The sequence below is a fragment of the Mesorhizobium sp. ArgA1 genome (genome assembly GCF_053714375.1).
Window position 1 is genome coordinate 110,980 of sequence record NZ_JBSKBQ010000003.1, and the last position, 350,669, is coordinate 461,648.

General features: G+C 62.6%; 363 protein-coding genes, 4 tRNA genes and 3 pseudogenes (1 of these 370 running past the window's edge). 158 read left to right on the plus strand and 212 right to left on the minus strand.

The genetic code is table 11. The annotated features are described in order from the left end of the window. Positions 1-63, minus strand: the beginning of a protein-coding gene (locus ACWGTI_RS10275; RefSeq protein ID WP_454587010.1) for a cell envelope integrity EipB family protein. It extends 768 nt beyond the left edge of the window; 63 of the gene's 831 nt are visible here — the first part of the coding sequence; its start codon is at positions 61-63; the stop codon falls past the left edge of the window. A 139-nt stretch (positions 64-202) separates the two neighbouring features. Here ACWGTI_RS10275 and ACWGTI_RS10280 point away from each other — a divergent pair, with 139 nt between their 5' ends. The 5 genes from ACWGTI_RS10280 (at position 203) to ACWGTI_RS10300 (ending at position 3,568) form a co-directional block, all read left to right on the plus strand. Next, on the plus strand, positions 203-667 hold the full coding sequence (locus tag ACWGTI_RS10280) for a RidA family protein (protein ID WP_454587011.1): 465 nt from the start codon (positions 203-205) through the stop codon (positions 665-667). Between the two features lie 14 nt (positions 668-681). Beyond that, entirely contained in the window at positions 682-1,410 is a 729-nt protein-coding gene (locus tag ACWGTI_RS10285; protein WP_454587012.1) for a glycerophosphodiester phosphodiesterase, read from the plus strand. A 55-nt stretch (positions 1,411-1,465) separates the two neighbouring features. Next, positions 1,466-2,680, plus strand: a complete 1,215-nt coding sequence (locus tag ACWGTI_RS10290) for a GNAT family N-acetyltransferase (protein WP_454587013.1) — start codon at positions 1,466-1,468, stop codon at positions 2,678-2,680. Between the two features lie 214 nt (positions 2,681-2,894). Then, a complete protein-coding gene (locus tag ACWGTI_RS10295; protein ID WP_454587014.1) occupies positions 2,895-3,323 on the plus strand; it encodes an HIT family protein in 429 nt (142 codons plus the stop codon). Continuing rightward, complete coding sequence (locus ACWGTI_RS10300) at positions 3,320-3,568, plus strand: phosphatase PAP2 family protein (RefSeq protein ID WP_454587015.1); 249 nt, start codon at positions 3,320-3,322, stop codon at positions 3,566-3,568. The genes ACWGTI_RS10295 and ACWGTI_RS10300 overlap by 4 nt, the downstream gene beginning before the upstream one ends. An 81-nt stretch (positions 3,569-3,649) precedes the next feature. On the opposite strand, the gene clpA is transcribed toward ACWGTI_RS10300, so the two are convergent. The 3 genes from clpA to ACWGTI_RS10315 form a co-directional block, all read right to left on the minus strand. Further along, the gene (gene clpA, locus ACWGTI_RS10305; protein ID WP_454574999.1) at positions 3,650-6,121 is read right to left on the minus strand and encodes an ATP-dependent Clp protease ATP-binding subunit ClpA; all 2,472 of its coding nucleotides are present in this window, start codon (positions 6,119-6,121) and stop codon (positions 3,650-3,652) included. Positions 6,122-6,127: 6 nt separating this feature from the next. Next, positions 6,128-6,454, minus strand: coding sequence for an ATP-dependent Clp protease adapter ClpS (clpS, locus tag ACWGTI_RS10310; RefSeq protein WP_023671012.1), 327 nt, complete (start codon positions 6,452-6,454; stop codon positions 6,128-6,130). A 275-nt stretch (positions 6,455-6,729) separates the two neighbouring features. Beyond that, the gene (locus tag ACWGTI_RS10315) at positions 6,730-7,059 is read right to left on the minus strand and encodes a phasin family protein (RefSeq protein ID WP_454574998.1); all 330 of its coding nucleotides are present in this window, start codon (positions 7,057-7,059) and stop codon (positions 6,730-6,732) included. A 341-nt stretch (positions 7,060-7,400) separates the two neighbouring features. Here ACWGTI_RS10315 and ACWGTI_RS10320 point away from each other — a divergent pair, with 341 nt between their 5' ends. Continuing rightward, on the plus strand, positions 7,401-8,780 hold the full coding sequence (locus ACWGTI_RS10320; protein WP_454587016.1) for a D-alanyl-D-alanine carboxypeptidase: 1,380 nt from the start codon (positions 7,401-7,403) through the stop codon (positions 8,778-8,780). Positions 8,781-8,826: 46 nt separating this feature from the next. On the opposite strand, the gene ACWGTI_RS10325 is transcribed toward ACWGTI_RS10320, so the two are convergent. The 4 genes from ACWGTI_RS10325 to ACWGTI_RS10340 all read right to left on the minus strand — a co-directional run bounded on the left by ACWGTI_RS10325 (position 8,827) and on the right by ACWGTI_RS10340 (position 12,278). After that, on the minus strand, positions 8,827-9,525 hold the full coding sequence (locus ACWGTI_RS10325) for a DnaJ domain-containing protein (RefSeq protein WP_454587017.1): 699 nt from the start codon (positions 9,523-9,525) through the stop codon (positions 8,827-8,829). Next, on the minus strand, positions 9,525-10,256 hold the full coding sequence (locus ACWGTI_RS10330; protein ID WP_454587018.1) for a VWA domain-containing protein: 732 nt from the start codon (positions 10,254-10,256) through the stop codon (positions 9,525-9,527). Before ACWGTI_RS10330 ends, ACWGTI_RS10325 begins: the two co-directional genes overlap by 1 nt. A gap of 102 nt (positions 10,257-10,358) precedes the next feature. Continuing rightward, positions 10,359-10,796: a DUF1489 family protein gene (locus ACWGTI_RS10335; RefSeq protein WP_454587019.1), complete on the minus strand. Its 438-nt coding sequence runs from the start codon at positions 10,794-10,796 to the stop codon at positions 10,359-10,361. Positions 10,797-10,874: 78 nt separating this feature from the next. Next, positions 10,875-12,278, minus strand: a complete 1,404-nt coding sequence (locus tag ACWGTI_RS10340) for an L-serine ammonia-lyase (RefSeq protein WP_454587020.1) — start codon at positions 12,276-12,278, stop codon at positions 10,875-10,877. A gap of 210 nt (positions 12,279-12,488) precedes the next feature. Between ACWGTI_RS10340 and ACWGTI_RS10345 the strand changes: the two genes are divergently transcribed. Beyond that, complete coding sequence (locus tag ACWGTI_RS10345; protein ID WP_454587021.1) at positions 12,489-13,184, plus strand: cysteine hydrolase family protein; 696 nt, start codon at positions 12,489-12,491, stop codon at positions 13,182-13,184. Positions 13,185-13,227: 43 nt separating this feature from the next. Then, the gene (locus ACWGTI_RS10350) at positions 13,228-13,971 is read left to right on the plus strand and encodes a DUF599 domain-containing protein (RefSeq protein WP_454587022.1); all 744 of its coding nucleotides are present in this window, start codon (positions 13,228-13,230) and stop codon (positions 13,969-13,971) included. Here ACWGTI_RS10350 and ACWGTI_RS10355 read toward each other — a convergent pair. The 8 genes from ACWGTI_RS10355 to ACWGTI_RS10390 all read right to left on the minus strand — a co-directional run bounded on the left by ACWGTI_RS10355 (position 13,920) and on the right by ACWGTI_RS10390 (position 19,794). Beyond that, positions 13,920-14,717 (minus strand): YdcF family protein, encoded by a 798-nt coding sequence (locus ACWGTI_RS10355; protein WP_454587023.1) that lies wholly within the window; start codon positions 14,715-14,717, stop codon positions 13,920-13,922. The two genes, ACWGTI_RS10350 and ACWGTI_RS10355, sit on opposite strands and share 52 nt — an antisense overlap. Positions 14,718-14,724: 7 nt before the next feature. Continuing rightward, entirely contained in the window at positions 14,725-15,255 is a 531-nt protein-coding gene (locus ACWGTI_RS10360; protein WP_454587024.1) for a hypothetical protein, read from the minus strand. Position 15,256: 1 nt separating this feature from the next. Then, positions 15,257-16,822: an amidase gene (locus ACWGTI_RS10365; RefSeq protein ID WP_454587025.1), complete on the minus strand. Its 1,566-nt coding sequence runs from the start codon at positions 16,820-16,822 to the stop codon at positions 15,257-15,259. Next, positions 16,822-17,277, minus strand: a complete 456-nt coding sequence (locus ACWGTI_RS10370; RefSeq protein ID WP_454587026.1) for a GNAT family N-acetyltransferase — start codon at positions 17,275-17,277, stop codon at positions 16,822-16,824. The genes ACWGTI_RS10365 and ACWGTI_RS10370 overlap by 1 nt, the downstream gene beginning before the upstream one ends. A gap of 7 nt (positions 17,278-17,284) precedes the next feature. Next, positions 17,285-17,572, minus strand: a complete 288-nt coding sequence (gene gatC / locus ACWGTI_RS10375) for an Asp-tRNA(Asn)/Glu-tRNA(Gln) amidotransferase subunit GatC (protein WP_454587027.1) — start codon at positions 17,570-17,572, stop codon at positions 17,285-17,287. 71 nt (positions 17,573-17,643) lie between these two features. After that, positions 17,644-18,459 (minus strand): radical SAM protein, encoded by an 816-nt coding sequence (locus ACWGTI_RS10380; RefSeq protein WP_454587028.1) that lies wholly within the window; start codon positions 18,457-18,459, stop codon positions 17,644-17,646. 165 nt (positions 18,460-18,624) lie between these two features. Further along, a complete protein-coding gene (locus ACWGTI_RS10385; protein WP_454587318.1) occupies positions 18,625-19,011 on the minus strand; it encodes a hypothetical protein in 387 nt (128 codons plus the stop codon). 75 nt (positions 19,012-19,086) lie between these two features. After that, positions 19,087-19,794, minus strand: a complete 708-nt coding sequence (locus ACWGTI_RS10390) for a metal-dependent hydrolase (protein WP_454587029.1) — start codon at positions 19,792-19,794, stop codon at positions 19,087-19,089. A 133-nt stretch (positions 19,795-19,927) separates the two neighbouring features. On the opposite strand from ACWGTI_RS10390, the gene ruvX reads away from it, so the two are divergent. After that, on the plus strand, positions 19,928-20,434 hold the full coding sequence (gene ruvX / locus ACWGTI_RS10395; protein WP_454587030.1) for a Holliday junction resolvase RuvX: 507 nt from the start codon (positions 19,928-19,930) through the stop codon (positions 20,432-20,434). Here ruvX and ACWGTI_RS10400 read toward each other — a convergent pair. From ACWGTI_RS10400 to ACWGTI_RS10410, 3 genes are all read right to left on the minus strand, one after another. Then, complete coding sequence (locus ACWGTI_RS10400) at positions 20,352-20,693, minus strand: DUF6105 family protein (RefSeq protein WP_454587031.1); 342 nt, start codon at positions 20,691-20,693, stop codon at positions 20,352-20,354. The two genes, ruvX and ACWGTI_RS10400, sit on opposite strands and share 83 nt — an antisense overlap. Next, positions 20,693-21,301, minus strand: a complete 609-nt coding sequence (locus ACWGTI_RS10405) for a hypothetical protein (RefSeq protein WP_454587032.1) — start codon at positions 21,299-21,301, stop codon at positions 20,693-20,695. The genes ACWGTI_RS10400 and ACWGTI_RS10405 overlap by 1 nt, the downstream gene beginning before the upstream one ends. 127 nt (positions 21,302-21,428) lie before the next feature. Continuing rightward, the gene (locus ACWGTI_RS10410; RefSeq protein ID WP_454587033.1) at positions 21,429-23,093 is read right to left on the minus strand and encodes a DNA alkylation response protein; all 1,665 of its coding nucleotides are present in this window, start codon (positions 23,091-23,093) and stop codon (positions 21,429-21,431) included. A 142-nt stretch (positions 23,094-23,235) separates the two neighbouring features. Here ACWGTI_RS10410 and ACWGTI_RS10415 point away from each other — a divergent pair, with 142 nt between their 5' ends. From ACWGTI_RS10415 to dprA, 4 genes are read left to right on the plus strand one after another with little or no spacing between them, the layout of a single operon-like run. Continuing rightward, entirely contained in the window at positions 23,236-24,201 is a 966-nt protein-coding gene (locus tag ACWGTI_RS10415) for an aspartate carbamoyltransferase catalytic subunit (protein WP_023806087.1), read from the plus strand. Continuing rightward, the gene (locus ACWGTI_RS10420; protein WP_454587034.1) at positions 24,198-25,484 is read left to right on the plus strand and encodes a dihydroorotase; all 1,287 of its coding nucleotides are present in this window, start codon (positions 24,198-24,200) and stop codon (positions 25,482-25,484) included. Before ACWGTI_RS10415 ends, ACWGTI_RS10420 begins: the two co-directional genes overlap by 4 nt. A gap of 56 nt (positions 25,485-25,540) precedes the next feature. After that, the gene (gene plsY / locus ACWGTI_RS10425) at positions 25,541-26,146 is read left to right on the plus strand and encodes a glycerol-3-phosphate 1-O-acyltransferase PlsY (protein WP_454587035.1); all 606 of its coding nucleotides are present in this window, start codon (positions 25,541-25,543) and stop codon (positions 26,144-26,146) included. Then, entirely contained in the window at positions 26,143-27,279 is a 1,137-nt protein-coding gene (dprA, locus tag ACWGTI_RS10430) for a DNA-processing protein DprA (RefSeq protein WP_454587036.1), read from the plus strand. Before plsY ends, dprA begins: the two co-directional genes overlap by 4 nt. 10 nt (positions 27,280-27,289) lie before the next feature. Here the strand turns inward: dprA and ACWGTI_RS10435 are convergent, their stop codons facing one another. Then, positions 27,290-28,345 (minus strand): hypothetical protein, encoded by a 1,056-nt coding sequence (locus tag ACWGTI_RS10435; RefSeq protein WP_454587037.1) that lies wholly within the window; start codon positions 28,343-28,345, stop codon positions 27,290-27,292. A gap of 1,478 nt (positions 28,346-29,823) precedes the next feature. Here ACWGTI_RS10435 and ACWGTI_RS10440 point away from each other — a divergent pair. The 5 genes and pseudogenes from ACWGTI_RS10440 (at position 29,824) to ACWGTI_RS10460 (ending at position 32,934) form a co-directional block, all read left to right on the plus strand. Continuing rightward, entirely contained in the window at positions 29,824-30,105 is a 282-nt protein-coding gene (locus ACWGTI_RS10440; protein WP_454587038.1) for a GYD domain-containing protein, read from the plus strand. A gap of 158 nt (positions 30,106-30,263) precedes the next feature. Continuing rightward, a pseudogene (locus tag ACWGTI_RS10445) lies at positions 30,264-30,425 on the plus strand (HK97 family phage prohead protease); the annotation flags it as partial. 794 nt (positions 30,426-31,219) lie between these two features. Then, on the plus strand, positions 31,220-31,558 hold the full coding sequence (locus ACWGTI_RS10450; protein WP_454587039.1) for a hypothetical protein: 339 nt from the start codon (positions 31,220-31,222) through the stop codon (positions 31,556-31,558). A gap of 142 nt (positions 31,559-31,700) precedes the next feature. After that, positions 31,701-32,525, plus strand: a complete 825-nt coding sequence (locus tag ACWGTI_RS10455; protein ID WP_454587040.1) for a Stf0 family sulfotransferase — start codon at positions 31,701-31,703, stop codon at positions 32,523-32,525. Positions 32,526-32,730: 205 nt separating this feature from the next. Further along, on the plus strand, positions 32,731-32,934 hold the full coding sequence (locus ACWGTI_RS10460; protein WP_454587041.1) for a hypothetical protein: 204 nt from the start codon (positions 32,731-32,733) through the stop codon (positions 32,932-32,934). A 298-nt stretch (positions 32,935-33,232) separates the two neighbouring features. Here ACWGTI_RS10460 and ACWGTI_RS10465 read toward each other — a convergent pair whose 3' ends face one another. The 4 genes from ACWGTI_RS10465 to ACWGTI_RS10480 all read right to left on the minus strand — a co-directional run bounded on the left by ACWGTI_RS10465 (position 33,233) and on the right by ACWGTI_RS10480 (position 37,188). Further along, a complete protein-coding gene (locus ACWGTI_RS10465; protein WP_454587042.1) occupies positions 33,233-33,775 on the minus strand; it encodes a hypothetical protein in 543 nt (180 codons plus the stop codon). 1,231 nt (positions 33,776-35,006) lie between these two features. Then, positions 35,007-35,327: a DUF982 domain-containing protein gene (locus ACWGTI_RS10470; RefSeq protein WP_454587043.1), complete on the minus strand. Its 321-nt coding sequence runs from the start codon at positions 35,325-35,327 to the stop codon at positions 35,007-35,009. A gap of 499 nt (positions 35,328-35,826) precedes the next feature. Continuing rightward, entirely contained in the window at positions 35,827-36,450 is a 624-nt protein-coding gene (locus ACWGTI_RS10475) for a hypothetical protein (protein ID WP_454587044.1), read from the minus strand. 662 nt (positions 36,451-37,112) lie between these two features. Continuing rightward, positions 37,113-37,188, minus strand: a tRNA-Lys gene (locus ACWGTI_RS10480). A 324-nt stretch (positions 37,189-37,512) separates the two neighbouring features. Here ACWGTI_RS10480 and ACWGTI_RS10485 point away from each other — a divergent pair. Then, positions 37,513-37,962, plus strand: a complete 450-nt coding sequence (locus ACWGTI_RS10485) for a BA14K family protein (protein WP_454587045.1) — start codon at positions 37,513-37,515, stop codon at positions 37,960-37,962. Positions 37,963-38,060: 98 nt separating this feature from the next. Here ACWGTI_RS10485 and glpK read toward each other — a convergent pair whose 3' ends face one another. The 16 genes from glpK to ACWGTI_RS10565 form a co-directional block, all read right to left on the minus strand. Further along, a complete protein-coding gene (gene glpK, locus ACWGTI_RS10490; protein ID WP_454587046.1) occupies positions 38,061-39,554 on the minus strand; it encodes a glycerol kinase GlpK in 1,494 nt (497 codons plus the stop codon). Positions 39,555-39,639: 85 nt separating this feature from the next. Beyond that, a complete protein-coding gene (locus ACWGTI_RS10495; RefSeq protein WP_454587047.1) occupies positions 39,640-41,367 on the minus strand; it encodes an ABC transporter substrate-binding protein in 1,728 nt (575 codons plus the stop codon). A 77-nt stretch (positions 41,368-41,444) separates the two neighbouring features. Continuing rightward, positions 41,445-41,732 carry a DUF2160 domain-containing protein gene (locus tag ACWGTI_RS10500; protein ID WP_454587048.1) on the minus strand — a complete coding sequence of 96 codons (288 nt, stop codon included), beginning with the start codon at positions 41,730-41,732 and terminating at the stop codon, positions 41,445-41,447. Positions 41,733-41,734: 2 nt separating this feature from the next. Continuing rightward, the gene (locus ACWGTI_RS10505; RefSeq protein WP_454587049.1) at positions 41,735-42,649 is read right to left on the minus strand and encodes a carbohydrate ABC transporter permease; all 915 of its coding nucleotides are present in this window, start codon (positions 42,647-42,649) and stop codon (positions 41,735-41,737) included. Between the two features lies 1 nt (position 42,650). Then, on the minus strand, positions 42,651-43,517 hold the full coding sequence (locus tag ACWGTI_RS10510; RefSeq protein WP_454574966.1) for a carbohydrate ABC transporter permease: 867 nt from the start codon (positions 43,515-43,517) through the stop codon (positions 42,651-42,653). Beyond that, a complete protein-coding gene (locus ACWGTI_RS10515; protein ID WP_454587050.1) occupies positions 43,518-44,585 on the minus strand; it encodes an ABC transporter ATP-binding protein in 1,068 nt (355 codons plus the stop codon). Between the two features lie 10 nt (positions 44,586-44,595). Continuing rightward, positions 44,596-45,675, minus strand: coding sequence for an ABC transporter ATP-binding protein (locus ACWGTI_RS10520; RefSeq protein WP_454587051.1), 1,080 nt, complete (start codon positions 45,673-45,675; stop codon positions 44,596-44,598). A 38-nt stretch (positions 45,676-45,713) separates the two neighbouring features. Further along, a complete protein-coding gene (glpD, locus tag ACWGTI_RS10525) occupies positions 45,714-47,234 on the minus strand; it encodes a glycerol-3-phosphate dehydrogenase (RefSeq protein ID WP_454587052.1) in 1,521 nt (506 codons plus the stop codon). Between the two features lie 115 nt (positions 47,235-47,349). Next, on the minus strand, positions 47,350-48,117 hold the full coding sequence (locus ACWGTI_RS10530; RefSeq protein ID WP_454587053.1) for a DeoR/GlpR family DNA-binding transcription regulator: 768 nt from the start codon (positions 48,115-48,117) through the stop codon (positions 47,350-47,352). A gap of 271 nt (positions 48,118-48,388) precedes the next feature. After that, positions 48,389-49,798 carry a pyridoxal phosphate-dependent decarboxylase family protein gene (locus tag ACWGTI_RS10535; RefSeq protein WP_454587054.1) on the minus strand — a complete coding sequence of 470 codons (1,410 nt, stop codon included), beginning with the start codon at positions 49,796-49,798 and terminating at the stop codon, positions 48,389-48,391. Positions 49,799-49,869: 71 nt separating this feature from the next. Then, entirely contained in the window at positions 49,870-50,601 is a 732-nt protein-coding gene (locus tag ACWGTI_RS10540) for a peptidase (protein WP_454574960.1), read from the minus strand. A 32-nt stretch (positions 50,602-50,633) separates the two neighbouring features. Beyond that, positions 50,634-51,428, minus strand: coding sequence for a transglutaminase family protein (locus ACWGTI_RS10545; protein WP_454587055.1), 795 nt, complete (start codon positions 51,426-51,428; stop codon positions 50,634-50,636). An 85-nt stretch (positions 51,429-51,513) separates the two neighbouring features. Continuing rightward, on the minus strand, positions 51,514-52,455 hold the full coding sequence (locus tag ACWGTI_RS10550) for an alpha-E domain-containing protein (protein ID WP_454587056.1): 942 nt from the start codon (positions 52,453-52,455) through the stop codon (positions 51,514-51,516). A gap of 92 nt (positions 52,456-52,547) precedes the next feature. Continuing rightward, complete coding sequence (locus ACWGTI_RS10555; protein WP_454587057.1) at positions 52,548-53,960, minus strand: circularly permuted type 2 ATP-grasp protein; 1,413 nt, start codon at positions 53,958-53,960, stop codon at positions 52,548-52,550. Positions 53,961-54,133: 173 nt separating this feature from the next. After that, positions 54,134-54,370, minus strand: a complete 237-nt coding sequence (locus ACWGTI_RS10560; protein ID WP_112561551.1) for an Lrp/AsnC ligand binding domain-containing protein — start codon at positions 54,368-54,370, stop codon at positions 54,134-54,136. 68 nt (positions 54,371-54,438) lie between these two features. Next, positions 54,439-54,981 (minus strand): DsbA family protein, encoded by a 543-nt coding sequence (locus tag ACWGTI_RS10565; protein ID WP_454587058.1) that lies wholly within the window; start codon positions 54,979-54,981, stop codon positions 54,439-54,441. Between the two features lie 264 nt (positions 54,982-55,245). On the opposite strand from ACWGTI_RS10565, the gene ACWGTI_RS10570 reads away from it, so the two are divergent. After that, the gene (locus tag ACWGTI_RS10570; protein WP_454574957.1) at positions 55,246-55,674 is read left to right on the plus strand and encodes a DUF4864 domain-containing protein; all 429 of its coding nucleotides are present in this window, start codon (positions 55,246-55,248) and stop codon (positions 55,672-55,674) included. Between the two features lie 6 nt (positions 55,675-55,680). Here the strand turns inward: ACWGTI_RS10570 and tgt are convergent, their stop codons facing one another. The 7 genes from tgt to coaD are packed head-to-tail and all read right to left on the minus strand — an operon-like array spanning position 55,681 to position 60,273. Then, positions 55,681-56,811, minus strand: coding sequence for a tRNA guanosine(34) transglycosylase Tgt (gene tgt, locus ACWGTI_RS10575; RefSeq protein WP_454587059.1), 1,131 nt, complete (start codon positions 56,809-56,811; stop codon positions 55,681-55,683). Next, entirely contained in the window at positions 56,804-57,073 is a 270-nt protein-coding gene (locus ACWGTI_RS10580) for a hypothetical protein (RefSeq protein ID WP_454587060.1), read from the minus strand. Before ACWGTI_RS10580 ends, tgt begins: the two co-directional genes overlap by 8 nt. Next, positions 57,063-58,151, minus strand: a complete 1,089-nt coding sequence (gene queA / locus ACWGTI_RS10585; protein ID WP_454587061.1) for a tRNA preQ1(34) S-adenosylmethionine ribosyltransferase-isomerase QueA — start codon at positions 58,149-58,151, stop codon at positions 57,063-57,065. The genes ACWGTI_RS10580 and queA overlap by 11 nt, the downstream gene beginning before the upstream one ends. Next, positions 58,151-58,600, minus strand: a complete 450-nt coding sequence (locus ACWGTI_RS10590; RefSeq protein ID WP_454587062.1) for a DMT family transporter — start codon at positions 58,598-58,600, stop codon at positions 58,151-58,153. Before ACWGTI_RS10590 ends, queA begins: the two co-directional genes overlap by 1 nt. Positions 58,601-58,612: 12 nt before the next feature. Beyond that, positions 58,613-59,125 (minus strand): peptidylprolyl isomerase, encoded by a 513-nt coding sequence (locus ACWGTI_RS10595; protein ID WP_454587063.1) that lies wholly within the window; start codon positions 59,123-59,125, stop codon positions 58,613-58,615. 43 nt (positions 59,126-59,168) lie between these two features. Beyond that, positions 59,169-59,756, minus strand: a complete 588-nt coding sequence (locus ACWGTI_RS10600) for a peptidylprolyl isomerase (protein ID WP_454587064.1) — start codon at positions 59,754-59,756, stop codon at positions 59,169-59,171. A 16-nt stretch (positions 59,757-59,772) separates the two neighbouring features. Then, on the minus strand, positions 59,773-60,273 hold the full coding sequence (gene coaD, locus ACWGTI_RS10605; RefSeq protein WP_454587065.1) for a pantetheine-phosphate adenylyltransferase: 501 nt from the start codon (positions 60,271-60,273) through the stop codon (positions 59,773-59,775). A gap of 191 nt (positions 60,274-60,464) precedes the next feature. Here coaD and ACWGTI_RS10610 point away from each other — a divergent pair, with 191 nt between their 5' ends. Continuing rightward, positions 60,465-60,611 carry a hypothetical protein gene (locus ACWGTI_RS10610; RefSeq protein WP_352586861.1) on the plus strand — a complete coding sequence of 49 codons (147 nt, stop codon included), beginning with the start codon at positions 60,465-60,467 and terminating at the stop codon, positions 60,609-60,611. Positions 60,612-60,670: 59 nt separating this feature from the next. On the opposite strand, the gene gyrA is transcribed toward ACWGTI_RS10610, so the two are convergent. Continuing rightward, entirely contained in the window at positions 60,671-63,454 is a 2,784-nt protein-coding gene (gyrA, locus tag ACWGTI_RS10615) for a DNA gyrase subunit A (RefSeq protein ID WP_454587066.1), read from the minus strand. Between the two features lie 210 nt (positions 63,455-63,664). Between gyrA and ACWGTI_RS10620 the strand changes: the two genes are divergently transcribed. Beyond that, positions 63,665-65,347, plus strand: coding sequence for a SulP family inorganic anion transporter (locus ACWGTI_RS10620; protein ID WP_454587067.1), 1,683 nt, complete (start codon positions 63,665-63,667; stop codon positions 65,345-65,347). Positions 65,348-65,491: 144 nt separating this feature from the next. On the opposite strand, the gene ACWGTI_RS10625 is transcribed toward ACWGTI_RS10620, so the two are convergent. After that, the gene (locus ACWGTI_RS10625) at positions 65,492-66,367 is read right to left on the minus strand and encodes a helix-turn-helix transcriptional regulator (RefSeq protein WP_454587068.1); all 876 of its coding nucleotides are present in this window, start codon (positions 66,365-66,367) and stop codon (positions 65,492-65,494) included. An 86-nt stretch (positions 66,368-66,453) separates the two neighbouring features. Here ACWGTI_RS10625 and ACWGTI_RS10630 point away from each other — a divergent pair, with 86 nt between their 5' ends. The 3 genes from ACWGTI_RS10630 to ACWGTI_RS10640 all read left to right on the plus strand — a co-directional run bounded on the left by ACWGTI_RS10630 (position 66,454) and on the right by ACWGTI_RS10640 (position 68,132). Next, positions 66,454-66,993, plus strand: coding sequence for a hypothetical protein (locus ACWGTI_RS10630; RefSeq protein WP_454587069.1), 540 nt, complete (start codon positions 66,454-66,456; stop codon positions 66,991-66,993). Between the two features lie 32 nt (positions 66,994-67,025). Beyond that, positions 67,026-67,403 carry a VOC family protein gene (locus ACWGTI_RS10635; RefSeq protein WP_454587070.1) on the plus strand — a complete coding sequence of 126 codons (378 nt, stop codon included), beginning with the start codon at positions 67,026-67,028 and terminating at the stop codon, positions 67,401-67,403. 99 nt (positions 67,404-67,502) lie between these two features. Beyond that, the gene (locus ACWGTI_RS10640; protein ID WP_023670949.1) at positions 67,503-68,132 is read left to right on the plus strand and encodes a MarC family protein; all 630 of its coding nucleotides are present in this window, start codon (positions 67,503-67,505) and stop codon (positions 68,130-68,132) included. A 16-nt stretch (positions 68,133-68,148) separates the two neighbouring features. On the opposite strand, the pseudogene ACWGTI_RS10645 reads toward ACWGTI_RS10640, so the two are convergent. The 3 genes and pseudogenes from ACWGTI_RS10645 to ssb all read right to left on the minus strand — a co-directional run bounded on the left by ACWGTI_RS10645 (position 68,149) and on the right by ssb (position 69,668). Continuing rightward, positions 68,149-68,575, minus strand: a pseudogene (locus ACWGTI_RS10645) (OsmC family protein). A gap of 124 nt (positions 68,576-68,699) precedes the next feature. Next, a complete protein-coding gene (locus tag ACWGTI_RS10650; RefSeq protein ID WP_454587071.1) occupies positions 68,700-69,098 on the minus strand; it encodes a DUF2306 domain-containing protein in 399 nt (132 codons plus the stop codon). Positions 69,099-69,137: 39 nt separating this feature from the next. Then, positions 69,138-69,668, minus strand: a complete 531-nt coding sequence (gene ssb, locus ACWGTI_RS10655) for a single-stranded DNA-binding protein (protein WP_454587072.1) — start codon at positions 69,666-69,668, stop codon at positions 69,138-69,140. A gap of 164 nt (positions 69,669-69,832) precedes the next feature. Between ssb and ACWGTI_RS10660 the strand changes: the two genes are divergently transcribed. The 9 genes and pseudogenes from ACWGTI_RS10660 to ACWGTI_RS10700 all read left to right on the plus strand — a co-directional run bounded on the left by ACWGTI_RS10660 (position 69,833) and on the right by ACWGTI_RS10700 (position 78,470). Beyond that, the gene (locus ACWGTI_RS10660) at positions 69,833-70,267 is read left to right on the plus strand and encodes a cupin domain-containing protein (RefSeq protein ID WP_454587073.1); all 435 of its coding nucleotides are present in this window, start codon (positions 69,833-69,835) and stop codon (positions 70,265-70,267) included. Between the two features lie 44 nt (positions 70,268-70,311). Then, on the plus strand, positions 70,312-70,626 hold the full coding sequence (locus ACWGTI_RS10665) for an ArsR/SmtB family transcription factor (protein WP_454587074.1): 315 nt from the start codon (positions 70,312-70,314) through the stop codon (positions 70,624-70,626). Next, positions 70,623-71,096 (plus strand): SRPBCC family protein, encoded by a 474-nt coding sequence (locus ACWGTI_RS10670; protein WP_454587075.1) that lies wholly within the window; start codon positions 70,623-70,625, stop codon positions 71,094-71,096. Before ACWGTI_RS10665 ends, ACWGTI_RS10670 begins: the two co-directional genes overlap by 4 nt. Positions 71,097-71,125: 29 nt before the next feature. Then, complete coding sequence (locus ACWGTI_RS10675; RefSeq protein ID WP_454587076.1) at positions 71,126-71,734, plus strand: ATP-dependent Clp protease proteolytic subunit; 609 nt, start codon at positions 71,126-71,128, stop codon at positions 71,732-71,734. 108 nt (positions 71,735-71,842) lie between these two features. Beyond that, positions 71,843-72,100, plus strand: a complete 258-nt coding sequence (locus tag ACWGTI_RS10680) for a hypothetical protein (protein ID WP_454587077.1) — start codon at positions 71,843-71,845, stop codon at positions 72,098-72,100. Between the two features lie 735 nt (positions 72,101-72,835). Continuing rightward, complete coding sequence (gene uvrA, locus ACWGTI_RS10685) at positions 72,836-75,757, plus strand: excinuclease ABC subunit UvrA (RefSeq protein WP_454587078.1); 2,922 nt, start codon at positions 72,836-72,838, stop codon at positions 75,755-75,757. A gap of 34 nt (positions 75,758-75,791) precedes the next feature. Then, a pseudogene (locus ACWGTI_RS10690) lies at positions 75,792-76,263 on the plus strand (GNAT family N-acetyltransferase). A gap of 27 nt (positions 76,264-76,290) precedes the next feature. Further along, complete coding sequence (locus ACWGTI_RS10695; RefSeq protein WP_454587079.1) at positions 76,291-77,094, plus strand: DUF72 domain-containing protein; 804 nt, start codon at positions 76,291-76,293, stop codon at positions 77,092-77,094. 230 nt (positions 77,095-77,324) lie between these two features. Next, entirely contained in the window at positions 77,325-78,470 is a 1,146-nt protein-coding gene (locus ACWGTI_RS10700; protein ID WP_454587080.1) for a GGDEF domain-containing protein, read from the plus strand. On the opposite strand, the gene ACWGTI_RS10705 is transcribed toward ACWGTI_RS10700, so the two are convergent. The 7 genes from ACWGTI_RS10705 to urtA form a co-directional block, all read right to left on the minus strand. Further along, positions 78,467-78,643 (minus strand): hypothetical protein, encoded by a 177-nt coding sequence (locus tag ACWGTI_RS10705; protein ID WP_112561526.1) that lies wholly within the window; start codon positions 78,641-78,643, stop codon positions 78,467-78,469. The two genes, ACWGTI_RS10700 and ACWGTI_RS10705, sit on opposite strands and share 4 nt — an antisense overlap. Positions 78,644-78,955: 312 nt before the next feature. Next, positions 78,956-79,600 (minus strand): glutathione S-transferase family protein, encoded by a 645-nt coding sequence (locus ACWGTI_RS10710; RefSeq protein ID WP_454587081.1) that lies wholly within the window; start codon positions 79,598-79,600, stop codon positions 78,956-78,958. A 174-nt stretch (positions 79,601-79,774) separates the two neighbouring features. Beyond that, positions 79,775-80,470, minus strand: a complete 696-nt coding sequence (gene urtE / locus ACWGTI_RS10715; RefSeq protein WP_142876834.1) for an urea ABC transporter ATP-binding subunit UrtE — start codon at positions 80,468-80,470, stop codon at positions 79,775-79,777. 69 nt (positions 80,471-80,539) lie between these two features. Beyond that, positions 80,540-81,286: an urea ABC transporter ATP-binding protein UrtD gene (urtD, locus tag ACWGTI_RS10720; protein WP_454587082.1), complete on the minus strand. Its 747-nt coding sequence runs from the start codon at positions 81,284-81,286 to the stop codon at positions 80,540-80,542. Between the two features lie 4 nt (positions 81,287-81,290). Continuing rightward, positions 81,291-82,520 carry an urea ABC transporter permease subunit UrtC gene (gene urtC / locus ACWGTI_RS10725; RefSeq protein ID WP_454587083.1) on the minus strand — a complete coding sequence of 410 codons (1,230 nt, stop codon included), beginning with the start codon at positions 82,518-82,520 and terminating at the stop codon, positions 81,291-81,293. Continuing rightward, positions 82,517-84,133, minus strand: coding sequence for an urea ABC transporter permease subunit UrtB (gene urtB / locus ACWGTI_RS10730; RefSeq protein ID WP_454587084.1), 1,617 nt, complete (start codon positions 84,131-84,133; stop codon positions 82,517-82,519). The genes urtC and urtB overlap by 4 nt, the downstream gene beginning before the upstream one ends. Positions 84,134-84,236: 103 nt before the next feature. Beyond that, positions 84,237-85,547 carry an urea ABC transporter substrate-binding protein gene (gene urtA, locus ACWGTI_RS10735; RefSeq protein WP_112561521.1) on the minus strand — a complete coding sequence of 437 codons (1,311 nt, stop codon included), beginning with the start codon at positions 85,545-85,547 and terminating at the stop codon, positions 84,237-84,239. A gap of 313 nt (positions 85,548-85,860) precedes the next feature. Here urtA and ACWGTI_RS10740 point away from each other — a divergent pair, with 313 nt between their 5' ends. Beyond that, complete coding sequence (locus tag ACWGTI_RS10740; protein ID WP_454587085.1) at positions 85,861-86,256, plus strand: hypothetical protein; 396 nt, start codon at positions 85,861-85,863, stop codon at positions 86,254-86,256. A gap of 121 nt (positions 86,257-86,377) precedes the next feature. Continuing rightward, positions 86,378-88,291 carry a PhoX family protein gene (locus tag ACWGTI_RS10745; protein WP_454587086.1) on the plus strand — a complete coding sequence of 638 codons (1,914 nt, stop codon included), beginning with the start codon at positions 86,378-86,380 and terminating at the stop codon, positions 88,289-88,291. Between the two features lie 264 nt (positions 88,292-88,555). On the opposite strand, the gene ACWGTI_RS10750 is transcribed toward ACWGTI_RS10745, so the two are convergent. Beyond that, entirely contained in the window at positions 88,556-89,266 is a 711-nt protein-coding gene (locus tag ACWGTI_RS10750) for a purine-nucleoside phosphorylase (protein ID WP_454587087.1), read from the minus strand. A gap of 84 nt (positions 89,267-89,350) precedes the next feature. Next, complete coding sequence (cckA, locus tag ACWGTI_RS10755; protein WP_454587088.1) at positions 89,351-91,924, minus strand: cell cycle histidine kinase CckA; 2,574 nt, start codon at positions 91,922-91,924, stop codon at positions 89,351-89,353. Between the two features lie 211 nt (positions 91,925-92,135). On the opposite strand from cckA, the gene ACWGTI_RS10760 reads away from it, so the two are divergent. Further along, positions 92,136-92,852, plus strand: coding sequence for a hypothetical protein (locus ACWGTI_RS10760; RefSeq protein WP_454587089.1), 717 nt, complete (start codon positions 92,136-92,138; stop codon positions 92,850-92,852). A gap of 236 nt (positions 92,853-93,088) precedes the next feature. On the opposite strand, the gene dksA is transcribed toward ACWGTI_RS10760, so the two are convergent. Then, positions 93,089-93,505 (minus strand): RNA polymerase-binding protein DksA, encoded by a 417-nt coding sequence (dksA, locus tag ACWGTI_RS10765; RefSeq protein WP_112395407.1) that lies wholly within the window; start codon positions 93,503-93,505, stop codon positions 93,089-93,091. Positions 93,506-93,758: 253 nt separating this feature from the next. On the opposite strand from dksA, the gene ACWGTI_RS10770 reads away from it, so the two are divergent. The 4 genes from ACWGTI_RS10770 to ACWGTI_RS10785 all read left to right on the plus strand — a co-directional run bounded on the left by ACWGTI_RS10770 (position 93,759) and on the right by ACWGTI_RS10785 (position 97,518). Continuing rightward, on the plus strand, positions 93,759-94,262 hold the full coding sequence (locus tag ACWGTI_RS10770; protein WP_454587090.1) for a SixA phosphatase family protein: 504 nt from the start codon (positions 93,759-93,761) through the stop codon (positions 94,260-94,262). Between the two features lie 85 nt (positions 94,263-94,347). Continuing rightward, the gene (locus ACWGTI_RS10775) at positions 94,348-95,826 is read left to right on the plus strand and encodes a YcjX family protein (RefSeq protein ID WP_454587091.1); all 1,479 of its coding nucleotides are present in this window, start codon (positions 94,348-94,350) and stop codon (positions 95,824-95,826) included. After that, positions 95,823-96,887, plus strand: a complete 1,065-nt coding sequence (locus ACWGTI_RS10780; protein WP_454587092.1) for a YcjF family protein — start codon at positions 95,823-95,825, stop codon at positions 96,885-96,887. The genes ACWGTI_RS10775 and ACWGTI_RS10780 overlap by 4 nt, the downstream gene beginning before the upstream one ends. Positions 96,888-96,969: 82 nt before the next feature. After that, complete coding sequence (locus ACWGTI_RS10785) at positions 96,970-97,518, plus strand: hypothetical protein (protein WP_454576237.1); 549 nt, start codon at positions 96,970-96,972, stop codon at positions 97,516-97,518. A 72-nt stretch (positions 97,519-97,590) separates the two neighbouring features. Here ACWGTI_RS10785 and ACWGTI_RS10790 read toward each other — a convergent pair whose 3' ends face one another. The 3 genes from ACWGTI_RS10790 to ACWGTI_RS10800 form a co-directional block, all read right to left on the minus strand. Then, positions 97,591-97,857, minus strand: a complete 267-nt coding sequence (locus tag ACWGTI_RS10790) for a hypothetical protein (protein ID WP_112561811.1) — start codon at positions 97,855-97,857, stop codon at positions 97,591-97,593. Positions 97,858-98,142: 285 nt separating this feature from the next. After that, positions 98,143-99,351 carry an MFS transporter gene (locus ACWGTI_RS10795; protein WP_454587093.1) on the minus strand — a complete coding sequence of 403 codons (1,209 nt, stop codon included), beginning with the start codon at positions 99,349-99,351 and terminating at the stop codon, positions 98,143-98,145. 60 nt (positions 99,352-99,411) lie between these two features. Then, the gene (locus ACWGTI_RS10800) at positions 99,412-100,401 is read right to left on the minus strand and encodes an AraC family transcriptional regulator (RefSeq protein WP_454587094.1); all 990 of its coding nucleotides are present in this window, start codon (positions 100,399-100,401) and stop codon (positions 99,412-99,414) included. A gap of 161 nt (positions 100,402-100,562) precedes the next feature. On the opposite strand from ACWGTI_RS10800, the gene ACWGTI_RS10805 reads away from it, so the two are divergent. Both ACWGTI_RS10805 and ACWGTI_RS10810 read left to right on the plus strand, forming a co-directional pair. After that, positions 100,563-102,413, plus strand: coding sequence for a monovalent cation:proton antiporter-2 (CPA2) family protein (locus tag ACWGTI_RS10805; protein WP_454587095.1), 1,851 nt, complete (start codon positions 100,563-100,565; stop codon positions 102,411-102,413). Then, entirely contained in the window at positions 102,410-102,958 is a 549-nt protein-coding gene (locus ACWGTI_RS10810; RefSeq protein WP_454587096.1) for a DUF924 family protein, read from the plus strand. The genes ACWGTI_RS10805 and ACWGTI_RS10810 overlap by 4 nt, the downstream gene beginning before the upstream one ends. On the opposite strand, the gene folK is transcribed toward ACWGTI_RS10810, so the two are convergent. From folK to folP, 3 genes are read right to left on the minus strand one after another with little or no spacing between them, the layout of a single operon-like run. Continuing rightward, positions 102,955-103,467, minus strand: coding sequence for a 2-amino-4-hydroxy-6-hydroxymethyldihydropteridine diphosphokinase (gene folK / locus ACWGTI_RS10815; RefSeq protein WP_454587097.1), 513 nt, complete (start codon positions 103,465-103,467; stop codon positions 102,955-102,957). The genes ACWGTI_RS10810 and folK overlap by 4 nt on opposite strands. Then, entirely contained in the window at positions 103,451-103,810 is a 360-nt protein-coding gene (folB, locus tag ACWGTI_RS10820; RefSeq protein WP_142865847.1) for a dihydroneopterin aldolase, read from the minus strand. Before folB ends, folK begins: the two co-directional genes overlap by 17 nt. Positions 103,811-103,827: 17 nt before the next feature. Next, a complete protein-coding gene (gene folP, locus ACWGTI_RS10825; protein ID WP_454587098.1) occupies positions 103,828-104,673 on the minus strand; it encodes a dihydropteroate synthase in 846 nt (281 codons plus the stop codon). Positions 104,674-104,791: 118 nt separating this feature from the next. Between folP and ACWGTI_RS10830 the strand changes: the two genes are divergently transcribed. Then, positions 104,792-105,412, plus strand: coding sequence for a DUF922 domain-containing Zn-dependent protease (locus tag ACWGTI_RS10830; RefSeq protein WP_454587099.1), 621 nt, complete (start codon positions 104,792-104,794; stop codon positions 105,410-105,412). A gap of 206 nt (positions 105,413-105,618) precedes the next feature. Continuing rightward, positions 105,619-107,100, plus strand: coding sequence for an MDR family MFS transporter (locus ACWGTI_RS10835; protein ID WP_454587100.1), 1,482 nt, complete (start codon positions 105,619-105,621; stop codon positions 107,098-107,100). A gap of 18 nt (positions 107,101-107,118) precedes the next feature. Here the strand turns inward: ACWGTI_RS10835 and ACWGTI_RS10840 are convergent, their stop codons facing one another. From ACWGTI_RS10840 to ACWGTI_RS10850, 3 genes are all read right to left on the minus strand, one after another. After that, entirely contained in the window at positions 107,119-108,150 is a 1,032-nt protein-coding gene (locus ACWGTI_RS10840) for an NAD(P)/FAD-dependent oxidoreductase (protein ID WP_454587101.1), read from the minus strand. Positions 108,151-108,242: 92 nt separating this feature from the next. Then, entirely contained in the window at positions 108,243-108,563 is a 321-nt protein-coding gene (locus ACWGTI_RS10845; protein ID WP_023707481.1) for a 2Fe-2S iron-sulfur cluster-binding protein, read from the minus strand. A 157-nt stretch (positions 108,564-108,720) separates the two neighbouring features. Beyond that, positions 108,721-109,059, minus strand: a complete 339-nt coding sequence (locus tag ACWGTI_RS10850; protein WP_454576277.1) for an Hpt domain-containing protein — start codon at positions 109,057-109,059, stop codon at positions 108,721-108,723. A 313-nt stretch (positions 109,060-109,372) separates the two neighbouring features. On the opposite strand from ACWGTI_RS10850, the gene ACWGTI_RS10855 reads away from it, so the two are divergent. Then, positions 109,373-115,438 carry an apolipoprotein A-IV repeat region-like domain-containing protein gene (locus ACWGTI_RS10855; RefSeq protein WP_454587102.1) on the plus strand — a complete coding sequence of 2,022 codons (6,066 nt, stop codon included), beginning with the start codon at positions 109,373-109,375 and terminating at the stop codon, positions 115,436-115,438. Between the two features lie 126 nt (positions 115,439-115,564). Here the strand turns inward: ACWGTI_RS10855 and ACWGTI_RS10860 are convergent, their stop codons facing one another. The 4 genes from ACWGTI_RS10860 to ACWGTI_RS10875 are packed head-to-tail and all read right to left on the minus strand — an operon-like array spanning position 115,565 to position 119,639. Next, entirely contained in the window at positions 115,565-116,206 is a 642-nt protein-coding gene (locus tag ACWGTI_RS10860) for an ABC-type transport auxiliary lipoprotein family protein (RefSeq protein WP_454587319.1), read from the minus strand. 37 nt (positions 116,207-116,243) lie between these two features. Then, positions 116,244-117,617, minus strand: a complete 1,374-nt coding sequence (locus tag ACWGTI_RS10865) for an MlaD family protein (protein ID WP_454587103.1) — start codon at positions 117,615-117,617, stop codon at positions 116,244-116,246. A gap of 14 nt (positions 117,618-117,631) precedes the next feature. Beyond that, positions 117,632-118,447: an ABC transporter ATP-binding protein gene (locus tag ACWGTI_RS10870; protein ID WP_454587320.1), complete on the minus strand. Its 816-nt coding sequence runs from the start codon at positions 118,445-118,447 to the stop codon at positions 117,632-117,634. Positions 118,448-118,451: 4 nt separating this feature from the next. After that, the gene (locus ACWGTI_RS10875; RefSeq protein ID WP_454587104.1) at positions 118,452-119,639 is read right to left on the minus strand and encodes an ABC transporter permease; all 1,188 of its coding nucleotides are present in this window, start codon (positions 119,637-119,639) and stop codon (positions 118,452-118,454) included. Positions 119,640-119,716: 77 nt separating this feature from the next. On the opposite strand from ACWGTI_RS10875, the gene dgcA reads away from it, so the two are divergent. Beyond that, positions 119,717-120,700, plus strand: a complete 984-nt coding sequence (gene dgcA, locus ACWGTI_RS10880) for an N-acetyl-D-Glu racemase DgcA (protein ID WP_454587105.1) — start codon at positions 119,717-119,719, stop codon at positions 120,698-120,700. Here the strand turns inward: dgcA and ACWGTI_RS10885 are convergent. Both ACWGTI_RS10885 and ACWGTI_RS10890 read right to left on the minus strand, forming a co-directional pair. Beyond that, complete coding sequence (locus ACWGTI_RS10885) at positions 120,671-121,885, minus strand: MFS transporter (RefSeq protein WP_454587106.1); 1,215 nt, start codon at positions 121,883-121,885, stop codon at positions 120,671-120,673. The genes dgcA and ACWGTI_RS10885 overlap by 30 nt on opposite strands. Positions 121,886-121,989: 104 nt before the next feature. Continuing rightward, on the minus strand, positions 121,990-122,805 hold the full coding sequence (locus tag ACWGTI_RS10890; RefSeq protein WP_454587107.1) for a UDP-2,3-diacylglucosamine diphosphatase: 816 nt from the start codon (positions 122,803-122,805) through the stop codon (positions 121,990-121,992). A gap of 121 nt (positions 122,806-122,926) precedes the next feature. Here ACWGTI_RS10890 and ACWGTI_RS10895 point away from each other — a divergent pair, with 121 nt between their 5' ends. Further along, positions 122,927-123,706 carry an SDR family oxidoreductase gene (locus tag ACWGTI_RS10895; RefSeq protein ID WP_454587108.1) on the plus strand — a complete coding sequence of 260 codons (780 nt, stop codon included), beginning with the start codon at positions 122,927-122,929 and terminating at the stop codon, positions 123,704-123,706. 177 nt (positions 123,707-123,883) lie between these two features. Further along, positions 123,884-126,208, plus strand: coding sequence for an NADP-dependent malic enzyme (locus tag ACWGTI_RS10900; protein WP_454587109.1), 2,325 nt, complete (start codon positions 123,884-123,886; stop codon positions 126,206-126,208). Positions 126,209-126,214: 6 nt separating this feature from the next. Here the strand turns inward: ACWGTI_RS10900 and ACWGTI_RS10905 are convergent, their stop codons facing one another. Further along, positions 126,215-126,835 (minus strand): DUF1287 domain-containing protein, encoded by a 621-nt coding sequence (locus ACWGTI_RS10905; RefSeq protein ID WP_454587110.1) that lies wholly within the window; start codon positions 126,833-126,835, stop codon positions 126,215-126,217. Positions 126,836-127,044: 209 nt separating this feature from the next. On the opposite strand from ACWGTI_RS10905, the gene ACWGTI_RS10910 reads away from it, so the two are divergent. Further along, on the plus strand, positions 127,045-128,229 hold the full coding sequence (locus ACWGTI_RS10910) for a DUF2865 domain-containing protein (protein ID WP_454587111.1): 1,185 nt from the start codon (positions 127,045-127,047) through the stop codon (positions 128,227-128,229). On the opposite strand, the gene gltX is transcribed toward ACWGTI_RS10910, so the two are convergent. Beyond that, positions 128,147-129,520 (minus strand): glutamate--tRNA ligase, encoded by a 1,374-nt coding sequence (gene gltX, locus ACWGTI_RS10915; protein ID WP_454587112.1) that lies wholly within the window; start codon positions 129,518-129,520, stop codon positions 128,147-128,149. The genes ACWGTI_RS10910 and gltX overlap by 83 nt on opposite strands. Before the next feature lie 732 nt (positions 129,521-130,252). Here gltX and ACWGTI_RS10920 point away from each other — a divergent pair. Both ACWGTI_RS10920 and ACWGTI_RS10925 read left to right on the plus strand, forming a co-directional pair. Next, complete coding sequence (locus ACWGTI_RS10920; RefSeq protein ID WP_454587113.1) at positions 130,253-134,035, plus strand: vitamin B12-dependent ribonucleotide reductase; 3,783 nt, start codon at positions 130,253-130,255, stop codon at positions 134,033-134,035. A 605-nt stretch (positions 134,036-134,640) separates the two neighbouring features. After that, on the plus strand, positions 134,641-135,651 hold the full coding sequence (locus ACWGTI_RS10925) for a serine/threonine-protein kinase (RefSeq protein WP_454587114.1): 1,011 nt from the start codon (positions 134,641-134,643) through the stop codon (positions 135,649-135,651). Between the two features lies 1 nt (position 135,652). Here ACWGTI_RS10925 and ACWGTI_RS10930 read toward each other — a convergent pair whose 3' ends face one another. From ACWGTI_RS10930 to ACWGTI_RS10950, 5 genes are read right to left on the minus strand one after another with little or no spacing between them, the layout of a single operon-like run. Then, the gene (locus ACWGTI_RS10930) at positions 135,653-136,258 is read right to left on the minus strand and encodes a hypothetical protein (RefSeq protein ID WP_454587115.1); all 606 of its coding nucleotides are present in this window, start codon (positions 136,256-136,258) and stop codon (positions 135,653-135,655) included. 4 nt (positions 136,259-136,262) lie between these two features. After that, positions 136,263-136,784, minus strand: coding sequence for a hypothetical protein (locus ACWGTI_RS10935; RefSeq protein WP_454587116.1), 522 nt, complete (start codon positions 136,782-136,784; stop codon positions 136,263-136,265). Then, on the minus strand, positions 136,781-137,068 hold the full coding sequence (locus ACWGTI_RS10940; RefSeq protein WP_454587117.1) for a TfoX/Sxy family DNA transformation protein: 288 nt from the start codon (positions 137,066-137,068) through the stop codon (positions 136,781-136,783). Before ACWGTI_RS10940 ends, ACWGTI_RS10935 begins: the two co-directional genes overlap by 4 nt. Before the next feature lie 11 nt (positions 137,069-137,079). Next, positions 137,080-138,045 (minus strand): DUF3592 domain-containing protein, encoded by a 966-nt coding sequence (locus tag ACWGTI_RS10945; protein WP_454587118.1) that lies wholly within the window; start codon positions 138,043-138,045, stop codon positions 137,080-137,082. A 21-nt stretch (positions 138,046-138,066) separates the two neighbouring features. Then, positions 138,067-138,516 carry a lysozyme inhibitor LprI family protein gene (locus ACWGTI_RS10950; protein ID WP_454587119.1) on the minus strand — a complete coding sequence of 150 codons (450 nt, stop codon included), beginning with the start codon at positions 138,514-138,516 and terminating at the stop codon, positions 138,067-138,069. A 162-nt stretch (positions 138,517-138,678) separates the two neighbouring features. On the opposite strand from ACWGTI_RS10950, the gene ACWGTI_RS10955 reads away from it, so the two are divergent. Further along, positions 138,679-139,620: a phosphoribosylaminoimidazolesuccinocarboxamide synthase gene (locus ACWGTI_RS10955; protein WP_454587321.1), complete on the plus strand. Its 942-nt coding sequence runs from the start codon at positions 138,679-138,681 to the stop codon at positions 139,618-139,620. A gap of 27 nt (positions 139,621-139,647) precedes the next feature. Here ACWGTI_RS10955 and ACWGTI_RS10960 read toward each other — a convergent pair whose 3' ends face one another. Then, positions 139,648-140,256 (minus strand): class I SAM-dependent DNA methyltransferase, encoded by a 609-nt coding sequence (locus ACWGTI_RS10960; protein ID WP_454587120.1) that lies wholly within the window; start codon positions 140,254-140,256, stop codon positions 139,648-139,650. Between the two features lie 29 nt (positions 140,257-140,285). Continuing rightward, entirely contained in the window at positions 140,286-140,459 is a 174-nt protein-coding gene (locus tag ACWGTI_RS10965) for a hypothetical protein (protein WP_185970365.1), read from the minus strand. Between the two features lie 104 nt (positions 140,460-140,563). On the opposite strand from ACWGTI_RS10965, the gene ACWGTI_RS10970 reads away from it, so the two are divergent. Further along, complete coding sequence (locus ACWGTI_RS10970) at positions 140,564-141,469, plus strand: LysR family transcriptional regulator (protein WP_454587121.1); 906 nt, start codon at positions 140,564-140,566, stop codon at positions 141,467-141,469. Between the two features lie 170 nt (positions 141,470-141,639). Here ACWGTI_RS10970 and ACWGTI_RS10975 read toward each other — a convergent pair whose 3' ends face one another. Further along, positions 141,640-142,146 (minus strand): DUF2314 domain-containing protein, encoded by a 507-nt coding sequence (locus ACWGTI_RS10975; RefSeq protein ID WP_454587122.1) that lies wholly within the window; start codon positions 142,144-142,146, stop codon positions 141,640-141,642. 152 nt (positions 142,147-142,298) lie between these two features. Further along, complete coding sequence (locus tag ACWGTI_RS10980) at positions 142,299-143,363, minus strand: glycoside hydrolase family 25 protein (protein WP_454587123.1); 1,065 nt, start codon at positions 143,361-143,363, stop codon at positions 142,299-142,301. Between the two features lie 321 nt (positions 143,364-143,684). On the opposite strand from ACWGTI_RS10980, the gene ACWGTI_RS10985 reads away from it, so the two are divergent. Further along, positions 143,685-144,599 carry a hypothetical protein gene (locus tag ACWGTI_RS10985; protein ID WP_454587124.1) on the plus strand — a complete coding sequence of 305 codons (915 nt, stop codon included), beginning with the start codon at positions 143,685-143,687 and terminating at the stop codon, positions 144,597-144,599. Between the two features lies 1 nt (position 144,600). Here the strand turns inward: ACWGTI_RS10985 and ACWGTI_RS10990 are convergent, their stop codons facing one another. Together ACWGTI_RS10990 and ACWGTI_RS10995 are read right to left on the minus strand one after the other, a co-directional pair. After that, the gene (locus ACWGTI_RS10990; protein WP_454576203.1) at positions 144,601-144,798 is read right to left on the minus strand and encodes a hypothetical protein; all 198 of its coding nucleotides are present in this window, start codon (positions 144,796-144,798) and stop codon (positions 144,601-144,603) included. A 118-nt stretch (positions 144,799-144,916) separates the two neighbouring features. Next, positions 144,917-145,315, minus strand: a complete 399-nt coding sequence (locus tag ACWGTI_RS10995; RefSeq protein WP_454576273.1) for a GFA family protein — start codon at positions 145,313-145,315, stop codon at positions 144,917-144,919. 198 nt (positions 145,316-145,513) lie between these two features. Here ACWGTI_RS10995 and ACWGTI_RS11000 point away from each other — a divergent pair, with 198 nt between their 5' ends. Next, a complete protein-coding gene (locus ACWGTI_RS11000) occupies positions 145,514-146,548 on the plus strand; it encodes an isopenicillin N synthase family dioxygenase (RefSeq protein ID WP_454587125.1) in 1,035 nt (344 codons plus the stop codon). Between the two features lie 55 nt (positions 146,549-146,603). Here the strand turns inward: ACWGTI_RS11000 and ACWGTI_RS11005 are convergent, their stop codons facing one another. From ACWGTI_RS11005 to ACWGTI_RS11015, 3 genes are all read right to left on the minus strand, one after another. Next, the gene (locus tag ACWGTI_RS11005; protein ID WP_454587126.1) at positions 146,604-147,560 is read right to left on the minus strand and encodes an alpha/beta fold hydrolase; all 957 of its coding nucleotides are present in this window, start codon (positions 147,558-147,560) and stop codon (positions 146,604-146,606) included. 43 nt (positions 147,561-147,603) lie between these two features. After that, a complete protein-coding gene (locus tag ACWGTI_RS11010; RefSeq protein WP_454587127.1) occupies positions 147,604-148,089 on the minus strand; it encodes an SRPBCC family protein in 486 nt (161 codons plus the stop codon). A gap of 139 nt (positions 148,090-148,228) precedes the next feature. Then, entirely contained in the window at positions 148,229-148,477 is a 249-nt protein-coding gene (locus tag ACWGTI_RS11015) for a ParB N-terminal domain-containing protein (protein ID WP_454587128.1), read from the minus strand. 155 nt (positions 148,478-148,632) lie between these two features. Between ACWGTI_RS11015 and ACWGTI_RS11020 the strand changes: the two genes are divergently transcribed. Genes ACWGTI_RS11020 through ACWGTI_RS11045 form a run of 6 tightly spaced genes read left to right on the plus strand, consistent with a single transcriptional unit; the run spans position 148,633 to position 154,669 of the window. Further along, entirely contained in the window at positions 148,633-150,270 is a 1,638-nt protein-coding gene (locus ACWGTI_RS11020; protein WP_454587129.1) for a N,N-dimethylformamidase beta subunit family domain-containing protein, read from the plus strand. Position 150,271: 1 nt separating this feature from the next. Then, complete coding sequence (locus ACWGTI_RS11025; RefSeq protein WP_454587130.1) at positions 150,272-151,645, plus strand: aminotransferase family protein; 1,374 nt, start codon at positions 150,272-150,274, stop codon at positions 151,643-151,645. A gap of 4 nt (positions 151,646-151,649) precedes the next feature. Beyond that, entirely contained in the window at positions 151,650-152,579 is a 930-nt protein-coding gene (locus tag ACWGTI_RS11030; RefSeq protein ID WP_454587131.1) for a 3-keto-5-aminohexanoate cleavage protein, read from the plus strand. A 36-nt stretch (positions 152,580-152,615) separates the two neighbouring features. Further along, on the plus strand, positions 152,616-153,113 hold the full coding sequence (locus tag ACWGTI_RS11035; RefSeq protein ID WP_454587132.1) for a DUF523 domain-containing protein: 498 nt from the start codon (positions 152,616-152,618) through the stop codon (positions 153,111-153,113). A 3-nt stretch (positions 153,114-153,116) separates the two neighbouring features. Next, positions 153,117-153,644, plus strand: a complete 528-nt coding sequence (locus ACWGTI_RS11040) for an N-acetyltransferase family protein (RefSeq protein ID WP_454587133.1) — start codon at positions 153,117-153,119, stop codon at positions 153,642-153,644. Continuing rightward, positions 153,641-154,669 (plus strand): histone deacetylase family protein, encoded by a 1,029-nt coding sequence (locus ACWGTI_RS11045; protein WP_454587134.1) that lies wholly within the window; start codon positions 153,641-153,643, stop codon positions 154,667-154,669. Before ACWGTI_RS11040 ends, ACWGTI_RS11045 begins: the two co-directional genes overlap by 4 nt. 107 nt (positions 154,670-154,776) lie before the next feature. Here the strand turns inward: ACWGTI_RS11045 and ACWGTI_RS11050 are convergent, their stop codons facing one another. From ACWGTI_RS11050 to ACWGTI_RS11060, 3 genes are all read right to left on the minus strand, one after another. Further along, entirely contained in the window at positions 154,777-156,039 is a 1,263-nt protein-coding gene (locus ACWGTI_RS11050; RefSeq protein ID WP_454587135.1) for a cysteine desulfurase-like protein, read from the minus strand. 52 nt (positions 156,040-156,091) lie between these two features. After that, positions 156,092-157,159: an aldo/keto reductase gene (locus ACWGTI_RS11055; protein WP_454587136.1), complete on the minus strand. Its 1,068-nt coding sequence runs from the start codon at positions 157,157-157,159 to the stop codon at positions 156,092-156,094. A 120-nt stretch (positions 157,160-157,279) separates the two neighbouring features. After that, positions 157,280-157,747, minus strand: coding sequence for a hypothetical protein (locus tag ACWGTI_RS11060; RefSeq protein ID WP_454587137.1), 468 nt, complete (start codon positions 157,745-157,747; stop codon positions 157,280-157,282). A 412-nt stretch (positions 157,748-158,159) separates the two neighbouring features. Here ACWGTI_RS11060 and ACWGTI_RS11065 point away from each other — a divergent pair, with 412 nt between their 5' ends. Further along, positions 158,160-158,324: a hypothetical protein gene (locus ACWGTI_RS11065; RefSeq protein WP_454587138.1), complete on the plus strand. Its 165-nt coding sequence runs from the start codon at positions 158,160-158,162 to the stop codon at positions 158,322-158,324. Positions 158,325-158,382: 58 nt separating this feature from the next. On the opposite strand, the gene ACWGTI_RS11070 is transcribed toward ACWGTI_RS11065, so the two are convergent. Continuing rightward, positions 158,383-158,889: a DUF1993 domain-containing protein gene (locus ACWGTI_RS11070; protein ID WP_454587139.1), complete on the minus strand. Its 507-nt coding sequence runs from the start codon at positions 158,887-158,889 to the stop codon at positions 158,383-158,385. A gap of 138 nt (positions 158,890-159,027) precedes the next feature. Here ACWGTI_RS11070 and ACWGTI_RS11075 point away from each other — a divergent pair, with 138 nt between their 5' ends. Beyond that, complete coding sequence (locus ACWGTI_RS11075) at positions 159,028-160,083, plus strand: DUF1176 domain-containing protein (RefSeq protein WP_454587140.1); 1,056 nt, start codon at positions 159,028-159,030, stop codon at positions 160,081-160,083. Positions 160,084-160,090: 7 nt separating this feature from the next. On the opposite strand, the gene ACWGTI_RS11080 is transcribed toward ACWGTI_RS11075, so the two are convergent. From ACWGTI_RS11080 to ACWGTI_RS11110, 7 genes are read right to left on the minus strand one after another with little or no spacing between them, the layout of a single operon-like run. After that, on the minus strand, positions 160,091-160,987 hold the full coding sequence (locus ACWGTI_RS11080; RefSeq protein ID WP_454587141.1) for an alpha/beta hydrolase: 897 nt from the start codon (positions 160,985-160,987) through the stop codon (positions 160,091-160,093). A 32-nt stretch (positions 160,988-161,019) separates the two neighbouring features. Next, on the minus strand, positions 161,020-162,630 hold the full coding sequence (locus tag ACWGTI_RS11085; RefSeq protein WP_454587142.1) for an NTP transferase domain-containing protein: 1,611 nt from the start codon (positions 162,628-162,630) through the stop codon (positions 161,020-161,022). Then, the gene (locus tag ACWGTI_RS11090; protein ID WP_454587143.1) at positions 162,627-163,331 is read right to left on the minus strand and encodes an XdhC family protein; all 705 of its coding nucleotides are present in this window, start codon (positions 163,329-163,331) and stop codon (positions 162,627-162,629) included. The genes ACWGTI_RS11085 and ACWGTI_RS11090 overlap by 4 nt, the downstream gene beginning before the upstream one ends. A gap of 1 nt (position 163,332) precedes the next feature. Continuing rightward, the gene (locus ACWGTI_RS11095; RefSeq protein WP_454576183.1) at positions 163,333-163,671 is read right to left on the minus strand and encodes an XdhC family protein; all 339 of its coding nucleotides are present in this window, start codon (positions 163,669-163,671) and stop codon (positions 163,333-163,335) included. Positions 163,672-163,716: 45 nt separating this feature from the next. Then, positions 163,717-164,982, minus strand: coding sequence for a vWA domain-containing protein (locus ACWGTI_RS11100; RefSeq protein WP_454587144.1), 1,266 nt, complete (start codon positions 164,980-164,982; stop codon positions 163,717-163,719). A gap of 4 nt (positions 164,983-164,986) precedes the next feature. Next, entirely contained in the window at positions 164,987-165,916 is a 930-nt protein-coding gene (locus tag ACWGTI_RS11105) for an AAA family ATPase (protein WP_454587145.1), read from the minus strand. Continuing rightward, positions 165,913-166,440, minus strand: a complete 528-nt coding sequence (locus ACWGTI_RS11110) for a flavin reductase (protein WP_454587146.1) — start codon at positions 166,438-166,440, stop codon at positions 165,913-165,915. Before ACWGTI_RS11110 ends, ACWGTI_RS11105 begins: the two co-directional genes overlap by 4 nt. A 179-nt stretch (positions 166,441-166,619) precedes the next feature. Between ACWGTI_RS11110 and ACWGTI_RS11115 the strand changes: the two genes are divergently transcribed. Both ACWGTI_RS11115 and ACWGTI_RS11120 read left to right on the plus strand, forming a co-directional pair. Then, positions 166,620-167,690, plus strand: a complete 1,071-nt coding sequence (locus tag ACWGTI_RS11115; RefSeq protein WP_454587147.1) for a branched-chain amino acid ABC transporter substrate-binding protein — start codon at positions 166,620-166,622, stop codon at positions 167,688-167,690. Further along, on the plus strand, positions 167,690-168,709 hold the full coding sequence (locus tag ACWGTI_RS11120; RefSeq protein WP_454587148.1) for a P1 family peptidase: 1,020 nt from the start codon (positions 167,690-167,692) through the stop codon (positions 168,707-168,709). The genes ACWGTI_RS11115 and ACWGTI_RS11120 overlap by 1 nt, the downstream gene beginning before the upstream one ends. Positions 168,710-169,002: 293 nt before the next feature. Here the strand turns inward: ACWGTI_RS11120 and ACWGTI_RS11125 are convergent, their stop codons facing one another. Beyond that, the gene (locus ACWGTI_RS11125; protein ID WP_454587149.1) at positions 169,003-170,040 is read right to left on the minus strand and encodes a DUF1254 domain-containing protein; all 1,038 of its coding nucleotides are present in this window, start codon (positions 170,038-170,040) and stop codon (positions 169,003-169,005) included. Between the two features lie 110 nt (positions 170,041-170,150). Between ACWGTI_RS11125 and ACWGTI_RS11130 the strand changes: the two genes are divergently transcribed. Continuing rightward, complete coding sequence (locus tag ACWGTI_RS11130) at positions 170,151-171,038, plus strand: LysR family transcriptional regulator (RefSeq protein ID WP_454587150.1); 888 nt, start codon at positions 170,151-170,153, stop codon at positions 171,036-171,038. A 100-nt stretch (positions 171,039-171,138) separates the two neighbouring features. On the opposite strand, the gene ACWGTI_RS11135 is transcribed toward ACWGTI_RS11130, so the two are convergent. After that, positions 171,139-171,393: a DUF2171 domain-containing protein gene (locus ACWGTI_RS11135; RefSeq protein WP_454587151.1), complete on the minus strand. Its 255-nt coding sequence runs from the start codon at positions 171,391-171,393 to the stop codon at positions 171,139-171,141. 138 nt (positions 171,394-171,531) lie between these two features. Here ACWGTI_RS11135 and ACWGTI_RS11140 point away from each other — a divergent pair, with 138 nt between their 5' ends. Genes ACWGTI_RS11140 through purB form a run of 3 tightly spaced genes read left to right on the plus strand, consistent with a single transcriptional unit; the run spans position 171,532 to position 174,139 of the window. Further along, entirely contained in the window at positions 171,532-172,257 is a 726-nt protein-coding gene (locus tag ACWGTI_RS11140; protein ID WP_454587152.1) for a DUF2259 domain-containing protein, read from the plus strand. Next, complete coding sequence (locus tag ACWGTI_RS11145; RefSeq protein ID WP_454587153.1) at positions 172,254-172,778, plus strand: hypothetical protein; 525 nt, start codon at positions 172,254-172,256, stop codon at positions 172,776-172,778. The genes ACWGTI_RS11140 and ACWGTI_RS11145 overlap by 4 nt, the downstream gene beginning before the upstream one ends. Positions 172,779-172,837: 59 nt before the next feature. Further along, positions 172,838-174,139 carry an adenylosuccinate lyase gene (gene purB / locus ACWGTI_RS11150; RefSeq protein WP_454587154.1) on the plus strand — a complete coding sequence of 434 codons (1,302 nt, stop codon included), beginning with the start codon at positions 172,838-172,840 and terminating at the stop codon, positions 174,137-174,139. Between the two features lie 195 nt (positions 174,140-174,334). Here the strand turns inward: purB and ACWGTI_RS11155 are convergent, their stop codons facing one another. Next, complete coding sequence (locus ACWGTI_RS11155) at positions 174,335-175,147, minus strand: VOC family protein (protein ID WP_454587155.1); 813 nt, start codon at positions 175,145-175,147, stop codon at positions 174,335-174,337. A 182-nt stretch (positions 175,148-175,329) separates the two neighbouring features. Between ACWGTI_RS11155 and ACWGTI_RS11160 the strand changes: the two genes are divergently transcribed. Then, positions 175,330-175,878 carry an RBBP9/YdeN family alpha/beta hydrolase gene (locus ACWGTI_RS11160; protein ID WP_454587322.1) on the plus strand — a complete coding sequence of 183 codons (549 nt, stop codon included), beginning with the start codon at positions 175,330-175,332 and terminating at the stop codon, positions 175,876-175,878. A gap of 178 nt (positions 175,879-176,056) precedes the next feature. Next, positions 176,057-177,181: an acyltransferase family protein gene (locus tag ACWGTI_RS11165; RefSeq protein ID WP_454587156.1), complete on the plus strand. Its 1,125-nt coding sequence runs from the start codon at positions 176,057-176,059 to the stop codon at positions 177,179-177,181. A gap of 28 nt (positions 177,182-177,209) precedes the next feature. Here the strand turns inward: ACWGTI_RS11165 and ACWGTI_RS11170 are convergent, their stop codons facing one another. Together ACWGTI_RS11170 and ACWGTI_RS11175 are read right to left on the minus strand one after the other, a co-directional pair. Beyond that, positions 177,210-177,983 (minus strand): HpcH/HpaI aldolase family protein, encoded by a 774-nt coding sequence (locus ACWGTI_RS11170; RefSeq protein WP_454587157.1) that lies wholly within the window; start codon positions 177,981-177,983, stop codon positions 177,210-177,212. A 132-nt stretch (positions 177,984-178,115) separates the two neighbouring features. Then, the gene (locus ACWGTI_RS11175) at positions 178,116-178,436 is read right to left on the minus strand and encodes a DUF1476 domain-containing protein (RefSeq protein ID WP_454576171.1); all 321 of its coding nucleotides are present in this window, start codon (positions 178,434-178,436) and stop codon (positions 178,116-178,118) included. Positions 178,437-178,711: 275 nt separating this feature from the next. On the opposite strand from ACWGTI_RS11175, the gene purC reads away from it, so the two are divergent. The 6 genes from purC (at position 178,712) to ACWGTI_RS11205 (ending at position 182,142) form a co-directional block, all read left to right on the plus strand. Beyond that, entirely contained in the window at positions 178,712-179,506 is a 795-nt protein-coding gene (purC, locus tag ACWGTI_RS11180; RefSeq protein ID WP_454587158.1) for a phosphoribosylaminoimidazolesuccinocarboxamide synthase, read from the plus strand. 86 nt (positions 179,507-179,592) lie between these two features. Beyond that, the gene (gene purS, locus ACWGTI_RS11185; protein WP_181057212.1) at positions 179,593-179,835 is read left to right on the plus strand and encodes a phosphoribosylformylglycinamidine synthase subunit PurS; all 243 of its coding nucleotides are present in this window, start codon (positions 179,593-179,595) and stop codon (positions 179,833-179,835) included. A 20-nt stretch (positions 179,836-179,855) separates the two neighbouring features. Further along, the gene (locus ACWGTI_RS11190) at positions 179,856-180,116 is read left to right on the plus strand and encodes a hypothetical protein (protein ID WP_454587159.1); all 261 of its coding nucleotides are present in this window, start codon (positions 179,856-179,858) and stop codon (positions 180,114-180,116) included. 262 nt (positions 180,117-180,378) lie between these two features. Continuing rightward, the gene (purQ, locus tag ACWGTI_RS11195) at positions 180,379-181,047 is read left to right on the plus strand and encodes a phosphoribosylformylglycinamidine synthase subunit PurQ (RefSeq protein ID WP_454587160.1); all 669 of its coding nucleotides are present in this window, start codon (positions 180,379-180,381) and stop codon (positions 181,045-181,047) included. A 36-nt stretch (positions 181,048-181,083) separates the two neighbouring features. After that, positions 181,084-181,494: a hypothetical protein gene (locus ACWGTI_RS11200; protein WP_454587161.1), complete on the plus strand. Its 411-nt coding sequence runs from the start codon at positions 181,084-181,086 to the stop codon at positions 181,492-181,494. A 3-nt stretch (positions 181,495-181,497) separates the two neighbouring features. Continuing rightward, positions 181,498-182,142: a Pr6Pr family membrane protein gene (locus tag ACWGTI_RS11205; RefSeq protein WP_454587162.1), complete on the plus strand. Its 645-nt coding sequence runs from the start codon at positions 181,498-181,500 to the stop codon at positions 182,140-182,142. A gap of 16 nt (positions 182,143-182,158) precedes the next feature. On the opposite strand, the gene ACWGTI_RS11210 is transcribed toward ACWGTI_RS11205, so the two are convergent. Beyond that, positions 182,159-182,404, minus strand: coding sequence for a DUF1127 domain-containing protein (locus ACWGTI_RS11210; RefSeq protein ID WP_454587163.1), 246 nt, complete (start codon positions 182,402-182,404; stop codon positions 182,159-182,161). A 93-nt stretch (positions 182,405-182,497) separates the two neighbouring features. Between ACWGTI_RS11210 and ACWGTI_RS11215 the strand changes: the two genes are divergently transcribed. Continuing rightward, the gene (locus tag ACWGTI_RS11215) at positions 182,498-183,910 is read left to right on the plus strand and encodes an aminotransferase-like domain-containing protein (protein ID WP_454587164.1); all 1,413 of its coding nucleotides are present in this window, start codon (positions 182,498-182,500) and stop codon (positions 183,908-183,910) included. A gap of 40 nt (positions 183,911-183,950) precedes the next feature. On the opposite strand, the gene ACWGTI_RS11220 is transcribed toward ACWGTI_RS11215, so the two are convergent. Then, positions 183,951-184,115, minus strand: a complete 165-nt coding sequence (locus tag ACWGTI_RS11220) for a hypothetical protein (RefSeq protein ID WP_454576162.1) — start codon at positions 184,113-184,115, stop codon at positions 183,951-183,953. A 192-nt stretch (positions 184,116-184,307) separates the two neighbouring features. On the opposite strand from ACWGTI_RS11220, the gene purL reads away from it, so the two are divergent. The 3 genes from purL (at position 184,308) to ACWGTI_RS11235 (ending at position 187,401) form a co-directional block, all read left to right on the plus strand. After that, positions 184,308-186,539, plus strand: a complete 2,232-nt coding sequence (gene purL, locus ACWGTI_RS11225) for a phosphoribosylformylglycinamidine synthase subunit PurL (protein ID WP_454587165.1) — start codon at positions 184,308-184,310, stop codon at positions 186,537-186,539. Beyond that, positions 186,536-187,060 (plus strand): hypothetical protein, encoded by a 525-nt coding sequence (locus tag ACWGTI_RS11230; RefSeq protein ID WP_454587166.1) that lies wholly within the window; start codon positions 186,536-186,538, stop codon positions 187,058-187,060. The genes purL and ACWGTI_RS11230 overlap by 4 nt, the downstream gene beginning before the upstream one ends. Before the next feature lie 107 nt (positions 187,061-187,167). Continuing rightward, a complete protein-coding gene (locus ACWGTI_RS11235; RefSeq protein ID WP_010909092.1) occupies positions 187,168-187,401 on the plus strand; it encodes a BolA/IbaG family iron-sulfur metabolism protein in 234 nt (77 codons plus the stop codon). A gap of 12 nt (positions 187,402-187,413) precedes the next feature. On the opposite strand, the gene ACWGTI_RS11240 is transcribed toward ACWGTI_RS11235, so the two are convergent. Then, positions 187,414-188,241, minus strand: a complete 828-nt coding sequence (locus tag ACWGTI_RS11240) for a phosphodiester glycosidase family protein (protein ID WP_454587167.1) — start codon at positions 188,239-188,241, stop codon at positions 187,414-187,416. Positions 188,242-188,404: 163 nt separating this feature from the next. Here ACWGTI_RS11240 and grxD point away from each other — a divergent pair, with 163 nt between their 5' ends. Continuing rightward, positions 188,405-188,740, plus strand: coding sequence for a Grx4 family monothiol glutaredoxin (gene grxD, locus ACWGTI_RS11245; protein WP_112561431.1), 336 nt, complete (start codon positions 188,405-188,407; stop codon positions 188,738-188,740). 117 nt (positions 188,741-188,857) lie between these two features. Then, a complete protein-coding gene (locus ACWGTI_RS11250) occupies positions 188,858-190,126 on the plus strand; it encodes a multidrug effflux MFS transporter (RefSeq protein WP_454587168.1) in 1,269 nt (422 codons plus the stop codon). A gap of 46 nt (positions 190,127-190,172) precedes the next feature. Here the strand turns inward: ACWGTI_RS11250 and ACWGTI_RS11255 are convergent, their stop codons facing one another. The 3 genes from ACWGTI_RS11255 to rpsD form a co-directional block, all read right to left on the minus strand. Further along, complete coding sequence (locus ACWGTI_RS11255) at positions 190,173-191,000, minus strand: inositol monophosphatase family protein (RefSeq protein WP_454587169.1); 828 nt, start codon at positions 190,998-191,000, stop codon at positions 190,173-190,175. Beyond that, the gene (gene ttcA / locus ACWGTI_RS11260) at positions 190,990-191,883 is read right to left on the minus strand and encodes a tRNA 2-thiocytidine(32) synthetase TtcA (RefSeq protein WP_454587170.1); all 894 of its coding nucleotides are present in this window, start codon (positions 191,881-191,883) and stop codon (positions 190,990-190,992) included. The genes ACWGTI_RS11255 and ttcA overlap by 11 nt, the downstream gene beginning before the upstream one ends. A gap of 123 nt (positions 191,884-192,006) precedes the next feature. Then, positions 192,007-192,624, minus strand: coding sequence for a 30S ribosomal protein S4 (gene rpsD / locus ACWGTI_RS11265; protein WP_013895883.1), 618 nt, complete (start codon positions 192,622-192,624; stop codon positions 192,007-192,009). A gap of 432 nt (positions 192,625-193,056) precedes the next feature. On the opposite strand from rpsD, the gene ACWGTI_RS11270 reads away from it, so the two are divergent. Further along, entirely contained in the window at positions 193,057-193,215 is a 159-nt protein-coding gene (locus tag ACWGTI_RS11270) for a hypothetical protein (protein WP_454587171.1), read from the plus strand. A 72-nt stretch (positions 193,216-193,287) separates the two neighbouring features. On the opposite strand, the gene ACWGTI_RS11275 is transcribed toward ACWGTI_RS11270, so the two are convergent. Continuing rightward, positions 193,288-193,476 carry a DUF3008 family protein gene (locus ACWGTI_RS11275; RefSeq protein WP_454576155.1) on the minus strand — a complete coding sequence of 63 codons (189 nt, stop codon included), beginning with the start codon at positions 193,474-193,476 and terminating at the stop codon, positions 193,288-193,290. 162 nt (positions 193,477-193,638) lie between these two features. On the opposite strand from ACWGTI_RS11275, the gene ACWGTI_RS11280 reads away from it, so the two are divergent. Beyond that, entirely contained in the window at positions 193,639-195,021 is a 1,383-nt protein-coding gene (locus tag ACWGTI_RS11280; RefSeq protein WP_454587172.1) for an RNB domain-containing ribonuclease, read from the plus strand. Here ACWGTI_RS11280 and murI read toward each other — a convergent pair. From murI to ACWGTI_RS11295, 3 genes are all read right to left on the minus strand, one after another. Further along, complete coding sequence (murI, locus tag ACWGTI_RS11285) at positions 195,018-195,818, minus strand: glutamate racemase (protein ID WP_454587173.1); 801 nt, start codon at positions 195,816-195,818, stop codon at positions 195,018-195,020. The two genes, ACWGTI_RS11280 and murI, sit on opposite strands and share 4 nt — an antisense overlap. A 151-nt stretch (positions 195,819-195,969) precedes the next feature. After that, positions 195,970-196,572 (minus strand): hypothetical protein, encoded by a 603-nt coding sequence (locus ACWGTI_RS11290; protein WP_454587174.1) that lies wholly within the window; start codon positions 196,570-196,572, stop codon positions 195,970-195,972. A gap of 81 nt (positions 196,573-196,653) precedes the next feature. Next, the gene (locus tag ACWGTI_RS11295; protein WP_454587175.1) at positions 196,654-197,502 is read right to left on the minus strand and encodes an RNA methyltransferase; all 849 of its coding nucleotides are present in this window, start codon (positions 197,500-197,502) and stop codon (positions 196,654-196,656) included. Positions 197,503-197,723: 221 nt separating this feature from the next. Between ACWGTI_RS11295 and ACWGTI_RS11300 the strand changes: the two genes are divergently transcribed. Both ACWGTI_RS11300 and ACWGTI_RS11305 read left to right on the plus strand, forming a co-directional pair. Next, complete coding sequence (locus tag ACWGTI_RS11300) at positions 197,724-198,935, plus strand: NADP-dependent isocitrate dehydrogenase (protein ID WP_454587176.1); 1,212 nt, start codon at positions 197,724-197,726, stop codon at positions 198,933-198,935. Between the two features lie 58 nt (positions 198,936-198,993). Further along, on the plus strand, positions 198,994-199,620 hold the full coding sequence (locus ACWGTI_RS11305; protein ID WP_454587177.1) for a glutathione S-transferase family protein: 627 nt from the start codon (positions 198,994-198,996) through the stop codon (positions 199,618-199,620). Positions 199,621-199,642: 22 nt separating this feature from the next. On the opposite strand, the gene ACWGTI_RS11310 is transcribed toward ACWGTI_RS11305, so the two are convergent. The 4 genes from ACWGTI_RS11310 to recA all read right to left on the minus strand — a co-directional run bounded on the left by ACWGTI_RS11310 (position 199,643) and on the right by recA (position 205,482). After that, positions 199,643-200,122 (minus strand): DUF2269 family protein, encoded by a 480-nt coding sequence (locus tag ACWGTI_RS11310; protein ID WP_454587178.1) that lies wholly within the window; start codon positions 200,120-200,122, stop codon positions 199,643-199,645. Then, positions 200,119-201,432 (minus strand): SDR family oxidoreductase, encoded by a 1,314-nt coding sequence (locus ACWGTI_RS11315; RefSeq protein WP_454587179.1) that lies wholly within the window; start codon positions 201,430-201,432, stop codon positions 200,119-200,121. The genes ACWGTI_RS11310 and ACWGTI_RS11315 overlap by 4 nt, the downstream gene beginning before the upstream one ends. Before the next feature lie 10 nt (positions 201,433-201,442). Next, complete coding sequence (gene alaS, locus ACWGTI_RS11320) at positions 201,443-204,109, minus strand: alanine--tRNA ligase (protein WP_454587180.1); 2,667 nt, start codon at positions 204,107-204,109, stop codon at positions 201,443-201,445. A 272-nt stretch (positions 204,110-204,381) separates the two neighbouring features. After that, positions 204,382-205,482, minus strand: a complete 1,101-nt coding sequence (recA, locus tag ACWGTI_RS11325) for a recombinase RecA (RefSeq protein WP_112561417.1) — start codon at positions 205,480-205,482, stop codon at positions 204,382-204,384. Positions 205,483-205,766: 284 nt separating this feature from the next. Here recA and ACWGTI_RS11330 point away from each other — a divergent pair, with 284 nt between their 5' ends. Both ACWGTI_RS11330 and ACWGTI_RS11335 read left to right on the plus strand, forming a co-directional pair. Continuing rightward, the gene (locus tag ACWGTI_RS11330; protein ID WP_454587181.1) at positions 205,767-206,711 is read left to right on the plus strand and encodes a carbohydrate kinase family protein; all 945 of its coding nucleotides are present in this window, start codon (positions 205,767-205,769) and stop codon (positions 206,709-206,711) included. Positions 206,712-206,781: 70 nt separating this feature from the next. After that, the gene (locus ACWGTI_RS11335) at positions 206,782-207,699 is read left to right on the plus strand and encodes a pseudouridine-5'-phosphate glycosidase (RefSeq protein WP_454587182.1); all 918 of its coding nucleotides are present in this window, start codon (positions 206,782-206,784) and stop codon (positions 207,697-207,699) included. Positions 207,700-207,910: 211 nt separating this feature from the next. On the opposite strand, the gene ACWGTI_RS11340 is transcribed toward ACWGTI_RS11335, so the two are convergent. After that, positions 207,911-208,234, minus strand: a complete 324-nt coding sequence (locus ACWGTI_RS11340) for a TfoX/Sxy family protein (RefSeq protein WP_454587183.1) — start codon at positions 208,232-208,234, stop codon at positions 207,911-207,913. A gap of 89 nt (positions 208,235-208,323) precedes the next feature. Between ACWGTI_RS11340 and ACWGTI_RS11345 the strand changes: the two genes are divergently transcribed. After that, entirely contained in the window at positions 208,324-208,821 is a 498-nt protein-coding gene (locus ACWGTI_RS11345; protein WP_454587184.1) for a GFA family protein, read from the plus strand. 3 nt (positions 208,822-208,824) lie between these two features. Here ACWGTI_RS11345 and ACWGTI_RS11350 read toward each other — a convergent pair whose 3' ends face one another. The 8 genes from ACWGTI_RS11350 to ACWGTI_RS11385 form a co-directional block, all read right to left on the minus strand. Further along, positions 208,825-209,343 (minus strand): DUF2199 domain-containing protein, encoded by a 519-nt coding sequence (locus ACWGTI_RS11350; protein ID WP_454587185.1) that lies wholly within the window; start codon positions 209,341-209,343, stop codon positions 208,825-208,827. 9 nt (positions 209,344-209,352) lie between these two features. Next, on the minus strand, positions 209,353-209,739 hold the full coding sequence (sufA, locus tag ACWGTI_RS11355; RefSeq protein WP_023759793.1) for a Fe-S cluster assembly scaffold SufA: 387 nt from the start codon (positions 209,737-209,739) through the stop codon (positions 209,353-209,355). Positions 209,740-209,834: 95 nt separating this feature from the next. Continuing rightward, complete coding sequence (locus tag ACWGTI_RS11360; protein WP_454587186.1) at positions 209,835-210,230, minus strand: SUF system Fe-S cluster assembly protein; 396 nt, start codon at positions 210,228-210,230, stop codon at positions 209,835-209,837. 5 nt (positions 210,231-210,235) lie between these two features. Continuing rightward, positions 210,236-211,477 carry a cysteine desulfurase gene (locus ACWGTI_RS11365; RefSeq protein WP_454587187.1) on the minus strand — a complete coding sequence of 414 codons (1,242 nt, stop codon included), beginning with the start codon at positions 211,475-211,477 and terminating at the stop codon, positions 210,236-210,238. Positions 211,478-211,561: 84 nt separating this feature from the next. Continuing rightward, positions 211,562-212,830: a Fe-S cluster assembly protein SufD gene (gene sufD, locus ACWGTI_RS11370; RefSeq protein ID WP_454587188.1), complete on the minus strand. Its 1,269-nt coding sequence runs from the start codon at positions 212,828-212,830 to the stop codon at positions 211,562-211,564. A 25-nt stretch (positions 212,831-212,855) separates the two neighbouring features. Further along, positions 212,856-213,611 carry a Fe-S cluster assembly ATPase SufC gene (sufC, locus tag ACWGTI_RS11375; RefSeq protein ID WP_454587189.1) on the minus strand — a complete coding sequence of 252 codons (756 nt, stop codon included), beginning with the start codon at positions 213,609-213,611 and terminating at the stop codon, positions 212,856-212,858. A gap of 29 nt (positions 213,612-213,640) precedes the next feature. Next, entirely contained in the window at positions 213,641-215,158 is a 1,518-nt protein-coding gene (sufB, locus tag ACWGTI_RS11380; RefSeq protein ID WP_454587190.1) for a Fe-S cluster assembly protein SufB, read from the minus strand. Positions 215,159-215,346: 188 nt separating this feature from the next. Further along, on the minus strand, positions 215,347-216,510 hold the full coding sequence (locus ACWGTI_RS11385) for a cysteine desulfurase family protein (RefSeq protein WP_454587191.1): 1,164 nt from the start codon (positions 216,508-216,510) through the stop codon (positions 215,347-215,349). A gap of 250 nt (positions 216,511-216,760) precedes the next feature. Here ACWGTI_RS11385 and ACWGTI_RS11390 point away from each other — a divergent pair, with 250 nt between their 5' ends. Together ACWGTI_RS11390 and ACWGTI_RS11395 are read left to right on the plus strand one after the other, a co-directional pair. After that, on the plus strand, positions 216,761-217,435 hold the full coding sequence (locus tag ACWGTI_RS11390) for an alpha/beta hydrolase (RefSeq protein ID WP_454587192.1): 675 nt from the start codon (positions 216,761-216,763) through the stop codon (positions 217,433-217,435). Positions 217,436-217,592: 157 nt separating this feature from the next. Then, positions 217,593-218,243, plus strand: a complete 651-nt coding sequence (locus tag ACWGTI_RS11395) for an FMN-binding negative transcriptional regulator (protein WP_454587193.1) — start codon at positions 217,593-217,595, stop codon at positions 218,241-218,243. Positions 218,244-218,283: 40 nt separating this feature from the next. On the opposite strand, the gene ACWGTI_RS11400 is transcribed toward ACWGTI_RS11395, so the two are convergent. From ACWGTI_RS11400 to ACWGTI_RS11415, 4 genes are all read right to left on the minus strand, one after another. Next, the gene (locus ACWGTI_RS11400) at positions 218,284-219,018 is read right to left on the minus strand and encodes a phosphatase PAP2 family protein (protein WP_454587194.1); all 735 of its coding nucleotides are present in this window, start codon (positions 219,016-219,018) and stop codon (positions 218,284-218,286) included. 183 nt (positions 219,019-219,201) lie between these two features. Beyond that, complete coding sequence (locus tag ACWGTI_RS11405; RefSeq protein ID WP_454587195.1) at positions 219,202-220,845, minus strand: ArnT family glycosyltransferase; 1,644 nt, start codon at positions 220,843-220,845, stop codon at positions 219,202-219,204. A 34-nt stretch (positions 220,846-220,879) separates the two neighbouring features. After that, a complete protein-coding gene (locus ACWGTI_RS11410; RefSeq protein ID WP_454576132.1) occupies positions 220,880-221,212 on the minus strand; it encodes a lipid-A-disaccharide synthase N-terminal domain-containing protein in 333 nt (110 codons plus the stop codon). Beyond that, positions 221,205-221,939: a glycosyltransferase family 2 protein gene (locus tag ACWGTI_RS11415; RefSeq protein WP_454587196.1), complete on the minus strand. Its 735-nt coding sequence runs from the start codon at positions 221,937-221,939 to the stop codon at positions 221,205-221,207. Before ACWGTI_RS11415 ends, ACWGTI_RS11410 begins: the two co-directional genes overlap by 8 nt. Positions 221,940-222,071: 132 nt before the next feature. On the opposite strand from ACWGTI_RS11415, the gene ACWGTI_RS11420 reads away from it, so the two are divergent. Continuing rightward, positions 222,072-222,194, plus strand: a complete 123-nt coding sequence (locus tag ACWGTI_RS11420) for a hypothetical protein (protein WP_454587197.1) — start codon at positions 222,072-222,074, stop codon at positions 222,192-222,194. A gap of 176 nt (positions 222,195-222,370) precedes the next feature. Beyond that, positions 222,371-223,624 carry a tyrosine--tRNA ligase gene (gene tyrS / locus ACWGTI_RS11425; RefSeq protein ID WP_454587198.1) on the plus strand — a complete coding sequence of 418 codons (1,254 nt, stop codon included), beginning with the start codon at positions 222,371-222,373 and terminating at the stop codon, positions 223,622-223,624. 6 nt (positions 223,625-223,630) lie between these two features. Here tyrS and ACWGTI_RS11430 read toward each other — a convergent pair whose 3' ends face one another. Next, positions 223,631-227,017, minus strand: a complete 3,387-nt coding sequence (locus ACWGTI_RS11430) for a hypothetical protein (RefSeq protein WP_454587199.1) — start codon at positions 227,015-227,017, stop codon at positions 223,631-223,633. A gap of 184 nt (positions 227,018-227,201) precedes the next feature. On the opposite strand from ACWGTI_RS11430, the gene ACWGTI_RS11435 reads away from it, so the two are divergent. The 8 genes from ACWGTI_RS11435 (at position 227,202) to ACWGTI_RS11470 (ending at position 234,663) form a co-directional block, all read left to right on the plus strand. Then, on the plus strand, positions 227,202-227,669 hold the full coding sequence (locus ACWGTI_RS11435; protein ID WP_454587200.1) for a peroxiredoxin: 468 nt from the start codon (positions 227,202-227,204) through the stop codon (positions 227,667-227,669). Positions 227,670-227,813: 144 nt separating this feature from the next. Next, positions 227,814-229,091 (plus strand): peptidoglycan DD-metalloendopeptidase family protein, encoded by a 1,278-nt coding sequence (locus ACWGTI_RS11440; RefSeq protein WP_454587201.1) that lies wholly within the window; start codon positions 227,814-227,816, stop codon positions 229,089-229,091. Positions 229,092-229,321: 230 nt separating this feature from the next. Next, a complete protein-coding gene (locus ACWGTI_RS11445; protein WP_454587202.1) occupies positions 229,322-230,758 on the plus strand; it encodes an FAD-binding oxidoreductase in 1,437 nt (478 codons plus the stop codon). Further along, a complete protein-coding gene (locus ACWGTI_RS11450) occupies positions 230,755-231,492 on the plus strand; it encodes a FadR/GntR family transcriptional regulator (protein WP_454587203.1) in 738 nt (245 codons plus the stop codon). Before ACWGTI_RS11445 ends, ACWGTI_RS11450 begins: the two co-directional genes overlap by 4 nt. Before the next feature lie 2 nt (positions 231,493-231,494). Next, positions 231,495-231,932, plus strand: coding sequence for a VOC family protein (locus tag ACWGTI_RS11455; protein WP_454587204.1), 438 nt, complete (start codon positions 231,495-231,497; stop codon positions 231,930-231,932). 81 nt (positions 231,933-232,013) lie between these two features. Next, positions 232,014-233,042 (plus strand): ABC transporter substrate-binding protein, encoded by a 1,029-nt coding sequence (locus ACWGTI_RS11460; RefSeq protein WP_454587323.1) that lies wholly within the window; start codon positions 232,014-232,016, stop codon positions 233,040-233,042. Positions 233,043-233,137: 95 nt separating this feature from the next. Next, complete coding sequence (locus ACWGTI_RS11465; RefSeq protein WP_454587205.1) at positions 233,138-233,911, plus strand: ABC transporter ATP-binding protein; 774 nt, start codon at positions 233,138-233,140, stop codon at positions 233,909-233,911. Continuing rightward, positions 233,908-234,663, plus strand: coding sequence for an ABC transporter permease (locus tag ACWGTI_RS11470; RefSeq protein ID WP_454587206.1), 756 nt, complete (start codon positions 233,908-233,910; stop codon positions 234,661-234,663). Before ACWGTI_RS11465 ends, ACWGTI_RS11470 begins: the two co-directional genes overlap by 4 nt. A gap of 108 nt (positions 234,664-234,771) precedes the next feature. On the opposite strand, the gene ACWGTI_RS11475 is transcribed toward ACWGTI_RS11470, so the two are convergent. Beyond that, entirely contained in the window at positions 234,772-235,953 is a 1,182-nt protein-coding gene (locus ACWGTI_RS11475; RefSeq protein WP_454587207.1) for a M24 family metallopeptidase, read from the minus strand. Positions 235,954-236,163: 210 nt separating this feature from the next. Between ACWGTI_RS11475 and ACWGTI_RS11480 the strand changes: the two genes are divergently transcribed. The 5 genes from ACWGTI_RS11480 (at position 236,164) to ACWGTI_RS11500 (ending at position 241,099) form a co-directional block, all read left to right on the plus strand. Beyond that, positions 236,164-237,330, plus strand: a complete 1,167-nt coding sequence (locus tag ACWGTI_RS11480; RefSeq protein ID WP_454587208.1) for an ROK family transcriptional regulator — start codon at positions 236,164-236,166, stop codon at positions 237,328-237,330. Further along, entirely contained in the window at positions 237,327-238,091 is a 765-nt protein-coding gene (locus tag ACWGTI_RS11485; RefSeq protein WP_454587209.1) for an ATP-binding cassette domain-containing protein, read from the plus strand. Before ACWGTI_RS11480 ends, ACWGTI_RS11485 begins: the two co-directional genes overlap by 4 nt. A 41-nt stretch (positions 238,092-238,132) precedes the next feature. Then, on the plus strand, positions 238,133-239,173 hold the full coding sequence (locus ACWGTI_RS11490; protein WP_454587210.1) for a sugar ABC transporter substrate-binding protein: 1,041 nt from the start codon (positions 238,133-238,135) through the stop codon (positions 239,171-239,173). A gap of 146 nt (positions 239,174-239,319) precedes the next feature. Continuing rightward, positions 239,320-240,315: an ABC transporter permease gene (locus ACWGTI_RS11495; protein ID WP_454576117.1), complete on the plus strand. Its 996-nt coding sequence runs from the start codon at positions 239,320-239,322 to the stop codon at positions 240,313-240,315. Between the two features lie 13 nt (positions 240,316-240,328). Continuing rightward, positions 240,329-241,099: an SDR family NAD(P)-dependent oxidoreductase gene (locus tag ACWGTI_RS11500; protein ID WP_454587211.1), complete on the plus strand. Its 771-nt coding sequence runs from the start codon at positions 240,329-240,331 to the stop codon at positions 241,097-241,099. Between the two features lie 18 nt (positions 241,100-241,117). Here ACWGTI_RS11500 and ACWGTI_RS11505 read toward each other — a convergent pair whose 3' ends face one another. After that, entirely contained in the window at positions 241,118-241,939 is an 822-nt protein-coding gene (locus ACWGTI_RS11505) for a M15 family metallopeptidase (protein ID WP_454587212.1), read from the minus strand. A 198-nt stretch (positions 241,940-242,137) separates the two neighbouring features. Here ACWGTI_RS11505 and ACWGTI_RS11510 point away from each other — a divergent pair, with 198 nt between their 5' ends. Further along, entirely contained in the window at positions 242,138-242,695 is a 558-nt protein-coding gene (locus tag ACWGTI_RS11510) for a hypothetical protein (RefSeq protein WP_454587213.1), read from the plus strand. A gap of 111 nt (positions 242,696-242,806) precedes the next feature. On the opposite strand, the gene ACWGTI_RS11515 is transcribed toward ACWGTI_RS11510, so the two are convergent. Then, positions 242,807-242,882: transfer RNA gene (locus ACWGTI_RS11515), tRNA-Val, on the minus strand. A 217-nt stretch (positions 242,883-243,099) separates the two neighbouring features. On the opposite strand from ACWGTI_RS11515, the gene ACWGTI_RS11520 reads away from it, so the two are divergent. Beyond that, positions 243,100-243,176, plus strand: a tRNA-Asp gene (locus ACWGTI_RS11520). A 132-nt stretch (positions 243,177-243,308) separates the two neighbouring features. Here ACWGTI_RS11520 and ACWGTI_RS11525 read toward each other — a convergent pair. The 4 genes from ACWGTI_RS11525 to ACWGTI_RS11540 form a co-directional block, all read right to left on the minus strand. Then, positions 243,309-243,557 carry a hypothetical protein gene (locus ACWGTI_RS11525; RefSeq protein ID WP_454587214.1) on the minus strand — a complete coding sequence of 83 codons (249 nt, stop codon included), beginning with the start codon at positions 243,555-243,557 and terminating at the stop codon, positions 243,309-243,311. Between the two features lie 666 nt (positions 243,558-244,223). Then, on the minus strand, positions 244,224-245,153 hold the full coding sequence (rbsK, locus tag ACWGTI_RS11530; protein ID WP_454587215.1) for a ribokinase: 930 nt from the start codon (positions 245,151-245,153) through the stop codon (positions 244,224-244,226). A gap of 4 nt (positions 245,154-245,157) precedes the next feature. Further along, complete coding sequence (locus ACWGTI_RS11535; RefSeq protein WP_454587216.1) at positions 245,158-245,610, minus strand: RbsD/FucU family protein; 453 nt, start codon at positions 245,608-245,610, stop codon at positions 245,158-245,160. A 47-nt stretch (positions 245,611-245,657) separates the two neighbouring features. Next, on the minus strand, positions 245,658-246,710 hold the full coding sequence (locus ACWGTI_RS11540; protein WP_454587217.1) for an ABC transporter ATP-binding protein: 1,053 nt from the start codon (positions 246,708-246,710) through the stop codon (positions 245,658-245,660). A 272-nt stretch (positions 246,711-246,982) separates the two neighbouring features. Here ACWGTI_RS11540 and ACWGTI_RS11545 point away from each other — a divergent pair, with 272 nt between their 5' ends. The 3 genes from ACWGTI_RS11545 (at position 246,983) to ACWGTI_RS11555 (ending at position 250,782) form a co-directional block, all read left to right on the plus strand. Continuing rightward, positions 246,983-248,647, plus strand: a complete 1,665-nt coding sequence (locus tag ACWGTI_RS11545; protein ID WP_454587218.1) for an ABC transporter substrate-binding protein — start codon at positions 246,983-246,985, stop codon at positions 248,645-248,647. Positions 248,648-248,739: 92 nt separating this feature from the next. After that, the gene (locus ACWGTI_RS11550; RefSeq protein WP_454587219.1) at positions 248,740-249,855 is read left to right on the plus strand and encodes a carbohydrate ABC transporter permease; all 1,116 of its coding nucleotides are present in this window, start codon (positions 248,740-248,742) and stop codon (positions 249,853-249,855) included. 9 nt (positions 249,856-249,864) lie between these two features. After that, the gene (locus ACWGTI_RS11555) at positions 249,865-250,782 is read left to right on the plus strand and encodes a carbohydrate ABC transporter permease (RefSeq protein ID WP_203279388.1); all 918 of its coding nucleotides are present in this window, start codon (positions 249,865-249,867) and stop codon (positions 250,780-250,782) included. 31 nt (positions 250,783-250,813) lie between these two features. On the opposite strand, the gene ACWGTI_RS11560 is transcribed toward ACWGTI_RS11555, so the two are convergent. The 3 genes from ACWGTI_RS11560 to ACWGTI_RS11570 form a co-directional block, all read right to left on the minus strand. Further along, entirely contained in the window at positions 250,814-251,296 is a 483-nt protein-coding gene (locus tag ACWGTI_RS11560) for a hypothetical protein (protein ID WP_454587220.1), read from the minus strand. Between the two features lie 77 nt (positions 251,297-251,373). Next, positions 251,374-252,117 carry a creatininase family protein gene (locus ACWGTI_RS11565; protein ID WP_454587221.1) on the minus strand — a complete coding sequence of 248 codons (744 nt, stop codon included), beginning with the start codon at positions 252,115-252,117 and terminating at the stop codon, positions 251,374-251,376. Between the two features lie 5 nt (positions 252,118-252,122). After that, complete coding sequence (locus tag ACWGTI_RS11570; RefSeq protein ID WP_454587222.1) at positions 252,123-252,689, minus strand: SIS domain-containing protein; 567 nt, start codon at positions 252,687-252,689, stop codon at positions 252,123-252,125. A gap of 186 nt (positions 252,690-252,875) precedes the next feature. Between ACWGTI_RS11570 and ACWGTI_RS11575 the strand changes: the two genes are divergently transcribed. Then, a complete protein-coding gene (locus tag ACWGTI_RS11575) occupies positions 252,876-253,898 on the plus strand; it encodes an aldo/keto reductase (RefSeq protein ID WP_454587223.1) in 1,023 nt (340 codons plus the stop codon). Positions 253,899-254,009: 111 nt separating this feature from the next. Here ACWGTI_RS11575 and ACWGTI_RS11580 read toward each other — a convergent pair whose 3' ends face one another. The 4 genes from ACWGTI_RS11580 to ACWGTI_RS11595 all read right to left on the minus strand — a co-directional run bounded on the left by ACWGTI_RS11580 (position 254,010) and on the right by ACWGTI_RS11595 (position 259,365). Further along, positions 254,010-254,282, minus strand: coding sequence for an HU family DNA-binding protein (locus ACWGTI_RS11580; RefSeq protein WP_112392385.1), 273 nt, complete (start codon positions 254,280-254,282; stop codon positions 254,010-254,012). A 198-nt stretch (positions 254,283-254,480) separates the two neighbouring features. Further along, entirely contained in the window at positions 254,481-256,892 is a 2,412-nt protein-coding gene (gene lon, locus ACWGTI_RS11585) for an endopeptidase La (protein ID WP_454587224.1), read from the minus strand. Positions 256,893-257,166: 274 nt separating this feature from the next. Beyond that, positions 257,167-258,441, minus strand: a complete 1,275-nt coding sequence (gene clpX, locus ACWGTI_RS11590; protein WP_023682305.1) for an ATP-dependent Clp protease ATP-binding subunit ClpX — start codon at positions 258,439-258,441, stop codon at positions 257,167-257,169. A 294-nt stretch (positions 258,442-258,735) separates the two neighbouring features. Beyond that, positions 258,736-259,365: an ATP-dependent Clp protease proteolytic subunit gene (locus ACWGTI_RS11595; protein WP_454576101.1), complete on the minus strand. Its 630-nt coding sequence runs from the start codon at positions 259,363-259,365 to the stop codon at positions 258,736-258,738. A gap of 315 nt (positions 259,366-259,680) precedes the next feature. Between ACWGTI_RS11595 and ACWGTI_RS11600 the strand changes: the two genes are divergently transcribed. Further along, positions 259,681-260,271 (plus strand): hypothetical protein, encoded by a 591-nt coding sequence (locus ACWGTI_RS11600; protein WP_454587225.1) that lies wholly within the window; start codon positions 259,681-259,683, stop codon positions 260,269-260,271. 21 nt (positions 260,272-260,292) lie between these two features. Here ACWGTI_RS11600 and ACWGTI_RS11605 read toward each other — a convergent pair whose 3' ends face one another. Next, positions 260,293-260,820, minus strand: a complete 528-nt coding sequence (locus ACWGTI_RS11605; RefSeq protein ID WP_454587226.1) for an SMI1/KNR4 family protein — start codon at positions 260,818-260,820, stop codon at positions 260,293-260,295. Positions 260,821-260,908: 88 nt separating this feature from the next. Between ACWGTI_RS11605 and ACWGTI_RS11610 the strand changes: the two genes are divergently transcribed. Genes ACWGTI_RS11610 through ACWGTI_RS11620 form a run of 3 tightly spaced genes read left to right on the plus strand, consistent with a single transcriptional unit; the run spans position 260,909 to position 263,992 of the window. After that, on the plus strand, positions 260,909-262,153 hold the full coding sequence (locus tag ACWGTI_RS11610; protein WP_454587227.1) for a cytochrome P450: 1,245 nt from the start codon (positions 260,909-260,911) through the stop codon (positions 262,151-262,153). A 24-nt stretch (positions 262,154-262,177) separates the two neighbouring features. Then, a complete protein-coding gene (locus ACWGTI_RS11615) occupies positions 262,178-263,245 on the plus strand; it encodes a hypothetical protein (protein ID WP_454587228.1) in 1,068 nt (355 codons plus the stop codon). A gap of 42 nt (positions 263,246-263,287) precedes the next feature. Beyond that, positions 263,288-263,992 (plus strand): transporter substrate-binding domain-containing protein, encoded by a 705-nt coding sequence (locus ACWGTI_RS11620; protein ID WP_454587229.1) that lies wholly within the window; start codon positions 263,288-263,290, stop codon positions 263,990-263,992. Positions 263,993-264,005: 13 nt separating this feature from the next. On the opposite strand, the gene ACWGTI_RS11625 is transcribed toward ACWGTI_RS11620, so the two are convergent. The 7 genes from ACWGTI_RS11625 to ACWGTI_RS11655 form a co-directional block, all read right to left on the minus strand. Further along, positions 264,006-264,356, minus strand: a complete 351-nt coding sequence (locus tag ACWGTI_RS11625) for a cupin domain-containing protein (RefSeq protein WP_454587230.1) — start codon at positions 264,354-264,356, stop codon at positions 264,006-264,008. 2 nt (positions 264,357-264,358) lie between these two features. After that, on the minus strand, positions 264,359-265,639 hold the full coding sequence (locus ACWGTI_RS11630) for an O-acetylhomoserine aminocarboxypropyltransferase (protein WP_454587231.1): 1,281 nt from the start codon (positions 265,637-265,639) through the stop codon (positions 264,359-264,361). A gap of 161 nt (positions 265,640-265,800) precedes the next feature. Beyond that, positions 265,801-266,322 (minus strand): CoA-binding protein, encoded by a 522-nt coding sequence (locus tag ACWGTI_RS11635; RefSeq protein ID WP_454587232.1) that lies wholly within the window; start codon positions 266,320-266,322, stop codon positions 265,801-265,803. Further along, a complete protein-coding gene (locus ACWGTI_RS11640; RefSeq protein WP_454587233.1) occupies positions 266,319-267,080 on the minus strand; it encodes a GNAT family N-acetyltransferase in 762 nt (253 codons plus the stop codon). Before ACWGTI_RS11640 ends, ACWGTI_RS11635 begins: the two co-directional genes overlap by 4 nt. Further along, on the minus strand, positions 267,077-267,853 hold the full coding sequence (locus tag ACWGTI_RS11645; protein WP_454587234.1) for an AAA family ATPase: 777 nt from the start codon (positions 267,851-267,853) through the stop codon (positions 267,077-267,079). Before ACWGTI_RS11645 ends, ACWGTI_RS11640 begins: the two co-directional genes overlap by 4 nt. A 9-nt stretch (positions 267,854-267,862) precedes the next feature. After that, positions 267,863-268,285, minus strand: a complete 423-nt coding sequence (locus ACWGTI_RS11650; RefSeq protein ID WP_454587235.1) for a VOC family protein — start codon at positions 268,283-268,285, stop codon at positions 267,863-267,865. Positions 268,286-268,288: 3 nt separating this feature from the next. Beyond that, on the minus strand, positions 268,289-269,110 hold the full coding sequence (locus ACWGTI_RS11655) for an enoyl-CoA hydratase (protein ID WP_454587236.1): 822 nt from the start codon (positions 269,108-269,110) through the stop codon (positions 268,289-268,291). A 151-nt stretch (positions 269,111-269,261) separates the two neighbouring features. On the opposite strand from ACWGTI_RS11655, the gene ACWGTI_RS11660 reads away from it, so the two are divergent. The 5 genes from ACWGTI_RS11660 to rpsI all read left to right on the plus strand — a co-directional run bounded on the left by ACWGTI_RS11660 (position 269,262) and on the right by rpsI (position 271,604). Next, the gene (locus ACWGTI_RS11660) at positions 269,262-269,711 is read left to right on the plus strand and encodes a PaaI family thioesterase (RefSeq protein WP_454587237.1); all 450 of its coding nucleotides are present in this window, start codon (positions 269,262-269,264) and stop codon (positions 269,709-269,711) included. 50 nt (positions 269,712-269,761) lie between these two features. Beyond that, entirely contained in the window at positions 269,762-269,953 is a 192-nt protein-coding gene (locus tag ACWGTI_RS11665; RefSeq protein ID WP_454587324.1) for a type II toxin-antitoxin system HicA family toxin, read from the plus strand. 18 nt (positions 269,954-269,971) lie between these two features. Beyond that, positions 269,972-270,370: a type II toxin-antitoxin system HicB family antitoxin gene (locus ACWGTI_RS11670; RefSeq protein WP_454587238.1), complete on the plus strand. Its 399-nt coding sequence runs from the start codon at positions 269,972-269,974 to the stop codon at positions 270,368-270,370. A gap of 285 nt (positions 270,371-270,655) precedes the next feature. Then, positions 270,656-271,120, plus strand: coding sequence for a 50S ribosomal protein L13 (rplM, locus tag ACWGTI_RS11675; RefSeq protein WP_454587239.1), 465 nt, complete (start codon positions 270,656-270,658; stop codon positions 271,118-271,120). A 1-nt stretch (position 271,121) separates the two neighbouring features. Further along, positions 271,122-271,604 (plus strand): 30S ribosomal protein S9, encoded by a 483-nt coding sequence (rpsI, locus tag ACWGTI_RS11680; protein ID WP_454587240.1) that lies wholly within the window; start codon positions 271,122-271,124, stop codon positions 271,602-271,604. Between the two features lie 237 nt (positions 271,605-271,841). On the opposite strand, the gene ACWGTI_RS11685 is transcribed toward rpsI, so the two are convergent. After that, positions 271,842-272,753, minus strand: coding sequence for a LysR family transcriptional regulator (locus tag ACWGTI_RS11685; RefSeq protein WP_454587241.1), 912 nt, complete (start codon positions 272,751-272,753; stop codon positions 271,842-271,844). A 95-nt stretch (positions 272,754-272,848) separates the two neighbouring features. Here ACWGTI_RS11685 and ACWGTI_RS11690 point away from each other — a divergent pair, with 95 nt between their 5' ends. Then, the gene (locus tag ACWGTI_RS11690; protein ID WP_454587242.1) at positions 272,849-273,718 is read left to right on the plus strand and encodes an aldo/keto reductase family oxidoreductase; all 870 of its coding nucleotides are present in this window, start codon (positions 272,849-272,851) and stop codon (positions 273,716-273,718) included. Between the two features lie 220 nt (positions 273,719-273,938). On the opposite strand, the gene ACWGTI_RS11695 is transcribed toward ACWGTI_RS11690, so the two are convergent. Then, positions 273,939-274,997 carry a glycerophosphodiester phosphodiesterase family protein gene (locus tag ACWGTI_RS11695; protein WP_454587243.1) on the minus strand — a complete coding sequence of 353 codons (1,059 nt, stop codon included), beginning with the start codon at positions 274,995-274,997 and terminating at the stop codon, positions 273,939-273,941. A 245-nt stretch (positions 274,998-275,242) separates the two neighbouring features. Between ACWGTI_RS11695 and speB the strand changes: the two genes are divergently transcribed. From speB to ACWGTI_RS11710, 3 genes are read left to right on the plus strand one after another with little or no spacing between them, the layout of a single operon-like run. Further along, on the plus strand, positions 275,243-276,244 hold the full coding sequence (gene speB / locus ACWGTI_RS11700) for an agmatinase (RefSeq protein ID WP_454587244.1): 1,002 nt from the start codon (positions 275,243-275,245) through the stop codon (positions 276,242-276,244). A 30-nt stretch (positions 276,245-276,274) separates the two neighbouring features. Then, positions 276,275-277,201 carry an N-acetyl-gamma-glutamyl-phosphate reductase gene (argC, locus tag ACWGTI_RS11705; RefSeq protein WP_454576082.1) on the plus strand — a complete coding sequence of 309 codons (927 nt, stop codon included), beginning with the start codon at positions 276,275-276,277 and terminating at the stop codon, positions 277,199-277,201. Between the two features lie 9 nt (positions 277,202-277,210). Next, positions 277,211-278,044 (plus strand): aminoglycoside phosphotransferase family protein, encoded by an 834-nt coding sequence (locus ACWGTI_RS11710; protein WP_454587245.1) that lies wholly within the window; start codon positions 277,211-277,213, stop codon positions 278,042-278,044. Between the two features lie 10 nt (positions 278,045-278,054). Here ACWGTI_RS11710 and ACWGTI_RS11715 read toward each other — a convergent pair whose 3' ends face one another. Beyond that, on the minus strand, positions 278,055-279,227 hold the full coding sequence (locus ACWGTI_RS11715; protein ID WP_454587246.1) for a COX15/CtaA family protein: 1,173 nt from the start codon (positions 279,225-279,227) through the stop codon (positions 278,055-278,057). A gap of 152 nt (positions 279,228-279,379) precedes the next feature. On the opposite strand from ACWGTI_RS11715, the gene ACWGTI_RS11720 reads away from it, so the two are divergent. Further along, on the plus strand, positions 279,380-279,595 hold the full coding sequence (locus tag ACWGTI_RS11720) for a DUF2842 domain-containing protein (RefSeq protein WP_454587247.1): 216 nt from the start codon (positions 279,380-279,382) through the stop codon (positions 279,593-279,595). Positions 279,596-279,711: 116 nt separating this feature from the next. On the opposite strand, the gene ACWGTI_RS11725 is transcribed toward ACWGTI_RS11720, so the two are convergent. Then, positions 279,712-280,770 carry a polysaccharide deacetylase family protein gene (locus tag ACWGTI_RS11725; protein ID WP_454587248.1) on the minus strand — a complete coding sequence of 353 codons (1,059 nt, stop codon included), beginning with the start codon at positions 280,768-280,770 and terminating at the stop codon, positions 279,712-279,714. 92 nt (positions 280,771-280,862) lie between these two features. Between ACWGTI_RS11725 and ACWGTI_RS11730 the strand changes: the two genes are divergently transcribed. Then, the gene (locus tag ACWGTI_RS11730; RefSeq protein WP_454587249.1) at positions 280,863-282,092 is read left to right on the plus strand and encodes a GNAT family N-acetyltransferase; all 1,230 of its coding nucleotides are present in this window, start codon (positions 280,863-280,865) and stop codon (positions 282,090-282,092) included. A gap of 71 nt (positions 282,093-282,163) precedes the next feature. On the opposite strand, the gene ACWGTI_RS11735 is transcribed toward ACWGTI_RS11730, so the two are convergent. After that, the gene (locus tag ACWGTI_RS11735; RefSeq protein ID WP_454587250.1) at positions 282,164-282,874 is read right to left on the minus strand and encodes a GntR family transcriptional regulator; all 711 of its coding nucleotides are present in this window, start codon (positions 282,872-282,874) and stop codon (positions 282,164-282,166) included. A gap of 262 nt (positions 282,875-283,136) precedes the next feature. Here ACWGTI_RS11735 and ACWGTI_RS11740 point away from each other — a divergent pair, with 262 nt between their 5' ends. From ACWGTI_RS11740 to ACWGTI_RS11765, 6 genes are all read left to right on the plus strand, one after another. Then, positions 283,137-284,225 carry an ABC transporter ATP-binding protein gene (locus tag ACWGTI_RS11740; protein ID WP_454587251.1) on the plus strand — a complete coding sequence of 363 codons (1,089 nt, stop codon included), beginning with the start codon at positions 283,137-283,139 and terminating at the stop codon, positions 284,223-284,225. Between the two features lie 35 nt (positions 284,226-284,260). Continuing rightward, positions 284,261-285,550 (plus strand): ABC transporter substrate-binding protein, encoded by a 1,290-nt coding sequence (locus ACWGTI_RS11745; protein WP_454587252.1) that lies wholly within the window; start codon positions 284,261-284,263, stop codon positions 285,548-285,550. A gap of 90 nt (positions 285,551-285,640) precedes the next feature. Next, positions 285,641-286,552 (plus strand): ABC transporter permease, encoded by a 912-nt coding sequence (locus ACWGTI_RS11750; RefSeq protein ID WP_454587253.1) that lies wholly within the window; start codon positions 285,641-285,643, stop codon positions 286,550-286,552. Position 286,553: 1 nt separating this feature from the next. Beyond that, entirely contained in the window at positions 286,554-287,372 is an 819-nt protein-coding gene (locus tag ACWGTI_RS11755; RefSeq protein WP_454587254.1) for an ABC transporter permease, read from the plus strand. Positions 287,373-287,374: 2 nt separating this feature from the next. Continuing rightward, the gene (locus tag ACWGTI_RS11760) at positions 287,375-288,121 is read left to right on the plus strand and encodes an aspartate/glutamate racemase family protein (protein WP_454587325.1); all 747 of its coding nucleotides are present in this window, start codon (positions 287,375-287,377) and stop codon (positions 288,119-288,121) included. Positions 288,122-288,124: 3 nt separating this feature from the next. Beyond that, positions 288,125-288,961 (plus strand): GNAT family N-acetyltransferase, encoded by an 837-nt coding sequence (locus ACWGTI_RS11765; RefSeq protein WP_454587255.1) that lies wholly within the window; start codon positions 288,125-288,127, stop codon positions 288,959-288,961. Between the two features lie 146 nt (positions 288,962-289,107). On the opposite strand, the gene ACWGTI_RS11770 is transcribed toward ACWGTI_RS11765, so the two are convergent. Continuing rightward, on the minus strand, positions 289,108-291,318 hold the full coding sequence (locus tag ACWGTI_RS11770) for a GumC family protein (RefSeq protein WP_454587256.1): 2,211 nt from the start codon (positions 291,316-291,318) through the stop codon (positions 289,108-289,110). Positions 291,319-291,581: 263 nt separating this feature from the next. Between ACWGTI_RS11770 and ACWGTI_RS11775 the strand changes: the two genes are divergently transcribed. From ACWGTI_RS11775 to ACWGTI_RS11790, 4 genes are all read left to right on the plus strand, one after another. After that, positions 291,582-292,145: a polysaccharide biosynthesis/export family protein gene (locus ACWGTI_RS11775; RefSeq protein WP_112561792.1), complete on the plus strand. Its 564-nt coding sequence runs from the start codon at positions 291,582-291,584 to the stop codon at positions 292,143-292,145. 7 nt (positions 292,146-292,152) lie between these two features. Next, positions 292,153-293,283, plus strand: coding sequence for a glycosyltransferase (locus ACWGTI_RS11780; RefSeq protein ID WP_454587257.1), 1,131 nt, complete (start codon positions 292,153-292,155; stop codon positions 293,281-293,283). 84 nt (positions 293,284-293,367) lie between these two features. After that, positions 293,368-294,903 carry an undecaprenyl-phosphate glucose phosphotransferase gene (locus ACWGTI_RS11785; RefSeq protein ID WP_454587258.1) on the plus strand — a complete coding sequence of 512 codons (1,536 nt, stop codon included), beginning with the start codon at positions 293,368-293,370 and terminating at the stop codon, positions 294,901-294,903. Continuing rightward, a complete protein-coding gene (locus tag ACWGTI_RS11790; protein ID WP_454587259.1) occupies positions 294,900-296,195 on the plus strand; it encodes an O-antigen ligase family protein in 1,296 nt (431 codons plus the stop codon). Before ACWGTI_RS11785 ends, ACWGTI_RS11790 begins: the two co-directional genes overlap by 4 nt. A gap of 33 nt (positions 296,196-296,228) precedes the next feature. On the opposite strand, the gene ACWGTI_RS11795 is transcribed toward ACWGTI_RS11790, so the two are convergent. Together ACWGTI_RS11795 and ACWGTI_RS11800 are read right to left on the minus strand one after the other, a co-directional pair. Continuing rightward, complete coding sequence (locus ACWGTI_RS11795) at positions 296,229-297,212, minus strand: glycosyltransferase family 8 protein (protein ID WP_454587260.1); 984 nt, start codon at positions 297,210-297,212, stop codon at positions 296,229-296,231. 37 nt (positions 297,213-297,249) lie between these two features. Continuing rightward, on the minus strand, positions 297,250-298,218 hold the full coding sequence (locus ACWGTI_RS11800) for a glycosyltransferase family 8 protein (RefSeq protein WP_454587261.1): 969 nt from the start codon (positions 298,216-298,218) through the stop codon (positions 297,250-297,252). A gap of 145 nt (positions 298,219-298,363) precedes the next feature. Here ACWGTI_RS11800 and ACWGTI_RS11805 point away from each other — a divergent pair. Next, positions 298,364-298,440: transfer RNA gene (locus ACWGTI_RS11805), tRNA-Pro, on the plus strand. A gap of 95 nt (positions 298,441-298,535) precedes the next feature. On the opposite strand, the gene ACWGTI_RS11810 is transcribed toward ACWGTI_RS11805, so the two are convergent. From ACWGTI_RS11810 to ACWGTI_RS11820, 3 genes are all read right to left on the minus strand, one after another. Beyond that, a complete protein-coding gene (locus ACWGTI_RS11810; RefSeq protein ID WP_454576065.1) occupies positions 298,536-298,913 on the minus strand; it encodes a CatB-related O-acetyltransferase in 378 nt (125 codons plus the stop codon). Between the two features lie 377 nt (positions 298,914-299,290). Then, positions 299,291-299,749, minus strand: a complete 459-nt coding sequence (locus ACWGTI_RS11815) for a YbaK/EbsC family protein (RefSeq protein WP_454587262.1) — start codon at positions 299,747-299,749, stop codon at positions 299,291-299,293. Positions 299,750-299,871: 122 nt separating this feature from the next. Continuing rightward, positions 299,872-300,288: a helix-turn-helix domain-containing protein gene (locus ACWGTI_RS11820; RefSeq protein ID WP_454587263.1), complete on the minus strand. Its 417-nt coding sequence runs from the start codon at positions 300,286-300,288 to the stop codon at positions 299,872-299,874. A 161-nt stretch (positions 300,289-300,449) separates the two neighbouring features. Here ACWGTI_RS11820 and ACWGTI_RS11825 point away from each other — a divergent pair, with 161 nt between their 5' ends. Together ACWGTI_RS11825 and ACWGTI_RS11830 are read left to right on the plus strand one after the other, a co-directional pair. Next, positions 300,450-301,064 (plus strand): hypothetical protein, encoded by a 615-nt coding sequence (locus ACWGTI_RS11825; protein ID WP_454587264.1) that lies wholly within the window; start codon positions 300,450-300,452, stop codon positions 301,062-301,064. 170 nt (positions 301,065-301,234) lie between these two features. Next, a complete protein-coding gene (locus tag ACWGTI_RS11830) occupies positions 301,235-301,444 on the plus strand; it encodes a hypothetical protein (protein WP_454587265.1) in 210 nt (69 codons plus the stop codon). Between the two features lie 232 nt (positions 301,445-301,676). Here the strand turns inward: ACWGTI_RS11830 and ACWGTI_RS11835 are convergent, their stop codons facing one another. Further along, entirely contained in the window at positions 301,677-301,880 is a 204-nt protein-coding gene (locus ACWGTI_RS11835) for a hypothetical protein (RefSeq protein ID WP_454587266.1), read from the minus strand. 51 nt (positions 301,881-301,931) lie between these two features. Here ACWGTI_RS11835 and ACWGTI_RS11840 point away from each other — a divergent pair, with 51 nt between their 5' ends. Further along, the gene (locus tag ACWGTI_RS11840) at positions 301,932-302,192 is read left to right on the plus strand and encodes a hypothetical protein (RefSeq protein WP_454587267.1); all 261 of its coding nucleotides are present in this window, start codon (positions 301,932-301,934) and stop codon (positions 302,190-302,192) included. A 174-nt stretch (positions 302,193-302,366) separates the two neighbouring features. Further along, the gene (locus ACWGTI_RS11845) at positions 302,367-302,636 is read left to right on the plus strand and encodes a hypothetical protein (RefSeq protein ID WP_235984482.1); all 270 of its coding nucleotides are present in this window, start codon (positions 302,367-302,369) and stop codon (positions 302,634-302,636) included. Positions 302,637-302,701: 65 nt separating this feature from the next. Here the strand turns inward: ACWGTI_RS11845 and ACWGTI_RS11850 are convergent, their stop codons facing one another. The 7 genes from ACWGTI_RS11850 to ACWGTI_RS11880 form a co-directional block, all read right to left on the minus strand. Beyond that, on the minus strand, positions 302,702-303,004 hold the full coding sequence (locus ACWGTI_RS11850; RefSeq protein WP_454587268.1) for a hypothetical protein: 303 nt from the start codon (positions 303,002-303,004) through the stop codon (positions 302,702-302,704). 88 nt (positions 303,005-303,092) lie between these two features. Beyond that, on the minus strand, positions 303,093-303,635 hold the full coding sequence (locus ACWGTI_RS11855) for a MerR family transcriptional regulator (RefSeq protein ID WP_142868005.1): 543 nt from the start codon (positions 303,633-303,635) through the stop codon (positions 303,093-303,095). 135 nt (positions 303,636-303,770) lie between these two features. Next, on the minus strand, positions 303,771-304,094 hold the full coding sequence (locus tag ACWGTI_RS11860; RefSeq protein WP_006201891.1) for an integration host factor subunit alpha: 324 nt from the start codon (positions 304,092-304,094) through the stop codon (positions 303,771-303,773). A 103-nt stretch (positions 304,095-304,197) separates the two neighbouring features. Then, entirely contained in the window at positions 304,198-305,169 is a 972-nt protein-coding gene (locus ACWGTI_RS11865) for a beta-ketoacyl-ACP synthase III (RefSeq protein ID WP_454587269.1), read from the minus strand. 9 nt (positions 305,170-305,178) lie between these two features. Beyond that, positions 305,179-306,249 carry a phosphate acyltransferase PlsX gene (gene plsX / locus ACWGTI_RS11870; protein ID WP_454587270.1) on the minus strand — a complete coding sequence of 357 codons (1,071 nt, stop codon included), beginning with the start codon at positions 306,247-306,249 and terminating at the stop codon, positions 305,179-305,181. 144 nt (positions 306,250-306,393) lie between these two features. Then, positions 306,394-306,942 (minus strand): YceD family protein, encoded by a 549-nt coding sequence (locus tag ACWGTI_RS11875; protein WP_454587271.1) that lies wholly within the window; start codon positions 306,940-306,942, stop codon positions 306,394-306,396. 23 nt (positions 306,943-306,965) lie between these two features. Continuing rightward, complete coding sequence (locus ACWGTI_RS11880) at positions 306,966-307,508, minus strand: ubiquinol-cytochrome C chaperone family protein (RefSeq protein ID WP_454587272.1); 543 nt, start codon at positions 307,506-307,508, stop codon at positions 306,966-306,968. Between the two features lie 115 nt (positions 307,509-307,623). Between ACWGTI_RS11880 and ACWGTI_RS11885 the strand changes: the two genes are divergently transcribed. Beyond that, positions 307,624-308,142 (plus strand): outer membrane protein assembly factor BamE, encoded by a 519-nt coding sequence (locus ACWGTI_RS11885; protein ID WP_454587273.1) that lies wholly within the window; start codon positions 307,624-307,626, stop codon positions 308,140-308,142. 303 nt (positions 308,143-308,445) lie between these two features. Here ACWGTI_RS11885 and ACWGTI_RS11890 read toward each other — a convergent pair whose 3' ends face one another. Further along, entirely contained in the window at positions 308,446-308,616 is a 171-nt protein-coding gene (locus ACWGTI_RS11890) for a hypothetical protein (RefSeq protein WP_454587274.1), read from the minus strand. 30 nt (positions 308,617-308,646) lie between these two features. Between ACWGTI_RS11890 and ACWGTI_RS11895 the strand changes: the two genes are divergently transcribed. Together ACWGTI_RS11895 and ACWGTI_RS11900 are read left to right on the plus strand one after the other, a co-directional pair. Next, a complete protein-coding gene (locus ACWGTI_RS11895) occupies positions 308,647-309,012 on the plus strand; it encodes a dTDP-4-dehydrorhamnose 3,5-epimerase family protein (RefSeq protein ID WP_454587275.1) in 366 nt (121 codons plus the stop codon). A gap of 1 nt (position 309,013) precedes the next feature. Next, a complete protein-coding gene (locus ACWGTI_RS11900) occupies positions 309,014-310,012 on the plus strand; it encodes a glycosyltransferase family 2 protein (protein WP_454587276.1) in 999 nt (332 codons plus the stop codon). A 58-nt stretch (positions 310,013-310,070) separates the two neighbouring features. Here ACWGTI_RS11900 and ACWGTI_RS11905 read toward each other — a convergent pair whose 3' ends face one another. The 15 genes from ACWGTI_RS11905 to ACWGTI_RS11975 form a co-directional block, all read right to left on the minus strand. Beyond that, positions 310,071-312,212 (minus strand): sodium-translocating pyrophosphatase, encoded by a 2,142-nt coding sequence (locus tag ACWGTI_RS11905; protein WP_454587277.1) that lies wholly within the window; start codon positions 312,210-312,212, stop codon positions 310,071-310,073. A 262-nt stretch (positions 312,213-312,474) separates the two neighbouring features. Next, positions 312,475-313,227 carry an ABC transporter permease gene (locus tag ACWGTI_RS11910; RefSeq protein ID WP_454587278.1) on the minus strand — a complete coding sequence of 251 codons (753 nt, stop codon included), beginning with the start codon at positions 313,225-313,227 and terminating at the stop codon, positions 312,475-312,477. After that, positions 313,224-314,162, minus strand: coding sequence for an ABC transporter ATP-binding protein (locus ACWGTI_RS11915; protein ID WP_454587279.1), 939 nt, complete (start codon positions 314,160-314,162; stop codon positions 313,224-313,226). The genes ACWGTI_RS11910 and ACWGTI_RS11915 overlap by 4 nt, the downstream gene beginning before the upstream one ends. A 69-nt stretch (positions 314,163-314,231) precedes the next feature. Continuing rightward, positions 314,232-315,386: an ABC transporter permease gene (locus ACWGTI_RS11920; protein WP_454587280.1), complete on the minus strand. Its 1,155-nt coding sequence runs from the start codon at positions 315,384-315,386 to the stop codon at positions 314,232-314,234. Between the two features lie 55 nt (positions 315,387-315,441). Next, on the minus strand, positions 315,442-316,353 hold the full coding sequence (osmF, locus tag ACWGTI_RS11925; RefSeq protein ID WP_454587281.1) for a glycine betaine ABC transporter substrate-binding protein OsmF: 912 nt from the start codon (positions 316,351-316,353) through the stop codon (positions 315,442-315,444). A 227-nt stretch (positions 316,354-316,580) separates the two neighbouring features. After that, complete coding sequence (locus ACWGTI_RS11930) at positions 316,581-317,795, minus strand: MFS transporter (protein ID WP_454587282.1); 1,215 nt, start codon at positions 317,793-317,795, stop codon at positions 316,581-316,583. Next, the gene (gene nusB / locus ACWGTI_RS11935) at positions 317,792-318,283 is read right to left on the minus strand and encodes a transcription antitermination factor NusB (protein WP_181060737.1); all 492 of its coding nucleotides are present in this window, start codon (positions 318,281-318,283) and stop codon (positions 317,792-317,794) included. The genes ACWGTI_RS11930 and nusB overlap by 4 nt, the downstream gene beginning before the upstream one ends. Continuing rightward, positions 318,280-318,774, minus strand: a complete 495-nt coding sequence (gene ribH / locus ACWGTI_RS11940) for a 6,7-dimethyl-8-ribityllumazine synthase (protein WP_454587283.1) — start codon at positions 318,772-318,774, stop codon at positions 318,280-318,282. The genes nusB and ribH overlap by 4 nt, the downstream gene beginning before the upstream one ends. A 76-nt stretch (positions 318,775-318,850) precedes the next feature. Beyond that, the gene (locus tag ACWGTI_RS11945) at positions 318,851-319,030 is read right to left on the minus strand and encodes a type II toxin -antitoxin system TacA 1-like antitoxin (protein ID WP_454587284.1); all 180 of its coding nucleotides are present in this window, start codon (positions 319,028-319,030) and stop codon (positions 318,851-318,853) included. Further along, complete coding sequence (locus ACWGTI_RS11950) at positions 319,030-319,647, minus strand: riboflavin synthase (RefSeq protein ID WP_454587326.1); 618 nt, start codon at positions 319,645-319,647, stop codon at positions 319,030-319,032. Before ACWGTI_RS11950 ends, ACWGTI_RS11945 begins: the two co-directional genes overlap by 1 nt. Then, positions 319,647-320,771, minus strand: coding sequence for a bifunctional diaminohydroxyphosphoribosylaminopyrimidine deaminase/5-amino-6-(5-phosphoribosylamino)uracil reductase RibD (gene ribD, locus ACWGTI_RS11955; protein ID WP_454587285.1), 1,125 nt, complete (start codon positions 320,769-320,771; stop codon positions 319,647-319,649). Before ribD ends, ACWGTI_RS11950 begins: the two co-directional genes overlap by 1 nt. Positions 320,772-320,773: 2 nt before the next feature. Continuing rightward, positions 320,774-321,253 (minus strand): transcriptional regulator NrdR, encoded by a 480-nt coding sequence (gene nrdR / locus ACWGTI_RS11960; protein WP_454587286.1) that lies wholly within the window; start codon positions 321,251-321,253, stop codon positions 320,774-320,776. Positions 321,254-321,392: 139 nt separating this feature from the next. Further along, positions 321,393-321,980 (minus strand): hypothetical protein, encoded by a 588-nt coding sequence (locus ACWGTI_RS11965; RefSeq protein ID WP_454587327.1) that lies wholly within the window; start codon positions 321,978-321,980, stop codon positions 321,393-321,395. Between the two features lie 79 nt (positions 321,981-322,059). Continuing rightward, a complete protein-coding gene (gene glyA / locus ACWGTI_RS11970; protein WP_454587287.1) occupies positions 322,060-323,373 on the minus strand; it encodes a serine hydroxymethyltransferase in 1,314 nt (437 codons plus the stop codon). Positions 323,374-323,549: 176 nt separating this feature from the next. Further along, complete coding sequence (locus ACWGTI_RS11975; RefSeq protein WP_454587288.1) at positions 323,550-325,196, minus strand: Na+/H+ antiporter; 1,647 nt, start codon at positions 325,194-325,196, stop codon at positions 323,550-323,552. Between the two features lie 560 nt (positions 325,197-325,756). Here ACWGTI_RS11975 and ACWGTI_RS11980 point away from each other — a divergent pair. Continuing rightward, a complete protein-coding gene (locus ACWGTI_RS11980; protein ID WP_454587289.1) occupies positions 325,757-326,482 on the plus strand; it encodes a helix-turn-helix transcriptional regulator in 726 nt (241 codons plus the stop codon). A gap of 62 nt (positions 326,483-326,544) precedes the next feature. On the opposite strand, the gene ACWGTI_RS11985 is transcribed toward ACWGTI_RS11980, so the two are convergent. From ACWGTI_RS11985 to ACWGTI_RS12005, 5 genes are all read right to left on the minus strand, one after another. Then, positions 326,545-327,798, minus strand: a complete 1,254-nt coding sequence (locus ACWGTI_RS11985) for a L,D-transpeptidase family protein (RefSeq protein WP_454587290.1) — start codon at positions 327,796-327,798, stop codon at positions 326,545-326,547. A gap of 352 nt (positions 327,799-328,150) precedes the next feature. Further along, complete coding sequence (locus ACWGTI_RS11990) at positions 328,151-328,528, minus strand: hypothetical protein (RefSeq protein ID WP_454587291.1); 378 nt, start codon at positions 328,526-328,528, stop codon at positions 328,151-328,153. Positions 328,529-328,718: 190 nt separating this feature from the next. Further along, the gene (gene ldtR, locus ACWGTI_RS11995; RefSeq protein WP_142869475.1) at positions 328,719-329,234 is read right to left on the minus strand and encodes a transcriptional regulator LdtR; all 516 of its coding nucleotides are present in this window, start codon (positions 329,232-329,234) and stop codon (positions 328,719-328,721) included. A gap of 203 nt (positions 329,235-329,437) precedes the next feature. Continuing rightward, positions 329,438-329,860: a DUF6163 family protein gene (locus tag ACWGTI_RS12000; protein ID WP_454587292.1), complete on the minus strand. Its 423-nt coding sequence runs from the start codon at positions 329,858-329,860 to the stop codon at positions 329,438-329,440. After that, entirely contained in the window at positions 329,857-330,894 is a 1,038-nt protein-coding gene (locus tag ACWGTI_RS12005; RefSeq protein ID WP_454587293.1) for an enoyl-CoA hydratase/isomerase family protein, read from the minus strand. Before ACWGTI_RS12005 ends, ACWGTI_RS12000 begins: the two co-directional genes overlap by 4 nt. Before the next feature lie 192 nt (positions 330,895-331,086). On the opposite strand from ACWGTI_RS12005, the gene ACWGTI_RS12010 reads away from it, so the two are divergent. Both ACWGTI_RS12010 and hemB read left to right on the plus strand, forming a co-directional pair. After that, entirely contained in the window at positions 331,087-331,593 is a 507-nt protein-coding gene (locus ACWGTI_RS12010) for a pyridoxamine 5'-phosphate oxidase family protein (RefSeq protein WP_454587294.1), read from the plus strand. An 87-nt stretch (positions 331,594-331,680) separates the two neighbouring features. After that, positions 331,681-332,712: a porphobilinogen synthase gene (hemB, locus tag ACWGTI_RS12015; RefSeq protein WP_454587295.1), complete on the plus strand. Its 1,032-nt coding sequence runs from the start codon at positions 331,681-331,683 to the stop codon at positions 332,710-332,712. A gap of 30 nt (positions 332,713-332,742) precedes the next feature. Here hemB and ACWGTI_RS12020 read toward each other — a convergent pair whose 3' ends face one another. Further along, entirely contained in the window at positions 332,743-333,399 is a 657-nt protein-coding gene (locus ACWGTI_RS12020; protein ID WP_454587296.1) for a glutathione S-transferase family protein, read from the minus strand. 112 nt (positions 333,400-333,511) lie between these two features. Here ACWGTI_RS12020 and ACWGTI_RS12025 point away from each other — a divergent pair, with 112 nt between their 5' ends. Beyond that, positions 333,512-334,720, plus strand: a complete 1,209-nt coding sequence (locus tag ACWGTI_RS12025; protein ID WP_454587297.1) for a polyhydroxyalkanoate depolymerase — start codon at positions 333,512-333,514, stop codon at positions 334,718-334,720. Positions 334,721-334,784: 64 nt separating this feature from the next. Here ACWGTI_RS12025 and ACWGTI_RS12030 read toward each other — a convergent pair whose 3' ends face one another. Beyond that, complete coding sequence (locus tag ACWGTI_RS12030; RefSeq protein WP_023693250.1) at positions 334,785-335,111, minus strand: DUF1330 domain-containing protein; 327 nt, start codon at positions 335,109-335,111, stop codon at positions 334,785-334,787. Positions 335,112-335,287: 176 nt separating this feature from the next. Between ACWGTI_RS12030 and ACWGTI_RS12035 the strand changes: the two genes are divergently transcribed. Both ACWGTI_RS12035 and ACWGTI_RS12040 read left to right on the plus strand, forming a co-directional pair. Then, the gene (locus ACWGTI_RS12035) at positions 335,288-335,983 is read left to right on the plus strand and encodes a winged helix-turn-helix transcriptional regulator (RefSeq protein ID WP_454587298.1); all 696 of its coding nucleotides are present in this window, start codon (positions 335,288-335,290) and stop codon (positions 335,981-335,983) included. Between the two features lie 430 nt (positions 335,984-336,413). After that, positions 336,414-337,061 carry a dihydrofolate reductase family protein gene (locus ACWGTI_RS12040; RefSeq protein ID WP_454587299.1) on the plus strand — a complete coding sequence of 216 codons (648 nt, stop codon included), beginning with the start codon at positions 336,414-336,416 and terminating at the stop codon, positions 337,059-337,061. Between the two features lie 199 nt (positions 337,062-337,260). Here ACWGTI_RS12040 and ppk2 read toward each other — a convergent pair whose 3' ends face one another. Beyond that, a complete protein-coding gene (gene ppk2 / locus ACWGTI_RS12045) occupies positions 337,261-338,181 on the minus strand; it encodes a polyphosphate kinase 2 (RefSeq protein WP_454587300.1) in 921 nt (306 codons plus the stop codon). A 243-nt stretch (positions 338,182-338,424) separates the two neighbouring features. Here ppk2 and ACWGTI_RS12050 point away from each other — a divergent pair, with 243 nt between their 5' ends. Further along, positions 338,425-339,468, plus strand: coding sequence for an aldo/keto reductase (locus ACWGTI_RS12050; protein ID WP_454587301.1), 1,044 nt, complete (start codon positions 338,425-338,427; stop codon positions 339,466-339,468). A 2-nt stretch (positions 339,469-339,470) separates the two neighbouring features. On the opposite strand, the gene ACWGTI_RS12055 is transcribed toward ACWGTI_RS12050, so the two are convergent. After that, positions 339,471-340,442 (minus strand): glycosyl transferase family 90, encoded by a 972-nt coding sequence (locus tag ACWGTI_RS12055; RefSeq protein ID WP_454587302.1) that lies wholly within the window; start codon positions 340,440-340,442, stop codon positions 339,471-339,473. A gap of 178 nt (positions 340,443-340,620) precedes the next feature. Here ACWGTI_RS12055 and ACWGTI_RS12060 point away from each other — a divergent pair, with 178 nt between their 5' ends. Then, positions 340,621-340,779, plus strand: coding sequence for a hypothetical protein (locus tag ACWGTI_RS12060; protein ID WP_454578681.1), 159 nt, complete (start codon positions 340,621-340,623; stop codon positions 340,777-340,779). A gap of 51 nt (positions 340,780-340,830) precedes the next feature. On the opposite strand, the gene ACWGTI_RS12065 is transcribed toward ACWGTI_RS12060, so the two are convergent. Together ACWGTI_RS12065 and ACWGTI_RS12070 are read right to left on the minus strand one after the other, a co-directional pair. Then, positions 340,831-341,088, minus strand: a complete 258-nt coding sequence (locus ACWGTI_RS12065) for a DUF982 domain-containing protein (protein ID WP_454587303.1) — start codon at positions 341,086-341,088, stop codon at positions 340,831-340,833. Positions 341,089-341,171: 83 nt separating this feature from the next. After that, positions 341,172-341,837, minus strand: a complete 666-nt coding sequence (locus tag ACWGTI_RS12070; protein ID WP_454587304.1) for a GntR family transcriptional regulator — start codon at positions 341,835-341,837, stop codon at positions 341,172-341,174. Between the two features lie 151 nt (positions 341,838-341,988). Between ACWGTI_RS12070 and ACWGTI_RS12075 the strand changes: the two genes are divergently transcribed. Next, positions 341,989-343,254, plus strand: coding sequence for a multidrug efflux MFS transporter (locus ACWGTI_RS12075; protein ID WP_454587305.1), 1,266 nt, complete (start codon positions 341,989-341,991; stop codon positions 343,252-343,254). Positions 343,255-343,297: 43 nt separating this feature from the next. After that, a complete protein-coding gene (locus tag ACWGTI_RS12080; RefSeq protein ID WP_454578678.1) occupies positions 343,298-343,672 on the plus strand; it encodes a DUF423 domain-containing protein in 375 nt (124 codons plus the stop codon). A gap of 42 nt (positions 343,673-343,714) precedes the next feature. On the opposite strand, the gene ACWGTI_RS12085 is transcribed toward ACWGTI_RS12080, so the two are convergent. Together ACWGTI_RS12085 and ACWGTI_RS12090 are read right to left on the minus strand one after the other, a co-directional pair. After that, the gene (locus ACWGTI_RS12085; RefSeq protein ID WP_454587306.1) at positions 343,715-343,858 is read right to left on the minus strand and encodes a hypothetical protein; all 144 of its coding nucleotides are present in this window, start codon (positions 343,856-343,858) and stop codon (positions 343,715-343,717) included. A gap of 65 nt (positions 343,859-343,923) precedes the next feature. Next, positions 343,924-344,067: a hypothetical protein gene (locus ACWGTI_RS12090; protein WP_454587307.1), complete on the minus strand. Its 144-nt coding sequence runs from the start codon at positions 344,065-344,067 to the stop codon at positions 343,924-343,926. Positions 344,068-344,215: 148 nt separating this feature from the next. On the opposite strand from ACWGTI_RS12090, the gene ACWGTI_RS12095 reads away from it, so the two are divergent. Continuing rightward, complete coding sequence (locus ACWGTI_RS12095; protein ID WP_454587308.1) at positions 344,216-345,313, plus strand: LacI family DNA-binding transcriptional regulator; 1,098 nt, start codon at positions 344,216-344,218, stop codon at positions 345,311-345,313. Positions 345,314-345,404: 91 nt separating this feature from the next. Here ACWGTI_RS12095 and ACWGTI_RS12100 read toward each other — a convergent pair whose 3' ends face one another. The 5 genes from ACWGTI_RS12100 to ACWGTI_RS12120 form a co-directional block, all read right to left on the minus strand. Next, positions 345,405-346,718, minus strand: coding sequence for an ABC transporter substrate-binding protein (locus ACWGTI_RS12100; protein ID WP_454587328.1), 1,314 nt, complete (start codon positions 346,716-346,718; stop codon positions 345,405-345,407). A gap of 94 nt (positions 346,719-346,812) precedes the next feature. Beyond that, the gene (locus ACWGTI_RS12105; RefSeq protein WP_454587309.1) at positions 346,813-347,661 is read right to left on the minus strand and encodes a carbohydrate ABC transporter permease; all 849 of its coding nucleotides are present in this window, start codon (positions 347,659-347,661) and stop codon (positions 346,813-346,815) included. After that, positions 347,658-348,587 (minus strand): carbohydrate ABC transporter permease, encoded by a 930-nt coding sequence (locus tag ACWGTI_RS12110; protein WP_454587310.1) that lies wholly within the window; start codon positions 348,585-348,587, stop codon positions 347,658-347,660. Before ACWGTI_RS12110 ends, ACWGTI_RS12105 begins: the two co-directional genes overlap by 4 nt. Before the next feature lies 1 nt (position 348,588). Next, positions 348,589-349,677: an ABC transporter ATP-binding protein gene (locus tag ACWGTI_RS12115; RefSeq protein ID WP_454587311.1), complete on the minus strand. Its 1,089-nt coding sequence runs from the start codon at positions 349,675-349,677 to the stop codon at positions 348,589-348,591. A 50-nt stretch (positions 349,678-349,727) separates the two neighbouring features. Then, on the minus strand, positions 349,728-350,669 hold a 942-nt coding region (locus ACWGTI_RS12120; protein ID WP_454587312.1), incomplete at its 5' end, for an alpha-L-arabinofuranosidase C-terminal domain-containing protein.

The window sequence follows — 350,669 nt, forward strand, 5'->3', positions numbered from 1 at the left end:
GGGAGCCACCGAGAAGATCGCCGGCAACAGGACGGCATGGAAGGCAAGGCGCGTTGCGCGCATAGGGGGCTCCGATCGTCGCGGCTGATGGCAGGCCGCAGGTAAAGATGGTCCAGCTTAAAAAAAGTCGTGGCGGAAGCGAGGCAAAAATAGCAATTTCGGCCCCGTCCAGCGCGGCGTCTCCAAGCAATAGGGAAATACCATGAGTGAAACAATCGAAAAGCGGCTAAGCGATCTCGGCGTGACGTTACCGGCCGCCGCGGCGCCCGCCGCGAACTATGTGCCCTATTGCAGGTCCGGCAATCTTTTGTTCACCGCCGGGCAGCTGCCACTCAAGGACGGCAAGCTGCAGGCAAGCGGCCTGCTCGGCCGCGACATCGACACGGCAGCCGGCAAGGAAGGTGCAAAATACTGCGCAATCAACATCTTGGCACAGGCCAAGGCGGCGCTTGGCGATCTCGAAAAGATCCAGCGTCTGGTCAAGATCACCGTCTTCGTCGCATCGGTTCCGGATTTCGTCGAGCAGCATCTGGTCGCCAACGGCGCCTCCGATTTCCTGGTCGCCGTCCTTGGCGAACGCGGCAAGCATGCCCGCTCAGCCGTCGGCACCGCCTCGCTGCCGCTTAATGCCGCAGTGGAAATCGAAGCCGTCTTCGAAGTCGCATAAGCAGGAACTGAGCGATGACCGACCTTTCCTGGCTGACTGCACGCCCCGTGGCGCATCGCGGCCTTCACGACATGAACAAGATGCGCTGGGAGAACACGCTCTCGGCCTTCACTGCTGCCGCCGAGCGCGGCTACGCGATCGAGTGCGACGTGCATTTGTCGTCCGACCGCGTTCCCGTTATCATGCATGATGGTGACCTCAAACGGCTGACCGGTCAGGACGGCTTTGTCTGGCAGCGCACGGCGGCGGAACTGGCGGCGCTAAGGATCGGCGGTACCAAGGACCATGTGCCGACGCTGCAGGAAGCGCTCGACCTTGTCGACGGCCGCGTGCCGATGGTTGTCGAACTGAAGGGCGTGCCCGGCTATGACGAGGGGCTGGTGGCCATCGTCGGCAAGATGCTCAAACGCTACAAGGGCAAGGCCGCGATCATGTCGTTCGACCACTGGCTGGTCCGCGATTTCCCCAAGGACGCGCCTGGCATTCCTGGCGGGCTGACGGCCTATGGCAAGGATACCCAACTGATCGAGGCCCATTTCGCCATGCTGGCACATGACCTTGCCTTCACCTCCTATGCCGCGGGCGATTTGCCGAATCCGTTCGTCAGCTTCGTGCGCGAAAAGTTGAAAATGCCCGTCATCACCTGGACGGTGCACGACCAGCCGGCGGTCGATCTCACCTTCAAATACGCAGACCAGATGACGTTCGAAGGGTTCGAACCCGATCTGGTCAAAGTCGCCTGACACAAGTGCCTGAAACGTGACTTGTAGCGGCCCGGACAGAGCTTAAATAAGCCTCATGGATCAAGGTGACGAAGGCGATGGGCAAACGGCGAATGCGGAGTTTTCCATCCGCATCGCCGCCGGCATCGGCGCCTTCACCTGCGATGAGTGGAACGGCTTTGCCGGCACCACGCGCGGCGATGCAGAAACCAGCTACAACCCTCTCGTTTCCTTTGCTTTTTTAAGTGCGATCGAGGATTCCGGCTGCGCCGTTCGGCGCACCGGCTGGCAGGGCCATCATCTTCGGCTGGAGAATGCGCAAGGCAGGCTGCTGGGCGCGGTGCCTTGCTATCTCAAATCGCACAGCCAGGGCGAATATGTCTTCGACCATGGCTGGTCGGATGCTTTCGAGCGCGCCGGTGGCCGTTACTACCCAAAACTGCAGTGCGCCGTGCCGTTCTCCCCGGTCACCGGCCCTCGCCTGCTGGTCAGCAGGAGCGAGGACAGCGCTACTGTTAAAGCCGGTCTCGCGGCAGGCCTGAAGGCGGTGACGGAAAAGCTCGGTGTCTCGTCCGCGCATGTCACTTTTGCGCAAGAAAGTGATATCGAGACGCTGGAGGCGGCGGGCTTTCTGCATCGCACCGACCAGCAGTTCCACTTCTTCAACGAAGGCTTTTCGACCTATGATGACTTCCTTGCCACGCTGGCGTCGCGCAAGCGCAAGGCGATGAAGAAGGAACGTCGTGAGGCGCTCGCAAACGATATCTCGATCGACCGGCTGACCGGCAAAGACCTGACCGAAAAGGCCTGGGATGATTTCTTTGCCTTCTACATGGACACTGGCAGCCGCAAATGGGGCCGCCCCTACCTCAACCGCAAGTTCTTCTCGCTGATCAGCGAGCGCATGGCCGACGATATCCTGCTGGTCATGGCCAAGCGCAATGGCCGCTATATCGCCGGCGCCATCAACTTCATCGGCTCCGATGCGCTTTACGGGCGCAATTGGGGTTGCATCGAGGACCACCCGTTCCTGCATTTCGAAGTCTGCTACCACCAGGCGATCGACTTCGCCATCGAGCGCAAGCTGAAGGTGGTAGAGGCGGGCGCGCAAGGCGAGCACAAGCTGGCGCGTGGCTACCGTCCCGTGACCATGCATTCGGCGCACTACATCGCACATCCCGGCCTGCGCAATGCGGTGGCCGACTATCTCCGGCGCGAACGGCGCGAAGTCGAGCGGATGGGCGAGATTCTGGAAGAACATACGCCGTTCCGCAAGGATCTTGAGGAGTAGCAGTCTGTCGTCCCGGCTGCGACTTGATCCGGTCTTCACCACCCCGTGCCGCTTTGCTAGACGACGACACGATCGTCTATTTCGACCTCCCCTCGACGAAAAATCGGCGCTTCCATCGAGCGCTGGTCCTGGCCGCGATGGTCGATCTCGCCTGACCGACTTGCCGGTCCGGGACAGCTTCGCTACACCGGGAGCATACTCCCGGAGTGCCGCCATGACCGAGGCTTACGACCCCAGCAATATCTTCGCAAAGATCCTGCGCGGCGAAATTCCCTCGCACCATGTCTACGAGGATGACGCAGTGGTCGCCTTCATGGATGTCATGCCGCAAGGGCCCGGGCACACACTGGTGGTGCCTAAGGCGCCGTCGCGCAATCTGCTCGATGCCGATCCGTCGACGTTCGGCTCGCTGTTCACGGTCGTCCAGAAGGTGGCGCTGGCGGTCAAAAAAGCTTTCGGCGCCGACGGCGTCACCATCCTGCAGTTCAACGAACCGGCCTCTGGGCAGACCGTCTATCACCTGCACGTCCATGTCATCCCGCGGTTCGAAGGCATCGCGCTGAAGCCGCATACGGGACAGATGGAGAAGCCCGAAGTCCTGGCCGAGAACGCAGGCAAGATCCGGGCAGTGCTGAACGGTTGAAGCTGGGTTGCCTCAAGGCGATGCGCTCGGCGATGGTGGTGCTTTTCGCGCTTTATGCAACGCACCGCTCTCGGTTGGTTGGCCTGTTGATGTGGGCATACGCCGCCATCATCATGATCGGTTCGGTTGTCCTTGGCTGGCACTATGCCGTGGATGGCTACGCGAGCGTGCTGATCTCGATCGCCATATGGAAGGCGTGCGGTCGTGTCCTGGCTCGCTTCGCACCCGACGGCGCTACCGCCTGACCTCAAGGCGCCCTGTTTCGGCAAACCGGCCAGCCAACGAAAAGCCCCGTTGCCGGGGCTTTTCTTTGTTTTTCGAGCCTGTCAGCCCTTGCGTGGCAGTTGCGGCACCAGGCTGCGCTTGCCGCCATCCTTGCCTTTGGGCTCAGGCTTCTGCGCCACCGCTTTTTTGGCGACCGGCTTCTTGGCCACCGCCTTGCGGGGCTTCGGCGCCTCCGCCTCTTCCGGCTCCTGCTTCGGCTGCACCGGCGCTTCGTCGGCCAGCGATTCGAGCTTCAGGCCGGTTTCGCCGGTTTCCTTCTTCTCGACGGTGACGCGCACCGTGCCGCCCTTCTTGAGCTTGCCGAACAGCACCTCGTCGGCCAACGGCTTCTTGATGTGCTCCTGGATGACCCGGCCGAGCGGCCGCGCACCCATGCGCTCATCATAGCCCTTGTCGGCGAGCCAGGCGATCGCGTCCGGCGACAGGTCGAATGTGACACCACGCTCGGAGAGCTGGGCCTCGAGCTGCATGACGAACTTCTGCACCACCTGATGGATGACCGGCACCGGCAGCGAGCCGAACGGGATGATCGCATCGAGACGGTTGCGGAATTCCGGCGTGAACAGCCGGTTGATCGCCTCGACATCGTCGCCTTCGCGCTTGGTCGACCCGAAACCGATCGCCGCACGCTGCGCATCGGATGCGCCCGCATTGGTGGTCATGATCAGGATGACATTTCGGAAGTCGATCTGCTTGCCGTTGTGGTCGGTCAGCTTGCCGTGGTCCATGACCTGCAACAGGATGTTGAACAGGTCCGGATGCGCCTTCTCCACCTCATCGAGCAGCAGCACGCAGTGCGGATGCTGGTCGACGCCGTCGGTCAACAGGCCGCCCTGGTCGAAGCCGACATAGCCGGGAGGCGCGCCGATCAGCCGTGAGACGGTGTGGCGTTCCATATATTCCGACATGTCGAAGCGGATCAGCTCAACGCCGAGCGAGGCGGCAAGCTGCTTGGCCACTTCGGTCTTGCCGACGCCGGTCGGGCCTGAGAACAGGTAAGAGCCGATCGGCTTTTCCGGTTCGCGCAGGCCGGCACGCGCCAGCTTGATCGCCGAGGTCAGCGCGGTGATCGCCGTGTCCTGGCCGTAGACGACGCGCTTCAGCTCGACATCGAGGCCTTGCAGCACCTTCTCGTCGTCGGCCGAAACCGTCTTCGGCGGGATGCGGGCCATGGTGGCGATCGTCGCCTCGATCTCCTTGATGCCGATGGTCTTCTTGCGCTTGGCTTCCGGCACCAGCATCTGCGAAGCGCCGGTCTCGTCGATCACGTCGATCGCCTTGTCCGGCAGCTTGCGGTCGTTGATGTAGCGCGCCGACAGCTCCACCGAGGCCTTGATCGCCTCGTTGGTGAACTTCACCTTGTGGAATTCCTCATAATAGGGCTTGAGGCCCTTCATGATCTCGATGGCGTCCTCGACGGTCGGTTCGTTGACGTCGATCTTCTGGAAGCGCCGCACCAGAGCGCGGTCCTTCTCGAAGAACTGGCGGAACTCCTTGTAGGTGGTCGAGCCAATGCAACGGATGGCACCCGAAGACAGCGCCGGCTTCAACAGGTTCGACGCATCCATGGCGCCGCCCGAGGTTGCGCCGGCACCGATGACGGTGTGGATCTCGTCGATGAACAGCACGGCGCCCGGATAGTCCTCGAGCTCCTTGACGACCTGCTTCAGCCGCTCTTCGAAATCGCCGCGATAGCGGGTGCCGGCCAAAAGCGTGCCCATGTCGAGCGCGAAAATGGTGGCGTCCTGCAGCACTTCCGGCACATCGCCTTCGACGATGCGCTTGGCCAGACCTTCGGCAATCGCCGTCTTGCCGACGCCGGGATCGCCGACATAGAGCGGGTTGTTCTTGGAGCGGCGGCACAGCACCTGGATGGTGCGGTTGATCTCGCTCTCGCGGCCGATCAGCGGATCGATCTTGCCGGCCTTGGCCTTGTTGTTGAGGTTGACGCAATAAGCCGTCAGCGCATCCTGCTGCTGCTTCTTCTTGCCGCCTTCCTCCTGCGGCTCGGCGCCGTTCTGGCCGCCCTGCTCGTCATCGGCGCCGCGCGGCGAGCGCGTTTCCGAAGCGCCGGGGCGCTTGGCGATGCCGTGCGAGATGTAGTTGACCGCGTCGTAACGGGTCATCTGCTGTTCCTGCAGGAAATAGGCGGCATGGCTCTCGCGCTCGGCAAAGATGGCGACGAGCACGTTTGCGCCGGACACTTCCTCGCGGCCGGATGACTGCACATGGATCACTGCGCGCTGGATGACGCGCTGGAAGCCGGCGGTCGGCTTGGAATCCTCATCGTAACCGGTGACGAGGTTGTCGAGCTCGGTGTCGATATAGGTGAGAACGGTGTGCTTCAGCTCGTCGAGATCGACGTTGCAGGCGCGCATGACTGCGGCCGCCTCGGTGTCGTCGATGAGCGCGAGCAGCAGGTGTTCAAGGGTTGCATATTCATGGTGCCGCTCATTGGCGAGCGTCAGCGCCTGGTGAAGCGCCTTTTCCAGGCCTTGGGAGAAAGCCGGCATGTTACCTCACTTCTTCTCCATCACGCATTGCAGCGGATGCTGATTCTGTCGGGCGAAATCCATGACCTGGGACACTTTGGTCTCGGCCACCTCGAATGTATAGACCCCGCACTCGCCCACTCCATGATTATGAACATGAAGCATGATGCGTGTGGCGGCTTCGCGGTCCTTTTGAAAAAAACGCTCCAGGACGTGAACCACGAACTCCATGGGCGTGTAGTCGTCGTTGAGGATAAGGACCCGATAAAGGCTGGGCTTCTTGGTCTTGGTTTTCGTGCGCGTGATGACAGCCGTGCCGCGACCGGCCTCGTTGCCGTCGCCGTCACTTTGCATCCGCACCACGCTTGTCGTGGCAGTCAAACCGATCGTCACGTAATCCTGCCTCTTCGAATCCCCATGCGAGTTCGACATGTAGGTGTTCGATGGACGATTTTAAGCCCTTCTTGTTAGCTGACAATATGGCTAGGTGGGCAAACCGAGGCGATTTTCAAAATCGTGAACCGCCAAGGCCACAGAATTGAAACCGGCATGAAAAAACCCGGCCGCGCATCCGCGACCGGGTCTGTTTTGCAAGCCCGAAAGGCCGTGCCTGGTATTTTGGCGCGAAATTACTTCGCCTTGGCGACAATCGATTCGAAGGGCTTGTAGGCCTCCTTGGCGAGTTCGGCGTAGAGATCGCCGAACTTGGTCGCCTCGGCGACGAAGCTCTCATAGCTCTGCTTGGCGAAGTCGGACTGGATCTCGATCGCCTTTTCCAGCGACTTGGCGGTGAACAGCTTTTCGACCGCGGCGCTGCCGGCTTCGAAGCTCTTCTTGGTGTATTCGCCGGCTTCGGTGGCGATCGCCTGCGCGCTCTTGGAGAGCGAAGCGAAGCTCTTCAATCCGGTGTCGGCAAACTCTTTGCCGTATTTCGAGAAGTCCTCATAGGTCTGGGTCATTTCACGTCTCCCTTGGCGGTTTCAAGGCGCCCTTGCCTGAGCGCAGTTGTGCAATGCAGGAGAGTATATTGTGCGTTGCACAAAAGTCAAGATTTCCGCGGCATCGGGCCGCGCTGCGCCGGCAACCGCTAAAATTCGAATAAAGAAAGCCTCAAGCCCGAGGAAAATGGTGAACGCGCCGGTTACCATAAACGGATTGGTAACGCAGGCTGCGATAGTTTGACGACAAATGAGGCCGGATCCCTTTGCCGCCTCCGGGGCAATGAGTTTCAAAGGAACTATCAGTGCGTCAGGCGTTGTCGGTCTTCGGTTCAAAATCCGCATCTTCCCTCAAAACGATCATGATCCTCGCTTTGGCGATGTCATTCGTCGTTGCGGATGCCGCATCGTCGATGGCCGCCAGGTCGTCGGCGATCGTCGTCGATGCCAAGACCGGCAAGGTGCTTTATTCGTCCGATGCCAATGGCCGGCGCTACCCGGCGTCGCTGACCAAGATGATGACGCTCTATCTGACCTTCGAGGCCATGGCGAAGGGCAGGATCAGCAAGAACACGCCGGTGCCGTTTTCTGCCAAGGCTGCGGCCGAGCCGCCGACCAAGCTTGGCGTCAAGGCCGGCGGAGCGGTTTCCGTCGAGACCGCCATCCTGTCGATGGTGACCAAGTCGGCCAATGATTCGGCAACCGCGCTCGGCGAACTGCTCGGCGGCAGCGAGAGCAATTTCGCCCGCATGATGACGGCCAAGGCGCGGCAGCTCGGCATGGACGGCACCGTGTTTCGCAATGCCAACGGCCTGCCCGATCCCGGCCAGTTCACCACCGCCCACGACATGGCGATGCTCGGCATCGCGCTCAGGGAACATTACCCGCAATATTACGGCTACTTCTCGCAGCGCTCCTTTCTCTACGGGCGCCAGCGCATCAACGGCCACAACCGGCTGCTCGGCCGCATCAAGGGCGTCGACGGCATCAAGACCGGCTACACCCGCGCCTCCGGCTTCAATCTCGTTTCGTCGGTTTCCGACGGCAACCGCCGCCTCGTCGCCGTCGTCATGGGCGGCACGTCGGGGCGCAGCCGCGACAACCAGATGGCCGGACTGATCAACGCCTACATGCCGCGCGCATCGACACGCGGCGGCGGCGCCCTGGTCGCCAAGGCCGGCGGCGACAATCCGGTCAAGGCGCTGGCCAAGGTTTTCCTTCCCAAGCATGACGCGCCGACGCCGGACGACAAGCCGGTGGTTGCAGACGATGCGGTGGCGTCCAACGACGATCCGACATCTGTCGACGAGCAGTCTGCCGACGAACAGACGGTGGCCGCGGTCGAAGAGCCCGCCCCCGTCGTCAAGACCAGGAAGGTCAAGACCGTCATCGTGACGGCGCCCAAGGTCGAAACGGCACAAGTGGTTGCGGCTTACGCCGAACCGGCGCCAGCAGCACCTCCGGCGGTCGACCCGGTAAACACTGCCTCGGTGCCGTCCGGCTGGGCGGTGCAGGTGGCGTCCTCGCCCAAGCAGTCCGAAGCGCAGGCTTTCCTCGACAAGACCGCCAAGCAAGCGCCGAAGATCCTTGCTTCCGCCTCCGGCTTCACGGTCGCTTTCGACAAGGATGGCGAGACCTATTACCGCGCCCGCTTCGGCGGTTTCGGTTCGAAGGATGCGGCCTGGAATGCCTGCAATGCTCTGAAGAAGAAAAAAATTACCTGCTACGCCGTCCAGCAATAGGGCGACGTCGAAACCATCTCCCGGAAATTTACTGCGTCGAAGGAGACTAATTGTGATTGGAGAGCAAGACGTCCTTGGCTTCGTTGATCCGCGCCGCCAGGAAAGACGTGCCGCCGATGTCGGGGTGCAGGCGCTGCATCAGGCGGCGGTGCGCCTTGCGGACATCCGCCGCGGCGGCCCCCGCTTCAAGACCAAGGACCTTGTAGGCCTCCTCCTTAGTCATGGCGCCCGCACCTGGCGCAACACCCAGCCCTTCGCCACCGTTCGCCTCAGCGTTTTTGCGCCAGACGGGAAAACGGCCGTCAAGATACGTCTCTAGCAATTGACGGCTCTCCGGGTCGCCGGGGAGCTCGCGATAAAGCTGCTGCAGTTCGGCCAGGCCCATCGCACCCAGCATCTTGCCTTCATGGCGGCCTGCCAGAACCAGGCCCTCAAGCCCGCCCGTATCGTGATCAAGCTCCATTTCCAGTGCGGCGGTTCGCACCGTCGAACGCTTGCCGGGCGCCAATCCGGCTGTGGGCCGCTTCATCCGCATCGACCAATACCAGGCAAGGGCCGCGGCCAGGATCAGGCCGGCAATGCCTTCGCGGCCGACCACCAGCGCGGCGAGGCCGACCAGCGCCAGAAGCACCGGGCCAAGCGTGCGCATGCTGCTCGCCAGTTTTGCCGCATCGGCGCGCACGAAGATTGTCGCCGCGCCAAGCAGCACCAGAAACAGTGCAACAAGTGCAATGATTGCGCCCATCAATTCCCGCCGCCCCGCAGATGCTCGATCAACAGCCGGTCTCCCGGCCTGTCCCTTGCCTCGAGCGCCTTCAATCCACCGGTCGCATAGACGGCGACGGCCGAAAGCAGTCCGGCCAGGGTCGCGGCGGCCCGTCGGTCAAATCGAAACCACGCCCCTTTGGACAGCCGCGCGATCTCCTTGAACGCCTTTTCTGCGCCGGAATCATGACCTTCCTGGAAGACGAAGACGGGAACACCGTGCAGACCGAGGCTGCCCGCCTTCTGCGCCAGGTCGTCGATATCCTCTTCCATGGCGTCGCCGATATAGACCAGAGCATTGACCTTGGCTGTCGCCGTTTCCTTCAACGCATGCGCCAGCACCTTGCCGATCTGGGTGTGGCCGGCGCGGCAATCGATTCGGGTCATCAATTGCTTCAGGGCGTTGGTATTGGCGACAAACGCCGATGACCGGCACTCGCCCAGTCCACGAAAATAGACGAGTTGGACACTGAGGGTTCCGGCCTTGCCGACGGCATCGAACATTTCGCCTTGCAGCTTGGTGGCGAGATCCCAGGTCGGCTGGCGACTCATCGTGGCGTCGAGCGCAAGGATCAGCCGCCCGGAGCTTGTCGCGGACACGGCAAGTGTCCGCGCCTGACGGATAAAGGCGTCGATCTCGCCGGCATTGGATTGAGGCTTGACCGGCGCAGGATCGACCCTCGCGGGCACTGGCTGCTTCTTGTCGCTCATGAGAAGCAAGATGTGGCGTTGCCGGGCCGCTTGCAAGTCCAGCCTCGGACAACATGAAGGGCCAGCGATCACCACGGCGGAGAGAAGCGGGGTGCCTTGGCGCTAGAGCAGACCGAGATCTGCGAGCTCGCGCTTCAATTTCGGCGGCATCTCGACCATCCCGGCCTTGCCCTTGCCGATATCGACCGGCGCATCCGACGGTTTCAGGTAGCGCCAGCCCTGGAAGGCGCGGCGCGGCTGCCAGTCGGTGCGCACGACCTCTGGATCGAGCATCAAATGGCAGCGGCCGATACCTTCATCGTCGGTGAAGGGGCGGATTTCGGTGATCAGCTGGCGGCATTGCACGCTGCCCTTGATCACCCAATACAGCGACCCCCCATCGGTGACCTCGGCGCCGCGCGTCGGCACCATGCGGGTGGTGTGCCAATGCTCGGCCGGCTCACGGGCACGCCGCCGCTCGTCGAGACGGAAGGCGATCCACTCTTCGAGATCCTCGACGCTGTCGCAACCGACGCACAGTTTTAGGAGATTGAGTGCCATGGCTTAAGGTTTAGTCCGACGCGCGATTGCGTCAACGGCCCTGCCCGACTTCTCCACAGAGCCAGCGCCGTTGAGCGTTCAGCATTCAACAACATTGACGGCGAGGCCGCCAAGGCTGGTTTCCTTGTACTTCTCGTTCATGTCGAGGCCGGTCTGGCGCATGGTTTCGATGGCCGCGTCGAGCGGCACGAAATGGACGCCATCGCCTTTGATGGCCAGCGAAGCGGCGGTCACCGCCTTGACGGCGCCGAGCGCATTGCGCTCGATGCAGGGTACTTGCACCAAGCCGCCGACCGGGTCGCAGGTCATGCCGAGATGATGTTCGAGCGCGATCTCGGCGGCGTTCTCGACCTGCTCGGGCGTGCCGCCCATGACGGCGCACAGGCCGGCCGCGGCCATTGCCGAGGCAGAACCGACCTCGCCCTGGCAGCCAACTTCAGCGCCAGAGATCGAGGCGTTGGTCTTGATGATGCCGCCGACAGCCGCCGCCGTCAGCAGGAAGTCGCGGATGCTCGGCTGGTCGGCCTCGGGATGGAAATGCAGCCAATAGCGCAGCACGGCCGGCAGCGTACCCGCCGCGCCATTGGTCGGCGCGGTGACGACGCGGCCGCCGGCGGCGTTTTCCTCGTTCACCGCCATGGCGTAGATCGACAGCCAGTCATTGGCGAGCAAAGGGTTGGGCTTGTTCTGCTGCCATTGTTCCTGCAACTTGTCGTGCAGCATGCGGGCGCGGCGGCGCACCTTTAAGCCGCCCGGCATGATGCCGTCCTGCGACAGGCCGCGGTCGATGCAGCCCTTCATGGCGCCCCAGATGGCATCGAGGCCGGAATCGAGTTCCTCGCGCGACATCTGCGTCTCTTCGTTGATGCGCTTCATGTCGGCAATCGACAGGCCGCTTTTGCCGGCCATCTTCAGCATCTCGACGGCGTTCTTGAAGGGATAAGGCACTTTCTTGCCTTCGGTCGTCACCGAGCCCTTCACCTTCATCCGCTGCAGCTCTTCCTCGGAGACGACGAAGCCGCCGCCGATCGAATAATAAATGCGCTTGAGCAGCAACCGGTCGCCGGCATCATAGGCGTAGAACGCCATGCCGTTGGCGTGGCCGGTGAGCGGCGTTTTCCTGTCGAGCACCAGATCCGTCGCCGGATCGAAGCGATAGGAAGGATGGCCGGGCGGCGAAATCCGCTTGTCGGCGGCGATGCGCGTGGCGATGGTATCGGCCTGATCGGGGTCGACCGTCTGCGGTGTCAGGCCGGCGAGGCCGAGGACAACGGCGCGATCGGAGCCGTGGCCGATGCCGGTATAGGCGAGCGATCCGTGCAGGCTGGCGCCAATCCGATTGACCTTGACGCCGGCCGGGCGTGGCCAGTCGTCGCCGGCGATCTCGTCGAGAAACCGCCGCGCCGCCGTCATCGGTCCCATCGTATGCGAACTCGACGGTCCGATGCCGATCTTGAACAGGTCGAAAACCGAAAGGAACACGCTGCGCCATCTCCGGAAGTGAGATCAAGACCTACATATAGGACTTTCCATGATGTTTGTGCTGTTTTGACAAATGCGGCGCTGCATCCGCCGACCTTGTTTGCTCCGGCAGCGACATTGATTGCTCGACCATGACGGCGCGGCTATTCTAAACATTGCGCCCGGGAGCGCCCGCAGCGTTGTTTCTCGCGTCTGCCGAGGGAGAGAGCCGTGCTTACGTTGGATGCCAGGCCGCAGCCGGTGCGCATCGCGCCTGCCGAGACCGCCGTCGTTGTGGTGGACATGCAGAACGCCTTTGCCTCAAAAGGCGGCATGTTCGACCTCGCCGGCTTCGACATTTCCGGCGCCGCGCCGGCAATAGAGGCAAACAGGCACCTGCTCAAGGCGGCACGCGGGGGCGGCGTCAGCGTCATTTACCTGCAGATGTCGTACAAGCCCGATCTCAGCGATGCGGGAGACGCCTCGTCCCCGAACCATCACAAGGAACTGGGGATGGTCATGATGCGCGAGCGTCCCGAGCTTGCCGGCAGACTGTTGATCGACAACAGCTGGGACTGGCAGATCGTCGACGCGCTGAGGCCCGAGCCCGGTGACCAGATCATCCGCAAATCGCGTTACAGCGGCTTTTGCAACACTGGCCTCGAGGCGCATCTGCGCGCCCGCAAGATCCGAAATCTGCTGTTCACCGGGGTCGCCACCAACGTCTGCGTCGATGCCACCGCGCGCGACGCCTACATGCGGGAATTCTGGCCGATCCTGGTCGAGGACGCGATGAACCATTCTGGTCCCGATTTCAATCGCCAGTCGACTCTGTGGAATTTCGAACACGCTTTCGGATGGATCACCCAGACTGACAGCGTCGTCGAGGCGTTGCACATGGAAGCCACCGCGTCTTTGCCGGCCTGAGCCAGCCGTCGAGACGGGCGCCCAGCCTGTGGTAAAAGGGGGCATGGGCGATTCCTTCCATCTGTCGACGGCCGATCTCGCGGCGCTGGCTTTCTTCCTCCTTGCATGGGTGCTGCATACGCTGGCGTCCGACGGCAAGCTGGTCAGTCGCGTGTCGTTGACGATGGCCATGAATGTGCAGCGCGAGGCCTGGATGCGCACCATGGCCGAGCGCGAGATCCGCATCGTCGACACCGCCATCATGAGTGGCCTGCAGCAAGGCACCGCCTTTTTCGCCTCAAGTTCGCTGATTGCGCTCGGCGGCTGTTTCGCGCTGCTTGGCGCCTCCGATCAGGTGCTTGCCGTGCTTAGCGACCTGCCATTGAGCGCAACCACGTCGCGTTCGGCCTTCCAGATAAAGGTCTTTGGCCTGGTGCTGATCCTGGCCTTCGCCTTTTTCAAGTTCGGCTGGGCCTACCGCCTCTTCAACTACTGCACGATCCTGATCGGCGCGGTGCCGATCCCGCATGGCGAGGCCTCGCACAACCCGGTCAGCGAAACGGCGGTGTGGCGCGCGGCACGCATGAACATGTTGGCCGGCAAGCATTTCAATTCAGGCCTGCGCGCCGTGTTCTTTTCGATCGGCTATCTCGGCTGGTTCGTCGACCCGATCGTGTTCGTACTGTCGACGCTGCTGCTTCTGGCGGTGCTGGTGCGGCGTCAATTCTTCTCGGCGGCGCGGCAAGCGGTGATCGGTCAGCCGCCCGGCCCAGGGAAAAGCTGGTCGATCCGGCCCGACAGCCAATAGGCGGCAAGCCCGATCCATTCGCGGATCGCCATGGTGGTGGTTTGCAGCGAATCCGGCGCGTTGTCGCGGAATAGACCAAAGCCTTCCTTGCCCGACGTGCGATAGTCGACAGGCCACGGGATCGTCTGAAAGCCAGCCTTGTCGAACAGCGCCTTGGAGCGCGGCATGTGGAAGGCGGAGGTCACCAGCAGCCAAGTCTCGCCCGGCTTCGGCGTCACAAGTTCCTTGGTGAAGACGGCATTCTCATAGGTGTTGCGGGATTTGTTCTCGAGCATCAGACGATCGGCGCTCACGCCGAGCGCGTCAAGCAGGCGTGGTGCGGTGGCCGCGTCGCCCTCGCCGTCAATGAACAGTTCGCCGGTACCGCCCGAGACAACCACCTTCGCGTCCGGAAAGCGCCGGGCAAGGATCGCGGTCTCGACCATGCGGTCGCCGCCGGAATTCAGTTCATAGCCGCCGCGCACCAGATTGATGGCGCCTTCGAATCCGCCGCCGAGCACGACGATGCCGTCGACCTTCTGCGGCAGCGTTGGCCTTGGGAAGCGCTCCTCCAGCGGATTGAGCATCATGGCGCCAAGCGACGTCCAGGCCGAAAGCGCGAGAATCAGGAAGGCGAACACACCGCCAGTGGCCGCCAACCGCCGGCGGCCGACCAGCGCCGCGAGCAAGCCGGCCAACAGCAGGAAGATCGCCAGGTTGAGTGGCTGGACGAAGAACCAGAAAATCTTGGAGAGATAGAAGAACATTGCGTGCCTATCGCCAGCTTGAATTTTGACGGCCGATGAAGTGCTCGACCGCATTCGCTACTGCCTCGGCCTCGGGACGGCTCAACTCCCTGCCGAAAAGGAGGACGCCGTTCGCGTTGGTCAGGCTGATGACTTCCGACAGTCCCGCTTCATGGGTTGGATAGGTGTGCTCGAGGATTTCGACCCTAAGATGCCCTTTCAAAGGCAGTGACGAACGATTTCGCAAAGAACCCCTGACGTCGCGCACGGCTGCGGCATTGGTCAGCCTGAGCGTTTCCTTGCCGAACACCAGCCAGATGAAATCCTTGCCGAGAAAATAGGTGAAGAGGGCAATGATAGCCACGAACGACAGCAGGCCAAGAGTGCCGCTGGTGACGGTTGCGGGCGACGTGTCGGCCAATCCCATATAGCCGGTGTAAGCAACGATCGCTGCCCCGATCAGGACAAAGGCCGTCCTGAAATCCGAGGTACGCGGTGGGTTTGTGATCAGCAGTTCGTCTCTCGTCTCGACGATGGCAATGCGAGACGAAGGCGGCATGCTACCACCATTTCTCCGGCTGGAAGGTTCCCGCCGCCTGCTCGATGACGGCAGCGGTCTGGAACAGGGTTTCCTCGTCGAACGGACGGCCGATCAGTTGCAGGCCGAGCGGCAGGCCCTTGGCATCGAGGCCGGCTGGCACCGCGATGCCCGGCAGACCGGCCATGTTCACGGTCACCGTGAAAATGTCGTTGAGATACATCTTCACCGGATCAGCGGCCATGTCCTCGTCGGCGATGCCGAAAGCGGCGGACGGCGTCGCAGGGGTCAGGATGACGTCGACGCCGGCGGCAAAGACGGTCTCGAAGTCGCGCTTGATCAGATTGCGCACCTTCTGCGCCTGCAGATAATAGGCGTCGTAGTAGCCGGCAGACAGCACATAGGTGCCTATCATGATGCGGCGCTTGACCTCGCGGCCGAAACCGGCGGCGCGGGTCTTTTCATACATGTCGACGATGTCCTTGCCGGGCACGCGCAGGCCGTAGCGGACGCCATCATAGCGCGCGAGGTTGGACGACGCTTCGGCCGGCGCGACGATATAGTAAGCCGGCAAAGCATACTTGGTATGCGGCAGCGAAATGTCGACGATCTCGGCGCCAGCATCCTTCAGCCAGGCAATGCCCTTCTGCCACAACGCCTCGATCTCTTCCGGCATGCCGTCGACGCGGTATTCCCTTGGAATGCCGACCTTCATGCCCTTGATCGGCTTGCCGATCGCCGCCTCGTAGTCCGGCACCGGGCGATCGACCGAGGTGGTGTCCTTGGCGTCGACCGATGCCATGGACTTCAACAGGATCGCGGCGTCGCGCACGTCGCGGGCGATCGGGCCGGCCTGGTCGAGCGACGAGGCGAAAGCGACGATGCCCCAGCGCGAACAGCGGCCATAGGTCGGCTTGATGCCGACGGTGCCGGTGAAGGCGGCGGGCTGGCGGATCGAGCCACCGGTGTCGGTGGCGGTGGCGCCGGCGCACAGGAAAGCCGAAACGGCTGAAGCCGAGCCGCCTGACGAGCCGCCGGGCACCAGCTGGGCGTTGTCCAGCGTGCGCGCGGTCCTGGTGCCGCCGGCCGAAACAAAACCGCCATCGCCCTGATGCGTGGTCGGCATCACCACCGTGTCGAGGCGCAAACGCCGCCACGGATTGACGACCGGGCCGTAATAGGAAGTCTCGTTGGATGAGCCCATGGCGAACTCGTCCATGTTGAGCTTGCCCAGCATGACGGCGCCGTCGGCCCACAGATTGGCGGTAACGGTTGATTCGTAGCGCGGCTTGAAGCCGTCGAGCACATGGCTGCAGGCCTGGGTGTGGACACCTTCGGTGCCGAACAGGTCCTTGATGCCGAGCGGGATGCCTTCCAGCGCACCGCCCTCACCCTTGGCCAGCCTGGCGTCGGAAGCCCTGGCCATATCGCGCGCCTTGTCGCCGGTGACGACGATGTATGCGTTGAGCACCGGGTTGGCGCGCTCGACTGCCGAGAGATAAGCCTCGGTGATCTCGGCGGCAGAAATCTCCTTGCCGCGCAGCTTGGCACGGGCCTGCGAAATCGTCAGATGGGTCAGTTCGCTCATCAAAGGCTCTTTTCGTAAAACACCGACCACTCGGAATCGGGATAATCCAGCACCGGGCCGCAGCGCGAGAAGCCGGCACGTTCGTAGACGATCCAGGCGGCGGGATGGCGGTCGCCGGTTTCCAGCACCAGCCGCTTCAGGCCTTCGCTGCGTGCCAGCGCCTCGACCCGCTCGACGATTTTCGCGCCGATCTTGCGGCCGCGATGCGAGGGCCGCGTGTACATGCGTTTGACCTCGCCAACGCTGGCATCATGGCGCTTCAGCGCGCCACAGCCGATAGCCAGGCCTTCGTCGCGGGCGATGAACACGGTGGTGTCTTCGCCGGCCATCTGCTCAACCGTCAAATGATAGCAATGCTCCGGCGGCGTCAGTTCGAGCAGCGTCTCGTTGAGCTCCTCGACCAAAGCGCGGACATCGTCCTGCAGCGGTGTTTCGATCGCGATCTCGATTGCCATCGGTCGCCTACTCCACGACCTTCGGCACGAGGAAGAAATTCTCTTCAGTGGCCGGCGCGTTGGCGACGATATCGGCGGCCTTGTTGCCGTCTGTGACAATATCGTCGCGCTTCTTCATCTCCATCGGCGTCACCGAGGTCATCGGCTCGACCCCGGAGACATCGACCTCGTTCAGCTGCTCGACAAAGCCCAGAATGGCGTTCAACTCGCCGGTCATGCGCTCGGCATCCTCCTCGCTCACCGCAATGCGGGCGAGACGCGCGACGCGCTTCACTGTCTGCAGATCAACGGACATGTCTTTAGCCTTTGGGAAAAACCAGATGGCGCTATAGCGGCGCGGCGCGTGCCGCGCAACATCGATCGTGCTCAAGGCTGCGCTGCGGTACCGGCCCGGGCTTTCGGCAGGCGCAGCGGAAGCGGCAGTTCGAACAGGCGCTCCTTGGCCGGACACATGCCGCACGCGGCTTCGTCCTCGAGGGCGGCGAAAGCGTCAAGTTCGGCGCGCGAGCAATCCGGGTCGAGCGGCTGGTAGGCGAGATAGCGATCCCATTTGTCGGCAAGCCGGTATTTTGCCTTCTGCATCGGCAGATAGGCCAAAGGCGCGCATTTCCAGATACGCCCATCGAGCAGCTGCTTGCAGTGACGGGCCGGACAGCCCTCCCAGCTGGCGCGCGGGTCGCCGTCCTCGAACGGCAGCATGGTGTCGCCAAAACCTTCGTAACGCCGGGTCCAGTTCTTGTGCGCTGGACGCACCCTGGCGACGAAGCCGTGTTCCTGCCGCCATTGTTCCAGCAAAGCGAAGACCGGTTTCAACCGGTGGCGGTACTCTTCGGAATCATGATGCACGGAGATGACAAGGCGGGCATCCGGGTCCGCCGCAAGGACGGTGGGTAAGGACGGATGGCGATGCAGGAAGAATCCGTTGGAGACGATCTCGATCTGGGTATGCGGCCAATGCCGCCGCACCAGACCGACAAATTGCGGCAAGTGCGGATGAATTGTGGGTTCGCCGCCAAGCAGGGAAAACCGGGTGACCGAGACGCGGCTGCTCCACAGCCCCATCCAGCGGTCGGCATCCTCGAGCGACACCGTACCGGAATGGGCATGATTGGAATAGTGCGAACAGCTTTCGCAGGCCAGATTGCAGCCATGTGCGACATGCAGTTCGAGCTTCCGGAACACCGGCTGCTCTCCCCGCAAAAGCGATCCCATCCGTTTCAGCATCCCCATGGGGTCACGCTAGCACGCGGATATGTGCGGTGCATCTGCCGCCGGCGGCAAATTTCGGCCTCCTTGTTTTACGCAATTCCCGAGGGAAAACCGCTCCACACTTTTCCTGGAATTGCTCTAAGGCAAGGTCACGCCTTCGCAGAGGTAATAGCTGCCGCCATTGCCGGCCTGCTCGCCTTCGTCGGCGGTCGGGCGCACCGAGACGATATCGATCTGGGTCGCGTTCATCTGCGTGACCGAAAGCACGTCGGGGAAAAGAAAGCCCGGCTCCTGGCAGATGGCGGTGACCGCCCAGCTCGGCGAGCGCGTCGCCTTGGTGACCTGGACGAACTCGCAATTGTACTCGACGCTTTGCAGGCCGTCCGCCGACAAGATGACATTGCCGGCGTCGATCAGGGTCTGCAGCGTGTCCCTTTTGGCTTGCGCACAAAGCTCCTGGGTTTGGAGATAGACGCCCTTGATGAAGTCCTTGGCGGCCGATGCGGGTGACGCCGCAACCAGCATCGACACGCAAAGAGTCCTTCTCAAACCCATGGTTTCATTCCCTTTTTGCGACAAGGGATCGTCCGAACGATCGCGCTACAGTGTGATCGTTTGGCCGATGGCTGGCAAGGCCACGTCCACACCCGATCCTTCAAGGCCCGCAACGAACTTTTCCGCCGTCGGGTCGATGATCGGGAAGGTGCCGAAGTGACTGGGCACGACCGTGTCGAAGTGGAAGAAGCGCCGACAGGCAAGGGCCGCCACCGCACCGCCCATGGTGAAGCGGTCGCCGACCGGCACGATGCCGATCTTCGGTTCATGCAGTTCATTGATCAGCGCCATGTCGGAGAAGATGTCGGTGTCGCCCATATGGTAGAGCGTCTTGTCTTCCGGGAAATGCAGGACCAGGCCGCCGGGATTGCCGAGATAGACGTTCTGGCCACCATCGAGGCCGAACGATGAGGAATGCAGCGCCTGCACGAAGGTGGTGGTGAAAGCGCCGCAATCGACGGTGCCGCCGAGATTGCCGGGGTTGATCTTGTTGCCGTCGACGCCCTGGCCGACCAGGTACATGCAAATCTCGTAGTTGGCGACGAGCTGAGCGCCGCTCTTCTTCAGCACCTCCACCGCGCCGCTGACATGGTCATTGTGGCCGTGGGTCAGCAATACATGGGTCACGCCTTCCGCCGGCCCTTCCCAACCACCAGTCCATGACGGATTGCCGATGAGGTAGGGATCGATGAGGATGGTCGCGCCTGATGTCTCGATGCGAAAGGCCGAATGTCCGTACCAGGTCAATTTCATCAATCGTGTTCCTCGATTTTGGTTGCGCCGGAAGATAGAACGCCGGCTGCGAAATTAAAGTGACATAGTATGCTCGCGGTTCAAAAGAGCGTGTCACGCTCTTTGTCACGGTAAAACTGGTTTGGGGAAGCCGTTGGGCATCATATCAATCGAGGATCTGCCGGCACACCTGGAAGGCGGCAGGACGCTGGCCGGGCTCGACCTCGGCGACAAGACGATCGGCGTCGCCGTTTCCGACCGAGGGCTTTCCTTCGCCCATCCGCGCCAGGTAATCCTGCGCAAGAAATTTTCGCTGGATGCGGCAGCGCTGCTGGCCCAGTTGCAAAAGGACAATGTCGGCGCGTTTGTGCTCGGCCTCCCCATCAACATGGACGGTTCGGAAGGTCCACGTGCCCAGAAATCGCGCGCCTTCGTGCGCAATATGGCTGGGATGACCGACCTGCCCTTCGTGCTGTGGGACGAACGGCTGTCGACGGTTGCAGCAGAGCGGACGCTGATCGAGATGGATTTCTCGCGCGCCAAACGCGCCGGCAAGATCGATTCGGCCGCCGCCGCCTTTATTCTGCAGGGAGCTTTAGATCGACTCCAATCGCTTGGCTCATCCGATCGGACGGAACCCGATTTCCCCACCGGCGCCTGATCCAGGCGGCGATGTTGCGGCGACGGCGGAACGCCCACAATGCCATCAGCAGGAAGCCGTCGAAAATGCAGGCCCTGGCCACCATGCCCGGAATGATCGCCGGATCGATGCCCAGCATCTGGCCGTAGAGCTCGAACACCACATCATGCAGCCGCCGGCTGAGCATAACGTAGCCGAAATTGATGTCGTTGAGCGACAGGAAGAACCAGCCCCAGAACAGAGCGAGCGGGGCGGCCCACAATGCGAACAGGGTGCGCATCAGTGACCGTCCCTGCGGCTGGAGCCGCCTCTATGGCCACTATCTCTGGGACCGCCGTCCTTGTGACCAATGTCCGGCCGGCCGGAAATGCGCGACAGCAAGGAGCCGTGCGCGGCGCCTTCGGCCATGGCATGCGCAGTGGCGCGGCTTTCGACCTCGCGCGAAACCGCGCCGGCGACGACCGATCTCCGCTCGGCAAGCATTGCGACGTAGGAGGCCAGAAGTGCCGCCAGTTGCACGGCCACAACCATGAACAGGCCATTGATGCCTTGCGCGGCGCCGGCGATCAAGATCAGCGACAGGACGGCGGATGCCGAAATGAAGGCGGTCCGCGCCACCCTGTCGGCACCGTCGGGGCTCGCTGCGGCGTTAACCAAACTCTCGACGAAGACCCAGCAAAACAGCACCGCGACCACCAGCAGCGCAATGGCCAACGGCGCCACGACGGCAGCGTTGTCGAGATCGACCAGACGGGTGTTTTCCATGACGACGCCGAGCACTCCCAGCGCACCCGCAACACCGCGGTTTCCATCCATGCAGATGAACGCCAGCAGGGCGAAAACCACCGCCCAGTGCAAGGCCAGAAAAGAGGTCAAAATGGGCCGCATGGCATCCCTGCTTTGTAACAAAGACAGTGGGCTTTGCGGCCCGCCGCTGCAATGGAAACCATTTGTTAAGGTTAACGTCCATCCACAGGCGGCGGTAAATTCGTGGTGACAGGCTGTGCAGCCGGCCTCAGTTCACTGGTGGATAGAGGGTGTCGATGATCATGCGCGCGTCATGGCGCGAATCGAGCATACCGTAGGTGTTGCGCCACTGACCGGCGAGCCGCGTCTCGACGAAAGCATCAGCGATCCGCCCTGCCCCCAGCCGGCGCAATTCCGCCGCTGCCGCCGACAGCGCCAGCTGCTCGGTAAGCAACCGGGCCGACCCCTCATCGGTGCCTGCGACCTGCATGGCTGCCTTGAGCACGCCGATGGTGCCGCGTCCGCCGGCGCCGAGATCGCGGTCGATGCCGGCCAGCACCTCCTCGAACAGGCCGGGCGCGCGGCCGAGCACGCGCAGCACGTCGAGCGCCATGACATTGCCCGATCCTTCCCAGATCGCATTGACCGGAGCTTCGCGATAGTAGCGGGCGAGCGGCGCTTCCTCGACATAGCCGTTGCCGCCGAGGCATTCCATCGCCTCATAGAGCAGCGGCGGCGCGATCTTGCAGACCCAGTATTTGACCACTGGTGTCATGGCGCGGGCAAAGGCCGCCTCGCCGCGGTCGCTGGCCGCTTCGTCGAAGGAGCGCGCCAGCCGGAACGAAAGGGCTGTGGCGGCGGCGACATCAAGCGCCATGTCGGCCAGCACACGCTGCATCAGCGGCTGTTCGATCAGGGTCGAACCGAACACCTGGCGGTGGCGGGCGTGATGGACGGCCTCGGCGAGCCCTGCCCGCATGATCGCCGACGAAGCGACGGCGCAGTCGAGCCGGGTCAGCGTAACCATGTCCATGATGGTCTTCACGCCGGCGCCGGGCTCGCCGACCATCTCGCCGATGGCATTGACGAACTCCACCTCCGAGGACGCATTCGAGCGGTTGCCGAGCTTGTCCTTCAACCGCTGAAAGCGGAAGCCGTTACCGGAGCCGTCGCCGAGGATGCGCGGCACGAGAAAGCAGGAAAGCCCTTCCGGCGCCTGTCCGAGCACGAGAAAGGCGTCCGACATCGGGGCCGACATGAACCATTTGTGGCCGGTCAGGCGATAAAAACCGCTGCCGGCGCGCTCGGCCCTTGTGGTGTTGGCGCGCACGTCGGTGCCACCCTGCTTTTCGGTCATACCCATGCCGAGCGTCAGCCCGGTCTTCTCGACCGGCGGCTTCTGGCTCTGATCGTATTTGCGCGTCGTAACGCGCGGCGCCCATTCGCGAAACAGCTTTGGGCTGGCCATCAGCGCGGCCAGCGAAGCGCTGGTCATGGTGATGGGGCAGAGATGCCCTGTCTCGAGTTCGGCGGTCAGATAGAAGCGCGCGGCGCGCACCTGATGGCGACGGCCGATCTCATTATCGCCATTCTCCCAGATCGAGGAATGTAGCCCGCCGGCGACCGAGCGGCGCATCAGTGCATGATAGGCCGGATGAAACTCGACCTGGTCGATGCGCCGGCCCTGGCGGTCATGCGTGCGGAGCTTCGGCGTCTCGACGTTGGCTAGACGCGCCAGCTCCTGCGCTTCCTGCGTCAGGACGAACCGGCCAAGCCCGTCGAGATCCTTGCGCACCGGACCGGAAAAGCGCTCGGCGAGCTGGATCAGCAACGGATCGCCCCGCCAGGCGTTGCCGCCCGTCAGCGGCGGCGGCTGGTTGGTTACGTCGTCGGTCACGCCCAGTCCTTCTATCGGGAGAAAGGTCCTTATCATCGCAAGGCCTCGAATCCGAAGCCATCGGCTAGATATAGCCCAAGCTTGCCGGCGCACGCGACGAAAATACCGGGGAGAAAGGCCGCAATCCCAAGCTGGCGCTTGCGGCAAGGAATTCTCCCCCCTATAGCAGCGCCTTGAGATGACCGACGCTTCGTCCTTGCCGCTTTATCCTCATCGCCATCTTCTGGGCATCCGCGATCTTTCCCCCGGAGATATCGAGCTTCTGCTCGACCGGGCCGATCGCGCCGTCGCCATTTCGCGGCAGTCCGAGAAGAAGACCTCGACGCTGCGCGGCCGCACGCAGATCAACCTCTTCTACGAAGCCTCGACGCGCACGCAGTCGTCGTTCGAGTTAGCCGGAAAGCGGCTTGGCGCCGATGTCATGAACATGTCGGTGGCGAGTTCTTCGGTGAAGAAGGGCGAGACGCTGATCGACACGGCGATGACGCTAAACGCCATGCGCCCCGACATTTTGATCATCCGCCACCAGTCGGCCGGCGCTGCTGCCCTTCTGGCGCAGAAAGTCGGCTGCTCCGTGGTCAATGCCGGCGACGGCGCGCATGAGCACCCGACACAGGCACTGCTCGACGCGCTGACCATCCGCCGTGCCAAAGGACCGCTGTCGAAGCTGATTGTGGCGATCTGCGGCGACATCCTGCATTCGCGTGTCGCGCGCTCCAACATCATGCTGTTGAACGCGCTCGGCGCGCAGGTGCGGGTCGTCGCGCCGTCCACGCTCTTGCCTTCCGGCATCGAGAAGATGGGCGTCATTGTCTCGCGCTCGATGGCCGAAGGGCTGAAGGGTGCCGATGTGGTGATGATGCTGCGCCTGCAGCGCGAGCGCATGGAGGGCGCCTTCGTGCCCTCGGTGCGCGAATATTTCCGCTATTTCGGCCTCGATGCGGAAAAGCTGAAGGCAGCCAAGGACGGGGCACTGGTCATGCATCCCGGACCGATGAACCGCGGCGTCGAGATCGCGTCAGAAATCGCCGACGGCCCGCAAAGCGTCATCCAGGAACAGGTCGAGATGGGTGTCGCCGTGCGCATGGCGGTGATGGAAGCGCTGCTCGACCCGCGCCGCAATGCAGAGGGCCGCGGCGCATGAGCACGACGGTCTTTGAGCGCGCCCGCATCGTCGATCCCTCACGCGGCATCGATGAGATCGGCACCGTCATCGTCGAGGGCAAGAAGATCGTTGCCGCCGGCAAGGCCGCCTTGAACCAGGGCGTGCCGGCGGGAGCCATGGTCGTCGACTGCGCCGGCAAGGCGGTCATTCCCGGCCTGATCGACGCGCGCGTCTTCATCGGCGAGCCTGGCGGCGAGCATCGCGAGACCATTGCCTCGGCAAGCGTGGCGGCGGCGGCCGGGGGCGTTACATCCATTGTCATGATGCCCGACACCGACCCGGTGATCGACAATGTCGCCTTGGTCGAATTCGTGCTGCGCACCGCGCGGGACACTGCGATCGTCAACATCTTTCCGGCGGCGGCGATCACCAAGGGCCTGGCCGGCCGCGAGATGACCGAGTTCGGCCTGCTGCGCGAGGCCGGCGCCGTCGCCTTCACCGACGGTCGCCACTCAGTATCCAGCGCGCTGGTGATGCGCCGCGCGCTGACCTATGCCCGCGATTTCGGTGCTGTCATCGCCCATGAGACGCAGGATGCCGACCTCGGCTCCGCTGGGGTGATGAATGAAGGCCTCTATGCCAGCTGGCTCGGCCTTGCCGGTATCCCGCGCGAGGCCGAAGCGATCCCGCTGGAGCGCGACCTGGCGCTGGCGCGGCTGACGCGCGGCGCCTATCACGCGGCCAAGATCTCAACCGAGATGGCTGCACAAGCGATGACGCGAGCCAAGGCCGACCAGGCCAATGTCACGGCGGGCGTCGCGATCCACAATCTGTCGCTCAACGAGAACGATGTCGGGGAATACCGCACCTTCTTCCGGCTGACGCCGCCTCTGCGCGCCGAGGAAGACCGGCTGGCGATGATAGAGGCGGTCAAGGACGGCACGATCGACATCATCGTCTCCTCGCACGACCCGCAGGACGTCGACACCAAGCGCCTGCCCTTCGCCGATGCCGCGGCAGGGGCGATTGGACTGGAAACGCTTCTGGGCGCGGCGCTCCGGCTCTACCACAATGGCGATTTGCCATTGCTCAGACTGATCGAGACGCTGTCCACCGCGCCGGCCAGACTGTTCGGCCTGCCCGGCGGTTCGTTGAAGCCGGGAGCGCCGGCCGATCTTGCGGTCGTCGACCTCGAAGAGCCCTGGATCGTCAGCGAAAGCGGCATTCGATCGCGTTCGAAAAACACCTGTTTCGAAGGGGCGCGGCTGCAAGGCATGGTCTTGCAAACGCTGGTGGCGGGCCGCACAGTGTTTTCGAACTAGAGTGACCGCGGCACGTCGCGCGTCGATCTGCTGCCAGGGAAATGCGGGGGGAAACAATGAGTTACAACGCCATCCTGGCATTGCTGTTCGGCTATCTCCTCGGTTCGATTCCCTTCGGCCTGCTGATCACCCGCGCCGCGGGTCTGGGCGATGTGCGCAAGATCGGCTCCGGCAATATCGGCGCCACCAATGTGCTGCGCACCGGCAACAAGGGCCTCGCTGCCGCGACGCTGGTGCTCGACGCGCTGAAAGGTACGGCGGCGGTGATGATCGCGCGCCATTATGGGCACGACTTCGGACCGTGGGCCGGCCTTGGACTCTGGGCGGGCCTTGGCGCCTTCCTTGGCCATCTGTTTCCGGTCTGGCTCGGTTTCAAGGGCGGCAAGGGGGTGGCGACCTATCTCGGCGTCCTGATCGCGCTCGGCTGGCATGTGGCGCTGATCTTTATCGTCGTCTGGCTGGCGACGGCTTTCATCTTCCGCTACTCGTCGCTGGCAGCGCTGACGGCGGCGGTCATCGTGCCGATAGCGCTCTATTTCTGGAGCACGCCTGAGATTGCCGGGCTGTTCCTGGTGATGAGCCTGATCGTCATATTCAAACATCGCGCCAACATTTCGCGCCTTCTTGCCGGCACGGAAGACAAAATCGGAGCCAAGGGTTGAGCAAGCCAGCCGCCGGGCCGCGCCTAAGCGACCGGCAGCGGCTGAGCTGGCTGCGCCTGATCCGTACGCAAAATGCCGGCCCGGCCTCATTTCGCGAACTGATCAACCGTTTCGGCTCGGCCGAGGCAGCGTTGGAGATGCTGCCGGAGCTGATAATTTCGGGCGGCGCCAAAAGGATCGTGCGCATTCCCTCCGTCGAGGAGGCCGAAGCGGAGCTGGAAGCAGCCAGCGAGAACAGCGCCCGTTTCGTCGGCATCGGCGAGGCCGACTACCCGCCGATGCTGAAAAACATGGACAATCCGCCGCCGCTGATTGCCATGAAGGGCGAGGCTGCGGTGTTTCGTCTGCCGGCAGTCGCCATTGTCGGCGCCCGCAACGCATCGCTCGCCGGCATCAAGATGGCGCGCATGCTGGCGGCGGATCTCGGCCGCGACGGCTATGCAGTGGTCTCCGGCCTGGCGCGCGGCATCGACACGGCGGCACATCAGGGCAGTCTCTCCACGGGCACGATCGGGGTGCTGGCCGGCGGGCTCGATGTCCCCTACCCGCCTGAAAATATCAGCTTGTGCGACGACATCGCCGAACGCGGAGGTGCCGTTATTTCCGAAATGCCGTTCGGCTGGCAGCCGCGGGCGCAGGACTTTCCGCGCCGCAACCGGCTCGTCGCAGGCGCGGCACTCGGGCTGGTCGTGATCGAGGCCGCGCAACGCTCCGGCTCGCTGATCAGCGCGCGCCTGGCCGGCGAAATGGGCCGGCTGGTCTTTGCCGTGCCGGGTTCACCGCTCGATCCGCGCTGCGCAGGCTCGAACGGCCTGCTCAAGGACGGTGCCACCCTGGTCACCGAGGCGGCCGATGTTTCCGGAGCGATCGCGCCTTTGGCCGGTATACGGGCGCCACGGGGTACGCGGCCGGAAAAGGCACCCGACTTTTCGGCAACGCCGCCGCCCGGCGAGGACGAACGCAGCGGCGTGCTCGAAGTGCTGGGCCCAACGCCGGTGGCTGTGGACGAGATCATCCGCCATACCGGCCTCAATGCCGCGCAGGTGTCGATGGTGCTTTTGGAACTCGACCTCGCCGGCCGTATCGAGCGCCACGCCGGCGGCAATGTCTCGCTGGTAATTGGGGGCTCCTGAATTCCTTCGGCTACCGGAACAGGTACTTCGACACCTCCGGATTGCCTCGGCGCCACATCACGTTGTCCAAAAAATAATGATGCACGTTGATGAAGATCAGCACGATGAAGAAGAACAGCGATGATCCCAGCACTTGCCGGTCGTACGGTATCAGGGCGGTCAGCGCAGACGGGATCAACCAGAAACCGAGATAGCCAAGGGCGGTGCCGCCAACGATAAATCCGAGGAGCCGAAACCTGTAGAGGGGGCCGAGAAACGACAGGATTTTCGGCTGCGGATCGCTTTCGGCATCGGAGCTGTCACGCTCGACGTTCGTCTGGTAGCGCCAGACCACGGCGAGGTACTGCAGCGAGTGGAGCGCAGGCACGATCAGCAGCCAGAGCGGATTTACTCTGGCAATCAGGATCCAGAGATAAAGCGACGCGACATAGGCCACCAGACCGTTATAGGGCAGACCGCCACCGTTCTTTCGCCAGCGATTGACCAACATCAAAAGCGTGGCCGCCATCGACGCAACGGCCGCCAGCATGGCGATGTCGGTTATCCAGGAAGGGGCGGCGAATGTATAATAGTCCAGCCCGTAATATTTGCCCTGAGTGACCGCCGTGTTGGTCTGCAGCCACGCCAGGATCCACACGGCATAGGAGTTGAACAGCAACACCTTCTTGTCGCGATCGTCGAAGAATTTGCGCTTCAGCACCGCGTCCACCATCAGCATGCCGTAGCCCTGCTTGACGTAGTGCCAGCCGACAAAAAAGAACATGGCGTTGGTTGCATAGCCGAGCAGGAGCGTGTTCGCCGCCGCCGCGCCATAGGCAAAGAACCCAGACATGACCAGGGGCACGACAATGCCCGCGAAGATGTAGCGGAGCTGCAGGCTCCGGTCGTAGCCGTCGCCAGATACCTTGCGCCCGAAATTGCGGTAGAAAAGTTGGTAAGAGTGGGCGAAGTGGGGATAGTTCACGAGATAGGCCACGAAGACCATCGTGGCTGCTACCGGACCCTCATACTCGAGCGGCACCAGAAACAGCACCGGCAGAATGAGAAACGCGCTGCCGCCCAGCATCAGGAAATCGGCGACCGGGCCGAAGAGGTATTTTTGAGGTGTCGCCGCCTTAGGGGCTACAGCATCCGCCGAAAGCTGAAGTGTCATACGAAAACCCTCCCCTGGGAAGGCCCGAGTTTAGCCAGCGGCGGGTGTGGCGACAAGGTTGGAGGCGCGCCCTGGGCCGATGCAGGCACAGCGCTATGGGATTCCGACCCATGACGTACTGATTACAAGCACTACGATCTCAACACCGCGAGCGGGGAGGAGATCACTCGGCAGTCATGGGCCTGAAGGCAAGGCTCAAGCGGTTCGCTGCAGACGAGAAGGACGCTGCCGACATAATCGGGCGGGTTGAGGGTCCGGCCGAGTGCTCGCGCATTCTCAAGACGAGCAGGCGCGTAGCTGCGAATGGTGCCATAGCGATAAAAGCCATCGTGACACCGACGAAAACCGACAAGAGACAAATCCCGCCGGGGACGGAGCAAACTGTTTCCATGACGTACCCCTTTTCCACCGTTGACCTGGTGGCCTCCTTCGCGCGCCTGCAAGCATGCTCCCGCTTCATGGGAAATACAAGCATGCTCTAATAGACAAAGGCCGGAAGAGGTTTCTCAGGAGAGATCAGATGAGCTTTCTTCGCCCTGGACCAAAGCCAAAAAGGCGTACCCCAACAGCGCGACTGCTTCGAGGTTGGAGGCGCAACAGCCGGCTCATACGGCGCGGAGCCGCGGTCAATGGCGCGCTCTGGCGGGCTAAAGGAACCTAAATCAGAGCTTAATCGTTCAATCAGGGTATGGCGCCAATCGGGTGTGCGCATGAACCCTCGTGACAAGGCCATTTCTCCGTTTGAGGAGGAACACCACCAGGTCCAACTCGCAAAGAGCGCGCGCCTCCGAGAGCTTCGATCTCATGCGTCTTGGCTGGCCTTGGATCCTTATGCCCAGTTTCATGATGAGATAGACCTCTCAGCCATTTTTGAGGAAAACGCGTTGCGCCCACGCTTATAGAGCGACGTACGTCCCAGGGACTTCAGTCGTAATTGAGTCATTCCTAATATGCCTATAGCTTAGGCAGTGCGGGGGGACCCCCGAATTCCAACCCGCAATGGCCGGTGCGCCTGCTTGCCCAAGCAACCCCCCGCACCGGCCATTCCTGCTTTCTGGGGCCGAGGAGCTATCGCCTCGAGGCGATGGAAGGAGACGGAGGGAAGGTCCTGCGGCTGAGCAGCGCCGAAAATGATATGTGTTAACGTCACATGTCGATTGGCGAAATGCGGAATGTCCAATCGAACCAAAACGGTAGCGTCAGACCTTAGTCCAACAGCAGAAGCCCGCTACTGGGTGCTCAGCACGGGATATGTATCCCGCAAGGAACCGACCCTTGTATCGATAAATTGAGTATTCGGCAGATCACGAGATCCGCCGATTATCGAGGGAGGATGTCATATGCCAACGTTCATAGTCACAGGGTCCTATTCAGCCACCGCAGCGAGTGGAATGATTGACAATCCGTCGAACCGAGAAAAGGCGGCCCGTGCCATCTTTGAAGTAGCGGGCGGGAAACTGCATTCTTTCTACGTCACGACGGGCGAAACTGACTGGATGGCAATCACGGAATTCGGCGACGGTGCTGACCTGATCCCCGCACTTCTCGTCGTCGGCGCATCGGGAGCAGTATCGAATGTCAAAACCGTGCGAGCCTACACGGGCGCAGAGTTCAAGGCGGCCCAAGAGAAGGCGGGCAAAATCGCCTCTTCCTACAAATCGCCGGCAAGATAAGCAGACCACCGGTGCACCAAAACGGGGCGGCAACGCCTGTAATTTATCACGTTACCAAGGCAGGCCCGCTGCTTCGGTGGCGGGCTTTCTTAAGGCTCGAAGGGTAGCTCATTACCCACATTGTCGGCACTTAAACGCGCCACCGCTCGCCGAAGCGCACGATCCTACAGGCTCGGTTGACTGAGGTTAGTGCGGTACTATGGCCGGCCTACACCACCACAAGCATCGGGCTTTCGCGCTCAGCTGAAAACCACTCCGCTGCCAAGCGCCGCTTGCTTGCAAAGGCCGAAGCGACACACCGCCTGCGCGGCATCAATTAGATGATACTACTTGATTGTTGAAGTGTATCCGGGGTCCACATGTAGGCCCCGGTCCATCGCCAGCGCGATTACGAATAGCACTCCAACGATGAGAAATGGAGCGATTAGGATCGCCGCGCATGTCGGATTTATCTTTCTCATTGGGGTATCGTGCGCCGCTCAATTTAATCAAATCCAAAGAAACACGGTTAACCGTGCCGGCGGCAAGCGCAGGGGCATTCAACTAAAGCGGCAACTCGACCAATTGGATGAAAGCGAAATGCTACGCGGTTGGGGGAGTTCGACCTGCTTGGCGTCGAACGGGAGCCGGGCAAGCCGGCCTTCGCGCTGATGGAAGAGCGAGGCACAGGCCGCTATGTCGGCTCGGCGTTCATCACATTGAACAGGAAATGCGCGAACGGCTCTGGAAGCGCGTCCAGGACCACGCCGGGGCCGCTCCCAAGCGCATGAAGCGGCCAGCGACACAATGGGTGAAGCCCGGCCATCGGCCGTGTGAAGCACCCACGTGGCGAGGACGACCTGCGGCACGCATCCCTGCAGGATTTCCGAGAGCACCAGGCTGAATAGCTTTTTGGATCTTTCTATTATTTCTCCCAAGCGGGGTTCCCGAATGTAATCGACAGCAATCGAGGTCGACTGGGGCCTACCCTTGGAAGAAAAAAATACTATCACAATAACCACACCAGCAAACCCACCGGAAGACGCGGGAGCGCAGGCATATTAGCGATCGGGAACATACGGCTTCTGCGGGCGTTTATCGGGTGAAGGGTGATCTCGGCCTCTGGGAGGTTGCTATGAGAAGACTGTTCCTTGCTTCGGTGATTGCCATCGCCTCCGCCGCAGCCACGGTCGTGCCTGCGGATGCACGGTACTTCGGTCCTGGCATCGGTGTTTTTGGTCCGTTCGGCGGCTTCGGCCCGTTCGGCGGTGGCCCCTTCTACGGCGGCGGCCCGTTTTACGACTATGGCGGCCGCTATTATGGCCCCCGGTACCACGATTATTATCCCGGCTACGTGGCCCGCTACCCACACCGCTACTATTACCGGCATCATCGTCATTGCCACGTGAAGTGGGTGAGGCACTGGCACCATCACCACCGGGTGCTGGAACGCGTTCGGGTTTGCCGGTACTGACAAGCCGGACATCTGGCCGCGGTGCGCGGTAGGCGGTGCTGCGGCCGAGTGGAACACCTTCAAACGACAAAGGCGGTGAAGGCGACGCCGACGACGGTCAAATCGACAATCCCCGACATGGTGCGACGCTTCGAATTCGCGCATGCCGGCGATATCGGATGGCGCGCGCCTGGCGTGCCACAGCGAAGGCGAGGCTACCATGCGGGGTGTCGCAATCTTAACAGAGCAAAGAAGCGGCTCGAACTGGTTAGGGAGTTTGACAAATGCGACTGGCCTGATGGGGCATTCGGAGGAATGGCTAGGTTCGGGAAACTTGCGATTCGCGCCTAGCAGCTACGTTGCTTTTGAAGAAGCTGTTATTAAAAAAGGGTCGACCGATAACGGACGGTTCGCAATCAAGATATTTCCGCGACACTTGGAACCGTGCAAGCGCAAGTACGGCAAGGACTTTTTGTTCGAGATAAACAGGAAGCACGATCTGCTCGTCATTTTACTGGAACGCCGAGACCGATTTCGACAAGCTATCTCGGCCTACCGGGCAAAGATGTCCGGGGTGTTTACTAGCCACCAGCACGAACGGACCACCCCGCGAACTGTTCCCTATAGCTTTACTGGTATTAGCCAGGCGTATTTCCAAATTGACCTAAGCTATGCATATTGGCGATCCTACGTGAATCTGCTTGGGTTGGATTGTCGGCTCTTTGTCTATGAAGATTTGCTGCCTGACCCAAATCTTTATCTAGAAGCGTTCGCTGAGTTTATGGAAGTGCCGGCTCCGGAGAGCACGTCTGCTTCGAAATTCATGATTCAACGAGACAGCGTGACGGAAGAATGGTTGGCTCGCTTCCGCGAAGACGTTGCGGCCAAGGGTGCGATTGAAGGGATCGGGAACACGACAGTTAGTAGGACATTGGGAAATCTGGTGCGCTTTCTCCTGAAGCGTCCGGTCTCGTTTGGTAGACTTTGATCTGTCATCGCTCGCCTGATACCGCTGACGCTCGCGATCTGTCGAATATCCATGAAGACCGAGAAGCGTCGGTCGAAGAGATCCAAGACAACCTTCCGTTTAGCTGTTCGCCACTGCAAGAAAAGCTATATGAAGGCGACAGCGATTCCTATCATGGGGGTCAGCCGCCGCAACAATCAATTTCGCCGACGCCAGCTGCGTCGTGATGATTGCCGCAGCAACGGATGGCACGCTTGGCGCCTTCACGCTCGGTGGCGTCAACGTTGATGACGACCAGGCATTCAGCGGCCTCGCCACATTCGAATCGGCAGTTGGCCACGTCACCAATCTTGCGGCTGACGCGGCGCGCGCGCTATCGGCTGTATCCACTGCTACCGTCGAGGCCTTCGTCGCGCGAACCTATAGCTGAATGGGCCGGGCTATGCGTCGTTCGCGCCGCTTTAGGCGTTCGCTATCGCGGATTCTTCGACCCGTTCGACACGGGAAATTGTACTCAACCTTCCGATAGCGAATGCGGCCATGACGATGGAAGCCGCAGTGATGCTCAGGAAGATCCAGGATGCTGTCGCGGGATCGGCAGCGTAGCAACTTGCGAGTTCCATAGCGTTCCCCTTTGTTCGACAGGCGCCAGTCTAGTCCTGCCGCACCGGAAGTACAAGAGATCGCTAATATAACCGTTCAACGCTTGATGAATCGGGGGCAACCAGTCACCGCGTAGCTTGGCGTCTTGAACGTCCCGATTCCAGTGAAATAGCGGCAAAAATAGCCGTCGCCAGCATTTTCCTGATAAGGACCCCAGTCGACGTCGCGAGCAGCCCACCAACAAACAAAAGAACCAGAAGGCCCAAGCTGGCGAGAATTATCCGCATTTTTCGCCCCCATGGCAGAGCCCGCGCCGACGTTTTTGCTGTCAACCTGGTTGCCATTTCACGGGCGCGCTGTTCCTCTGTTTGAGCAGTAATTCGGGCGTCGCGCACGTCCCGCAGCTCTTGAGCGTAGCGCTGCCTAGAATCCGCTGAAGCCACCCGTGAATTTGTATCCAGCCATGTCTTGAACAAGTCGGGCCGAATGCGCACTCGTTGGTAGCCATATCGCCCACCCCATTCGCGCTCTCCCATCGATGCCTCGAAAAGCTCGGCCCACGCCTCCCACGTCGAGGGCATGTCATCGGCGCCGGGAAGTTGCCGTATGAGGGGATAATCCTTCGGCGTGTAGACCGGCATTGCCACGACAGTGACCGGCTTCTTCACCGCTTTGCCCTCCGCCAGCCAGCGGCTCGCGCCTCCGCCTCACTGCAAAACCACCGCTCGCTGTATTGCGGGCTGATCTTGGTGTCCCTCCGCCAGCGGTCGCTGGTCGGCACCTTCATGACGCTGGACTGTGCCCACGCCCTCTCTCCCCAACGGGACGATGCTGCTTCCAAAGCGGCAGTAAGTCCAGAGAGGCAAGATAGTGCTAATGCCGCCACCAATCGAGCTACCCCTACACCATAAGGACTAATTGCCCCCAATGTGAGCGTTAGCTAATTTATACTGCGACGAGATTCAAACCCCTCTCGTCAGCCTTTGATCTTCCGCCCGCCGGCTCTCCCCGGCGGGCTTTTTGCGATGGGGTGGTACAAGGTGTTGCTAATATACAGCACCGCCAGCATCTCTCCCAGCAGCAGCGCGCAACCACTTCCCATCTGCCAGCCGTTGGCGCCAGAATGCCAGCGAACGAAGCGAGGCGGTGAAGATGGACAAGCGGCAAGATACGAAAACCATTGAGTTGTGCTGTCTTCTAGCGGTGCCGGTATCACTGCTGTTCACTGTGGTGTTCGCTGGGATGGTCCTGACCGGCGTCCGGTAGCCGCTTTCCAGCGGGTCGATAAGGGCAACTGCACGTTGTGGTGTTGCCGTTCGGCTACAGCGGACTCAATCAAGCCTGTTGTACAAGCCGTCTTGCCGTGGGGTGCCTGGATATCTTTGGCGGGCCATCCAGGAACGAGGCGCGGTTTGAGGGAAGATGGCCCGTCGGCATTGCCGGCGGGTTTTTCTTAATATCAGCCGCCAAGGGAACCGGCACCGACCGCCGGAATTAGGTGAATGGTAGGCGGTGTAACTTTCTTCGGGGAGTAAGCCATCTGCTGCCCGTCGCTGGTCACCCTCAAGCTGGCGGCGGGCTTCTGCCTTGCAGGCTTCTTCGGCCATCCTACAGATAATTTTGCGCTCCGCGCGTACGCGGGCGGTCAGCCTACGCCGGTTCACATTCCAGAACGCTGTAGGCCAACCGCCCGAGCCGCCTGAGTGGCAGGTACGCCGGGAATGGGCTTGCCGGCGCGCTGACGCTACGCCTGTGGTGGTAGGGCGCAAACGGGATCGCAACGCATGGTGAACGGGCGGTTACTATACACAGCTCAAGTCTTGACGCTGGGCCCCAACCTCGCCGCCCCGACAGCCAGGGGGTGTAAGCCATCCTTCCCAGCCCCGACATACCACACGCCTATCGTGGAATGAGTTCTTCTCGCTCCGGCCAAACCTCAACCCTCACGCGCTCGGCAGCACGGGACGCGGCCATTTCAAGCGCATCGGGAGCGAGGATGCCACGCGATCGGGCGAACGTCTCAAAAGCAACGCGTGCTGACTCAATGTCTCGCTCGCCCCGAAGCGCTGACCGGCAGACAGCGAGTGTTGCGGCATAGGCGGGGCTGCGGCTTCCCGTCCACTCATCCAGCAACGAACAAGCCTCAGCGACGGAACTAATGTCGCTTGGAAAGCCAAGACCGACGAACACACTAACTGGCGTTGAAAATAGCTTATCCATCTGAGACTCCCGCGACGAGACGCCAAATAACGCGCCAACTTTACGACGGTTGCGTGGTTCGCGGCAGTAGACCAAACGGCGTAACGACCATCTCACAACAGGCTGGTGGGATAAATACAGGAGTATCTATGACGCCCTGCCGATGAACACCGTGACCGGCGATCGGTTGGGATTGCACTCTACCGACTAAGGCCCGACCTGAAGCCAGTGAATGACAATCAAGATCGCCGCGAACGACGCTTCGGCGGTGCGAGCAGCAGCTGTGCGACTGGCGCAGCTTCAACAGTGCGGTGTTCGAAACATTCTTTATACACGCGCCGGGCTAAATAGCTGACGATCAGCCACTTGATGGTTCGCCACATCGGTTCGACCTCTCCTTAGTTGAGTGGTCAACGCGGCGACCTCGTGTGGGTTCCGAGCCTCGGGCGGCTTCACGGGCGACTCAAAGCTCAGCCGCTCGACTGTCGCGACAATCGCCCGCGATAGCGCTTCGGTAGGTTCAGTCGGAGTTATTCTTGTTTTTACCTAAATCCCGAACTTGCATCTTTTTAGCTAAATCCCGATCTTGTATCGCCTCGGCGAGCGCAATCTCGTTCACGCTCGATGCAAGAATTTTCGTAGGTATGCCACGCTTTCGGTCGTCGTCCGTAAAGAAGGGAAGTCTATTGAATACCGATACCTTGATATCGAATAACTCATAAAATTCGTCGGTGAAATCACCTTCAGGTCCGAGTAATACGAGCCTCTTTATTCTATCCCAGATATCCGGGCCAGCTTCTTTCAAAGCCGAGATCGCAAGATCAAGCTCTTCATCTGTCGCAACCCGCCGCGCTGCTGCGATCTCCGCCGCGGACTTTCTTGCTTCCTCGACCAAGCCATCGATCAGGTCGGTCAAGGCAGACCGATCCTCAGCAATCTGCCGAGCAAACTGGGTTGAGGCGAGAGAGGCAATTATGTCGTGCTCAAACTTCTGCTGCCTTGTCTCAAACGTCCTGCTGTTCTGCCACGCGCGACCCGAATGGGTGGAATAGACGGCGCGTGTGGCAATGGCTTCCCAAACGGCCCGATGTCCCTCTTTTATGACCTGGGCTGCAGCTGCTATTTCATCCTGGGTGAGCGGCACGTCGCAACCTATCTGGTGGCAGATGAGGCGATGGCGGACGCTGAGAAGCAGGGCATGAAGCGGTCCAGAACAGCGCCGGCGGCCTCGCTGGTTGACCAGACAATGGGGGCGAACGCAAGCCCGCTGCTCCAAGGGCCGCGCTATATCGGCCGCATGGGCCACCAGCAGTCCGCCGCGTGCCCCCACGCGGCGGACCTCTGATGGGAGCGGCTAAATCCCTAAGGAATCGGCCGCTTGTATTTGTATTGTGAACTTCGGGTCGCGTTAGCCTATGGTGTGATCGCGTAGGTCATGGTCCCGGTGGCGTCACCGGGCCTGTGCCGTTCCGCTGGATGAATTCAGCCTTCTTGCCGGTGATGGTCACAATCGCTTTCAACAGCGGTTCATGGACCTCACGAAGCGCGCGGTAGTGCTCTCAGTTGCAGGCAAGGAGAGGACCGACGATGCTTTTGTGCAGCGCCTCCGCTGCCACAAGGAAGCACTCGATTTGAGCCTGTGAAAGCTGTTTGGAAGGCTTGGTTCTTGCCATGATAGCGAACTCCGATTGAGGGGATCGCCACAACGAGGACTATAATCCTACATGCCGGGGCGCGGACACGAAATTTCGCGGACACAGAATTCCGCCCTCACCTCTCACAAGCCGTTGATTTACCTTGGGTTTTTGGTGAGCGCGATGGGATTCGAACCCATGACCTACTGATTAAAAGTCAGTTGCTCTACCGGCTGAGCTACGCGCTCCCGCGGGCTCTAATAGGCCGCCCTCGAAATTGCGCGGAACATAGGGAGAGTGCCGCGACCGGTCAACCGGAAAAAGATGGGTCTTTCACCGAGGTTTCCGCCATCCCCTGACACCCCGCAAATTGCCTTGGCTGGAGCCCGGTGAGCCGCTCCCTCAATAAGGCCACCGCTTCAAAATCTGCAGGCGTGGGAGATGGGTCTTCTTCTGCGATTGACTGGAGAAACATTACAAATCAGCAACTTAATGTTTTGGGGGGAACCATCGCACTGCCGATCCGTTTTCTCCGCACAAGGGACATGAACCACCCATTTCGGGAGAAGGCCATGAACAAGATCATGTCGGGTATGCTGGCGGCCGCGCTGTCAGCGTCGTTCGCAGTGCCGGCGGGCGCTGCCCAGGTGTTGGCCCCGCAGGCGCCGTCGGTATCGTCCGATGTGCAGGCGGTTGACTACAAGCCGTGGATGAAGCGTAACTTCAACGGCACCCCCAATTTCTCGCGCTACAACAATGACGGGCCCTACTGGAACGGCCATCGCGGCTCTCGTCACTATCGCCATGGCTATCGCCGTCACGGCGACTACTGGTTCCCGCTGGCTGCCTTCGCCACCGGCGCCCTGATCACCGGCGCGATCATCAACAGCGAGAACCACCGCGTCTATGAAGGCGATGCGCACGTGCAGTGGTGCTATGACCACTATCGCAGCTACCGCGCCTCGGACAACACCTTCCAGCCGAACTACGGCGGCAGAAAGCAGTGCCGTTCGCCCTACTGACCCCGGCGGGTGAGTAACAGGTGGTAAGTTGAGTGAGCACTAAGTGCGTAGCGAGGCTCGCGCCGTTAAGGTGCGGGCCTTCGTTTTTGTCGAGACCGTCAGGATGCGGTCAGCGTCCTGCGCACCGCATCGCGCCAGCCCGCCAGCTTTGCCGAACGGACAGCGGCATCCATGTCCGGCTTGAAGCGCCGCTCGAGCGCCCAGCTCCTGGCAAAGTCCTTCGCCTTTGGCCACACGCCCGCCTTCGAGCCGGCGAGCCAAGCGGCGCCTAGCGCCGTCGTCTCCAGGATGGTCGGGCGATCGACCGGCGCGTCGAGAATGTCGGCCAGCCGCTGCATGGTCCAGTCGGACGCCACCATGCCGCCATCGACGCGAAGCACAGTTTTCGCTGAAGCCCCCTTCCAATCCTTGCGCATAGCGTCGAGCAGGTCGCGGGTCTGGTAGGCGACGGATTCGAGTGCCGCGCGGGCAAACTCCGCCGGGCCGGAATTGCGCGTCAGTCCGAAGATTGCGCCGCGCGCCTCGGCATCCCAGTGTGGCGCCCCCAGCCCGACGAAAGCCGGCACCAGATAGACGTTCTGCGTAGGATCAGCCTCGGCGGCCAGTTTGCCGCTGTGCTCGGCCTTGCCGATCACCTTGATGCCGTCGCGCAGCCATTGCACCGCGGCCCCGGCGATGAAGATCGAGCCTTCCAGCGCATAGGTGGTCTTGCCGTTCAGGCGGTAGGCGATGGTGGTCAGAAGCCGGTTCTTCGAGCGCACCAGGTCGGCGCCGGTGTTGAGCAGCGCGAAACAGCCGGTGCCATAGGTCGATTTCATCATGCCCGGCTCGAAACAGGCCTGGCCAATGGTCGCTGCGTGCTGGTCACCGGCCACGCCGAGAATGTTTATCTCAGCGCCAAACAGGCTTTTCTCCGTCGCGCCGTAGTCGTCGGCGCAATCCTTCACCTCAGGCAGCATCGCGGCGGGGATGCGCAGGATGGACAGCAGCTCGTCGTCCCAGACATTTTTCGCGATATTGTAGACCAGCGTGCGCGAGGCGTTGGTGGCGTCTGTCGCGTGAACCTTGCCGCCGGTCAGCCGCCAGATCAAAAAACTGTCGATTGTGCCGGCGAGCAATTCGCCCTTCTCGGCGCGCTTTCTCGCACCTTTCACCTTGTCCAGCATCCAGGCGATCTTGGTGCCGGAGAAATAGGGATCGAGCAGCAGGCCGGTCTTTTTGGTGAATGTCTTCTCCAACCCCTGCTTCTTCAATTTCTGGCATAGCGGCGCGGTGCGGCGGTCTTGCCAGACGATGGCATGATGGATCGGCTTGCCGGTCGCCCTCTCCCAGATGACGACGGTTTCGCGCTGGTTGGTGATGCCGATTGCGGCCACGTCGGATGCCTCGCGGCCGGCGTTCTTCAGGGCGCCTTTGACCGTAGCGACGACGCTTGCCCAGATTTCTTCGGGATCGTGCTCGACCCAACCGGAAGCGGGGTAATGCTGGGTGAATTCCTGCTGGTTGCTGCCGGCAACCTTCATCTCGCCGTCGAACAGGATCGCCCTGGTCGAAGTCGTGCCCTGGTCGATGGCAAGGATGTGTCCGGTCATAGGCCCTCCCGGTAATCATACAAACAGGGGAGACGGCAAATTGCCGCCTCCCCGTTTCACTATGGTCTTGGCGCGGGCGCCAAGATTACTTCTGCCAGCTCTTCACCAGTTCGTCGTAGTTGATGGTGACCGGCTTTTCCTTCTCGTTCTCGATCTTGAGCTGAGGTGCGAGATTGCCCTTCTTGACCGCGTCGGCGTTCCAGTAGGCAAGGTCATGCTCTTCGGCCATCTTCGGGCCGATATCGCCCTGGACACCCGACTTCTCGATGCGGCTCATGACCTTTTCCTGCTCGGCGCAGAGCGAGTCCATGGCTTCCTGCGCCGACTTGGCGCCGGACGAGGCATCGCCGATCGCCTGCCACCAGAGCTGTGCCAGCTTCGGATAGTCAGGCACGTTTGTGCCGGTCGGCGACCACTGGACACGGGCCGGCGAGCGGTAGAACTCGATCAGGCCGCCGAGCTTCGGAGCGCGTTCGGTGAAGCTCTTGTCGTGGATCGTGCTCTCGCGGATGAAGGTCAGGCCGACATGGCTCTTCTTCACATCCACCGTCTTCGAGGTCACGAACTGCGCGTAGAGCCAGGCGGCCTTGGCGCGGTCGGTCGGCGTCGACTTCATCAGCGTCCAGGAACCGACGTCCTGATATCCGAGCTTCATGCCGTCCTTCCAGTAGACGCCATGCGGCGACGGGGCCATGCGCCACTTCGGCGTGCCGTCGTCGTTCATCACCGCCTTGGCGCCCGCGTCGACCATCGAAGCGGTGAAGGCGGTGTACCAGAAGATCTGCTGCGCGACCGCACCCTGCGCCGGCACCGGGCCGGATTCGGAGAAGGTCATGCCCTGCGCTTCGGCCGGGGCGTAGGCCTTCAGCCAGTCGAGGTACTTCTGGATCGAGTAGACGGCGGCCGGGCCATTGGTGTCGCCGCCGCGCGCGGTGCAGGAGCCGACAGGACGCGAATTCTCGTCGACCTTGATGCCCCATTCGTCGACCGGCAGGCCGTTCGGAATGCCCTTGTCGCCATTGCCGGCCATCGACAGCCAGGCATCGGTGAACCGCCAGCCGAGCGACGGGTCCTTCTTGCCGTAGTCCATGTGGCCATAGACCTTCTTGCCGTCGATCTCACGGCCGGTGAAGAATTCGGCGATGTCCTCATAGGCCGACCAGTTGACGGGAACGCCGAGGTCGTAGCCGTATTTGGCCTTGAAGTCGGCCTTGTTCTTCTCGTCGTTGAACCAGTCGTAGCGGAACCAGTAGAGGTTCGCGAACTGCTGGTCGGGCAGCTGGTAGAGCTTCTTGTCCGGCGCGGTGGTGAAGGACGTGCCGATGAAGTCCTTCAGGTCGAGGTTCGGGTTGGTGACATCCTTGCCGTCGCCAGCCATCCAGTCGGTCAGGTTGCGGACCTGCTGGTAGCGCCAGTGAGTGCCGATCAGATCGGAATCGTTGACCCAGCCGTCATAAAGGTTCTGGCCGGTCTGCATCTGGGTCTGGATCTTCTCGACGACGTCACCTTCCTGGATGGTGTCGTGCGTCACCTTGATGCCGGTGATGGCGGAGAAGGCCGGCGCCAGCACCTGCGATTCATAGGAGTGGGTGGCGATGGTTTCCGAGACAACCTTGATGTCCATGCCGGCGAAAGGCTTCGCGGCATCGATGAACCACTGCATTTCGGCTTCCTGGTCGGCGCGCGAAAGCGTCGACAGCGGGCCGATTTCCTTGTCCAGGAAGGCCTTGGCCTCATCCATTCCGGCATAGGCATTGCCTGCCCCGAGCAACAGGACAAGCGCGGTCGTAGATGTTAAAAATTGCCGTCGCATAGGTTTCCTCCACATTTAGGTTTCAAGTGCGATCTGGAGCGGCCGCCGGCACGCGGTCGCTCCAACAGTTTCCCCCTCTATACGTAGCGGAACACGCCAATGGCGTAGACCACGGAGAGAGCGAGAGCCCACCACAGGTTGGATCCGACAAGACCCAGCCAAGCGAGATGGATAAAGGCGCTGCCTAGCAGCGAAAGGAAAAGGCGATCGCCGCGCGTCGTCTCGAAGCGCAGCACGCCGACGCGCGGATTGCCGCCCGGCGAGACGAATTCCCAGGCCGCCATGCCGCACAGCAGCAGAAGAATGGTGCCGAAGAACGCCGCCGTCGGCCACGTCCACGCCATCCAGGTGAGATCGAGGTCCATGGTTACACCCTCCCCAGGGCGAAGCCCTTGGCGATGTAGTTGCGGACAAACCAGATGACGAGCGCGCCGGGGATCAGCGTCAGCACGCCGGCGGCGGCGAGCAGGCCCCAGTCCATGCCGGCGGCAGAGACGGTGCGGGTCATGGTGGCGGCGATCGGCTTGGCATCGGTGGTGGTCAGCGTGCGCGCGATCAACAGTTCCACCCATGAGAACATGAAGCAGAAGAAGCAGGCGACGCCGATGCCGCTGGCGATCAGCGGCATGAATATCTTCACGAAGAAGCGCGGGAAGGAGTAGCCGTCAATATAGGCGGTCTCGTCGATCTCTTTCGGCACGCCCGACATGAAACCTTCGAGGATCCACACCGCCAGCGGCACGTTAAACAGGCAGTGCGCCAGGGCAACGGCAATATGCGTGTCGATCAGGCCGAAGGCGGAATAGAGCTGGAAGAACGGCAGCGCGAACACCGCCGGCGGCGCCATGCGGTTGGTCAAAAGCCAGAAGAACAGGTGCTTGTCGCCGAGGAAGCGGTAGCGCGAAAAAGCGTAGGCCGCAGGCAGTGCCGCTGCGACCGAAATCACCATGTTCATCACCACATAGGTGATCGAGTTGATGTAGCCCGAATACCAGGATGCGTCGGTGAAGATGGTGACGTAGTTGGCGATCGTCGGCGAATGCGGATAGAGCGTCAGCGACGAGACGATCTCGGCATTGGTCTTGAAGCTCATATTGATGAGCCAGTAGATCGGCAGCAACAGCACGATGATGTAGACCGTCGGCACGATCCACCACCAGCGCGATTCCTCGCCGCGCTTGCGCATCAGCCGGGCGACCTGCTCCTGCGAGAGCGTGCTCGCCAGTTTGCCCTCGGCTGTCGTCTCGCTCACTCGGTCAGCTCTCTCATTGGCGCCGCTCATCTCAGCGCTCCGCGTCGTAGTTGGTCATCACGGTGTAGAACACCCACGACAACAACAGGATGATCAAGAAGTAGACCAGCGACATCGCCGCCGCCGGACCGAGGTCGAACTGGCCAAGTGCTGTCTTGACGAGGTCGATCGACAGGAAGGTCGTCGAATTGCCGGGGCCGCCGCCAGTGACGACGAAAGGCTCGGTGTAAATCATGAAGCTATCCATGAAGCGCAACAGCACGGCGATCAGCAGCACACGTTGCATCTTCGGCAGCTGGATGTAGCGGAACACCGCCCAACGCGAGGCGCCGTCGATCTTGGCCGCCTGGTAGAAGGCGTCGGGGATCGAAACCAGGCCGGCATAGCAAAGCAGCACGACAAGGCTGGTCCAGTGCCAGACGTCCATGATGATGATGGTGACCCAGGCGTCGTACGGGTCCTGGACGTAATTGTAGTCGATGCCGAGCGCGTTGACGTAGTATCCGAGCAGGCCGATGTCGTTGCGGCCGAAGACCTGCCAGATGGTGCCGACGACGTTCCACGGGATCAAGAGCGGCAGCGCCATCAGCACCAGGCAGACCGGAACGCCCCAGCCTTTCTTCGGCATGTTCAGCGCGATGAAGATGCCGAGCGGCACTTCGATGGCGAGGATGATAAAGGAGAAGATCAGGTTGCGGACCATCGCTTCCCAGAAGCGGTCGGATGACAAGAGCTCCTCGAACCATTCGGTGCCGGCCCAGAAGAACTGATTGTTGCCGAACGTGTCCTGCACCGAATAGTTGACGACCGTCATCAGCGGGATGACGGCCGAGAACGCCACCAGGACCAGCACCGGCAGGACAAGGAACCAGGCCTTGTTGTTCCAGGTCTTTTCCATCTATGCCCCCATCTCGACGCGCCAGGAATCGGCATAGATGTTGATGCCGGCCGGATCGAAGCGCACTTTTGGTTCGGCCGGCACGCTTTCATCCTCGCCGATGACAGCTGCGATCTCGCGGCCTTCGAGACTGGCGCGCACCACCTTGTGGCGGCCGAGATCCTCGACCTTGCTGATCTTCACCGCCATGCCGTCGCGGCCAAGCCGGACATATTCGGGACGGATGCCGAGCTCGATCGCGCCGGCGCCGGTTTTTGGCGCGCCGGGCAGTTCGATGCGCTGGCTGCCGATGGTCGCGGTCTTGCCCTCGATTGCCACCGGCATGACGTTCATGCCGGGCGAACCGATGAAATAACCGACGAAAGTGTGGCGCGGGCGCTCGAACAGTTCGGCCGGCGTGCCGATCTGGACAATGCCGCCATCATACATGACGACGACCTGGTCGGCGAAGGTCAGCGCCTCGGTCTGGTCATGGGTGACATAGACCATGGTGTAGCCGAAGCGGCGGTGAAGCTGCTTCAATTGCGAGCGCAGCACCCACTTCATATGCGGGTCGATGACGGTCAGCGGCTCGTCGAAGAGGATGGCATTGACGTCCGAGCGCACCAGGCCGCGGCCGAGCGAAATCTTCTGCTTCTGGTCGGCGGTCAGGCCCCTCGCCTTCTTCTTGGCCCACGACGCAAGGTCGATCATCTCCAGTGTCTCGCGCACCTTGCGGTCGACGTCGGCCTCCGGCACGCCGCGGTTGCGCAGCGGGAAGGCCAGATTGTCGTAGACGGTCATGGTGTCGTAGATGACCGGGAACTGGAACACCTGCGCAATGTTGCGCTCCTGCGTCGACAGGTTGGTGACGTCCTTGCCGTTGAACAGCAGTTCTCCGTGCGAGGGATGCAAAAGTCCCGAAATGATGTTGAGCAGCGTGGTCTTTCCGCAGCCGGACGGCCCAAGCAGCGCATAGGCGCCGCCATCCTCGAAAGTGTGGTGCACTTCCCTCAGCGCGAAATCGGCATCCTTCTGCGGGTTGGGCAGGTAGGAGTGCCTGACATGGTTGACGTCGATGCGCGCCATCTCTTCCCCCTCAAGCCGCGAGCTTCGGCGCGGCGACGGCACTGCCGTTGCCGTCGAAGACCATGATATGGCGCGGATCGATGAACACGTCGATCTCGGCGTCGGGCTCGAAGTCGAGGATGCCGTGAGTCAGCATGACCCAGCGCGCGTCGGCGAAATCGAGATGGATGAAGCTTTCCGAACCGGTGATCTCGGTGATCGTGACCTTGGCGCGGACCGGCACGGCGACCGCGTCGGGCCGCTCGAGCGACAGATGATGCGGCTGGAAGCCGATTGTGTAATTGGCGTCGGCAATGCCGGCGAGTTGGGTCGGCACCGGCAGCTTGACGCCGCCCTCGAGCAGAAAATCCGGACCCTTCTTGGCCAGCACGATGGTGTTGAGCGGCGGATCGGCAAAGGTCTTTGCCGTCACCAGGTCGATCGGCTTGCGGAAGACATCGATGGTCGGCCCGAACTGAGTGATGCGACCCTCGGACAGTGTTGCCGTATTTCCGCCGAGCAGCAGCGCCTCGTGCGGCTCGGTCGTGGCGTAGACGAAGATGGTGCCGGCGGCGGCAAAAATCTTCGGCAGTTCGGCGCGCAACTCCTCGCGAAGCTTGTAGTCGAGATTGGCGAGCGGCTCGTCGAGCAGCACCAGACTGGCGTTCTTGACGATGGCGCGGGCGAGCGCAGTGCGCTGCTGCTGGCCGCCGGACAGGCTGAGCGGGGTGCGGTCGAGATAGGGCGTCAGCTTGAGGAGCGCTGCCGCGTTGCGGACTTCCTTGTCGATCTTGGCCTGATCGGTGCCGGCCACCCGCAGCGGCGAGGCGATGTTCTCATAGACGGTCATCGCGGGGTAATTGATGAACTGCTGGTAGACCATGGCGATCTTGCGCTGCTGCACCGGCATACCGGTGACATTCTGGCCGTCGAACCAGACCGAGCCGGAGTTCGGCACGTCGAGGCCGGCCATCAGCCGCATCAGGCTGGTCTTGCCGGACAGCGTCGGCCCGAGCAGGACATTGAGCGAGCCATGCTGAAGCGTCAGCGACACGTCGCGGATATGCTCCGCCGCACCGACCGTCTTCGTCACGTTTCTCAGTTCCAGCATAATGCCTCCTCCCAGGCTTTGTGCATCAATCGCCTTCCCTATTCCGCGGCCACGACATGGCGCTGGCTGATGCCGCGCATGAATTCGTCGAGGGCCGAGACCTGCTCGCGGCTGAAATGCAGGCCGCGCTTGGTGCGGCGCCACAATACATCTTCGGCGGTCAGCGCCCATTCGTTTTCGCAGAGGTAGCGCACTTCTGCCTCATACAGATCGGCACCGAAATTGCGGCCGAGCTCGGCATTCGACTTGGCGAGACCGAGCAGCACTTGCGCGCGCGTGCCGTAAAGCCTCGTCAGCCGGCGCGCCAGGCGCTGGTCGAGGAAGGGATAGGCGCTCTTCAGCTTCGCCACCTGCGCGTCGAAACCGGTGGCCGGGAAATCGCCCCCCGGCAGGGACGCGTTCGCCGTCCATGGCCTGCCGCGCTTGCCGAGAAAACCTTCGATCTTTTCCAGCATCGATTCCGCCAACCGGCGATAGGTGGTGATCTTGCCGCCGAAGGCATTGACGATCGGCGCCTTGCCTTCGCCGCCATCGGCCTTCAGCACATAGTCGCGGGTCGCTTCCTGGGCCTTCGAGGCGCCATCGTCGTAGAGCGGGCGCACGGCCGAATAGGTCCAGACGATGTCGGAACGCTTCACTGGCTGGGCAAAATATTCGCTCGCTGCCGCGCAGAGATAGTCGATCTCGGTGTCGCTGATCTTCACGTCGTGGGGATCGCCTGGATAGTCGCGATCGGTGGTGCCGATCAGCGTGAACTCTTCCTCATAGGGAATGGCGAAGATGATGCGCCCGTCCTTGTTTTGGAAGAAGTACGCGCGCGGATCGTCGAACTTCTTCTTGATGACGATATGGCTGCCCTGCACCAGGCGGACATTGTGCACATCGTTCTGGCCCACAGTGGTCGACAGGACGTGGTCGACCCACGGACCGGCGGCATTGACCAGCAGCCGGGCCTTGACCTCCTCGGCCTTCCCGGTCGCCAGGTCTTCCAGCCGGATCGCCCACAGATCGCCTTCGCGCCGCGCCGCGACGACTTTCGTGCGGGTGCGGACGGTGGCGCCGCGGTCGGCGGCATCACGCGCGTTCAACGCCACCAGGCGGGCATCGTTGACCCAGCCATCCGAATATTCGAAGGCCTTGTGAAACAGCGGCTTCAGCGGCTTGCCGGCCGGGTCCTTCGCCATGTCGAGCGTGCGCGTCGCCGGCAGCAATTTGCGGCCACCAATATGATCGTAGAGGAAAAGGCCGAGCCGGATCAGCCAGGCAGGGCGCAAACCCTTGGCATAGGGCAGCACGAAGCGCATCGGCCAGATGATGTGCGGCGCATTCTTCCACAGAACCTCGCGCTCCATCAGCGCCTCGCGCACCAGCCGGAATTCGTAGAATTCGAGATAGCGCAGGCCGCCATGGATCAGCTTGGTCGAGCCCGACGAAGTTCCGCTGGCGAGATCGTTCATCTCGGCCAGAAACACAGAAAAGCCTCGCCCAACGGCGTCGCGGGCAATGCCGCAGCCATTGATGCCGCCACCGATGACGAAGATGTCATGGATTGCGTCCACAAAGCCCTCCCGCGATTTCGCATTGCAGCATTTTTAGGTTTTTACGAAACCGTATCGGGATTATTTCGAAATCAGAACGAATGTCAAACGAAATTTAACGGCGCTGTGATCACACCTATCCGAGCGACGTCTCGATCAGTTGCACCTCTGCCTCTTCGCAGATCCGGCGCACCGACGGGATGTCGCAACGATCGGTGATGAAGGTGTTGACCTGCGACAGATGGCCGATGCGAACCGGTGCGGTGCGTTCGAACTTGGTCTGGTCGGAAACCAGGATGACATGTCTGGCATTGGCAATGATGGCCTGCGCCACTTTCACTTCACGAAAGTCGAAGTCGAGCAGCGCGCCGTCATGGTCGATCGCTGAGGCGCCGATGACGGCGTAGTCGACCTTGAACTGCCTGATAAAGTCGACCGCCGCTTCGCCGACCACGCCGCCGTCGGAGCCGCGAACGACACCGCCGGCGATCACCACCTCGATCGAAGGATAAATGCGCATCCTGTTGGCAACATTGATGTTATTGGTGATGACCATGAGCCCGGCATGGTCGAGCAGCGCCTTGCTGACCGCCTCGGTCGTGGTGCCGATATTGATGAAGAGCGAAGCGTTGTCCGGGATCAGCCTGGCTGCCGCGCGGCCGATCGCCTCTTTCTCCTCGGCCGCGATCTTGCGGCGCGCCTCATACTCCATGTTCTCGATGCCGGACGGGAACAACGCCCCGCCATGGATGCGCGACAGCAGCCGCTGGTCGCAGAGATCGTTGAGATCCTTGCGGATGGTCTGCGGCGTCACGTTGAAATGCGTGGCCAGGTCTTCAACCAGCACGCGGCCATGGTCTTTCGCCATCTGGATGATTTCGGCATGACGTGGCGACAAATACACTGAGAGAACCTCCCGTTTTCGTTTTTCTTGTTTGTAGCTGAAAACGAAAGCAATGAAAAGGCAGACGCCGGCTAATGAAATATTGATGATTGTAAAGGCGAACCGGGCAGATACAGCTCAGACCCGTTCAGACACCTTGCGGGCAACGGTAGCGACCTTGCCCGGCGAGCGGATCATTCAGATTTCTGGCTCGCCTCTTCGCCTTGCCGGTCATATGCTTGCTCGCAATTCCCTGCTGGCCACCTCGGCGACGGCAACCGGGCAATTCCCGTCAGTCCCTCAGGGATCTTGCACAATCGCAAATGACAGTGAAGGCGATATCGACGTCCGCCGCAGTGGTCTCGAATTGTCCTACCTGGAAACGAATGGCGACCTGTCCATCGCCCCGCGTCTGCGTCAGATAAAGGCGGCCGTCATCATTGATGGCATTGACCAGGCGCAGATTGTGTTCGTCGGCATCGCCGGCGGCCTTATGACGGAACGAGAACAGCGACAGCATCGGTTCGGTGACAATCTCGAAATCCGGCTCGCTTGCCAGCCGGGCGGCAAGCCCTTCGCTCCAGGCGACGTGGTTTCGGATCATGGTGCGCAACGCCTCCAGCCCATGCGCGCGCAGCAGGAACCACAGTTTCAGCGCCCGGAAGCGGCGGCCGAGCGGCACCGACCATTCGGAATAATTGATGATGCCGTCACGGCCGTGCGTCTTCAGGAATTCGGGCTTGATCGCCAGCGTTCGGACCAGATCCTCCGGCTGGCGGATGAACTGCATCGAGCAGTCGAACTGCGCGCCGAGCCATTTGTGCGGGTTGAAGACGATGGAATCGGCCTGCTCGGCGCCGGCCCAGAAATGCCGATACTCCGGGCAGATCATTGCCGATCCGGCCCAGGCGGCATCGACATGGAGATAGAGCCCGTGGCGCTTGGCCACCGCGGCGACTTCAGCGACATTGTCGGTGCCGCCGGTGCTGGTGCCGCCGACGCTGGCGATGATGCCGGCGGGCAGCATGCCGGCTTCGCGGTCGGCGACGATTGCCGCCTCGAGTGCCGCCGGGTCCATGGCGCGAAAGCGACCGGCGACCGGAATGCGGACCAGATTGTCCTCGCCGATACCAGACACCCAGATCGCACGGTCGATCGAGGTGTGGACCTGATCGGAGGAGTAGATGCGCACCCGCTTCTGCCCGGTCAGGCCGTGTTTGTTGCCCTGCCAGTCGAGTGCCCGCTCGCGCATGGTCAGCACTGCCGCCAGCGTCGCCGACGAGGCCGAGTCCTGGATGACGCCGGAAAAGCCTTCGGGCAGGCCGAGCGCCTGGCGCATCCAGTCGACGATGCGGGTTTCGAGCTCGGTGGCGGCCGGCGAGGTCTGCCACAGCATGCATTGCGCGGCCATCGCGGAGACCAGATATTCGGCCACCACCGAGACCGGTGCTGCATTGGCCGGGAAATAGGCGAAGAAGCGCGGATGCTGCCAGTGCGTCATGCCGGGCACGATCTTCTCTTCGAAATCGGCAAAAATCCTGTCCATCGGTTCAGCCGCTTCTGGCGGCGAAGCCTCGATGTTGCGAAAAATATCGCCGGGCTCGACCAGCGGCCGCACCGGTCTTTCGCGCAGCGAGGAGCGGTAATCGACGCCCCAATCCGCGGCGCGTCTCGACCATTGGCGGAAATCATCGTTGTTCATTCGGGTCCCCAGATTTGGGCCAACATCATCGGCCGCGGCAGCAAGCGCCTGCCGGCTAGCCGTGGTCATTTCTATCCCGGGAAATCAGGCAGGCTGGCAAAGGCGGCCTTCAGCGCATTCGACCAACCGTCCGAGATGGTGCGGTAGTACTGGTCGTCCTGGCCGATGCGCTTCTTCAGTCCGACCTTGAACGTGTCCTTCTCCAGGAAAAGCAAGTCCAGAGGCAGGCCGACGGACAGGTTCGATTTCAGCGTCGAATCGAACGAGACCAGCAAGAGCTTGACCGTTTCGGCCAGGCTCATCGTCCTTTCATAGGCGCGGATGATGATCGGCTTGCCGTATTTGGTCTCGCCGATCTGGAAGAACGGCGTGTCGTCGGTGGATTCGATGAAATTGCCCTCGGGATAGATCATGAACAGCCGCGGCGGGCTGCCCTTGATCTGACCGCCGAGGATGAAGGACGCATTGAAATAGGAATCCGCCTTCTCGCCGGCTGGCGACGAACTGGCGATGACTTCCTTGACGGTGTCGCCGACCAGCCGCACGGTCTGGTACATTGAGGGGGTTTCGAGCAGAGTCGCATGGCGATCCTCCACCGCCTTGGTGCGCTCGTCGAGCAGGCTGACAACGGCCTGCGTCGTTGCCAGATTGCCGGCTGACATCAAAACGATCACGCGCTCGCCCGGCTCTTCCCAGACATGCATCTTCTTGAAGGTCGAGATCGAATCCATGCCGGCATTGGTGCGCGTGTCCGACATGAACACAAGCCCACGATCGATCTTGAGGCCGACGCAATAAGTCATGGAATCACTTCAGGCAGCAATCTTGCCGAGAACTACTGCTCTACCGTGACGGTGACCGCAAGCTGTTCCTCCGCCTGTCCCAGTCGAATTCCCGACACCGGGGAGGCGTCGCGATAATCGCGACCGGTGGCCACCCTTACATAGCGCTCATCAGGGGAAATGCCATTGGCGGCGTCGAAGGCGACCCAACCGAGACCCTGGACGTGGGCTTCGGCCCAGGCATGGCTCGCCGCCTGTTCGATGGCCGCATCCATCATCAGATAGCCGCTGACATAGCGGGCCGGGAAGCCCATGGCGCGGGCGGCGGCGACAAATATGTGGCTGTGGTCCTGGCAGACGCCGGTTTTCAGCGCCAACGCATCTTCCGCCGGGGTCGTCACGCTGGTGGTGCCCGGCGTATAGGCGACGCGCTCGACGATCAGCGCCATCAGCCGATGCAGCCTTTCGATGTCGGTGCCTTTGCCGACCGCCGCGGCAAGCTCGCGGATGCCCTCGCCGGGAACGGTCAAAGCGGTCTCCTGGCTGAACAGCCAGAGCGGCGCGAAACCGTGATGCGGGCCGGAAACACCCGCTGTGTCGCGCGTGACAACCTCGCCGGAGGCCTCGACAGTGATGAAGTCGCGCTCGCCCTCGACGCTCAACAGCCTGTTGTCGTTGCCGAAATGGTCGTTGAAGCGCACTTCCTCGCGCGCACCTTCGATCTTCAGCGCCCAGGACAAGACCGTCTGCGTCGGGCCGCTGACCGGCAACAGCCGCAACCGTTGCAGCAGATAGTGCACCGGCGCATCGTAGCGGTATTCGGTCCGATGGGTGATTTTCAGCCGCATGCTTATTTTCCGTTTGTGAGCATGATCTTGTCCGAAAACCGGCACCCACTTTTCGCTGTCGCGGTCCTCCGGTTCGGGGTCATGCTCAGTTGAACCGGTAATCTTGTGCGATCTCGTCACCGAGCTTGGTGTTGTCCTGGATGAACCCGGCCAGGAATTCATGCAGGCCGGCGTCGAATATGTCCTTGATCGATCCTGCCCTCAGCATCGCCTGTGTCCTGTCGACGGTAGCGTGGCAGGCATGGCGTTCGCCATAGTCGTCGCCGAGGAATTTCAGGTGCTCGGCGAGAAAACGATAGCAGAAGGTCAGCGAGCGCGGCATGCGGACATTGAGGATCAGATAGTCGGCGATGTTGGTCGGTTTGTAGTCGGCCTCATAGACCCAGCGATAGGAACGATGCGCCGAGACCGAGCGCAGGATCGATTCCCACTGATAATTGTCGAGGCTCGAACCGACCCAGGAAATCGACGGCAACAGCACGTAGTATTTGACGTCGAGGATGCGCGCCGTGTTGTCGGCGCGCTCGACATAGGTGCCGAGCTGCGAGAAATCGAAAATCTCGTTGCGCAGCATGGTGCCGTAGAAGGAGCCGCGGATCAGCGCCGTCTCGCGCTTGATGGCGTCGAGCACGCTGGGCAGGTCGCGCTCGTCGATGGGTTTGGCCAGCATCCGCTTGAGCGCCATCCAGGCCTCGTTGATGCTCTCCCAGGTCTCGCGCGTCAGCGCGGTTCGCACCATGCGGGCATTGTTGCGGGCGGTCTCGATCGCCGACATCGTGCTCGACGGGTTCGAGGTGTCGCGCAACAGGAAGTCGGCGACATTGGCGGCGGTATAATCCTGGTATTTCTGCGTGAAGGCGACATCGGAGCCGGCACTGAGCAACACCGAATTCCACTCTTCCGAAGCATTCTGGGTGCGGGTCAGCGCCATGCGCAGCCCGGCATCGACCAGACGCGCCATGTTTTCCGCCCGCTCGATATAGCGGTTCATCCAGTAGAGCCCGTTGGCGGTGCGGCCGAGAAGCATGTCAATGTGCCCCGATGTCGAGCGAATAGCGAATAGCGAGTAGCGAATAGGGAAGAATGCTTTTCATTATTGGTGCGTCCCCCTGCCCAAGCTCAGTCATCGAGTACCCACGTATCCTTCGTCCCGCCGCCCTGCGAGGAATTGACCACCAGCGACCCCTCCTTCAGCGCCACCCGCGTCAACCCGCCGGGCACAATCTGGATGCGGTCGGAGACCAGCACATAAGGCCGCAAGTCGACATGGCGCGGCGACAGGCCTTTTTCAGTCAGGATCGGGCAGGTCGACAGCGCCAGCGTCGGCTGGGCAATGTAGTTCGACGGTTTTGCCGCGAGTTTCTTGGCGAAATCCTGGCATTCCTTCTTGGTCGCCGCCGGCCCGACAAGCATGCCGTAGCCGCCGGAGCCGTGGACTTCCTTGATCACCAGCTCGTCGATATGTTCGAGCACGTATTTCAGGCTGTCGGCTTCCGAGCAGCGCCAGGTCGGGATGTTGCCGAGGATGGCCTTGCGGCCGGTGTAGAATTCGACGATCTCGGGCATGTAGGAATAGATCGCCTTGTCGTCGGCGATGCCGGTGCCCGGCGCATTGGCGATGGTGATGTTGCCGGCGCGGTAGACATCCATGATGCCGGGCACGCCAAGGGCCGAGTCGGGCCTAAAGGTCAGCGGGTCGAGGAACGAATCGTCGACACGCCGGTAAAGCACGTCGATCTGCTTGTAGCCTTCGGTCGTGCGCATGGCGACATGGCCGTCGACGACGCGCAGGTCCTGGCCTTCGACCAGCTGCACGCCCATCTGGTCAGCCAGGAAGGCATGTTCGAAATAGGCGGAGTTGAAGCTGCCCGGCGTCAGCACGGCAATGGTCGGCGCGCCCTTGGTGCTTTGCGGCCGGACCGCGGCCAGCGACTGGCGCAAGAGCTGCGGATAGTTCTCCACCGGCCGCACCTTGATCTGCTGGAACAGCTCGGGGAAGAGCTGCATCATCGTCTCGCGGTTCTCCAGCATGTAGGAGACGCCCGACGGCGTGCGCGCATTGTCCTCCAGCACATAGAACTCGTTCTCAGAGATGCGCACGATATCGACACCGATGATGTGGGTGTAGACGCCGGCCGGCGGCCTGACCCCGATCATTTCCGGCAGGAATGCCTCGTTCCTGGCGATGAGCTCCCTGGGCACACGGCCGGCGCGCAGGATCTCCTGGCGATGGTAGATGTCGTCGAGGAAAGCGTTCAGCGCCTGCACGCGCTGCTCTATGCCTTGCGTCAGCCTTCGCCACTCATTGCCCGAGATGATGCGCGGAACGATATCGAAAGGGATCAGCCGCTCGGAGGCTTCCTGCTCGCCATAGACGGCAAAGGTAATGCCGGTCTTGCGGAAGACGCGCTCGGCATCCTGCATCTTTTCGGTAAGCCTGGCCGGGTCCTGCTCCTTCAGCCAGCGGTCGTAAGCCGTATATGGTTTTCTCAATCCGGAAACTTCCGGAAGCATTTCATCGAACGCTGCCAATCGCATACTCCCCTGTGAGACCATTTCACTGGCCTCGACGGAGAAAATCAAGCGCAATCGGCGATTTGGAGAATGCCGGTGATCAGTATGTCGCAACTGCCCAAAATTCAGGCAGTCGAAACCGGCGCGTAATCAGGCTTTGCCTCGTCGCCGGGCAAGTGCCTGATGTGGCTTTAGAAAGCGCGGAAAGTGACGACCGTGAAGGTGTCCTTGATTCCGGGAAGATGCTGCACCTTCTCGTTGACGAAGTGGCCGACATCTTCCTCGTCGTCGACATAGAATTTGGCGAGCAGGTCGTAATTGCCGGCGGTCGAGTAGATTTCCGAGGCGATCTCGGCATCGGCGAGCGCGCTGGCAACCTCATAGGACTTGCCCAGGTCGCACTTTATCTGCACGAAAAACGTCTTCATTGCCGGTCCCGATCAAGCTTCCGCAAACAAGCGGCCGTTGTGGCAGACTGCCGCCCGGCTTTCAAGCATCAGGCCGAACGTGCCTTGGCAACAGCCTGCCTGAGTTCGGACACCGGCAAGCCGCGCCGATAGAGGCTGCCGCCGATGACCAGAGCCGGCGTGCCGCGCAGCTTGAAAGCCGTCGCCTGGCTGTCGGTGCGCAAAAGCGCGGCGTCAATGTCGGGCTCTCGGACGGCGAGATCGGCCCGCACCATCGCCACATCGACGCCGACCGAAGCCAGGATATCGTTGGTGCGGCGTTCGGAGAGCCCGCGCTGGTTGGTCATCAGCGCATCGACCGCGGCGGCATAATGTTCGCCGCTCAGCAGAGCCACACGCGCCGCATCGCGCGAGACGTCGCCGAAGATCGGCCAGTCCTTCATCACCAGCCGGATGCCGCGGCCCTCTTCCATCAGCTTCTTCAACTCGACGAAGACGAGTTTGCAGATCGGGCGCTGATAGTCGACGAATTCAGCGATGGTGACGTCGCCATCGGGATTGCCGAGCGCTGGAATGGCCGGATCGAAGGCGATTTCAGTGACAGTCGGCCCGGTGGCTGCCCAAGCGGGCAAGGGAGCCAGAGCTGCAAAGCTAGCCGCGCCTTTCAGAAAAAGGCGCCGGTCAATCGGCTCTCCAGACATGGTTCGTCCCTGGTTGCGCGAACGGGTCCCCACCAGTCCCCTACAATGCGCGCCCCGCCTTAAAGGATGCTTAAGCATGATCTTGCGGCCCTTGCGTAGCGAATATTTGCGGTTGCTGAAACCGTGAGGCCACGCCAAGCGTATGGTACAATGCGTCCTGGGACAGGTTTTGTTGGGGGACAATGGAGACAGGCCATGCGCCGCATCGCATTCGCAGTCGTTTCGTTGCTGTTCGCGTCAGTCCTGCTCGTCTCGGCAGTCCGCGCCGGTGACGCCGAAGTCAAAGCCGGCCAGGCCGTCATCGATGGTCAGTTGAAGGCGCTCATCGCCAATGACGGCGCCAAGGCGTACAGCTTCGCTGCTCCAAACGTGAAGCAGATTTTCCCGACCGTCGACGCCTTCATGAACATGGTGACCAACGGCTACGCGCCGGTGCGTCAGCCACAAAGCTATTCCTTCGGCAAGGTCGAGCAGACCGGCCCCGGTTCGATCATCCAGCAGGTGCTGATCGTCGGGCCTGACGGCAAGGATTATGAGGCGGTCTATACACTCCAGCAGCAGCCTGATGGCAGCTTTCAGATCACCGGCTGCAGCTTGCGGGCGTCAAATTCACTGAGCACCTAACCCCGCTCAGATGGCCGGAATATCGCCCCTCGTCCATCCCTCGGAAATCTCGGCCGTGCGCGCCTCAAAAGCCTGCGCTTCGATGGCGGCGCGAATATCCTGCATCAGCTTCTGATAGTAGGACAAGTTGTTCCAGGTCAAAAGCATCGCCCCCAACGCCTCCTGCGAGCGCACGAGATGATGCAGATAGGCGCGGGAATAGTCCCGCGCTGCCGGGCAGTCGCTCTCCTCGTCGAGCGGGCGCGGATCGTCAGCGTGGCGGGCATTCCTGAGATTGACCTTGCCGCGCCTGGTGTAGGCGAGGCCGTGGCGGCCGGCGCGGGTCGGCATGACGCAGTCGAACATGTCGATGCCGCGCGCTACCGATTTCACGATGTCGTCCGGCGTGCCGACGCCCATGAGATATCTAGGCTTGTTGTCAGGCAGTTCCGGACAGGTGATCTCGAGCATCTCCAGCATCACCGCCTGCGGCTCGCCGACGGCGAGGCCGCCGACGGCATAGCCCTTCAGCTCCATAGCGCTCAGTGCCTGGGCCGAGCGCATCCTGAGTGCTGCGTTGTCGCCACCCTGGACGATGCCGAACATCGCCTTGCCCGGCTGGTCGCCGAACGCCGTCTTGCAGCGCTCGGCCCAGCGCAGCGACAGCTCCATGGCACGCTCGATTTCCTTCAACTCGGCCGGCAGCGCCGTGCATTCGTCGAGCTGCATCTGGATGTCGGAATCGAGCAGTCCCTGAATCTCGATCGAGCGCTCCGGTGACATCTCGTAGGCAGCACCGTCAATATGGGAGCGGAAAGTGACGCCCTTTTCGGTCAGTTTCCGCAGCTTCGACAGCGACATCACCTGAAAGCCGCCGCTGTCGGTCAAGATCGGTTGCGGCCAACGGGCGAACTCATGCAGACCGCCAAGCCGCGCCACGCGCTCGGCGCCGGGCCGCAGCATCAGATGGTAGGTGTTGCCAAGGATAATGTCGGCGCCGACGCCGCGCACCTGGTCCATATACATGGCCTTGACCGTGCCACCGGTGCCGACAGGCATGAAGGCCGGCGTGCGGATTTCGCCGCGCGGCATGTTGATGACGCCGCGCCGTGCCTTGCCGTCGGTTGCGAGGACCTTGAAAGTAAACGGCTTAGCCATTGAATTCCTTGTCATGGACAGGTGCGTCTGGCGCCTGTCTGTCGAGCGACTGGCGGTACTGAATGCAGCCGCGCATGAATTTTGGCCACGGCGGAACGGCAATCGATGTGTCGGTCTTTTCCGGCAGCAGATCCCAGAGATCGGGATGGTGCCAGCAGAGATCATGGCCCGTCGTGTCGCGGTGCGCGCGGATGCCGGCACGCAATTTCTTCACTTCGGCAATCAGGCTTTCTCGGTCAAAGGCTTGCAGGTCATCGTCCATCGCTCATCTCCGCTCGATACAGCAGGCTTGCATCTCCGTAGGAATAGAATCTGTAGCTGTTCCCGATGGCATGCGCATAGGCAGCGCGCATTGTATCGAGGCCGCTGAAGGCTGAAACCAGCATGAACAGCGTCGAGCGCGGCAGATGGAAATTGGTCATCAGCAGGTCGGCGGTGCGAAAGCGATAGCCGGGCGTGATGAAGATGTCGGTCGGGCCGGACCATGCGGCCAGGGTACCGTCCTCACGCGCCGCGCTCTCCAGGAGGCGCAACGAGGTGGTGCCGACGGCGATGATGCGCCCGCCCCTCGCCCTGGCGGCATTGAGCGCCTCGGCTGTTGCCTGGCTGACTGAGCCGGTCTCGGCATGCATCTTGTGGTCGGCGGTATCGTCCGCCTTGACCGGCAGGAAGGTGCCGGCGCCGACATGCAAGGTGACGAAGCGGCGTTCGATGCCTTTGGCGTCAAGCGAGGCAAACAGCTCTGGCGTGAAATGCAGCCCGGCGGTGGGCGCTGCGACAGCGCCTTCCTCCTTGGCATAGATGGTCTGGTAGTCGGTGAGGTCGCGCGCGTCGTCATCGCGCTTGGAGGCAATATAGGGCGGCAACGGGATGTGGCCGACGGCGCGCAGCGCTTCGTCGAGAAACGGGCCGGACAGGTCGAAGCCAAGCAGCGCCTCACCGGCCTCGCCCTTCTCGATGACCGTTGCGTCGAGTTGGCCGAGGAAGCAGGAATTGCCGTCATGGCCAAAATGAATGCGGTCGCCGGCGGCGATGCGCTTGCCCGGCCGCATGAAGGCCAGCCAGCGGTCCGGCGTCATGCGCATGTGAAGCGTGGCTTCGACCTGCGCCTGCGCTTCGCCGCGCCGCCTGATGCCTTTCAACTGCGCCGGGATCACCTTGGTGTCGTTGAAGACCAGCACGTCGCCGGCCCTGAGCAAGGACGGCAAGTCGCGCACCGAACGGTCCGAAAGGTCTTCACCCGGCCTGACCACCAGCATTTTTGCGCTGTCGCGAGGCTCCGCCGGGCGAAGCGCGATGCGCTCCTCCGGCAGGTCGAAGTCGAAGAGGTCGACGCGCATCAGTAAAGCCGGACGAGCAGCGCTCCGACCAAGAGCAGCACCGCGCCGGCGACGCGGCCGAGCGATATCTCGCGCACCGCCACGCCGAGGAAGCCGACGCGGTCGATCAGCATGCCGGCCAGCAGCTGACCGGCAACCAGGAACGCCATCAGGGCGGCCGCCCCGATGCGCGGCGTCAAGATGGTCGATAGCGTGACATAGAAGCCGCCGAGCATGCCGCCGGCGACGAACAGCCAGGGCGCCGGCGCCTTCCAGTCGAGCGAGATGGCCTGCAGCCGTACGACCGCAACAGAGATGATACCAAGCACGATCGCACCCGACAGGAACGAAAACGCAGCCGCCGCGACCGGGAGACCCAGGCCGCGCGCCAGCTGCGAATTGATCGGCGCCTGAATGGCGATGAACGCGCCGGACAGGATGCCGAGCAGCGACCAGACCACGCCCATCATCGTTATCAGCCCTTACTTGACGTCGGCCGCAACCTTCAGCGACACGATCTTGTCGGGATCGACCACCGGCTCGCCGCGCTTGATCTTGTCGACATTGTCCATGCCTTCGATGACCTGGCCCCAGACCGTGTACTGGCGGTTGAGGAAGGCGGCATCGTCGAAGCAGATGAAGAACTGCGAGTTGGCCGAGTTCGGGTTCTGCGAACGCGCCATCGAGCAGGTGCCGCGGCCGTGGTTGGCGTTGGAGAACTCGGCCTTCAGGTCCGGCTTTTCCGACCCGCCCATGCCCGCGCGGGAGGGGGCAAAAGTCGGCTTCGACGAATTGCCGAACTTGACGTCGCCGGTCTGCGCCATGAAGCCTTCGATGACGCGGTGGAAGACCACGCCGTCATAGGCGCCTTCGCGCGCCAGTTCCTTGATGCGGGCGACGTGGCCGGGGGCCAGTTCGGGGAGCAGTTCGATGACGACCTTGCCCTTGGTCGTTTCCATGATGAGCGCGTTCTCGCGGTCCTTGATCTCAGCCATGTCGGATATCCTTTATCTCAGAAAAACAGATTGATTTGACAGATTACTTGTCGGCCGCGATGCGGACCTTGATCATGCGGTCGGGGTCGCCGACCGTGCCATTGTCGGCCTCATCGCCCTTCTTGATGTGATCGACCAGTTCCATGCCGCTGACGACATTGCCGACGATGGTGTACTGACCGTCGAGGTTCGGCGCCGGCGCGAACATGATGAAGAACTGCGAATTGGCGGAGTTCGGATCCTGCGAGCGGGCCATGCCGAGCGTGCCACGCTTGTAATGCTCACTCTGCGAGAATTCTGCGGGCAGATCAGGCAGCTCGGAGCCGCCGGTGCCGACGGCCTCGGGGCTGAACCCCTTCTTCATGTTGCCGAACTTGACGTCGCCGGTTTGCGCCATGAAGCCGTCGATAACGCGGTGGAAGGCGACATTGTCGTAAGCGCCTTCGCGCACCAGCTTCTTGATCTGGGCAACATGCTTGGGCGCCAGATCGGGCCGCAGCGCGATGGTGACGTCGCCATCCTTCAACGTGATGATCATGGTGTTTTCCGCCTCGGCGGCATAGCCCGACACCGATGCGGTGACGAGACCGGCAAGCACGACGAGGAACGAGGCGAGCTTCTTCAGCTGCATAGGGATCTCCGAACGATTATTTCTTGAATTTTGCGGTGAGCGCGCCGGCAACCGCGGCCGGCACGAAGGGACGGATGTCGCCGCCCATCGAAGCTATCTGGCGCACAAGTGTGGCGGTAATGGTTCTGACTGATGGGCTGGCGGGCAGAAAAACCGTCTGCAGCTCCGGCGCCATGGTCTCGTTCATACCGGCCATCTGCATCTCGTAGTCGAGGTCGGTGCCGTCGCGCAGGCCGCGGATCATGATCGAGGCGCCGTGCTTGCGGGCGGCATCGATGACCAGCCCGTCGAAGGCGACGACCTTGATGCGACCGCCGTCACGGCCGAATTCGGCCTTCGTCGCAGCCTCGATCAGCTGCACTCGTTCCTCGAAGGAAAACAGCGGCGTCTTGCCGGGATGGGTGCCGATCGCCGCATAAACCGTGTCGGCGACAGCCAATGATGCCTTCAGGACGTCGAGGTGTCCGTTGGTCAGCGGGTCGAAGGAGCCGGCATACAGGGCGGTGCGTTCGGTCATGGCAGGCTTCTAGCGGGGCATTGGACGGAAGGCAAATGCGATTGGGAACATCTGCGTGAACCTTTTCGCAGACATGAACGACAGATGAATGCCTTGATCACGAAGACTTCACGCAGCGTTCGCTAGTTTGCACTTCAGAAGATGAAACCAAAACCCCATCTAACCGTTGTAAGGCGCAGGAGAACACGCACATGCTGATCTACATGCTCGCCACCGCAATGACCGTCGCCATGCTGATCGCAACCGCATTCGGGCTGCATCAGGAGGCAGAGCGCATCCGTGTCCGGACCAAGCGCTTCGAAGGCTTCGGCGCCCGCTGGCCCCACCGTCACCACTGATTTTATTGCTATTTCTTGATTGCGCCGGCCCATGGGGCCGGCGTTGTTGTATCCAAAGCCTATTCGGGCGCAGCATCCGAGGCATCCGGACCGGCCTCGCCCTCGCCATTTTCTTCGACATCCTCGTCCGACTGAGGCTCAGAGATCCGCTCGACCGAAACCACCTTCTCGCCTTCGGCGGTGTTGAAGATGGTCACGCCCTTGGTTGCGCGGCTGGCGAAACGGATGCCGTTGACCGGCACCCGGATGACCGTGCCGCCGTCCGAAACCAGCATGATCTGGTCGTCATTGCCGACCGGGAACGTCGCCACCAGCTGGCCTATTTCGGCAGTTTTCGACACGTCGGTGGCGCGGATGCCCTTGCCGCCGCGCCCGGTCAGGCGGAAATCGTAGGACGAAGAGCGCTTGCCGTAACCATATTCGGTTACCGTCAGCACATACTGCTCATGCGCCTTGAGGAGTTCGTAGCGCTCGTCGGAAAGCTCCGTCTCCTCGCCGATCTCCTCATTGGTCAGCGCGATTTCTTCGTCCTCGCCGGCCGTCTCGAGCCGCCGCTCCGCCGCAGCCCGCTTGAGATAAGCGGCGCGCTCCGCCGGTGAAGCATCGACATGCTCGATCACCGACATGGAGATGATGCGGTCGGTCTCGGCCATGCTTATGCCGCGCACGCCGACGGAATTGCGGCTCTGGAAGACGCGCACGTCGCCGACGGAGAAGCGGATGCACTGGCCGGAGTTCGCCGTCAAAAGCACGTCGTCATTGTCGGTGCAGGTCTCGACGCCGAGGATCTCGTCGCCGTCCTCCTCCAGCTTCATGGCGATCTTGCCGTTGCGGTTGACCTGGACAAAGTCGGACAGCTTGTTGCGGCGCACGGTGCCGCGCGTGGTGGCGAACATTACGTCGAGCTCGCCCCAGCTGGTCTCGTCCTCCGGCAGCGGCATGATGGTGGTGATGCGCTCGCCCTGCTCCAGCGGCAGCATGTTGATCAGCGCCTTGCCGCGCGACTGCGGATTGCCGATCGGCAGGCGCCAGACCTTCTCCTTGTAGACGATGCCGCGCGAGGAGAAGAACAGCACCGGCGTATGCGTGTTGGCCACGAACAGCCGAGTGACGAAATCCTCTTCCTTGGTCGACATGCCGGAGCGGCCCTTGCCGCCACGGCGCTGCGCCCGGTAGAGCGACAGCGGCACGCGCTTGATGTAGCCGGAATGGCTGACGGTAACGACCATGTCCTCACGCTGGATCAGGTCCTCGTCTTCCATGTCGGCGCCGCCGTCGGTGAGTTCGGTGCGGCGTGGCGTGCCGAACTCGTCGCGCACGGCGGCGAGCTCATCCTTGACGATTTGCTGGATGCGCGCGCGAGACGACAAAATATCAAGGTAATCAACGATTTCGGCACCGATCGTGTTCAACTCGTCGGCGATCTCGTCGCGGCCGAGCGCCGTCAGGCGCTGCAGGCGCAGTTCGAGGATTGCGCGCGCCTGTTCCTCGGAGAGATTGTAGGTGCCGTCCTCGTTGATGCGATGACGCGGATCGTCGATCAGAAGGATCAGCGATTCGACGTCGCCGGCGGGCCAGCGCCGCTCCATCAACTGTTCGCGCGCCGTCTGCGGATCGGGCGCGGTGCGGATCAGCTTGATCACTTCGTCGATATTGGCGACGGCAATGGCGAGACCGACCAGGACGTGGGCGCGGTCGCGCGCCTTGCGCAACAGGAATTTCGTTCGCCGGCTAATCACCTCTTCGCGGAAGACGACAAATGCCTTCAGCATGTCGGTCAGCGTCATCACTTCCGGCTTGCCGCCGTTCAGCGCCACCATATTGGCGCCGAAAGACGTCTGCAGCGGCGTGAAGCGGTAAAGCTGGTTGAGAATGACGTCGGCGACAGCGTCGCGCTTCAGTTCGATGACGACGCGGTAGCCCTGACGATCGCTCTCGTCGCGGATGTCGGAAATGCCCTCGATGCGCTTGTCGCGCACTAGCTCGGCCATTTTTTCGATCATCGAGGCCTTGTTCACCTGATAGGGAACCTCGGTGATGATGATCGATTCACGGTCATTGCCGCGCTGTTCGACATTGACCTTACCGCGCATGACGATGGAGCCGCGCCCCGTCGCATAGGCGCTGTAGATGCCGGAACGGCCAAGCACGATGCCGCCGGTCGGGAAATCGGGACCCGGAATGATCTCCATCAGCGCCGGCAGGTCGATCGCCGGATTGTCGATGATGGCGATGGCGCCGTTACAGACTTCGGCCAGATTGTGCGGCGGAATATTGGTTGCCATGCCGACGGCAATGCCGCCCGAACCGTTGACCAGAAGGTTTGGGAAGCGGGCCGGCAGAACCTTCGGCTCGGTGTCGGAGGCATCATATGTTTCCTGGAAATCGACGGTTTCCTTGTCGATGTCCTCCAGGAGTTCATGCGCGACCTTGGTCAGGCGCGATTCGGTGTAGCGCATGGCCGCCGGCGGATCGCCGTCGATGGAGCCGAAATTGCCCTGCCCGTCGATCAGCGGCACGCGCAGCGACCAGTCCTGCGCCATGCGCACCAAGGCGTCATAGATCGAGGCGTCGCCATGAGGATGGTATTTACCCATCACGTCGGCGACCGGGCGGGCCGACTTCACATATTTGCGGTTCCAGTGGTAGCCGCTCTCATGCGCGGCATAGAGAATGCGGCGATGCACCGGCTTCAGGCCGTCGCGAACGTCCGGCAGCGCACGGCTGACGATCACGCTCATGGCGTAGGAAAGATAGGAGCTCTGCATCTCCTCGATGATGGAGATCGGCTCGATGCCGGTGGGGCCGCCGTCGGCGCCGCGCGGTGTTTTTTGGTCGGTCAAATCGGATCACAATCTAATCGGGAATCACTGACCGCTTATATAGGAAGCCAGCCTGAAACTCCAATATTCGCGGCACTTTTCCAACGACAATTTCGGTGGTAATTTCAAATGGATACCGCTGATTGCGACGATTTGGCCATAGCCCATTTCGCCGCCATCAGGGCAAAAGCCTGCGATGGGTCGTTTTCCCAGCCAAGAGCCATAAGCACGATGAACCGGTGGCTGCCTTTGCGAGCGCTGAGCGGTTGGCGGCCCGGGGATCTCAAGGGCGATCTGGCCGCCGGCCTGACGCTGGCGGCAATCGCCATCCCCGAACAGATGGCGACGGCGCGGCTTGGCGGCTTTGCGCCCGAGATCGGCTTCTTCGCCTTTGTCGCAGGATCGCTGGCCTTTGCAATGTTCGGCGCCAACCGCCATCTGTCGTCCGGCGCGGATTCGACCATCACACCGCTGTTTGCCGGCGGGCTCGCGCTCATCGCCGTTGCCGGCTCGGCGCATTATCTGGCACTGGCGGCCATGTTGGCGCTGATGGTCGGCCTGCTGGTGGCTTTGAGCGGAATCTTCCGGCTCGGCTGGATCGCCGACCTGTTATCGGTGCCGGTCACCACCGGATTCCTGGCCGGCATCGCCGTCCATATAATTGTTTCGCAATTGCCCGGACTGCTCGGTCTGCCTGCCGAAAGTGGTGAAACGTTGCGCCGCGTCGGTGAGATCGCCGGCAATCTGCACCTCACCAACCCTTGGAGCCTGACGATCGGCCTTGGCGTGTTTGCAATCGTGTTCGCTGCCGAGCGCATCAGCGCCCGCATCCCCGGCGCCTTGATCGGCATGGTGCTGGCCACTGCAGCGGTCGCCGTCTTCGGCCTGAAGGGGCGCGGCGTCGAGGTGCTTGGCGCCTTGCCCGACGGCCTGCCGCAGGCCGGCCTGCCGACGGTCAGTCTCAGCGATGCCCAGGCGCTGCTGCCGCTGGCCCTGCTGATCTCCATCGTGGTCATGGTGCAGACGGCGGCCACCAGCCGCTCCTTTGCCGGCGACGACGTCAACCGGGATTTTGTCGGCGTCGGCGCCGGCAGCATCCTGTCTGGCCTGTTCGGCGCCTTTGCGGTCAATGCCAGCCCGCCGCGCACCGCAATCGCCGCTCAATCGGGCGGCCGTTCGCACGTGTCCGGCCTGATTGCCGCGACTATTGTGCTGGCGCTGGGCGCCTTTGGTGGCGGCCTGCTTGCCGATGTCCCGCAGGCCGCCCTTGCCGGCGTGCTGATGTTCGTTGCCCAGTACATCTTGCGCTGGAGGGTGTTCGCCAGCGTCTACCGGCAGGCGCCGGTCGAATTCGCGCTGATCCTGGTCACCATGACGGCGATCGTCGTGTTGCCGATCGAAACCGGCGTCGCGGTCGGCATCGGCCTGTCGCTGCTGCACGGTCTGTGGAGCGCGACACGCACGCAGGCAATCGAGTTGGAACAGGTGCCCGGCACCTCGGTATGGTGGCCGCCAAACACGCCTTCGGCAGGCGAGCAACTCTCCGGCGTGCTGGTTGCGGCGTTCCAGGCGCCGCTGTCCTTCGTCAATGCTGACAGCTTCAAGCGCGGCGTCTGCGAGCTGATCGATGCCAGAAGCGACAGGGTGAAACTGGTCGTGCTGGAGGCCAGCAACATTGCCGAGATCGACTATACCGCCGCGCAGGCACTGATCGACACCATCGCCCACTGCCGCAAGGCGGGTGCGATCTTTGCAATCGCGCGGCTGGAATCGCTGCGCGCCCAGGCAGCCCTTGCGCGCTTCGGCATTGCCGACCTCGTCGGCCCGCACAGGATCTTTCACAGTGTCGACGCCGCCATCAAGGCGCTGGCGCCGGACAAGCAACTTGTCGGACAACAGGACGAGACACCATAACGACCGGCCGGGAACCCTTGCTGAGGCCTGTCGCGGTACAGGAGCTGCGGCCGACGCAAATCACCGTCGGCATGCGCGAGGTGGAGCTGAAGGGCCGGATGATCCGGGCGTAGGTCCGGAGAAGACCGGTACTTTCCTGGGACGTCACATGGTGCCGGTGGTGCTTGGCAAAACGCTGCCTGACCGGCGGCCGCGATAGTCGCCCGGCTTCTCGCCCATGACGCGCCGGAAACGGCGATTGAATGTGGAGAGGTCATTGAAGCCGGCCTCGAAGGCAATTGCCGAGATCGGCTCATCCGACATGCGCAGCCGCACCGCAGCGCGGTGCAGCCGGGTTCTGAGCAGGAACTGATAAGGCGTCATGCCCGCGACCTGCCGGAAGGTGCGCAGGAAGTGATAGGGGCTGGTCGCCGTCGAGCTGGCGAGCTCGGAAAGCGAGACTGGCCGTTCAGCATTGAGTTCTATCTGCCGCACCGCTTCGGCAACCCGTTTCTGGTCGCGGCGGCTCGGCGGGCGAGCGGCAGGCGGGGCCTCACTGGCGACAGCAAGTGCTGCACCGCCGACGGCAAGAGCCGCGGCGGCAATGCGCAGGCCAAGCTCCTCGAAGGCATCGATGTCGGCCGTCTCGCGTGCCGCTTCGGCCTCGGCCAGCAGAGACGCCAGCGCCGGCAAGGGCGGCAGATGCGGCACCCCGAACGTCAGCTTCTTCGTGCCAGCCACGTCGCTGGCGATGCGGTCGAGATGGGCCGGAGCGAAGTGGAAGGACAGGCAACGGTCGCCGGCACCGTGCTCGTGCCCGCATTCATAGCAGGCGCCGACATTGCCGAGCAGGATGGCACCTGGCGCCAGCATGGCGGCGCCCTGGCTGGTGCGGTAGCGGAAGCTGCCGCTCGTAACCGCGGCAATGCAGACACTGCGGTGCTCTTCCTCGAAGGGCCGATCGCCGGCGCCGGCCGTGCACACCACGTCGGACACATACCAGTCCGGCCCCGAAGCCAGTCTTTGCTCAGTCGTCGTCATGGCTTGAAAGATAGCAATTTTTCCCAAGCGCAACACCCCGCCCCGGCCTATCGGTTGCAGCCTCCTGACACCACGAAGGCAGCAGCATGACCGATCCATTCACAAAAGCCCTCCACAGCGACGGCCCCAACCCTGACCTGGCTGAAAAGCTGGATCTCTACGGCCGCTTTGTCGGCGCCTGGACATTCGATGCCACGCGCCACCTCGAGGACGGCACGGTTTTGACCGGACGCGGCGAGGTGCATTTCGGCTGGGTCCTGGAAGGCAGGGCGATCCAGGATGTGTGGATCCTGCCCGCGCGGGATGCCGGCCCCACGCCGTCGCTCGGCAAATGGACTTTCTATGGCACAACACTGCGGGCCTACGATCCCGGCCAGGACGCCTGGCACATCTTCTGGAGCGACCCGCGTAACCAGTATTACAGCCGCCAGCTTGGTCGCGCCGAAGGCGACACGATTGTGCAGGTCGGCGCGGACGGCACCGGTTCCTCGGTCCGCTGGAGCTTTTCGCGGATCACCAGGGACAGTTTCCGCTGGCTGGGCGAGCGTTCGCACGACGATGGAGCGACATGGCGGCTCGAGGTCGAGTTCCTGGCGCGCCGAGTCGCTGACCACGCAACATCCTGACAACGCAACATATTGTAAAAAAGGTGAAAAACATGCTTGACCATGTCTCGATTGGTGTCCGCGACACTAACGTTTCGAAGCCCTTCTACGACGCCGCACTCAAGCCGCTCGGTTATTCCTGCCTCAGCCAGTCGCCAGGTTCGCTAGGCTATGGCGCAGAGGCGATAGCACTCTGGGTGAACGATGCGACGCGACCGGTAGCGGCCGACGAAAAGTCCGGCCTGCATTTCTGCTTTGCCGCGCCGACAAGGGGCAGCGTCGACGCCTTTCATGCCGGCGCCTTGCGTGCAGGCGGCAGCAGCAATGGTGCGCCGGGGCTGCGTGCCGACTATGGCGACAACTACTATGCCGCATTCGTCATCGATCCCGACGGCTATCGTCTGGAGGCCTGCTGCAGCGCTGACGGCTAAGCCGACGCACAGTTTCACCATCCCTGACGGTTCCCACCGACCAGGCTTTGCTCTACCACTATGGTGGCGCAGGGCCCGGCCCGGCGGGAGGGGTCAGCGATGCCGAGTTTCGACAGCCTGTTCAACGCCTTCGTCACCATTCTGGTGACCATCGACCCGCCTGGTCTCGCACCTCTCTTCCTGGCGGTAACACGCGGCATGAACCGCGAGGAGCGCCAGCAGGTTTCGGTGCGCGCCTCGATCATCGGCTTCCTGGTGATGGCGCTGTTTGCCGTAGCCGGCGCCTCGATCCTGTCGGTGTTCGGCATCACGCTGCCGGCCTTCCGCGTCGCCGGCGGGTTCCTCTTGTTCTTCATCGCCTTCGAAATGGTGTTCGAGCGCCGGCAGGACCGCAAGGAAAAGATTGGCGACGTCGCCATCACCAAGGACATGATCCACAACATCGCCGCCTTCCCGCTGGCGATCCCGCTGATCGCCGGTCCCGGCGCGATTTCGGCGACCGTGCTTCTGTCCGGCTCGTTTCAGGGGTTTGCCGCACAAGCGGCGCTGGTCGGCATCATCTTCGTCTGCCTCGCCATCACCTATCTGGTGTTCGTGCTGTCGGAACGCATCGACCGCATCCTCGGCCAGACAGGCCGCTCGATCCTCACCCGCCTGCTCGGCGTCATCCTGGCGGCGCTCGCGGTGCAATTCGTGGCGGATGGCATCAAGGCGCTGATGGCGGGGTGAACGCAGGCCCTGCTGCCTACTTCACCGCCGTATCCACGACTTCAAAATCGTGGGTGATGACGGCGGTCTTGGCCAGCATGGCGGAGGCCGAGCAGTATTTTTCGATCGAGAGGTTGATCGCGCGCTGGACCTTGTCGTGCGACAGCGCTCGGCCCGTGACGATGAAATGCATGTGGATGCGGGTGAAGACTTTTGGGTCGGTTTCGGCCCGCTCGGCGTCGAGCTCGACGACGCAGTCCTCGATCGCCTCGCGGCCTTTTTCGAGGATGTGGACGACATCATAGGCCGAGCAACCGCCGGTGCCGACCAGCACCAGCTCCATCGGGCTCGGGCCTGGCGTCTTGCCTTCCGGGACCGAAGGCGGTTCCCAGCACGACCTTGTGGCCGCTGCCGGACTCGCCGACAAAGGTGCGCTCTTCGACCCATTTGATCCGTGCTTTCACGACAATCTTCCTTCCGAGCCTGTTCCCTCCCGATGGGATCGGGAAGGGTCTCTATCTCTTTGTTTGAGCATGATCTTTTCGGAAAACCGGATTCCACCTTTCGGGATCATGCTCGATGAACGCGTCACTGGCCGAACACGACCGCATGCATGATCCGCCCCGGCAGCAGTGTGAACACGCCGGCGCCGATCAGCGCAAAAACATAGAGTGAAATCATGACTTTGCAATGCTTTGCGACGCGATGCCTGTGCGCATGCCAAACCGCCAGCGGCACGGTGATCAGCACCAGGATCGACAAGATATGGATCGGGCTGAACGGACCGACGAGGCGGATCTGCTGGATCCAGAAACTGGAGGCGGCGATGACCAGCATCAGCGCCGCCCAGATATAGCCGAAGGCGCGGTGACGCGTTGTACCTTTCGGCAGCGCCAGTTGGGCGCCGCCTATAGCCAGCGCGGCAAGGGCCGCGAAGGCGTGCCATGGAATGGGAGGGGGCGCCGACAGAAGCGGTCCGAGCGACATCGCGCCCTCTCCTCAAATGCCTTCACGTGGCCTTGATACTCAGAACGGGATTTCGTCGTCCAGTTCGCGCGACGAACCGCCGCCACCGCCGCCGCCTCTGGAACCGCCGCCGCCACCGCCTCGGTTGAAGCTTTCATTGGGGCCCGACTGACCGAAATCCGAACCACGACTCGCACTGCTGCCACCGGCATAGTTGCCGACCTGGCCGCCGCCCTCGCCGCGTGAATCGAGCATCTGCAGCTCGCCGCGGAATTTCTGCAGCACGACTTCCGTCGTGTACTTGTCGGCGCCGGTCTGGTCCTGCCATTTGCGTGTCTGCAACTGGCCTTCGACGTAAACCTTCATGCCCTTCTTTAGATATTGTTCGGCGACCTTGGCGATCTGGTCATTGAAAATGACGACGTTGTGCCACTCGGTCTTTTCCTTGCGCTCGCCGGAATTCTTGTCGCGCCAGCTTTCCGACGTGGCGATGCGGATGTTGACGACCGGGTCACCCGAATTCAGGCGGCGGATTTCAGGGTCCGCGCCGAGGTTTCCGACCAGAATGACCTTGTTGACGCTACCCGCCATGACACTTCTCCGCGCTCATCCGAAACAAATTTCAAGTCGCTCACCTTACAGCCTGCGAGCCGCCTATGCCTGCAAAGGCTGGCTTTTCCCACAAGGTTTTTGTTCTTTTTTTGTTCTATTCCTGCCGCCCCCTTCTGTCAAGGAACGCCAACAAGAGGTAGGGTATGCGCCTGAAATTGCGACCATGCGGGATCGAAAGGCTGTGGCGAATGAAGGTCATTGCGCATCTGGATCAGCCCCGCGAGCAATGGCGGGCCGGCGTGGAGACCCGCATGCAGGTTTCCGCCAGCAATGGAGCCCGCCAGCTTTGCATGTTCGAACAATGGGTTCAGCCGGGCGTCGGGGCTCCGTCACATCGGCACCCGGTCGAGGAGGTGCTGAGCGTCATCGCCGGAACCGCCGAAATGTGGATCGATGACGACCACGTGACGCTGACTGCCGGACAGTCGCTCCTCATTCCAGCGCAGAGACAACACGGCTTTCGAAATGCCGGCACCGATACGCTTCATATCCATGCCGTGTTGGCGTCGCCAATCTTCGAAGCGACGTTCGAGGGGGCAGCTGCGCCGGTGAGGCGCTGGCTTGCAGCGAGCGAATAAAACAGCGCTTGCCAAATCGATAAGTATCGACTTATGCTTTTACCATGAGCGAAGCAGAGATTTTTCGCGCCCTCGCCGACCCGACACGGCGCGCCGTCTTTGAACGGCTTGCCGCCGGCGAGATGAGCGTGTCGGAGTTGCGCAGCGGCATGAGCGTGTCGCAGCCGGCGGTGTCGCAGCACCTGGCGGTGCTGCGCGGCGCCGGCCTGGTCAGCGAAAGGCGGTCGGGCCGCAATGCGTACTACCGCACCGATCCGCAAGGGCTCGAGCCGTTGCTCGGCTGGATCGAACGCTACCGCGCATTCTGGCCGGAGCGCATCGAAAGACTGAAGGCCGTTTTGAAGGACATGGACCAATGACCGATGAAAAGCAGGCGCAGACCGCCAAGGATAGCCTCGCCTTCGAATGCGATCTGCCGGACGCACCGGAAAAGGTGTGGCGGGCGCTGACCGTGCCGGAGCTGTTGGCGGCGTGGATGATGCCAAACGACATCAAGCCGGAAACCGGCACCCGCTTTGCCTTTGCCGGACCGGAGGCGCCGATCGAGTGCGAAGTGCTCGATGCCGAGCCGGGGCGGTTGCTGCGCTATTCCTGGCGCGAGCGGTCGCAGACCGGTGATGCCAATGGGCTGGACAGCATCGTCACCTTCACACTTTCCCGCACCGTTTCCGGCGGTACGCACCTGCGTATCGTCCATGACGGCTTCGTCCAGGCGGCAACGCCTGCCGTTGCGATGGCGGGCGGCAGTTGCCGGCTTTCGCTCCGCCCAGAGAAACCCACGCTACCTATCGCCGCGAACGCGCCGCGCCTGTTGCTGCGCGCAGCTTGATCTAGAGAAAACCGAACGGAGACAATGAGATGAGCGGCTTTGCCAATCTGGTGCCGATGGTAATCGAGCAATCGAGCCGCGGCGAACGCGCCTTCGACATTTTCTCGCGGCTGCTGCGCGAGCGCATCATTTTTGTCAACGGCGAGATCAATGACGGCATGTCGGCGCTGGTCTGCGCCCAGCTTCTGTCGCTGGAATCGGACAATCCCGCCAAGGAGATCTCGCTCTACATCAACTCGCCGGGCGGTGTGGTGACCAGCGGCTTCGCCATCTACGACACGATGCAATATGTCAGCTGCCCGGTGTCGACGGTGTGCATGGGCTTTGCCGCCTCGATGGCCTCGTTCCTGCTGATGGCGGGAACGCCGGGACGTCGCATCGCCCTGCCCAATGCCAGCATCGTGCTGCATCAGCCCCTGGGCGGATTCCAGGGCCAAGCCTCCGACATCCAGCGCCATGCCGAAGGCATTTTGCGCACCAAGCGGCACATGACCGAGCTCTACGCGCAGCATTGCGGACGCACCTATGAAGAAGTCGAACGCACGCTCGACCGCGATTTCTTCATGACCGCGCGCGAGGCCAAGGACTGGGGCCTCGTCGACCATGTTTTCGACACCCGCAAGCAGGCGGCGGCCTGATCGCCGGATTGAACGCGCCAGCGTCGTGTCAATTTCAACGCCGCCGGTCTGGCCTCGCATTGGGAGCGACACTATAGTCCTACGATGCGCTACCGCCTGAACAGACTGATGACAGCCATCGCGATCACCGCCGTGACCGCGAGCGCGGCTGTTGCCGGAGACGGCACGTCCCAGTCGCCGAAAAGTGCCCTGCCCGGCGTGACCAGCGACTACCGCATCGCCAAGCCGGCGCCGCAGCCCGAGCCCGACGACGCGCTGCCCGCCGGCGAGAACGGCACATTCAAGATCGGCGATACCGACGTCAGGATTTCCGGCAGTATCACTGTCGATGTCGGAGTGGGTGCGAACAAGCCTTCCAACCGGTAGGGTGCCGCGACAGAGTGACCCTTGTCGGCTGCCGCGCCGGTACCCCGCACATACAAATAGCCCCGCCGTTGCTTCCGCAAACGGTCGGGGCTCTTTTTGGATTCCAGATCCAACTTGCCGGTAGGGTTATACCGACTTTTGTCTCGGATGCTTCGCGGCATTCAACCGACGATCCGACTATCCGTCTCTGATTTTGGTGTGATACGGCAGGTCACGGTTTGTCGGGTGGCGAAAACGCTTAACCCTGGCACTTATGCCCGCCGCGGCTCCAACGAGATGTGGAGCCTCAAAGGACTATCCGGTGGCGTCATGCTCCGCTCCTATGTCCGTTGCGACTGTGTCGTCCGAAGCGCAAATCGCAAAACCTGCGGCGTCTCGCAGGCGCCTGTGGGCGGCGAGGCCATCGAAAGACGGCCGGCTTCGTTGACTTCTGGACACTGCGCCCCTGAGTCGGTGACGTCAACCGTTGAATAGCCGGTTACCGAAAAATGTGATCGCCGGGAGCTTACGTCAGGGTCAGTTTTTGAAACACCCTTGTCAGGTTTCTGCACAGCTTTGTCAGGAGCGTGTTCGGCCTTTGTTCTTTCCGCTTGCCCCTGTGGGAGAAAGACGGTTAAACGACTTTGGTCGAGAAGTGTGACGTCTCTCGACGTGGCGGCAAAAATACCTACATAGGGGGTGGCCGGGATAACCCCGCCGATCCCACTGATACCAGACTTGAGGCGGCGACCGGCGATGGCCGACCATAAATACCTTTCCATTCGCGGTGCACGCGAACACAATCTGAAGAATGTCGATCTCGACCTGCCGCGTGACAGCCTGATCGTCATGACCGGCCTGTCGGGCTCCGGCAAATCGTCGCTCGCCTTCGACACCATCTATGCCGAGGGCCAGCGTCGCTATGTCGAGAGCCTGTCGGCCTATGCGCGCCAGTTCCTCGAAATGATGCAGAAGCCTGATGTCGACCAGATCGACGGCCTGTCGCCTGCCATCTCCATCGAGCAGAAGACCACGTCGAAGAACCCGCGCTCGACGGTCGGCACCGTTACCGAGATCTACGACTATATGCGCTTGCTGTTCGCGCGCGTCGGCATCCCCTATTCGCCGGCCACCGGCCTGCCGATCGAGAGCCAGACGGTCAGCCAGATGGTCGACCGGGTGCTGGCGGTCGAGGAAGGCACGCGGCTGTTCCTGCTGGCGCCGATCGTGCGCGGCCGCAAGGGCGAGTACCGCAAGGAACTGCTGGAGCTGCAGAAAAAGGGCTTTCAGCGCGTCAAGGTCGACGGTGTCTTCTACGAGATTGCCGACGTGCCGGCGCTGGACAAGAAATACAAGCACGACATCGACGTCGTCGTCGACCGCATCGTGGTGCGCGGCGACCTGGCGACGCGGCTCGCCGATTCCATCGAAACGGCGCTGAAGCTCGCCGAAGGCCTGGCAGTGGCAGAATTCGCCGACCGGCCTCTCGACGCCAGCCAGACCGGCGAGGACTCCGTCAACAAGTCGAAGAACGAGACGCATGAACGCATCCTGTTCTCCGAAAAATTCGCCTGCCCGGTGTCCGGCTTCACCATTCCGGAGATCGAGCCCAGGCTGTTCTCGTTCAACAACCCGTTCGGCGCCTGCCCGACCTGCGACGGTCTCGGCAGCCAGCGCGCCATCGACGCCAGCCTGATCGTGCCCGACGAGAACGTCTCGCTGCGCGACGGCGCCGTCAGCCCGTGGGCGAAGTCGACATCGCCCTATTACGCGCAGACGCTTGAAGCGCTGGGCAAGGCATACGGCTTCAAGCTTGGCGACAAGTTCAAAGACCTGACCGAAGAGGCAAAGGAAGCCGTGCTGCGTGGCACCGGCGAGCGCGAGGTCACCTTCCAGTATGATGACGGGTTGCGGTCCTACAAGACGACCAAGACATTCGAAGGCGTCATCCCCAATCTGGAGCGGCGCTGGAAGGAAACCGAATCCGCCTGGATGCGCGAGGAGATCGAGCGCTTCATGTCGGCGACGCCCTGCCCCGCCTGCAAAGGCTACCGGCTGAAGCCGGAAGCGCTGGCGGTCAAGATTGCCGGAAAACACATTGGCGAGGTCACCGAGCAGTCGATCCGCAGCGCCGACAAATGGTTCACCGACCTGCCGGCGCAGCTCAACGACAAGCAGAACGAGATTGCTGTCAGGGTGCTCAAGGAAATCCGCGACCGGCTGCGCTTCCTCAACGATGTCGGCTTGGACTATCTGACGCTGTCGCGCAATTCGGGCACTCTGTCGGGCGGCGAGAGCCAGCGCATCCGCCTGGCCTCGCAGATCGGCTCAGGCCTCACCGGCGTCCTCTATGTGCTGGACGAGCCGTCGATCGGCCTGCACCAGCGCGACAATGCGCGCCTGCTCGACACTCTGAAGCACCTGCGCGACATCGGCAACACGGTGATCGTCGTTGAGCACGACGAGGACGCTATCCTGCATGCAGACTATGTCGTCGACATGGGCCCGGCCGCCGGCATTCATGGCGGCGAGATCATCGCCCAGGGCACGCCGCAGCAGGTGATGGCCAACCCCAACTCGATCACCGGCAAATATCTGTCGGGCGCGCTTGAAGTGGCCACGCCAGGTGTCAGGCGCGAAGCGAAGAAGAACCGCCGGCTGAAGATCGTCGGCGCGCGCGGCAACAATCTGAAGAACGTGACCGCCGAAATTCCGCTCGGCACCTTCACCGCCGTCACCGGCGTGTCGGGCGGCGGCAAGTCGACCTTCCTGATCGAGACGCTGTTCAAGGCGGCGTCGCGGCGCATCATGGGCTCGCGCGAACATCCGGCCGACCATGACCGCATCGAGGGCCTCGAGTTCCTCGACAAGGTCATCGACATCGACCAGTCGCCCATCGGCCGCACACCGCGCTCCAATCCGGCCACCTATACCGGCGCCTTCACGCCGATCCGCGACTGGTTCGCCGGCCTGCCAGAGGCCAAGGCGCGCGGCTACCAGCCGGGCCGGTTCTCGTTCAACGTCAAGGGCGGCCGCTGCGAGGCCTGCCAAGGCGACGGCGTCATCAAGATCGAGATGCACTTTTTGCCTGACGTCTACGTCACCTGCGATGTCTGCCACGGCAAGCGCTATAACCGCGAGACGCTCGACGTCGTGTTCAAGGGCAAGTCGATCGCCGACGTTTTGGACATGACGGTCGAGGAAGGCGTCGATTTCTTCGCCGCCGTACCCGGCGTGCGTGACAAGCTCGACACGCTGAAACAGGTTGGCCTTGGCTACATCCATATCGGCCAGCAGGCGACGACGCTGTCCGGCGGCGAGGCGCAGCGCATCAAGCTCGCCAAGGAATTGTCGCGCAAGGCGACCGGCAAGACGCTCTACATCCTGGACGAGCCGACCACCGGCCTGCATTTTCACGATGTCGCCAAGCTTTTGGAAGTGCTGCACGAACTGGTCGACCAGGGCAACACGGTGGTGGTCATCGAGCACAATCTCGAAGTGATCAAGACCGCCGACTGGGTGCTCGATCTCGGCCCCGAAGGCGGCGACGGCGGCGGCGAACTGGTCGCCCAGGGCACGCCCGAAGCCATCGTGCGCGAAAAGCGCAGCTATACCGGGCAGTTCCTCAAGGAGTTGCTGGAGCGGCGCCCGGGGGGCAAGCGCGAAGCGGCGGAATAGCAGACAGACCGATCGAGCGCCTGGAGAGTTTTGAATGACATTCCGACAGGCGCTTGCCGGTGATCTCGACGCAGTCGTCTCGCTGACGCAGGCCGCCTACGAGCATTACACACCTCTGCTAGGCGCCCCGCCGATCCCGGTCACTGAAGATTATGCGCCACGCGTCGAACGCGGCGAGGTTTGGCTCTTGGAGCGTGGCTCGGATCTCGCCGGACTGATCGTCATCGAGCGGCACCCGGATCATGCGATGATCTTCAGCGTCGCGGTTTCCCCCGCCTTCCAGGGCAGGAAACTCGGCACCGCGCTGCTCGACTTCGCCGAGGATCAGGCGCGCTCGTGGGGCATTCCGGAGGTTCGGCTCTACACCAATTCGCGCATGGAGCGGAACATTGCGATCTATACCCGCCTATGGCTTTCGCGAAACCGGCCGCCGGGCCAATCCCTACCGGCCGGGATGGACGGTGGTCGACATGGCAAAACCTGTCGACGCGAACACAACGGCCTGATTTTTCTGAATTAGGGAGGACAATTCCATGAGCAAATCCGGGACAATCCGCTCAGGCATGGGCGGCTGGACTTTCGAACCCTGGGATACGTCCTTCTATCCGGACAAACTGTCGAAGGCCAAGCAGCTGCACTATGCAAGCCGCCAGGTGCCGAGCATCGAGGTCAACGGGACCTACTATTCCAGCTTCAAGGAACCGACCTTCATCAAATGGGCGAGCGAAGCGCCGGACGGTTTCGTCTATTCGCTGAAGGGCAATCGCTTCGTCACCAACCGGCGCGTGCTCGGCGAAGCCGGCGAATCCATCACGCGCTTCCTAGGCTCCGGCGTCGCGGCGCTCGGCGAGAAGCTCGGGCCGATCCTGTGGCAGTTCGCGCCGACGAAGAAATTCGATGCCGACGATTTCGAGGCCTTCCTGAAACTGCTGCCGGAAAAACAGGACGGGGTGGCGCTGCGCCATGCGCTCGAGGTGCGCAACGACAGTTTCATCGTGCCGGAATTCGCCTCACTCGCTCGCAAATACAAAGCGGCGATCGTCTATGCCGACCATGCCAAATACCCTGATATCGCCGACATCACCGGCGACTTCATCTATGCGCGGCTGCAGTCGGGCTCGGACGACAATCCCGACTGCTATACGCCGAAAGGGCTGGACGAATGGGCGGCGCGGGTGAAAACCTGGGCGGAAGGCAAGCAGCCGGCCGATCTGCGGCGGGCCGACCCGGCTTTCGACGCGCCGGTGAAGCCGCGCGACGTGTTCGCCTACTTCATCACCGAGGGCAAGGTGCGCGCGCCGTTCGGCGCCATGGCTCTGATGAAGCGGGTAAGCTGATCGGCTGGACGGTTCGCCCCTCGTCGCGGAAAATAGCGAACCGCTCTCCCGCTTTGGGTTAATGCGATTCCGAACGTCCGAACGCGCAACAGCGCTTCAACCCAGAATTGCTCCAATCAACCGATGCGCGATATCTTCCGCCCCATCGTAACCTTATCGATACCACCTTGCTGCATAAATCCGGTTGGGCTCCGTCGTCGCGACAGGTAGCCGCGAGCAAGGACGAGGGCATGTCGCTCGACTACAATTCGCTTCTGCTGGCTGTCGGTTTTTCCGCCGCTTGCCTCGGCATGACTTTGTTCGGCATCTGGCTGACCGCGCGCTCGGAAAAATTCCTGCTGACATGGGCGGTCAGCGTGCTTCTGATCGTCGCCGATGTCTTTGCCTACCAGGCCTATATCGACACACCCGGACGCCTGCTCGGCCTCGCCACCTTCACCTTCCTGCTGCTCGGCTTTTCAACCATGCTGGGCGCCGCCCACCAATTCACGACCGGCCGCTCGCCGCTGCCGCGCATCGCCATTGGCGCCGGCGTCTCGCTGGCGATCGCCTTGCCGCCGATGGCGCTTGGCTATGACGGGCTGGGCTTCATGCTGGAAAATGCCTTTGCCGCGCTGCTCCTGTTTGCGACAGCCTATGAATACTGGAAGGGGCGCACCGAATTCCCGGCGCCGATCATCGGCATTGCCGGGCTTTACACAGCCACTGCCATATCCTTCGTGCTGTGCTCCGGGGTGCTCGTCTGGGATGGCAGGCTGGTGCTCGGCCATGCGCCAAGCAACTGGGCCGAGGATCTCAGCCTGATCGTCGTCATCGCCTGCATGACCGGCATCGGCGCGCTGTCGCTGGCGCTCAACCAGGGACGCCTGGCGCAGCATCACCGCCGCGAAGCGCTGACCGATCCGCTGACCGGCCTGCTCAACCGACGCGCTCTGTTCGACCTGCATGGCAAGACGCTGGTGGGCGTCTTCACCGCCGTGATCGTGTTCGATCTCGACGGATTCAAGGCCATCAACGACGAGTTCGGCCACGCCACCGGCGACGAGGTGCTGAAACTGTTTGCCAAGGATTTGACCGCCAATCTCCAGCCGGGCGACGTCGCCGCGCGCATGGGCGGAGAGGAATTTGCGCTGGTCCTCGATCGCACCTTGCCTGAGAAAGTGGAATTCATAGCCGAGCGCATCCGGGCCAGTTTTGCGTCGCGTCGGATCGACACCGAGACCCGCCTGCTGGCCTGCACGGTCAGCGCCGGCTATGCCTTCGGCAGCGAGGGCGGCACCAAATTCGACAAGGTGCTCAGCGCCGCCGACAAGGCGCTCTACGGCGCCAAGCGCGGCGGCCGCAATCGCGTGCTGGCCTTCCGGCGCGCCGGTTAGGCCGCCAGGACGATCTCGTTATAGGTATCGAGATCGACGTAGAAAACCTTGGTGATTTCGCCGATCAGCTCATCCTGCTGGTAGCCTTGCGAGCGCAGAATGTTGATGGCGGTGATGATGTCGACGCGCTCCGTCAGCCGTCGTTTCTGGTGGTCCTCGACGAACCGCTCCATAGCCCTATTCTCCTGGCAAGATTATCTGGACGCATTGACCGACAATCAGAACTGCGAGGGAAAGCTAGGGCGGCTTGCTTGCGTGGAACTTGCAGGCTGAGCCAGCGCATTCCCTCGATTTACAGAACCAGACTGATACGGAAGCGGCCGACTCACCGAGGCCTGATAAAGACTAGCATGCAGTATTGTGGGTGCCAGTGTTCTGCGCGGCTTCAGCAGAGAAAGACCGACGCGCGGCCTTTCTTCGTACACCGGAATAAGATGGTCGTTGGCGTGAAATGAAAGCCATTGCTTGGGGGCTCGAGCGAGCCTTCAGCTTGCCGCGGCATTGACCGCCAATTGCGCGGCGAAAGCCCGCTGGTAGGCCGGTCGTGCCTCGCCACGGGCAACATAAGCAGCCAGGTTCGGGTATTCGTTCAACAGGCCTGACATGCGCAAGCGCAGCAGAACCGACACCATCAACAGGTCGCCGGCGCTGAACGCGCCGTCGAGCCAGTCGGCATCTCCCAGGCGAGCGGACAATTGACCCAGGCGGACGCGGATACGGTCCATGACCAGCGGCAGGCGTTCCTGAGCCCACGTTTGGTCGCGCTCGTGTATCCTGGCGATGGTCAGATCGAGGATTGGCGGTTCCACCGTGTTGAGCGCGGCGAACATCCAGCTGATCGCCCGCGCCCGGGCTTCGGGCGCCGGCGGCAACAGACCCGCATGCCGCTCCGCGATGTGAAAGACGATCGCCCCTGTTTCGAACACGGTAAGTTCGCCTTCCTCATAGGTCGGGATCTGGCCGAAGGGATGCAGCGCCAGATGCGCGGGTTGCTTCATGGCCTGGAAGGAGACGAGGCGAACGTCGTAAGATTGACCCACCTCTTCCAGCGCCCAGCGAACGCGCGTATCGCGTGCCAGTCCCTTGCCGCCATCAGGCGATTGTTCGAAGGCGGTAATCGTGGGGCTCATTGTGTCCTTCTCCTTGCACGCGCCGCCGGGATTCGGCGTCACATGGTAAAGACGGACGAGCGTGCCGGGAGGCTACATCGTTCTTCAAAAAAATTGCAGAAAGGCAGATCGGGGGAATCGGTCGGGGTGTCGATAGAGGCATCGCCAAGACGTCAGACCCGTTGACCCGACGCGCTACACCGTCAGAAACTTCCTGACATCCGCGCGGTCGAGATCCTGCGCCGGACCGGTGTGGACGATCTGGCCGCGGTCCATGATGTTGACCTCGTCGGCGAGCTCGCGGCAGAAATCGAGATATTGCTCGACCAGAAGCACGGCGATGCCGGCCTGATCCCGCAAATAGCGGATGGCGCGGCCGATATCCTTGATGATCGACGGCTGGATGCCTTCGGTCGGTTCATCCAGCACCAGCAGTTTCGGCCGCATCACCAGCGCCCGGCCGATGGCGAGCTGCTGCTGCTGGCCACCGGAGAGATCGCCGCCGCGGCGGCCCAGCATCTGCTTCAGCACCGGGAACAGTTCGAAGACATGCGCAGGCACGTTGCGGTCGGCGCGCTTCAAGGGCGCAAAGCCGGACTCCAGGTTCTCGCGTACCGTCAACAGGGGAAAGATCTCCCTGCCCTGCGGTACGAATGCGATGCCCGACCGGGCGCGATCATACGCCGCGCTCCGGTCGAGCGCCTTCCCCTCGAAGGCAACGCTTCCGCTCGTCAGCCGGTGGTGGCCGACGATCGATCTCATCAAACTGGTCTTGCCGACGCCGTTGCGGCCGAGCACGCAGGTGATCTTGCCGGCTCCCGCCTTCAGCGACACGCCGCGCAGCGCCTGGGCGGCGCCGTAGTGGAGCGTGGCATTGGAAACTTCGAGCATGTCAGCGCCTTCTCCAGAAGCGGAGGAACGACAGGTCGAAGCGATGGAATTGCACCCGCCACACCATGCTCATCTCCCCAGATAGACTTCGACGACGCGCTCGTCGGCCGAAACAAAATCGAGCGAGCCTTCCGACAGCACCGAGCCCTCATGCAGGCAGGTGACCTTGACGCCAAGTTCGCGCACGAAATGCATGTCGTGCTCGACGACGATCACCGAATGATCGCGGGCAATGTCCTTGAGCAGGCGCGCGGTTTCCACGGTCTCGGCATCGGTCATGCCGGCGACCGGCTCATCGACCAGAAGCAGTTTCGGATCCTGCGCCAAGAGCATGCCGATCTCCAGCCACTGCTTCTGACCATGACTGAGATTGGCCGCCAGATCGTGACGCTTGTCGCCGAGCCGGATGACGCCGAGGATGTCGTCGATCTGCCGCGCCTCGCCGGGCGACCGGCGATGGAACAGCGCCGGGAAGATCGACCGCGGTCCCTTCAGCGCCAGCATCAGATTGTCTTCGACGCTGTGGCTTTCGAAGACGGTCGGTTTCTGGAATTTGCGGCCTATGCCCATCATGGCGATCTCGGCCTCGTCGTGCCGGGTGAGATCGACCTGGCCGTCGAAGAACACTTCGCCCTCGTCGGGACGCGTCTTGCCGGTGACGATGTCCATCATCGTCGTCTTGCCGGCGCCGTTGGGACCGATGATGGCGCGCATCTCGCCCTTGTCGAGCACAAGCGAGAGATTGTTGATGGCGCGGAAACCGTCAAAGGAGACCGAGACGCCGTCGAGATAGAGGATGGTGTTGGATTTCGACATCGCTCTACTCCGCCGGCTGCGGTTCGGCAGCGGAAGACGACCACTCGCCGGCGGTCCGCGCCGCTGCCCGCACGATCTTCGGCGACACGACTTCGGCATCCGTGCCAGCCTCTTCAGCCAGCGATGCCGCGCGCATCGCCCGAGCGTTACCGCGCCAAGAATCCCACATGCCGACGATGCCCTTGGGCAGGAACAGGGTGACGGCGACGAACAGGCCGCCCAGCGCAAACAGCCAGAATTCGGGCAGGACGCCGGTGAACCAGGATTTGCCGGCATTGACGAGCAGCGCGCCGACGATCGGGCCGACAATGGTGCCGCGCCCGCCGACGGCTGCCCAGATCACCACCTCGATCGAGTTGGACGGCTCGAATTCGCCGGGATTGATGATGCCGACCTGCGGCACGTAAAGCGCGCCGGCAATGCCGGCCATGACGGCCGAGACAGTGAAGGCGAACAGTTTGACGTTCTCCGCCCGCCAGCCAAGGAAGCGCGTGCGGCTTTCGGCATCGCGCACCGCCATCAGCAGCTTGCCGTATTTGGAGCCGACGATGGCCCAGGTGATGAAGACGGCGAGCGCCAGCATCACCGCGCTGGCGGCAAACAGCGCCGAGCGGGTGGCATCGGCCTGGACGTTGAAGCCCAGAATATCCTTGAAATCGGTCAGGCCGTTGTTGCCGCCGAAACCCATGTCGTTGCGGAAGAAAGCGAGCAGCAGCGCATAGGTCATGGCCTGGGTGATGATGGAGAGATAGACGCCGGTGACGCGGCTGCGGAAGGCGAACCAGCCGAAGACGAAGGCAAGCAGGCCGGGCACCGCCAGCACCATGATGGCGGCGAACCAGAAATGGTCGAAACCGGTCCAGAACCAGGGCAGTTCCTTGTAGTTCAGGAACACCATGAAGTCGGGCAGGATCGGATTGCCGTAGACGCCGCGCGAGCCGATCTGGCGCATCAGGTACATGCCCATCGCATAGCCGCCGAGCGCGAAGAAGGCGCCGTGGCCGAGCGAAAGGATGCCGCAATAGCCCCAGACCAGGTCGAGCGCCAAGGCGAGCAGCGCGTAGCAGAGATATTTGCCGGTGAGCGCGACGATGTAAGGCGGAATATAGAACGCGCTGGTCGGCGACACAGCGAGGTTGAGCAGCGGCACGATGATGGCGGCAGCCAGCAGGATGAAAATGGTGATGGCGATGCGGCGGTCCGTACCCGCGGCGAAGAAGCGTCCGGTGATCATGCTTCCACCGCCCTGCCCTTGAGCGCGAACAGGCCGCGCGGACGCTTCTGGATGAACAGGATGATCAGGACGAGCACGACGATCTTGCCGAGCACCGCGCCGGCAAAGGGTTCCAAGACCTTGTTGACGATGCCGAGCGAAAAGGCGCCGACCAGTGTGCCCCAGAGATTGCCGACGCCGCCGAAGACCACGACCATGAAACTGTCGATGATGTAGCCGCGGCCGAGATTGGGCGAGACATTGTCGATCTGGCTGAGCGCGACGCCGGCGATGCCGGCAATACCGGACCCCAGCGCAAAGGTCAGCGCGTCGACCCAGGGCGTCCGGATGCCCATCGAGGCGGCCATGCGGCGGTTGGCGGTGACGGCGCGCATCTGCAGGCCCCAGGGCGTGCGCTTCATGACATAGAGCAGAACGCCGAAGACGGTAAGCGCGAAGACCAGGATCCAGAGCCGGTTCCAGGTGATGGCCAACTGGCCGACATCGAACGAGCCCGACATCCAGGAGGGATTGCCGACCTCCTGGTTGGTCGGCCCGAAGATCGAGCGCACCGCCTGCTGCAGGACCAGCGAGACGCCCCATGTCGCGAGCAGCGTTTCCAGCGGCCGGCCGTAGAGAAAGCGGATGACGCCGCGCTCGATGATGAGGCCGACAGAAGCGGCAACCAGAAAGGCGAGCGGCAGCGCAATGACCAGCGACCAGTCGAACAGGCCTGGAAATGAGGTGCGGATCACCTGCTGGACGACGAAGGTGGTGTAGGCGCCGAGCATGACCATCTCGCCATGCGCCATGTTGATGACGCCCATGACGCCGAACGTGATGGCAAGGCCGATGGCCGCAAGCAGCAGCACCGAGCCGAGCGAAATGCCGTACCAGATGTTCTGGCCGGCATCCCACAGCGCCAAGCTCGAATTGATGCTGGCGATTGCTGCTGTTGCCGCATCCTTGACCGCGCCTTGCGCATTGGCTTCCACCGACGTGAGCAGCGACAGCGCATCGCGATCGCCGCGCGCGCCGATGAGCGCGATGGCCGCAAGCTTGTCGGCCTCGGGCTTGTCGGAGACCAGCACCGATGCGGCGCGCGCCTGTTCGAACAGCGCTTTGACCTTGGCGTCGGTCTCGGCGGCGATGGCCGCGTCGAGCGGCTCGATGTTGGCGGCATCGGGCGTCTTGAACATAGTGTCGGCGGCGGCAATGCGCACCGCCGGATCCTTGGCGCGCAGCGTCAGCGTGCCAAGCGCATCGCGGATGACGCGGCGCAGCGTGTTGTTGACCTTGATCTTGGTGAGGTCGGCCTTGGCCGCGTCGCCTGCTTTCTCGCCGCTCAACGGATCGAGTAGCGCAACGCTGTCGGCGGCCTCGTTGCCGGCGAAGACGGCTGAATCGGCTTTGCGGATATAGAGATTGCCTTCGGCAAGGGCGGCAAGCGGCCGTTCAACCAGTGGATCGCCGGTGGCGGCGAGCTCACGCACCACGGCTTCGGTGGCGGAGAAGCCGGTGCCGGTGGCGAATTTGGCGATGATGGCGCGCAGATCGGATTCGGCTGCGTTCGAGGGCAACAGGCTTGCCATCAGGAACACCAGCATGAGGCCGAGAGTGCGCAGCAGGATCATCCGTTCAGATACTTCCAGGAGGTGGAATTCGGCGTCCGGGCGGGCTGAAGCGCCCGGACGCCTTGCGGTCTCTGGCCTTGGAACCGGCCAGTCCCGGGAGGGATCAGTTGGTGCCCTTGCCGCCGCACCTGCCGGTGGCGACGTTGAAGTTGCCGCAGGACAGAGGCGCGCGCCAATCCGAGATCAGGTCCTTGGAATCAGGCAGATAGTCGGACCATTCGTCGCCCATCACGAGGCCGGGCGTCTGCGACACGGTCTCGAACTGGCCGTCGGCCTGGATCTCGCCGATCAGCACCGGCTTGGTGATGTGGTGGTTCGGCATCATCGTCGAATAACCGCCGGTGAGGTTCGGCACGGACACGCCGACCATGGCGTCGATGACCTTGTCCGGATCGGTGGTGCCGGCCTTCTCAACCGCCTTCACCCACATGTTGAAGCCGATATAGTGGGCTTCCATCGGGTCGTTGGTGGTGCGCTTGTCATTCTTGATGAACTTGTGCCAGTCGGCGATGAACTTCTTGTTTTCGGGCGTATCGACGCTCTCAAAGTAGTTCCAGGCGGCGAGATGGCCGACCAGCGGCGCGGTGTCGAGACCGGCCAGTTCTTCCTCGCCGACCGAGAAGGCCATGACCGGGATGTCCTCGGCCTTGATGCCCTGGTTGCCGAGCTCCTTGTAGAAGGGAACGTTGGCGTCGCCATTGACCGTCGAGACAACGGCGGTCTTCTTGCCGGCGGAGCCGAACTTCTTGATCGCCGAGACTTCGGTCTGCCAGTCGGAAAAGCCGAACGGCGTGTAGTTGACCATGATGTCTTCAGCGGCGACGCCCTTGGCCTTCAGATAGGCCTCGAGGATCTTGTTGGTGGTGCGGGGATAGACATAGTCAGTGCCTTCCAGCACCCAGCGCTTCACCGAGCCGCCGTCCTCGCTCATCAGGTAATCGACAGCGGGGATCGCCTGCTGGTTCGGTGCGGCGCCGGTGTAGAACACGTTGCGCTCGCTTTCCTCGCCCTCATACTGGACGGGATAGAACAGGATGTTGTCGAGTTCCGAGAACACCGGCAGCACCGATTTGCGCGACACCGAGGTCCAGCAGCCGAACACGGCCGCGACCTTGTCCTTCGAGATCAGCTCGCGCGCCTTTTCGGCGAAGAGCGGCCAGTTGGACGCCGGATCGACAACGACCGCTTCCAGCTTCTTGCCGAGCAGGCCACCCTTGGCGTTCTGCTCCTCGATGAGCATCAGCATGGCGTCTTTCAGCGTCGTCTCCGAAATCGCCATGGTCCCCGACAGCGAATGCAGAATGCCGACCTTGATCGTGTCTTCGGCGGCCTTGGCCGGAGACGACATCGACAGGCCGGCAGCGACCACGCCGGCCGAAAACATTTTTGTTATTGTCGCGAAATTACCCCTCATACCGAAGACTCCCCAGCTGGTTGATTGCACCGCTACACTGCAATGCAACAGCCGTGCCAAACGCAAAGGCCCGCTCGGAAAAAGGGGAATAGCGCAACGTTATCAGGCTCCTATTATATTAGCCTAAAGAAAACAAAGGCAGCCGGTTAAAGATTGACTGAGGGAAATTTGCGCAGCGCACAAGGCTTTTGCCCAATTTTTGCCCAAGTATGACAACTGCCTAGATTTTGAACTCCGCCAATGGCATGCGGACGAACAATATTGCGGCACGGCGCAAAAATGGGGCAAGCTCATCTCGCAAACGAGTGACCCGATGACATCCCGCATCTCCTGCATTTCCGGCTTCCTGCTGCTGATGGCAACCAGCGGCGGCGCGCGCGCCGATTTCAGCGATGGCAAGCTGCCGGACGGCACCTATCGCTGCGAAGTCTACCTGCTCGGCGCCTTCCTCAACCTCGGCGACATCACCATCAAGGGCAATGTCTATAGCGGCCCGGTGACGTTCGGCACCGCGTCGCAGGGCTACAACTATCAGATGAATGCCAATGGCGAGATCACCTGGCTCGGCCCGCTGGGCGGCTACACCAGCGGCGGCAACTCCGTCTCGATGACGCAAGCCACGCTGGACGGCGAGACCACCCCGTCATTCGACATCATCCTGAAGCAGCCCGACGGCGCCTTCACCGCCTCGACCTGCACCAAGGGCTGAGCAGGCCGACCGCTGTCGCCGTCGGCTGCTCCAAAACCCTTTGCTCTCATGTCATGCGGATGTTGCCGAAGCAGACTAGGGCAGCGGTGCGCCGTAACATCCACCCTGAGAGGCAGACACCATGGCCAACGCACCGTCTTCATCCTCCCCCGTCATCCGCGAAATCATTGCCGAGCGCGTCTCGCGCCGGTCTGTTTTGAAAGGCAGCCTCGCCTCCGGCGCGCTGCTTGCCGGCGGCAGCTTCGTCGGCTCACTGTTTGCCGGCGAAACGCATGCCGCGGCAGCGCAGTCGACACTCGGCTTTCCCGAACTGAAGCGGGTCTACGACAAGACCCATGCCGCCGCCGAAGGCTATGAAACCACCATCGTCGCGCGCTGGGGCGATCCGCTTGCCGCCGGCCTGGCAGAGTTCGACGGCAACAAGGTTGCCGCCGACGAGCAGGAAAAGCGTTTCGGTTACAATTGCGACTACATCGCCTTCATGCCGCTGCCCAAGGGCACGGTGAATTCCGACCATGGCCTGCTCTGCGTCAACAATGAGTACATCTCGCCCAATGTGATGTTTTCAGGGATGACCGAGGACGACGCCGGCAAATCGATGAGCAGGGAACAGGTCGATCTCGGCATGGCCGCCATGGGCCACTCGATCGTCGAAGTGCAACTGAAGGACGGCAAATGGGAAACCGTGGCCGACAGCCCGCTCAACCGCCGCATCACCGCCAACACCGAAATGACCGTTTCCGGACCGGCCGCAGGCCATGCGCTGATGAAGACCTCGGCCGACGCCACCGGCACCAAGGTGCTCGGCACCAGCTATAACTGCAGCGGCGGCTTCACCCCCTGGGGCACGGTGCTGACCTGCGAGGAAGGCGTGTCCGACATTTTCGGCGGCGACCCGAAGAACGCGCCGACCGCCGACCTTCTCGACCGTTATGGCTTTGACGGATCCGACATCTATGGCCGCGGCCGCTTCCATGACCGCTTCAACCTCGACAAAGAGCCGAACGAGGCCAACCGCTTCGACTGGGTGGTCGAGATCGATCCCTACGACCCGCAGTCCAAGCCGGTGAAGCGCACCGCGCTTGGCCGCATGTCGCACGAGGCTTCGACCGTCGTCCTCAACAAGGACGGCCGCGTCGTCGTCTACATGGGTGACGACGACTATTTCGAATACATGTACCGCTTCGTCTCGGCCAAAGCCTACGACAAGGCCAACCCGGCCTCAGGCACCGATCTGCTCGATGACGGCGTGCTGTCGGTCGCCCGCTTCGATGCCGACGGCTCGATGACATGGCTGCCGCTGGTGCATGGCCAAGGCAAGCTCACCGCCGAGAACGGTTTTGCCGACCAGGCCGAGGTGCTGCTGAAGACGCGCTTCGCCGCCGACGCGCTGGGCGCCACCCCGATGGACCGGCCCGAGGATATCGAGACCAATCCGGTGACCGGCCGCGTCTATGCGGTGATGACCAAGAACAAGAAGCGCGATCAGTCGAAGGTCAATCCGGCCAACACCCGTCCGGAGAACCTGTGGGGCCACATTGTCGAACTGATCCCGCCTGGCGGCCGTGGCGCGGATGCCGACCATACGGCGGAAAAATATGCCTGGGACCTGTTCGTGCTCTGCGGCAATCCAAAGGATGCAAAGATCGGCGCCACCTTCCATCCGGATACGTCAGACAATGGCTGGTTCGTCTGCCCCGACAACATCACCTTCGATCCGGCCGGCCGGCTGTGGGTGGCGACCGACGGGGCCAATGATTTCGACCTGCCGGACGGCGTCTATGGCGTCGACACGGAGGGGGCGGCGCGCGGCCTGCCGAAACTGCTGTTCACTTGCCCGCACGGCGCGGAGGCGACCGGGCCGTGCTTCACGCCAGACGGAACGACGCTCTTCCTGTCGGTGCAGCACCCCGCGGAAGATGCCGAGACGCTCGACAAGGTACAGACGCTGTGGCCCGACTTCAAAGACGGCCAGTTGCCACGGCCTTCCGTCGTCGCCATTCGCCGCAAGGACGGACAGCCGGTCGGCGCCTAGCCAATCTCGGGAGAAAAAGTGCGGAACGCGCCCATGCGCGTTCCGCGTAGCGGTCCGGGAGGATGACTCAGATCGCCTTGGCCGACATTTTGCGATGCGATGTATTCGGCCTGGCGGATCGCCAGCGACACGATCGTCAGCGTCGGGTTTTCCGCCGCCCCGGTGGTGGAACTGGCTGCCGTCCGATGCGAACAGATTCTTGATGTCGTGCGCCTCGGCCTGACATGGATGAACTGGCGCCGAAGCGCGAAGCGGCATGAGAAGCTAGCCTTCTGCCGCCACGTCGAGCCCGAGCCGCGCCATGTCGGTGAACAGCGCCTGGCGCTCGGAATAGGCCGTCTGCTCCTCGGTCACGATGTTGTCGACGACGGTCAGCAGCGACAGCGCACGGGCGCCGAAATGCGCCGCGATGCGGTAGAGCGCGCTGGTTTCCATGTCGACGGCGAGCGCGCCCAGCGCCTGTGCTTCAGCGAATCGAGCGCGCCCTTCCGGGTGATAGAATATATCGCTGCAGATGGTCAGCCCTGCCCGATGGTCGATGCCGAGTTGAGCGGCGCGGGCCAGCGCGTGCGCAAACAGGCTCGGATCTGGTCCGGCGGCGGCATCGTAGAGGCCGAAGACCTGGCCGCTTCGCTCGCTTTCGGCGCGCACCGATTGTGAAATCACCAGGGAGCGCAGCGGCACGCCGGCGCTCAGGCCACCGCAGGTGCCGGTGCGGATCAGCGTTTTGACGCCGTGGAAATCCAGGAGCTCATGCACATAGATCAGGAAGGACGGCACACCGATGCCGGTGGCCTGTATGCTGATGGGCCGGCCGCGATAGAGGCCGGTAAAGCCCAGCGCGCCCCTGCGGCGGTTGACGCAACGCGGTGCCTCAAGAAACGTCTTTGCCATCCACTCGGCGCGCTGCGGATCGCCCGGCAACAGCACGGTTGCGGCATAATCACCCTTGGCTGCCTCGTTGTGCGGCGTCACGACACGCTCCCCAAAACCCGCCGCCCGTTTCGCCTGCAATCATGGCAGCGTCACGTCATTGCGCAAGCGGTGAATTAGGCAGCCCTAAGATTCAAGCACGTCCTTGACGACAGTGGCCAGTTGTTTGAGCGAGAACGGCTTCGGCAGGAAGCCGAATTGCGCGTCGGGCGGCAGGTTTCGGGCGAAGGCATCTTCGGCATAGCCGGACACGAAGACAAACTTGATGTCGGGCTGGCGCTTGCGCAATTCGCCAAGCAGCGTCGGGCCGTCCATTTCCGGCATCACCACGTCGGACACGACGATATCGACCTTGCCGCCGAGCGCTTCGAAGACTTCCAGCGCCTCGACGCCTGAGGACGCCTCGTGCACGGTGTAGCCGCGCGAGGTCAGCGCCCGCGAGCCGCCCATGCGGACAGCGTCCTCATCCTCGACCAGGAGCACGGTGGCCGACCCCGACAGGTCCTTCGCGGTGTCGGCGGCTTTCACCGGTGCCGCCGGCGCTTCGCTTACGTCGCCGGGCTTTTTCGCCTCGACGATGTGGCGCGGCAGGAAGATGCGGAAGGTCGAGCCCTTGCCGACTTCGGAATCGCAGTAGATGAAGCCGCCGGTCTGCTTGATGATGCCGTAGACCATCGAGAGCCCCAGGCCGGTGCCCTTGCCGACCTCCTTGGTGGTGAAGAAGGGTTCGAAGATCTTCTTCAGCACGTCCGGCGCAATGCCGGAGCCGGTGTCCTCGACCTCGACCAGGACATAGTCGGCCGGGGTGAGCTCGCGGTAGGAAAAGCTCTTGCATTCCTCGGCCGTCACATTCCGGGTGCGCACGGTGAGCTCGCCGCCGGCCGGCATGGCGTCGCGGGCATTGACAGCGAGATTGACCACCACCTGCTCGAACTGGCCGATGTCGACCTTGACCGGCCACAGGTCGCGGCCGTGATCGACCTTCAGCTTGATGTCGTTGCCGACCAGGCGGGCAAGCAACATCCTGAGATCGGCAAGCACATCGGTCAGGTTCAGCACCTCCGGCCGCAGCGTCTGCTTGCGCGAGAAGGCGAGCAGCTGCCGCACCAGCGAGGCAGCCCGGTTGGCGTTCTGCTTGATGTTCATGATGTCGGGGAAGGACGGGTCCGACGGGCGGTGGTTGGTCAACAAAAGGTCCGACGCCATGATGATGGCGGTCAGCACATTGTTGAAGTCGTGGGCGATGCCGCCGGCGAGCTGGCCGACCGCCTGCATCTTCTGGCTTTGCGCCATCTGGCCCTCGAGCGCTTTCTGCTCGGTGGTGTCGACGGCATAGACGATGGCAGATTCCTCCGCCCCTTCGCCGCCGGTGCCGTCGGCGACCGCGTTGACGTAGAAGCGGATGTGGCGTTCCTCATTGCCGGGCAGCAGCGTGTCGATCGGCTCGATGTCGGCCTGCCTCAGCCGCGCTTTCTCGAAGGCGGCGGCGAATGCCGGGCGGTCGCGCTCGTGGATGACCGTATCCAGCCGCACGCGGCGGTCGACGGCATCGCGGTCGACGACTGAGGAAAACAGCGACAGGAACGGCGCGTTGGTGCGCAGGATGCGGCCGCTGGCGTCGACGCCGGCAATCGCCATCGGCGTCGAGTTGAAGAAGCGGGTGAAGCGCACTTCCGACGCCCGAAGGTCGGCGGATGCATCCTCGCCCTGAGTGCGGTTGAGCACGATTGTACGGGTCGGGCCGTTGGTCCCCTCGCGGCTGGCCGAAACCCGGTGCATGAAGCGCACCGGCAGCGCTTCGCCGGTCGTCGTGGTCAGATCGAGATCGATGACCGCGTTGCGGGTGGTGCCGGGATCGGCCTTGACCGAGCGCACCAGCGCCATGCCGTCGCCGGCGACGATTTCCGGCAGCGTCACCGCGCCAGGCGTGAAGCTCGCGAGATCGATGCCCAGCCATTCGGCGAGCGTGGCGTTGATGTAGGTGACGCGGCCCTCCTGGTCGGCCGAGAAGAAGCCGGCCGGGGCGTGGTCGAGATGGTCGATGGCCTTTTGCAGGTCGAGGAAGAAACGTTCCTGCTCGGCCCGTTCCTGGGAAATATCGGCAAGCTGCCAGGCGAGCATGGGCAGACGCTGGCCGGGAACGCTGAAGGTGCGGGCCCGCGCCCGGTACCAGCGTGCGCCTAGTTCGGCGCCCGGCCGGATCGACTGCGCCAGCCGGAATTCGCCGTCGCCGGCCTGGCCGTCGCGCAGGCCCGAGGCCAGCCGGTATATGGTCACCGAGGCTTCGGGAACATCGGAAAGCAGGCCTTCGACTGTCTTCAGATCGGCTGCCGACGCAGCCCCCGTCATCTCGGCATAGGCCCGGTTGGCGTAGACGACGCGGCCCTTGGTGTCGGTGACGATCAGGCCCTGCGACATCGAATCGACGAAGGCCTTCGACAGTTCGTCGCCGGTCGAACGCGGCGCGATCTGAATGAAGCCGATGGCCGTGGCGAACAGGAAGCCGACGCCGATCATGGCAAGCACGCCCAGCATGCCGAGCAGGAAGGGATCGCCAAGACGCTCTCGGAAAATGCCGAAAACGATCGCGGCCCCGGTCAGGACGATGATGAAGACGATGAGCCGGGTAACCGCGCCCGGCCGCGTGTTCTGGTCGACGATCGGTACCGGATAGAAATCGCCGCGCGTTTCCCTGGCCATATGCCCCCTGCTCGTGAATTCCTGATATCCGACACCGCCCCGGCCGGTTGAATCACATTCTCCTAATCCGGAAAAGGCCTTGGCGGCAAATGTCGGATAAAAATGACGTGCCGGCGTTTCAAGCTGTTCACGAAGCGTGAAGGCAACTTGCGGTGTCTGGTCGCAACGGTCTAGTGTCGCTTCCACTTCAAAAACCGATTTGGGGGCACCGATGCAGTGGCTGGATAGCGTGGCGGGTCCTGGATATGCCGCAGCGCTGCTGTGGACGTTTGCCGCCCTTGTCCTGCTGGTCATCGTGCTTGTCATTATCAGGCTGGTCCGCAACCTGACCTTCGGCACCTTCGTTGCCGGCGGCAGAAACCGCAAGACGCGGCTGGCCGTCATGGACGCCACGGCGGTCGACAGCCACCGCCGGCTGGTGCTCATCCGTCGTGACGATATCGAACACCTGATTTTGATCGGCGGCCCGACCGACGTTGTGGTCGAGCGCGACATCAGGCTGGCGGCGCCACGCCGTCCGGCTTTGACCGGCGATGGCGGCCAGCAGCAACAGGCGCCGCGTCCGCGCGCCGCACAATCCGCATCCGCCCCACCCGCAAGACAGGCGCCACCGCCGCAACCGGTAAAGGCTGCTCCGGCCGCCCTTCCGCCCCGCCAGGCAGCGCCGGCGCCAAAACCAGCCCCAATATACCAGGCGAGCAATGTGACACCGCTGCCGGCCTATGGCGCGGCCGCCAATACCGCCCGGCAGGCCCCGCCGCCACCGAAGCGCGAGTCGATCGACGACACGCTGATGCGGGAACTTGAGGTCTCGCTCGATGATTCGCACGCCAGCAAGCCGGCAAGCAGGCCGGCAGCGACAGCGCCGGAGTCGCTGGATGACGAGATGACCAAGCTGCTCGGCGAACTCGCCAGCCAGAAGCGATAGCGGGAATCGAAATGGCCGATGGCCTGGAACGCTTCACCGTTTCACTCAAACGACGAACTGTCCTGTCTCTTTGATTTTGCACTGGCGAAATGATTTCGCGCTTGTTTGCTGGATGGCATCCAATACAGAATCGAATTTGACGTTCAGGCTTGACGGATGAGCGTTTGCCACGAGCCCAACAACAAAAAATGGCCGGAAATCCCGGCCATTTTCAATTTCTGTCCCGCAGTTGCGCTTCAATCGTCGCGATAGACTTTCTCGCGGCGCTCGTGGCGCTCCTGCGCTTCGATCGACAAGGTCGCGATCGGGCGCGCGTCGAGCCGCTTCAGCGCGATCGGCTCGCCGGTTTCCTCGCAATAGCCGTAAGTGCCTTCATCGATGCGCTGCAGCGCCGAATCGATCTTTGAAATGAGCTTGCGCTGGCGGTCGCGGGCGCGAAGCTCGATGGCGCGATCGGTTTCCGAAGAAGCCCGATCAGCGAGATCCGGGTGGTTGGCGTTTTCCTGCTGCAGGATTTCGAGAGTTTCGCGCGCTTCGCGCAGTATGTCGTTCTTCCAAGTGACGAGCTTCAAGCGAAAGTAAGATTTCTGCCGCTCGTTCATGAACGGCTCGTCTTCGGAGGGTACGTAATCGGCGGTAGAGATATCGTTCATTCGACTCACCCAACAACCCCAAATTTTGCGCTTATATATTCGCGCGGAGGGGGCTGCACAAGCGTAATCGGCGCGCGTTTCACGCAATTGTTAATGCCGTACTGGCGAGGCGCGGCAAAGCCTTCCACAGCAAGGGCGCGCGCGAATTCGCACATGATTCGTTGCGCTTGGGTGCCACCGCCCATTGTGCGGCAGGCCGTTCTCGTGGCTAATCCATTGTGTCATTTGATAGGCAGCACGCCATGGGGGTCCGGTGAGCAGACTGTATCTTTTGCGGCATGCCAAGGCTGGCTGGGCCCTGCCCGGCGTGCGCGACTTCGACCGCCCGCTCGACGCATCGGGCATTGCCGATGCCGAAACGATGGGCACAGCCATGCGTGCCCGCAACTACATTCCCGATATCACGCTCTGCTCCAATGCCAAGCGGGCGCGCCAAACGCTGGAGGGCATCGCCGGCCACACCGATACCGGCCGGGTGCTGTTCTTCGACACGCTCTACAGCGAGGACGCCGCCGGTTACCTGGGCATCATCCGCGGCAATGGCGGCCCCGGCTCGCTGCTGGTCATCGGCCACAATCCGATGACGGAAGACCTTGCCATGGCGGTTTCCGGCAATGGCGACGAGGCGGCGCGGGCCATCATGAACCATGGTTTCCCGACCTCCGGCCTTGCCGTCGTCCGCTTTAAGGGCGCCCTCACCGAGGCCGCGCAAGGTGCCGGCTATCTCGAAGCCTTCCTGACCCCCGCCGATCTCTGAGCAGAGACGACCGGCCCGGGCGCCATTTCAAACTTGAGCCGCGGAGCCTATATCGGGGCTGAGGGAAGCCCCGAGAGAACAGATTTTGGCATCATCGCTGACGACATTTACCGACGAAGCGAGAATTGCCCTGGATACGCTGTCGGGGCGCGCGAGTGGGCTTTTCTCGCCATCGCTGCGGCTCGGAGTCACCGGCCTTTCCCGCGCCGGCAAGACGGTGTTCATCTCGGCTCTTGTCCACAATCTGATCCATGGCGGGCGGCTGCCGCTGTTCGAGGCGCAAAAATCGGGACGCATCGCGCGCGCCTTCCTCGAGGAACAGCCGGATGACGCGGTGCCGCGTTTTCAGTATGAGGACCATATCGCCGCCCTGGTCAATGACCGTATCTGGCCGGACTCGACGCGCGCCATTTCGGAACTCAGGCTCACCATCGAATATGAATCGGCCTCCGGCTGGAACCGCATGTTTTCCAGCGGCCGATTGTCGGTCGACATCGTCGACTACCCCGGCGAATGGCTGCTCGACCTGCCGCTGCTCGGCAAATCCTTCGCCGATTTCTCGCGCGAAGCCTTCGAGATGGCGATGCTGCCGGTGCGGGTCGACCTGTCGCAGGACTGGCGGGCCCTGTCGGCGACGATCGACCCCAACGCCGACGCCGACGAGATGACGGCGCGCCGGCTGGCCGAGAGCTTTGCCGCCTATCTCAAGGCCTGCAAGCTGGACGAGCGGGCGCTCTCGACCTTGCCGCCCGGCCGTTTCCTGATGCCTGGCGACCTCGAGGGTTCGCCGGCGCTGACCTTCGCGCCCTTGCTGCCTCAGAGCGAGCGGCGGCCACGCTCCGGCTCGCTGCAGGCGATGATGGAGCGGCGCTACGAGGCCTACAAGACACATGTGGTGAAGCCGTTCTTCCGGGAACATATCACCCGCCTCGACCGCCAGATCGTGCTGATCGACGCCATGCAGGCGCTGAACGCCGGCCCTGGCGCGATGGCCGACCTCGAACGTGCGGTGACCGAGATCCTCTCCTGCTTCCGTCCCGGCCGGGGCAATTTCCTTACCGACCTGTTTTCACGCCGCATCGACCGCATTCTGGTCGCTGCGACCAAGGCCGACCATCTGCATCACGAAAGCCATGACCGACTGCAGGCGATCGTGCGGCGGCTTGCCGACCGGGCCGTGGCGCGGGCAAATTTCACCGGCGCCGATGTCGACGTGGTCGCCATGGCGGCTATGCGCGCGACACGCGAAGGCACGGTCAAGCAGGGCCGGGAGACGTTGCCGGTGATCATCGGCACGCCGCTGAACGGCGAAAAAATCAACGGCGAAACCTTCGATGGCAAAACCGAAACCGCCATATTTCCCGGGGACTTGCCGGAAAAAATTGATGCCGTTTTCGATGTTTCCGAAACCGACCATCGGCAAAGCAGCGACGATCCGGCGATCCGTTTCGTGCGCTTTCGCCCGCCAAAGCTCGAACGCACCGCCGAAGGCGTCACGCTGTCGTTGCCGCATATCAGGCTCGACCGCGCCTTGCAGTTCCTGATCGGAGACCATCTGGCATGACCGCGCCCCGCAGACCGGCAGCTTTCCGCATCGAGCCGGCGGCCGAACCGAAGCAGGCCCGCAGCCATGCCGAGCCGCTTCCGACGCGCAAGCCGCGCGCCGTGGTCGTGCCGGCCGAGATCGACGTCTTCGACGAACCCGACATCGTTGCTGCCGAACCACCGCCGGCGACCGTGCCGCGCAAGCGCTCGCTGTTTGCCAGCCTGTTTTTCGGCGCGGTCGGCGTGCTGGTTTCGCTGGCCGTCGGCCTGTGGACCGACCAACTCATTCGCGACCTGTTCGAGCGCGCAGAGTGGCTGGGCTGGCTGGCGGCCGCAATGGCGGGGATCGCCGTGCTGGCGCTGGTGGTCGTGCTGGTGCGTGAATTCCTGGCCATTGCCCGGCTGGCCGAGGTCGAAAAGCTGCAAAAGCGGGCTCTCGATGCCGTGGCACGCGACGATCCGAAGGCCGCAAGGGCCGTCGTCGACGAACTGTCGGCCTTTGTCGCGGCAAAACCCGAAACGGCGGCAGGCAGGCGATCGCTGGCCGAATTGCGCGGCGAGATCATCGATGGCGGCAATCTGGTGCGGCTGGCCGAAACCGAGATTCTGGCGCCGCTCGATGCCAGGGCAAAGGTGATGATCCTGGAAGCGGCCAAGCGTGTGTCGCTGGTGACGGCGGTCAGCCCGCGTGCGCTCGTCGATGTCGCCTATGTCGTCTTCGAGGCAGGGCGCTTGATCCGCCGCCTGTCCGAGCTTTACGGTGGCCGGCCGGGCACGCTGGGCTTTTTCCGGCTGGCGCGCAGCGTTCTCGCCCATCTGGCGGTGACCGGCTCGATCGCGGTCGGCGATAGCTTTGTCCAGCAGATCGTCGGCCATGGCCTTGCCGCGCGGCTTTCGGCCAAACTCGGCGAAGGCGTCGTCAACGGCATGATGACGGCGCGCATCGGCATTGCGGCGATGGAGACGGCGCGACCCCTGCCCTTCATTGCCGCCAGGCGGCCGGGCATGGGCGATTTCCTGGCGGCGCTGACCTCGTTCGCGACCAAAAAAGAGAGTGAAACGCCTGCTCCCGACAAGTGAACGTCCTCTCGCGGTCACCAAGCATTAACCAATCTTGTTCATGGTCGTCCAACAACAGCTTCCTTGCTGCCGGGTGTCTTCCATGAAAAGCGTAATCTTGTCCTGCGTCCTGCCCCTGGTCGCGATTGCAGCACCTCTGGGCCTGGCCGGGAAAGCCTCTGCAGCCGAACCCGACAAGCAATTCTTCCACACCGTCGAAGGCAAATGGGTCGGCCCGGGCGAGATCGTTGCCGGCAAGTACAAGGGCACGAAATTCACCTGCAGCTTCGACGGCTCGACGCCTGACAACAAGACGGGCATGTCGCTGGACGGCGACTGCCGGGTCGGTGTTTTCACCCAGAAAATGTCGGCGACCGTCGAGCGCAAGGGACGCGACTACAAGGGCAACTTCATGGGCGGCGCCGCGGGTTCGGGTCTCGACATCATCGGCGGCAATGTCGTCGATCCCCGCAAGGTGGTCTTCACCATCAACCGCAACCAGTTGCGTGGCGTCATGCAAGCCCGCATTCCCGACGACAATTCGATGACCGTGACCATCGCCGTGCGCGTCGACCAGCAACTGGTGCCGGTCATCGGCATGAGCCTCAAGCGCGTCGATGCCGTGGAAGTCGGTTCCATCGCCAAGAACTGATTGCCGGCAGCGGCAAGAAAAAAGGCGGCGGCCACCCGAGCCACCGCCTTTTTCAATTCCCCGAACGAAAAATCAGCCCTTGATGGCGGCTGTCAGCTCGTCATAGGCCTTGCAGGCTTCGTCCAGCGTCGTGGCGCCCTGGTATTTGGTCGTCACCGCCTGCACCTTGGCCGTCAAGTCAGCCGCCTTGGACGGATCCTTGGTGATCGCCTCCTGCAGCGCGGCGGTCATCTCCTGCGCCTTCTTGGCCGCGATCTCCTGCGTGCATTCGGGCGCCTTCGAGCAGGCCGATGCGGCAAGCATGGCGACACCCACGCCGACGAGCAAAAACTTCTTCATGTCAGTCATCTCCTCAAAAAGGCAGAACTTGATCGTCGCTGCCTTCCAACGGCCGAAGCCGAGCGTCCCTTAGCCGCCGATTGCGGCAAAACGCAACGCGAGAACCGCATAAACTTGTGTAACGCAGCTGCAACATCGCGGCGGTCCGGATTTGAGGCCGCCTATGCATGTCGCCCAAAAGTGCGCAGCGGTTTTGGGACAACGACATGTATAAATACAGCAACCTAAAGCGCGTCGCATTAGGCCGGTCAGGCGCGACGCGCTTTAGGTCAGCTGCAGCAAGGTTCAGCCGCGAGGCTGTAGCATCGCCAGCACGGCTGTCGATGCGGCAAGGACCGCGGTAAGGGTCAAGGGTCCGGTAGCGCCATAGGTGTCCACGACATAACCACCGACCACCGCGCCCATGGTGATGGCGACCTGGAAAGAGGTGACCATCAGGCTGCCCGCTGCTTCCAGCGCATCAGGCGCCGGACGGGACAGATTGGTCGGCAGCACCACCGGCGCCATGCCGAAGGCGAAGCCCCAAAGCGTGACAAACCCGAAGGCAATACCGATGTGCACGCCCCAAAGTACCAATGCCAGCGCCGCAAACCCCATCAAAGCGGCGGTGACCAGGAGCGCCATGTGGATATTGGCATCGGCCAAGCGGCCGCCGGCAATGTTGCCGATCACGGCGGCGATGCCAAATCCAAGCAGAGCCAACGCAATCGGCCCGGTTGCGAGCAGCGTAACGTGTTCGAGGAAGGGGCGCACATAGACGGAGCCGGCAAAATGCCCCGTCATCAGCAAGACAATGGCAAGCATGCCGAGTTGAACGCCACGCCGCCGTGTCAGCCGAAACACGTCGGCAAGACTGTTGCTTGCTGCTGCAGGCAAGGTCGGCAGGCTAAGCAGTTGCAGCAGCATGGCAATCACGGCCAGCCCCGCCGTCATGGCCATGGCGCTGCGCCATCCCAGCCAGTCGCTGATCAACGCACCCATCGAGGGCGCGGCAATGGTGGCAAGCGAGACGCCGAGGGTGACGATGGCCATGCCTCGACCTGTCGCATTGGCGCCGACCAGCCTCGCCACGACGGCAACCGAAAGTGCCCAGAAAGCGCTGAGAGCGACGCCCAGCCCGGCCCGGCCTAGCAACAACAGCCAGAAATTGGGCGCCAACGCTGCAAGAATGTTGGAAGCGACCGCCAGGGCCATCAGGCCAACCAGCGCGGTCTTGCGGTTCAACCGGCCGATGAGAACATTGCTCAACATGGCCGTCACGGCACCGACGGACGCGGTGGCGGTAACGACCTGTCCGGCCGTTCCCTCGCTGATGCCCAGATCGCGCGCCATCGGCGTCAACAGACCTGCCGGCAGGAATTCGGCCGACACCAGCGCAAAGCTGGTGGCAGCCAATGAAATGACCGCGAACCAGGTGGCTGTGCTCCACGCTGCTGGCGCATCGGCGTCAAGGCCGATCGCGGTGTCTTCAAGCTGTAATGTTGTGTCAGTCACGGAACGATCTCCAAAGTTTGGAGATCTTAGATAGGCGAGTCTGCCCGGATTATATGTATCTTAAAATCCGAAATTCATATCTATTCGTCCGGGAATTGTGCGGCGCACAACGCCGGGCGAGACATTGGTGATGCGCTTGAACGCGCGGGCGAAGGATGCCTCGGAATCATAGCCCAGACGGGTAGCGACTTCGGCAACCGACATGCCGTTTTGCCCCAGCAAATCGCGGGCAAGCTGCATACGCAGGCGGGCGAGATAATGTGCAGCGCCCTCCCCCAAGACAGCGCTGAAGCGCTCGGCGAAAATCGACCGCGATTGGCCCGCCACGCCGGCCAGGCTTCCCAGCGTCCAGTTATGGCCGGGGTCCCGGTGCATGGCTGCCAGAGCGCGGCCGATATGAGGGTCGCGGATGGCTGCGAGCCAACCAGTCGTCGAGGCTCCGTTGCAATTGACCCAGCAGCGGATGAGCCGGGCTGTCAGCAAGTCCGCCATACGCGACAGAATCGTGGCGCTGCCCATCTGCGGTTGCGCGGCCTCCACCGTCATCGCCGCCAGCAAAGGACCGACGACCGGGTCATTGCCGGCGACATCGCAACCCTTGATGACAGGCGGCATCAACGTGATCAACGGGTTGAGCGCACAGGAGCCCAAGGCCATGGAGCCGCAGAAAAGGGTGCTTGTCGCGCCCGTTCCCTGCCTTACCACTTCGCAGACATTGCCACCCAACTTGGTCACCTGGCAGCCCTCGAGCGAGTCGCCTTCAACGTCCGGCGCACTCGCCAGCCGATGGGCGGTGCCTTGCGGGAGCAGCACCAGATCGCCATCGCGCAACTCCTGCCAGCCTTGCGCTTCGGTATGAATCCAGCATGGACCCTGGCCTACAAAGTGAAAACGAAGCAGCGGTTGTTGCGGAAACTCTATGCTCCATGGATGCCGGAGTTCGCAGCGGCCATAGTTGACGCCACTCAAGCGAAAGTCTTGCAAAACTTCGCTTAGCGCGTCCATCGGGATATGGGGCGGCGAAGACGGTCGGGACGAATGGTCAAGCATTTGCCGAATGTAGATGCCGAACGTCCGGCAGGCAAGCAGAGACCGTTGTTCCACCGGGGCGACCGCTACGATGACGCCCTACCCTTCCTGGCAGGCTTCCCGCCCTTGCCTCCCACTCCAACTGCATGCAAGGAGTGCTGGAGAACACAGGGACAAGAGGCATGGCGGCGGAAGCATCGGGCAGCGATCTCATTCAGGTGGTGGCGCTGCTTGCCGCGGGCGTCGTCGCTGTTCCGATCTTCAAACGCATGGGGCTGGGCTCGATCCTCGGCTATCTCGCCGCCGGCGTCGTCATCGGGCCGTTCGGTATCGGCATTTTTTCCGAATCGGAAGCCATCCTGCATGTCGCCGAACTCGGCGTCGTCATGTTCCTGTTCATCATCGGGCTGGAGATGCAGCCATCGCGGCTGTGGGGCCTGCGGCGTGAGATTTTTGGCCTCGGCGCCCTGCAAGTTGGCGTCTGCGCCTTGCTGCTCACCGGTGTCGGTCTCGCCGGCGGATTTCCGATCGCGCAATCCTTCGTTGCCGGCGCCGGCTTCGTGCTGACCTCGACGGCAATCGTCATGCAGCTGCTGGAAGAGCGCGGCGAGATGGCCAGTCCGAAGGGACAGCGCATCGTTTCCATCCTGCTGCTCGAGGATCTGGCGATCGTGCCGCTCTTGGCGCTTGTCGCCTTCCTGGCGCCGGGTGGCGCCGAGATGACCCTGCAGCAAAGGTTGACCGAGATCGGCATCGGCCTTGGCGCCATCGTCGGGCTGGTGGTCGCCGGCCGGTATCTGCTCAATCCGTTCTTCCGCATCCTGGCCGACGCCAAGGCGCGCGAAGTGATGACGGCGGCGGCGCTGCTGGTCGTGCTGGGGTCGGCGCTGGTCATGCAGCTTTCCGGCCTGTCGATGGCGATGGGCGCGTTCCTGGCCGGCGTGCTTCTGTCCGAATCGACATTCCGCCACCAACTGGAAGCCGACATCGAACCGTTCCGCGGCATCCTGCTCGGCCTGTTCTTCCTCGCTGTCGGCATGTCGCTCGACCTGCATGTGGTCGTCGACAACTGGCGGCTCGTCGCCATCTATGTCGTCGCCTACATGGTGATGAAGGCGCTCGGCATCTATCTTGTCGCCCGCATGCTGAAGAGCGGCCACCGCGAAGCGCTGGAGCGCGCCGTTTTCATGGCGCAGGGCGGCGAATTCGCCTTCGTGCTTTATTCCGCCGCCGCGGCAGTCGGCATCATCGACAGCCGGGCCAACGCCACGCTGACCGCGATCATCATCATCTCCATGGTGCTGACTCCGCTGGCCATCATTGCGCTTAGATATCTGACGCCGCGCGACGAGCAGTCGCTCGAAGGCGTGGACATCGCCGACGGCCTCACCGGCAGCGTTCTGGTCATCGGTTTTGGCCGTTTCGGCCAGATTGCCAGCCAGCCACTTTTGTTGCGCGGCATCGACGTGTCGATCATCGACAATGATGTCGAAATGATCCAGGCGGCCGCCGATTTCGGCTTCAAGGTCTATTATGGCGACGGCACGCGGCTCGACATTCTGCGCGCCGCCGGTGCTGGCCGCGCGCGCGCCGTGCTGATCTGCGTCGACAAGCCGGACGCTGCCGTTCGCATTGCCGAACTGATCAAGGCGGAGTTCCCGCTGCTGACCGTTCTGGCGCGTGCGTATGATCGCGGTACCGCGCTGTCGCTCATTCGCGTCGGAGTCGATTTCCAGCTGCGTGAAACCTTCGAATCGGCCCTCGTTTTCGGCGGCTCGGCGCTTGAAGCGCTTGGCGTCGAACCGGAAGATGTCGCCGAAGTTATCGAGGACGTGCGGCGACGCGACAACGACCGGTTCGAGACGCAGTTGGCGGAAGGCATACGGGCTGGCCGGCGCTTCCTCAGGGGCAATATCGGCACGCCCATACCGACGCCGCTTGCCCCGCCACGCCGACCCGGCCAGGCACTGAACGAAGAAACCGCCGGGGTGTTGAACAAATCCGAACAAGCCCAGCCAGAGGAAGGCCGATGACCGCATTGGATGAGCAAGCGCTCGCCGTCACAAAATTCTGGCGCGAGGCCGGTGAGGATGCGTGGTTCGAGAAGAACGACGCTTTCGATGCGGATTTCCGCAGCCGGTTTCTGGACCTGCATTTTGCCGCCGCGCGCCGCGAATGCGATGTCTGGTCGGAGCATGCCGAGGGTTCGCTGGCGCTGATGATCCTGCTCGATCAGTTCCCGCGCAACTGCTTTCGCGGCACCGGCCACATGTACGCCACCGATCCGCTGGCGAGGCACCTTGCCGCCAAGGCGATCGCCGCCGGCCATGACGTTGAGTTGGACGAAGATTTGCGGGTTTTCCTGTACCTGCCCTACGAGCATTCCGAACTGGCCGCCGACCAGGACAGATCGGTCGAGCTCACCACCGCCAGGGCGCCGGAGTATATCAAATACGCGATCGAGCATCGCGACATCATCGAGCGTTTCGGGCGCTTTCCGCACAGGAACAAGATGCTTGGCCGTGAGACGACTGCCGACGAACAGCTATTTCTCGATGGCGGCGGGTTTTCGGGTTAGCTCAACCACCAGTCACGGCCGGACGTGAGCCGCTCAATCCCTGACGTGTCGACCGCACCCAGCCGTTCAGCCACGCTGCGGCCGCCCACCGCCAGTTCCGGCGCGATCTCGGCCAAGGGCGCCAGCACGAAGGCGCGCTCCAGCATCCTGGGGTGCGGCACTTCCAGGCCGGTTTCGTGGATGATGCGGTCGCCGAACACCAGTATGTCGATGTCGATCAGGCGCGGCCCCCAGCGCTCCTCACGCACCCGCTTCAGCTTGCGCTCGGCCTCGAGGCAGAGGTCGAGCAGCGCCCTCGGCGCCAGCGCTGTCGAGATTTCGGCGGCGGCATTGAGGAAATCCGGCTGGTCGAGCTTGCCCCAGGGCGGCGTACGGTAAAGCGAGGACACGGCGATGACGCGCGTGCTCTTGTCGGCGTCGAGCAGGCGCAGCGCCGTGGCCATCGAGGCCGCCGGATCGCCGAGATTGCCGCCAAGGCTGAGATAGACCGTGTTATTCGGGCCAGACAACGGTCACCTCGACATAATCGAGCACGCCGGGCACCGGCGCGTTTGGTTTGCGCACGGTGATCTCGGCCTTCCTGATCTGTGGAAACCGCGCCGTCAGCGCCTTCGCCACTTCGAGCGCCAGCGCCTCGATCAGGAAACGGCGATGCCCCGTGATGATCTTTTCAATCACCGTGAAGGCGATGCCGTAATTGACGGTGTCCTCGATGGAATCATCCTCCAGCGGGCGGCTGGGCTCGACGGTCAATTCGGCATCAACGTAGAAACGCTGGCCAAGCGCCTCCTCCTCGTCCAGCACGCCGTGCCGGGCAAAGAAGGCGCAGTTCTTCATGCGGATCACGTACATTTCTTAGCTTCCTGGGCTTAGTATCCCGGCTTTTCACGCGCCAGCATAGCATCGGCCACGGCCAGTGCGTCCACGTTGATTGCGACATCGTGGACGCGAAACAGATCGGCACCCTTCAGCCTGAGGATGACGCTGGTGGCGGCCGTGCCGGCGCCGCGCGCGGCGGCCTCGCGGCCGGTGATCGTGCCGATGAAGCGTTTTCTGGAGGTGCCGGCCATCAGGGGAAAGCCGAGCGCCTTTAGTTCGGAAAACCGCGCCATCAGATCGAGGTTCTCCTCCGCCGTCTCCTTGGCGAAGCCGAAGCCGGCATCGAGCACGATATGGTCGTCCTTGACGCCGCTGCGCTTCGCGATTTCCAGCGATTTCTTCAGGAATAAAAACTGATCGTCGATGACGTCGGGCAGCTTTTGCCGCTCGCGCCCGGTGTGCATGATGACCAGCCCAGCGCCGGTCTCAGCGGCGACGCGGGCAATGCCGGGTTCACGCTGCAGGCCCCAGACGTCGTTGACGACATGCGCGCCGGCGGCAACGGCGAGGCGCGCGGTTTGCTCGCGATAGGTGTCGACCGAAATCAAGGCATCGCCGGAGCCGGCGAGTGCTGCTATCACCGGCAGGATGCGGGCCTGCTCGTCCTCAGGGGTTACGGGAGAGGCGCCGGGGCGCGTGGATTCTCCGCCGATATCGATGACGGCAGCGCCCTCTTCCACCATGCGGCGCGCCTGCGCCACCGCCTGGTCAGGCGCGATGAACCGCCCGCCATCCGAAAAACTGTCCGGCGTGACGTTGAGAATACCGACCACTATGGCCTTCTCGCCAAGGTCGAGATGGCGCCCATGCGCCAGTCGCCATCGCCTTGTCGTCATTGTCCTTCAACCATGTGACCCATCGAGCGCTTGCAATCCATCAACGATGCGTGATCGGTGGAGGATCAATTCGGTTGCGCCGGCAACGGCCGTAAAGCAAGGTGAGTGAAGAGGCAACATGATGAAGCGACCCCTGCTCTGCGCCCTGATGCTGGCTTTGACCGCCCCGCCGGCGGGCGCGACCAATCTGGTGAAGACCTATAGCTATTTTGCCATCGGCGGCAGCACGCTCGATGACATCGAGACGCAATTGTCGAAGCATGGACCCGAGGTGAAAAGCACCGGCATGCGGCATCCGGGTGCGACCCAGATGGCGTTCACCACCCGCATCAGCTACGCGCAGACTGCCGATTCCTGCCACATTGCCAAGGCTGCCGTCACCGTCAAGGTCAAGGTCATCCTTCCGGAGTGGCGCCGGCCGCGCAAGGCCGACCCCGATGTCAGGCTGTTCTGGGATACGCTGTCGGCAGACATCAAGCGCCACGAGGAGCGCCATGTCGAGATTGCCAAGAACCACGGCCGTCAGCTCGAGGACGCGCTGAACGGGAGCTTTCCGCAAAAGACCTGCGCCGAGGCAAAGGCGAAAGCGGCGCAGATCACCGCGACCGAGCTCGCCCGGCATGACCAGGATCAGTTGCGCTTCGACCGCGTCGAAGGCGTCAACTTCGAAAGCCGCATTCTGCGGCTGCTGCGCTACCGCATGCAGCGCGTCGAAAGCGGCCAGGTTCCGCCTGGCTGACCACGGGACTGGAACAAGCCAATCCTGCCGAAACATGAGGCCAGCCGCTGAAAATTTTCGGGCAAGGGTCGAAATCGGCCTATACGGGACGACATATGTCAGGCCCGCAAGACGCGAGCTTCGAAACACGAGATCAAGACCAATTGAGGCGGCGTATAGCGAAGCGGCCATTTGGCACCGCTCTCAAACGTTATGGATGAACTGATATGGACCAGGCTGTCGACAATCCGGCTATGGTGGCGCCCGCCGCGCCGCTGACGGAAAGCGAGAAGAACGTCATCATCGCCGGCATCCTTTTGTCGATGCTCCTGGCGGCGCTCGACCAGACAATCGTCGCGCCGGCCATGCCGACCATCGGCCGTGCGCTCGGCCACGCCGACTATCTGCCGTGGATCGTGACCGGTTATCTCCTGACGGCGACCGCCATGGCGCCGCTTTATGGCAAGATCTCCGACGTCCATGGCCGCCGGCCGACCGTCTATGCGGCGATCCTGATCTTCCTCGTGGGGTCGCTGGTCAGTGCCTTGGCGCCCAACATGTTCGTGCTGGTCATCGGCCGGGCGATCCAGGGTGGGGGCGGCGGTGGCCTGTTCGCCCTGGCGCAGATCGTCATCGGCGACCTGGTGCCGCCGCGCGAACGGGCGCGCTATGCCGCCTGGATTTCGGGCACATGGGCTGTCGCCAGCATCGCCGGACCGTTGCTCGGCGGCGGTTTTGCCGAACATCTGCATTGGTCGCTGATCTTCTGGATCAACATTCCGCTTGGCCTGGTGGCGATGGCGATCATCAACAAGCCGCTGCGCAAACTGCCGGTCGCCGCAAAGCGCCATTGCATCGACGCCCTGGGCGCGCTGCTTCTGGTTGTGGCGACGGCATTGCTGCTCCTGGCGCTCAACTGGGGCGGCAGCGCCTATCCATGGGCCTCTCGCGAGATTCTCGGCCTGCTCGCCTGTTCGTCGGTCTTCTGGGGCGCGTTCGCGCTGCGGCTGATGCGAGCGACCGAGCCGCTGATTTCATTGGAAGTGCTCAGCAATCCCATCGTGCTTGCCGGAACGGCGTCGATGTTCCTGCTGCAGGCCGCCAATATCGGCCTGTCCGTGTACCTGCCGGTCTATTTGCAGTCGATCATCGGCCTATCGGTCAGCCAGTCAGGCCTTGCCATGCTCGGCCTGCTGCTCGGCACGGTCGCCGGCGCGACGTTCAGCGGCCGCACGATACCGCGCTTCTTCCACTACAAGCGCATCGCCATGATCGGCGTTCTCTTCGCCATCATCTGTCTTGGCGTGCTCAGCCTGGCTGCAGGCCGCGCCTCGCTGCTGGTGGTCGAACTCTTGACCATCTGCGTCGGGCTTGGAAGCGGCACCACCTTCCCGGTCGTCACCGTCTCGGTGCAGAACGCCGTCGACCGCGCGCATCTCGGCGTCGCCACCGGCGTGCTGACTTTCCTGCGTTCGCTGGGCAGCGCGCTCGGCGTCGCCATGCTCGGCGCCGTCGCGCTCGGCTATGGCCTGCCGCTTGCGGGCGAAGGCGTGCCGGCCGCCGGACAGATCGTCTCGGCGACGCCGTTCATGATGATCTTCCTTGCCGCGGCCATCACGCTCGTCCTGTCGCTGATCACGCTGGCGCTGATGCCGGAGAAGTCGCTGCGTGGCCGCGACGAAACCGAGGCGGCAGTCCTGGTGGAGTGATACAGAGCCCGGTAGGACCTACTCCACGACGCCGAGCTTCTTCTGCAGGCTCGTCGACGACGTCGTGTACTGGAAGACGATGCGCTCGCCGGGGCTGATGATGCGCTTGGCCGCCTGCGCCATCAGCGCCACTTCGTGAAAACCCGACAGGATCAGCTTCAGCTTGCCGGGATACCAGTTGATGTCGCCGACGGCGAAGATGCCGGGAACCGAGGTCTGGAACTTTTCGGTGTCGACCGGAACCAGGTTCTCGTGAAGATTGAGCCCCCATTCGGCGATCGGGCCGAGCTTCATGGTCAGGCCGAAGAACGGCAGCATGCGCGTGCATGGCACCTCGATATCGCCGTCAGGACCGCCTTTGATGGTCGCGGACGCCAGCTGGCCGTCGGCGCCAGCCAGGCCGCTTACCTGGCCGACGCGGAATTCCAGCTGTTTCATCTCCTGCATGGCGTACATCTTGTTGACGCTATCGGGCGCCGCCCTGAATTCCGGGCGGCGGTGGACCAGCGTAACGCTTTTTGCCACCGGCTGCAGGTTTAGCGTCCAGTCGAGCGCGGAATCGCCGCCGCCGACGATGACGAGGTCGTGGCCGCGGAAATCCTCCATGCGGCGCACCGAATAGAAGACGCTCTTGCCCTCATAGGCCTCGATGCCGGGAATGGGCGGCCGCTTGGGTTGGAACGACCCGCCGCCGGCAGCGATCACCACCACCTTGGCCTCGAACACCTCGTTCTCGTCGGTGGTGACCCGAAAACTGCCATCGTCCAGCTTCTCCAGGCTGGAGACCATGCGGTTGAAAGTGAAGTCGGGCTTGAACGGGTGGATCTGCTCGAGCAGCTTGTCGACCAGGCCTTGTGCCGAGATCGAGGGCCAGCCCGGAATATCGTAGATCGGCTTTTCCGGATAAAGCTCGGCGCACTGGCCGCCCGGCCGGTCGAGGATGTCGATCAAATGGCACTTCATGTCGAAGAGGCCGAGTTCGAACACGGCGAACAGACCAACCGGCCCTGCCCCGACAATGAGTGCGTCGGTCTTGATTACGTCGGTCATGCCAGGCGAGCCTCATTGCCAAACTGGCGCGAGACTGCATGAGCATTGGCTTGCTGCCAAGCGCCGGCGGTAAAAATCCGAAAGAAGTTGGTTCAGCCCTGGCGAGCGGGCACGCGCACGACGAGGCCGTCAAGCGCGTCGCGGACCTTGATCTGGCAGGACAGGCGCGAATTCGGCTGGACGTCATAGGCGAAGTCCAGCATGTCCTCCTCCATCGCCTCCGGCTCGCCGACCTCGGCCGTCCAGGCTTCGTCGACATAGACATGGCAAGTCGCGCAGGCGCAGGCGCCGCCGCATTCGGCCTCGATGCCCGGCACCGCGTTGCGGATCGCATTCTCCATGACGGTCGAGCCGTTTTCGGCCTCGACATCGAAAGGAGTGCCGTCATGGGCGATGAAGGTCAGCTTGGTCATTTGTCACCTGAAGGGAGTCTCAGCCGAGATAATCACTCCACCGGACAAGTCAACTGCGGCGCGAAAGCGCCGCCTTGTGACGTTTTTTCAGAAAGCTGGCTAAAGCGAGCGCTGGCCCCGCTGATTCATCCCGGTGGTAGCTGCCGAGCGGCAGCCTTCATCGGTTGATGGCGGCAATGAAATCGCGCACTTCCTCGATCAGGGCTCCGAGGCGCTTGAGGGTGCGCATGTCTTCCGGCTGCTGTTCGATCGATGAGGCGCAGTCGGCGATGGCAAAGGCGCCGACCCCGCGCGCCGAACCTTTCAGCCCATGTGCCAGAAGCAGCCTCTCCCTGACATCGGCGTCGACTATTCTGTCGCGGACAGAAAGGGCCTGCTGTACGAAGAGTGCCAGTACCTCTTGTTCGAGGGCGCGATCGCCCATTGTCTGACGGGCCAGATGGGCCATATCCACCGGCCGCGAACGGGCAGGTCCCGACACATCGCCGCCCGGCATTGAGAAGGCAATGCCGTTTTCACCGCGTACCAATTTGAAACTCCCTGTGCCAATCACCAAAAAACCTAGGCGATTTCCGTCGCCAACGCGTTAATGGATGGGCTGGAAAATTGTTGCCGTGGAGGCGGCGAAATCACGTTCTCGTTAACCTTATATTTAAAGTTTTACGTATCTCGCGGAATGCATGTTTTCTTTACCCCTGTGTGTCATTACGATACGAGGGTCCATTTTCAGCCTCCTGCGTGGGACCAGACAAGCCAGAATCAGGCCAAAATCATAAGTCCCTCGGCAGCTAGTACAGGGTAGCGAAGGCATGGCGAAGAAACCAACGACGACCAGAAATCTCGACAGCGACGTAGCCAGGGAACTCGAAAAGGCACTAGACCTAGACCTTAGCGGAGACGGCAGCGGCGATCTCGATATTGCGGCGTCGATGGAAGATCTGGAAGCGCAGATTTCGCAGGCCGCCGACGAGCTGGCGCGCGAGGGCCGCACCCAGAAACCCGCCCCCGTTCAAAGCGCACCCGTCCAACAGAATCAAAGCGCGGCGCCTGCTGCCAAGGCCAAGCCGGCGGAGTTGCGCCCGGTTGAATCGCGCAACGCCGCCCAGCCGGCCGGTTTCAAGCCGGCAAACGATGACCACCAGAAAGACTACAAGACGCTGCTGCACAGCCTCAACCGGCGCGCGTCGAGCACGATCTATTGGGTCGTGGCGTTCGTGTCGCTGGCCTGGATTGCCGGCGCAGGCGGCCTTGCCAACCTCCTGTTTGGCCCCAGCATCTGGAAAATCCGTACATTCGATCAGCTCCTGGCCCGCCCCGAACTGATCGGCCTCGCAATCGCGGCAATCATTCCGGTTGTCCTGTTTTGGGCCTTCGCGGCGATGATCCGCCGCGCGCAGGAAATGCGCATCGCCGCCCAGTCGATGACGGAAGTGGCTTTCCGCCTGGCGGAGCCGGAAAACCTCGCCCAGGACCGTGTCATGATGATCGGCCAGGCCGTTCGCCGCGAGGTGGCGGCGATGGGCGAAGGCATCGAGCGCACTTTGGCGCGCGCCGTCGAGCTCGAAACGCTGGTCCACAGCGAGGTCAACCAGATCGAACGCTCCTATTCCGAGAACGAATCCCGCATCCGCTCGCTGGTCGACGGTCTGGGCAGCGAGCGCGAAGCCGTCGTCACCCATGCCGAGCGCGTGCGCGCCTCGATCACAGGCGCGCATGAGACGCTGAAGGACGAAATCGGCGCTGCCTCGGACATCATTCGCGACTCGATCCTCAACGCCTCGACCAAGCTTTCGATGACGATCACCAATTCCGGCGACACGCTGATCGACCGCATCAACGAAAGCTCGATGTCGATCTTCGATCAGGTGGAAGGCCGGCTCGATACGATCACCGACCGGCTGTCGACATCGGGCGAAGCCTTCGCATCGCTGCTCGATACACGCATCGCCAAGCTGACGGACACCACGGACGGCCTGACCCGGTCGCTGACCGACCTGCTCGACGACCGCACCACCGGAATGGTGTCGCTGCTCGGCGGCGCCGCCCGGACCCTGAGCTCGGAATTCGAATCCAGCCTCAGCGGCATCGAGCGCACCTTGGCCGAACGTGGCCAGGCGCTGATCAGTGAATTCGAGACCCGCGCCGAAGCGCTCGACACCGGCACCCAAAAACTCAACGCCGCCCTTGAGGCTCGTGCCCGCCAGATCAACGAGACGCTGGTAGAGCGCGCCCGTGAAATCGCCCACACCTTTGCCGAGAGCAAGGACCATTTGTCGGCGATGATCGATCAGGGCAAGACCCAGATCGGCGCCGACATGGCCGACATCGTCTCATCGACCTCGTCGATGCTCGAAGCCCGCGCCAGCGATTTCGCCGGCCGTATGGAGGCGGCCCGCCATGTCGTGTCGCGCTCCTTCGATACCGACATCCAGCGCCTCGCCGATGCCCGCGTCGGCATCGAGGAAGCTGTCGAAAACCACAGCCGCAAGCTGTCCGAAAGCCGCGAACGCATGGCGGAGGCCATGCAGGCCGACCTGGCGAAATTCGCTGAGGGCCGCGCCGGCATCGACGCAGCGGTAACCAACCAGGTGCAGAAGCTGGCCGAAGGCCGCAACCTGATTTCGCGCGCTTTGGAAGAGGATCTGCGCAAGGTCAACGAGTCCCGCGCCGCCATCGATGCGTCGCTGGGCAGCCATCTCGAACGGCTCGAAGAGGGCCGCAACCGGCTTAACCAGGCCTTGCATGAAGACTCCGGGAAACTTGTGCAAGCCCGTACGATCATTGATGAAATGGTCGCCGGACATGTCGGAAAACTGGCCGAAGGCCGCAACATTCTTTCACGTGCCCTGGAAGCCGATCTCGGCAAGCTCGCCGACAGCCGCGCCTCGATTGACGGGCTGGTCGCCGGCCAGGTCGAGAAGATCGCCGAAGGCCGCGCCGTCCTGACCAAGGCGCTCGAAAACGACATTATCGGCATCAAGGGCGTGATCGAGAACCACTCGGCGAAACTGGCCGAAGACCGCTCCGAACTCAGCAAGGCGCTGGAGAACGATCTGTCCGGGATCAGGGGTCTGCTCTCCGATCATTCGAACCGGCTCGCCGACGATCGTGGCCTCTTGTCCCAGACGCTGGAGGCCGACCTCGCCAAGCTGGCCGAAAGCCGGTCGAGCATCGACGGGCTGGTCGCTGGCCAGGTCGAGAAGCTGGCCGAAGGCCGCGACATCCTTAAGCGCGCGCTCGAAGCCGACATCAATACCATCAAGGGTGCCATCGCGGGTCATTCCGACAGGGTGGCGGAAGAGCGCAGCCAGCTTTCCAAGGCTCTGGAAGCCGATCTGCAGAATGTGAACAGCCTGATCGCCGACCACACGAGCCGGCTTGTCCAGGATCGTTCGACGCTATCCCAGGCGCTTCAGGATGATCTGCACAATGTGAGCGGCATCATGGCCGATCATCAAAACAGGCTCGTCCAGGACCGTTCGGCCCTCTCGAAGGCACTGGAAGACGACATCGCCAAGCTGGCGGAGAGCCGCTCCAGCATCGATGGGCTGGTCGCCGGACAGGTCGAGAAGCTCGCCGAGGGCCGCGACATCCTCAAGCGGGCGCTCGAAGCCGATCTCAACACGATCAGGAGCGCCATTGCCGACCAGTCGCAGAAGCTGACCGAAAACCGTGGAGAGTTCGCACGGGTGCTGGAAGCCGATCTGGAAAATGTCAACAGCCTGCTCCAGGGCCACAGCGACAAGCTCGTCCAGGATCGCGCGACGCTGTCGAAGGCTCTTGAGGACGACCTCGCCAAGCTGGCCGAGAGCCGGTCGAGCATCGACGGGCTGGTCGCAGGCCAGGTCGAGAAGCTGGCCGAAGGCCGCGACATCCTGAAGCGCGCGCTGGAAGCCGACCTGCAGAAGCTGTCGGCAAGCCGCAGTGAGGTCGACGACATCATTGCGGGGCATGTCGGCAAGCTGGCCGAAGGCCGCAACATGCTGACCCAGGCGCTGGAAGACGATCTGGCAAAGCTCGCCGACACACGCAAGGATGTCGACCGCTCGCTGTCGGGCCATATCGACCAGATTGCCGGCAGGAGCACCGATATCTCGGCGGCTATCGCAGCCGACGTCGAGAAGATCGAACAAGCCTTCAGCAAGCAGACCGGTATCATCGAGGAACGCGCCGGAACCATGGAGCGCGCGCTGTCGGTGGGTGTCGACAATGTCCGCAACGTGCTCGAAAAGAGCGCCGTCTTCGTTGCCGGCGCCCTGCGTGAGAAGGTGATGGAAGTCACCAGCGCCCTGCATGAACAGGCGGGTGCTGCCTTTAGCGATGCAGACCGCAAGATCGCAGAGCGCGCCGAGCAGACGTCGGCCGCCCTGCTCGCCCGCGCCGAGGACATCGCCCGCACTTTCGAGGACGCGGATCGCCGCCTGCACGCACGTGCCGAGGACACGACGAGCGCGCTGCTTGCCCGGCACGACGAGACGTCGAACTCGCTGCTCGCCCGCGCTGAAGAAACGGCCGGACGGATGGCTGCCCGCGCCGGCGAAATCGCCGGCACGTTCGACGCCGCCGACCAGAAGCTGGTCGCCCGTGCGGTCGAGACGGCGCAGTCGCTCGCCGACCGCGCCGGCGACATCCTGCGCAACTTCGAGGGTGCCGACCAGCGGCTGAGCATGCGCATCGGCGAATCCGCCGAAGCGCTTGCCGCCCGCGCCTCCGACCTCGGCCGCATCTTCGACGCCGCCGACCAGCAGCTGATCTCGCGCATCGCCGAGGGTTCGGACGCCCTGTCGGCCCGCGCCACCGAGATCAGCCGCATCTTCGACGAGGCCGATCACCGCCTGGTGTCGCGCATCGCCGACTCCACCTCGACGATCGGCGAGCATGCCGACAACATCGTCGGCGCCTTCGCCAGCACCGAGCAGCGGGTTGCCGAACGCGCACGCCAGACCGGCCAGGAACTTGCCGTCCACGCCCGCGAGATGGAGCAGGCTCTGGCCGGCGCCGACGAGCGGCTGGCAGCGAGCGTCGCTGCCGCAACCACCCGCGTCGAGGAACAGGTCGCGAGTGTCGAAAACCGCCTCGCCTACACCACCGAGACGATGGGCCAGAAGCTCAACGAGCAGGTGTCGAGCGCCGAGGCGCAACTGATCTCGCGCGCCAACACGATTGCCGAGACCTTCACCGCGGTTGGCCAACATATCGGCCAGAGCACCAACGACGCGGCCAAGACCATCGGCACCAACACCCGCGAGCTCAACACGATGCTGGCAGCACGTTCGGCCGAACTGTCGAAAATCCTCGACGAAACCGCACGGCCGCTGGTCGAGCGCTTCGCCCAGGGCGGCTCGGAACTGCAAAAGAGCATGGAAGAGGTTACCGAACGCGCCACCGAGAAGCTGCGGAGCGAAAACGCCGCCCTCGTCAACGCGCTCGCCAGCCGCACGGCCGAAACGCTGTCGGCCGTCGAAGGCGCGCGCTCGTCGCTCGCCGACAGTGTCGCCGATCTTATCGGCCGCATGAGCGTATCCAGTGCGCAACTCGGTGAGCTGATCGAGCAGGCGGCGGTCAATCTCGGCCAGGTCGACGAACGCCTCAGCGGCAGCACGCAAAGCTTCGCGGCGACCACCGAAAAGGCGGCGCAGACCTTCGCCAGCTCGGCCCGCCTGGTCGATTCGAATACGACGCGGCTTACCGAACTGTCGTCTGCGACGTTGCGCGAAGTCGCCTCGATCGCCACCAAGTTCGACGAGCACAGCCGTCTGTTGTCGTCGGCTTCCGACCTGCTGAGCTCGGCGCAGAGCAATCTGGAACACACGCTGGAGAGGCAGTCGTCGCTGGAAGATCTCGCCGTCGGCCTGGTCAAGAAGTCGGAAGACCTCGAGAAGGTGATGCGTTCGTTCGAGAGCCTTGTCGGTCAGACGATGCAGAATGCCGAAGGCAGGACGCTGGCATCGGCCGACAAGATCCGCATTGCCATTGCGGAAGTGGTCGATTCGGCAACCAACCGGTTTGCCGATGCGACCGAGGAGATGCGGCGCACCGCAAGCTCGATCAAGAGCGAGCTTGACCTCACACGCGCCGAGCTCAAGAAGGGCGTCATCGAGATGCCGGAAGAGGCCAAGGAATCGACGTCGGCGATCCGCCGTGCCGTTTCCGAGCAGATCAACGCGCTCAAGGAACTTTCGGATATCGTTGCGAAATCGGGCCGCGGCGGGGGCGACAATTCCGAGCCCCGTAATTTGCGCCCGGCGCCGCAAGCGCCGGTCCAGCGCCCGGCCGAGCCGGTACGCCGCCCGCCGCCGGCGCCGCAGGCCGAGGGCCCGGCTCCGCAGGTTCCGCTCGGCGGCCTGCGCGGCACGCTCGATATCGAACGTCCCGCCGAGGCACCGCGCCAGCGCGACGCCAACGCCCGTACACCGCAAGGCGGCTGGGTGCGCGACCTCCTGACCGGGGCATCACGCGAGGAAGAAGTCGCCAGGCCGGCAGCGCCCGCGGAGGCGCCGCGCGCAACACCCGCCCAGCGTTCGCCGCTGCATGTCATGGAGTCGCTCAACTCGCTCTCCGTCGACATTGCCCGGGCGATCGACCATGACGCTTCGATCGAGCTGTGGAACCGCTACCGGCGCGGCGAACGTGACGTGTTCACGCGCCGCCTCTACACGCTGAAGGGCCAGCAGACCTTCGACGAAATCCGGCGCAAGTATCAGGGAGAGGCGGAGTTCCGCGCCGCCGTCGATCGCTATTGCGACGACTTCGAAAAGCTGCTCAAGGACGTCTCGCGCAACGACCGCGACAACATCATGGCGCAGACCTACCTGACGTCGGACACCGGCAAGGTCTACACCATGCTGGCCCACGCGAGCGGCCGGTTGCACTGACGGCGACAGGAAGGTTCAAAAAAAGGCGGGAATTTCCCGCCTTTTTTCATTCCCGAAAGCTTGGAGGGGCGCGAAGGATCGCAACCAAACGCACTATCTTGTCGCGATACGAAGCAATCGCCTCGCTCAGATCACCTGATCCGTCCAGCGGACGATATCCTTTGCAGCTTGGCCGAAGGCGTCGTCGAGTGCACCGACATAGGCTGCGTTGCCGCTGCCGGAGACCGGCGCGCTCGCGGTGAAGTCCTTCGAGGCGCGCACCTCGCCATTACGGTCGTTGAGGATGCGCACGAACAGGTCGACCTCGGCATGTTCGCCGCCATTGACGCGAACGTCGAAGGACCGCACCTCGACGATGATTTGATAGTCGATCGCCAAGCCCTCGCCCGGCTTGCCGACACCGGTAAAGCTGCCGGAATGCTGGAACGTCTCGGCGAGCCTGGCCTGCACGATGAGCGGCAGGCGATCCGCCCATTGCGCGCCCTTGAGGTACTGGATCGAGTGGTCGGACGGCCTGATGACGATGTTCTGGCTGTCCAGCGCCTTGAGCGCGGATGGCTGGGCGATCAGGATCTGGCGGCGGCTGTGGCCCCGCATGTCGATCGAGGGAGCGGAAAGCTCGAACGTATCGAGCGGCGCCGGCTTGCCTCCCAATGCCGCGCAACCGGCAAGCGTCAAGCCAAGCAACACGACAGCAGATTTATACCCACCCAAGCTGAACGTCACGCGCGATCCCCGTTGTCCCCGGATCGTAAGACCAACCCGCAGTCGCGGTTCAACTTCTTGCGGCGGGCGGGCACGGAAGTCAACGCCGTGCCCTGCCATCGAACTGCCGGACCTCGCCGTCACCGCCCGACAGGATGCGCTGCGGGTTGCGGCTGAGATCGGTCACCGCCTCTTCGATGCGGCTGATCGAACGCCGGCTGTCCTGGACCAGCGCTTCGACATTCGACAGGCCCTGGCCGGAGAACCGCGCCAGATTGTCGGTAATGGTGCCAAGCCGTGCGTTCAGCGTGTCTGCGACCTGCTTGAACGATTTCAACGTGTCCCTGGCGTCGGCCATCACGCCGTCGGCCTGGCCTGAACCCAGCAGCGTGTCGACCCTTTTCAGGATGCCGTCAACGCGCACCGAGGCATCGTTGAGGCGCTGCGCCAGCTGTTTGGCATCCTTGATGGTCTCGTCGATATCGTCGGCCCGGTCGGCGAACTTGTCGGTCACCTTGGCGATGTCGGCGGCGGCCTTGTTGGCGTTTTCGCTGGCCTTCTGGATGTTGGCGAGCGCCACCCGCACCTGCGCCGGATCGATGCCGTCGAGCACATTGTCGACCTTGGCCAGCGTGCCTTGCGTGCGCGTGGCGAAATCATTGACCGAGCCGACCGCCGTATCGACGTTCTTGATCACGCCGTCGAGCTGCTTCGACGTTTCCTTGAGGTTGCCCGTCACCGCATCGACGTTGGCGACGATGCTCTTGATCTTGTCCTTGTCGACGGCGTTGAGCAGGCCCTCGGCGGCCTTCAGCGTGCCGTCGAGCTTGCCGGAAACACCCTTCAACTCATCCGACAGCGCGCTGACGGCAGTCAGGAACTTGTCGATGCCGTCGGCATTCTTGGCAAGCGCATCCGAGAACGTCTGGGCGTTCTTGACGGTCTGGGTCAGTGGCCCGCGCACATCCTTGGTGAAGCCTTCGAGGTCCGACAGCACCTTGTCGGCACGGGTGAAGATGTTTTGCGCCGTCTGCAGGAGATTGTTGACAGCCGACGGGTTGGCGAGAATTTCAGCGACCCTGCCTTCCTTGGCCGCCTCCTCAAGCAGGTTCGGCTCCTTGGGATTGGCACCCTTCAATTCGATGTTGACCTGGCCGGCAAGGCTGGCGATGCCGATATCGGCCTGCGTCGATTTGGTGAGCGGTGTTGTCGTGTCTATCTCGGTCGTAGCGATGGCGGCGTTCGGATCGTTGCGGTCGAAATAGACCCGCTTGACCACACCAACCTTGACGCCGTTGAACAGCACCAGACTGCCCGGGCCAAGGCCTGAGGCCGAGCCCTGAATGCGCACGCGCAACTCCGCCGTCTCGCCGCGATCGCCAATCTGCGCTGTCCAGTAGACGAACGCGAAGGCCGCCAGGATAGCGGCCAGCGTGAAAATGCCGACAATGACGTAGTTGGCTCTGGTTTCCATTGCCCCACTTATGGCTATGCGCGCGCCGCAAGATCAAGTTGCCGGGCGCGTTTTCCGCGGAAATAGGATTTTACCCACGGCTCCTCGCTCTTCAGCATGTCGTCGATCGTGCCTTCGACCAGGATTTTCTTGTTGCCGAGCACCGCCACCCGGTCGCAAGCGGTAAAGAGCGTGTCGAGATCGTGTGTGACCATATAGACCGTCAGGTCCATCGTATCGCGCAGCTTGACGACCAATTCATCGAACTCGGACGCGCTGATCGGGTCAAGGCCGGACGTCGGCTCGTCGAGGAAGACGATGTCGGGGTCGAGCGCCAGCGCCCGCGCCAGGGCGGCGCGCTTGATCATGCCGCCCGAAAGCTCCGAGGGGAATTTTTGCGCGGCGTCCGGCGGCAGGCCGACCAGCTCGATCTTGAGCAAGGCCAGCTCGTCCATCAGCTTCTTCGGCAAATCGAGATATTCGCGCATCGGCACCTGCACGTTTTCCTGCACCGTCAGCGCCGAAAACAGCGCTCCATGCTGGAAAAGCACGCCAAGCCGCATGTCGACGCGCAACCGTTCGATGTCGCTCGCCTTGTCGACGTCGACGCCGAACAGCTTGATCGTGCCGGACTGCTTGTGCAGCAGGCCGAGAATGGTGCGCAGAAGCACCGATTTTCCGGCGCCCGAGGCGCCGACGAAACCGAGGATTTCACCGCGCTTGATATCGAGCGCCAGCTTGTCGAGGATCAGCTTGTCATCCAGCGAGACAGTAATGTCGCGCACGGAGAGCACGATATCGCTTTCGTTCGTCCCTTGCTCAGCCTTGATCGCCTTTGAGCTCTTACCCATCATGTCAGAACTCGATCGAGGCGTAGAAGATGGCGAAAAGGCCGTCGAGGATGATGACGACGAAGATAGACTTCACCACCGAGGCGGTGACGTGCAGGCCCAGCGATTCGGCGCTGCCGCCGACTTTCATGCCTTCGACGGAAGCGATGGTGCCGATGATCATGGCCATGAACGGCGCCTTGATCAGGCCGGCGAAGATGGTGCTGATGTCGATCGCGCCGCGCAGCCGATCGATGAAAGCGGACGGCGTGATGCCGGAATAAAGCCAGGCAGCGAGGATGCCGCCGCCAAGGGCTGCAAAATTGGCAATGATGGTGAGACAGGGCAGCGCGATCACCAGCGCCACCAGGCGCGGAAACACCAGCACGCCGATCGGGTTGAGGCCGATGACCTTCAACGCGTCGACCTCCTCGCGCATTTTCATCGAGCCGATCTCGGCGGTGATGGCGCTGCCGGAGCGGCCGGCGATCATGATTGCGGTCATCAGCACACCGAGTTCGCGCAGGATCAGCACGCCGACCAGGTCGACAACGAAGATGTTGGCGCCGAAATAGTTGAGCTGGTAGGCGCCCTGCTGGGCGACGATGGCGCCAACGATGGCCGACATCAACGCCACCACCGGGATGGCGCCGACACCCATGCGATCGATCTGGTTGAAGATCGCCGCCGGGTTGATGGCATGGCCGCGCCCGAGTTTCATCTGCGCGCCGCCGATGGTGGCGCCGAGGATGTTCATCGAGGCGAGGAAATCGTCGCGCATCTCATAGACGCGGCGGCCGATCGCCTCCAGTCCGCGAAGGACGATGTTGGGGCGCGGGGCACGGCCCGATTCGGGCTCGCGCCGAACGGCCTCGCCGACAGCACCAAGCAGGATCGAGGCAACATCGCTTTGCCCCTGCATCCTGACCTCGACGCCCTTCTTCTCAAAGACGCTGACCAGGCGGTCGATCAACCAGGCGCCGGCCGTATCAATCTTCTCGATGTTGGAGAGGTCGAGGGCCAACGTCTGAAAGCCTTTGCGCTGCTCGATCTTGCGCATCTCGGCATCGATCAGCGCCACTGTCCGCGTCGTCCAGATTCCGGAGAAAGCGCAACCGAGGACGCCACCCTCCTCGCCGACCGCGACGCGGGGCTGGTGGTCGGCCTCCTTGGCGGCGTTGCCGCTTGCGTCGCGTTTGCCGATGGTCAACATGGCGTCCTGTTTAGCCTGACGGGTTGAAGCTGTCGATTTGCCGACAGCCTGATGTTGCATAGCCGGAGCAGAAAATTATGGCGCGTGTCATTTCGGTCGAGGCCGAGCGTTTTCCCATCGCCGGCACCTTCACCATCTCACGCGGATCGAAGACCGAAGCCGAAGTCATCACCTGCACGATCAGCGATGGGGACAATCGCGGATGGGGCGAATGCGTCCCCTACAAGCGCTATGGCGAGACCATGGACGGCGTGCGCGACGCGATCGAGGCGATGCGCAACCGGATAGAGGGCGGCATCAGCCGGAAGGGCCTGCTCGACGCAATGCCGGCGGGGGCTGCCCGCAACGCCATCGATTGTGCCTTGTGGGACCTGGAGGCGAAGATGAGCGGCATCGCGGTGGCGGACTCCATCCAGGCCTTGCCCTTGTCGGCGCTGGAGACGGCCTACACGCTGTCGCTGGGCGAGCCGGGAGCGATGGCAGCGCAAGCCCGCGCCAATGCCGGACGGCCGTTGCTCAAGGTCAAAATCGGCGGCGACAACGATGTAGCCCGCATCCGCGCCGTGACCGAAGCGGCACCCAACAGCCGCATCATCCTCGACGCCAATGAAGGCTGGACCGATACCAACATCGTCGAGAACCTCGCTTTTGCGGCCGACCACGGCATCACCCTGATCGAACAGCCGCTTGCCGCCGGCCATGATGCCATCTTGCGCCACATTGCGCACCCCGTGCCAATCTGCGCCGACGAAAGCGTGCACGAGGCCAAGGACCTCGAAGAACTTGTCGGCCTTTATGACGCCGTCAACATCAAGCTCGACAAATCCGGCGGCCTGACTGCTGCGCTTACCCTTCGTGACCGCGCCCGCGAACTGGGTTTCGAGGTGATGGTCGGCTGCATGGTCGGCACCTCGCTGGCGATGGCGCCGGCGGTGCTGCTCGCGCAAGGCGCCGAGTTCGTCGATCTCGACGGTCCGCTGCTTTTGGCGCGCGACCGCGATCCCAGCCTCGTCTACCAGGGGTCGCTGGTGTCACCGCCTGACAGGATGCTGTGGGGCTGAGCGCGCGGCGAGCCCGATCAGCGCCAGGCCGATGATGGCGATCGGGATCATCGCCAGGAAGCCGTCGACGCCGTAGCGCTCGTAAAGCGGGCCGGATGCCAGCGTCACCGCAGCCATGAAGAAGCCATTGAAGAAATAGGCAATGCCTTGCGCGGCACCGGTGCGCTCTTCCGAAACCGTCTCGCCGATCATCCTCTGCAGGCCGATCAGCACCATCGCCACCGACACCGAGTGCAAGGTCTGGACGCCGAAGAAGCCGCTTACGCCAAGCCCGAGCGGCCAGATCAGCGGAAAGGCGATCCAGCGCACGATCGAGCCGATGCCGGCGATCAGCATCACCTTGACGACCGAGACGGAGCCGAAAATACGGTTGAAAAACAAAAACATGCAGACTTCGGCTACGACGCCCCAAGCCCATAGCAGGCCGATGACGGAGCCGCTGATGCCGATCGACTTCCAGTAGATCGATACGAAGCCGTAGAGAAAGGCATGGCTGGCGGTGATGATGCCGACGCCGAGGGTGAAATAGAGGAAATAAGGGTTGAGCAGGCTGGGCGCCGAATGCTGGATGTCGGTGGCCGACAGCGGCGAGGCCCGGCGCGGACGGCCAAGACGGGGCGCCAGCAGCCCGGCGACCAGTGCGGCTGCAAGCGACAGGAAGATGATCACCGGCACGGCCTGCACGCTTGTCCAATACAGGATGAAGCCCCCGGCGGCATTGGCGCAGAGATAGGAGATCGAGCCCCATTTGCGCATCGCGGTGTAATTGGAACCGAAGCGGCGCACGCCCGACAGCGCCAGCGAATCGGCGATCGGCGAATGCGGAGTCCACACCACCGTCAGCGCCAGCGAAACGGCTAGCACCATGGCATAGGTGGGGGTGAGGAAATAGCCGGCGGAAAGCACCATGGTCGCTGCGACCAGCGCGATATAGACGTCGGCCCTGTCCTTCGCCCGGTCGGCCAGTGCGGTGAGAAGCGGCGTCGTCACCACGCGCAGGAACATTGGTGCTGCCAGGATAACGGCGATCTGCGAGGCGTCAAACCCCTGAGCCTCGAGCCAAACCGGGAAAAAGGGCACATGCGTTCCCAGCGACACGAAGAGTGTCGCGAAGATCAGGCTCATGCGCAGTTCGAAATGGCGCGGCTTGACGAGTTGTTCAGGCGAGAGCGGCGGCAGCGACATGAATCGATCCAATTACGCTGCAAAAAAATAGCTGCGGCGCAGATCGATCCCTTAACATGCGGAAGAGAAAGTCGAAACTGGCTGGACTAACCGATTAATCGGTGTCACGCCGCTTCGACGACCCTGTCCTCGATCAGCATCGGGATGAAGGGTTCGTCTGGCGCCTCGGGCAGGATTTTCGCCCAGTGTATGATCTCCATGCGGCCGTCGAAATGCTCGACCACCGCCGTGCAGCTCTCCACCCAGTCGCCGGTGTTGATGTACTGCACATCGCCGTAATTCTCGATCACGGCATGATGGATGTGACCGCAGATGACGCCGTCGACATGCGAGCGGCGCGCCTCGTCGGAGAGCACGGTCTGGAATGAGCCGATGAAATTGACCGCCCTCTTGACCCTTCCCTTTGCCCAGGACGAGAACGACCAGTAGGGAAGGCCGAGCAGATGGCGAAGCCTGGTCACGACCCGGTTGACCAGCATGGCCGCGTCATAGGCGTAGTCGCCGAGATAGGCCAGCCAGCGCTGGTTGTGGACGACGGTGTCGAACTGATCGCCATGGATGACCAGCAGGCGCCTGCCGTCGGCGGTTTCGTGGATGGCGCGGTCGGCAACGACGATGCCGCCGAAATGCACGCCCTGGAACTGGCGCGCGAACTCGTCGTGATTGCCGGCGATGTAGGTGATCGAGGTGCCCTTGCGCGCCTTGCGCAGCAGTTTCTGGACGACGTCATTGTGGCTCTGCGGCCAATGCCAGCTGCGCCGCAGCCGCCAGCCGTCGACGATGTCGCCGACGAGATAGATGATATCGGCGTCGTGATACCGCAGGAAGTCGATCAGGAACTCGGCCTTGGCCGCCTTAGATCCGAGATGCAGGTCGGATATGAACATGCTGCGGAAAGTGCGGGTTTCTGTGCTGGACATCAGATCGTCACCGTTGCTTTCGCGCAGGCTATGCCCCGATTCATGCAACAACCGTATGACGGTTGCGATTGGTCCAGCCGAAGGGCTAGCTTTGCCGCGCCAATCACAGGAGAAAATCGTCATGGATCTCGGCATCAGGGGCAAGAAGGCCATTGTCTGCGCTTCGAGCAAGGGGCTCGGCCGCGGCTGCGCCATGGCGCTGGCCGAGGCGGGCTGCGATCTGGTCGTCAACGGACGCAATGCCGAACTGGTGGCGAAAACCGCCGCCGAACTGCGCGAACGCTACGGCGTGAAGGTGACGGAGATCGTCGGCGACGTCTCGAAACCCGATGTGCAGAAGGCACTCCTTGCCGCCTGCCCCGACCCCGACATTCTGGTCAACAACAATGGCGGTCCGCCGCTGCGCGATTTCCGCGAACTCGACCGTGCAAAAATCCTCGAAGGCGTGACGCAGAACATGGTCACGCCGATCGAGCTGGTGCAGGCTGTCATCGACGGCATGGCCAAGCGCGGCTTCGGCCGCATCGTCAACATCACCTCGCTGTCGGTCTATGTACCGATCCCCGGCCTTGATCTGTCATCGGGTGCCCGTGCGGGCCTGACCTCGTTCCTGGCCGGCGTGGCGCGCACGGTGATCGACCGCAACGTCACCATCAACAGCCTGCTGCCGGGCAAGCTCGACACCGACCGGCTACGCGGCCCGCACGAGGCCGGCACGACGGAAGACCCGGCCGCTGCTGCCGCCCGCAAGGCCCGCATCAGCGCCGACGTTCCGGCCAGACGGCTCGGTACGCCCGAAGAGTTCGGCCAGATCTGCGCCTTCCTGTGCTCGGTTCATGCCGGCTATCTCACGGGCCAGAACATCCCGGTCGATGGCGGCCTTTATGTCAGCGCATTCTAATCGACGCGCCTGCGAAGCAGCAGGAGTCTTTTGCGATGAGATCGGTATAACTATCTGATATAACGTGGCTTTCGGCGCGCCGCGGCGGAAAGCTGACGGAGCGTCATTTAGCGTCGCGACAAACCTTGGCCGCGTGCTAAAAGGACTCCGGCATAGCAGTTTCGAGGGAGCGGCCGCATGGAAGGCGAGAACAAGAAAACGGCACGTTCGGACCTCGACGAAGCCGCCCTTTACTTCCACAAGCATCCGCGACCGGGAAAGCTCGAGATCCAGGCAACCAAGCCGCTCGGCAACCAGCGCGACCTGGCGCTGGCCTATTCGCCAGGTGTCGCAGCCCCGTGCCTTGAAATCCGCGACAATCCGGCGACCGCCGCCGACTATACGGCGCGCGCCAATCTGGTCGGCGTCGTCTCCAACGGTTCGGCCGTGCTCGGTCTCGGCAATATCGGCCCGCTCGCCTCCAAGCCAGTGATGGAAGGCAAGGCGGTGCTGTTCAAGAAATTCGCCGGCATCGACGTCTTCGACATCGAGATCGACGCGCCCGGCATCGAGCGCATGGTCGAGACGATCTCGGCGCTCGAGCCGACCTTCGGCGGCATCAATCTCGAGGACATCAAGGCGCCGGAGTGTTTTGAGGTCGAGGCGCAGTTGAAGGCGCGCATGGGTATTCCGGTGTTCCATGACGACCAGCACGGCACCGCCATCATCGTCGCCGCCGCCGTGCTCAACGGGCTGGAATTCGCCGGCAAGACCATTTCCGACATCAAGATTGTCACCTCGGGCGCCGGTGCGGCGGCGCTCGCCTGCCTCAACCTGCTGGTCTCGCTCGGCGCCAAGGTTGAAAACATCTGGGTTACCGACCGTTTCGGCGTCGCTTACAAGGGCCGCATCGATGAGATGGACCGCTGGAAAGATCCCTATGTGAAGGACACCGAGGCCCGCACGCTGGCCGATGTGATCCCGGGTGCCGATGTCTTCCTCGGCCTGTCTGCGGCCGGCGTGCTGAAGCCGGAACTGCTGCAGCACATGGCGGAAAAGCCGCTGATCCTGGCGCTGGCCAACCCCAATCCCGAGATCATGCCGGAGGCGGCGCGCGCCGCACGTCCGGACGCGATGATCTGCACCGGCCGTTCCGATTTTCCCAATCAGGTCAACAACGTACTGTGTTTTCCTTACATCTTCCGCGGCGCGCTGGACTGCGGCGCCAGTGCCATCAACGAGGAGATGAAGATGGCGGCGGTCCGGGCGATTGCAGCCCTTGCCCGCGAAGAGCCGTCCGATGTCGCGGCGCGCGCCTATTCCGGCGAGACGCCGATCTTCGGGCCTGACTTCCTGATCCCCTCGCCCTTCGATCCGCGCCTGATCCTGCGCATTGCGCCGGCGGTGGCCAAGGCCGCCTGCGACACCGGCGTCGCGACACGGCCAATCACCGATTTCGCCGCCTATATCGACCAGCTCAACCGCTTCGTCTTCCGTTCCGGCCTGGTGATGAAGCCGGTGTTTTCCTCGGCCAAGGCGTCGAGCGCCAAGCGCGTGATCTATGCCGACGGCGAGGACGAGCGCGTGCTGCGCGCGGCGCAAGTTGTGCTGGAGGAAGGCATCGCCGAGCCAATCCTGATCGGTCGCCCGCATGTCATCGAGGTCAGGCTGAAGCGCTATGGCCTGCGCATCAAGCCTGGCGTCGATTTCGGCCTGATCAATCCGGAAGACGATCCGCGCTACCGCCACTATGTCGACCTTTTGATCGAGCTTGCCGGCCGGCGTGGTGTCACGACCGAAGCCGCGCGCACCATGGTGCGCACCGACAATACGGTGATTGCGGCCCTGGCGCTGAAGCGCGGCGATGCCGACGCCATGGTCTGTGGCCTCGAAGGCCGTTTCGAACGGCATCTGCGCAATGTGACGCTGGTCATCGGCGCTCGCCCCGGCGTCAAGGACCGCGATCTGTCGACCCTGTCGATGCTGATTTCGCAGCGCGGCATCATTTTCCTGACCGACACCCATGTCTCGGTCGATCCGACGGCCGAGGAAATCGCCGAAATGACCATTCTGGCGGCGGAGGAAATCCAGCGCTTCGGCATCGAGCCGAAGGCGGCACTGCTCTCGCATTCGGATTTCGGCTCGCGCGACTCCCCCAGCGCCCTGAAGATGCGGCAGGCGGCGGCGATCCTGGCGCGGGTTGCGCCCGACCTGCAATGCGACGGCGAAATGCATGCCGACACCGCGCTGTCGGAGAATCTGCGCCAGCGCGTCTATCCGCATTCGCGGTTGAAGGGCGAAGCCAATCTGCTGGTGTTCCCGAACCTCGACTCCGCCAACATCACGCTGTCCGCACTGAGGACGATGATGGACGCGCTGCATGTCGGCCCGATCCTGCTCGGCACCGACAAGCCGGCGCATATATTGACGCCGTCGGTGACCTCGCGCGGCGTCGTCAACATGACGGCGCTGGCGGTGGTCGAGGCAGCGCACAAGGCGCAGGCGGTGGTTGATTTCAGCTGAGTTTCCTCAGGCAGGCGCGAAACGGTAGTGCCCGGTCTGACGGAAGGCGAACAGCGTGTCCTCTTGCCGGGCGCCCGCCCCGATATTGTGGATGACCAGCGGCCTTTCCGGCACATCCGCCGAACGGTCGGATGAGACGATGACGATGTGCGGCAGGTTGCCGGGCAGCATCTGGGTGACGAGATCGCCTGGCTGAAAGTCGGCGGGCTCCTCGCTTACGGCCAAGGAAACGCCCTTGCGGCCGAAAAAGGCGGCAAGGTTGCCTACCCGTCGGTGGTCAATGTTGCGGTCAGTCGCTTTCAGGCCCCAGGTCTTGGGATAGGCCGCAAAATTGGCCGCCATGTCCTCATGCACCAGTTTCTGCAGGTCGAGATTGAAGGCGCGGCGATAGGCGCGCACGACGACATCCGTGCACACGCCCCGATCCGGCGCGACATCGCCGCCGGGATAGCCGAGCCGGACATAGGTCGGGTCGTAGAGAGTGGTGACGCCGATCTGCTCACGCGCGGCTTTGACCAGTTTGCCGCGCCAGTCCGGCACGGCTTGCCTGTCCTGCGCCAAGGCGGCGGGCGCTGCCAGGCACAACAGACCGAACTGCAGTGCGGTTCGACGGCTAATCGTGGTCATGCCAGGCCCCGGGGCATTGCTTGATCGAGAGATATTTCCCGAGCGATTGCGCCTTTTTCATGCAGCAGTGAGATGCGCGGTTGCCGCCTTGTCCGAACACCTCTTGCACCGCGTCTATGGGCTAAGACCATCTTTGGTTGTAGATTGAGGGAACGGTTAACCGCGAATCCGGTAGCATCGCGACAGGCAGGCAAGCGGGGTCTCTGGCAATGGCAGGCGGAAAGTGGACGCATTTGGCTGCGCTGCTTGGCGCGCTGGTGCTTTCGGCCGTCGCCACCGAACCACAAGCCGCTTCGCGTGTCTGCCGGCAGCTGGAAGCCGAGCTTGCTTCTTCATCGAATGGCGGCGGCAAGTCCGGCATGGTGCGGAAGTATGACAACGCCATCGCCCGCCAGCTCGAACAGCTCGACAAGGTGCGCGGCCGGGCGAGCGATGCGAATTGCGGGTTTTCGCTGTTTTCGCGCAACGTCAGCCAATGTGCTGCGCTGAACAGCAGCATCGATCGCATGAACGCCAATCTCGACGCGTTGCAAGCCAAGCGCGCTCAGCTTGCCGGCGGCGGCTCGCGGCGCGACCGCGGCCGCATCCTGGCCGCGCTCGACGCCAATGGCTGTCGGGACGAGCCCGCGCCGCGCCGGCAGGAGCAAGAAGCCAGCCGCGAACCCGACGACGGCAATCTGTTCGATCAGCTTTTCGGCGGCAACCGGCAGATCGACACGCTCGATCAGCCCGACGATCCCGACGAAGAACGCAATGTGCGCCGCGTGCTCAACCAGCCCGGCGTGCCGGATTTCCCGACGGTCGGCGGCGAGTTCCATACGAGCTGTGTGCGCACCTGCGACGGCTATTTCTTCCCGATGTCGAATTCGGCTTCGCTGGGCGATTTCGAGCGTGATCAGAAAAACTGCGAATCGAGCTGCCCCGGCACCGAGATGCAGGTGTTCTATTCACGCGGCATGGATGACGATTCGGCCAACATGACGTCATCGGTCACCGGCCGCCCCTACAGCGAATTGCCGACCGCCTATCTCTACAAACAACCCGACATATCGCGGCCACCGGCCTGCGGCTGCAATGCGCAGGCTGGAAATTTCGAGATCATCGGCGGCAACCCGCCACCGCCCGAACAATCGCAGCCTGACACCCAGGCGACGCCGTTCATTCCGATGCCGGCGGCAAAGCCCGATGCGGGCGCGGATCCGGAGACCCTGGCCAACATGCAAGGCGGGCTCGACCGCGACGCCATCAAACGCCTTGCCGTCAAACCGGTGGTTTCGCCGGTGTCGCTGATCCCGCCGGACCAGCGCAAGGTCAGGGTCGTCGGGCCAGCGTTCCTTCCCGACCCAGCAGCGGCAATAGATCTGCAAGCTCCGGCCCGGAAGCAAGTCCGGTAAGCGCCAGCCTCAGAGGCATGAACAGCGCCTTGCCCTTGCGGCCACTGGCTTCCCTGATCCTGGCCGTCCAGTCCTTCCAGACCGTGCCGGTCCATGGCTCTTCCGGCAAGAGGTCGAAGGCCTGCTGCAGGAAGTCGCGATCCTCGTCGGAAAATTCCGGCGCCGGCTGCGGCCCGTCGGCAAGGATACGCCACCAGCCGGCCGCATCGCTCAGCCGGTCGATATTGCCGCGCACCGCCAGCCAGAACGGTTCGGCCTTGTCGCCCGAGATGCCGAGCACAATCAGCCGGTCCTGCGCCTCGGCGAATGGCATGTGATGCATGAGCGCGCGATTGAGCACGAACAGCTCGTCCGGGTCGAATTTGGCGGCCGATTTCGACGTTGCGGCGGGATCGAAGCGCTCGGCGAGTGCCGGCATGTCATGCATGGCCGCGACATTTTCCGAGGTGCCGACAAGCACGGCCAGAGAAGCGATCGCCATCGGTTCGATGCCGTCCTCGCGCAGGCTCTCGATCGATAGCGCACCGCTGCGCTTCGACAGGCCCTCACCCGAGGCCGTGGTCAGCAGATTGTGGTGGCCGAACACAGGCGGCACGGCGCCCAGCGCCTTGAACAGCGCGATCTGCACGCCGGTGTTGGTGACGTGGTCGTCGCCGCGGATGACGTGGCTGACCCCCATATCGATGTCATCCACCACCGAAGGCAGCGTGTAGAGATAGGTGCCGTCCTCGCGCCGCAGCACCGGATCGGACAGCGAGGCGAGGTCGACGGTTTCCTCGCCGCGCACCAGATCCTCCCAGTGGATTTCGGTGCGTTCCGGCTGCAGCGGGTCGCTGGTGAAGTTTGGCAGCAGAAAGCGCCAGTGCGGCCGGCGGCCGTCCGACCGGTACTCGGCGATCTGCTGCTGCGAAAGCGTCAACGCCTCGCGGCCATAGACCGGCGGCAGGCCGCGCGTGCGGCGCACCTTGCGGCGCAGGTCGAGTTCTTCAGGGGTTTCGTAGCAGGGATAGAGCACGCCTGCCGCCTGCAGCCGTTCAACCACCGCGTCGTAAGCTTCGAAGCGCCGCGACTGGTATTCGGTGGCGTCCGGGAAAATCCCCAGCCAGTGCAGGTCGTAGAGGATGGCGTCGGAAAATTCCTGCTTCGAGCGGGCAATGTCGGTGTCGTCGAAACGCTGGATGAAACGGCCCTTGTTGTTCATGGCAAACAGCCAGTTGAACAAAGCGGTGCGGGCATTGCCGATATGAATGCGGCCGGTTGGTGAGGGGGCAAAACGGACGGTAACTGTCATGGGCGGGGCGTAACGGATGCTCTTGGAATTGACAAGACGCGCCCCCGCGCGACGCCAAAGACATAATGCACGCCAGCTAAAATGAAAAGGCTGTGAGCCGAATCCGGCCGGGCCTGTCCCCGGTGAACCGCTCACCAGTGATGTACGCCGGCAAAACCGGGCTTTCCCCAGCCGCTTTCTATCCCCGTTATCCACATATGTGACACACAAGATGTTGGGGTCACAAAAGCTACGTAAACGAATCCTTGACGACGCAAACCGAGTCGCCTTTTATGTGCCATGTGCTCTTGTTGAGGGCGCGACCGGAGAGTTCAGAGCCCGGTCTTTTTTCCCGGATTTTGTGCGTTTTTGCCCAGATTTCCGCCTGTTTACGAGGCTGGCGGAAGCGTTGGGATCGTGGGGCTTGGGGTGACGAAAGGGAGAATTGTCGGACTGGAAAAAATCATCTGTTAACACTATATTTAGTGTTTGCAGGCAGTCTCGACGCTAGATAGTGTGAACCTCCCTCCAGCGAGGGAATCGATCAAAGTTTCAGTTTTGAGGGACCCGCGGGTCGGCCTGCAGCCAGGGTAAGCGCCTGAAGAGGTGTTTGCCAGTTCGCTGCTTGGCGCCCGCGACGAGGAGAGTGTCGGGGTTGCTTGCAGCACCGGCAAACGGCGGACCGTGCTTTTCGCCATGTGGGGCAGAAATCCCTGGGGAAAAGCGCTATATATAGACAAAAGGGATCGGACCATGCGCATCGAGCGTCGTTTCACCAAGCAAGGGCAATCGGCTTACGCGGAGATCGAATTCCGCAAGGCGCTTTCGGAGATCAAGAATCCGGATGGCTCGGTGGTGTTCCGTCTCGATAACATCGATGTGCCGGCGCAATTCTCGCAGGTTGCCGCCGATATCCTGGCGCAGAAGTATTTTCGCAAGGCCGGCGTGCCTGCGCGCCTGAAGAAGGTCGAGGAGAACGACGTCCCCTCCTTCCTGTGGCGCTCCGTCGCCGACGAGGCCGAGCTGGCAAAACTGCCGGAGGCCGAGCGCTACGGTTCCGAGATCGACGCTCGCCAGGTCTTCGACCGGCTGGCCGGCACCTGGACCTACTGGGGCTACAAGGGCGGCTACTTCAAGTCGGAAGACGATGCGCTGACCTTCCGCGACGAGCTGGCCTATATGCTGGCGACGCAGCGCGTGGCGCCGAATTCGCCGCAATGGTTCAACACCGGCCTGCATTGGGCCTACGGCATCGATGGCCCAAGCCAGGGCCACTACTATGTCGACCCGTTCACCGGCAAGCTGACCAAATCGAAGTCCTCCTACGAGCATCCGCAGCCGCATGCCTGCTTCATCCAGGGCGTGCAGGACGATCTCGTCAACGAGGGCGGCATCATGGACCTTTGGGTGCGTGAAGCGCGCCTGTTCAAATACGGCTCCGGCACCGGCTCCAACTTCTCGCTGCTGCGCGGCGAAGGCGAAAAACTGTCGGGCGGCGGCCGCTCGTCCGGCCTGATGAGCTTCCTCAAGATCGGCGACCGCGCGGCGGGCGCCATCAAGTCGGGCGGCACGACGCGCCGCGCGGCGAAAATGGTCATTGTCGACGCCGACCACCCCGATATCGAGGAATTCATCGACTGGAAGGTCAATGAAGAGCAGAAGGTCGCCTCGCTGGTGACCGGATCCAAGATCGTCAAGAAGCATCTCGAAGCGATCATGAAGGCCTGCATCAATTGCGACGGCAACGCCGACGATTGTTTCGATCCGGCGCTCAACACCGCGCTGAAGCGAGAGATCAAGGCGGCCAAGAAGTCTGCGGTGCCGGAGAACTACATCTACCGCGTCATCCAGTTCGCCAAGCAGGGCTACACCTCGATGTCGTTCAAGACCTACGACACCGACTGGGATTCCGACGCCTACCTCACCGTCTCCGGCCAGAACTCCAACAATTCGGTGTCGCTGAAGGACAATTTCCTGCGCGCCGTCGAGCAGGACGCCGACTGGCACCTGACCGCCCGCAAGGACGGCAAGGTGCTGAAGACGCTCAAGGCACGCGACCTATGGGAAAAGATCGGCTACGCCGCCTGGGCTTCCGCGGATCCCGGCCTGCATTTCAACACGACGATGAACGACTGGCACACCTGCGCTTCGGCCGGTGCGATCCGGGCCTCCAACCCGTGCTCGGAATACATGTTCCTCGACGACACAGCCTGCAATCTCGCCTCGATCAACCTTTTGCCCTACCGCAACGCCGACGGCACGATCGATATCGCAGCTTACGAGCACACGGTGCGGCTGTGGACCGTCGTTCTGGAAATCTCCGTCATGATGGCGCAGTTCCCGTCGAAGGAGATCGCCAAGCAGTCCTACGAATACCGCACGCTCGGCCTCGGCTATGCAAACATTGGCGGCCTCTTGATGACGTCGGGCATTCCCTATGACTCGGACGAGGGCCGCGCCATCTGCGCCGCACTCACCGCCATCATGACCGGCGTCGCCTATGCCACCTCGGCCGAGATGGCGTCCGAACTCGGCGCCTTCGCCGATTACGACCGCAACGCGCAGAACATGCTGCGCGTCATGCGCAACCACCGCCGCGCCGCTTATGGCGAAAAGGGCGGCTACGAGAAGCTTGCCGTCAACCCGGTGCCGCTGGTCGCTTCCGACCTCAAGCAGCCGGAACTCGCAGCGCACGCCAAGGCTGCCTGGGACCGTGCCATCGAGCTCGGCGAGGAGCATGGCTACCGCAATGCGCAAGCAACCGTGATCGCGCCGACCGGCACGATCGGCCTGGTCATGGATTGCGACACCACCGGCATCGAGCCCGACTTCGCGCTGGTGAAGTTCAAGAAGCTCGCCGGCGGCGGCTACTTCAAGATCATCAACCGCGCCGTGCCGGAAGCGCTGCGCACGCTCGGCTATTCCGAAAGCCAGATCGCCGAGATCGAGGCCTATGCGGTCGGCCACGGCAACATGAACCAGGCGCCGGCGGTCAACCCCGGCTCGCTCAAGGCCAAAGGTTTTACCGACGACAAGATTGCGGCGCTCAATGCGGCGCTGAAGTCGGCCTTCGACATCAAGTTCGTCTTCAACCAGTGGACGCTCGGCGCCGACTGGGTGAAGGAGACGTTCGGGTTCACCGACGAGCAGCTCAACGATTTCTCGTTCGAGATGCTGCCGGCGCTGGGCTTCTCCCGCAAAGACATCGAGGCCGCCAACATCCATGTCTGCGGTGCGATGACCCTGGAAGGCGCGCCCTTCCTTAGGGCGGAGCACCTTGCCGTGTTCGACTGCGCCAGCCCGTGCGGCAAGATCGGCAAGCGCTCGCTGTCGATCAACAGCCACATCCAGATGATGGCGGCCGCACAGCCCTTCATCTCCGGCGCCATCTCCAAGACCATCAACATGCCCAATGATGCGACGGTGGAAGACGCCAAGGGCGCCTACATGCTGTCGTGGAAGCTGGCGCTGAAGGCCAACGCGCTTTATCGCGACGGCTCGAAGCTGTCGCAGCCGCTCAATTCGTCGCTGCTCGCCGACGGCGAGGAGGACGAGGACGATGCGGTCGAGCAGTTGATCCAGGCCCCGGCGGCGGCACGCGCGGCGCAGATCACCGAGCGGATCGTCGAGCGGATCATCGAGCGCGTTTCGCGTGAGCAGGAAAAGCTGCCGGGACGCCGCAAGGGTTATACGCAGAAGGCCAAGATCGGTGGCAACACCATCTTCCTGCGCACCGGCGAATATGACGATGGCCGTCTCGGTGAGATCTTCATCGACATGAACAAGGAAGGCGCCACGCTGCGCGGCCTGCTCAACAACTTCGCCATCGCCATTTCGCTGGGCCTGCAGTACGGGGTGCCGCTCGACGAATATGTGCACGCCTTCACCTTCACCAAATTCGAGCCGGCCGGCATGGTGCAGGGCAACGACGCCATCAAGAGCGCGACGTCGATCCTCGACTACGTGTTCCGGGAACTCGCCATCTCCTATCTCGGTCGCAACGACCTCGCCCATGTCGACCAGTCGGACTTTTCCAACACGGCACTGGGACGCGGCATCAGCGAAGGCAAGACGGACGCGGTCTCGAAGGGCCTGACCCGCGGTTCGCCGGTGAAGCTGGTGTCGCGGGCGGCAACCAGTGATCCGAAGGGCTTTGCCGGCGGTTCGGCGAGCACCCCTGCCCGCTCGGCGCCCACCGCCTTCTCCGGCTCCAACGTGCTGGCGCTGAAGCCGGCCAGCGACGAGGCGGTCGCCTACAAGCGCGACTATGAGGAGCGGGCCAGGGAACTGGCCGAGGACATCGCCTTCGAGGAGGTTGTGGACGCGGCCTCCACCGACGCCACCGCAGCGCTGTTCACCGACGCCGCGGCCAATGAAGCGGCCGAGGCCAAGAAACTCGCCGCCGACCGCCGCGCCAAGTCGCTGCTGCAAGGCTACACCGGCAATTCCTGCTCCGAGTGCCAGAACTTTACGATGGTGCGCAACGGGACGTGTGAAAAGTGCGATACATGCGGCGCCACGAGCGGGTGCAGCTGAGGACTCGAGTTTTCTCCTTGCGACAAAAAAGGCGGCGTAGATGCGCCGCCTTTTTCATTTCATGGGACTTCTAAAATATAGAGCAGTATGCGATATCTACTAAAGAATAAGGGTGAAGGGGGAAATTGAAGGTGGCATCTGTTAAGCTAATGGGCTTTGTCTACCAGAAGGGGAAATAAGATATTCCATCCTTTTGCAAGATGGAGCCAATTTAGATTATTTAGAGCACGGCTCGATTAAATACGATCCGGAATTGGATATCGTTGACCTCGTTGAGAGATGGAGGCTGGACTTTAACGGCATTATAACCACCAAGAAACCAGACTTAATTTCTTCAATTGAGATATGGGAAAGCGGAAGTAAGAATTCCTCGAGATACCAGATATTGCCTCTCGGTACGCTTTCTCACTGCTGCAAGAATCACAATGTCGCACTGAAGACGTTTTCACCTCAAGCCTTTAGCAAGGGTGGGCCGTTTGGCTTGGCGGCAGGTATAAAGCCAATTGACGCAGTAGACGGAAAATTTGGTGCACACGCACCTCACTGGGATGACATGCAGCGAAAAAGCGTCTTAGTCGCTTGGCGGGCCGCGGTGGAGTAGGATTTTGCTATTTTCGACCGGCGACAACATAAGCAACGTTCGAATAATAAAATACGTCGGCGCAGGCGCGTTTGGCGAAGTCTATCACGCGATAGATTTGGCTATGAACCGAGAGTGCGCCGTTAAATACGTTGAGAATAAGAACCCAGCCGCCTTTAAAGCGCACATTGAGGCACAGGTGCTCCACCTCTGTAAGCATGATCGCGTAGTTGAAGTCTTTGACGTCCAAGTCATATCACACGGCGGCAAGAAATATGCTGGAATTGAAATGGAATATCTTGCGGACGGCTCTGTCGAAAGTTTCCTTGAGAAACAGCACGTTTCGCTCCGAAAGGTGATCCGATGGATAATTGACGTCTTGTTTGCGCTAGAAAACGCACATGAGAATTCCGTTTTGCACCGTGACGTTAAGCCGGCCAATTTTATGATTAAAGGTAAGGACGCGAAATTATCTGACTTCGGTCTAGCAAAAGACACCGGGGGGGTGCCTCATGGCAGCGCGCAGGGTACCCCCATATATGCGGCTCCGGAGCTATTTGCTGCAAATCAAACGTCCGTAAGTACAGACATATATTCAACCGGAATGTCACTTTATCAGCTAGCAAGCAATATACGAGATTGGAGCGTCGTTCCGGTAAATCAAGCAGTGATTGAAAAGGGCCAAGTGATTAAACGCGTGGGCTACGCTGACTACGTCCCTGATCGACTAAGAAGGATCTGCAATAAAGCATGTAACTTCGACCCGGCTAAGCGATACAAGAGCGCCAACGAAATGCGCCAAGCGCTTGAGGGCCTTTCCGTTAAATTAGAGTGGATACAGAACCAACCCAACGATTGGAGCGCGGCAGAGGGGACCAAACTGCACCGCTTGACGATTGCACCGGGCAAGAATTCATTTGAAGTAACTTACCAAATAAATGGCAGGCGAAAAAATGAACAGTGTGCAAAATTTCCGACGATGGCTGAGGCAATAGCGTGCATGCACCAAAAGATTTCTGACACTTCATTTCGTTAGCCTACCCCGCCGGCAGCCCCCGCAGCGTCTGCTCATCGAACAACGGCTCATCCTGGCCAGCACGGACAAACAGCACCTTGCGCCCCGCCGGCACCTCGAAATACTGGATACCATCCGGCATTTCGCCCCAGTCGCCGCAGGGCGGTTCGGGAACTTCGTCGTTGGCGAGCGCCTGCAACTCCTTGGCATAGGCGGCATCGGGGCTGAATGTGTAGCGTTTGACGCCGGCGGGCACCGCGCCTTCGGTGTAAGGCGCCAGCACGCAGCGGGCGCTGACGGCCTTGTCGGTCTTTTCCAGCAACAGGCGCAGCACTGCGGCCTCTGCGGTTTCGCCTGATTTGATGTCGAACACCTCGACAAGCGGATCGGCCGCGCCGCCATCGCTGTATTTGATGGCGAGCGCGTTGCCGGCGAATTCGAAATGGATCTGGCGAAAGCCGAAATCACAGCGCTGCGCCCAGGCGGACAGACCGACCGTCTTGTCGTTCAGCTTTTCCCAGACGCATTTGTCGATCGGCGGGCGCGACGGCGCCGGCTCGTCCGCGCGTGCTATGGCCGAAGTCGTTATGGAGGCAAGCAGGACGCAGATCCAGACAATCAACTTCATCGCGCTATTCATCGCTGCATCCTGTCAAAGTGAAGGCATCCCAGGCCGAGCCTTCGGGATTGGCGTTGGCGAAATCGGCAAATTCGGTGAAGGCCGCGCCGAAATCGGGCAGCAGCAACCCTTTCGGCGCCGGTGTCGCTTCGCGCGAATTCAACTGCTCGGCGCCGCCACAGGTCAAGGCATAGACCTGGCCCATCCATATCCGGCAGAGCCCGCTGCCATCCTCCAGCCCCGCCTCCCGGTCGTCGTCGGTGCAGGCATGGCGGATGGTACTGAGCGGAAACGAGTTCCTGCCATTGGTCCAGGTAATGTCGGCCGGCAGATGGGTGGCGGTGTTGGGCACGGTCAGCGAAAACACTTCGGCCGTCAGCGCCGCCGGCTCATTGTCGAGCGGCCGGAATTGCATGACCGCGCCCGAGCGCGGTTCGCGATAAGTGGCGTGGCTCAGCAGGCATTCCTTGGCGGTCGCGACCTGCACTGAGCCGAGCAGGCCGAGGGAAACGAAGGCCAGTTTGCGGGTGATCATTGGATGTCTCTGGGAAGGCGTTGCCGCCTGTTCTGGTGCGCCTGCTCACGCAGATGCTCCTTGGTTTCGGTATCAAGCGCTCGCCAGTCGCAACCGCGAAGTGCCGCCTCCATCGCATAGAGTGCGAGGATCGTCACTTGCCGTCCGAACCGGAACTTCAACCGGTGATAGGTTTGAACCACGCCGAAACCGCGCAAATCTTCCTCACGGAGAATATCAATTTCCGCCAGCATACGCGCCATGGCCGGTCCGAGGTTTCTCATGTCTTCGATGCGAGTGCTCATCGCCGGGCCTCTCAGATAAAACCGACCAGCCACGCCGCGCCGCCGATAAAGGCCGCCGAACAGACCCACAGCACCCACACCCCGCGCGCCCTGCACTCCAGCACCGCTGACGCCGGGTTTGCAGGATCGTAGTGGACGTCGACCTTGCTGCCTTGCGCATAGCGCTCGGCCTGGCCGCTGACGAGGGCCGGTATCGAGGCCAGCACATAGGCGCCGAAAGTGACGCGGGCGGCGGTGTAGTGCCGGCCGGCGACCTCGTAGCTGTAGACGATGCGGGAGTGGAAGACGGGGCGCCAGCGCCGGTAGCCGTTGTCGATCCGGACCGTCTCAAGACCCGACGCATCGATGCGGCCGGCAGTCACCGGCCATTTCGTTGCTCGTTTTGCCAGCACCTTATGGGCGATGCCCATGAGCAGGGCGAACAGCCCGATGAACATGAGAAACACTGCGATGCCGAGGTTTTCCGGTTTGGGCAGATGCGACCGGATCGCCTCCAGAACGCCACTGAGCGAAAACACCAGCAGCACAGCGCCGATCACCAGGCCGGCTGACAGCTTGACCATGAATTTGAAGGCGCCCTCAGGCAAGCTGCGCTCGATCACGGCCTTGCTCGGATCGGCCGGATTGTAGAACACGGTCACCGCGGCGCCGGTAGGAAACTGCGCCAGCGTTTCCTCGACTTCGAAATTCCCCAGATTCTCCTTCACGCTGTAGCGCGAGCCGCGAAATTTCTTGTTCCCCACCTTGTATTCGAAGGTGATGGCGGGAAAATTCCTGGTTTCGGTGACCTTTTCGCTGTCGGGGCCGACGCCCGACACCCTCACCTTGCGCGCCTCGACGCGCGAGGAAATGATCTTTCCCGGCGTCGGCAGCCAGCGGCTCATCACCTGCACCTCGCGCCATTTGACGAAGGTGATGAACGACAGTACGGCCGCGACCACGCAGACAAACCCGACGATCAGAAACTGCAGTTCCACCCCACCCCCCTTGCCTCTCGATCAATCCCCTATGGCCATAACCGCGACATATCCCTCCAGCTGAAGCGCCCGATCGCGGATGACGTTCGTGGCGTCTGAGGCCTGCATTGGCACAAACATCGTGCCTTCCCTGGTTTCGTAGAGCGCGTCTCGGGCCTTGGTCTCGGCGTCGCGAAACGCCAGCCACGCGCGCTGCGCTTTCTGAAGCTGTTGAGCAGCCTCATGCGGCAGTTTGTGCATCAGCGTCGCATAGGCGGCATTCATCCGCCGATTATAGTCAGCCGATGCCGCCGCCTCACAATCGGTCTGGCCGGCGGTCGACCCGTTGGCCGGATCGTTGAGGCAGCGGTCGAGAGTGTCAGCTGTCGGGTCTCGATCAGTCGAGGCAGCAGCGGCTGCTGACGACGAGATTGCCAGCACCAGCGCTGCCGTGATGGCAAGACGTTTGGGTCCGCGTTCCGCTATCCGCATTTCGCCTCCGAAGCGTGATTGCGCTATTATGAGGAGCCATCGACGCCTGTCCACACAGCACGTTACGCGGCGCCTCTTGCTCGGGTATCGAAGTGCCACCGACTTTGTTAATAGTCGCCCAAAACCTCACGTCGTTGGGAGCCACGACACCGAATGACAGCACTGCGCGTTCTCTCCGATGCCTTCATCCCGGAACTGCCGAACCACTACAAAGGCAAGGTCCGCGAGAATTACGATCTGCCGGATGGCCGCCGCATCATCATCGCCACCGACCGGCTGAGCGCCTTCGATGTCATTTTGACCGCCATCCCGCTCAAGGGAGAGCTGCTGACGCAGACGGCGCGCTACTGGTTCGAGGAAACGGCAGATATCTGCCCGAACCATGTGCTCGATTATCCCGACCCCAATGTCGTCGTCGGCACGAGGCTCGACATATTGCCGGTGGAAATCGTCGTTCGCGACTACCTCGCCGGCACCACCAGCACTTCAGTGCTGACTAAGTACAAGAACGGTGAGCGCGATATGTACGGCATCCGGCTGCCGGACGGACTGCGCGACAATGAGAAGCTGCCTCAGGCCATCATCACGCCGACCAGCAAGGCGCTCGATGGTGGTCATGACGAGCCGTTGACGCGCGACGATATCCTGACGCGCGGCCTGTTGTCGGAAGAGCAATGGGACACCGTCTCGCGCTATGCACTGGCGCTGTTTGCGCGCGGCAAGACGCTGGCCGCTGAACGCGGCCTGATCCTGGTCGACACAAAATATGAGTTCGGCACGAACAAGGATGGCACCATCATCCTTGCCGATGAAATCCATACGCCCGACTCAAGCCGCTATTGGCTCGCCGAAAGCTACGAACAGCGTTTCGAGGCTGGCGAACGACCGCAGAGTTTCGACAAGGATTTTATCCGCGCCTGGGTCACGGCGCGCTGCGATCCCTACACGGATCGTATCCCGAAAATCCCGGCCGAGCTGATCGAGCAGACGTCACGGGTCTATACCCAGGCCTATGAAACCGTCACCGGCAAAACCTTCGTCCCCGATCTGTCTGGCAAGACGGTGCTCGACCGCATTCGCGAAAACCTGAAGCCTTACTTCTGACCGGTGGCGGCAGCAGCCCACGTCGCGTCATGATGTCCTCACTGCCAGGAAGGTGGTCCACTCTTCGCGATCGCGGCCAATGTTGAATTCGTCGCCGACAAGGACCAGACCGGCGGCTTCGAGGCGGGCGACGAAATCGTCCCTGCGCCAGTAGACCGTATGATATTCACCGCTTGTCTCGCCATCGCCAATGCGCATCGAGACGAGGAAGGCGCCGCCCGGCCGCAGCGATCCGGCTATCTTGGCAAGCACCCGGTCGGTCTGCTCGCGCGGCACATGGATCAGAACGCAGAGCGCCAGGACTGCGTCGTAGGGGCCGCCGAGATCGTCGGTGATGAGATCGAGAAACTCACCGTGCTTGCCGCGTGCGGACTGCAGCTCCAGAAAGCGCCTTGTCGCATCGGTGCGCCGGACCTTGACGCCGAGCCCCTCGACGAAGTCCGCATCATATCCGGGTCCCGACCCGACTTCCAGAACTCGGCCGCCTTTGCCGGCAATCTTCACCAGGCGCTTCAGCCATTTCTGTTCTCTTTGGTTCGGAACATGCCTTACCAGTGCATCGTAGCGTTCGGCATAGTCTTCATAGGCGTCGATCGTCTGGCGGCTCTTGGCCAAGTCCTCGGACAGCACAGTCATCTTTCCCTCCCTTGGTCAAAACAGCTTGCTTAGCGAATGGTGCCGGGAGGCACGCGTCCGTCAAGCATACCGATATCCCTGAGGAAATGATCCGACAGCGAGCGGTGGTCGAGCAGGCCGCGCTTGCGGGGTCTGAACGGCGCGGTGAAGAGGTCGAGCACCGGGCGGCGAAGCGTGTTGTAGAGAGCGATGGTGGTGGTCATTGCCGTTTCCTCCAGGGTTCGGTTTGATGAACACAACATGCCGTTTTCCGGTCTTGGTTTCCAATCGAACGTCGCGTAGTATGCATCAGGAGGCTTGATGCGTCATGAGCTGGGAGCTACCACCATTAGGAGCCATCAGGGTCTTTGAAGCCGCCGCGCGACTGGGCAGTTTCACCAAGGCTGCCGAAGAGCTCGGCATGACCCAGTCCGCCGCCAGCTATCAGATCAAGGTGCTGGAAGAACGCGCCGGAACGCCGCTTTTCATAAGAAAAACAAGGCAGATTGCCCTGACTGAGGCAGGACAACAGCTGGCGCCGCACGCATCCGGCGCGTTCTCGGCCTTGGCCGATGCATGGGTCGCAACCAAGGGCGGGGCGACCGGCGTGCTATCCGTGACAACCATGGAAACATTCGCATCGAACTGGCTGGCCGTATGGCTTGGAACATTCCAGCTGATGCATCCCGACCTTGCCGTGAAGGTGAATACTTCGCATGGGCTGGTCGATTTCACGCGCGGCGACATGGATGTCGGCATTCGCACCGGCTCTGGAAAATGGCCCGGCCTGACGGCGCATTATCTGTTCAAGGCGGACTACACGCCGATGCTAAGCCCGAAGCTCGCCGAGAGCGTCGGCGGCATCCACCGCCCCGAGGATCTCTACAAGGTGCCGCTCTGCTGTGCCGACGATCCGTGGTGGGAAATCTGGTTCAAAGCGGCAGGCGTACCGTTCGAGCCCGATCGCATCATGGCCGGCCCGAAGCTGGGTACCCAGGCCTATGATGCGATGGCGGCGCTGACCGACCGGGGCGCCGCGATCCTGACCAAAAACCTTTACAGCGCCCTATTGGCTAAAGGCCAGTTGATACAGCCATTCGACGTGCTTGGGTCGGATGGCGACGGCTATTGGCTGGTGCACCTGGAGACCCGCCGCAACACACCCAAGATCAAGGTGTTCCGCGACTGGGTGCTGGCGCAGACGGCAGAGATACGCGAGCACGAAAGGCGGTAGGCCCGGAGGGTTCTACCTTCTCCCCTTGTGGGAGAAGGTGGCCTCGCGAAGCGAGGTCGGATGAGGGGTGCTCCAGCTTGGCAAGGGTCGGCGATCCTTCGCGCACCCCTCAACCGTCTCGGCGCTGCGCCGATCCACCTTCTCCCACAGGGGGAGAAGGAAGAAGACCTCTAATCCTTGAAGGTCAGCCCGTATTTTGCAACCTGCTCCTTCGGCATGTCCGCAAGCGCCTGGCGGGTTGTATAGCCGCCGTAGATCACCTTGCCGTTCTTGATCATCCAATCCTCGACGTCGGCTTCGGCCACCGTCATCCTGTCGCCCATCTTGTATTTGTTGCCGTTGACCGGCACGTCGGCGAGCAGGCCGATATAGGAGCCGTCGCTGTAGCCGACCAGCTGCAGCCAGATATGCTCGGTGGCGCCGTTCTGGGTCAGCGGGAATTTTACCGTGTAGGTGCCGGGCGTGCCGGCAGCCATCAATTCGTGGAAGCGCTTGAGGGTAGAGCGGCCGCTGTTCTTGGCAGCCTGCATCGCCTCGTCCTCGGTGGAATAGGAAACGACGTTTTGCTTCGACTCCGCCAGCGAAGCGCCACTGCCGCCCGGCATATGCCCGAGCGCATTGAAAAATCCATAGCCGACGGCGGCGACAACAGCGATGGCCACAATTGGATTGCGCATGAACCCCTCCGAACCCGACCACGGGCACGTTACCGGAGGGCTGTTGCGATACAGCTAAAGGACAGGGTGAGCGGATCGTTAGCGAAAAGCGAAAAATTCAAGCCAAGGCACCCAAATGCCACGGAGTTGCCGGCGATAGCTCGCGTGAGCCCTCAGTTTGCGTCGGCCATGGTCGTCTGCCCGCCCGCCCAGGCCCGCCAGGCGCGCTCGTCGCCATGGAAGACGTTGAGGTCGATGCGGCCGGTCACGCCATGCGACAGGCCGGAGCCGGAATACTGCCAGAACAGCCATTTGCGGCCGGGATAGACTTTTGACGGATGCCGCGCGACGGCACGCAGCCAGAACGGGTAGTCGAGAAATGCGCCCTTGAGATTGTCGCGGTAGAAATCCGGGCTGGTGTAGATGATGGGCCGCTGGCCGTAGTGGCGCTCGAGCTTGTCCATGAACACCTGCATCTTCTCCAGCACCGTCGCGCGCGAAGGCCGCCGCTTGCAGGAGGACTCGCCGTTCCATTCGACATCGATCACCGGCGGCAGCGCGCCGTCCATCTTCGGCACATTGCGGATGAACCAGTCGGCCTGCTCGCCGGCGGTGCGGCACCAGTAGAAGAAATGATAGGCGCCGCGCCTCAATCCGGCGGCGTCGGCATTGCGCCAGTTCTTCATGAACATCGGATCGAGATGGTCGCCGCCATCGGTCGCCTTGATGTAGGCGAAGTTGGCGCCCTGAGCGCGCAGCTTGCTCCAGTTGACGTTGCCCTGCCAGCGCGAGACGTCGACGCCGTGCACGGCAAGATAGCGCGGCGACGCCTTGCCGAAATTGATCGGCTTGGCATCGCGAAAGCCGTAGCGGGTGACGGGCGCAGCCAGCATGGCAGGCGCCGCGCGGGTCAGCCGCTTCGGCGGAGACATCAAGGCAACCGGCTCGACCGGCGGCTCGGCATTTTCCTGAGGTGTGTCCGCGACGATGGCCTGTTCTTCCTCGACCATGGAAAAGGGCGGCGCATTGTCGGCCACAGCGTTGTCGACCACCATGTCGGACCGCATTGGCGCAAGGTCGGCAGTCACCGCCGGAGCCGCTGCGACCGGCGCTCTTGGCCGCACGACCGAACTGGTCGTCTCGTTCGACGGCTGCAAGGCATCGACGCCCGCTGTGGACGAGCAGCCGGCAAGGCACAGCGATGCCACCATAAAACTGACGACGCCTGAAATCCGCATCTGGACCTGTACGCAAAACACAACAGACCGATGGCAAACAGACGCCGCCGGACAAACCGGCTTCGATTACTAACGATAAATTACCAATAAAGTTTGAATCGAATATTAGCCATAAGCCAGATCTTCGTTCTGCCTTGTCGAGCCTGAAGGGAGAGCGCAGCGGCTGACCCGCTCCGGGCGACGCTTCAGAGCCGAGACGGATTGATGGTGCCAGGAAAAGTCTCGGCTGAGGCTTCAGCTCACCATCCCGCTTGACAAGTTCCGTGTTAATATTACCCTGCACTAACCTTACATTGTAAGGTTACGAACCGGGAGGAAACCATGTCGTCCGCCGCTCTGTCCGAATTGCAGCCGGTCGCCCTGCCAGAACCGCATCAACCCGCCATCGCAATGGAGGACGTCTCCCGCGATTTCAGCCGCGCCATCGAACGCGCCGAGGTCAATGCCTGGCTCGACCTCTATCGCGCCTCACCGGCGGACTTTGCCGCGCGGCTCGGACTGGCGATTGCCGAAGACGGCGATCTGGTCTGGACCACATGCACGGCAATCCCGTTCATCCATTTCAACTGCGTCAAGAATATCGGCGTCGATGGCCCGGCCAGCGAGAACCAGCTTGACGCGCTGTTGGCGCATTACCGCGCCGCCGGCATTGCGAGGCCGTGGTTCTATGACAATCCGCACGCCGAGCCTTCTGCGCTCAGATGCTGGCTCGAGGCGCGCGGCCTGCAGCGCCTGAGCGGTTGGGAACGGATTTTTCGCGAGGCAGCACCTCTGGCGGCTGAACCGCTTTTCCCGATCGAGGGCGTTTCGGTCGAGCGGGTGACGCGGGCAACGGCAAGCGAATGGGCAGGCTTCATCGACAGCCAGTACCGGCTGCCGACCTCACCATGGCTTAAGGCGCTGGTCGGCCGACAGGGCTGGCATCATTACCTTGCGCGGCGGGACGGCGGCGCGGCCGCGGTGCGCTCGCTGTTCATCGGCGCTGACGGAACGGCCTGGAGCGGCATCGACGCGCCGGTACCCGGCATCATGGCGCCAAGCTTCGATCTCGATGCCATGCTAGGCGAAGCCATGGTGCGCGACGGCCTTGCGGCCGGCGCGAAACTGTTTGTCGCCGACATCGAGGCGCCGCACCCCGACCGCAACGGCCCGGCCTATCGCAACTATGCGCGGCTCGGTTTCAAGCTGGCCTATTTTCGCAGCCATTACAGCTATTTGCCGGCAAGTTCGGGCTGACCTACCTGCCCAGCCATTCCCGCAGGCAGGTCTTGGCCACCACATGCGCCGGCGGCACCGACGGCTCGTCGGCGGCGGGGCGGCGGTGGCGTTCGAGCAGGAGGCGCACCTGTTCGGGACGCACGCGATCACGCTCCATCACAAGCAGGACCATCGGATCGCTCAAAAGCTCGTCCAGGGTGTTGATTCTGTCGCTCATCGGTCGTCTCCTCGAATACCGGGCCCGCAGCCGATAGATAGGCAGGCAATCATGGCCCGCCAATGACGCTTTGCCGGCTATGTCGTGTTTTCGGGATTAATTTCCGATAAGGCCTGCGTCAGTTCGGAGGCGGCGCACCTTCATGTTGCGGCAGCCCGTCATCGAGCCGCAGCCAGGGCTGCTTCGAGGCCGTCCACATATGCATTTCGGGCTTGAACAGCGAGGGATCGTCGAGCGAGCCGGTCGTGATGCCGACGATGCCGGCGGAATCGCGCCGGGAAAACAGCGTCGTGCCGCACGCGGCGCAAAAGCCGCGCTTGAGGTCCGCAGAGGTGTTGACCGTCGCCACCTGTCCCTCGACGGTGACATCGTCGATGCGAAACAGCAGACGCGCGTTAAAGGCCGCGCCGATCACCTTCTGGCAGCGCCGGCAATGGCAGACGCGCTGGTTGACCGGCGGCGCCTCAGCACCATAACGCACCGCCCCGCACAGGCACCCACCCTCATATTTCGCCATCATCTGAACCCGTCGCGCTGGAGATCCCTGGAAAGTATCGACTGGCAGCTTTCGGTCAATTGAAAAGCCCTGATGGCGCTATCGATTGCGCTGATACGACCGATGGGCTGTTGCTGGCCCAACGCAGGGAGCGGCGAAGCATTGACAGCCAGCCGGCGGCCGCGCCTGTTTTATCGCAGGGCCGACCGGGAGGAAATCATGGCGCAGGACATCGAAACCATTGCGGTCGCGGATCTGTTCGGACCGCCCTCGCCCGGCCGCCACCACACCGATGCGCGGATCATGGCTGCCGCCTCCGGCATCGGTTTCATGGCGATCCGGGATTTTCCTGGCGACGACTGGCTGACACGGGACAAGCGATTGCTGCTGCTCAATATCTTCACCCTGCCCGACGCGGAGAAGGCAAAGCTGCTTCGCTGGAATTTCGATCGCACGAAGAAGAACGTCTATCGTGGGTGGTTCCCACTGCAGCCGACGGCCGTCTCCTACAAGGAAGGCATCGATATAGGCCCGGACATTGCGCATGCGCCCACCAACGCCGCCGACGATGCGGGCGACCCGCTGCGCGAGCCGACTCCATTGCCGTCCGAAGCGGCGCTGCCTGGCTGGCGCGGTGCTGCCGCACAGTATTACCTGGCCATGGAAGCGCTCGGCAACGCGCTGATGCGCTCGATCGCGCGCGGGCTCGATCTGCCGGAAACCATCTTCGATGCGGATTTCGACGGCGGCATCTCGACGTTGCGGCTGATCCGCTATCCCTTGCGCGACGCCAACAGCGGTGTCGATCTGAGCGCGCCGGAGTTTTCCGTCGTCCACAAGGGCGAGACGCGCACCGTTATCGGCCGCGAACATGCCGATTCCGGCTTCGTCACGCTGCTGGCGCAGGACGGCGTCGAGGGGCTGCAAGCCAAAAACCTTGCCGGCGAATGGATCGACGTGCCGCCCGCCGACGGCACGCTGGCGGTCAATTTCGGCCAATTGCTCGAGCGCTGGACCGGCGGTCGTGTGCGGGCGACGCGGCACCGGGTGATTGCGCCGAAAACGGCGCGCTACTCGATTCCGTTCTTCTATGAGCCGCGGGTCGATGCGGAGATCGCGCCGCTCCTGCTGGCAGATGCGGCACCCTTCGAGCCGTTCCTCTATGGCGATTATCTCTGGGAGTCGGCGACGAATTTCGTCGAGATGAACGGCATCAAGCATTTGCGCGCGCCCCGCCGCGCCAAAGCTTCGTAATTCGGCCAAAAACCGGCCCGCCTCGCAGAGACGGCCGGCAGCATTCTGGGCAGAGCTACCTGGTTTCGCTCACGACCTCATCCCAGGTCTTCACCCTGGTCTCGCCATTGAGGAATGGCAGCGCGGCAGCCGTCAGTTCCGGAGCGAAGAAGACGTCGTAGTGGGTGCGGTTGGGAATGATGGCCAACCGGTTTTGCGACAGGTTTTCGCGCATCCAGCCTGCGTCTTTCAGCCCACCGCCGAGCATCTGGTAGAACTTGATCTCGTGCTCGGGCTTGTACATGTCGCTGTCGCCATAGGCCAGCATCACCGGCATCTTCAGCTTCGCCACATCGGCCGAATAGTCGTAATCCTTGCGCATGAAATTGCCGAGCGCGTCGAGCAGTTTCGGGAAATCGTCAGGACGCGGCGCAACGGCGACGTAGGATTTGTACATCGGCGTGTCCTTCATGAACTCGGCGGCAGCCGCACTCACCTGCGCCTGCTGCGGACGCATTTCGTCATAGAAGCCATCGGGAGAAAAGCCGGTGGAAACCAGCACCAGCCGGCGCACCACTTCCGGATGCTGGACGGCCAGGCGAAAGGCGACGCCGCCGCCTAGGGAATAGCCGAGCACGTCGACCTTGTCGTAGCCGAGCGCCTTGACGATGCCGGCCATATCGTCGCCCATCGCTTCCAGCGTGAAGGGACGCTCGCCGATCGCGGTGCGGCCGTGGCCCTGCAGGTCGACGGCAATGATGGTGCGGTTTTCCGCCAGCTTCGGCAGCAGCGGCGCGAACATGTCGGATGTGCCGAGACCGCCATGCAGCAGAAGCAGCGGCTCGCCCTTGCCGTAGACAGCATAGTAGTAGTTCAGGCCGCCGATCGGCAGCAGGCCGGACTTTTCCGGCTTCGGCATGGCTGTGGCTTCAGTGGTCATGGCGGGCTTGGTCTCCTCTGCATTGGTAAGGCCGGGTGCTGCGAACAAGGCTGCAACCGAGGCAAGAATGGCGAAAAGGGTCGCTCTGGACATGTCAGTCTCCTCCGGTGTCCGGGTCAAAAAAGGGGTTGCGGATTCAAAGGGTCTTGGCGAGTTCTTCGAGCTGCTCGGCGCACTGGCCCCAACCCTCGTGAAAACCCATCTTCTCATGCTGCTCGCGGTCGGCAGCGCTCCAGTGCCTGACCCGGGCGATGTAGCGGGTCTTGCCGTTGCCTTCGTCCTCGAAGGTCAGCACGACAGTCATGAACGGCTTTTCAGACGGCTCCCAGGCGCTGGTGTAGGCATCGGTGAAGACGATCTTTTCGCCGGGGACGACGTCGAGGAAGACGCCGGGATTGGGAAATTCGTTGCCGTCGGGGCCAGCCATGACGACAAGGCTGGAGCCGCCGCTGCGCACATCCATTTCGGCGCGCGGCGTCGTCCATGGCTTGGGTGAAAACCACTGCGTCACCAGCTTCGGCTCGGTCCAGCAGCGATAGACGCTCTGGCGCGGCGCATCGATGATGCGGCCAAGCACCAGTTCGCGGTCATTGGCGGGGACGATGTCGAGCTTGGTGGTCATTGGATTTCCTCGTTTTGGGGATTGAATTTGGGTTCTGCCCCAAGGACGGGTGAGTACGGCGCATGCCGACACGGTCCCGCGAAAAAAATCTGCGAAACGATGATCGGCCGGTTGTTGGGAGACTGTGGAGGAGTGCGCCTCAGTGACGCTTGGCCTGAACCAGATAGGCGTCGATCTCGTTCTCGCCGAGCCATTTGGCGGCTTCCAGTCGATGCAGGCCTTCGACCAGGATATGGCGCTTGCCGTCATGGCGGACCTGGATCGGCGTCTTCATGCCGTTTTCCAGGATGTCCTCAGCCAGATGCCGAACGGTTTCGGGATGCAGCGTCTTCTTGCGCGCCGTCGGCACGTAGATGTCGTCGACCTTGACCTTCTGCACTCTCAGCATGCCTGCTCCCGAGGCGGAAAATGCCGCCTTGCCTGAGATAGTCGCTTTGGCGGGAGTGGCCAAGAGCGGCCAAGCAATTGCTGGCCCGATCGTTTCCATTTGACGCTTGCCCGGGAGATGGCCGAAATGGCGGCCTTCGATCCTTTTCGGTGTCCATGACCCAGCTGCCGACCGAATTTCCCGATTTCGGACTGACGTCCGAGCAGCGCCGCGAGGCTGTGCGCGGCCATTATTATGAATGGCCGGGGATGGATGGCGAGCGCGGCGAGATCTGGTGCTATTCCGACCGCTTTTCCTACCGAGCTGGTGAGACCGTGACGCTGCATGTCAGCTCGACGGCGCCGCGCTTCAGCATCGACGTCATTCGAGACGGCGGCGCCGAAACCAAAGTCTTTGAGCAAATGGGCCTGTCGGCGCGCTGGCAGGACACGCCTGACCAGTGCTCGGTTGAAGGCTGCGGCTGGGAAGCGTCGTTCGAATTTCGCATCGGCGACGACTGGCCCGCCGGCGCCTATCGCCTCACGCTGGCGGCGGATGGCCGGGACGGCAAGCCGATCCATTGCCACCATCTCATCATCGTCGCTCCTCTGCCCGGCAAGAAACCTGGCCGTGTGCTGCAGGTGGCGGCGACGGGCACCTGGCTGTCCTACAACACCTGGGGCGGCTCAAATGCCTATCAGGGCATCACCGGGCCGGGCCGCGACCAGTATGCGCGCATGGTGTCGACGCAGCGGCCCTGGTGCCGCGGTTTCGTGGTGCTGCCCAAGGATGCGCCGCGGGTTCCGCTGGAGGTCGCGGTGCCGCCGAAGACGGTGCCGCGCTATCCCCATATGGAATGGGCTTATGCCACCGGGCATTCGAAGAAATACGCGTCGTCCGGCTGGGCTAGCTACGACAGCCACTTCTTCCGCTTTGCCGAGCGCGCCGGCTATCACGTCGATCTCGCCAGCCAGCACGATCTGCACTTTTCGCCCGAAATCCTCGACGGGTATGATTGCGTCGTCTTCGTCGGCCATGACGAATACTGGACCTGGGAAATGCGCGATGCGGTCGACAACTACGTTGAACGCGGCGGCCATGCGGCGCGCTTTGCCGGCAATTTCATGTGGCAGACCAGGCTCGAAGACGAAGGCCGCCGGCAGGTCTGCTACAAATACCGGGCGCGGGCCGAAGACCCCGTCTACGGCGGCGACGTCACCCGCGCCACCAATTCCTGGGAAGCGCCGGAGATCGGCCGGCCGGGTAGCGCCACGTTCGGCCTCAACGCCACACGCGGCGTCTATGCCGGCTGGGGTGGCTGTGCGCCGCGCGGCGTGCGCGGCTTTCCGGTCTATCGGCCCGAGCATTGGGCCTTTGCCGGCACCGGCATCTACTATGGCGACCTGCTCGGCGCCGACAGCCATGTCTATGGCTATGAGGTCGACGGGCTCGATTTCGAAATCCGCGGCGGCCTGCCCTATCCAACACCGAACAGCGGCGCGCCCGACGGCTTGCAAGTGCTGGCGGTGGGCATGGCAAGCCAGGTCGAGGAAAGCGCCGACATCCCGATCGAGGACCAGTTTTTGGCAGACGAGGACGGCCGTTTCACCGCCGAGACGCTGTTTGGGGAGCCAAGCGACGCCAATCTGGAAAAAGTCAAACGCGGCAATGGCATGATCGTCAATTTCCCGCGCGGCAAGGGCGAGGTCTTTCACGCCGGAAGCTGCGAATGGGTCGCAGGCCTCTCAAGGCAGGACCCGATGGTCGAGCGCGTGACCAAGAATGTAATCGATCGCTATCTCGGAAAGTCCTGACATGCAGAAGCCCTCCTCCGCTGAAACAGAAGCGCGCGCCCCCTCGCATCTGTTTTATCTCTCCAGCCTGCGCCGGCCGCTCATCGACCGCGCCGAAGGCATCTACATGTGGACGCAGGACGGTCGCCGTTTCATCGACGGCTCGAGCGGGCCGATGGTTGCCAATATCGGCCATTCCAACCGCAACGTGCTCGACGCCATGAAGCGGCAGATGGACCGCGCCACCTTCGCCTACCGGCTGCATTTCGAAAACGAACCGGCGGAAGAGCTGGCGCGGAAACTCGCGGGAAAACTGCCGGAGGGCATGGACCGCATCTTCTTCGTCTCCGGTGGCTCGGAAGCGACGGAATCCTGCATCAAGCTGGCGCGGCAATGGGCCGTCGCCACAGGCCAGCCCAAGCGCTGGAAGGTGATCACGCGTTTTCCCTCCTATCATGGCGGCACACTTGGTTCGCTGTCGATCACCGGCGACGATGCGCTGGCCGAGACCTTCACGCCGATGATGCGCGTGATGCCGACCGTACCGGCGCCGACCGCATGGCGCGACCGCGACAACCTGTCGATGGAACAGCGCGGCATCCGCTATTCCGACATGCTGGAGGAGAAAATCCAGGCCGAAGAGCCGGACAGCGTGCTCGCCTTCATCATGGAGCCGGTCGGCGGTGCTGCGACTTCCGCCCTGGTGGCGCCCGACAGCTATTATCCGCGCATCCGCGAAATCTGCGACCGCTATGGCATCCTGCTCATCCATGACGAAGTGATGAGCGGCGCCGGCCGCACAGGCAAATTCCTTGGCGGCGACCATTGGAACTGCAAGCCTGACATCGTCGCGCTGTCGAAGGGACTAGGCTCGGGCTATGCGCCGCTCGGCGCGCTTGCCGCGCCGATGCGGCTGGTCGAACCGCTGCTGGCCTCGGGCGGCTTCCAGCATGGCCACACCTATGCCGGCAACCCGCTGACCTGCGCCGCCGGGCTTGCGGTGCTCGGCGAAATGGACCGGCTCGACCTGATCGCCAACGCCGCCGCCATGGGCGACGTGCTGATGGACGGGCTGAAGGGGCTGGCCAAGCGCTTTCCATTCATTGCCGACGTGCGTGGCAAGGGCCTGCTCACCGGCGCCGAGATGGTTGCCGATCCCGATACGCTGCGGCCGATCGACCAGGGCAAGAAAGCCACCCAGCGTCTGCTCGACCTCGCCTACGAACGCGGGCTGATCATCTACGGCCGCAGGGTCAAGGGCGGCGTCGACGGTGATAATTTCATGGTCGCCCCGCCGATGATCGTCACGGCTGAACAGGTCGGCGAGATCCTTTCCATCATCGGCGACTCGCTGGAAGTTCTGGCGGCCGAGCTCGACCTGCCCGTCGAAGGTTAAAAGCATGGCGCCGCGGAAAGTCATCATCACCTGTGCGGTCACCGGCTCGGTGCACACGCCGTCCATGTCGCCCTATCTGCCGCTGACGCCGGACCAGATCGCGACGGACGCCATCGCGGCAGCGGAAGCCGGCGCCTCGATCCTGCACCTCCATGCCCGCGACCCCAGGGACGGTCGGCCGACCGCCGATCCTGAGGTGTTCATGCAATTCCTGCCACGCATCAAGCAGGCAACCGATGCCGTCATCAACATCACCACCGGTGGTTCGTCGCTGATGACGCTGGACCAGCGGCTGGCGGCCCCGCTCAGGGCCGAGCCGGAAATGTGCTCGCTCAACATGGGCTCGATGAATTTCGCGCTGTTCCCGATGCTCGACAAGCCAAGGGAATGGCAGCACGAGTGGGAACCAAAGCTGCTCGAAGCCACGCGCGACACTATCTTCAAGAACACCTTTGCCGATATGGAAGGCGTTCTCGAAAAACTCGGCAAGGGCTGCGGTACGCGCTTCGAGTTCGAATGCTACGATGTCGGTCATCTCTATTCGCTGGCGCATTTTCGCGACCGCGGCCTGGTGTCGGGGCCGCTGTTCATCCAGTTCGTGCTTGGCATTCTGGGCGGCATCGGTGCTGATCCCGACAATCTCATCCATATGAAGCGCATCGCCGACAAACTGTTCGGCGACAGCTACCAGTTCTCGGTGCTCGCCGCCGGCCGCAACCAGATGCCGCTGATCTCGATTGCGGCGGCGATGGGCGGCAATGTCCGCGTCGGGCTGGAGGACAGTCTCTACGATGGGCGGCAGCTGGCCAAATCCAACGCCGACCAGGTGCGCCGTATCCGCTCGATTCTCGACGGCCTGTCGCTGGACGTCGCCACACCGTTGGAGGCGCGTGACATGCTGGCGCTGAAGGGCGGCGACCGGGTAGCCTTCTAGGGCTTGCACGGGATCGCGTGGTAAAATGAGGCTGACATGGAAAAGATTCTGGTCTCGGCCTGCCTGCTTGGCAGCCACGTCCGCTATAACGGCTCCTACCGGCTCGACAACCATCCCGTATTGACGCGATGGCAGGCGGAGGGGCGGGTCGTGCAAATCTGCCCCGAGGTTGCCGCAGGCTTCTCCACGCCGCGTCCTCCGGCAGAAATTCGCGGCACAGGGGACGCTGTGCATGACGGTCAAGGCCGGGTGATCGAGCAGACGGGAAACGACGTGACCGCTCTCTATCTCGAAGCCGGCCAGCTTGCCCTCGATCTGGCCCGGGAAACCGGATGTCGCTATGCGGTTCTCACCGATAGCAGCCCGTCCTGTGGCTCAAGCTTCGTCCATGACGGCAGTTTTTCGGGCAAGCGCGTAGCCGGCCGTGGCACGACCACCGCGCTCCTGGAAGCGAATGGCATTCGCGTCTTTTCGGAAGACGATATCGGCGAACTTGACGACCTCCTGAACGGTTCAGCCGGAACCACGGCCTGATCCATGGCAGGAAAGATCCAGACCAGGACCAGCGATACCGTCATCCGCGTCGGCACCATCGGCGACGTCGACACCATCTACGGCGCGCTGCTCAAGCTCGGCACCCACATCGGCGGGCATCAGGAGATCACGTCCACCGCCGAGGATTTGCGCCGCTACGGTTTTGGTGAAAAGCCGGCCTTCTCCACCCTGATCGCCGAAGTGGGCGGTGAATTTGCGGGGCTCTGCCTGCATTTCCCGATCTTCTCGACCTGGATGGGGCGGCCCGGCGTCTATATCCAGGACCTCTACGTCGAGGATCGGTTTCGCGGCCGCAAGATCGGCGAAAAGCTGCTGCGCCGGGTCGCGCGCGACTGCCACAGGGATGGCGGCGCCTATCTCAGGCTGTCGGTCGATACCGACAATGACGGTGCCAAGGCCTTCTACGAAAGATTGGGCATCGGCTGGGCGCATTACGAGCAGACGCAGAAGATCGTCGGCGAGGCCTTTTTCGCCTTTGCCGATTCAGTGCTGGATGGGGAAACGGAATGAAAGCTTTCTTTGCCAAGGAGCAGAAACGCCACGACCCCAAGGCCTTCCTGTCCAGCGGTGCACCGCAGCCCAATCCTGAACAGCCGGAGCGCGCCGAGCGATTGTTAGCCGGCGCAAAATCCGCCGGCTTGACCATCGAGCGACCCAGGGATCATGGCCTTGGCCCGGTCGCGGCAGTGCATACGCCAGAGTATCTCGCCTTCCTCGAGCACATTTTTGCGCGCTGGCGGCGCATTGAGGGCGCCTCGGCGGAAGTCATCCCCAACATCCATCCGCTCGCCCGCGGCGGCGCCTACCCGGCTTCGGCGGTCGGCCAGGCCGGTTACCACATGGCGGACACAGCCTGCCCTATCTCGGCCGAGACCTGGCAGAGTGCGCTGTGGAGCGCCTGGAGCGCGGTCGAGGCTGCCGAAACCGTCAGGGCCGGCGCGCCCGCCGCATACGCGCTCTGCCGGCCGCCCGGCCACCATGCCTTTGCCGATGTCGCAGGCGGCTTCTGCTTCATCAACAATTCGGCGGTCGCAGCACAAAGGTTGCGTAAGCAGGCAGCGCGGGTGGCGATCCTCGATGTCGACCTGCATCACGGCAACGGCACGCAGGGCATCTTTTACGGGCGATCCGACGTGCTCACCGTCTCGCTGCATGCCGATCCGGTGCGCTTCTATCCGTTCTTCTGGGGCCATGCCGACGAGCGAGGCGAAGGGCCGGGCCTCGGCTATAATCTTAACCTGCCCTTGCCGCGCAAGTCAGCCGATGCGGCATTTCTCGAAGCGCTTCAAGCGGCGGTCCAGCGCATCCAGGCCTTCGCGCCGGAGGCGCTGGTCGTGGCGCTCGGTCTCGATGCGTTCGAGGGCGACCCGTTCGGCGGGCTTTCGGTGACCACGCCCGGCTTCTCGCGCATCGGCGAGGCGATCGCAAAGCTGGGCCTGCCGACGGTGATCGTGCAGGAAGGCGGCTATCTCTGTGACGCACTCGGCGACAACCTCACCGCCTTCCTCACCGGCTTCGGCGACAAACAGCGATAGTTGGCTAGAGCGTTTCACCGTTTCACGGAAACGTCAAACCGCTCTATGTCTTTGTTTTTTACGCAATTCCGGACGGAAAACCCGCTCACACTTTTCCTGGAATTGCTCTAGCGCTGTTGCCTCAGCATGGCGATGACCCGGTGCACGCTCTCCAGCGTCTCGTCGATTTCGGCCGCCGTGTTGTAGTGGGCAATACCGATGCGCACGACGCCTTGCTCGGCAGGAATGCCGAGCTGGTGAACGATCTCCCAGGCGTAGTTGTGGCCCGACCACAGGAAGATGTTTTCGGCATTCATCTGCCGCACGATCGTCTCCGGCACGATGCCTTCGACCGTGAACGAAACCGTCGGCACACGCTCGTTGACCCGTTTGGGATCGGTGATGCCGCGGATGGTCAGGCCCTCAATGTCCGACAACCCCTCGATCAGCCTTAGCGCCAACGGGTTTTCGTAGGCGATCGAGACCTGGAATGCCTTGGCAATCCTGCGTCTCCGTGAACCGCCCTCGCCGGCTACGGCACCCAGTTCCGCGAAATAATCGACCGCCGCCGTTAGGCCGGCCATCAGTTCGATCTGTGGCGTGCCGAGTTCGAACCGCTCAGGCAAGCCATTGGACGAGCAGCGGCATTTGTAGGGTTTCAGCGCATCGATGACATCACGACGGCCCCAAAGGATGCCCATATGCGGCCCGAAGAATTTGTAGGCCGAGCAGACCAGGAAATCGCAGCCGAGCTCCTGCACATCGACCAGCCCGTGCGGGGCGAACTGTACGGCATCGACATAGACCAGCGCGCCGGCCTGTTTGGCGATTGCCGTCAGCGCCTGAACCCGGTTGATCGAGCCGGTGAGGTTCGAGGCATAGTTCAGCGCGACGAGCCGCGTCTTGTCGGTGAGCAGAGCGCTGAGTGCCGCCTCTTCGACCTGCCAGCTCTTCTCGTCGAAGGGCAGGAAGCGCACGACAAGGCCGAGATCCTCGGCCAGTTGCAGCCAGGGCGAGACATTTCCCTCGTGATCCATGCGGGTGACGATGATCTCGTCGCCCGGCTTGAAGCCGCGGCCGAGCGTGCGCGACATGTGATAGGTCAGCGTCGTCATGTTGGCGCCGATGATGATTTCCTCTGGGCTTGCCGCGCCGAGGAAATCGGCCATTGCCGCATGGGCGTCGTCAACCACCTTTTGCGCGGCAATCGTGGTCTCGAAATGGCCGCCGAGATTGGCGTTGGTAGTCAACAGACAGCGCGCCACCGCATCGGCAACCGCCTGCGGTACCTGCGTGCCAGCCGGATTGTCGAGATAGATGCGCCGGCGGCCCTTGTCGGTCAGGCCCAGCGCCGGAAATTTCCCCCTGACAGTCTCGATCGGAAAATCCATTGCTGTCCCCTTCCCCTTGTCTTTGCTCGGCAATCCCGTCCGGGCGGCTTGCCTATGGGCACGGATTGCCAACGCGCTGGTGGATCGCGTCGACGGCCTTCTGCATCTCGTCGGTCCAGGTCACGTCGGCCGAGGACAACGCCATTTCAAGCTGGGCAATCGTCGTCGCGCCGATGATGCTGGAAGTTACAAATGGCCGGCTGGCGACATAGGCGTTGGCGAACAGCGCCGGTTCGAGGCCAAAGGAGCGCGCCAGCTCATTGTACTCGAGCTGCGCTTCCGCTGCGTTCGGCGTCTCATAGCGCTGGCCGCGGTTGAACAGCTGCGAGCGCGAGCCTTGCGGCCGCGCGCCATGGTCGTATTTGCCGGTAAGATAGCCTTGCGCCAGCGGCGAATAGGCGAGAAAGCCAACCTCTTCGCGCTCACAAACCTCGGCCAGGTTCACCTCGAAGGTGCGGTTGACGAGGTTGTAGGCGTTCTGCAGCGAAACGACACGCGGGCCCACGCCCTTGTCGGCCTCGGCGATGAAGCGCATGACGCCCCAGGAGCTTTCGTTCGACAGGCCGAGATGACGGATTTTTCCGGCCTTCACCAGTTCGTCGAAGACGGCCAGCGTCTCGGCGATCGGCGTCTCGCCTGCCGGCGCGCCAATGGCGTCGGCACGGCGCGGCGTGGCGCCGACACGAGTCGGGTTGGCGCCCCACGGAATGTCGCGCTCCGGCCAGTGGATCTGGTAGAGATCGAGATAGTCGGTGCCGAGCTTGGCCAGCGATTTGTCGATGGCATCAAAGATGTCGGCGCGCACCAGCTTCGAGGGACGGTCGCCGCGAAACCAGCGGTTGGCGGTGCGGCCGACCACTTTCGAGGCCAGGATGACCTTGTCGCGATTGCCCTTGGCCTTCATCCAGCTGCCGATGAACTTCTCCGTCCGTCCTTGAGTCTCCTCTTTGGGCGGGATCGGATAGAGTTCGGCGGTGTCGATGAAATTCACGCCGCGCTCAAAAGCCAGATCCATCTGCGCATGGCCTTCGGCCTCGGTGTTCTGCTGGCCCCATGTCATCGACCCCAGGCAGATCTGGGTAACAAGAAGATCGGTCCGACCGAGACGGCGTTTGTGCATGGATTTCTGCTCCGGAGGGAAAGCTGGCGCGGCAGCGCGGGAAGGAAGCGGTATCCTATAGCAAAGCCGGGCGGCTCTCCAACCCTTGGCTGACCGACTTTTATGTGAAGCTTGGCAAAGTCAGCGCCGGGCGCCGGCCAGCGCGCGCCGCTTGGCTTCGTCGATCAGCATGTTGGCCACCTGCATGCGGATCATGGCGCGCTGGCGCAGATGTGGCGCGACACGATCGGGATGGTTGGCGAAGGCGAAGCTGCGGCGCATGCGGCCGAGATCGGCAGTCTTGACGGGATGATCGAGGCCGAGTTCGACGGCGATCGCTTCAGGATCGATCGGCGGCAGTCGTTCCTCGGGCTTTGCTTCCTCGCCGGCCAGCGCCAGCTTGGCTTGGTCGAGAAGGGCTGCGAATTCGGCGGCAAGATCGGACCCTGCTTCGCGATACTCGGCAGTGAAGGTTTCGCCGGACACCTTGATGCGGCCGGAATGAAGCTCGTCGGCCACGGACAGATAGTCGAACGGGATCGACGGCCGCGCGCCTGTCTCGTCGTTCGCCTCGTCTTTTTCCGACCCCACGAAGAGATCGTCCAGCAAGGAAGCGAAATCCCGCTTGGCGCCGATGACAGCCTCCCCCTTGTGAGCACGCGAATGCGTTTGAGACGGTCGCACCATAGAACCGGCTCGTTAAAAATGAATGCCACTGATCTTAACCAGTTTAGGCGTTCGCCAGGCTGGCGCTGCCGATTAGCCGGCTGCTGACGCAAGCTCAACAAAAAGCCGGACTGCATTTGCATGCAGTCCGGAAATTTCGCCAGGAGTGGCGAGGAAAAGCCGGCCATGTGCCAGCGTCTATGCGTACGGTCGGCGCCAACCAAAAGTTTCAGCGAATGAGCCAATCGTGCCGAAAAAAAATTGCATGGCATGGCTGCCATGCAAATGCTGCACTGCACAATCTTCACATTTTTCCTATATTCGGTGACGTGGAGGATGAACTAGGGGCCGAATCATGGGGTTCTTCACTGAAATGTTTGCTCGTCCGCGTCCGCAGGAGCATCAGCGTTATCGTTCCGCCTTGGCGCTGTTGCATTCGATGAGTAATGCCGACCGCGCCGACATCGGCATCAAGCCGGCCGATTTCCCGCGCATCGCGCGCGAAATGTCCGCGCGGTAAGCCAGCGTATGACGAGGTTTCCCGGCCGCTGCCGGGAAACCTCGGAATGCCGAATTCCTCAACGATTGCCGAGATAGGCACCCTTCGTCAACGGCACGCCATTGTGGCGCAGGATGTCGTACGCCGTCGTCACGTGGAAATAGAAGTTGGGCATGGCGACATGCAGCAGATACTGCAGCCCGGGCATCGAGACCTCGCGCGGGCCAAACTTCAGTTCGACCACCCTGTCATCCGAACCATCGAATTCGGCAGCCGAGAATGACGCCAGCAGATCAAGCGTCTTGGTCAGGCGCGCCTGAAGCTCGGCGAAGGTCGCTTCATTGTCGTCGTATTTCGGCACCTCGCGGCGGGCCAGCCGCGACGGCGCGCCCTTGGCGTGGTCGGTGGCGACCTGCACCTGCCTGACCAGCGCGTACATGTCCGGCGCCAGCCTTGCTGTCAAAAACACCTGCGGGTCGATCTTGCGCTCAAGCGCATTCTGTTCGGCAGCCGTCAGAATGCCGGACAGCGCCTTCAGCCTGGCCGAAAAAACCGGCACGGAGGCTTCATACATCGATAGTGTCACGTCAAATCTCCATTGCGGCTGAAGCGCCGACGAGGGACGTAGCGCCTTCCCCCGTGATCTTCAAGCAACGGCAGCGATGCGTCACCCCGCCGCCGCAATCCATATGGTAGAATCTTCGTTACCGTGCGGAGATTCCCGATGAAGCGCATCTTTCTCGCAGCAACTGCACTCTTTTCCCTTGCAGCGGTCGGCCAGTCGGCGATGGCGGACGACGATACGCCCGAAGCCCCTTATGTCGACGACCGGTCGAGCGCCGAGGCCGTCGTCCAGTCGCTCTACAGTGCCATCAACCGGCACGAATTCGCCCGCGCCTGGGGCTATTACGGCGATACGAAGCCGGCAAAGGATTTTGACGCCTTCGTCAAGGGCTATGACGGCACTGACAAGGTCGAGGTCGATACGGGAGCCGTTTCCAGTGACGGCGCGGCCGGCAGCATCTATTACAGCGTTCCCGTCGCCATCAAGGCCACCGACAAGGATGGGAATGAGAAGGTCTTCGCCGGCTGCTACACACTGCGGCAGGTGAACGCGCAGGCGCAGGCAGCGCCTCCCTTCGATCCCATCCATATCGAAAAAGGCGCGCTAAAACCCTCCACCGCCGATTTCGAGGAGGCGGTGCCGGCAAGCTGCGGCGACGGTCCGCCGCCGCCGAAGAAGGACACCGCGCTTGAGCAGGCCAAGAAGGCGTTCCTGGCGACCTATGGCAGCCAGTGCGACAAGCAATTTCTCGACGATATCGAGCCAAACGCTTTTTCGATCAAATACAAGGACAAGGACGCACAGCCTGGCGACCCTGAAAAGGAAACGCGGCTTTTCGAATTCTACTGTTCCGCCGCAGCCTACAATACCGCCTCGGTCTACTACATGACGGATGCGCTTAGTGAAGTGCTCCAGTTGCAGTTCGCCGAGCCGGAACTGGACATACGCTACGAGAACAATGACAGCGACGGCAAACTGCTGGGTGTGACCGTCACCGGTTTCCACACGACCGGCTGGGCGACCAATCCCGAATATGACGAAGAGACCAGGACGATTCGCACGTTCAACAAATGGCGCGGCGTCGGTGATGCCTCCGACAGCGGCACCTATCTGTTCCGCAACGGCGACTTCTCGCTGGTTCAGTACGATGTTGACGCGTCTTACGACGGCGAGGAGAATCCGCAGACGGTGGTCGACTACAACACCGCGCCTTGAGGCCGGCTCAGGGGGCTTTCGACAGCATCCAGTTCAGCGTTTGGCGCCAGTCGACCATGCGGATCGGCGTGCCGTGGGTGCCGGTCTCGAAACGGACGAAGTGTGTCGGATAGGGATAGGCTTTCGAGTTCGCGATGATTGAGCGGAAGAAGGCTTCCTGCTTCTCCACGGGAAAGACCGGATCCTTGCTGCCCTGGCCGAAGAACACCGGCACATGACGCCTGTAGGCGGGGCTTGCCAAAAAGCTGTCATCCCATAGCGAGCCAAGCAGCAAGAGCCCGTTTATGCGCCGTCCCGTATCGTTTCGGCCGGCAAGCTTCCAGCACAACGAACCGCCCATCGAGCCGCAGGCGACGAAGATCTTTGCGTCTGGCGAGGCCTCAGCATAATGGCTGATCAATGCTGCGACCTGGGCTGCGCCCTTGTCACCGAAATCGGTGAAATCGGGTGAGAGATAGAGGCCGCCATTGCCGGCCATCAGGTTCTTGATGCGGTTGAAGTTGCCGCCGAAGGTGAAGTCGTCGACGCCCTGCTTGCGGCTGCCGCCCTGCCCGTGCAGGTAAAGCACGATGATGCCGGCGCCCTCGGTCTTGCCGACAGCGACATGCCGGACATCGCCGGCATCGGTTTTCAGCATCAGATCCTGCTGCACCTTGCGCACGCTTGTGTCGGTGTACTGCGCATGCACGCGCTTTTCCGGCACCTGGTCGCGGGCGTTGATGTCGCGCATTTCCTGGTAGTCGATGACGGTGTGCGCACCGTTGTCGGATGACGACAGCGTCGCCGGATAGGCGAAGAGATCGTCTTTGAAGGGCTTTAGCTCCAGGGCGACCGCATGAGCTGCGGACAGCGAAAGAATGATTGCGGTGAGCAGCGCACGGGAGAATGGGAAGCGAAGAGCCATCCTTCAGCCATGCGTTTTTCAGCTTCGGTTTGTCAATCCTGCAGCACGCCGCCGGCGTCTTCGAGTGCTTCGCGGGTGTCGACATCGATCGACGCACCGTCGCCGATTTCGACGTCGATGACATCGAGCCCCTCGGCCTCGACCAGATGGCGGGCGCCGGTGTCGCCTTCGAGATGGGCGATGGTTGGAAGCAGCGCGCGCGGCAAGAGCACCGGATTGCCGCGGCGGCCATCATGCGCGGCGCGCACCACCGAATGGCCGCCGACCTTGCGGAAGGCGTCGATCAGCCTGTCGAGGTCTGCCGAGGAGATGCCGGGCATGTCGCCGAGAACGATCATGGCGCCGGCGGCCTCCGCTCCAACCTTGGCGATGCCGGCCTTCAGCGACGAGGACAGGCCGTCGGCGAAATCCGGATTGTCGGCAAAGGTCACATCGAGGCCTGCCAGCGCCTGACGCACCCGCTCGCGCTGATGGCCGGTGACGATGATGGTGCTGGATGCCTTGGAGCCCAGCGCGCGTTCAGCGGTGCGGCGCACCAGCGGCTTGCCGTCGAACAGCGCCAAGAGCTTGTTCGGCCCGCCCATGCGGCTGGAACGGCCGGCAGCCAGAAGCACGATGTCGACCCTCAGCCCGGCTCTGGCCGGCAGTGGCTCGCGCGGCTGCGGCCGGGTCGGGATTTCCATCAGTAGCCCACCGACACCCATGCCGGCAATATCCTTCGCGGTCACATCGAGACCGGCGATCAGCCGGTCGAGCACCCAGTCGAAGCCGTTCTCCTTGGGGCTGCGGGCACAGCCGGGCGCGCCGATGACGCGCTTGCCGTCGAGCGTGCCCAGCACCAGCAGATTGCCTGGATCGACCGGCATGCCCGCGCGGATGACGGTACCGCCAGCCTTCTCGATCGCCGCCGGAACAACGTCGCTGAAATCGCTCATCGCCGAGGCGCCGAAGATCACCACCATGTCATTATCGCGCGCCAGCGCGGCAGCGGCTTCGGCCACAGGCGCAACTTCGTGCGGCGTGCGGCGCTCGACGGTCAACCGGGCGCCTGAGCGCGCCAGCCGCGCCTCGGTGACGCGCCGCGTCTTGTCGAGTACGCTTGCCTTGATGCCGGGCAGCACGGTCTGGATGACGCCGATGCGCACCGGCTTGTAGGCGTTGACGGCGAAGATCTCGCCGCCGGCGCAGATCCTTGTCACCTTGTCGATCAAAGCCGCGGCGACGGCGAACGGTATGATCTTGACCGTGGCCACCATCTGGCCCTTGTCCACCGGCGCGTGCTGCGCCAGCGTGGCGATGGTGATGGTCGGGTCGACGGCGTTGATAGCGTCGATCATGGCGGCATCGACGGTGAAGACGCCGGCGGCCTTCGCGTGAAGGTTGACGCGGCCGGTCGCGGCGGGCTTTGCCTCGACGTTGCGGTGGGTCATGGCAGCGGCGATCTTTTCAGCCGCCGCATCCTCGCTGAGATCATCTGTTGCAAGCACCGCCGCGACGATTTCGGCAATGCCGGCGGCCTTCAGAACCGCCACATCTTCGACACTCAGCCGGTGCGCCTTGCGGAAGCGTCGCTCGCCGGCCTTGGTGGCATGGGCAAGCACCGCACCTTCGGCCTGATCAATCGGAACCGGACCGAATTTCACGCCGCAGCGCCTTTCGCTTCCAGCCCGCGCGACCGAAAGGCATGGATGGTCTGCGCCAGGACGGCGACGGCGATCTCCGCCGGGCTGGCGGCACCGATGTCGAGGCCGATCGGCGCGTGGATGCGGGCGATCTGGTCGGCGCTGGCGCCCAAGGCCAGCAAACGCTCGACGCGTTTGGCGTGGGTTTTGCGGCTGCCGAGTGCGCCGACATAAAAGCAGTTGGCGTCGAGCGCCGCCTTCAATGCAAAATCGTCGATCTTTGGATCATGAGTGACGGCGGCGAGCGCGGTGTAGCTGTCCAGCGGCTGGCGTTTCAGCACATCCGCAGGCCATTCGGCATGCAGCGCCACGTCGGGAAAGCGGTCCGGCGTGGCGAAGGCGGTACGCGGATCGACGATCTCCAGGGGATAGCCGGCGATCTTGGCCATCGGCGCCAGCGCCTGGCTGATATGGACGGCGCCGATCACCACCAGGCGCGGCTGCGGCAGATGCGCGTTGAGGAAGAAGGTCCGCCCCTCGGCCTCGACTGAACCGGAACTGCCTGAGCGAAACGCCCTGGCAATTGCTTGCCCGAGTTCGCCGGCGACAGAATCCCCCTCACGCACGATGCGGTCGCGGCCGTCGCCGAGGTCGGTGACCAGGATCGCGGCGCGACGGGCGCGGCGTTCGGCATTGAGCGTTTTCAGGGCATAGGGATCCATACTAACCGAGCCGCTCCACATAGACCTTGATGCGCCCGCCGCAGGACAGGCCGACCTGCCAGGCGGTTTCGTCGGCGACGCCGAACTCAAGCATCTTGGCTTTGCCGGTATCAATGACGTCGATCGCCTCGCTCACCACCGCACCCTCGACACAACCGCCCGAGACCGAACCATGGAAATTGCCTTCAGCGTCGATGACGAGATGGCTGCCGACCGGTCTCGGCGCCGAACCCCAGGTCTCGACCACAGTGGCAATGGCGACATCCTTGCCGTCCTTCATCCAGCCTTCCGCAATGATCAGGGGATCGCGGGCTTCATCGAGATAGATGCTGTTGTCCATGATCGCTTGCCTCAAAGTCTGTTTTTCCGATGGGATAACATATGGCTATGCGGCGCGCCTGACACCAGCGTCCAGCCAGCGGCGCGGATCGACCGAAGCGGCCGATTTCTTGTCCAACGAGGCGCACAGATCGGCAAGCGCATCGAGATTGTGCACCGAGCGGAACTCGTCGACATGCGGCAGCATCGCCTTGACGCCGCGGGCGCGCGCCTCGAAGCCGCCGAAGCGCAGCAAAGGGTTCAGCCAGATTAACCGCCGGCAGGATTTGTGCAGGCGCTCCATCTCCTGCGACAGGCCGGTGACATCGTCACGCTCCAGCCCGTCGGTGATCAGAAGCACCACCGCGCCCTGCCCGAGCACGCGGCGCGACCATGTCAGGTTGAATTCGGCCAGCGTGTCGCCGATACGGGTGCCGCCCGACCAGTCCTTCACCGCCGCCGAGCAGTCGGCAAGGGCGGCATCGGGGTCGCGGTGGCGCATCTGCCGCGTCAGATTGGTCAGCCGCGTGCCGAAGACGAAGGTGTGCACGCGCCGGCGTTTTTCTGTCAGCGCATGCAGGAAATGCAGGAAGATGCGCGTGTACTGGCTCATCGAGCCGGAGATGTCGGCAAGCACCACCAGTGGCGGATGGACTTCGCGGGCCGAGCGGAATTTCGGCAGGATCAGCTCGCCGCCGGTGCGCGCGGCAGAGCGCATCATGGCCCGCGGATCGATGCGGCGGCCGTGCGGATCAGCCCGGAAGCGCCGGGTCCTGACCATGTCGAAGGGCAGCCGCAGCTCGGCAATAGCCTTCTTGGCGTCGGCCATCTCGGCGGCGTTCATCTGGGCAAAGTCCTTGCCGCGCAGCACCTCGTTGCCGGAGAAGGTGAACCGCGCGTCGACCTCGATCTCCGGGATTTCCTGGGTTTTCTGGTTCGTCTGGTGGCCTTCGAACATTGCCTGGCTGACGCGATTCTCCGCCGCGCGCGGCTTTTGCTTCTCCCTGGTGTCGGGGGCAACAGGCGAGAACATCGCCAGAAGCTTCTCGATCAGCTCGCGCGATTTCCAGAACAGCCGGAAGGCTTCGTCAAAGACAGGATGATCCTCGTGCCTGGACACCAGCACCGCATGCAGCGTCCAGTAGAAATCGTCGCGCGAGCCGATGCCGGCGACCAGCACCGCTTCGATCGCATCCTTGACCGAGGCCGGCCCGACCCGCATGCCCGATTTGCGCAAGGTGCGGGCGAAATAGACGATGTTGTCGGCGATGCGGCCGTCTTCCGTCGCCTCTTTGGGGTAGGCCTCTTTGGGGTAGGCACCCGGCGCCTTCACTGCCCTACTCCGCCGCCGCAAGCTCGGCCTTGACCTCGTCGAGGATGCGCCGGCCCTCGCCCGCACCGATGCGAGCAATGTCGTCCTGGTATTTCAGCAGCACGCCGATTGTGTCGGACACCGTCTCGGGATCGAGCGCCACCTTGTCGAGCTCGGTCAAAGCGCCGGCCCAGTCGATGGTCTCGGCAACGCCCGGCGCCTTGAACAGCTCGACCTGGCGCAGCTTCTGGATGAACGACACCACTTCGGCTGAAAGCCGGCTGTTGGCCTGCGGCACCTTGCGGCGCACGATTTCGAGTTCGCGCTCGGCATTGGGATAGTCGACCCAATGATAGAGGCAGCGCCGCTTCAGCGCGTCATGGATCTCGCGGGTGCGGTTGGTGGTGATGATGACGATCGGCGGCTCTTCCGCCTTGATCGTACCGAGCTCCGGCACTGTCACCTGGAAGTCGGACAGAATCTCGAGCAGGAACGCCTCGAAAGCCTCGTCGGTGCGGTCGAGTTCGTCGATCAGGAATACCGGAGCGGCACCCGCCTTGCCGGTCAGCGCGTCGAGCACCGGGCGGCGGATCAGGTATTTTTCGGAGAATACATTGCGCTCCATGGCGGAACGCTCGACCTTGCCGGCCGCCTCCTCCATGCGGATCTCGATCATCTGCGCGGCGTAGTTCCATTCATAGACGGCGGAGGAGACGTCGAGGCCTTCATAGCATTGCAGGCGGATCAGCCGGCGGCCGAGCGCCTGCGCCAACACCTTGGCGATCTCTGTCTTGCCGACGCCGGCCTCACCTTCGAGGAACAGCGGCCGCTGCATGCGCAGCGACAGGAACAGCACGGTTGCCAGCGAGCGGTCCGCGACATAGTCCGCGCCGGTCAGGAGATCGAGCGTCTCGTCGATCGTCCGCGGCGCGGGGCGCGGTTTCAGCTCGGTCATTCCTTCTCCGTTGACGCCTCTGCTCCGCTTTCCAGCACGTGGTAGTCGCGGGCGTGATAGATCAGCGGCCGCAAATTATCGCCCATGCGCAAGCCTGTCACCTTGCCAAAAAGCACACGATGGGTGGCCAGATCCTTGGTGTCGATCAATTCGCAGTCGAAAACAGCGAGGGCGCCTTTCAAGGTCGGAGCGCCTGTCGATATGACGTCCCACTCGCCGAGCGCGAAACGCTCCTCGGCCGACAGACCGGTCAAGCCTGAAAACGCCACCGATAGCGGCTTTTGGTGCGAAGCCAAAGTGTTCAGGGCAAATCGGCCGTTTTGCACGAACAGCTCGTTCTTTGCATTCTCGCGGTTGAGGCAGACGAGCACTGTCGGCGGCGTGTCCGACACCGAACAGGCGGCGATCACCGTCGTGCCACGCTTGCCGGCGGGACCGTCGGTGGTCACCACATGGACGTGGCCAGCAAAATGCGCCATCGCGTCGCGGTAGGCCTGCGGCCCGATGTCGTTCAACTTCAACACTGATAATTTTCCATAAGCAGCAACCCAAGCGTTATATATGGCGGCACACAATAGGCCACAAGCGAAGTGCTTGACGCCAATCCGCAAATTCGCGTGTTGCGCAGGGCGCAGGCAGCCTTTAGGTCTTGGCGCAAGAGACGCTGGAAGCATGCGACCGGCACGGAGGAATTCTCGTCAGAATGCGACCCCTGACAGCTGTAATAGCGGCACTGCTCTGGCTGTTGCCGGCAGGCGCCGGCGCCCAGACGCTGCTTGTCGGCGTCGCTGCGCCCCTGTCCGGTCCATCGGCGATCCTCGGCAAGCAGATCGAGGCCGGCGCTGCCCTCGCGGCTGAAGCCAACGGCGTGGAGATCAAGACGGTCGACGATGCCTGCACCGCCGATGGTGGGGCCGCCGCCGCCAGGGAATTCGCCGCGGCGAAGGTCAATGTCATCGTCGGCTTCCTCTGCACCGAGGCAATCCAGGCGGCGCTGCCGATCCTCAAGGATGCCGACATACCCGTCATCACGGTCGGTGTTCGCACCGAAAGCCTGACAGATCGCCGCGCCAAGACCGGCTGGCCGGTCTATCGCCTGGGACCACGCGGCGACGACGAGCGCAATGCGGTGGCTGCCATTCTCACCCGGCTGTGGCAGAGCGAACTGTTCGCCATCGTCGATGACGGCACCATCTATGGGCGCGAAATCGCCGAGACGCTGCGCGCCGCAGCCGAACAGGCGGCGCTGAAACCGGTGTTCACAGACACGTTCCGGCCGCAGCTCGACAACCAGATCGGGCTCGTCGGCCGGCTGAAGAAGGCGGGCGCCAGCCGTGTCTTTGCCGGCGGCGATGGCGACGACGTCGCCATTATGGGCCGCGACGCCGGCCAGTTGGAGGCCGGCATTATTTTTGCCGGCGGCGAGAATTTGCGCACGCCGCCCGGCGACGTGCCTTACGCCGTCGGCACGCTGATGATCGCGCCGCCGGAATGGGCCGATATCGCCGATCCCAACGTGCTGACGGCCTTTGCGGCCAAAAACATCGCGCCCGACGGCTATACGCTACCGGCCTATGCGGCGGTGGAGATCGCCAAGGCGGCAAGCGCTGAATCGGAGAGTTCCGGCAAGGGGCTGGCCGATGCGCTCTCCGGGCATGATTTCACCACCGCGATCGGCCCGCTGCGCTTCGACGACAAGGGCGACCTGAGCCAAAACCTCTATCGCGCCTTCCGCTTCGACGGGACACATTTCGTGCCGGCGGAGACGAACTGATGTTTCGCAGCGGGCCGCGCAATCTGATCACCGATGTCGCGGGCTTGCGTGTCGGCAACGCCAGCGATGCCAGGTTGAAATCCGGTGTGACAGCGGTGTTGTGCGACGGTCCAACGGTCGGCGGCGTGCAAATCCTCGGTGGCGCGCCGGGCACGCGCGAAACCGATATGCTCGAGCCGCACAATTCGATCGAGACGGTGCATGCCGTGGTGCTTTCCGGCGGCTCGGCCTTCGGACTCGACGCCGCCTCGGGCGTGCAGGCAGCGTTGCGCGAAAAAGGCATCGGCGTCGATGTCGGCGGTTTTCGCGTGCCGATCGTGCCGGCGGCGATCCTGTTCGATCTGCGCAATGGCGGCGACAAGGATTGGGGCAGATATCCCCCCTACCGCGACCTCGGCTATGAAGCGGCGCAGACGGCTGCGGCCGACTTTCCGCTCGGCACTGTCGGTTCCGGCACCGGTGCACTCAGCTCAGGCTTGAAGGGTGGCCTTGGCTCGGCCTCGACCGTGCTCGACAGCGGCGTCACCATCGGCGCGCTCGCGGCGGCCAATCCGACGGGTTCGGTGACGATTGCACGGACCCGGTATTTCTGGGCCGCACCATTCGAGATCGGCGATGAGTTCGGCGGGCTCGGCTATCCCTCGCCGATGCCGGACGACGCCAGGCGGATCCTGTTGAAGTACCGCGACAGGCGTGTCGGCGGAAGCGGCGAGCCCGGCGGCAACACCACCATCGCCGTTATTGCCACCGACGCGGTGCTGACCAAGGCGGCAGCCAAACGTCTGGCCATATCGGCGCATGACGGCTTCGTGCGCGCCATCTGGCCGGTGCACACACCGGCCGACGGCGACCTGGTGTTCGCGCTGGCGACCGGCAAGAGCGGTATCGAGCTTTCAGCCGACGATGCGGTCGATTTCTTCGCCGCCGCCGGCGCTACCATGGCGCGCGCCATCAGCCGCGGCATCCATGCCGCGACCCCAGCCGATGGCGATCTGTTTCCGGTGTGGTCCTCGCGCTGACTAGGCCGTGAACTCATAAAGCGGGGTATTGCCAACGGCAGGGGATCGAACTCCACATCTGAACCAAGCGGCTCAGGAGCACCGTGGTGACATCTCTACCAATTCCCCAGACGCTGGCCCAGTGCGCCTGCGTACTGGGGGTAGCACCTGCAATTTTGGACGACGAACCTCAGCCAATCGGCGCGCCAGGCCTTCATGGGCAGGACGGCAGTCAGCTCAACCTCGATAAGCAGCTTGGGATTGGTTGCGACCTGTACCAGCGTAGCCGGAGGCAGCGGCGCCGTTGCTGCCGCTCAGTTCACGGGCTTCGCCTCAGGAAATATCCATGTGCCATTGAGGACTTCCGGCCGCGGGCGGAACATGCGAACCGTATAGTTCCAGCCCTCCGTAATCGGTATGCAGTTAGGAATCTTGCCGTCGCAGCCGCCAAACTGAATGGTCGCTTTGCCATCTGGCCCCTTCTTCGCGGTCACAGTGTTCACCGAGTAGATGTTCTCGGGGTTCGGCTCGAGATAGCCGGCACGGTTGTAGACGGTCAGCGACCAAAAGCCGTCAACCGGCACCTCGCCGACCGTCAACCTGTGGACGGTATGGCCATCGTTGTGGGCAGGCGTGGTCGGGAGATACAGGCCGTCCTTCTCGGGATTGCCACCCCACAGCATGGCGCTCCCGATCAGGTGCTTGACCGGGTCGACCTGATCTAAGCTGGCCCCAAACATGCGACGGGTGTCGGTGACTGTCGTTCCAAGCTCCAAGAGCGCCGCCCGGACCTTTTTGAGGCTTGCCGGATCCCAGTTGGGCACTTCAAACGCGCCGTAGCGCTCCTGGCTGAACTTCACTGCGTCCTGCAAAGCGTGGGCTTGCTGGACATCGTCCTTGTTAGAGAAATTCACAAGGAAACGAACCACGGCGATCGCGTAGCGCGTGCCGATCATCTTTTTGGTCAGGGTGTAAGTGCCCGCACCATAATAGGTGGCTCGGGTGTATTGGTCTTCACTGGCGACCTGGAGCCCCATGAAGCGCTTGCCTGCGTCCGGTAGTGTAATCGTCGCGGGCCCAGCATCGAGGTCGATGATAACGAAGGAATACAGCGTGTCGCGGTTGGGACGAACGATGCCTTGCTGGACAGGGGGAGCAAGATCGCGGCCGTGTCGAAACTTTCCGAATCCGCCGCTTTTGACGACACCGGCGAAATAGACGTCAGTCTGGGCGCGATTGTAGTTCTCGAAAGTCACAGCCTGGGTAGGTGGAGTGGAGGTTTGTGCCGACGCAGCAGAGCTGGCGATTAGGAGTGACATGCCTGCTAACATCCTTACGCTTACTTTGTTCATGGCTCTTCCAATTGGGCCGGTTTGGTCGTGCATTAGCGTAGACCAATCAAATATGAGAAAAAACTGTGCAATATCGACAACATGCCTCTCAAATGTGGTAGGCTTGCAGTATGGATCTGAATGCCACACGGATGTTTGTTGCGGTCGTCCAGGCTGGCAGCCTCTCGGCGGCAGCGACCCGTCTCGGGACGCCGCTCGCAACGCTCAGCCGCCGCGTTCGCGACCTCGAGCGAGAGCTCAATGTCCCGTTGTTGGTACGTTCGGCTCATGGGACAAAGCTTACCGATGCCGGAGCAAGACTGTACGAGCACGCCAACCGTGGCATCGGCGCGCTACTAGAGGCCGAGCAGGCGGTGGTGAGAGACCAGGCGCGCTTGAAGGGCCGCCTTCGACTATCGTTCCCCCCAACGGTTGTGCCGTGGTGGGAATTGTTGGCCGATTTTCAGCGCCACTACCCAGATATCCAGGTTTACGTCCATTCTACGGATCGGCGCATTGACCTCGTCGAGGATGGTATCGATGTCGCTCTGCGTGTCGGTGCGATCGTACATGAAGCCATGGTGGCGAAGCATATTCTGTCATCGCGCAATGTTCTCGTTGCAAGCCCACAACTATTGGAACGCTTCGGTGTACCGGACGAGCCCGATGCGCTCTATCGGTTTCCATGTGGCGTGTGGGCTTCGGGCGTGGATACGCAGGCGCGATGGGAGTTAGGCGGCCAAGTGATTGAACCCAAAGCGCTACTGTCCACCAATGACTACCACCATTTGTGTAGTCGAGCGCTCAGCGGCGACGTGGTAACAGAGCTCCCCCCTTTCCTGGTGGCGGCGTCGATCCGAGAGAATCGTTTGGTGCGATTATTGCCGCAGTACCCGCTGCCAGAATGGCCTATCTATCTGCTCTACCCGCCCCATCGTCACCAATCCACGATCGTCAGGGCGTATCTCGATTTCTGCCAACGTTACCTCTCAAAAATCGTTCAAGCATGCGAGCCGTGAGCTGATACGCGACGGCAGCTTGTCAACACTATGGTCCAGCTCGCTCCAGGCGGCTGTGGCTCCGCGCTTATGAAGTCTGCGACCTAGTCAGGAACGTCGATCAGGTCGGATCGGACTTTTCTTCCTCGAAGCTGACCGCGACATCGGAATTTGCCGACAGCCAGACCTTCTGGCCATCGACCTCGGCAAGCAGGCTCAGGGGAATGTAGTGGTGATGGCCCTTGTGCATACCCATGCCGCTGTCTGCCTTGGTCAGCTTGATCCGATCGCCATCGACTTTGTCGACAGTACCGATGTGAACGCCATCGGCGCCGACCACTTCCATATGCTCGCGAATCTTGCTGGCCTCGGTCATGGGATGTTCTCCTTTTGAAGACGATCGACGATAACAAACAGGCGCGCAATTGGATGCATCGGCTTTTGGATAGCACGATGTTTTGACTGTCTCATGATAGGGAACGATCGAACCATGGCAGCCGGAGTGCAGACGCCGATGCGAAATCTTGTCCTGATTGGTGTTTGCCTGCTGGTCCATCTGGCATCGGCCATGGCCGCCCGAGCAGGCGACGTCGCCGAGCTGGAGATTCTCGGCTTTTCCAGGGACGGTGGCGTCTTCGCCTTCGAGGAATACGGCGTCGCGGACGGATCGGGCTTTCCCTATGCCAACCGCTATTACATCGACACCGCCGACGACACCTTCCTGAAGGGCACGCCGATCCGGGTCCGGCTGGAGGACGAGACCGCCTCGCTCGATACGGCCCGCCTCCAGGCAAGGCAAAAGGGCGAAGCGATCGTCGCCCAGGCCGAGCTTGCCGCAAACCGTGGCATCACCGCCGGCTTCAATCCTGTGACCGAATTGTCGGCCGATCCGTTCCGCATGGTGGTCAATCCGCGGCCGATCTTTTCACCGGTCGACCCGCCTCTGGAATTCCGGCTCGACGAGATCGGCATGAACAATACGGCAGGCTGCGAGAGCCAGGGCGAGATCAACGGCTTTCGCCTGCTGCGCATCGAGGCCAGCGATGGCGGCCAGACCCATCTTCTGCATGAGGACAAATCGATCCCGAAAAGCCGCGGCTGCCCGAACGGCTATCGGATCGGCGCGGTGCAGACCTTTTCGATTGACAGCGTCAGCGCCTATGCGGTGCTGATTGCGGTGCGCCAATACGGTTTTGAGGGACCGGATTTCCGCTGGATCGCCGTCACCGGCCGCCTGTGACATCGCTCGATCAATCCGGTTGGCGCAAGCGCGCCGGCAACCGCGTCAGCCGCGCTGTTCCATCGACGCGCACGGCGCTTGTCGGCGCCTCGCTGTGGTCCATTGCCATGGGCGCCAGTGCGCTGCTCTGTCTCTGGCTCGACAATTGGGAGACGCCGGAAAAGATCCGCTTCGTCGTCCTGCTCTTTGCCATGGGTGCAGCACTTGGCTTTCCGGTCGGCTTGTTCGCGGCGCGGCTGGTCTCGCTCGACCGGCATTGGGAAGTGGCGTTCGCCGCCGCCTTCGTCTGTCTGCTTGCCGCGACACTTGCCTTCACCGGCGGCCTGTTTGCCCTGCAATACCGCTCTTACTACGCCGAATGGCACGCCGAAGCCTTCACCGTCCGTTGGGCGTTCGAGCTGGTGTTCACCTCGCTGACAGCGCTCTACCAATTCGTGGTGCTGGGCGTACGGCTCTATTTCCCGCTCGGATTCATCGCACTCGCCATTGCCAGCGTGTGGTTTGCGCGCCATCAGCGTTGAGCATTCGGTCCGCCTCTGTTAGGACCCGGACTTAACCACCGACACATCAGGACTGACGGATGATCCCTCGCTATTCCCGGCCGGAAATGGTCGCCATCTGGTCGCCGGAAACCCGCTTCCGCATCTGGTTCGAAATCGAAGCCCATGCCTGCGATGCGCTGGCCGAGCTCGGCGTGATCCCCAAGGAAGCAGCGAAAACCATCTGGGAAAAGGGCAATGCGGCCCGGTTCGATGTTGGCAAGATCGACGAGATCGAGGCCGTCACCAAGCATGACGTCATCGCCTTCCTCACCCACCTCACCGAGTTCGTCGGACCGGATGCCCGTTTCATCCATCAGGGCATGACCTCGTCCGATGTGCTCGACACCTGCCTTGCGGTGCAGCTCAGCCGCGCCAGCGATATCTTGCTCGCCGACCTCGATGGCCTGCTCGCCGCACTCAAGCGCCGCGCCTTCGAGCACAAGGACACCGTCACCATCGGGCGCAGCCATGGCATCCACGCCGAGCCAACCACCTTCGGCGTCAAGCTGGCGCAGGCCTATGCCGAATTCTCGCGCTGCCGCGAGCGGCTGGTGCATGCGCGGGAGGATATTGCCACTTGCGCGATCTCCGGCGCGATCGGCACTTTCGCCAACATCGACCCCTATGTCGAAGAGCATGTGGCGAAAAAGCTCGGGCTGAAGCCGGAGCCGGTGTCGACGCAGGTCATTCCGCGCGACCGCCACGCCATGTTCTTCGCCACGCTCGGTGTCATCGCCTCGTCGGTCGAGCGGCTGGCGACCGAAATCCGCCATCTGCAGCGCACCGAGGTGCTGGAAGCGGAAGAGTATTTTTCGCCGGGGCAAAAAGGCTCCTCAGCCATGCCGCATAAGCGCAACCCGGTGCTGACCGAAAACCTCACCGGCCTTGCCCGCATGATTCGGTCCATGGCGCTGCCGGCAATGGAGAATGTGGCGCTCTGGCACGAGCGCGATATCTCGCACTCATCGGTCGAGCGCATGATCGGTCCTGACGCCACGGTGACGCTGGATTTCGCGCTGTCGCGGCTGACCGGGGTCGTCGACAAATTGCTGGTATACCCCGACAACATGCTGAAGAACATGAACAAGTTCCGCGGCCTTGTGCATTCGCAGCGCGTGCTTCTGGCGCTGACGCAGGCCGGCGTCAGCCGCGAGGACGCCTATCGCCTGGTGCAGCGCAACGCCATGAAGGTATGGGAACACGGCGCTGATTTCCTTGAGGAATTGTTGGCCGACAAGGAGGTCACCGCGGCGCTCCCCGAAGCCGAGATCCGCGAGAAATTCGACCTCGGCTATCACACCAAGCATGTCGACACGATCTTCAAGCGAGTGTTTGGATGAGCTGCCTTCTCCCCGTTTACGGGGAGAAGGTGCCAGCAGGCGGATGAGGGGCGGCGCTGACCTCGGCGATCACCACCCATAGGTTCCGCGGCTGAAAAAGACAATTTGCGGGAACTTGGCGCTGCCCCTCATTGCCCTGCCGGGCATTTCTCCCCGTAAACGGGGAGAAAGAAGCTGTAGCCAGCGTCTCGCAGATCATGCCTTGCCCGGAACGGTCCTGATCACCGTGCCCCACGGATCTTCCCGCGTGGTCTCAGCCTTCACATTGTCCGACCGCATCTCAACCCACGCCAGGCCCGAGCGAGACGGATCGCGGCGCCCGGCGCCGGAACTGTGCCAGGCATTGGCGCCGATATGGTGGTGGTAGCCGCCAGACGACAGGAACACCGCCTGGCCGCCATATTTTGCCACCGTATCGAAGCCGAACTCCTGGTGCCACCAGGCCTCGGCGTCTTCAGGCCTCCCGACGCGCAGATGGACGTGGCCGACAATGCTATTCTCCGGCGCGCCCTGCCAGCCGGCGTCGCCGGCAGGTATGCTCGCCACAACGCCGGGCAGGTTCAGGCGTTCGGTCGCCATGGCAATCTTGTCGCCGTTCCACTTCCACTCCTGCGGCAGGCGATCTCGATAGATTTCAATGCCATTGCCTTCTGGGTCGGTCAGATAGAGGGCCTCGCTGACCAGATGGTCGGAAGCACCCTCGATGCGGATCTGGTTGGCGGCAGCGTGGTTGATCCAGCGGCCGAGATCGGCGCGGCTGGGCAGCAGAAAAGCAGTGTGGAACAGACCGGCGCTGCGCGGATCGTCGGGCTTTGCGGCCTTATCCGCCTCGATGACCAGCAGCGGGCGCCCGGCGGCGCCCAACGTGATCGCGCCGTCGGCGCGGCTCAATTCCTGCAGGCCGACAACGGCACGGTAATAGGCCGCGAGGCTCTCGGCGTCGCGCGCCTTCAGGCCAACGCGTGAGACGCTGACAGGGGTGGTCGCGGCAAAAGGCAGTTCGCTCATAAAACTCTCCATTCGGCGCGATGCAAGGCTGCGCCGGCGTCTGTCCGGATCTGACATCTCAAATCGTTCATCGCGATCGTTCACACAAGACGGAAAGAATCGAACAGGTTGTTCAACAATTGTGATAGGTCGCATCCAACGGCATGGTTGCACGAGACGGAACCGCTCGCTATCTCAGCGCCATGAAAGTCAAAGACGCAGATATTCTGATCGTGCCGGGCTACACCAATTCCGGCCCCGAGCACTGGCAGACACGCTGGCAGTCGAAACTGTCGACGGCGCGCCGGGTCGAGCAGGCCGAATGGTCGAAGCCGGTGCGCGAGGATTGGACAGCGGGCGTGGCCAAAGCGGTCAACGAGTCCGAGAGGCCGGTGGTCATCGTCGCGCATTCGCTTGGCGTTGCGGCGGCGGTGCAAGCCATTCCGCAGTTTCAGAAGCCGGTCGCTGGCGCCTTTTTCGTAGCGCCACCCGATGTCGCCAATCCGGAGATCAGGCCGAGGCACCTAATGACCTTCGGCCCATATTCGCGTAGGCCGCTGCCCTTTCCGTCCATCGTGATCGCCAGCCGCAACGATCCGTTCTGCGCCTTCGAGGTTGCCGAGGACATTGCCGGCGCCTGGGGCTCGCTGTTCATCGATGCCGGTGAAACCGGTCACCTCAACGAGGACGCCGGCTTCGGCCCGTGGCCGGAGGGATCGATGACCTTCGCCAAGTTCCTGACCGACCTCTAATTCCTAGAAAGGAGAATTGAGTTTTCCGGTCCTTGTGCCGGCCAAAACACTGGTCTACGGCACAACTTTGCGGCAAGCAATGTGTCGGATAGACCGAGGCCCTAGCGAGCAAAGGCTGTGGATTTTGCGCAAGGACAATTCGCTGGAATTAGTTCGTGGCGTCGCGGCAATTGTCGTGATGTTCTGGCATACAATGCTCGGCTTTGCCCCGTCGGCCAGCGGCATCTTTGCCGACGGCCCAGCCAATTCGCTGCAGACCAGCCTGGTCTTCGTCGCGTTCAATGGCCCATCGGCCGTGTACCTGTTCTTCGTGCTGTCGTCCTTCGTGCTAGTGAAACGCTACTTCGCCAGCCGCAAGCCGCAAGACCTGCTGGTGGGGGCAATCAAACGCCTGCCGCGGCTGGCCGGCCCAGTGCTCGTCACGGTGCTCGCCTCCTGCCTGGTGTTCAAGCTCGACCTTTATTTCTTCCCTGAAGCGGGCGCGCAGACGGGCTCGCCCTGGCTAGCTAGTTTCGGCTATGCCTCGAAGGTGCTCACCGCCGAGACGGCGAGCTTTTTCGAAGCTTTCGCGCAGGGCGCGTGGCGGACCTTTATCTTTGGCGACAGTTTCTATGACAGCAGCCTGTGGACGATGTGGTGCGAGTTCTGGGGCAGCCTCATCGTCTTCACTCTCGCGCCGGCCGTTTTCTTCCTGCATGACCGCATGCCCTGGCTTGCCTGGTGCACCATCGCCGTCGGCATGGTTTTGGCGTGGCTGGTAAACATCGCCTTCGTTGCCTTTCCGATGGGCCTCTCGCTCTACCTTCTGCTCGATTGGAAATTTCGTCCCAACCCATGGTCAAAGGCAGCCATCATGGCCGCCGCGCTCTTGCTGCTGGGCTATGCAGGGAACGGCGTCGGTGTCTACCGGCCCCTGGCCGCGCTGGAGGTCGATGGCCTTCCCGACCACATCAGGCAGGCCTGCGTCGCCATGGTGGCCAGCGTCATGCTTGTCTATGCCCTGCTGAAAATGGAGAGCCCGCCATCATGGCTGACGGGCAAGGCCGCGCGTTTCCTCGGTGACCTGTGCTTCCCGCTCTACCTCGTGCATGTGCCGGTCATCTGCTCGCTCGGATCATGGGCGTTCCTGGCCAGCGGCTCCGCCGCATTCGGCGCGGCAGCTTCCATACTGGGGTCGATCGCAGCGGCGTTGCCTCTCATGCTCTTCAACAATTGGTGGGTCGCCGCGGTCGACACTTTGTCCGGTAGATTCCGCCACCACGGCCGGGTTATGGCCGAAGCGCCAAGAACCGTAAACATCTGATCTGGCGAGAACCTGTCGGCAAGCCAGGTCAGGACCCGATCGAATCCCTGACGCTCTTCAACAGCGTCTTTGCGCCGAGCGAAATCAGCGCATGGTCCGAACCCATGGCCAGCAGCCGATAGCCCATCGCCACCACGCGGCCGGCAATCGCCGGCTCGATGACATAGATCGCGGCATGCTTGCCGGCCTTTCGCGTGCGTTCGGCGATCGACGCGACGGTCTCCATCATGCTTTCCAGCGTCGAATTGATGGTGGCGCCGTTCGACCAGGCGATCGAGAAATCCGATGGACCGAGGAAGATGCCATCGATGCCGGGCGTGTCGAGAATGCCGTCCAGCGCCTCGAGCGCGGCGCGCGTTTCGACCATCGCAAACGCCATTGTGCGCGCATTGGTGTCGCGCAGCCATTCGGCATGGTCGCCCTTGCCATGGCGCGGAAAGGCATAGGTCGGGCCCCAGGAGCGCTCGCCCAGCGGAGGGTATTTCATCGCGGCGGCAAACAGTTTTGCATCGGCCACCGAATTCACCATCGGCGCGATCACCGCTTCGGCCCCGAAATCGAGAGCGCGACTCGCCATGTCGAAGCGACCGACCGGAATGCGCACAAGCGCCGGCTTGTTGGCTGCGAGTACCGGCGCCAGGCCGCGCAGGACCGAGTCTTCATGGTGCCCGCCGTGCTGCATGTCGAGCGTGACGGCGTCAAAACCCTGCTTGGCGATGATTTCGACCGTCAAAGCGTCCGGAACACCGGACCAGGCGGTGAACAGCGTTTCATCCGCCGCCAGGCGTGATTTCAGGGACATCGGGGGCTTTTCCTTGTTGGCCAGGACCTTTTCTAACAGGCCTACGCACAGTTTCAGCCGGAAAAGACTGAAAAGGCAAAGAAAAACCGCCCGGCCGGGTCGGGCGGTCGATTGGTCCAGACGTGGCTGGGATCAGGTATTCTTGATCTGCTCGATCGCCTGCGCCATCAGCTCGTCCATGGTGCGGCGGATCTGATGGTCCGACTGGTCGACGCCGGCGGCGTCGAAATCTCCACGGATCTTGCGGAACACGTCGTGATCGCCGGCTTCCTCGATGTCGGAGACAACCACTTCCTTGGCATAGGCGTCGGCATCAGCGCCGGACTTGCCCAGCTTTTCGGCGGCCCACAGGCCAAGCGCCTTGTTGCGGCGCGCCGAAGCCTTGAAGCGAAGTTCTTCGTCGAAGGCGAATTTGCGCTCAAAACCCTCTTCGCGGTCTTTCATGCTGCTCATGGCTTCCCTCCGGTGAAATCGATTCGCGTTGGCGGTGGATATGTGTGGTGCCGCAGCACAAACCAAAAGGGCGCGGGTCGGTCAATATGCTACATCACTTGCTGCGCTGCGGCATTTCATTCCTGAAACCGGTCGATCGAAAGGATTTGCCGATTGAGCAAACGCTGTGATTGGGATAGACCCGGCATTGAACCCTACCCGTCGCCGCACTAATTCAGGCAGACGGACAGGAACTGGTCGCTTGCCGCCTGCCCCCAATCCAGAGAAAAAATACGATGAAAAATCGCCGCCGCATTTATGAAGGCAAGGCCAAGATCCTCTATGAGGGACCAGAACCGGGCACGCTTATCCAGTTTTTCAAGGATGATGCCACCGCGTTCAACAAGAAGAAACACGAGGTCATCGACGGCAAGGGTGTGCTCAACAACCGCATTTCCGAGTACATCTTCAATCATCTGAACCGCATGGGCATTCCGACCCACTTTATCCGCCGGCTCAACATGCGCGAGCAGCTGATCAAGGAAGTCGAGATCATTCCGCTCGAAGTGGTTGTGCGCAATGTCGCCGCCGGTTCGCTGTCCAAGCGCCTCGGCATCGAGGAAGGCACCGTCCTGCCGCGCTCGATCATCGAATTCTATTACAAGGCCGACGCGCTCGACGATCCGATGGTGTCGGAAGAGCACATCACCGCGTTCGGCTGGGCTTCGCCGCAGGAGATCGACGACGTCATGGCGCTGGCCATCCGCGTCAACGACTTCCTTTCCGGCCTGTTCCTGGGTGTCGGCATCCAGCTCGTCGACTTCAAGATCGAATGCGGACGGCTGTTCGAAGGCGACATGATGCGCATCGTCGTTGCCGACGAGATCTCGCCGGATTCATGCCGGCTGTGGGACGTGGCCACGCAGGACAAGCTCGACAAGGACCGTTTCCGCCGCGACATGGGCGGCCTCGTCGAAGCCTATCAGGAAGTCGCCCGCCGCCTCGGCATCATGAACGAGAACGAGCCGCCGCGCCCGACCGGCCCGGTGCTCGTCGCCTCGACCGAAGGCATCAAAGGCAAGCCGCACTAGATCTTCTTTTTGACGCAATTCCGAATGGAAAACCGCTTCACACTTTTCCTCGAATTGCCAAGTCTTCGAACAGGAACCTGTCCAGCATGATCAAGGCCCGCATCACCGTCACCCTCAAGAACGGCGTGCTCGACCCCCAGGGAAAAGCCATAGAGCACGCTCTGTCGGGACTGGGTTTCGGCGGCGTCGGTCAGGTGCGGCAAGGCAAGGTGTTCGACCTGGAGCTTTCGGAGACCGACAAGGCCAAGGCCGAGGCCGATCTCAAGGCGATGTGCGACAAGCTGCTGGCGAACACGGTGATTGAGAACTATAGTGTCACGCTTACCTGAGGTTGTACCCGGGGGCTCGGATGCCGGAAGTCACTTATGAGCCGATGTACGAACTTCTCAAGAAAATCCATTCACGAATGGATCGGCTCGAGAATGGTCTCGGCGAGGTCAAGCATGAGGTTGTCGCGATCAGGTTGCAGGCGTTGGGTACGAAAGCGGACATTAGCGACATCTACGCGATAACAGGTCGCATCGATCAACGTCTCGAACGGATTGAGCAGCGCCTGGAGTTGCGCGAGTTGGCCGAAAAATCACAACCACCTTACGATCCAAGACCATGAGAAATGGCGGACGATCGACCATTGCAACCGGATTGCGCGTATTGGCATTAACGCTGGCCTTACCCGGGATGCTGGCTGCAGCGCTCTTGTTGCACGATTGGACGCGGCTTGCGACTGACTGGCACGACCTTCTATCTGGACCGAAGAGCGGGCTAGGCTGGTTCGGTTTGGCGATACTTGGGTTCGTGCTTCTTGTTTACTGTTGCCTGGCGCTGCTCGCGCGCCGCATCGAATCGTCTCAAAAGACCAAGGTACCAACGAAATGAAATCAGCCGTCGTTCTCTTGCCAGGCCTCAATCGCGACCGTGACATGATCGCGGCGCTGACCAAGATTTCCGGACAGGCGCCGGCCACCGTCTGGCAGACCGATACCGAAATCCCCGATGTCGACCTGATCGCCATCCCCGGCGGCTTCTCCTTCGGCGACTATCTGCGCTGCGGCGCTATTGCAGCGCGCATGCCGGTGATGCGGGCGGTGGCGGAAAAGGCCGCCAAGGGCGTCATGGTCATCGGCGTCTGTAACGGGTTCCAGATCCTGGTTGAGGCCGGCCTGTTGCCCGGCGCGCTGATGCGCAATTCCTCGCTGAAATTCGTCTGCCGGCAAGTGAAGCTCGAAATCGCCAACGCCAACACCATGTTCACCCGCCGCTACCAGCCGGGCCAGGTCATCCGCACCCCGGTGGCGCATCATGACGGCAATTATTTCGCCGATGCCGACACGCTTGCCCGCCTCGAAGGCGAAGGTCAGGTGGTGTTCCGCTATGCCGAGGGCACCAATCCCAACGGCTCGATCAACGACATTGCCGGTATTATCAGCGAGAAGGGCAATGTACTCGGCCTGATGCCGCATCCGGAAAACCTGATCGAGGCCGCGCATGGCGGCAGCGACGGCCGCGCACTATTCGAAGGCGCACTCGGCATTGCCGCCTGATATTTCTCGAAATCTTCAACGCGGGGGCGGCTGACCATGAAACTGACGATTGCTCGGGTGGCTTTCCTGACTGCCGCCGGCTTTGCACTGGCGTCCTGCCAGTCCAGCCCGAAGAGCGCGCCGGCGCCGGCAGGCAAGAGCGCTTCGCTGCTCGCCATGGAACAGGTGGCGATATCAGCCCACAAATGCTGGATCGCCAGCAAGGATCCCGCCTTCAAGTCGTATCAAATGGCCAATGAGCTGAATTCGTTCAGCGGCACGCCGCGCTTCCTGCTGGTGCCGGCCAAGCATTATGGCGGCAAGCCGTTGCTGGTCGTCCAGGCGCAAGGCAATTCCAGCCGCATCGACGTGTTCGGCCCGCTGATGGACGATCCGCTCGGCGCGCGCATCGGCTCCGATATTGCGCGCTGGCAGACGGGCAATCCCTCCTGTAACGCGGCCGCCTGACGCGTGAGCCGCTTCCTGCAGATTGCGGGATTGATCGTCGGTCTGTCCGGGCTTGTCCTGCAATTTTGCATCACCATACCGGCGTCGATGGAAGCCGGCCGCGGCTTTCTCGGCTCCATCGTCTTTCTGTTCAGCTTCTTCACCATCCTGACCAACATCGGCGCGGTTCTGGTCCACGTCTCGCTGCTCTCGCCTTCAGGCTATGCCTGGCTGCCTGCCTTCGCCGGATCGCGAATGCGCGCAGGCGTCGCTGTTTCGATCGCGCTGGTCTTCATCGTCTATGCCACGGTTCTGGCGCAGCTCTGGCAGCCGCAGGGCCTGTTCCTGCTCTGCGACGTGCTGCTGCACTACGTTACGCCGGTGCTGTTCGTGCTGTGGTGGCTGGTGGCGGGCGCCGACGGCAGGACGCGGTGGAGCGACATCTCCTGGTGGATGGCCTATCCGATCGCTTATCTCGCCTATACGCTGGCACGGGCGCCGATCGCAGGCGAAGTGCCCTACCCCTTCCTCGACGCCGCCAAGAACGGCGCGGCCAGCGTCGCGCTTTCGGCGCTGGCCGTCACCGGGGTTTTTCTGGTGCTGTGCATCCTCGCCGTACTTGTCGACAAGGGCGTCGCACGCCTCAGGGCGCCGGGCGTCCGTCGCTGACCGGAATGGCTCCAGGTCAGTCCCAGAAGCGCCGAATACCTTCGCGATAAGCGTCGCTGCGCGAGACACCGATATCCTTAAGCTGCTCGTCGGTCATTTCCAGCAAGGCCAGGCGGCCGCGGCGGCGCTCGAGCAACGCGCCGATCTGCTGAGTGAGTGACCTGACCACATGCACGATGCGGCTGACAAAGCCGCGCCGGCCCGACGAGCGCGGCCCGGCCAGTTCAGTTCCCGCATAGCGGATTGTCTCGATTGTGCTCATTGTCTTTCTACCAAGGTTGCAAATTGTACCCATTTATGGACAGCGCTCATATGTATTGACTCCTAAATCGGTGCAATATACAAAATTGTCACCATGACAAATTGGCTTCCCGATCTCACCGCCGGCTCCGGCCCGCTTTACCAGCGCCTTGCCGACAGCATCGAATCCGACATTGACAAGGGCGTCATCGACGCCGGGGCAAAGCTGCCGCCGCAGCGCGATCTCGCCTATGACATCGGCACCACCGTCGGCACGATCGGCCGGGCCTACCAGTTGCTGCGCGAGCGCGGGCTGGTGAGCGGCGAGGTCGGGCGCGGAACCTATGTGCTGGCCCAGCAATCGAAAGCGGCATCACCCGAATTCGCCGAGCCCGCCGTGCAAGGCACGCGCTATGTCGATGCGCCGCCCGGCAAACTGCGCTTCGACAGCACGGCCGCGCCCGATATCGGCCAGGGCGCCATTGTCGCCGATATGCTCTCGCGCACGGTGCAGGATCACCCGCATGAGATTTCCAGCTACACCAGGGACTTCCCGGACCGCTGGTTCGAAGCCGGTGCCCGCTGGCTGTCGCGAAATTCGTACCGTCCTGCCGCAGAGACCATCGTTCCCACGCTCGGCACCCATGCCGCTGTGATGGCGGCGATCGCGGCGCTGACCACGCCGGGCGATTATGTCGCCTTCGAACACCTCACCTATTCGCAGATCGCTCGCAGCGCCGGGCTTGTCGGGCGGCGCATTGCACTGGTCGCATCGGATGAGGACGGCCTCGACCCCGAGGATTTCGAGCGCGTCTGCGCGCAAAAGCACCCGAAAATGATTTTCCTGATGCCGACGGTGCAGAACCCGACGCTGGCGATCCTGTCGGTTTCGCGCCGCGAGGCGATCGCGCGTGTCGCGCGGGAGTACAATGTCATCCTCATCGAGGACGATCTCTATGGCGGGCTGACCGATGATACGACGCCACTCGTCGCCGAATATGCGCCCGAGCGCACCATCGTTGCCGGCGGCCTGTCGAAATCGGTCGCTGCCGGCGTTCGCGGCGGTTGGCTCTCCTGCCCGCCCTCCTATCGCCACCGCATCCGCGTCGCTCACAAGATGATGACCGGCGGCATGCCGTTCCTGCTGGCGGAAGTGAATGCGCGGCTGGTGCTGTCCGGGCAGGCTGGCGATATCCGCCGGCGCAGCATCGCCGAAATTGCCGCCCGCATCGCCATCGTGCGCGAGACATTGGCCGGCTTCGCCTTCAAGTCAAACGACAGCGTGCCCTTCGTCTGGCTGACCCTGCCCGATCCCTGGCTGTCCGGCACCTTCCGAAGTGCATGCCTCGAAAACGACGTGCTGCTCGACGACGAGGACGAATTCAAGGCCGGGCGCTCCGACCAGGTTTTCCACGGCGTTCGTTTCGGAGTCTCGCAGCCTATGCGGCGCGAGGAGATCGCCAGTGGCATCGCGGTGATCCGTCGGCTGCTGGAGGAAGGTCGCGCCGGCTACGACAGGTCGTCCTGACCCATTGACGCTTAACCGATTCTGGCGGCCCCGATCTCGCTCAGCCTTCTGCCTTGAAGTTTTTGGCTTCCTTCGCGCCCTTGTCCTTGCCGTGCTCCTCGGCCAGGTCCTTGGCCTGCTGCGGCGAAACGTCGGTGATCTCCGCAAGATGCATAGCTTCCTTGTCCGAGAGGCGATTGTCTTTCTTGCCTTGCTTGGTGGCCATGTCGAAATCTCCTGGTTGGTTGCAGACCTAACGGCCGGGATGCCATAGCGTTCCGCGACCACTCTCTCGGTGCTATCGTCGCCTTGTGGCTTTCCGGCGATTTTCGTCGGCGGATGGGGTGTATCGCGCCAAAGCTTGCGATAAGAGGGGACTCAGAAAATCCCCCTCTCCCACGGATACCAATCGCTGCCCATGACCATTTCCAATTCCGTGCCGATCACTCCCGAACTCATTGCCGCGCACGGGCTGAAGCCCGACGAATACCAGCGCATCCTCGATCTGGTCGGGCGCGAGCCGAGCTTCACCGAGCTCGGCATCTTCTCGGCGATGTGGAACGAGCACTGCTCCTACAAATCCTCGAAGAAATGGTTGCGCACGCTGCCGACCACCGGGCCGCAGGTCATCCAGGGCCCGGGCGAAAATGCCGGCGTGGTCGATATCGGCGATGGTGACTGCGTGGTCTTCAAGATGGAGAGCCACAACCACCCCTCCTACATCGAGCCCTATCAGGGTGCGGCAACCGGCGTCGGCGGCATATTGCGCGACGTCTTCACCATGGGCGCGCGGCCGATCGCGGCGATGAACGCGCTACGCTTCGGCGCGCCGGATCACCCCAAGACCAGGCATCTCGTGTCAGGCGTGGTGTCAGGCGTCGGCGGCTATGGCAACGCCTTCGGCGTGCCTACGGTCGGCGGCGAGGTCAATTTCGACGCCCGCTACAATGGCAACATCCTGGTCAACGCCTTTGCCGCCGGTCTTGCCAAGACCGATGCGATCTTCCTCTCGGAAGCCAAGGGCGTCGGCCTGCCGGTCGTCTATCTCGGCGCCAAGACCGGCCGCGACGGTGTCGGCGGCGCCACCATGGCGTCAGCCGAGTTCGACGACAAGATCGACGAGAAGCGGCCGACCGTGCAGGTCGGCGATCCCTTCACCGAAAAATGCCTGTTGGAGGCCTGCCTTGAACTGATGGCCTCGGGCGCGGTCATCGCCATCCAGGACATGGGGGCGGCCGGCCTCACCTGCTCGGCGGTCGAGATGGGCGCCAAGGGCGATCTCGGCATCGAGCTTCACCTCGATCAGGTGCCGGTGCGCGAAGAGCGCATGAGCGCCTATGAGATGATGCTGTCGGAAAGCCAGGAGCGCATGCTGATGGTGCTGCGCCCCGAGAAGGAAAAGGAAGCCGAGGCGATCTTCCACAAATGGGGCCTCGACTTCGCCATCGTCGGCAGCACCACCGACGATCTGCGTTTCCGAGTCATCCACCAGGGCGACGAGGTCGCCAATCTGCCGATCAAGGACCTTGGCGACAAGGCGCCGGAATATGACCGACCCTGGGTCGAGCCGCAGAAGCCGGCGGCACTGGCGGCTGGCGATGCACCAAAGGCCGATGTCGCCGACGCGCTGCTGAAGCTGCTCGGCGGGCCGGATTTGTCTTCGCGCCGCTGGGTGTGGGAGCAGTATGACACGCTGATCCAGGGCAATTCGCTGCAGCTGCCGGGCGGCGACGCAGGCGTGGTGCGCGTCGAGGGCCATCCGACCAAGGCGCTCGCCTTCTCCTCCGACGTCACACCGCGCTATTGCGAGGCCGACCCGTATGAGGGCGGCAAGCAGGCGGTAGCGGAATGCTGGCGCAACCTGACCGCCACCGGCGCGCTGCCGCTGGCGGCGACCGACAACCTCAATTTCGGCAATCCGGAGCGGCCGGAAATCATGGGCCAGCTGGTTGGCGCGGTGAAAGGCATTGGCGATGCCTGCCGGGCGCTCGGCTTCCCGATCGTGTCGGGCAATGTCTCGCTCTACAACGAGACCAACGGCCAGGGCATCCTGCCGACGCCGACCATTGGCGGCGTCGGGCTGATCGCCGACTGGTCGAAGATGACGCGCATCGGCTTTGCCGCCGAGGGCCAGATGATCCTGCTGGTCGGCGCACCCGCGACCTGGGGCAGCCATCTCGGCCAGTCCGCCTATTTCAGGGACATCCATGGCCGTACCGACGGGCCGCCCCCCCCGGTCGACCTCGCGCATGAAAAGCGCGTCGGCGACCATGTGCGCGGGCTGATCGCATCGGGCGTGGTGACGGCAGCGCATGACCTTTCCGATGGTGGCCTGGCGATAGCGCTGGCCGAAATGGCGATGGCATCCGGCATCGGCGCCACCATTCCCGGTCTTGCCGGCACCGACCCGATCCCGGTCTGGTTCGGCGAGGACCAGGGCCGCTACCTCCTGACGTTGTCGGTCGATCCGCAGAGCAAGGAATGGGACGCCATCCGCGAGGAGCAGAGCAAGCTCGGCATCTTCGCGCCATGGATCGGCTCAACCGGTGGACGCGAGCTGAAACTGGGCGACGCCAGGGCAATACCGGTGAGCGAGCTCGTGAGCGCCCACGAAGGCTGGTTCCCGCGCTTCATGGACAAGGCCAGTTGACCAGACTGGCCGCCCGGACGCTGATCGCAGTCGTCTTCTGGCCGTCGCTGTTCTTCCTCTGGTTTCTCGGCCCATTCGTCTTCTTCCTGCTGTCGACGACCTCGAGCGAGGTCTGTCCGCTGCTGGAAAGGCGTGAGCAGTTCCTTGAGGCGGCCAACGGCACGCTTCCGATGCTGGTCCTGCAGAACTTCATCTATGCGGTTCCGATCATCTGCCTGGTGCTTTGGATCCGGCTTTCGCCGGAGCCGGCGCGAGCAAGGCATGTCGTCACCTGTATCAAGCTTTTTATTGCCGCGGCGGTCATAGGGGCGCTGTGGGAATACGGCTCGTCGCTGGCCTGCGACGGCTATGGCCAGCCATTCTTTTCGCCACTGTGGCAAATGACGAGCTATCTCCCCATCGTCGGCCTGGTGATCAACATTCCGCTCTATGTCCTGACCTTCAGCCTTGGCCGGGGGTTCTCGACCCGCGACGACATCACCGAGGATGGTGTGGTCCACCCGTGGCAGGATGGCCCTTAGACACTCGGTCACGACAGAACGGCTTCAACCCGAACCAGAAAGGCTTTAGGCTTAGCCTCGAGTCACCCTCGTAAAAGCTGCCTAGCCGCCCAGAACAGGATTTTGCCATGGCAATGGATGCCCACGACATCGAAAAACTGATCAAGGACGGCATTCCGGACGCCAAGGTGACGATCCGCGACCTCGCCGGCGACGGCGATCACTATGCAGCCGAGGTGGTGGCCGAGAGCTTCCGGGGAAAGAGCCGCGTCCAGCAGCACCAGATGGTCTATGACGCGCTGAAGGGCAATATGGGCGGCGTGCTGCACGCACTGGCGCTGCAGACCAGCGTGCCGGACTGAAACCAGACTGGCCTACTGCGTCAGCTGCTGCCTGGCCGAAACGGACGTGATCGGCTTCACCGACACTGAAATGATTGGACCGGCCGGGTATTTTCCACCGACGATCATTCTTTTGCCGTCCGACAGCGCCGAGACCGCACCGTCGAGGAACAGGGCATTGCGGCATCCAAGTGCGTCGCGAAACAGCCGCGCGAAGCTGCCAAAACTCACTTCCGAACGCGAGATCGCCAGCACGACCGTGTTTTCGTCACGCACGCCGACGCCATTGCGGATGTAGCGAGAGCTGCCATCGGTCTCAAAGCGCGGATGAAGCGCGTCACCGATCACCAGCATCGGACCGGACTGCGTGGCGAAAGCGACGTCAGGCCTGGCGGCGGCATAGGCGCTGCTCTCCATGACGGCGGCCTTGCCGTCCTTGTCCACCAAAAAGACGCCGTTCGGCTTCAGGAAGAAGTTGCCTTCGGCATCGGCAAGGTTGAGCGGCGACTTTTCAATGCCGTTCTCAACCAGCAGGCCGACCGGCGACAGATCCACATGATACATGCCGCCATTCATGGCCAGCAGCACCGGCCTGCCCTCGCCGGCCATTGCTTTGTCGAAGGCCTCTAGCGAGCCAAACGGCTTGCCGTCGGCACCGGCATGGAAAACACCGATGCCGTCGGCGCGAAGATCGATCTCGCACACGACATAGGTCACCGCCTCGAAGGCGACATTCCGGCAAGGTGCCGGCAGGTCACCGCCAATGACCAAAGGCGGCGGCTCCGGGCGTTTTGGCCACCAGATGAAGGGCGTCACCACCAGGATGGCGATCAGAAAGGCGGCGCCATGTCGTTTTTTCATCATGTCCCGGAGGCTGCAATCGGTACGGAGGCTTGGCCCAAATCAGGCGATCGTTTGCGCCATTTCCGCGGCGGCGGCGCAAACATCTTGTTTCGGCCCATCTATGGGTTTATCTGAAGGCTATGCTTCGAGCCTGACTCCCACAGGCGTGAAAGGATATTCCATGAGCGGCATCAACGACTACATCGACAGCGAAGTGAAGGGCAACGACGTCGTCCTTTTCATGAAGGGCACGCCCGGCTTTCCGCAGTGCGGGTTTTCCGGCCAGGTGGTGCAGATCCTCGATTACATCGGCGCCGACTATAAGGGCGTCGACGTGTTGACCTCGGCCGAACTGCGCCAGGGCATCAAGGAATATTCGAACTGGCCGACGATTCCGCAGCTCTACGTCAAGGGCGAATTCGTCGGCGGCTGCGACATCATCCGCGAAATGTTCCAGGCGGGCGAACTGCAGACGTTCCTCGTCGAAAAGGGCGTCAGCGTCAAAGCCACCGCCTGATTCTGGTTTAGACCGGGGCGGCCCCCATCCCCGCAATATTACCTCCGCCTCACCCGGGGGAGGACGAACCGATGCGCCGGCATGCCGGCGCATATTCGTTTTGAGATTGGACCCGCCGTGGACCAGCAGTCACAAGCGCCGCAACAGGCAAGCAAATTGCCTATTCCGCGCTGGGAATTCATTGCGCTGTGCGCGGCGCTGATGGCGCTGAACTCGCTCGCCATCGACATCATGCTGCCGGCGCTGCAGCAGATCGGCGCCACGCTCGGCGTCGAAAATGAAAACCACCGCCAGTATGTGATCACCGCCTACATCTTAGGCTTCGGCGGCGGACAGCTTTTCTTCGGGCCGATCTCGGACCGGTTCGGGCGCCGCGCGCCGCTGGTCGTCGGGCTGGCGATCTACGTCGTGGCGGCTGCGGCTGCCGCCATCGCCCCGTCATTCGCCATCCTGCTCCTGTGCCGGCTTGTGCAAGGCATCGGTGCGGCGGCCACGCGCGTCATCGCCGTCTCGATCGTGCGCGACACGTTCGACGGCCGGCGCATGGCCGAGGTGATGTCGCTGATCTTCATGGTGTTCATGGCGATCCCGGTGATTGCTCCGGGCATCGGCCAGTTCATCATGCTGTTCGCAAGCTGGCACTGGATCTTCGTCACCATGGCGGTCGGGGCGCTGATCGTGTCGGCCTGGTCGCTGCTGCGGCTGCCGGAAACGCTGCATCCGGAATATCGCCGGCCGTTGACAGTATCATCGGTCCTCGGCGGTTTCCGCATCGTGCTCACCAACCGCATCGCGCTTTGCTACGCCTTTGCCAGTACCTTCATTTTCGCCGCCATGTTCGGCTTCATTGCCTCGGCACAGCAGATCTATGTCGACATTTTTCATGTCGGCGAGTTGTTTCCGCTCATCTTCGCGGGTGTCGCAGGCGTTCTCGCTTTTTCGAATTACCTCAACTCGCGCCTGGTCGGCCGCATCGGTATGCGCCGCCTGTCACAGAGCGCACTGCTTTTGTTCCTGGTGATCAGCCTTGCCTGGCTCACCGTTTCGCTTGAAATGAAGATGCCGCTCTGGCTGTTCATCGCCTTCTTCGCCAGCGCGATGCTGCCATTCGGTGCGCTCGGCGCCAATTTCAACGCACTCGCAATGGAGCCGCTCGGTCAACTGGCCGGCACGGCGTCGTCGATCCTGGGCTTCATGCAGACGTTTCTCGGCGGCATTCTCGGCACGCTGATCGGCCAGGCCTTCAACGGCACGGTGACTCCGCTGGCCGCGGGCTTTTGCAGCGTCTCGGTCGCGGCGCTGTTGATGATCCTCATCGCAGAGCGCGGCAAGATGTTCCAGCCGCACAACCCACCCGTTTCAGGGCACGTCACCGACCTGCATTAATTTTGGTCTGGAGCCTGGCGGCTTAACGCCAGGGCAGGAATTGACACTACTCAGCCCAGAGTTCCCTGCGCAATTCCTGCCAGCTTTCGCGGTCAGGCGCGACCAGGATGCCGCCATCGATATGCGAGGGCAGATAGGCGCTGCCGTCGATACGCGCCGTGTGGCCGCCGGCCTCGGCATGGATCAACACGCCGACCAGATGGTCCCACGGCATCAGCTTGTTGTAGACGACGAAATGCGCATGGCCGCTGGCGAGCAGCCGGTATTCATGCGCCGCGCAGCGATAGCCGAACTGCGACAGCGCCTTGGTCTGGTTGCGCGCCAGACGCGAGCGTTGCGGCTCAGCCAGATATTGCCAGGAAACCGAACCGGTCATCTGCGAGATCGGCACGGCGTCAGCGACATGCACCTTCTCCAGCGCGCCATGCGCGTGGCGGATATGGCTGCCGGCGCCCCTGGCGCCGATCAGCCAGTCCTTGCCCACGGGATCATGGATGATGCCGGCCACGGTCTCGCCCTTGACCACGACGCTGAGCATGACGCCGAACAGCGGCACACCGGAGGCGAAGTTGAAGGTGCCATCGACCGGGTCCACGACGAAGGCGAGGTCGGCATCGCCGAGGCCCTGGAGCAACGCCGGATTGTCGGAACAGGCCTCCTCGCCAACGATCATCGCCGTGGGATAGCGCTCCCGCAGCCTTGCCGTGATCAGCCGCTCGGCGTTGACGTCGGCCTCGGTCACCAGATCGGCGGCGGATGTCTTCTGGCGGACGTCACCCTCGCCCAGTCGGCGAAAGCGCGGCATGATTTCAACACTGGCGGCATCGGCAAGTAGCTCGGCCAGCCAGTCGATCGCATGGTCGTCAAATGTCATCGGAAATGTCTTGTCCTGCGGTGAGGCTGCCATTGAGCGCGGCAAAGTCGAACAGTTTTCTGTCCAGCAGATGCGAAGGCCTGGTGTTGGACAGCGCGCGCAGCATCGTGTCCTTTCGGCCCGGCATACGCTTTTCCATATCGTCCAGCATCGCCTTCGTGGCGTTGCGCTGCAGGCCTTCCTGGCTGCCGCAAAGATCGCAGGGAATGATCGGGAATTTCATCGCACCGGCGAATTTTTCCAGATCCGCCTCGGCGCAATAGCTCAACGGCCTCAGCACCATGACGTCGCCGTCATCGTTGAGCAGTTTTGGCGGCATGGCGGCAAGGCGGCCGCCGTGGAACAGGTTCATGAAGAAGGTTTCGAGGATGTCTTCTCGGTGGTGGCCGAGCACCAGCGCCGAACAGCCCTCTTCGCGCGCGATGCGGTAGAGATGGCCGCGCCGCAGCCGCGAGCACAGCGAACAATAGGTGCTGCCCTGGGGCAGCTTGTCGGTGACCACCGAATAGGTGTCCTGGTACTCGATGCGATGGGCAATGCCGTGCGCATCGAGATAATCCGGCAAGATGTGTTTCGGGAAATTCGGCTGACCCTGGTCGAGATTGCAGGCCAGAAGGTCGACCGGCAGCAGCCCGCGCCATTTGAGATCGAGCAGCACGGCGAGCAGGCCGTAGGAATCCTTGCCGCCCGACAGCGCCACCAGCCAGCGGTCGCCGGGCCTGACCATGGCGAAATCCTCGATCGCCTGGCGGGTCAGCCGCAACAGCCTCTTGCGCAGCTTGTTGAACTCGACCGAGGACGGCACATCGGCAAACAGCGGGTGAAAGCCGCCTTGGGCATCGGCAACCGGTTCAAGCAGATCGGCGTGTGGCAGCATGTTCATGGCGCGTCGGCCCAAATGTCTGTTAGGCAGGGATTAGCGCATCGGCCGCAAATCGCAAAGCGCGCCGCCCAAGAAAAAGGCCGCCTCGAGGGGCGGCCTTGATGTCTGCGGCAGAGAAGCCGATCAGCGCGAATAGAATTCGACGACCAGGTTCGGTTCCATCTGCACGGCGAACGGAACGTCCGCCAGGCCGGGGATGCGCGAGAAGGTCGCGACCATCTTGTTGTGATCGGCTTCGATGTAGTCCGGCACGTCGCGTTCGGCGAGGCCGACCGATTCCAGAACGATGACCAGCTGCTTCGACTTTTCGCGCACCTCGACGACGTCGCCCGGCTTGCAGCGGTACGAGCCGATGTTGACGCGCTTGCCGTTGACGTTGACGTGGCCATGGTTGACGAACTGGCGGGCGGCGAAAATGGTCGGCACGAACTTGGCGCGGTAGACGACCGCATCCAGACGCGACTCGAGCAGGCCGATCAGGTTCTCCGAGGTGTCGCCCTTGCGACGGTCGGCCTCTTCGTAGACCTTGCGGAACTGCTTTTCCGAAACGTCGCCATAGTGACCCTTCAGCTTCTGCTTGGCGCGCAGCTGCAGGCCGAAGTCGGAAAGCTTGCCCTTGCGGCGCTGGCCGTGCTGGCCGGGGCCGTATTCACGCTTGTTGACCGGGGACTTCGGGCGGCCCCAGATGTTTTCGCCGAGACGGCGGTCGATCTTGTACTTCGCGGATTCGCGCTTGCTCATCGCATTCCCTTTCAAAACAAACCACCCGGAACCTCATGGTCCGGGTGAAGGAAACGCGCCCTCCTCTGGCCTCCGTTTTCGAGACCTGACAGGGTTTTCCACGCAATGCGATGGAAAACCCACGGGACACGTCATTTCAAAACAAGACCAAGGAAACGATAAACCTGATTTCTCGGGGCTTGCCATGCAAAAGAAACAACCGGGCATTGCGGCCCGGTGTTGGTGGGCTCGTTAAACGGAGATTTAACCGGTGTCAAGCTCGCCGCTGGCAGCGGTTGCGGCAACTGTATAGCATTTCTGACGTTAAGTGCGGTGCCGGATGTGGCGGGTCGTTACCGACGGCATTAGGAAGGGACTGGAGCTAAAGGAGCCAGAAGTCGTATGAAAAAATTCTTCCTTTCGTTGGTAAGTGCAGCCGTCCTGGCAGGTTCGATGTCCATTGCCGTTCCCGAGCCGGCGATGGCCAGGCACTGGCACGGCCACAAACACCATCAGGTCTGCCGTATCGTGGTGAAGAAGAAGGTCGCCTGGCGGCACGGCCACAAGAGGGTCATCCGCTACAAGGTGAAGCGCTGCTGGTGGCGCTGGTAATTTCGGCTTCGGCCTGAAGTGAAGAGCCCGCGTTCTCGGCCGCGGGCTTTTGTTTTTGGATTGGTTCCGGACTCAATCCGCCGGCTTCTTCTGGGGCAGGCCCTTGCGCTTGGTCTCGGCGAATTCCTCGAGCTGCTTTTCACTCATCGATTCATACATTTCGCGTGCAGCGCCTATGAGTTCGCTTTTCCTGGTTTCGCCGCGTTTGGCCGAAAGCGCGGCGCCGGCGGCCTTTTGTTGCGCTTGTGATTTTGCAGGCATTTCGGTTCCTCCGTTGCTGCCTGAACAAGAAACGTTGCGCTCCGGCGACGGTTCCAGCGCTGGCGGTCAACTCTCAGTCCGCGCTTCGTGTTTCCCCAAGGCCGGCCCGCCTGCCGGCAAATCGGCCTTCCCGTGTCCGGAACGCCAGTGTAGGACGGCGCGATGAAATCGCTGACCGATCCCACACAGGCACTCGCTACCGGCCTCGCAAAGATCCGTACCGAGTTCCATGTGCCGGAGGGATTTCCGCCTGATGTAATGGCCCAGGCGCAGACGGCGGCCAAGCGCGTGCCCAACCAGCATGCCGACCGGACGGCGATGCCTTTCGTGACACTCGATCCGGCGACTTCCACCGACCTTGATCAGGCGTTTTCGATCGAGGCGAGCGGCAGCGACCTTCTGTTGCACTATGCCATTGCCGACGTGGCCTGGTTCGTCGAGGACGGCGACGCGGTCGACCTCGAAGCCTGGGCGCGGGGCGAGACCCTGTATTTGCCGGACGGCAAGGCCGGGCTCTATCCCCGGGTGATTGCCGAGGGTGCTGCGAGCTTGTTGCCCAGCGGACCGCGCCCGGCTGTTGTCTTCACGGTTCGGATCGCTGCGGACGGCGCGGTAAAGCTGGACGGCGCGGAGCGCGCAATCATTCAGACCCGCGCCAAGCTCGCCTATGACAGCGTGCTAGCTTCAGACGTTCCCACAGGCTTCGCCGAAATTGCGCGGCGCATGGCGGCAAACGAAGAGCGTCGTGGCGCTTCCCGCGTCGACCCGCCCGAGCAGGAGGTGGAACAGCTTGCCGACGGCACATTCCAGCTTTCGTTCAGACCGCTGCTGCAATCAGAGCAGGACAACGCCGCGCTTTCGCTGGCCGCCAACATGGCGATTGCCGACGCCATGCTGGCACACCGGACCGGGTTGTTCCGGGTGATGGCGCCGCCGGATGCTTCCAAGGTGCAAAGACTGCGCAACGCTGCACAGGCTCTCGGCCTGTCCTGGCCGGCGTCGACCAGCCTGCGCGACTATCAGCGAACCCTCGATCCCAGCAACAGGCAACAGGCAGCGCTGATGCTGGAAATCCGCCGTGCCGGTTCCGGTGCGTCCTATCAACCCTATGAGGAAGGCGTTGTCCCGTGGCACGAGGCGATGGCCGCGACCTATGCCCACGCCACCGCGCCGCTGAGACGGCTGGCAGACCGCTATGTCGTGCGCTGCGCGCTGGCAATCGCCAACGGGCAGCCGGTGCCGCAGGCCGTTGCCGATGCGTTCGCCAGACTGCCCAGGGTTATGGGGCGCGCGGATGCTCGCGCCTCACAGATCAACCACGCGGCCATCGACCTTGCAGAGGCAGTCATGCTGAAGGGACGTGAGGGTGAAATGTTCAAGGCCGTCGTCACCGACGTCGCCGACCAGCGTATGCGCGTTCAGCTCTCGGACATGCCTGTCGTTGCCAACGTAAAGGCCTCCGGGTCCGGACAAGGCGATGGCCTGACGCTAAGGCTGGTTTCGGCCGATCCGGAGCAACGCCGTATTGTCTTCGAACCAGCCTAGCGCGTGCTCAATCCAAAGCCCTGCATCAGCCGGCTGATCGCGAAATCGGCGTTTCCCGAGGTAAAGACAGCGATGTCGGGCTCGCTCTGTGGCAACGGCCCGTCGACTGCCGGAAGCAGCGACATCGCACGCCGCGCAATCGCCTCGGCGGGATCGAGCCAATCCACCGGCCAGGGTGCGGTCTTGCGCATGCGGTTGGCCAGGAACGGATAGTGTGTGCAGGCGAGCACGACGATATCGGTGCGCAAATCATCATGCTGGACGAAGCACGGTGCGATTTCGGCGCGCACCGCCTCCTCGTCGACGAAGCCCTCGCGCATATAGACTTCGGCCAATCCGGCCAGATTGTTGCTGCCGACCAGGCGGACATGGCATTTCTGCGCCCACTTGCCGATCAGGTCGCGCGTATATTGCCGCTTCACCGTGCCCGGCGTCGCCAGCACCGAAACCAGCCCGGAGCGGGTGCGCTCGGCCGCCGGCTTGATCGCCGGGACGGTGCCGACAAAGGGATGGCCGGGAAACCTGTCGCGCAGCGCATCGATCACCAGCGTCGAAGCGGTGTTGCAGGCGATGACCGAAATGGCTGGTGAAAACCGGTCCAGCAGCTCTGCGAAGAGATCGAGTATATGGGTCTGCAGCGCCGGCTCTTCCCAGGCGCCGTAGGGGAAAGCCGCATCGTCGGCGACATAGATGAAGCGCCGGTCGGGCATCAGCACGCGCGCTTCGCGCAGCACGGTCAACCCGCCAACGCCGGAATCGAACATCAGGATCGGGCGGTGGCTTGATCGATCGCTCATTGATGTCGGACCATGGAAAGAGGCTGGAGATCAGAAGGGGCTGGACGGAGATATGGCCGATGCCGTTCTATCCGCAACGGTCATGGTCTTGAAGTGGCGAATTCGGTCAAGTTTTGCGCAGCGCCCGCGAAGATCGCTTTTCGCGATTGCTCTACAGCCCGCGCTTGCCGAAACCCGCCGGCTTAGGCCGGCTCATCGGTTGGACAGACGGCACCGAGCGTGTGGCAGGTGCGGCGGCGCGCGCAGTGGATGGCGCAGCGCTGGTGGCCATCCGGCCGCCAGCCGACGGAACAGCGCCCTCGAAATCGAAAACCGATGTCAGCTCATCGATATTGCTGCCCGCCACCGGCTTTGCCACCAGGATCGTGCACCAAAGGCCAAAGATCGACAGCGCGAGCAGGTTGAGACCGCTGGACGTGTTTTCCGGATTGTTGAAATCGATGACCAGCAATGTGCCTGCCTGCAGAAAAGCGTAGATGGCGCAGAACACGATGTAGGACCACAGGATCCAGGCCTTGCCGTTGGCGTCGCGGCTGCGCCGCCAGGCAAAGTTGCCGCGCATGACAACAGCCAGGAGCGAAACGACGAGGACCGCGCCGGCCATCCCTTGCCGCGACGGGCCGGGCGCGGAATTGATGAAGCCTTCGAGACCCATCGTCCCCACAATGCATACCAGAGCCAACATGCCCTCGAGGAAGGCTAGGCCGAGGGAATAGAAGAAGAAGCGCATGCGGCCGATATTGGACGTGAACATTTGCCACTCCGCCGTTTTGACAACAATGGATGAGAAGCAAATAAAATTCGGTTACTTCAGCCGTTCGAAGCTTAGTGATTGCTAATCTTCTTTGTCTGCCAGGCGTTTTCGCGCGGCGGCCGGAAGCCGTCTCGGATCGTCTCCCGGCGAGCCGTCGCCGCGCGGCATGGCCGGCGAAAACCGGTCCAGCGACGAGATGATGCCGCGCAGCACCTTGAGTTCCGGCTCGGCGAAACCGGCGCGGGTCAAGACGGCGCGCAGATTGTCGACCATCTTGGGTTTCTTCGGCGCCGGGCGGAAATAGCCGCGCGCTTCGAGCGCGCCTTCGAGATAGGCAAACAGGCCGTGCAGCTCTTCCTTGCTCGCCGGCTTCATTTCGGGACTGGAGAAATTGGTCGCCGTCTCGTCCTCGAGGCTCGACTTCATCCATTCATAGGACATCAAAAGTACGGCCTGGGCGATGTTGAGCGACGAGAAGCCGGGGTCGACCGGAAAGGTGACGATCTCGTCGGCCAGCCCGACCTCGTCATTGTAGAGGCCGAAGCGCTCGCGCCCAAACAGGATCCCGGTGCGCTGACCGGCTATTTGGCGCGCCCTGAGCGCCCTGCCCGCCTCGACCGGACCGCGCACGGCTTTGAAGCCGTCGCGCTCGCGCGCCGTGGTGGCGAAGACGAAATTGAGATCGGCGACCGCGGACGCCAGATCGCCGAACACAGTGACGGCATCGATGACATGGTCGGCGCGGCTGGCGGCGGCGCGCGCCTTCTCGCTCGGCCAGCCATCGCGCGGGTTGACGAGCCTCAGTTCGGCAAGACCGAAATTGGCCATGGCGCGCGCGACCATGCCGATATTCTCGCCGAGCTGCGGCTCGACCAGAATGATCGCCGGACCGGCTGCGGGGACGTTTTCAGGCGATTGCGGGGCGGACATGATCTCAATGAACTGCTGTTTGCGGCTTTTTCAGCGTTCCCTGCCACATCCGTCCGCCAAAATGAAGCTTTTGAAAAACAGCAGATAGACGCGCCACCCTCCACTTTGGTGGCCGATCGGCGTTTGCGCGGCCAAATAGGCTTTGATATACGCTCCGCATCCCCGGCCAAAAGCCATGCGGGCAAGGCCGTTCCGTTCCCCAAAAGCGAGGCATTCTTTCCATGGCGAAGATCAAGGTGGCGAACCCGGTCGTCGAGCTCGACGGCGACGAGATGACCCGCATCATCTGGCAGTTCATCAAGGACAAGCTGATCCACCCTTATCTCGACCTGAAGCTTGAATATTACGACCTCGGCGTCGAGCACCGCGACGCCACCAACGATCAGGTGACCATCGATTCGGCCAACGCCATCAAGAAATGGGGCGTCGGCGTGAAATGCGCGACGATCACCCCCGACGAGCAGCGCGTCGAGGAATTCAAGCTGAAGAAGATGTGGAAGTCGCCGAACGGCACCATCCGCAACATTCTTGGCGGCACCATCTTCCGCGAGCCTATCATCATGAAGAACGTGCCGCGGCTGGTGCCCGGCTGGACCAAGCCGATCATCGTCGGCCGCCACGCCTTCGGCGACCAGTACCGCGCGACCGACTTCCGATTTCCCGGCAAGGGCAAGCTGACGATCAAATTCGTCGGCGAGGACGGCAAGGTGATCGAGCACGACGTGTACGACGCACCCGGTGCCGGCGTCGCCATGGCCATGTACAATCTCGACGAATCCATCCGCGAGTTCGCCCGCGCCTCGCTGAATTACGGCCTGCTGCGCAACTATCCGGTCTATCTCTCGACCAAGAACACCATCCTCAAAGCCTATGACGGCCGCTTCAAGGACATTTTCCAGGAGGTCTACGAGCAGGAGTTCGAGGCAGAGTTCAAGTCGAAGAAGCTGTGGTATGAGCACCGGCTGATCGACGACATGGTGGCCTCCGCTCTGAAATGGTCGGGCGGCTATGTCTGGGCCTGCAAGAACTATGACGGCGACGTCCAGTCCGACACGGTGGCCCAAGGTTTTGGTTCGCTCGGCCTGATGACCTCGGTGCTGATGACGCCGGACGGCAAGACGGTGGAAGCGGAAGCCGCGCACGGCACCGTCACCCGCCACTATCGCCAGCACCAGAAGGGCGAGGAAACCTCGACCAATTCGATCGCCTCTATCTTCGCCTGGACGCGGGGCCTCGCCCACCGCGCCAAGCTCGACGACAATGCCGAGCTGAAGCGCTTTGCCGACACGCTGGAGAAGGTCTGCATCCAGACCGTCGAGAGCGGCTTCATGACCAAGGACCTGTCGCTCCTGATCGGCCCCGACCAGCCCTGGCTGTCGACCACCGGTTTCCTCGACAAGATCGACGAGAACCTGCAGAAGGCGATGGCGTAAGCCGATAACGAAGGCTCCGAGAGGAGCCTTCTTTTTGGGCAGAACGAGGGGCTGATCGATGACCAGGCCGATCCTCTACGGCGCCGATTACAGCGTCTATGTCCGCATCGTGCGCCTGGCGCTGGCGGAAAAGGGTATCGACTACGAGCTTGTGCCGGTCGATATCTTCGCTGCCGATGGTAGTCCAGCCTGGTATCTGGAACATCACCCGTTTGGCCGCATCCCGGCCTTCGAGCATGACGGTTTTCGCCTGTTCGAAACCAGTGCTATCGCCCGCTATGTCGACGAGGCGTTCGACGGCCCGGCGCTGCGGCCGAAGGACCCGCGCGGCCGCGCGCGCATGAACCAGATCATCGGCATGCTCGACGCCTATGGCTACAGGTCAATGGTCTGGGATGTCGCCGTCGAGCGGCTGGAGAGCGCAGCGCCCGACGAGGCGCTGATCGCCAACGGACTGCGCCAGGCCGAAACGGTGCTCAGGGTGCTTGCCTCCCTCAAAGCGCCCGGGCCGTGGCTGCTCGGCGATCAGCTGACGTTGGCCGATCTGCACGCGGCGTCCATCATCGCCTATTTCCTCAAAGTTCCCGAAGGGCAGAATCTGCTCGCTGAATTTGCTGATATCCACGCCTGGTGGGAGCGAATTGCTGCCAGAAAAGCCTTTGCCATGACCGAAAAGGCCGATTGAGCGGCGCTGCAAAGTCGATGGGCTAGAAGCCTATCTCGGGCTTTGTCGACATCAGCCACAGAATGGCAAGAACGGCGGCGAATGCCGGGACGCCGCACGCTAACCAGATGCGAAACAGGCGCTTTTCCTCAAGGGGCAGCGGTGTGTTGTCGATGACCGCCTGCCGCGCCAGGTTGCGGATGCGGATCTGAACCCAGACCACCGGTAGCCAGAACAGGCCGGTCACGACATAGAGCAGCAGGGACAGCACGATCCAGCCTTCGGAAAGCGGCCAGCCCACGGCCTGCACCAGCAGCACGCCGGTGATGGGCTGCACGATGACGGCGGTCGCGGTAAAAATGGTGTCGGCGATGACGACGGTGCCGGCGACATGGGCAACGAGTTCGGCACGGCCGGTGCGCTGCGCCATCAGCATGAAGAAGGCGATGCCGGCGCCGGTGCCGAACAGGACCGTGGCGCCGATGATATGCGCCCAGCGCAGGAGATCGGCCCAGAGGTTCATCGCTCGTCCAAGATGGCCAACGCCACCAGGGCAAGGCAAAGCGAGGGTACCGCCTTGACGATAGCTCCCAGCGGATCGAGCCACAAATCGGGCGCAAGCGCGGTTGCTACGCCAAGATAGGCTAAGGTGATGGCGATCATCCCCAGCAACGCAAGGCGCGCCAAGGACCGCACGAGAACAGCGGCGCCGACAATGATGTCGGCAACACTTCCGGCAAGAACCATTCCGAGCGCCAGCGTGGGCGACAGGCCATGCGAGACAAGAATGCCGGCAGCAGCATCCTGCCTGGCAAACCCGACAATGCCGGAGACCAGCCAGAACAGCGAGAGGCAGCCGAATACGACTGGCTTCAGCAGCCAGAGCCGCGCGAACCAGCGCTCCTGAACATGGGCGGGCATGGCGGCCAGCGTTGACTCCAGCGGATGCAGCGGATGATCGGAAATCTCGCTCCACGACCTGGCGTTGCCGGTCACGCCGCGCGCCAGCGCGGCCAGGGCCGCGCTGCGCAAAGGCGATCGCCAGCCGAGCAGGCCGAGAACGTCGGCAACAACAGCCGCGATCCGGCCGAGAAAGGATGGCATCGGCACCACAGGGGCCGGCGGCAGGCCGAGCCACGCGCGGAACGCAACCAGCACATCGGCCAGCGATTGCGCATCGGTTTCGACGAGATCGACGGACAGACGCGGCGGCAGCGATCCGGCAACCGCGCGCGACACGGCCTCGGCAACATCGGTGACCGCGACGGTCTGGACCGGCTGACGCGCCATGACGGCAGGGACAAAACCGGGAAAAGCGGCAAGAGCGCGCAAAAGCGCCGTCCCACCATAGGCGGCGGGCGCAATCACCAGGCCCGGGCGCAGCATGGTCCACTCCAGCGAAGAATCTGCGACGGCCTTGTCGCCCTGCGCCTTGGTGCTGAAGAAAAGATCCGGCGAGGCGAGATCGGCGCCGATTGCCGAAATCTGTATGAAATGCCAGATACCGGCTTGTTCGCAGGCCGCGACAAGCGCCACTACCGCGCCGCGATGGATGGCGTCGAGACGGTCGCGCGGGCCGTCCTGCAGGGCGCCCGCCGCATTGACCACCGCATCCATACCGGCGACCAGCGGCAGCCAGTCCTCAGCGGCAAGCAGCAACGCCATGTCGGCCGCGATCCAGCGCACCGCCGGCCAGCGCCGCTCTGCGTCCTGCACATCGCGGCCAAGGCCAATCACCTGATGCCCGTCGCGAGCCAAGCGGCCGACGACGGCTTCGCCGATCAGTCCGTAGCCGCCGAGGACGAGCACCTTCTTGCGGGGACTATCGGGCATGGGGTGGCTTTCAGGCTGCCTCCAGCGCCGCCTTGACCGCGGCGATGGCATCATTCGCCTTCGAGGCATCCGGGCCGCCGGCTTGCGCCATGTCGGGCCGGCCGCCGCCGCCCTGCCCGCCGAGCGCTGCCGAAGCCACGCGCACCAGATCGACCGCGCTGAAGCGGCTAACGAGGTCGTCGGTGACAGCGACCACGACACTTGCCTTGTTGTCTTCGCCCGCGCCAACGAACACGACCACGCCGGAGCCGAGCGAGGTCTTGCCGGCATCGGCCAGCGGCTTCAGATCCTTCGGCGATACGCCGGAGACCGCCTTGCCGAGGAAGCCGACGCCGGCGACGGTTTCGTTGGCAGCCGGCGCATCGGCGGGCGACCCGCCGCCCAGCGCCAGTTTCTTGCGCGCTTCGCTCAGCTCCTTCTCGAGCTTCTTGCGCTCCTCGAGCAGCGTCTCGACACGCCCCGGCACGTCGGCAGGCGAAATCTTCAGCACTGCCGCCGTCGCCTTCAGGCGTCTGTCCTGCTCGTCGAGATATTTGCGCGCGGCTTCGCCGGTCAGCGCCTCGATGCGGCGCACGCCGGCGGCGACCGCGCTGTCGGAGACGACGCGGACAAGACCGATATCGCCGGTCGCGCGGACATGAGTGCCGCCGCAGAGCTCGACAGAATAGGGCCGATTGGCCTTGGCGCCGTGCACGCCGGTGCCCATCGACACGACGCGCACCTCGTCGCCGTATTTCTCCCCGAACAGCGCCATGGCGCCCTCGGCGATGGCATCGTCGACCGACATCAGGCGTGTCGTCACCGGGCTGTTCTGGACGACGATTTCGTTGGCCATGCGCTCGACCTCTTCGAGGTCTTCGGCCGAGATCGGCTTGTTGTGCGAAATGTCGAAGCGCAGGCGTTCGGGCGCGACCAGCGAGCCCTTCTGCGCGACATGGGTGCCCAGCACCTCGCGCAGCGCCTCATGGATCAGATGCGTCGCCGAATGGTTGGCGCGCAGCCTGGTGCGGCGTGCATGGTCGACCTTCAGTTCGACAGATGCACCGGTCTTGACCGAGCCGCTCGCCACCTTGCCCAGATGCACGAACAGCCCGTCGGCCTTCTTCTGCGTGTCGGAGATCTCGATCGAAAAACCTTCGCCTGAGATCACGCCGGTGTCGCCCATCTGGCCGCCGGACTCGCCATAGAACGGCGTCTGGTTGACGACGACCGCCACCGCATCGCCCTTGCCAGCGCTGTCGACGGTCTTGCCGTCCTTGACCAGCGCCTGGATGAGGCCTTCCGCAGCTTCAGTTTCGTAGCCGAGGAATTCGGTGGCGCCGGTCTGTTCGCGCACGGAAAACCACACCGTTTCGGTGGCGGCCTCGCCGGACCCGGTCCAATGCTTGCGTGCCTCGGCCTTCTGCTGCTCCATCGCATGGGTGAAGCCGGCAAGATCGACCGAGATGCTGCGCTGGCGCAGCGCGTCCTGCGTCAAATCGAGCGGGAAGCCGTACGTGTCGTAGAGCCTGAAGGCGGTCTCGCCATCCAGCATGTCGCCAGCATGCAACGTCTCGGTCGCCTCGGAGAGCAAACCGAGGCCGCGCACCAGCGTCTTGCGGAAGCGTGTCTCCTCGAGCTTCAGCGTCTCGGTGATCAGCTGTTCGCCGCGCAGCAGTTCGGGATAGGCCTGGCCCATCTCGCGCACCAGCGCCGGCACGAGCTTCCACATCAGCGGCTCCTTGGCGCCGAGCAGCTGCGCATGGCGCATGGCGCGGCGCATGATGCGGCGCAGCACGTAGCCACGGCCTTCGTTCGAGGGCAACACGCCATCGGCCACCAGGAAGGAAGAGGAACGCAGGTGATCGGCAATGACGCGGTAGGACGCCACAGTCTCCTTGTCAGGCCCCTGCCCGAGCGCGGACGACGCCGCATCGATCAGATGACGGAACAAATCGGTCTCAAAAACGCTCTCCACCCCTTGCAGGATGGACGCCATGCGCTCCAGGCCCATGCCCGTGTCGATCGACGGCCGCGGCAGGTCGATGCGCTCTTCCTTGGTGACCTGCTCATACTGCATGAACACCAGGTTCCAGAATTCGAGGAAGCGATCGCCATCCTCCTCCGGGCTGCCGGGAGGGCCGCCCCAGATGTGCTCGCCACGGTCGATGAAGATCTCCGAGCACGGACCGCAGGGTCCGGTGTCACCCATCGCCCAGAAATTGTCCGAGGTCGGGATACGGATGATGCGGTCGTCGGAGAAGCCGGTGATCTTCTTCCAGAAGCCGGCCGCCTCGTCATCGGTGTGATAGACGGTGACCAGCAGCTTGTCCTTGTTCAGCCCGAACTCCTTGGTGATCAGGTTCCAGGCCAACTCGATGGCGCGCTCCTTGAAATAGTCGCCGAAGGAGAAGTTGCCGAGCATCTCGAAGAAGGTCAGGTGGCGCGCGGTGTAGCCGACATTGTCGAGGTCGTTGTGCTTGCCGCCGGCGCGCACGCTCTTCTGCGCGGTGGTGGCGCGCGAATAGGGCCGCTTCTCGAGACCGGTGAAGACGTTCTTGAACTGCACCATGCCGGCATTGGTGAACATCAATGTCGGGTCGTTGCGCGGCACCAGCGGGCTCGAGGCCACGACTTCGTGGCCCTCCTTGCGGAAATAGTCGAGGAATGTCGACCGGATCTCGTTCACGCCACTCATGACTGCTGCCTTTTCGCGAAAACCGCCGGCACGGCCGGCGGAAACTGGTCTCTGCTTTTTAGAAGATCGACTTGGCCTTTTAGCGGGCAGGCTTCACCCTGTCCAGAAACTCGGAATTGGGCCAATCCGGCAGCTGCCAGGCTGCCTTCACGCTTGCCCAAAAACGAAAACCGCCGGCTCGAAGGCCGGCGGTTTGGAACGCAAAACTAAGAACTCGGTTACATAAGCATCAGATAATAGACTGGATTTATGGCCGAACTCTGACCATTGCCCTACATGGCGCCGGATTCTTCCTCGAAGCCGTCGTCTTCGCCGCGCTCAGGGCCGCCATTTTCGAGGAATTTCTCGGCGATCAGCCCGGCATTCTGCCGCAGCGCCAATTCGATCTCGCGCGCCGTGTCGGGATTGTCGCGCAGGAACAGTTTGGCGTTCTCGCGGCCCTGACCGAGGCGCTGCGAATTGTAGGAGAACCAGGCGCCTGACTTCTCGACCACGCCGGCCTTGACGCCGAGGTCGACCAGCTCGCCGGTCTTGGAGACGCCCTCGCCATACATGATGTCGAACTCGACCACCTTGAAGGGCGGCGCCAGCTTGTTCTTGACCACCTTGACGCGGGTCTGGTTGCCGACGACCTCGTCGCGGTCCTTGACCGAGCCGATGCGGCGGATGTCGAGGCGGACCGAAGCGTAGAATTTCAGCGCGTTGCCGCCCGTCGTGGTTTCCGGCGACCCGAACATGACGCCGATCTTCATGCGGATCTGGTTGATGAAGATGACCATGGTGTTGGAGCGCGAGATCGAGGCGGTCAGCTTGCGCAGCGCCTGGCTCATCAGACGAGCCTGCAGGCCGGGCAGCGAATCGCCCATTTCTCCCTCGATTTCAGCGCGCGGCGTCAGCGCTGCGACCGAATCGACCACCAGCACGTCGATGGCGCCGGAACGCACCAGCGTGTCGCAGATCTCCAGCGCCTGCTCGCCGGTGTCGGGCTGCGAGATCAGCAGGTTTTCGAGATCGACACCAAGCTTGCGGGCATAGACCGGGTCGAGCGCGTGCTCGGCATCGACGAAGGCGCAGATGCCGCCCTTCTTCTGGGCTTCGGCCACCGTGTGCAGCGCCAGCGTCGTCTTGCCCGAGCTTTCCGGCCCGTAGATCTCGACGATGCGGCCGCGCGGCAGGCCGCCGACGCCAAGCGCGATGTCGAGGCCGAGCGATCCGGTCGGCACGGTTTCGATCTCGACGACCTGCTCATTAGCACCCAGCCGCATGATCGAGCCCTTGCCGAAGGCGCGCTCGATTTGCGACAGCGCCGCGTCCAGAGCCTTTGATTTGTCCACCGCTTTGTCCTCTACAAGCCGCAAAGAATTCTGAGCCATGATACATCACCCCTTGGTCGTCAATGAAGGCCGGACAATCCGTAATCCCTGCCCAGTTTGTACCTTTTTTGTTCTCGTTTGGCAAGAGGGGTCAAATATCTGAAAAACAATCTTTATCCGGATTTGTTCTTTTTTTGTCTCGTAGTTTCGCTTCGGGGATGCATCCCGCATTGGGTCAGGCGGTCCAGCTGTCTGGCTCCGACCGAATCGCCGGCTTGCCTGCGAAGCTCCGCCGCACAGCCTAGCGCTTGTGCGGCTCGAATAACAAAGGTCATATCGCCGGCATGGTGAAATCTGCAAAAATCCTCGCCGTCGGCGGCGCCCATATCGACCGGCGCGGCCAGGTGTCCGGCCCTTACGTGCCCGCGGCGTCCAACCCCGGCACCATGCGCGAAGATGTCGGCGGCGGCGTCTTCAACGCGCTGCGCAGCCTCGTTCGGCGCGGCGTCTCGGCCTCGCTTTTGTCGGTGCGCGGCGGCGATGCCTCGGCCGAGACGGTGTCGCGCGCCATCATTGAGGCCGGCATTGCCGACCTGTCGGCGGTGTTCCTCGACCGCACCACGCCAAGCTATACGGCGCTGATCGACCGCGAAGGCGAGCTGATCACCGGCTTTGCCGATATGGCGCTCTACGATTTGGCCTTCCCCAAACAGATCCGCCGCTCCAAGGTGCGCGAGGTGGTTGCCGAGGCCGATGCGGTGCTGTGCGACGCCAATCTGCCGTCTTCAGCACTTGAGCGGCTGGTGGGGCTCGCCGCCGGCAAGCCGGTCTATGCCATCGCTATCTCGCCGGCCAAGGTGGTGCGGCTGGTACCCGTGCTGAACGCGCTCGCGCAGGTCTTCATGAACCGGCGCGAGGCCGTGGTGCTGGCCGGCGTCAGTGCGAAAGCGAAGGAGCGCGAAATCGTCGACGGTTTGCGCTGCAGCGGCCTCAGGAGTGGCGTGGTGACGGCAGGCGATGGCCCGGTGCTGGGCTTCGACGAAGCCGGCGCCTTCTCGATCCTGCCGCCGACGCCGAGAAAGGTCGCCGACGTCACCGGCGCCGGCGATGCGCTGGCCGGTGCTAGCATCGCTGCCCTGCTACGCGGTCTGGCCTTGCGGCAGGCCCTGCGCGAGGGCGTGGCTGCGGCAACGCTCGCCATCGAAAGTGCGGATGCCGTGCCGGCCTTTACCGCCGCGACCTTTGCCGAGGCGCTGGCCCTTGTGCCCGACGCGCGGGAAATGGCATGAGGGCGGCCAATTGCCATCGCCGGAACGCGACGTCCAAGGGGACGCGCGGCACTCCGGATCGGAGACCGTCATGACCCCGCAAAGCGCCCGACCCTTCATCGACATCCACCCGCCGGTGGCCGAGGCGCTCGCCGCCGGCCGCCCCGTGGTGGCCCTGGAAAGCACCATCATCACCCATGGCATGCCCTACCCCGACAACGGCGCAATGGCCGCCAATGTCGAGAAGATCATATTGGACAATGGCGCGGTGCCGGCGACGATCGCCGTGGTCGCCGGGCGCATCAAGATCGGCCTGTCGGACGGCGAGCGCGAATCGCTCGCCATGACCGGCGACGCCATGAAGCTGTCGCGCGCCGATCTCGGCTTTGCGGTGGCGCAAGGCCGCACCGGCGGCACCACCGTCGCCGCCACCATGATCGCGGCCGACATGGTCGGGATCAAGGTGTTCGCCACCGGCGGCATTGGCGGCGTGCACAAGGGTGCGGAAAAGAGCTTCGACATCTCGGCCGACCTCGACGAACTGGCGCGCACGCCGGTCATCGTCGTCTCGGCCGGCGCCAAGGCGATCCTCGATATCGAAAAGACGCTGGAGGTGCTGGAGACGCGCGGCGTGCCGGTGATCGGCCATGGCTGCGAAACGATGCCGGCCTTCTGGTCGCGCCAATCGCGCTTCCGCGCCCCGCTGACCCTGCACAAGCCTGAAGAGATCGCCCACTTCTACAAAACGCGGCAGGCGCTGGGCCTCGCCGGCGGCATGCTGATCGCCAACCCGGTGCCGCAGGATGACGAAATCCCGGCCGGCGAGATGGCCGGCTATATCGAGGCCGCGCAGAAAGCCGCGGAAGCGCAGAACGTGACGGGAAAGGCGGTGACGCCGTTCCTGCTGGGGAAGATACTGGAACTGACGGGCGGCCGGAGCCTCAAGACCAACATTGCGCTGGTCGAGAACAATGCGGCGCTGGCGGCGAGGATCGCGAGGGCGCTGTAGGGCGCTGCCGTCGACGCCGGCGGGACAGCACCCCCCTCTGCCCTGCCGGGCATCTCCCCGCAAGGGGGGAGATTGGCAGCTTGGTCGACCGCGCCTTTCTTTCAACGTTCAAAATTGGCGAAAGCCGATGCGACATCCGATCTCCCCCCTTCTTGCGGGGGAGATGGCCGGCAGGCCAGAGGGGGGTGTGAAGGAACTCGACGCTACCGGTTCACTTCCCCGCCCGCAGACCCGCCTCATAAGCCCGCCGCGCCCATACAATCATCTCGTCGGGATCGTCAAACGCGCTGTCGGGAATGCTCCAGTACGGCATCGCGACCAGTTTGCCGTGGCGCGTGCCGGTATAGGTCCACTGCTTGCAACCGGCCGCTTCGAAGTCGGGGGCGCTTTGCTCGTCGGCCTTGAGCAGCAGTTCGCCACGCAGCACGATGGCGACGATGATGCCGTCGAAATAGATGCCCTTGCCGCCGAACAGTTTGCGGATCGAGACCGGGCCAAGGCCCTCGAACAGTTCGGCGATGCGTTCATTGTCCATGCCGCAATCATGTCATCGCGATCTTGCCTTGTCATTGCCGCAACCAAGATCATGCTGACAAGTTGAGAGCCATCCGTCGGAGTTTTGCCATGCCGCTTCTGCTCAAAGGATCCTGCCGCTGCGATGCCGTCCACTTCGAGGTGGAAAGCCACACGCCGGTGCCGTTCATGCTGTGCTACTGCTCGATCTGCCGCAAGCAGCAGGGCGGCGGCGGTTTCGCCATCAATCTCGGCGCCGACTACAAGACACTGAAGATCAAGGGCAAGCGCAGCCTCGGCGTCTTTCGCGCTGAGATCGAGGATGACGAGCATCCAACGTGCGAGATTTCGTCGGGCGAGCGCAATTTCTGCAGGAAATGCGGCTCGGCGCTGTGGCTCTACGACCCGACATGGCCGGAGCTGGTACATCCCTTCGCTTCAGCCATCGACAGCGAACTGCCGAAACCGCCGGAAAAGGTGCACCTGATGCTGAAATACAAAGCGAGTTGGGTCGAGCCAGTGATTGGCAAGAAGGACAAGGTGTTCGACGTCTATCCCGAAGAATCTATCGCCGACTGGCACAAGCGGACAGGGATGTGGGAGAAGTGAGCCTTAAGGGCGATGCGTGAGGGCTACCCAGCGCTCAACCTGGGTCACATCCACTCCGTCGCATTGTGCCGCGACCAAAGGATGTTCCGCGTCATGTAGGTATACGTTTGGACGCTGATTGCCGGGTTGAAAAACAACGTTGGCATGCAGCAGCAACGAGCCTGGATACTCAGGAATCTCGTGCATCAAATAGCCAAAACAGAGTTCTTCTTCATACTGGCCACTGTCATATCCGTCTCGGTAGACATTCCAGCTCTTTTCGGAGACCGACATCCAGACGCCGAAACAGAACTCGTCGGCCAATTGAGGAACCGGCAAAGGCAACAAGCAACGAATAAACCGGTCTGTCTCTCCAGTGGCGTAGCTCACCACGCAAAAATCATCGTTCTTGCGGAACGTTGATCGGGCAACGTCATCGAACGTATCTGGATTTACCGGCGCGTCGAACGCCATGTCCATCGGAAGACCGGTAAATTCTTCACCGCAACAAGCACACCGCCAGCGATATGCCTCGGCGCTCATCGCCCGACGTTAAGCAGCGGTTGCCGCGCGCGCCTCTGCCAGCGCTTTGAGATCGGCCGGCTTGAGCTCAACCGATTCGCCGCAGCCGCAGGCCGAACTCTGGTTCGGGTTGTGGAAGGTGAAGCCGGTGCGCAGCGTCGTCTGCTCGAAATCCATCTCGGTGCCGAACAGGAAAAGGGCAGCCTCAGGCGCGACATAGACATGGGCGCCGTCGCGCTCGATGTGGTCGTCCTTGGTGTTGGGCTCGGTCACCAGATCGACCGTGTATTCCATGCCGGCGCAGCCGCCCTTCTTGATGCCAAGGCGAATGCCATGCGCGTTGTCGCGGGTGGCAACGATCTCGCGCACCCGGTCGGCGGCCTTTTCGGTCATCGTGATGACGGCGAAGCGTCCCATTCTTTTTCCTCTTCCATTCCATGCAGGTTCAAGGCCTGCCGAATGATTCCTCACCTAAAATGGTGAAGTTTTACCACTGGTGCAAGTGCGCCAGCCTAGTACCAACCCACCGCCACCTGCGCCTCTTCCGACATGCGGTCGGGGGACCAGGGCGGGTCGAAGGTCATGTTGACCTCGACGCCGGAGACGCCTTCGACGGCACCGACGGCGTTTTCCACCCAGCCCGGCATTTCGCCGGCCACCGGGCAACCGGGCGCGGTCAGCGTCATGTCGATCTTGACCGAGCGGTCGTCCTCGATGTCGATCCTGTAGATCAGGCCGAGCTCGTAGATGTCGGCCGGGATTTCCGGGTCGTAGACGGTCTTCAGCGCCGAGACGATGTCGTCGGTCAGCCGCGCCAGTTCGTCGGCGGGAATGGCCGAGGCGGAAACCAGCGGATTGTTGACAGCTGCTTCCGGGGCGGTCTCGGTGGTGTGGCTCGCATCATCCATGGTCATCATCCAAAGAACTTGCGCGCTTTCTCAAGCGCATCGGCCAAAGCATCGACTTCGGCCCTGGTATTATACATGCCGAACGATGCCCTGCATGTGGAGGTTACGCCAAAGCGTTTCAACAGCGGCTGGGCGCAATGGGTTCCGGCGCGAACCGCCACGCCTTGCCTGTCTATCACCATCGACACGTCATGGGCGTGAATACCCTGCAATTCGAACGAGATGATGGCGCCCTTGCCCGGCGCATCGCCGAAGATGCGCAGCGAATTGATGGCGCGCAGCCGCTCATGGGCATAGGTCTTGAGATCGGCCTCATGGGCGGCGATACGCTCGCGGCCGACCTTCTCCATGTACTCAAGCGCTGCACCCAGGCCGATCGCCTGCACAATCGGCGGCGTGCCGGCCTCGAACCGGTGCGGCGGCTCGTTGTAGGTGACGATATCCTCCGTCACCTCCTCGATCATCTCGCCGCCGCCCATGAAGGGGCGCATGCCCTGCAGAATGTCCTTCTTGCCGTAGAGCACGCCGATGCCGGAGGGACCGTAGACCTTGTGGCCGGTGAAGACGAAGAAATCGCAGTCGAGATCCTGAACGTCGATCGGCATATGGACAGCGCTCTGGCTGCCGTCGACAAGCACCGGAATGCCGCGTGCATGCGCAATGCGCACGATCTCCTTGATCGGCGTTACCGTGCCCAGCGCATTCGACATCTGGGTGATGGCGACGAGCCTGGTCTTGGCTGTCAGGCGCTTTTCGAATTCCTCGATGTGGAAGGCGCCGAGATCGTCGACCGGAATCCAGACCAGCTTTGCGCCCTGCCGCTCGCGGATGAAATGCCACGGCACGATGTTGGAGTGATGTTCCATGATCGACAGCACGATCTCGTCGCCCTCACCGATATTGGGCATGCCGTAGCCATAGGCGACGGTGTTGATGGCGGCGGTGGTGTTCGAGGTGAAGACGATGTTGTCGGTGCTTGGCGCGTTGAGGAAACGGCGCACCGTTTCTCGCGCCTTTTCATAGGCGTCGGTCGCGGCGTTGGAAAGGAAATGCAGGCCACGGTGGACGTTGGCGTATTCCTGGGAATAGGCGTGCTGGATGGTGTCGAGCACCACCTGCGGCTTCTGTGCCGATGCGCCATTGTCGAGATAGACCAGCGGTTTGCCATAGACTTCACGCGACAGGATCGGGAAGTCGCGGCGGATCGCCTCGACGTCATAGGGGGTGTTTTCGACTTTCTGGTCCATTTCGAAGTCCTTTGCGGCCAAGGCCGCGATCCTTCCAACACCCCTCATCCGACCTCGCTTCGCGAGGCCACCAAGGTCGGGCGCTCACCCGTGCGCTGCGAACCACTCGTCGAGCCGCGTCTCCAGCGCCTCGACGATCGCCTCGTCGTCCAGTTCCTCGATCACTTCCGCCACGAACGCCTTGACCAGCAGGCCGCGGGCGCTCTTCTCGTCTATGCCGCGCGCCATCAGGTAGAAGAGATGGTTGTGGTCGATCTCGGTGACGGTCGCACCGTGGCCGCAGACGACGTCGTCAGCAAAAATTTCCAGCTCCGGCTTGGTCGAGAACTCGCCATCGTCGGACAGAAGCAGCGTGTTGCAGGCCATCTTGGCGTTGGTCTTCTGCGCGTACTGATGGACGTTGATGCGGCCCTGGAAGACGCCGCGCGCCTTGCCGGTTACGACGTTACGGATCACTTCCGTCGAGGTGGTGTGGGGCACGGCATGGTCGAGCACCATGGTGACGTCGGTGTGGGTGTCGCCGGCCAGCAGATTGATGCCGCGCAGTTTGAAATCAGCGCCTTCGCCAGTGGTCCTGACCACGATCTCCTGGCGAACAAGCTTGCCGCCGGCATTCATGAAGAACACGGTCAGCTTCGAATTCTTGCCGAGATGCGCCTTGAACTGCGCAAGATGCGTGGCGGTCTCCGGCTGTTCCTGCACGATCAGCCACGTCACCTCTGCGCCTTCGCCCAGCACGAGCTGGCTGACCGAGCTGGCCAGTGCTGCGCCTTCGCCGGCCTGGCGCTCGACGATAGCCGCTTTGGCGCCCGCGCCGACACGCACGGGAAAGCGCACATGCAGCTGGCCGCCGGCCTGCAGGTTCTGCAATTCGATCGGCTTTTCAAGTTCCGCGCCATCGGCGATGTCGACGAAATAGCCATCGGCGACAAAGGCGGTGTTCAGCGCACCGATGGCGTCATCGCTGCCATAGGGATCGAGGCCGGGCGCAATCGAGCCGTCGGTCAGCTTTTCCGACAGGCGATGGACGGTCACGCCTTCGATCGTGGGAAACTTCGCGTTCGAGACGCCGTTCAGGACGGCCAACACTGCGGAGCCCTCGACGATGGGCGCCAGCGCCTTGGCGGCGGCGGCCGGATCGAAGTCCGGCACCGAAGTCAGCAGCCGGCGCAGATCCGTATAGTGCCAGGATTCGATGCGGCGCGTCGGCAGGCCGTGCTTGATCGCCTCGATGGCGTCGTCGCGCTTCAGCATCACCGCGCCGTCGCCCGGCAGCAGCGACAGCCGCTCGCCGAAGGCGTCGATCAGCGCGGTTTCGGCCTGCGTTCGCTGGGGTTGTGTATGCATATTCATCAGTGTTGCCTTGCCTTCTGGCATCTCACGCGGCTTCGCCGATCACGCCGGCATAGCCATTGGCTTCCAGATCGAGCGCCAGCGACTTGTCGCCGGACTTGATCACCTGGCCCTTGTAAAGCACGTGTACCGAATCCGGCACGATGTGCTCGAGCAGGCGCTGGTAGTGGGTGATGACGACGATGGCGCGGTCGGGCGAACGCAGCGCATTGACGCCGTCGGAGACGATCTTCAGCGCGTCGATGTCGAGGCCGGAATCGGTCTCGTCGAGGACGCAGAGCCTCGGCTCCAGGAGTTTCATCTGCAGGATTTCGGCGCGCTTCTTCTCGCCGCCGGAGAAACCGACATTGAGCGGCCGCTTCAGCATCGCCATGTCCATGTTGAGCGAGGCGGCGGCGTCCTTCACCCGCTTCAGGAATTCCGGGATCTTCAGCGGCTCCTCGCCACGCGCCTTGCGCTGCTCGTTCATCGCCACTTTGAGGAATTCCATGGTGGCGACGCCCGGTATCTCCATCGGATACTGGAAGGCGAGGAAAATGCCTGCGGTGGCGCGCTCGGCCGGGTCCATTTCGAGGATCGACTGGCCGTTGTAGAGGATGTCGCCCTCGGTCACCTCATAGTCCTCGCGGCCGGCCAGGATATAGGACAGCGTCGACTTGCCCGAGCCGTTCGGGCCCATAATGGCGGCGACCTCGCCGGCTTTCACCGTCAGGTCGAGGCCGCGGATGATCTCGGTGCCGTCATCGACGATGCGGGCATGCAGGTTTCTGATCTCAAGCATTTCTTCTTTCCTGGATATTGTATCGTCGGTCAGCCGACCGAACCCTCAAGGCTGATGCCGATCAGCTTCTGCGCTTCGACCGCGAACTCCATCGGCAGCTGCTGGATGACGTCCTTGACGAAGCCGTTGACGATCAGCGCGATCGCCTCTTCCTCGGGGATACCGCGCTGCATGACGTAGAATTTCTGGTCCTCGGAAATCTTCGACGTCGTCGCTTCATGCTCGAACTGCGCCGTCGAGTTCTTGGCTTCCATGTAAGGCACAGTGTGCGCGCCGCACTGGTCGCCGATCAGCAGCGAGTCGCAATTGGTGAAGTTGCGGGCGTTGGTCGCCTTGCGGTGTGCCGAGACCTGGCCGCGATAGGTGTTCTGCGAGAAGCCGGCGGCAATGCCCTTGGAGATGATGCGGCTCGAAGTGTTCTTGCCGAGATGGATCATCTTGGTGCCGCTGTCGACCTGCTGGTAGCCGTTCGACACGGCGATCGAATAGAACTCGCCCGAGGAATCGTCGCCGCGCAGGATGCAGCTTGGATATTTCCAGGTGATGGCCGAACCGGTCTCGACCTGCGTCCACGAGATCTTCGAACGGTCGCCACGGCAGTCGCCGCGCTTCGTGACGAAATTGTAGATGCCGCCCTTGCCCTCGGCGTCGCCGGGGTACCAGTTCTGCACCGTCGAGTATTTGATCTCGGCATCGTCGAGCGCGACCAGTTCGACGACGGCCGCATGCAGCTGGTTCTCGTCGCGCTGCGGCGCCGTGCAGCCTTCGAGATAGGAGACGTAAGCCCCCTCCTCGGCGATGATCAGCGTGCGCTCGAACTGGCCGGTGTTCTTTTCGTTCATGCGGAAATAGGTCGACAGCTCCATCGGGCAGCGCACGCCCTTGGGCACGAAGACGAACGAACCGTCGGTGAACACGGCCGAGTTCAGCGTGGCGTAGAAATTGTCGGAGGTCGGCACGACCGAGCCGAGATATTTCTGCACCAGCTCGGGATGCTCGCGTATGGCTTCCGAGATCGAGCAGAAGATGACGCCGGCCTGCGCCAGCTCCTTCTTGAAGGTGGTGACGACGGAAACGGAATCGAACACCGCATCGACGGCGACGCGGCCCGATTTGTAGACATTGTCGCTGGCTTCCTCGAATTCCGACATGTCGGTCTTCTGCACGCCGGCGAGGATTTCCTGTTCCTTCAGCGGAATGCCGAGCTTCTCATAGACCTTCAGGATTTCGGGATCGACGTCGCTGAGCGACGTTGGGCCGGGCGTGCTCTTGGGCGCCGCGTAGTAGTAGATGTCCTGGAAGTCGATCTTGGGATAGTTGACGCGCGCCCAGGTCGGCTCTTCCAGCGTCAGCCAGCGCCGATAAGCCTCCAGACGCCATTCCAGCATCCAGGACGGTTCATCCTTCTTGGCCGAGATGAAGCGAATAATGTCTTCGCTCAGGCCCTTGGGGGCCTTGTCGACGGCGATCTCGGTCTGGAATCCGTATTTGTATTGGTCGACGTCGATCTTTCGGACCCGATCGATCGTGTCCTGCACAGCAGGCATAAGCGTTCTCCATCCACGCCGGGGTCAAGGCCCGACAGTTTTCAAACTATGGCATCGCGGACGGCTGCCCCTCAGGGCGCGTCCAGCGACGTAAGTTCCATATAGTGCGTCTCGTCCGGGAATTCACCCGGCCACTTGCAAACGCACGGCTCTACCAGGCCCAAAGACCTGAATTCCTCTTCGCCGCCTCAGGCGGCTTGTTCCCTGCCCGCCCGGCGCTGGGCGATCCCTGCCAGCGCCGAACGAAACAGCTCGATATCGGCAGCACTCGTTGCGTGGCCGATGGACACGCGCAAAGCGCCGAGACTGTCACCGTAACCCATGGCTTTCAGCACATGGCTCGGCCCGACCTTGCCCGACGAACAGGCCGATCCCGCCGACAGGGCCACGCCGGCCAGATCGAAAGCGATCTGCGCCGTCTCGGCCTTGACGCCGGGAATAGCGAAGAATGTCGTATTGGCAAGCCTTGGCGCGCCGGTTCCGAAGATTTCCGCGTCCGGCACCAGCTTTTTTATGATGGTCTCGACCTCGTCGCGGCGCTGGGCGACCGCTTCCATGGCTTGCAGCCCAGCCAGAGCCTGCCGCGCCGCCGCCCCGAAACCGGCAATTGCGGCCAGGTTTTCCGTACCGCCGCGATAACCCTTTTCCTGGCCGCCACCATTGATCAGCGGCTTCGGCATCATCAGGTCCGCCGCTGCAACAATCGCGCCAACGCCCTTGGGACCGCCGATCTTGTGCGAGGACAGAATCAAATAGTCGGCGTAGGCAGCTGACATATCGATGGAAACGCGGCCCGCCGCCTGCACGGCGTCGACCACCAGAATGCCGCCCGCCGCCTTGACGATTGCAGCGACGGCCTGGACCGGCTGGATAACTCCGGTCTCGTTGTTGGCTGCATGGATGGCGACGAGCGGCAAGCCTTCGGCCTTGTCATGCGCGGCGAGAGCCGCCGCTAAAGCGCCGAGATCGGCGATACCATTGCCGTCGACGCCGATCCGGGTCACCTGAGGCGCGGGAAAGCGGCCGCCATTCAGCAGGCAAGGGTGATCGGCTTGCGAGACGTAGAGCCGGCCCATGCGCACCGCGCCGCGGCCCATCTGCCAGTCGGGGGTCAGCAGCGTCGAGGCGGCTTCCGTCGCGCCGGAGCTGAAGACGACATGTTCAGGCTTCGCGTTGACCAACGCGGCCACGTCCCGCCGCGCAGCGTCGATCAGCCGGCGCGCCGCGCGCCCCTCGGCATGCACCGATGACGGATTGGCGACGAGATCGAGCGCGGCAATCATCGCCTCGCGCGCCTCGGTGACGAGCGGCGCGCTGGCATTGTAGTCGAGATAGGCGCGTGTGGCGGCCATTTTCACTCAGTCGATCCCGTCAAAACCCATTCCATAGGGATAGCGCGTTATTTCCTTGAAATTGCAAGGCAAGACGTCCTATTTACGCGGCTTGCGGCGGGATGGCCGGGCCGTAGCGGCCAGCCATCCAGTTTTGAACAATTCTAAACTAGCTTCTAAGAAGACGCTCGCCCTGCGTCAAGGTCTGTGGAAGCGGGCCAGAGGAAGAGAGTTCCGGGCGCCGCGTATTGTATGCCATTTGGAGTATTTCATGCCTGAGGTCATTTTCACCGGTCCCGCCGGCCGCCTGGAGGGTCGCTACCAGCCTTCCAAGGAAAAGAGCGCGCCGATCGCCATCGTCCTGCACCCGCACCCACAGTTCGGCGGCACGATGAACAACAAGATCGTATATGACCTCTTCTACATGTTCCAGAAGCGCGACTTCACCACGCTTCGTTTCAATTTTCGCGGCATCGGCCGCAGCCAGGGCGAGTTCGACCACGGCACCGGCGAATTGTCGGATGCGGCGGCCGCACTCGACTGGGTGCAGTCGCTGCATCCGGATTCCAAGAGCTGCTGGGTCGCCGGCTATTCCTTCGGCGCGTGGATCGGCATGCAGCTTCTGATGCGCCGACCCGAGATCGAGGGTTTCATCTCGATCGCGCCGCAGCCCAACACCTATGATTTCTCGTTCCTGGCCCCCTGCCCGTCATCGGGCCTCATCATCCACGGCGATGCCGACAAGGTGGCGCCGCCCAAGGACGTACAGGGCCTGGTCGACAAGCTGCACACGCAAAAGGGCATCACCATCACGCAGAAGACCTTGCCCGGCGCCAACCATTTCTTCGCCAACGACGCCGACCTGCTGCTCGAGGAATGCGCCGACTATCTCGACCGGCGGCTGGCCGGCGAATTGTCCGATCCGCGCCCGAAGCGGCTGCGCTAGGACCGTTCGATCTGGCGCCATGCGCCGTCGTGCCTATGGTGGGCGCGACAATACCGTTTCGGCTGATCCATATGGTAAGGCGCGCCTGACATGTGGCGCGGCTTGGCTGAACGGTGCACAATGCCGGTTCAGCCAGCCGAAGAAAGCGTGACCGATCATGTACCAACCGCCCCATTTCGTAGAGACGCGCCAGGACGTCCTGCACGGGCTGATCCGCTCGCACCCGCTGGGATTACTGATCTCCAACGGCACTGACGGCCCCATTGCCAACGCCATTCCGTTCCTGCTCGACGCCGAGGCGGGGCCGAACGGCAGGCTGCGCGCGCATCTGGCCAAGGCCAATCCGCAATGGCGCCTGCTCGCCGACAATCCGGCTTCGCCCGTGCTGGTCGTCTTCCAGGGCGCCGACGCTTATGTGACGCCGTCCTGGTACGAGACCAAGCGCGAGACCGGCAAGGTCGTGCCGACCTGGAACTATGCCATCGTCCAGGTGCGCGGCACGGTCAAAGTGATCGATGATTCCGCCTGGATCGCGCAGCAGATTTCCGATCTGACGCTGTCGCAGGAAGGCGCCCGCAAGGAGCCCTGGGCGGTGACCGACGCGCCGCCGACCTTCATCCAGTCGCAGATCAAGGGCATCATCGGGCTGGAGATCGAGATCGCCGAGATCAGCGGCAAGTGGAAGGTCAGCCAGAACCGCCCTGTCGCCGACCGTGTCGGTGTCGCCGAAGGGCTGAAGAAGGAAGCCGCCGGCGCGCCTGATATGGCGAGGCTGGTGCGGAGTTGGGGCGGCATCGACGGCAAATAGCCAAGCGGCTAAATATGGCTGGATGCAAAGGGCAGGCAATTCAAGGGTTTGCCCGGGCTGCCCCAATGCCGAGATTCGTTTGCCGCGGTGCCCCGTTGCGGTCTGCTTTGCGAGCCCACCGGAACAGCCGGAACGTCGTTTTAGGGACCGGCAATCCATCTGTCGTGTGACGGAAGATAAACCCCAGCCGCGTAAAGACCAGCGCGCTGGCGATGGCAACGGCACAACCGAGACCGAAGCCGGCGACGGTGTCGCTCGGATAGTGTGCGCCGACAAAAATCCGGGTCGACGCGACAGCCAAGGTCACGGCCAGCAGCATCCATTTTCGCTGCGGCAACATCATCAGCGCCAGTCCGAAAATGACGCCCATGGTCGTGGCATGGCCGGACGGGAAACTGGCAAAGCTCGCCTCCATGGCAAAAGGATGCAGCGACAGATCGCCGAGCCTGCTGAAATTCATCGGCCTGGCTCTTCCCACGCCGTATTTCAGCACATTGACGACCAGGGCGGACGCCGCGATCGAACCCAGCACCATGAAAGCAAAGCAGGTCCAGCTGTAGAGGGCCATCCGCGCACGCCTGGAAAGACTGCGCCAATCCGTGAGATTCGCGGCGATCAGCACCAGTGCCGACGGGATGAGGTACCAGCCGCCCAGGCCGAAGACGGTGAAAAAGCCTGTGAAGCGTTTGAAGCCGGGCGACCACTGCCTCACCATGGCTCCTGCCGCGTCGTCAAAACGGATCGCAACCGCAATCGTCAGCAAAAGCCAGGCCAAAGCCCAGACCGACCACAGGATTTTCGGGTAGCGGGCCGGCCGCGTCGCCAGGCGCCGCCGCACGATCCGAAACGTATCGCGGAAATTGTCGAGAGACTGCCGGAGCATGGCAGTCACCCCTGCACCCGCCGGCGATGGCGACTTCATCAACATGCGGGGCTCGAAGCGATCATCGAAGAGGTATCAGTTCGCCACACGGTACAGGCCAAGCGACAATTTATCACCTGACGAATAGTTGATACCATCGACTTCGGCGACGCGGCTGGCCTTCTTGCCTTGCCCTGCCAGCAGGTCATCCAGCTTTTGCTCGTCACCGACGGGCGCCAGGCCCAGCGCACAGGCCGGGTCGTCAAGCAGATGTTGCGCAACCCCGTCGACATCGGTCAGTACCGTCTTTGTGCCTACCAAAAATACCAGGCTCGGTTCGTGATATTCAGCGGAGGCGAGTACGCTTGTCTCACACGGACGAACGGCGCGAACCACCGCCTCGATTTCCCGGCTCATCCAAATCGGTTTCAGTGACGGGACGATGACACCGAACAGCAGGGCGTAGGTTATACCGGCGCAAACCGCTGTCGCGCCGATGCGGACGAGCGGCACCTGCAGCCGGCGCGAAAAGGCGAGATATCCGGCGCCAAGGGCCGCCGCGGCGGCTGGCACACTCCACCATGAGAAGGCATGCCTCAGATAGAGGGGCGCTCCAATGCAGACCGCCGCCAGACCGAGGCTGACCACGGCCAGACCGAATGCCGTGGACCACCACAGCCAGTTTTGCCAGCGCCTGAGCGGCGCATTGGCCTCTTGCGGCTTCAGCGTCAAAAGCCAGCCGATGAGCAGCGCGACGCCGGGATAGGCCGGCAGCACATAATGCGGCAGTTTGGTCGGGATCAGCTCGAAGACGAGCCAGAACGGAATGTACCAGGCGAGGCAGAAGCGCAGGCGCGGATCGTCGCGCAGGCGATTGAGCGCCTGCAGCCCGGCGCCGAGCGACACCAGGCCGAACGGCCACATGAACAGCGAATAGGTCAGCACGTAGAAACCAGGCGGAATGCCATGCGATTCCTCGCCTTGCGCGACCTTGCCCAGCATGTCCTTGCCGACCGCCTGCTGCAGGAAAGCGCCGTGGCTTTTCCAGGTGATGAGGGCAAGCCACGGCAGCACGATCAAGACCACCAGAATCAGCCCGCGCCCCGTTTTCAGCTTCGCCAGCCAGCGCCAGTCGCGCTCGAAAGCAACCAAGGTCACCACCGTCAGCGCCGAGAGCAATGGCGCTATCGGCCCCTTGATGAGGATCGCCGCGCCTTGCGCGGCCCAGAAAACCCACGGCAGATGGCCGGCGACGGCCTCGTTGCGGCGTGATGCCAGATAGACCTGCGCCAGCGCGCCTTGCGCCAGAACGCAACAGGCGAGCAGCATGGCGTCGGTCTTGGCGTCGCGGCCTTCGAAAGCGGTGGCGAAAATCGCCGCCATGATGAGGCCGGCGGCCAGGCCGGCATTGGCGCTGAACAGATTGGCTCCCGTCCAGGCAATCGCGACAACGGCGATGGCGATGCCCAGCGCCGAGACCAGCCGGTAGACCCAGATCGGCGCCTGCGCGCCCTCGCCGCTCAGCGTTACCGCCGCCGATTGCAGCCAGTAGATGCCGATCGGCTTCTGGTAGCGCGACGCCTCCTGGAAGCGGATGTCGACATAGTCTCCGCTTTCGGCCATCTGCTTGGTGGCCTGGACGAAGCGCGGCTCGTCGCGGTCGAGTGGCGGCATGGAGGCAAGTCCCGACGCCGTCATCATCAGGCTGAACAGGAAGAGAAAAAGATAGTTCCTGCTCATTTCACACCGGACAGGGTTGGATTTTGGGCGCCGCTCAGTCGACCTTGGTCATCGCCGCCTTGCGCTCATTGGCGATGAGCCAGAGATTTCTGACATAGATGAACATGCCCATCGCCTGGCCGGCGATGAACACCGGGTCCTGGCGCTGGATGGCGTAAACCAGCAACAGGCCGCCGCCGAACAGCGAAAAGAACCAGAAAGCGACCGGCACCACGCTGCGCTTGGCCTTTTCCGAAGCGAGCCATTGCACGACGAAGCGCATCGTGAAGAAGAACTGGGCGACGAAGCCGAGCAGGATCCAGGCGTCGAACTGTTTAACGAACACCTGATGCAGCCAGGTCGCCAATTCCTGAAACACGTTAGCCATGCGTGATTTCCTCTACCTTTGGCATTCTGCGGCGCCTACGCCGAAGCCACCAGACGCCGGCGAGATCGAGTGCGCCCTGCAAGCCGCGGTCGAAGATTCCGTAGTTCGACTTGCCGTGGCGGCGCGAGCGGTCGACGACGTCGCAGTGCACGACGCGAAAACCTTCCTGGATGACCAGCGCCGGAACAAAACGATGCGTGCCGTCGAAGAACGGCAGTTTGCGCAGGATATCGGCATGGATCGCCTTAAGGCCGCAACCGGTGTCGCGGGTGTCGTCATGCAGGATCGCGCCACGCAGCCAGTTGGCGAAACGCGACGCCAATTGCTTGATCTTGCTGTCGCGGCGCTTCAGTCGCTGCCCTTGCGCGGCGCCGAAGCCGGCCCCGGCCTGGCGCAGCGCATCGACCAGCACCGGGATATATTGCGGGTCGTTCTGGCCATCGCCATCGATGGTGGCGACGATGGCGCCGCGCGCCGCCCAGGCGCCGGAGCGCACCGAAAGCGACTGGCCGGCGGACTTTTCGTGCCGCAGCTGGCGGAGCGGAAATGGGCGTTTGGCCGCCTCGGCGGCAAGCACCGAAGCCGTATCGTCGGTCGAACCGTCATTGACGATGATGATTTCGAAGTCGCGCCCGGTCATGGCAGCCTCGATCTCGTCGATCAGAAGCGGCAGGTTCGCCGCCTCGTTGCGGCAAGGAATGACGATGGATATCAATGCGTCCGGCATATGTCGCGTCGGGCTCTGTCACAGGATATGGCATTTTGGTGGATGCCGTGCGGTGCCGTTCCAGCGGATCGAAGGTTGCAAGAACCCGTTGGCGCGGCGCCTCATTACGCCAGCCTACACGATGAAGCAAGCATGGCGGATGTCTTGCGCGCGGACGTGAAAACCGGATTCCCCCCCTTGCTGATCGCGACCTTCGATTTGGCGCGCGATCGAACGCAAAACCGGAAACCACTTTTGCTGATCGCGACCCTTTGATTTGGCGCGCGATCGAACGCAAAACCGGAAACCACTTTTGCTGATCGCGACCCTTTGATTTGGCGCGCGATCGAACGCAAAACCGGAAACCACTTTTGCTGATCGCGCTTGGATGCTAAACGCCCGCGTTCATATCACGCCGGGCGATTGGGGCCTGGCGCTTTCAGGAAGAAAAAATGTCCGCCTTCAAATCCGATTTCCTGCGCATCATGAGCGAGCGCGGTTTCATCCACCAGATTTCGGATGAGACCGGGCTGGACCAGCTTTTCGCCAAGGAAACGGTGAGCGCCTATATCGGCTTCGACGCCACCGCCAAAAGCCTGCATGCCGGCTCGCTGATCCAGATCATGATGCTGCATTGGCTGCAGCAGACCGGCCACCGGCCGATCGCGCTGATGGGCGGTGGCACCTCGATGATCGGCGACCCGTCCTTCAAGGACGAGGCACGCAAGCTGCTCACCCCGCACGACATCGATAACAATCTCGTCGGCATCCGCCGCAATTTCGCACCTTACCTGCAGTTCGGCAGCGGACCGGCCGATGCGGTCATGGTCAACAACGCCGACTGGCTGATGCAGATCAACTACGTCAACTTCCTGCGCGATGTCGGCCGGCATTTCTCCGTCAACCGCATGCTGGCCTTCGATTCCGTGAAGCTCAGGCTCGACCGCGAGCAGTCGCTGTCCTTCCTCGAATTCAACTACATGATCCTGCAAGCCTACGACTTCGTCGAGCTCTACAAGCGCGTCGGCTGCCGGTTGCAGATGGGCGGCTCGGACCAGTGGGGCAACATTGTCAACGGCATCGACCTCGGGCACCGCATGGAGGGCGTGCAGCTCTTCGCCATGACGACACCGCTGCTCACCACCTCGTCCGGCGCCAAGATGGGCAAATCCGCCTCGGGCGCGATCTGGCTCGATAGCGACATGCTCTCGCCTTACGAGTTCTGGCAGTACTGGCGCAACACCGAGGACGCCGATGTCGGCCGCTTCCTGAAACTCTACACGAGGCTGCCTCTGGACGAGGTGGCGCGCCTGGCGAAGCTCGGCGGCTCGGAGATCAACGAGGCGAAGAAGATCCTCGCCACCGAGATCACCGCCATGCTGCATGGCCGCGGCGCGGCCGAGACTGCCAGCGAGACGGCGCGCAAGACCTTCGAGGAGGGCGTGACCGCCGAAACCCTGCCGACCGTCGAGGTGGATGGCGCAACGCTGGAGGCCGGCATCGGCATCCTGTCGCTGCTGGTCACAGCAGGCCTTGCCGGGTCCAACGGCGAGGCGCGCCGGCACATACAGGGTGGCGCCGTGCGCCTCAACGATCACCCGGTGGCGGACGACCGGCGGATGGTGACACCTCAGGATCTGAGTCCGGAAAACGTCGCAAAGCTTTCATTGGGCAAGAAAAAGCACGTTCTGGTGCGGCCGCTGTGACGGACCCTACCGATATTCGAAGATCGACCGGAAAATGCCCGGCGCGATCACCGATAGCGGGTTGATGTCCAGAACCGGCTTGTTGGCATTGCCCTTGAGCCGGTAGGTGACGCCGATCAGGCCGCGGTCGCGGCCATTGCCGAGCAGAGCGCCGACCAGCGGCAATTCACCGAAGATGCGGTTGAGGCCATAGGCCGGCATGAACGTGCCGGTCATGTCCATATTGTTGTTCTGGTCGTAGAGCGTGCCCTGGAAAGTGGTGCCGATGCGCGGACCGCGCAGCACACCATTGGCCAGCTTCAGGTAACCGGGCCCCTTGTCGATCTCGGTAAAGCCGCGCTCGAACTTCACCCGCGAGGTGTCGATCTTGCCTTTGACCGCTTCGTTCAGGCTGCGGCTGTCGCCGACCGGCGTGGTGGAGACGATCGAGGCGAGCTTGGGTTCATTGACGATGAAGAAGTTGCTGGAATCGACCTGACCCCGCATCGGCCCGTCGGCCGCGCCGCTGAGCGCGAGCGTGATCGAGCCGCCTTCCATGTGTTCGTAGATGTTGAGGAAGCGCAATATGGCGCCGGCGTCGGCAGACTTCATGTTGAGCGCCCGGGCGCCGTTGCCCGCAGTGTTGCTGATGGTGATGGCAGCACCCGAACTTGCCGTGGCGCTGACCTTGAGCCCGTTCACCCTGGAGCCGGCGGCGCTGTAGTCGAGCTTCAGATTCGACAGGACCTCGTCGTGGAACCCGGTCAGCGAATTGATATCGGCGCTGACCGAAACCGCATCCGTGCCGGTGGTCTTGGTGGCGGTGTCGACGTCGGAGGTGAACTGCTTGATCAGCGCGCGGGCATCGAGCGCATTGCCGCTGACGTCGACGGCAAAGCCGTTGCCCGACCGCTTCACCGTCACGGCGACGTCGTCGCCCCGGTTCAAAGCGACCTTGCTGAAGCGGGCCGACGACAGCGCGCCCTTGACCAGGACGACATCGCCCTCGACCGAGAAGCTCTTTCCATCGAGGTCGAAGTCGGACAGCGTTGTCGTATCGCCGGACTTGGCCATGGTGAAGGTGGCATTGGCAGGGATGCCCGGCCCCTTGCTCCAGCCGGCCCAGGGAATGTCCAGCCTGGCGCTGGTCAGGTCGACCGCAACGTTCTGATTGCCGCCCTCGCCGCTCTTGTCGATCGCCACCTTGATGGTGCCGGAAATCAGCGGCGACAGGCCAGGCATGGCGATGGCACGTGTCTTGTCGTCGAGCACAAGCGCCACTTTGCGGCTGCGCGGCGGTCCGTCATCCCTGAGCGGCTCGACCAGATCGAGTTCGGCCGGAATGCCGTTCAGCTTCGCGTCGGCCGAGATCACCGCCTTGTCGGGGCCGACCTCGATCGAACCGTCGGCATCGGTCACCGTCTGGTCTTCGAACGGCTTGGCCAATGACAGGTTTTGATAGTCGAGCGACACCAGCCAATCGAGCTTCGACGTGTCGACGCCGGACTGCAGCGGGATGTCGGCCTTGACGTGGCCGGTCACCGTGCCGGACAGGTCGTCAGGCGCAATGCCGACATGGCGCATGGCGTTGATCGGCTCATAGGAAGCAAGCTCGGCGATGGCCGGCGCTTCGCCGGCGACGTCGATTTCGAGCGCGCCGATCACCGGCGGGTGGTTCGCCGCCTTCACCGCCAGCGTGCCATTGCTTGCCGCCACGGTGCGGCCGCTCGGCATATAGACGCTGCCCGACGACAGCGCGATGTCGACATCGTTTCCGTGGAAGGAAACGACGCCAATGGCATCGCGGATCGGCGGGATGCGGCCGGCAGTGTCGAAGCGCGAGCCCTCGACCTGGAATCGGCCGAACACCTCGTCAGCCGAAAGCGGCACGCCGTTGCCGAGTCGCCCCGGCACGACCTGGAACTGCAGGTTGGCGTCGACGACGCGGCCGCCAAACAGGTTCTGCAACACCCACAGCCGGGCATTCTTGGCCGAAAACCAGGGCCACAATTGCTTGACATGCGAGACCGGCATGTCGTGGACGTTGAGCGACAGCGAGATGCCCGGCGGCCCGTTGTCGATGAAGGCAAGTGCGGCTGTGCCCAGCACCTCGCTGCCCGATCCCGATCTGACGCCGATCTGTTCGGCGACGAGCTTGCGGCTTTTGACCTGATAGACGCCGGCGATGCGGGCGAAGAAATTCAGCGCCGGCTCGGGCGATTCCGCCGGCGCCAGCGTCGAGCCGTCGCTGGTCAGGTCGTAGCGGTAGGAAGGCTCCTCGCCAGCCGCGCCGGTCGGGGGCTTTGGCCCGATCGAGCCGGCGAAGTTGAATGTCGAACGCCCGGTCTTCAAAACCAGCCTACCGACATCGATCTTGTTGGAGCCGGAGACAAGCGTGGCGTCGACATCGACATCGGCCGCCAACAGCCCGCGTGCGCCGAGGTCGAGCACCGAGCCGGTAAGCGAGAGTGAGGCCGTCAGTCGGGAATCGCTGTCGCCCGAGCCTTCGGTCCCCGTCAGCCTCAAAGCGATCGCGCCGGTTTTCCCACCGGCCCCTGGCGTTGTCTCTGGAATGGGCGCCATGTCGATGGCCGCATTCAACGCAGTGACCCGCAGGGATGTCGTATCGCGGGTAGCGGTGGCGGTGACCGTGAGCGCCCGGCCATCGATATCCGCGTTGGACGAGAACTCCATCCTGCCCGGGCCCGACTGAAGCACGGTGGCATTGGCAATGTTGACCAGCTTGACCGAGCCAGCCTCGGGCAGTTCGAACTGGACATTTTTGAGATCGATGCGGCGCATCGAATCCTCACGCACGGCATCGAGCGCATGGTTGACGTGGCCGAAGACAGCGGCTGCCAGCTTTTCCGGATCGATGAGGCCGTCTTGATTGCGCAGCGCGGCTGTCCAGTCGCCCCCCGACGGCATTGCCGCGGTGACAATATGGGCGTCGGAAATCCTGGCGCTGGTCAGCCGCACCTCGCCCGAAAACAACGGTATCAGCCGGATGCCGAAACGGACGCGCCCGGCATCGGCCATCGGCTTGCCGTCGGCGGTCTTCACGCTGACGTCCTTGACCTGCAGCGCAATGAAGCTCGACCCGTCCAGTGTCAGGCGGGCCGGGCCGACGGCGACATTGACGTCGAAACCGGCGAGTTTCTCGATCGCCGTTTCGGCTTCCGCCCGCAGCCGCTCGCTGCCGATGCCGGTGGCGCCGATGACATAGACGGCAGCGGCGACCAGCAGCACCAGGGCCGCGACGCCGGCAAACAGGCGGGCAAGGATGCGAAAGCCGCGGCCGATGCGTGCCTTGCCCAGCGGCGGCACGCGGCAGGCAGACGGGAAAGTCCCCAGGTCGGTGATCTCGTCACGCCTGAACCGGATTTTCTCGTGCTGCGGTTCTTCCTGATCCACGCAATTTTCCGTTGTACGAATTCGATCGTGGACGAGTCCCCGCTCGACACTATAACGATGCAGCCTAGAGCATGATGCCGAAAAGTGTGATGCGGTTTTCTCGGACAAACGGTTTCCGTTTGTCCAGGCATCATGCTCTATCTCATTGATTCAGGGCCGCGTAACCTCAAACAAGGGCATCGATATGGCTGACCTCGACATTGGCGATGTTGCGCCGCAATTCGACCTTCCGCGCGATGGCGGCGGCTCGCTCAGCCTTGCCACGTTGCGGGGAAAGCCCGTCGTACTTTACTTCTATCCGCAGGACGACACCACAAGTTGCACCAATGAGGCGATCAGCTTTTCGCAGCTGAAGCCGGAGTTCGAAAAGGCCGGCGCCGTCGTGGTCGGCCTGTCGCCGGACAGTGTGAAGAAGCACGACAAGTTCAAAACCAAATACGATCTCACCGTCGATCTGGTTGCCGACGAGGAGCGCAAAGTCATCGAGGCCTACAATCTGTGGGTCCAAAAGACGATGTATGGCCGCAACTATATGGGCGTGGAACGAGCGACGTTCCTGATCAGCAAGGACGGCCGCATCGCCGGCATCTGGCGCAAGGTCCGCGTGAAGGGGCACGCCGAAGCGGTGCTGGAGGCGGTGCGCGCGCTCTGATGGCGCCGCCGATCTCGCCGTTCCGCCCACAACCCACCGTTCGTCTTGCGCGCAATCCTTGCCGGCCGACTGCACGGCAAAACTTTGTTAACCCTAATAATGTGTAATCAGGCTTCGTTGGTGTCTTAACGAAAGCTTGGTCCCGTGAACCCAACCGGTCAGTCAGCGGTCTTCGGCAGGCGCAAAGAGCCCCATACGGTCATTATCGCCCGGGGCAATGAGATAAGACACTTCACCATCCGGCCGTGGCTCGTCGCGTTTCTCGGCTCGGCACTGGCGGCAATCGCCATCGGCTACCTTATGGCGACCTCCTATCTGGTGCTGCGCGACGATTTGATCGGCGCCACCACGGCGCGGCAGGCGCGCATGCAGCAGGCCTATGAGGATCGCATCTCGGCATTGCGCGCGCAGGTCGATCGCATCACCAGCCGCCAGCTTCTCGACCAGAAACTGATGGAAACCAAGGTCAGCGAATTGCTCGAGCGGCAGAGCCAGCTCAGCCAGCGCCATGGCCGCCTCGGCCCGATTCTGGAACGGGCGGAAAATGAAGTCGGAACGCCGCCCGCCGCGGATGTGGCGGCAAAGCCCGACGAGCATGCCGAACTGACCGGCGGCGAGCCTCTGGCCTATTCGGTCGCCAGCCTCGGCTCAGGCGACACCAGGCCGTTCTCGCTGTGGTCGACCCGCTCCGATCCGCTGCCCAGCGAGACGGCGGCGGATCGTGCCGACAAACTGTTCGTCTCGATCAACGAATCGCTGAAGAATATCGAGACACAGCAGCTCACCCGCATCGCCACCCTTGCCGACAATGCCTACAAGAACGCCGATGCCATCACCCAGGCGCTTGAGGCGGCCGGCCTGCCGGTCGACAGCGATTTCGGCAAAAACGAAAGCGATGTCGGCGGGCCGCTGATCCCGCTGGACTCCTCGATGATGTTCGACAGCAAGGTCAAGGAGCTCGACGAGGCGCTGGATACGCTCGATCAGCTGAAGAAAGAGGCACGGCGGCTGCCGTTGGCCAACCCCGCGCCCGGCCACTCCATCACCAGCCCGTTCGGCGTGCGCACCGACCCGATCCTCGGCACCGCCGCCCTGCATTCGGGCATGGATTTCCGCGCGCCGGTCGGCATGGCGGCCAAGGTCACGGCTGCGGGCGTTGTAACCAAAGCCGGCTGGAACGGCGGCTATGGCCGCATGGTCGAGGTCGACCACGGCAACGGCTTTGCCACCCGCTATGGGCATTTGAGCGAAATCGATGTGGCCGTGGGCCAGAAGCTCGCGGCCGGAGACATCGTCGGCAAGACCGGCAGCAGCGGCCGCTCGACCGGCCCGCATCTGCACTACGAAGTCCGCCATAATGGCGAAGCCATCGACCCGCTGCGCTTCCTGACCGTCGGCAAGAAGGTCGAGCAGTATCTGTAGGTTGGCACCCTATTCTCACCTGAAACGTTCCCGTCCCGACTGATTCCTGCGACCCGCTTATCCCTGCGCCGGACGGACCACCCGTGGTGTGAATGCACTCACGACGCGTAACGCACCCGCAACCACTCCCCTCTGAACTGCCCACCGCTCGCGGCAGAGCCCCATTGACTCTCATATAGTTGTAGGATGATATGTATCACCCTATAGCCCTACTTCGTTGACGGCTACTAATGACTATCTACGCCCTTTCGCCAGACATTCTCAGCGCTCTGCAAGGTGCTGTCGGAACGAATGGCGTCACCGTCGATGCCGCCGGCATGGCGAAATATCTCGGCGACTGGTCGGGCGATCATCATGGCGCAGCGCTTGCCGTGCTGAGGCCGGCTTCGGTGGCCGAGGTTCAGGCGGTGGTGCGGCTGTGCGCCTTGCTGGGACTCGGTATCATCCCGCAAGGCGGCAATACCGGCCTGGTGGCCGGCGCGATCGACGTCGACACCGCGAACTCCGTGGTCGTCAGCCTCGAGCGGCTGAACACCATCCGCCGAGTCGATGCCGACAACTTTGTGCTACAGGCCGATGCCGGCTGCATCCTGCAAACCATCAAGGATGCAGCCGACGCGCAGGATTGCCTGTTCCCGCTGGCGCTCGGCGCGCAAGGCAGTTGCCAGATCGGCGGCAATGCGGCGAGCAATGCCGGTGGGATCAATGTGCTGCGCTATGGCATGGCGCGCGACCTCATCCTCGGCCTTGAAGTGGTGCTGCCGGACGGCGAGTTGTGGAACGGCTTTTCCGGCCTGCGCAAGAACAACGCCGGCTATGATCTGAAGCAGCTTTTCATCGGCTCGGAAGGCACGCTCGGCATCATCACCGGCGTCGAACTGAAGCTGTTTCCCAAGCCGGTGCGGACCGAAACCGCCTATGTCGGCCTTGCCTCGTTCGAAGCCGCGATCGCGCTGTTCCGGCAGGTGCGCCGCACCTCGGCCGATCTGATGTCGGCCTTCGAGATCATCGGTTCCGAATGCATCGCGCTGGCGCGACTGATCGACGCCAACACGGTGTCGCCGGTCGAGGCTCCCGTGCATGTGCTGATCGAACTGTCGGCCAGTGCGGCGATCGACCTTCGAACCCTGCTGGTCGATTTCCTGGCCGAGGCCATGGAAAGCGGCCAGGTCATCGATGCCGTGCTTGCCGAAAGCAGCGCCCAGGCAAAATCCTTCTGGGCCATTCGCGAAGGGCTGGTCGAGGGCCAGGCCAAGCGCGGCTATCATGTGCGCACCGATCTTTCGGTGCGGATCTCGGATATCCCTGCCCTCATCGATCAGGCCCGCCGCTTTGTGGCGCAGGATCATCAGGGATGGCTGCCGCTGGCCTACGGCCACGCCGGTGATGGCAACATTCATTTCAACGTGCTGCCGCCGCAAGGGCTCGACGAGCGCGAGGTCCGCACCCGGGGCACAGAGATCACCGCCGGGCTCTACCGGATTGCCAATTCGCTCGGCGGCTCGATCAGCGCCGAGCATGGCATCGGCCGCACCCGCCACCGCACCTTCATGGCAGGCCTGGCGCCTGCCCATCGCCGGCTCATCGGCACGTTGAAGAACGCCCTCGACCCGCAGGGCCTGATGAACCCCGGCTGCCTTCTGCCGGCAACGGAGACCGCTCCATGAAGCAAAGATTGGCCGCCATCGGCACTGTCGAAACGCTGCCGCACCGTGTCGCGACCTTCCTCGGCCGCGAGATTGAATCGGGCGATCTCAGCCCTGGCACGCGGCTGCCGACGGAACAGGAGCTGTCCGAAAAATTCGGCGTCAGCCGCAATGTGGTGCGCGAGGCGATCGCGCAGCTGCGGGCCGACGGCATGATTGAGGCGCGGCAGGGCATCGGCGCCTTCGTGCTGGCGCCGGAGCAGCGGGCCTCGATTCGCATCGACGGCGAAGCGCTCCGGGAAGGCCAGAATATGGAGCGGCTGTTCGAGCTGCGATGCATCCTCGAAGCCGAGTCCGCCGCGCTTGCGGCCGTACGGCGCGACCAGGACCATCTCGACGCCATCAAGGCCGCACTCGACCGCATGAGCGGCGAGGAGCGCTGGGAGGAAGGCAGCATCGACGCCGATCTCCTGTTCCACCGCGAGATCGCGCGCGCCACCGGCAACAGCTACATCCACACCTTCATCTCCTTCGTCTGCGAGCAGATCCGCCGCTCGATCTATTACGCGCGGCAGACCAACCCGCTGCACGATCTGGTTGAGATCAATGTCGGCGAGCATGTGCGCATCTACGAGGCGCTGGTCGCCGGCGATGCCGCAGCCGCAGAGGCGGCGATGCGCGCCCACATCATCGGCGCGGCCGAGCGCGTCGGCGTCAAGCTGCCGGCGGCGCGGCGCAGCAGCAAGGGGATTTAGCCATGCCGCTCGGCACCGCTTACGCGATTTCAGATGTCTGCCTGCTGGTCGAGGACATCGGACGGACAGTCGACTTCTATGTCGACAAACTCGGCTTCCGGCTGCGCCGCCGCGCCGAAGGCTTTGCCGATTTCCATGGCGAGGGCGTGACGCTGGCAGCGTGGGAGATCGATCACATCAACCAGCATACCGGTGTGTCGAAGCTCAGATCGCCGCGCCATGCGCACAAGGTCTGCGTGGCGGTAAGGCTCGACAAGGCGGCCGACATCGACCGTCTGCATGGCGAGCTCAGCGCCAGGGGCGTGCCATTCTACGGGCCGCCGGAAAACTATGTCTGGAACGCGCGTTGCGCCTATTTCACCGACCCGGACGACACGCTCTGGGAATTATACGCCTGGCTCGACGGCGGCCCTGGCGACTACCACGACGAACAGCCGTAGACGACCCGCGCCGTCGGGAGCGGCGCGCAATGAACAGAGAAACTCTTGCAACAGGAGCGAAAAATGAGTGGGAATTTCGATATGAACCGCCGCAGCTTTGTGAAATCCGGCATCGCCGCCGTGGCAGCTGCATCCACCGGCATGCAGCTGGTGCTGACGCCGGGAGCCAAGGCAGCCGGCAAGGTTGTCATCCAGTACGACTGGCTGATGTCGAACGGCCAGATGGGCGACATCGCCGCCGTCGCCAATGGTTACTTCAAGGATGCAGACCTCGAGGTGGAGTTCAGCCCCGGCGGGCCGAATTCCGCGACCGTGCCGCCGGTCGTCTCGGGTTCGGCACAGCTCGGCCAGTTCTCCGAGACACCGCAGCTTTATGCGGCGCGGGCCAGCGGCGTGCCGGTGAAAATCATCGCCTGCGGTTTCCGCACCGGCCCCTATGCCTTCACCTCAAAGCCCGCCAAGCCGATCCGAAGCGCAGCCGACCTCAAGGGCAAGAAGATCGGCATCCAGCCGACGGCGCGTTTCGTCATCGACGAAATCCTGTCGAAGAACGGCATCGACCCGGCTGACGTTACCGTCGTCAACGTCGGCTTCGACAAGGCGCCGCTGGTGCGCGGCGACGTCGACGCCATTGGCGGCTGGATCACCAACACGCAGGCGTTGAGCGTCGTCGGCGACGACCGCATCGACCTTCTGGTGCGCGATCTCGGCCTGAATTCCTATGCCGACGTCTATTTCGCCACCGATGCGGCGATCGAGAAGGATGCGGACACGCTGGCAAAGTTCATCGGCGCGGTCGGCAAGGGCTGGGGCTGGGTGCATGCCAACCCGCTGGAAGCAGTGAAGAAAATGGTCGCCGCCTACCCCGAAATGGACCAGGGCTGGGAAGAAAAGACCGTCAATCTGATCCTGAAACTGTCCTTCGACGGCGCAACGGCCAAGGACGGTTGGGGAACCTTCGACCCGGCCTCGATCGAAGAGCAGCTGGCGCTGCTCGACAAGGTCGGCCAGTACCCCAATGGACGGCCGGCCGCGGCTGACGTCTACACGACGAAAATCCTCGAACTGTCGGCCGCCGACCGGCCGAAGCTCGACGCGCCCGCCGCCTAGAGCATGATCCCAAAAAGTGGGAACCGGTTTTTGGAAAAGATCATGCTCCAGCAAAAAGTTAGATCAGCATTACGATCAAACGTCATGCTGATCTAATGGCGAACGCGATCGAGGCGAATAGGCTCGATGTCGGCTATGGCCGCCGGCATTCGGCCGTCAAAGTGCTCACCGGCCTCGACTTGACCGTCGCGGCCGGCTCGTTTCTGTCGATCCTCGGGCCATCGGGCTGCGGCAAGTCGACCTTGCTCCGGGTTGTCGCCGACCTGCTCGACCCGCTCGGCGGCACGATCAGCGTGCTTGGCGACACGCCGCACGCTGTGCGCTCGCGCCGCGATGTCGGTTTCGTCTTCCAGGATTCGACGCTGCTGCCATGGCGCAGCGTACGCGACAATGTGCGGTTGCCGCTCGGCATCGGGCAAGGCAGCTTGACCCGCCAGATCGAGGACCGCAGCGACGAGCTGCTGGAGCTGATGGGTCTTGGCGGATTTGGCGAGCGCCTGCCGCATCAGCTTTCCGGCGGCCAACGGCAGCGCGTGGCAATCGCCCGCGCCCTGCTCGGACAACCGAAGCTGTTGTTGATGGACGAGCCGTTCGGCGCGCTCGACGAGATCACCCGCGACCGCCTCAATGACGAATTGCTGGCGCTGTGGCGGCGCACCGGCACCACCATCCTGTTCGTCACCCATTCTATCGCCGAAGCCGCCTATCTCGGCGAGCGCGTGATCGTGCTTGCCGCGAATCCCGGGCGTCTGGTCAAGGATCTGGACATGCGGCCGTTCAAGCAGGACGGCAACCGCTGCAAGCGCGAAGACCCGGCAATCGTGGCCGCGATGGCGCAACTGCGTACCGCCCTGGAGCAGGCCTCATGAGACAGGCGCCCTTGCCGCCAATGCTGGCCATCGCGCTGCCCATTCTGGGCGCTGCCTCGATCGTGCTGACCTGGCAGTTCCTGCTGCCCTGGCTCGGCGTGCCGGCCTATATCGTGCCGACGCCGACAGCGATTTTTGGCGTGTTCCAGAAAAGCTTGTCGCTGCTGCTCGGCAATCTCTGGCCGACCTTGATCGAGGCGCTGTCCGGCTTCATCATCGGCAATCTTGCCGGCGTGCTTTTGGCGGTGCTCTTCGTGCACAACCGCGTCCTGCAGGCTGCCTATTTCCCGATCGTGCTGTTCTTCAACACCATCCCGATCCTGGCGCTGTCGCCGATCATCATGCTGATCTTCGGGCTGGGCATGACGCCGAAGATCGTCATTGCTGCCGTGATCTGTTTCTTCCCGACGCTGGTCAACATGATCCGCGGCCTGGATTCGGCAAGCAGCAACGAGCACGAGCTGTTCCGGGTGCTGTCGGCGACGCGCTGGGAGGTGTTCTGGAGCCTGCGCCTGCCGCGCGCGCTGCCGATGCTGTTTTCCTCGCTGCGCATCGCCTCGGCCACCGCCGTCATCGGCGCCATTGTCGGCGAATGGATCGGCTCCGACAAAGGGCTCGGCGCGCTGATCATCCAGGCGAGCTTCAACTACCAGTCGGACCGGCTCTATGCGGCGATCGTGCTGTCGTCGGGCCTGTCGATCGTGCTGTTCTGCGTTGTGGTGCTGATCGAACGGCGGATCATCAAGTACTGAGCGTTTCGAAGCTCGGGATGGCGGGGCTGATGGCGGCGGATCTCGATTGTCCGGTTGAGAGTGCCGGCACCAATATCGGTCGCGGCACTTCCCGTCACGACTGACCGGTCAGGATTTGACATGGATGTCTCGCGGAAACTTGGTCAGCGTCTCGTTGCCCGTCTCGGTCACCAGGATGGTCTCGCTGACCTCGATGCCCCAGCCGTCCATCCACATGCCGAGAATGGAATGAACGACATTGCCCGGCTGCAGCATCGTCTTGTCGCCGGGTCTCAGGCTGATCGTATGCTCGCCCCAATCCGGCGGATAGGCGACGCCGATGGAATAGCCGATGCGCGATTCCTTCTTCAGCCCATGGCGCTGGATGACCTTGCGCCAGGCGGCCTCGACCGCTTCGGCTGATGTGCCTGGCTTCACCGCATCGAGCACCGCATCCATGCCTTCGATCACCGCCTTTGCCGTGTCCGCGACACGCGTCGGCGTCTTGCCGAGCTGCATGGTCCTGGCGAGGCCGGCGGCGTAGCGGCGGCAGACGCCGGCGAGTTCGAGCGCAATCGTCTCGTCCTTGCCGAAGCGGCGGTCGCTCCACATGATATGCGGCGCGGACGCGTTTTCACCGCCAAGGATTGTCGGTGGCAGCGCCGTGATATCGCCAGCAAAGTCCGGGCTGCCGGCGATCTGCGCCGCCTGAATGGCGGTGATCGCATCGCATTCGCGCACGCCAGGCGCGATGACTTCGAAGGCCCGTGCGACAGCCGCTTCGGCCAAGGTCGACGCCTTGCGCAGATAGGCGATCTCGGGTGCCGACTTGACCGCACGGATCCAGTTCACCAGCAGATCGGCGTCATGCCATTTCGCATTGGGCAGGCTGGTGACGAGCCGCGCATGGGCCTTCGGCGAGAAATAGTACGCCTCAAGCTCGATGCCGATATGTCTGCCACCCCAGCCCTTGGCGACGATCCAGGCGGCGATCCAGTCCATCGGATGACGGTCGGCGCGCTGGACATGGTCTTCCGGGAAGCCGACGACATTCTCCGGCTTCATCCAGGCGGTCAGCAGACCGCCGGCCGCATCCATGGCGCGACCGATCCAGACCGGCTCGGCATCCTGCTCAATCGGAACCAGAACCACCTGCGGCGTGTAGAACGACCAGCCGTCATAGCCGGTGATGTAATGCTGGTTGGCGACGTCATTGACGACAAGCAGTTCGAGCCCGCGCTTGCCCATCTCGGAGCGAATTTTTTTGAGCCGCTGCCTGTACTCGTCGCGCGCAAAAGGCAGTTCGATCATCGTTTTTCCCTGCTGAACCATCGGCCGGGCGAGCCCCGCGCCCGCCTGATGTCATGCACCATTGCGGTGGTTTCAGCCCGACCGCAATCGGCCAGCGCAGCCATGGGACCGGTCCTGCACAACGGTCCGGAACCGTCACAAATTATTTTTGAATTCCATTTGACTGAATAAATTGCCTATGCAAGTCTCACCTCTCCCAGGGAGAGGGAAATGGCACTGCGAGGGACCAATCAGGAGTTCGGGCGGCCTTACAACCGGCGCATAGTGCTGGAGTCCATCCGCCTGCACGGCCCCATTGCCCGCGGCGACATTGCCAGCCGCGTCGGCCTCACCGTCCAGACCGTGTCGACCATCGTTCGCGAGTTGGAAGAACACGGCTATCTGCTCTCGCTGCGCGAAGAGCCACGCGGTCGCGGACTGCCGCCGGCGACGCTCAGGATCAATCCGGAAGGCGGCTATGCCGTCGGCGTCCACCTCACCCCGATGGGGATCGACGCAGCGCTGATCAATCTCAGTGGCGATGTCATCGAGAGCGTGCATCGTGAGGCGCCGCACGCGACGCCCGACCTAGCCTTCGAGCTGATCGGTGCCATGGTGCCGGAATTGACCGCATTGCGGCCCGGCGGCCGCGTGCTCGGCATCGGTATGGCGCTGCCCGGGCCGTTCGGGGTGGAATCGATGAGCTTCGTAGGCCCGACGACCATGGCTGGCTGGAAGGATGTGGCGCTGCAGGATCGGCTGACGGCATCGACCCGGCTGCCGGCCTTCTTCGAAACCGACATGGCGGCGGCCGCCATGGGCGAACGCCTCTATGGTCTCGGCGCCGGCTTTTCCGAATATTACTACCTCTATTTCGGCGTCGGTCTGGGCGGCGCCATCGTCCATGAGGGCGCGGTGATGCGTGGCGCCTGGGGCAATGCCGGCGAGATCGGCCACATCCCCGCTATTCCCGGCGGCGAACTCTGTCCCTGTGGCAACCATGGCTGCCTCGAACGCTACCTCTCGCTCGAGGCGCTGCGCCGGCGCAACATCGGCGAAGCCGCCTGGGTGGCCGAAGTCGCGCCGATCTTCCGCAACGCCATTGTCACCATCGAGAACCTGTTCGACCCGGAGACCGTGATCCTCGGCGGGCTCGCTCCCACCGACCTCCTGGAAGAACTGGTCGGCGCGGCGGCACAGCTTCCCAATTCGATCTCGGCGCGACGCGACCGCAAGACGCCGCGCGTCATGGTCGCAACCGGCGGCCAGCATTCGGTCCTGCGCGGCGCCGCCGCATTGGCGGTGTCCGGCGTGCTGTCGCCGCGTTTCGGCCAGATGTTCATCGCTGAGCGCGAGCGCCGGTCCGACCTCATGCAGAGCAAAGGAGTGGCGGCATGACCGAACCGCTGCTGGTACTCGAAAACGTCACCAAGAACTACGGCGCCATCCAGGCGCTGAGGGGCATCAGCTTCTCGATCGGCAAGGGCGAGGTCGTGGCTCTGCTCGGCGACAATGGCGCGGGCAAGTCGACGCTGGTCAAGATCATCGCCGGCGGCCTCGAGCCGAGCTCCGGCCGCATACTGTTCGAGGGCAAGGAATTCCTGGCGAAATCGCCGGCCGAGGCCAAGGCTGCCGGCATCGAGACCGTCTACCAGGACCTGTCGCTCTGCACCAATGTCGACGTCGTCGCCAATTTCTTCATGGGCCGCGAGATCACCCGCAAGGTTCTCGGCATTCCGATCCTCGACGAGCGTGCCATGGAAGCCGTGGTCGGCAAGGCGCTGGCAAGTGCCGGCACCCGCATTCCGTCGCTGCGCACCAATGTCGAGCACCTCTCGGGCGGACAGCGCCAGGCCATCGAGCTCAACCGCTTTGTGCATTGGGGCGGCAAGCTCGTGCTGCTCGACGAGCCGTTCGCGGCACTCGGCGTCGAGCAGACCAGGCGCGGCCTCGACATGATCTGCCAGGTGGCCAACCAGGGCATCGGCGTCGTCATCATCACCCACATCATGCAGCAGGCCTTCCAGGTCGCCGACCGGATCGTGGTGATCCGGCAAGGCGTCGTGGCCGGCGATGTCGCACGCAACAAAACAAGTCCCGATGCGGTGATCAACATGATCACCGGTGAGACGCTTGCCGGTGCCGGACCGGCGAGCTGAGGGACAAAAGAGGGGTCCGGTATAAAAGAGGAGCGAACGACATGAAGCGACTATTAGTTCTTGTCTTCGGTATCCTGGCACTGGCTCTTGCCTCGCTCACGCCGGCAATGTCCCAGACCAAGGGCACCGTCTACTATATGGTTCCGACCCTGCTCGATGAATTCCAGACCGGCTCGGTGAGCGCGTTGGAACTGTTCCTCAAGCAGGTCGGCTATGAGGTGAAGACACTCAACGCCGACAACAAGACCGATGCGCAGCAATCGCAGATGAACGACGTCATCGCGCTGAAGCCGGCGGCGATCATCCTGGCCGCCGTCGATTTCAACGCGCTGAAACCGTCCATCGAAGCCGCTCGTGCCGCCGGCATCCCGGTGGTGGAGTTCGACCGCCAGATCACCTCGACCCCGTCCGATTTCACCTCGGTGGCGGGCACGGTCGAAATCGGCTACGTCGCCGCCGACCAGGCGCAGAAGCTTCTGACCGCCAAGAACGGTTCGGTGAAGGGCAAGATCCTTCAGGTGCTCGGCGATCCCGGCGACCCCTACACGCTCGACATCCAGAAGGGTTTCGAGGAGAAGATGAAGGCGTTCCCGGACGTCAAGATCATCTCGCTGCCCGCCATGCAGTGGGAAGCGAGCAATGCCGGCACCATCGTTGCCGACCAGATGCTGGCCAACCCCGACATCGACCTGATCTTCAGTCATGCCGCGCATCTGTCGGTCGCTGCCGTCGCCTCGCTCGAGGCCGCCGGCAAGAAGCCGGGTGACGTCTTGCTGATGAGCTCGAACGGCGCTCCGGTCGGCCTCGACCTGATCCGCAAGGGCTGGCTCAATGTCGAAGTCGAGCAGCCGCTCTATGCGCAGGCCGCTGCCGTCGCCATGTTCATGGACAAGATCGTCGGCAAGCAGGAAATCAAGCCCGGCGAGTATGACGTGCTCGGTTTGAAGTCGACCGTGACCAAGGAAGCCTGGGGCCCCAACATCAAGATCCCGGGCGCCGCCATCACCAAGGAAAACGTCGACAATCCGGCCTTCTGGGGCAACCAGAAACCGCCGACGGACACGATCAAGCCGGTCGAATAGTCACGTGCCAAGCGCTCCGGGCCATTGCGGCCCGGAGCCTGCCCTTTCACAACGCCGCGTCCCAGGGACGCCGTGGCGAATTTGAATCCGCGCCTGAACCCGACGAAATCGACCTGATTTCACGGCGGCGCCAACCGGATCAGCCCATGAACCCGCGCACCCGCAAAGCCCTGGAGTTCGTCCTCGACAACCTCGTCTGGTTCATGCTGGTCTTTGTGTTGATCGTCTTTTCCATCTTCGTCCCGAACTATTTCCAGCTCGGGATCTTTGCCAACATCATCGAGGCCTCGAGCGTGCTCGGCGTGATGTCGATCGGCCTGTCGCTGGTCATCATTGCCGGCCATATGGACCTGTCGGTGGAATCGGTGGCCGCACTCAGCGCCATGACGGTCGGCATCCTGTTCTGCTCATCGGGCATCGGCATGGGCATACAGCTCAATCCACAATGGTTGATGGTTCCGGTTTCGCTGCTGATCGCTCTGGCCGTCGGCGGCATCATCGGTGCCTTCAACGGCTATCTCGTGGTCAAGGTGAAGATGAGCGCCTTCATCATCACGCTGGCGTCCTACATCTGGGTGCGCGGCCTGGTGCTGGTGATCTCCGGCGGCCGCTCGGCGCAGGATCTGGCGCCGGCCATCCGCTGGTTCGGCATCCAGCGCCTCGCCGGTCTGCCACTGACCGCCTGGATCGCCGTCGCCTGTTTCGTCCTGTTCTCGCTGATCATGGCCAAGACGCCGTTCGGCCGGCACCTGATCATGATCGGCGGCAATGAAACCGCGACTTTCCGTGCCGGCATCCGCGTCAACCGCAATTTGATCATCGCCTTTGTGCTTGCCGGCGCCATTGCCGGCCTCGCCGGCTGGCTGCTCGCCATCCGCACCTCCGGCGCTACCGCCAATCTTGGCGTCGGGCTGCTGTTCAACGCCTTTGCCGCCGTCGTCATTGGCGGCGTCAGCCTGAAAGGCGGCGTCGGCACCCTGCCTGGCGTCTATGCCGGCGTGCTCCTGCTTTCCTCCATCAACACCGCGATCAATCTGATGGGCCTGCCAGCCAATTTCACCCAGGTGATCCACGGCCTGCTGGTGCTGGCCGCCGTGCTGCTAGACGCCTTCAAGCAAACCATTCGTCAAAGACTCGCATGAGAGGACGGCTCGCATGACCGGACGGCTGCAAGACAAGGTCGCGCTGATCGTCGGCAGCGCACGCGGCATCGGTAAAGGCATTGCGCAGCGCTTTGCGGAAGAAGGTGCAAGGTTGGTGCTGGCCGACAGCGAAACCGAGGCCGGACAAGCGAGCGCGGAAGAGCTTGGCGCTGCCTTCATCCGCACCGACATCTCGCAAATGGCGGACGCCGAGACCGCGGTGGCGCTGACGCTGAGCCGCCACGGCCGCCTCGACATCGTCGTTCAGAATGCCGGTATCTATCCCTGGCAGCTCATCGAAAACACCAGCCCCGACGATTGGGACCGGGTGATGGCGGTCAATCTGCGCGGTACCTTCAATGCCACGCTGGCAGCCTTGGGGCCGATGAAGGCGCAGCGTTACGGGCGCATGCTCTACACCTCGTCGATCACCGGCCCGCATGTCACCAGCCCCGGCCACGGCCATTACAGCGCAAGCAAGGCAGGCATCAACGGCTTCATCCGCTCGGCGGCGCTCGAATTTTCCGGCTACGGCATCACCGTCAACGGCGTCGAGCCCGGCAATATCCTCACCGAAGCGATCGAGCTGCATCGCGGCGCCGCCTACATCAAGAACATGGAGGATTCGATCCCGTTGGGACGTCTCGGCAGCCCGCGCGACGTCGCCAACGCCTTCCTGTTCCTGGCCTCCGACGACGCCAGCTACATCACCGGCACCACCATTGTCGTCGACGGCGGGCAATTGCTGCCCGAAGGCAAGGATTTCCGGCTACTTCCACCTTGAGCCTGCGGTCAGCGCCGATCAGCCGGACTTCTTGTATAGCAGGAGTTCGGGCCGATATTCGAAGTGCATGGTGTCGTAGTGGTACCAGCGCCCGCCCCAGATGAAGCCGTTTTTCTCAAACAGTTCGACCACCTCGAGCGGGATCCGGTTCTTGAATGGTATGTTTGCCTTCGGGTTGGTCTTGTTTCTGTTGTTGTACCAATAGTCGGAGAAACCGACATTGATATCGAAGGCCGCTCCAAAAGAGTGGACGCTCAACCGGTCCGTGCCGGCGATGGGTCGCCAGACAAAGCCGCCGCCGGGCTTGAGCCCGTAACGGCTCAACTCCGCGGGCAGCGCCTCCAGGGCATCAGAGACTTTGCTCAGCCGGTCGTTGATGCCGAAAACCCTGGTGACCTGCACGGTTTTCTTGCCGAGTTTCGGCAGCCATTTGACGTTGGCGATGTGATTGCCTACTTCCGCGGCACTTGCCCCGTAAAGCTTCTCGAAGAAGGCTTCGTTGCGGATACGGCCGGGATCGAAATCCTCCGCCGGGACCAAAACGCCTTCCGCTGCCGTCGGGTAGACGTAGCGAAACATGTCTTCGATGTCTGGGCTCTCCAGCAGCGCTTCGGCGTCGCGTAGCTTGCCGTCGTCCCACACCATGGTGGTGCCGTCGCTCCAGGTCAGGACATTGCCCTTGATGGTGAAAAGTCCGGGATAGGCCTTGAGCAGGGCCGCTTTAGCCGCCGGCTGGTCGACGCCATCGCCGGCAGCCGTCGCATAGGCGAAACGCCCAGCGCCGCAGATTGCCAGCAAGATTGCCAGCGGCAACAGCCAGCGCCCTGAATGGTCGATCATTTCTTGCCTCTCCCCAAGAGCCCAGTATGAGGTTGCTACCGAAGACCCCCTATCAAATCCAAATGATGGCAGCAGCTCCCTGCCCTATGTCTGGATCTCGTCCCCGTCATGGTGCCTGCCTTGCGATGGCTTTCATTCATCGTGCATTTAGCCAGGCTGCTATAGGATAGCTCGCGTGAATCATAAGGGAGACAAATCGTGTCAAAAACCTCCAATGCCGTGATCCGGATGGTGTTCACATTCATCTGTCTGGTTGGCCTCGCCTCGGCTGTTTCCGTTCTTTTCCCGGCCACCGCCTCGGCACAAAGGATGCAGCGATGCGCCGACGAAGGCGAAATCTGCCGCCTGCCCTATCCTGCGGAAGTTGTCTACGGCGCGCGCGGACAGACCACCTCGCGCTTTTTCGATCGTCCTGCCGTGCCTTGCTCGAACCGCATCTTTGGCGATCCCGCGCCCGGCCGTGAGAAGGCTTGCTATATCGTGAGGCGCGGCGGCGGTAACGATTATGGCGACAATGACGACAACTACGGCGATGACAATTACGGCGATGACGACTACGGCCAGGGTCGCGGCAGATGGGTGGCCTGCGCCAGGGAGAATCAGTACTGCGATTTCCGTGGACGCAAAATGGTGAGGTACGGCGCGCGCGGCCGGTTCACACAAGGCGTTTTCCGGAATGGAGTGCGTTGCAACAACGACTCCTTCGACGAGGATCCCGCTCCTCGTGCCAAGAAGACCTGCTTCGTTAGGCAGTAGACACTGGTGCCGGTATGAAGGCGGGTGCGGCCGGTGATGGCCGCGCCCGGCATTCCGGGATCTTGGTGGGCCGGGATCTTGGTGGGCCGGGATCTTGGTGGGCCGGGATCTTGGTGGGCGATGACGGGCTCGAACCGCCGACATCTTCGGTGTAAACGAAGCGCTCTACCAACTGAGCTAATCGCCCGCTCCGGCCGGACCTTTAAGCGGTCGGAACAGGCTTCGCAAGGCCAAATGATCAGTGATGAGTTTAGCCGCATAGCGGTTTTCGGGGCCAAATTGCCGCCTGTCAAAAAACCTTCTCCTGTTTGCGTTTATGCTGCGCAGCTACGCTTGACACCCGGTGGCGAACCCCTTATCCACCGCCCCAACGACGAACACGGCTGACACGTGCTCGTCAATGCGCGGGTGTAGCTCAGTTGGTTAGAGTGCCGGCCTGTCACGCCGGAGGTCGCGGGTTCGAGCCCCGTCACTCGCGCCATTTCTCTTCAAGGGTCACGATCCTTGGTGGCGGAGAAATGTCGACGTTGATGTCAAAAATGTCTCCTTGAATGCGTTAGTTCAGATCGATCCCTTGCAGCGATCAATGCTGCGCCGGGTGCAGGTCAGTCGGCTAGAGTGCAGGCTTGTCACGCCGGAGGTCGCGGGCTCGAGCCCCGCTCGCACCATTTCCCTCGATGCCTTCCGATTCCCGCCTGTAGATCAGGCGGACGACGAGGCCGAGGTATCCAAGCTGAAGAATAACCATTGCAAGAACAGCCCAGCCGAGCGCCTTCCAGATGGATCCAGTTGCCATTTCGGCCCAGATCGCAACGATGAACGACGTTGCGAACATGCCCACCAGAAACTGCGGAAAATACATAATGGCCCAGCACCCAATGTTTCGGCTATTCGGGCGGCAGCTAAGAGCCCGCCGCTTCATTTTTAGAAGCGGCGGGCCCCAATCGCCCCCCGGCTTGCCAGGAGCGACAGATGCCCCCGGCATTGCTGACAGTGCAATTGCGGTGCCAGATGTGGCGGCCCATTACGGGACACCTATGCCAATGGCGCAAGACCGGATTGCCGATTAACATTATCTGTGGCTAATATGCCACCCTGGTCGGGAAGGGACCAAGGTGGCGAGGTTTTTGAAAGGCTTGTTGGCAGCGACGCTGGTGGCGTCGGCAGGCCGATGCCGGTCCAAAGACACCAACAAGCAAGCAGATCTTCGAAGACGCATTGAGGACGATCAGCGCCCAGATGTATTCCGGCATCCTGAGCCAGGAATGCATGCACGGACGGCGCTACCCGCAAAGCCGCATCGAGAACGGTTTCAAAAGGCACTTCGAGGAAATGAGGCTGCGGTTGATCGCGAATGGGTACACGATCGTGCCCAATGTGACAGAGAGCAACTCACAGTGGACTCATTCGGAGGTGGCTTTTGACGCCAGACGGCGGCTTGGCATCCCGCCCCAATTCGGTTGCCTTAATGCATATTGGCTCGACGACGATCCAGACTGGTAAGGTCCAATATCGGACGTGGTCGAGATCAAACCTTCGCCAGCAGCGCCTCGACCTCTTGCAGCGTCGGCATGGATGGCGCCGTGCCTGGCCGCGTCACCGAAATGCCGGCGACGGCGCAGGCGAAGCGCACGGCTTGCAGCGGCTCCACGCCCTTGGCAAGTGCGGCGGCCAGGCCGCCATTGAAGGCATCGCCCGCACCGGTGGTTTCGACCACGGGGCCGGCACTGACCACGGGAACATGATCGGACCGATCCGCCGTGTGCAGAAGCGCACCTTTTTCACCAAGCGTGACGATGACCGAACCAACACCTTTCCCCAGCAGGCTGTCGGCGGCGCGGCGGGCGTCGTCGATGGAGGTAACCTTGATACCGGTCAGTTCCTCGGCCTCGGTCTCGTTGGGGGTGACATAGTCGCAAAGCGCGTAGATGCGATCCGGCAGTTTTGCCGCCGGCGCCGGATTGAGGATGGTGGTCACCCCTGCCCCGCGCGCGATCTCGAGGGCGCGTAGCGCCGCATCGATCGGCTGCTCGAGCTGGGTGACGAAAACGCCGGCCGAACCGATCAGGCCGGCATTGACCTGGATGTCTTCAGGCGAGATCAGCATCGCCGCACCCGGGCTGACGATGATGGCGTTGTTGCCGGTGGTTTCCTCGATGAAGATATAGGCGGCGCCCGTATAGCTCTCGGGCGTATCGATGACGGCTGATTTCACGCCGGCATCTTTCCAGGTCGCCTTGGCCATATCGGCAAAAGCATCCACGCCGAGCCGGGTCAGGAAGGTGACGTCGGCGCCAAGCTTGCCTGCCGCCACCGCCTGGTTCGAGCCCTTGCCGCCCGGCCCCAGCTTGAAGGAATTGCCAAGGATGGTCTCGCCCATGCGCGGCTGCCGATCGGCACGATAGGCGGTGTCGGCGACAAAGACGCCCAATATGACGACAGGCTTGCCGGATGCCATTGTGCTACTCCGCATCCGGCGGCACCACGCCCTTGCGGAAGGCAAAGCAGCCGTAGAAGCGAAGCTCGCCGGACTGGATGACGCAATAGGCTTTCTTGGCGCGCTCGTAGAAGGCGTAACGCTCAACCGAGATCATCGGCCAGGCTTTGCCCTCGGCCTTATCAATCTGTTTTTGCACCTCTTTTTGCACCGGCGGAATTTCGGCCGGCTTGCCGACGATCTCCATGCGGGCGGCAGCGTCGTCGACGAACGTGTCCAGCGGATAGAGCGACAGCACCGCCTTGACCACATCGGCCGCCGGCGCGTCGATGCGCAGGAGCTTGCCGAGCACGGTCTGCTTTGCCACCGAATCGGCCGGGAAATTGGTATCACAGATGATCAGGTCGTCGCCGTGTCCCATCGCCCGCAGCGCCTGAAGCACATCGGCGTTGAGCAATGGGTTGATCCCTTTGAGCATGGCAGTCCTCGTCAATAGGCTTGTTGAGCGAAAAAGCGGTTGGAGAATCAGAGCCGGTTGCCGGTCTCGGCGTCGAAGAGATGAACCTGGTCGAGCCGCGGCTTCAGATGCAACGTGTCACCCGGCTTGAAGTCGTGGCGTTCGCGAAACAGCGCCACCATCTCGCCGTCGCCGAAGCGCAGGAAGACCAGCGTTTCGGAACCGGTCGGCTCGACCACCGAAATCTTCGCCGGTACGCCGTCGGGATGGATTTCGAGATGTTCGGGGCGCACGCCGTAGACCACCGCCTGGCCCTCCCTGGCGGCGCTGCCGGCAGCGATCGGGAACAGCGTGCCCGCTATTTCGACCTTCTCGCCCTTCCTTACCACGCCCTTGAGCAGGTTCATCGACGGCGAGCCGATGAAGCCGGCGACAAACAGGTTGGCCGGCCGGTCGAACAGTTCTAGCGGCGCGCCGACCTGCTCGATACGCCCATCGCGCATGACCACGATCTTGTCAGCCATGGTCATGGCCTCGATCTGGTCATGGGTGACATAGATGGTGGTGGTCTTCAGCCGCTGGTGCAGTTCCTTGATCTCGGTGCGCATCTGCACGCGCAACTTGGCATCGAGATTGGACAGTGGCTCGTCGAACAGGAACACTTGCGGATTGCGCACAATGGCGCGGCCCATGGCGACGCGCTGTCGCTGGCCGCCGGAGAGCTGGCGCGGATAGCGCTTGAGGTAGGGATTGAGGTCGAGGATGTCGGCGGCGCGCTTGACCCGCTCGGCGACCACGGCCGGGTCGGTGCCGCGCAGCTTCAGCGCGAATGCCATGTTCTGCTCCACCGTCTTGTGCGGATAGAGCGCATAGTTCTGGAACACCATGGCGATGTCGCGTTTGGCCGGCGGCAGATTGTTGACGATGCGCTCACCGATGGCGATCGTGCCGCCCGAAACGGTTTCCAGACCGGCCACCATTCTGAGCAGCGTGGACTTGCCGCAGCCCGACGGGCCGACCAGCACCACGAACTGGCCATCGGCGATTTCGACGCTGACATCGTGCAGGACCTTGACGGTTCCGAACGCCTTGGCCACATTGGTGATCGCGACTTGAGCCATCGTCCCCCCTTTTCTCGCGGTGAAGCTAGCCATTGCCAACGGCAAGGGCAAGTCAGTATCTTATAGATAAAAAGCCATTCGTGTTGACAAGGTAATCGATTACGCGAATAGTGGCGAGTGCCAATCCGACAGTCGGATTTTTTCCCGAAAATCGGAGCTCCAGGCGACGCAGGGTGGGGTCCCACGTCCCCGTATGATAAAGGAGAACTGCCGACATTTCGGCGTCCTAGTGATTGGCATTTCAATTCACGACTGTGTTCTGGGAGGAATAGATGAGAGTCGGTCTGTACGAAAAACTCGTCCGCGCGGGTGCGACCCGGCGTGACATACTCAAAGGCGCGGCCTCGATGGCCGCAATCGCCGCCGCATCGGGCGCCGGGCTCGGCGCTTTCACGCGACCGGCTTCCGCCGCAAGCGAGCTGCGCTCGAAAATCCTGCAGATCCCCGGCGTCGGCAAGGGCCAGCCCACCGATTCCGACTTCCAGAAGGTCGGCGAGCTTTGTCTCGAAGCCACCAAGGCCAACGTCAAGGAAGGCGAATTCGCCGGTGTCGAGCTCACCTTCATGGGCCTCAACAACCAGAACCTTCACAATGTTTTGTTCCGCGGCTTCCTGAAACCGTGGGAGGCCTATACGGGCGCCAAAATCAGCTGGATCGACCTGGCGCAGGCTGACTACAACGCCCGCCTGCAGCAATCGATCGCCACCGGCACGGTCGATTTCGACATCATCGAGATGGGAGCGCCCTTCGAAGGCGATGTCTGCGGCAAGGGCCTGACCTCCGAAATGCCCGACTGGGTCAAAGAACAGATCGACATGAAGGATGTCGTAGCCTATCTCCAGCCGCCGGTCGGAACCTGGGACGGCAAGCAGTATCGCATCACCGTCGACGGCGACGCGCATAACTTCAACTACCGCACCGACGTGTTTGCCGATGCCGACCTCGCCAAGGCGTGGAAGGAGAGCGGCGCCACGACCGAATGGGGCGTGCCGAAGACCTGGCAGGAAGTCCAGGCGGTGACAAAATTCCTCAAGGGCAAGCAATTCAGTGGCCAGGACGTGTTTGGCTATCTCGATGCGCCCAAGGCCTGGGGCGGTTTCGGCTTCTACTTCCTCGGCAGCCGCGCCAGCGCCTATGCCAAGCATCCAGACGACAAGGCCTGGCTGTTCGATGCCGACACGATGAAGCCCCGCGTCAACAATCCGGCCTGGGTGCGCGCCATCCAGGACGTCATCGACGCGCTGCCGTCGGAACCGGCCGACCAGATCAATGCCGATCCGAACACCACTGCCTTCCAGCAGTTCCTGGCCGGCACCGGTTCGATGGTAACATGGTGGGGCGACGTCGGCTCCAACGTCAAGACCAATGATAGCTCGGTCGTCGGCGACGTCACCGGCTTCTCGATCCTGCCGGGATCCGACGACGTCTACAATTCCAAGACCGGCGCCTGGGACAAGCTCGCGAGCGGCCCGAACTATGCGCCGAACTGCGCCTATCTCGGCTGGGGCGTCTATGTCATGGCCCGCGTCGATACGGACGAAAAGAAGAAGAAGGCGGCATGGTCGGCCGCTGCCCATCTCGGCGGCAAGGACCTGTCGATCTGGACGGCGATGTATCCGTCGGGCTTCCAGCCTTATCGCAACTCGCATTTCGACATTCCCGAATGGGTGGCGGCAGGCTACGACGAGGCGTTCATCACCTCGTATCTGAAGTCGGAAGCCGACAGCTACAACCATCCGAATGCGGCGATCGAGCCGCGCATCCCCGGCATCTTCCAGTACTATTCCGCTGCCGAGGACATTCTGGCCAACACATTTGCCGGCAAGATGAAGGCGCAGGAAGGCGCCGACGCCATTGCCGCGGCCTGGGAGAAGCTGACCGACCAGATCGGCCGCGAAAACCAGGTCAAGCTCTACAAGGCCTCGCTCGGCATGTAGGCTGTTACCGTGAAATGGGTCCGGCGGCACAAAGCCGCCGGACCTGACCGGCTCGGGTCGGTCGCAGGCATAGTTTTGAACGGACGGGACGCGTGGCTGACCAGACCACCAATGAATGGCCGGCAAACGCCGGTCCAGCCGATCTGATCTCGCCGGGCCGCAAGCAGCTTGGCCTTGCCGTGATGGCCCTGGCCACGCTTGGCCTGCTGGCCGTGATCGCGCTGCAGATCCTCTACAAGAGTGAAGTCACCGCGCTCGGTTTCGAGACCTGGCGCCCCATCGTCTACGCCTATGTGCTGTGGGGCATGGCGCTCGGCGTCGGCCAGGTGCTGACACGCGGCGAAGACGGCCAGCGTGCGCTGTTCCTGCTGCCGGCACTGTTGTTCACCATTGCCATGGTGATCTTTCCGACGCTGTTCGGCTTCTATATCGCGCTGACCGACTGGAACCTGTCGTCCTTCGCCGGCCGCAAGTTCAACGGCTTCGACAATTTCTGGCAGATGCTGGCCGATCCCTACTACCGCAACGCGCTGTTCAACATGGTGCTCTATGTGCTCGCCGTGCTGGTCGAATATGTCATCGCCTTCGGCCTGGCGCTGCTGCTCAACGCACAGATCCGGGCGCGCAAATTCTTCCGTGTCGTCTTCCTGATGCCGCTGATGCTGTCGCCGGTCGCGGTGTCGTGGATGATCGGCAAATCGCTGATGGAGTACCGTTTCGGACCGGCGGCAACGCTGGCGCGTCATCTCGGCTGGGAAAACCCCGCCTTCTTCTCCAATCCGATAACCGCCCGCATCTCGATCATGGTGCTCGATGCCTGGACCTTCATTCCGTTCATGATGATCATGCTGCTTGCCGGCCTGCAGGCGATGTCGCGCGATGTGCTGGAGGCGGCGCGCGTCGACGGCGCCACGACCTGGCAGACCTTCTGGCAGGTCACTTTCCCGCTGATGCTGCCGGTGTCGGTAACGGCGGTGATCCTGCGCATCATCTTCAAGCTGAAGCTCGCCGACATCATCATCACCGTCACCTCGGGCGGCCCCGGCGGCGCCACGGATTCAGTGTCGAGCTTCATCTACCGCGAATACCGCGACCGTTCGAATGTCGGCTACGGCACCATGCTGGCGATGGCCTATCTCGTTATCATCGTCGTGTTTGTGACCTGGCTGTTGAAATTCGCCAACCGCTTCGTGCGCAACGTGAACTGACGGGGGAGCATGAGCGTCCAGACCACCGATTATGTCGCTTCCGAAATCCGCTCGCCGGTGGGCTTTTTGGCCAATCGAGTGTTCATCTATGGCGCGCTGGCGTTCTGGGCTTTCATCTGCCTGTTCCCGATCTACTGGACGATCACCACCTCGTTCAAGACGGCCGTGGACGTCACCCAGGGCCATCTGATCCCGTTCGTCGACTTCCAGCCGGACTGGAAAGGCTGGCGTTCGCTCGGCCTGTCGCCGGATTCGATCTTCCAGACGTCGACGGTGCGCGAGGAGTTCTTCAAGCGCTTCATGAATTCGGTCATCACCTCGGTCGGCGCATCGAGCCTGGCCATCGTCATCGGCAGCCTCGCCGCCTACGGGCTGACCCGCTACCGCTATCAGTTTGCCTGGTTCAAGAACGAGGACATCTCCTTCTTCTTCCTGTCGCAGCTAATCCTGCCGCCGGTGGTGCTGGCCCTGCCCTTCCTGGTGCTCTACCGCGAGGTCGGCCTGCTCGACACACGCATCGGGCTGATCCTGCTCTACACGTTGATGGTGCTGCCGATCGTCATCTGGATCATGCGCGACCAGTTCAACTCCATCCCCGTCGAGCTCGAGGAGGCCGCCCTTGTCGACGGCCTGTCGATCTGGGGCGCCTTTTTCCGCATCGTCATGCCGATCGCGCTGCCGGGCATGGTCGCCGCCTTCATCCTGGCGATGGTGCTGTGCTGGAACGAGTATTTCTTCGCCGCGCTTTTGACCTCGACAGACGCCAAGACAATCCCGGTCATGGTCGCGAGCCAGACCGGCTCGCAAGGCATCAACTGGTGGTCTATGGCGGCACTCGCCACCGCCGCCATTGCGCCACTCGCGGTGATCGGGATTGCCTTGGAGCGCTATCTCATCATGGGCATGACGGCGGGCGCGGTAAAATAGGATCCAATACAGGGCAGCGCGGCAAGGCCGCTTATTCCCCCATGAGCACCGACTTTATCCGGTCGCGGAACATTTCCGCGGTCTTGGCGGTGTCGAAGTCCCGTGTCTCAAACCGTTCGCCCTTCACCGTCGTCAGGACGACCGCGTAGGTTGGACCTCCACTGTCCCACTCGATTGTCCTCAGGCTGAAATCGGCTATGTCTCCCGGCAGCACATGATGCCTGCGTAGAAAGATCGGGTTGCGCAGCACGATGTCGATGCGCCCGCGGCGGACGATCCAGCGCACCGCCGGGCTGAAGATGGCTGCATAGATAAACGGGATGCCGACGGCATAGGCGCCGAGAATGATGAACAGAAAGAACGGGCTGGCGACGCTCAACGGCCAGACGCCGCGATAGAGCTCCCATGTCGGCATGACAAGGCAGAACAGGCCGGCAAGCCCGAAAAACAGACGCTTGGCGACATGCATCGGAATGTCGTGCCGCAACCGCCCGTCCCTGCTGATCTCGTCCATGCCACGCCCCCAAGCCGACGATGGCGGCGGAAGGTGAAAAAGCCGTAACGACGCGATCCTGAACGCGCGGCTGGTGGTCAGGGTTTCAAAATGGCGCGCAGATGATCGAGGATCATGGCGACACCTTTTTGCCCGAGTTCGGCAGACGCCTCCGGCGCGCTTGCCGTGTACCAGCTTGTGTTGTTTGCGAAATGTCCGGCATCCACCGCTTCCGGGCACAGCGCCAGCATCAGCGACGTCTCTCCGATACCGGCGTGGTCGAACGGGTACTTGCCGTTCATGGCCGCCGACATCAGCGGATGCACCTGCACCCAGTTGAAGAAATTTTCGCCGGCGGCGTGCCCGGCATAATAGTCAGCCATCTCGTTCGAGCCCCACCAGCCCTCGCCTCGCTGCCTTTCAAGGAAGCGGAAGATCGCCTGGCGGCCGGCAGTCTTGAAGGCGAGATCGGTCGGCATCCCGGCGACGAAATTCTCGGTCTGGTGGTGGATGAAGGCGTGGATGTTGCGGAAGCCGATGCGCAGCAGGCTGTAGAACAGCTCCTCGCCAAACGGCGCCAACTGATTGCCGCCGACCTGCACCGAACCGCTGCCTTCGGGTGCTGCCACCGCATAGCTCGCCGCGCCATAGTAGAAAGCCGGCAGGATGACGATGTCGCCCTCCTTCTCGTAGAGGTCCAGCGTCTTGATGACGACCAGCGTGTCCATGCCGACGGCCATGTGCTCGCCGTGATATTCGAGCACGCCGAGCGGCAGGACGACCGGCCAGTTCTCGGCGATTGCCTTGCGGATCTGGTGCGGCAGCATCAATTCGTAGCGCATCCCGCCTACTCCATGTTGGTGTGACGGGCGCGCATGACCTCCGACGACTGACCCGTCAGCCCCTTGAGCTTCAGCACCATCACCTCGAACAGCAGGAATAGCGCGCCTTCGAAGAGCGAGCCCATCGGCAGCAGCGACGTCTTTTGCGACCCCTTGTCACGCGCCATGGTCTGCGCCGCAATAAGCAAGGTGAAGTCGGCAAGTGCGGCAGCACTGCCTCCAGCCTCGGCGGTGAGCAGCAGCACCGTCGCGCCGGCCTGGCGGGCAACCTGCATCAAGGTGAGCACCGTCGTGGTCTCGCCCGGGCCGGAACTGACCAGGAAGACGTCACCGGGGCCAAGGGGTGGCGTGTTCATGTCGCCGACCACCGACACTTCGAGCCCCAAGTGATAGAGCCGCATGGCGAAACCCTTGAGCTGCAAGGCTTCGCGGCCGCAGCCATAGACGACGATCTTCTGCGCGCGGGCAAGCGTTTCGCAAGCAGTGTCGATGTCGGCTTCGTCGACCCGCGCCAGCACGACGCCCAGCTCTTGCAGGGCGGCTGCAAACATATCCGAGCCGGCATTCATCATCGGGGCCTCATCTGTCTGCCAGGGTTGTGGCCGGGGATTTCCGGTTGCGCAACTGCGGCGAAAGGCTTGTTTTTGTTCATGCTATCACCGCGAAAATGCGTGTCCAACGACGGCCGCGGCTTTTGCTGAGCAAGCGGCGTGATAGTGTCATGTCAGACAAATCAAACCCAGGAAATCTTAAGCGACATGAAGACACGGCATTTCGACCGCATCGGCAATGGCGGCCTCGACTTCACCGAGCTTGGCTTCGGCAGCGCGCCGCTCGGCAACCTCTATCGCGCCGTCCCCGACGAGGATGCCAATGCGACGCTGGAGGCCGCGTGGGCAACCGGCTGCCGCTACTACGACACGGCGCCGCTCTATGGCTTAGGCCTCGCGGAAACCCGGCTCAATGCCTTCCTGCGCGGCAAAAGCCGTGACGATTATGTACTGTCGAGCAAGGTCGGCCGCCTGCTGCGCGCCTGCCCTCCCGAACAGCGCACAGGCATCGGCAAATTTTTTGACACGCCGACGCGCCGCGAGGTCTACGACTACAGCTATGACGGCGTCATGCGCTCGTTCGAGGCCTCGCTGGAGCGCCTGGGCGTCGACCGCATCAACATTCTCTTTGTTCATGACCTCGACATCTTCACCCATGGCAGCAAGGAAGCGTCAGACCAGCGTATCGAGGAGTTCATGGCCTCGGGCTACAACGGACTGCTTGCTTTGCGCGACCAGGGCGTGATCAAGGCCTTCGGCGGCGGCATCAACGAATGGGAGGTTTGCCAGACGCTGGCGGAGCGCGGCGATTTCGACCTGTTCCTGCTGGCCGGGCGCTACACGCTGCTGGAGCAGGAGGCGCTTGCCACCTTCCTGCCGCTCTGTGAGAAGCGCGGCATCGGCATTGTGCTCGGCGGCCCCTACAATTCCGGCATACTGGCGACCGGGCCGAAGCCAGGCGCCTATTACAATTACTCCGAGGCGCCACAGGACATCATGGATCGCGTCAGGCGCATCGAGGCGGTCTGCAAGCGCCATGGCGTGCAGTTGATCGAGGCGGCGCTGCAGTTTCCGCTTCTGCACCCCTGCGTGGTGTCGGTCATCCCGGGCGGTCAGCGGCCAGGCGAGGTGGAAAGCAACCGTGCGCTGCTCGATGCAAAGCTGCCGGCAGCGCTATGGGCCGATCTCAAGCAGGAAGGTCTGATGCGCGCCGATGCTCCGGTGGGTTGAAGGCTCGCCTCAGCGGGCTGACGACCTGCCGTCGCCTCCCCCCGGATCGTAGGCAAAAGAAAAGCCGGGCGAGCCCGGCTTTTCAACATTCTCTGAAAAGAAAAAATGGTCTTAGTTGACCGCGTCCTTGAGGCCCTTGCCGGCCGAGAACTTCGGCACGGTACGCGCCGGAATCTTCACTTCCGCGCCAGTCTGTGGGTTGCGGCCAGTCGACGCCGCGCGCTTGGAGACGGTGAAATTTCCGAAGCCGACGAGCCGTACATCGCCGCCCTTCTTCAGTTCGCCAGTGATGACGGAGAACACCGCATCGACCGCCGACTGTGCGTCACCCTTCGAAATGCTCGCGGATTCAGCGACAGCGGAAACCAGTTCGTTCTTGTTCATAAAAATTCCCTTCCATGAGAAAAACCGGAACTCTTCGACTCATCCGGCAGGAAAGGGACTGTAGAAAGAAGCGTTCCCGCAACCAAGTCGAAAAGCGGGAAAAAAGTTGGAAAAAGCCCGGAAAAGGTGGGTTTTTCACATGAAAAAGCCGGGCGCAGGGCCCGGCTCTCTCTTTGTGCGCTGCAACTTTAGCTAAAACTAATGTGCAAGCGACTTTCCAGCATCGTCAACGGTATCGGCCGCAGCCGGCGGATTGACCGGCTCGACCCACTCGATCGGCTCCGGCATACGCACCAGCGCATGCCTCAGAACCTCGCCAACGCGCGAGACCGGAATGATCTCCATGCCGTTCTTCACATTGTCCGGAATCTCCGCCAGATCCTTGGCGTTGTCTTCCGGGATCAGCACCTTCTTGATGCCGCCGCGCAGCGCGGCGAGCAGCTTTTCCTTGAGGCCGCCGATCGGCAAGATGCGGCCGCGAAGCGTTATCTCGCCAGTCATCGCCACATCGGCCCGGACCGGGATACCCGTCAGCACCGATATGATTGCCGTGGCCATGGCTGCACCCGCAGACGGGCCATCCTTCGGCGTAGCGCCTTCCGGCAAGTGGACGTGGATGTCGCGCTTGTCGAACAAAGGCGGCTCGATGCCGAAATCGATGGCCCGCGAGCGGACATAAGACGCCGCCGCCGAGATCGATTCCTTCATCACGTCGCGCAGATTGCCGGTCACCGTCATGCGGCCCTTGCCGGGCATCATGACGCCTTCGACCGTCAGCAGCTCGCCACCGACTTCCGTCCAGGCAAGACCGGTCACGACACCGACCTGATCGTCAGCCTCGACCTGACCGAAGCGGTAACGCTGAACACCCAGATAGTCGGCGAGGTTCGCCGCCGTGATGCTCACCGTCTTCTTCTTCGTCTTCAGGATCTCGGTCACCGCCTTGCGCCCGAGCTTCATCAGCTCGCGCTCCAGGCTTCTGACGCCCGCTTCGCGGGTGTAGGTCTGGATGATGCCGCGGATCGCGTCCTCACTCACCGAAAATTCCTTCGGTTGCAGCGCGTGGTCGCGGACCACCTTGGGCATCAAATGCCGCTTGGCGATCTCGATCTTCTCGTCCTCGGTGTAGCCGGCGATACGGATGATCTCCATGCGGTCCATCAAGGGCGCAGGGATGTTCAGCGTGTTCGCCGTCGTCACGAACATCACGCTCGACAGGTCGTATTCGACCTCGAGGTAATGGTCCATGAACGTCGAGTTCTGCTCCGGATCGAGCACCTCGAGCAGAGCCGATGACGGATCGCCGCGGAAGTCCTGGCCCATCTTGTCGATTTCGTCGAGCAAGAAGAGCGGGTTGGACTTCTTGGCCTTCTTCATCGACTGGATGACCTTGCCGGGCATCGAACCGATATAGGTGCGGCGGTGACCACGGATCTCGGCCTCGTCACGCACGCCGCCGAGCGCCATGCGGATGAATTCGCGACCGGTCGCCTTGGCGATCGACTTGCCGAGCGAGGTCTTGCCGACGCCGGGAGGGCCGACGAGGCACAGGATCGGCCCCTTCAGCTTCTTCTGGCGGCTTTGCACGGCGAGATACTCGACGATGCGGTCCTTGACCTTGTCGAGGCCGAAATGATCGGTGTCGAGCACGTTCTGCGCAAACGCCAGGTCCTGCTTGACCTTGGAGTTCCTGCCCCACGGGATCGACAGGATCCAGTCGAGATAGTTGCGCACGACGGTCGATTCAGCCGACATCGGCGACATCGTCCGCAGCTTCTTCAGTTCGGCTTCCGCCTTTTCGCGGGCTTCCTTGGAGAGCTTGGTCTTCTTGATGCGCGCCTCGATCTCGGCGGCCTCGTCGCGGCCGTCCTCGCCTTCTCCGAGCTCCTTCTGGATCGCCTTCATCTGCTCGTTGAGGTAGTATTCGCGCTGCGTCTTCTCCATCTGGCGCTTGACGCGCGAGCGGATGCGCTTCTCCACCTGCAGGACAGAGATTTCGGCTTCCATGAAGCCCATCGCCTTTTCCAGCCGCTCCTTGACGGAAAGCGTGGCCAGCATCTCCTGCTTTTCAGGGATCTTGATGGCGAGGTGCGAAGCAACCGTATCGGCGAGCTTGGAATAGTCGTCGATCTGGCTGGCAGCGCCCACCACTTCGGGCGAGATCTTCTTGTTCAGCTTGACGTAGTTTTCGAAGTCGGTGACGACCGAACGCGCGAGCGCCTCGACCTCAACCTCTTCCTCCTCCGGCTCGACCAGCGCGGCAGCGCGGGCTTCGTGGAAGTCCGGACGGTCGGTGAACGAAACGATTTTTGCGCGCGAAGCGCCTTCGACCAGTACCTTGACGGTGCCGTCGGGCAGCTTCAGCAATTGCAGCACATTGGCGAGCGTGCCGATGTCGAAGATGGCATCGGGCTCGGGATCGTCATCGGCGGCATTCATCTGGGTGGCAAGCAGGATCTGCTTTTCCTGACCCATAACCTCTTCCAGCGCCTTGATCGACTTTTCACGCCCGACAAAGAGCGGAACGATCATGTGCGGGAACACCACGATGTCGCGCAGTGGGAGGACTGCGAAGACGCCGTCGCTGGGAGCCTTGGATATTTTGGCCATTGTCCAACCTTTCATGTCGCGGCCGCTAATTGAGCCAACCGCGAATCTCATATTAACGACCGTGGGTCGTTCCGCCTACCACCGTTTGTGACGGGAGTTTTACAGCACAGAATTCGGCACCACGGCCTTCCAGTGTTAGTTGGATGCACGAGGGGCAAAGATCAAGGGTTAACACGGTCCGTTCATCCACTCCGGCGCAAGGCTTGGTACCTCACCACAGCAAAACGGCGCCCAAGGGGCGCCGTTCCATAAAAAGGTTGGGCCAGATGCCATATCAGGCGCTGACGTTGCCCTTCTTTTCCTTCTGCTCGGAGTAGATGTAGAGCGGCCGGGCGCTGCCGGTCACCACCTCTTCCGAAATCACCACTTCGCGCACGCCTTCCAGAGCGGGCAGTTCGAACATGGTGTCGAGCAGGATCGCTTCCATGATCGAGCGCAGGCCGCGGGCGCCGGTCTTGCGCTCGATGGCGCGCTTGGCGATCGCCGACAGCGCATTCTCGTGGAAGGTCAGGTCGACACTCTCCATCTCGAACAGCCGCTGATACTGCTTGACCAGCGCGTTCTTCGGCTCGGTCAGGATCTGGATCAGCGCCGGCTCGTCGAGGTCTTCCAGCGTCGCCAGGACAGGCAGACGGCCGACAAACTCGGGAATGAGGCCGAATTTCAACAGATCCTCGGGCTCGACCAGGCGGAACACGTCGCCGGTGCGACGATCCTCGGGCGAAGCGACGATGGCGCCGAAGCCGATGGACGTCTTCCTGCCGCGATCCGAGATGATCTTGTCCAGCCCGGCGAAGGCGCCGCCGCAGATGAACAGGATGTTGGCGGTGTCGACCTGCAGGAATTCCTGCTGCGGATGCTTCCTGCCGCCCTGCGGCGGCACGGAGGCGACGGTGCCTTCCATGATCTTCAGCAGCGCCTGCTGCACGCCCTCGCCCGACACGTCGCGGGTGATCGAGGGATTGTCCGACTTGCGCGAAATCTTGTCGATTTCATCGATGTAGACGATGCCGCGCTGGGCGCGCTCGACATTGTAGTCGGCCGACTGCAGCAGCTTCAGAATGATGTTTTCGACGTCCTCGCCGACATAACCGGCTTCGGTCAGGGTCGTTGCGTCGGCCATGGTGAAGGGCACGTCGATGATGCGGGCCAGCGTCTGGGCCAGCAGCGTCTTGCCGCAGCCGGTCGGGCCGATCAGCAGGATGTTGGACTTCGCCAGTTCGACGTCATTGTTCTTGCCGGCATGCGCCAGGCGCTTGTAGTGGTTGTGCACGGCCACCGACAGCACGCGCTTGGCGTAGGGCTGGCCGATGACATAGTCGTCCAGGACCTTCAGGATCTCCTGCGGGGTCGGCACGCCCTCGCGCGACTTCACCATCGAGGTCTTGTTCTCCTCGCGGATGATGTCCATGCAGAGCTCGACGCACTCGTCGCAGATGAACACCGTTGGGCCGGCGATCAGCTTGCGCACTTCGTGCTGGCTTTTGCCGCAAAACGAGCAATAAAGCGTGTTCTTGGAATCACCGCTGTTGTTGCCGACTTTGCTCATCTTCCTGTCCTTTCATCGCCGCCCGCCGATGGTCTGGCTGACAGGGCGCATATTCTATCTATCGCGGGAATTCGCCGCCGCCAGTGTCCCGGCTCCCGCAACGCAATCCGTACGAAACACAAATCAGAAAGCGTAGCAATGATTCGCGCCAACCCCGCACAAAGCTAAGCCGTCGAAAATCAACATAGCATTAACGTAGGCAATCCCATCCGCCGAGGGAACAGCCAATTGTGGCCGAAATGCCGCAAATCCCAGCAAAAGCGCGTTATCTCGCCATCCAACTGCCATGCAGCCTTATGCGGCAGCGCCTTCGACCGGCTCGCGCGACGAAATGACCTTGTCGATGAGGCCGAAATCCCTGGCTTCGTCGGCGGTCATGAAATGGTCGCGGTCGAGAGTCCGTTCGATCTCCTCGTAGCTCTTGCCGGTGTGCTTGACATAAACCTCGTTGAGGCGGCGCTTCAGCTTGACGATGTCCATGGCGTGACGCTCGATGTCGGAAGCCTGGCCCTGGAAGCCGCCGGAAGGCTGGTGCACCATGATACGGGCGTTCGGCGTGGCAAAACGCATGTCCTTGTGGCCGGCGGTCAGAAGCAGCGAGCCCATCGAGGCCGCCTGGCCGATGCACAGCGTCGACACGGCCGGCTTGATGAACTGCATGGTGTCGTAGATCGCCATGCCCGACGTCACCACGCCACCCGGCGAGTTGATGTAGAGGTTGATCTCTTTCTTCGGGTTCTCGGCCTCGAGGAACAAAAGCTGTGCACAAACCAGCGTCGCCATGCCGTCTTCGACCGGGCCGGTGATGAAAATGATGCGCTCTTTCAGGAGGCGCGAGAAAATGTCGTAAGCCCGCTCGCCGCGATTGGTCTGCTCGACCACCATCGGAACGAGGTTCATGTAGGTTTCGACGGGGTTCTTCATGGACTATCCCTTTTTGGAGATGGGATTCCGGCGCCGGGAACGTAATCGGGCAGAATCGGTTCTGGAAGGTCAGGATGTAAATAGGATGCCGGCTCACCCTAGTGCAAGGCCGCCTTCTCCTAGCCATCTGGTTAAGTCGAATCAAGGTTTCCGCGCAAGGGGAAGCCCGAACGCGGCCGGCCCATGTTTTCGGGTGTAGCAATTCCTTAACCGCATCGCTTAACGAAATGCTTCGAAACCGCTTTCCCCTGCAGAACCATACCCTACAATTCAACGTTGAACCTGCGTTTTTCGCGTTCAAACAGGGGGAGTGCCATGATCAGGAAAACAGCTTCCTTGGCCATTGCCGGCCTTGCCGGTCTCGGCATGGTGTCCGAAGCGGTCGCCGGTGGCCGCGCCGTCGAATGTTACGAACCGGTGCACAGGCCGGCGCTCTATGACACCGTCTATGAAGACGTCATGGTCAGCCCAGGCGGGCAGTTGGTCGATTACGACCCGCCGATCTACGGCACGCTTGAGCGCGTTGAGCAGATCGTGCCGCCTCGAGTCACCTACGAGGTCGTGCCGGCCATCACCCGCACGGTCTACCGCACGGTCCAGGTCGACAATGGCGGCTATGCCTGGGAATGGCGCGTCATCCACGGCCGCAAGGTGTTGTGCAAGGTCTGGCGCAAGGCTCGCTATGCGCGTGTCGCAGAAACGGTAGAGATTGAACCCGCGCGTACCCGCCAGGTCGTGCTGCCGGCCGAATATGAGAGCGTCGCCCATGAAGTGCTGGTGCGGCCCGAACGGCGGCACGTCACCGAGATTGCCCCGTCATACCAAAGGGTGGCGCGCCGGGTCGTGGTGCAGGAAGGCTCGACCAGCTGGCGCCGCGTGCATATTGCGAGGGACTGCCAGGACTAGAGTTCGGGACTTCGTCGAGGGCTATTGAGGAGCTGACTTCGCGTTGGCCGCCATGACAACGTTGTTCCAGAACCGCACATATTCAAAATGCTGGTCGCGCGTCAGCCAGACCCTGTTGGCCGGATCGACCGGGTCTCCGCCAAGCAAGACCGGATTAAGTTCCGCAAGTTGCATTCCGGTGTGGGAGCTATTGACGTGCAGGGGCTTCAGCGTTCTGCGCCAATCGCCAAAATCCTCTGCAACATCAATTGCACGTTCCCAACTCATGCCGACGAATGGAATGAGAACCACGGGCATGGCCGGGGAGCGCGTGTCAAATCCATAGGCCTCCGCACTGCCGTCGGAGCCAAACAGAAGCAGTCCAGGCGCAAGCGTCTGAGCGCGGTATTCGCTGTTGAACGGCACCAATTGCTCCGCGCCCCAGGTAACGACAAGGTCTTCACCGCAAAGCCATTCGCCTTCGTCATGATGATTGAGAAAATCAACGTAAGACGAGGGAAGCGACCGTTTTAGCTTAGCGAATGACGTCTCTGCTGAAATGTCCGGCATAGTACCTGTCAGGTGGTTCAATTTTTTGATGCAGCCAAGGCCAACATACGGTCTGGCATTCCGCTAGCAAGCCGCGCTAGTGATCGGCATGACCGATTTGCCACCTTATCTCACCTTCGATCCCGCCAACCGCCGCCTGCGGCTCGATCCGCATGAGCCGGCGTTTTTCCAGAACCCTTATGACGCCTACGCCTTCCTGCATGGCGCCTCGAACGCCTTCTTCTGGGAGGAATTCGGCTTCTGGTGTTTTGGCGGCTTCGACGAGGTCAACCGGCTGCTGCGCGACCGCCGCTTCGGCCGGCAGAGCCCGACCGGCGTTCCAGACAGACGCGGCGTCGGCATGGACCGCTCGCATCTCAGAGCCTTCGACGGTATCGAGACGAATTCGATGCTGGAGCTGGAACCACCCGTGCACACCAGGCTGCGGACGCTGGTCAACCGCGCCTTCGTCTCGCGCCAGGTCGAACGGCTGAGGCCGCGGGTCGAAGCGCTGGCCAATGAGCTTATCGACCGCTTCGAACCGGACCAGGTCGATCTGCTGCCTGCCTTCGCCTCGCCCTTGCCGATCACCATCATTGCCGAAATGCTTGGCGTGCCGGTGGAGATGGGGCCGCAGCTGCTCGACTGGTCGCACCAGATGGTTGCCATGTACATGCACAGCCGCACGCGCGAGATCGAGGAAACGGCCAATCGTGCCGCGCGTGATTTTTCCGACTTTTTGCGCGGCTATGTCACTGAGAGGCGCAAGCAACCCGGCGACGATCTGTTGTCTTTGCTGATCGCAGCGCAGGAGGATGGCCAGAGGCTCTCCGAAGATGAGCTGGTGTCGTCCGCCATCCTGTTGCTCAATGCCGGCCACGAAGCAACGGTGCACCAGACCGGCAACGCCGTGCGCACGCTGCAGGCGCAAGGCGGCGATCCCGGCCGCTTCTTCACCTCGCCGGAGGCTACCGCGGCCACGGTCGAGGAATGCCTGCGGTTCGATGCGCCGCTGCACATGTTCACCCGCTATGCCTATCAGGAGATCGAGGTAACGCCGGGGGTTGTCGTACAACCGGGCGAGACGATCGGCCTGCTGCTCGGCATGGCCAACCATGACCCAGTCGCCTTTGCCGAACCTGGCGCCTTCCGGCCCAGCCGCGCCGACCAGAAGAACGTCTCGTTCGGCGCCGGCATCCATTTCTGCATCGGCGCGCCGCTGGCGCGGCTGGAATTGCAGGTGTCGCTGAAAACCCTGTTCGAGCGGCGGCCGCAACTTCATCTTGCGGAGGAGCCGCGCTTCCGCGACACTTACCACTTCCATGGGCTGGAAAGGCTCGCCGTCGGGTTCTGACGATTGCGGGCGCGGGGTTGCAAGATGAGACTGTTTTCAATGCGGGCGATCGCGTTCGCGCTGGTGCTGGCGTGCACGGGCATCGCCAGTGCGCTCGCTCAACAGCAACCGGAAAACATCCCGCAGGAAAACAGCGACGCCGTGGCGCGGGCAATGGCGGCGGGTCTGCTGGAACGCCAGACAGGTGCCGCGGTACCCGCGGACAAGTTCTGGGCCTACGAGGTCGATTTCAATCTCGACGGGTTCTCGGAACTCTATGTCTATGTTTCGGATCCCGCTTGCGACGGGGTGAAGTGCGGACTGTTCCTGTTCGTGCTGGAAGGCGACGGCTATCGCGAGGTTCTCGGCGATATTCCGGGCGCCAGGCTGACACCCCCGGACAGGGTCGCGCTCGGTGCTTTCAAGCGCAACAGCTTCATCGACCTGCAGCTCGACCAGAAGCTGTTTGGCTGGACGGGCGATCGCTATGCCGATGTCTCGAGCTTCCCTGCCACCTCGCTCGACGGTGCCGGTTTCATCGCTGCCTGCCAGAAAAGCAGGTCAAACGAGCAGCCCGAAGAGGGCGAGGCCGAAAAGGTCGCGGGCGAATGCCAATGCCAGTTCAACCGCTTTCAGGCGATCGGCTTCACACAGGCCGACCTCGATCAATATGCCGCCTCGCTCGGCGAGAAATTCGACTATCCGACGGGCGACAAGGAGAAGGCCTGGCTGGCCATCGCCACCAAGGCAAGCGACACCGCAACCGGTTGCGACATTATCGGCGCCAAGAGCCAGTGGCAGCCGGCCTACTTCAACCATGGCGACCAGACGCAAGAGAGACTGGAATTCAGTAACTTCATCGCCGCCTGTCCGGCTCAGGATTTCATCCTGGGCAACCGCAAGATCGGTTCGCCGGATCGGGCGCTTGGGCTCTGCGGCTGCCTGGCGCGCGAAATGCCGACGCAAGGCGTGAAGCAGGACGGGCTGGACCTGCTGACGCAATATTATCGCGATGAGATATCCGATAGTGATGTCGATGCCGGAAACACGGACCTTTTGGCCGAGCACGACAAGGCCTCAGACGCATGTCTCAGCCAATTTCCGGCGAAATAGTCGACCGCCGGCGGCAAGCGCCGGAATGATAAGGTCGAGCCTATGAGATTCGCGTTCCTACAAGAACCTCCCTTCTGCTTTACCGACCACTCCGGGGCACTGCACGGTTGCGACGCCAAGCTGGCGGAAAAGGTCTGCGCACTGCTGGCGGAGCCATTTTCACCGGTCGAGACTGAGTTTGCCGAACTGCTCCGCGGTCTGGTCGATGGTCGATGGGACATGACGACGGGCCTCTTCGTGTCGGAAGAGCGCGGGATGCTTGTCGACTTCACCCGGCCGATCTGGATGCTGGCTAACGGACTTCTGGTCGCCAAGGGCAACCCGCGTGCGTTCGACGGCTACCGATCCGTTGCCGGGGATCCGTCAGCCTTGATCGGCATCATATCAGGCCAGATCCAATACCAAACAGCCCTGCAAAACGGTGTTCCGCCCGAGCGCATCAAGGTCTTCGCCACGCAGGCTGAAGCGGCTGATGCCGTCGCTGCCGGTGCGGTGCACGCCTATGCCAGCGTCGCCATGGCGCATCGCGGCTATCTCGGCAGGCACCCCGATGCGCCGCTCAGTGTCATCGACGTTACCGCGGCGGAAAAACAGCCGGCTGCCGGTGCCTTTGCGCTGGCCAAGGGCAATGCGGCGTTGCGCCGGCGCATCGATTCCTGCCTCGGCGATGTGCTGGGCAGTGCCTGGCACCGCGAGATGATGAGCGAGTATGGATTTTCCGGCGCCGACATCGATCGCCTCCTGTGAATCCGACCGCTGGCTAGAGCTTGATCACGTACTCCTTGCGAGTCGTTTCAAGCACTTCCCAACTGCCCTTGAAGCCGGGCCTGAGCACGAAACTGTCGCCGGCGCGCACCGTGCGCGCCTCGCCGCCGTCCTCAGCTATCACTGAAACGCCGGACAGGATGTGGCAGAACTCCCATTCGTCATAGACGATGCGCCATTTGCCCGGCGTCGCTTCCCAGATGCCGGCGTAAAGGCCGCCCTCGCGCTCCTCGACATTCCAGGTGCGGAATTTCGGATCGCCTGCAATCAGGCGATCCGGCGCCGGCGCGCCATGCTCGGCGTCGACGCTGTCGACGCCGATGGACAGGAATTTTGGTTCAGCCATGATCAGACCTTGGCCAGAGCCTGTTCGAGATCGGCGACGATGTCGTTGACATCCTCGATGCCGATGGAGAGCCGCACCGTGTCCGGTCCCGCGCCGGCCTTGACCTTCTGCTCGTCGGAGAGCTGGCGATGCGTGGTTGAGGCCGGGTGGATGACCAGCGACTTGGTGTCGCCGACATTGGCCAGATGCGAGAATAGTTCGAGCGCCTCGACGAATTTGACGCCCGCCTCATAGCCACCCTTCAGGCCGAAGGTGAAGACGGCGCCGGCGCCCTGCGGCGAGTATTTCTTCTGCAGCGCGTTGTTCTTGTCAGAAGGCAGGCCGGGATAGTTCACCCAGGCGACCTTGAGGTGGTTTGACAGCCAGCCGGCGACGGTGACGGCATTGTCGCAATGACGCTGCATCCTGAGCGGCAAGGTTTCCAGACCGGTCAGGATCAGGAAGGCGTTGAAGGGCGAGATCGCCGGGCCGAGGTCGCGCAGGCCAAGCACGCGTGCGGCGATGGCGAAGGCGAAATTGCCGAAGGTTTCGTGCAGGACGAGGCCGCCATATTCCGGGCGCGGCTCCGACAGCATCGGGTATTTGCCCGATTTCGACCAGTCGAAGGTGCCGCCGTCGACAATGGCGCCGCCGATCGAATTGCCGTGACCGCCGATGAATTTGGTCAGCGAATGGACGACGATGTCGGCGCCATGCTCGATCGGCCGCACCAGATAGGGCGAGGCCAGCGTGTTGTCGACGATCAGCGGCAGGCCGTGCTTGCGGGCGATGTCGCCAATCTTCTCGATGTCGACGAAGGTGCCGCCCGGATTGGCCAGGCTCTCGATGAAGATCGCCTTGGTCTTGTCGTCGATCTGGCTCTCGAAGGTCGAGACGTCGTTGGTGTCGGCCCAGCGGACTTCCCAGCCGTAATTCTTGAAGGCATGGCCGAACTGGTTGATGGAGCCGCCATAAAGCCTTGTCGCGGCGACGAAATTATCGCCGGGCCGCATGAGATTGTGGAACACGATCACCTGCGCGGCATGGCCGGAAGCGACGGCGAGCGCGGCGGTGCCGCCTTCAAGCGCTGCGATCCGCTCCTCAAGCACCGCCTGGGTCGGGTTCATGATGCGGGTGTAGATGTTGCCGAAGGCCTTCAACCCGAACAGCGAGGCGGCATGGTCGGCATCGTCGAAGACGAAAGACGTCGTCTGGTAGATCGGCGTGGCGCGTGCGCCCGTCGCCGGGTCTGGCTTGGCGCCGGCATGGACGGCGAGCGTGTTGAAACCTGGCGTACGGGTCATCTAAACCTCCCTCTCCTGAAATCTTTTGATATCGCCGGGCATTCTTGGCGAAGCCGGGTGACGAATGCAAAGAAGAAAATACCTTTCCGCAGGCGATCCGGGACGAACGCCTCGGAATATCCGTTTCTTCCCGGAAAAATATTGCGCCGACGGCTGGCCGTTTACTTCTGGCGCACGCCGAAGCTCTGGAAGCCCTGGCGCATCAGCGGCTTCTTCGACGACAGGACGCCCGAGTTGACGCCGGTCCAGCCGATCTCGCCGGACAGCTTGCCGTATTCAATCTTCGGGCAGCGGTTCATCACCACCTTGATGCCGGCCGCCTCGGCTCGCGCGGCTGCCTCGTCATTGCGCACGCCAAGCTGCATCCATAGCACTTTTGGCAAAGGGGTCAGCTTCAGCACCTCATCGACAATGCCAGGCACAGCTGCGGAGGCCCGGAAAATGTCGACCATGTCGACTGGCTCCGGCAGATCGGCAAGGCTGGCATAGGTCATGCGGCCGAGGATTTCCTTGCCGGCCTGCCCAGGATTGATGGGGAACACCAAAAAGCCCTTGGCCAGCAGATATTTCAGCACGAAAAAGCTCGGCCTGACGTCGTTGGCCGACGCACCGACCATGGCGATGGTCTTCACAGAATTGAGGATGCCGCCGATATAGGCATTGTCGTAGGCGTCGTGGTTCATGCGGCAATCGCCTTCCTGCGGTAGTGATAGCGGTAAAGTTCACGGCTGAAGCCGAGCGAGGCATAGAGCGCGCGGCCCGGCGTGTTGTCGGCGACGACCTGCAGGCAGGCCGCCGAGACCCCTGCTCGCCGGGCCCAACCGATCAAACTGCCGACCGTCCTGCGGCCCAGGCCTTGCTGCCGAAACCGGGTGTCGGTCTCGACCGACTCCACCACAAGCAGTCCATCGCGGATACCGCCATAGGCCAAAGCGACAATTTCGCTGTAGTGCTCGCAGGACACGAACGCCTTGTCGCCGACGACCAGCCCAGGCATCTCGCGAAAGACGCGGCGATCGGTGTCGTCATAGGCGCCCATGCGGAACCGCGCCGAGAACCAGTCCTCATCAGGCGTCGGCGAAACGGTGACGTGCTCGTCGCTGATATCAGCCAGTTCGTCGATCGCGCCATAGAGATGGATGGTCCCGCCTTCGAAGGCGTAGCCGTGGCGTTCGAGCAGCGCGTCCATCTCGGCAGCGATGTCGGCAACCCGAAACAGTGGCGTCTGGCCGTGGCCGGCATAGAATGCCTCGGCGACGTTTAGCACTCTCTCAGGCGCGCCGCGCTTGCCGCGCAAGGGATTGACCGAGTTGCTGCGCCGGGTCCGGCCGCCGGAGCGCCTTAGAAGCCAGCCGTCGGCGACCGTCTCGACAGCCGCCGGCCATGCTTCGCGGCAAGCCTGTTCGCTCCGCCAATTGAGATCATCGTCGCCCATCGTCATTCGTCGCCTTCCCGCAGCGCCTCTTCCATAAACGCCTGCGGGTCGGTGCAGAAGTCGCGCATCATGCGAAAATGATCGGTATCGCTGAAATCGGTCGGATCAAGGCCGAAGCGGCTGATGCGAAACAATCGAGCGCTGGGACAAGCCATCAGCAGCGGCGAATGCGTGGCCATGATCACTTGCGCCGTGCCCGACTGGTCCATGCGCCGCAGCATCTTCAGCAACTCGATCTGCCGCGACGGCGACAGCGCGCTTTCGGGCTCGTCGAGGATGTAGATGCCTTGCCGGCGGCAGCGCTCCTCGAAGAAGCGGATGAAGCCCTCACCATGTGACCAGGACAGGAAGTCCGGCGGCGTCCCGCCGGATTCGCGCGCCGCCTCGTCGAGGTAGCGGGCGACCGAATAGAAGGATTCGGCGCGGAAGAACCAGCCGGCGGTAACCTTCGGCAGCCAGTGGCAGCGAAAAGTATCCGCCAGCCCGGCGCCGCTTTTGTCGATGGCCCGAGAATGGTCGACGGGCATGTAACCCTTTCCGCCGCCTGCCTCGTCGTAACCGGCCAGAGCGCCGATGGCTTCCAGCAGCGTCGATTTGCCGGTGCCGTTCTCGCCAACGATGATGGTGATCGGCGTGGTGAATTCCAGTTCGAACTCACCGCCACGAAACAGCGGCAGGTTCCAGGGATATTTCTCCCAGTCCTCGACCTTTGCGGGGTCGAGCAGGATGCGCTTGAGATAAGGCGCCTTCAGCCGCGTCAGTTGCTTGCGATAAGCCATTCGGACCGATCAGCCCGGCAGCGAGATGGTGCCGTCATCCGCGATCGGAAAGGCCGGATTGTGCGCGACTTCCCAGACATGGCCGTCGGCATCGGCGAAATAACCGTACCAGCCGCCCCAGAAGGCGCGCCCGGCCGGCTTGACGATTTTGCCGCCGGCCTTTTCGGCCATCGCAAGCACCTCGTCGACTTCAGCGTCGGTGCGGGTGTTGTAGGCGAGGTAGACGGCAGCTGGCCCCTTGGCGAAGGCGATGCCCGAATCCTCCTCGGCGCTGGCGCGCGGGAACAGGCCGAGAATGGCGCCGCCCATCTGGAAGAAGGCGACACCGTCGGTGATGCCGGCATGACGCTTGAGGCCCATGCTCTCATAAAAGCGCACGGCGCGGTCGAGATCGTCGGTGGCGATGGTGATGATGGAGATGCGTGGTTCCATGTTTTAGTCGTCCGTCCATTCCGGCTTGCGCTTGCCGATGAAGGCGCCGATGCCCTCCTCGGCGTCGCGCGCCAGCATGTTCTCGACCATGGTGCGGCCGGTAAAGGCATAGGCGTCGGCCAAGCCCATTTCGGCCTGCGCGTAAAAGGCTTCCTTGCCGGTCTTGACCACCAAAGATGATTTGGAAGCAATGGTTTGCGCGTATTTGGTGACGATCTGATTCAGGTATTCACGCGGCACGACGCGGTTGACCAGGCCGAATTCCTTGGCGGTTGCCGCGTCGATGGTCTCGCCGGTCAAAAGCATTTCCATGGCGTGCTTGCGCGAGACGTTGCGAGACAGCGCCACCATCGGTGTCGAACAGAACAGGCCGATGTTGACGCCCGGCGTGCAGAAGGTGGCCTCATGCGAGGCAATGGCGAGATCGCAGCTGGCGACCAGTTGCAGCCCGGCGGCGGTGGCGAGGCCGTCGACCTCGGCGATTATCGGCAGAGGATGGCGAACGATTGCCTGCATCAACGCCGCGCAGGCCGAAAATGTCTGCTCGAAAAACGCCTTGCCCTTATCCGCATCGGCGCGGCGCGCTGTCATTTCCTTGAGGTCATGGCCGGCACAAAAAACCTTTCCGGCCGCTGCCAGGACGACAACACGAACGGATTTGTTGGCCTTGGCCTGATCGAGTTCGGCACTCAGCGCCGCCATAGCGGAAAGCGACAATGCATTGGCGGGCGGGTTGGCGAGCGTCAGGCGCAGCACGCCCTTGTCCAGCCTTGCGATGACCGGCCCATCTATGGCAGCAGGTTTGATGGCAAGGATTTCGGCCATGATAAGGTCTCCGCGATTCCGCTGGCGCCGACAGACTATCTAATATCGGATCGGGTTTCATCAACACCCATCGCTTGCGCCAGAAGGGTGAAGGTGTTGCCAGAAACGCGCCAATGCGGTCATACAGGCCCGGAAAGAACGAGAGACCGACATGCCTGCCCAGGACGATCTCAAGCCGGTGCTGACGGCAGCCGAAGTCAATGCGCTGATGGCAAGTGTCTATCCGCAGCTTAACGACGAATTCGCGTCGTATGAGGCGCTCGACGTATTCCCTGGCGGCTGCACGGTGCGTCTCAACGCCAACGTGCGGCATCTGCGCCCCGGTGGCACGGTGTCCGGCCCCTGCCTGTTCACTCTGGCCGACATTGGCGGCTATGTCTGCGTGCTCAGCCACGCCGGACAGGATGCCCTATCGGTGACCACAAACCTCAACATCAATTTCATGCGCAAGGCCGAGGCCGGGCCGATCGACGGCCATTGCCGCATCCTCAAGCTGGGCAAGAGCCTGATGGTGTTCGATATCGACATTGTTGCCGGACCGGAGGGGCACACGGTAGCCCATGCCACGGGCACCTATTCGATCCCGCCGAAGCGGACGTGATGTTGAGTTTCAGACGAGATGTGTATATATATGCGCATAGGTGACCTTTGCTGGAACGTGACAGCCGCAAGATCGTAAAGCGCCTCAAGGATGAAGGTTTCGAGCTGATTTCGGTGCGAGGCTCGCATCACAAGTTCCGCAAGGGTCCGATTGTGTTGATTGTTCCCCATCCCGAGAAGGATCTGCCAACCGGCACCGCTCATGCTATCGCCAAGCAGGCAGGCTGGGTAAGAACGGTTTGAAGTTTACCGGAGATCGCCATGAAGAACTACTTCGCGTTGGTCGACAAAGACCCCGACAGCGCATTTGGCATCCGCTTTCCTGATATTCCTGGCTGTTTTTCGGCTGCGGACGAAGCAGAGGATATCGTGCCGAATGCGGTTGAAGCGCTACAACTATGGGCGGAAGATATGCCCGTTCCTGAACCGTCGAGTCACGAGGCGATCCTTGCGCTTCCCGACATACGCAATGCACTTACTGAAGGCGGTTATCTGGTCTCGGTGCCCCTCATCGACAATGACAGTGCGGTCGTGAGAGCGAATGTCACTTTTGAGCGCGGTGTGTTGCGGGCAATTGATGCGGCAGCGCGCGAACGGGGCATCACGCGATCGGCATTTCTCTCCAGTGCTGCCCGCAAGGAAATCGAGTCCAGGCACTAGAGATGCCTGAACTGCCTGGTGCAAGCGGAAATGGCGCAAGACTTTATGTGGTAAAATAATACCTTTTTACCAAACCTTTGATTCTATTACACTTAATGCGCTTGCAGACTTTTCCTTCGCCTTGACGCGCTCACTCCCCTCGCCTATAAGCCCTCCCGAAGCAGCGGCCCGCAAAGGCCGCCGTTTTGTTATTGGCGGCGGGCAGGTGCCTTGTCACCAATTCAAGCAACAAGAAACGCTTTCTCCATCGTTCGGGGAAGGTCCAAACCGAAAGTGACAAAATCCATGGCAACCTTTTCGCAGAAGCCTGCGGATGTGGTGAAGAAGTGGGTGCTGATCGACGCCGAGGGTCTCGTCGTCGGCCGTCTCGCCACTGTCATCGCCAATCATCTTCGCGGCAAGCACAAGCCCACCTTCACCCCGCATGTCGACGACGGTGACAACGTCATCGTCATCAATGCCGACAAGGTGGTGTTCACCGGCAAGAAATTCACCGACAAGGTCTATTACTGGCACACCGGCCACCCCGGCGGCATCAAGGAGCGCACCGCGCGCCAGCTGCTCGAGGGCCGTTTCCCCGAGCGTGTCGTCGAGAAGGCCGTTGAGCGCATGGTCCCGCGTGGCCCGCTCGGCCGTCGCCAGATGAAGAACCTGCGCGTCTATGCAGGCGCAGAGCATCCGCACGTCGCCCAGCAGCCCGAGACCCTCGACGTGGCCAAGCTGAATTCCAAGAACAAGAAGGTCGCATAAGATGGCTGAGCTTTCCTCGCTCGCAGAACTGGGCGCCGCCACCGGCAACACCAACACGCAGGCCGCGGCCCCCGTCCATGTCCAGAAGCTCGACAAGTCGGGCCGCGCCTATGCCACCGGCAAGCGCAAGAACGCCATTGCGCGCGTCTGGGTGAAGCCGGGCTCCGGCAAGATCGTCGTCAACGACAAGGAATTCGCAACCTATTTCGCGCGTCCGGTCCTGCAGATGATCCTCAACCAGCCGATCATCGCCTCCAACCGTTCGGGCCAGTACGACATCGTCGCCACCGTCATCGGCGGCGGCCTGTCCGGCCAGGCGGGTGCGGTTCGTCACGGCATCTCCAAGGCGCTGACCTACTACGAGCCGGCACTGCGCGCCGTGCTCAAGAAGGGCGGCTTCCTGACCCGCGACAGCCGTGTCGTCGAGCGCAAGAAGTACGGCAAGGCGAAGGCCCGCCGTTCCTTCCAGTTCTCGAAGCGCTAAGCGCTACGCAATTTGGATTATCGAAAAGGCCGCCTCGGGGCGGCCTTTTTTTGAGGTCTCGGCAATCACTCCACCCGCGCCTTCGGCGCGACCTCCCCATCGAGGGGAGGTAGGGGCCACGGCAGTTTCACCGTCGAACAATCCACTAAGCCAGGCAGTCCCATGGCGCGGGGACCTACCTCCCCTCGATGGGAGGTTGGCGCGCAGCGCCGGGTGGGGCGACGGCGCCGAATGCAGTTATTGGCCGCGTCCGGCCGGCGTCTTGATGTAGTCGATGAAGGCACGCAACGGCGCCGGCACCAGACGCCGCCCGGGATAATAGAGAAACGGTCCCGGAAAGCTTTGCCACCACGGCTTCAGTATGGGTTCCAGGACGCCGCTGTCGAAATGTGGGCGCACCCAATCTTCGAAGAGCCAAAGGATGCCTACGCCGGCAATCGCGGCATGGATATTGAGATCGACGCCGCCGCCAATGCCGACGATCAACGGCCCCGACGTATCGACCCGCACCACCTCGCCATCGCGCTCGAATTCCCAAGGCGTCATGGCTCCACTGGGGAAGCGGCCGCGCAGGCAGGCATGGCCAAGCAGTTCGCTGGGGTGTTGCGGCCGGCCATGACGATCGAGGTAGGCTGGCGCGGCAGAGGTGGTGAAGCGCTGGACGCGCGGTCCTATCGGCACCGCGATCATGTCCTGCTCCAGCCGTTCGTCGTAACGGATGCCGGCGTCGCAGCCGGCGGCAAGCAGATCGACAAAGCTCTCCTCCACGACCACCTCCAGCCGGATCGCCGGATAGGCGGCAAGGAAGCCCGGCACGATCTTGGGCAGCACCAGCCGTGACGCGCTGACGGGAACATTGAGCCGCAAAGTGCCGGCAGGCCGGTCGCGAAAACCGTTCACCACGTCCAGCGCTGCCTCGACTTCACCGAGCGCCGGGCCGAGCCGCGCCAGCAGGCCGCCACCGGCTTCGGTGAGCGCGACGCTGCGCGTGGTGCGGTTGAAGAGCCGCACACCCAGTTGGGTTTCCAGACGGCGAACGGCTTCGCTAAGCGCGGAGGCACTGCCTGCGGTCGATCGTGCGGCCTCGCGAAAACCGCCGGCGCGCGCCACGGCGAGGAATGCCTGGAGATCGTTGAGGTCAGCCGCCATTGTTCGCAAATCCGCACAAGTTGTTTCGATTATATCCGGTTATCGAGACAGCAGCCATGCTCTATCTCCAACGCCGAGACACAAGGAGAAGCAGCATGTCCAATATCGGCAAATCCGGCACCTATAAGCTCGGCGACCGCACGGTCCGTCGCCTCGGCTATGGCGCCATGCAACTTGCCGGGCCCCACGTGTTTGGTCCGCCCAAGGATCGCGACGCCGCGCTGGCGGTGCTGCGCGAGGCGGTGTCATCGGGCGTGGACCATATCGACACCTGCGACTATTACGGCCCGCACGTCACCAACCAGATTATTCGCGAAGCGCTCTCGCCTTATCCCGAAGATCTCGTCATCGTCACCAAGATCGGCGCCCGCCGCGGCAGCGATGCGTCCTGGCTGCCGGCTTCCTCGCCCGAGGAACTCACCCAGGCCGTGCACGACAACCTCAGGAATCTCGGACTTGAGGTGGTGGACGTCGTCAATCTGCGCATCATGTTCGGGATGGGGCCGACCGAGGGCTCGATCGAGGCGCAGCTGACTGCGCTTGCCGAGTTGCAGCGCAAGGGACTGGTGCGCCATATCGGCCTGAGCAACGTCACCCCTGCGCAGGTCGAGGAAGGGCGCCGGATCGCCGAGATCGTCTGCGTGCAGAACCACTACAATCTGGCGCATCGGGATGATGACGCCCTGATCGACAATCTTGCCCGCGACGGCATCGCCTATGTGCCGTTCTTCCCACTCGGCGGCTTCAACCCGCTGCAGTCCTCGACCTTGTCGGATGTGGCGGCGCGGCTCGGCGCGACGCCGATGCAGGTCGCGCTGGCCTGGTTGCTGCGCCGGGCGCCGAATATTCTCTTGATCCCGGGCACGTCATCTGTCGCGCATTTGCGGGAAAATCTGGCGGTGGCGGAGCTGGAGCTGTCCGCTGATGTACTCGATGAGCTGGACGGCGTGGCGAAGGCTGCTTGAGGCCAATCTCAGGGGCCTGGCAGTCACCCAACCCGCGCCTTCGGCGCGACCTCCCCATCGAGGGAAGGTAGGGGCGCGCGCTATATATTCGCCGCTCCGCTTCTTACAGACTAGGGCAGACCGACGTCGAACGAAGGTCTGCCGTGACGCCCGACCTCCCCTCGATGGGGGGAGGTCGGCGCGCAGCGCCGGGTGGGGTGATGGCGCCAACGTCAAACTTCTAATTGATACTCGCCGTATTCGCCGGCTCGGCCGGCTTTGCCTCATCGGCGTAAGGCACGCGAAACCCATTTGCCGCCAGCCAGTTAATCGCCGCCTTCGGTTCGTCGGTTTGGATGATGGTGGCGCCGCGCTCGGCCCAGAAGCCCCAGGTCTCGGCCGGCAGGCTGGCCGCGACCGCCAGTTCGTCACCGCGGCCGCCGGAGAGGAAGCCGCCCGGCTTGTTGACGATGGCGTAGGTGTCGGCCCAGATGTGCCAGCCGCCGCGCACCGACACCGCCCGCATGCGGGTGCTGAACAGCGGTCCGCCCGTCTGCGTCAGCGTCTCAGCCCCTGCCCGCCAGTTGATCAGCTCGATCGCGCCGGGCGCAAAAGCCTTGCCGACCTGCTCGGCGAAGGCAGCGTCCTGCACCGCATCGTCGGCGATGATCGGCATGAACTGGAAGCCGCCGCCAATGGCGTCCAGCGTCGTCTTGACGGTGTCGATCCGCTGGTGGTTCCACAGGTTTTCCTTGACGATCACCTGTTCGGCCATGCCGAGGTCGCGGGCGACACCGATCATACCGGGCAGCGCCTGGACATCGAGTTTGTTGTCGAGGTTGATCAGGATGCGATCCTTGGTCGCCAGCAGCATTTCGCGCAGCGTCGACACGGCTTCATCGGTGACGACGCCGGTGCCTTCGACCACCAGCCTGCAGCGTTTGAGTTCGGCCAGCGTGTAGTTGACCACCTCGCCCTTGCAGTTCGTGGTGCGGTCGAGCCAGCTGTCATGCATGACGACGAATTCGCCATCCTTCGAGCGCCTGATGTCGACCTCGACGATCTCAGCACCAATGGTAATCGCGCCTTCGACGGCGGCGAGGGAGTTTTCGGCATAGAGCGTCTTGCCGGCCTGCATACTGCCGGCGCGATGCGCGGCAATCATGACGTGGTCGCGCCACTGGTTGGCATGTTCGAAGCGGTCGAGGATCTGCCGGGCGCGGGTTTCGCCCGCCAATGCCTGGCCGGTGAAGGCCACAAGCGCTGTCGAGAGCAGAACGCTCAGCCATATGGTCCGCATCGAGAATCGCTCCTTGCAGGATCGACCCGGGGATAGGCGACGTCAGTGACAGGCCGGTGAACGAAGCCGGCTAGTGGATTGTCGCGCCGCTGCAACAAAGTCGTGCTGAAACCATGCCGGCAGCGCGCCGAAGCGGAATTGAGAAGGCAGCCTGTAGAACGCTACGGCGTTTCGCCACGCTGCGACTGGTATCTTGCGTGCCGGTTCTGTAGTTGTGGCAGCCCGATGAACAAAGAGGACCCATAATGGCGAACCAGACCATCGATAACGCCTTCACCGCCCGCTCCAAGACGGGGGCATCCTTCGAGCCGACCTATGCCGGCGCGCTGTCGTTCATGCGGCGCAAATACACCAAGGATGTAAAGGGCGCGGACGCGGTGGTATGGGGCATTCCCTTTGATGCCGCCGTCACCAACCGGCCGGGCGCGCGCTTTGGGCCGCAGGCGATCCGCCGCGCCTCGGCGATCCTCGACAACGACCCGCAATATCCATTCTCGCGCGACCTGTTCGAGCATCTGGCCGTTGTCGATTACGGCGATTGCCTGCTCGATTCGGGCAATCACCAGAAGACGCCAGGCACGATCGAGCGCGAGGCGGCAAAGATCCTGAAATCAGGCGCTTTCCTTTTGTCGCTCGGCGGCGACCATTTCGTCACCTGGCCGCTGCTCAAGGCGCATGCCGCCATCCACGGGCCGCTGGCGCTGGTGCAGTTCGACGCCCACCAGGACACCTGGCCGGATGACGGCAAGCGCATCGATCACGGCTCCTTCGTCGGCCGAGCCGTCAATGAAGGCATCATCGATCCCGACCGCTCGATCCAGATCGGCATCCGCACGCATGCGCCCGATACGTTCGGCATCAAGATCCTCTACGGCCACGAGATCGAGGAGATGCGGGCGTCAGACATCGCCTATGCCATTGTCGACCGCACCGGCGGCAGGAAGACCTATCTCACCTTCGACATCGACTGCCTCGACCCGGCCTTTGCGCCCGGCACCGGCACGCCGGTCGCCGGCGGACCATCCTCGGCAAAAATCCTGTCGACGCTGCGCCAGCTCGGCCAGGTCGATATAATCGGCGCCGATGTCGTCGAGGTTGCGCCGGCCTATGATCACGCCGATATAACGGCTATCGCCGGCTCGATGGTGGCCATGCACTATCTTGGCCTGGTGGCCGAACGAAAGGCGCGGGCCTTCGAGTTGAACAATGGCAATCACGGCGCGGCGAACCACGGCCAAGGCATATAGGTTTGAATTAGCAGGGAATTTGGCAGGGACATGAAACCGAAAATCTTCATCGACGGCGAACACGGCACCACCGGCCTGCAGATCAGGGCGCTGCTGGCCGAGCGCGGCGATCTCGAGATCATCTCAATCCCGACCGAGCGCCGCAAGGAAACGGCGGCGCGCGCCGAATTCCTCAATGCCGCCGATGTCGCGATCCTGTGCCTGCCGGATGCTGCCGCCAAGGAAAGCGTGTCGCTGATTGCCAACGACACCACCAAGGTGATCGACGCCTCGACGGCGCATCGCGTCGCCGAGGGCTGGGAATACGGCTTTGCCGAACTGGACAAGGGACAGGCCAGGACCATCGCCAACGCCAGGCGCGTCGCCAATCCCGGCTGCTGGCCGCAAGGACCGATCGCGACGCTGCGGCCGCTGGTGACGGCAGGCCTGCTGCCGCCGGATTTCCCTGTCACGGTCAACGGCATTTCGGGTTATTCGGGCGGCGGTCGGCCGATGATCGAGGAGTATGTCGCCCAGGGCGAGGATGCCTCGGAATTCCTGCCCTATGGGCTGACCCTGCAGCACAAGCACGTGCCGGAGCTCAGGACCTACGCAAAGCTGTCGCACGATCCGATCATGCAGCCGGCGGTCGGCAATTTCGCCCAAGGCATGATCACGGTGGTGCCGCTGCAGCTCGGCGGTCTCGACCATGTGCCGACCGGTGCTGAACTGCACGCTGCGATCGCCGACCATTTTGCCGCCATCCAAGGCGGCGTGGTCGAGGTGGCGCCCTACGCGCATATGGAGCGCATGCCGGAGATCAATCCGGAGGTCTATAACGGCACCAACCGCATGAAGGTCTATGTCTTTGCCAATGACGACAGGGCACAGGCGCTGCTGATTGCCGTCTACGACAATCTCGGCAAGGGCGCCTCGGGTGCGGCCGTGCAGAACATGGACCTGATGCTCGGCCTGTAAAAATAGACCATGCCTGCATTTCCAAGGCGCTGGAAGGTCAGCGCGCCTGAACTTATTGCCGAGACCTTTTCAAGCCGCATCTGGAAGGTGCGGCGCGAGGATGGTTCGCCAGCCATCGTCAAGGCGCTCAAACCTTTCGACGATGTCGAGGATGAGCTGCGCGGCGAACACTATCTCGCCTGGCGGCGCGGCGAAGGCGCGGTGCGGCTCTATGGCCGCGACGGCCACCGCATGCTGCTCGAATATGCCGGCGACACCCTGCTTGCCGAGGTTCTCGACAAAGACGGCGACAACGCCGCCACCGCAATCGCGGCCGAAGTGATGGCAAGATTGTTCTCGCCGTCGAAGCACTCTGCCCCACCGGACCTGCAACCGCTGCGGACACGGTTTGCCAGCCTGTTCAAGAAGGCCATGGCTGATCGCGACGCGGCGGAGCCGAGCCTTTACGTCAAGGCCGCCGCCATTGCGGACCGGCTGCTCGATGCCCCGCATGCGGTCGCGCCACTGCATGGCGACCTGCATCACGACAACATCCTGCACGGCGCGCGCGGCTGGCTGGCGATCGACCCCAAGGGCGTGCTCGGCGATCCCGGCTTCGACGCTGCCAACATGCTTTACAACCCGCTCGAGCGCGACGACCTCTGCCTCGATCCCGAACGCATCGCGAATATGGCCGAAATCTTTGGCAAGACGCTCGGCCAGACGCCGGCCGCCATCCTCGACCATGGCATCACCTGGGGCTGCCTGTCGGCCGCGTGGCATCATGAGGACAAGAATGCGGTCGACGAGAACCGCGAACTGTCGGTCGCCGAAGCGATCCGGAAGGTGCGGCTCAGCTTCTGACCCGACGCGATCACGTCATGGCAGCGACGTAACGACCGGCTTCGATTGCAACCCAGACAATCGCGGCGGCCAAGACACCGTAGACGATGTATCTGCGTTTCATGGGCGGCCGCGTCGGCAGCGGATAGGCGCCCTTGGTGCCGCGCCAGTGCGCGGCGGCAAAACCCAGCAGGACAAGCGCGACAGCCTGATGAGTCAGCGCCATGTGCAGCGGCACCTGCATCAACAGCGTGCCGATGCCGATCGAGGCCTGAACCAGCACCAGCAGAAACAGCAGCGTCGCGCGCCTTGCATGCGTCGTTCCCGGCTGGCGCGCCCGTGTCGCGATCATATGCCAGAGCGCGACGGCGAAGACCGTGTAGGCGCCAAGCCGGTGGACGAACTGCACCGTCTTCGGGTTCTCGAAGAAATTGCGCCACGCCGGTTCAAGCAGCAGCAGGTCGCTGGGGATGATCTTGCCGTCCATCAACGGCCAGGTGTTGTAGCTCAGGCCGGCGTCGAGCCCGGCGACCAGCCCGCCGAGATAGATCTGGATTAGTGCCAGCAGCACGATGAAGCAGGCGAGCTTTTGCGTCGACCGGTCGGCGGCGGGTTCGGAATGCGGCGCCAGGCCGCGCGCCACCACCATGGTGGCGGTGAAGATCAGCGCGGCAAGCGTTAGATGCGTCGCCAGCCGGTATTGGCTGACGGCGACGCGGTCGACAAGGCCGGAGGCCACCATCCACCAGCCGATGGCGCCTTGCAGGCCGCCAAGCAGCAGAATGCCGAGTAGTTTCGGCCCAAGGCCGCGCTCGATGCGGCGCGTCGCCCAGAAAACCAGCAGCGGCAGCCCAAAGACGAGGCCGACGCTGCGCGCAAGGATGCGGTGCGCCCATTCCCACCAGAAGATCGACTTGAAGGCGTCGAGGCTCATGCCCTTGTTGAGCTCGGCATATTGCGGGATCTTTTGGTAGAGCTGGAATTCCTCCTGCCACTCGGCGTCGTTGAGCGGCGGTATGACGCCGTGGATCGGCTTCCATTCGGTGATCGAAAGGCCGGAATTGGTGAGCCTGGTGGCGCCGCCAACGAGCACCAGCGCAAACAACACCAAGATCACGACATAGAGCCAGCCGCGCACCAGCGCCCGGTTGTTGAGGTCGCGGTCGCGGGCCGTGTAAGGCGCGGCAGCTGATATGGCAGCCATGGGCTAAGTCCCGGCAGTTGATGTGACGGAGTGGTGAACCATCGCAACCCGGCTGACAAGACCAGACGGCGCGGCACGCCGTCGCGCAGCAACTGGCGGGTTGCGCGGGCGCCTGCTTGGGCCTAAGCGAAGGCGGTCAACGAGAACGCCTCATGCCCATCCGCCTGAAAAAGCTGATCGGAACCTTCCTGCTGGTCGCGCTGGTCATCATCTATGCGCTGGTCGCGTCGATCATAGCGGTCGCGCAGTTGTCGGAATCCGGCCCGCTTGTGCACTTCCTGTTCTTCCTGTTCAGCGGCCTGCTCTGGGTGCTGCCGGCAATGGGCATCATCAAATGGCTGATCCTGGAGCCGCCGGTGAAGCGCTGAGGCAACCGTTTGCAGGTCGGCCTCACCTGAATATCGGCATAGCCTGGATCGTCACCATCTCAGATGGTCACCACCATCTCAGATGGTCACCACCATCTCAGATGGTCACCACCATCTCAGATGGTCACCACCATCTTGCCGGCATTGGCCAGCGGCGTCGTCACGCCCGACAGCATGGTGCGGATGTGGGCGACGCTCTGGTAGCGGCCATTGACCGAAATGCGCGGCAGCGCGTGCAGGAAGCCGGCATGCTCGGCATGCAGCACGCCATGTCGGGTGGTCACCGCCGAGGCGTAGCCGGCGTCGCGGGCGAAGCCCACTTCGCGGCAGCCGACAGCGCTGGCATAGCCATAGGGATAAGCGAGATGGCGCGGCACTTCGCCGAGCTGCGCCTGCAGCTGGCGCCTGACGTCGCCTATCTCGTGGCGCGCATCGGCTTCATCCAACCGCTTCAGATTGCGATGGTTGACCGTATGCGCGCCGATGGTCACCAGCCTGTGCCCGGCCATGGCGCGTATGTCGTCCCAGGTCATCAGCGTGCTTGAGCGCAGGCCATCGAGTTCGATGCCGTTCGAGCGCGCGAGGTTGCGCAGCACGGCGCGCTGATCCTCCTCGCGCACCTCAAGCGTCAGGTAGGCGTGCAAGCGCGCATTGGCTTGGAGCTTCTTGCCGTGGGTCGAGCAGTCGATCGAAACCGGCCCCTTCGGCGTCGCCAGCGTCAGCCGGTCGCGCGCGTTGACGATATCCTCGACGACGTCCCACCACAGGTCGGCGCTGCCGTCGATCAGGCCCGGCGCGACATAGATGGTGATCGGCGCGTAGTGCTTTTCCAGCACCGGCAGCGCTTCGGTCATGTTGTCGCGGTAGGCGTCGTCGGCGGTGATGGTGGCGAACTGGCCATCCTTGCCGCCGGCCTTGATGCGCTCGATCGCCTCGTCCAGCGTGACGAAGGCATAGCCCCTCGCCTTCATGTCGCCGACCAGGGCGTCGAGGAATCGCGGGGCAATGTTGAGGTGGCGGTTGACACCGTCGGGCTTCTCCGGCGTGGCGGTGACCCGGTGCAGCATCAGGATGGCGCCGATGCCGCCGACGAACGGTTTGGCCAGCGGTGCAAGGCCGGTAAAGCGGGCGATGTTAAGCGCCAGTTTCCGAACTGCCTCACCGCCGTCGATCATTCATTCACCTTTTGCGCCTAGGCTCAATCCAAGCACGGAACGCGCCGACGCGAACTCCCTGATCGCGACGAATACGCCTTAAGGATTGAGGTATGGTTGACGCCACCGCGTCATTTGACGGCAATCGGCTCGCCGCAAGCAAGGCGTCTGCGCGCGCGACGGCTTCCGACCAGACCATCCTGTCGGTGTCGATCGCCGACGCCGCGGCGCTGGCCGCCTACGCCGACTTCTGCCGTTCGGCGCTGTTTGCGCCGGCGCAGAGCGCTGCCTGGATCTGTGCATGGACAGCGCAAGCCAATCCCGATGCCATCGTCGCAACGCTGAAAATCGAGGACAGGCCGGTCTTCTCGCTGGCACTAGAAATCACGCCAACCGGTCCATTCCGCGTCGCCCGCTTCATGGGTGGGCGCCATGCCAACGGCAATTTCGCCGCCGCTGATAAAGCCTGGCTGGCAAAGGCCGATGCCTCGGTCGTCCGCACCCTTTTGACGGCAATCGCCAAGGCGCGTCCCGATATCGACCTTGTTGCGCTGGAAAGGCTGCTGCCCGACCTCGATGGCATTGCCAATCCATTGGCGGCATTCGCACATTTCCCCAGCCCCAATTTGTCGCTCGCCGTCGACCTCGATGGTGGCTTCGATGCGCTGCTGTCGCGTGCGAGTGGCAAGCGCAAGCGCAAGAAGCATCGTTCGCAGACGCGCAAGTTCGAGGCTGTCGGCAGTCATCGCCGCATCGAAGCGCGGACACCGGAAGAGGTGAACAGGCTGCTCGATGCCTTCTTCGCCATGAAGGAGTTCCGCTTCGCCAAGATGGGCATCGCCAATGTCTTCGGCGAGCCGGAGGTGCGTGCCTTCTTCCGCACTCTGTTCGCCAGCGCGCTGGGCGAGGAAAAACCGGCCTTCGTGCTACATGGGCTTGAGGTCGCCGGCAAGCTGCGCGCCATCACCGGCTCGAGCCGTTCGGGCAAACGCCTGATCTGCGAATTCGGCGCCATCGCCGAGGATGATCTCGGCCACACCAGCCCCGGCGACTTCCTGTTCTTCGACAACATCCAGGAAGCCTGCGAGACGGGCTTCGAAGTCTATGATTTCTCGGTCGGCGACGAACCGTACAAGCGGCTTTGGTGCGATATCGAGACCCAGCATTTCGAGGTCATGGTCCCCCTGACGCTGAAGGGTCGCGCGCTGGCGCTCGTCCTCCAGCAGGGGGCGCGGCTGAAAGCCTTCATCAAGAACAGCCCGACGATCTGGAAGCTAACCAAGATGCTGCGCCGCAAGGCGGCCGGGCAAACGGCAGCGCCGGCCACCGAGGATGAAAGCTAGCGCGGAATACCGCATTTTCGGGACGCCAAGTGCTGCTACGCGGCGATAAAATGCGGTGGCCGCCCTACCCTTCAAAAGTTGAGGGCTTCCCTGAGCGCCGGACCCGCCCTGACGCGCAGATCGAGGTCGGCTTCAATGTGGTCGATGTGATGCAGCATCAGCGCGCTGACCAGCCGGGAATCCCGGCGTTCCAGCGCACCGACGATGCCGGTGTGCTCGCTATGGCCGCAAGCAGACACGCCAGAGCGTCCGTAGAGAGCGATGACCAGCGACGAGCGGGCGACGAGTTCTTCCATGAAACGCTGCAGGATCGCATTGCCGGCCACCGAGGCGAGCAGCAGATGGAAATCGCCGGACGCCTTGATTTCGGCGCGCCGCGCGGTGGGGCCGCGCTCGGCAATGAAGCGGCCCTCCTCATCGAGTTGCGCCTTGAAGGCGGCGATGTCGGCGGCGGTGACGCGCTCGCAGGCCGCGATGGCGATGCCTGGTTCGATCAGCCGACGCGAGGCGAACACCTGGCGCGCTTCCTCCGGCGAAGGGTTGGCGACGAAGGCGCCGCGATTACGCTCGGTGCGCACCAGCCCTTCGAACGACAGCATCTGCAGGGCCGCCCGCGCCACGGTGCGTGACACCTCAAACAATGTGCCGACCTCGCCTTCCGACAATTTGGTGCCCGGCGTCAGCCGCCGGTCGACAATGGCGTCGCGCAGGTTGTCGCGGATCGCCTGGGCGCGATCCTGATTGGCGCTGTCAGCGGCATGGATATGATCGGCAATGTTCATGATGGCCCGTGTTCCCGCTTCCTTCTAACGCGACTCCCGCTCCGCGCACGAGAGCAAAGTGAATACAAAGCCAAAAAAGATTGCATACGATTTTTGTGCATTTCGCGCACAATAGCCCATAATTTGTGCAACGCACAAGCATGCCATTTCGAGCGGCACCGCCTCCGATTCCAGATTTTTCCGACAATTCAAGTGCTTGGCCCCGCGGCCGGAGATTGGCACGCATGATGCTTGGCTAATGCGAGCCAACCGGGGAAGCCTGATGTCCAAAGCCGCCGAAATCGACATCGTGTCCGTTTCGAAAGTCTATGGAACAACGACCGCCGTCGAAGACATCAGCCTGAAGATACCGGCCGGCACCTATTGCTGCCTGCTCGGCCCCTCCGGCTGCGGCAAGACCTCGACGCTGCGCATGATCGCAGGGCACGAAAGCATCTCGTCGGGGGATGTGCGGCTCGGCAACACCGTCGTCACCGACCTGCCGCCGGCCAAGCGCGGCACCGCGATGATGTTCCAGTCCTACGCCTTGTTCCCGCATCTCGACCTCATCGACAACGTCGCCTTCAGCCTGAAGATGAAGGGCATCGACAAGGAACAGCGCCGCGCCAAGGCCCTCGACATGCTCAAGCTGATGCAGATGGAGGCCTATGCGACGCGCAAGCCGGCGCAGCTTTCCGGCGGCCAGCAGCAGCGCGTCGCGCTGGCGCGCGCGCTGATCACCGACCCCGAGGCGCTTCTGCTCGACGAGCCGTTGTCGGCGCTCGATCCGTTCCTGAAGATCCGCATGCGCGCCGAGCTGAAGAAACTGCAGACCTCGCTAGGCATCACATTCGTCCACGTCACCCACAGTCAGGAGGAGGCCATGGCCCTAGCCGACCTGATCGTGGTTATGAACGATGGCCGCATCGAACAGGCGGCGCCTCCGCGTGACGTGTTCGAGCGGCCGGCCACGGCCTTTGTCGCCCGCTTCATGGGCGACCATAACGTCATCTCGGGCCGCGTCACCGGCGCACGCGACGGCATGGTGGTCTTCGACGTCAATGGCGGCGGCTCCCTTGCCGCAAGCGGCCAGGGCCAGGATGCGGGCGCACCGATCGACATCGCCATCCGCACCGACCATGTGCGCATCGGTGAAGCGCCCTCACCCGGCCTCGGCTTCACTGGCATCGTCTCAAACATCGAGTATCGCGGCCATTCCGTAAAGCTGTCTGTCAACGGCGCCGGCATCGACGACTTCACGGTGATCGTCGACGATTCTGATTTCTTCGCAAAGCCGGTCGCCGTCGGCGATGCCGTGCCGCTCGCCTGGGACTCCGAAGACGCCATCGTCCTCGGACGCCTTCATTCATGAATTCAACGAAGCAAAACAAAGACAGGGGAACTAACATGACAAACACTATAGAAACCAAGACTGGCATTTCGCGCCGCTCGCTGCTCAAGACGGGTGCCGCCGCCGTAGCCCTCGCCGCGGGCTCGGGCGTCATCACAGGCTTCCCGACCATCTGGGCGCAGTCCAACATCACGCTGCGCCAGTTCGGCACCGGCGTGTCGAACCTGAATGCCATTGCCGACAAGTGCAAGGCCGACCTCGGCATCACGCTGGAAATGACGGCGACCGATTCCGATGCCGCAGCTCAGCGCGCGGTGACCCAGCCCGACAGCTACGACATTGCCGACATCGAATACTGGATCTGCAAGAAGGTGTTCCCGAGCGGCGTGCTTCAGCCGATGGATGTCAGCAAGTTGAAATATTACGACGAGCTGGTGCCGCTCTTCAAAACCGGCAAGCTCACTCCCGATAGCGTCATCGCCCAGGGCACCGCGCCGCACACCGTCGGCTATGTCGAGGCGCAGGATTCAAAGACCTTCGCCAAGGCGCCGACCAACTGGTTCACCATGGTGCCGACCATCTACAACGCCGATACGTTGGGCATCCGGCCCGACCTCGTCGGCCGCGACATCACCACCTGGGCCGACATCATGGACCCGGCCTTCAAGGGCAAGACCGCGATTCTCAACATCCCATCCATCGGCATCATGGATGCGGCCATGATCATGGAGGCCACCGGCAACATCAAATATGCAGACAAGGGCAACATGACCAAGGAAGAAATCGACAAGACCATCGACTTCCTGATCAAAGCCAAGCAGGCGGGCCAGTTCCGTGCCTTCTGGAAGTCGTTCGACGAGAGCGTCAACCTGATGGCATCGGGCGAAGTGGTCATCCAGTCCATGTGGTCACCGGCGGTCGCTGCCGTGCGCTCGAAGGGCATCGCCTGCCGCTTCCAGCCGCTCAAGGAAGGCTACCGCTCATGGGGCGGCGGCCTTGGCCTTGCCGCGCATCTCAAGGGCGCCGAGCTCGACGCGGCCTACGAATACATCAACTGGTATACGTCGGGCTGGGTCGGCGGCTATCTCAATCGCCAGGGCTACTACTCGGCCAATATGGTCTCGGCCAAGAAGTTCATGTCCGAGGACGAATGGGGCTACTGGATCGAGGGCAAGCCCGCCAAGGGCGAGATCAAGGCACCGGATGGCACCGTCATGGAAAAGGCCGGCGCCGTGCGCGACGGCGGCTCGTTCGAAGAGCGCATGGGCAAGGTCGCCTGCTGGAACTCGGTCATGGACGAGGACCGCTACATGGTTAAGCGCTGGAACGAGTTTATCGCGGCGTAAGGGAGCAAGCAGCATCCCTCCTCTACCCCTTCTCCCCTCCCGGGAGAAGGGAACGCGGTTCAGGCCGCATCGCCAAACCCGAGAGCATTGATGACAGTCGCGCTCGAACGCCCCGCCATCGCCGCCGCCAGTCCCAGCAAGCGCAGCCGCTTCTCGCCCGGTGCCGTCGCGCCCTATCTGCAGTCAGCGCCGCTGGCACTCATCCTCGGTGCGTTCCTGCTGCTGCCCATCATCATGATCGCCGTCGTGTCTTTCTGGGATTACGACTTCGCTGCCATGTATCCTGATTTCCTGACGACGAACTATTCCGACGTGCTTGGCTCCTGGGTGACGTGGAAGACCTATCTCAATACCATCAAGTTCGCTGCCATCGTCTGGGCGCTGACGTTGTTCATAGGCTTCTGGGTCGCCTATTTCCTTGCCTTCCACATCCGCACCACGGCCATGCAAATGGTGCTGTTCCTGGTCTGCACGGTGCCGTTCCTGACCTCCAACATCATCCGCATGATCTCGTGGATCCCGGTGCTCGGCCGCAACGGGCTGATCAATTCGACGCTGGTGCACATGGGGCTGGTGCCGAAGCCGATCGAGTGGCTGCTCTATTCCGAATTCGCGGTCGTGCTGGCCATGGTGCATCTCTACACGCTGTTCATGGTGACGCCGATCTTCAATACGTTGATGCGCATCGACCGCTCGCTGTTCGAGGCGGCGCGCGATGCCGGCGCGTCCGGCTGGCAGGTGCTGTGGAACGTCGTCATCCCGCTGGCCAAGCCCGGCATGGCGATCGGCACGATCTTCGTCGTCACGCTGGTGATGGCCGATTTCTCCACCGTACAGGTGATGTCGGGCGGCCAGAGCGCATCGGTCGCACTGATGATGAAGAACCAGATGTCGCTGCTGCAGTATCCCGCAGCCGCCGCCAACGCGGTCGTGCTCCTGGTGCTGGTGCTGTTGATGGTCGCCGGCGTCCTGCGCATCGTCGACATCCGCAAGGAGCTTTGAGGTGAGCCACGAAAAACGCACCCTCGAATTCTATGTGCTTGCCGCCTTCTTCACTCTGTTCGTCCTGTTCCTCTATGGCCCGCTATCGGCGATCCTGATCCTTTCTTTCCAAGGCGAGACCGGCGGCCTCACCTTCCCGCTCAATGGCGTGTCGCTGCATTGGTTCGCCAATCTGTTCGAGCGCCAGGCGGTCGGCGATTTCGGCGGCAGCTTCAAGCGCTCGCTGGTGCTCGGCCTGATGGTGATGATCGTCACCGTCATCGTGTCGCTGCTGGCAGGGCTCGCTTTCCGGCAAAAATTTCGTGGCGCCACCGCGCTGTTCTACCTGGCGGTCGCCAGCCTCGTCGTACCCTCGATCATCATTTCATTGGGCATCGGCGTCGTCTTCCAGCAGGTCGGCTTTCGCCCGGCCTGGTACACGTCAGCCTTCGGCGCGCACCTCACCTGGACCTTGCCCTTCGGCGTGCTCATCATGTTCGCCGTCTTCAACCGCTTCTCGCCCGCCTATGAGGAAGCCGCGCGTGACCTGGGCGCCAACTCCTGGCAGACCTTCGCCCATGTCGTGCTGCCAATGATCGCGCCGAGCCTGATTGGCGTCGGCCTGTTCGGCTTCACGCTGTCCTATGACGAGTTCGCCCGTACGCTGATGACGTCGGGCACCTTCAACACGCTACCGCTCGAGATCTACGGCATGACCACCAATGTCACGACGCCGGTGCTCTACGCACTGGGCACCGTGACCACCGTGTTTTCCTTCCTGGTGATCCTGGCAACACTGGGCGCCATCCTCTATGTCGGCCGCAGGCGGGCCAGGGCTTGATTGTGCAAATACTGGTGGTGAACCCCAACACGACGGCGAGCATGACTGAGACGATCGCCGCGGCGGCGCGCGGCGTTGCCGGCGCGCGGACAGAGGTGATCGCGGTCACCTCCTCGATGGGGCCGGCCTCGATCGAGGGCTATTATGACGAAGCATTGGCCGTGCCCGGCCTTTTGCTGGAGATCGCCGCCGGCGAACGTGCCGGGGCGCAGGCCGCCATCATCGCCTGCTTCGACGATACCGGCCTGGACGCCGCACGCGCCATGGCCTCCATTCCGGTCATCGGCATCTGTGAGGCCGCACTCAGTGTCGCCTCGTACATTGCCCAGCGCTTCACAGTCGTAACGACGACCGAACGCTCGCGTGTCCCTGTCGAGGGGCTGGTGCAGCGCTACGGCATGGCCGGGCGCGCCCGCGTGCGCGCCGCCGACATTGCGGTCCTTGCCCTTGAGGATCCGACGTCGGGCGCCGTCGAGAAACTGCGCGGCGAGATTGCCTGTGCCATTGAGGAGGACCGTGCGGAGGCCATCGTGCTGGGCTGCGCCGGCATGGCCGACCTCGCCCACCAGTTGCAGGAGGAGTTCGACCTGCCGGTCATCGACGGCGTCGGCGCGGCGATCAAGCAGGCCGAGGCGCTGATCGCATTGGGGCTGTCGACCTCGAAGCGCGGTGCCTATGCCAGCCCGCTGGCCAAGTCCTATCGCGGTATGCTGAAATCCTTCTCGCCCGGGACTATCGCCGCAGAGTGAGCCATGAAGCCGACCATCCGTGCGCTGTCACTACAAGAACTGGCCGTTCTCATCGACTGGGCGGCAGCTGAAGGGTGGAACCCTGGCCTTGGCGATGCCGCCGCATTTCAGCCGACCGACCCTGAAGGCTTCATCGGCGCCTTTGTCGGCAACGAGATGATCGCCGCCATCTCGGCTGTCGCCTATGGCGGCAATTTCGGTTTCATCGGTCTCTACATCTGCCGACCAGACATGCGCGGCCAAGGCCACGGCAAAGCGGTCTGGAGCGCCGGCATGGCCAGGCTGGCCGGCCGAACAGTCGGGCTCGACGGCGTCGCGGCGCAGTTGGCCAACTACCGGCGCAGGGGATTCAGGCCAGCTTACGAAACCATCCGCTTCAGCGGCCGTACCGCGACCCCGCCCGTCCGAAGCGAAGGGGTGCGAATGATAACCACGCAGCTCTTGCCCGACATCATCGCCTATGACGCCCGCTGTTTTCCCGCACCTCGGCGAGCCTTCCTACACCGTTGGGCGCAACCACCGCATCGCGGGTTCGCCGCGATCAGTTCACTCGGCACCACTGGTTACGCCGTGGCTCGTCCCTGCCGTTCGGGTTACAAGATCGGCCCGCTGTTTGCCGACGATACCGAGACCGCGATGCAACTCCTGCACGGCCTGGCTGGTGCCTGCGAAGGCGGCGATCTGCATATCGACGTTCCCGCCGACAATATCGATTTCACTACGGCGCTTGCAGCGATTGGTTTTAGGCCGACCTTCACCACCACCCGCATGTACAAAGGTCCGCCTCCGAAGGTCGACCCGCGCCGAATATTTGGTGTGACGACCCTGGAGTTGGGGTAGATCGGCGCAGCCTGACAGGCTTGGCCAGGCATTTGCGTTTCTTCAAGACGTGCGGCTGAGAGCTCGGTTTTGTGAACCGACACGCGATGGTCGATCGACTCTGCAAGAAACTGGTGGGCGCCGCCTAAGTAGAAGTGTCTGATGTCTCAGGCGGCGCTACGTCGTCCCGGCACGGGGTTTCCCGGCGTCTCATGGCCTACCGGCGTCACCAGAGTGAGGTCGGGATAGCCGCTTTCGATCAACTTGACGGCGGCCTGCGCCACCTCATCGTCCGCTTGCAGCATGGAGAGGAAGACCTCGGTGCTGTCGCCGACGAGTCGGCCGATGCCGTGCGCATCGGCCGGTCCGCATTCGACAATGACCAGATCATAGGCGGTGGTCAGCGACTGCATGATGATCGGCAGCCGGTCGGCGGCGCGCATGGCACGAACCGGATCGGCGGTGCCAACGGGAATGACATGGCAGTCGGAATAGAGGTCAGCGTGGATGACGTCGCTGAACTGCGCTTCCGAAGCCAGCAGATTGGTGATGCCGGGGAACAGCCCGCTGTCCAGCATCGGTCGCGAGGCGGCGCCCGATGCAGTCAGGTCGAGCAGCAGCACGCGCAGGCCGGCGTCGGCGACTTCGCGCGCCACCAGCACGGCCGAGGCCGCGGCCTCGTCGCCTTCAGGCGACACGAAGATGGCGCGCGCGGCGCCGCTGGCGATCAGCTTTTCCGCCGCCTTCTCGACATCGATCTCGCCAAGGCTGGAGCGTACCGGTTCGGGTTCGGCGTCAGCGACCGCTGCTTCTTCCAGCGCTGTGGGAGTCGACCCGGGAACCGCCTTCGGCTCCACTTCGGCTTCCATGTCCGCCGGCCGATCTTCCGCCTCCTCGACCGCAGCCGCCGGTTCCGGCTCAACAGCCGGCACCGACGCGGCTGGCATCGCAACCTGTTCGATGCGCTCCAAGCGGGCGCCGGGGGCTGGACGCATGGCACGGCCCGAAAACAGTTCCTGCAGAAGCGTGATGATCGACATCAGCAGCAGCGAGCCGACGAAGGCGGCGCCGACGATCGGGACGAGTTTGGGGAAATAGGGTTCGGACGGCACGCGCGCCTCGGAAAACACGCTGGCATCGACCGGCAGATAATTCTTGCGCGAGGACACTTCGCGGAAACTCGCCATATAGGATTCAAGCTGCTGGCGTCGGACATTCGCCTCGCGCTGCAGCGCATCCAGCTGGACTTGTTCCTCGCCGGCGCGCGACGCCGCCGCCTTAAGTTTGTTGACGTCCGACATAAGCTGATTTTCACGGGCCTGGGCGGTCTGCGCCTGGGTCAGCAATCCGCGCATGATCTTTTGCGCCTCGATGCGGATCTGACCGTCGAGATCGGCTAGCTGCGACCTCAGCGCCCGCAGACGCGGGTGATTGTCGAGCAAGGTTGTGGAAAGATCGGCGATGTTGGTTCTGAGCTCGATCTGACGCTCGCGCAGCCGCTGAATCAGATCGGAAGACAGAACTTCCGGTACGGCGTCCAGCGAGCCGCCATTCTGCAAGGCCTGGCGCACCCTTTCAGCCGTAGCCTCGGCCGAAGCGCGGTTGGCGCGCACACGCGACAGTTCGGTCGACAGTTCGGACAATTGCTGTGTCGCCAGCACCGAATTGTTGCCGCCCATCAACAGGTCCGACTGGGCGGAACGGAAGGCCGCGACCTTGGCCTCGGCATCCCTCACCTGCTTCTGCAGATCCTCTATCTCCGGTCCCAGGAAAGCGGTCGCGGCGGCGTTCGACTTGGTCTTTGCATCCGCCTGGTAGGCCAGGTAGCGGGCGGCAATGGCATTCGGAATGTCGGCGGCAAGCTTGGGATCTTCCGAGGAAAATTCGACGGCGATGGCGCGCGTCTTTTCCACGCCATAGACGTTGAGCTTGTCGCGCATCTTCATCAGCACGCGCTCTTCGAGCGGAATCTCTTGCGGGTCGCTCTTCAGCCCGGCAATGACCAGAAGCCGGCTTACCGGCGACATGCCGAGCGCATCGTTGAACTCCTGCTTGTCGCCCAGGTTCAGATCTTCAGCCACCTTATTGAGAATGTCGGACGAGGAAATGACCTGAACCTCTGTTGCCACGCCTTCCGCGTCGAGCACAGGTTTGTCGTCTTCATTGGTTCCAGCAGGCCGCGTATAGGCCGATTCGTTCAACTGGATTTTCAGCTGCGTCGTCGCCTTGTAGTGCGGCGTGGCAAGCCAGGCGAAGGCGAAGGCGAGACCGGTGACGACGAACGTGACCACAAGAATGCGCAGCCAGTTCCTCGCCAGACTGGCGAAGAGCTGTCTCAGGTCGACATCGACATCTGCGGCCGCGGACTGAACGGACATGCATTCCTGCTCCAGAACATGAGTCTAAGAGTACCGTAAACAACTATGGTAACTCAGGCGTTAAGATGGCGGTAAGCACCCGTTAGGGTTTGCTGACATCAGGCAAACAAAGGCCATGAAACTACTCGGCTTTTGTCGATTGCCGCCAAATCGGCCGCGTCCCTTTACCGGCCATTAACCCTAACAGGATGATAACGAACCCAGATCCTTAAGGTTTGCCGCCGCGTCATGGCGGCCACAGCGACGAAGGTGTGTGTCCGATCATGAAAAGCGCTGCTGGTCTGTTTCGCGCTCTGCTGGCCGTGTCGATGCTCGCCGGCTGCTCCAGCTACCGGCCGACGCCGGCGGCTTTCCACGAAGTGCTCGACCAGCCCTACCGGCTCGGCGCCGGTGACCGGGTCCGCGTCACCGTGTTCGAGCAGGATGGGCTGACCAACACCTACAGCGTCGACCAGTCCGGCTACATGTCCTTCCCGCTGGTCGGCGCCGTGCCGGCACGTGGTCACACGGCCCAGCAGCTGGAAAAAGAGATCGCCGACAAACTGCGGCAGGGCTATCTGCGCGACCCCGACGTGTCGGTCGAGATCGACCGCTACCGGCCGATCTTCGTCATGGGCGAAGTGGGCGCGGCCGGCCAGTATTCCTATGTGCCGGGCCTGACCGTACAGAAAGCGATCGCGATTGCCGGCGGCTTCTCGCCGCGCGCCAACCAGGAAAGCGTCGACATCACCCGCGACATCAACGGCAAGGTGATGACCGGCAGGGTGGTCACCTCCGACCCCTTGCTGCCCGGCGATACCGTCTACGTTCGCGAACGCCTGTTCTGACATCAACGTGGCGGACCAGCTCAGGATCGTCCACTGCTTTCGCTCACCCGTCGGCGGGATCTTCCGGCATGTGCGCGACCTGACGGAGGCACAGCTCGCCGCCGGGCACGTCGTCGGCATCGTCTGCGATTCGACCACAGGCGGCGAATACGAGGAACGCCTGTTCGACCAGATGAAGGACAGCCTGGCGCTGGGTATCCATCGCACGCCAATGCAGCGGCATGTCGGGCCGGGCGACCTCGCCTCCGCCTGGCGTACGTATCGAATCATCAAGGAATTGCGGCCGGACGTGTTGCATGGGCACGGCGCCAAGGGTGGCGCCTATGCCCGTCTGTTCGGTTCATTGTTGCGGGTATCAAGGTCTCGCGTAGCCCGCCTTTATTCGCCGCATGGTGGCTCCCTCCACTATGACGAAACGACGACCACCGGGAAGCTGTTCTTCGCGCTGGAGCGCTTCATGGCGCGCTTCACCGACTGCCTGCTGTTTGTCTCCGACTATGAGCGGCGGACCTATCGCAGGAAGGTCGGAGAACCGCCGATCCCCAACACGCTGGTCTATAACGGCCTGCGCGCCGCCGAGTTCGAGCCGGTGATTACACTGCCCGACGCGGCCGACCTGCTCTACATCGGCATGATGCGCGACCTCAAAGGCCCGGATATCTTCATCGACGCGCTTGCGCTGGCCGGCACGCACATCGAGCGTCGCTTGACCGCAGTCATGGTCGGCGACGGCGACGACCTGCCGCGCTACCACATGCAAGTGAAACGGCTGGGGCTCGAAAAACAGGTCCGCTTTCTGCCACCAATGCCAGCCAGGGACGCCTTTGCACTGGCCGACCTGGTGGTCGTGCCGTCGCGCGCGGAAGCCATGCCCTATATCGTGCTGGAGACACTGGCCGCCGGCAGGCCGATGATCGCCACCGCCGTCGGCGGCATACCCGAAATCTTCGGCGAGGAATCCCCTGCCCTGATCCGTCCTGACGCCCGCCAACTCGGCGACAAGATGGGCGCGGCGCTACGCGATCTCGACGCCTATCGGCGCGCCATGCCCGATACCGCCACCCTCAAGGCGCGATTCGGCGCCGATGTGATGGCTGTCGACATCGAAAAGGCCTATTTCGCCGCGCTCAGCAAATAGACTACCTACCAAAACCACAAGTTGTCTCAAGATTTTTTTAGCTGTATTCCGCTATGGTCATGGCGGAAGCTTGTGGGAAACGCGATGAACGAGACCGACCCCACGCGCCGCTTTTCGGCCGATGCGGTGCGCAAATTCGACGGTCCTGCCGAGAGCCCCACGCCCGGCGGCATGAACAGTGTTGCCCGCCAGGTCGCCTCGCAATACCGCCGCGATACGATGTCACCGGTCATGGTCAGCGGCGTGCTGCGCATCGTCGAATTCGCCTTGCTGTTCCTGTCGGGGCTTGCGCTCTACATCCATTTTGTCGGCTTCTTCCACTACCTCGCCTGGCAATATCCGCTGACCATCGCCGCGGCCTCGTTCCTGGCCGTGATGCTGCTCGACGTCTCCGACTGCTACCAGATCTCGGCCCTGATGCGGCCGGTCTCCAGCTTCGGCCGCGTGCTGATGGTATGGGCAGGCACGTTCGCGCTGATGGCGCTGACGGCCTTCATCATGAAGATGTCGGAGGACTATTCGCGCCTGCTGTTCGGCACATGGTTCGTTGTCGGCCTGCTTCTGCTGTTTGGCCTCAGGCTGGTGATGTCGAAGCTGATCCGAAGCTGGGCGCGCGACGGCCGCATGGAACGCCGCGCCGTCATCGTCGGCGGCGGCAAGGCGGCCGAAATGCTGATCCGCTCGGTCGAAAAACAGCCCTACAACGACATCCGCGTCTGCGGCATCTTCGATGACCGCGGCGACAAGCGCTCGCCGCCGATCGTGGCCGGCTATCCCAAGCTCGGCACCATTTCGGAGCTGATGGAATTCGCCCGTATCGCACGCATCGACATGCTGATCGTGTCATTGCCGCTGACTGCTGAAACGCGCGTTCTGCAGTTGCTCAAGAAGCTCTGGGTGCTGCCGGTCGACATCCGGCTCTCAGCGCATTCGAATGCACTGCAGTTTCGTCCGCGCGCCTATTCCTACATCGGCTCGGTGCCGATGCTCGACATCTTCGACAGGCCGATCAACGACTGGGATTCGGTCGCCAAGCGCGCTTTCGACATCGTCTTCTCGCTGATCGGCATCATCCTGTTTTCACCGGTGATGCTGGCGACAGCCATCGCCATCAAGCTCGACAGCAAGGGGCCTGTGCTGTTCAAGCAGAAGCGGCACGGCTTCAACAACGAGATTGTCGAAGTCTATAAGTTCCGCTCCATGTACACCGACCGCTCGGACCCGAGCGCCAAGCAGACGGTGACCAAGAACGATCCACGCGTCACCCGCGTCGGCCGCTTCATCCGCAAGAGCTCGATCGACGAACTGCCGCAGTTTTTCAACTCGCTGTTCGGCTCGCTGTCTCTGGTCGGTCCGCGCCCGCACGCGATCGCCGCTCAGTCGCACAACCTTCTCTACAATGAGGTGGTGGACGGCTATTTCGCCCGCCACAAGGTCAAGCCCGGCGTCACCGGCTGGGCGCAGATCAATGGCTGGCGCGGCGAGATGGATACCAATGAGAAGATCCGCATGCGCACGGAGTACGACCTCTATTACATCGAGAACTGGTCGATGCTGTTCGATTTGCGCATCCTGTTCCTGACGCCGCTGCGGCTGCTCAATACGGAAAACGCCTATTGAGCGCGATTTCGCATGAGGTACCGCCTTCGGCGGTCAACACGTTGCCGCCTTCTGCGGTCAACGCCAAGCTGATCGCACTGATATCCTCGGGCGCGGTGTTTTTTGGCGTCTTCCTCTCGGGCTTCGTCATCGACGAGCCGGCGCCTTACGATCTCTTCATGGTCGGGCTGATCGGGGTGTGGGCGCTGTTTGGCCTGCGCATATCGCGTGCTGCCGCGCCGCTGCTGGTGCTGCTGATCACGATGAACATCGGCGGCATGATTGCGATGACGCAGATGGCCGACCTCGCCAATACCCCGCTCTATCTCGCCGTGTCGCTGTTCCTCGCCTTCACCGCAGTGTTCTTCTCGTCGGTGACGGCGGTGCAACCCAGCCTCTACCGGCTCATCTTCATCGCCTATGTCTTCTCGGCGGTGGTGACAGCGCTGCTTGGCATTGCCGGCTATTTCCACGCTTTTCCCGGCGCCGACATCTTCACCAGATACGACCGCGCCCAGGGCGCCTTCCAGGATCCGAACGTGTTCGGGCCGTTCCTGGTGCTGCCCGGCATCTATCTGCTCTATCTGCTTCTGACCGGGTCGATCGCGCGCATGCCGCTGCTGGCGGTGCCGCTGCTGATCATCACCGCCGGCATCTTCTTTTCCTTCTCGCGCGGCGCCTGGGGCATGTTCGCCGTCTCGGCCATCCTGCTTACCGGCGCCCTGTTCCTCCAGAGCAACAGCGGCAAGTTCCGGATGCGCGTCGTCATCATGACCATTGCGGCGGTCACGCTGCTGGTGGTCGCGATGATCGTCATCCTGCAGCTGCCCGGTGTCAGCGAGATGTTTTCCAGCCGCGCCCAGCTGGAACAGAGCTATGACACGGCGCGGCTTGGCCGTTTCGCCCGCTACACGATCGGCTTCCAGATGGCGCTCGAGCATCCGCTCGGCATCGGACCGCTGGTGTTCGGCACCATCTTCGGCGAAGACACGCACGACATCTGGCTGAAGACGCTGATGGACTATGGCTGGCTCGGCTTCGTCTCGTTCCTGTCGCTGACGCTGTGGACGATCGCCGCCGGCTTCCGCATCCTTTTGCGCGACCGGCCCTGGCAGCCCTATCTGCTCTGCGCCTACGTCGCTTTCATCGGCAATATCGGGCTCGGCACCTTCATCGACATCGACCACTGGCGCCATGTCTACCTGCTGCTCGGCCTGATCTGGGGCGCGATCGCGCTGGAATACAGGCATCAGCGGGGATTGAGGGCGGAGGCGGCAATCCGAACCGATGGGAAAGGCGCCGAGTTCGGATGACTCCGCCCTGCCGATGGATTGCAGAGATTTCGCCTATCTCGCGATGCCGGCAACCCGCTCGGGGTATTGCACGGCAAGCATCGAATTGTCGGCGTGGCCGGCAAAGACGGCGCTGACCTTTTCGGCGTTGAATCGCGCCCTGCGTTTGCGCTTCTCGTCGTTCAGCAAAATGCCGCTAATAGCGTCGAACTTGCGTCCGAGGTTCTTCATGATGCCTCGCTTGATCGGCCAGCTGCGGCTGAAGCGCCCGGCCCAGGGCGTGTCTTTCGCCAGATCGCGATAGATCGCCATGGCGTCGACCTCGACACCGATCGGAGGGCGATCCCAAGGCTTGCCCCATGCGAAGTGGCGGGCATAGCACCTGCTGAAAGGGATCTGGCTGGTATAGTTGGTCATCACGTTCCAGAACGGATGCATCGTCTGCCACCTGCCCTCGAAAGCCAGGTTCAACGCACCTTGATCCATGCCATAGACCTGCTCGGACGCCAGCTGACGGGTACGCTCCAGAAGCCTCTCTTGCCTGACCAGCGGCATGTTGAACACCAGAACGCCGGCATTGAACTTCGGCGCTCCGGGCTGCATCTGCAGATGCTGTCGATACTTTGCGTCGAAATAGGTCTGCTCGTCGTGTGAGGCCAGCAGCGGAGCATTGAGCGGAACGTTGCAGAGGTCTGCTATCGATCTGTTGAAAAGCGCATCTGCGTCGGAATAGGCGATGCGGTCATATGGCTCGAATTCAGGCAATTGGTCGGCGAACAGCCTGATGTAGGTCGCAAGCGTGGGATGCGTTCCACGATTGAAGTTCGTCGCTTCCATGAACTTCGTTACGTCGATGATGCCGATCCTCCCGCCGAGCAAGCGCTCGCCGACAGATCGGTCTTCGGCGGGGATGATACCGGTGTGCAGAATAAAGCCGTCGACGGGGGCGGAGACATCCAGAACGCGGCGTGCCGCCAGACAGGCAAAGGGGAAGAATTTCTGGTCGGCCGCGAAAAAGAAACACGATTTCTGTGACATAGCCTGGTTCCCTAGCCGTCAATGCTCGTTACAGCTCTCAGTCGAATCCGCCGAGTATTTCTGGAAACTGCACAGCCATCGCCCCAGCATCGGCATGCTCGGCATACATCTTATGGACCTTACTGCCATCGTAGCGGGCGCGCCGCCGATATCGGTCCTTGTTCGGCAACATCCCCATGATGCCGTCAAACCGTCGGGCGAACCGCCTCATGACGCCGCGCTCGAAGGGAATGCGCTGCGTGAAGGGCTGGAGCCAGGGCGTATCCCTTGCCAGACCGCGCCAGACGGCAAGCGCCTCGGGCTCCACGTCGACCTGGCTCCCCCACGGCTTGCCGCCGGCGAAATGCCGCGCATAGGCTTGGGCGAACCGAAACTCCTTCGTATCGTTGGACATCAAATTCCAGTTCGGATGCATCGTCTGCCACTTGCCCTCGAAGACGATGTTCAGCGCGTTCTGATCGTTCATCTGCCCGGCGATGGCCACGTCCCTGGCGCGGTGCAAGAGGCCCTGTTCACGCACCGACGGCATATTGAAGACGATGATCCCCGCATTGAAGTAAGGCGCTCCCGGTTGCATCGACAACTTGTGCCGGTAGCCCGGGCGGAAGTACATATAATCGTCATGGGCGGCCAACAGCGGGGCATGCAAAGTCTGGCCCACCAGGTCACCGATATCCCGATTGAAGAGAACATCGCAATCGACATGGGCGATACGGTCATAGTCCGCGAACTGAGGCAGTTGGTCGGCGAAAAGCCGAACAAAGGTGCCGACATTGCTTGGCCGGAAGGTATGCCCGGCCTGCGCAAACAACGCCGATACGTCCATTATACGAAGGCGGTTCTTCAGCAGGCGGTCAGCAACACGCATATCGGGATCACGTGCGCCGACATGCAGGATGAAGCCTGGCGTTGCGTCTCCCGAAACGTCCAGAATTCTGCGCGCCGCCAAGCATGCATACGGCAAATAGTTGGCGTCAGCCGCTAGAAAAAAACAGGAACTTGCCACGCGCAACCCTTCTTATCGGTATTGGGCGAGCCATACCGTCTTGGCGTTGCGCCGACAAGGCTAGATGCCTGGCGACTTTTCCGGTCCAATGCGCCGTTTTAGCGCTTGCACCATAACCCTTGAAAATATATGGCTTTGCGCGGTCCGGAGTGTAGCGCAGCCCGGTAGCGCACTTGACTGGGGGTCAAGGGGTCGTCGGTTCGAATCCGGCCACTCCGACCAAACAACACAGGCGGTTAGCTGCTTCCCCCAAAGTGGCCACGTGATTTCTCAGCCGCATTGCAGCCACTCGCGAACAGGGTTCGTTTCTTACGAGGTCACGCTGCGTGTCGCTCCAGGAAAGGCTCGATGGGCCCCGTGAGAAAAGCAGCCTCCTGCTTGATCTTCTCGTCGCTCCATTCCCACCACCGGATCGCCAGCAATTTCGCAATGACGTCCTGCGAAAACCGATAGCGGATAAGCCTGGCCGGGACCCCGCCGACGATCGCATATGGCGGCACATCCTTGGTGACAACGGCGCCGGCCGCAACAATAGCGCCATCCGCGATGTGGACGCCTGGCATGATCAGTGCCTCGCGGCCGATCCAGACATCGTTGGCGATGGTAATGCCGACGGGTTTGCCGCCATGCGCATTGGGATCGGTCGAGTCCATCATGCGGCTGTGGATCGGAAAAGTGGTAGCAGCCCAAGGCACGTGGCTCCCCCCGGAACATTCAAAGCTGACGTTGCCGGCGACCGAACAGAACGCCCCAAGGGTCAACGGAGTGGCGTCAGACGCTCCAAGCACCTTCTTCCGGCTCACCCCATAGGTGTGACGTCCGACGGTCACGCTTGATGGCAGCTTGGATCGAAACGGGTTTTTCAGCCGTAGCCAGCCGGTCACAGTGGCCACCTCTGCCTCTGGTACCACAGATCTGCAGGGGTTCGCCACAGACAGTAGCGAGCAGTCCTTGCAATCGGTATCGCGCCGCGATGGCAAGGCTCGTTCTCACCATAGGCGATGTGGCCAAAAACGTCGTTCATTGCGTCACGTATAGTGAGTCGCCCAATCTTCTGCCAGCCGACGATTCGCTACTGGCACACATCGACCCATTCGGCGTTGACGATCTCTGCCATGCGCTGCGGGCTGAGCCGCACGGCGGCGTTGGTGGCGCCCGCAGCGGGCACGACCTCATCGAAGGCACGCAGCGAGACGTCGCAATAGACCGGCAGCGGCGCCGGCAGGCCGAACGGACAGACGCCGCCGACGGGGTGGCTTGTGGCGGCGACAACCTCATTGGCGTCAAGCATGCGCGGCTTGCCGCCGAAGCGGTCCTTGAATTTGCGGTTGTCGAGCCTCGACAAGCCGCCGGCCACGATCAACATCGTCTGCCCGCCGACGCGCAGGCAGATGGTCTTGGCGATCTGCGCCGGTTCGACGCCATGCGCCGCCGCTGCCAGCGCGACAGTCGCCGAACTGGCTTCGGTGACTAAAACTTCGACGTCAGGCGCATGGGCAGCCAGAAAGGCACGCACGGATTCAAGGCTCATTTCCAGTGTCTCTCCTCCATTCGATCCGCCGGCCAATCACCTACCAAACCACTCGAGCATGAAAAAGCTCGCCAGGGCAAACCATGGCGAGCTTGTGTCGAGAGACGCCTTGGCGTCGCTATTTATGAAACGGACCGATTTTCCACAGGCGCTGTCGGCGCTGGGGCATCGATCAAGGCCGTTTCGGGCAATTGCAATGCTGCGGCGATCCGGCGAAGTTTCGACGGATCGATGTCCTTGCCGCTCTCTATGTCGGTAATCTCGCTGGTCGACAGACCGCAGGTCAGGGAAAGCTCTTCAATACTGTATCCCTTTGTTTCCCGGATGGCTTTAAGGCCTGGGTGCTCAAGCGCAACATCGGCCGCCAGCCTGGAAAAGGGTTCGTGTTTTGCATTTTGGGGCATTGGCAACTCCATGGGGCTAAAGAGTTTTGGATCAAAATGGTAGGGTGTTGCCTGAGAGCCGGGACAATGCCCGCTCAAGGGTGATTTGCCAAGACCCAAACCGACCGTCACGGCATCGTGAACCGGCGTCAACACCGCTGGCGCCCGTCACATATGGGGTCTCCGCCCCGATCTCCCAATCAAGTTCTTTTGAAGGACTGCACGACGAAATATTCAGCGGTTTCGGCCCGCCCGCGCGTTAGCTTGATGTCGCTGGCAACCGCATCTGGCCAGCTTTCCCCAAAAGGATCAGACCCATGACATTGAAGACATCAGCCATCGTGCTCGCCACGATTTCAGGCCTCGCCGGCGCCAGCCTGGTCGAGGCGCAAGCCGCCGACGCCGTGCGCATTCGCGGCACCGTTGCCGCCTTTGCCGGATCGACGCTGACGGTGAAGACCCGCGAAGGCGCCACCGACGCCATCGCGTTGGCTGAAGGCTGGAAGATTTCCGGCGTCACCAAGGCGGACGCCGGGGATATCAAGCAAGGCGATTTCCTCGGCATTGCCTCGGTTTCAAAGGCCGATGGCGGCAGCGGCGCGCTGGAGGTGGTGATCTTCCCGGCTGCGCTCAAAGGCACCGGCGAAGGCGACCGTCCGTGGGATCTTGAGCCCAACAGCCGGATGACCAACGGCACGGTTGCCGATGTCACCGAGATTGCGGGCCGCACGGTGACGCTGACCTACGACAATGGCCAGAAAAAGCAGATCGCGATCCCGCAGACGACACCGGTGGTGACCTTCGCCCCGGCGACGCCGGCCGACCTTCAGCCTGGCGCTGTGGTGTTCGTCAACGCCGAGCGTGGCAGCGACGGCACGCTGACCGCGGGCCGGGTCGTGGTCGGCAACAACAGCATCGTTCCGCCGATGTGAAGGCGGTTGCTGCGCGTGCGCAGACGCCAGACACAATCCGGAAACAAAATTCTACAGTCCGGAAAAACTGTCGAAAAATTCGGAGGCGATAGTCACGGCTGCGGGGTTCACGTCACCGATCTTGCTCGGTGGCGGTCAAATTCAGCCCGCGCAGAAAAGGAAACGAAGTCATGAAGAAGTCCCTCCTGTCGGCTCTCGGGCTGGCTTTCGCCCTTGCTGTCTCTCTGCCGATCATCGGCGCCAGCAGTGCGGACGCAGCTCCGATGGCGAAGAAGCATCATCACCATCGTCATCATCACCACAAGCACCACAAGAAGCATCACCGCCATCATCATCACCACCACCATCACCACAAGATGGTGGAAGCCAAGAAGGCCTGAGCCGGCTGACTTGCCCGATGGGAAGGCCGGCCCTGGAGTCCTCGCCAAGGCCGCCTTCCCATTGGTTTTTCCCATGCGGGGTGTGGCAAGGTGAAGGCAGGATTCGATGGCGCCATGCGCCAGAAGGCGAGCAACCACAGCGCAGCCCAACGGACGTAGCAGGCGCAAGGCCGAGGCAGCACAGCGGTTGCGACCTACAGCACACCGCGGGTCTCAGTGTTGCCGGAACCCGCTAGGATGGCGCTGCGACCGCGAGCACTATCGCGATCAAAATCAAGAGCGGTCCCATCCATTTGAAATGCTTCGCGACCTGCAGCCACCACGGCTGCTGACCCGGCTGAGCCTGAAAAGGACTTTGGAGCAGTCCAAAGCCAACGCCTGTCACCCACAGCCCAACGCAGAACATGATGAACTCGTCGATGTAATTTGCGACCACGCCCCGCCTCCTCCGCCGGTATCTTTGGATTGGCGTTATAGCCGCAGCGGGGTGGGGCAGAAAGCGCGGCGCCAAGATGGCGACAGTGACTGCTGCCGCCACCTGACAGATCATCGTCTCTACGCCGGCGAGATCGTCTATCCCGGCGCTGGCTATGGCACTACCACCAACCCGGCGCTCGCCGGCGAAATCGAGCGGCTATGGCGCCTCGATCGGTCGCATTATCTGCGGCCGCGGCACAGCGGCCTGGCCCGTGTCTATGCCAGCGCGCTTCGCGCCAAGTGCAGGATCGATGCCAGCCGTTTCCACTAGGCGCCGGCTGTTTGCGGGGAAAAATCGACGCCGCGAAAAGACGCGAAGAAAATTCGAACCACGCATGAACCATTGTTCTGGAGGCCGCACTAACCCGGCATGGACGCCAGGAAGGCGATCCCAACCAGAAGGACGCCATGACGGCGATCCCATCCAGAGAAGGAAAATGCTCAAATGACCAACTTCAAGCGCATCACGCTCGCCGCGGCTTTCGTCGTCTCGGCCTTCGGTTCAGCCTCGGTTTCGACCTCGGCTTTCGCCAACGGCACACATCCCACCGGCGACGGCGGCGCAGTTTGCAAGGGCTCCGGCCATTGCCTGGTGCTCTCCATCGAGTGCAAGGGCACCTATACCGACGCCACCGACAAGAACGGCACGGTCTATGGCAAGTGCAGCCAGACCGCGCAGGTTTCGCCGCAGGGCAAGATCAAGCTCGCCAAGTAATCGGCCCCTGATCAAGGAAATGGCGACCGTCCATGAGACGGCCGCCATTTTCTCTCGTGCGACGTCTAGCGCCGGCTGAGCAACAGGCTGGCGACGAGACCGACCACAACCAGGCCCACGGCAGCCGCCGTTGCCGGATGGTCGCGCGCCGTCCTTTCGATCGCCCTGCCCTGCTTCCTGATTGCGGGCATGGCATCACTGATACGGTCGGCAAGCTGCCCATAGTAATCCGCAGCGGCCTCGCGCCCATCCTCGTAGTAACCGCCGCCGCGTTTGGCCATGGCTTTCCGCAAGGCGGCAAGCTCCTTGGAAAGGGTCGCGACCTGCTTTTCGAGATCGTAATCGGAGAGGGTCGAAAGCGATACCATGATTGTTTTCCTTCTTTTCAGAGAAGGCCAAACGCATGGCCGCAGAGCCGGTTCCGATTTTGCCTGCCTCTGGCAATTGCCTGGAGGCTTAGCGCACCTGATCGAGCAGACGCTTACATTCGAGAAGGTCGAACAGCGCCTCCTGCAGCAAGGCGCGGTTGTCGCGCGACAGTTTGGACGCGCCGGGCTGCACCGGACCTTCCTCCTCGGTCTTGCCCAAGCCGAAAAAGCGGCGGCTGGGCTTTACCTTGGGCTGGCCGACCAGCATCTCATCATCCATGCCGCGCGGCTGGGCGGCCGGCGTCAGCGGCACCTGATCGGCCTGCTTGCGCTGCGAGATCGCCTCGACGGCCGCCATGTCGCCATTGCCGATGGCGACCAGGAAGTGGTTGCCGTTCTCGCGCAGCAGTTTTTGCACGCCCTTGATCGTGTACCCCTGGTCATAAAGCATGTGGCGGATGCCCTTGATCAGTTCGACATCCTGCGGCCGGTAGTAGCGGCGGCCGCCGCCGCGCTTCATCGGCTTGATCTGGTTGAAACGGGTTTCCCAGAAGCGCAGCACGTGCTGCGGCAGATCGAGATCCTCCGCAACCTCGCTGATAGTGCGGAAAGCGTCGGGGCTCTTGTCCATGGGCGAAATCCTCACGCTGGACGGCGATCCAGCCTAGTCTGCCGAATCGGGTATTATTTCAGCGGTTTATGAAACAACATTCAAGCCCGGCGTCAAACCGGGGGCCGTTTTCAACCGAAGGTTTCGGCAGAAGACTTATTTGCCACCCTTGGCCTTGCTGTTCTGGTGGGAGCGCAGGATGCGGCTCTTGAGCACATTCGACGACTTGAAGGTCATCACCCGGCGCGGCAGGATCGGCACTTCCTCTCCGGTCTTGGGATTGCGGCCGATGCGTTCGTTCTTGGAACGGACATGGAAGGTGGCGAAGGACGACAGCTTCACCGTCTCGCCGCGTACGATGGCCTCGCAGATTTCGTCCAGTACCGCTTCGACGAGTTCTGCCGATTCAGTGCGCGACAGGCCGACCTTCCGGTAAACAGCTTCGGCAAGGTCGGCGCGCGTAAGTGTCTTTCCCCCCATGCGACCGTCCCATCAGCTCTAAAAACATAAATCTGTACAAGCAAAGGCAGAGCCTAAGTAATTGATCCGTCAAGGTCAAGGACCGAACCGGACCGTTCGGCACTTACCAGCGAATGAGAACCGCGCCCCAGGTGAAGCCGCCGCCCATCGCTTCCAGGAGCACGAGGTCGCCCTTCTTGATACGGCCGTCGGCGACGGCCACCGACAGCGCCAGCGGCACGGAAGCAGCCGAGGTGTTACCGTGCAAATCGACGGTGACCACCACCTTTTGTTCGGCAATCCCGAGCTTCTTGGCCGAAGCGTCAATAATGCGTTTATTGGCCTGATGCGGCACGAACCAGTCGAGGTCGTCGGCCGTGACGCCAGCCTGCGAGAACGTTGCCTCGATCACGTCGGTGATCATGCCGACGGCATGCTTGAACACTTCGCGGCCTTCCATCCTGAGATGGCCGACCGTGCCGGTGGTCGAGGGGCCGCCATCGACGAAAAGCTTTTCCTTGTGGGCGCCGTCGGAGCGCAGGCTCATCGCCAGCACGCCACGGTCGGCAATGCCGCCGGCGCCTTCATCCGCTTCCAGCACCAACGCACCCGCGCCGTCGCCGAACAAGACACACGTCGAGCGGTCGCTCCAGTCGAGGATGCGCGAAAACGTCTCGGCGCCGATCACCAGCACGCGCTTGGCCAGACCGCCTCTGATGTAGAGGTCGGCGGTGGTGACCGCATAGACGAAGCCCGAGCACACCGCCTGCATGTCGAAGGCAAAGCCGTGATGCATGCCGAGCCGGTTCTGGATCTCGACGGCGGTCGCCGGAAAGGTGTTGTTGGGTGTCGAGGTCGCCAACACGATGATGTCGATGTCGGCGGGCGTCAGGCCGGCGCTGTCGAGGGCGGCGCGCGCGGCGGCCTCGCCCAGCGACGCAGTCGTCTCGTCGTCAGCCGCAATATGGCGCTGGCGGATGCCGGTGCGCTGGGCGATCCACTCGTCGGAGGTCTCGACCATGCCTTCGAAATCGACATTCTTCATGATGCGGCGGGGCAGCGCGGCACCGGTGCCGCGCACGACTGATCTGATCAAGGTTCTTTCCTATTCCTTTGCGTCGACGACGGCGTCGGCTTTCCTGTTTGCCTGGGCATGCGGATTGCGCGCATGGAACAGATCGAGATCGGCCTCGATGCGGTCGATCAGATTGTTGCGCACCATATCGTAGCCAAGCTCGATCGCTGCCGCAAAACCGTCCGAATCGGCGCCGCCATGGCTTTTCACCACGATGCCGTTCAGACCCAGGAAGACACCGCCATTGGAGCGGCCCGGATCGAGCTTTTGGCGCAGGCGGTCAAAGGCGCCCTTGGCGAAGATATAGCCGATCCTGGCCATCAGCGTGCGGCTCATCGCGGCGCGCAGATAGCCTGAGATCTGGCGCACCGTGCCTTCCGCCGTCTTGAGCGCGATGTTGCCGGCAAATCCTTCGGTGACGACCACATCGACCGTGCCCTTGCCGATGTCGTCACCTTCGACGAAGCCGTGGTAATTCATCGAAGCCATATTGGCCTCGCGCAGCATGCGCCCGGCTTCCTTGACCTCTTCCTGGCCCTTGATCTCCTCGACGCCGACATTGAGCAGGCCGACTTTCGGCCGATCGATGCCGAACACCGAACGCGCCATGCCGGTGCCGAGAATGGCAAAATCGATCAGCTGATGCGCATCGGCGCCGATCGTGGCGCCGACGTCCAGCACAACGCTCTCGCCACGCATTGTCGGCCAGATCGCCGCGATCGCCGGGCGGTCGATGGTGGCCATGGTGCGCAGGCAGAATTTCGACATCGCCATCAGCGCGCCGGTGTTGCCAGCCGAAATACAGGCCTGCGCGGTGCCTGATTTGACCGCTTCGACCGCCTTCCACATCGACGACTTCCAGCGGCCATGGCGCAGCGCCTGGCTCGGCTTGTCGTCCATCCTGACCGCGATCTCGCAATGGTGAAACTCGCTGACCTCGGCCAGTTTGGGGAATTTGGCGAGCTCGGGGCGCACCATCTCTTCGCGACCATAGATGATGAAGCGAATGTCGGGACGCCTGACAGCGACCGTCATGAGTGCCGGGATGACCACGTTTGGCCCGTGATCGCCACCCATGGCATCGATGGAAATCCTGATCACGCGGTCTTTATCTCACTAGCTTGGGTCACGGCACGTGGCCCGCGAAACACGAGGGTTCGCGAAATAAGGGGGCTCGCGAAGGTTCGGCGAAAATAGCGGTTTTGGGCTGCCGCACAACCGACTTTTCTCCGATCGCATCGTGTTTTAGGATTTTCCAAGCAAGGATCGCAGCTTTTGCTGGAATTCGTTCTCGACCGGTTCGTCCGGGCTGGCGGCATCCAGCGAGGCGCCGGACTTGCGTGGATAGGGATCGATCGCCAGCCCGAAGAACTGTTCGGCGAGCGCGCCAACATCGATCGTGTCGCCGGAGAATGTATCAGGGCTGTCCGGCCCTTCGGCGTCGATCAGGATCTCGCCGCCGCCTTCGAAACCCTGCCGTCCGAGCTTGGACTGCTCCGGCAGGAACAGCGCCTCGACCTCCTCGTCGATATGGGCTGCGACCGGCTCGAGGGTAACGATACACGCCTGGGTGATATCGGCCTCGACGCGGCCACTGACCTTGACGCCGTTGCGCTTCCATGGCGCCACCAGCAACTCGGCGCGGTAGTTTTCGACCGAGAGCAGCTCGTGCTCTGCGGCAAGGGCGGCGCGCTGCGCCGGGTCGGCATCGATCACGACCGGGAGGCCTTTTTGCGGCAGGCGACCGACATTGGCCTTGAATGACACCGGGCTCGGCGTGTCCGCATGTTTCATCTCAGCCTCCCTCTTGATTTCCTTCATTGCCCCTTGGCGACGGGAAACGCCACCGTGCCGGAGAGGATCGATTCGGACGGCTGTGCCTCAAGCTGCCTTGCGGCATCGATCACATAGGACGCCAGCGGCAGCGCCTGCGGCCAGGCGCCGGCGTCGGGCCTGACATTGCGCGCCAGGGCTGCAGCAAGCGCATCGCCATCACGGCGTTCCAGCGCGTCGTCATAGGCGGCGGTACGGCCGTAGAACATTTTCGCCAGCCTCTTCATGCGCTTCGGCACGCCGACATCGCCAACACCCAACTCCCGCAGCGAATGCTCGACATCGAGAAAGAACTCGTCGATCAAGACCTGCGCGACCTCTTGCGCGACGCCCTCTTCGCCTCGCAGCCGGTGCTGAAACAGGAACATGTGCAGCGACAGCATCTCGAAACGGCCGAGCGGCGTGTCCGGCACATTCCAGTCGGAATAAAACACAGTCTGCCGCGCCGCTGCCACGATTTGTGCGTAAAGCGCCTCGGTGATAGCGCGGTTGGCGTTGCGTTCGCGGCCAAAAAGGCGCTGGAACATTGAGGGTGGTCTCCTGGGGACCTTTTGTTTGAATTGGCCTTGTTGCATCGGCAAGCAAGCTGGTTTACCGGTTTTGCCGCCCAGCGCAAGTTGCGGTCAGCTAATGGAGTTGTTGTTGCGCGCGCTGAAATTCAAGTCGACTTTGCTGCCCGGGGCTACCGCGGCAGTTTCTCTGGTGTTGGTGGCTTCCGCGCTGTCAGGCTGCAATTCGTCCAAGATGTTCGGCGACCTTACCCCGGGCGAGACACTGACGCAGGGCTATGTCATTGACCAGCAGGCGGTCGACTCGGTGCCGGTAGGCTCCAGCCGCGAACAGGTGCTTCTGGCGCTCGGCACGCCGTCGACGACGGCAACGTTCGACAACGAGGCCTTCTATTACATCTCGCAGACGCGCAAGCGCTATGTCGCCTTCGACAAGCCGCACCTGGTCGACCAGAAAGTACTGGCGGTCTATTTCGGCGATGACGGGCGTGTCACCCAGATCGCCAATTACGGCCTGAAGGACGGCAAGATCTTCGACTTCATCTCGCGCACCACGCCAACCGGCGGCAAGGACCAGAATTTCCTCAGCCAGATCATCAACGGCGCAAGCAAGCTGGCGCCCGGCATTCCCGGCGGCGGCGGCGGCGCCTAAGAAGCGGCCACGCTTATTCAAGATTTTTCACTTGCTTCGTTCGAAGCAAACACCATCTCAGGCGACCAAAAGCCCGCGGGAGCGATCCCGCGGGCTTTTGTTTTGAGGTCATGCCGCCTCGCCCGTCGCAGTTTGCCGCGCGTGGCCGGTTCGGCCGCCGGGCTCCAGTGAGGCGTGTTGCACAGCCGCGCTCTGCCGTGCTTCCGACGACGGCGTCATGCCGACATAGCAGCGGAAGGCGTGACGCATACTTGCCAGCGACCGGTCAAATTCGTATCAGACCATGCTGGCCAATTGGGGGCATCACGCTGAATTGGGGGCACCCGTGCAGGACAAAGACCGGACAAAACCGACCGGCTGGATGGCGACCGGAACCGCCGACGGCCAGGTAGTCACGCCGGACTGGATGCCCATCGAGCCGGTGGCGATCGATGGCGTGAGGGTCAAGGAGATCAGGCCGGTCGCTACGTCCACCGACTATCTGACCGAGATTTTCCGCGAGGAATGGGAACTCGATTCCGAACCGGTCGGCCAGGTCTTCCAACGCACCTTGTATCCCCGTGCGGTGACAGGCTGGCATGCCATGCAGAGACCATCGACCGGCTGTTCTGCTGCGTCGGCAGCGTTCGCATTTCGCTTTTCGATGGGCGCAAGGCCTCGCCGACCTTTGGCGCCGTCTGGCACAAGATCCTTGGCCCGTTGCGCCCGGCTGTGGTCATCATTCCGCCAGGCATATGGCACGGCATTGTTTCGCTTGGAGCGGAAACGGCAGTGGTGCTCAATCTCGTCGACAAGGCCTACGCCTATGATCAGCCTGATCACTGGCGCCTGCCGCCGGATACCGACCACATCCCCTACAAGCTGGTGTAGCGTGGAAGCATCCGGGCAGCGCGATCAGACCGGCAGCCAACCACTGGTCTCGGTCGTCATCGCGACGCACAACCGGCCGGCAGCACTGCGGCAGGCGCTGACCAGCGTCATGCACCAGACGCTGCAGGACTGGGAAGCCCTGGTGATCGGCGATGGCTGCAAGCCGGATACGGCGGCCGTCGTCGCTGAATTTCGCGATGCCCGCATCGCCTATGTCGATCTTCCAGTCAATTTCGGCGAACAGTCGGGGCCCAACAATATCGGCTTTGCCAGGGCGCGTGGCCGCTTCGTCGCTTTGCTCAACCATGACGATCTGTGGTTTCCGGATCATCTGGCGGCAATGACCGGCTGGATCGACGCGACGGTCGCCGATATCGTCCTGGCGCGCGGCGCGGTCATTCGGCCGCCATCGGCCCCTGGCGATACCGGCGACTTGATCTTCGGGCTCGGCAAGGACGGCTTCTACGACCCTGTTACCACGGAAGCGTTTGGTTCGGCGCAAATGTTCCGCCGGGCTTCCTTTGGCCTGCTCGGGCCCTGGCGGCCGGCCAGCCAGTGTTTTTGCGAAAGTTCGCAGGACTGGCTGTTTCGGGCGTGGTGGAAAGGCGCGGTGATCGCGACGATGCCGCACCTGACAGTGGTCAAGCTGCACTCCGGCATCCGCAAGGGGTCCTATCTCGACGACAATGCGCGCGAGCAGGAGGACCTTCTCAACGCCATGCAGGCGCCGAATGCCTTGCGCGTGAAAATCCTGGGCCGTGCGCGCGACCCTGTGAGGCTGAAGGCATCGAGCTATCTGCGGCGCAGGTTGATGGCGGCGTTCGGCATCCATCCCCGCGCCCGCGCCTTCCGCCGCAAGCACAAGCGGGGCGCCTTCATCGCCATGCTGCGTCGCGGGCGCGGCCTTGCGCCGATGCCGGAACGCGAGCCGAACGCGGGCGAATTGCTCGACCGCTACAGCAAGCGCAGCGATTGCGAGACTGGACGGGAAGAAAACTGAGCAAACAAAAACCCGCGGGATCGCTCCCGCGGGTTTTTCTTGAAGCAGTGGCTTTGCCTCAGCCGTGCGCGAGCACGGCCAGCAGCAGCAGCGCGACGATGTTGGTGATCTTGATCGCCGGGTTGACCGCCGGACCGGCGGTGTCCTTGTAGGGATCGCCGACCGTGTCGCCGGTGACAGAAGCCTTGTGGGCTTCGGAGCCCTTGAGGTGCTTGACGCCGTCCTTGTCGACGAAACCGTCTTCGAACGATTTTTTCGCGTTGTCCCAGGCGCCGCCGCCCGAAGTCATCGAGATGGCGACGAACAGGCCGTTAACGATGACGCCGAGCAGCGAGGCGCCGAGCGCGGCGAAGGCGGACGCTTTCGAGCCCGAGATCAGCAGCACGCCGAAATAGACGACGAGCGGGGCCAGCACCGGCAGCAGCGAGGGGATGATCATTTCCCGGATGGCCGCCTTGGTCAGCAGATCGACGGCACGCGCATAGTTCGGCTTGGAGGTGCCGGCCATGATGCCCGGATCCTCGCGGAACTGCTTGCGCACCTCCTCGACGATGGCCCCGGCGGCGCGGCCGACGGCCGTCATGGCAATGCCGCCGAACAGATACGGGATGAGGCCGCCGAAGATCAGGCCGGCGACGACGTAGGGGTTGGAGAGATCGAAGGAGATGTCGCCCATGCCCTGGAAGTAGGGATATTTGTCGCCGTTGGCGGCAAAGAACTTCAGGTCATTCGAGTAGGCGGCAAACAGCACCAGCGCGCCGAGGCCGGCCGAACCGATGGCATAGCCCTTGGTCACCGCCTTGGTGGTGTTGCCGACCGCGTCGAGCGCGTCGGTGGAGTGGCGCACTTCCTTGGGCAGGCCGGCCATTTCGGCAATGCCGCCGGCATTGTCGGTGACCGGGCCGAAGGCGTCGAGCGCGACGATCATGCCGGCCAGGCCGAGCATGGTGGTGACTGCGATCGCCGTGCCGTAGAGGCCGGCAAGCTGGTAGGTCGAGATGATGCCCCCGACGATGACGATGGCCGGAAGTGCGGTCGATTCCAACGAAACCGCGAGGCCCTGGATGACATTGGTGCCGTGACCCGTCACCGAAGCCTGGGCAATCGAGTTGACCGGGCGCTTGCTGGTGCCGGTGTAGTATTCGGTGATCACCACGATCAAACCGGTCACCACGAGGCCGATCAGGCCGCAGATGAACAGGTTCTTGCCGGTGATGGCCATGCCGGCAACGGTGCCGATTTCACCCCAGCCGAGGCATACCGAAGTAGCCACGGCGAGGCCGACGATCGACAGCAGGCCGGTGACGATCAGGCCCTTGTAGAGCGCGCCCATGATCGAGCCGTTGGAACCGAGCTTGACGAAGAAGGTGCCGACGATCGAGGTCAGGATGCATGCGCCGCAGATGGCCAGCGGATAGAGCATCGCAGCGCCCAGGATCGCGGTACCGCCGAAGAAAATGGCGCCAAGAACCATTGTGGCGACGACCGTCACCGCATAGGTCTCGAACAGGTCGGCGGCCATGCCGGCGCAGTCGCCGACATTGTCGCCGACATTGTCGGCAATGGTGGCCGGGTTGCGCGGATCGTCTTCGGGAATGCCGGCTTCGACCTTGCCGACGAGATCGCCGCCGACGTCGGCGCCCTTGGTAAAGATGCCGCCGCCGAGACGGGCGAAGATCGAGATCAGCGAGGCGCCGAAGCCGAGCGACACCAGCGAGTCGATGACGATGCGGTCATTGGGCTGCAAGCCCATCGGGCCGGTCAGGATCAGGTAGTAGATCGAGACGCCGAGCAGAGCCAGGCCCGCTACCAGCATGCCGGTGATGGCGCCCGACTTGAAGGCGATGTCGAGGCCGGCGGCAAGGCTGTTGGACGCTGCCTGCGCGGTGCGCACATTGGCGCGCACCGAGACGTGCATGCCGATGAAGCCGGCGGCGCCCGAAAGCACGGCGCCGATCAGGAAGCCGATCGCTGCGGTGATCGAGAGCAGCCACCAGGCAAGAATGAGCACGACCACGCCGACAATGGCAATGGTGGTGTACTGGCGCGCCAGATAGGCCTGCGCGCCTTCGCGGATGGCGGCGGAGATTTCCTGCATGCGCTGATTGCCCTGATCGGCTGCAAGAACCGATCGTGTCGCCCAGATGGCGTAGAGGACAGAAAGCAAACCGCAGGCGATGACAGCGGAAATGATGGTCATTGCCGAATTTTCCTCGATTGGTGGCCCAAAAGAACCCCTCCCTGGGCCGTTGAGACGGGGAGCGGATGCCGGCAGGCGGAATCCGTTCCTTCGCTGGCGTGTATGCGAAACAGGGGTTGGAACGTCAAGATATTGTTCGGTTTTTGCCCGGCTTTCAGCCGAAAGGGGTTAGACCAGAACGTTGTAGTCGCTGCGGCCGGGCTATTAGATCGATTGAAATGACGCTACGTCAGTCAGTCGTGGCGCGCGGTCCGGCCGAAGATCAGCCGCCGGTCTCCTGCCCCATGCGGCGCGCGGTGTAGCGTTCGATCGCCGACAGCCCGTCATAGATCAGCACCGCAAGGGCGGCGACGATCAGGCCGCCTTGCAGGACGAAGGCAAGATTGTTGGACAAAAGGCCGGCGATGATCACTTCGCCCAGTGTCTTGGCGGCAACCGTCGAGCCGATTGTGGCGGTGGCCAGGCTGATCACCACCGACAGCCTGATGCCGCCCAGGATGATCGGCGCGCTGAGCGGCAGTTCGACCTTGATCAGCCTCTGCCAGCCGGTCATGCCGGCGCCGCGCGCAGCCTCCATGACATTGCCCGGCAGCGTCGTCAGACCGGTCAGTGCGTTCTCGAAGATCGGCAGCAGGCCGTAGAGGAAGAGCGCAATCAGCGTCGGCTTCTCGCCGAAACCAACGGCGGGCACCGCCAGCGCCAGAACCGCCACTGGCGGGAAGGTTTGGCCGATATTGACCAGGCTGCGCGACAGCGGCAGGAACTCGGCCCCGGCCGGCCGGGTGACCAGGATGGCAAGCGCGACTGCGACGATGGTGGCGGCCAATGTGGCGATCAGCACGGTCCTCAGATGCAGCAGTGTCAGCGTCAGCAGGCTGCCCTGATTGTAGATCGCCGGCGCATTGTTTTCCGTCAGCGGCTTCAACATCGGCTCGAACCAGCCGGGATTGGTGACGAAGGCAACAAGCAGCACCACCAGGGCAAGCCTGAGCAGCGAAGGCAGCCAGGCTTTCATGCCGGCCTCGCCGCACGCTTGACCAGGCCATCAACGGTGACGCGGCCGAGCGGCTTGCCGTCTTCGCCTTTGACCGGCAACGCCGGCCGGCCCGACCACAAGAGTTCCGCTAGAGCGTCACGCTGGCTGGCATCGCCGGGGATCGCCTCGCCGTCCGCTGTCCCCTTCTCCACGGCGTCGCGCACGCGGCCGAGCGACAAAAGCCGGAACGGCTTTTCGCTGGCGCCGACCAGGGTTTCGACGAAGGCGCTCGCCGGCCGCGCCAGGATCTCTTCCGGCTTGGCATATTGCACCAGCTTTCCGGCATCCATGACGGCGATCTTGTCGCCCATATGAACCGCCTCTTCCATGTCGTGGGTGACGAGGATGACGGTGGTGCCGAAGCGTTTCTGGATCGCCAGCAAATCTTCCTGGGCCTTGGTGCGGATGATCGGATCGAGCGCGCCGAACGGCTCGTCCATGAGAAGCACGTTGGGTTCAGCGGCGAGCGCGCGGGCGACGCCGACGCGCTGCTGCTGGCCGCCGGACAGCTCGTGCGGATAGCGCGGGCCATAGGCCTGAGGGTCGAGCTGATAGAGCGTCATCAGCTCGTCGACACGAGCCTTGATGCGGTCCTTGTCCCAGCCGAGCAGCACCGGCACGGTGGCGATGTTCTGCGCCACCGTGCGATGCGGGAACAGACCGTGGCCCTGGATGGCGTAGCCGATACTGCGGCGCAGTTCGTAGCCCGGCAGCGAACGGTTGTCCTTGCCGTCGAGCTTGATCACACCAGCGGTCGGCTCGACCAGCCGGTTGATCATTCTGAGCAGCGTCGTCTTGCCGGAGCCGGAGGTGCCGACGATAACGCAGACCGTGCGCGGCTTGATGACCATCGAGACGTCGTCGACCACGGTCGTTGCGTCATAGCGCTTGGTAATGCCTTCGATCTCGATCATGCCGTTTCAGCCCTGCGCCCAGAGCATGATGCCGAAAAGTGTGAAGCGGATTTCGGACGACATCATGCTCTATCTCACTGATTTAGAGGCGGTCATTTCGATCATGGCGTCGAGGATGATGGCCGCGGCGAAGGCCAGCGCCACCGTCGGCACGGCGCCAAGCAGCACCAGGTCCATCGCCGTCTGCCCGACGCCCTGGAACACGAACACGCCAAAGCCGCCGCCGCCGATCAGGGCAGCGATGGTGGCAAGGCCGATGTTCTGCACCAGGACGATGCGAATGCCGGTCAGGATGACCGGAAAGGCCAGCGGAAACTCGACGCCGAACAGGCGCTGGCGATCGGTCATGCCCATGCCACGCGCGGCATCGTTGGCCGCGCGCGGCACGCCGGCGAGGCCGACCACCGTGTTGGCGACAACCGGCAGCAGCGAATAGAGGAACAAAGCGACGAAAGCCGGCGCGGTGCCGATGCCTCTGATACCGAGCGCTGCAGCACCCGGAACATGCGCGGCCACCCAGCCGAGCGGCGCGATGAGCAGGCCGAACAGTGCGATCGAGGGAATGGTCTGGACAATGTTGAGCACGTTGAGCACGCCGGCCCGCAACCGCTCGACGCGATGGCAAAGGATGCCGAGCGGCAGGCCGACGATCACCGCCGCCGCCAGCGAGCCCAGCGCCAGCGTGATGTGCTTGGAGCCTTCGGCCCAGAAACTGTCGGCGCGGTTGGCATATTCCTTGAGGATCGAAAGGCTGTCCCAAAGCCCCGAGACCAACAGGACGCCAATGGCCAGTGCTGCGATGACAAGCACGCCGACGCGGGCCAGGGGTGACAGGTTGAGTCTGGTCAGCACATCGGCGAGCAGCAGCGTGAAGGCAAAGATCAGCAGCCAGAAGCCGGAGGCCGGCGAGATGCGGGCAAAGGTGTTGCCCGTCGGCGTGAGGAAGGTGCCGGCAACACCGATGAAAATGGCAAGGGCAGCGAGCGCCGCCACGCTTGCGGCAAGGCGCAGGACCAGCGGGGTCTTCAGCAAGGCAATGATTGCGGCCACGACGGCGATCGCCAGCAGCAACGGCCCGACAATAGCGGGTAACGCCTCGAGGATCGAACGCGCCTCGCCGGGCACGATGCGGTTGGCGCGGAAGGTGGCGAACGAGGCGAAGAACGCCGCATAGGCAACGATCGCCGCGATGACGACGCCGAGCTTGTCGAAACGGATATTCACGCGCTGCCCCGTCAGTCGATCCGGCGTGCCACGCGAGCGGCGCGCCGGAATCGCCTTACTTCAGGAAGCCGTTCTTTTTCAGGAAGTCCTCGGCGACGCCCTTAACCGGCTCGCCGCCGACCTGGACGCGGCCGTTGAGCTCCTGCAGCGTCACGAGGTCGAGCTTGGCGAAGACCGGCTTCAACAACGTCTGGATTTCGGGATGCTCCTTCAGCACCGCCTCGCGGATGATCGGCGCCGGCTGGTAGACCGGCTGTACGCCCTTGTCGTCGTCGAGCACGACCAGGCCGGACGGCGCGATGCCGCCATCGGTGCCGTAGACCATGGCGGCGTTGGCGCCATTGGTCTGGTTGGCGGCAGCGCCGATGGTCGCCGCGGTGTCGCCACCCGAAAGCGTGATCAGTTGGTCCGGCTTCAGCGTGAAGCCGTAAGTGGTCTGGAAGGCCGGCAGGGCTGCCGCCGAATTGACGAACTCGGCCGAAGCCGCGAGCACCACCGTGCCGCCGCCGGCAACGTATTTGCCGAAGTCGGAGAGCGTCGCCAGCTTGTTGGTCTCGGCAACCTCCTTGCGCAGCGCGATCGCCCAGGTGTTGTTGGCCGGAGACGGCGACAGCCAGACGATCTTGTTGGCGTCGTAGTCGAGCTTCTTGGCGGTCTCATAGGCCTTGGCGGCATCCTTCCAGATCGGATCGTCGGCCTTCTCGAAGAAGAAGGCGGCGTTGCCGGTGTATTCGGGATAGATGTCGATCTCGCCGGCGGTGATCGCCTTGCGCACCACGGGCGTACCGCCGAGCTGGATGCGATCGGTGGTCTTGATGTTGTTGGCGTTCAGCACAAGCTGGATGATGTTGCCGAGCACGCCGCCCTCGGTGTCGATCTTCGAGGAGACGACGACCTGGGCATAGGCGGAAGCCGCTGACATGCCGAGCGCCAATGCCGCGCTGGCCAAAACCTTGACTGAGAACATTATGAAAACCTCTTGCTATGAACCGGAATGCGGCGGCCGCATATGAGCATGGCTTCAACGCCCCGTCGGGGCACACGGTTTCATAACAAGTGGCACAGGCGCAATAATTTTGTGCGGTCGCCGCGGTTCCGGCCGGCGCCATGCTGACAGGCGGGGTCAGGTAGAGCAATTCCAGGAAAAGTGTCGGGCGGCTTTCCGTCCGGAATTGCGTCAAAAATAGAGTCGTGTCAGGCGCGGGCTTTGCGCATACCCGTCATCTTGAGCGCGCCAAGCGCGACGAAGCACAGCGCGACGACCGGGAAGACCAGCCAGTTCAGCATCTCCCAGCCCCAGGCATTGTAGATTGCACCCGACATCAGCGAGGCGAACGCGACGGAGCCGAACAGGACGAAGTCGTGGAAGCCCTGCACCTTGCTCTTCTCGGACGGAAGGTAGCTGTCGGCGACCATGGAAGTGGCGCCGATGAAGGCGAAATTCCAGCCGAGACCAAGCAGGATCAGCGCCGTCCAGAACTGCCACAGATGCAGGCCCGACAACGCCACCACGGCGCAGCCGATCAGCAGCGCCAAACCGGTGGCGACGATGCGTTCGGCGCCGAAGCGATGGATCAGCGATCCGGTGAAGAAGCTTGGGGCAAACATCGCCATCACATGCCAGGAAATGCCAAGCGTGGCGTCGTCCGTCGACAGGCCGCAGCCGACCATGGCCAGCGGCGCGCCGGTCATGACGAAGCTCATCAGCGCATAGCTGCCGACGGCGCAAAACAGTGCCGCGACGAAGCGCGGCCGGGTGACGATTTCTGATAGCGGCCGCGCTTCGCTCGAAGCGATTTCCGCGTGGCCCGCGGCCTTGGCCGGGATGCGCAGGAACGACAGGATGATGGCGCCGACCGCGGCCAGCACCGGAATGGCTGCGAACGAGCCGGCAAACATCACCGGTGCCAGCAATTCGCGGGTGAAGATGACGATCTGCGGCCCGAGAATGGCGGTGATGATGCCGCCGGCCAGCACGAAGGAAATGGCGCGCGCCTTGAATTCCGGCGGCGCATTGTCGGCGGCGGCGAAGCGGAACTGCTGAACGAAGGCGCCGCCGACGCCGATCACCAAAAGGGCGAAAGCAAACAACCAGAAGCTGCCCTGGAACAACGCCAGCGTAGATATGACGCCGCCAAGTGCGGTGACTATGGTCCCGGTCATGAAGCCGCCGCGCTGGCCAAGCCAGCGGATGATGGCGGCGGCCGGCAGCGCGCCAAGCGCCACGCCGATGTTGAAGCCGGTTATCGGCGCCGTCGCCAGCGACTTGTCGGGGCCAAGCAAATATTGCCCGGCCAGCCCGCCCATGGAAATGGCGATCGGCGCGGCAGACCCAATGATCGCCTGCGAGGCAGCAAGAATGATCGCCGTGCGGCGGCCCTCTCTTGCTGCTGCTGCTGCAGCGGTCACGACGCGTCCTTGCCGCGCCCCTCGCCGCGCACCCGCCGCGACACGCGATCGAGCACGGCGTTGGTCAGCTTGGGCTCGTCTTCCTCGTAGAAGGCCTTGGCAATATCGACATATTCCGAAACGATGACGGCCACCGGCACGTCGTCGCGCTTCATCAGTTCATAGACGCCGGCGCGCAGGATGGCGCGCAGCGTCGAATCCAGCCGCGACAGCGGCCAGTCCTCGGTCAGCGCCTGGCGGATGATCGGATCGATGGTCTTCTGGTTCTCGACGACGCCAGTCAGGATGGCGCGAAACCATTGCGCGTCGGCCTCGCGGTAAAGCGCGCCGTCGACTTCCTTGCCGAGCCGGAAGGCTTCGTATTCGGCGGTGATCTCGAAGACGCCGCTGCCGGCCAAGTCCATCTGGTAAAGCGCCTGCACAGCGGCCAGACGGGCAGCGCCACGCTTGTTGGCGTGGCGCGGACCGGGTGAAGCGGGTTCGCTCACGATTGCGCTCCCAGTTGCTCTTTGAGCGCGATCATGGTGAGTGCTGCGCGCGCTGCAAAGCCGCCCTTGTCGCCTTCCGAGCGCTTGGCGCGCGTCCAGGCCTGCGCGTCGTTCTCGGTCGTCAGGATGCCGTTGCCGATCGCAATCGCCTCCTGCACCGACAGATCCATCAGCGCCCGGCTCGATTCATTGGCAACGATATCGAAGTGATAGGTGTCGCCACGGACGATGGTGCCAAGCGCGACAAAACCATCATAGTCCTTACCGCCTTCGCCCATACCGTCGAGCGCAAAAGTGATCACGGCTGGAATTTCCAGCGAACCCGGAACGGTGACGACGTCATAGGTCGCGCCGGCTTCGTCGAGTGCATTCGTCGCGCCGTCGAGCAGCGCGTCGGCAAGATCGTCATGGAAACGCGCCTCGATGATCAGAAGGTGGGCCTTCTTCTTCGGGCGGATGAACGCTTTGCCGTGTTGGGATGTGCCAGCCATAAATGTCTCCGGGGGTCGCCGGTGACTTAGGCCGAAGCCGGTTTGATCGCAAGCGGAAGATTGATGGAGGCGACGTTCAGACGCCTGCTGCCTCGCGATATAGACGCACTGTATCGCGCAGTCGATCATTGACCGGCTGCGGATTGATCAGGGCATCAACGAAGGCCTTGCGATCGGTGGTCGACAGCTCGAAACCCTCCTGGCCCTCGATGCCAAGCTTTTGTCCCTTAGCGGAACCAGTTGCGTTGTTTGCCATCAAAGTCCTTCTTTCGCCGCCTCGATCAGCCGCGCGGCGTAGCGGGCCATGGTGTCGATCTCGAGGTTGACGCGATCGCCGACCTTGCGTTCGCCCCAGGTGGTTACGGTCAGCGAATGGTGGATCAACAGCACGTCGAAGCGGGTGCCCACGACCTTGTTGACGGTGAGTGAGGTGCCGTCGAGCGCGACCGAACCCTTGGGCGCTATGAATTTCGCCAGTTCGCGCGGCGCCTCGAGCGTTAAGCGCACCGCATCGCCCTCGTCCTTGCGCTCGACGATCTCGGCCATGCCGTCAACATGGCCGGAGACGATATGGCCGCCGAGTTCGTCGCCGATCTTCAGCGCCCGCTCCAGATTGATCCGGGTACCGGATTTCCAGCCCATCGCTGTCGTCAGCCGCAGCGCCTCTTCCCAGGCTTCGACCTCGAACCAGCGCGCATTCGACCCGCTGTCCGGCAGCGCCGTTACCGTCAGGCAGACGCCGCCGCAGGAAATCGAGGCACCGATGGCGATGCTGTCAGGATCATAGGCGGTGTCGATGCGCAGGCCGACGCCTTCCCTCAGCGGCCGCACGGTCGCAACTGTGCCGACGTCTGTGACAATTCCCGTAAACATCAGAAATCCCTTATCCATTCGGCGTACCCGTCTTCGCCAAAGCGCATCTCGCGCAACTTGCGGAAGCCTGCCGGGATATGGTCGGCGTTGATGGGCGATGCAATGCCGCCCTCGCCGATCGCTTCCGGGCCCTGGAACAGCACAATGCGGTCGACCAGCCCCTCGGCGAGGAAGGCGCTCGCCACTTTGGCGCCGCCCTCGACCAGAATGCTGGCCATGCCAAGCGCGCCGAGATCCTCGAGCAGTTCCGGCAAGGCTACGCCGCCTTCATGGGTCTCGGTGCCGATGAAGCGCACGCCGACGCGCTCCAGCACCGACCGCCGCAGCGGGTCGGCCTGCAGGCAGGCGGCGATATAGAGAGGCACCCTGTCGATCCCGGAGACCAGCTTCGAGGCTTCCGGCAGCCTGATCTGGCGGTCGAGCACGATGCGCGCCGGTGAGCGGTTCTCCAGCCCCGGCAGCCGCACGGTAAGCGCCGGATCATCCTCCAGTGCCGTGCCGATGCCGACCAGTATGCCATCGGCCTCGGCCCGCATCAAATAGACTTCGCGGCGGGCGATATCGGCGGTGATCGCGACCTGGCCAGAGCCTTCCATGCCGATCTTGCCGTCGCTGGAAAGCGCAAGCTTCAGAATCACTTCCGGGCGCTTTTTCAGAGATCTGATCAGATAGCCGGCCATCTGCTCGGCGGCTTCCGCCGCAAGCACTTTTTCGACCACCACGATGCCGGCGGCGCGCAGGATGGCGTAGCCCTGGCCGGAGACGCGCGGATCGGGATCGCTGGCAGCTCCGACGACGCGCGCCACGCCGGCATTGACCAGCGCATTGGCGCAAGGCGGGGTGCGGCCGTGATGTGCGCAGGGTTCGAGAGTGACATAGGCTGTGGCGCCACGCGCGAGCTCGCCAGCTTCAGCCAGCGCCTCGGTCTCGGCATGCGGCCGGCCGCCGACCGCGGTGACACCGGTGCCGACGATCATCGGCCCGGCGCCGTCATCGCGAATGATGATCGTGCCGACGGAAGGGTTGGTCGAGGTGCGGCCGGCATTTCTGCGCGACAGCCGGAGCGCGGCCGCCATAAAACGGCGATCGAGAGCTTCCTGTTCAGCTTTGCCCGGCGCTGCCATGCTCAGCCGGCGTCCTCTTCGCTCTTCGGCTCGTCGCCTTTGAGCTCGCCCAGCAGTTCATGAAAATCCTTGGCCTCGCGGAAATTGCGGTAGACTGAGGCGAAGCGGACATAGGCGACGTCGTCGAGCGATTTCAGCGCTTCCATGACCAGGCGGCCGACCTCACCGGAGGCCACTTCCGTCTCACCGGAGCTTTCGAGTTGGCGCACGATGCCGGTCACGGCGCGGTCGATGCGTTCGGGGTCGACATTGCGCTTGCGCACGGCGATCTCGACTGAGCGCAAGAGCTTGTCGCGGTCGAACGGCACTTTGCGGCCGGATTTTTTGACCACCACGAGATCGCGCAGCTGGACGCGCTCGAAGGTGGTGAAACGGCCGCCGCAATCGGGGCAGACGCGCCGCCGGCGGATCGCCGCGCCATCCTCGGCGGGGCGCGAATCCTTCACCTGCGTATCTTCGGACTGGCAATAGGGACAGCGCATGGAGGGCCTTCAGGTTGGCGAATCTGGCGGAACGAGAGGCTTAGAGGTTTTTGCCGGGACGGGCAAAGGTTCGGCAACGGCCGCTCGTGCTCTCAGAGATAGCGAGACGCGAGGAAAATTGCCAGCCGCGCCAGATATGTCAGGGCGCGACGTCTTTGGTCGGGAAGCCGCAGGACGTTCCGAGGTTGCGGTAGGCCTTGGTGAAGCCATCCATCGGAATGCTGGCGACGGTTTGCTTGCCGAACGTCACATCGAGCGAGATGACCTGGCGCATAGCACGCAGCAGCGCGAGGCTGGTCTTGGCCTGGTTGTCGACTGTCCAGCTCGGGCGGCCGGCGGCATCATTGGAATAGACAGTCGCGGAAACCTTGACGCCGGGATCACCGAAGGTCGCCGCGACCTTTTTGCCGGTCGGCAGTTCCTTGTTGGCGACAGCGATCATGACGGCCGGATAGGCGTCGGGCGGCAGAGCATCGCCGGTCGAGATCGAAAGCGTCAGCGTGCCGGCATTGCCATTGCCATCGAGAAAGGCCGTGGAGGCCGCACAGGTCTTGTGCGAATCCTGGCCGGTGTCGAGCGCATCGATGATGGTGGTCCACCTGCCGAAGGTTTTGGTCGCCGGCATCTTCGTGCTCGGCTGCGTCTGCTCCTGGCCAGTCGCACCCGACACTGTGAAGGCGGCAAACGAGCCAAAGAGGGCCAGAGTGGCAGGACGGAACATGCGCATCATCAAATCTCCAGCAAGCCGCGCCGCCCGAACAGGAGCGGCGCAGAGCGCGGGATAAAAGACGAAGCGCCGCTGGCGGTCAACCGAGATAGGGATAAAGCGGGAACCGATCGGTCAGCGCCACGACCTTGGCCTTCACCGCCGCCTCGACAGCCGCATTGCCTTCGTCGGAATTGGCAACCTTCAATCCGTCCAGCACTTCGGCGATCAGCTTGCCGATCTCGCGGAATTCGGCCTGGCCGAAGCCGCGCGTGGTGCCGGCTGGCGTGCCGAGGCGAACGCCGGAGGTGACAAAGGGCTTTTCCGGATCGAAGGGGATTCCGTTCTTGTTGCAGGTGATGTTGGCGCGGCCGAGTGCTGCCTCGGCGCGCTTGCCGGTGGCGTTCTTGGGCCTGAGATCGACCAGCATCAGATGGTTGTCGGTGCCGCCGGAGACGATGTCGAGGCCGGTTTCCTGGAGGCTCGACGCCAGCGCCTTGGCGTTCGCCGCAACGCTCTCAGCATAGAGTTTGAAGCTCGGCTTCAGCGCCTCGCCGAAAGCCACCGCCTTGGCGGCGATGACATGCATCAGCGGGCCGCCCTGCAGGCCGGGGAACACTGCCGAGTTCATCTTCTTGGCGATGTCCTCGTCATTGCACAGGATCATGCCGCCGCGCGGGCCGCGCAGCGACTTGTGCGTGGTCGTCGTGACGACATGGGCATCCGGCAGCGGCGAGGGATGCACGCCGCCGGCGACGAGGCCGGCGATATGGGCCATGTCGACCATCAGATAGGCGCCGACCGCATCGGCGATCTCGCGAAAACGCTTCCAGTCCCAGATACGCGAATAGGCGGTGCCGCCGGCCAGGATCAGCTTCGGCTTGGTTTCGTGCGCGGTCTTCTCGATCGCATCCATGTCGAGCAGATGGTCTTCCTTGCGCACGCCGTAGGACACGACCTTGAACCATTTGCCGCTCATGTTGACGGGCGAGCCGTGGGTCAGGTGGCCACCCGAATTCAGGTCGAGGCCCATGAAGGTGTCGCCGGGCTGCAAGAGCGCCAGGAACACCGCCTGGTTCATCTGGCTGCCGGAGTTCGGCTGGACGTTGGCGAAGTTGCAACCAAATAGCTTCTTTGCGCGCTCGATGGCGAGTTCCTCGGCGACATCGACGAACTGGCAGCCGCCATAGTAGCGCTTGCCCGGATAACCCTCGGCGTATTTGTTGGTCATGATCGAGCCCTGCGCCTCGAGCACGGCACGCGAGACGATGTTTTCCGAGGCGATCAGCTCGATCTCATGGCGCTGGCGGCCGAGTTCGTTGCGGATGGCGCCGAAAATCTCCGGATCGGCGTCGGCAAGCGTGGTCTCGAAGAAGGATTCGTATGTGTTCGACGCTGCCGTTGCAGTTGCCATGGGCCTGAAATCCTCCGGTTCGGGGCAATCTTGTCTATGCATATCGTGGGCTTAAAACCGCTGCGCGGTTCGGAGCGACATGCATTGCCGCGCCATTAACACAGTTGTTTTGGCCTCGCCACGTTTGCGGCGCGAAATTTGCTGGCCGGTTTGCGGCAAGAGCGGACCCGGAAGCGCTATTTCCGCTCCTGCCGGCCCTGCAGCAAGGCCTCGGTGAGCGTGATCTCAGTAAACAGCGATCGTGCCGTATGGTCGTTGATCGCGCCGCTGCGGAACATGTCGCGGACGGCGGTGCGCTCGGCTTCGATGCCGGCAAGCCGCATTTCGAGTTCCAGCCGCCCGGCTTCGCGGGCCTCTGCCCGGGCGTCGTCGGCCTCGTCCGAGGTGGCGATGCGGCGCCGATAGCCGGCGACGATGTTTTCGGCAGCGGCAAGCCTGGCGCCGGGCACCTCGCCCTGGTCGTCGTCGCCGGCGCCCGCCATGCTCTCGATGCGGGCGATCGCGGCCTTGGCGGCGCCGACACGGGCCAGACGCTCCTCGATGGCGCCCTCATCCTCACCCGGTTCGACCAGGCCGCGGGCTATCTTCGGCAGCGCCACGCCGGCAATGGCAAGCGAACAGATGATGACGCCAGCGGCGAGGAAGATGACCAGATCGCGCGCCGGAAAGGGTGAGCCGTCCGGCATGGCAAGCGGCAGCGATAGAATACCCGCCAAGGTGATCGCGCCACGTACGCCGGCCACCGAGCCGGCCAGCCGCACGCGCATGCCGAACGGCTCGGCCTTGCGCTTGGCGAGCCGCGCCTTGATGCCGGCCGCGATATCGCCGACCCAGATCCAGAGGAAGCGCAGCGCAATCAGACAGAGCGTCAGCGCAATCACGGTCGCGATCGGCTGGAGGATCGGGTAGTGGCCGGTAAGCTCGGGCGGTACGCGGCGAATGATGTCGGGGAGCTGCAGGCCGAGCACGATGAACAATGCACCGTTGTAGGTGAAGGACAAAGTGGTCCACAGCGATATCGTCTGTATACGGGCCGAAACGCCAAGGAAGCGGAACACGCCTGAGCCGCCGGTCAAAAGTCCGGCGGTGACCGCCGCCAAAATGCCCGAGGCATGCAGATGTTCGGCAATGAGATAGGCAATGAACGGCAGCAGCACCATGACCAGAACCTGCACCTCGGCCGGCACGCCGCCGATGCGGTTCAACAGTTGCAGCAGACGCGCGGCGATGAACAAGGCCGCGACACCAGCCAGGATGCCGATGGCGACGGCATAGAGGAAAGACAGCGACGCGTCGGCGAAGGAAAAACTGCCGGTCAGTGCGGCCGCGACGGCGAAGCGGAACATGACCAGGCCCGACGCGTCGTTGAGCAGCGCCTCGCCTTCCAAGATATGCATCAGCCGCGCCGGCACCAGGCTTTTGTCGACGATCGATGATACGGCCACAGCATCGGTCGGCGACAGCACGGCGGCGAGCGCGAAGGCGACGACCAGTGGGATGCTCGGCACCAGCCAGTGCAAGGCATAGCCGAAGCCGACAATGGTGAAGAAAACGAGCCCGATGGCTAAGTCGAGGATCGGTCCGCGCAGCGCAATCAGCTCACGCTTGGGCGCGCCGTAGGCGTCGCCGAACAGCAATGGCGGGATGAACACCAGCAGGAACAGTTCGGGGTTGATCTCGACATGGATGCCCTTTACCGGCCAGGCGAGTGCTGCGCCGATGGCAATCTGCAGCACCGGCAACGGCACCCGCACCAGCCGCACCAGCGCGCCGGAAACGGCAACGAAGACGAGCACGGTGAGGATGAAGACGGCGACCTGCATGGTTCGATTCGGGCTGTTTTTCTAGACCATGCGAAATTGCCGCCGATCCGTCCAGCGAGGCTGCCGATCAACCAAACCGCCTCGCAGCCGCAGAATAAAGGGGGACGATCAGCTGCGAAGTCGTTCAGTGGGCAAGAAGCCGGAAATGCGCCCCGAGGCCCCCACGCCCGGCCTGGATCCTTCACCGCGGTCGCGGCGTCGGTCAGCCCCGAAATCGGGGCGCATCCGGCGGCGGCTCGCTGCCCCGGGAGCGCCAGCCAAACAGAATGAAAAAGGCCGGCACCCGGCGTCAGCGCAAGGCTGCCTTTGGGGCACCGAGTGGCCGGCCCCACGCCGAGGCTCAGGAACCGGCGTGGCAAGGGTAGAAACATCATGCCCGGCCTCAGCTTCCCTGCCGCTTGGGCAAGTCTGTGCCGTGCCCTTCCCTGATAAGCGAGCAGGCCGCCGCGGTAACCTCCCGAAAACGTGGGGTTGACAGGCACCCTCCACCGCAAGCCGCCTTGTCGGCGCGGCTCTGCCGTGTCACCTTGCATGGCGGCTAGCGGACGGGGGTTCGATCGATGCTGTCACAGATCATGGCGCATGCCGAAGCGGCCTTTGCGGCGCAGACGGCCGAGGATGCCAGCGTCAGATTCTTCAAGGTCATGAAGGATCTCGGCGCTTCCTATCTGCAGACGCGCCTCTACCGGCGACCCACAGCGACGCTGACCTCGGCCAGCCATTGGGCGGCCGGCGGCTTCATCGCGCGGCTGGCGCCGGAGAACTGGCCGGGAAGCCCGGCCTTCGACTACGTCTGCCTGGAGTGCAACCCGCTGCTGACGGCGATCCGCGAAAGCCGGACGCGCTACAGCTTCAGCGATTTTGCGCCTCGTGATGCGAAGGAATTCGGCACCTATTGGGATGCGCTCAGCGAGGCCGACATCCATGACGCGCTGTGCGCCACCTCCTACGGCGCCGACGGCGTCATCGCTTCGCTGCATCTCGGCTTCCACGAACGAGATTTTTCTCACGAGGAAAGCTTCGCCATCCAGATGGCTGGCCTTGTATTGACCGAAAGGCTGATGGAGCTGACCGCGCCGCCGCCAACGGCCGCCATCCGGCTGACGGAGCGCGAACGCGACAGCCTGGCGCTCGTCGCCGAAGGCAAGACCGATTGGGAAATCTCGGTGATCCTCGGCATCGCCCAAGCGACCGTACGTTTCCATGTCGACAATGCGCGGCGCAAGCTAGGCGCCGTCAACCGCGCGCAGGCAGTGGCGCGACTGGTGAACCAACGGCTGATCTAAAGCTCTTCCGCAAAAGAGAAGGCCGCCAAGAAGGCGGCCTTCTGTTCAAAAACATCAATCGCTTAGAGCGCAGATGTGATCTGCAGTTCTTGGGCGCCATCGAGTGCATAGACATCGTCGCGGAACTGCACAACGCCCGGACCCGTCGACCATGCCGACAGATAGAGGAAGTGCACCGGCACCGGGTTGACGACCTGCACAGGCGTGTTCTCACCGGTCTTGATGGTCGCCTCGAAATGCTGGCGGTCCCAACCGGGGGTGTCGCGCAGGATCCAGGTGACGAGGTCGCGCACGTTCTGCACACGCACGCAGCCCGAGGAATCGAAGCGCATCATCTTGCCGAACAGGCTCTGCTGCGGCGTGTCGTGCATGTAGACGCCGTCAGGGCTCGGGAAGTTGATCTTGACCGAGGCCATGGCGTTGCCGGAGCCCGGATCCTGGCGGAACCGGTATTTTTCCGCATCGTCCGTCGACCAGTCGACATTCATCGGATCGACTTCGCTGCCATCGGGCGCAAACAGGCGGATATGGCTGTCCTTGAGATAGTTGGGATCCTTCCGCATCAACGGAATGATGTCCTTGCGCACGATCGAGACCGGCGCGTTCCAGTATGGGTTGACGATGATCTCGTTGATCTTGGAATTGACGATCGGCGTCTGGCGGTCGATCTTGCCGACGATTGCCGTGTGGCGCAGCACGACGCGGTCGTTCTCCACCGCCTCGATCTGTGCCGCCGGGATGTCGACCAGCACATAGCGGCTGCCCAGCGTGCCCGCCTTTTCGCGCAGACGCTCGAGATTGGTCTGCAACTGGCCGAGCCGGATTTGCGCCGAAACGTTCATTGCGGCATAGGTGTACTTGCCCATGGAGCCGTCGGCCGGCAGGCCATGGCGGGTCTGGAAGCGCTTGACCGCGGCGTCGACATAGGAATCGAACGACGTCGAAATGCCGGCGCTCTGCGCCAGGTCGCCCGCAATCATCAGCCGCTTGCGCAGCGGCACGACATCCGGATCGTCGACGCCGAGTTGCAGCTTCTTGGTCGCCGGCACCTCTTCCCAACCGCCTTGAGCGACAATGTTCTGGTACTGCGCCACTGCCTGCTCCGTGAAGGCAACCGTCTGCAGGCTGAAGATCGGCAGCGTCGAGGCGACCTTGCCGCCTTCCGAGGCGCGAGCGTCGAACTGGTCGTCCCAATTGCCGCGGCCTGAGGATTTCAGGATATCGTCGATGACATCCTGGGCGCTGGCGGCATTGGCAACCATGGCGACTGCGAGCGCGGAGGCTCCGGAAAGGAAAAAGCGGCGGCTGGTTCTCATGGACGTTCCAGACATTCTTCTAGCACTTGGCTTGTAGCGTTTGGCGCGTAGCGTTCGGCTACTTGCACGATCATTGGACGATATCGCCCGCACTCTAGAGTTGGCACTGTTAACAATTAGCCAACCATGACCTGCATCACTTAGCCGTGAAAAGCGAACCGCGATGCGACATTACAGGCGCGCGAACAGCTTTCGCCACGCATCACCCGCAGCCCTCGCTTCCACCGCGAATATGGCGGCAACGTGGCTTCGCGCCGAATTTGGACCCGACGACGATCTGAAATGGAGAGACCGGTGCTTTTCGGCACCGTTCCCTGACTGTTCCCTCAAAGCCGAGTCTCGCTGATCCGGCTTAAGGCTTAGCGTTGCCTTCCAGCTCCGAACAGCGTTGCAACACCTGGTTTTCCGGATATCGCAACACCTTGTTGTCATCGAGCTTGAGCAACAGCGTTCGTTTTTTTGAGATGCTGTGCTCATCGTCCGAGCAGGTCATATCCAGAATGATGGCGTCCAGGCCTTTCAGCTTCTGGACTTTTTGGACGCTACAGCCGACTTCCCACATATCGGCCGATTTGTCTGTGAACGTCACGATGGAATCATTGTTGTCGCACGGGCTCGAGCCTTCATTGGCGAAGGCGCCTTGCCACCACTCCTCCGCAAACGCCATTTGCGGCGTCAGCAAAAGCAGCATTGCGACCGGATAGATTCTGAAATTGATGCCTGAGCGCATGTCGTCCCCCTGCCCGGCGAGATTAGGCATTGCGGAAGCGAAAGCAAACCGCAGCCAGGCGCGGCGGCATGGCCAATCGCGGGCATAGCCGTGACCATAAAAAAGGACCGGCGCCCCCCGGGGCACCGATCCTTGATTTCCTCTCCGGCCGCGCTTCTTCCGGCGCGGCTGCTGTTCAATGGCCTGCGGATCACATCCGGTAGGCGATGGTGTCGTTCCAGAAGCGGTCGAGGCGCTGCAGCGCGCGGTTCATCTGCTTGAACTCTTCGCTGTTGATGCCGCCGACCTGTTCGATCGAACCGACATGACGCTCATAGAGACCGGCGACGACGTCGGCCACTTCATTGCCCTTCGGCGTCAGCGACACGCGGACCGAACGGCGGTCGATGCGCGAGCGCTGGTGGTTGATGAAGCCGAGATCGACCAGCTTCTTCAGATTGTAGGAGACGTTCGAGCCGAGATAGTAGCCACGCGAGCGCAGTTCGCCGGCGGTCAGCTCGGAGTTGCCGATGTTGAACAAAAGCAGCGCCTGTATGGCGTTGATGTCTGAACGGCCGTTGCGGTCGAATTCGTCCTTGATCACATCAAGCAGACGGCGATGCAGACGCTCCACCAGCTGCAGCGATTCCATGTAAAGCGAACGGATAGCCTCGCGGCGATCGTCGGATACGTTGGCGGTCTTCGCCGCCGGACGCGAATTGATCATTGTCTTTGCCTCTCGTTTGTCGCCCTGGTGATTTTTTGTTTTTCACCTTGATCGCGACACTATCGAATACTCATAAAATTCGACTTAAACGCTAGGGCTAACAAGAGCTTACCGGTAATAGGTTTCGGAAGACGCTTAACGAACGGTCACCCGAGCAAGGATAATTAACCTAAAGATTTAGCCAATGGCGGCTGGGCGGCGTTTCAGGCGCGCGAGGGGCGCTTCTGCATCCAAATCACGACACGGAAGACGATGTAGAGCAGCGCCACCGCGAAGTGCGAAAACAGGATCAGCGGCCGGTGGCCGAACAGATCGGGAAAGCCGGCATACATGGTGATCTCGGTGACGGCGCAGATGAACCAGATCACCGGGCCCCAGGACGCCAGCATCCACAGGCCGGCTGCGGCGAAGGGGAAGAACACCGCCAGCATCACCGCCGCGACCTGCCAGTGCACCGGCATCAGGTCGAAGCGCCAGAGCGGACCGGGATAGAAGCCGATCAGCCGGATCCAGTACAGGACGCCGAACAAGAGGCAGTAGCCGGCTATGACGCGCTGGAACCAGGCGAAGGTGATTTCGACACCCGAGGGCTGCAGCACGATGCGCCTTGACGTGACCTCGCTCACAGCTCGAGCTCCCGTTCGAGCGGCGCAAAATAGGCGTCCACCGCCGCGGCGTCGACTTCGGCGAGGCTTGCCGGCTGCCATTGCGGCGTCGAGCCCTTGTCGACGATGACGGCGCGGATGCCTTCGTAGAAATCATGGCCGGCCAGCATGCGGTTAAGGATGCGGAACTCCATCTTCATGCAGGCCTCCATCGACAAGGTCAGCCCGGCGCTGATCTGGCGCCAGGCGACGTTGAGGCTGGTGGGCGAGCGGGTGCGGATCGTGGCCAGGGTCTTGGCCGCAAATTCGTCGGCGCCGGCCGCCCGTTCCAGGCTGGTAATGATATCGGCAAGCGAGGATTGGGCGAAATGGCCGGCGATGGCTTCCAGCACCGGCTGGCCGGTCTCGCGCTTGGCCGGCACGAAGAAGCCGCGCAGCACCGATTCCGGATCGCCATTGGCGCAAAGCCGATCGAGGAAGGCTGATTGGTCCGCCGCCTTGATGGTGTGGGTGGCCAGGCCCGACCACAGCGCATCGCCATAGCGGATGCGGTTGCCGGTGAGCGCCAGATACATGCCGAAGCTGCCGCCGAGGTCCGGCAGAAGATGGCTGCCGCCGACATCGGGGAAAAAGCCGATGCCGACCTCCGGCATGGCGAACTGGGCATTCTCTGTCAGCACGCGCTGCGAGCCGTGGAACGAGATGCCGACGCCACCGCCCATGACGATGCCGTCGATCAGCGCGACATAGGGCTTTTTGAAACTGTTGATGCGGGCGTTGAGCCGGTATTCGTCGGCGAAGAAGTCGACCGGGGGCTTTCCGGCCCGGGCCTCGTAGACGTGCATGATGTCGCCGCCGGCGCAAAACGCCCTGCCCTCGGCCTTGACGATGACGACATCGACGCCGTCATCGCGCTCAAAAGCGTCGAGCGCCTTGTCCAGCGCCTTGATCATGCGGTGCGTCAGCGCATTGAGCGCCTGCGGCCGCGTCAGCGTGACGACGCCTGCCTTGCCCAACCGTTCGAAGCGGATCTCGTCGCCGCCGCCAAAATCCATCGTCAGAGATTCCCTCCCCGCGCCTGCGGGACTGAAGTGCTAAAGGTGGCGCATGGGTGCGTCAACCGGCGGAGGGTGGTTTGGATTTCGCGGGGGAACGCGACCGTGTTTTGCCCCAGGCAAAAATGCGCGCAACATTCCCGGCGAAACACCATCTCAGTAACAGCCTGTCTTGTGACCCAGGGGCGAACGATGACGCTTGAAACCGTAACGCCGGGCCATGGCTGGGAGATGCCGAAAAAGTTCGACCCGCACGATGTGCTGAGCCGCCCGCTGATGGCCAATCTGGCGACCTTGACCCCAGATGGCGCCCCGCGCAACGCGCCGATGTGGTTCATCTGGGAGGACGATGCGATCTGGCTGCTCGGCTCAACCGAGGCCAGCGCGGTCAAGCACCTCGAACGCGACCCGCGCTGCGCGGTGGAGATCGTGCATTTCGACAATGAGGCCGGCATCCTGCTGCATCTCGGCCTGCGCGGCGCCGCCACCATCGAGCCGATGTCGCCCGACCGCTTCAAACGACTGCTGCACAAATATCTCGGCCCGGAGGCGAACTGGAACCGCTGGTTCATCGACAACGTGGCCGATATCGATCATCCGAACGGCCGCCTGATCCGGCTCGCCCCGGAGAGCATCTTCACCAACAATGTGTCATTCTTCAAAACCGGGCCGGAGCTGGCGTGGCCGCCAAAGGCGTAGTTGGCGCAGCATCCGCTGGCACAATCGTGTCGCATTGGTCAGCGACAAGGGCTCGTGGTAAAAGCCGCGCGATCCGGAGTTATGGCGATGAACAAATTCACCCCCGCAAAGCCCGCCGGCGCGCGCAGCGTCGATGAGATCACCGGCAGCCGCCGCTTGCGGCGCATGCGCAAGGCCGACTGGTCGCGCCGCCTGGTGCAGGAGAACCGGCTGTCGGTGAACGATCTGATCTGGCCGATCTTCGTCATCGACGGCAAGAACACGCGCGAACCGATCGCCGCAATGCCCGGCGTCTTCCGCCTGTCGCTCGACCTCGCCGTCAAGGAAGCCGAGCGCGCCGCCAAGCTCGGCATTCCGGCGATCGCCACCTTCCCCAATGTCGAGCTTGCGCTGCGCGACCAGACGGGATCGCACATCCTCGACCCCGAAAACATCATCAACCGCGCCACCCGCGCCATCAAGGACGCGGTGCCGGAGATCGGCATCATCACCGATGCGGCGCTCGACCCGTTCACCTCGCACGGCCATGACGGCATTTTGCGCGACGGCATCATCGTCAACGACGAGACGGTGGAACAGGTGACCGCGGCAGCCGTCATCCAGGCGGCGGCGGGCGCCGACATCATCGCACCGTCCGACATGATGGACGGCCGCATCGGCGCCATCCGCGACGCGCTCGACGCGAATGGTTTTTCCGACGTGGCGATCATGTCCTATGCAACGAAATTCGCCTCGGCCTTCTACGGCCCCTATCGCGAAGCGGTCGGCACCGCCGGCCTGCTCAAGGGCGACAAGAAGACCTACTATATCGACCACGCCAATTCCGACGAGGCGATGCGCGAGGCCGAGCAGGACATCGCCGAGGGCGCCGACATGCTTATGGTCAAGCCCGGCCTGCCCTATCTCGACATCATCCGCAGGCTGAAGGACGAGTTTCAGATGCCGACCTTCGCCTACCAGGTGTCGGGCGAGTATTCGATGATCAAGGCGGCCGCCGCCAATGGCTGGATCGACGGCGAGAAGGCAATGCTGGAGAGCCTGCTTGCCTTCAAGCGCGCCGGCTGCGACGGCATCCTGACTTATTTCGCGCCCGAGGTGGCGCAGATGCTGAAGGGATAGGGCAGCCGCGGCCGCCCTGCTCCAGCGTTCTCAAAACTCCACGTCGAGTTCGATAATGTCCTCGGGCTCGGCAAGCGCGTCCCGCGTCCACTCCTGCATCAGCGACCAGTCGAGGATCACCTCGCAATAGCCCGCGTGTGGCGCTTCGAGCTCTACCGCGTAGGTGCGGAAACGGGTGCAGACCGGCGCATACATCGCGTCGGCCACGGTCGGCGCGGAACCGAACATAAACGGCCCGCCATAGGCTGCGAGGCATTCGGACCAGATCGTCTTGATCCGCTCCACGTCCGGGCGCGCGCCGGAAAAGATCTTGAAGCTCTTGTGCCGGGCTTTCAGGCTCATCGGCAGCGCCGAGCGCAAATTGTGGAAGCCTGAATGCATCTCGCCTGATACCGCGCGGCAATGCGCGCGCGCCACGCGCTCGGCAGGTAGCAGGCCGGCATCCGGCATGGTCTCGGCCAGATATTCGGCGATCGCCAGCGTGTCCCACACCGTCACCCCGTCATGGGTCAGCCGCGGCACCAGCACCGATGGCGACAGGAGCAGCAATTCCTGCCGTTGTTCGGGGTCATCGATGTCGATGCGCTTCTCCTCGAACTCCAGCCCGGCCATGCGGCAGAGTAGCCAGCCACGCAAGGACCAGGAAGAATAGTTCTTCGACGAAATCGTCAACATCGCCTTGGTCATGCCGTCGCCTCTCCAGGCCCCTTTGCCGGCAACAATCCTCTCGCAATGCACAAAATTTTGCACTAGATTTTTTGCACTGCCACATGGCGGCTTCGGAACGGGATGCATCTCGATGCTGTACCAGGCCTACCAGCTTCAGGACGACCTCATCGCCCCGTCGCGTTTTTTCGCCGATCTCTTGCGCTCGGCGATGAGCGGCATGGTTTCAGGTGAAAGCGTAAAGCAGCGTCTTGCCGCCGGGCTGGAGATGATCGGCCGCTTCAAGCTCACCCATACGCGACCGGATTTCGACATCAGATCCGTCAGGGTCGGCAATCGCGACGTGCCGGTCACCGTCGAGACAGCGCTTGAGCTGCCGTTCGGGACGCTGCTGCGCTTCGCCAAGGACATGGATACGCGCCAGCCCAAGGTGATGGTGATCGCCCCTTTGTCGGGTCATTTCTCGACGCTGCTGCGCGGTACGGTGGAGACGCTGCTGGAAGACCACGAGGTCTACATTACCGACTGGGCCAATGCCCGTGACGTACCGCTCGTCGCCGGCCGCTTCGGCGTGGACGACCATGTCGACTACATCATCCGCTTTCTCGAAGCGATTGGCCCGGGCGCGCACATACTGGCGGTCTGCCAGCCCTGCGTCCAGGCGCTTGCCGCCGTCGCTGTCATGTCCGAGGACAAGCACCCTGCGACACCGCGCTCGATGACGCTGATGGCGGGGCCGATCGATCCGCGCGAGAGTCCGACCAAGGTCAACGAATTCGCCGTCAGCAAGTCGCTGGCGTGGTTCCAGAGTTCCGTCATTTCGCGCGTGCCGTGGCGCCATGCCGGCGGCGGACGCCGCGTCTATCCGGGCTTTCTGCAGCTTGCCGCGTTCATGGCCATGAACATGGACCGCCACAAAAAGGCCCAGCAAAAACTGCATGACCATCTGGCGGCCGGCGAGACCGCCGAGGCCGAGAAGATAAAAACCTTCTACGACGAGTATCTGGCGGTGCTCGACCTCACCGAAGAATTCTATCTCGAAACCATCGACCGCGTGTTCCAGAAGGCGGAGCTCGCCACCGGTACGTTCACGTTCCGCGGCAGCCCGGTCGATCCGGGCGCGATCCGCAACACGGCGCTGCTGACCGTCGAGGGCGGGCGCGACGACATCTGCGCCCTCGGTCAGACCTCGGCAGCGCATGAATTGTGCCGGTCGCTGCGTCCGCATCTGAAGCGCCATCATTTGCAGGCCAATGTCGGCCACTACGGCGTCTTCAACGGCAAGCGCTGGGAGCGCGAAATCTATCCGGCCGTGCGCAATCTCATCCTGTCGATGGAATAGGCTTTGCCCACAGGAACGCTGAAGAGATAGCCGGAACCCGGAAAGCCCGGGTTCCGGCCTTTCCTTACGCCTTCGGCAAATAAGGGATCGTTCCGGCCAGATCGGTATCGTCGATCAGCTGGAAGCGGCTGTCGCTGCCCTTCTGGCGTTCTGCCACAAACGGGGCGTATTGCGGATCGTTGGTGAAGGCTTCGGCTGCCTTTGCCGACGGAAACGCCATGATGGCGATCAGGCTGGTGTCGAGCGGCTTGCCTTCGAGCGTCTTCACATTTCCGCTGCGGGCGAGATATTTGCCGCCGTGCTTGTGCACGAGGTCGTGCACCGAAGCGGCGTAGGCCGGCACCCATTTGTCGTCCTTCACCTTGATGTCTGCGATCACGTAAGCGGTCATTGTCTAACTCCTCATGGATCGGCGCCGGACTGCCCGGCGACGTGACCGCTGCCTCGCATGCCAGTGCCGAACCGCTCCAGTCACCGAACTGTACCAGGGGTGCCGGTACAGCTTCTGTACTGGCTGGATGCCGGTTTTCTGAATAAGGTCCGGCAACATCATTTGGAGATCGCCACATGACACAAGCCGGATACAAGCAGTTCTGCCCGCTCTCCATGGCGGCTGAGTTGTTGTGCACACGCTGGACCATGGTGCTGCTGCGCGAACTGGTGGCGGGATCGACCCGCTTCAACGACCTGCGCCGCGGCGTACCGAAAATGTCGCCAACTCTTCTGTCGCAACGGCTGAAGGACCTTGAAGCCGGCGGCATTGTCGAGCGCACCGAGATCGAATCCGAGAAGGGTGTGTTCGAATACCGGCTGACCGAGGCGGGTCGGGATTTGCGCCCGGTGGTCGAGGCGATGGGGTTCTGGGGCCAGAAATGGGTCGAGGCCAGGCTCTCGCTCAGGAATCTCGATCCATCGCTGCTGATGTGGGACATGCGGCGCAACCTGAACCCCAGTCCGCTGCCGGACGGGCGCACCGTGATACAATTCCTGTACCATGACCTGCCGGCGTCGAAACGCTCGTGGTGGTTGATCGTCGAGAAGCGGGGCGAGGTCGATCTGTGCTGGTACGATCCGGGCTTCGACGTCGATCTCTATGTCTCGACGGACCTGTGCACCATGACCTCGATCTGGATGGGGCTGACGACGGTGCACAAGGAACGCGACAAGATCAGCCTGACCGGCGATCTCGATGTCGCCGGCAAGATGCAGACCTGGCTCGGCCTGAGCCCATTTGCGGTGATGCCGAAGCGCGTCGCGGCCTGAGGCCGGCTTGCCGTCATAGGCGCCGCAAATTTGCTGACCTACCGCGCAAGCGCTCTATATTCGTAGGTGCTGGGGCGACGCCGCGTCGGGACCCTGTCTGTCAGGTCAACCACGCGGATCCATTTACCGGCGTCCCCTCGCAAGGTGACCTTACGGCCGATCACCTTTTCGGCTGCTCCAAACGGTGTACTGGCCTGCGTTTCCTGACTCTCCTGGACGACATCTCCGTCCATCGTCTCGACCCGATACGCCTTCATCTCGTGCGCTCCCCGGCTCAGGGCATCACCGGAGGTTAACGCAGTGGCCTTCGCCGTCAAGTATTAGCATAACCTAATGTTGAGTAGTCCCCACAAAAACCGCTTGCAAACTGCAACCAGTGTGATTAAAAGCCAACCACTCGCAAATACGACCGGTTACCTCGGAGGCTCTCATGTCCAAACTTCGTGTGAATGCATTCACCCTGTCGCTCGACGGCTACGGCGCCGGTCCCGACCAGACTCTGCAAAATCCGCTCGGCGTCGGTGGCGAAGATCTGCATAAATGGATGATCGGCACCCGCACCTTTCGCAAGATGGTGATGGGCAAGGAAGGCGGCACCACCGACACCGACGATGACTTCGCCGTCCGCAGCTTCGACGATGTCGGCGCCTGGATCCTCGGCCGCAACATGTTCGGGCCGATCCGCGGCGAGTGGCCGGACGAGAACTGGAAAGGCTGGTGGGGCGACAACCCGCCCTACCATGTGGCGACTTTCGTGCTGACCCATTACAAGCGCGATCCGATCGAAATGGAAGGCGGGACGGTGTTCCACTTCGTCACCGACGGCATTCATTCGGCGCTCGAACAAGCCAAGGCAGCGGCTGGCGGCAAGGATGTGCGCGTGGGCGGCGGCGTCTCGACCATCCGGCAGTATCTCCAGGAGAAGCTGATCGACGAGATGCACCTGGCGATCTCGCCGGTGCTGCTCGGCAAGGGCGAGAACCTGTTTGCCGGCCTGGATATGCTGAAGCTTGGCTATCAGTGCACCGAACAGGTGGCGACGGAGCTTGCCACGCATGTGACGATCAAGCGGGGTTAGTGCAGGCCTCTTTCTCCCCGTTCACGGCCGCAAGGGGGGAAAATGTCCGGCAGGACAATGAGGGGCGGCGCGCCGGTTCGGGATTGAGTGGCCAGCATGGCAGCGACAGCAAGGGGGCACCCAATCCTTAGGTTAGCGCTGCCCCTCATCCGCCCTTCGGGCACCTTCTCCCCGTGAAACGGGGAGAAGGAAAGAATGCTCAATACTTCTCCGGCACGTAAAGCTCGCGCGGGAGCACCTGGCGCTCGTATTCCGGATTGAACACCCGCTCGGGCAGCGTGATCTCCTCGTGCGGCACGTCCTCGTAAGGCATCTGCTTGAGCAGGTGGTCGATACAGTTCAGCCGCGCCCGCTTCTTGTCGTTGCCTTCGACGATGTACCACGGCGCCTCGGGAATATTGGTGCGGGCAAACGTCTCTTCCTTGGCCTTGGTGTAATGCTCCCAGCGCACGCGCGACTGCAGATCCATCGGCGACAGTTTCCACTGTTTCATCGGATCGTGGATACGCATCAGGAAGCGCATCTGTTGTTCCTCGTCGGTGATGGAGAACCAGTATTTGACCAAAGTGACGCCTGAGCGGACCAGCATGCGCTCGAACTCCGGCACGTCGTGGAAGAATTGCTCGACCTGATCCTGGTCGGCAAAGCCCATCACCCGCTCGACGCCGGAGCGGTTGTACCAGGAGCGGTCGAACAGCACAATCTCGCCGCCGGCCGGCAGATGCGGCACGTAGCGCTGGAAATACCATTGCGATTTCTCGCGCTCCGTCGGCGCCGGCAGCGCCACGACACGAGCGATGCGCGGGTTGAGGCGCTGGGTGATGCGCTTGATGACGCCACCCTTGCCGGCGGAATCGCGGCCCTCGAAAATCACCACCAGCTTTTTCTTGTGATAGGCGACCCAGGACTGCAGCTTGATCAGTTCCGACTGCAGGCTGATCAGGTCGCGAAAATACTGCATGCGATCGATCGATGGCGGATGCGCGTTCTTGTAGATCTTGGCGATCTCCAGCGACAGCGCCGGCTCCGACATTTCCAGCTCATAGTCTTCGTCGAGTGTGTCGGCGAGTTCGGCTTCGAGCCAATCCCTGGCTGGAGAATTCTGCTTCAACTCGGTCATTTCCACTGCTCCGCTTGCCGACTGACATGAAACCCTGAGCCGACTTGATATAGGCCGGCAATGACGGTTTTATTGCAAGCCGCCGGCCGGTCGATCACGGCACAGATCGGCGAGGCATTGCCAAACCGTCGCCGTGGCATGGCGACAAGCCGCTCAAATTGTCCTACAAATGGCGGACCCGTTCTGGCTTCCCGCCCTTCCCTGCTAAATCTGCCTCCCCCACTAAAATCACGAGGATCTGATATGGAATACCGCACGCTTGGCCGTTCAGGCCTGAAGGTTTCGACGCTGACGCTGGGCACCATGACCTTCGGCGGCAGCGGGCCGTTCGCCGCCGTCGGCAATTCCGATCTCGCGGAGGCATCGCGCATCATCGACACCTGCATCGATGCCGGCATCAACCTCATCGACACCGCCAATGTCTATTCGAACGGCCTGTCGGAAGAGATCATCGGCGAGGCGCTCGGCGGCAAGCGCAAGAACGATGTGCTGATCGCCTCCAAGGCGCGCATGCGGATCGGCAAGGGCCCGAACGACGAAGGCCTATCGCGCCATCATCTGATCCGCGAATGCGAGAAGAGCCTGAAGCGCCTCAGAACCGATGTCATCGACATCTATTTCCTGCACGAATGGGATGGCACGACGCCGCTCGAGGAAACCATGTCGGCGCTCGACACGCTGGTTGCCCAGGGCAAGATCCGCTATGTCGGCTGCTCCAACTATTCCGGCTGGCAGGTGATGAAGGCGCTCGGCATCAGCGACAGCCAGCACCAGCCGCGCTTCGTCACCCAGCAGATCCACTACACGCTGGAAGCGCGCGAAGCCGAATATGAACTCTTGCCGATCTCGGTCGACCAGGGCCTTGGCGTGCTGGTGTGGAGCCCGCTCGCCGGTGGCCTTTTGTCAGGCAAATACCGCCGTGACAGCCCGACCGCGCGCCAGCTCGGCGGCTGGTCGGAACCGCCGATCCGCGACGAGGACCTGCTGTGGCGGATCGTCGATGTGCTGGTCGACATCGGTGCGGCACGCGGCGTTTCGGCGGCGCAGGTGGCGCTTGCCTGGCTGCTCGGCCGGCCGGCCGTCAGCTCGCTGGTGATCGGCGCCCGCAACGAGACCCAGTTGAAGGACAATCTTGCCGCAGCAGCACTCGCCCTCACCGCTGACGAACGCGACCGTCTCGATGCCGTCAGCCGGCCGCAGGTGCTCTATCCCTACTGGCACCAGCAGTTCACGGCGAAGGACCGGTTCGGTCCAGCCGATCTGGTGCTCGACCGCAGCGCCATCTGACGCTAGCCCGCGATAAACCGCCAGACCTCCGGATCGGGCTCGATCTGGCCGCTGAGCACGAAATATTTGTAGAGCACGAGCAAGCTGATCGCCTGCTCGGCCTGCTCGTTGGTGAATTTGCGGCAATAGGCGTTGGCCGCCGCAACGATACGCTGGGCTTCGGCCGGATGCTTCTCGAGGTGGTGCACCCGCTCGGCCAGATCGCTGAAATCGGGCGCCAGCGGCACATAATGGACATCGGGCTCGAGCTGGCCCTCGGCGAACCAGGTCTCATAGGTCGGTGGCGGCATCAGGCAGAGCGAATTCGAACTCATGATCCATTTCAGATTGGTCGCGACATCGTTGCCTTCGAGCGAGATGATGTAGCGGTAGCGTCGCTGCTGATCGATGCTGAGATAAGGCTTGCGGTATTCCGGAGGCGCCGTTGCCCTTGGCGTGCCGACATCGCAGATCGGCAGGTCGCGGGCGGCCTCCAGCAGCAGGGTGCGGATCGGATTGTTGAGTTCGCCGCGCCAGACGACGAGCGGATGCTTGTCGGCGAAGGCGACATCGTCGGCCGGCATGTGAAAATGACGGAACTTGTTCAGCTTGAACAGGACGCCGTTGCCGTTGTCGCCGATGATCGGCCGGTCCTTGACGATCGACGGCATCTTCGGCACTTCAATGACGTCGCCGAATTCCAGGTCGATGCGCAGACCCGGATCGAAATAGCGGGTGAACTCCTTCAGATCGTAATAGTACATGCTGCGGTCCGTTGGCAGCCGGCTGACCGGCACAGCCTCGGGGCTGGGTATGAAGGGCTGCCGCAGCGCGTTGTAGTAGTTGAGCCGCTGGCGGACCGATCCATCGGAAAGCCTGGCCTGATCGAGCAGACGACCGAGCTGACGCCGGAACAGGACCGGCGGCGCGATGTCGCGCATGGCGTTGCGCGCATAATAGATCAGCTTCTGTGCGTTTCTTTGAAGCGTGGCCATCGGTCGTTTTGATTCGAAATCGGTCGGCGGCGGCTCCAGCAACTGTCCCGCAGCCTTTTCTAAACCATTGTGTTAGCCATCACGCAAGTCCAGAACCGCTGGCATCTGCCCTCCCGGCGCTGTTGTGTTTGCCGGCCAATGCTTCTAGGCAGGATCAGGTACAGCGAAAGGAAACGATATGGCGCGACCACCGAACTACGGTCAGGAACGCAAGGAGCGCGACCGGCAGAAGGCCGCCAAGAAGGCGGAGAAGCTTGCCGCCAAGGTCGCAGCCAAGGAGCGTTCCAAGCCTGAGAACGAGGCCGGTTCCGAAACCGATACTGAAACGGAAGAATAGCCAAACAGGACGGGAGAGATCCGGCCCCGCAACGGGCCGGAGCCGCTGCGATCAGGCGGCCTTGTCGCTGACGAAGACGTTGACTTCGCGCGCCGCGGCTATGAAGGCGCGCCTTGCGATCATCGCGGGCTTGTCGCCGGCAATCGCATCATGACAGGCCTGCAGCGCCTCGCGGTGCTTGGGGCTGCGCTTGCCAGGCCAGCTGTTGAGCAGGTAATCGGACGCCTCGCGGGCCGTGCGCAGGAGCTGATTGGCTCCCCCCGTGGCCGACTTTACGGTCACGGGCGTTTCAAACCGGTTGTTTTCCATGGCCGCTCCTTACGCCATCGGCGTGCGCGAAGCGAGGCGGAAAAGACGATCTTGTCCGCGTTCTATCGTTTTCGTGATTCTTATCAGGCGGCGACGACGGCAAATCCCCTGGCGCGCAGGCCACGGCGGTCATTGTGCAGCGACGTCACCAGGCGGTCGCGGCTGCCAACAATATGGGCGGAAAGCCGCGCTGCCGCTGCGTCGGCGTCACCTGCCCGCACCGCCGCCAGAATGGCATGATGTTCGCTCCAGGCGCGGCCAATGGCAGCCTCGTCGCGCACCTCCAGCCAGCGCGCCCGCGACAGCCGCGTCATCGCATCGCGCACCGCTCTGAACAAGAACTCGTTGCCGGAGAGCCGCGCCAGTTCGATGTGGAAATCCATGCCGACGCGGTGCCATTCCTCGCGCGGTGTGGCGGCGTCGCAGGAGTCCAGCATCGCCTCGACAACATCGACGGCGCTCCTGTCGGCCAGTGCCGAGGTCAGCCTGACGGCCGCGACCTCGACCGCCTCGCGGTAGACCGCGATCTGTTCGAGTTCGGCGAGGTTGATCGGCGACACCGTCCAGCCGCGCCCGTCGCGGCAGACGAGCCCTTCCGTCTCGAGCCGCAGCAACGCTGCCCTGACCGGCGTGCGAGAGGCCCCGAAGCGGCTCTCGATCCAGCGTTCCGTCAGCCGCTCGCCGGGACCGACCTCAAGGCCGAGGATCATCTCGCGAAGCGCTTTTTCGACGGCCTGCATCTGCGACATTTTTCGTTCCGCTGCTGGCGACCGGCCTCGCATCAAGGTCTGGCCGATCACGTTTCAGAGCGCCGCATTGACAGCGGCAAAGCTTGCGTTCAAGACGGATACCACTCTGGTATCCCAAAACGGTATCCGCAGCAAGCGGACAGGACATCACATGCCGCAGGACAGTTCAGTGCAGGCGACCGACACGCCCTCCGCCTACAATGTGCATTGGCGGCGCAACCTTTTCGTGTGCTTTGCCGGCTCGTTCAGCACACTTGTGGCGATGACGCTGCTCTTGCCGTTCCTGCCGCTCTATGTCGAGCAACTGGGCGCCGTCGGCCATGCGGCGATCGTGCAATGGTCCGGCATCGCTTTCGGTGCCACCTTCTTTGCCGCAGCCCTCGTCGCGCCGCTCTGGGGACGGCTGGGCGACCGTTACGGCCGTAAGGTGATGCTGGTGCGCGCCAGTTTCGGCATGGCCATCTGCATGTCGCTGACTGGCATGGTGCAGACCGTCTGGCAACTGGTGCTGCTGCGCTTGCTGATCGGCTTTGCCGGCGGCTATTCCTCGGGCTCGACCATACTGGTCGCCATGCAGACGCCGAAAGACCGCTCCGGCTGGGCGCTCGGCGTGCTGTCGGCCGGCATCACCGCAGGCTCCCTTGTCGGCCCGCTGCTCGGCGGCGCGCTGCCGCCGCTGATCGGCATCCGCGCCACCTTCCTGATCGCCGGCGGCGTCATTTTCCTGGCGGCACTGGCGACGACTTTCCTGATCAAGGAGACCCCTCGCCCGCCAGCACGGGCAAAACCGACGGAGAAGCCGAAGGGTGGCTGGGCGCAGATTCCAGACAAACGTCCGGTGGTGGCCATGCTGGCAACCGGCATGCTGTTCACCTTCGCCAATATGTCGATCGAGCCGATCATCACCGTCTACGTCCAGCAACTGGTCGCGGACGCAAGTCGGGTGACGCTGACCTCCGGCGTCGTCATGTCGGCGGCAGCACTCGGCGCCATCCTCTCGGCGTCGCGATTGGGCAAGCTCGCCGACCGTATCGGCCACTGGAACGTCATCGTCGCATCGCTTGCCGTTTCGGCAATGCTGCTGATACCGCAGGCCTTCGTCACAGAGAGTTGGCAACTCGTCGGCTTGCGCTTCCTGATGGGTCTGGTGCTGGGCGGGCTGCTGCCCTGCATCACCAGTGTCATCCGCCACAATGTTCCCGATGGCGTCGGCGGCAATGTGCTGGGCCTGGCGATCTCGGCGCAATATGTCGGCCAGGTCGCTGGCCCGCTGCTCGGCGGCTTCGTCGGCGGCCATTTCGGCATGCGCGCGGTGTTTCTCGGCACGTCCGTGCTGATGGCCGGCGGTGCAGTGTACAACTGGCTGGTCCAGTCGCGCCGGACACGCGACATGCTGGCGGTATCAGGCAAATCCTGACAGACAGGGTGAGCCGCCTATCGTCAATCACGGAGCCCGAGACATGAGTATCGCCGAGACCGCACCAGCAAGCAGCGCCAACATCCTCGTCTTCGCCGGCGGCCTGTGCGGCGCAGGCGGCGTAGCGCTGTCGGCGGCATCGGCGCATCTGGGCGGCGCTTTCGTGGGCACCGCCGCATCCTTCCTGATCATGCATGCGCCGGTGTTTCTGGCTGTCGGCCTCGCCGCCGCAAACCGGATCTTGCGGATCGGCAGCCTGGTGCTGCTCGTTGGGCTTGTCCTGTTCTGCGGCGATCTGCTGGCCCGGGATTTCCTGGGATCGCGGCTCTTCCCGATGTCGGCGCCGATCGGCGGCAGCTTGCTGATCGCAGGCTGGCTGGCGATCGCGGCCTCGGCGCTGGTGCGTCAACGTCCCTGACGGGGCAAGAACCCTGCCCCGTCAGATATTCTCAAGTGAGGCTCAATCCTGCCGGCGTTCCGGCAGCAAGTCGCGGTTGCGCTTGGCAGGCTTGGTCGGCCGCAGCCTTTCCGGTCGCTCCGCGGCCGGCGAGATGCCCCAGTAATTGCGGTAGATGTCTTCGAACAGATGCTTTACGGGATGCATGGTTCGGTCTCCTTCCTAGGAAATTTGAATCGATCCAATCCGCCGGCATGAAAATGCCTTGCCGATCAGCCGCGCTTGCGCTCCACAAGGAAGTGCAGGTCGCGCTTCCACGGGCCGGTCTGGCCACGGCGCTTGCGGGTGGCGGCAAAGGAGGCGATGCCCCAGTCATTGCCGTAGATGTCTTCGAACAGATAATTCATCGGATGCATGGCACTCTCCTCTATTGAACCGATCCAATTGGCGGTCGGTAAAATTCGTTGGATCGATTCAAATATAGACCCTTCACGCCCTTCGATCAAGGGAAAATTTGAACCGATCCAACGAAAGTGCTAGATAGAGGCAATTCAGGAGACGAAGATGACGGCAATGAACTTGGGAAAGACGGGGACCTCCGGGAAGACGAGACCGGTGCGGCTGGCTGACATCGCCAAGGCGGCCGGCGTCTCGCACGGCACCGCCTCCAATGTCTTCGCTCGGCCCGAGATCGTGCGCGAAGAAGTGCGCGAGCGGGTCAAGGCGGCAGCTGAGGCAATGGGCTATGCCGGGCCGGATCCCAAGGGCCGGCTGCTGCGCGCCGGCAAGGTCAACGCCATTGGCGTCGCCACGGCCGAACCACTGTCCTACTTCTTCGACGATCCTTTTGCCCGCGTCATGATGGCCAGCATCTCGCAGGCCTGCGACGCAACCGGCGCCGGGATTTCACTAGTCTCCGCCGCCAACAACGAACAGCTCGCCTGGAACATCCAGAGCGCGCTTGTCGACGGCTTCATCGTGTTCTGCGTCGAGGGCGGTTCGCGGCTGGTAGAATTGGCGCGCGAACGCAAACTGCCTTTCGTGGCGCTCGACCTCGATTCGGAAAATGAGGCGGTCGCGGCGATCGGCATCGACAATATCGCCGGCGCCGGTCTGGCAGCGCGGCATCTGGCAGAGCTCGGCCATCGCCGCTTTGCCGTTCTCACCTTGCCCTGCACCGATGCCAGCTTCGGCCCGATCACCCGGGAGCGGATCGAGACGAAATCGCTCTACGCCGGCACCCGCGACCGCCTGCGCGGTTACCTCACCGAACTCTCCAAATTCGGCATCGACGCTTCAAAGGTGCCGATCTACGAAACGCTCAACGATGAGGAGAGCGTACGGGCCGGCCTCGATCATGTTTTCGCGCTGCCGGAAAAGCCGACGGCAATTCTGACCATGTCGGACAGAATGGCACTGCATGCGCTCGACTGGCTGCGCGAGCATGACATCGCCGTGCCGGGCGACGTGTCCATCGTCGGCTTCGACGGCGTGCCGGAAGGCGCGGTCTCCGAGCCGCCGCTGACCACGGTCGCCCAGCCGATTGCCGAGATGGGCCGGCTCGCCGTCAAGGCGATCCTCGACAATGACGGTTCGCAGCACCGGCAATTGCTGCCGGTCGACCTTATCGTGCGGGGTTCGTCGGCCCCCTCGCCCGTCTGACAAGCGGCTTTGAGTTTGGGCCGCAACACAAAATGCCCCACGGCTGTTTCCAGCCGCAGGGCACAGGGAGAGGTCTCGATAAACTTGCAGTTCAAAGGTTGGCGAGCAATTCGTTGACGCGGCTTTCCATGTCTGCAAGCGCGGCGTCGACATCCTTCTGACCGGTGACTGCAGCGCTCATCTCTTCGCCGACAATGTCCTGGATCGCAAATTGGCGCTGCACCGCTGCCGGCAGCGGCCTGCCGAGATCGGCGACCGCGGCGATCGTGTTGCGATGCGGCAGCGCCTTGAAGGCGTCCGAGGTAATGATGGCCTTGTATGCCGGCAGGTGGCCGGTGCGCGACCATTCGAAGTCGTTGTCGGCGAAGAACTTCAGGAACTTGCCGATCGCCGCGGTCTGTTCAGGTGTGCGATCCTTCTGCGAGACTGCCCAGGTGTGGCCGTCGGCATATTGCGCATGCGCGCCGCCAAACAGCTGCGGATACGGGTAGACCGCATAGCCGCCCTTGTTGAGCGCCGTGCCCTTGGTTTCGGACTGGGCGTTGTTGTCACCGACAACCCACGTGCCGTTGAGCTGAACACCACCCTCACCGGCAAGGAAAGCGTTGATCGCGCCGCCGTAGTCGAGGTCCTTGGTGGTGTAGTCCTTGTCGAAGATCGCCTTGTACATCTCGACGACCTTCTTTGCTTCCGGCGTATTCAATTTCACGTGCTTGGGATCGGCAAAGAAGTCGGAATCTTGCTGAAAGAGGTAAGTGTAGAGATTGCGCGTGTAGAGCGCCGTCTCATTGGCCAGGTTCTGAACGAAATAGGGCTTGCCGGTCTTCTGCTTGAACTGTTCGGCCTGGGCGAGCAGTTCCTCCGGCGATTTCGGCAGCATCGGCGTGCCGTCGGCATTGACGAGCCCGGCTTGTTTGAAGAGATCCATGTTGATGTGATAGAGCATCGTCCAGCTGTCGATCGGCAGGCCGTAGATCTTGCCGTCCTTGGTGGCACCGTTGCGCGCGGCATCGGTGAATGCGTCAGGCGTGACGCCGACAGACTTCAAGAGATCGTCGAGCGGCATCAAAAGGCCCTTGGACTGGTAGTCCGAAAGTGCGGATTCATGGATCGTGACGATGTCCGGGGCATCGCCCGAAGCGAACTGCGCGGTCAGTTGGTCATAGCCCGGCCATTCCACGGTGGAGACGCTGACATGCACATCGGGATTGTCGGCGTTGAACTTGTTGATCAGCGAGGTGATGATGCCGCATTCGCCGACGGCCTTGGTGACATCGGTGTTGGTCCCGAAATCTGCGTCGCAGGCACCGAAAAAGCGCTGGACGGTCAGCTCCGTTGCGGCAAAGCTCGGGCTTGCGAGCATCGCTACGCCCGCGGAGAGCGCGGCAAACAATAGTTTCCTCATTTTCATGTCAGTTTCCTCCTGCTTGGTGTCCGCCGCTCCACCCTGGATTGGCGTCATGCTTCAATCGCTGCGGCGCATCCCCCCGACAATTTCGTTATCTCACCGCCGCGCCAGAGACGGCCGTGACGATGTATTTCTGGAAAAACAGGTAGACGATCAGGATCGGCGCGCCGGCAAACACCGCCTGCGCCATCAGGAAGCCGATGCCTTCGGACTGGGCGAAATTGGTCTGCGTCGAGGCCATGCCGACCGTCAGCGTGTACATGTCCTTCCTGGTTGCCGAGATCAGCGGCCACAGGTAGTCATTCCACGCGCCGAGGAAGGTGAAGATGCCGAGGGTTGCCTGGGCGGGCACAGTGAGCGGCAACAGCACCTTCCAGAAAATCTTGAACCGGCTCGCATTGTCCAGCATGGCGGCTTCGTCCAGCTCCTTCGGGATGGCCTTGAAATATTGGGTCATCAGGAAGACGCCGAACGAAGCCGACAGGCCCGGGAGGATGAGCCCGTGATAGGTGTTGTGGAACTTGAGCAGGCTGAAGATCTGGTGGCGGGCGACGAGCACGGCCTGTTCGGGAACCGCCAGACCGAACAGCACGATCACAAACAGGATGTTTCGACCGGGAAAGTTCAGCCGCGCGAAGCCGTAGCCGGCGAGCGAGGAAAGGACCAGCGTGCCGATCGTCAGCCCGCCGGCGACGATGATGCTGTTGCCCACCCAGCGGAAAACCGACGAGGTACCGACGGTGTTGATGTAGTTCTTCAGCGTGTAGGGCGCGTGGAACACCGAGTTCGGATCCGCCATCAGCTCGGCATTTTCCTTGAGCGACAGGCCGACTACCCACAGCGCCGGCGCGATCATGACAATCGACAGAAGGATGACGAGGACCAGCAGCACGCGGTCGCCGAATGCCCGTCCCCTGATGGAAATGGCCGGAGCGCTCATGCCTGATCCCCCTTGTTGCGTGTGACGAGGTACTGCGCCATGGCCGCGATCAGGATGAGGATGAAGAGAATTTCCGATGCCGCGGCGCCCAGGCCCAGGTCCCAGCGGCGGAATGCGGTGTCATAGATGTAGAGCACGATCGGCTTGGTCAGGTTGTTCGGACCGCCGCGCGTCATCAGCCAGGCCTGGCCGAACAGCTGAAATTGCAGCACGATCTGGATGATGATCACCAAGATGAAGGTGCGTTTGATCGACGGCAGCGTGATCGAGCGCAACGTCTGCCAGCGATTGGCATTGTCCAGGACCGCCGCTTCGTAGATATCCTGGGGAATCTGCTGGAGCGCCGAGAGAAAGAGCATCATCGGCAGACCGATGCACCACCAGATGGTGGCGATGGCGATGCCGATCATTGCGAGGCTGGGATCGGAAAGGAAAGCCGGAGCGGTTGCATCGAACCATCCGTAGATTGTCGACAGCAGGCCGACATTGGGAATGAACACGATGCGCCAGATCAATGTGACGATTGTGACCGAGAGCACCGAGGAGGAAAAGAACAGGGTTCGCAGCACCGCGGCGGTGCGCGTACGGCGGTTGAGGCAAAGCGCGAGAAAGAGCCCGATCAGCGCCAGCGTCGGCACCGTCAGAAGCACGAAGTAGAAGGTGTTCCAGACCGACTGCAGGAAGACCTTGTCATGGAACAGCCGGACATAGTTTCCGAGACCGACAAATTCTCCAGACGAGAACGTGTCGGCCTTGTGGAAACTCAGCCACATCCCCCACAGGAGCGGGAAAACCAGCAACGTGGCAAAGAAGAACAGGAACGGCGCAACGAAAATGAAATTTCGCCATTGCGGCGCATGGATGTCGGCGCTTCGGACGCCGGCGGCCGGCGCCGCGGTTCGTGGCATCGTCAGCTGGTCAGCCATATCAGGCCTCCCTCGCATGCCAGGCGTGGCCGGTCTCGCTGAACAGATGCGATTTCTGACCGACGAAGGCGAGCCCGACCTTGTTGCCGACCGCGACGCGGCTGTTGCCGATATCCGAACCGACGATCTGCTGGCCATCGCCCAGTCGCGCATAGATCAGGGTGCGCTCGCCGAGACGCTCGAGCACGTCGACCACGGCGTCGGCATTGCCTTGTCCGGCGGCGACGATGCGGACATCTTCCGAACGGATGCCGAAGCTGTACTTGCCGTCGGCCACCTGGTTGGAGGCTATCCCGGTCTCGACCGATATGTCCGCAAACCTGGCCGTGGCGTGCTCGCCCGATCTGTCGAGTGTCGCCTCGACAAAGTTCATCGCCGGTGCGCCGACGAAGCCTGCGACGAATTTGGTGGCGGGCCGTTCATAGATCTCCATCGGAGACCCGATCTGCTCGATCCGGCGATTGTTCATGACGACGATGCGGTCGGCGAGCGTCATTGCCTCGACCTGATCGTGGGTGACGAAAATCATTGTCGATTGCAGACGTTGGTGAAGCTGGGCAAGTTCGATGCGGGTGCGGGTGCGCAGTGCCGCATCGAGATTGGAAAGCGGTTCGTCGAACAGGAAGGCCTTCGGCTCCTTGACGATTGCGCGGCCGATGGCAACGCGCTGGCGCTGGCCACCCGAGAGCTGACCCGGCTTGCGCTGAAGCAGATGCGGCATTTCGAGGATGCGGGCGGCCTCGTTGATCCGCGCCTCGACGACCTCACCCGGCACACCGATGTTCTCCAGCCCGAAGGCCATGTTGTCGCGCACGGTCATATGCGGATAGAGCGCATAGGACTGGAACACCATGGCAATGCCGCGCTTGCCCGGCGGCAGATGATCGATGCGCTCATTGTTGATGGCGATCTCGCCGGTATCGACGGTCTCGAGGCCTGCGATCATGCGCAGAAGGGTCGATTTCCCGCAGCCGGACGGCCCAAGGAAGACGATGAACTCGCGTGCTTTGATGGAGAGCGACAGGTCCTCCAGCACCGCCATGGCGCCAAATTTCTTGCTCACATTCCTGATTTCGATCTCGGCCGTCACGTCGACGCTCCTCCTCAGCGCAGGCACTTCTTTCGACGATATGCCTGACGTCAGAGCATCAGGCGGATCATCTGGTAGGAATAGGCCGGCAGCGACAGGCTGAGCGTGCCGCCGGCCATCGAGGCGCCTTCACCTTTCCTGGGGCCGACATTGCCGGGATTGCCTGCCGAGTTGACGGCTTTCAGATCCGCATGCGTCATCACCTGGTGATCGACGATGCCGGCTTGCCCGAAGCCGGTGAGGTCGATCAAGGTGTCGATCGCCTCACTCGAATGCCGGTTGACGGCAAAGAAGGTGACGTGGCCGGTTTGCGTGTTGTGTACGCCGGTGATGTCGACACAGGAAACGTCGCCCGCCACGCTGGATTTGTAGGTGGGGCTTTCCACCTTGAGATCGAGCGCGTTGCCGCGGCCGTAAATCGAGGCAAAGAGATAGGGATAAAAGATCGTCTGGCGCCATGCTGGGCCATTTGGAACCGTCATGATCGGCGCGATGACGTTGACCAGTTGCGCCAGGCAGGCAATCTTGACGACATCGGAACGGCGGATGAAGGTGTTGAGGATCAGGCCAACCTGCAACACGTCCTCGAAATTGTAGATGTCTTCGAGCAATGGTGGAGCGAAGGGCCAGCCGTCATTACCGCCCAGTATCTTCTTGTCCTGCTGCTTGGAATGGTACCAGACGTTCCATTCGTCGAACGAGATGTAGACCTGCCTGCTGGAGCGTTTCTTGGCCTTGATATAGTCGATGACGCCGGCGACCGAGACGATGTAGGCGTCGAGCTTCTCGTTCATGGCGAGGTAGTTCGCCGCATCGTTGGCTTCGTTGTCGAAATACATGTGCAGCGAGATGTAGTCGACCTCGTTGTAGGTATGGTCGAGAACGACCGCTTCCCATTCAGGATAGGTCGCCATTTTGGCATTTGACGAGCCGCAGACGACGAGTTCGAGCGACTGCGAAAAGGCGCGCATGGCCTTGGCGGTTTCATGGGC

Coding starts and splice junctions, on each gene's coding strand:
- clpS (WP_023671012.1), bottom strand. CDS start 6,454: ATGCAAAGTGACGGCGACGGCAACGAGGCCGGTCGCGGCACGGCTGTC.
- ACWGTI_RS10840 (WP_454587101.1), bottom strand. CDS start 108,150: ATGACCGACGTAATCAAGACCGACGCACTCATTGTCGGGGCAGGGCCG.
- ACWGTI_RS10415 (WP_023806087.1), top strand. CDS start 23,236: ATGACCGACGCTTCGTCCTTGCCGCTTTATCCTCATCGCCATCTTCTG.
- ACWGTI_RS11160 (WP_454587322.1), top strand. CDS start 175,330: ATGAAAGTCAAAGACGCAGATATTCTGATCGTGCCGGGCTACACCAAT.
- ACWGTI_RS10360 (WP_454587024.1), bottom strand. CDS start 15,255: ATGCCGCCTTCGTCTCGCATTGCCATCGTCGAGACGAGAGACGAACTG.
- ACWGTI_RS11010 (WP_454587127.1), bottom strand. CDS start 148,089: ATGACCACCAAGCTCGACATCGTCCCCGCCAATGACCGCGAACTGGTG.
- ACWGTI_RS11360 (WP_454587186.1), bottom strand. CDS start 210,230: ATGGATGATGCGAGCCACACCACCGAGACCGCCCCGGAAGCAGCTGTC.
- ACWGTI_RS11750 (WP_454587253.1), top strand. CDS start 285,641: ATGACAGTCGCGCTCGAACGCCCCGCCATCGCCGCCGCCAGTCCCAGC.
- ACWGTI_RS10500 (WP_454587048.1), bottom strand. CDS start 41,732: ATGGACCTCGATCTCACCTGGATGGCGTGGACGTGGCCGACGGCGGCG.
- ACWGTI_RS10295 (WP_454587014.1), top strand. CDS start 2,895: ATGACCGAGGCTTACGACCCCAGCAATATCTTCGCAAAGATCCTGCGC.
- ACWGTI_RS10835 (WP_454587100.1), top strand. CDS start 105,619: ATGGACCAGGCTGTCGACAATCCGGCTATGGTGGCGCCCGCCGCGCCG.
- ACWGTI_RS10385 (WP_454587318.1), bottom strand. CDS start 19,011: ATGCTGGTTGCGGCGTCACCCGCATCGGCCGCCAAGGACTTCATCAAG.
- rpsD (WP_013895883.1), bottom strand. CDS start 192,624: ATGAGCAAGCGCGAATCCGCGAAGTACAAGATCGACCGCCGTCTCGGC.
- ACWGTI_RS10890 (WP_454587107.1), bottom strand. CDS start 122,805: ATGTCCAGCACAGAAACCCGCACTTTCCGCAGCATGTTCATATCCGAC.
- ACWGTI_RS11910 (WP_454587278.1), bottom strand. CDS start 313,227: ATGAAAGCCTGGCTGCCTTCGCTGCTCAGGCTTGCCCTGGTGGTGCTG.
- ACWGTI_RS10920 (WP_454587113.1), top strand. CDS start 130,253: ATGCGCATCGAGCGTCGTTTCACCAAGCAAGGGCAATCGGCTTACGCG.
- ACWGTI_RS10350 (WP_454587022.1), top strand. CDS start 13,228: ATGGGCGATTCCTTCCATCTGTCGACGGCCGATCTCGCGGCGCTGGCT.
- ACWGTI_RS10995 (WP_454576273.1), bottom strand. CDS start 145,315: ATGGCGAAATATGAGGGTGGGTGCCTGTGCGGGGCGGTGCGTTATGGT.
- ACWGTI_RS11075 (WP_454587140.1), top strand. CDS start 159,028: ATGAAGCGCATCTTTCTCGCAGCAACTGCACTCTTTTCCCTTGCAGCG.
- ACWGTI_RS11385 (WP_454587191.1), bottom strand. CDS start 216,510: ATGGCCGCCACACGCGCCTATCTCGACTACAATGCCAGCGCGCCGCTC.
- ACWGTI_RS11565 (WP_454587221.1), bottom strand. CDS start 252,117: ATGCGCTACGAATTGATGCTGCCGCACCAGATCCGCAAGGCAATCGCC.
- ACWGTI_RS10850 (WP_454576277.1), bottom strand. CDS start 109,059: ATGCCGGGCGGCGATGTGTCGGGACCTGCCCGTTCGCGGCCGGTGGAT.
- ACWGTI_RS11735 (WP_454587250.1), bottom strand. CDS start 282,874: ATGAACATTGCCGATCATATCCATGCCGCTGACAGCGCCAATCAGGAT.
- ACWGTI_RS11175 (WP_454576171.1), bottom strand. CDS start 178,436: ATGAGCAGCATGAAAGACCGCGAAGAGGGTTTTGAGCGCAAATTCGCC.
- ACWGTI_RS10370 (WP_454587026.1), bottom strand. CDS start 17,277: ATGGCAATCGAGATCGCGATCGAAACACCGCTGCAGGACGATGTCCGC.
- ACWGTI_RS11775 (WP_112561792.1), top strand. CDS start 291,582: ATGAAAAGCGCTGCTGGTCTGTTTCGCGCTCTGCTGGCCGTGTCGATG.
- ACWGTI_RS11905 (WP_454587277.1), bottom strand. CDS start 312,212: ATGACCATCATTTCCGCTGTCATCGCCTGCGGTTTGCTTTCTGTCCTC.
- ACWGTI_RS11650 (WP_454587235.1), bottom strand. CDS start 268,285: ATGGAACCACGCATCTCCATCATCACCATCGCCACCGACGATCTCGAC.
- ACWGTI_RS10280 (WP_454587011.1), top strand. CDS start 203: ATGAGTGAAACAATCGAAAAGCGGCTAAGCGATCTCGGCGTGACGTTA.
- ACWGTI_RS11115 (WP_454587147.1), top strand. CDS start 166,620: ATGCGACCCCTGACAGCTGTAATAGCGGCACTGCTCTGGCTGTTGCCG.
- clpA (WP_454574999.1), bottom strand. CDS start 6,121: ATGCCGGCTTTCTCCCAAGGCCTGGAAAAGGCGCTTCACCAGGCGCTG.
- ACWGTI_RS12005 (WP_454587293.1), bottom strand. CDS start 330,894: ATGGATTTTGGCGGCGGCGACGAGATCCGCTTCGAACGGTTGGGCAAG.
- ttcA (WP_454587170.1), bottom strand. CDS start 191,883: ATGAACATGCTGCCACACGCCGATCTGCTTGAACCGGTTGCCGATGCC.
- ACWGTI_RS10910 (WP_454587111.1), top strand. CDS start 127,045: ATGGCAGGCGGAAAGTGGACGCATTTGGCTGCGCTGCTTGGCGCGCTG.
- ACWGTI_RS10960 (WP_454587120.1), bottom strand. CDS start 140,256: ATGACTGTGCTGTCCGAGGACTTGGCCAAGAGCCGCCAGACGATCGAC.
- ACWGTI_RS11315 (WP_454587179.1), bottom strand. CDS start 201,432: ATGCCCGATAGTCCCCGCAAGAAGGTGCTCGTCCTCGGCGGCTACGGA.
- urtD (WP_454587082.1), bottom strand. CDS start 81,286: ATGTCGAAATCCAACACCATCCTCTATCTCGACGGCGTCTCGGTCTCC.
- ACWGTI_RS10600 (WP_454587064.1), bottom strand. CDS start 59,756: ATGCAGCTGAAGAAGCTCGCCTCGTTCCTCGTCGTGCTTGCCGGTCTC.
- cckA (WP_454587088.1), bottom strand. CDS start 91,924: ATGGCCAGGGAAACGCGCGGCGATTTCTATCCGGTACCGATCGTCGAC.
- ACWGTI_RS11065 (WP_454587138.1), top strand. CDS start 158,160: ATGGGGTTCTTCACTGAAATGTTTGCTCGTCCGCGTCCGCAGGAGCAT.
- speB (WP_454587244.1), top strand. CDS start 275,243: ATGGCGAACCAGACCATCGATAACGCCTTCACCGCCCGCTCCAAGACG.
- glyA (WP_454587287.1), bottom strand. CDS start 323,373: ATGGCAACTGCAACGGCAGCGTCGAACACATACGAATCCTTCTTCGAG.
- ACWGTI_RS11290 (WP_454587174.1), bottom strand. CDS start 196,572: ATGTTCACGTCCAATATCGGCCGCATGCGCTTCTTCTTCTATTCCCTC.
- urtA (WP_112561521.1), bottom strand. CDS start 85,547: ATGAGGGGTAATTTCGCGACAATAACAAAAATGTTTTCGGCCGGCGTG.
- ACWGTI_RS10405 (WP_454587032.1), bottom strand. CDS start 21,301: ATGCGGCCCATTTTGACCTCTTTTCTGGCCTTGCACTGGGCGGTGGTT.
- ACWGTI_RS11475 (WP_454587207.1), bottom strand. CDS start 235,953: ATGATCGAACTGCCTTTTGCGCGCGACGAGTACAGGCAGCGGCTCAAA.
- ACWGTI_RS11560 (WP_454587220.1), bottom strand. CDS start 251,296: ATGGACGAGATCAGCAGGGACGGGCGGTTGCGGCACGACATTCCGATG.
- dksA (WP_112395407.1), bottom strand. CDS start 93,505: ATGAACGATATCTCTACCGCCGATTACGTACCCTCCGAAGACGAGCCG.
- ACWGTI_RS10455 (WP_454587040.1), top strand. CDS start 31,701: ATGCCGGCGATATCGGATGGCGCGCGCCTGGCGTGCCACAGCGAAGGC.
- ACWGTI_RS12075 (WP_454587305.1), top strand. CDS start 341,989: ATGCCGCAGGACAGTTCAGTGCAGGCGACCGACACGCCCTCCGCCTAC.
- ACWGTI_RS11040 (WP_454587133.1), top strand. CDS start 153,117: ATGGCAGGAAAGATCCAGACCAGGACCAGCGATACCGTCATCCGCGTC.
- ACWGTI_RS11945 (WP_454587284.1), bottom strand. CDS start 319,030: ATGGCAAACAACGCAACTGGTTCCGCTAAGGGACAAAAGCTTGGCATC.
- ACWGTI_RS11415 (WP_454587196.1), bottom strand. CDS start 221,939: ATGCCGGACGCATTGATATCCATCGTCATTCCTTGCCGCAACGAGGCG.
- ACWGTI_RS11950 (WP_454587326.1), bottom strand. CDS start 319,647: ATGTTTACGGGAATTGTCACAGACGTCGGCACAGTTGCGACCGTGCGG.
- ACWGTI_RS11730 (WP_454587249.1), top strand. CDS start 280,863: ATGGTTGACGCCACCGCGTCATTTGACGGCAATCGGCTCGCCGCAAGC.
- ribH (WP_454587283.1), bottom strand. CDS start 318,774: ATGGCTGGCACATCCCAACACGGCAAAGCGTTCATCCGCCCGAAGAAG.
- sufA (WP_023759793.1), bottom strand. CDS start 209,739: ATGGGACGCTTCGCCGTCATCACGATGACCGAAAAGGCCGCCGACCGG.
- sufB (WP_454587190.1), bottom strand. CDS start 215,158: ATGCCTGCTGTGCAGGACACGATCGATCGGGTCCGAAAGATCGACGTC.
- ACWGTI_RS11570 (WP_454587222.1), bottom strand. CDS start 252,689: ATGATGAATGCCGGCTCGGATATGTTTGCAGCCGCCCTGCAAGAGCTG.
- ACWGTI_RS11555 (WP_203279388.1), top strand. CDS start 249,865: ATGAGCGTCCAGACCACCGATTATGTCGCTTCCGAAATCCGCTCGCCG.
- ACWGTI_RS10580 (WP_454587060.1), bottom strand. CDS start 57,073: ATGGACGATGACCTGCAAGCCTTTGACCGAGAAAGCCTGATTGCCGAA.
- ACWGTI_RS11765 (WP_454587255.1), top strand. CDS start 288,125: ATGAAGCCGACCATCCGTGCGCTGTCACTACAAGAACTGGCCGTTCTC.
- ACWGTI_RS11080 (WP_454587141.1), bottom strand. CDS start 160,987: ATGGCTCTTCGCTTCCCATTCTCCCGTGCGCTGCTCACCGCAATCATT.
- purS (WP_181057212.1), top strand. CDS start 179,593: ATGATCAAGGCCCGCATCACCGTCACCCTCAAGAACGGCGTGCTCGAC.
- ACWGTI_RS11275 (WP_454576155.1), bottom strand. CDS start 193,476: ATGCCTGCAAAATCACAAGCGCAACAAAAGGCCGCCGGCGCCGCGCTT.
- ACWGTI_RS11850 (WP_454587268.1), bottom strand. CDS start 303,004: ATGGTATCGCTTTCGACCCTCTCCGATTACGATCTCGAAAAGCAGGTC.
- ACWGTI_RS10990 (WP_454576203.1), bottom strand. CDS start 144,798: ATGAGCGACAGAATCAACACCCTGGACGAGCTTTTGAGCGATCCGATG.
- ACWGTI_RS11740 (WP_454587251.1), top strand. CDS start 283,137: ATGTCCAAAGCCGCCGAAATCGACATCGTGTCCGTTTCGAAAGTCTAT.
- urtC (WP_454587083.1), bottom strand. CDS start 82,520: ATGATCACCGGACGCTTCTTCGCCGCGGGTACGGACCGCCGCATCGCC.
- ACWGTI_RS10845 (WP_023707481.1), bottom strand. CDS start 108,563: ATGACCAAGCTGACCTTCATCGCCCATGACGGCACTCCTTTCGATGTC.
- ACWGTI_RS10830 (WP_454587099.1), top strand. CDS start 104,792: ATGATGAAGCGACCCCTGCTCTGCGCCCTGATGCTGGCTTTGACCGCC.
- ACWGTI_RS11155 (WP_454587155.1), bottom strand. CDS start 175,147: ATGAGCGAACTGCCTTTTGCCGCGACCACCCCTGTCAGCGTCTCACGC.
- tgt (WP_454587059.1), bottom strand. CDS start 56,811: ATGGCTAAGCCGTTTACTTTCAAGGTCCTCGCAACCGACGGCAAGGCA.
- ACWGTI_RS11095 (WP_454576183.1), bottom strand. CDS start 163,671: ATGGACAACAGCATCTATCTCGATGAAGCCCGCGATCCCCTGATCATT.
- ACWGTI_RS11795 (WP_454587260.1), bottom strand. CDS start 297,212: ATGTCACAGAAATCGTGTTTCTTTTTCGCGGCCGACCAGAAATTCTTC.
- ACWGTI_RS11190 (WP_454587159.1), top strand. CDS start 179,856: ATGCCGGAAGTCACTTATGAGCCGATGTACGAACTTCTCAAGAAAATC.
- ACWGTI_RS11215 (WP_454587164.1), top strand. CDS start 182,498: ATGACAAATTGGCTTCCCGATCTCACCGCCGGCTCCGGCCCGCTTTAC.
- ACWGTI_RS11240 (WP_454587167.1), bottom strand. CDS start 188,241: ATGAAAAAACGACATGGCGCCGCCTTTCTGATCGCCATCCTGGTGGTG.
- ACWGTI_RS11975 (WP_454587288.1), bottom strand. CDS start 325,196: ATGCAGGTCGCCGTCTTCATCCTCACCGTGCTCGTCTTCGTTGCCGTT.
- ACWGTI_RS10885 (WP_454587106.1), bottom strand. CDS start 121,885: ATGTCGCTGCCGCCGCTCTCGCCTGAACAACTCGTCAAGCCGCGCCAT.
- ACWGTI_RS11670 (WP_454587238.1), top strand. CDS start 269,972: ATGAAGAACTACTTCGCGTTGGTCGACAAAGACCCCGACAGCGCATTT.
- ACWGTI_RS10365 (WP_454587025.1), bottom strand. CDS start 16,822: ATGAGCGAACTGACCCATCTGACGATTTCGCAGGCCCGTGCCAAGCTG.
- ACWGTI_RS11695 (WP_454587243.1), bottom strand. CDS start 274,997: ATGCGGACCATATGGCTGAGCGTTCTGCTCTCGACAGCGCTTGTGGCC.
- ACWGTI_RS11830 (WP_454587265.1), top strand. CDS start 301,235: ATGAAGAAGTCCCTCCTGTCGGCTCTCGGGCTGGCTTTCGCCCTTGCT.
- sufC (WP_454587189.1), bottom strand. CDS start 213,611: ATGCTTGAGATCAGAAACCTGCATGCCCGCATCGTCGATGACGGCACC.
- ACWGTI_RS10670 (WP_454587075.1), top strand. CDS start 70,623: ATGACCGATGAAAAGCAGGCGCAGACCGCCAAGGATAGCCTCGCCTTC.
- ACWGTI_RS10590 (WP_454587062.1), bottom strand. CDS start 58,600: ATGATGGGCGTGGTCTGGTCGCTGCTCGGCATCCTGTCCGGCGCGTTC.
- ACWGTI_RS11575 (WP_454587223.1), top strand. CDS start 252,876: ATGAAGACACGGCATTTCGACCGCATCGGCAATGGCGGCCTCGACTTC.
- ACWGTI_RS10785 (WP_454576237.1), top strand. CDS start 96,970: ATGAAAAGCGTAATCTTGTCCTGCGTCCTGCCCCTGGTCGCGATTGCA.
- ACWGTI_RS10620 (WP_454587067.1), top strand. CDS start 63,665: ATGAACCGGTGGCTGCCTTTGCGAGCGCTGAGCGGTTGGCGGCCCGGG.
- ACWGTI_RS10635 (WP_454587070.1), top strand. CDS start 67,026: ATGCTTGACCATGTCTCGATTGGTGTCCGCGACACTAACGTTTCGAAG.
- ACWGTI_RS10675 (WP_454587076.1), top strand. CDS start 71,126: ATGAGCGGCTTTGCCAATCTGGTGCCGATGGTAATCGAGCAATCGAGC.
- ACWGTI_RS11055 (WP_454587136.1), bottom strand. CDS start 157,159: ATGCACAAACGCCGTCTCGGTCGGACCGATCTTCTTGTTACCCAGATC.
- ACWGTI_RS10745 (WP_454587086.1), top strand. CDS start 86,378: ATGGCCAACGCACCGTCTTCATCCTCCCCCGTCATCCGCGAAATCATT.
- rpsI (WP_454587240.1), top strand. CDS start 271,122: ATGGCTGAGCTTTCCTCGCTCGCAGAACTGGGCGCCGCCACCGGCAAC.
- ACWGTI_RS10740 (WP_454587085.1), top strand. CDS start 85,861: ATGACATCCCGCATCTCCTGCATTTCCGGCTTCCTGCTGCTGATGGCA.
- ACWGTI_RS10515 (WP_454587050.1), bottom strand. CDS start 44,585: ATGGCGCGCATCGACGTCAACCATGTCAGGCACTCCTACCTGCCCAAC.
- ACWGTI_RS12105 (WP_454587309.1), bottom strand. CDS start 347,661: ATGAGCGCTCCGGCCATTTCCATCAGGGGACGGGCATTCGGCGACCGC.
- ACWGTI_RS10390 (WP_454587029.1), bottom strand. CDS start 19,794: ATGAAATTGACCTGGTACGGACATTCGGCCTTTCGCATCGAGACATCA.
- ACWGTI_RS11280 (WP_454587172.1), top strand. CDS start 193,639: ATGAAATCGCTGACCGATCCCACACAGGCACTCGCTACCGGCCTCGCA.
- ACWGTI_RS12030 (WP_023693250.1), bottom strand. CDS start 335,111: ATGACCGCTTACGTGATCGCAGACATCAAGGTGAAGGACGACAAATGG.
- ACWGTI_RS10335 (WP_454587019.1), bottom strand. CDS start 10,796: ATGGCACTCAATCTCCTAAAACTGTGCGTCGGTTGCGACAGCGTCGAG.
- ACWGTI_RS11025 (WP_454587130.1), top strand. CDS start 150,272: ATGCAGAAGCCCTCCTCCGCTGAAACAGAAGCGCGCGCCCCCTCGCAT.
- ACWGTI_RS11120 (WP_454587148.1), top strand. CDS start 167,690: ATGTTTCGCAGCGGGCCGCGCAATCTGATCACCGATGTCGCGGGCTTG.
- ACWGTI_RS11595 (WP_454576101.1), bottom strand. CDS start 259,365: ATGAAGAACCCCGTCGAAACCTACATGAACCTCGTTCCGATGGTGGTC.
- ACWGTI_RS11140 (WP_454587152.1), top strand. CDS start 171,532: ATGCGAAATCTTGTCCTGATTGGTGTTTGCCTGCTGGTCCATCTGGCA.
- ACWGTI_RS10660 (WP_454587073.1), top strand. CDS start 69,833: ATGCGCCTGAAATTGCGACCATGCGGGATCGAAAGGCTGTGGCGAATG.
- ACWGTI_RS12100 (WP_454587328.1), bottom strand. CDS start 346,718: ATGAGGAAACTATTGTTTGCCGCGCTCTCCGCGGGCGTAGCGATGCTC.
- nrdR (WP_454587286.1), bottom strand. CDS start 321,253: ATGCGCTGTCCCTATTGCCAGTCCGAAGATACGCAGGTGAAGGATTCG.
- ACWGTI_RS11005 (WP_454587126.1), bottom strand. CDS start 147,560: ATGTCCAGAGCGACCCTTTTCGCCATTCTTGCCTCGGTTGCAGCCTTG.
- ACWGTI_RS12040 (WP_454587299.1), top strand. CDS start 336,414: ATGTCCAAACTTCGTGTGAATGCATTCACCCTGTCGCTCGACGGCTAC.
- ACWGTI_RS11200 (WP_454587161.1), top strand. CDS start 181,084: ATGAAACTGACGATTGCTCGGGTGGCTTTCCTGACTGCCGCCGGCTTT.
- ACWGTI_RS12025 (WP_454587297.1), top strand. CDS start 333,512: ATGCTGTACCAGGCCTACCAGCTTCAGGACGACCTCATCGCCCCGTCG.
- ACWGTI_RS11365 (WP_454587187.1), bottom strand. CDS start 211,477: ATGGACCAGAAAGTCGAAAACACCCCCTATGACGTCGAGGCGATCCGC.
- ACWGTI_RS11915 (WP_454587279.1), bottom strand. CDS start 314,162: ATGATCGAGATCGAAGGCATTACCAAGCGCTATGACGCAACGACCGTG.
- coaD (WP_454587065.1), bottom strand. CDS start 60,273: ATGACCGAACGCACCGCCCTGTATGCCGGCTCCTTCGACCCGCTGACC.
- folB (WP_142865847.1), bottom strand. CDS start 103,810: ATGTACGTGATCCGCATGAAGAACTGCGCCTTCTTTGCCCGGCACGGC.
- ACWGTI_RS10705 (WP_112561526.1), bottom strand. CDS start 78,643: ATGGAGCGGTTCGTCGAGGACCACCAGAAACGACGGCTGACGGAGCGC.
- ACWGTI_RS10895 (WP_454587108.1), top strand. CDS start 122,927: ATGGATCTCGGCATCAGGGGCAAGAAGGCCATTGTCTGCGCTTCGAGC.
- ppk2 (WP_454587300.1), bottom strand. CDS start 338,181: ATGACCGAGTTGAAGCAGAATTCTCCAGCCAGGGATTGGCTCGAAGCC.
- ACWGTI_RS11295 (WP_454587175.1), bottom strand. CDS start 197,502: ATGTCCGCCCCGCAATCGCCTGAAAACGTCCCCGCAGCCGGTCCGGCG.
- ACWGTI_RS11505 (WP_454587212.1), bottom strand. CDS start 241,939: ATGATCGACCATTCAGGGCGCTGGCTGTTGCCGCTGGCAATCTTGCTG.
- ACWGTI_RS10610 (WP_352586861.1), top strand. CDS start 60,465: ATGCTGATCTACATGCTCGCCACCGCAATGACCGTCGCCATGCTGATC.
- ACWGTI_RS11345 (WP_454587184.1), top strand. CDS start 208,324: ATGCCGCTTCTGCTCAAAGGATCCTGCCGCTGCGATGCCGTCCACTTC.
- ACWGTI_RS11635 (WP_454587232.1), bottom strand. CDS start 266,322: ATGAACCACGACGCCTACGACAATGCCTATATCGGCGGCATCCTCAAT.
- ACWGTI_RS10665 (WP_454587074.1), top strand. CDS start 70,312: ATGAGCGAAGCAGAGATTTTTCGCGCCCTCGCCGACCCGACACGGCGC.
- ACWGTI_RS12065 (WP_454587303.1), bottom strand. CDS start 341,088: ATGGAAAACAACCGGTTTGAAACGCCCGTGACCGTAAAGTCGGCCACG.
- ACWGTI_RS10510 (WP_454574966.1), bottom strand. CDS start 43,517: ATGGAAAAGACCTGGAACAACAAGGCCTGGTTCCTTGTCCTGCCGGTG.
- ACWGTI_RS12035 (WP_454587298.1), top strand. CDS start 335,288: ATGACACAAGCCGGATACAAGCAGTTCTGCCCGCTCTCCATGGCGGCT.
- ACWGTI_RS10285 (WP_454587012.1), top strand. CDS start 682: ATGACCGACCTTTCCTGGCTGACTGCACGCCCCGTGGCGCATCGCGGC.
- ACWGTI_RS10975 (WP_454587122.1), bottom strand. CDS start 142,146: ATGCGCAATCCAATTGTGGCCATCGCTGTTGTCGCCGCCGTCGGCTAT.
- ACWGTI_RS11020 (WP_454587129.1), top strand. CDS start 148,633: ATGACCCAGCTGCCGACCGAATTTCCCGATTTCGGACTGACGTCCGAG.
- ACWGTI_RS11235 (WP_010909092.1), top strand. CDS start 187,168: ATGGCAATGGATGCCCACGACATCGAAAAACTGATCAAGGACGGCATT.
- ACWGTI_RS12080 (WP_454578678.1), top strand. CDS start 343,298: ATGAGTATCGCCGAGACCGCACCAGCAAGCAGCGCCAACATCCTCGTC.
- glpK (WP_454587046.1), bottom strand. CDS start 39,554: ATGACCGGACACATCCTTGCCATCGACCAGGGCACGACTTCGACCAGG.
- ACWGTI_RS12085 (WP_454587306.1), bottom strand. CDS start 343,858: ATGCATCCCGTAAAGCATCTGTTCGAAGACATCTACCGCAATTACTGG.
- recA (WP_112561417.1), bottom strand. CDS start 205,482: ATGGCTCAGAATTCTTTGCGGCTTGTAGAGGACAAAGCGGTGGACAAA.
- ACWGTI_RS10680 (WP_454587077.1), top strand. CDS start 71,843: ATGACAGCCATCGCGATCACCGCCGTGACCGCGAGCGCGGCTGTTGCC.
- ACWGTI_RS11105 (WP_454587145.1), bottom strand. CDS start 165,916: ATGACCGAGCTGAAACCGCGCCCCGCGCCGCGGACGATCGACGAGACG.
- ACWGTI_RS11880 (WP_454587272.1), bottom strand. CDS start 307,508: ATGTTCCAGCGCCTTTTTGGCCGCGAACGCAACGCCAACCGCGCTATC.
- ACWGTI_RS11580 (WP_112392385.1), bottom strand. CDS start 254,282: ATGAACAAGAACGAACTGGTTTCCGCTGTCGCTGAATCCGCGAGCATT.
- ACWGTI_RS10935 (WP_454587116.1), bottom strand. CDS start 136,784: ATGATCACCCGCAAACTGGCCTTCGTTTCCCTCGGCCTGCTCGGCTCA.
- ACWGTI_RS12110 (WP_454587310.1), bottom strand. CDS start 348,587: ATGGCTGACCAGCTGACGATGCCACGAACCGCGGCGCCGGCCGCCGGC.
- rplM (WP_454587239.1), top strand. CDS start 270,656: ATGGCAACCTTTTCGCAGAAGCCTGCGGATGTGGTGAAGAAGTGGGTG.
- ACWGTI_RS11715 (WP_454587246.1), bottom strand. CDS start 279,227: ATGGCTGCCATATCAGCTGCCGCGCCTTACACGGCCCGCGACCGCGAC.
- ACWGTI_RS11855 (WP_142868005.1), bottom strand. CDS start 303,635: ATGGACAAGAGCCCCGACGCTTTCCGCACTATCAGCGAGGTTGCGGAG.
- folP (WP_454587098.1), bottom strand. CDS start 104,673: ATGACGACAAGGCGATGGCGACTGGCGCATGGGCGCCATCTCGACCTT.
- ACWGTI_RS11490 (WP_454587210.1), top strand. CDS start 238,133: ATGAAGCGACTATTAGTTCTTGTCTTCGGTATCCTGGCACTGGCTCTT.
- ACWGTI_RS11335 (WP_454587182.1), top strand. CDS start 206,782: ATGACCCCGCAAAGCGCCCGACCCTTCATCGACATCCACCCGCCGGTG.
- ACWGTI_RS10805 (WP_454587095.1), top strand. CDS start 100,563: ATGGCGGCGGAAGCATCGGGCAGCGATCTCATTCAGGTGGTGGCGCTG.
- queA (WP_454587061.1), bottom strand. CDS start 58,151: ATGCGCGTCGACCTCTTCGACTTCGACCTGCCGGAGGAGCGCATCGCG.
- urtB (WP_454587084.1), bottom strand. CDS start 84,133: ATGATCCTGCTGCGCACTCTCGGCCTCATGCTGGTGTTCCTGATGGCA.
- ACWGTI_RS10470 (WP_454587043.1), bottom strand. CDS start 35,327: ATGGATAAGCTATTTTCAACGCCAGTTAGTGTGTTCGTCGGTCTTGGC.
- ACWGTI_RS11620 (WP_454587229.1), top strand. CDS start 263,288: ATGAGATTCGCGTTCCTACAAGAACCTCCCTTCTGCTTTACCGACCAC.
- ACWGTI_RS10855 (WP_454587102.1), top strand. CDS start 109,373: ATGGCGAAGAAACCAACGACGACCAGAAATCTCGACAGCGACGTAGCC.
- dgcA (WP_454587105.1), top strand. CDS start 119,717: ATGGCGCGTGTCATTTCGGTCGAGGCCGAGCGTTTTCCCATCGCCGGC.
- ACWGTI_RS11990 (WP_454587291.1), bottom strand. CDS start 328,528: ATGCGCTCAGGCATCAATTTCAGAATCTATCCGGTCGCAATGCTGCTT.
- hemB (WP_454587295.1), top strand. CDS start 331,681: ATGAACAAATTCACCCCCGCAAAGCCCGCCGGCGCGCGCAGCGTCGAT.
- rbsK (WP_454587215.1), bottom strand. CDS start 245,153: ATGGCATCCGGCAAGCCTGTCGTCATATTGGGCGTCTTTGTCGCCGAC.
- ACWGTI_RS11220 (WP_454576162.1), bottom strand. CDS start 184,115: ATGGCCACCAAGCAAGGCAAGAAAGACAATCGCCTCTCGGACAAGGAA.
- ACWGTI_RS11455 (WP_454587204.1), top strand. CDS start 231,495: ATGCCGCTCGGCACCGCTTACGCGATTTCAGATGTCTGCCTGCTGGTC.
- ACWGTI_RS10650 (WP_454587071.1), bottom strand. CDS start 69,098: ATGTCGCTCGGACCGCTTCTGTCGGCGCCCCCTCCCATTCCATGGCAC.
- clpX (WP_023682305.1), bottom strand. CDS start 258,441: ATGAGCAAAGTCGGCAACAACAGCGGTGATTCCAAGAACACGCTTTAT.
- ACWGTI_RS10410 (WP_454587033.1), bottom strand. CDS start 23,093: ATGATAAGGACCTTTCTCCCGATAGAAGGACTGGGCGTGACCGACGAC.
- ACWGTI_RS10315 (WP_454574998.1), bottom strand. CDS start 7,059: ATGACCCAGACCTATGAGGACTTCTCGAAATACGGCAAAGAGTTTGCC.
- ACWGTI_RS11015 (WP_454587128.1), bottom strand. CDS start 148,477: ATGCTGAGAGTGCAGAAGGTCAAGGTCGACGACATCTACGTGCCGACG.
- ACWGTI_RS11420 (WP_454587197.1), top strand. CDS start 222,072: ATGGCGGATGTCTTGCGCGCGGACGTGAAAACCGGATTCCCCCCCTTG.
- ACWGTI_RS10630 (WP_454587069.1), top strand. CDS start 66,454: ATGACCGATCCATTCACAAAAGCCCTCCACAGCGACGGCCCCAACCCT.
- ACWGTI_RS11395 (WP_454587193.1), top strand. CDS start 217,593: ATGTACCAACCGCCCCATTTCGTAGAGACGCGCCAGGACGTCCTGCAC.
- osmF (WP_454587281.1), bottom strand. CDS start 316,353: ATGTTCTCAGTCAAGGTTTTGGCCAGCGCGGCATTGGCGCTCGGCATG.
- ACWGTI_RS11485 (WP_454587209.1), top strand. CDS start 237,327: ATGACCGAACCGCTGCTGGTACTCGAAAACGTCACCAAGAACTACGGC.
- ACWGTI_RS10355 (WP_454587023.1), bottom strand. CDS start 14,717: ATGTTCTTCTATCTCTCCAAGATTTTCTGGTTCTTCGTCCAGCCACTC.
- ACWGTI_RS11135 (WP_454587151.1), bottom strand. CDS start 171,393: ATGACCGAGGCCAGCAAGATTCGCGAGCATATGGAAGTGGTCGGCGCC.
- ACWGTI_RS11210 (WP_454587163.1), bottom strand. CDS start 182,404: ATGAGCACAATCGAGACAATCCGCTATGCGGGAACTGAACTGGCCGGG.
- ACWGTI_RS10485 (WP_454587045.1), top strand. CDS start 37,513: ATGAACAAGATCATGTCGGGTATGCTGGCGGCCGCGCTGTCAGCGTCG.
- ACWGTI_RS12070 (WP_454587304.1), bottom strand. CDS start 341,837: ATGTCGCAGATGCAGGCCGTCGAAAAAGCGCTTCGCGAGATGATCCTC.
- ACWGTI_RS11445 (WP_454587202.1), top strand. CDS start 229,322: ATGACTATCTACGCCCTTTCGCCAGACATTCTCAGCGCTCTGCAAGGT.
- ACWGTI_RS11495 (WP_454576117.1), top strand. CDS start 239,320: ATGAACCCGCGCACCCGCAAAGCCCTGGAGTTCGTCCTCGACAACCTC.
- ACWGTI_RS11825 (WP_454587264.1), top strand. CDS start 300,450: ATGACATTGAAGACATCAGCCATCGTGCTCGCCACGATTTCAGGCCTC.
- urtE (WP_142876834.1), bottom strand. CDS start 80,470: ATGCTCGAAGTTTCCAATGCCACGCTCCACTACGGCGCCGCCCAGGCG.
- ACWGTI_RS11170 (WP_454587157.1), bottom strand. CDS start 177,983: ATGTCCCTGAAATCACGCCTGGCGGCGGATGAAACGCTGTTCACCGCC.
- ACWGTI_RS11965 (WP_454587327.1), bottom strand. CDS start 321,980: ATGCGCATGTTCCGTCCTGCCACTCTGGCCCTCTTTGGCTCGTTTGCC.
- ACWGTI_RS11340 (WP_454587183.1), bottom strand. CDS start 208,234: ATGGACAATGAACGCATCGCCGAACTGTTCGAGGGCCTTGGCCCGGTC.
- purC (WP_454587158.1), top strand. CDS start 178,712: ATGAAAAATCGCCGCCGCATTTATGAAGGCAAGGCCAAGATCCTCTAT.
- ACWGTI_RS11545 (WP_454587218.1), top strand. CDS start 246,983: ATGAGAGTCGGTCTGTACGAAAAACTCGTCCGCGCGGGTGCGACCCGG.
- ACWGTI_RS11310 (WP_454587178.1), bottom strand. CDS start 200,122: ATGAACCTCTGGGCCGATCTCCTGCGCTGGGCGCATATCATCGGCGCC.
- ACWGTI_RS10570 (WP_454574957.1), top strand. CDS start 55,246: ATGCGCCGCATCGCATTCGCAGTCGTTTCGTTGCTGTTCGCGTCAGTC.
- ACWGTI_RS11860 (WP_006201891.1), bottom strand. CDS start 304,094: ATGGGGGGAAAGACACTTACGCGCGCCGACCTTGCCGAAGCTGTTTAC.
- ACWGTI_RS10625 (WP_454587068.1), bottom strand. CDS start 66,367: ATGACGACGACTGAGCAAAGACTGGCTTCGGGGCCGGACTGGTATGTG.
- ACWGTI_RS10695 (WP_454587079.1), top strand. CDS start 76,291: ATGAGCAAATCCGGGACAATCCGCTCAGGCATGGGCGGCTGGACTTTC.
- ACWGTI_RS10540 (WP_454574960.1), bottom strand. CDS start 50,601: ATGACTTATTGCGTCGGCCTCAAGATCGATCGTGGGCTTGTGTTCATG.
- ACWGTI_RS10985 (WP_454587124.1), top strand. CDS start 143,685: ATGTCGTCCGCCGCTCTGTCCGAATTGCAGCCGGTCGCCCTGCCAGAA.
- ACWGTI_RS10595 (WP_454587063.1), bottom strand. CDS start 59,125: ATGGCTGAGATCAAGGACCGCGAGAACGCGCTCATCATGGAAACGACC.
- ACWGTI_RS10495 (WP_454587047.1), bottom strand. CDS start 41,367: ATGCGACGGCAATTTTTAACATCTACGACCGCGCTTGTCCTGTTGCTC.
- ACWGTI_RS10800 (WP_454587094.1), bottom strand. CDS start 100,401: ATGCTTGACCATTCGTCCCGACCGTCTTCGCCGCCCCATATCCCGATG.
- ACWGTI_RS11605 (WP_454587226.1), bottom strand. CDS start 260,820: ATGCCGGACATTTCAGCAGAGACGTCATTCGCTAAGCTAAAACGGTCG.
- ACWGTI_RS11540 (WP_454587217.1), bottom strand. CDS start 246,710: ATGGCTCAAGTCGCGATCACCAATGTGGCCAAGGCGTTCGGAACCGTC.
- ACWGTI_RS10700 (WP_454587080.1), top strand. CDS start 77,325: ATGTCGCTCGACTACAATTCGCTTCTGCTGGCTGTCGGTTTTTCCGCC.
- ACWGTI_RS12010 (WP_454587294.1), top strand. CDS start 331,087: ATGACGCTTGAAACCGTAACGCCGGGCCATGGCTGGGAGATGCCGAAA.
- plsY (WP_454587035.1), top strand. CDS start 25,541: ATGAGTTACAACGCCATCCTGGCATTGCTGTTCGGCTATCTCCTCGGT.
- ACWGTI_RS10560 (WP_112561551.1), bottom strand. CDS start 54,370: ATGAAGACGTTTTTCGTGCAGATAAAGTGCGACCTGGGCAAGTCCTAT.
- ACWGTI_RS11625 (WP_454587230.1), bottom strand. CDS start 264,356: ATGGCTGAACCAAAATTCCTGTCCATCGGCGTCGACAGCGTCGACGCC.
- ACWGTI_RS12095 (WP_454587308.1), top strand. CDS start 344,216: ATGACGGCAATGAACTTGGGAAAGACGGGGACCTCCGGGAAGACGAGA.
- ACWGTI_RS10325 (WP_454587017.1), bottom strand. CDS start 9,525: ATGGGCGCAATCATTGCACTTGTTGCACTGTTTCTGGTGCTGCTTGGC.
- ACWGTI_RS10550 (WP_454587056.1), bottom strand. CDS start 52,455: ATGCTTCTCGGCCGCACCGCCAACGGGCTCTACTGGATGAACCGCTAT.
- ACWGTI_RS11785 (WP_454587258.1), top strand. CDS start 293,368: ATGAACGAGACCGACCCCACGCGCCGCTTTTCGGCCGATGCGGTGCGC.
- ACWGTI_RS11460 (WP_454587323.1), top strand. CDS start 232,014: ATGAACCGCCGCAGCTTTGTGAAATCCGGCATCGCCGCCGTGGCAGCT.
- ACWGTI_RS11480 (WP_454587208.1), top strand. CDS start 236,164: ATGGCACTGCGAGGGACCAATCAGGAGTTCGGGCGGCCTTACAACCGG.
- ACWGTI_RS10460 (WP_454587041.1), top strand. CDS start 32,731: ATGATTGCCGCAGCAACGGATGGCACGCTTGGCGCCTTCACGCTCGGT.
- ACWGTI_RS10780 (WP_454587092.1), top strand. CDS start 95,823: ATGACCGCGCCCCGCAGACCGGCAGCTTTCCGCATCGAGCCGGCGGCC.
- ACWGTI_RS11640 (WP_454587233.1), bottom strand. CDS start 267,080: ATGACGATGGGCGACGATGATCTCAATTGGCGGAGCGAACAGGCTTGC.
- ldtR (WP_142869475.1), bottom strand. CDS start 329,234: ATGATCAATTCGCGTCCGGCGGCGAAGACCGCCAACGTATCCGACGAT.
- ACWGTI_RS10810 (WP_454587096.1), top strand. CDS start 102,410: ATGACCGCATTGGATGAGCAAGCGCTCGCCGTCACAAAATTCTGGCGC.
- ACWGTI_RS10320 (WP_454587016.1), top strand. CDS start 7,401: ATGATCCTCGCTTTGGCGATGTCATTCGTCGTTGCGGATGCCGCATCG.
- ACWGTI_RS10905 (WP_454587110.1), bottom strand. CDS start 126,835: ATGACCACGATTAGCCGTCGAACCGCACTGCAGTTCGGTCTGTTGTGC.
- ACWGTI_RS10790 (WP_112561811.1), bottom strand. CDS start 97,857: ATGAAGAAGTTTTTGCTCGTCGGCGTGGGTGTCGCCATGCTTGCCGCA.
- ACWGTI_RS10940 (WP_454587117.1), bottom strand. CDS start 137,068: ATGAGCACTCGCATCGAAGACATGAGAAACCTCGGACCGGCCATGGCG.
- ACWGTI_RS11845 (WP_235984482.1), top strand. CDS start 302,367: ATGACCAACTTCAAGCGCATCACGCTCGCCGCGGCTTTCGTCGTCTCG.
- ACWGTI_RS11045 (WP_454587134.1), top strand. CDS start 153,641: ATGAAAGCTTTCTTTGCCAAGGAGCAGAAACGCCACGACCCCAAGGCC.
- alaS (WP_454587180.1), bottom strand. CDS start 204,109: ATGAGTGGCGTGAACGAGATCCGGTCGACATTCCTCGACTATTTCCGC.
- ACWGTI_RS11500 (WP_454587211.1), top strand. CDS start 240,329: ATGACCGGACGGCTGCAAGACAAGGTCGCGCTGATCGTCGGCAGCGCA.
- ACWGTI_RS11090 (WP_454587143.1), bottom strand. CDS start 163,331: ATGGATCCCTATGCCCTGAAAACGCTCAATGCCGAACGCCGCGCCCGT.
- ACWGTI_RS10865 (WP_454587103.1), bottom strand. CDS start 117,617: ATGGAAACCAGAGCCAACTACGTCATTGTCGGCATTTTCACGCTGGCC.
- ACWGTI_RS11725 (WP_454587248.1), bottom strand. CDS start 280,770: ATGATCGACGGCGGTGAGGCAGTTCGGAAACTGGCGCTTAACATCGCC.
- ACWGTI_RS10870 (WP_454587320.1), bottom strand. CDS start 118,447: ATGGGTAAGAGCTCAAAGGCGATCAAGGCTGAGCAAGGGACGAACGAA.
- ACWGTI_RS11450 (WP_454587203.1), top strand. CDS start 230,755: ATGAAGCAAAGATTGGCCGCCATCGGCACTGTCGAAACGCTGCCGCAC.
- ACWGTI_RS11660 (WP_454587237.1), top strand. CDS start 269,262: ATGCCTGCCCAGGACGATCTCAAGCCGGTGCTGACGGCAGCCGAAGTC.
- ACWGTI_RS11655 (WP_454587236.1), bottom strand. CDS start 269,110: ATGGCCGAAATCCTTGCCATCAAACCTGCTGCCATAGATGGGCCGGTC.
- ACWGTI_RS11690 (WP_454587242.1), top strand. CDS start 272,849: ATGTCCAATATCGGCAAATCCGGCACCTATAAGCTCGGCGACCGCACG.
- ACWGTI_RS10545 (WP_454587055.1), bottom strand. CDS start 51,428: ATGCGGCTGAAAATCACCCATCGGACCGAATACCGCTACGATGCGCCG.
- purB (WP_454587154.1), top strand. CDS start 172,838: ATGATCCCTCGCTATTCCCGGCCGGAAATGGTCGCCATCTGGTCGCCG.
- ACWGTI_RS10400 (WP_454587031.1), bottom strand. CDS start 20,693: ATGCGCACCCTGTTCGCATTGTGGGCCGCCCCGCTCGCTCTGTTCTGG.
- ACWGTI_RS11465 (WP_454587205.1), top strand. CDS start 233,138: ATGGCGAACGCGATCGAGGCGAATAGGCTCGATGTCGGCTATGGCCGC.
- ACWGTI_RS11405 (WP_454587195.1), bottom strand. CDS start 220,845: ATGAGCAGGAACTATCTTTTTCTCTTCCTGTTCAGCCTGATGATGACG.
- ACWGTI_RS11525 (WP_454587214.1), bottom strand. CDS start 243,557: ATGTATTTTCCGCAGTTTCTGGTGGGCATGTTCGCAACGTCGTTCATC.
- ACWGTI_RS11330 (WP_454587181.1), top strand. CDS start 205,767: ATGGTGAAATCTGCAAAAATCCTCGCCGTCGGCGGCGCCCATATCGAC.
- ACWGTI_RS11410 (WP_454576132.1), bottom strand. CDS start 221,212: ATGGCTAACGTGTTTCAGGAATTGGCGACCTGGCTGCATCAGGTGTTC.
- ACWGTI_RS10640 (WP_023670949.1), top strand. CDS start 67,503: ATGCCGAGTTTCGACAGCCTGTTCAACGCCTTCGTCACCATTCTGGTG.
- ACWGTI_RS11050 (WP_454587135.1), bottom strand. CDS start 156,039: ATGGATTTTCCGATCGAGACTGTCAGGGGGAAATTTCCGGCGCTGGGC.
- ACWGTI_RS10970 (WP_454587121.1), top strand. CDS start 140,564: ATGAGCTGGGAGCTACCACCATTAGGAGCCATCAGGGTCTTTGAAGCC.
- ACWGTI_RS10710 (WP_454587081.1), bottom strand. CDS start 79,600: ATGAGCCCCACGATTACCGCCTTCGAACAATCGCCTGATGGCGGCAAG.
- ACWGTI_RS10980 (WP_454587123.1), bottom strand. CDS start 143,363: ATGCGGATTTCAGGCGTCGTCAGTTTTATGGTGGCATCGCTGTGCCTT.
- purQ (WP_454587160.1), top strand. CDS start 180,379: ATGAAATCAGCCGTCGTTCTCTTGCCAGGCCTCAATCGCGACCGTGAC.
- ribD (WP_454587285.1), bottom strand. CDS start 320,771: ATGGCAGCGCCGGGCAAAGCTGAACAGGAAGCTCTCGATCGCCGTTTT.
- grxD (WP_112561431.1), top strand. CDS start 188,405: ATGAGCGGCATCAACGACTACATCGACAGCGAAGTGAAGGGCAACGAC.
- purL (WP_454587165.1), top strand. CDS start 184,308: ATGACCATTTCCAATTCCGTGCCGATCACTCCCGAACTCATTGCCGCG.
- lon (WP_454587224.1), bottom strand. CDS start 256,892: ATGGCCAAAATATCCAAGGCTCCCAGCGACGGCGTCTTCGCAGTCCTC.
- ACWGTI_RS11985 (WP_454587290.1), bottom strand. CDS start 327,798: ATGAGAACCAGCCGCCGCTTTTTCCTTTCCGGAGCCTCCGCGCTCGCA.
- ACWGTI_RS10535 (WP_454587054.1), bottom strand. CDS start 49,798: ATGAACAACGATGATTTCCGCCAATGGTCGAGACGCGCCGCGGATTGG.
- ACWGTI_RS12060 (WP_454578681.1), top strand. CDS start 340,621: ATGGCGCGACCACCGAACTACGGTCAGGAACGCAAGGAGCGCGACCGG.
- ACWGTI_RS11350 (WP_454587185.1), bottom strand. CDS start 209,343: ATGAGCGCCGAGGCATATCGCTGGCGGTGTGCTTGTTGCGGTGAAGAA.
- ACWGTI_RS11270 (WP_454587171.1), top strand. CDS start 193,057: ATGTCCATTGCCGTTCCCGAGCCGGCGATGGCCAGGCACTGGCACGGC.
- ACWGTI_RS11720 (WP_454587247.1), top strand. CDS start 279,380: ATGCCCATCCGCCTGAAAAAGCTGATCGGAACCTTCCTGCTGGTCGCG.
- ACWGTI_RS11390 (WP_454587192.1), top strand. CDS start 216,761: ATGCCTGAGGTCATTTTCACCGGTCCCGCCGGCCGCCTGGAGGGTCGC.
- ACWGTI_RS12020 (WP_454587296.1), bottom strand. CDS start 333,399: ATGACCAAGGCGATGTTGACGATTTCGTCGAAGAACTATTCTTCCTGG.
- ACWGTI_RS12055 (WP_454587302.1), bottom strand. CDS start 340,442: ATGGCCACGCTTCAAAGAAACGCACAGAAGCTGATCTATTATGCGCGC.
- sufD (WP_454587188.1), bottom strand. CDS start 212,830: ATGAATATGCATACACAACCCCAGCGAACGCAGGCCGAAACCGCGCTG.
- ACWGTI_RS10900 (WP_454587109.1), top strand. CDS start 123,884: ATGGAAGGCGAGAACAAGAAAACGGCACGTTCGGACCTCGACGAAGCC.
- ACWGTI_RS11255 (WP_454587169.1), bottom strand. CDS start 191,000: ATGACATTTGACGACCATGCGATCGACTGGCTGGCCGAGCTACTTGCC.
- ACWGTI_RS11615 (WP_454587228.1), top strand. CDS start 262,178: ATGAGACTGTTTTCAATGCGGGCGATCGCGTTCGCGCTGGTGCTGGCG.
- ACWGTI_RS12050 (WP_454587301.1), top strand. CDS start 338,425: ATGGAATACCGCACGCTTGGCCGTTCAGGCCTGAAGGTTTCGACGCTG.
- ACWGTI_RS11685 (WP_454587241.1), bottom strand. CDS start 272,753: ATGGCGGCTGACCTCAACGATCTCCAGGCATTCCTCGCCGTGGCGCGC.
- ACWGTI_RS11035 (WP_454587132.1), top strand. CDS start 152,616: ATGGAAAAGATTCTGGTCTCGGCCTGCCTGCTTGGCAGCCACGTCCGC.
- ACWGTI_RS11710 (WP_454587245.1), top strand. CDS start 277,211: ATGCCTGCATTTCCAAGGCGCTGGAAGGTCAGCGCGCCTGAACTTATT.
- ACWGTI_RS11815 (WP_454587262.1), bottom strand. CDS start 299,749: ATGAGCCTTGAATCCGTGCGTGCCTTTCTGGCTGCCCATGCGCCTGAC.
- argC (WP_454576082.1), top strand. CDS start 276,275: ATGAAACCGAAAATCTTCATCGACGGCGAACACGGCACCACCGGCCTG.
- ACWGTI_RS11600 (WP_454587225.1), top strand. CDS start 259,681: ATGATCAGGAAAACAGCTTCCTTGGCCATTGCCGGCCTTGCCGGTCTC.
- ACWGTI_RS11125 (WP_454587149.1), bottom strand. CDS start 170,040: ATGAACAAAGTAAGCGTAAGGATGTTAGCAGGCATGTCACTCCTAATC.
- ACWGTI_RS10950 (WP_454587119.1), bottom strand. CDS start 138,516: ATGCGGATAGCGGAACGCGGACCCAAACGTCTTGCCATCACGGCAGCG.
- gatC (WP_454587027.1), bottom strand. CDS start 17,572: ATGTCCGTTGATCTGCAGACAGTGAAGCGCGTCGCGCGTCTCGCCCGC.
- ACWGTI_RS11770 (WP_454587256.1), bottom strand. CDS start 291,318: ATGTCCGTTCAGTCCGCGGCCGCAGATGTCGATGTCGACCTGAGACAG.
- ACWGTI_RS11980 (WP_454587289.1), top strand. CDS start 325,757: ATGCTGTCACAGATCATGGCGCATGCCGAAGCGGCCTTTGCGGCGCAG.
- ACWGTI_RS10760 (WP_454587089.1), top strand. CDS start 92,136: ATGCAGTGGCTGGATAGCGTGGCGGGTCCTGGATATGCCGCAGCGCTG.
- ACWGTI_RS10330 (WP_454587018.1), bottom strand. CDS start 10,256: ATGAGCGACAAGAAGCAGCCAGTGCCCGCGAGGGTCGATCCTGCGCCG.
- ACWGTI_RS10450 (WP_454587039.1), top strand. CDS start 31,220: ATGAGAAGACTGTTCCTTGCTTCGGTGATTGCCATCGCCTCCGCCGCA.
- gltX (WP_454587112.1), bottom strand. CDS start 129,520: ATGACAGTTACCGTCCGTTTTGCCCCCTCACCAACCGGCCGCATTCAT.
- ACWGTI_RS10290 (WP_454587013.1), top strand. CDS start 1,466: ATGGATCAAGGTGACGAAGGCGATGGGCAAACGGCGAATGCGGAGTTT.
- ACWGTI_RS10965 (WP_185970365.1), bottom strand. CDS start 140,459: ATGACCACCACCATCGCTCTCTACAACACGCTTCGCCGCCCGGTGCTC.
- ACWGTI_RS11000 (WP_454587125.1), top strand. CDS start 145,514: ATGGCGCAGGACATCGAAACCATTGCGGTCGCGGATCTGTTCGGACCG.
- ACWGTI_RS12090 (WP_454587307.1), bottom strand. CDS start 344,067: ATGCATCCGATGAATTATCTGTTCGAAGACATCTACGGCAATGACTGG.
- murI (WP_454587173.1), bottom strand. CDS start 195,818: ATGAGCGATCGATCAAGCCACCGCCCGATCCTGATGTTCGATTCCGGC.
- ACWGTI_RS10435 (WP_454587037.1), bottom strand. CDS start 28,345: ATGCTGGGCGGCAGCGCGTTTCTCATTCTGCCGGTGCTGTTTCTGGTG.
- ACWGTI_RS11305 (WP_454587177.1), top strand. CDS start 198,994: ATGACCAGGCCGATCCTCTACGGCGCCGATTACAGCGTCTATGTCCGC.
- ACWGTI_RS11895 (WP_454587275.1), top strand. CDS start 308,647: ATGGGAACTCGATTCCGAACCGGTCGGCCAGGTCTTCCAACGCACCTT.
- tyrS (WP_454587198.1), top strand. CDS start 222,371: ATGTCCGCCTTCAAATCCGATTTCCTGCGCATCATGAGCGAGCGCGGT.
- ACWGTI_RS11130 (WP_454587150.1), top strand. CDS start 170,151: ATGGATCTGAATGCCACACGGATGTTTGTTGCGGTCGTCCAGGCTGGC.
- ACWGTI_RS10930 (WP_454587115.1), bottom strand. CDS start 136,258: ATGAAGTTGATTGTCTGGATCTGCGTCCTGCTTGCCTCCATAACGACT.
- ACWGTI_RS10875 (WP_454587104.1), bottom strand. CDS start 119,639: ATGTTGACCATCGGCAAACGCGACGCAAGCGGCAACGCCGCCAAGGAG.
- ACWGTI_RS11470 (WP_454587206.1), top strand. CDS start 233,908: ATGAGACAGGCGCCCTTGCCGCCAATGCTGGCCATCGCGCTGCCCATT.
- ACWGTI_RS11630 (WP_454587231.1), bottom strand. CDS start 265,639: ATGACCCGTACGCCAGGTTTCAACACGCTCGCCGTCCATGCCGGCGCC.
- ACWGTI_RS10520 (WP_454587051.1), bottom strand. CDS start 45,675: ATGCTGGAACTGAGAAACGTGACGAAGACGGTCGGTGCGGCGGAGCAT.
- ACWGTI_RS11435 (WP_454587200.1), top strand. CDS start 227,202: ATGGCTGACCTCGACATTGGCGATGTTGCGCCGCAATTCGACCTTCCG.
- ACWGTI_RS10505 (WP_454587049.1), bottom strand. CDS start 42,649: ATGAGCGGCGCCAATGAGAGAGCTGACCGAGTGAGCGAGACGACAGCC.
- ACWGTI_RS11645 (WP_454587234.1), bottom strand. CDS start 267,853: ATGGCTTATCGCAAGCAACTGACGCGGCTGAAGGCGCCTTATCTCAAG.
- ACWGTI_RS10420 (WP_454587034.1), top strand. CDS start 24,198: ATGAGCACGACGGTCTTTGAGCGCGCCCGCATCGTCGATCCCTCACGC.
- ACWGTI_RS11745 (WP_454587252.1), top strand. CDS start 284,261: ATGACAAACACTATAGAAACCAAGACTGGCATTTCGCGCCGCTCGCTG.
- uvrA (WP_454587078.1), top strand. CDS start 72,836: ATGGCCGACCATAAATACCTTTCCATTCGCGGTGCACGCGAACACAAT.
- ACWGTI_RS11165 (WP_454587156.1), top strand. CDS start 176,057: ATGTTCTGGCATACAATGCTCGGCTTTGCCCCGTCGGCCAGCGGCATC.
- ACWGTI_RS11300 (WP_454587176.1), top strand. CDS start 197,724: ATGGCGAAGATCAAGGTGGCGAACCCGGTCGTCGAGCTCGACGGCGAC.
- ACWGTI_RS11875 (WP_454587271.1), bottom strand. CDS start 306,942: ATGAAACATGCGGACACGCCGAGCCCGGTGTCATTCAAGGCCAATGTC.
- ACWGTI_RS11030 (WP_454587131.1), top strand. CDS start 151,650: ATGGCGCCGCGGAAAGTCATCATCACCTGTGCGGTCACCGGCTCGGTG.
- ACWGTI_RS11535 (WP_454587216.1), bottom strand. CDS start 245,610: ATGCTCAAAGGGATCAACCCATTGCTCAACGCCGATGTGCTTCAGGCG.
- ssb (WP_454587072.1), bottom strand. CDS start 69,668: ATGGCGGGTAGCGTCAACAAGGTCATTCTGGTCGGAAACCTCGGCGCG.
- ACWGTI_RS11610 (WP_454587227.1), top strand. CDS start 260,909: ATGACCGATTTGCCACCTTATCTCACCTTCGATCCCGCCAACCGCCGC.
- ACWGTI_RS10440 (WP_454587038.1), top strand. CDS start 29,824: ATGATTGACAATCCGTCGAACCGAGAAAAGGCGGCCCGTGCCATCTTT.